The sequence below is a fragment of the Eleftheria terrae genome (genome assembly GCF_030419005.1).
Taxonomy (GTDB): Bacteria; Pseudomonadota; Gammaproteobacteria; order Burkholderiales; family Burkholderiaceae_C; genus Caldimonas; species Caldimonas terrae.
Genome location: NZ_CP106951.1, coordinates 168225 through 629597, shown reverse-complemented (window position 1 = coordinate 629597; position 461373 = coordinate 168225). Strand labels below are relative to the sequence as shown.

The 461373-nt window shown below is 70.0% G+C and carries 356 protein-coding genes, 4 tRNA genes, 3 rRNA genes, 1 pseudogene and 1 riboswitch (2 of these 365 running past the window's edge); of the genes and pseudogenes, 153 read left to right on the top strand and 211 right to left on the bottom strand.

Annotated elements, in window-relative coordinates; all coding sequences use genetic code 11:
- Positions 1-508: the 3' portion of a beta/gamma crystallin-related protein gene (locus N7L95_RS03015; protein ID WP_301258332.1), read on the top strand. The gene continues 419 nt to the left of window position 1, outside the view; only the last 508 of its 927 coding nucleotides appear in the window; its start codon lies off the left edge, out of view; its stop codon occupies positions 506-508.
- Here the strand turns inward: N7L95_RS03015 and N7L95_RS03010 are convergent.
- Entirely contained in the window at positions 496-1281 is a 786-nt protein-coding gene (locus N7L95_RS03010) for a helix-turn-helix transcriptional regulator (protein WP_301258331.1), read from the bottom strand. The genes N7L95_RS03015 and N7L95_RS03010 overlap by 13 nt on opposite strands.
- A gap of 138 nt (positions 1282-1419) precedes the next feature.
- Between N7L95_RS03010 and N7L95_RS03005 the strand changes: the two genes are divergently transcribed.
- Positions 1420-1701 (top strand): hypothetical protein, encoded by a 282-nt coding sequence (locus N7L95_RS03005; RefSeq protein WP_301258330.1) that lies wholly within the window; start codon positions 1420-1422, stop codon positions 1699-1701.
- A gap of 14 nt (positions 1702-1715) precedes the next feature.
- Here the strand turns inward: N7L95_RS03005 and N7L95_RS03000 are convergent, their stop codons facing one another.
- The 7 genes from N7L95_RS03000 to acpS all read right to left on the bottom strand — a co-directional run bounded on the left by N7L95_RS03000 (position 1716) and on the right by acpS (position 9208).
- A complete protein-coding gene (locus N7L95_RS03000; RefSeq protein WP_435870083.1) occupies positions 1716-2393 on the bottom strand; it encodes a DJ-1/PfpI family protein in 678 nt (225 codons plus the stop codon).
- A gap of 170 nt (positions 2394-2563) precedes the next feature.
- Complete coding sequence (locus N7L95_RS02995; protein ID WP_301258328.1) at positions 2564-4657, bottom strand: TonB-dependent receptor family protein; 2094 nt, start codon at positions 4655-4657, stop codon at positions 2564-2566.
- 83 nt (positions 4658-4740) lie between these two features.
- Entirely contained in the window at positions 4741-5109 is a 369-nt protein-coding gene (locus tag N7L95_RS02990; RefSeq protein WP_301258327.1) for a DUF2946 family protein, read from the bottom strand.
- A gap of 61 nt (positions 5110-5170) precedes the next feature.
- Positions 5171-6592, bottom strand: a complete 1422-nt coding sequence (locus tag N7L95_RS02985; RefSeq protein WP_301258326.1) for a sodium:proton antiporter — start codon at positions 6590-6592, stop codon at positions 5171-5173.
- A 91-nt stretch (positions 6593-6683) separates the two neighbouring features.
- Positions 6684-8483 carry an alpha/beta hydrolase gene (locus N7L95_RS02980; RefSeq protein ID WP_301258325.1) on the bottom strand — a complete coding sequence of 600 codons (1800 nt, stop codon included), beginning with the start codon at positions 8481-8483 and terminating at the stop codon, positions 6684-6686.
- Between the two features lie 7 nt (positions 8484-8490).
- Complete coding sequence (locus N7L95_RS02975) at positions 8491-8748, bottom strand: acyl carrier protein (protein WP_301258324.1); 258 nt, start codon at positions 8746-8748, stop codon at positions 8491-8493.
- Entirely contained in the window at positions 8741-9208 is a 468-nt protein-coding gene (gene acpS / locus N7L95_RS02970) for a holo-ACP synthase (protein WP_301258323.1), read from the bottom strand. The genes N7L95_RS02975 and acpS overlap by 8 nt, the downstream gene beginning before the upstream one ends.
- A 212-nt stretch (positions 9209-9420) precedes the next feature.
- Here acpS and N7L95_RS02965 point away from each other — a divergent pair, with 212 nt between their 5' ends.
- Both N7L95_RS02965 and N7L95_RS02960 read left to right on the top strand, forming a co-directional pair.
- Complete coding sequence (locus N7L95_RS02965) at positions 9421-10377, top strand: amino acid--[acyl-carrier-protein] ligase (RefSeq protein ID WP_301258322.1); 957 nt, start codon at positions 9421-9423, stop codon at positions 10375-10377.
- Positions 10359-11366 carry a galactose-1-epimerase gene (locus N7L95_RS02960; RefSeq protein WP_301258321.1) on the top strand — a complete coding sequence of 336 codons (1008 nt, stop codon included), beginning with the start codon at positions 10359-10361 and terminating at the stop codon, positions 11364-11366. The genes N7L95_RS02965 and N7L95_RS02960 overlap by 19 nt, the downstream gene beginning before the upstream one ends.
- Before the next feature lie 119 nt (positions 11367-11485).
- Here N7L95_RS02960 and N7L95_RS02955 read toward each other — a convergent pair whose 3' ends face one another.
- From N7L95_RS02955 to N7L95_RS02935, 5 genes are all read right to left on the bottom strand, one after another.
- Complete coding sequence (locus tag N7L95_RS02955; protein WP_301258320.1) at positions 11486-14413, bottom strand: bpX6 domain-containing protein; 2928 nt, start codon at positions 14411-14413, stop codon at positions 11486-11488.
- A complete protein-coding gene (locus tag N7L95_RS02950; protein ID WP_301258319.1) occupies positions 14400-16274 on the bottom strand; it encodes a hypothetical protein in 1875 nt (624 codons plus the stop codon). Before N7L95_RS02950 ends, N7L95_RS02955 begins: the two co-directional genes overlap by 14 nt.
- Entirely contained in the window at positions 16271-16732 is a 462-nt protein-coding gene (locus tag N7L95_RS02945) for a bpX5 domain-containing protein (RefSeq protein WP_301258318.1), read from the bottom strand. The genes N7L95_RS02950 and N7L95_RS02945 overlap by 4 nt, the downstream gene beginning before the upstream one ends.
- Positions 16729-17841: an AAA family ATPase gene (locus tag N7L95_RS02940; protein ID WP_301258317.1), complete on the bottom strand. Its 1113-nt coding sequence runs from the start codon at positions 17839-17841 to the stop codon at positions 16729-16731. Before N7L95_RS02940 ends, N7L95_RS02945 begins: the two co-directional genes overlap by 4 nt.
- Positions 17842-17997: 156 nt before the next feature.
- The gene (locus N7L95_RS02935) at positions 17998-18675 is read right to left on the bottom strand and encodes a site-2 protease family protein (RefSeq protein ID WP_301258316.1); all 678 of its coding nucleotides are present in this window, start codon (positions 18673-18675) and stop codon (positions 17998-18000) included.
- 198 nt (positions 18676-18873) lie between these two features.
- On the opposite strand from N7L95_RS02935, the gene N7L95_RS02930 reads away from it, so the two are divergent.
- From N7L95_RS02930 to cysK, 3 genes are all read left to right on the top strand, one after another.
- The gene (locus tag N7L95_RS02930) at positions 18874-19410 is read left to right on the top strand and encodes a hypothetical protein (protein ID WP_301258314.1); all 537 of its coding nucleotides are present in this window, start codon (positions 18874-18876) and stop codon (positions 19408-19410) included.
- 97 nt (positions 19411-19507) lie between these two features.
- The gene (locus N7L95_RS02925; protein WP_301258313.1) at positions 19508-20089 is read left to right on the top strand and encodes a hypothetical protein; all 582 of its coding nucleotides are present in this window, start codon (positions 19508-19510) and stop codon (positions 20087-20089) included.
- A gap of 66 nt (positions 20090-20155) precedes the next feature.
- Entirely contained in the window at positions 20156-21073 is a 918-nt protein-coding gene (gene cysK / locus N7L95_RS02920; protein WP_301258312.1) for a cysteine synthase A, read from the top strand.
- 128 nt (positions 21074-21201) lie between these two features.
- Here the strand turns inward: cysK and treF are convergent, their stop codons facing one another.
- Entirely contained in the window at positions 21202-22863 is a 1662-nt protein-coding gene (treF, locus tag N7L95_RS02915; RefSeq protein ID WP_301258311.1) for an alpha,alpha-trehalase TreF, read from the bottom strand.
- 109 nt (positions 22864-22972) lie between these two features.
- Here treF and N7L95_RS02910 point away from each other — a divergent pair, with 109 nt between their 5' ends.
- Genes N7L95_RS02910 through N7L95_RS02900 form a run of 3 tightly spaced genes read left to right on the top strand, consistent with a single transcriptional unit; the run spans position 22973 to position 24738 of the window.
- Positions 22973-23332: a hypothetical protein gene (locus N7L95_RS02910; protein ID WP_301258310.1), complete on the top strand. Its 360-nt coding sequence runs from the start codon at positions 22973-22975 to the stop codon at positions 23330-23332.
- Positions 23329-23544: a hypothetical protein gene (locus N7L95_RS02905; protein WP_301258309.1), complete on the top strand. Its 216-nt coding sequence runs from the start codon at positions 23329-23331 to the stop codon at positions 23542-23544. Before N7L95_RS02910 ends, N7L95_RS02905 begins: the two co-directional genes overlap by 4 nt.
- A 51-nt stretch (positions 23545-23595) precedes the next feature.
- Positions 23596-24738, top strand: coding sequence for a PepSY-associated TM helix domain-containing protein (locus N7L95_RS02900; RefSeq protein WP_301258308.1), 1143 nt, complete (start codon positions 23596-23598; stop codon positions 24736-24738).
- Between the two features lie 224 nt (positions 24739-24962).
- Here N7L95_RS02900 and N7L95_RS02895 read toward each other — a convergent pair whose 3' ends face one another.
- Complete coding sequence (locus N7L95_RS02895; protein WP_301258307.1) at positions 24963-26714, bottom strand: DUF1963 domain-containing protein; 1752 nt, start codon at positions 26712-26714, stop codon at positions 24963-24965.
- On the opposite strand from N7L95_RS02895, the gene N7L95_RS02890 reads away from it, so the two are divergent.
- The 6 genes from N7L95_RS02890 (at position 26691) to N7L95_RS02865 (ending at position 35089) form a co-directional block, all read left to right on the top strand.
- Positions 26691-26849, top strand: coding sequence for a hypothetical protein (locus tag N7L95_RS02890; RefSeq protein WP_301258306.1), 159 nt, complete (start codon positions 26691-26693; stop codon positions 26847-26849). The two genes, N7L95_RS02895 and N7L95_RS02890, sit on opposite strands and share 24 nt — an antisense overlap.
- Before the next feature lie 364 nt (positions 26850-27213).
- Positions 27214-27573, top strand: coding sequence for a DUF2946 domain-containing protein (locus N7L95_RS02885; RefSeq protein ID WP_301258305.1), 360 nt, complete (start codon positions 27214-27216; stop codon positions 27571-27573).
- A 281-nt stretch (positions 27574-27854) separates the two neighbouring features.
- The gene (locus tag N7L95_RS02880) at positions 27855-30041 is read left to right on the top strand and encodes a TonB-dependent receptor (RefSeq protein ID WP_301258304.1); all 2187 of its coding nucleotides are present in this window, start codon (positions 27855-27857) and stop codon (positions 30039-30041) included.
- Positions 30042-30053: 12 nt separating this feature from the next.
- The gene (locus N7L95_RS02875; protein WP_301258303.1) at positions 30054-31583 is read left to right on the top strand and encodes a PepSY domain-containing protein; all 1530 of its coding nucleotides are present in this window, start codon (positions 30054-30056) and stop codon (positions 31581-31583) included.
- Positions 31584-31740: 157 nt separating this feature from the next.
- Entirely contained in the window at positions 31741-33003 is a 1263-nt protein-coding gene (locus N7L95_RS02870; protein WP_301258302.1) for a putative Na+/H+ antiporter, read from the top strand.
- A 370-nt stretch (positions 33004-33373) separates the two neighbouring features.
- The gene (locus N7L95_RS02865) at positions 33374-35089 is read left to right on the top strand and encodes a site-specific integrase (RefSeq protein WP_435870055.1); all 1716 of its coding nucleotides are present in this window, start codon (positions 33374-33376) and stop codon (positions 35087-35089) included.
- 52 nt (positions 35090-35141) lie between these two features.
- On the opposite strand, the gene N7L95_RS02860 is transcribed toward N7L95_RS02865, so the two are convergent.
- Entirely contained in the window at positions 35142-36374 is a 1233-nt protein-coding gene (locus N7L95_RS02860) for a hypothetical protein (RefSeq protein ID WP_301258301.1), read from the bottom strand.
- Positions 36375-36826: 452 nt separating this feature from the next.
- Here N7L95_RS02860 and N7L95_RS02855 point away from each other — a divergent pair, with 452 nt between their 5' ends.
- Entirely contained in the window at positions 36827-37306 is a 480-nt protein-coding gene (locus tag N7L95_RS02855) for a VOC family protein (protein ID WP_301258300.1), read from the top strand.
- 533 nt (positions 37307-37839) lie between these two features.
- Entirely contained in the window at positions 37840-40686 is a 2847-nt protein-coding gene (locus N7L95_RS02850) for a PAS domain S-box protein (RefSeq protein ID WP_301258299.1), read from the top strand.
- 45 nt (positions 40687-40731) lie between these two features.
- Here the strand turns inward: N7L95_RS02850 and N7L95_RS02845 are convergent, their stop codons facing one another.
- From N7L95_RS02845 to N7L95_RS02820, 6 genes are read right to left on the bottom strand one after another with little or no spacing between them, the layout of a single operon-like run.
- Positions 40732-41133: a RidA family protein gene (locus N7L95_RS02845; protein WP_301258298.1), complete on the bottom strand. Its 402-nt coding sequence runs from the start codon at positions 41131-41133 to the stop codon at positions 40732-40734.
- The gene (locus N7L95_RS02840) at positions 41130-42299 is read right to left on the bottom strand and encodes an acyl-CoA dehydrogenase family protein (RefSeq protein WP_301258297.1); all 1170 of its coding nucleotides are present in this window, start codon (positions 42297-42299) and stop codon (positions 41130-41132) included. The genes N7L95_RS02845 and N7L95_RS02840 overlap by 4 nt, the downstream gene beginning before the upstream one ends.
- 1 nt (position 42300) lies before the next feature.
- A complete protein-coding gene (locus N7L95_RS02835; protein WP_301260052.1) occupies positions 42301-43191 on the bottom strand; it encodes an enoyl-CoA hydratase family protein in 891 nt (296 codons plus the stop codon).
- A gap of 14 nt (positions 43192-43205) precedes the next feature.
- Positions 43206-43739 (bottom strand): MarR family winged helix-turn-helix transcriptional regulator, encoded by a 534-nt coding sequence (locus N7L95_RS02830; RefSeq protein WP_301258296.1) that lies wholly within the window; start codon positions 43737-43739, stop codon positions 43206-43208.
- Positions 43736-44515 carry an SDR family NAD(P)-dependent oxidoreductase gene (locus N7L95_RS02825; protein ID WP_301258295.1) on the bottom strand — a complete coding sequence of 260 codons (780 nt, stop codon included), beginning with the start codon at positions 44513-44515 and terminating at the stop codon, positions 43736-43738. The genes N7L95_RS02830 and N7L95_RS02825 overlap by 4 nt, the downstream gene beginning before the upstream one ends.
- Positions 44512-46854 carry a bifunctional salicylyl-CoA 5-hydroxylase/oxidoreductase gene (locus N7L95_RS02820; protein ID WP_301258294.1) on the bottom strand — a complete coding sequence of 781 codons (2343 nt, stop codon included), beginning with the start codon at positions 46852-46854 and terminating at the stop codon, positions 44512-44514. Before N7L95_RS02820 ends, N7L95_RS02825 begins: the two co-directional genes overlap by 4 nt.
- A 308-nt stretch (positions 46855-47162) precedes the next feature.
- Between N7L95_RS02820 and N7L95_RS02815 the strand changes: the two genes are divergently transcribed.
- The 3 genes from N7L95_RS02815 to N7L95_RS02805 all read left to right on the top strand — a co-directional run bounded on the left by N7L95_RS02815 (position 47163) and on the right by N7L95_RS02805 (position 51756).
- A complete protein-coding gene (locus N7L95_RS02815; protein ID WP_301258293.1) occupies positions 47163-48356 on the top strand; it encodes a bactofilin family protein in 1194 nt (397 codons plus the stop codon).
- Between the two features lie 167 nt (positions 48357-48523).
- Positions 48524-49345, top strand: coding sequence for a universal stress protein (locus N7L95_RS02810; protein WP_301258292.1), 822 nt, complete (start codon positions 48524-48526; stop codon positions 49343-49345).
- 359 nt (positions 49346-49704) lie between these two features.
- On the top strand, positions 49705-51756 hold the full coding sequence (locus N7L95_RS02805; protein WP_301258291.1) for a M12 family metallo-peptidase: 2052 nt from the start codon (positions 49705-49707) through the stop codon (positions 51754-51756).
- 288 nt (positions 51757-52044) lie between these two features.
- Here N7L95_RS02805 and N7L95_RS02800 read toward each other — a convergent pair whose 3' ends face one another.
- On the bottom strand, positions 52045-53226 hold the full coding sequence (locus N7L95_RS02800; RefSeq protein ID WP_301258290.1) for a calcium-binding protein: 1182 nt from the start codon (positions 53224-53226) through the stop codon (positions 52045-52047).
- An 856-nt stretch (positions 53227-54082) separates the two neighbouring features.
- Here N7L95_RS02800 and N7L95_RS02795 point away from each other — a divergent pair.
- The 3 genes from N7L95_RS02795 (at position 54083) to N7L95_RS02785 (ending at position 57987) form a co-directional block, all read left to right on the top strand.
- A complete protein-coding gene (locus N7L95_RS02795; protein WP_301260051.1) occupies positions 54083-55222 on the top strand; it encodes a branched-chain amino acid ABC transporter substrate-binding protein in 1140 nt (379 codons plus the stop codon).
- Between the two features lie 123 nt (positions 55223-55345).
- Positions 55346-56203, top strand: coding sequence for a helix-turn-helix domain-containing protein (locus N7L95_RS02790; protein ID WP_301258289.1), 858 nt, complete (start codon positions 55346-55348; stop codon positions 56201-56203).
- A 140-nt stretch (positions 56204-56343) separates the two neighbouring features.
- Positions 56344-57987, top strand: a complete 1644-nt coding sequence (locus N7L95_RS02785) for a rhamnogalacturonan acetylesterase (RefSeq protein WP_301258288.1) — start codon at positions 56344-56346, stop codon at positions 57985-57987.
- A 45-nt stretch (positions 57988-58032) separates the two neighbouring features.
- On the opposite strand, the gene N7L95_RS02780 is transcribed toward N7L95_RS02785, so the two are convergent.
- A complete protein-coding gene (locus tag N7L95_RS02780; protein ID WP_301258287.1) occupies positions 58033-59862 on the bottom strand; it encodes a glycoside hydrolase family 15 protein in 1830 nt (609 codons plus the stop codon).
- A 323-nt stretch (positions 59863-60185) separates the two neighbouring features.
- On the opposite strand from N7L95_RS02780, the gene N7L95_RS02775 reads away from it, so the two are divergent.
- The 4 genes from N7L95_RS02775 (at position 60186) to bcsS (ending at position 67016) form a co-directional block, all read left to right on the top strand.
- Positions 60186-61460: a maltoporin gene (locus N7L95_RS02775; RefSeq protein ID WP_301258286.1), complete on the top strand. Its 1275-nt coding sequence runs from the start codon at positions 60186-60188 to the stop codon at positions 61458-61460.
- 257 nt (positions 61461-61717) lie between these two features.
- Positions 61718-63973 carry a UDP-forming cellulose synthase catalytic subunit gene (bcsA, locus tag N7L95_RS02770; protein ID WP_301258285.1) on the top strand — a complete coding sequence of 752 codons (2256 nt, stop codon included), beginning with the start codon at positions 61718-61720 and terminating at the stop codon, positions 63971-63973.
- Positions 63970-66291 carry a cellulose biosynthesis cyclic di-GMP-binding regulatory protein BcsB gene (locus N7L95_RS02765; RefSeq protein WP_301258284.1) on the top strand — a complete coding sequence of 774 codons (2322 nt, stop codon included), beginning with the start codon at positions 63970-63972 and terminating at the stop codon, positions 66289-66291. The genes bcsA and N7L95_RS02765 overlap by 4 nt, the downstream gene beginning before the upstream one ends.
- Entirely contained in the window at positions 66288-67016 is a 729-nt protein-coding gene (gene bcsS, locus N7L95_RS02760) for a cellulose biosynthesis protein BcsS (protein WP_301258283.1), read from the top strand. The genes N7L95_RS02765 and bcsS overlap by 4 nt, the downstream gene beginning before the upstream one ends.
- Before the next feature lie 94 nt (positions 67017-67110).
- Here bcsS and bcsZ read toward each other — a convergent pair whose 3' ends face one another.
- The 8 genes from bcsZ to nhaR all read right to left on the bottom strand — a co-directional run bounded on the left by bcsZ (position 67111) and on the right by nhaR (position 77352).
- Positions 67111-68373: a cellulose synthase complex periplasmic endoglucanase BcsZ gene (bcsZ, locus tag N7L95_RS02755; RefSeq protein WP_301258282.1), complete on the bottom strand. Its 1263-nt coding sequence runs from the start codon at positions 68371-68373 to the stop codon at positions 67111-67113.
- 112 nt (positions 68374-68485) lie between these two features.
- A complete protein-coding gene (locus tag N7L95_RS02750) occupies positions 68486-69628 on the bottom strand; it encodes an ABC transporter ATP-binding protein (RefSeq protein WP_301258281.1) in 1143 nt (380 codons plus the stop codon).
- A 23-nt stretch (positions 69629-69651) separates the two neighbouring features.
- The gene (locus N7L95_RS02745; RefSeq protein WP_301258280.1) at positions 69652-70488 is read right to left on the bottom strand and encodes a carbohydrate ABC transporter permease; all 837 of its coding nucleotides are present in this window, start codon (positions 70486-70488) and stop codon (positions 69652-69654) included.
- Entirely contained in the window at positions 70488-71486 is a 999-nt protein-coding gene (locus N7L95_RS02740; protein WP_301258279.1) for a carbohydrate ABC transporter permease, read from the bottom strand. The genes N7L95_RS02745 and N7L95_RS02740 overlap by 1 nt, the downstream gene beginning before the upstream one ends.
- Before the next feature lie 17 nt (positions 71487-71503).
- The gene (locus tag N7L95_RS02735; RefSeq protein ID WP_301258278.1) at positions 71504-72775 is read right to left on the bottom strand and encodes an ABC transporter substrate-binding protein; all 1272 of its coding nucleotides are present in this window, start codon (positions 72773-72775) and stop codon (positions 71504-71506) included.
- A gap of 143 nt (positions 72776-72918) precedes the next feature.
- Positions 72919-75540: an ATP-binding protein gene (locus N7L95_RS02730; protein WP_301258277.1), complete on the bottom strand. Its 2622-nt coding sequence runs from the start codon at positions 75538-75540 to the stop codon at positions 72919-72921.
- Positions 75541-75562: 22 nt separating this feature from the next.
- The gene (locus tag N7L95_RS02725) at positions 75563-76330 is read right to left on the bottom strand and encodes a winged helix-turn-helix domain-containing protein (protein WP_301258276.1); all 768 of its coding nucleotides are present in this window, start codon (positions 76328-76330) and stop codon (positions 75563-75565) included.
- Between the two features lie 125 nt (positions 76331-76455).
- Positions 76456-77352: a transcriptional activator NhaR gene (gene nhaR, locus N7L95_RS02720; protein ID WP_301258275.1), complete on the bottom strand. Its 897-nt coding sequence runs from the start codon at positions 77350-77352 to the stop codon at positions 76456-76458.
- 157 nt (positions 77353-77509) lie between these two features.
- On the opposite strand from nhaR, the gene N7L95_RS02715 reads away from it, so the two are divergent.
- From N7L95_RS02715 to N7L95_RS02705, 3 genes are all read left to right on the top strand, one after another.
- Entirely contained in the window at positions 77510-78208 is a 699-nt protein-coding gene (locus N7L95_RS02715; protein WP_301258274.1) for a Bax inhibitor-1/YccA family protein, read from the top strand.
- A gap of 254 nt (positions 78209-78462) precedes the next feature.
- Complete coding sequence (locus tag N7L95_RS02710; RefSeq protein WP_301258273.1) at positions 78463-80226, top strand: phosphoethanolamine transferase; 1764 nt, start codon at positions 78463-78465, stop codon at positions 80224-80226.
- Positions 80227-80320: 94 nt separating this feature from the next.
- Positions 80321-80641 carry a hypothetical protein gene (locus N7L95_RS02705; protein ID WP_301258272.1) on the top strand — a complete coding sequence of 107 codons (321 nt, stop codon included), beginning with the start codon at positions 80321-80323 and terminating at the stop codon, positions 80639-80641.
- A 34-nt stretch (positions 80642-80675) separates the two neighbouring features.
- On the opposite strand, the gene N7L95_RS02700 is transcribed toward N7L95_RS02705, so the two are convergent.
- The 6 genes from N7L95_RS02700 to N7L95_RS02675 all read right to left on the bottom strand — a co-directional run bounded on the left by N7L95_RS02700 (position 80676) and on the right by N7L95_RS02675 (position 90487).
- Positions 80676-82772 carry a DUF4832 domain-containing protein gene (locus N7L95_RS02700; protein ID WP_301258271.1) on the bottom strand — a complete coding sequence of 699 codons (2097 nt, stop codon included), beginning with the start codon at positions 82770-82772 and terminating at the stop codon, positions 80676-80678.
- 95 nt (positions 82773-82867) lie between these two features.
- Positions 82868-84358: a histidine kinase dimerization/phospho-acceptor domain-containing protein gene (locus N7L95_RS02695; RefSeq protein WP_301258270.1), complete on the bottom strand. Its 1491-nt coding sequence runs from the start codon at positions 84356-84358 to the stop codon at positions 82868-82870.
- A complete protein-coding gene (locus N7L95_RS02690) occupies positions 84355-85023 on the bottom strand; it encodes a response regulator transcription factor (protein ID WP_301258269.1) in 669 nt (222 codons plus the stop codon). Before N7L95_RS02690 ends, N7L95_RS02695 begins: the two co-directional genes overlap by 4 nt.
- Before the next feature lie 581 nt (positions 85024-85604).
- On the bottom strand, positions 85605-87416 hold the full coding sequence (locus N7L95_RS02685; RefSeq protein WP_301258268.1) for an RICIN domain-containing protein: 1812 nt from the start codon (positions 87414-87416) through the stop codon (positions 85605-85607).
- 33 nt (positions 87417-87449) lie between these two features.
- The gene (locus N7L95_RS02680; RefSeq protein WP_301258267.1) at positions 87450-88820 is read right to left on the bottom strand and encodes a cellulase family glycosylhydrolase; all 1371 of its coding nucleotides are present in this window, start codon (positions 88818-88820) and stop codon (positions 87450-87452) included.
- Positions 88821-88984: 164 nt separating this feature from the next.
- A complete protein-coding gene (locus N7L95_RS02675) occupies positions 88985-90487 on the bottom strand; it encodes a glycosyl hydrolase family 18 protein (protein ID WP_301258266.1) in 1503 nt (500 codons plus the stop codon).
- A gap of 946 nt (positions 90488-91433) precedes the next feature.
- Here N7L95_RS02675 and N7L95_RS02670 point away from each other — a divergent pair.
- The 3 genes from N7L95_RS02670 to N7L95_RS02660 all read left to right on the top strand — a co-directional run bounded on the left by N7L95_RS02670 (position 91434) and on the right by N7L95_RS02660 (position 95680).
- Complete coding sequence (locus N7L95_RS02670; RefSeq protein WP_301258265.1) at positions 91434-92705, top strand: putative DNA modification/repair radical SAM protein; 1272 nt, start codon at positions 91434-91436, stop codon at positions 92703-92705.
- Positions 92702-94135 carry a UdgX family uracil-DNA binding protein gene (locus N7L95_RS02665; RefSeq protein ID WP_301258264.1) on the top strand — a complete coding sequence of 478 codons (1434 nt, stop codon included), beginning with the start codon at positions 92702-92704 and terminating at the stop codon, positions 94133-94135. The genes N7L95_RS02670 and N7L95_RS02665 overlap by 4 nt, the downstream gene beginning before the upstream one ends.
- A 318-nt stretch (positions 94136-94453) precedes the next feature.
- Positions 94454-95680, top strand: coding sequence for a lytic polysaccharide monooxygenase (locus N7L95_RS02660; RefSeq protein WP_301258263.1), 1227 nt, complete (start codon positions 94454-94456; stop codon positions 95678-95680).
- A 102-nt stretch (positions 95681-95782) separates the two neighbouring features.
- Here the strand turns inward: N7L95_RS02660 and N7L95_RS02655 are convergent, their stop codons facing one another.
- Positions 95783-96385 carry an NUDIX hydrolase gene (locus tag N7L95_RS02655; RefSeq protein ID WP_301258262.1) on the bottom strand — a complete coding sequence of 201 codons (603 nt, stop codon included), beginning with the start codon at positions 96383-96385 and terminating at the stop codon, positions 95783-95785.
- 104 nt (positions 96386-96489) lie between these two features.
- Between N7L95_RS02655 and N7L95_RS02650 the strand changes: the two genes are divergently transcribed.
- On the top strand, positions 96490-97248 hold the full coding sequence (locus N7L95_RS02650; protein ID WP_301258261.1) for a DeoR/GlpR family DNA-binding transcription regulator: 759 nt from the start codon (positions 96490-96492) through the stop codon (positions 97246-97248).
- A 36-nt stretch (positions 97249-97284) separates the two neighbouring features.
- Here the strand turns inward: N7L95_RS02650 and N7L95_RS02645 are convergent, their stop codons facing one another.
- Together N7L95_RS02645 and N7L95_RS02640 are read right to left on the bottom strand one after the other, a co-directional pair.
- Entirely contained in the window at positions 97285-97767 is a 483-nt protein-coding gene (locus tag N7L95_RS02645) for a response regulator (RefSeq protein ID WP_301258260.1), read from the bottom strand.
- A gap of 219 nt (positions 97768-97986) precedes the next feature.
- Positions 97987-98316 carry a hypothetical protein gene (locus N7L95_RS02640; RefSeq protein ID WP_301258259.1) on the bottom strand — a complete coding sequence of 110 codons (330 nt, stop codon included), beginning with the start codon at positions 98314-98316 and terminating at the stop codon, positions 97987-97989.
- A 404-nt stretch (positions 98317-98720) separates the two neighbouring features.
- Between N7L95_RS02640 and N7L95_RS02635 the strand changes: the two genes are divergently transcribed.
- The 5 genes from N7L95_RS02635 to glgA are packed head-to-tail and all read left to right on the top strand — an operon-like array spanning position 98721 to position 110534.
- Positions 98721-99983 carry a glucose-1-phosphate adenylyltransferase gene (locus N7L95_RS02635; protein ID WP_363324858.1) on the top strand — a complete coding sequence of 421 codons (1263 nt, stop codon included), beginning with the start codon at positions 98721-98723 and terminating at the stop codon, positions 99981-99983.
- 11 nt (positions 99984-99994) lie between these two features.
- Positions 99995-102118, top strand: a complete 2124-nt coding sequence (glgX, locus tag N7L95_RS02630; protein ID WP_301258258.1) for a glycogen debranching protein GlgX — start codon at positions 99995-99997, stop codon at positions 102116-102118.
- Between the two features lie 14 nt (positions 102119-102132).
- Complete coding sequence (gene treZ / locus N7L95_RS02625; RefSeq protein WP_301258257.1) at positions 102133-103965, top strand: malto-oligosyltrehalose trehalohydrolase; 1833 nt, start codon at positions 102133-102135, stop codon at positions 103963-103965.
- Positions 103962-109085 (top strand): malto-oligosyltrehalose synthase, encoded by a 5124-nt coding sequence (locus N7L95_RS02620; protein WP_301258256.1) that lies wholly within the window; start codon positions 103962-103964, stop codon positions 109083-109085. The genes treZ and N7L95_RS02620 overlap by 4 nt, the downstream gene beginning before the upstream one ends.
- Positions 109086-109091: 6 nt before the next feature.
- A complete protein-coding gene (glgA, locus tag N7L95_RS02615) occupies positions 109092-110534 on the top strand; it encodes a glycogen synthase GlgA (RefSeq protein WP_301258255.1) in 1443 nt (480 codons plus the stop codon).
- Positions 110535-110566: 32 nt separating this feature from the next.
- On the opposite strand, the gene N7L95_RS02610 is transcribed toward glgA, so the two are convergent.
- The 7 genes from N7L95_RS02610 to mltG all read right to left on the bottom strand — a co-directional run bounded on the left by N7L95_RS02610 (position 110567) and on the right by mltG (position 115580).
- Positions 110567-110797, bottom strand: coding sequence for a hypothetical protein (locus tag N7L95_RS02610; protein ID WP_301258254.1), 231 nt, complete (start codon positions 110795-110797; stop codon positions 110567-110569).
- A 113-nt stretch (positions 110798-110910) separates the two neighbouring features.
- A complete protein-coding gene (locus N7L95_RS02605; protein WP_301258253.1) occupies positions 110911-111594 on the bottom strand; it encodes an ankyrin repeat domain-containing protein in 684 nt (227 codons plus the stop codon).
- Between the two features lie 73 nt (positions 111595-111667).
- A complete protein-coding gene (locus N7L95_RS02600; RefSeq protein ID WP_301258252.1) occupies positions 111668-112462 on the bottom strand; it encodes a TatD family hydrolase in 795 nt (264 codons plus the stop codon).
- A 90-nt stretch (positions 112463-112552) separates the two neighbouring features.
- Positions 112553-112948 (bottom strand): PilZ domain-containing protein, encoded by a 396-nt coding sequence (locus tag N7L95_RS02595; RefSeq protein ID WP_301258251.1) that lies wholly within the window; start codon positions 112946-112948, stop codon positions 112553-112555.
- Positions 112945-113958, bottom strand: coding sequence for a DNA polymerase III subunit delta' (gene holB / locus N7L95_RS02590; RefSeq protein ID WP_301258249.1), 1014 nt, complete (start codon positions 113956-113958; stop codon positions 112945-112947). The genes N7L95_RS02595 and holB overlap by 4 nt, the downstream gene beginning before the upstream one ends.
- On the bottom strand, positions 113955-114566 hold the full coding sequence (tmk, locus tag N7L95_RS02585) for a dTMP kinase (RefSeq protein ID WP_301258248.1): 612 nt from the start codon (positions 114564-114566) through the stop codon (positions 113955-113957). The genes holB and tmk overlap by 4 nt, the downstream gene beginning before the upstream one ends.
- Before the next feature lie 21 nt (positions 114567-114587).
- Positions 114588-115580 carry an endolytic transglycosylase MltG gene (gene mltG / locus N7L95_RS02580; protein ID WP_301258247.1) on the bottom strand — a complete coding sequence of 331 codons (993 nt, stop codon included), beginning with the start codon at positions 115578-115580 and terminating at the stop codon, positions 114588-114590.
- A 73-nt stretch (positions 115581-115653) separates the two neighbouring features.
- Here mltG and ygfZ point away from each other — a divergent pair, with 73 nt between their 5' ends.
- The 3 genes from ygfZ (at position 115654) to N7L95_RS02565 (ending at position 117881) form a co-directional block, all read left to right on the top strand.
- Positions 115654-116637 (top strand): CAF17-like 4Fe-4S cluster assembly/insertion protein YgfZ, encoded by a 984-nt coding sequence (gene ygfZ / locus N7L95_RS02575; protein ID WP_301258246.1) that lies wholly within the window; start codon positions 115654-115656, stop codon positions 116635-116637.
- A 69-nt stretch (positions 116638-116706) separates the two neighbouring features.
- Positions 116707-116997 carry a DUF4936 family protein gene (locus tag N7L95_RS02570; RefSeq protein WP_301258245.1) on the top strand — a complete coding sequence of 97 codons (291 nt, stop codon included), beginning with the start codon at positions 116707-116709 and terminating at the stop codon, positions 116995-116997.
- The gene (locus tag N7L95_RS02565) at positions 116985-117881 is read left to right on the top strand and encodes an NRDE family protein (RefSeq protein WP_301258244.1); all 897 of its coding nucleotides are present in this window, start codon (positions 116985-116987) and stop codon (positions 117879-117881) included. Before N7L95_RS02570 ends, N7L95_RS02565 begins: the two co-directional genes overlap by 13 nt.
- A 125-nt stretch (positions 117882-118006) precedes the next feature.
- On the opposite strand, the gene N7L95_RS02560 is transcribed toward N7L95_RS02565, so the two are convergent.
- The 10 genes from N7L95_RS02560 to N7L95_RS02515 all read right to left on the bottom strand — a co-directional run bounded on the left by N7L95_RS02560 (position 118007) and on the right by N7L95_RS02515 (position 135853).
- Positions 118007-118576, bottom strand: a complete 570-nt coding sequence (locus N7L95_RS02560; protein WP_301258243.1) for a suppressor of fused domain protein — start codon at positions 118574-118576, stop codon at positions 118007-118009.
- Positions 118569-122948, bottom strand: coding sequence for an RHS repeat-associated core domain-containing protein (locus N7L95_RS02555; protein ID WP_301258242.1), 4380 nt, complete (start codon positions 122946-122948; stop codon positions 118569-118571). Before N7L95_RS02555 ends, N7L95_RS02560 begins: the two co-directional genes overlap by 8 nt.
- 102 nt (positions 122949-123050) lie before the next feature.
- Positions 123051-123809 (bottom strand): SMI1/KNR4 family protein, encoded by a 759-nt coding sequence (locus N7L95_RS02550; protein ID WP_301258241.1) that lies wholly within the window; start codon positions 123807-123809, stop codon positions 123051-123053.
- A 22-nt stretch (positions 123810-123831) separates the two neighbouring features.
- Positions 123832-128265, bottom strand: a complete 4434-nt coding sequence (locus tag N7L95_RS02545) for an RHS repeat-associated core domain-containing protein (protein ID WP_301258240.1) — start codon at positions 128263-128265, stop codon at positions 123832-123834.
- Positions 128262-129548, bottom strand: coding sequence for a tetratricopeptide repeat protein (locus tag N7L95_RS02540; protein ID WP_301258239.1), 1287 nt, complete (start codon positions 129546-129548; stop codon positions 128262-128264). The genes N7L95_RS02545 and N7L95_RS02540 overlap by 4 nt, the downstream gene beginning before the upstream one ends.
- Before the next feature lie 21 nt (positions 129549-129569).
- A complete protein-coding gene (locus tag N7L95_RS02535; RefSeq protein WP_301258238.1) occupies positions 129570-130202 on the bottom strand; it encodes a hypothetical protein in 633 nt (210 codons plus the stop codon).
- A 36-nt stretch (positions 130203-130238) separates the two neighbouring features.
- On the bottom strand, positions 130239-132482 hold the full coding sequence (locus N7L95_RS02530; RefSeq protein ID WP_301258237.1) for a type VI secretion system Vgr family protein: 2244 nt from the start codon (positions 132480-132482) through the stop codon (positions 130239-130241).
- Positions 132483-133097: 615 nt separating this feature from the next.
- Complete coding sequence (locus N7L95_RS02525; RefSeq protein ID WP_301258236.1) at positions 133098-133955, bottom strand: YbgC/FadM family acyl-CoA thioesterase; 858 nt, start codon at positions 133953-133955, stop codon at positions 133098-133100.
- The gene (locus N7L95_RS02520; RefSeq protein ID WP_301260049.1) at positions 133942-134862 is read right to left on the bottom strand and encodes an alpha/beta hydrolase; all 921 of its coding nucleotides are present in this window, start codon (positions 134860-134862) and stop codon (positions 133942-133944) included. Before N7L95_RS02520 ends, N7L95_RS02525 begins: the two co-directional genes overlap by 14 nt.
- A 124-nt stretch (positions 134863-134986) precedes the next feature.
- Positions 134987-135853 carry a 2-keto-4-pentenoate hydratase gene (locus N7L95_RS02515; protein WP_301258235.1) on the bottom strand — a complete coding sequence of 289 codons (867 nt, stop codon included), beginning with the start codon at positions 135851-135853 and terminating at the stop codon, positions 134987-134989.
- An 86-nt stretch (positions 135854-135939) separates the two neighbouring features.
- Between N7L95_RS02515 and gbd the strand changes: the two genes are divergently transcribed.
- A complete protein-coding gene (gene gbd / locus N7L95_RS02510; protein ID WP_301258234.1) occupies positions 135940-137076 on the top strand; it encodes a 4-hydroxybutyrate dehydrogenase in 1137 nt (378 codons plus the stop codon).
- Between the two features lie 49 nt (positions 137077-137125).
- Here the strand turns inward: gbd and paeA are convergent, their stop codons facing one another.
- Both paeA and N7L95_RS02500 read right to left on the bottom strand, forming a co-directional pair.
- The gene (paeA, locus tag N7L95_RS02505) at positions 137126-138427 is read right to left on the bottom strand and encodes a polyamine export protein PaeA (RefSeq protein ID WP_301258233.1); all 1302 of its coding nucleotides are present in this window, start codon (positions 138425-138427) and stop codon (positions 137126-137128) included.
- Positions 138428-138528: 101 nt separating this feature from the next.
- Entirely contained in the window at positions 138529-140697 is a 2169-nt protein-coding gene (locus N7L95_RS02500) for a PEP-CTERM sorting domain-containing protein (protein ID WP_301258232.1), read from the bottom strand.
- Positions 140698-141214: 517 nt separating this feature from the next.
- On the opposite strand from N7L95_RS02500, the gene N7L95_RS02495 reads away from it, so the two are divergent.
- Positions 141215-142342 carry a hypothetical protein gene (locus tag N7L95_RS02495; RefSeq protein WP_301258231.1) on the top strand — a complete coding sequence of 376 codons (1128 nt, stop codon included), beginning with the start codon at positions 141215-141217 and terminating at the stop codon, positions 142340-142342.
- A complete protein-coding gene (locus tag N7L95_RS02490; RefSeq protein ID WP_301258230.1) occupies positions 142339-143727 on the top strand; it encodes an ATP-binding cassette domain-containing protein in 1389 nt (462 codons plus the stop codon). Before N7L95_RS02495 ends, N7L95_RS02490 begins: the two co-directional genes overlap by 4 nt.
- 13 nt (positions 143728-143740) lie before the next feature.
- Here the strand turns inward: N7L95_RS02490 and N7L95_RS02485 are convergent, their stop codons facing one another.
- The 5 genes from N7L95_RS02485 to N7L95_RS02465 all read right to left on the bottom strand — a co-directional run bounded on the left by N7L95_RS02485 (position 143741) and on the right by N7L95_RS02465 (position 151881).
- Entirely contained in the window at positions 143741-146206 is a 2466-nt protein-coding gene (locus tag N7L95_RS02485) for a sensor domain-containing diguanylate cyclase (protein WP_301258229.1), read from the bottom strand.
- 102 nt (positions 146207-146308) lie between these two features.
- Positions 146309-147415: a patatin-like phospholipase family protein gene (locus tag N7L95_RS02480; protein WP_301258228.1), complete on the bottom strand. Its 1107-nt coding sequence runs from the start codon at positions 147413-147415 to the stop codon at positions 146309-146311.
- Between the two features lie 195 nt (positions 147416-147610).
- Positions 147611-148144: a superoxide dismutase family protein gene (locus tag N7L95_RS02475; RefSeq protein ID WP_301258227.1), complete on the bottom strand. Its 534-nt coding sequence runs from the start codon at positions 148142-148144 to the stop codon at positions 147611-147613.
- 113 nt (positions 148145-148257) lie between these two features.
- Entirely contained in the window at positions 148258-150600 is a 2343-nt protein-coding gene (locus tag N7L95_RS02470; RefSeq protein ID WP_301260047.1) for a Tex family protein, read from the bottom strand.
- A gap of 135 nt (positions 150601-150735) precedes the next feature.
- Positions 150736-151881 (bottom strand): ADP-ribosylglycohydrolase family protein, encoded by a 1146-nt coding sequence (locus tag N7L95_RS02465; protein ID WP_301258226.1) that lies wholly within the window; start codon positions 151879-151881, stop codon positions 150736-150738.
- A gap of 232 nt (positions 151882-152113) precedes the next feature.
- Here N7L95_RS02465 and N7L95_RS02460 point away from each other — a divergent pair, with 232 nt between their 5' ends.
- Complete coding sequence (locus N7L95_RS02460) at positions 152114-153007, top strand: SGNH/GDSL hydrolase family protein (RefSeq protein ID WP_301258225.1); 894 nt, start codon at positions 152114-152116, stop codon at positions 153005-153007.
- A 15-nt stretch (positions 153008-153022) separates the two neighbouring features.
- Here the strand turns inward: N7L95_RS02460 and N7L95_RS02455 are convergent, their stop codons facing one another.
- The 17 genes and pseudogenes from N7L95_RS02455 to N7L95_RS02375 all read right to left on the bottom strand — a co-directional run bounded on the left by N7L95_RS02455 (position 153023) and on the right by N7L95_RS02375 (position 172068).
- Positions 153023-153934: an SDR family oxidoreductase gene (locus N7L95_RS02455; RefSeq protein WP_301258224.1), complete on the bottom strand. Its 912-nt coding sequence runs from the start codon at positions 153932-153934 to the stop codon at positions 153023-153025.
- 23 nt (positions 153935-153957) lie between these two features.
- Positions 153958-154911: a glutathione S-transferase family protein gene (locus tag N7L95_RS02450; protein ID WP_301258223.1), complete on the bottom strand. Its 954-nt coding sequence runs from the start codon at positions 154909-154911 to the stop codon at positions 153958-153960.
- Positions 154912-154960: 49 nt separating this feature from the next.
- Entirely contained in the window at positions 154961-156631 is a 1671-nt protein-coding gene (locus N7L95_RS02445) for an isovaleryl-CoA dehydrogenase (protein ID WP_301258222.1), read from the bottom strand.
- A 26-nt stretch (positions 156632-156657) separates the two neighbouring features.
- On the bottom strand, positions 156658-157680 hold the full coding sequence (locus tag N7L95_RS02440; RefSeq protein WP_301258221.1) for an NADP-dependent oxidoreductase: 1023 nt from the start codon (positions 157678-157680) through the stop codon (positions 156658-156660).
- A gap of 14 nt (positions 157681-157694) precedes the next feature.
- A complete protein-coding gene (locus tag N7L95_RS02435) occupies positions 157695-158150 on the bottom strand; it encodes a PaaI family thioesterase (protein ID WP_301258220.1) in 456 nt (151 codons plus the stop codon).
- 16 nt (positions 158151-158166) lie between these two features.
- On the bottom strand, positions 158167-158952 hold the full coding sequence (locus N7L95_RS02430; RefSeq protein ID WP_301258219.1) for an SDR family oxidoreductase: 786 nt from the start codon (positions 158950-158952) through the stop codon (positions 158167-158169).
- A 183-nt stretch (positions 158953-159135) separates the two neighbouring features.
- Positions 159136-159411: pseudogene (locus N7L95_RS02425) on the bottom strand (Dabb family protein); the annotation flags it as partial.
- Complete coding sequence (locus tag N7L95_RS02420) at positions 159408-159608, bottom strand: hypothetical protein (RefSeq protein ID WP_301258217.1); 201 nt, start codon at positions 159606-159608, stop codon at positions 159408-159410. The gene N7L95_RS02420 and the pseudogene N7L95_RS02425, both read right to left, overlap by 4 nt.
- A gap of 45 nt (positions 159609-159653) precedes the next feature.
- Complete coding sequence (locus N7L95_RS02415) at positions 159654-161486, bottom strand: acyl-CoA dehydrogenase (protein ID WP_301258216.1); 1833 nt, start codon at positions 161484-161486, stop codon at positions 159654-159656.
- Positions 161487-161609: 123 nt separating this feature from the next.
- On the bottom strand, positions 161610-162785 hold the full coding sequence (locus tag N7L95_RS02410; RefSeq protein WP_301258215.1) for an acetyl-CoA C-acyltransferase: 1176 nt from the start codon (positions 162783-162785) through the stop codon (positions 161610-161612).
- A 54-nt stretch (positions 162786-162839) separates the two neighbouring features.
- Positions 162840-164933 (bottom strand): 3-hydroxyacyl-CoA dehydrogenase NAD-binding domain-containing protein, encoded by a 2094-nt coding sequence (locus N7L95_RS02405; protein ID WP_301258214.1) that lies wholly within the window; start codon positions 164931-164933, stop codon positions 162840-162842.
- Positions 164934-165126: 193 nt separating this feature from the next.
- Entirely contained in the window at positions 165127-165822 is a 696-nt protein-coding gene (locus N7L95_RS02400; protein WP_301258213.1) for an ABC transporter ATP-binding protein, read from the bottom strand.
- Position 165823: 1 nt separating this feature from the next.
- Positions 165824-166624, bottom strand: a complete 801-nt coding sequence (locus N7L95_RS02395) for an ABC transporter ATP-binding protein (protein ID WP_301258212.1) — start codon at positions 166622-166624, stop codon at positions 165824-165826.
- Positions 166621-167910: a branched-chain amino acid ABC transporter permease gene (locus N7L95_RS02390; protein WP_301258211.1), complete on the bottom strand. Its 1290-nt coding sequence runs from the start codon at positions 167908-167910 to the stop codon at positions 166621-166623. The genes N7L95_RS02395 and N7L95_RS02390 overlap by 4 nt, the downstream gene beginning before the upstream one ends.
- Before the next feature lie 4 nt (positions 167911-167914).
- Positions 167915-168955 carry a branched-chain amino acid ABC transporter permease gene (locus N7L95_RS02385; RefSeq protein WP_301258210.1) on the bottom strand — a complete coding sequence of 347 codons (1041 nt, stop codon included), beginning with the start codon at positions 168953-168955 and terminating at the stop codon, positions 167915-167917.
- Positions 168956-169065: 110 nt separating this feature from the next.
- On the bottom strand, positions 169066-170310 hold the full coding sequence (locus N7L95_RS02380) for a branched-chain amino acid ABC transporter substrate-binding protein (protein ID WP_301258209.1): 1245 nt from the start codon (positions 170308-170310) through the stop codon (positions 169066-169068).
- Between the two features lie 123 nt (positions 170311-170433).
- Complete coding sequence (locus N7L95_RS02375) at positions 170434-172068, bottom strand: 3-(methylthio)propionyl-CoA ligase (protein WP_301260046.1); 1635 nt, start codon at positions 172066-172068, stop codon at positions 170434-170436.
- Between the two features lie 184 nt (positions 172069-172252).
- On the opposite strand from N7L95_RS02375, the gene N7L95_RS02370 reads away from it, so the two are divergent.
- The 5 genes from N7L95_RS02370 to N7L95_RS02350 all read left to right on the top strand — a co-directional run bounded on the left by N7L95_RS02370 (position 172253) and on the right by N7L95_RS02350 (position 176001).
- Positions 172253-173755, top strand: a complete 1503-nt coding sequence (locus N7L95_RS02370) for a protein adenylyltransferase SelO (protein WP_301258208.1) — start codon at positions 172253-172255, stop codon at positions 173753-173755.
- Positions 173752-174159 carry a peptide-methionine (R)-S-oxide reductase MsrB gene (gene msrB / locus N7L95_RS02365; protein ID WP_301258207.1) on the top strand — a complete coding sequence of 136 codons (408 nt, stop codon included), beginning with the start codon at positions 173752-173754 and terminating at the stop codon, positions 174157-174159. The genes N7L95_RS02370 and msrB overlap by 4 nt, the downstream gene beginning before the upstream one ends.
- Before the next feature lie 46 nt (positions 174160-174205).
- Positions 174206-174835 (top strand): septation protein A, encoded by a 630-nt coding sequence (locus tag N7L95_RS02360; protein ID WP_301258206.1) that lies wholly within the window; start codon positions 174206-174208, stop codon positions 174833-174835.
- A 1-nt stretch (position 174836) separates the two neighbouring features.
- Positions 174837-175103 carry a BolA family protein gene (locus tag N7L95_RS02355; protein ID WP_301258205.1) on the top strand — a complete coding sequence of 89 codons (267 nt, stop codon included), beginning with the start codon at positions 174837-174839 and terminating at the stop codon, positions 175101-175103.
- Positions 175104-175191: 88 nt separating this feature from the next.
- Positions 175192-176001 carry a peptidylprolyl isomerase gene (locus tag N7L95_RS02350; protein WP_301258204.1) on the top strand — a complete coding sequence of 270 codons (810 nt, stop codon included), beginning with the start codon at positions 175192-175194 and terminating at the stop codon, positions 175999-176001.
- 55 nt (positions 176002-176056) lie between these two features.
- On the opposite strand, the gene N7L95_RS02345 is transcribed toward N7L95_RS02350, so the two are convergent.
- The 5 genes from N7L95_RS02345 to N7L95_RS02325 all read right to left on the bottom strand — a co-directional run bounded on the left by N7L95_RS02345 (position 176057) and on the right by N7L95_RS02325 (position 181053).
- Entirely contained in the window at positions 176057-176506 is a 450-nt protein-coding gene (locus tag N7L95_RS02345; protein ID WP_301258203.1) for an acyl-CoA thioesterase, read from the bottom strand.
- Between the two features lie 105 nt (positions 176507-176611).
- The gene (locus tag N7L95_RS02340) at positions 176612-177520 is read right to left on the bottom strand and encodes a DMT family transporter (RefSeq protein WP_301258202.1); all 909 of its coding nucleotides are present in this window, start codon (positions 177518-177520) and stop codon (positions 176612-176614) included.
- A 49-nt stretch (positions 177521-177569) separates the two neighbouring features.
- Positions 177570-178595 (bottom strand): hypothetical protein, encoded by a 1026-nt coding sequence (locus tag N7L95_RS02335; RefSeq protein ID WP_301258201.1) that lies wholly within the window; start codon positions 178593-178595, stop codon positions 177570-177572.
- An 832-nt stretch (positions 178596-179427) separates the two neighbouring features.
- Complete coding sequence (locus N7L95_RS02330) at positions 179428-180174, bottom strand: acetyltransferase domain-containing protein (protein WP_301258200.1); 747 nt, start codon at positions 180172-180174, stop codon at positions 179428-179430.
- Between the two features lie 54 nt (positions 180175-180228).
- Positions 180229-181053 carry a metal-dependent hydrolase gene (locus N7L95_RS02325; RefSeq protein WP_301258199.1) on the bottom strand — a complete coding sequence of 275 codons (825 nt, stop codon included), beginning with the start codon at positions 181051-181053 and terminating at the stop codon, positions 180229-180231.
- 101 nt (positions 181054-181154) lie between these two features.
- Here N7L95_RS02325 and N7L95_RS02320 point away from each other — a divergent pair, with 101 nt between their 5' ends.
- Genes N7L95_RS02320 through N7L95_RS02310 form a run of 3 tightly spaced genes read left to right on the top strand, consistent with a single transcriptional unit; the run spans position 181155 to position 182960 of the window.
- A complete protein-coding gene (locus tag N7L95_RS02320) occupies positions 181155-181793 on the top strand; it encodes a TetR/AcrR family transcriptional regulator (protein ID WP_301258198.1) in 639 nt (212 codons plus the stop codon).
- Complete coding sequence (locus tag N7L95_RS02315; protein ID WP_301258197.1) at positions 181790-182089, top strand: hypothetical protein; 300 nt, start codon at positions 181790-181792, stop codon at positions 182087-182089. Before N7L95_RS02320 ends, N7L95_RS02315 begins: the two co-directional genes overlap by 4 nt.
- On the top strand, positions 182079-182960 hold the full coding sequence (locus tag N7L95_RS02310) for a hypothetical protein (RefSeq protein ID WP_301258196.1): 882 nt from the start codon (positions 182079-182081) through the stop codon (positions 182958-182960). The genes N7L95_RS02315 and N7L95_RS02310 overlap by 11 nt, the downstream gene beginning before the upstream one ends.
- Positions 182961-183025: 65 nt before the next feature.
- On the opposite strand, the gene purL is transcribed toward N7L95_RS02310, so the two are convergent.
- On the bottom strand, positions 183026-187018 hold the full coding sequence (gene purL, locus N7L95_RS02305) for a phosphoribosylformylglycinamidine synthase (protein ID WP_301258195.1): 3993 nt from the start codon (positions 187016-187018) through the stop codon (positions 183026-183028).
- Between the two features lie 122 nt (positions 187019-187140).
- Here purL and map point away from each other — a divergent pair, with 122 nt between their 5' ends.
- Positions 187141-187953 (top strand): type I methionyl aminopeptidase, encoded by an 813-nt coding sequence (gene map, locus N7L95_RS02300; protein WP_301258194.1) that lies wholly within the window; start codon positions 187141-187143, stop codon positions 187951-187953.
- Positions 187954-187966: 13 nt separating this feature from the next.
- On the top strand, positions 187967-190591 hold the full coding sequence (locus tag N7L95_RS02295) for a [protein-PII] uridylyltransferase (RefSeq protein ID WP_301258193.1): 2625 nt from the start codon (positions 187967-187969) through the stop codon (positions 190589-190591).
- A 63-nt stretch (positions 190592-190654) separates the two neighbouring features.
- On the opposite strand, the gene def is transcribed toward N7L95_RS02295, so the two are convergent.
- The 5 genes from def to N7L95_RS02270 form a co-directional block, all read right to left on the bottom strand.
- Positions 190655-191191: a peptide deformylase gene (gene def, locus N7L95_RS02290; RefSeq protein WP_301258192.1), complete on the bottom strand. Its 537-nt coding sequence runs from the start codon at positions 191189-191191 to the stop codon at positions 190655-190657.
- A gap of 70 nt (positions 191192-191261) precedes the next feature.
- On the bottom strand, positions 191262-193022 hold the full coding sequence (locus N7L95_RS02285) for a sensor histidine kinase (protein WP_301258191.1): 1761 nt from the start codon (positions 193020-193022) through the stop codon (positions 191262-191264).
- A gap of 190 nt (positions 193023-193212) precedes the next feature.
- Positions 193213-195288: an NAD-dependent DNA ligase LigA gene (ligA, locus tag N7L95_RS02280; protein WP_301258190.1), complete on the bottom strand. Its 2076-nt coding sequence runs from the start codon at positions 195286-195288 to the stop codon at positions 193213-193215.
- A gap of 161 nt (positions 195289-195449) precedes the next feature.
- Positions 195450-197855, bottom strand: coding sequence for a hypothetical protein (locus N7L95_RS02275; RefSeq protein ID WP_301258189.1), 2406 nt, complete (start codon positions 197853-197855; stop codon positions 195450-195452).
- Between the two features lie 448 nt (positions 197856-198303).
- Positions 198304-199068 carry an HD domain-containing protein gene (locus N7L95_RS02270; RefSeq protein ID WP_301258188.1) on the bottom strand — a complete coding sequence of 255 codons (765 nt, stop codon included), beginning with the start codon at positions 199066-199068 and terminating at the stop codon, positions 198304-198306.
- Positions 199069-199164: 96 nt separating this feature from the next.
- Between N7L95_RS02270 and N7L95_RS02265 the strand changes: the two genes are divergently transcribed.
- Positions 199165-200115 carry a GlxA family transcriptional regulator gene (locus tag N7L95_RS02265; RefSeq protein WP_301258187.1) on the top strand — a complete coding sequence of 317 codons (951 nt, stop codon included), beginning with the start codon at positions 199165-199167 and terminating at the stop codon, positions 200113-200115.
- Between the two features lie 37 nt (positions 200116-200152).
- On the opposite strand, the gene N7L95_RS02260 is transcribed toward N7L95_RS02265, so the two are convergent.
- Positions 200153-201229, bottom strand: coding sequence for a cell division protein ZipA C-terminal FtsZ-binding domain-containing protein (locus N7L95_RS02260; RefSeq protein WP_301258186.1), 1077 nt, complete (start codon positions 201227-201229; stop codon positions 200153-200155).
- 25 nt (positions 201230-201254) lie between these two features.
- The gene (smc, locus tag N7L95_RS02255; RefSeq protein WP_301258185.1) at positions 201255-204770 is read right to left on the bottom strand and encodes a chromosome segregation protein SMC; all 3516 of its coding nucleotides are present in this window, start codon (positions 204768-204770) and stop codon (positions 201255-201257) included.
- A gap of 253 nt (positions 204771-205023) precedes the next feature.
- Here smc and queF point away from each other — a divergent pair, with 253 nt between their 5' ends.
- The 9 genes from queF (at position 205024) to N7L95_RS02210 (ending at position 214136) form a co-directional block, all read left to right on the top strand.
- Positions 205024-205455 carry a preQ(1) synthase gene (queF, locus tag N7L95_RS02250; protein ID WP_301260045.1) on the top strand — a complete coding sequence of 144 codons (432 nt, stop codon included), beginning with the start codon at positions 205024-205026 and terminating at the stop codon, positions 205453-205455.
- Between the two features lie 27 nt (positions 205456-205482).
- Positions 205483-206697 (top strand): succinyldiaminopimelate transaminase, encoded by a 1215-nt coding sequence (dapC, locus tag N7L95_RS02245; RefSeq protein ID WP_301258184.1) that lies wholly within the window; start codon positions 205483-205485, stop codon positions 206695-206697.
- Positions 206698-206719: 22 nt separating this feature from the next.
- Positions 206720-207541, top strand: a complete 822-nt coding sequence (dapD, locus tag N7L95_RS02240; protein WP_301258183.1) for a 2,3,4,5-tetrahydropyridine-2,6-dicarboxylate N-succinyltransferase — start codon at positions 206720-206722, stop codon at positions 207539-207541.
- A 74-nt stretch (positions 207542-207615) separates the two neighbouring features.
- Entirely contained in the window at positions 207616-208824 is a 1209-nt protein-coding gene (locus N7L95_RS02235; RefSeq protein ID WP_301258182.1) for a PilT/PilU family type 4a pilus ATPase, read from the top strand.
- A gap of 14 nt (positions 208825-208838) precedes the next feature.
- Positions 208839-209990 carry a succinyl-diaminopimelate desuccinylase gene (dapE, locus tag N7L95_RS02230; RefSeq protein ID WP_301258181.1) on the top strand — a complete coding sequence of 384 codons (1152 nt, stop codon included), beginning with the start codon at positions 208839-208841 and terminating at the stop codon, positions 209988-209990.
- Positions 209987-210874: a 50S ribosomal protein L3 N(5)-glutamine methyltransferase gene (prmB, locus tag N7L95_RS02225; RefSeq protein WP_301258180.1), complete on the top strand. Its 888-nt coding sequence runs from the start codon at positions 209987-209989 to the stop codon at positions 210872-210874. The genes dapE and prmB overlap by 4 nt, the downstream gene beginning before the upstream one ends.
- Positions 210871-212886, top strand: a complete 2016-nt coding sequence (locus N7L95_RS02220; RefSeq protein WP_301258179.1) for an ABC-F family ATP-binding cassette domain-containing protein — start codon at positions 210871-210873, stop codon at positions 212884-212886. Before prmB ends, N7L95_RS02220 begins: the two co-directional genes overlap by 4 nt.
- A gap of 198 nt (positions 212887-213084) precedes the next feature.
- A complete protein-coding gene (locus tag N7L95_RS02215) occupies positions 213085-213606 on the top strand; it encodes a MarR family winged helix-turn-helix transcriptional regulator (protein WP_301258178.1) in 522 nt (173 codons plus the stop codon).
- A gap of 104 nt (positions 213607-213710) precedes the next feature.
- On the top strand, positions 213711-214136 hold the full coding sequence (locus N7L95_RS02210; protein WP_301258177.1) for an organic hydroperoxide resistance protein: 426 nt from the start codon (positions 213711-213713) through the stop codon (positions 214134-214136).
- A gap of 46 nt (positions 214137-214182) precedes the next feature.
- Here the strand turns inward: N7L95_RS02210 and N7L95_RS02205 are convergent, their stop codons facing one another.
- Positions 214183-215130 carry an asparaginase gene (locus N7L95_RS02205; protein WP_301258176.1) on the bottom strand — a complete coding sequence of 316 codons (948 nt, stop codon included), beginning with the start codon at positions 215128-215130 and terminating at the stop codon, positions 214183-214185.
- A 168-nt stretch (positions 215131-215298) separates the two neighbouring features.
- On the opposite strand from N7L95_RS02205, the gene lexA reads away from it, so the two are divergent.
- The 4 genes from lexA to bchE all read left to right on the top strand — a co-directional run bounded on the left by lexA (position 215299) and on the right by bchE (position 219498).
- Positions 215299-215997 carry a transcriptional repressor LexA gene (gene lexA / locus N7L95_RS02200; RefSeq protein ID WP_301258175.1) on the top strand — a complete coding sequence of 233 codons (699 nt, stop codon included), beginning with the start codon at positions 215299-215301 and terminating at the stop codon, positions 215995-215997.
- A gap of 38 nt (positions 215998-216035) precedes the next feature.
- A complete protein-coding gene (locus N7L95_RS02195; protein ID WP_301258174.1) occupies positions 216036-216398 on the top strand; it encodes a helix-hairpin-helix domain-containing protein in 363 nt (120 codons plus the stop codon).
- A gap of 195 nt (positions 216399-216593) precedes the next feature.
- Positions 216594-217508, top strand: coding sequence for a hypothetical protein (locus N7L95_RS02190; RefSeq protein ID WP_301258173.1), 915 nt, complete (start codon positions 216594-216596; stop codon positions 217506-217508).
- A gap of 433 nt (positions 217509-217941) precedes the next feature.
- Positions 217942-219498 carry a magnesium-protoporphyrin IX monomethyl ester anaerobic oxidative cyclase gene (gene bchE / locus N7L95_RS02185; protein ID WP_301258172.1) on the top strand — a complete coding sequence of 519 codons (1557 nt, stop codon included), beginning with the start codon at positions 217942-217944 and terminating at the stop codon, positions 219496-219498.
- A 174-nt stretch (positions 219499-219672) separates the two neighbouring features.
- Here the strand turns inward: bchE and N7L95_RS02180 are convergent, their stop codons facing one another.
- The 11 genes from N7L95_RS02180 to guaB form a co-directional block, all read right to left on the bottom strand.
- Entirely contained in the window at positions 219673-220410 is a 738-nt protein-coding gene (locus N7L95_RS02180; protein WP_301258171.1) for an SDR family oxidoreductase, read from the bottom strand.
- 418 nt (positions 220411-220828) lie between these two features.
- Positions 220829-222448, bottom strand: a complete 1620-nt coding sequence (locus N7L95_RS02175) for a S8 family serine peptidase (protein ID WP_301258170.1) — start codon at positions 222446-222448, stop codon at positions 220829-220831.
- Between the two features lie 972 nt (positions 222449-223420).
- Positions 223421-225346, bottom strand: a complete 1926-nt coding sequence (locus tag N7L95_RS02170) for an ABC transporter ATP-binding protein (protein WP_301258169.1) — start codon at positions 225344-225346, stop codon at positions 223421-223423.
- A gap of 144 nt (positions 225347-225490) precedes the next feature.
- A complete protein-coding gene (locus N7L95_RS02165) occupies positions 225491-226936 on the bottom strand; it encodes an ABC transporter permease (RefSeq protein WP_301258168.1) in 1446 nt (481 codons plus the stop codon).
- A 19-nt stretch (positions 226937-226955) separates the two neighbouring features.
- A complete protein-coding gene (locus N7L95_RS02160; RefSeq protein ID WP_301258167.1) occupies positions 226956-227939 on the bottom strand; it encodes an ABC transporter permease in 984 nt (327 codons plus the stop codon).
- Between the two features lie 2 nt (positions 227940-227941).
- Complete coding sequence (locus N7L95_RS02155) at positions 227942-230203, bottom strand: ABC transporter substrate-binding protein (protein ID WP_301258166.1); 2262 nt, start codon at positions 230201-230203, stop codon at positions 227942-227944.
- A gap of 58 nt (positions 230204-230261) precedes the next feature.
- Positions 230262-231149 (bottom strand): LD-carboxypeptidase, encoded by an 888-nt coding sequence (locus N7L95_RS02150; RefSeq protein WP_301260044.1) that lies wholly within the window; start codon positions 231147-231149, stop codon positions 230262-230264.
- A gap of 83 nt (positions 231150-231232) precedes the next feature.
- Entirely contained in the window at positions 231233-231844 is a 612-nt protein-coding gene (gene tadA / locus N7L95_RS02145; RefSeq protein ID WP_301258165.1) for a tRNA adenosine(34) deaminase TadA, read from the bottom strand.
- 10 nt (positions 231845-231854) lie between these two features.
- The gene (locus N7L95_RS02140; RefSeq protein ID WP_301258164.1) at positions 231855-232079 is read right to left on the bottom strand and encodes a hypothetical protein; all 225 of its coding nucleotides are present in this window, start codon (positions 232077-232079) and stop codon (positions 231855-231857) included.
- A 160-nt stretch (positions 232080-232239) separates the two neighbouring features.
- Positions 232240-233823 carry a glutamine-hydrolyzing GMP synthase gene (gene guaA, locus N7L95_RS02135; RefSeq protein WP_301258163.1) on the bottom strand — a complete coding sequence of 528 codons (1584 nt, stop codon included), beginning with the start codon at positions 233821-233823 and terminating at the stop codon, positions 232240-232242.
- A gap of 77 nt (positions 233824-233900) precedes the next feature.
- Complete coding sequence (gene guaB, locus N7L95_RS02130) at positions 233901-235373, bottom strand: IMP dehydrogenase (RefSeq protein WP_301258162.1); 1473 nt, start codon at positions 235371-235373, stop codon at positions 233901-233903.
- A gap of 167 nt (positions 235374-235540) precedes the next feature.
- On the opposite strand from guaB, the gene N7L95_RS02125 reads away from it, so the two are divergent.
- Positions 235541-236062, top strand: a complete 522-nt coding sequence (locus N7L95_RS02125) for a DUF4124 domain-containing protein (RefSeq protein WP_301258161.1) — start codon at positions 235541-235543, stop codon at positions 236060-236062.
- A gap of 103 nt (positions 236063-236165) precedes the next feature.
- Here the strand turns inward: N7L95_RS02125 and N7L95_RS02120 are convergent, their stop codons facing one another.
- Positions 236166-236438, bottom strand: coding sequence for an RnfH family protein (locus N7L95_RS02120; RefSeq protein WP_301258160.1), 273 nt, complete (start codon positions 236436-236438; stop codon positions 236166-236168).
- Between the two features lie 25 nt (positions 236439-236463).
- Complete coding sequence (locus N7L95_RS02115; protein WP_301258159.1) at positions 236464-236916, bottom strand: type II toxin-antitoxin system RatA family toxin; 453 nt, start codon at positions 236914-236916, stop codon at positions 236464-236466.
- 57 nt (positions 236917-236973) lie between these two features.
- Here N7L95_RS02115 and smpB point away from each other — a divergent pair, with 57 nt between their 5' ends.
- Entirely contained in the window at positions 236974-237441 is a 468-nt protein-coding gene (gene smpB / locus N7L95_RS02110; protein ID WP_301258158.1) for an SsrA-binding protein SmpB, read from the top strand.
- Between the two features lie 94 nt (positions 237442-237535).
- Here smpB and N7L95_RS02105 read toward each other — a convergent pair whose 3' ends face one another.
- The 16 genes from N7L95_RS02105 to deoC all read right to left on the bottom strand — a co-directional run bounded on the left by N7L95_RS02105 (position 237536) and on the right by deoC (position 258315).
- Positions 237536-238750 (bottom strand): cystathionine beta-lyase, encoded by a 1215-nt coding sequence (locus N7L95_RS02105; RefSeq protein WP_301258157.1) that lies wholly within the window; start codon positions 238748-238750, stop codon positions 237536-237538.
- 5 nt (positions 238751-238755) lie between these two features.
- The gene (gene rimO / locus N7L95_RS02100) at positions 238756-240156 is read right to left on the bottom strand and encodes a 30S ribosomal protein S12 methylthiotransferase RimO (RefSeq protein ID WP_301258156.1); all 1401 of its coding nucleotides are present in this window, start codon (positions 240154-240156) and stop codon (positions 238756-238758) included.
- A gap of 45 nt (positions 240157-240201) precedes the next feature.
- A complete protein-coding gene (gene phaR, locus N7L95_RS02095; RefSeq protein ID WP_301258155.1) occupies positions 240202-240783 on the bottom strand; it encodes a polyhydroxyalkanoate synthesis repressor PhaR in 582 nt (193 codons plus the stop codon).
- A 269-nt stretch (positions 240784-241052) separates the two neighbouring features.
- Entirely contained in the window at positions 241053-242363 is a 1311-nt protein-coding gene (locus N7L95_RS02090; RefSeq protein WP_301258154.1) for a calcium-binding protein, read from the bottom strand.
- Between the two features lie 199 nt (positions 242364-242562).
- Entirely contained in the window at positions 242563-243951 is a 1389-nt protein-coding gene (locus tag N7L95_RS02085) for an HlyD family type I secretion periplasmic adaptor subunit (protein WP_301257170.1), read from the bottom strand.
- Positions 243948-245654, bottom strand: coding sequence for a type I secretion system permease/ATPase (locus tag N7L95_RS02080; protein ID WP_301258153.1), 1707 nt, complete (start codon positions 245652-245654; stop codon positions 243948-243950). The genes N7L95_RS02085 and N7L95_RS02080 overlap by 4 nt, the downstream gene beginning before the upstream one ends.
- Positions 245655-246243: 589 nt before the next feature.
- Positions 246244-246930, bottom strand: a complete 687-nt coding sequence (locus N7L95_RS02075) for a YceH family protein (RefSeq protein ID WP_301258152.1) — start codon at positions 246928-246930, stop codon at positions 246244-246246.
- Between the two features lie 111 nt (positions 246931-247041).
- Positions 247042-249684 (bottom strand): AAA family ATPase, encoded by a 2643-nt coding sequence (locus N7L95_RS02070; protein WP_301258151.1) that lies wholly within the window; start codon positions 249682-249684, stop codon positions 247042-247044.
- Positions 249681-250811, bottom strand: a complete 1131-nt coding sequence (locus N7L95_RS02065) for a metallophosphoesterase family protein (protein ID WP_301258150.1) — start codon at positions 250809-250811, stop codon at positions 249681-249683. The genes N7L95_RS02070 and N7L95_RS02065 overlap by 4 nt, the downstream gene beginning before the upstream one ends.
- 1 nt (position 250812) lies before the next feature.
- A complete protein-coding gene (locus tag N7L95_RS02060; protein WP_301258149.1) occupies positions 250813-251778 on the bottom strand; it encodes an ABC transporter permease in 966 nt (321 codons plus the stop codon).
- Complete coding sequence (locus N7L95_RS02055) at positions 251771-252880, bottom strand: ABC transporter permease (RefSeq protein WP_301258148.1); 1110 nt, start codon at positions 252878-252880, stop codon at positions 251771-251773. Before N7L95_RS02055 ends, N7L95_RS02060 begins: the two co-directional genes overlap by 8 nt.
- Positions 252877-254553, bottom strand: coding sequence for an ABC transporter ATP-binding protein (locus N7L95_RS02050; RefSeq protein WP_301258147.1), 1677 nt, complete (start codon positions 254551-254553; stop codon positions 252877-252879). Before N7L95_RS02050 ends, N7L95_RS02055 begins: the two co-directional genes overlap by 4 nt.
- Positions 254554-254558: 5 nt before the next feature.
- Positions 254559-255584, bottom strand: coding sequence for a BMP family lipoprotein (locus N7L95_RS02045; protein ID WP_435870054.1), 1026 nt, complete (start codon positions 255582-255584; stop codon positions 254559-254561).
- Between the two features lie 94 nt (positions 255585-255678).
- Positions 255679-256080 carry a cytidine deaminase gene (locus N7L95_RS02040; protein WP_301260042.1) on the bottom strand — a complete coding sequence of 134 codons (402 nt, stop codon included), beginning with the start codon at positions 256078-256080 and terminating at the stop codon, positions 255679-255681.
- Between the two features lie 51 nt (positions 256081-256131).
- The gene (gene deoA, locus N7L95_RS02035) at positions 256132-257493 is read right to left on the bottom strand and encodes a thymidine phosphorylase (protein WP_301260041.1); all 1362 of its coding nucleotides are present in this window, start codon (positions 257491-257493) and stop codon (positions 256132-256134) included.
- Positions 257494-257517: 24 nt separating this feature from the next.
- The gene (gene deoC, locus N7L95_RS02030; RefSeq protein WP_301258146.1) at positions 257518-258315 is read right to left on the bottom strand and encodes a deoxyribose-phosphate aldolase; all 798 of its coding nucleotides are present in this window, start codon (positions 258313-258315) and stop codon (positions 257518-257520) included.
- Between the two features lie 337 nt (positions 258316-258652).
- Between deoC and N7L95_RS02025 the strand changes: the two genes are divergently transcribed.
- From N7L95_RS02025 to N7L95_RS29565, 4 genes are all read left to right on the top strand, one after another.
- Positions 258653-260167 (top strand): alanine/glycine:cation symporter family protein, encoded by a 1515-nt coding sequence (locus N7L95_RS02025; protein ID WP_301258145.1) that lies wholly within the window; start codon positions 258653-258655, stop codon positions 260165-260167.
- Positions 260168-260579: 412 nt separating this feature from the next.
- Positions 260580-262316, top strand: coding sequence for an alkaline phosphatase D family protein (locus N7L95_RS02020; protein ID WP_301258144.1), 1737 nt, complete (start codon positions 260580-260582; stop codon positions 262314-262316).
- A gap of 242 nt (positions 262317-262558) precedes the next feature.
- Positions 262559-263470, top strand: coding sequence for an amino acid ABC transporter substrate-binding protein (locus N7L95_RS02015; RefSeq protein ID WP_301258143.1), 912 nt, complete (start codon positions 262559-262561; stop codon positions 263468-263470).
- 616 nt (positions 263471-264086) lie between these two features.
- Positions 264087-264416 (top strand): SDR family oxidoreductase, encoded by a 330-nt coding sequence (locus N7L95_RS29565; protein WP_363324857.1) that lies wholly within the window; start codon positions 264087-264089, stop codon positions 264414-264416.
- A gap of 470 nt (positions 264417-264886) precedes the next feature.
- Here the strand turns inward: N7L95_RS29565 and N7L95_RS02010 are convergent, their stop codons facing one another.
- Positions 264887-265327 (bottom strand): helix-turn-helix domain-containing protein, encoded by a 441-nt coding sequence (locus tag N7L95_RS02010; RefSeq protein ID WP_301258142.1) that lies wholly within the window; start codon positions 265325-265327, stop codon positions 264887-264889.
- Positions 265328-265401: 74 nt separating this feature from the next.
- Here N7L95_RS02010 and N7L95_RS02005 point away from each other — a divergent pair, with 74 nt between their 5' ends.
- On the top strand, positions 265402-266262 hold the full coding sequence (locus N7L95_RS02005) for a class I SAM-dependent methyltransferase (protein ID WP_301258141.1): 861 nt from the start codon (positions 265402-265404) through the stop codon (positions 266260-266262).
- A 544-nt stretch (positions 266263-266806) separates the two neighbouring features.
- On the opposite strand, the gene rrf is transcribed toward N7L95_RS02005, so the two are convergent.
- From rrf to N7L95_RS01975, 6 genes are all read right to left on the bottom strand, one after another.
- Positions 266807-266919: ribosomal RNA gene (gene rrf, locus N7L95_RS02000) — 5S ribosomal RNA — on the bottom strand.
- 163 nt (positions 266920-267082) lie between these two features.
- Positions 267083-269956: ribosomal RNA gene (locus tag N7L95_RS01995) — 23S ribosomal RNA — on the bottom strand.
- A gap of 304 nt (positions 269957-270260) precedes the next feature.
- Positions 270261-270336: transfer RNA gene (locus N7L95_RS01990), tRNA-Ala, on the bottom strand.
- Between the two features lie 23 nt (positions 270337-270359).
- Positions 270360-270436, bottom strand: a tRNA-Ile gene (locus N7L95_RS01985).
- Positions 270437-270588: 152 nt separating this feature from the next.
- Positions 270589-272119, bottom strand: a 16S ribosomal RNA gene (locus tag N7L95_RS01980).
- Together the 16S, 23S and 5S rRNA genes with 2 tRNA genes alongside form the textbook arrangement of a ribosomal RNA operon.
- 427 nt (positions 272120-272546) lie before the next feature.
- Complete coding sequence (locus N7L95_RS01975) at positions 272547-272795, bottom strand: hypothetical protein (RefSeq protein ID WP_301260040.1); 249 nt, start codon at positions 272793-272795, stop codon at positions 272547-272549.
- Positions 272796-273390: 595 nt separating this feature from the next.
- On the opposite strand from N7L95_RS01975, the gene N7L95_RS01970 reads away from it, so the two are divergent.
- Positions 273391-274077 carry a hypothetical protein gene (locus N7L95_RS01970; protein ID WP_301258140.1) on the top strand — a complete coding sequence of 229 codons (687 nt, stop codon included), beginning with the start codon at positions 273391-273393 and terminating at the stop codon, positions 274075-274077.
- A gap of 119 nt (positions 274078-274196) precedes the next feature.
- On the opposite strand, the gene N7L95_RS01965 is transcribed toward N7L95_RS01970, so the two are convergent.
- The 4 genes from N7L95_RS01965 to N7L95_RS01950 form a co-directional block, all read right to left on the bottom strand.
- Complete coding sequence (locus N7L95_RS01965; RefSeq protein ID WP_301258139.1) at positions 274197-274652, bottom strand: hypothetical protein; 456 nt, start codon at positions 274650-274652, stop codon at positions 274197-274199.
- 20 nt (positions 274653-274672) lie between these two features.
- Entirely contained in the window at positions 274673-275623 is a 951-nt protein-coding gene (locus N7L95_RS01960) for an IS481 family transposase (RefSeq protein ID WP_301258138.1), read from the bottom strand.
- 499 nt (positions 275624-276122) lie between these two features.
- Positions 276123-276266: a hypothetical protein gene (locus N7L95_RS01955; protein ID WP_301258137.1), complete on the bottom strand. Its 144-nt coding sequence runs from the start codon at positions 276264-276266 to the stop codon at positions 276123-276125.
- Complete coding sequence (locus N7L95_RS01950; protein WP_301258136.1) at positions 276263-277486, bottom strand: MFS transporter; 1224 nt, start codon at positions 277484-277486, stop codon at positions 276263-276265. Before N7L95_RS01950 ends, N7L95_RS01955 begins: the two co-directional genes overlap by 4 nt.
- 128 nt (positions 277487-277614) lie before the next feature.
- Here N7L95_RS01950 and N7L95_RS01945 point away from each other — a divergent pair, with 128 nt between their 5' ends.
- Positions 277615-278607, top strand: a complete 993-nt coding sequence (locus N7L95_RS01945) for a LysR substrate-binding domain-containing protein (RefSeq protein ID WP_301258135.1) — start codon at positions 277615-277617, stop codon at positions 278605-278607.
- A gap of 147 nt (positions 278608-278754) precedes the next feature.
- The gene (locus N7L95_RS01940; RefSeq protein ID WP_301258134.1) at positions 278755-280341 is read left to right on the top strand and encodes an ABC transporter substrate-binding protein; all 1587 of its coding nucleotides are present in this window, start codon (positions 278755-278757) and stop codon (positions 280339-280341) included.
- A 34-nt stretch (positions 280342-280375) separates the two neighbouring features.
- Here N7L95_RS01940 and N7L95_RS01935 read toward each other — a convergent pair whose 3' ends face one another.
- From N7L95_RS01935 to kbl, 3 genes are all read right to left on the bottom strand, one after another.
- Positions 280376-280765, bottom strand: a complete 390-nt coding sequence (locus N7L95_RS01935) for a GIY-YIG nuclease family protein (RefSeq protein WP_301258133.1) — start codon at positions 280763-280765, stop codon at positions 280376-280378.
- A gap of 146 nt (positions 280766-280911) precedes the next feature.
- Positions 280912-281874 carry an NAD-dependent epimerase/dehydratase family protein gene (locus N7L95_RS01930; protein WP_301258132.1) on the bottom strand — a complete coding sequence of 321 codons (963 nt, stop codon included), beginning with the start codon at positions 281872-281874 and terminating at the stop codon, positions 280912-280914.
- Positions 281874-283073, bottom strand: a complete 1200-nt coding sequence (gene kbl, locus N7L95_RS01925) for a glycine C-acetyltransferase (RefSeq protein ID WP_301258131.1) — start codon at positions 283071-283073, stop codon at positions 281874-281876. The genes N7L95_RS01930 and kbl overlap by 1 nt, the downstream gene beginning before the upstream one ends.
- Before the next feature lie 100 nt (positions 283074-283173).
- Here kbl and N7L95_RS01920 point away from each other — a divergent pair, with 100 nt between their 5' ends.
- A complete protein-coding gene (locus N7L95_RS01920; protein ID WP_301258130.1) occupies positions 283174-283764 on the top strand; it encodes a helix-turn-helix domain-containing protein in 591 nt (196 codons plus the stop codon).
- 29 nt (positions 283765-283793) lie between these two features.
- Here N7L95_RS01920 and ald read toward each other — a convergent pair whose 3' ends face one another.
- Positions 283794-284909, bottom strand: coding sequence for an alanine dehydrogenase (gene ald, locus N7L95_RS01915; protein ID WP_301258129.1), 1116 nt, complete (start codon positions 284907-284909; stop codon positions 283794-283796).
- Between the two features lie 222 nt (positions 284910-285131).
- Here ald and N7L95_RS01910 point away from each other — a divergent pair, with 222 nt between their 5' ends.
- Positions 285132-287684, top strand: coding sequence for a GspE/PulE family protein (locus N7L95_RS01910; RefSeq protein WP_435870053.1), 2553 nt, complete (start codon positions 285132-285134; stop codon positions 287682-287684).
- Between the two features lie 68 nt (positions 287685-287752).
- On the opposite strand, the gene N7L95_RS01905 is transcribed toward N7L95_RS01910, so the two are convergent.
- Complete coding sequence (locus tag N7L95_RS01905) at positions 287753-287965, bottom strand: hypothetical protein (protein ID WP_301258128.1); 213 nt, start codon at positions 287963-287965, stop codon at positions 287753-287755.
- A 906-nt stretch (positions 287966-288871) separates the two neighbouring features.
- On the opposite strand from N7L95_RS01905, the gene N7L95_RS01900 reads away from it, so the two are divergent.
- Positions 288872-291304 (top strand): membrane-bound PQQ-dependent dehydrogenase, glucose/quinate/shikimate family, encoded by a 2433-nt coding sequence (locus tag N7L95_RS01900; protein WP_301258127.1) that lies wholly within the window; start codon positions 288872-288874, stop codon positions 291302-291304.
- Here N7L95_RS01900 and N7L95_RS01895 read toward each other — a convergent pair.
- Together N7L95_RS01895 and N7L95_RS01890 are read right to left on the bottom strand one after the other, a co-directional pair.
- Positions 291301-292011, bottom strand: coding sequence for an IS5 family transposase (locus tag N7L95_RS01895; RefSeq protein ID WP_435870082.1), 711 nt, complete (start codon positions 292009-292011; stop codon positions 291301-291303). The genes N7L95_RS01900 and N7L95_RS01895 overlap by 4 nt on opposite strands.
- Before the next feature lies 1 nt (position 292012).
- On the bottom strand, positions 292013-292651 hold the full coding sequence (locus N7L95_RS01890) for a hypothetical protein (RefSeq protein WP_301258126.1): 639 nt from the start codon (positions 292649-292651) through the stop codon (positions 292013-292015).
- A 433-nt stretch (positions 292652-293084) separates the two neighbouring features.
- Between N7L95_RS01890 and N7L95_RS01885 the strand changes: the two genes are divergently transcribed.
- Positions 293085-293318: a DUF2630 family protein gene (locus tag N7L95_RS01885; RefSeq protein ID WP_301258125.1), complete on the top strand. Its 234-nt coding sequence runs from the start codon at positions 293085-293087 to the stop codon at positions 293316-293318.
- Positions 293319-293366: 48 nt separating this feature from the next.
- Here the strand turns inward: N7L95_RS01885 and N7L95_RS01880 are convergent, their stop codons facing one another.
- The 3 genes from N7L95_RS01880 to N7L95_RS01870 form a co-directional block, all read right to left on the bottom strand.
- Positions 293367-293732, bottom strand: a complete 366-nt coding sequence (locus N7L95_RS01880) for a DUF2845 domain-containing protein (protein WP_301258124.1) — start codon at positions 293730-293732, stop codon at positions 293367-293369.
- Positions 293729-294061, bottom strand: coding sequence for a thioredoxin family protein (locus tag N7L95_RS01875; RefSeq protein ID WP_301258123.1), 333 nt, complete (start codon positions 294059-294061; stop codon positions 293729-293731). The genes N7L95_RS01880 and N7L95_RS01875 overlap by 4 nt, the downstream gene beginning before the upstream one ends.
- Before the next feature lie 133 nt (positions 294062-294194).
- Positions 294195-294455: a DUF2798 domain-containing protein gene (locus N7L95_RS01870; RefSeq protein ID WP_435870052.1), complete on the bottom strand. Its 261-nt coding sequence runs from the start codon at positions 294453-294455 to the stop codon at positions 294195-294197.
- Positions 294456-294593: 138 nt separating this feature from the next.
- Between N7L95_RS01870 and N7L95_RS01865 the strand changes: the two genes are divergently transcribed.
- Positions 294594-295562, top strand: coding sequence for a LysR family transcriptional regulator (locus N7L95_RS01865; protein ID WP_435870051.1), 969 nt, complete (start codon positions 294594-294596; stop codon positions 295560-295562).
- Between the two features lie 10 nt (positions 295563-295572).
- Here the strand turns inward: N7L95_RS01865 and mdtD are convergent, their stop codons facing one another.
- The 3 genes from mdtD to N7L95_RS01850 all read right to left on the bottom strand — a co-directional run bounded on the left by mdtD (position 295573) and on the right by N7L95_RS01850 (position 298082).
- Positions 295573-296985, bottom strand: a complete 1413-nt coding sequence (mdtD, locus tag N7L95_RS01860) for a multidrug transporter subunit MdtD (RefSeq protein ID WP_301258121.1) — start codon at positions 296983-296985, stop codon at positions 295573-295575.
- Positions 296986-297099: 114 nt separating this feature from the next.
- Entirely contained in the window at positions 297100-297492 is a 393-nt protein-coding gene (locus tag N7L95_RS01855) for a BLUF domain-containing protein (RefSeq protein ID WP_301258120.1), read from the bottom strand.
- Positions 297493-297605: 113 nt separating this feature from the next.
- Positions 297606-298082: a MerR family transcriptional regulator gene (locus tag N7L95_RS01850; RefSeq protein ID WP_301258119.1), complete on the bottom strand. Its 477-nt coding sequence runs from the start codon at positions 298080-298082 to the stop codon at positions 297606-297608.
- 382 nt (positions 298083-298464) lie between these two features.
- Here N7L95_RS01850 and N7L95_RS01845 point away from each other — a divergent pair, with 382 nt between their 5' ends.
- From N7L95_RS01845 to N7L95_RS01795, 11 genes are all read left to right on the top strand, one after another.
- Entirely contained in the window at positions 298465-300078 is a 1614-nt protein-coding gene (locus N7L95_RS01845; RefSeq protein ID WP_301258118.1) for an acyl-CoA carboxylase subunit beta, read from the top strand.
- Between the two features lie 42 nt (positions 300079-300120).
- Positions 300121-301275, top strand: coding sequence for an acyl-CoA dehydrogenase family protein (locus N7L95_RS01840; RefSeq protein ID WP_301258117.1), 1155 nt, complete (start codon positions 300121-300123; stop codon positions 301273-301275).
- A gap of 48 nt (positions 301276-301323) precedes the next feature.
- On the top strand, positions 301324-303321 hold the full coding sequence (locus N7L95_RS01835) for an acetyl/propionyl/methylcrotonyl-CoA carboxylase subunit alpha (protein ID WP_301258116.1): 1998 nt from the start codon (positions 301324-301326) through the stop codon (positions 303319-303321).
- A gap of 166 nt (positions 303322-303487) precedes the next feature.
- Positions 303488-304369: a beta-keto acid cleavage family enzyme gene (locus N7L95_RS01830; RefSeq protein ID WP_301258115.1), complete on the top strand. Its 882-nt coding sequence runs from the start codon at positions 303488-303490 to the stop codon at positions 304367-304369.
- Between the two features lie 395 nt (positions 304370-304764).
- The gene (locus N7L95_RS01825) at positions 304765-306090 is read left to right on the top strand and encodes a GH1 family beta-glucosidase (RefSeq protein ID WP_301260036.1); all 1326 of its coding nucleotides are present in this window, start codon (positions 304765-304767) and stop codon (positions 306088-306090) included.
- A 71-nt stretch (positions 306091-306161) separates the two neighbouring features.
- A complete protein-coding gene (locus N7L95_RS01820) occupies positions 306162-307394 on the top strand; it encodes an ABC transporter substrate-binding protein (protein ID WP_301258114.1) in 1233 nt (410 codons plus the stop codon).
- 13 nt (positions 307395-307407) lie between these two features.
- Positions 307408-308331, top strand: coding sequence for a carbohydrate ABC transporter permease (locus tag N7L95_RS01815; RefSeq protein WP_301258113.1), 924 nt, complete (start codon positions 307408-307410; stop codon positions 308329-308331).
- Positions 308328-309245, top strand: coding sequence for a carbohydrate ABC transporter permease (locus tag N7L95_RS01810; RefSeq protein ID WP_301258112.1), 918 nt, complete (start codon positions 308328-308330; stop codon positions 309243-309245). The genes N7L95_RS01815 and N7L95_RS01810 overlap by 4 nt, the downstream gene beginning before the upstream one ends.
- A gap of 6 nt (positions 309246-309251) precedes the next feature.
- Complete coding sequence (locus tag N7L95_RS01805) at positions 309252-310334, top strand: ABC transporter ATP-binding protein (protein WP_301258111.1); 1083 nt, start codon at positions 309252-309254, stop codon at positions 310332-310334.
- Positions 310335-310401: 67 nt separating this feature from the next.
- A complete protein-coding gene (locus tag N7L95_RS01800) occupies positions 310402-311412 on the top strand; it encodes a LacI family DNA-binding transcriptional regulator (RefSeq protein ID WP_301258110.1) in 1011 nt (336 codons plus the stop codon).
- A 922-nt stretch (positions 311413-312334) separates the two neighbouring features.
- Entirely contained in the window at positions 312335-313558 is a 1224-nt protein-coding gene (locus tag N7L95_RS01795; RefSeq protein WP_301258109.1) for an alkaline phosphatase PhoX, read from the top strand.
- Between the two features lie 112 nt (positions 313559-313670).
- Here N7L95_RS01795 and N7L95_RS01790 read toward each other — a convergent pair whose 3' ends face one another.
- The 8 genes from N7L95_RS01790 to N7L95_RS01755 all read right to left on the bottom strand — a co-directional run bounded on the left by N7L95_RS01790 (position 313671) and on the right by N7L95_RS01755 (position 322602).
- Positions 313671-315464: a thiamine pyrophosphate-requiring protein gene (locus N7L95_RS01790; protein ID WP_301258108.1), complete on the bottom strand. Its 1794-nt coding sequence runs from the start codon at positions 315462-315464 to the stop codon at positions 313671-313673.
- 208 nt (positions 315465-315672) lie between these two features.
- Positions 315673-316014, bottom strand: coding sequence for a hypothetical protein (locus N7L95_RS01785; RefSeq protein ID WP_301258107.1), 342 nt, complete (start codon positions 316012-316014; stop codon positions 315673-315675).
- Between the two features lie 282 nt (positions 316015-316296).
- Positions 316297-316866 carry a hypothetical protein gene (locus N7L95_RS01780; protein WP_301258106.1) on the bottom strand — a complete coding sequence of 190 codons (570 nt, stop codon included), beginning with the start codon at positions 316864-316866 and terminating at the stop codon, positions 316297-316299.
- A 179-nt stretch (positions 316867-317045) separates the two neighbouring features.
- Complete coding sequence (locus tag N7L95_RS01775; protein ID WP_301258105.1) at positions 317046-317681, bottom strand: DUF2238 domain-containing protein; 636 nt, start codon at positions 317679-317681, stop codon at positions 317046-317048.
- A 291-nt stretch (positions 317682-317972) separates the two neighbouring features.
- Positions 317973-318872 (bottom strand): EamA family transporter, encoded by a 900-nt coding sequence (locus N7L95_RS01770; RefSeq protein ID WP_301258104.1) that lies wholly within the window; start codon positions 318870-318872, stop codon positions 317973-317975.
- Positions 318873-319336: 464 nt separating this feature from the next.
- A tRNA-Val gene (locus tag N7L95_RS01765) sits at positions 319337-319413 on the bottom strand.
- A gap of 61 nt (positions 319414-319474) precedes the next feature.
- Positions 319475-321724, bottom strand: coding sequence for a RelA/SpoT family protein (locus N7L95_RS01760; RefSeq protein WP_301258103.1), 2250 nt, complete (start codon positions 321722-321724; stop codon positions 319475-319477).
- Complete coding sequence (locus N7L95_RS01755) at positions 321721-322602, bottom strand: alpha/beta fold hydrolase (protein WP_301258102.1); 882 nt, start codon at positions 322600-322602, stop codon at positions 321721-321723. Before N7L95_RS01755 ends, N7L95_RS01760 begins: the two co-directional genes overlap by 4 nt.
- Before the next feature lie 71 nt (positions 322603-322673).
- Between N7L95_RS01755 and N7L95_RS01750 the strand changes: the two genes are divergently transcribed.
- Positions 322674-323444: a 3-hydroxybutyrate dehydrogenase gene (locus tag N7L95_RS01750; RefSeq protein WP_301258101.1), complete on the top strand. Its 771-nt coding sequence runs from the start codon at positions 322674-322676 to the stop codon at positions 323442-323444.
- An 82-nt stretch (positions 323445-323526) separates the two neighbouring features.
- Here N7L95_RS01750 and N7L95_RS01745 read toward each other — a convergent pair whose 3' ends face one another.
- Positions 323527-324234, bottom strand: coding sequence for an SIMPL domain-containing protein (locus N7L95_RS01745; protein WP_301258100.1), 708 nt, complete (start codon positions 324232-324234; stop codon positions 323527-323529).
- A gap of 318 nt (positions 324235-324552) precedes the next feature.
- On the opposite strand from N7L95_RS01745, the gene ompR reads away from it, so the two are divergent.
- Positions 324553-325290, top strand: a complete 738-nt coding sequence (ompR, locus tag N7L95_RS01740) for an osmolarity response regulator transcription factor OmpR (RefSeq protein ID WP_047194837.1) — start codon at positions 324553-324555, stop codon at positions 325288-325290.
- A gap of 159 nt (positions 325291-325449) precedes the next feature.
- Positions 325450-326784 (top strand): sensor histidine kinase family protein, encoded by a 1335-nt coding sequence (locus tag N7L95_RS01735; protein ID WP_301258099.1) that lies wholly within the window; start codon positions 325450-325452, stop codon positions 326782-326784.
- A gap of 281 nt (positions 326785-327065) precedes the next feature.
- Here the strand turns inward: N7L95_RS01735 and ispF are convergent, their stop codons facing one another.
- Positions 327066-327548, bottom strand: coding sequence for a 2-C-methyl-D-erythritol 2,4-cyclodiphosphate synthase (ispF, locus tag N7L95_RS01730; protein WP_301258098.1), 483 nt, complete (start codon positions 327546-327548; stop codon positions 327066-327068).
- Positions 327545-328240, bottom strand: coding sequence for a 2-C-methyl-D-erythritol 4-phosphate cytidylyltransferase (gene ispD, locus N7L95_RS01725; RefSeq protein ID WP_301258097.1), 696 nt, complete (start codon positions 328238-328240; stop codon positions 327545-327547). Before ispD ends, ispF begins: the two co-directional genes overlap by 4 nt.
- A 106-nt stretch (positions 328241-328346) precedes the next feature.
- Here ispD and mfd point away from each other — a divergent pair, with 106 nt between their 5' ends.
- The 3 genes from mfd to N7L95_RS01710 are packed head-to-tail and all read left to right on the top strand — an operon-like array spanning position 328347 to position 333849.
- Positions 328347-331790, top strand: coding sequence for a transcription-repair coupling factor (gene mfd, locus N7L95_RS01720; RefSeq protein WP_301258096.1), 3444 nt, complete (start codon positions 328347-328349; stop codon positions 331788-331790).
- A 47-nt stretch (positions 331791-331837) separates the two neighbouring features.
- Positions 331838-332542 carry a phosphoserine phosphatase SerB gene (gene serB / locus N7L95_RS01715; protein WP_301258095.1) on the top strand — a complete coding sequence of 235 codons (705 nt, stop codon included), beginning with the start codon at positions 331838-331840 and terminating at the stop codon, positions 332540-332542.
- 56 nt (positions 332543-332598) lie between these two features.
- Positions 332599-333849: a hypothetical protein gene (locus N7L95_RS01710; protein WP_301258094.1), complete on the top strand. Its 1251-nt coding sequence runs from the start codon at positions 332599-332601 to the stop codon at positions 333847-333849.
- Positions 333850-333928: 79 nt separating this feature from the next.
- On the opposite strand, the gene N7L95_RS01705 is transcribed toward N7L95_RS01710, so the two are convergent.
- The gene (locus N7L95_RS01705) at positions 333929-334840 is read right to left on the bottom strand and encodes a LysR family transcriptional regulator (protein WP_301258093.1); all 912 of its coding nucleotides are present in this window, start codon (positions 334838-334840) and stop codon (positions 333929-333931) included.
- A gap of 135 nt (positions 334841-334975) precedes the next feature.
- Between N7L95_RS01705 and N7L95_RS01700 the strand changes: the two genes are divergently transcribed.
- From N7L95_RS01700 to N7L95_RS01680, 5 genes are all read left to right on the top strand, one after another.
- Positions 334976-335701: a glutathione S-transferase family protein gene (locus tag N7L95_RS01700; protein ID WP_301258092.1), complete on the top strand. Its 726-nt coding sequence runs from the start codon at positions 334976-334978 to the stop codon at positions 335699-335701.
- 8 nt (positions 335702-335709) lie between these two features.
- A complete protein-coding gene (locus N7L95_RS01695; RefSeq protein WP_301260035.1) occupies positions 335710-336027 on the top strand; it encodes a DMT family transporter in 318 nt (105 codons plus the stop codon).
- Positions 336028-336132: 105 nt separating this feature from the next.
- Entirely contained in the window at positions 336133-336693 is a 561-nt protein-coding gene (locus N7L95_RS01690) for an NADPH-dependent FMN reductase (protein WP_301258091.1), read from the top strand.
- Between the two features lie 164 nt (positions 336694-336857).
- Positions 336858-337313: an Hsp20/alpha crystallin family protein gene (locus N7L95_RS01685; protein WP_301258090.1), complete on the top strand. Its 456-nt coding sequence runs from the start codon at positions 336858-336860 to the stop codon at positions 337311-337313.
- A 35-nt stretch (positions 337314-337348) separates the two neighbouring features.
- Positions 337349-337738: an Hsp20/alpha crystallin family protein gene (locus N7L95_RS01680; RefSeq protein WP_301258089.1), complete on the top strand. Its 390-nt coding sequence runs from the start codon at positions 337349-337351 to the stop codon at positions 337736-337738.
- A gap of 54 nt (positions 337739-337792) precedes the next feature.
- On the opposite strand, the gene rraA is transcribed toward N7L95_RS01680, so the two are convergent.
- Entirely contained in the window at positions 337793-338302 is a 510-nt protein-coding gene (gene rraA, locus N7L95_RS01675; RefSeq protein WP_301258088.1) for a ribonuclease E activity regulator RraA, read from the bottom strand.
- Positions 338299-338715, bottom strand: a complete 417-nt coding sequence (locus N7L95_RS01670; protein WP_301260034.1) for an Lrp/AsnC family transcriptional regulator — start codon at positions 338713-338715, stop codon at positions 338299-338301. Before N7L95_RS01670 ends, rraA begins: the two co-directional genes overlap by 4 nt.
- Positions 338716-338912: 197 nt before the next feature.
- On the opposite strand from N7L95_RS01670, the gene yedA reads away from it, so the two are divergent.
- Positions 338913-339818 (top strand): drug/metabolite exporter YedA, encoded by a 906-nt coding sequence (yedA, locus tag N7L95_RS01665; RefSeq protein WP_301258087.1) that lies wholly within the window; start codon positions 338913-338915, stop codon positions 339816-339818.
- Between the two features lie 85 nt (positions 339819-339903).
- Here yedA and N7L95_RS01660 read toward each other — a convergent pair whose 3' ends face one another.
- Complete coding sequence (locus N7L95_RS01660; RefSeq protein ID WP_301258086.1) at positions 339904-342489, bottom strand: galactose-binding domain-containing protein; 2586 nt, start codon at positions 342487-342489, stop codon at positions 339904-339906.
- Between the two features lie 220 nt (positions 342490-342709).
- Positions 342710-342946, top strand: a riboswitch (cobalamin riboswitch).
- A 67-nt stretch (positions 342947-343013) separates the two neighbouring features.
- Between N7L95_RS01660 and N7L95_RS01655 the strand changes: the two genes are divergently transcribed.
- The 6 genes from N7L95_RS01655 to N7L95_RS01630 all read left to right on the top strand — a co-directional run bounded on the left by N7L95_RS01655 (position 343014) and on the right by N7L95_RS01630 (position 350233).
- Positions 343014-344909 carry a TonB-dependent receptor domain-containing protein gene (locus tag N7L95_RS01655; protein ID WP_301258085.1) on the top strand — a complete coding sequence of 632 codons (1896 nt, stop codon included), beginning with the start codon at positions 343014-343016 and terminating at the stop codon, positions 344907-344909.
- Positions 344910-344922: 13 nt separating this feature from the next.
- Positions 344923-345924: a FecCD family ABC transporter permease gene (locus N7L95_RS01650; protein ID WP_301258084.1), complete on the top strand. Its 1002-nt coding sequence runs from the start codon at positions 344923-344925 to the stop codon at positions 345922-345924.
- Entirely contained in the window at positions 345921-346727 is an 807-nt protein-coding gene (locus N7L95_RS01645) for an ABC transporter ATP-binding protein (protein WP_301258083.1), read from the top strand. The genes N7L95_RS01650 and N7L95_RS01645 overlap by 4 nt, the downstream gene beginning before the upstream one ends.
- A 7-nt stretch (positions 346728-346734) precedes the next feature.
- Positions 346735-347358, top strand: coding sequence for a cob(I)yrinic acid a,c-diamide adenosyltransferase (gene cobO, locus N7L95_RS01640; protein ID WP_301258082.1), 624 nt, complete (start codon positions 346735-346737; stop codon positions 347356-347358).
- A gap of 4 nt (positions 347359-347362) precedes the next feature.
- Positions 347363-348679 carry a cobyrinic acid a,c-diamide synthase CobB gene (locus N7L95_RS01635; RefSeq protein ID WP_301258081.1) on the top strand — a complete coding sequence of 439 codons (1317 nt, stop codon included), beginning with the start codon at positions 347363-347365 and terminating at the stop codon, positions 348677-348679.
- 102 nt (positions 348680-348781) lie between these two features.
- Entirely contained in the window at positions 348782-350233 is a 1452-nt protein-coding gene (locus N7L95_RS01630) for a cytochrome P450 (protein WP_301258080.1), read from the top strand.
- Positions 350234-350257: 24 nt separating this feature from the next.
- Here the strand turns inward: N7L95_RS01630 and N7L95_RS01625 are convergent, their stop codons facing one another.
- Genes N7L95_RS01625 through cbiB form a run of 3 tightly spaced genes read right to left on the bottom strand, consistent with a single transcriptional unit; the run spans position 350258 to position 353156 of the window.
- Positions 350258-351166: a cobalamin-binding protein gene (locus N7L95_RS01625; protein WP_301258079.1), complete on the bottom strand. Its 909-nt coding sequence runs from the start codon at positions 351164-351166 to the stop codon at positions 350258-350260.
- The gene (locus tag N7L95_RS01620; RefSeq protein WP_301258078.1) at positions 351157-352218 is read right to left on the bottom strand and encodes a threonine-phosphate decarboxylase; all 1062 of its coding nucleotides are present in this window, start codon (positions 352216-352218) and stop codon (positions 351157-351159) included. The genes N7L95_RS01625 and N7L95_RS01620 overlap by 10 nt, the downstream gene beginning before the upstream one ends.
- Positions 352215-353156 (bottom strand): adenosylcobinamide-phosphate synthase CbiB, encoded by a 942-nt coding sequence (gene cbiB / locus N7L95_RS01615; protein ID WP_301258077.1) that lies wholly within the window; start codon positions 353154-353156, stop codon positions 352215-352217. Before cbiB ends, N7L95_RS01620 begins: the two co-directional genes overlap by 4 nt.
- 94 nt (positions 353157-353250) lie before the next feature.
- Here cbiB and N7L95_RS01610 point away from each other — a divergent pair, with 94 nt between their 5' ends.
- On the top strand, positions 353251-354747 hold the full coding sequence (locus N7L95_RS01610) for a cobyric acid synthase (RefSeq protein ID WP_301258076.1): 1497 nt from the start codon (positions 353251-353253) through the stop codon (positions 354745-354747).
- A gap of 65 nt (positions 354748-354812) precedes the next feature.
- A complete protein-coding gene (locus N7L95_RS01605) occupies positions 354813-355154 on the top strand; it encodes a hypothetical protein (RefSeq protein WP_301258075.1) in 342 nt (113 codons plus the stop codon).
- Positions 355155-355233: 79 nt separating this feature from the next.
- On the opposite strand, the gene N7L95_RS01600 is transcribed toward N7L95_RS01605, so the two are convergent.
- From N7L95_RS01600 to N7L95_RS01580, 5 genes are all read right to left on the bottom strand, one after another.
- A complete protein-coding gene (locus N7L95_RS01600) occupies positions 355234-355824 on the bottom strand; it encodes a DUF3592 domain-containing protein (RefSeq protein ID WP_301258074.1) in 591 nt (196 codons plus the stop codon).
- Between the two features lie 108 nt (positions 355825-355932).
- Positions 355933-357657 (bottom strand): thiamine pyrophosphate-binding protein, encoded by a 1725-nt coding sequence (locus N7L95_RS01595; protein WP_301258073.1) that lies wholly within the window; start codon positions 357655-357657, stop codon positions 355933-355935.
- On the bottom strand, positions 357654-358436 hold the full coding sequence (locus N7L95_RS01590; protein WP_301258072.1) for a hypothetical protein: 783 nt from the start codon (positions 358434-358436) through the stop codon (positions 357654-357656). The genes N7L95_RS01595 and N7L95_RS01590 overlap by 4 nt, the downstream gene beginning before the upstream one ends.
- Before the next feature lie 52 nt (positions 358437-358488).
- Positions 358489-358686, bottom strand: a complete 198-nt coding sequence (locus N7L95_RS01585; protein WP_301258071.1) for a hypothetical protein — start codon at positions 358684-358686, stop codon at positions 358489-358491.
- 195 nt (positions 358687-358881) lie between these two features.
- A complete protein-coding gene (locus N7L95_RS01580; protein WP_301258070.1) occupies positions 358882-360144 on the bottom strand; it encodes an MFS transporter in 1263 nt (420 codons plus the stop codon).
- Between the two features lie 82 nt (positions 360145-360226).
- Here N7L95_RS01580 and N7L95_RS01575 point away from each other — a divergent pair, with 82 nt between their 5' ends.
- The 5 genes from N7L95_RS01575 to N7L95_RS01555 all read left to right on the top strand — a co-directional run bounded on the left by N7L95_RS01575 (position 360227) and on the right by N7L95_RS01555 (position 365926).
- Positions 360227-361123 (top strand): AraC family transcriptional regulator, encoded by an 897-nt coding sequence (locus N7L95_RS01575; protein WP_301258069.1) that lies wholly within the window; start codon positions 360227-360229, stop codon positions 361121-361123.
- Positions 361124-361392: 269 nt separating this feature from the next.
- Entirely contained in the window at positions 361393-362679 is a 1287-nt protein-coding gene (locus tag N7L95_RS01570) for a roadblock/LC7 domain-containing protein (protein WP_301258068.1), read from the top strand.
- Between the two features lie 132 nt (positions 362680-362811).
- Positions 362812-363924: a quinolinate synthase NadA gene (nadA, locus tag N7L95_RS01565; RefSeq protein ID WP_301258067.1), complete on the top strand. Its 1113-nt coding sequence runs from the start codon at positions 362812-362814 to the stop codon at positions 363922-363924.
- A 37-nt stretch (positions 363925-363961) separates the two neighbouring features.
- Positions 363962-364828: a carboxylating nicotinate-nucleotide diphosphorylase gene (nadC, locus tag N7L95_RS01560; protein WP_301260235.1), complete on the top strand. Its 867-nt coding sequence runs from the start codon at positions 363962-363964 to the stop codon at positions 364826-364828.
- Between the two features lie 219 nt (positions 364829-365047).
- Positions 365048-365926 carry a hypothetical protein gene (locus N7L95_RS01555; protein ID WP_301258066.1) on the top strand — a complete coding sequence of 293 codons (879 nt, stop codon included), beginning with the start codon at positions 365048-365050 and terminating at the stop codon, positions 365924-365926.
- Between the two features lie 353 nt (positions 365927-366279).
- Here the strand turns inward: N7L95_RS01555 and N7L95_RS01550 are convergent, their stop codons facing one another.
- Both N7L95_RS01550 and N7L95_RS01545 read right to left on the bottom strand, forming a co-directional pair.
- On the bottom strand, positions 366280-367704 hold the full coding sequence (locus N7L95_RS01550) for an SH3 domain-containing protein (RefSeq protein WP_301258065.1): 1425 nt from the start codon (positions 367702-367704) through the stop codon (positions 366280-366282).
- Positions 367701-368969 (bottom strand): SPFH domain-containing protein, encoded by a 1269-nt coding sequence (locus tag N7L95_RS01545; RefSeq protein WP_301258064.1) that lies wholly within the window; start codon positions 368967-368969, stop codon positions 367701-367703. Before N7L95_RS01545 ends, N7L95_RS01550 begins: the two co-directional genes overlap by 4 nt.
- A gap of 269 nt (positions 368970-369238) precedes the next feature.
- Between N7L95_RS01545 and N7L95_RS01540 the strand changes: the two genes are divergently transcribed.
- Both N7L95_RS01540 and N7L95_RS01535 read left to right on the top strand, forming a co-directional pair.
- The gene (locus N7L95_RS01540) at positions 369239-369943 is read left to right on the top strand and encodes a response regulator transcription factor (RefSeq protein WP_301258063.1); all 705 of its coding nucleotides are present in this window, start codon (positions 369239-369241) and stop codon (positions 369941-369943) included.
- Complete coding sequence (locus tag N7L95_RS01535; RefSeq protein ID WP_301258062.1) at positions 369940-372030, top strand: HAMP domain-containing sensor histidine kinase; 2091 nt, start codon at positions 369940-369942, stop codon at positions 372028-372030. Before N7L95_RS01540 ends, N7L95_RS01535 begins: the two co-directional genes overlap by 4 nt.
- A 447-nt stretch (positions 372031-372477) precedes the next feature.
- Here N7L95_RS01535 and N7L95_RS01530 read toward each other — a convergent pair whose 3' ends face one another.
- Entirely contained in the window at positions 372478-372918 is a 441-nt protein-coding gene (locus N7L95_RS01530; RefSeq protein WP_301258061.1) for a hypothetical protein, read from the bottom strand.
- Positions 372919-373207: 289 nt separating this feature from the next.
- Between N7L95_RS01530 and N7L95_RS01525 the strand changes: the two genes are divergently transcribed.
- Positions 373208-375085: an AI-2E family transporter gene (locus N7L95_RS01525; RefSeq protein WP_301258060.1), complete on the top strand. Its 1878-nt coding sequence runs from the start codon at positions 373208-373210 to the stop codon at positions 375083-375085.
- Positions 375086-375104: 19 nt separating this feature from the next.
- On the opposite strand, the gene N7L95_RS01520 is transcribed toward N7L95_RS01525, so the two are convergent.
- Positions 375105-376025 (bottom strand): pseudouridine synthase, encoded by a 921-nt coding sequence (locus N7L95_RS01520; RefSeq protein WP_301258059.1) that lies wholly within the window; start codon positions 376023-376025, stop codon positions 375105-375107.
- A complete protein-coding gene (gene trhO, locus N7L95_RS01515; RefSeq protein ID WP_301258058.1) occupies positions 376025-376861 on the bottom strand; it encodes an oxygen-dependent tRNA uridine(34) hydroxylase TrhO in 837 nt (278 codons plus the stop codon). Before trhO ends, N7L95_RS01520 begins: the two co-directional genes overlap by 1 nt.
- A 273-nt stretch (positions 376862-377134) precedes the next feature.
- Between trhO and sorT the strand changes: the two genes are divergently transcribed.
- Together sorT and sorU are read left to right on the top strand one after the other, a co-directional pair.
- On the top strand, positions 377135-378346 hold the full coding sequence (gene sorT, locus N7L95_RS01510) for a SorT family sulfite dehydrogenase catalytic subunit (RefSeq protein WP_301258057.1): 1212 nt from the start codon (positions 377135-377137) through the stop codon (positions 378344-378346).
- A gap of 2 nt (positions 378347-378348) precedes the next feature.
- A complete protein-coding gene (gene sorU / locus N7L95_RS01505; RefSeq protein ID WP_435870050.1) occupies positions 378349-378717 on the top strand; it encodes a SorU family sulfite dehydrogenase c-type cytochrome subunit in 369 nt (122 codons plus the stop codon).
- A 253-nt stretch (positions 378718-378970) separates the two neighbouring features.
- Here the strand turns inward: sorU and N7L95_RS01500 are convergent, their stop codons facing one another.
- On the bottom strand, positions 378971-379984 hold the full coding sequence (locus N7L95_RS01500) for a zinc-dependent alcohol dehydrogenase family protein (RefSeq protein ID WP_301258056.1): 1014 nt from the start codon (positions 379982-379984) through the stop codon (positions 378971-378973).
- A gap of 147 nt (positions 379985-380131) precedes the next feature.
- Between N7L95_RS01500 and N7L95_RS01495 the strand changes: the two genes are divergently transcribed.
- From N7L95_RS01495 to N7L95_RS01460, 8 genes are all read left to right on the top strand, one after another.
- A complete protein-coding gene (locus N7L95_RS01495) occupies positions 380132-381121 on the top strand; it encodes a LysR family transcriptional regulator (RefSeq protein WP_301258055.1) in 990 nt (329 codons plus the stop codon).
- A gap of 241 nt (positions 381122-381362) precedes the next feature.
- Positions 381363-382385, top strand: coding sequence for a threonine ammonia-lyase (locus tag N7L95_RS01490; protein ID WP_301258054.1), 1023 nt, complete (start codon positions 381363-381365; stop codon positions 382383-382385).
- Positions 382386-382530: 145 nt separating this feature from the next.
- On the top strand, positions 382531-382920 hold the full coding sequence (locus tag N7L95_RS01485; protein WP_301258053.1) for a hypothetical protein: 390 nt from the start codon (positions 382531-382533) through the stop codon (positions 382918-382920).
- Positions 382917-383177, top strand: a complete 261-nt coding sequence (locus N7L95_RS01480; RefSeq protein WP_301258052.1) for a DUF5985 family protein — start codon at positions 382917-382919, stop codon at positions 383175-383177. The genes N7L95_RS01485 and N7L95_RS01480 overlap by 4 nt, the downstream gene beginning before the upstream one ends.
- Before the next feature lie 4 nt (positions 383178-383181).
- The gene (locus N7L95_RS01475; protein WP_301258051.1) at positions 383182-383451 is read left to right on the top strand and encodes a DUF5985 family protein; all 270 of its coding nucleotides are present in this window, start codon (positions 383182-383184) and stop codon (positions 383449-383451) included.
- A gap of 232 nt (positions 383452-383683) precedes the next feature.
- Positions 383684-385600 carry a hypothetical protein gene (locus N7L95_RS01470; protein ID WP_301258050.1) on the top strand — a complete coding sequence of 639 codons (1917 nt, stop codon included), beginning with the start codon at positions 383684-383686 and terminating at the stop codon, positions 385598-385600.
- 165 nt (positions 385601-385765) lie between these two features.
- Positions 385766-385975, top strand: coding sequence for a helix-turn-helix domain-containing protein (locus N7L95_RS01465; protein ID WP_301258049.1), 210 nt, complete (start codon positions 385766-385768; stop codon positions 385973-385975).
- Positions 385976-386030: 55 nt separating this feature from the next.
- Positions 386031-386516 carry a Clp protease N-terminal domain-containing protein gene (locus N7L95_RS01460; RefSeq protein WP_301258048.1) on the top strand — a complete coding sequence of 162 codons (486 nt, stop codon included), beginning with the start codon at positions 386031-386033 and terminating at the stop codon, positions 386514-386516.
- A 44-nt stretch (positions 386517-386560) separates the two neighbouring features.
- Here the strand turns inward: N7L95_RS01460 and N7L95_RS01455 are convergent, their stop codons facing one another.
- The 3 genes from N7L95_RS01455 to hmpA all read right to left on the bottom strand — a co-directional run bounded on the left by N7L95_RS01455 (position 386561) and on the right by hmpA (position 396663).
- Positions 386561-388738 carry a response regulator gene (locus tag N7L95_RS01455; RefSeq protein WP_301258047.1) on the bottom strand — a complete coding sequence of 726 codons (2178 nt, stop codon included), beginning with the start codon at positions 388736-388738 and terminating at the stop codon, positions 386561-386563.
- Between the two features lie 11 nt (positions 388739-388749).
- Positions 388750-394500, bottom strand: coding sequence for a HAMP domain-containing protein (locus N7L95_RS01450; RefSeq protein ID WP_301258046.1), 5751 nt, complete (start codon positions 394498-394500; stop codon positions 388750-388752).
- Positions 394501-395469: 969 nt separating this feature from the next.
- Complete coding sequence (gene hmpA / locus N7L95_RS01445) at positions 395470-396663, bottom strand: NO-inducible flavohemoprotein (protein ID WP_301258045.1); 1194 nt, start codon at positions 396661-396663, stop codon at positions 395470-395472.
- Positions 396664-396814: 151 nt separating this feature from the next.
- Here hmpA and norR point away from each other — a divergent pair, with 151 nt between their 5' ends.
- Positions 396815-398368 carry a nitric oxide reductase transcriptional regulator NorR gene (gene norR, locus N7L95_RS01440; protein ID WP_301258044.1) on the top strand — a complete coding sequence of 518 codons (1554 nt, stop codon included), beginning with the start codon at positions 396815-396817 and terminating at the stop codon, positions 398366-398368.
- A 111-nt stretch (positions 398369-398479) separates the two neighbouring features.
- Positions 398480-400042 (top strand): oleate hydratase, encoded by a 1563-nt coding sequence (locus N7L95_RS01435; protein WP_301258043.1) that lies wholly within the window; start codon positions 398480-398482, stop codon positions 400040-400042.
- Between the two features lie 121 nt (positions 400043-400163).
- Here the strand turns inward: N7L95_RS01435 and N7L95_RS01430 are convergent, their stop codons facing one another.
- Positions 400164-401267, bottom strand: a complete 1104-nt coding sequence (locus tag N7L95_RS01430) for an aldo/keto reductase (protein ID WP_301258042.1) — start codon at positions 401265-401267, stop codon at positions 400164-400166.
- Between the two features lie 101 nt (positions 401268-401368).
- Between N7L95_RS01430 and N7L95_RS01425 the strand changes: the two genes are divergently transcribed.
- A complete protein-coding gene (locus N7L95_RS01425; protein ID WP_301258041.1) occupies positions 401369-402265 on the top strand; it encodes a LysR family transcriptional regulator in 897 nt (298 codons plus the stop codon).
- 115 nt (positions 402266-402380) lie between these two features.
- On the opposite strand, the gene N7L95_RS01420 is transcribed toward N7L95_RS01425, so the two are convergent.
- The 3 genes from N7L95_RS01420 to N7L95_RS01410 form a co-directional block, all read right to left on the bottom strand.
- Positions 402381-404603, bottom strand: a complete 2223-nt coding sequence (locus tag N7L95_RS01420) for a helicase-related protein (RefSeq protein ID WP_301258040.1) — start codon at positions 404601-404603, stop codon at positions 402381-402383.
- Between the two features lie 133 nt (positions 404604-404736).
- On the bottom strand, positions 404737-405051 hold the full coding sequence (locus tag N7L95_RS01415) for an acylphosphatase (RefSeq protein WP_301258039.1): 315 nt from the start codon (positions 405049-405051) through the stop codon (positions 404737-404739).
- A 77-nt stretch (positions 405052-405128) separates the two neighbouring features.
- On the bottom strand, positions 405129-405443 hold the full coding sequence (locus N7L95_RS01410; protein ID WP_301258038.1) for an EthD family reductase: 315 nt from the start codon (positions 405441-405443) through the stop codon (positions 405129-405131).
- A 430-nt stretch (positions 405444-405873) separates the two neighbouring features.
- Between N7L95_RS01410 and N7L95_RS01405 the strand changes: the two genes are divergently transcribed.
- Positions 405874-406083, top strand: a complete 210-nt coding sequence (locus N7L95_RS01405; protein ID WP_301258037.1) for a DUF4287 domain-containing protein — start codon at positions 405874-405876, stop codon at positions 406081-406083.
- A gap of 156 nt (positions 406084-406239) precedes the next feature.
- A complete protein-coding gene (locus N7L95_RS01400) occupies positions 406240-406812 on the top strand; it encodes a hypothetical protein (RefSeq protein WP_301258036.1) in 573 nt (190 codons plus the stop codon).
- Positions 406813-407088: 276 nt separating this feature from the next.
- On the opposite strand, the gene recD is transcribed toward N7L95_RS01400, so the two are convergent.
- From recD to N7L95_RS01360, 8 genes are all read right to left on the bottom strand, one after another.
- Positions 407089-409320 (bottom strand): exodeoxyribonuclease V subunit alpha, encoded by a 2232-nt coding sequence (gene recD / locus N7L95_RS01395; protein ID WP_301258035.1) that lies wholly within the window; start codon positions 409318-409320, stop codon positions 407089-407091.
- Entirely contained in the window at positions 409317-412970 is a 3654-nt protein-coding gene (recB, locus tag N7L95_RS01390; RefSeq protein ID WP_301258034.1) for an exodeoxyribonuclease V subunit beta, read from the bottom strand. The genes recD and recB overlap by 4 nt, the downstream gene beginning before the upstream one ends.
- A complete protein-coding gene (gene recC / locus N7L95_RS01385; protein ID WP_301258033.1) occupies positions 412963-416460 on the bottom strand; it encodes an exodeoxyribonuclease V subunit gamma in 3498 nt (1165 codons plus the stop codon). The genes recB and recC overlap by 8 nt, the downstream gene beginning before the upstream one ends.
- A gap of 201 nt (positions 416461-416661) precedes the next feature.
- Positions 416662-417402: a substrate-binding periplasmic protein gene (locus N7L95_RS01380; protein WP_301258032.1), complete on the bottom strand. Its 741-nt coding sequence runs from the start codon at positions 417400-417402 to the stop codon at positions 416662-416664.
- 15 nt (positions 417403-417417) lie between these two features.
- On the bottom strand, positions 417418-418731 hold the full coding sequence (locus N7L95_RS01375; protein WP_301258031.1) for a GGDEF domain-containing protein: 1314 nt from the start codon (positions 418729-418731) through the stop codon (positions 417418-417420).
- 85 nt (positions 418732-418816) lie between these two features.
- Positions 418817-419617, bottom strand: coding sequence for a substrate-binding periplasmic protein (locus N7L95_RS01370; RefSeq protein WP_301258030.1), 801 nt, complete (start codon positions 419615-419617; stop codon positions 418817-418819).
- 477 nt (positions 419618-420094) lie between these two features.
- Positions 420095-422800, bottom strand: coding sequence for an EAL domain-containing protein (locus N7L95_RS01365; protein ID WP_301258029.1), 2706 nt, complete (start codon positions 422798-422800; stop codon positions 420095-420097).
- Between the two features lie 163 nt (positions 422801-422963).
- A complete protein-coding gene (locus tag N7L95_RS01360) occupies positions 422964-424463 on the bottom strand; it encodes an MFS transporter (protein WP_301258028.1) in 1500 nt (499 codons plus the stop codon).
- Between the two features lie 177 nt (positions 424464-424640).
- On the opposite strand from N7L95_RS01360, the gene N7L95_RS01355 reads away from it, so the two are divergent.
- On the top strand, positions 424641-426413 hold the full coding sequence (locus N7L95_RS01355) for a L,D-transpeptidase family protein (protein WP_301258027.1): 1773 nt from the start codon (positions 424641-424643) through the stop codon (positions 426411-426413).
- A 59-nt stretch (positions 426414-426472) separates the two neighbouring features.
- Here the strand turns inward: N7L95_RS01355 and mepK are convergent, their stop codons facing one another.
- From mepK to N7L95_RS01340, 3 genes are all read right to left on the bottom strand, one after another.
- Positions 426473-427030, bottom strand: a complete 558-nt coding sequence (mepK, locus tag N7L95_RS01350) for a peptidoglycan L,D-endopeptidase MepK (protein ID WP_301258026.1) — start codon at positions 427028-427030, stop codon at positions 426473-426475.
- A gap of 246 nt (positions 427031-427276) precedes the next feature.
- Complete coding sequence (locus N7L95_RS01345; protein ID WP_301258025.1) at positions 427277-428701, bottom strand: MbnB/TglH/ChrH family RiPP precursor modification enzyme; 1425 nt, start codon at positions 428699-428701, stop codon at positions 427277-427279.
- A gap of 10 nt (positions 428702-428711) precedes the next feature.
- Complete coding sequence (locus tag N7L95_RS01340) at positions 428712-428948, bottom strand: hypothetical protein (protein ID WP_301258024.1); 237 nt, start codon at positions 428946-428948, stop codon at positions 428712-428714.
- 369 nt (positions 428949-429317) lie between these two features.
- Here N7L95_RS01340 and N7L95_RS01335 point away from each other — a divergent pair, with 369 nt between their 5' ends.
- On the top strand, positions 429318-430481 hold the full coding sequence (locus N7L95_RS01335) for a trypsin-like serine protease (protein ID WP_301258023.1): 1164 nt from the start codon (positions 429318-429320) through the stop codon (positions 430479-430481).
- Between the two features lie 37 nt (positions 430482-430518).
- Here N7L95_RS01335 and N7L95_RS01330 read toward each other — a convergent pair whose 3' ends face one another.
- A complete protein-coding gene (locus tag N7L95_RS01330) occupies positions 430519-431196 on the bottom strand; it encodes a Crp/Fnr family transcriptional regulator (protein WP_301258022.1) in 678 nt (225 codons plus the stop codon).
- Between the two features lie 57 nt (positions 431197-431253).
- Between N7L95_RS01330 and N7L95_RS01325 the strand changes: the two genes are divergently transcribed.
- The 8 genes from N7L95_RS01325 to N7L95_RS01290 all read left to right on the top strand — a co-directional run bounded on the left by N7L95_RS01325 (position 431254) and on the right by N7L95_RS01290 (position 442617).
- Positions 431254-433353, top strand: a complete 2100-nt coding sequence (locus tag N7L95_RS01325) for a CHASE2 domain-containing protein (protein WP_301258021.1) — start codon at positions 431254-431256, stop codon at positions 433351-433353.
- 88 nt (positions 433354-433441) lie between these two features.
- Positions 433442-436864, top strand: a complete 3423-nt coding sequence (locus tag N7L95_RS01320; protein WP_301258020.1) for a FecR domain-containing protein — start codon at positions 433442-433444, stop codon at positions 436862-436864.
- 48 nt (positions 436865-436912) lie between these two features.
- The gene (locus N7L95_RS01315) at positions 436913-437506 is read left to right on the top strand and encodes a hypothetical protein (RefSeq protein ID WP_301258019.1); all 594 of its coding nucleotides are present in this window, start codon (positions 436913-436915) and stop codon (positions 437504-437506) included.
- Between the two features lie 141 nt (positions 437507-437647).
- Positions 437648-438445, top strand: a complete 798-nt coding sequence (locus N7L95_RS01310; RefSeq protein ID WP_301258018.1) for a helix-turn-helix transcriptional regulator — start codon at positions 437648-437650, stop codon at positions 438443-438445.
- Between the two features lie 102 nt (positions 438446-438547).
- Positions 438548-438934, top strand: coding sequence for a hypothetical protein (locus tag N7L95_RS01305; RefSeq protein WP_301258017.1), 387 nt, complete (start codon positions 438548-438550; stop codon positions 438932-438934).
- Positions 438935-438938: 4 nt separating this feature from the next.
- On the top strand, positions 438939-439499 hold the full coding sequence (locus N7L95_RS01300; RefSeq protein WP_301258016.1) for a hypothetical protein: 561 nt from the start codon (positions 438939-438941) through the stop codon (positions 439497-439499).
- Positions 439489-440451 carry an RNA polymerase sigma factor SigJ gene (gene sigJ, locus N7L95_RS01295; protein ID WP_435870049.1) on the top strand — a complete coding sequence of 321 codons (963 nt, stop codon included), beginning with the start codon at positions 439489-439491 and terminating at the stop codon, positions 440449-440451. The genes N7L95_RS01300 and sigJ overlap by 11 nt, the downstream gene beginning before the upstream one ends.
- 183 nt (positions 440452-440634) lie before the next feature.
- Entirely contained in the window at positions 440635-442617 is a 1983-nt protein-coding gene (locus tag N7L95_RS01290; protein WP_301258015.1) for a PEP/pyruvate-binding domain-containing protein, read from the top strand.
- A gap of 81 nt (positions 442618-442698) precedes the next feature.
- On the opposite strand, the gene N7L95_RS01285 is transcribed toward N7L95_RS01290, so the two are convergent.
- On the bottom strand, positions 442699-443274 hold the full coding sequence (locus tag N7L95_RS01285; RefSeq protein WP_301258014.1) for a hypothetical protein: 576 nt from the start codon (positions 443272-443274) through the stop codon (positions 442699-442701).
- Positions 443275-443731: 457 nt separating this feature from the next.
- Here N7L95_RS01285 and N7L95_RS01280 point away from each other — a divergent pair, with 457 nt between their 5' ends.
- Together N7L95_RS01280 and N7L95_RS01275 are read left to right on the top strand one after the other, a co-directional pair.
- Positions 443732-444436 carry an NF038120 family PEP-CTERM protein gene (locus N7L95_RS01280; protein WP_301258013.1) on the top strand — a complete coding sequence of 235 codons (705 nt, stop codon included), beginning with the start codon at positions 443732-443734 and terminating at the stop codon, positions 444434-444436.
- Between the two features lie 25 nt (positions 444437-444461).
- Positions 444462-447506, top strand: coding sequence for a S8 family peptidase (locus N7L95_RS01275; RefSeq protein WP_301258012.1), 3045 nt, complete (start codon positions 444462-444464; stop codon positions 447504-447506).
- 1167 nt (positions 447507-448673) lie between these two features.
- Here the strand turns inward: N7L95_RS01275 and N7L95_RS01270 are convergent.
- From N7L95_RS01270 to N7L95_RS01210, 13 genes are all read right to left on the bottom strand, one after another.
- Complete coding sequence (locus tag N7L95_RS01270) at positions 448674-449114, bottom strand: hypothetical protein (protein ID WP_301258011.1); 441 nt, start codon at positions 449112-449114, stop codon at positions 448674-448676.
- 63 nt (positions 449115-449177) lie between these two features.
- Positions 449178-449705, bottom strand: coding sequence for a hypothetical protein (locus N7L95_RS01265; RefSeq protein ID WP_301258010.1), 528 nt, complete (start codon positions 449703-449705; stop codon positions 449178-449180).
- 1455 nt (positions 449706-451160) lie between these two features.
- Positions 451161-451237, bottom strand: a tRNA-Pro gene (locus N7L95_RS01260).
- Positions 451238-451267: 30 nt separating this feature from the next.
- Positions 451268-451738: a MerR family transcriptional regulator gene (locus N7L95_RS01255; protein WP_301258009.1), complete on the bottom strand. Its 471-nt coding sequence runs from the start codon at positions 451736-451738 to the stop codon at positions 451268-451270.
- 33 nt (positions 451739-451771) lie between these two features.
- Entirely contained in the window at positions 451772-452113 is a 342-nt protein-coding gene (locus N7L95_RS01250) for an integration host factor subunit alpha (protein ID WP_301258008.1), read from the bottom strand.
- Positions 452114-452130: 17 nt separating this feature from the next.
- Entirely contained in the window at positions 452131-454548 is a 2418-nt protein-coding gene (pheT, locus tag N7L95_RS01245; protein WP_301258007.1) for a phenylalanine--tRNA ligase subunit beta, read from the bottom strand.
- A 15-nt stretch (positions 454549-454563) separates the two neighbouring features.
- Positions 454564-455601: a phenylalanine--tRNA ligase subunit alpha gene (locus N7L95_RS01240; protein WP_301258006.1), complete on the bottom strand. Its 1038-nt coding sequence runs from the start codon at positions 455599-455601 to the stop codon at positions 454564-454566.
- A gap of 155 nt (positions 455602-455756) precedes the next feature.
- Positions 455757-456116 carry a 50S ribosomal protein L20 gene (gene rplT, locus N7L95_RS01235; RefSeq protein ID WP_301258005.1) on the bottom strand — a complete coding sequence of 120 codons (360 nt, stop codon included), beginning with the start codon at positions 456114-456116 and terminating at the stop codon, positions 455757-455759.
- 22 nt (positions 456117-456138) lie between these two features.
- A complete protein-coding gene (rpmI, locus tag N7L95_RS01230; RefSeq protein WP_265402130.1) occupies positions 456139-456342 on the bottom strand; it encodes a 50S ribosomal protein L35 in 204 nt (67 codons plus the stop codon).
- A 163-nt stretch (positions 456343-456505) separates the two neighbouring features.
- Entirely contained in the window at positions 456506-457042 is a 537-nt protein-coding gene (gene infC / locus N7L95_RS01225; protein ID WP_301258004.1) for a translation initiation factor IF-3, read from the bottom strand.
- A 103-nt stretch (positions 457043-457145) separates the two neighbouring features.
- A complete protein-coding gene (thrS, locus tag N7L95_RS01220; protein WP_301258003.1) occupies positions 457146-459065 on the bottom strand; it encodes a threonine--tRNA ligase in 1920 nt (639 codons plus the stop codon).
- Between the two features lie 336 nt (positions 459066-459401).
- Positions 459402-460691 carry an isocitrate lyase gene (aceA, locus tag N7L95_RS01215; RefSeq protein WP_301260232.1) on the bottom strand — a complete coding sequence of 430 codons (1290 nt, stop codon included), beginning with the start codon at positions 460689-460691 and terminating at the stop codon, positions 459402-459404.
- A 167-nt stretch (positions 460692-460858) separates the two neighbouring features.
- A complete protein-coding gene (locus N7L95_RS01210) occupies positions 460859-461029 on the bottom strand; it encodes a hypothetical protein (RefSeq protein WP_301258002.1) in 171 nt (56 codons plus the stop codon).
- 39 nt (positions 461030-461068) lie between these two features.
- On the opposite strand from N7L95_RS01210, the gene N7L95_RS01205 reads away from it, so the two are divergent.
- On the top strand, positions 461069-461373 hold the 5' end (the start) of the coding sequence (locus N7L95_RS01205) for an agmatinase (RefSeq protein ID WP_301258001.1). Its footprint extends 619 nt past the window's final position; 305 of the gene's 924 nt are visible here — the first part of the coding sequence; its start codon is at positions 461069-461071; its stop codon lies beyond the right edge, outside the window.

Below are 461373 nucleotides of genomic sequence, written 5' to 3'. Positions count from 1 at the left end.
CCGCGTGGCGCTGGCCGGGCCGGAGGCGAATTTCGGCCAATTCGGGCTGAACGACGAGGTGTCGTCGGTGGTGGTGCGCGCGGGCCGCTGGCTGCTGTGCAGCGATGCCGGCTTCCGTGGCGAGTGCATCACGCTTGGCGCGGGCAGCTACCCCTCGCTGTCCGCCTATGGCTTGAATGACCGGCTGTCCTCGGCCCGGCCCGCCTCGCCGCACGAGCACGACGGCGGCCCGCCGTTCGGCGCGAGGGAGGTGGATGACGGTGCCGGCCATGCCGCCCGCTCGGCCTGCGCCCGCGCGCTGGGCGACAGCCTTGGCCGCGAGCAGCCTGGTGTGGAGCGCATCGAGCTGTTCGACGCCGAGGTGGAGCTGAGCCGCCTGTCGGCAGACGAGATCGGCGTGCGGGGCGCCGGCCAGTACGAGACACGCCGGGCGCTGACGCCGTTTCGCTTCCGCTGCCGCTGGAGCCTGCACAGCGGCGAGGTGACCTCGCTGCGCTACAGGGACTGAAGCTCGGGCCCGGCCTGTGTCTCGAAGAAGCGGCCCGGCGTGACGCCGAAGCTGCGGCCGAAGGCCTCGATGAAGGCGCCGGTGGAGTCATAGCCCACCGAAGACGCGACCCATTTCACCGGCCGTGCCTCGGCCAGCCACTGCAGTGCCTGCAGCAGGCGCGCCTGTTGTTGCCAGCGGCCCGGGCTGAGGCCGGTTTCCTGCTCGAAGCGGCGGCTGAGCGTGCGGCGCGGAATGCCGCTGCGCCGGCTCCAGTCGTCCAGCCCGCTGCGGCTCGAGGGGTCGGCCAGCAGGTCCTGGGCGAGTGCGAGCAGCCGGCGGTCGCGAGGCATGGGCAGGCACAGCGGCGCGCTGCGCGCATGCGCCAGCTCGTCGAACAGCACGCTGGCCAGCCGCTCGAGCCGGGCCCGCGCCTGCGCATCGCCGGCCAGGCCGAGCAGCCGCTCGACCAGGGCCTGGGCCAGCCCGTCGGCGGCATAGGCCTGCGGGGCCGATGGCATGGCGTGGCACAGGCCCGGCTCGGCGTACAGGCTCCAGCCGGCGGTGGCCTGCCAGCCAAAGGCGGCATGCGGCCGCTGCGGTGGAATCCAGCCGAGGCAGCCGCGTGGCAGCGCCCAGCGGGCCGATTCGGTGTGCAGCACCAGCAGGCCGCGGCGCACCGCGAAGAGCTGGCCTTCGGCATGGGCATGGGCGCCGGTGTGCAGGCCGGCCGCCGCGTCACGGTGCAGCAACTCGACGCGCAGGCCGCTGGCCGCGGTCTTGGAATAGGGCATGACGAGAAGGCAGAGCGTGGGCGGGTGCTGTCGGGGCCGCGCTGTTGGCCTGATCGATGAATCGGTCGGCATTATCTCCGCACCCTGCGGCGGGGCCGCTGCCTAGGATGAGGCCTTCACCACCGCAGAGTCGCTTCCATGAAACCTGAAGACATCCTCCCCGACACCGCCAGCCATGTGCAGGCTGGCGGCCACCATGTGCGCAAGGGCTCGGTCGGCGCCTTCATCGCCAACGCCCGGCGGATCGCCGATGCGTCCAGCACGCCGGCCGAGCGCGCCGCCGCCGAGGCCGACCTGCTGGCGTTGCTGCCCGGCCTGCAGGCCCTGGGCCTGTTCGACGTCTTTGCCGTGCAGCCGGGGCCGGTGCGCACGCTGGTCGAGCGCTGGCAGCAGGCACAGGGCGCCTTGCCACCGCGGTGAGCCCGGGCCGCGCTTCAGGCCGGTGGCTTGAGCCGCGCGCCGGCCTGCCGCGCCGCTTGGCGGGCCGCCTCGATGGCCGGCCGACGGCGTGCCAGCACCGCCTGCGTCAGCTCGGTGCCGGCCCGCTCGGGCGTGCCGGTCCCCATCGGCGGCTGCGGCGCGTATTCGAACACCAGCTCCTGCAGCCGCGCATGGCCGGCGCCACACAGCGCGGCCGACAGCGTGAGGGCCAGGTCGATGCCGGCGGTCACGCCACCGCCGGTGAGGCGGTTGCGGTCCATCACGACCCGTTCCTTCACCGGCCGGGCGCCGAACAGCGGCAGCAGGTCATGCACATACCAGTGCGTGGTGGCCCGGTGGCCCTGCAGCAGCCCGGCCGCCCCGAGGACCAGCGCACCGGTGCACACGCTGCTGACCCAGCCGGCTCGTTCGCCGCGCTGGCGCAGGAAGTCCAGCACTTCTTCGTCGCCCATCAGGGCGGTGCTGCCTTTCAGCCCGCCCGGCACAAACAGGATGTCGGGCGCGGGCGGCGCCTCGGCCAGCACGAGGTCGGGCAGCAGCTGCAGGCCGCTGTCGGCGACGATGGGCGTGCGCTGCTTCCACACCAGCCGCACCTCGGTGTCGGGCATGGATGCGAAGATGAGCTGTGGGCCCACCAGGTCCAGGGCCGTCATGTCGGGGTGGGCCAGCATGAGCACCTGGCGTTTGCGGCGGGGTGTGTCGCTGGCCGGCGCCGAAGCCGGCGTGGCAAGCGCGGCCGCCGGCGGGCTGGCCAGCGCCGGGCGGGAGCCCACCGCGGCGGCCAGGCCGGCTCCACCGAGCTGGCTCAGCCGGGCCAGTGCAAGGCGTCGGGCGGGGCGCATCATTGGAATCTCCAGTCGAGGCCGGCATAGACCGAGCGGCCATCACCGGGCAGGAACTGGGCCGTGTCCTGGCCACGTGCGTCGCGCACCACCCCGGTGGTCGCCGCGTACTTGCGGTCGGACAGATTGCGGCCTTCGGCGAACCAGGCGAGGCCGGGGCGCACCTCGCCGCTGGCTTTCAGCCCCCAGACAACATAGGACTTCGCCGCGAAGCTGCCTGCGAAGTCGATCGGGTAGCCGCCTGCCTCCTGCGCCTGCAGTGCCAGGCGACTGCCGCCGGCCAGGCGCCACGCCACTTCGGCGCGTGCGGTGTGGCGCGGCACACCGGGCAGCTGACGGCTGCCGTGGCTGGCGTCGTGGCGGAAGCGGAAGTCGTTCCACAGCGCGTTCAGCTGCCATTCCAGCTGCCCGGCCGGGCCGCGCAAGGCACGGCCGGCCAGGCCCAGCTCGAGGCCGCGGTGCCGGGTGCGCGGCGCGTTGACGGTGAGGCTGTCGCCACGGCTGTTGGTGGCGATCTGCAGCAGCTCGTCGGTGAGGCGTGCGTCGTACAGCGCGACATCCCATTCCATCGACTCGTGCCGCCCGCGGCTGCCCAGCTCCAGCGTGGTGGCCCGCTGCGCGCGGTTGAGGTTGGGCCGCGAGCCGCCGGCCAGCTCGCCGAACGAGGGCGGCTCGAAGCTGCGCGACAGGTTGGCATAGAACTGCAGCCCCGGCGCATGGTCCCAGCGCAGCCCCAGCTTGGGGCTGGTGGTGTGGTAGCGCATCTCGAAGCTCTCGCTCACCGGGTCGGCCGCGCTGCCGGCGACGAAGCGGTCCTGCAGCCGGCGCTTGGCGCGCACCGACTGCAGGCCGGTCACCAGGGCCAGCCGGGGCAGCAGGTGGTGCTGGTTCTCGACATACAGCTCCAGGTTGCGTGCGGTCTGGCGGCTGCGGTTGGTGCGCGCGCCGGGCTCGCCACCCAGGTTCAGGTAGCGGTCTTCGCCCGTCTTGCCCTCGCTGGCGGCCAGCCCCAGGGTGAAGCGGTTGCGCCGGCCGGCCAGGTCGGCCTCGTCGGTGTAGCGCGCTTCCAGGCCGCGGTCGTGGTTGCGCTGCTCGAGCACCTGGAAGATCGGATGGTGCAGCCGCTTCTGCGAGGCATAGGCGAACAGCTCGTACTGCCGCGCGCCGTCACGGTAGGCGGTCTTGTTGGACAGGCGGGTCCAGCGGATGTCGCGGCGCTGGTCGTCACGCAGGTTGCCGGCACTGGCCTGGGCCGGGTCGGCCTCCAGTTGTGCGCGCGTCAGGCTGCCGGGCAGCTCCGAGTCGCTGTGCACATGGCCCAGGTAGAAGCGCGTCTCGAGCTGCGGCGCCAGCTGCCAGCCGAGGTTGGCGAAGTGGCGCCGCGTGTCCTGCCGGGCATGCTCGCGAAAGCCATCCTGGCGAAACAGGCTGGTCGACAGGTAGTAGTCGAAGGCCCCCTGCACCTGCCCGGTGGACAGCTGCGCGCGGCGGTAGCCGTCGCTGCCGGCCTCGGTGCGCAGGCGCAGGCGGTCGGCGTTGTAGCCGTTGGGCGAGACGAAGTTGATCGCGCCGCCCAGCGTCGCTGCCCCGTACTGCAGGGCGTTGGCACCGCGCCAGACCTCCACATAGCGGGCCGACAAGGCCTCCACCGCCTGAAAGTCGAAGCTGCCGTCCGCCAGGTTGAGCGGCACGCCATCCTGCATCAGCTTCAGCCCGCGGCCGTGGAAGGTGCGCTGCAGGCCGGAGCCGCGGATGGACAGCCGCGCCTCCTCGGCGCCGAAGCGGGGCTGCACCAGCACACCGGTGGCGCTGCCCAGCGCATCGGCAAGTGTCGACACCCGGCCTTCGGTGTAGCGCGTGGCATCGAGCACCTGCGCGCCACCGGGGGTTTGCTCGATGCGCTGGCGGGCGGTCGGCAGGTCGGGCTGGGTGAGGGTGGAGCGGTCAGCCGGCTTGCGGCCAGTGACGACGACGGCGGGCAGCGGAGCCGCCTGCGCAGCAGCGGTGGCAGCGCCGGCCTGGGCGCAGGCGGCGGTCACGGCCCCGCACAGCGGCAGCACGGCCAGCGAGGGCCGCAAGGATGGAAGCGCCATGGCACTCTCCTGAATGAGACAGCGGACACCGGCCGCAGGGCCGCCCGCGAAGGGGGGCACCAGGCCGGAGGGAGGTCGTCAGCTCAGGTGTGCCGGGGCGGACCGCGAGAGAGTGGGCCCAGCCATTCGGCCTGCAGCACCCGCTCGCCGAGATGGGCGGTGGGCGCGATCGCATGCAGCCGGGGCAGCGGCGCCGGCACCGGCGGCAGGGCGGCCACCAGCCCGGCGCTGCAGCAGCAGTCCTGGTCGTGGCCCTGATGCTCGCCGGCCGGCTGCTCCTTCGGGTGCACGCGGGTGACACCGGTGGCGGTGCAGACCTCGATGCCAGCCGCCGCCAGGCTCGCCTGGTAGGCCGCCACCCAGGGCTGCCAGAACATCACCAGCGCCAGCCACAGCGCGAGCGCAAGGCGGCGGCCCGGCGGACGGGCAAGCGGTGAGGGCGGGGGCGGCATGGCGCGCGATTCTAGGGGGCCCGGCACACCTGCCTGCAACAAAGGGCAAGGCGCGTGCGCCTCAGCGCACGAAGAAGAGCAGCGTCAACAGCCCGAACAGCGGCAGCAGCACGGCAGCCGACCAGGCCATGTAGCCGAAGAAGCCGGGCATGCGGATGCCGCGGTCCTCGGCAATGGCCTTCACCATCAGGTTGGGTGCGTTGCCGATGTAGCTGTTGGCGCCCATGAAGACCGAGCCGGCCGAGATCGCCACCAGCACCGGTGCCAGCCCGGTCATCAGCTGCTGTGCATCGCCGCCGGCCAGGTTGAAGAAGACCAGGTAGGTGGGCGCGTTGTCGAGGAAGGACGACAACAGGCCGGCGGCCCAGAAGTACATCGACACCACCGGCTGGCCGGCTTCCCCGGTGACCAGCTGCACCACCGGCGCGAACGGCCCGTGCAGGCCGGCCTTCAGCAGGGCCAGCACCGGGATGATGGTGAGGAAGATGCCGGCGAACAGCCGTGACACCTCCAGCATCGGGCCCCAGGTGAACTGGTTCTGCTCGCGCGCCGCCCGCGGCGTGAGCGCCAAAGACAGCCCGATGACCAGCAGCAGGCCGCCGTCGCGCACCAGCTGCGGCAGGCCCAGCGACAGGCCGAACAGCTCGAAGGCCACCTGCGTCTTCCACAGCCCGCTCAGCAAGACCAGCCCCACCACCACGAGCAGCAGCAGCAGGTTGACGGCGCCCTCGATGCCGAAGCCCTGGGAGTCCGGTGTGGGGTCGTTCGGCAACGCGTCTTCCTTGCTGAAGTAATGGCGGTCCACCAGGTAGAACAGCGCCAGCAGCGCCGCCAGCATGAAGGCGGTGTGCGGCGGCAGGTGGACCGCGGTCCACGAGAAGTCCACGCCCTTGAGGAAGCCGAGGAACAACGGCGGATCGCCCAGCGGCGTCAACGCCCCGCCGACGTTGGAGACGATGAAGATGAAAAACACCATCACATGCGCCGCATGCGGGCGGTTGTCGTTGGCCCGGATCAACGGCCGCACCAGCAGCATGGACGCACCGGTGGTGCCCATCAGGCTGGCCAGCAGGGCGCCGGCCAGCATCAGCCCGGTGTTGAGCTGCGGGCTGCCGTGCAGGTTGCCGCGCAGGAAGATGCCGCCGGCCACGGTGAACAGCGCGGTCAGCAGGATGATGAAGGGCAGGTAGTCGGCCAGCAGCGCATGCGCAAGGCTGGCGCCGGCCGCATCGGCGCCGAAGCGCGCGGCATAGGGCAGCAGGAAGGCCAGCGCCCAGCCCGCCGTCACCTTGCCGTAGTGGTGGTGCCAGAACTGCGGCAGCAGCAAGGGCATCAGCGCGATCGACAGCAGCAGGCCTGCGAAAGGCAGCGCCCAGAGGGCCGACATCGCACTCGCATCCACCGCAGAGGCCTGCGCAAGGCCGGGCAGCAACAGCAGGGCAAAGGCGGCCAGGGCCCGCAAGCGCGGCAGGCGGTGCGTCATCGTCTCTCCAGGGGGTGGGCGTCGAAGGCGGCCGATTATAGGAAGGGCCGGTCACCGGCCCGGTCCATCGGGCCGCGCCCCGGTGCAGCCCTCAGGCCAGGGCAGGCGTCGGCTGGGGCTCGGGGGTGCCTGCCTCGGCCTGCGGCTGCAGGGTCAGGGCGTCGAACAGGGCCTGGCGCTCGGCGGCACGGCTGAAGGTGTGGTCGGCATCGGCGAAGCGGTGGATGTCGAGCTGCCCGGTACCGATCAGCCGCCGCGCGGTGCGCCCGCCCTGGCGGAGCAGCAGCTCCTCGCCGCAATCGCTGCCCGAGAACAGGGCCCGCAGTCGCACGCCACGCCGCGCCAGCAACTCGAGCTCGGCCGCCAGGTCCCTGCGCAGCGGCAGGCCCAGCCCGCGGGCGAGTTCGCGCCAGGGCGCGGCAGCACGGCTGCCGGCGCGTCGCACAAGCAGCCAGGCCAGGCGCCGCAGGTCGACCTGGCCACGCAAGAGCTTGCGCCAGCGGCTGAGATCCCACCGGCTGGCACGGTAGCGGGCCATCTCGCCAGCCACCTTGTAGTCGGGCAGGGCACTGTCTTCAGGGAAGAACTGGGTCGGGTTGATCGCCAGCACCGTGTCCACCGCCGCCCCCAGCACCGCGGCCTTGAAGCCATGGTAGGCACCGGAGCACAGGCCTGCCACATGACAGTGCCGGATGCCGGGCTGCGAGCGCAGCCACTCGAGCGCCGCCCGGGTGTCTGCCACGCCGCGCCCGGGATACGGCTGCTGCGCGGGGCCGCCTTGGGCTGGCTCGCTGTCGCCCAGGCCACCGAGGTCGATGCGCAACACCAGGTGGCCTTGCCGCGCCCAGCGCCGGGCCAGCTCGACCGACATGCGGTTGGGCCCGACCCGGCGCACCGCGCCGGCGTTCAGCAGCAGGAAGGCATGGCCGGACGCCGGCAGGTGGCTGGCGACGGTGCACACCCCGTGCAGCAGCGCCGCCGCAGCGTCGTCATCAGCCGCCTGCGCGTGGACGCCGGCGGGCACAGCGGCCGGCACGGCGACCTGGACCAGCCGCTCCAGCAGGCCGTCCGCCTCCGCCTGCTGGGCCATCACGAGCCCAGCGGGAGCGTGCGTGGCAGGCAAGCGCGCGGCCAGCGCCGCCAGCCAGTCCAGCGTGCGCTCGCAGACCGCCTCGGGCCGCTGGCTGCGGTGCGCGTCCTGCATCAGCCCACGCCAGCCAGGCAGCCGCTCGCACTGCACCGCCGCGCCGTGGCGTTGCAGCTGCTCGACCCAGGCCGGGCTGCCGGCGAGGTCGTCGCGCTCCACCAACAGCAGCTGCGGTGCCGGCGCATTGGGCAGCGCATCCAGCGCCAGGCTGGCCAGGCTGGCCTGGGTGGCCGCGTTCAGCTGGAAGCCGCCGGCTTCCAGCCGCTGTCCGGCACCGCTCGCCCCCAGGGCCTTCAGCTCGCGCAGGTAGGCCCGCCCCCGGCTGACCGGGAACAGCGCCACCAGCCCGGCGATGTCATCGCGCTGCACCGCCGCCAGCGCCGCCAGCGCGGCTCCCAGGCGCAGCCCGAGCAGCGCCACCCGTGGCACGCCGGACCGGCGGCGGGCTTCGTCCACCGCGTGGTGGACCGAGGCCGTCCAGGCAGCGATGCCGTCCGCCTCGCCAAGCTCGCCGGCGGCATCGCCGCAGCCCTGCGCATCGAAGCGCAGCACCGGCAGGCCCATGGCGGCCAGCCGCTCGGCCAGGTGCTTCAGCAGGTGGTGGGTCGCCAGATCCTCGCTGCCCCAGGCGCTGCACAACACCACCGCCAGCGAGGCGGCGGCCTGCGCGCCCGGATGCCAGACACCGTACAGCGGCTGGCCCTGCGGACCGAAGTAGAGGGGCGAGGCCGGCTGCGTCTTCACCGCGTCTTCACTGCACGCCAAGTTGCAGCAGGGCCTGGCGGATGCCGGCGATGCTGCCGAAGACCTGTCGCGTCAGCATCTCGTCGGGAAACTCGATCGCGAAGGCCTCTTCAAGCGCCAGCATCACGTCCACGCTGGCATGCGAGCTCATGCCGGCCTGGAACAGGTCGGCCGGCGCGGCCAGCCGGTCCACCGGCTGCGGCAGGCGCGCGTGTGCGGCCAGCACCGCGCGGATGCCGGCGTCGATGGCGTGCGCGTCACTCATGGAGGGGCACCGCGGCAGCAAGCGGGGCAGGGCCGGGCGAGAGGTCGGCGGCCACCACCGTGGCCACCGCATAGTCGCCGTCGTGGCTCAGGCTGAGGCTGATGTCGCCGCAGCCACTGGCGGCCAGGCGTTCGGCGGCCCGCCCGTGCAGCCGCAGCGTGCAGCCGCCGTCGGCGCTGCGGGCCACCTCGATGTCGCGCGGGCCGACGCCGGCCGGCGCCCAGCCGAAGGCCTTCAGGGCCGCCTCCTTGGCCGCGAAGCGGGCAGCCAGCCGCTGCCCGCGCAGGGCGGGCGCCTGGTCGGCGTCGGCGATTTCGGCGGCGGTGAACACGCGCTGCACGAAGCGGTCGCCGAAGCGCTGCACCGAGGCCTCGATGCGGCTCACCTGCACGACGTCGATGCCCAGGCGAAGCCGCGGATCGGGCAGGCAGGCGTTGAAGCGGGAAAGCGGGTGCGTCATCCGGAAATAGTGAATAAGTTCATGAATTACTTAACGTTCTGATGATATGGGCGACCAGCGCGCAGCCCGTGTGGCGAACACGCCGCACCCCCTCACTGAGGGGAGCGGGTATCCCCCAGCCCGGCTGCCCGCGCCCGCGGCAGCGCCAGACAATGACCGCCGACACAACACCCGGCGCCGACCACGGTGCCCCTTTCCGGGAGGCTTCCTGCATGAACGACGCTGACGATCCCGTCGCCTTCCACGATGCGCTGGCGGCGCACGGACTCATCCTGCCCACCGGCGTGCCGGGCGGCTATGGCCGCGGCGCGGTGTTCGAGGACATCCTGCAGCGCTTCAACGAACTGGTGAGCCGTGAGGCGGCGGACGATGGCGCGGAGTCGCTCACCTTTCCGCCAGTGGTGGCCCGCGGCCTGATCGAGAAGGTGGGCTACCTCGACAACTTCCCCCAGCTGGCCGGCTCGGTGCACAGCTTCTTCGGCGGGGAAGCCGAGGCCAAGGCGCTGTCGGCACGCGTGCAGGCCGGCGAGCGCTGGGAAGACCTGCTGGACATCACCGGCGTCATGCTGACGCCGGCGGCCTGCTATCCGGTCTACCCGCTGTTCTCGGGCCGGTTGCGGCCCGGTGGGCGGCTGGTGTCGGTGCTCAACTGGGTCTACCGCCACGAGCCCTCCGCGGAACCCACCCGCCTGCAGTCCTTTCGCATGCGCGAGTTCGTCCGGGTGGCGTCCACCGACGAGGTGGTGGCCTGGCGCGACGCCTGGCTGGAGCGCGCAATGCAGCTGCTGCAGTCGCTGGAGCTGCCGGTGGCCAGCGACGTGGCGGCCGATCCTTTCTTCGGCCGCGGCGGGCGCTTCCTGGCGGCGAGCCAGCGCGAGCAGCGCCTGAAGTTCGAGATCCTGGTGCCAATCGTCTCGCAGCAGAAGCCCACCGCGATCTGTTCCTTCAACTGGCACCAGGACCACTTCTCGTCGGTGTTCGGCATCCGCACCGCCGGAGGCGAGATGGCCAGCACGGCCTGCCTGGGCTTCGGGCTGGAACGGGTGACACTGGCCTTGCTGCGCCACCACGGGCTGGACCCGCTACAGTGGCCGGCCGGCGTGCGGCAGCTGCTGTGGCCGGACCCAGCCACCCCCCGACCTTCCGCACGATGCCCCACCACGTCCTGACACTCCGCCATCCCGACGGCCTCGAATTGACCCTGATGGACCAGGGCGCCACCTGGCTGTCTTGCAAAGTGCCCTGCGCGGACGGCCAGCGCCGCGAGGTGCTGCTCGGCGCCCCCGATGCCGCGGCCTACCAAGCCCAGACGGCCTACCTCGGTGCGACCATCGGCCGCTATGCCAACCGCATCGGTGGCGCCCGCATCTCGCATGCTGGGCGCTCATGGCAGCTGACGGCCAACCCCGGCTCGCGCCACCAGCTGCACGGCGGCCCCCAGGGCTTCGACCGGCGTCGCTGGCAGCTCGACGGCCATGAGCCCACCGCGGCCTGCCTGTCCCTGGTGTCCGAAGACGGCGACCAGGGCTACCCGGGCCGGCTGCAGGCGCGGGTGACCTACCGCCTGGCCGACGCCCGCAGCATCGAGATGGAAGCCGAGGCCGAGGTCAGTGCCCCCAGCCCGGTTTGCCTGACGCAGCACAGCTACTTCAACCTCGACGCCCGCCATGGCGACGTACGCTCGCACCGGCTGCGGGTGCCGGCGGCGCACTACCTGCCGGTCGACGCCGACCTGATCCCGCTCGGGCCGCTGGCGCCGGTGGCCGGCAGCGGCTTCGACTTCCGCCAGGCCAAGACGCTGCAGCAGGACTGGCTGCGCGACGAGCAGCAGCAGGCCAGCGGCGGCTACGACCACGCCTTGCTGATCGACGCGGCCGAGGGTGCCGCGCTGCAGCACCCGGTGGCTGAACTGCAGGCCGGCGACGGCGGCCTTGCGATGCAGCTGTACAGCACCCTGCCGGCACTGCAGGTGTATGCCGGCCAGTACCTGGGCGGTACCCCGTCGCGTGACGGCAGCCCCTATGCCGCCTGCGCCGGCATCGCGCTGGAGCCGCAGGTCCTGCCGGACAGCCCCAATCACCCGGAATGGCCACAACCCTCGTGCTGGCTGGTGCCCGGGCAGACCTACCGGCAGCTGATCCGCTGGCGCTTCGCCTGACACCGCACGGCACCGAGTGCTCTCACCGTGCGGCGCAGGGGCGCGCGCAAGCGCTGTGTCGGCGGGAGCCGCGCCGGGGCGAGGCGGCCATCACCTTGCCGCAAGCCGTGCGCCCTGGCTCACTGCAGCGCGAAGCTGCGCGTCTGGCTGCAGGCGGTGTCGAGCTGCAGCAGCCGGCCCTGGTCGTCGAACAGCAGCCAGGCGTCGCCCTGCTGGCGCAGCCGCAGCTGGCTAACGGCCGGCCAGCAGCAGGTGGCCACGACCGCACCGTGCTCCAGCTCGATGAGCTGCAGCACGCGCTGGTCGTCCTGTGCACTGTCACGCCAGTCCAGCCAGGTCCAGGGTTCGCCCGGCCAGATCTGCAGCGCGGTGGCGGACACCGCCGGCCAGGGCAGCCGGGCGATCACGGCATCGCCAGGCAGGCGCCACAGCAGCTCCGACGGCGCCTCCTCCCCAGGACCGAACTGGAAGTCGATCAGCCCGCGGGTCGGGTGCAGCACCCGCACGCCGGGCGCGCCGAGCAAGCCCGGCACCGGGTCGCGCGAGGCCAGCAGCCGGCTCGGCTGGCGATAGCGCCACAAGGCCAGGGTGCCGTCGTCCGCCTGCAGCACCACCTGCTCCAGCACTGGCGTCATGGTGAGGGCCGCCACCCGGCCTGGCAGGTCGGCCACCTGCCACAGCACGTCCTGAAGCGAGCGGGTGGTGTCGAGCACTTGCAGGCAGCGGCCGCGCCCCACCGTCCAGGCGACGCCGTCGAACTCGGTGGCCATGTGATCGAAGGCGGCCAGCCCCAGGTCCGTCACCCGCCGCCGCGGCAGCTCCAGGCGGCTGACGCGCCAGACCTCGTCGCGGCGCGCCAGGGCCAGGGCCACCTGGCCGCTGTGCGCCAGCACCAGGCGCTCGGCCGGGGCAGCGAAGCGCGCCAGCACCGTGCCGACAGCATCCACCATCGCCACGCCGGCCTCGCCCAGGGCCAGCAGGAAGCGGTTGTCAGGCAGGCAGGCAGCGTCGGCGATCGCATGCGCCCCCGCTGCCGGCGGCTGGCAGGCCAGCGGGCGCCCGCCCGCACGCAAGGGCTGGACGCTGGCGCGCGGCCAGTCGCCGGCCGGCAGGTCGGCCTGCAGCAGCGGGTCGCCGCTGAGGGCCAGCAGGCGCTGCAGCTGCTTGCGGTCGAAGCTGCCGCGGCCGAGTGCCTGGTCGGCCAGCAACTGCGGCAGCACGGCGGCCGCGAGGCCCCGCACCGCCTCGCGCGGCTCGCCCAGCGCCAGCAACTCGGCGGCCAGCGCCGCACGCTCGGCATGCAGGCCAGGGTCGTCGCGCAGGGCAACCACCCGCACCGCGTGCAACTGCAAGGTCTCCGGCTGCAACACGGCGCGCTGCACCAGGGCCCGTGCCGCCAGCACGCCGCCGGCCGCTTCGGCCGCCAGCAGCCACTCGCCGGCTTGCGCGCGCAGCGCCTCGACCGGCCACACCGCTTCCACCGCGGCCAGCCACAGGCCGCGCTGGGCCAGCGTCTCGCCCCATTCCTGGCGCAGGCGGCGCGCCACGTCGGGCCAGCGCGGCTCGAGTTGCAGCACCGCGTTGGCGAAGGCGTTGTCGCGCCGGGCCACCGCGACCGCGCGGCGCCAGTCGCCGGCCAGGCAGTGCAGGCGCACCAAGGTGGCGGCCGGGCGGTCCCAGGCCAGCGCCAGTTCGGCCGCCTGGCTGTAGCGTTGCAGCTTCTCGAGGTAGTCGAGCGCCTCGTCGCGTGACTGCAGCAGTTCGGCGAGCACGAACACCGCCTCGTCGTGTCGCCCGGCCCGGTCCAGCTGCTCGAAGCTGCGCCGGTAGAGCGCGCGCAGGCGCTCCTGCAGGTGGTCGCCGAGATGAATGCTGGCAGCAGCCAACGCGGCCTGGCGGCCCAGGTCGAGCGTCTGGCGGCGGCCCGGCGTGCCGAAGGCCTGGCCCAGCGAGCCGGCCTCGTTGCCCAGCGGCAGCGCGTGGCGCAGCGCTTCGTTCAGCTCGCCACGCTCGAACAGGTCCATCATGCGGCGCAGGTAGGCCGCCTGCTGCCGTCCCAGCACCCGCGCCAGCTGGGAGGCCACGGCCAGCCGCGCCAGCCACTCGCGCCAGCGCTGCGGCATCGCCTGGGCCAGCCGGCGCCGCGGCAGCGTGTCACCCGGTGTCCGCCCGCTGCGCGCCGGCGTCGCTGTGCCCTGGCGCGCCGGCGCCGACTGCCCGGCAGCCACCCACTGCGGCGGTGCACGCCGCACCGCCCGCAGCGCGAGCAGGCCGCCCACCAGTACCGCGAGCAGGAAGGCCATGACGGCCATCTCGACCGGCGCATCGCCGCCCCCGTCCGTGCAGCGGGCCAGCAGCACCCCGCCCAGGCCGGCAGCCACCAGGGGCCACCATCGAGGCCTGCCGCCGGCCGAGGGCCTTGCCGGCCGGTCGTCCACGGCCGCAGGCCGCGCCGGCGCTGCCCGCCCGGCCTGCGGCCTGTCCCCGCGGGAGCGGGCCAGGGCGCGCAGGAAGGCCTGCTGCTCGGCGCTCGCCGGCGGCACCCCGGCGCCCAGGATGTCGCGCACCGGCCGCGGCCCGGGCGCCAGCAGCACCGGCGGGCCAAGCGCTTCGCGCAGGTCGAAGGTCTCCAGCAGGGCCAGCTCCTGCACCGTTATCCAGCGCGCGGGGTCGAGCGGCGTGGCCTGTGCCAGCTGCAAGGCCAGCACCTCGCCGCCCAGCACGATCCACACATCGGCCGGCGCCAGGCCGGCCGCCTCGCCCTCCTGCAACGCGGCGGAGCACAGCGTGGCGCCTTCGCGCCGCAGCGCCCAGCCGGGCAGGCCTTCGCACACCTGCTCGCGCGGCTCGGCGTAGCGCAGCAGGTCGCCTTCGGCAAAGCGCCATGCGCTGGCGCCGGCTTGCCAGGCGGCCAGCAGGCGGGCGGCGCGTGCGGCCTCGTCGAACCAGTCGGCAGGGAACCAGAGCCCGGCCACCGGCTGGCGGCCCTGCAGCAGGGGCCGCCGCACACGGGCGGCGGTCGGGAAGGGCCGCTCAGCCGGCGTCATGAACGTCCTTCGCGCCGGGGCTGACGAAGAGCAGCAGCGTGCGCTGCGGCGCCGAATAGGCGATGAGCTGGTGCTTTTCGGTCAGCATGGCAATCAATCCGGTGTGGGGGCAGACGCTGCACTGTTTCAACGGCGCGGGCGCGGTGTAGAGCAGCTCGCTGCCGTCCGGCTGCTGCAGGTGGATGGCGGTGCGGTCGGGCGATTGCAGCAGGAGGGCGTAGCGGTCTTCGCCTGCCATCCACACCAGGCCGATGGCGCGCCAGTGGGGCGCGAGCTTCACGTCCAGCGCATCGAAAGGCTCGCCGGCCGCGCGCCGGGCGGGGTTCAGGCTCGGGCGGTGGATGCGCCAGCTTTCCTGCGTGCCGGTGGCCGTTCGCACGGCACAGGCGCTGTCCGCCTTGGGCGACGGCTGGGCAAACAGCACCGCAGGCGCCGCGGAAGGCGCCGGGCACAGTGGCAGGCTGGCCTTGATGTTCGGACCCCGCACCTGGAGCCGGCGCAACCAGAGCCGCCCGGCGGCCTCCACGACATAGGCGAGCTGATGGTCATTCAGCTGCACGCAGGCCAGCACCTCGCGGTCGACCACTTCCATCCCGGCCCCCGCGGCCGCGAACCGCCTGCCGTCGGGCGGGCACTCCTCGGCGCTCCAGGCGACCAGCCGCCGCGATCGGTCGACCACGCAGAAGCGCTGCTGCCGGCCGTGGCGCAGCCAGGCCGACGGCAGCCAGGAGCCGGTGCCCGGCGGTGCATCGAAGTCCTCCACCGGTGGCCGCGGCCGCACGTCCAGGCCGGGCACTTGCCAGAAGAACAGGTGGCTCGCATCGCTGAACAACGCCCCCGCCTGCTTGCCGGGCAGGGTGACCGCCAGCGGCTCCGCCCCTTTCGCCCAGCGCTGGTCGCGCGGCTGCGCCGGCTTGCGGTCGGCCACCCGGGGCACGGCATAGATCGTGAGCCCCCGGCCGTCCAGCCGGGGCACGGCCAGGTGCTTGCCCTGCAGCGAGATGATGGGAGCGCGTTGCATCGACAGCCGCTCGCCCGACTCCACATGCAGGGCACCCGCCGGCGGCGTGTCGCTGAAGCGGCCGCGCAGCAGCCGCTGGGCCGGCCCGGCCGCCGGCAGCGGCAGCGCCAGCCGACGTTCGCCGTGCGGGCCACGCACCGTCACGTCGAGCGCCTCGCCGCCCAGCCCGCGCGCCAGGTGCACTTGATGGCTCGGCGCCGGCGCGCGGCCCGGCTGCAGCGCGGGCGGGCCGATCAGCCAGCATTCGCGCAGGCCCGTCGCCTCCTGCTGCAGGTGCGCATGCCAGGCCACCCAGTGTTCCGGCCCCGCCGGCTCGAAGCGGCGCTGCTCCAGCAGGCGCCGCAGGTCCTGCGATGTGGTGGCAGGCAGCAGCGCCCCGGGCTGCTGCAGCACCCCCCAGCGCAGCTCGCCGCCGGCCTCGGCGGCACGCCGTGCCAGCAGGATCCACAAGGCCAGCTGAGCCAGGCGCGGCGCGCCCAGCTGCAGCGGGCCGCTGTCGAACAGCGCCACGATCAGCCGCTGGGCCTGCCGGGCGCGCGGGTGGGGGCTGAGGAAGAGGTGTTCGCCAGCGGCGGCGCGACGCGTGAACTCGTCCGGCAAGGCGTCGGCCAGCAGCCATTCACTGGCGAGCAGCCGCTCATAGGGGCCGCGGGTGCGCAGGTCGCCGAGGCCGTCGGGCCATGGCTCGCCGCCCAGGTCCTGGCCGCGGAAGCTGCCCAGCAGCGGGTGCAGGCACTGCAGCAACCGGCCCAGCTCGACGGCCAGCTCCGGCCCGAAGTCGCTGAGCCAGCGGCGCCACGGCTGCAGGCTCGGCGGCAGGGGGTGCGAAGCGGTTGTCATCGGGGCTGCCGCCATTGCTGCGCCACCCGCGCCAGCAGCGCCGGCCCCACCGGCAACTGGCGGTCCAGCGGCACCACCGCCAGCGGAGCCGGCCACAGCAGCAGAGGCGCCCGGCCGAAGCGCTGCTGCAACGCACGGGCGATCAGGTCGGCAGGCAGCTCCGGCTCGGACAACAGTGGCAGCCACAGCTGCGGTGCCTCGGCACACGGCGCGGCATAGGCCACCCCCTCCACCCACGGCAACTCGGCCGCCTCGCCCGTCACCACCAGCAGCTCGCCACCGGCGGTGGCCGACAGGCTGGCCTGCTGCGTCGCCGGCAGCCGGCCCAGCCGCTGCAGCAGCTGCCGTGACACCTCCCGCCCCCAGGCCACCGCGGCGCGCGGCCGCTGCTGTGCCTCGCGGGCGCGCCAGCGCCAGCCGCCGGCGGCCGCGGCGGCAAGAAGCGGCGGCGGGTTCATCCGGCGAGGGCCAGGCGCTCGCCCAGTTGCGCACGCAATGCAGCGAGCTCAGGCGGCAGGGTGGCGGCGGTGAAGTTCGCGTCGATCTCGCGCAGCAGCGCTTCGGCAGGCGCTGCACCGGCTTCGGCCGCCAGCCAGCCACGCGCCGCCTCGGCCAGGCGGGCGGCCCGCGACAGCGGCTGCTGGCTCGCTTCCTCCACCGCGGCGAACAGGTGCGGATGGCTGGCCGCGGCCAGCAGCTCGCGCAGCACCTCGCGGGCGCTGTGCTGGGCCTGCTGCGTCGGCAGCACATAGAGCAGTGGCCAGAGGTCCGCCTGGCCCGCCTGCAGGCGGCCGGCCAGCACCGCCGCTGCCGCCACCAGGCGCTGCGCCTTGACGATGCGGCGGTCCGACAGCGCGATGCCCGCCTGCCGCAGCAGGCGGATGGCCTGCGCCAGTGCCGGGCGGGCGGCGTCCAGCTGCACATGCTTGAGCTGCTGCGACAGCAGGTCCAGCTGCTGCAGCGCGCCTCCGGCGGGCAGCGGCGCCTGCTCGGCGGCCCAGCCGCCGGCCAGCAGGGCCTCCAGCTGGTGATCGGCCACCGGCTCGACGAAGGTGTGCAGCAGGAAGCGGTCGCCGAACGCGGCCAGCGCCTCGTCCTCCGGCAGCGCGTTGGCCGCGCCGACGCACACCCGCAGCGGGCAGTCCAGCTGGGTGTGTCCGCGGCGGAAGCGGCGTTCGTTGAGCACGCCCAGCAGGGTGTTGAGGATCGCGGTGGAGCCGAGGAACACCTCGTCGAGGAACGCCACCTCGGCCTGCGGCAGCATGCCGGTGACGTCGGTCTCCACGCTGCCCTCGCGCAGCTTGCGCAGGTCCACCGGCCCGAACAGCTCGGATGGTTCGGTGAAGCGGCCCAGCAGGTATTCGAAGTAGCGCCCCCCCAGGGCCTGCGCCACCCGGCGCACCACCGCGCTCTTGCCGGTGCCCGGTGGCCCGACGACCAGCAGGTGTTCCTGGGCCACCGCCGCCAGGACGATCAACTCGGCCAGCTGGTCGCGGCCGACCAGGCCGGCGGTGGCGGCGCGAATGCTTGTGCGCAGCTGGCGGGCGGCGTCTTGCAAGGGGCTCATAGCGATCCGGGATCCGGGAAAACAAAAGCGGCGCAGTGTGTCAGAGGTCGCCCGGCCCTCCAATCCCCGGACACGGGGTGCCGGCGGCGTGCGGCCCATCCGGGCACACCGCCCGTGAAGCAGGTCACGACACGGGACGCGGGCGACGCCGCGGGCTCAGCGCGCGGTGGTGGCGAACGCGGCACCCAGGGCAAGCAGCCAGCTCACGAAGCCGGCCAGGCTCACCCACACACCCACCTGGCCGAGGGCTGCGACGCCCGGACGGCCGGCCGGCACGCCGAGGCCGGCGCCCGCCAGGCGCACCACCGCGCCGCCATCGAACGGCGGCAGCGGCAGCAGGTTGAGGGCGGCCATCTTGGCGGCCACCGTACCGGCCAGGGTCCACGGCCCCGCCTGTGCGGCCCAGCGGCCCGCCTCGCCAACCAGCCGCTGACCCTCGGACAGCGGCTGCAGCGCACCGCGTACGATCTCGGCAAAGCCCGACAGGAAAGCGGCCGGCGCCTGCCACCCTAGCAACGCACCGGCCACCAGCAACAACATGGCCGGGCCGGCGACGCTCACCAGCGCCTGGCAGGCCAGCCCCTGCGCATCCAGCGCCGCACCGGCGGGCCAGGGGCCGCTGGGCGTCGCATCGCTGCTGTGGCTCAGCCGCACCGCGCCGCCGACAGGCAGCAAGCGACAGCGCAAGCGCCCGATGCGGGCCACCTCGGGCCCGAGGCCGAACACCACGTCCCGCAGGCCCACGCCGGCCAGCCGGCTGGCCACCACCACACCGAGGAGATGCAGGGCAGTGCCACATGACACAGCGAGGGCGATCGACAGGAAGGCAGGCATTGCTCAGGGGGGACATTGGCGGGCGAGCGGGGATTCTCCGCGAAGCGCGCCCTGGCCGGCATCCGCGAGGCAGCGGCGGCACCAGGAGAAGCAGGGCCGCCGCGAGCGTGCGCGCCGCGGCCGGCCAGGCCGCCCGTTTGCCTGGGCAGGAGCAGGTGCCGGGGCGGTTCCCGGCGCATCGCAACGCAGGAGATCTCGATGGACACGGCAAAGGACCACGGCGGCAAGAACACCAGTGGCAGCAGCGGCGTGCTGCAGGCCGCGAAGAAGGCGCTCGGCGAGCATCCGGCCGGCACGGTCGGCGGGGCCGTTGCCGGCCTGGCGGCGGGCGCGGTCGGCGGGCTGGCCGCAGGACCGGTCGGCAGCCTCGCCGGCGCAGTGGTCGGTGCGGCCACCGGGGCTGCCATGGGCGGCGGGGCGGGCCGGCCGGCAGGCGCGCCGCTGGAGGACGAGGCATGGCAGGCCCACCACGCGGCGCAGCCCTACGCCTCGGACGGGCGCAGCTACGCCGACTACGAGCCGGCCTACCGCTATGGCGCCGAAGGCAGCACCCGGCATGCCGGCGCCCAGCACTGGGAAGAGGTGGCCGGGCCGCTCGAAGCAGGCTGGGGCGACGCACGTGGCGGCTCGCCGCTGGAATGGCGCGAGGCGCAGCCCGCGGTGCGCTCGGCCTGGGAGCGCATGCGCACCGCATCGACGCCGCACGACGACAGCCCGGCGGGACGGCCCGACTGAAGCGGCCAGCCGCTGCAGCGCCACGGCGGCGCCGCGGTACGGCACTTGCCGGTCACCGGACAGCCGCCGGCGCGGCCTTCACCTCCAAGGACTGCCCATGTATCAACGACACATCGACCATCGCGAGCGCGGCGCCCACCGCGACGACACCGGGTTCTCGAACGCCGAATGGCGTGACAACGACACCCCTGGCTACGCAACACAGCCGAGCGAGTACTTCGGCGGCAGCCGCGACACCGTCCAGGGCGCGGCCCGGCCGGATGACCGCTTCGCCGGCTCGCCAGGCGCGACGACCCGCCAGGGCTTCGACCGCCACGGCGGCCACCCGGACGGCTTCCAGCGCGAGCGCGCCGCAGCCGTCTGGGAGCAGCCGGGCCGCTTTCCCGGTGATGACGACTACCAGCGCTGGCGCAGCGAGCAGCTGCGTCGTGCCGACGCCGACTACCAGCATTGGCGCGAGGAGCGCTACCGCCGCTTCTCCGACGACTTCGACAGCTGGCGGCGCGAGCGGCGCCAAGCCAGCGAGGCCGAGCTGGGCTTGCAGCGGGTGAGCTCGGGATCGCAGGGCATGCCGGTGTCCGCCGGCAGCGACCTGGGAGCCGACGACGGGCTGGCCTCGGGCCGTGACGTGGGCAATGCCGGCGGCCGGGCCGGCACGCCGTCCCCCGGCCGCAGCTAGCCCGGACGCGCGGCCGGTGCCGCTGTGACATGATGCCGACCTTCGTCTCGACACGCAGGAGCCGCCATGAAGGTCGACAACATTCTGCACACCATCGGCAACACGCCGCACATCCGCATTCAACGCCTGTTCGGCGCCGGCGCTTCGGTCTGGGTCAAGTCTGAGCGTGCCAACCCGGGCGGCTCCATCAAGGACCGCATCGCGCTCGCGATGGTCGAGGACGCCGAGCGCTCCGGTGCGCTGCGGCCGGGGGGCACCATCATCGAGCCGACCTCGGGCAACACCGGCATCGGCCTGGCGATGGTGGCGGCGGTCAAGGGCTACCGGCTGGTGCTGGTGATGCCCGACAGCATGTCGGTGGAGCGCCGCCGGCTGATGCTCGCCTATGGCGCGAGCTTCGAGTTGACCCCGCGCGAGAAGGGCATGAAGGGCGCCATTGCGCGGGCCATGGAGCTGTGCGAGGCCACGCCCGGCGCCTGGATGCCGCAGCAGTTCGAAAATCCGTCCAACATCGAGGTGCATGTGCGCACCACGGCACAGGAGATCCTGCAGGACTTTCCGCAAGGCATCGACGCGCTGGTGACCGGCGTCGGTACCGGCGGCCACATCACCGGCTGTGCCCGCGTGCTCAAGCAGGCCTGGCCGCAGCTCAAGGTGTTTGCCGTCGAGCCCGCGGCCTCGCCGGTGATCTCGGGCGGCAGCCCGGCGCCGCACCCGATCCAGGGCATCGGTGCCGGCTTCGTGCCGAAGAACCTCGACACCGGGCTGCTCGACGGCGTGGTGCAGGTCGACGCCGAGGCCGCACGCGAGATGGCCCGCCGCGCAGCGCGGGAGGAAGGACTGCTGGTGGGCATCTCCTCCGGCGCCACGCTGGCCGCCATCGCCCAGACCCTGCCCAACCTGAAGGCCGGCGCCACGGTGCTCGGCTTCAACTACGACACTGGCGAGCGGTACCTGACAGTGGAAGGGTTCCTGCCGGCCTGAAGCCGTGCGGGCCGGCGGCTTCGGCACCCGGTTCGCGCGGTGCGGGCCCGGCCTTCCCGCTGCCACCAGCAGCGCGCCGCCCGCAGCGCGGCGGTGCTCGACACCACGGCTCGTGGCTCACGCCTTGTTCAGGCCCCCACGGCGCCCAGCCCGCGCATCGTGGCGGCCTGCCGGCTCCGGTCGGCGGCCATCCGCCCGGGGTGGGACGCCAGCAGCCGCCGCGTCACGCCGTTTGTCCAGCCGAAGCCATCCTGCAAGGGGTACTCGCCACCGCCGCCGCCGCAGGCCTGGTCCTGCGGCGCTTGGCGCAACGCATATTTCTCCACCAGCTTGCCGTCGCGCCTGTAGACCTCCTGCACCGTCGCCAGCCAGCGGCCGGCAATCTGGTCAGCCAGCGCCTCATGCCCGTAGCGGGCCAGGCCGCAGACCGCCATCCACTGCAGCGGCGCCCAGCCATTGGGCCGGTCCCATTGTTGCGGCGACCACACCTCGGTGGTGGACAGCCCGCCCGGCGCCAGCAGGCGCCGCTGGACCGTCGTCGCCACCGCCGCGGCCTGCTGCGTACTCGCCATGCCGACGAACAGCGGCACCACGGTGGCAGCGGTGAGGCGCCGGCGCCGGCTGCCGGCCCGCCAGTCGTGGTCGAAGAAGGCGCCAGCCGCCGGATCCCACATGCAGCGCTGCATCGCCTCGCGGCGGGCCTCGGCGCGGGCGCGGTAGTGGGCGGCTTCGGCCGTGCGGGCGCGCGCCTGGCACAGCTCCGCCAGCTTGGTTTCCAGCTTGTGGAGCAAGGCGTTGAGGTCCACCGGCAGGATGGCCGTGGTCGCAATGTCCGACAGTGGCTCGCTGCCGGGCGGACCGTCCTCGGCCCCGCGCAGCCAGCGCGAGCTGAAGTCCCAGCCTGATTCGGCGGCGGCGCGCAGGTCGCGGTAGACCTCGTTCGCCGGCCGGCCGGCAGCCGCGGCGGCGGTGGCGACATCCTCGACATAGGCTTCCTCGCGCGGCGTGTCGCGATCGTCCCAGTAGCGGTTCAGCAGCGCGCCATCGGGCAGCTTCACCACCCGGCGGTGCGCCTGCCCGGGCGCCAGTGCGTCGGCGCCGTCCATCCACCAGGCGTATTCCTGCATCAGCTGCGGCAGGTAGCCCAGGCCTTGCGGGCCGCCGCAGCCCTCGCACATCTCCACCATCAGCGCAAAGACCGGCGGCTGCGACCGGCTGAGGTAGTAGGTGCGAGTGCCATTGGGCACATGGCCGTAGGTGTCGATCAGGTAGGCGAAGTTGTCGGTCATCGCTTGCAGCAGGTCGCGGCGGCCGCTGGGCGCCAGGCCGAGCATCGTGAAGTAGGAGTCCCAGTAGTAGAGCTCCGCGAACCGCCCGCCGGGCACCACGTAGGGATGCGGCAGCCGCAGCAGCGAGGAGCGGGCGGGATGCTGCAGCGGCTTGCGGGTCAGCACCGGCCACAGCGCGTCGATGTGGGCCTCGATCGGCTCCCCCGGCGAGCAGACATACCCGCTCGCCGGCAGGCCAGGCGGCTCGAAATGCCCACGCACGAAGGACGCCAGGTCGAAGCCGGGCCGGCCGGCCTGCTCACGGTAGGCGGCCAGAATGGCCTGCGGCTCCCCGCGCGGCGAGGCATCGACGAAGGTCTTGCTGTCCGCGAAGACACGCTGCGCCTGCACCGCCGTGAACAGCTCGGCATACCGGTCGGCCGGGGTCAGGGTGTCGTGGGCCGGGCAACGCCTGGCTGCGGCTTCGCGCCGCACCGCACTCCCGTAGCGCGACGGCTTCACCGCGCATCGCTGCGGGCCGCAGCGCCGCAGGACGCCGGCCGACGGCGCCGCCAGCCGGGGAGGGCAGGTGTCAAGGCCGCAGCAGCGGGCAGGATCGGTGTGCTCATTCGTGGTCAGTCCTGTTCATGCCGGAGCGCCGGGTGCCGACGCAGCCATCACCCCCTCGCGCCAGGCCACCGCGGCGGCGCCGGCCAGCAGCAACGCCGCCCCTGGCGCGGGCAGCAGGGCGCTGCTGCCCATTGAGCAAGCCCTGCGCCCGGCCCGCGATGCCCTGGGCGGGCGGTGGAGAAGTGACGGTTTTTTTATTAGAATGCGAATTAATCGCATTAATGTTCAACAGATGATCATCGATCCATGGACGCCACCGGCCGCCGGGGCCGGGCACCGCCGGCTCGGCCGCTTCCTGTCGGCAGCCGGCTGGCTGCGCGGGCTGACGCCGTCGGCAGCCGCAGGCGGGTCGTTGTCATGAAGCCGTCGACCCTGCGCATCTGGGGCTGGCCCGTCACCCTCGGCGTGCTGACCACCACCGGCTTGCTGAGCGCGCTGGTGTCGGACACCTGGGGCGACGCCTGGTCGTGGTTCGCGCTTGGTGTGCCGGTGGCCGTGATGGCCTGGTACGGCCTGCGCCGGCCCCGGGCAGGGGCCGATCGGCCTGCCACCGCCGCGGCCGCCATGGAATGACCCGCACCGCCATTTCGCCGCCCGTCGGCCGCCTTTCTGCCTGAGCCTGCCATGCCCAGCCCCCGTTCGCTCAAGACCCTGTCCTGGTTGCACAAGTGGAGCAGCCTGGTCTGCACCGTGTTCATGCTGCTGCTGTGCCTCACCGGGCTGCCGCTGATCTTCCACCACGAGATCGGCCACCTGCTGGGGACCGAGGTCGAGGCGCCTGCCATGCCGGCCGGAACGCCGCGCGCCAACCTCGACAAGGTGCTGGAGGTGGCACGCGCCAAGCATCCCGACCGGATCGTCCAGTACGCCTCGCTGCCCGAGGACGACGACGGCCTGTGGTTCGTCACGCTCACCCACACGCCGGAGCCGACCAACGACTTCCGCTCGGTGGCGGTGGACGCCCGCACCGCCGAAGTGCTGGCCCAGCCGCGCTTCGACGAAGGCTTCATGCATGTGATGCTGCGTCTGCACGTGGACCTGTTCGCCGACCTGCCGGGCAAGCTCTTCCTGGGGCTGATGGGCCTGCTGCTGCTGGTGGCCATCGTGACCGGCCTGCTGCTGTACGCGCCCTTCATGCGCAAGCTCGACTTCGGTGAGGTGCGCCGCCAGCGCTCGTCCCGCGTGAAGTGGCTGGACCTGCACAACCTGCTGGGCATCGTCACGCTGGTGTGGGCCCTGGTGGTGGGCGCCACCGGCATGATCAACACCTGGGCCGACCTGCTGATCAAGTACTGGCAGCACGACCAGCTCACCGAGCTGCTCGCGCCGTACCAGGGCGAGCCGATCGTGCCACCGGCCGAACGCGCCTCGGTGCAGCGATCGCTGGAGGCCGCGCTGGCGCAGGCGCCGGGCAAGAAGCTGTTCTTCATCGCCTTTCCCGGCACGGTGTTCTCCAGCCCGCACCACTACGCCTTCCTGATGCGGGGCGACGAGCCGCTCACCTCGCGCCTGCTGCAGCCGGTGCTGGTGGACGCCCGCACCGCCCAGGTCACCGCCGCGCCCGGGCTGCCGTGGTACCTCGACGCCCTGCTGATCTCGCAGCCGCTGCACTTTGGCGACTATGGCGGCATGCCGATGAAGATCCTGTGGGCCTTGCTCGACATCGCCACCATCGTGGTGCTGGGCAGCGGGCTCTACCTGTGGCTCAAGCGCAAGCCGGCCGGCGCGAAGGCCGAGGCTGGCACCCCGGCACTCACGACGAGCTGAGGACCCGCCGCCTCGTGGAAGGGGCGGGCATCACCCGCATGCCCCGCGAGCGCGGCCGCCCTCGTCGCGGCGCCAGCCCCGCTGCGGGCCTGGGCGCCGCCGCCGGCCGCCGCCACGATCCACCGCCCCGGGCAGCCGCCACCGGCTTGGTGCCCCGCCGACCGATGCCAGCACATTGCAGGGCCGGTGGCGGTGGTGGCTGCCGCGCTCGAGCGGCCGCGGGGTCAGTAGCTCTCGAGCGACACCTGCACGTGCGAGAAATCGCCCAGCGCCAGGTCCTTGCGGTGAATGGTGAAGGTCAGCCGCCCGGCGTCCCAGAAGCTGAAGCCCGGGCGTGGATCGGAGTACAGGCTCAGCAGGTTCACCCATTCGTCGAGCTGCCCGCCGTGGACCGCCATGGCCTGCTCCTCCGGGCTGTCTCCCTGCGTGGACACATGCGCGTTCTGCACGTGCACATCCTGCAGCAGCTCTTCGCTGCCGGCCAGTTCGATGCCGAGCGCGTGGTAGGCCGCCTCCTGCGGCCCCTCATCCCGGATCTCCAACAGCCCGGCGTCCTCACCGGTCAAGCGGTGCGAAGCACGGTACAGGACCGGCAGCGACACCATGACGTCCGCGGTGGCACGGTAGCCCGCCTGTTCGGTGGGCACCTCGCTTCCGTCCACGAAGCAAGCGCCGTCGCTCCACACATGGGGCCTGAGCCTCGCGCGTGGCGACGTGTCATGCAACACGAGCGTGCGGTCCTCCGCATCCAGGCCTTCGGCGAAGAAATAGAGCCGGCCGGTGCGCGGCAACCACGACTGCAGGCCGGCCACCGCCTCCAGGTCCAGCTGGGCATAGAAGTGCCAGTACCGGTCCTCGGTCATCGGGTAGTGGATAGCGGGCGGCAGGTCCGGCGCGCCGCCGAAGCGCGTGCCACCGGGCACCGCCGGCTGATCCGGGGTGGTGGTGCGCCAGCGCAGCGCCTGCCGGGCATGGCGGAGCAAGGCGGGCGCGTGCTGCGCCAGCCCCTGCCGCGCCAGCGCCGGCTGCAGCCAGGCAAGGAGCCCGGGGTGGCTGCGCGCCAGGAACAGCTCCGCATTGGCCGGCAGCTCGATGTCAGGGCGGTAGCGGGTGTCGAGGTAGAGCGCACGATGGCGGGGATCGACCCGCACCGACTCGATCCGGGCAAGGGAGGCGGGCAGGGATGCAAAGGGGTTGCCGCGCAAGTCCAGCTGCTTCAGTGCGGGCAGGTGGCCGATGTACTCGGGCAGCAAGGTGAGCTGGTTGTGCGAGAGGTCCAGCACCTCCAGCCTGTCGAGCTGCGCCAAGCTGTCGGGCAGGCTGCACAAGGCGCCGCCGGTGAAGCTCAGGCGGCGCAGGCCGCGCAGCCGCCCGATCACTTCCGGCAGCTGTCGCACGCTGCTGTTGCCGATGTGCAGGTCCGTCAGGGACTGCAGGCTGGCAAGCGCCTCGGGCAGCGTGGTGAAGCGCGCGTGGCCCTGCGAGGCGAAGGTCAGCGACAGCGTCTCCAGCTGCCGCCAGCGCAGCACTTCCGCCGGAAACTCGTCGAGCCGCGGCGTCTCCCGGGTCCATGGCTGGTACCAGCTCAGCCGGCGCACGCGCTCCGGCGCCACGGCCAGCGCGGCTTCGATGCTGTCGTAGTAGCGAGGCCGCAGCTGCACGCTGCCGCCCGGGCCATGGCGCACGAGCTCCAGCGGCACCCCCGCGGCCTCGTCGTCATGCTCGCGGCGCAGCCGGCCCTTGAGCGCGATGCGGTGGGGCGCCAGGTCCACGTCGCCGAAGAACCTGAGCCCGTAGCGCAGCCCGTTCCAGAACAGCGAGAATTCGATGCCATGCGACCTGTCAGGGTAGCGGAACACATGGTGCGGCTCGCCACTGCGGTCGTCGAAGTGGAGGGTGGCACTGTAGAGGTGCGGTGCGGCCGCGCCCTCATCCGGATCGAAGGCCTCGGCATGCAGGCCGGCATCGAACGGCATTGGCACGCCCTTCAGATCGAAGCGCATGCCGCCGTCGACAAACTCGATCCGGCAGTCCTGCGCGAAGGCGAAATCGGCTTTCCCGATCCGGAAGACGTCCTGTGGGGCAGAGCAGGGCTGCTGGCTCATGGATGAAGCGGGTGGTGCAAGCGGGTTTCGGCAGTGCAGGGCATGGCGGCGTGCTTCAGGGGTTGCTGAGAACCGGGCCGCCACCCGCTGGCACCGGCCTCTGGCCCTCTGCCGCAAGGCGGCCGGAGGCTCGCTCGCGACAGCATCCGGGCCAGCGGGGCCGGGCCGCCGCCAGGCTGGCGCGTGCAGCAAGACCCCACCGACTGTACCGGCCCGGCGACCGCGCCTGCGGGTCGAAGGCTGGGCGATTGTCGCAGGGTCGTACCTGCTCTTGATCTTCATCAGTGGGCCGGCATTTCCTTGCTGGCGACGAGCCAGGCGGCACGGCGTGGCGGTCGCTGGCGGCAACCGCTGTGTGACAATTCAGCGCATGCACCGCCTGCGCTCATCCCAGCTCGCCCGCCTGGTCCTGGCGTGGCTGGCCTTGACGCTCGGCTTGGCGATTGCATCGCCGGTGCTACATCCCAAGGCCATCGATGTCGTCTGTTCCGCAGATGGCAGCATGAAGCTGGTCATCGTGGGCGACGATGGCGAGACGGCCCCGGCCAGCGTGCACGGCACGCTCGACTGCCCCCTGTGCCTCCCGGCCGCAGTGCCTCTGCCGCTGGCGACCATGGCGCTTGAGCCAGCCCAGCCACTGGCCCATGCCGTCCACCGCGCGTATGCGGCGCACATCGCCGCGCTGGTGGGCGCGCCACTGCCTCCCCGAGGTCCGCCGCACACGGCCTGACGACCGGCCCTGACGGTTTCAGCGCACACACGCACCAAGCCACTCGCCGCCCTTGAGCCGCCCCCCAGGGCGCTCGCCGGCCTCGGCCCAAGCGTGGCTGCAGCTCGCCGCCTCACGGGCCAGCACGTCCTTCCTGCGCTCTTGCGCCCCTTGCCCGCGCGGCGCCGCATGCGCCGCCCGATGCCGTGCCCGGCCGAGTGCGAGCGCACCCGTCCAGCCTTGCAGCCCAGCGCGCCTGCCGCAGCGCCTGGTGCCCCGCCCAACCGAATGCTTGCTTCATCATGCCTGCCCCCGCTTCCCTGTTCTCCCCGCGCGCCGTGAGCCTTGGCCTGTCGTGCCTCGTGGCCACCGCCACCCCCGTTGCACGGGCACAAACCACTCCCTCGACCACCTTGCCGGCAGTCAAGATCCGGGCCAGTGCACCGGAGCCAAACGGCCGGTTGCAGCTCGACCTTCCTGCCGACACCGGCAGCCGCCTCGGCCTCACGCCTCGGCAGACACCGGCCACCGTCAGCATCATCGACCGCAACACCATCGACACCCGCGGCGCCCAGGACACGCAGGAGATCCTGCGGGCCGTGCCGGGTATCACGGCCCACAACGCACCGGGCAACATCGGCGTGAGCTACCGCGGCTTCAGTGGCGGCTCCGTCACCCAGTTGTTCAACGGCATCCACCTGCAGTACACGATCGCAGCCCGCCCGGTGGACAGCTGGATCTACGATCGCGTGGAATCGATCGGCGGCCCGTCCAGCTTCCTGTTCGGCGCAGGCGGGGTGGGTGGCTCCATCAACTACATCACCAAGCTGGCCGAGCGCCACGACATCTCGGAAGCCCGCCTGCGCCTGGGCACCCAGCGGCTCAAGGAGGCCTCAGTCGGGCTGAACCGGCGCATCGCCGGCGACGGATCCGGCGCTGGCGACCATCACATCCGCATCGACCTCAACTACCGCCGCGCCGACGGCTGGACCGATGGCACCGGCACCCGCTCGACGCAGCTGGCCACGTCGCTCCTGTCGGATCTGGGGCAGGGCGTGACCCACACGCTGGCCTACGAAGCGCAGGACGAGGCGGTCGACCGGCCCTACTGGGGCACGCCCTTGCTGAACCCGCCCGGCGCGTCCCTGCGGGTCGACCCGCGCACCCGCGACAAGAACTACAACAGTGCCGACGGCCTCTACGAGCAGCGCGTGCAGTGGTTGCGCTCGATCACCGACTGGCGCCTGAGTGACAGCACCCGCTTGAAGAACACCTTCTACGCCTACGACGCGCTGCGCGACTACCGCAACGTCGAGTCCTACCGCTTCGATGCCGGCAACACGAGCGTCATCCGTTCCGCCACGCTGCTGCAGCGGCACGACCAACGGCTGGTGGGCGACCGCATCGAAGGCAGCCACCAGGGCCAGGCCTGGGGCCACCGAAGCGACTGGGCCTGGGGCCTGGACGTCAGCGTCAACAAGCAGACCCGCTTCCCGAACAGCCTGCCCGGCACGGTCAGCACGGTGGACCCCTATCGCTTCGACACCGAGAACTTCTTCGACATCCCGGGCATGAAGCGCGGCTTCCGCCCCGACCGCGACAACAAGGTCACCACCACCGCGCTGTACCTGGAAAACCGCACGGCCCTCGTGCCGGCGCTGCACCTGGTGACGGCCCTGCGCCATGAACGCATCAAGCTGGAACTGAAGAACCGCCGGGAGGTCACTGCTGCGAGCCCGGCCAGCTTCCAGCGCAGCTACCACCCCAGCACCGGACGCATCGGGCTGGTCTGGGACCTGGCGCCCGGCGCCATGGTGTACGCGCAGTACGCCACCGCGGCCGATGCGCCGTCCGGCGTGCTGTCGACCGCCTCCTTCTCCGACGTGCGCAACAACAGCGAGCTGACCACCGGCCGCCAGGCCGAGATCGGCAGCAAGCTCGACTTCTGGCAAGGCAAGGGCACCGCCACGGTGTCCGCCTTCACCATCCGCCGCAAGAACATCGCCACCCAGGACGCCGACAACAGCGCGCTGACGGTACTGGTGGGCGAGCAATCGTCGCGGGGCGTCGAGCTCGCCGTGGGCCTCAAGCCGGCGGCCGGCTGGTCGGTGCAGGGCAACGTCAGCCGCGTCGATGCGCAGTACGACCGCTTCCGCCAGGGCGGCATCTCCCTGGCCGGCAAAACGCCCACCAACACGCCGGAGACAGTCGCCAACCTGTGGGTGTCCTATGCCTTTGCCCCTTCCTGGCAGGCCAGCATGGGCGTGCGCCACGTCGGCAAGGCATACGCCGACGCGGCCAACACCATGAGCTGGTCGGCCTACACCTTGGTGGACCTGGGCCTGAGCCACCAGGTGAACCGCAACATCTCGGTCGTCGGGCGCATCCGCAATGCCACCGACCGCCTCTACGCGGCCAACCTGACGTCCACCATGGCCTACCTCGGCGCGCCCCGCACGGCGGACCTCGCGCTGCGGGTGTCGTTCTAGCCGGCCAGCGCCATGGGAGCTTCCGTCAAGCGCTGGCTGTTCCTGGTCCACCGCTGGCTGGGCGTGGTCGCCTGCCTCTTCTTCGCGATGTGGTTCGTCTCCGGCGTCGTGATGATGTATGTGGGCTACCCCAAGCTCACCGAGGCCGAGCGCCTGCAACACCTTCCGCCCCTCGACACGGTGGGCCCGCTGCTCGGGCCAGCGCAGGCGCTCGAGGCGGCCGGCGTGCCGCAGCCGCTGAAGGCGCTGCGGCTCGCGGTGGCCAGCGGCGGCCGGGCCGTCTACCTGGCCATGCCCCAGCAGCCCGGCCAGCCGCCGGTGGTCATCGACGCCCGGCATGGCGGGGTGCTGCGCTCGATCGACGCCGGGCATGCCATGGCGAGCGCGGCCGCCTATGCGGGTGGCAGCACCGGGCTGCGATACCTCGGCACGGTCGATGAGGATGCGTTCACCCATTCACGGGCCCTCGACCCGCACCGGCCGCTGCACCGGGTGCAGTTGCAGGACGACGCTCAGACGCTGCTGTATGTGTCGGGCCGCACCGGCGAAGTGGTGCGCGACGCGCCGCGGGCCGAGCGCCTATGGAACTACGCCGGCGCCTGGATCCACTGGCTCTACCCCTTCCGCGGCAACGGTTTCGACCGCTACTGGGCCGACATCGTCAACTGGCTGTCGATCGGCGGCATCGTGGCCGCGCTCAGCGGAACGGTCGTCGGCCTGCTGCGCTGGCGCTTTGGCCAACCGTACCGCAGCGGCTCCCGCACACCCTATCGCGGCGGCATGATGCGCTGGCACCACCTCTCGGGCCTGTTGTTCGCCGCGGTCACGCTCACCTGGATCTTCAGTGGCCTGATGTCGATGAACCCGTGGCGGGTGTTCGACAACGGCGCGCCGCCGCTGCGCACCGAAGCGCTGCAGGGCGGCCCCCTGGCGATCGATGCGCAGGACCTGCCGCCGCAGGCGCTGGTCGCCTCCGCCGGTGGGGCGGGGCGCGAGTTGCAATGGGTTCGCACACTGGGCGAGACCACGGTGCGGGTGCTCGGCGCTGGCGGGCGCCCCGCGCTGCTCGACAGCCGGACGGGCCGCCAACGCACCCTCGACCCCGGCGCACTGCTGGCCGCGGCGTCCCGCCTGCTGCCCAGCCGTGTCGCGCGAGTGGAGCGGCTCACCACCTATGACCTGCACTACTACACCCGCGACGCCCACACGATGACCGGCGGCACAGACAAGCCGCTGCCGATATGGCGCGTGGTGTTCGCGGATGCGCATGCAACCTGGGTGCACATCGACCCCCACACCGGCGCCGTGCTGGGCCGCACCGACGACAGCCGGCGCATCAGCCGCTGGCTGTTCGCCATGCTGCACAGCTGGGACTGGCTGCCGCTGCTGGAACGCCGGCCCTTGTGGGACATCGTGCTCATCACGCTGAGCGTGGGCGGCGTGCTGTTGAGCGGCACCGGCATCATCATCGCCTGGCGCAGGGTGCGGCTGAAGCTGAGATCGCCGCGGCGCGGCGCGCGGGGCATCGCTGCCGCAGGCTGACGTGCGGCCGGCGACGCCGTGCGGGAAGCACCCCAGCGCCAGCCGGGAAGCGGGTCTGCGTTAGACTTCGCCCTCGGGTGTTGGGTGGCCGAACGGCGACGCAGCAGGTTGACGCGACGGTCGGGCCGCCTCGCGGCTTGTTCACGCCTGTCCTGCCATGTCTGCTCACACCTCGGAACTGGTCGCCGCCGTCCTTTTCGCGCTGGCGCTCATCCACACCTTCACCGCCAAGAACTTCGAGCGGCTCTCCCATCGGTATCCACGCCACGAAGGCCTGTTCCACCTGCTCGGCGAGGTGGAGGTGGTCTTCGGCCTCTGGGCGATCGTGCTGGTGATCAGCCTGGCGCTGCTGCTCGGCTCGGGGCCAGCGTTGCAGTACGTGGAATCGCGCAACTACACCGAGCCGCTGTTCGTTTTCGTCGTCATGGTGGTTGCCGCCTCACGGCCGGTGCTGCTCACGGTGCAATGGCTGGTCGGCTGGCTGGCACGGCTGCTGCCCTTGCCACAGCCCGTCGCAATGACCTGGCTCGGCCTCGCGGCCGTGCCCCTGCTGGGCTCGGTGATCACTGAGCCGGCCGCCATGACCATCGCGGCCCTGATGCTCGCGCCGCGGGTGTTCCGCACCGAGCTGCCGGAGCGGGTGAAGTACCTCGCCCTGGGCGTGCTCTTCGTCAACGTGTCGATCGGTGGCACGCTCACTTCCTATGCCGCACCTCCGGTCCTGATGGTCGCGTCCACCTGGCAATGGAGCAGCGGCTTCATGCTGGCGCATTTCGGCTGGAAGGCGGCCCTCGCCGTCATCATCAATGCATCCATCGCCACCTATGCGCTGCGCCGCCACCTGGGCTCCGCGGAAGCGGAGGCCGCCGCAGGGCCGGGCGGCCAGCGGGTGCCCTTGACGGTGGCGATCATCCACCTCGCGCTGCTGTGCGGCGTGGTGGTGCTCGCCCATCACCCGGTGGCCTTCCTCGGCCTGTTTCTGCTGTTCCTAGGGTTCACGCAGGCCTACGAGCGGCACCAAAGCCCGCTGTTGATCAGGGAAGCGCTGCTGGTGGCCTTCTTTCTGGCGGGCCTGGTCGTGCTGGGCGGCATGCAGCGGTGGTGGCTGCAGCCCATCGTCTCCCAGCTGGAGCCGGTCGCGCTGTTCTTCGGTGCGCTGGGCTTGACGGCCATCACCGACAACGCGGCGCTGACCTACCTCGGCTCGCTGATCTCCGGCATGTCGGACCCGGCCAAGTACATGCTCGTCAGTGGCGCGGTCGCCGGCGGTGGCCTCACCGTCATTGCGAACGCACCCAATCCGGCCGGCGTGGCCCTGCTGAAACGCGGCTTCGCCGACGAGACGGTGGGCGCCGGTGGACTGCTGCTCGGGGCGCTGGGCCCCACCCTGGTCGCCGCGGCCGCGTTCCTGGTGTTCTGAGAGACCGACCCCGGCTGAAGGGGAGGCCGCTGCGGCCTCCCGCAAGAACCCAGGACAGGGCAGCTGTCCTGCTTCCCCGCCGCGCAGTGCCCTCGCACTCGCTGGCCGCCGGCTCACTCCTCGGTTCGGCCACCGCTGACCGCCTCGGCCGCCGCGGCGCTGCTCGCCGGCCTTCATGCTGATTCGTCCTGCGCGCCGCTGGGCTGGGCTGAGCTGGACTCAGCTGAGCGGCAGGCAGGCCAACGCCTCCGTTGTCCGCCGGGCGTCCGGTCCCTCAGGTCCTTCAGGCCCATCGCACAATGCCAAAAAACGACTATTGCGATAACTCTTCTTATCGCAATAGCAGCTCCATCTGCATAAACTGCTGGGCATGAAATCTTCCAACACCGCCATGGCCCTTGCACAGGATTGCGATCCGCAGGGCTTTCCCAGCCCGGCCGAGCTGGCCGCCCTGCGTGGCTGGTATGCCGGGCTGCCAGCGCGCCAGGCGGTGGTGCATTACCTCGGCGATCGCAAGGCGACCGGGCAGTCGTCTCGAGCCATGATCACCGCCATCCGGCGCAAGCTGGCGCTGTTCGCGCGGGCGCGGCACCGCGATGAACTGGCCGAGGTGATCCTGCACCCGCCTGCCGAGCGGCTCGAACGGGCCAAGGCGGTGCTGCGTACCGTCGAGGCGCTGCGTCGAATGCCGCTGCCTCAGCCGCTGATCACCGACGACATTGCACGGTGGTTGCCGGCCCGCGCGGTCGGGGCCTTGCAGCAGCAGGGCATCCGCACGCTGGCGGAGCTGACGCTGCGCATTCCCCGGCGGCGACGCTGGTGGGCCAGCATCCGCGGCCTGGGTGCACACGGCGCCGCGCAGATCGAAGCGTTTTTCGCGGCCCATCCGCAACTCACCGAGCGGGCGAGGGCGCTCATCGTCGTGCCCGCCTCGGAGACGGCGCCTTGGGAGCAGCTGGTGGTGCCTGCCGAGGTCGACGGATCGCGCGGGCAGTTCCGTGCACCGCAAGCCACCTGCACCTTGGCTGCCACCAACGACTACCAGGCGGTGCAGGCCTGGCTTGCCTTGCAGGAGTCGCCCGCCACGCAGAGGGCCTATCGCAAGGAAGCCGAGCGCCTGATGCTCTGGGCCATCCTGGAGCGGGGCAGGGCGCTGTCGTCACTGACCACCGAGGACGCGATCGCCTACCGGCAGTTTCTGCGCCGCCCCACACCGCGCGATCGCTGGGTCGGCCCGGCACGCTCCCGCAGCTCGCCGGAATGGCGCCCCTTCCAGGGTGCCCTGTCGGCGCGCTCGGTGGCCTACGCGCTGTCGGTCATCGGCGCCTTGTACCGCTGGCTGATCGAGCAGCGCTACCTGCTGGCCAACCCGTTCTCCGGCGTCACGGTGAAAGGCGCCAAGCGCAGCGCGCCGCTGGACGCGGCCCGCGGCTTCTCCGAGCACGAGTGGCCCTTGCTGCGCTCCATTGCCGATGCCATCGAATGGACCGGCGGCTGGACCAAGGAGGGCGCCCAGCGGCTGCGCTTTCTGCTCGACTTCTGGTATGCCACGGGTCTGCGTCCCCACGAGGTGGTGGCCGCGCGGCTTGGCGCCCTGCGGCGCGATGACCATGGCGACGACTGGCTGAAGGTGATCGGCAAGGGGAACAAGGAGGGCGAAGTGGCGGTGCCGCTGTCGGCCATGGCGGCGCTGGAGAACTACCTGGTGCAGCGCCACCTGCCGGTGACGCGTGCGCGGTGGGACCCGGGCACGCCCTTGGTGCCCAGCCTCGCGGAGGACGGCAGCGGCATCACGCCGGCGCGGCTGTGGGCCATCCTGCAGCGGTTCTTCCGGCACGCTGCCGAGCGGCTCGAGCCGTCGAGCCCCGCGACCGCGGAGAAGCTCCGCCGCGCCACCCCGCACTGGATGCGCCACACCCACGCCACCCATGCCCTGGCCTACGGCGCGGAACTCACCACCGTGCGCGACAACCTGCGGCATGCGTCGGTGGCCACGACCTCGGTCTACCTGCACACCGACCAGGTCAAGCGGGCCCGGCAGATGCGCGACGCGTTTCCGGTCAAGCGGGTGCCGCGCCGGCCGTGATGCCGGCAGGCCGGCTGGCGCGTGGAAGGCCGGCCGATGCAAGGGAAGGGACCTACGGAGGATTCAAGCCGGCAGCATTTGGGTCGGCGATTCGCACTTCCGCGTGGTGCCAGACGATGCAGGCATCGTTGTTGGCCGGCTCGGTGAGGCGGTACCTGTACAGCCCCCACATGGCCCGGTAGAGGTCCGGCGTCGCCGGACCATAGATCGTGTTGTCGGTCAGGAAATACCGCGGCGCGTCCGCGGAGCTCAGCATCCGGACAGCCTGCCGGTCGTGCCACAGGGCCAGAGAGGCCTGGCCACCGTCCGCCTGGCTGAGCCAGTCGGGAAAGATGTCGATGACAAACCGGTGCACCTGCCTGATGCCGTTTTCCACGACCAGCAGCCCGGGCACTCGCGCGACTTCCTGCTCCGGCTGTTCGTTCCTGAGCCTGCGGGTCATCACCACGTCGAACTTGTTGTCGACCTCCTGGTCAAGGGTGTTCTTACGCAATTCAAGCGTCACCGACGGATAGTTGAACGCCTGGCCGATGCTGCCGGCCTTGTTCTCTCCCTTGAACTGGAAAATCAGGACCGACTCTCCTTTCAGGTTCCATTCAAAGGCGGCATCGCCCAGATGGAAATGGCAATAGAAGCGCAGCCATCTCCGGTTCGGGACTTGATGGCTGTACAGCTGAACCCGCGGGTGCCGTGCAACCAACCCGTCGCCCTTGCGCTGCAGCATGAACAGACGCCGAAATTCCGCATTGAAGAAGACCCGCTTCTCACCCAGATGTTGGTGGAGCGACGCGGCCTGCACCTCCACCCGGCAAGGAGGATCGCCACTCGCCTCCATGTTCTGGTTGATGCCGTCCTGCGTTTCCTTGTCGAAGGTGCAGGCGGTATAAGCCTTCCTGTCTGATGTGCCGAACTGGACGCTCCAGGGCTGCGCCACTGCGTCCTTGATCAAGCCGGCGGAAGGGGTGGGATTGGTGTCCGCCCTTGCCTTGGGGACGCCCGCAAAGCACTGCACGCGGCGTTTCCCGCCAGTGTTCGCGATGACCCATGTTTCGCCGTTGGAGACCGGCGAGGTCATTGCCGAGCCGTCGGGCCCTTTCTTCACCTCGAAGGTATACGGGTCCACAAAGCCGGAGAGCCCTTGCGCCTGGCCCGCGGAGCCGGTGGCTTCGGCAGGCACGTCCTGACCGCCGCCACAGCCGGCGAGGCTGCTTGCTGCCAAGGTGGTGTTCAGTGCCGTTGTGGCTCCTTCGACAAGGAGACGACGACGTTGCAGGTCAACGCTCATGGGGATCGCCCCTTTCAGCCCGTGGAATGAAGCTGCACGCATTATGGGAGTTGCGGACGGCGCCCGGCCCTAGCGCACGGACAACCGGCGCGTCCCGAGGGTGGCGGGAGGCGGCCTGGCCGCCACCAGGGTCATCAGCGAGGGGGAGGAGGGCAGTGCGCCCGACACGTTGACGCTGCCCCGCTGGAAGGGGGTCGCGACCGCCGTGGGTCGTGGGACTGGTGGCGACGAGCGATCCAGGCCTCGAGCAGCCCGACTGCCAGCGCAGCGCCGCGCTGCGAATGCCGTTCATGCAGAAAGCTCGGGCTTCACGGGCCACCACCTCGCTCGTCGCCATGAGGGGGCGTCTAATATCGACGGCCGGCAGGCCCTTGCACTGCAGTGTCGTCTCAACGAACCCCTGCGGTTGCGCGGTGGCCCGCCCCACACCGGTCATGAACGGGAGAACGAATGTGATCAGCAAGAACACCCTCTGTCTCTGGTATGACGGCACCGCCCTGGAGGCCGCGCAGTTCTACGCCGAGACATTCCCCAACAGCGCGGTGGGAGCGATCCACCGCGCGCCGGGCGATTACCCGTCGGGCAAGCAAGACGACGTGCTGACGGTCGAATTCACGGTGATGGGCATTCCGTGCCTCGGGCTCAACGGTGGCCCGGCGTTCAAGCACAGCGAGGCGTTCTCGTTCCAGGTGGCGACGGACGACCAAGCCGAGACTGATCGGCTCTGGCATGCGATTGTCGACAACGGCGGCCAGGAGAGCGCCTGCGGCTGGTGCAAGGACAAGTGGGGCCTGTCGTGGCAGATCACGCCCCGGGTCCTCATTGCCGCGATCGCCCATCCGGACCGAGCGGCGGCCAAGCGCGCCTTCGACGCGATGATGCAGATGAGAAAGATCGACATCGCGACGATCGAAGCGGCGTTGCGCGGCTGAAACTCATCACCAGCCGTGGCGCACGGTCGCCGGTGGTCGTCGCCGGTTCCCCAGTCCCCGGGGTCGGGGCCGGCGGGCCGGGGGACGGCGAACCGCGTGGCGGACGAGCCAGCCTGTCAGCCTGAGCAAGTCGAGCATGGAAACTGAATAGGGCCACCGAGCAGGTGTCGATCCCTCGAGGCCGAAGCTGGACGCACCCAGCAACGCGGGGAGCGCTGGGGCAGCCCGATGCAAAGCGCGGATTCGAGGCGCGTTGGTGGCCGTCGCGAGGAGCGGCGGCAGGTTGTCCGATGGCGATGGGCTGTTCTAACCAGGCGACACGCCAGCATGAGTTGACATAACGCACATTCTGGAAAATTCGGGAAAAGCGGCTCACAGCACCGTCGCTCCCGCTTGACATCCTCCATTTTTCCATCGCCTTGCTGTCGTTTTTCGTCGCTGTACGCCAACCGCCTCCAGGGGCATGACGATTGCAAAGGTTCATGTCGGCCACAAGCCGTCTGTTTGTCGTTCATCCGAGGGGCATGCGACCAATGCGGTCTCCCGAACGTTCACCACCGATCGTCTTCGGCGACGAAACCGGCCGGCTGCAGGCCTTGCAGTCCTATCGCATTCTCGATACCGCGCCGGAGCCCGACTTCGACCGGCTGGCCTGCCTGGCCGCCTACATCTGCGGGACGCCGATGGCCACCATCACCCTGGTGGACGAACACCGCCAGTGGTTCAAGGCCACCGTGGGGTTCGACCCCGGCCTGCAGGAAACGCCGCGCTCCATCGCCTTCTGCGCCGCGGCCATCGAGGGGCGCGAGCCGCTGATCGTCGAGGACGCCAGCGTCCATCCCCGCTTCCACGACAATCCCCTGGTGCTCGGCCCGCCCGGGCTGCGTTTTTATGCCGGTGTGCCGCTGCGGTCGCCCAGCGGCTTCGCGCTCGGCACGCTGGCCGTGCTCGACCGGGTGCCGCGGGTACTCGATGCGCAGCAGCACGAGGCGCTGAGCACGCTGGCCCAGCAGGTGATGCTTCAAATGGAAATGCGCCGCCGCGCCCTCCTGGCAGTCGCCGAGGCAGACGACCGGCTGCAACTGAGCGGCTCCCTGCTGGCCATTGCCGGCCGGGTGGCGCACCTGGGCGGCTGGCAGGTGGACGTGGCCAGTGGCCGGGTGCACTGGTCGGAGGAAACCGCCTCGATCCACGACCTGCCCCCCGGCTCGCCTCCCGAGCTGCGCTCGGCCCTGTTGTTCTTCGTGCCCGCCTGCCGCCGTGCCCTGCGCCACGCCTATGTCCGCTGCATCCGCCGCGGCGATCCCTTTGACCTGGAACTCGATCTGGTGAGCGCCACCGGCACCCGCCGCGCCGTGCGCATGATCGGCAAGGCGGTGCGCGACGCCGGCGGGCACATCGTGCAGGTCCACGGAGCGCTGCAGGACATTTCCGAAAAGATCCAGGCCGAGCAGGCGGTACAACGCATCGCCTCGCGGCTGACACGCACGCTCGACAGCATCACCGATGCCTTCTACGCCGTCGACCGCTCCTGGCGGCTGCTGGGTGTCAACAAGGAGTTCGAGCGCCTGCTGCAACGCCGCCGCGACCAGGTGCTGGGCCGCGTGCTGTGGGAGGTGTTTCCCGATGCGCTCGGCACGGCCTTCGAGCTGGAGGCGCGCGCCGCGGTGGCCGAGCAACGCCCGCACGTGTTCGAGGCTTACTACCCGCCGGTGCAGCGCTGGTTCGAGGTGCGCAACTTTCCGTCGGACGAAGGCCTTGCGGTCTACTTTCGCGATGTCAGCGAGCGGCGCGCCTGGATGGAGCAGCTGCACCTGCTGGAAAGCAGCATCGGCCACCTCAATGACATCGTGATGATCACCGACGCACAGGTCGATGCGCCCGGGCCGCGCATCGTGTACGTGAACGGCGCGTTCGAGCGGCTTTCGGGCTATGTCCGGGACGAGGTGCTGGGCCGGAATCCGCGTTTCCTGCAAGGCCCGCGCACCCGGCGGGACGAGCTGGACCGCATACGGGCCGCGCTGGCCGAGCGGCGCGGCGTGCGCGCCGAGTTGATCAACTACACCCGCACGGGCCGCGAACACTGGGTGGAGATGGAAATCTCGCCGATCCACGATGCCCAGGGCCGCTGCACCCACTTCGTCGCCGTCGAGCGCGACATCACCGAGCGCAAGCGCGCGGAAGCGGAGCGACGGGCGCTCGAAGACCAGCTGCGCCAGGCCCAGCGGCTGGAGTCCATCGGCACCCTGGCCGGCGGCCTCGCCCACGAGTTCAACAACATCCTGGGCGCCGTGCTCGGCAACCTGGAGCTGGCACAGGACAAGCTGCCGCAGGGCCATGCCGCCCTGCACCACCTGGGGCAGATCCGCACCTCCAGCCAGCGGGCGCGCGCGCTGGTGCAGCACCTGCTGGCCTTCGGCGGCAAGCAGGCTCGCCAGCGCACGCAGCGCCTGCTGTCGCCGCTGGTGCAGGAAGCGCTGGAGCTGGTGCGCAACGGCCTGCCCGAAGAGGTCGAGCTGGTCGCACGCATCAGCCAGGATCCGCTGTTCGTCGTGGTGGACGCCAACCAGCTGCAACAGGCCCTGCTCCAGCTGTGCCACAACGCGCGCCAGGCACTGCCGCCCGGCGGCGGGCGCATCGTGGTCGGACTGGACGAGGCCAACCTGGGGCCCGATGAGGTGGCCAGCCTCGGCGCCCTCACCCCCGGCTGCCATGCGCACCTGTGGGTCCAGGACAATGGCGACGGCATGGACGCCGAGACCCGGCGCCGCATCTTCGAGCCGTTCTTCACCACCCGCCCCACCGGCCAGGGCACCGGGCTGGGCCTGGCGGTGGTGCACGGCATGACGATGGTCCATGACGGTGCCCTGCGGGTCGACAGCGCGCCCGGCGAGGGCAGCACCTTCCACCTCTACCTGCCTGCCCTGCACGACCCGTCGGAGGACTTCGCCAGCACGGCGCCCGGCGCACTGGACGCGGTGCACGGCGGCGGGCAGCGGGTGGTCTGTGTCGACGACGACGAGATGGTGTTGCTGACCCTGGAAGCGCTGCTGCAACGCCTGGGCTATCAGGTGACCTGCTACGCCGACCCGCGGCTGGCGGCGCAGGCGCTGCAGCAGCGCCCGGGCCAGTGCGACCTGCTGGTGACCGACTACAACATGCCCGAGCTGGACGGGCTGGCCCTGGCGCGGCGGGCCCTGCAGGCCCGCCCGGACCTGCCGGTGCTGATCGTCACGGGCTACATGACCGAGGAACTGCGCACAGAGGCCCTGCAGGCCGGCGTGCGGGAACTGCTGCACAAGCAGAACTGCGTGGAGGAGCTGGGCGGCGTGGTGGCCCGGGTGCTCGCGTCGCAAGCGTCCCTGGCCGGTCCGGCCTGAGCCGCGCGGCAGGGCGGGCCCCGGCCCTCCCCCGCCCTGCCCGGCTCAAGCAGGATCGGGAATGACGGCGGTCGCCTCGATCTCCACCTTGGCGCGGTCTTCGATCAGCGCCACCACCTGGACCGCGGTCATCGCGGCGTTGTAGGCGCCGATGATGTCGCGATAGGCCCGGCCGAGCGCCGGGCCGGCGGCGAGGTATTCGCGCTTGTCGGTCACGTACCACGTCAGCCGCACCAGGTGCTCGGGCCGGCCGCCGGCCTCGTGCAGCACGGCCACCAGGTTGCGCAGCGCCTGGGCGGCCTGCTCGGCGAAGTCGTCGCTGGCGAAGCGGCCCTCGGTGTCCCAGCCGATCATGCCGGCGATGAACACCTGCCGGCCGCGAGCCACCACGCCATTGGCATAACCCCGTGGACGCGGCCAGCCCGGCGGCAGGAGCACCTGGTTCATGCGGTCCTCGCTTTCAGCAGTTCACGGGCGATGATGAGCTGCTGCACCTCGCTCGCCCCTTCATAGATGCGCAGCGCGCGGATCTCGCGGTACAGCTGCTCCACCTGCTGGCCGCTCACCACGCCCTGGCCGCCCCAGATCTGCACCGCGGCGTCGATGATGTACTGGGCGCCCTCGGTGGCAGCCAGTTTTGCCATGGCCGCTTCCATCGTCACGCTGCGGCCCTGGTCGCGCTGCCAGGCGGCACGCCAGGTCAGCAGCGCCGCGCTGTCGAGCGTGGTGGCCATCTGCGCCAGCTTCGCCTGCGTCAGCTGGAAATCCGCCAGCGCGTGATCGAACAGGCGACGGCTGGTGGCGCGCTGCAGCGCTTCGTCCAGGGCACGGCGGGCAAAGCCGAGCGCGGCGGCAGCCACCGAAGTGCGGAACACGTCGAGCGTGCGCATCGCGATCTTGAAGCCTTCGCCGGCTTCGCCGAGGCGCTGCGACAGCGGCACCCGGCAGTCCTGCAGGCGCAGCCGGGCGAGCGGATGCGGCGCCATCACCTGGATGCGCTCGGCCACCTGCAACCCCGGGGTGTCGGCAGCGACGATGAAGGCCGAAATGCCGCGCGAGCCCGGCGCCTCGCCGCTGCGCGCAAACACGACATAGAAGTCGGCAATGCCGCCATTGGAGATCCAGGTCTTCTCGCCATCGAGCACCGCATGGTCGCCCTCCACGCGTGCCTGGCAGGACAGGGCCGCGACATCCGAGCCGGCCTGCGGTTCCGACAGCGCAAACGCCGCAATCGCCTCACCGCGGACCACGCGCGGCAGCCAGGCCTGCTTCTGGGCCGGCGTGCCGCACAGGCTGATGGCTCCGGAGCCCAGGCCCTGCATGGCCAGCGCGAAATCGGCCAGGCCGCTGTGGCGGGCCAGGGCTTCGCGCAGCAGGCAGAGGGTGCGGGTGTCGATGCGGTCGGCCGCGCCGCCGTATTCGCGCCCCGCCACCACGTGCGCCAGCCAGCCGGCGCGGCCCAGCAGGCGCACCAGCGCCCGGCATTCCGCATCCACGTCGGGGCCGTGGGCGGCGGGCAGCTGGGTGTCGGCCCAGTCGGCCAGCTCGGCCGCGAGCCGGCGGTGCCCCTCGTCGAAGAACGGCCAGTCGAGGTAGTCGGGCGAGCCAGCCATCTCAATCTCCCTGGAACACCGGCGCCTGCCGCGCCACAAACGCCTGGTAGGCCCGGCCGAAGTCGCCGGTCAGCATGCACAGCGCCTGCGCCTGTGCCTCGGCCTCGATGGCCTGGTCGATGCCCATGGCCCATTCCTGGTGCAGCATCGCCTTCGTCAGCGCGTTGGCGAAGGTCGGGCCACCGGCCAGCTGGGCCGCCAGCGACTGCGCGTCGGACAACAGGCGATCGGGGTCGCACAGCCGGTTGTAGAAGCCCCAGCGCTCGCCTTCTTCGCCGCCCATGGAGCGGCCGGTGTACAGCAGCTCGGCCGCCCTGCCCTGCCCGACGATGCGCGGCAGCATGGCGCAGGCGCCCATGTCGCAGCCGGCCAGGCCGACCCGGTTGAACAGGAAGGCGCAGCGGCTGCGCGCGGTGCCCAGCCGCAGGTCGGACGCCATCGCGAGAATGGCGCCGGCACCGGCGCACACGCCGTCCACCGCCGCCACGATGGGCTGCGGGCAGGCGCGCATGGCCTTCACCAGGTCGCCCGTCATGCGGGTGAACATCAGCAGCTCCGGGGCCTTCAGCTGCAACAGCGGGCCGATGATCTCGTGCACATCGCCGCCGGAACAGAAGTTGCCGCCGGCCCCGGCCAGCACCACCGCATGCAGGTCGCTCGCATGCCGCAGCTGCAGGAACAAGTCGCGCAGCTCGGCGTAGGCGTCGAAGGTCAAGGGGTTCTTGCGCTCCGGGCGGTTCAGCGTGACGGTGGCCACGCCGGCGTTCGCCTCGAACAGGAAGTGACGCGCCTGGTAGCCGGCCAGCGGGCGGCGGTTGCCGGCCAGCAGGGCCGGGTCGATGCGGGGGCGATCGGGCGGGGAATCGCCCGCCGGGGATGCGGGGGGATCCATGTGCGGGCCGGAAGTCATGCTTTCTCCTCGCCGGGGGTGTCGTTGCGGATCAGCTGCACGCGCAGCTCTCCGAGCAGGGTGTAGAGGCGCTGCAGGTCCTTGCCGTCCAGGTGCCCGAACAGGGACAGGATCCACTGCTCATGCTCCGCCGCCATGGCCTCGAAGGTGTGCCGCCCGCGCGGGGTCAGCCGCACGATCCAGGAGCGGCGGTCGGTCGGGCTGCTTTCGCGCATCACCAGCGCATCGCGTTCGAGCTCATCGGTGAGGCCGGTGACGTTGCCGCCGGTGACCATCAGGCTGCGCGACAGCTCGCGCATCTTCAGGCCTTCGGGATGGCGGTAGAGCTGGGCCATGTAGTCGAAGCGCGCCAGCGACACGCCGAAGCGGCTGCGCAACCGGCGCCGGATCTCGGCCTCGACCTGCGTGGTGCACGAGAGCATGCGCAGCCACAGCTTGAGCGCTGCATGGTCCTGGGTGCCGGCACGCGCCTCGTGGCCCAGCTCGCGGGCTTCGCGCAGCACCGCGTGGGAAGGATCGGTGTGCTTCACATGACTTCTCCTGCCGACACCGAAATGGCTTGCCCGGTGACCGCGGCGGCCGCGTCGCTGCAGAGCCACTGCACCGCGTCGGCCACCTCCTGGGGCTGCACCAGGCGTTGTTGCGGATTGGCGGCGGCAAACACCGCCCTTGCCTGCTCGGCGCTGCGGCCGGTGCGCTGCACCAGGCGCTCGACGCTGCCGGCCAGCAGCTCGGTGTCGGTGTAGCCGGGGCAGACGGCGTTCACGGTGATGCCCTGGCGAGCCAGCTCCAGCGCGAGCGAACGGGTCAGGCCGAGCACGCCGTGCTTGGCGGCCGCATAGGCGCTGACATAGGCATAGCCGCGCTGGGCGGCGGTGCTGGCGATGTTGACGATGCGGCCGGCGCCCGCCGCCTGCATGTCGGGCAGCGCCGCCTGGGTGCACAGGAAGGTGCCCGTCAGGTTCACCGCCAGCATGCGCTGCCACAGCGCCAGCGAAGTGGCCCCAAAGGCAGCGCTCTCGGCCTGGCCGGCGTTGTTGACCAGCAGGCGCACCGGGCCGAGTGCCTCGCGGGCGGCAGTGAAGGCGGCCTGCACCTGCGCCGGCTCGCTGACATCGGCCACTGCTACCGCATGCGGTCCGCCCGGCAGCGCAACGGCCAGCCGGCGCAGTCCGTCCTCATGCCGGCCCAGCAGGCTCAGCTGGGCACCCTGGGCGGCCAGCGCATGGGCGATGGCCGCCCCGATGCCGCGTGCGGCGCCCGTGACCACCGCATGCCGGCCCTGCAGCGGCAAGGCGCGGCTCATGCGGCTTCCTTCGGCGGCAACGCGGCGGCGGCCGCCTGGGCGGCGGCTCGCTCGCGCTCGAACTGGCGCTCGAGCTGCGCCTTCGCGGCCCGGTACTGCGCCGGCCAGGGCCAGTCGAAGTAGCCGATGCGGGCCGCTTCATGCAAGGTCCAGGCAGGATTGGCCAGGTGCGGCCGCGCCACGGCGCAGAGGTCCGCCCGGCCGGCGGCGATGATGCTGTTCACCTGGTCGGCCTCGGTGATCGCGCCGACCGCGATGGTCGCAATGCCCGCTTCGTTGCGAATGCGATCGGCGAACGGCGTCTGGAACATGCGGCCGTACACCGGCTGCTCACGCTTGCTGACCTGGCCGGAGGAACAGTCGATCAGGTCGGCGCCGGCTGCCTTGAAGGCCCGTGCGATCTGCACCGCGTCGTCGGGCCCGATGCCCCCCTCGACCCAGTCGTGGGCGGAGATGCGCACCGAGATGGGCCGGGCTGCCGGCCAGACCTCCCGCACCGCGCGGAACACCTGTAGCGGCCAGCGCAGCCGCCGCTCCAGCGTGCCGCCCCAGGCGTCCGTGCGGCGGTTGGTCAATGGGGAGATGAAGGACGACAGCAGGTAGCCGTGGGCGCAATGCAGCTCCAGCCAGTCGAAACCGGCTTCGGCCGCCCGCCGTGCGGCAGCCACGAACTGCTCGAGCACCTGGGCCATCTCGGCCTCCGTGATCTCGCGAGCCCAGGCGCTGACGCCCTCCAGGTATTGCTGCGGCGAGGCCGACACCAGCGGCCAGTTGCCCTCGGCCAGCGGCAGGTCGATGCCGTCCCACGCCACCCGGGTGGAGCCCTTGGCGCCGGCATGGCCGAGCTGGATGCCGATGTGGGCATCGGTCTGGCCATGCACGAAGTCGACGATGCGCTTCCAGGCATCGCGCTGCGCGTCGCTCCACAGGCCGGGACAACCGGGGGTGATGCGGGCCTCGGGTGACACGCAGGTCATCTCGGCCATGACAAGGGCAGCGCCGCCCATGGCGCGCGCGCCCAGGTGGGCCAGGTGGTAGTCGCCCGGCATCCCGTCGGCGCACGAGTACTGCGCCATCGGCGAAACGACCACCCGGTTCTTCAGCGTGAGGCCGCGCACCGTGTAGGGGGTGAACATGGGCGGCGGCGGGCGCTGGCCGCCGGCCGCCTGGGCGCCGCTGCGCTGTGCCAGCCAGCGTTCGTGCGCCTCGACGTAGGTGGCATCGCGCAGCCGCAGGTTCTCGTGGCTGATGCGCTGGCTGCGTGTCAGCAGCGAATAGGCGAACTGCTCGGGCGGCAGGCCGGCGTAGCGTTCGACGTTCTCGAACCACTCGGTGGAGTTGCGGGCCGCGTTCTGCAGGCGGGCCACCTCGGTGCGGCGCAGCGCCTCGTAGGCCTGCAGCGCGCCTTGCAGGTCACCAGGTGCGGCGCCGATGCACTGGGCCAGCTCGATCGCGTCTTCCAGGGCGAGCTTGGTGCCGCTGCCGATCGAAAAATGCGCGGTGTGCGCTGCGTCCCCCATCAGCACCAGCGGCACGCTGCCCTCCTCATGCACCCAACGGCGGCACACCACGCGCGGAAAACGGATCCACTGTGCCGAACCGCGCAAGTGGGCCGCGTTGGAGATCAGCGCATGGCCGCCCAGGGCGCGCGCAAACAAGCGTTCGCAGAAGGCAATGGAGGCCGGCTTGTCCATCTCGTGCAGGCCGGCCCGCTGCCACACCCGCTCGGGTGTCTCGACGATGAAGGTCGAATGGGTGTCGTCGAAGCGGTAGGCATGGGCCTGGAACCAACCCCATTCGGTGGCTTCGAACAGGAAGGTGAAGGCGTCGAAGCGCTGCTGTGTGCCGAGCCAGACAAAACGGCAATGCCGCAAGTCGATGTCGGGCTGGAAGACGTCGGCATGGCGACTGCGCAGGCGGCTGTTGAGGCCGTCGCTGGCAATCACCAGATCGGCATGGGCATAGGCAGCCAGGCTCTCCACCTCGGTCTCGAACTGCAGCCGAACGCCGAGTTGCTCGCAGCGCTCTTGCAGGATCTGCAGCAGCCGTTTGCGGCCGATGCCACAAAAGCCGTGGCCACCGGAGCGCAGCACCCGCCCGCGGATGTGCACCTCGATGTCGTCCCAGTGCTTGAAGCTGCCGAGGATCTGCGCGGCGCTCGGCGGGTCGGCCGCCTGCAGGCGGCCCAGGGTCTGGTCGGAGAAGACCACGCCCCAGCCAAAGGTGTCGTCGCGCCGGTTGCGCTCGACCACGGTGACCTCATGGCGCGGGTCCTGCTGCTTCATCAACAGTGCGAAGTACAACCCGGCCGGGCCGCCGCCGATGCAGACGATGTTCATGAGCGCTCCGAAGGCAGGCGTCACAGGCCCCGGCGGCCCTGCGTCGCGGATCACGGCAACTGAAACACGGCAACTGCGCACAAACTAAATTGTTTAGCGCTAAAGCAGTTTAGTGGCAGGACCCACCGCTGGCAAGGCGCCCCTGCAGAGATCGCAGCGTGACGTTCACCCCCAAGCGGGTCTCATCTCCATGCACTGGCGAAAGCAGGGGCTTGCGGCTATACCGGGTGGATGCCGCTGTCCCCGGCTGCACACCGGGGCAGCACACCAGGGTCTGGCAGTCCTGCCAGACCGCGCCGGGAGGAAGCATGTCGCCGAACACGCACGAAGAAGAACACCGTGCCACGCCCGCCGGCCGCCACCGCCCGCCATGGCAGGCAGGCGCTGCGGCAGGCCTGGCATTGGGCATGTGGCTGGCGGGCTTCGGCTGCTGGGCCGCCAGCGACGATGGCCTCGCGCCCGTGCTGGAAGGCAGTCCGCCGAACGATGTGTATGCCGCCGCGGCGCGGGTCCGCCTGTCGCAGGCGGTGGCTGGCGACGCCTTCCTGGCCGGCGCGTCGGTGCGCATCGACGAGCCGGTGAGCGGCGATGCCGCGATCGCCGCGGCGGAACTGCAGGCCGGTGCGGCAGTGGGCCGAGACCTGCGGGTGGCTGCTGGCCGCGCGTACATCGACAGCCGCATCGGCGGCGACGCCCACCTGGTGGCCGGCCAGGTCGCCCTCGGGCCGGGCACCGAGGTCGGCGGGCGCACCTGGCTCACCGCCGGCGAGGTGCTGCTGGGCGGCAAGCTGGGCGGCGACGTGAAGATCTATGCCGGCACGGTCCGCATCGGTGGCGACATCGCCGGCGACGTGCACGTGACCGCGCGCCGGGTGCGGGTGCTGCCCGGTGCCCGCATCGGCGGCAGCCTGAGCTACGCCAGCGCGCGCGAGATCGAAGTCGACCCCGGCGCCCAGGTGCGCGGCCGCACGGTGCGCGAGCCGGGTGGGCTGCCGGGCGGCGACCCGACGGCACCCGGCCTGCCGGGGTTGCTGGCCGCCCTCGCCTGGCTGGGCTGGCTGCTGGGCCTGGTGATCCTGGGCACGGGCTGGGTCTTGTTGTTTCCCCAGGCGGCCCACGCTGCACAGCAGCGCTTGCTCCAGTCGCCGTGGCGCAGCCTGCTGCTTGGGGCGGTGCTGTTCTGCGCGACGCCGGTGCTGGCCGTGCTGTTGATGGCGAGCATCGTCGGCGCCCCTCTGGCGCTGGTCCTGCTGGCGGCCTACCTGCTGGCCTTGCTGGCAGGCTACCTGGTGGTGGCCGGCTTGCTGGGCGACCATATCGCGCAGGCACTGCGCCAGGGCGGCGCGCTGACGCCGCCCTGGCGCATCGCCGGCCTGGCGCTGGCGCTGCTGCTGCTCGCGCTGGTGACATGGCTGCCGGTGCTCGGCGGCTTGACGGCGCTGCTGGCCCTGATGTGGGGACTGGGTGGCCTAGCCGCCCGCTACGCCCCCCGGCCGGCGTGAGGCGCCCGGCCGGCGGCCACCCGGCCGGCGGCTGGCATCGCGGCGATCAGCCGCTCGCCGGGCGTCACGGCCACCGCCGGCTCGGGGCCGGCCGTCTTGACCTTGCTCAAGCCACGGCCGCTGCGCCCGTGCCACCATCGTCAGGTGTTTCGCCCACGCCTTGCGCCATGCCTTACCGCACCTTGCTGGTCCACCTCGACGACACGCCTCGCTGTGGCACGCGCGTGGCGCTCGCCGCGCGGCTGGCGATGCGCCAGCAGAGCCACCTGATCGGGCTGGCACCCACCGGCTGGATCGAGGAATCCAACCAGCCGGGAGGCGCCCTGGGCGCCGTGCAGCAGGCGCAGCGCACGATGCAGACCCTGCAGATGCGGGCGCGTGGTGTCGCGGAGCGCTTCGAGGCGCAGGTCCACCAGAGTGGCCTGCCATCCTTCGAGGCACGTGTGCATGAGGCCGACCCGCTGGCGTCGATGGTGCTTCACGCCCGCAACAGCGACCTCGCCGTGGTGAGCCAGAGCGACGGCACCGCGGCCGACTTTCCTCAGCAACTCCTGATGATGTCGGGGCGACCGGTGCTCATCGTGCCGCGCCACGGCGAATGCGCCGACGCCGGCCAGCAGGTGCTGGTGGCCTGGAACCACAGCCGTGAATCGGCGCGCGCCTTGTCCGATGCGTTACCCCTGCTTGCCCAGGCCCAGCGCGTGGAGCTGGTGTTTCTCGACCAGGCCGGCAGCGACGCGGCGGTGCCCGAGCAGCAGATGGCACAGAGCTGCGAATGGCTGCAGCGGCATGGCGTGCCGGCCGTCAGCCGCCGCATCCTCACCCAGCAAGAGGCCGGCAAGGCGCTGCTCGGCGAGGCCCGGCAGATGGGTGCGGACCTGCTGGTGATGGGCGCCTGGGGTCACAGTCGGCTGCGTGAGTTCATGCTGGGCGGTGCCACCCGCAGCATGTTCGCCCACATGGACCTGCCGGTGCTGATGTCGCACTGAGGGCTGCCGCCGCCAACGGTGAACTGCACAGCGGTGCTCGGCGGTACTCCCGGGTGCCCCGCCGATCATCAAGGACTGCACCGCGGGTGATCACGATCGCCCCAGCACCATCGATCCACCTTCCAGCGGCAAAGCCGCGCCCGAAAGCAAGCCCGGCTCCCCTTTGCCCCCACTTGCAGCGCGCCGTTGCCATGCGCGCGGGAGAAATGCACATTAGTGCCCGGCCATCAACGCCGGTTCGACCAGGCAGGCAAAGAAGTCGCCGCCCGGTCACTGCAGCGCCTCCCGGCCTTCCGTAGCATCGGGGCGCTGCCGCCCCGTTCTTCTTGTTGTTCTCCAAGACGTACACGGGGAGACTCATGTTCAACATCCGATTCATCGCATGGATGCGCGCCGGCTGGCGCGCCCTGGTGGCCCGCCTTCGTGCCACGGCGCCGGCGGCGCGCCAGGCGCAATACATCCGGTCGACCGTCGCCGTGCAGCTGGCGGCCTGCGGGTTGCTCGCGCTCGGCACGCTGGCCGGTGGCCAGGCCCAGGCGCAAGGGCGGCCGGAGCTGTTCACGCTCGAGCCCGGCGGAGGCACCCGCGACCTGCCGCAACACCAGCGCGTCGAGGAGATCCGACGCCGGCCGACCACGGCGGCCATCACGCTGGTGCGCGTCGCGCCGTCCGTGCTCAGTGGCGCCGGCACCCGCATGACCATCGCCCAGGACAAGGCCCTCGACGTCGACAGGACCCATGCCGATGTGCGCACCCCCACCGACTTCACCTGGTTTGGCCGCGCCGTGGGTGTCGAGGGCAACGCCACCCTCGTGGTGCATGACGGCAGCGTCACCGGCACCATTCGCGACGGCCTCGACCTCTATCGGATCGAGCCGGTCGGCCAGGGGCTCCATGCCATCGTGAAGATCGACTCGTCGCGCTTCCCGCCGGAGCACCCGCCCGGCTTCCATCAGATCGAGCGCCGCAGCCTGCCCGCCTCCGCGCCGGCGTCGGCAAGCGATGCACCGGACACCGGCTCGCAAGCCGCCCCGCAGGACATCGATGTGCTGGTCGCCTACACGCCAGCCGCACGCAGCGCGGTGTCGGACATCCAGGCGACCATCCAGCTCGCGGTGGCGGAAACCAACCAGTCCTACCTGAACAGCGGCGTCAACATCCGCATCCGGCTGGTCGACAGCTTCGAGGTCAGCTATTCCGAGAGCGGCAAGACCTACGAAACCATCCTGAGCGATTTTACGAACATGCCCGCCGTGCTCGATCGCCGCAACCGCGCCGGCGCCGACATGTCGGCCCTGATCATCAACCAGAGCGACTACTGCGGCATGGCCAACGCCATCCTGGCACAGGCGTCCACTGCCTTCGCGGTGGTGCACTACGAGTGCGCGACCGGCTACTACTCCTTCGGCCACGAGCTGGGGCACCTGCAGGGCGCACGGCATGATCCGGCGAACGACCCGTCGACCACGCCGTTTGCCTACGGGCACGGCTTCCAGGGCAGCTCCGGCGGCGCCAAGTGGCGCACGGTGATGGCCTATGCCTGCCCGGGCGGCTGCCCGCGCCTGCAGTACTGGTCCAACCCCAACGTGCTGTATGGCGGCGTACCGATGGGCACGGCGAGCCTGAACCACAACGCCCGGGTATTGAACGAGACGGCGGCCACGGTCGCAGCCTTCCGGACCACCGCCCTGCCCGACTACATGGCGTGCGCCAGTGAACGGCAGACCTGCTCCTTCAGCGGCACCAAGATGGTGGCTTACGGCGCCGCCGACAAGTTCGCCTACCGGCGGCTCACGGGTGGTACGGCCTGCACCAACGCGGTCTTCGGTGATCCGGCCCCGGGCGTGGCAAAGACCTGCTATGTCGGCGCCGATGTCTACGCCTACTGCGCCAGCGAGGGGCAGACCTGCAGCTTCACCGGCACACGCAACGTGGCCTACGGGGCCAACGGCGCATACGCCTACAAGGCCCTCACCGGTGGCGCCCTGTGCAGCAATGCCACCTTCGGTGATCCCGCGCCTGGTGTGGTCAAGGGCTGCCATGTGGGACCCCAGGCCTATGTGTACTGCGCCGCCGAAGCGCAGAACTGCTCGCTGTCGGGCATCCAGAACGTGGCCTATGGAGCCGCGGGCCGGTTTGTCTACAAGACCTTGAGCGGCAATGTGAGCTGCAGCAATGCGACCTTCGGCGACCCGGCGCCCGGCGTGGCCAAGGCCTGCTACGTGGGTCCGCAGGGGTACACCCACTGCTCGGCTCAGAACCAGACCTGCAGCTTCCCCGGCACCCGCACGGTGGCCTATGGTGCCAACGGAACGTTCGTGCAGAAGAGGTTCACCGGCGCAGTCGCCTGCAACGACGCCACCTTTGGTGATCCTGCCCCAGGAGTATGGAAGGCCTGCTACGTGCAATGAACTCGCACACACGTCCACCCGCCTGCACGCCGGCTTGCACGCCGGCTCGCCCGGGCTGCGGCGCCCGTCGGCCTGTTGGGGCAGGCGCCACGAGGCAGGGAAGGCGGGAACCGGGAACCGAAGAACCGGGAGCCGCGCGCTAGAGGCGAAGGGAAACAGCAAACAGGCTGAAAGGAAAAAGGTCGGGAAAGGGCGGCGCCCTTTCCCGGTCTCCTCGTCCTCCGTTCACCGCGGGCCGCGCCGGTTCTTGCCGTTGCGCCCCGCGCTGCTCACGGTTCGCTTGCTATGTCAGTCGCTGTAGATGAAGTCGCTGGCGCTTAGCGTGCCGGCCGCTGAAACCGAGACCTGCCCCAGCAATTCGGAGCCGGCCGCCGTGGTCGGGTTGTAATAGATCTGGCCGGTGTTGGTGTTGACATAGATGCCGGTCGCTGCACCGGCCGCGCTGCCGGTCAGGCCACTGCCGCTGAAGAAGGACGCAGCCGCCAACGGATTGCTGTCCACCGCACCGCCGACGAAGCTCAGGCCCAGCACGCCCGGACTCACCGCCCCGGGCAGGCCGTTGTCGAGCAGGTTGGCCAGCGCGATGTCGTCGTCGGCGCTGATGAAGTCGGAGATCGTGTCGGCATTCGCCACGCCACGGAAGGCGAAGACGAAGCGGTCGTTGCCCTCGCCGCCGCTCAGGACGTCGTTGCCCTGGCTGCCGCCCAGCACATCATCGCCGTTGCCGCCGTTGAGCCGGTCATTGCCCGTGCCACCGAACATCGTGTCCTGACCGCCACCCCCGTTCATGATGTCGTTGCCGCTCTCGCCGACCATGCGGTCGACGCCGTTGCCGCCGTTGACCACATCGTTGCCGCTGCCACCGTTCAGGATGTCGGCGCCGTTGCCGCCGTCGAGGCGGTCGTTGCCGGCATCACCGTTGATGGTGTCGGCGCCGTTGTCGCCCATCAACATGTCGTTGCCGGCGCCGCCGTTCATCGTGTCGTTGCCGTTGCCGCCCTCTCCTTCGTCGTCACCGTCGCCCCCATTGAGCGTGTCGATGCCGTCGCCGCCATTGAGGGTGTCGTCCCCGGTGCCCCCCTGGAGCGTGTCGTTGCCGTTGCCGCCAATCAGCGTGTCGTTGCCGGCGGCGCCGTTGAGGGTGTTGTTGGCGCCATTGCCCACGATGACGTTGTCCATCGCATTGCCGCTGCCGTTCAGCGCAATCAACGGGGCGGCGCTGTCCAGCGTCAGGTTCTCGACATTGGCGCCGAGGGCGTAGTTGGCGAGGCGGGACACCACGGTGTCGGTGCCTTCGTCAGCGGCTTCGGTGACCACGTCACCCACCGAATTGACGTTGTAGGTGTCATTGCCTTCACCGCCCGACATGGTGTCGTCGCCGCCCGACCAGTTGGCGTTCAGCGTCGAGAAGGCGTCGGTGGAGACATCCGTCATTGTGTCGTTGGCAGCTGTGCCGATAAGAATGGCCATTTGCTCTTTCCTCCAAGTAGGGAGAGTTGAACCAACACCGCGTCCCTGGCGGCCAGCTCCGGTCACCCTGTGTGCGACGGAGCGGGCCGGCAAGCACGACACCGGCCCGCAAGCCGCACGGTGCACAGACGGCGCACGCCGGCGGTGAAGGATCCAAGGCCGGCAGGAACGCAGCCAGTTCACACTAGGCGATGCATCCGTCGAGCACGCAGGAATTTATGTAATAAAACTGATGCTTACCCCGCACCCTGAATAAGTTTCCTCGCATATTCACTAGCTCCTACAGGGAATGCCAGCCCATTTTTCCACCGAGTATTCATTTGAAGAACGCCAAATCACTTAAGTCGCATAAGTTTTGACAGCGGCCGAAACTTCACTGCGGGCGACGGCCCGCGGTTGGGGCACGCTGGCGGCACCTGCGGTCAAACTGCCAGGGGCCATCTGGTCCTGCAGGCTGTGAATCAGCGCCGACGTCGCAGCGAAGCGGCGGGCAACGGTGCGTCATTGGCGCCGCCCTGTCGTTCGCCGGAACGGCCGCTTGACGGGCCCATCCGGGTAGCGTCCCTCGTGCGCGGGCCGGAGGGCCGGCGAGCGGGCTGTCACCCGATCTAGGGTTCATGCCGATAGCCAGGGCGCCACATTCCTGCTCCCTGTCCGCATCATTGGCCTGCAGGCGCAGCTCAGCGGACGAACCTGATAAAACATCTGGTCGGGGGCGCCCAATTCAGAACAAGCTGCAGCGGGAAGCGTCGACAATCGGCCCCGGAGACGGCGGTCCCGCCCTGGCCGGGGGAGCCGGGGGCCCACGGCGCCCGTCGTCGGACTTAATTCATTGAAGGAGAGATGTTTCATGTCCATGCATGCCAGAAGACAACTGCTGACGGCCGCCCTGGGAACCGCGCTCGGCGTCCTGGGCTCGGCACCGGCATTCGCCCAGACCACCGTGCAGATCGGCTTCAGCAGCCCGCTGTCCGGCGCGCAGACGGCAGCCGGGCAGGACAACCTGGGCGGCGTGAAGCTGGCGATCCAGGAACTCAATGCCAAGCCCATCACCGTCAACGGCAAGCAGGTGCGCTTCGAGGTGCTGGCCGAGGACGACCAGGCCGACCCGCGGCAGGGTGTCTCGGTGGCGCAGAAGCTGGTTGACGGGGGTGTGCGTTTCGTGATCGGCCCCTACAACTCCGGCGTCACGCTGCCAGCTTCGCGCGTGTACAACGAAGCTGGCGCGGTGGTGGCCACCGTCGCATCCAACCCGAAGGTGACCGAGCAGGGCTTCGAGCGCCTGTTCCGCGTCGGCGCCAGCGACAGCCAGCTGGGCGCGAAGATGGCCCTCTACGCCGCCAAGGAAATGAAGCTCAAGCGCGTGGCCATCATCGATGACCGCAGCGCTTATGGCGTGGGCGTGGCCGACGAGTTCGCCCGCGAAGCCAAGGCGCAGGGCCTGACCATCACCTCGCGTGAGTACACCTCGGACAAGGCGGCAGACTTCACCTCCACGCTGACCACCATCAAGGCGTCCAAGCCGGACGCCATCTTCTTCGGAGGCTACTCGCCGCAAGCCGGTCCGATGGTGCGCCAGATGAAGAGCCTGGGCCTGACGGCCAAGCTGCTGGGCGGCGACGGCATCTGCTCCAGCGAAACCGCCAAACTGGCCGGCAATGACATGGTCGGCGACAACGTCTGGTGCACCCAGGGCGGCGCGATGCTGAACCGGGTCAACGCCGGCCAGGCCTTCGTCAACAAGTACCGCGCGGCCCACAAGCGCGATCCGCTGACGTATGCGGTGTCGTTCTACGACGCCACCTTGCTGATCGCAGACGCGATGCAGCGCGCCAACTCGACCGACCCGGCGAAGGTCGCCGCCGCGATGGCTGCCGGCAACTACAGCGGCGTCGCCGGCAGCTACGCCTTCGACGCCAAGCGCGACCTGAAGTCCTCGCCGGTGACGGTGTTCACCTTCAAGGGCGGCCAGCCGACCCCGGTGGCCGGCCTGTAAGCCTCGGCCCGCCCGGCGCCCATTCGCGCGCCGGGCGCCTGCGCCGCGGCGGCGCGGCCCGGCGCTGTGCCCCCGGGCCGCAGGCGGGACGGCCACCTTCCGCCACGCGGTGCCCCCTGCCCGATGAGCATCGAGAGCCAGACCCGCAAGCTGAACCGGCTGAGGCTGGCTGCGCTGCACATGGAGGCGCACCTGTCGCAGCCCTTGCGGCTGGACGAGCTGGCCGATGCCGCCGCCCTCTCGCGCTATCACTTCGAGCGCAGCTTCGCCGCCTATGCCGGCGAAACGCCGCTGGCCCGCGTGCGACGGCTGCGCCTGCACCGGGCGCGTGAGCAGCTGGCCTGCGGTGCCGCCGCCTCCATCCTGCAGTTGGCCCTCGACAGCGGCTATGCCTCGCCGGAAGCTTTTGCGCGGGCCTACCGCTCGGCTTTCGGCCATCCGCCTTCGGCCGAGCCTGCCGTCCGCGTCGCCGCGCCACCAGCGGGCCTGCACGGTTCGCTGTGCCGGCTGCCGGCGCTCGGCATCCAGTACATCTCCTACCAGGGCCACCTCGACAACGCGCTGTGGCCCTTCGACGAACTGCGGGCGCGGGCGCTGTCGCGCGAGGTTCCGCGGCCCCGGCGGCACGGCTGGGCGGTGCACCTGGAGGGTGGCCAGGCGGCATGGGCCGGCAGTTCGCAGTTGCAGGCCGCGCTGCTGAGCGCGCCGCTGCGCGAATACCTGCCCGGCCTGGACCGGGGCTGGCTGCCGGCCGGCCTCTACGCGGTGTTCCGCCTGGACGGCAGCTATGACGCTCCACCAGCCCAGGCGCTGGCCGACTGGCTCGATCGCCACGGCGGCTGGCGCATCATCGACGGCGCACCCTGGCTGCGCCGCTTCGGCAACCCGGCGACCTACCTGCCGGCTCTCCACGAGCGGCGTTGCTGGCTGTGGGTGCCGGTGCAGCGGCGCTCGCCTGCCCGAGCCGGGCGCCCAACGTGAGCCGGGCACAAGACAGCAATTGCTGCCAGGACGGCGCGGCGCGGCCTCGCTAGCCTGCTGCCCCGTGCGTCGCACCGCCTGAAGCGGCCTCGCGAACGGCACGGCCCGCCGCAGCGCGGGCAATGCAGAAGGAGACCAGCATGGCCCAGTTCTTGTTCCCGGTGGCCCTGGCCGCCCTGTGCGCCGGCCTGGCCGGCTGCGGTGGTGGCGGCAGTGGCAGCAGCGATGCCGCCGCGTCGGCGGCGCCAACCCGGCTCACCGGCGTGGCGGCCTCCGGCGGCCCGATGGCCGGTGCCCAGATCACCGCCTGCGACAGCAGCGGCGCCCGGCGCTCGACCACGGCCGGCCCGGACGGGCACTACACGCTCGACGTGTCGGGCCTGGCGGCGCCGCTGCTGCTGGCGGCCACCGACGGGCCGCTGCAGCCGCTCAACGGCGTGCTGCAGCCCCTGCGCGGCACCCGCGCCTATGCCGCCCTGCTGCCTCGGCTGCAGCCCGGGCGGGACAACGCGGCGCAGGTGAATCCGCTGACGGACAAGATCGCCTCAGACGTCGCCAGGGCCGAGCTCGACCTGCCGGGCTCGGTGCCCTTGATCACCGCCTGCCGGCCTTCCAGCATCAGCGCCGCCGCCATCGCCCGCGAGACCGCCGCCCTGCGGGGCTTGCTGCTCGACGCACTGCGGGCCGAAGGGGTCGAGGCGCCCGAGCGCTTCGACCCGGTGAGCACGGCCATGCAGGCCGACCACCATGGGGTGGATGCGGTGCTCGACCGCCTGCACCATGCCCGTGACGGCTGGTCCAGCGGCAGCGACACCCAGTTGCGGGCGACCCGCCTCTATGACCTGGAGATGCAGGAAATCTCCGCCGACAACCGGCCCCTGGACCCGGCGCTGCCGCCCTGGTCGGCGGCCCGCCGGCGCATCTTCGTCGTGGGTGATTCCACCGCCAGCAACTATGGCGCGGCGGTGGCGCCGCGGATGGGCTGGGGCCAGGTGCTGGGGCGCCGGCTCAAGGCGGGCAGCGGCGCACGGGTGATCAATCTGGCGCAGTCGGGCCGCAGCTCCCGCAGCTTCATCACCGAAGGCTGGCTGCGCCTGCTGGCCGAGCAGCTGCAGCCGGGCGACCACCTGCTGATCCAGTTCGGGCACAACGACGAGAAGTGCGACCTCACCGGTTCGCTGGACTGGATCAACCGCTGCACCTATCCCAACGACGCGCAAGGCCGCGTGCAGCTGCCGGCAACGCTTGCCGGGCTGCCGCCCGGGACCACGGCGGACGACCTGTCCTTCCAGCGTTCGCTGGAGAAATACATGGCGCTGGCGCGCAGCCGGGGGGCGGTCCCGGTGCTGCTCACGCCGGTCACCCGCATCGTGCAGGACAAGACCGTCGCCAGCCATGTGGAAGGTGCCTTCCCCATCGCCCGCAGCACCCACGTCACCACCCGTGGCGACCGGCCGGGGGACTACAGCGCCACCGTGCGCCAGGCCGGCGATGCCAACCAGGTACCCGTGATCGACCTGGACGCCCTCAGCATCGACTTCTTCAACCGGCTCGGCGTCGGCAGCGGCGGCCCCGAGGCGCGTGGCGGCTGGCGCGACCATTACCTGGCGGTGTGGGACACCGGCCGCCATCCGTTCTATGCGAGCGCGACCACCGTGGGCCACTACCTCAACGCCGATCGCACCCACTTCCAGGAAGCGGGCGCGGTGGCGGTGGCCGACCTGGTGCTGCAGGGCGTCCGGTCCGACCCCCGGCTGGCGGGCCTGGCCGCACTGCTCGACTGAACGGCCACGCGCCAACCGCCGCGCGGCGGCGAGCCAGGAGCGGCGTCAGATCTCGGTGTCCCAGGGGGCCGAGAGCCGCACCGCCCCGTTGATGATGCCCACCATCGAGTACGTCTGCGGAAAGTTGCCCCACAGCTCGCCGGTGTGGGGGTGGGTGTCCTCCGACATCAGCCCGAGGTGGTTGCGCGAGTCGAGCATGGTCTGGAAGATCTCGCGCGCCTGTTCCTTGCGGCCGATGCGGGCCAGTGCGTCGATGCGCCAGAAGGTGCAGATGTTGAATGAGGTCTCGGGCCGCCCGAAATCGTCGGCCGCTTCGTAGCGGCGCATGTAGGGCCCGTCGCACAGCGTGCGCTCCAGGGCATCGACGGTCGAGACGAAGCGCGGGTCCTTGGGATCGATAAAGCCGATCTCGGCCATCAGCAGCGCGCTGGCGTCGAGGTCGCGGCCACCGAAGCTCTCGGCGAAGGCCTGCCGGTCGGCATTCCAGGCGCGGGCCAGGATGCATTCGCGGATGTGGGCGGCCCGCTCACCCCAGTAGGCCGCGCGATCGCTCAGGCCCAGGCGCCGGGCGATCTTGGCCAGCCGGTCGCAGGCGCCCCAGCTCATCAGCGACGACGAGGTGTGGACCCGGGCGCGCGTGCGCAGCTCCCACATGCCGGCGTCAGGTTGGTCATGAACCTTGAAGGCCTGCTCGCCGACGCGCTCCAGCATCTGGAACTCCGCCAGCCCGGCCGGCCGCAGCAGGCGCCGGTCATGGAAGGCCTGGGCCGCGCCAAGGATCACGTTGCCATAGACGTCGTGCTGGAAGTGCTCGTGCGCCTGGTTGCCCACCCGCACCGGGCCCATGCCGCGGTAGCCGGGCAGGTGCTCGACGAAGCGCTCGGTCAGCTCCCGCTCCAGCCCGATGCCAAACAGCGGCTTGATGTGCCCGCCCGCCGCGTCGGACACCACGTTGGTCAGGTAGCGGAGGTAGTCCTCCATGGTGCCGACTTCGGACAGGCTGTTGAGCGCCCGCACGACGAAGAAGGCGTCGCGCAGCCAGCAATAGCGGTAGTCCCAGTTGCGCTGCGTGCCGGGCGCCTCCGGGATGCTGGTCGTCATGGCCGCGATGATGGCCCCAGTGTCCTCGAACAGCGAGAGCTTGAGCGTGATGGCGGCGCGGATCACCGCGTCCTGCCATTCGAGCGGGATGGCCAGCCGGCTGCTCCAGGTGCGCCAGTAGCTCTCGGTCTGCTGCTGCAGCCAGGTGGCGGTGTCGTGGATGCCGCCGGCCAGCGTCTCGTCCGCGCCCAGGATGAAGTTGAGCTGGCGGTCGACCACGAAGGCGGTCTCGGTCAGCACATAGTGCAGCGGCGCATCGGTGGTCAGCCTGAGCGTCTGCGACGGGCCGACATAGCGCACATGGTGGCTGCCCTGCGTCACGGTGGGCGGCGTGGCGCCCCAGTCGAAGCGCGGCCGCAGCCGCACCGTCAGCCGCGGTGCGCCGGCGATGACGCGCACCCGGCGCACCAGCGTCACCGGACGGAACATGCGGTCACGGTGGAAGAAGCGCGGGGCGAAGTCCACCACCTCCACGCCCTGGCCGGCGCTGTCGTACAGCCGGGTATGCAGCACCGCGGTGTTGCCGTCGTAGAACTGCTCGCTGTGCGAGAAGGCGTCGAGCTCGAAGCTCCACAGCGCGCCTTGTGCCGAGGGATCGAGCAGCGCGTTGAAGACCGGATCGCCGTCGAAGCGCGGCAGGCAGGACCAGACCACCCGGGCCTGCCGGTCGATCAGCGCGCTGAAGCTGCAGTTGCCCACCACGCCCAGCTCTAGCGAGGAGGTGGTGGCAGACGAGGGGCCGGCGGCCGGCGATGGGGTACGAAGGTCTTGCATTGAATGGGGTCTCCGACAGGCCCGGCCGGTCGCACTGCGTCGGCCCGGCCGCCCGGCCAGGCCCCGGGGGGCAGGCGGGATTGGAGCGCAAGGGCCGCGCCGGCAGATTTCGTCTGTTAACCCCGCGGCGGCGGCATGCACGGCCGCCCGGTTTCGTTGATGACGGCCGTGACAGCCCGCCGCCGCCCGCCTGCAACGAAGCAAATCCGCCCGCAGGACCGGCTTCCTACAGTGGCCCCGCGCCGGCTCGCAGAACGCCGCGCGAGTGCGCCGCCCACCGCGGCGCGCAGCACCGACCCACACACCACCACAAGAGGAGCACCATGAGTTTTCACACCCGCCTGCTGCCGCTGGCGGCCGCGCTGCTGGCCGCCCTGCCCGCCCTGGCCCAGAAGGCCGGCCCGCCGGTCGACTACCACGGCTACTTCCGCGCCGGCATCGGTGCCAGCGGGGGCGGCGGCAACCAGGCCTGCTTCCAGCTGCCCGGCGCGCCGAAGAAATACCGCCTCGGCAATGAATGCGAAGGCTACGGTGAGCTGCAGCTCAACGCCAACCTGCACGAGACACCGCAAGGCGCGCGCTTTCGCATCGGCACCATGCTGGCCCTGGTGATGCCCAACAACGGCGACTGGGAGGCCGACGACGTCACGCTCAACTGGCGCGAAGCGTTCGTGGCGGTCGACAAGGTCGGCGAAGGCGCCTTCGCCGACGCCACCCTGTGGGCCGGCAAGCGCTACTACGACCGGCACGATGTGCACATCAACGATTTCTATTTCTGGAGCAACAGCGGCCCGGGCGCCGGCATCGAGGACATTGCGCTGGGTGTCGGCAAGCTCAGCTATGCGCTGCGGCGCAATGGCCAGAAGAGCGACACCGTCTCGGCTGACCGCCGGCAGCTGCTGGGCCACGACCTGCGCTGGAAGGACATTCCGGTCAACCCCGGTGGCGCGCTCACCGTGGGCCTGGACATTCGCCAGCGCCACAGCGACCGCGGCGTGCACCATGTCGGCGGCCGCGGCCTGACGGTGATGCACACCCAGAAGGGCCTGTTCAACGGCGGCTACAACAAGGCTGCACTGCAGTTCGGCAAGGGAGCGCTGTCCACCCTGAACCACAGCGAGCCGGCCTTCGACGCCGCCAAGTCCGACAAGTCGTGGCGGCTGGTGGAGTCGCTGGTGTGGCAGCCGGGCAGCGGCTCGCGCTGGTCGGGCATGGCCACGCTGGTCTATGAAGACCGCGACCTGGCCGGCACCGACACCGAAGGCCTGGCCAAGCGCGGGCGCTGGCTGTCCTTTGGCGTGCGGCCCATCTACCACTTCAGCGACCGCTGGAGCCTGGCCACCGAGCTCGGCCTGGACCAGTTCAAGCCCGACGACGCCGCCAAGCGCTCGCTCAGCAAGCTGACACTGGCCGCGCAGTACGGCGCCGGCGCCGATTTCTGGGCCCGCCCGGTGGTGCGCGCCTTCTGGACGCATGCCCGCTGGAACCGCGCGGCGCAGGCGGCTGCCAAGGCCGGCGACACGCTGTCGAGCAGCGGGCTGTTCGGCAGCTCCAGGAGCGGCAACACCTTCGGCGTGCAGGCCGAAGTCTGGTGGTAAGGCGCCCGCCGGCCGGCGCTTGAGGCACCCACGTGCGCCGCGGCGCTGCGCACCTCGCGGCCGGCCACCGCCCGGGGCGGGCATCCCGGGCATCCGGGCACTGGGTGCACGTGCCCGGGCATGTGGCTTGCCGTGGATCGCTCTGTCGAAACGCAGGTTCCGCACGAGCGTCGCATGCAGTCTCCAGATGCCGTCTTTTGCCCCGGGCCGCCAGCGCCAGCCCGCATCGAGCGGCCCGCCGGGATCGGAGGGCCTGCATGACCGCCGCCGCGGCGGGCACCACCGTGCCGCGGCCTGGCCGCCGTGAGCGCTGGCAGCGCGCCGGCTGGGTGCTCGGGCTGGCGGCCTTCCTCTTCCTGGCCATGCTGCCGACCTCGCAGCAAGCGCAGATGGTGTGGTCCGGCTCGCTGCTGCTCTTGCTGGGGCTGTGCTACCGCATCGGCCGGCGCACCCGGCAACTGGAAGCACGGCGGCTGACCCGCCTGGCCACGATCCTGCTGTGCACCTTCCTGTCCCTGCGGTACATGCATTGGCGGGCCACCGAGTCGCTGCCGTTGCAATACGGACTGGTGGCGATGGTGTGCGGCCTGCTGCTGTTGGCGGCAGAGGGCTACGGCCTGGTCAACATGCTGCTCGGCTTCTTCGTCAACAGCGAGCCCTTCTTCCGCCGCAGCCTGCCCTTGCCGGACGACCCGGGCGCCTTGCCGCATGTGGATGTCTACATCCCCACCTACAACGAAGACCCGGCCATTCTGCGGCCCACCGTCATCGCCGCAACGCAGATGCACTACCCGAGGGACAAGCTGCATGTGTGGGTGCTCGACGATGGCGGCACCGTCCAGAAGTGCCAGGACGCCGACCCGGCCAAGGCCGCTGCCGCGCGCAGCCGGGCCGCCGAGCTGCGCGCACTGGCCGAGCGCTTCGGCGCCGGCTACATCACGCGGGAGCGCAACCTGCACGCCAAGGCCGGCAACATCAACAGCGCCCTGCCAAAGACCCAGGGCGACCTGCTGCTGATCCTGGACTGCGACCACATCCCCACCGCCGATTTCCTGCAGCGCTGCGTCGGCTTCTTCCTGGCCGATCCCAAGCTGTTCGTGCTGCAGACGCCACACAACTTCGTCAGCCCCGACCCGGTCGAGCGCAACCTGTCCACCTTCGAGAGCTCGCCGGCCGAGAACGAGCTGTTCTACGACGTCATGCAGCCGGGGCTGGATTTTTGGGGCACTTCCTTCTTCTGCGGTTCGGCCGCGGTGCTCAGGCGCAGCGTGATCGACCAGCTGGGCGGGGTCTCGGGGCAAACCATCACCGAAGACGCCGAGACCACGCTGGATGCGCTGGCCCTGGGCTACAAGTCGGCCTACTACAACCGGCCGATGGTGTCCGGGCTGCAGCCTGAGACCTATTCCGGCTTCATCGTCCAGCGGGTGCGCTGGGGCCAGGGCATGCTGCAGATCTTCATCCTGAAGAACCCGTGGCGGCTGCCCGGGCTGTCGCTGGTGCAGCGGGTGCTCTACACCAACTTCGCGTTCTACTGGGGCTTCGCGGCAGCCCGCATCATCATGCTGCTCGCCCCCCCGGCCTACCTGCTGTTCGGCATCAACCTGTGCGACACGACGGCCGGGCAGCTGATGGCCTACGCCGGGCCGGCGCTGATCGCCTCGCTGGTGTCCACCCAGTTCTTCTTCGGTCGGGTGCGCTGGCCGTTCATGTCGCAGCTCTACGAAATCATCCAGTCGGTGTACGTGGTGCAGGGGCTGGTCGAGGTGGTGCGCCGGCCGCGATCGCCGTCGTTCAAGGTGACCCCCAAGGGCGAGGTGCTCGACCGCGAGTTCGTCTCCACGCTGGCCACGCCCTTCTACCTGCTGCTGGTGCTGACCAGCCTGGGCATCGTGTTCGGCATGGTGCGCTACGCGAGCGAGCCGTGGAACCATGGCGCCATCGCCTTCGTGCAGTTCTGGGCGGTGCTCGACGTGCTGCTGCTGCTCGGCGCCCTGGGCATCACCTTCGAGCAACGCCAGCTGCGCTCGGAGCCGCGTGCCCCGCATCGGGAGCCGGTGCGGGTGCACCTCGGCGACGGGCAGGCGCTGGCCGGCCACACGGTGAATGCCTCGGCCAGCGGCCTGGGGCTCACGCTTGAACTCGAAGCCGGCGCGGCCAAGCCGGCCATCGCGCTGCACCAGGTGGTCGAGATCGAGCTGCCGGGCCGCGGCGGCCGGCTGCTCGGCGAAGTGCTGTCGCTGCGGCAGCCATCGGCCGGGCGGCTGGCGCTGGGCCTGAAGTACCAGGCTGACAGCGAGGCGGCCGAACGGCTCGGCGTGGACCTGGCCTTTGGCTCCAGCGACCAGCTGGTGGCCAACAACGAACGCCGGCATGCCGGGCGCAGCGTGCTGCGCGGGCTGCTGGGGCTGGCCCGCTATGCCGTGCGCCACGGCGTCGGGCACCTGCTTTTCCTGGCACGCAAGCGGCTGCCGCGGCGGGCGCTGCCGTCTTCACCCTCCTCCGCACCATGATGGCTATCGACTCAATTTCCTCCCTCCTGCGGCGGGCCGCGCTGCTGGTGACCCTGCTTGCCGGCCTGGCGCAGGCCCAGGCTCCGGTGGCATCGAAGGCACCCGCCCAGGCGCCCCCCGCCGCACCGCCCGGCGTGGTCGCCGCAGCGGCGGCGGGCGACCAGCGCTTTGAGCTGCCGCTGAGCCAGCTGCTGGGCGACACGACGCCGCGCCGGCTGGCCGGCCTGGCCGGCGAGTTGCGGCTGTCCTTGCCGATGCCCGCGCTGTGGCAGGCGCGCGAAGTGCGGCTGGCGCTGTCAGGCACCGTGTCGCGCGCCTTGACCGTGGCCTCGCAGTTCGAGGTGGAGGTCAACGGCCATGTGGTGGGGCAGTTCGGGCTGGACGGACGCGCCGGAGGCTTCCGCCAGGAGGTGGCCGTGCCGGTGCAGGTGCTGCGCGACGGCTTCAACGACGTGCGGCTGTCGGTGGCGCAGCACTACACCGATCGCTGTGAATACCCGATGGCGCCGGAGCTGTGGACCCAGCTCGACCTGGCCGATTCGCGCTTTCGCATCGTGGCGACGCCACGGCCCGTGGTGCCGCGGCTCGACCGGCTCGACGCGCTGTTCGACAAGGCCGGCTGGAGCAGCACCCCCGACGTCAGCGTGCTCACCGCCACGCCACCGTCCAAGGCGCTGCTGTCGGCCATGGGCCTGGTGGCCCAGGGCATCGGCCAGCGTTACGACTATGTGCCGGTGCGCCTGAGCAGCGGCCGCTTCCCGGCCGACATGGCGGCCCTCGGCGCGCAGATGCCGGCAGGCAGCCGGGGCGCGGTGCTGCTGGGCACCTTCGGCTCGCTGGCCTCATACCTGGCGGGCCTGGGCATTGCACCGCAGTCCGGGCCGATCGCCGCGGTGCGCGCACTGCCGAACGACCCGACCCGCTTCGTGCTGGTGCTGGCCGCCCGCGAGGAAGCCGAGCTGGCCCTGGTGGCTGCCGCCTTCGCGATGCAGCGCATGCCCTGGCCCGACCGCGCTTGGGCCGAGATCCGCCAGCTGCGCATGCCGCCGCTGGGCTCGGTCACCGGCGCCGCGGCCACGCTGAAGCCCTCCACCAATGCCTTCCCGCTCAGCGCGCTCGGCTACCGCACCACCACCTACCAGGGCATGCTGCCCGGCGGCGCCCGGCTCACGTTCTGGAACGGCAGCTGGCAAGGCCGTATCCAGGTGCGGGTGCATGCGAGCTATTCGAGCGGCATGTCCGGCCAGTCCGGCCTCAACGTGCTGGCCAATGGCGCGCTGCATGGCACCATTCCGCTGGGCGAGCGCAACGGCGGCACCTACGAGAACTACGCCGTCAGCGTGCCGGCCGGCGCCTTGCGGCCGGGCTGGAACAGCCTGGAGCTGCAGCCGGTGCTGGTGCCGCTGTCCAACGGCGGCGACTGCCAGTCCTTCTTTCCCGGCAACCTGGCGGTCACCATCTACGACGACAGCACGGTGCAGAGCTTTGGCGGCAGCCCGCTGAAGCGGCCCGACCTGGCCCTGCTGGCGCGTGACGGCCGCCCGCTGCCGACAGCGCCAGTCGGCCTCGGCATGGCGGTGCAGCTGACCGACGCGGACGATGCCACGGTGGGCGCCGGCATGACGCTGATGGGCAAGCTCACCCAGGTCTTCCGCGGGCCCCTGCTGCGCACCGCCCTGGTGGTGGGCGAGGACAGCAGCGCGCGCAACCGCATCTGGGTCGGCACCCTGTCCAAGCTGCCCGAGCGGGTGCGCTCGGCCGCCGGGCTGGGACGCGCCGGCGAACTGGTGGCGGCGGTGCCGCTGATCCAGTCGGTGGAGGTCGCCGTCATCGAGGGCGGCGACACGCTGATGCAGCTGCGCGAGTCCCTCGATGCCGGCGCTGCGGCGCCCCGCACCCTGGGGGCTGAGGTCAGCATGGGCAACGCGCTGGACGACCACAGCATCGCAGCCACCGTGCTCGACGACGGCGTGCCGGTGACGCTGTTCACCGCCGGCACGCCGGCCGCCGTGCAGGCCGGCATGCACCAGGTGATCGGCTACAGCGCCTGGGGCCGGCTGCGCGGCAACTTGGCGGTGTGGCGGCCGGGCGTCGACGACATGCGCACGGTGGCGGCGGAGGACGCGCCGTTCTCGGCCTATTCCCTGCGCGGCGGGCTGGGCTTGTGGGTGTCGCAGTACCCGTGGTGGGCCCTGCTGATCGTGTTGTCGCTGCTGACGCTGATGGTGGTGCTGAGCCGGGCCGTGCTGGCCGGATACCGCCGACGCCACCTGCCTGCGCAGGAAGGGCAGCGCCGTGAAGACAAGGGGGCGCGATGAGCCCGTCTGCAGCAAGCTGGCTGGCACGCACCGCCTGCGTCGCCGGCATCGCGGTGGCCATGTCCACCGGCGCCTCGGCGCAACCGGTCATGCAGCTGTGGATTGCCGGCCTGCAACTGTCGCCGGACAACAGCTACAGCTACCTCGGGTGGCTGCGGCCGGTCTGGGGCGGCAGCCTGGGCCGCGGCTGGTACCACAAGACGGTGGGCAGCTGGCTGACCTACCGCTACGACACCGACCATGAGGGCCGCCAGGTGGAGGTGCGCGCCCGCGCCCCTGGCGTGGAAACCGGGCTGGGCCATGTCTGGCAGCACGATTCGCTGCAGGTCGACCTCTCCGTCTCGGCCGGCGTACGCCACACGCGGCGGCGCCCTGACGTCGCCTCCGAAGGGCCCGACGGCACGCAGCTCACCCTCACGCCGCAGCTCTCGCTGCGCCAGGCCTGGGGCCCGCGCACCGATGGCGAGTTGCTGGCGTCCTACAGCTTCGGCACCCGCGGCCGCTTTGCGCGCGCCCGGCTGGGCTGGCGGCCCCAGGCGAGCTGGCGCGGCGGGGTGGAGGCCAGCATCGCGGCCGGCCCTGACTACCGGAACAACCAGATCGGCCTGTTCGCCGGGCGGCAGGTGGCGCCGGGCCTGACGCTCGACTTCAATGCCGGCCGGGCCCATGCACGCGACGGCGGCCACAGCGCCTACCTCGGGCTGGCCGCCTCCAAGACCTTCTGATCCACCGCCTCGGCACCGGCCGGCCGCGGTGGCCGCGGATGCTGGCGGCGGTCGTGACGCCTGCCCGGGTCGCCCGGCACACGGGCGCCGCCGCTCAGTCCGCCGCCTGCCAGGCCGGCAGCAGCCGGCCCTCGGTGTCGAAGGCAAAGCGCCGCTCCAGCGCGCCCTGGCCGAACAGTGTCAGCACTTGGTCGTAGTAGGTGGGGGGGCGCCCCACCAGGCCGGTGGCCGCCGGGGAGGCGTCAGCACAGCCGGGAGCGGCAGCGCCCTCCTCCGTCCGGCTGGCACGGCGGACGCGGGCCCATTGCCGGGCCAGCAACTGCTCGCGCCCGAGCGCCTGCAGGTAAGGCAGCAAGGCCGCCGAAAAGCCGGGCGGCGACTCGCCGGAAGGCAGGCCGCTGTCGGTGTCGACCTTCTGCGGTGGAGTGGCCTCGCCCGCCTCGAGGTGCCGGCGCATGCCGCCCAGCACCGCCAGCAAGGCGCCGCGCAACGGATCCCGCGGCGCCAGCAGCCCGGCCCACAGGTAGCAGCGCACCGCGTCGTAGCTGCCCAGTGGCGGGCTGTCGCGGCCGGCATGCCAGCCGCGGGCCGCGCTGTAGTTCACCCAGTCGGGCGCATAGCCGCGGGTGCAGGCACCGCGCAGCAGCGTCAAGGTGTTGTCCGCCAGGGCCTGCCACGGGCCGCTGGGATCGATGCGCTGGAAGGCACGCAACTGGTGCAGGGCCAGGTAGCTGGGATTCAGGCGCCACAGCCCCGGCCCCAGCACGAAGCCCAGCGGTGCCGGCAACAGCATGGGCCCCAGGCCGGGCAGCGTCACGATCTCCTGCTCCTTCACCCGGCTCAGCAGCGCATAGGCCAGCCCGCCATAGCGTGGCTGCTTCCACAGTCGGGCCGCCTCGAACAGGGTGTGCGCCAGCCACAGGTCGGCGTCAGCGGCGGAGTTGGCGTCGATCAGCGTCCAGCGCCCGTCGTCGTGCCGCCCCCAGCGCCAGCCTGGCAGGCGGTCGTGCAGGTCGCCACCGGCCAGGTGGCGCTCGGTCCATTGCAACAGGGTGTCGAAGCGGTCCCGGTCGTTGGCCACCAGCGCGAAGAACAGGGTGTAGGCCTGGCCTTCGGAGGTGGTGTAGCGGGTGGCATGCTGGTCGTCGATCACCCGCCCGTCGGCCTGGACGAAATGCGCCAGGTAGGCCTCCCACAATGGCCAACGGGCGCACGGCGCGGGTGGGCGCCCCTCGTTGCCGTGCGCCCAGCGGGGCAGCAGCAGCCAGGCGGGCCCGGCCAGCGCCAGGTGGCGACGAGCCGGCTGGTATGCGGGCCGGCGTGGCATCCGGGTCTTGCGCGGGCGCGGGTACTGCATGGTCAACCGGGCCTGGTCAGCCGAACGAGTCAGGACACCACGCAGTGTGCCGCGAAGCCGGCCGCCCCGCCCGCCCTCGGGGGCTTGCCGGCGCAGCCGGGCGGCCGGGGCGCTATGCCGCGCGCACGCTGCCCGGCTGGCGCGTGGTGCGGGGCATCGCCTGGCCGTCGGCGGTGAACACGTGCAAGGCCTCGGCCGGCAGCTCGAAGGCCAGCTCGCGGCCGATCTCGATCTGCTCGTCCTGCGTCTTGGCCAGCAGCGGCGCCTCCGCCCCCGGCAGCGCCAGGTAGACATAGCTGTGTTCGCCCAGCCGCTCCACATGCGTGACCGGTGCGCGGTGCGGGCCCTGCCCCAGCCGCACGTGCTCGGGCCGGATGCCGAGCGTCACCGCCTCGCCCGGTGCCCCCGCTGGCCGCACCAGGGCGCTCAGCACCTGGCCGTTCCAGCGGGCCTGCAGGCAGGCGTCGGTGCCGCCGCTGCTCACGGCCGGCAGGAAGTTCATCGACGGCGAGCCGATGAAGCCGGCCACGAAACGGTTGGCCGGATGGTGGTACAGCTCCAGCGGATGCCCCACCTGGGCAATGCTCTGCCCGCCGTGGGCCGAAGGGTTGGGCCGCAGCAGCACGATCTTGGTCGCCAAGGTCATGGCCTCGACCTGGTCGTGGGTGACATAGACCATGCTGACGTCGCCCAGCTCCCGGTGCAGCCGCGCAATCTCCACCCGGGTGGCCACCCGCAGCGAGGCATCGAGGTTGGACAGCGGCTCGTCGAACAGGAACACCCGTGGCTTGCGCACGATGGCGCGGCCAATGGCCACCCGTTGCCGCTGCCCGCCCGACAGCGCGCGCGGCTTGCGCTCCAGCAAGGCCTCCAGCCGCAGCGCTCGCGATGCCTCCTGCACCCGGCGGGCGATCTCGGCCTTGTCCAGGCGCTGCTGCTGCAGGCCGAAGGCCATGTTCTCGTAGACCGTCATGTGCGGGTACAAGGCATAGCTCTGGAACACCATCGCCACCTGGCGGGCCGAGGGTGGCCGGTCGTTGACCCGCACGCCGTCGATGGCGATGTCGCCGCTGCTCGGGTCGTCCAGGCCCGCGATCAGGCGCAGCAGCGTGGACTTCCCGCAGCCCGAAGGCCCGATGAACACGCAGAACTCGCCCGGCGCCACGCTCAGGTCGATGCCTTCCAGCACGCTGGTGTCGGCAAAACGCTTGGCCACCTGGCGCAACTCGATGCGGCTCGTGGGGGTGGGACTCATGGTCTCGTTCTCACTTTCTTGGCTCAGCCCTTGACCGCCCCGGCGGTGAGGCCGGAGACGATCAGGCGTTGGAAGTACAGCACCAGCCCCACCAGCGGCAGCGTGACGACCACCGAGGCGGCCATGATGCTGCCCCAGGGCAGCTCGTAGCCGCTGGGCCCGCTGATCATCGAGATGGCCACCGGCACGGTGCGCTGCTCGGTCGAGAGGGTGAAGGTCAGCGCGAAGAGGAACTCGTTCCAGGCGGCGATGAAGGCCAGCAGCCCGGTGGCCGCCACCGCCGGCCACAGCAGCGGCAGGAAGATGCGGAACACCAGCGTGAAGACGCCCACGCCGTCCATCGTCGCCGCCTCCTCCAGCTCGCGCGGCAGCTGCTTCATGAAGGTCACCAGCACCCAGACGGTGAACGGCAGCGTGAGCAGCAGGTCGGCAATCAACAGCGCGCCCAGGTGGTCGTAGAGCCCGGCCCAGCGCACCAGCTCGAACATGCCGGACAGCACCGCCACCTGCGGGAACATGGAGGCCGACAGCACGGTCAGCAGCAAGGCCCCGCGGCCGCGGAAGTCGACCCGGCCGAGCGCCCAGGCCGCCATCAGGCTCAGGCCCAGCGAGAGCAGCACCACGCCGCCCGCCACCACGACAGAGTTCAGCAGGTTGTGCGCGAAGGGCTGCTCGCTGAAGACGCCGACGTAGTTCTCCAGCGTCGGATGCGCCGGCAGAAACTCGGGCGAGAACAGGCCGGTACGCCCTTTCAGCGAGCTCGACACCGCATAGAGGAAGGGGAACACCGAGAACCCCACCAGCAGCGCAGAAGCGGCGAGGTAGCCGAGCCGGGACAGGCTCATTCGTTTCTTGCTCATCAGGCTTCCACCTTCTGCAGGGCCGGGCGCAGCAGGCCCATGTAGAGCAGCGTCAGCAGCGCGATGGTGAAGAACACCAGCGTCGCGGCGGCCGAGCCGTAGCCGACCTGCTGGAAGTCGATCAGCTGCTCGCGCACGAAGACCGACATGCTCTTGGTCGTGCGGCTGTTGGAGGTCATCACGTAGATCAGGTCGAACACCCGCAGCGCATCCAGCAGCCGGAAGATCATCGCCACCGCCACGCCAGGCAGGATCAGCGGCAGGGTGACCTTGCGGAACACCGTGAAGGCCGGCACCCCGTCCACCCGGGCGGCCTCGTAGCAGTCGGCGGGCACCATCTGCAGCGCGGCCAGGATCAGCAGGGCCATGAAGGGCGTGGTCTTCCACACGTCCACCAGCACCACCGTGAACAGCGCCAGGTCCGGGTTGGCCGTCCAGGCCACCGGCGCGGACAGCAGCCCCAGGGCCATCAGGTAGTGGTTCACCACGCCGAACTGGTCGTGCAGCATCCAGCTCCACATCTTGGCCGACACCACCGTCGGAATGGCCCAGGGCACGAGTACCGCCGCCCGCAGCAGCGTGCGCCCGCGCGACGGATGGTTCAGCAGCAGCGCCACGCCGAGGCCCAGCACGGTCTCGATGCTGACCGACAGCAGCGCGAAGCGCAGCGTGTTGGCCACCGAGCCCCACCATTGCTCGTCGCGCAGCAGGCCGTATTCGCCGAGGTAGTTCTCCAGGCCGACGAACTGGGCGTCGGCCAGGCCACCGAGCTGCGCATCGGTGAAGCTGAACCAGATGGTGCGCGCCAGCGGCCAGCCGGCCACCAGCAGCAGCACCACCCCCACCGGCGCCAGCATCAGCCAGGCGCGCCGGCTGCGCTGGGCCGCGAGTGCCGAGCCGGCGCGGGCCGGCCGCGCCGCCTCCGGCAGGGACAGGGCAGCCGCCTTCGCCGCCCCGGAAGAAGCGCTGCCCGCTACCGAGGTGGATGTGCCTTGCATCGCCCGGCCCGCCTCGTTCACTGCCACTTGCCGCCGCGGCCGAGGCGCTTGGCCGAGGCATCCAGCCCGGCCAGCGAGGCCTCGGCCCGCGCCTTGCCCGACAGCACCTCGTGCACCGCGTTCCAGAACTGGTTGCTCAGCTGGTTGTACTTCGCGCCGGTGACGGTGGCCGGACGGCCCACCGCGTGGGTGAAGGTGTCGCGCAGTTCGCCGATGAAGGGGTTGGCCTTCAGGATGTCGGCATCCTGGTACAGCTCGGTGATGGTGGGGTTGAAGGAGCCTTTCAGCGCTCGCTCCTTCTGCACGGCCTTGCTGGTCATGTACATCACCAGGTCGGCCGCGGCCTCGGGGTGCTTGGAGTACTTGGACACCGCCAGCAGCTGCCCGCCCAGCGTGGCGGCATGTCGCCCGCCCGCGCCGCTGCCGCTGGGCAGCACCGCGACGCCCACCTTGCCCCGGACCGCGCTGCCCTCCGCCTGTGACAGCGACCAGGCATACGGCCAGTTGCGCATGTAGACCGCATTGCCGGCCTGGAAGACGCCGCGCGCGTCCTCCTCGCCATAGTTCAGCACCGCGGTGGGCGAGATGGTGCCGACCCAGCCGGCCGCCGTCTCGATGGCCTTGACCGCCCGCGGGTTGCCGATGTCGACCTTGCCGTCGGCCGCCACCACGGTGCCGCCGCCATGGCTCGCGATCCATTCCAGCGCATTGCAGGTCAGGCCTTCATAGGCCCGGCCCTGCCAGACATAGCCCCACATGCGGTCGTTGCCGGTGGCCCGCTCGGCCTCCTGGATCTTCTTGGCGCTGGCGCCCAGCTCCTCCCAGGTGGCCGGCACCTTCTGGCCGTGCTTGGCCAGCAGGTCCTTGCGGTAGTACAGCAGGCCCGCATCGGTGAACCAGGGCATCGCCACCAGCTGCCCGCCGACCTGCACACTGGCGAGAATGCCGGGGAAGTGCTGCTGCTGCGCACCCTTGGCATACGGCTGCAGGTCGAGCAGGTGACCGGCCAGCATGCCGGGCCAGACCACATCGACCTGGAACACATCGATCTTGTCCGAGCGCGAGCTGAGCACCTGCTGGTACAGCGCCAGCCGCTCGCTGCCGTCGTTGGGCGTGGCGACCACCTGCACTTCGTGGCCGGTCTTGCGGGCCCAGTCCTGGGCGGCGCTGCGGCACATTTCCAGCTCCTGGCCGACCGCGCCGCACGAGATCTTGAGGGAAGCGGCGGGGCTGGCCGCCGCGGCGAGCAGCGCGGCCAGGGCGGCCGCCAGCTTGTGTCCGGGGTTCATCGTTGTCTCCTGCTTCAGTTGTGCTCGGCAAACCGGGTGCGCCGCACGTCCTGCGGGCGGGTTGCCCGGGGCGGCCGGCACAGTGGTGCGGGCCGCCCCCGAAGACATTGGAGGCGCCAGGCGTGAACCAAAGATTTCGATTGTTATGGCAGCGCCGCCCCGGCCGGCCGGGGCTGCCGCAGCAGCGGCTGCACCGCCTCGGCCAGCAGCCGGGCATCGAAGGGCTTCTGCAGGAAGGGCTGGCTCGGGTCCCAGCCGGTGCGGCCCTGCAGCATCTCGGCCGAGAGGCCGGACATCAGCACCACCGGCAGCCCCGGCCAGCGGGCCTGCACCTCCTGCCGCAGGCGCAAGCCGTCAAGGCCCTGGCACAGGCAGACGTCGGACAGCAGCAGGCCGCAGCCGGCGCCCTGCTCCAGGGCCTGCAACGCCGCCTCGGCGGACGGCAGCACCCGCACCCGGGCCCCGGCCGATTGCAGCATGTCGGCCACCGTGGCGCCAAAGGCCTCGTCGTCGTCCACCACCATCACCTGGCCGCCGGCCAGGGCAGCGCCGGCATCGGGCGCCGACGGCGGCGCACCGCGCATGGACGGCCCCCCGGCTTCGCCGGCCGGAAAGCTGAGGGCGATGCAGGTGCCCTGCCCCGCCTGGCTGCGGATGTCGACCTCGCCGCCCGACTGCTTGACGAAGCCGTAGACGATGGACAGTCCCAGCCCGCAGCCCTCGCCCGCCGGCTTGGTGGTGTAGAACGGGTCGAACACCTTGCCGAGCGCCGCTTCGGGAATGCCCACCCCGGTGTCGGTCACCTGCAGGCGCAGCCGGCCCTCGGCCACCGAGGTGGCGACGGTCAGGCGCCCGCCTTCGGGCATGGCAGCGGCGCTGTTGAGCACCAGGTTGAGCAGCGCGTTCTCCAGCTGCCCGCGGTCAATCTGCAGGCAGCGGCCCTCGGCCTGCAGGGCCAGCTCCACCTGCACCAGCGGCCCGGCGCTGTACTCGACCAGGTCCCGCATCTCCTCGACCATGTCGTCCACCACCACGGTTTCGGCCTGCAAGGGCTGGCGCCGGGCGAAGGCGAGCAGGCGGCGGGTCAGCCCGGCGGCGCTGGCCGCCACGCGCTGGACGCGAGCCAGCCGGCCCAGCGCCTGGGGCTCCTGCCGCAGATCCGGCTGCAGCAACGGCAAGGTGCCAAGGATGGTGCCCAGGTAGTTGTTGAAGTCGTGGGCGACGCCGCCTGTCAGCTGCCCCAACACCTCCAGCTTCTGTGCATGCTGCAGCTGCAGGTCGATGGCGCGGCGGGCGCTCAGGTCGGTGATGAGGGTCACCGCGCCGGTGCCCGGCACGGCCCGGGTGCGGGTGTCCAGCACGATGCCCCCCGGCAGGTGCAGCTCCACATGGTCGAAGGCCTCGAAATGCAGCGGCCGGGCGCCGGCCAGCGGCCGCTGGCCGATGCGCCCCGGCACCGTCCAACGGCTGTCCGCCGGCAAGCGCGCCAGCAGCTCGCCGGCCGGCAGGCCGGCACGCGGGGTGATGCCATGGCGGGCCAGCAGGCGGCCCAGCTGCGGGTTCCACAGCAACAGCCGGCCGGCGGTGTCGAAGACCGCCAGCGCATCGGTCATGCTCTCGTGCACCGTCGCGATCATCTCCTTCTGGGTGCGCAAGTCGTTGACCAAGCGCTGCTTGGCCACCAGCGCCTCGCGGAAGACCTCGAAGGTGCGTGCCAGCGCGCCCAGCTCGTCGCGCCGGCTGGTGGCCGGGGTCGGCTGGGCGGTGTCGCCCTGCGCCAGGCGGGACATCACCTCAGTGATCTTCTCGATGCCGGCCACCAGCCGACGCACATAGCGGGTGGCCAGCACCGCAATCAGCAGGCAGGCCAGCTGCAGCAGCAGCATGCCGGTCTCGCCGAAGCGCACCGCGCGCTTGACCGCATCGCTGCGCTCGCTGGCCGCATCGCGCAGGCCGGCGACATAGCGCGACACGGTGTCGCTCAGCTCGGTGGCATTGGCGCGCGTCAGCACCACCAGGTAGGCGCTGCGCCGCTCCAGCTCCAGCAGGGCGCGCCGGCGTGACAGCAGGCCGTCGGTCCCGCGTGTCAGGTCCTGCAGGGCCTGCCGGGTCTGCTCGCTGTGCCGGGCCAGCGCACCGCGCCGGCGGGCGGCCAGCATGGACACTTCGACGTCGGCTTCCAGCCGCCCCAGCGTCGCCGCCGCATCGGCCGACGCCCCCAGCACCAGGCTGGACCAGGCCACCACCAGGGCCGGATCGGGCGCCGCGCCCCGCCGGCCCGGCGCGTGCAGCTCGCTGCCCACCTGCTCCAGCCGCGCCAGCTGCGCCTCGAAAGCCTGCTGCAGCTCCAGCTTGCGTCGCGTCAGGGCGAGCAGCTGGGTCAGGTCGCGCTTGACCTCGCCCTGCAGCCCCGCCAGCCGGCCGCTCAGCTCGCCGCCGGACGGCAGCGAGCCGGCATGTCGGCCGATCTGTTGCAGCAGGTCTTCCACCGCCGCCGCGTCGGCATCGAACTCGCCGGCGCTGCGCGACTCGCCGAGCTTGGGCGCCACCGCCGCCAGCTGGGTGGTGCGCTCGGCCAGCTCCAGCGCGTCGGCGATGTTGGGCAGCAGCTCGCCCTCGAAGCCGGCCACCGCCTGCTGCGCGCCGCGCATGCCCACCCAGCCCACGGTGGCCAGCGACAGCGCGGCCACCAGCAGGATCAGGAAGGCCGCCAGCAGGCGGGTGCGCACGCGCGCGAAGGCGCCGGTGGTCAGCGGGGCGGGCATGGCAGGCGGCGCGGGCCGGCGCTCAGACGCGCACCACCTCGGCAGCAAAGACATAGCCCATGCCGCGCTCGGTGCAGATGAACTGGGGATGGCGCGGGTTGGGCTCGATCTTGCGGCGCAGGCGCAGGATCAGTACGTCCACCGTGCGGTCGAACACCTCGGTGTCGAGGCTGCGCGTCTGCTCCAGCAGCTGGTCGCGCGACCAGACCCGGCGCGGGTGGCGCACGAAGACCTCGAGCAGCCGGAACTCGCCCGGCGTCAGCTCGCAGGGCGTGCCGCTGCGGCTGCGCAGGTCGCGCGCGCCGGTGTCCAGCACCCAGTTGCCGAAGCGCAGGCGGTCGCCGCGCGGGGCATCGGGTTCCGGCAAGGCAGCCGCCGGCGCCGCCACGTCGCCATAGCGACGCAGCACCGCCCGCACCCGCGCCACCAGCTCGCGGGAGCTCAGGGGCTTGAGGAGAAAATCGTCGGCCGCCAGCTCGAGCAGCAGCACGCGGTCGGTCTCGTCGCTGCTGCCGCTGATCATGATCAGTGGCACCGAGGAGGTCTGCCGCAACTCGCGCGCCACCGTCAGCCCGTCTTCGGCGCGCAACCGCAGGTCCAGCAGCACCAGCTGGTAGGGCCGGCGCGCCAGCGCCTCGCGCATCGCGGCGCCACTGTCGACACCGTCCACCTCGAAGCCGGCGCGCGTCAGCACGTCCTGCAGCAGCGCGACCATGTCGCGCTCGTCATCCACCACCAGCAGGCGGGGCTTGAAATTCTGTCTTGTCTCCACGATCACCCCGGGGTGCATGCCCCGCTCATTATTCCGTGTCGTCGCGCCGCCGTGTTGCCCGTCGTGCGCGCCGCCAGTGTGCGGCAAGCCACCTCAGCGATAGTTTCGATTGTTAACGGTATCACTTCCGCCGTGAAACATCGCTAGGCTATGAAGAGCCGGTCACGCGCGGCATGCGTCACGGCGACCACGCAGGGGTGGCTGATGCGCCGCTCGACGGAGATGGCGTAGAACGCCTCCACCAGCTCGCTGCTGCGGCCCAGCACTTCCACGCCGTACTGCTCGCAGGTTTCGGTCTCCAGCACGGTGGGCGCCATGAACACCCCCCGGCCCTCGCGGCCGAAGGCCTTGAGCAGCGCCGCATCGTCGAACTCGCCCACCGGCCGGGGCCGCAGGCCCTGCTGCGCCAGCCAGAACTCCAGCCGCTGGCGCATCGCCGAGGCACTGCCCTGCATCAGCAGCGGCGCCCCCTGCAGGCAGCGCGGAAACTCGCCCTGCAACGAGGGCCGGAGTGTCGGGGCGACGAAAAAGCTCATGGCCGTGCTGCCGAGCTCGTGGCTGAAGGCCTTGACGCTGAACTGCCGGTTCATCGGCTCGTCTGCCAGTACCAGGTCCAGGCGGTGCACCGACATCTGGGCCACCAGGTCGGGCAGCTTGCCTTCATGGCAGCTCAGTCGCACCTGCGGGCCGATGTCCAGCGCCGGCTCGATGAGCCGGTAGGCAATGGCCTTGGGCACCGAGTCGGCGATGCCGACCCGGAAGTCCAGCGTGCGCTCCCCGCTGCGACTTCGGCCAATCGCCGCTTCCAGCTCGCCGCTGAGCGCGAAGATCTGGTCGGCATACGCCAGCGCGACGCGTCCTTCCTCCGTCAGTTCAAGGTGACGGCCGCTCTTGCGGAACAGCGCGCAGCCCAGGCGCTCCTCCAGCAGCTTGATCTGCGCCGACAGCGTTTGCGGCGTGGTGTGCAGCTGCTCGCTGGCTCGCATCACCCCGCCGGCCTTGGCGGCGGCCCAGAAATAGTGAAGATGTTTGAAATTCATCCGGCTTCGGCGCACCAGACGGCCGCCGATACTGCGTATTTATCGAAGTGAATTGTTTGAAAAATCGAATGTACACGAAGTATTTTGAGGCGTAGATTGTGCAGCTCAGACCCTGGCGCCGTGGCGCCGGGGCCCGTCATCACCTCGAAGGACCGTCATGAACCAGAGTTACTACACCATGAAGTCCGGGTACGTCGACTCCGGCGTGTCCGTGCAGCAGCGCAACCGGGTGCTGCGCAACACCTACTGGCTGCTCGCGCTGTCCATGGTCCCCACCGTGCTGGGCGCCTGGGTCGGCATCAGCACCGGCATCACCCGGGCGCTGTCGCCGATGATGAGCGTGCTGGTGTTCCTCGTCGGAGCCTATGGCCTGATGTTCGCGGTCGAGAAGACCAAGCACAGCTCGGCCGGCGTGCCAGTGCTGCTGGGCTTCACCTTCTTCATGGGCCTGATGCTGTCGCGCCTGCTGGGGGCGGTGCTGGGCCTGGGCAACGGTGCCGAGCTGATCATGATGGCCTTCGCCGGCACGGCTGCCAGCTTCCTCGGCATGGCGGCGCTGTCGTCGGTCATCAAGCGTGACCTGTCGAGCATGGGCAAGTGGCTGTTCATCGGCGCCATCATGTTGCTGGTGGCGGGCATCGCCAACTTGTTCCTGCAATCCAGCGCGCTGATGATCACGCTGTCGGTGCTCGCCGTGGGCATCTTCTCGGCTTTCATCCTGTACGACCTGAAGCGCGTGCAGGACGGCCTGGAAACCAACTACATCAGCGCGACGCTGGGCGTCTACCTGAGCCTGTACAACGTGTTCCAGTCGCTGCTGTCGCTGTTCGGCATCGTGGGCGGCAGCGACGACTGACGCCGCAGCGGTGGGGCCGCCGGCCCCGCCAGTGCCTCCCAGCAAAGGCCCCTCGAGGGCCTTTTTTCTTGGGCCCTCGCCTCGCGCCATCCCTGGCGACCGGCCGGCGGGGCCGCCATGACGGCCTGCCTGCCCGCCCTGCGAGCGCGCCGCAGCGCTTAAGCAGCGCTTAAGTCGCGGCCCTCCATCATCGCTGCCGCGCCACCCTGTGGAACGCCGCCCCGGACGTTCAGGGCCCAGGCGCCGCCTGCGACATGCCATCCACCCCGACTGTTCTGCGATCCCCCGCGCGCTGGCCTGCCTTGGCGCTGCGCCTGCCCGGCACGGTGTCGACCGAAGCCCTGGCCTTCGCCGCCAGCCTGTACTTCACCTTGTTCTGCAACCGCGCCTTCTGGCATGGCGCGCTCGATGGACGCAGCCTGGCGTCGCTCGGCACCTGGGCTTTCGCGGTGGCGGTGGCGGCCGCCATCACCTTGCTGCAGTTCGCCGTCCTGTGCGCGGTGCTCACGCGGCACGGCTGCAAGCCGGTGCTGGCCCTGCTGCTGGTCGCCACGGCCTGCGCGAACCATTTCACGGCCCGCTACGGCGTCGTGCTCGATCCCGGCATGCTGCGCAACGTGTTGCGCACCGACTGGAAGGAAGCGCGTGAGCTGCTGTCCGCCGCCGGACTGGCAGACGTGCTGCTGCAGACGGCCCTGCCGCTGTGGCTGCTGAGCCAGGTCCGGCTGGCCCGGCATGGCCTGCGCCAGGCGGCGCTGCGCCGGCTGGTGGCGCTGCTGGCGGCGCTGCTCGGCTGCACCGTCGCGCTGATGTGCGTGTTCCAGGACGTCGCGGCGCTGATGCGCAACCACAAGGCGCTGCGCTACCAGATCACGCCGGGCAACTACGTCTATTCGCTGGGCCGGGCGGTGTGGCAGTCGCACCGCGCCGCGGCCGGGTCACGCCAGCCCATCGGCACCGATGCCCGCCTGGGGGCCACCGCGCTGCAGCGCTCGCGGCCCGCCTTGCTGGTGCTGGTGGTCGGCGAGACGGTGCGCGGGGCCAACTGGGGGCTCAACGGCTACCGCCGCAACACCACGCCCGAGCTGGCCGGCCTCGATGTCGTGAACTTCCCGCAAGTGAGCGCCTGTGGCACCAACACCGAGGTCTCGCTGCCCTGCATGTTCTCGCCGTGGGGCCGGCATGCCTACGACGAGGAGCGCATCCTCGGCCATGAATCGTTGCTGCACCTGCTGCATCGGGCCGGACTGCAGGTGCACTGGCGCGACAACCAGTCCGGCTGCAAGGGCGTCTGTGACGGCCTGCCCATCGAGCGGCTGGACCGGGCCACGCTGGACGGGCTCTGCCACGACGGCCTGTGCCTTGACGAAGTGCTGCTGCATGGCCTCGGCGAGCTGGTGCGTGACGCCCGCGGCAATCTGGTGCTGGTGCTGCACCAGCTGGGCAACCATGGCCCCGCCTATTTCAAGCGCTATCCGCCCGCCTTTCGCCACTACACGCCGACCTGCGACACCGCCGACCTGCGCGAATGCAGCCAGGAGCAGATCGTCAACAGCTATGACAACGCGGTGCGCTACACCGACCACGTGGTGGCCGAAGCCATCCGCTTCCTGCAGGCGCAGTCGGCACGCTACGACACGGCGCTGATCTACCTGTCCGACCATGGCGAGTCGCTCGGCGAGAACCAGCTCTACCTGCATGGCCTGCCCTACCTGTTGGCGCCTGCCGAGCAGACCCGGGTGCCGATGGTGTTCTGGCTGTCCCCCGGCTGGCGCGACAGCACCGGGCTGGACCTGGCTTGCCTGCGGGCGCGAGCGGCACGGCCGGCCAGCCACGACCATCTCTTCCACACCGTGCTGGGCCTGCTGAATGTCGAGACGCGCGACTATGACGCCGGCTGGGACCTGACGGCCGGCTGCCGCAGCAGCGGGGCCGCCACGGCGCCGGCCACGCCGGCGAGCGTGGCGCCAGTCAACGGGCCGGCCGCTGCCCTGCAGGCCCGCCCGCCGCATGCATGAACGCCGGGCAGGCGCCGGGCGCTGCCGGAAAAGCCGTTGCAAAGGCCACCCTTATCCACCGACCGTGCAGCCGGCGGGCAGGCCATGATGTGGCATGCAACGTGTCATCTACCTGCAAGCAGCTGCGCCCGCGAAGCCGGCGGAGGGCCAGGCCTGCAACGGCTGCGGCGTCTGCTGCGCCGACGAGCCCTGCCCGCTGGGACAACTGCTGGGCACCCACCGCCGCGGCGGCTGCCGGGCCCTGGCCTGGAACGAAGCACAAGGCCGCTACCGCTGCGGCGCCATCACCGAGCCCGCCACCCACCTGCCAAAAGCGTTGCGCTGGGCCGCGCCGGCCCTGTCACTTGTCGCGCGGCGCCTGGTGGCGGCCGGCAAGGGCTGCGATTCGAGCGTGATGGCGCAGCGGCCGGGCTGAAGCCGGCCGCCGCCGGCTCAGCGGCTTTCGGGGCTCACTGCACCCGCAGCGTCGTGCCGAAGCGGAAGGCACCGAGCTTGGCATCCCAGCCCTGGCCGGTGGCCGCTTGGTCGGCATTGGCCGGCCGGATCGCAAAGCGCGCATCGGTGCGCAAGCGCTCCGAGCCGTCCGGCAGGCCGAGGTAGAGGTCGTAGTCACCGGCGGGTGCGCTCGCCGGCACGGCCAGGCGCAGTTCATGGGTGAAGGAGGTCCCCGGGACCCAGCGGCGCGGGTCCACGCCCTCGGCCGCCAGCGGCAGCACCTGGCCGCTGGTGCGATGGCGCAGCACCAGCGTCACGCCGCGCGGCTTGTACGGCCGCGCCCAGCCGACGTTGCGCACGCTGAACTGCACCAGCAGTGGCTGGCCGCGGGTGACGGTGCCGGCGTGGGCGGCCGACAGCAGTTCGAGCCGGTAGCCCATCAGGCGCTGCACGTCGTCATAGCAGCCCTGCTGCTTCCACTTGTCGTGGAAGCCTTCCCGGTAGTAGTCATCGTTCAGGAAGCTCAGCGAGAACTGGCGGCCTTCGGTCAGCACGTCCTGGCAGCTGTTGCGCATGACGGGGGCATCGTCATCGGCCGGGTCGCAGGTCTCGCCACCGAAGGGCGCGATCTTGCCCAATGCGGCCATGTGCTCGCGCTGCTGCTTGCGCACGGCCGCGTCCTCGCTGTAGGTACCGACGTCGGTCGGGCTGGCCAGGAAGCAGTCGTTGTGGAAGCCGCTGCGTGCAGCGGCCGAGCCATTGAGCGCGATCGATTCGCTCGGCAGCGACGGCGACCAGGCCATCAGGTGCGGCGGGTAGCGGAACTGCACGAAATGCTCCGGTGGCAGCGCGTCCATCAGCGCGTCGCGCACCCGGGTTCGGCTGCCGGCCTCGGTCAGGTTGTTCGACGAGGTGTGCCACTCGCCCCAGGCGCCGATGAAGCCGGCCTGCAGGAAGGCGATGACGTCGGCGTTCTCGCGCAGCACCGGCTTGAGCTGGGCAATATGGGCCAGCACCTGGTTCAGCGGCGCGTCCTTCGCATTCTTGTAGCCGGTTTCGTTCTCGGGGTAGTTATAGACGAAGCGCGGAACCAGCTTGATGCCCGCACGCCGCGCAGTATCGAAGCCGGTACGCAGCCGCGCCAGCAGCGCCTCCGGCAAGGGGCCGCCCCGGTAGTTGTCGAGCCGCACCATGCCGTACATCAGCCGGTAGCCGTGGGCATAGGCGTCGGCCGCGTCATCGGCGCTGAGCGTGTCGAGCTCGGTCCAGCTCCAGCGGAAGAAGCCGCGCTCGGGGTTGGCGATCTCGGCATCGGTGGCGCTGAACTGCACCTTCACCTCGGGCGCCGGGCCGGGCGCGGGAGTGGGGGTGGGGGCCGGCGTGGGCGTCGGGGTGGGCGCAGGAGTCGGAGTCGGAGTCGGAGTCGGGGTCGGGGTCGGGGTCGGGGTTGGCGTTGGGGCACCGGCCGTCTGGGCCAGCTCGAACAGCTGGCTCAGCCGCTTCTTGCTGCCGTCGCAGTTGGCCTGCTGCACGGTGGCGCCGCCGCTGGCCTGCACCACCTCCAGGCACAGGCCGCTGTGCACCGACACCAGCTGGTGGTTGCCATTGCCGGCGTCACGCTTGCTGAACTGCTGGTTCGGCAGCCCATGGCAGGTCCACAGGATGGCTGGCGCGCCAGCGGCCTTGCTGCCCTTGGAAATGTCCACGCACAGGCCGCTGGCCGCATGCTGCAAGGCCACCACCGCGCTGCCGGCCTCGGGCACCGGCAGCAGGTGGAAGCCCTGGGCCGGTCCGGTCTTGCAGCTGCGCCGGCCCAGGCTGCCCTGCGCAGCGCCTGCGGCCACCACCGCCTCGACGCATTCGCCGTCCTTCTGCTCCTGAAGCCGGTAGACCGGGCCGGGTGCGGCGGTGGCCAGGGCCGCGGCATTGCGGGCCAGGGCCCGCACATTGCCATGGCTGGCCTCGCTGTCCTGTGCGCTGGCGCTGGCCTGCCCACCGCCCCCGCCGCCGCAGGCGGACAGGGCGGCCGCGGCGGCCAGGGTCAGTGCGCCGAGGGCCAGGGGCTGCCGGGGCAGGCGGGAATGGGATGGGGTGCGTCGTGGCTGGTGCATGTGGGTCTTCTTCGAGGGTCTCCGATGAACCGCAAGTGTCGGCAGTGGAAGGTGATGCCAGGCTGACGTGCCATGCCGCCCGGCGTAACGGTGCGTTATGGAGGTAAAGCAAGGTCGCCGCTCGGCTCGCCAGGCGAGGCCTGCGCTGCCGTGCCAAAGCGCAGGCGGGCCTCGAAGCTGCCATCGCTGCGCTGCACCTGCAGTCGGGCGCCCATCGCCCGCGCGTACTGCCGCACCATGGTCAGGCCATGGCCCAGGCGCTCGGCCGAAGGGCCGCCGGTGTCCTGCGGCCGCTCGTCGACGGCGTTGCGCACCAGGATCTCGGGCCGCGGCCCGGCCTGCCAGGCCACCACCGCCTGCGACCCGGCGCGCCCGTGCGCGACCACATTGCCCACCAGGTTGTCGAGCAAGGCCCGCAGGAGCACCGCGTCGGTGCAAACGACGGCCTCCGGCTCGCCCTGCACGCGCCAGCGCAGGCCGCGGCTGCGGCTGGCTTCGGCAGCGCTGTCGATGGCAGCGCAGACGAGCTCGCCCAGTGGCACCGGCTCGGGCGGCAGCGGCGCCTGACGGGCCTGGCGCGCCAGGCGGAACAGGGCATCGACCAGGCGGCTCATGCGCCGGGCGACCTCTTTCATGTCATGCAGCGCCTGGGCCTGGCGCGGGGCGTCGTCCGGGCGCAGCAGCGCCACATCGGCCATGGCATAGAGCTCGGCCAGCGGGGTGCGCAATTCATGGGCCGCATCGACCAGGAACTGCCGCTCCCGCTGGCGCGCCCCCGCGATGCGCGCCAGCAGGTGGTTGAGCCGCTCGACCACCGGGCGCACCTCGCGCGTGGCCACCGCCTCGAAGGGCTCCAGGTGGTCCGCATCGCGGCGCGCCACCTCGCGGCGCAGCTCGTGCAGCGGCTGCAAGGCCCGCGGCACCACGATCGCCAGCACGCCGGCCGCCAGCAGCGGCAACAGCAAGGCGCCGCAGGCACAGGCCAGCGCCAGCGGGCGCAGGGACTCGTCCAGCTCCTCCCGCAGGCGCCCCACCAGCAGGTGCACCTCGCGGCTGCGAATGCTGAGCCCGGTGCGGTCCAGCATCTCCTGGTCCATGCCCCAGTGCGCCGAGGTGTGCTGCCAGATCAGGCTGACCGTGCGGCCATCCGGCAGGCGGGCTTCCAGCCGCCGCGGCGAGGCCGACGGCCGGCCCGGATGCGGGAAGCGGTGGCGCAGCGCCTGCAGCGACGGCGATTCATCCAGCAACTCGCCGTCCTCGGCATCCCAGACCTGGAAGAAGCGGGTGCCGCCGGCCAGGTAGGGTGTCAATGACTCAGGCTGGACATTCACATAAAGGTCGTCGTCCGGCAGCACCTGGGTGATGTTGGCAATGGTGCGCAGGTCGTCGGCCAGCGCACGCTCGAATGCATCCACCCGTTCGGCCCGGCCAATCAGGAACAGCACGCCAAAGGTCAGCAGGGAGGACAGCAGCAGCGCGCCGACGATGCCGCGGCGCAAGCGACCGACGATGCTGTCGCTCGCCCCCGCCGCGGCGATCGATGGCGCCACCACCGGGGGCCGTGGCGGCTGCGGCCGGGGCGTCATCGCTCCAGCCGGTAGCCCTCGCCCCGCACCGTCACGATGCGCGACGGTTCGCCCGGGCGGTCGATGGCACGGCGCAGCTGCGACACCGCCGCCTCGATCGAGTTGCTGCGCAGCTCGGTGTCCTCGGTGTAGAGCTTGGCCTCGATCGTTTCGCGGGCCACCACCTGGCCCAGGTGCAGGGCCAGCAGCTCGAGCAGCACCCGCTCGCGCCGCCGCAGCGGCAGCAGTTCACCGTCGCGGCGCACCTCGTGCCGCAGCAGGTCGATCTCGATGTCGTGCAGCTGCAGCCGCGGCAGTGCCGGAGCCGCCACGCGGCGCGCCACCGCCTGCACCCGGGCGGCCAGCTCACGCAGGTCGAAGGGCTTGGGCAGGTAGTCGTCGGCGCCGGCCTCGAAACCCTTGAGTCGGTCTTCGACGGCCGACAGGGCCGACAACATCAGCACCGGCGTCGGCACGCCTTCGCTGCGCAGCCGGCGCAGCAGCTCGATGCCGTCGAAGCCCGGCAGCATCACGTCCAGCACCACCACGTCGGGGCTGGTGTGCCGCGCCGCCCACAGGCCGCTCGGCCCATCGTGCGCATGCTCGACCACAAAGCCCAGCTCGCGCAGGCCACGCACCAGCGTGGTCCGCAAGCCGGGGGTGTCTTCCACCAGCAGCAACTTCACCTGTCCCCTCCTCGCTTGGCCCTGCCCGCCATTGCGCACGCGCCGGCTGAATGGAAGCTGACGTCCGTGCCGGCCGGCGTGGCCGGGGCGACGCAACGCTCCGCTGCGCAGCCTGTGGCCAGGCCATCCCCGCCCGAGGCACCCCGGGCGGCGGCGCAGTGTAGCAAGGCCTCCGGGCGGCCCGGCACCGGGGCCCCCCGAGGCAGGGGGAGGGAAACCCGCGCATCGGCCCTCCGCAGTCGAGCGGTCGGCCGACACGCTGACGGGTGAGGTAGGCGGTGCAGGGGGCGGCCGCCGAGCGCCCGGCCACGCCGGCGAGGTCGGCCGCAAGAGCAAGGCGCGAGCAGGCGCGGGCTGCGGCAGGGTCGGCGCACGGCCGGGCGCGCGGCAAGACGCTCCCGCCTCGCCCAGGCCATGGTGCAGCGCCAAGGAAGGCACCGGGCGGCGGCGCGCCCCGGGGCGAGAGCATGCGCCGAGCGGGCCACGGGCGGCTCGCGACCCGGCGCCGCACCGAGCGCCGCACCGCCAAGGTCACCCGCGGCGGGCGGCCCGAGCCCTCCCCGGCACCGCCCCTAGCGCGCTCAGCTCCCCGCCTTCTGGTAGACCCGCACGAAGTCCACCTCCATCTTCTGCGGGAAGGTGGTGGCGCCGTTCGGCGCCCCGGGCCAGTTGCCCCCCACCGCCACATTGAGGATGAGGTGGAAGCGCCGGTCGAACGGCGCCGGGTAGGCACCGCCGCTGGACCACCATTCCGTCTGGGTCGCGTAGTGCACGCCGTCCACATACCAGCGGATCTGCCGCGGCTCCCACTCCACCGCGTAGGTGTGGAAGCCGCCCGAGACGCTGCCGGGTGGGGTGTAGCCCACCGTCTTGTGCTGGTTGCCCGGCCAGGGCGCGCCATAGTGGATGGAGCCGTAGATGGTGTTGCCACCGGCGGCATCGGTATTGACGGCTTCCATGATGTCGATCTCGCCGCTGGCGGCCCAGCCACCGTAGACCCAGTCGGTCGGCAGCATCCAGATCGCCGGCCACAGGCCCTGGCCGCGCGGCAGCCGGGCCCGCACTTCCATGCGGCCGAACAGCCAATCGCCCTTGCCCAGCGTGCGCAGCCGCGCCGAGGTGTAGTCGCGGCAGCCGTCGGTGCTGCAGTAGCGCTCCTTCAGGGCCTGCAGCGTCAGCACGCCGTTGCCGACATAGGCGTTCTGCGGCCGGTCGGTGTAGTACTGCAGCTCGTTGTTGCCGCCGCCTCCGCCATTGACTTCGAAGCCCCACTTGGCCCCGTCGAGCGCATTGCCGTCAAACTCATCGCGCCACACCAGTTGCCAGCCGGGCGTTGGCGGCGGCGTGCCGGTGGCGGGCTCCAGCGCCCATTGCTGGTTCGCGGTGCCGGCGCAGTCCCATTGCTGGATCAGGCCGCCGGACGCGGTGCTCCAGTCCTTCACGTCCAGGCATTTGTTGCTGTGGCGGGCCTGGATGGCCCAGGCCCCGGAGCCGGACGGGCTGAGCACGAAGCGCTGGTTGGCCCCATCGGTGGCCTGCCACTGGTGCAGCAACGCGCCGTTGGCGGTGGACACCCCGGCGATGTCCAGCGAGCGGCCGCTGTTCAGGTTGACGAAGCGCCAGCTGCCGTCGCCGTTGTCACGCACCTCGAAGCGCTGGGCAGCGCCATCGTCGCAACCGGCCTGGATGGCGCGCCCGCCGTCGGCCGTGCTGGCACCTTCGATCGCCAGGCACAGCCCCGAATGCACCGACTTCACCCGGTAGCGCCCCGGCACCGGTGCGCCGGGCGCGGCGGTGGCGGCCGGCGACAGGCGAAACAGCTGAGCGCCGCTGCCGTTGCAGTGCGCCTGCTGGATGTTGGCCCCGTCATCCAGCGAGCCGGCTGCCACGTCGACGCACAAGCCACTGCCGACATTGACGAGCACCTGCTGGCCGGCGTCGCGCGGCTCGATGCGAAAGCGCTGGGCAGCGCTGCCGTTGTCGCTCCACTGCTGGATGTTGGCACCGTCGGCGGTGGAGCCGTTGGCCACGTCGACCGCCTTGCCGCTGCCGGCATTCAGCAGCTTGTATTCGCCGGGCGCCACTTCGGCCAGGTCGAAGGACTGGGCCGCGCTGCCATTGCAGTTGGCCTGCTGGATGTTGACGCCGTCGGCGGAGCCGGCGCCCGCCACGTCCATGCACTTGCCGCTGCGGGCGTTGGCCAGTACATAGCGGCCAGGCGCCAGCGTGCCAGCCGCCTGGGCGGCGGCCCGGGCAGCGGTGTCCGCCGCTGCGGCCCGCTCGCCGTTGTTGCCGCTGTCGCCGCCGCCACAGGCGGTCAGCGCCGCACCGGCCACCAGTGCCAGCGTGAGGCCGGCGCGCTGCCGGCCAGCCGGGTTGAAGGGGATGTTCATGGTGCTGTTCTCCTCGATGCCTCTGTGCCGGCGTCAATGCGGCTGGCGGATGCGCTCGCGCACCCAGCGGCCGGCGGGCTTGAGCTGGCTGCTGCTCCAGTTGTTGCTTGCGCAGCTGCCCTCTTTCCATACGGCCCCGGAGCGGAAGTCGTCCGAGTAATTCCAGTTGACCCAGCTGATCTTGCGTTCTGCCAGCAGGTCGAGGTAGGCCTGCGCGCTGGCGAAGTCGTTCTCGCCATCGCCGCTGGCGCTCTGGGTGCCGAACTCGGTCACGAAGATCGGCAGGTGACGCGCCGCGTAGGTCAGCTCGTCGCGGTACTCCTGGCCATGCGATGCGGCGTAGAAGTGGAAGGTGTAGAGCACGTTGCCGGCCTGCACCGGCGCATCGATGATTTCCTGCGCACCGCCGCCGTCCGAGACACCCAGCGAGGACCAGCCGGGCGTGCCGACGATCACCGGCGCCTCCGGGTCGATGTTGCGGATGGTCGGGATCAGGCTGTGCGCATAACTGCGGATGCGGCTCCACGGCGTCTCGCTCGGCTCATTGGCGATCTCGTACAGCAGGTTGGGCTGGCGACCATATTTCTGTGCGATGCGGGTGAAGAAGGTGCGCGCCCGGTCCAGGTTGTAGTTGGGGTCGCCCGGGTCCAGCATGTGCCAGTCGACGATGGCATAGAGGCCCCGCCGGGTCGCCTCGTCGATGATGCGCTCCACCTGGCGGGTGTAGCCCTCGGGGTCGGTCTCGTAGCCGCCTTCCTGGACGTACATCGAGATGCGTACCACGTCGGCCCGCCAGTCGCGTGCCAGCGCGTCGAGCGACGCACCCGTGACGCACTTGCCCCAGCCATACCACTGCAGCCCGTGGGTGCTCATGCCGCGCAGCTGCACCGGCTGGTTCGCGCTGTTGCACAGCTGCGTGCCGCACACCCGGAGCTGGCCGTTGCGCGAGACGGGGGTGCCTTCGGGAGCGGGGGTGGGAGCCGGGGTAGGAGCCGGGGTCGGCGCGGGCGTCGGCGACGGAGTGGGCGCCGGAGTGGGTGACGGGGTCGGCGCCGGCCCCTGCCCGCTGGCGCGCCACAGCGACGGCGTGTCCGCCGGGTTCCAGCCGGTGCCGGGCCAGGCGGTGTGGGCCACCAGCGCCTCGTACAGCTGCCCCTGGTAGCTGACGATCGCTCCTTGCTCGTAAGCCACGCCCTCGGCCCATTCAGGCGCGGGCGCAGGCGCTGCCGTGGGACCGTTGCCGGCATAGCGCTGGCGCGCCTCTGCCGCATGCGCTTGCGGGCTGGCGGCCTGGCCGCTCTCGGCGCCGCTGCCTCTGCTGCCGCCGCCGCAGGCGGCCAGCCAGCTGCTGGCCAGCACCAGCGCCAGGGTAAGACGGGGATGGCTGAAGAAGGTCGACGTCATGCTCACTCCTGGTCCGTTCATGGGGACTGCGAAGTTGCAGGGCACCACGGCGCCCTGCACTTCACGCAAGAAGAAGGGAAAGGCCGAGGACACCCCCTGGGGTGGGTGACGACCCCGGCCACGAGGCCAGGGCCGTCCCACCAGCCCGAGGGGGCCAGTTCAACTCAGCGCCACTCGGGCTGCTGCAGCGCCGGGTCCTTGGACAGGCCGAACAGCGACTGCAGCTTCAGGCCGATGGAGCCCGGGCTCGCCACTGCGGCGCCGCCGCAGCTGCCGTTGGCGCTCTTCAGGATGGACCACAGCATCGCGCCGTCCCGCGGGTTGCGGTTGGGATGGCTCGCGAGCACCGCGCTGGTGTAGCGCTCCACCGAGTACGGCTGGTTGATGGCCACACCGTACTGGTTCTTGAGGTTGCGCGAACCCTCGCACTGCGCATCGCCGTTGTTGACCACCAGGATGCCGCCGGCCCAGCCCTCGGGCGGCGTCTCCAGGCCGACCGAGACGATGGTCTTCGATGGCCAGAGCTTGCGGTACTCGTTGTACGCCGTCACGCCGTCGTAGTTCTCGTAGCGGGCGTCGTAGGTCATGATGTTGACCAGGTCCAGGCTCTTGGCCGCGTCCGGGTACTGCATCATCAGCTGGCGCTCGCGGCCGGCACTGCCGCCCCAGAAGGACACCTTGCCGGCGCAGTCCGGATGGGCGCTGGTGGCGGCGGTGCAGTCGGCGCCGGTCGACCAGGTGGCCGCCGCCAGCACGCGGCCGCCGCCGGCCTTGTCCACCGCGGCGCGCATGGCCTTGATGGCATTGGCGTAGCGCTGCACGTTGGCATCCACCTCGTAGTCCACGTCCAGGCCGTCGAAGCCCAGGTCGACCATGAAGCGCGCCAGCGCGTCGATCACCGGGCCGCTGCCGCGCTGGCCGTCGGCTGCCAGCGCATCCCAGTTGTGGTAGGTCGCCCCGCCCACCGCCAGCAGCACCTTGATGTTGCGCTGGTGCAGCACATTGATGGCTGCCTTGATGTCCTTCGGCGTGGCCGTGAAGTTCAGGCCGGTGCCCGACCAGCTGTTGGCCGCCAGGCCCGCCCACGAGAAGTTGGGATCGCCGAACGACGCCATCACGTGGGTGTAGGTGCCCGGGATGCGGGCGAACTTGCTGGCCTTGAACACTTCATTGGCGCTCTTGCCGCTCGCGTCGAACCAGGCGTCGCTCCAGCTCGGGTAGTAGCCGACGTAGACGCGCTTGTTCTGCGTCGCCTTGACCGCCTCGGGCAGCGTCAGCTGGTCACCGGGAGCGGGGGTCGGGGTCGGTGCCGGCGTGGGTGTGGGCGTCGGCGAAGGGGTCGGCGTGGGCGTCGGGGCCGGGGTCGGCGTGGGGGTCGGCGCCGGTGCGCCGGAGGCCGGCTGCCACAGCGACGGGGTGTCGGCCGGATTCCAGTTGGTGCCTGCCCAGGCGGTATGGGTCACCAGCGCGACATAGGTGCGGCCGTTGTAGCTCACCTGCTGGCCGGCCGTGTAGGTACCGCCTTCCTTCCAGGCCGGAGCGGCGGCGGCCTGCGCCAGCTGCATGCCGTCCAGGGACCTATCGGCGGCTTGTGGTCCCTGGGCCTGCACCTGCGCCCACATGCTGGCGAGGGAGACGGTGATGGCAGTCATCCGAAGAGCGTTCATGCACTTTCCTTAGTGTCGTTGTCTGTCGAAAAACGGGGCCGGACAGCCCCACGATCGAGCCGGGGCGCAGGGAGCGCCTACCGGCCCATGGTCACGACGGGCCTCGGGGTTTCGGCCTGCTCCTGCAGGCTGCCGGGGCCACGCATGTCGTCGTGGCAGAAGCCGCAGGCCGGCCCCTGGAGGCTGTGGTCGTGCCAGACCCTGGCGCGACGGTGGGCTGGCGGCGGAGGTCGCGGGTCGTGAGCCAGCCTGCCCTGCTTGGCATTGAAGGAGGCGCTGAGCACCTGCCCGGTGCGGTCTCCACCGCACCGGCATGCCGCCGCGCCGGGGCCAACCCGACGCGGACGTTCCGTTGTCCGCCGTTAAGCCGATGATGCGGTCCGTCCCAATTGGTATTCAGACTGGACTGGCACCAGGCGCGGGCCGCGGACCCTGCCGCCCCCTGGCTTCGGCACCAGTGCGCGGCCCAGCTGCCCGGCGCCCTGCCGAAGGGCCGATGCACGACCGCCAGGCGCCACCGCCCGCTCCCGCTCATCTGTGCTCCTTCTTTGTTGAATTTTTCATAAAGTGCCGCGGATTCTGGTTCACAGCTGAGATATCGGGGAAGGCTCTTGCAACAAATCTGCAGAAGCTGGAACCAAGTGCGACATCACTCTTGAACGCGATCCGCCCAAAATTTAGGCAAGCAGCAAATCGAGGTCTGGTATTTGGGTGGTATTGACACCAGGGCAGAAAGCTGAACGAATATTCAGCTGCCATTTGCGAGCAGTTGCACTTGCGGCAGACCGACAGATCAGCGGCCGCAGCCGTCCGCTGAACGGCCAGGGGTGTTACGACTGCGTCAAATACTGTATATTCATACAGTCATGCCAAGCACAGTCCCGGGCCGCATGAGCCGGCCCGCTGCCGAGCAGGCAATTCGAGGCCCCGTCTCTGGAGTATTCGGATGGAGCTGAAACAAAAACTGGCGGTTCTCGCGGATGCCGCGAAATACGACGCCTCCTGCGCCTCCAGCGGCGCAGCCCCCCGCAATTCACTCGGTAGCCAGGGCGTTGGCTCCACCGAAGGGATGGGCATCTGCCACAGTTACGCACCGGACGGCCGCTGCATCTCGCTGCTGAAGGTCCTGCTGACCAACTTCTGCCTCTACGACTGCCTCTACTGCGTCAACCGCGTCAGCAGCAACGTGCCACGGGCGCGTTTCTCGGTGGACGAGGTGGTGCAGCTCACCCTCGACTTCTACCGACGCAACTACATCGAAGGGCTGTTCCTCAGCTCGGGCATCATCCGCAGCGCCGACTACACGATGGAGCAAGTGACCGAGGTCGCCCGCGTGCTGCGCGAGGAGCATGACTTCCGCGGCTACATCCATCTCAAGACCATTCCCGATGCCAGCCCGGAACTGCTCGCGCGCGCCGGCCGCTATGCCGATCGGCTCAGCATCAACCTGGAACTGCCCACCGTCGAAGGGCTGCAGGCCCTGGCACCCGAGAAGGACGCGAGCGGCATCCGCCGCTCGATGGCGCGGCTGCGCCTCCTGATCGACGGCGCACGCGACGAGTCGCGACCGACCGCGCCGCGTGCCGCCGCCGGCTTGCCACCCAAGCCCAGCGCAGCGCCGCCGTTCGCACGCAGCCAGAGCACCCAGATCATCGTCGGCGCCGACCCGGCCGACGACCGCACCATCCTGCAGACCAGCGGTGCCATGTACGCCTCCTATGGTCTGCGCCGGGTCTACTACTCGGCCTTCAGCCCCATACCGGACGCCGCACGCACGCTGCCCTTGCAGGCGCCGCCCCTGGAGCGCGAGCACCGGCTGTACCAGGCCGACTGGCTGATGCGCTTCTACGGCTTCGAGGCCGACGAGATCGCCGGCGCCCCCGGCGGCATGCTGGACCTGGATGTCGACCCCAAGCTGGCATGGGCGCTGCGCCACCGCGAACGCTTCCCGGTGGACGTGAACCGCGCACCGCGCGAGCTGCTGCTGCGGGTGCCGGGCCTGGGGGTCAAGGCGGTCGAGCGCATCCTTGCCTCGCGGCGCAGCCGGCGCCTGCGCACCGACGACCTGGCCCGGATGCGAGTGCCGGCCGCCAAGGTGCTGCCCTTTGTGGTGCTGGCCGACCACCGCCCCGGCCGGGCGCTGGAGGCCAGCTCCCTCGCTGCACGGCTGCGGCCTCCGCCGCGCCAGGCCAGCCTGTTCGACACCGCCCCGCCATGAGCTGGCACGACGCCACATTGGCGCATGCCGCCGACGTGCAGGGCTGGCGTGACACCGCCCGCGGCCTGCTGGCCCGGCGGGTGCCGCCCGAGGCGGTGGCATGGCGCGTGGCAGGCGACGCAGGTGCCGGCGCGCCGGCCGGGCTGTTCGACGCGCCGCAGCCGGCGGCGCAGCCGCCCATCCCGCCGGCCAGCCCGGCGCACCAGGTGCCGGCGGCCTTCATCACACTGGCCGAGCACGCCCTGCTGCACAGCGAACCGCAGCGCTTCGCCCTGCTCTACCGGCTGTTGTGGCGCCTGGTGCAGGAGCCGGCGCTGCGGCACGACAGCCTCGATCCCGACCGCGTGGCCGCCGAGGCGCTGGCCCGCCAGGTACGGCGCGACATGCACAAGATGAAGGCCTTTGTGCGCTTCACCGAGCGGCCCACCGCCCATGGCCCGCGTTTTGTCGCCTGGTTCGAGCCGGAGCACCACATCGTCGATGCCGTCGCGCCGTTTTTCATGCGCCGGTTCACCGGCATGCACTGGTCCATCGTCACCCCCCGGCGCAGCGTGCGCTGGGATGGGCGGGCACTGGCCTTCGGCCCCGGCGCGCGCCGCGATGAGGTCGTGGCAGAAGACGCTCAGGAGGCGCTGTGGCTGACCTACTACGAGCACATCTTCAACCCCGCCCGGCTCAAGCTCGACGCCATGCAAAGCGAAATGCCGCGCAAGTACTGGCACAACCTGCCTGAAGCCCGCCTGATCGCTCCCCTGGCGGCCCAGGCCCGGCAACGCACCGACACCATGCTGAGCCAGCCGGCCAGCGTGCCGCAACGCCGCCGCCCTGCGCTGCCCGCGCTGGTGGACGGCCGCTCGGCTCGGGATGCGGCGGCTGGCTGCCTCGACTGCCCGCATGCCCGCCACGCCACGCAGACGGTGTGGGGCGAAGGCCCGGCAACGGCATCGGTGATGCTGGTGGGCGAGCAGCCCGGCGACCAGGAAGACCTGGCCGGCCGGCCCTTCGTCGGCCCGGCCGGCCAACTGCTCGACCGCGCGCTGGCCGACGCCGGGCTGGACCGCGGCACGCTCTACCTCACCAACGCAGTCAAGCATTTCCGCTTCGAGCTGCGTGGCAAGCGCCGCCTGCACAAGTCGCCGGGCCAGCGGGAACTGCAGGCCTGCAGCCGGTGGCTGGAGCAGGAAGTGGCGGAGGTCGGTGCGCGCCGCCTGGTCGCGCTGGGTGCCAGCGCGGCGCAGTCCCTGCTAAGCGAGCGGGTTGCCGTCAGCGAATACCGCGGCCGCTGGCTGGAGCGGCCGGATGGCCGACAGGTCCTTGTCACCTGGCACCCGGCAGCACTGCTGCGCTTGCCGCCCGAGGCGCAAGCGCCGGCTTATCGGCAGTGGGTCGACGACCTGGCCCAAATAGCGCGCGTCAGCCAGGCGCACTGAATTGCGCGATGACGCCCTGAATCATTCACTGGTTCTTATATTGGTTGTCATCAGCGACAGTCAGATCGCTGCTGCACTGACTCATTCTCACGCGCCCGGGGCCGCGCGCCGGTGAACCGGGGCGATGGGGGCGATGGGGGCGGAAGGGAAGCCGACCCTGTCACTCCCGGCTACGTTGTTTACCGCTTAGGCAAGTGTGAAGTGGCAGGCGTCCCTAATCTCGCGCCTGCTTCGCTGGAAGAGCATCGCACCGACGGCCCTGCCGTCCGGTGCAGCCCTTCACATGTTCTCTCTTCATTTGCCTTCGAAAGGAACACCATGAGCCGGATCAGGATGCCCGTCTCGCCGGTGGCACATGCCGTCGCGACGATGCTCACGCTGGCCTTTGCCGCCCACGAGGCGCAGGCGCACGGCGCACCGGAATACCCGGTGAGCCGCCAGTACTCCTGCTACAAGGACCGCAACCAGGAAGCCTGCCGCGCCGCGGTGGCGGCTGGCGGGGAGCAGGCCCTCTACGACTGGAATGGCGTGCGCCAGGGCGACGCCAACGGCAACCATCAAGCGGTGGTACCGGACGGCACGCTGTGCGCCGGCGGGGCCGAGCTCTTCAAGGGCTTCAACCTGGCGCGCAAGGACTGGCGGGCCACCTCGTGGGCACCGGGTGCCGACGGCCGCTACGAGTTCCGCTACCACGCCACCGCTCCGCACAGCACCCGCTATTTCCGCTTCTACCTGACGCGCCAGGGCTGGGACCCGGCCGCCCATCCGTTGCGCTGGAGCGACCTGGACCTGGCCCACGAAGTGCCCGGTTCGCAGGTGACCCTCACCGCCGACAAGCGGTATGTGATGCGGCTGCCGCTGCCCGCGCGTACCGGCCGGCACCTGCTCTATATGGTCTGGCAGCGCGCTGACAGCCCTGAAGCGTTCTACGCCTGCTCGGATGTCTCCTTCGGCGGTGACACCGGCGTGCCCCCACCGACGCCGCTGCAGCAGCTCGGCGAGGTGTCGGCGCGGCGCGACCTGCCGGTCAACGCCGTGGTCAAGCTGCGCGTGTTCGGCCGCGACGGCAGCGACCTGGAGACGCACAGCCTGACCATCACCTCCGGCCTGACCTCGGCTGCCAAATGGCTGGCCCAGCTGGCGCGCAGCACCAACGGCCGCTCGGCCCACGTGCGCGTCGGCGAGCTGCAGAACGGCTCGGTGGTGGTGCCGGAGGCGAGCACGCTGCAGGTCTACGCGCTGAATGCCGACAGCGGCGTGCGCTTCCAGCTCGACACGACCTTGCCGACCAATCCGCCTCCCCCGCCGCCGCCCCCGCCGCCGGCACCGCCGCCCCCGGCCCCCACGCCGGGGCCCACGCCAGCTCCCACGCCGGCACCCAACCCCGGCGGCAGCGCCTGGAAGGAAGGCGCCAGCTACACCGCCGGGCAGGTGGTGACGCACAACGGCAAGTCCTGGCGCTGCCTGCAGGCGCACACCGCCTGGGTGGGCGCAGGCTGGGCCCCCGGTGCGCCGGGAACGGCCGGCCTCTGGCAAGCCAAGTGATGCACCCTGCCGGATGGCAGGAGGCGGCTGCCGCCCGCTGAAACCGTACGGTGGCTGCCGCCCGCCGCGGCCTGCGCCCTTGCCGGCCAGGCCGCGGCCTTTCTACGCGCCGGCTGCTGCCGGGCGGCCGGCCAGATGCAGCGCGGCATACTGCAGCAGCATGATGGTCTTGCCATCGACGATGTCTCCGGTCTCCACCATGCGCAGTGCCTCGGCCAAGGGCAGCTCGAGGACCTCGATGTCTTCCCCCTCCGACTCCACCCCGCCCCCCTCGCCCACCCGCGAGGCGCAGCTGTACGGCGCGATGAAGAAGTGCAGCTTCTCGGTCACCGACCCGGGGCTCATGTACGCCTCGAAGACCTTGCGGGCAGAGCCGACCCGATAGCCGGTCTCCTCCTCGGCTTCGGCACGGATGCGTTCCTCCGCCGAGGCCTGGTCAAGCAGCCCGGCGGCCGCTTCGATCATCAAGCCGTCATGCCCGTTCACGAAAGCCGGGAAGCGGAACTGGCGGGTCAGCACCACCGTCTGCCGCTGCGCATCGTGCAGCAGGATCACCGCGCCATTGCCGCGGTCATACGTCTCGCGGCTCATGGACTGCCAGCGCCCATCGCGCCGGCGCCACTGAAAGCGGGTTTTCTTCAGCACATACCAGTCGTCTGACAGCAGGGTCACTTCCTCGATCCGGACCCGGTCGGCAACGCTCATGCAGTTCTCCCTTCGATGAGATGAGGGCGCGAGCCTAAAGTCCGGCACGGGCAGCGTCAAGAAGAATCGTGCGGATTCGTGCAACATCGTGCATACTGGCCGGCATGCTGACCGAACAACGCAAACAACACATCCTGGCCATCCTCAAGCGCGACGGCCAGGTGGTGGCCAAGGCCCTGGGGCAGGAACTGGGGCTCTCCGAGGACACCATCCGCCGCGACCTGCGCGAGCTGGCGCGCGCCGGGCTGCTACAGCGGGTGCATGGCGGCGCGCTGCCAGCCTCGCCGGCGGTGGCCCCGCTGGCCCGGCGGCAGGTGTTGCAGGTGGAGGAGAAGCAGGCCCTCGGGCAGGCAGCGGCACAGCTGATCCAGCCTGGCCAGGTGGTGTTCGTCGACGGCGGCACGACCACGCTGCAGATGGTGCGGCACCTGCCGGCGCAGCTGCGCGCCACCATCGTCACGCACAGCCCGGTGATTGCCGCGGCCTTGGGAGACCATCCGGAGGTGGAGGTGGTGTCGATCGGCGGCCGCCTGTTCAAGCACTCCATGGTGAATGTCGGCGCCGCAGCGGCCGAAGCCATCTCGCGCATCCGGGCCGATCTGTACCTGATGGGCGTCACCGGCGTTCATGTCGAGGCCGGCTTGAGCACCGGCGACCTGGAAGAGGCCTACATCAAGCGTGCCTTGCTCGGCCAGGCGGCCGAGACGGTGGCCCTCGCCTCGAGTGACAAGCTGGGGGTCGCCTCGGCCTACGCCATTGCACCCGTCACCGCGCTCAGCGCCCTGCTGGTGACGGCCTCGGCGCCCGAAACGGTGCTGGAGCCCCTGCGTGTCGCCGGGCTGGCAGTGCACACCGCCGCCTGAGCGACACGGGGCCGCACGGGCCGCCGTGCCGGCAGCTCAGTGCGTCAGCAAGGGCGAGCTGCCCGAATGCGGCAACTCGCCGTCACCGCTTTCGGACGCGGTGCTCGGATGACGAGCGACTGAATCGAGCAGCTGCTGCAAGGTCGCCATGTCAACCGGCTTGGCCAGGTGATGATGGAACCCCGCGCGCAGCGCCTCCCGACGATCGGTCTCGGAGCAGAAAGCCGTCATCGCGATCAGCAAGGGCGGGCGATCGCCGCGGCGCCCGAGCTCGCGGGCCACCTCGTAGCCGCTGAGCTGCGGCAGGCCGATGTCGAGCAACATCACGGTGGGCCGCAGCTCACTGGCCGCCTCCAGACCTTCGCGGCCGTCATAGGCGACGCGGACCACATAACCCCCCATGCTGAGCAGCAGGGCCAGGCTTTCAGCCGAGTCGCGATTGTCATCGACCACCAGCACGCTCACAGGCGTGTCGGAGGTCACTTCACGGAAGGGATGGTCGGACGAGGAGTGATTCATGGCGGCTGCGGATGAGGCCAATTCTCGCAAGTTCCATGCCCAAGCGAGCGACCGCTACCGCTGCCAAGGCGACCGCCTGGCGCCATGCATCGTCCTGGCGACCCTCGCCATACGGGTTGCACCGGGGTAAGGCTTACGCGAAATTCTTGTAGAAGTTGCGGCCGCTGTGGACCGCCCCGTGGCGGCCCAGCCGGGCCGGCAGGCACCGCCGCGCGGGCTTCAATGCAGCTTGCGCCGCAGCTCCGCAATCTCGCGTCTTGCCTCGTCGATGGTGTTGTCGATCGCAGGGTTGACGGCCTCGCTCTGCTCGCAGGCCTGGCGGGCCTGGTCGGCCAGGCCTTCCAGGGCATCCAGGTGGTCGCCGATCGTGAAGCGGTCCTGCTCCAGCATCTCTTCATAGCGGGCCGCGTCCGTCTCCTCGTCCAGCTGCCTCACGCAATCCTTCACTTCTTGAGGAACCGAGGGATCGAAGTCGCAGACGTCGGCAGCGCGGTCGATGAGGGCCTCGATACGTCCAAGCGACAGGCGGACATCGTTTTCCGGATTCATGGTCGGTCTCCTTGATCTGGGCAGGCGGCAACGCCTGAGCCCCGGGCCGCAAGGCGCGTTCCCGCCGCCCTCCCTGCAAAGCCGCATTTCTTGCTGGCGCTGCAACCCTTCCACATGGGCGCCGAGTGCCGCCTGACACATCTCAGCCGGCGTTTGCAGCCAAACACCGCAGAAAGGCTGGGCACGCCGCTTGCCGTTGCTTCGGCAGGTTGCGATCGGTGTAGCGATGCAAACGAAGGTTTCGGAAACGACAACGTCGCCGTGCGGCAGCGCGCATGCCCGCCGAGCGACAGGCCCCATGGGTGAGGTGACAGCCCGGTGAGGTGGCGAGTTCGTCCGGACTGCTTCGGCAGCTGTACCGCGCCCCTCAACAACATTTATCTGCTGCCTATCCGGAGAACCCAATGATCGCTGGAAAGAACGTGCTCGCTTTCGTGATGGCGGGAGGCGAAGGCTCCCGGCTGCACCCCCTCACGGTGGAGCGCTGCAAGCCCTCGGTGCCCTTCAACGGCAAGCACCGCATCGTCGACTTCGTGCTGAGCAATCTCGTCAACTCGGAGATCTATTCGATCTACCTGCTGGTGCAGTACAAGTCGCAGTCGCTCATCGAGCATGTGCGGCAGTCCTGGACCATGACGCGCTTCATTCCCCAGCACTTCGTCACGGTGGTGCCGCCACAGATGCGCAATGGGCCTCGCTGGTTCCAGGGCACCGCGGATGCGGTCTACCAGAACCTGCACTTGATGGACACGCTGCAGCCCGACCTGGTGGCGGTGTTCGGTGCCGACCACATCTACCGGATGGATGTGCGCCAGATGATCCAGTGCCACCTGGCCGGCAATGCCGACGTGACGGTGGCCACCTTGCCGGTGCCGCTGGAGCAGGCGAGCTCCTTCGGTATCGTCGAGACCAGCGACGACGGCCGCATCCAGGCCTTCACCGAGAAGCCGCCGAAAGCCCGGCCGATGCCCGGCCGCAGCACGCACGCGCTGGCTTCGATGGGCAACTACATCTTCAATGCCGACGTGCTGCGCCGCGAGCTGCAACGCGCCCATGAGACCGGCGAGAGCGACTTCGGCAAGCACCTGCTCCCCCGGATGCTGAAGACGCACCGGCTGCTGGCCTACGACTTCGACACCAACGTCATCCCCGGCACGCAGCCGTACGAAGAGCATGGCTACTGGCGCGACGTCGGCACCATCGACGCCTACTTTCATGCTCACTTCGACACCCTGGGCGCCGAGCCGAAGTTCCGCATGACCAACAGCGCCTGGCCGATCTATGCAAGCCCCGACCAGGCGGAGTCCGCACAGATCGAGCAGGGCTTCATCAACCATTCCACGATTGGCTCGGGCAGCATCATCCACGGCGCCTACCTCGACCATGCCATGCTGCGCCGCTCGGTGCGGGTGGAACAGGACGCCCGGCTGGAGCACTGCATCCTGATGGAGCGCACGGTGGTGAGCCGCGGCGCCAAGATCCGGCGAGCCATCATCGACCAGGACAACTTCATCCCGCCGGGCGAGACCATCGGCTATGACCTGGAGAAGGACCGCCAGCGCTTCCAGGTGAGCGAAGGCGGGGTGGTGGTGGTGCCGCGCTGCTATTTCAGCCGCAGCGCCGGCACGCCGGCTGCGTTCGTGGAACGGGCCACCGCCCTGGGGTGATGCACGGCTAGATGTCAAAACCCCGCACGAGAACCGGCCGCCCCTACCCGCTCGGAGCCACCTGGGACGGCCGGGGCGTCAACTTCGCCTTCCATTCCAGCGTCGCCGAGCGGGTCGAGTTGTGCCTCTTCGAGCGCGACGGCCAGCGCGAGGCGCGCCGCATCGAGCTGGAGCACCACCGGCACAACGTCTGGTACGGCTATGTGGCCGGCTGCCGGCCCGGCGACCTGTACGGCCTGCGCGTACACGGCCCCTATGCGCCTGAGCACGGCCTGCGCTGCAATCCGCACAAGCTGCTGCTGGACCCATATGCGAAAGCCATCGTTGGCGAGCTGCGCTGGACAACGGCGCACTACGGCTTCCAGCTCGATGCCGATGGCGCCGCGACCGAGCTCCCCGACGCACGCGACAACGCCGACTTCCTGCCCAAGTGCCAGGTGGTGGACGACAGCTTCGACTGGGAGGGGGACACGCAGTTGCGCACGCCCTGGGCCGACACGCTGATCTACGAGGTGCACGTCAAGGGCTACACCGCGCTGCATCCCGACGTGCCACCGGCCCTGCGCGGCAGCTATGCCGGGCTGGGCAGCGAGCCGGCCATCGCCCACCTGCGCCGGCTCGGTGTGACGGCGGTCGAGCTGCTGCCGGTGCATGCCTTCTTCGACGACGAGCGGCTGGTGAAGCTCGGCTTGCGCAACTACTGGGGCTACAACACCGTCGGCTACTTCGCGCCCGAGGCGCGCTACAGCGCCAGCGGGGCGGCGGTGACCGAATTCAAGCAGATGGTGAAGGCGCTGCATGCAGCCGGCATCGAGGTGATCCTGGACGTGGTCTACAACCACACCGCCGAAGGCAACGAGCTCGGCCCCACCTTCTCGTTCAAGGGCATCGACAACCCGGCCTACTACCGGCTCGACCCGAAGGACCGGCGCCACTATGTCGACTACACCGGCTGCGGCAACACGATGAACACGCGCCACCCTGTCGTGGTGCGCATGATCATGGACAGCCTGCGCTACTGGGTGCAGGAGATGCACGTGGACGGCTTCCGCTTCGACCTCGCCTCGGCCCTCGGCCGCGGCCAGGCCGACTTCGACCTGCACAGCGGCTTCTTCACCGCCATTGCACAGGACCCGCTGCTGTCGCACGTGAAGCTGATCGCCGAGCCCTGGGACCTGGGCGAAGGCGGCTACCAGGTCGGCGGCTTCCCGCCCGGCTGGGCGGAATGGAACGGCCGCTACCGCGACACGGTGCGCGACTTCTGGCGACCGCGCGAGGGCAACCTGGCCGAGCTGTCCAAGCGCCTGTGCGGCTCCAGCGACATCTACCAGCACGCCCGCCGCTGCCCCACCGACAGCATCAACCTCGTCACGGTGCACGATGGCTTCACGCTGCACGACTTGGTCTCCTACAACGAGAAGCACAACCTGGCCAACGGCGAGGACAACCGCGACGGCGACAACCACAACCGCAGCTGGAACTGCGGCGCCGAAGGCGAGACCGACGACGAGCTGGTGAACGCGCTGCGCGAACGCCAGAAGCGCAACCTGCTGCTCACGCTGCTGCTCTCGCAGGGCACCCCCCTGCTGCTCGGCGGCGACGAGATGGGCCGCACGCAGCGAGGCAACAACAACGGCTACTGCCAGGACAACGACATCAGCTGGCTGCCATGGCCGCAGGATGAGCGCTCGCGGCGCCTCTGCGACTTCGTGCAGCGGCTGGTCGCCTTCCGCAAGGCCCAGCCGGCCCTGCGGCGCAGCTCCTTCTTCTCGGGCAAGGCCGATGCGGATGGCCACAAGGACATCACCTGGCTCACACCCGCCGGCACCGAGATGGCGTCAGCCGACTGGGTGCAGCCGGGGCTCGGTGCCGTGGCCGCTCTCATCTGCGGCTGGAAGACCGACCAGCACGACGAACACGGCGAGCCGCTCACCGGCGACTCGGTGCTGATCCTGCTCAATGCGCAGGACGACCCGGTCGCCTTTGCGCTGCCCGAGCATCACGGCGCCGCCTGGCTGCCGCGCTTCGACACCCGCACCCCGGTCGGCCTGCCTGCCTTCGAGGGCATTGCCACCGAAGGCCAGTACGTGGTGGCGGGCCGCTCGATTGCTGTGCTCACACAGCCCTCCATTTGACCCAGGAGCCTTGGATGCAATACGTACACGAGATGCCCTTCGGCGCTCGGCTGCGTCCCGAAGGCGGAGCGCAGTTCCGCCTCTGGGCGCCCGCAGCGCGCACGGCCCGGCTGGTGCTCAAGCACCAGCAGCAGGAGCAGCAGTTCGAGGCGCATGCCGGCGCCGACGGCTGGTACCGGCTGGTCGTGCCCGAAGCCGCGGCCGGCGACCTCTACCAGTGGTTCATCGACGATGAACTGCGCGTACCGGACCCGGCCTCGCGCTTCAACCCCGAGGGCCCGCACGGCCCGAGCCAGCTGGTCGACCCGCTGAAGTTCGACTGGGACAGTGCCTGGTGCGGCCGGCCCTGGCATGAAGCGGTGATCTATGAGCTGCATGTCGGCTGCTTCACGCCGGCCGGCACCTACGCGGCGGCGGAGGCACAGTTGCCGGCGCTGGCGCAGCTGGGCATCACGGCGGTGCAGCTGATGCCGCTGGCGGACTTCCCCGGGCGCTTTGGCTGGGGTTATGACGGCGTGCTGCCCTTCGCGCCACATGCGGCCTACGGCACGCCGCAAGACCTCAAGCGCTTCATCCAGGCCGCCCACCGGCTCAACATGATGGTGCTGCTGGACGTGGTCTACAACCACTTCGGGCCGGACGGCAACTACCTGCCGCGCTACGCGCCGCAGTTCTTCACCGACAGCCACAAGACCGCCTGGGGGCCGGCCGTCAATTTCGATGCGCCCGGCTGCGAGACCGTGCGCGACTTCTTCATCAACAACGCGCTGTATTGGCTGCAGGAGTACCGCTTCGACGGCCTGCGCTTCGACGCGGTGCACGCGATGCTCGACAACAGCCGGCCCGACATCGTCGAGACCCTGTCGGCCCGGGTGCGCGAGGCCTGCCCCGGACGGCATGTGCACCTGGTGCTGGAGAACGACAGCAACGATGCCCGCCGGCTCGCGCCGCCGGCCACGCCCGGCCGCTTCGACGGCCAATGGAACGGCGACTTCCACCACACCCTGCATGTGCTGTTGACGGACGAGCACGACGGCTACTACGCCGAATACGACCGGCCGCTGGAGCAGCTGGCCCGGGTGCTGGTGCACGGTTTCGCCCGCCAGGGCGGCCCGCACAACAGCGAGCATGCCGCGCCGCGACAAGCGGCCGAAGGCACGGTGCCGCTCGGCTGCACGGTGAACTTCCTGCAGAACCATGACCAGATTGGCAACCGTGCCTTCGGCGAGCGCTTGGCGCAGCTCGCCGATGCCACCTCGCTGCGGCTGGCCACCGCGGTGTGCCTGCTGAATCCGTCGCCGCCGCTGCTGTTCATGGGCGAGGAATTCGGTGCGCAAACGCCCTTCCTCTACTTCGCCGACTGGAGTGGCGACCTGCGCGAGGCGGTGCGCGAGGGCCGGCGCAACGAGTTCTCGCACTTCCCGCGCTATGCCGAGGCAGCTGCGCGCAACGAGCTGCCCGACCCCTGCGACCCGGCCACCTTCGAGCGCAGCAAGCTCGACTGGGTCAGTGCCCAGGCGGTGGCCCATCGTGAGTGGCGCCATCTCTACGGCCAGCTGCTGGCGCTGCGCGCCCGCGCGCTGACGCCGCACCTGCGGCGGCTGCTTACCGGCGCGCACAGCGCCGAGCCGGCCGGCGACGGCGCCCTGCGGGTGCGCTGGCGTTTCGAGGGCGGCCATGCGCTGGAGATGCTCATTAACCCGCAGCATCGCAGCTGCCAGCTCGACAGTCCCTCGCAGCCGCAAGGCCTGGAAGACGCCACGCTGCTCTTCAGCCTCGGCGACGTGGTGGCGGATGCGCTCGGCCCGTGGGGCGGGCGCTGGTATTGGGGACACGAGGCGAAATGATGGATATGTGTGCACATTCGGCCCTGCATCGTCTGTGCGATCAGGTTGGCCTGGCCACCCGCTACATCGACTGCTGGGGGCGCGAGCAGCAAGTCCCTCCAGATACGCTGCGGGCGCTGCTGCGCGCCTTGGGAGTGACAGCGGATAGCGAAGCCGCGGCGGAGGCCGACGTACAGCGCCGCCAAGCTGAAGACGCAGAGGCCGGGTTGCCGCCCGTATGGGTGGTTCCCCAGCGCGAGCGGGCCCCGCTCGACATCCCGGCCGGCCACCAGGCACTGCAATGGCGGCTGGACCTCGAGGACGGCCAGAGCCGTGAGGGCCGCCTCGACGCTGATGGCCGCCTGACGCTGCCGGACGAACTGCCGCTGGGCTACCACCGCCTGCGGCTGCAGGACAGCGGCCGCGACGTGGCCGGCACCACGCTGATCGTCAGCCCGCCGCAGTGCTGGCGGCCGCCGGCCTTCGAGGCCGGCCAGCGGCTGTGGGGCCTGTGCGTGCAGCTGTATTCGCTGCGCTCGGCCCGCAACTGGGGCATCGGTGATTTCTCGGACCTGCAGCGCATGATGGAGATTGCCGCCGCGCTCGGTGGCTCCTTCGTCGGCGTGAACCCGCTGCATGCGCTGTTCCTGCATGCACCAGGCCAGGCGAGCCCCTACAGTCCGTCGAACCGCTGCCTGCTGAACGTGCTGTACCTGGACGTCGAGGCGGTGCCCGAATTCGCCAGCTGCGAGGCGGCCCAGCGCCATGTGCAGGCCGCGCATTTCCAGCAGCGGCTGCAGGCCTTGCGCGAGAGCACCCTGGTGGACCACGCAGGTGTGACGGCGGCCAAGCTCGAAGTGCTGGAGCTGCTGTACGCCGAGTTTCGCCGTCAGCATCTGGGCCGGGACAGCGTACGGGCGCAGGCCTTCGATGCTTTCCGCCGCGAACAGGGCGAGGTGCTGCGCCACCAGGCCCTGTTCGAGGCCATCCAGGCGCATTTCCACCGGCAGGACGCCTCCATCTGGGGCTGGCCCGCCTGGCCCGAGGAGTGGCGCGAGCGTGGCAGCGCCGCGGTCTCCCGTTTCGAGGCCGAGCAGCTGGAGCGGATCGAGTTCTACGAGTACCTGCAATGGCTGGCCGACGAGCAGCTGCAGGCGGTGGCGGCGCGAGGCGAAGCGCTCGGCATGTCCATTGGGCTGTACCGCGACCTCGCGGTGGGCTCCAACGAAGGGGGCACCGAAACCTGGGCCAGCCCCGCCCTGTACGCCCGCGGCGTGCACGTGGGCGCGCCGCCCGACGAGCTGAATCCCGGCGGGCAGGACTGGGGCCTGCCACCGCCACGGCCCGATGCGCTGCGCGAATCGGGCTACGAGGCCTTCGTGCGCACGCTGCGGGCCAACATGCGGGCAGCCGGCGCGCTGCGGCTCGACCATGTGATGGCCCTGCGGCGGCTGTTCTGGATCGCGCCGGGCGGCGGGGGCGGCGCCTACATGCACTATCGCATCGACGAGATGATGGCCATCGTGGCGCTGGAAAGCGTGCGACAGCGCTGCCTGGTCATCGGCGAGGACCTGGGCACGGTGCCGCCCGAAGTGCAGCAAGCGATGCAGCAATACGGCCTGCTCTCCTACTGCCCCCTCTACTTCGAGCATGACGAGGAAGGCGGCTTCCGCGCCCCGGGTGACTGGAAGCCGCACTCGCTGGCAGTGGCGGGCACGCACGACCTGCCCACCCTGCGCGGTTTCTGGCGCGGCGAGGACATCGCGCTGCGACGCAAGCTGGGCCTCTACCCGGCCGAGCAGGCCTTCCGCAAGCACAGCGTGGAGCGGGCCGCCGACCGGGCCCGGCTGCTGCTGGCGCTCGAAGCCGAAGGCCTGCAGCCGGCTGGCGAGGCCGCCCGGCCAGCGCCGCTGGAGCTCACCCCGGAGCTGGGCACCGCGCTGCACGAGCTGCTGGGCCGCACGGCATCCCAGCTGGTGGGCGTGCAGCTGGAAGACGTGCTCCTGCAGCTGGAGCAGGTGAACCTGCCGGGCACCACCGAAGACCGGTGGCCCAACTGGCGCCGCAAGCTGGAGCTGGATCTGGATGCCCTGGCCCACGATTGGCGGCTGCTGGCAGTGGCCGGCGCGCTGGCCCGCTCGCGCGCCCATGCGGCGCGCCCGTCCACCGCGCTGGCCCTGCCCGCGCTGGATAGCGCGCTGGTGCCACGTGCGACCTACCGGCTGCAGCTGCATGGCGACTTCACCTTCAGCCAGGCCACCGGGGTGGTGGACTACCTCGACGCACTGGGGGTGAGCCACCTCTACAGCTCCTCCTACCTGAAGGCGCGCTCGGGCAGCACGCACGGCTACGACATCGTCGACCACAACGCGCTCAACCCCGAGATCGGCACCGAGCAGGATTTCGAGCGGCTGTGCCTGACCCTGGCCAAGCGCGGCATGCACCAGCTGCTGGACATCGTGCCCAACCACATGGGCGTGCTGCAGGCCGACAACGCCTGGTGGCTCGACGTGCTGGAGCACGGCCCGGCTTCCGAGCATGCCGAGACCTTCGACATCGACTGGCACCCGCCCTCGCCCGAGCTGGCCGGCCGGGTGCTGCTGCCGGTGCTCGGCGCGCCGTATGGCGAGGTGCTGGAGGCCGGTCAGCTGGCCTTGTCCTTCGACGGCGAGCGCGGTGAATTCCGGCTCGGCTACTACGACCACCGCTTCCCGATCGATCCGCGTGACTACGCCCGCATCGTGCGCAGCACGCCTGCGCCGCTGCCGCAGGATGACGCCCAGGCCGAAGCCTTGCACGCGGTCGAGTCGCTGCTGGACGCCTTCGCACGGCTGCCGGACCGCAACGAGGCCGGGCCGGCCGCCCGGGCCACGCGCCAGCGCGACCAGGCACTGTACAAGCAGCAGCTGGCCGAGCGCTGCCGCGAGCTGCCCTGGCTGGCCCACTGGGTGGCAGCCAGCGTGCAGGCCCTCAACGGCCGCCCCGGCGAGGCGTCCAGCTTCGACGGGCTGGACGGCCTGATCCGCCGGCAGGCCTACCGGCTCGCCTACTGGCGGGTGGCGGGCGACGAAGTCAACTACCGGCGCTTCTTCGACATCAGCACGCTGGCCGCCTTGCGCATGGAGCGCGAACCGGTGTTCGACGCCAGCCACCGCACCCTGCTGCGCTGGCTGGCCGAAGGCCGCATTGCCGGGCTGCGCATCGACCACCCCGACGGCCTGGCCGATCCCTGCGGCTATTTCCAGCGGCTGCAGTCGCAATACGCGGCCCTGCAGCGCAGTGGCCCGGCCGGCAAGGACGAGGCCCCGCGTGCGCTGTACCTGGTGATCGAAAAGATCCTGGCCGAGCACGAGCGCTGGCCGTCGAGCTGGCCGGTGCACGGCGACACCGGCTACCGCTTTGCCAACCAGGTGAACGGGCTGTTCGTGGATGGGCGCCAGGCGCCCGAGTTCGACCGCATCTATGCCGGCTTCATCGGCACGTCGCTGGACTTCGATGAACTGCTGCACGAGGCCAAGCACATCATCATCAACAGCGCGCTGGCCGCCGATCTTCAGATGCTGACCGCTGCGGCCTACCGCATCTGCCAGCGCGACCGCCATGCACGCGACTTCACCCGCAACGCACTGAAAGCCGCCCTCGCCGAGCTGGCCGCCTGCTTCCCGGTGTACCGCACCTACATCGGCGAGCACGGCGCCGACGAGATCGACCGGGCCCACCTCGACTGGGCCACTGCAGCGGCCAAGCGGCGCAGCAGCGAATCCGCCGGGGTGGTGCTGGAACACCTGCGCACGCTGATGCTCGGCGCGGCCGAGGAGCCCGACCCGCAGGCCCGGCAGGACCTGCTGGCCTTCGTGCGGCGTTTCCAGCAGTTCACCGCGCCCGTGATGGCCAAGGCCATGGAGGACACCGCCTTCTACCGCTACCACCGCCTGGTTTCGCTCAACGATGTGGGTGGCGACCCGCGCAACTTCGGCACCACCGTGGCGGCCTTCCATGTCGCCAACCAGTCGCGGGCGCGCTTCATGCCGCACACCCTGCTCGGCAGCTCCACCCACGACAGCAAGCGTTCGGAAGACCTGCGGGCCCGCATCGACGTGCTCAGCGAGGTACCGCAGGCCTGGCAGGACGCGCTGGGACGCTGGCACGCGCTGGCCGAGCGCCAGCTGCCGTCGCTGGACGCCGGCACGCTGCGGCCCGACCGCAATGACGAGTACCTGCTCTACCAGACGCTGTTCGGCGTCTGGCCCGTCGAGCCGCCCGAGGCACAGCAGCTGGATACGCTGCGCCAGCGCGTGCAGGACTACATGCTGAAGGCGGTGCGCGAGGCCAAGCAGCACACCAGCTGGGTGGAGCCGAATGCCGACTACGAGGCGGGCCTGGCACGCTTCATCGATGTGCTGCTGCGCCAGGGCGCGCCGAACCCCTTCCTGCAGGATCTGCAGGGCTTCGCCCAGGCGCTCGCCCCCTTCGGCTGCTACAACAGCCTGAGCCTGGTGGCGCTGAAGTTCACCTCGCCCGGCGTGCCGGACATCTACCAGGGCTGCGAAGGCTGGAACTTCAGCCTGGTGGACCCGGACAACCGGCGGCCGGTGGACTTCCAGGCGCTGCGCCAGCAGTTGCAGGGGCTGCAGGCGATGTGTGAAGGCGGCGAGCTGCCCCGCACTGCCCTTGCCAGCCTGCGCGAGGGCCTGTACGACGGCCGCCTGAAGCTGCTGCTGACCTGGCGCCTGCTGCAGTTGCGCCGCCAGAGGGCGCAGCTGTTCGAGACCGGGCGCTACCTGCCGATCGAGGCGGACGGCCCCGCGGCGGAACACATCGTCGCCTTCGGGCGCGAGGCGCGCGGCCAGCGCAGCCTGACCATCGCCACCCGCTTGCTGCACACGCTCACCGGCGGCCAGCTGCAGGCCCTGGCCGACCCCGCCACCTGGCGCGACACCACCCTGCCCCTGCCACCCGGCTTCGGCACCGGCGCCTGGCGTGATGCCATCACCGGGCGGCGGGTTGCCGCCCTCGCCGATGGCAGCCGCCTGCGCCTCGGCGAGCTGCTGGCCGAGCTGCCGGTGGCGGTGCTGGTTCCCGAAACCGACGCGGGGCCGGCCGACGCCCGCGAACCGACTTCTTCTTCCGACCCTGCCTGAGCCTCCATGTCCAAGGCCCTCAAGATCCTGTTCGTGACGCCCGAATGCGCCCCCTGGGTGAAAACCGGTGGGCTGGGCGACGTCAGCGCCGCGCTGCCGCAAGCACTGGCCGCTCTGGAGCATGACGTCAAGCTGTTGATGCCAGCCTACCCGGCCCTGCGCGCCCTGCGCGACGGCGCGCGCCTGCTCTTCCAGCGGCCGGCCCAGGGGCACTGGCCGGCCGCGCGCGTGCTGCATGCCGGCCGGCACGACGGCGTCGAGCTGCTGCTGCTGGACTGCCCCGGCTACTACGACCGCCCCGGCGGGCCCTATGAAGACCCGCAGGGCGAGAACGCGCTGCGTTTCGGCTTGCTCAGCCGTGTGGCCGCGGAGCTGGCGGGCGGGGCCTCGCCCTGGCGCGAGTGGCGACCGGACATCCTGCACTGCAATGACTGGCCCACCGGGCTCGCGCCGGCCTACCTGCAGCAGCTGCAGCCGGGCGGCACGCGCAGCGTGATGACCATCCACAACCTGGCCTTCCAGGGCCTGTTTCCGCTGGAACGCGCCCGCGAGCTGGAGCTGCCACCGCCATGGCTGGTGCCGGACGGCCTGGAATACTGGCACCAGCTGTCCTTCCTGAAGGCCGGCATCAACTTCAGCGATGGCATCACCACCGTCAGCCCGAGCTATGCCCGGGAGATCCGCGAGCCGGCGTCGGGCTGCGGCTTCGATGGCATCCTGCGCGCGCGCGCCGGGCGCCTGTGCGGCATCCTCAATGGCATCGACGAAGCGGTGTGGAACCCGGCCACCGACCCGCACCTGCCGCAGCGCTACGACAGTGGCCGGCTCGAACTCAAGCGCGTGAACAAGGCCACGCTGCAGCAGCGCTTCGGCCTGCAGGAAGACGACGGCGCGCTGCTGTTCGGGCTGGTGAGCCGGCTGACCGAGCAGAAAGGGATCGATCTGATCCTGGAGGTGCTGCCCTGGCTGCTCGCGCAGGGCGGGCAGCTGGTGGTGCTTGGCGTCGGCGAGGCGGGGCTGGAGCAGCAGCTACGCGACTGTGCCGGCCGGCATCCGCGGCAGGTGGCGGTGGAGCTGGGTTTCAACGAGGCACTGGCCCACCAGATCGAGGCGGGGGCGGACGCCTACCTGATGCCGTCGCGCTTCGAGCCCTGCGGGCTGAACCAGATGTACAGCCAGGCGTACGGCACGCCACCGGTGGTGCATGCGACCGGCGGGCTGGCCGACACGGTGGTGGACCTGGCGGCTGCGCCGGAGCGCTCCAGCGGCTTCTCGTTCTCGCAGCCCACCGCAGGCGCGCTGCAGGCGGCGCTGCAGCGGGTGTTCGAGGCCTGGCGGGAACCGGCGGTGTGGCGGGGACTGCAGCAGCGCTGCATGGCGCAGCAGCTGGGATGGCGGGGCCGGGCGCAGCGCTACGTGGACGTCTATCGCGAGCTGCTGGCGGCCTGAGCAGGCGGGAGGCCGGCGCCGCCGCCGGTGGCTCAGGCTTCGGTGTCGGCGCTGGTGGCTTCGGCGTCGGTCTCGGCCTCGCTGTCGATCTCCTCGTCGAAGGCGGCCGTGTCACGCGACACGGTGGCCAGCAGCGGCTTGTCGAGCGGGCGGCAGATGCGGCGCTTCAGGCGGCTCAGCCGCTCCGAGCTTTCGACGGCGCTGAGCACGGCTTGCGGGTTCAGCATCAGGGCAAACGGGTCGGCGGGCAGTTGGGTTTGCATGTCGAAGGCTCCAGAAAGGGCGGTGGGCATGCAGTGAACTTTAGGCCTGGCCGGCTGGGCCCGGTAGTCGGGCCCCAGCCAAAGAAACGTCGGAATTCGCCCGACAAACGCCCCTAGTCGGCGCCCGACGCAGGCGCTGCAATGGCCGGCGCGGCGTTGTACGTACGGGCATGCCGCTCGATCTCTTCGGCCAGCTTGACACGCTCGGCCGCCCGGGCGAAATCAGCCGCCGTCAGCCCCTTCTCGTTGCGCAGCGTCGGGTCGGCACCGGCCTCGAGCAGGACGCGCGTGGCGTCGTCGCTGCCATAGCGGGCGGCCATCATCAGCGGCGTGGTCTTGTTGGGCGATTCGGCGTCGATGAAGGCGTGGTGCTCCAGCAGCAGCGCCACCACCTCGGGCTTGCCGCCGCTGGCGGCGTAGTGGAGCGGGGTCCAGCCGGTCTTGTTGACGTCGGCACCCCGCTCGATGAGGCGCCGGCACCAGTCCAGCTCGCGCTTGAGCGCCGCCATCATCAGCGGCGACTCGCCCAGCGCGTTGAGGCGGTTGACGTCCACCTGCGGGTGGGCGAACAGCGCCTCGGCCGTCTTCAGGGACACCTCCTGCAAGGCAATGGTGAGGCCGGCCCGGCCGTGCTCGTCCAGCGTGTTGGGGTCGAAGCCCCGTTGCAGCAGCTCGCGCACGGTGTCGCCGTCGTCGCGCATCAGGGCCCGGAAGAAATCGACATAAGCCCCTGCCTGGGCCATCGGCGCGGCCAGCGCCAGCACCAGCGCCCACACCCACTTCAGCTCGATGCGCACGACACGACTCCTATTATTTCACGCCAAAAAATAAGCGACCCGACAGCCGCTTAGCGCCTATTGATGAAAAAACTCAGGCCGCAGCCTGAAGCCGCGGCACACCGAACAAGCGCTCGAAATTGCGGCTCGTGGCGTCCGCCACCTCCTCCACCGACAGCCCCTTCAGCTCCGCCAGCTGCCGCGCCACATGAGGGACATAAGACGGGTTGTTGGTCTTGCCGCGGAAGGGCACCGGCGCGAGGTAGGGGCTGTCGGTCTCGATCAGGCAGCGCTCGAGCGGCACATGGCGGGCCACCTCGCGCAGGTCGGCCGCGGTCTTGAAGGTCAGGATGCCCGAGAAGGAGATGTAGAAGCCCAGCTCCAGGGCGGCATCGGCCACCTGCTGCGTCTCGGTGAAGCAATGGAAGACGCCACGCGCCCGGCCCTGGCCCTCTTCCTGCAGGATGGCCACCGTGTCGTCCGAGGCACTGCGGGTGTGGATCACCAGCGGCTTGTCCAGCGCCAGCGCGGCCCGGATGTGGGTGCGAAAGCGCTCACGCTGCCACTCCATGTCGGCCACGCTGCGGCCGTTGAGGCGGTAGTAGTCCAGGCCGGTTTCGCCCAGGGCCACCACCTTCTCGCGGGAGCCCAGGTCGAGCAGCCGCTGCAGGGTCGGCTCCTGGACGCCTTCGTTGTCGGGGTGCACGCCGGCACTGGCCCAGAAGTTGTCGTGCTGCAGCGCCAGCGCGTGCACGGCGTCGAACTCTTCCAGCGTGGTGCAGATGCACAAGGCCCGGTCCACCTGGGCGGCGGCCATGGCCTGGCGGATGGCGCCGAGCTGCTCGGCGAGTTCGGGAAAGGTGAGATGGCAGTGGGAGTCGACGAACATCGAATGTCTGGATGGCGGGCCAATGAAAACAGGCGCCTAGCCTACACCGGCCGGCGCCTGATTCGGGAGCCCAGGGGGCTCAGGAGAGCGTCAAAGGGTTTGCGTGGGCTTGGCCGACTGGATGGCGGTGCCCAGCAGTTCCTCGATGCGCATCTTCAGCAGCCGCGACTTCTCGTCGCTCGGGAAACGCACGCCCACCCCTTGCGTGCGGCCGCCGGAAGCGTTGGCCGGGGTGACCCAGGCCACCTTGCCGGCCACCGGGTAGCGCTGCGCATCCTCCGGCAGCGACAGGAGCAGGTAGATGTCTTCGCCGAGCTTGTATTCACGGGTGGTGGGCACGAAGAGGCCACCGTCGGTGAAGACCGAGATATAGGCCGCATACAGCGCACCTTTCTCCCGGAACACCAGCTGGATCACGCTGGGCCGTGCCGGCGTGACGCCCGCCGGGGCGGCAGGGACAGGACGTTGTTGGGTCAGCTCGCTCATTCGGCGGAGTGTAAGGCGCGCCGCGCCTGGGCCACAAGCGACTCGAGCATCAGGCCGGCATTCCAGGCGTGCTCTTCGTGACGGGCTACACGGCGCAGCTCCGCGCCCCAGGCGGTGAGCGCGGGCAAGCCGGCACGCAGGCCCTTGAAGGCCGCCGCCGGGAAGTAGCGCGGCTGCGCCCCCACCGTGACGCACAGCGCGTCGTGGCAGACCTTTTGCAGCGTCTCGACCGCCAGCGGCACCGACCAGCCAGCCAGGGCCGCCACCTCCCCGCCCGCCAGCCGTGCGGGCAGCTGCTGCCAGGCGGCAGCATCCAGGCCCTGTTGCGCCAGTTGCCGCGCGGCCAGCGGCAGTTGCCCGGCGGCGGCCAGCAGCACCTCGGCGCCGGCCAGGCCCTGCGCCTGCAGCCACTCGCGCGCCTGCGCCTCGCTGGGTGGCGCCAGGCGCTGCAGCTGGCAGCGGCTGCGGATGGTGGGCAGCAAGGCGTCCACCGCTTCGGTGCTCAGGACAAAGCGCGCCTGGCCCGGCGGCTCCTCCAGCGTCTTGAGCAAGGTGTTGGCCGAGATGGCATTCATGCGCTCGGCCGGATGCACCAGCACCACCTTCGCGACACCGCGCGAGGAGGTCTGCTGGGCGAATTCGACCGCGCGGCGCAAGGCCTCGACCTTGATCTCCTTGCTGGGCTTGGCCTTGGCCGCCTTGGCCTTGCCTTCGGACTCGGTCTCGGCGGCGGCCCAGCCCAGCTCCTCTTGCAAGGCCTCGGGCAGCAGCACCAGCAGGTCGGGATGGGTGCGTGCCTGAACCAGCGTGCAGCTGGCACAGCCGCCGCAAGGGCGGGCAGCCGCGTCGGGATGCTCGCAGAGCCAGGCCTGCGCCAGCGCCAGCGCCAGCTCGAACTGGCCGATGCCGGGTGGCCCGGCCAGCAGCACGGCATGGCCGCGCTGAGTGGCCAGCAACTCGCGCAGCGGCGCCTGCAGCCAGGGCAGGCCCGGTGATGCCGCCCCGCTCACAGGCCGTGCCGCGCCACCGCGGCCTCGAGTTGGGCCCACACGGTGGCCCGCTCCTGCCCCGCATCGAGCCGGGCAAAGCGCTGCGGATGGGCCTGTGCGCGAGCGGCGTAACCCTCGGCCACACGGCGGAAGAAGGCCAGCGGCTGCTGCTCGAAACGGTCCGGCACCCGGGCGGTGGACAGGCGCTCGGCCGCCACTTCGGGGGGCAGGTCGAACCACAGCGTGAGGTCGGGCTGGCGGCCTTGCTGCACCCAGTGCTCCAGTTGCGCGAGCACTGCCGTGTCGAAGCCGCGGCCGGCGCCCTGGTAGGCGAAGGTCGCGTCGGTGAAGCGGTCGCACAGCACCACGCAGCCGCGCGCCAGCGCCGGCTCGATCACCTGTTGCAGGTGGTCGCGGCGGCCGGCGAAGATCAGCAGCGCCTCGGTCAGCGCATCCATGGATTGCTGCAGCACCATCTCGCGCAGCGCCTCGGCCAGGGGCGTGCCGCCGGGCTCGCGGGTCAGCACAACCTCGCGCCCGGCACGGCGCACGCGCTCGGCCAGGGCCTGGATGTGGGTGGACTTGCCGGCACCGTCGATGCCTTCGAAGCTGATGAAAAAACCGCTCATGCCGGCCTGGATGGAAAGGGTTCAGCGTTTGCGCTGGTACTTGTCGACCGCACGATTATGCTCATTGAGGCTTTCGCTGAAGACGCTGCTGCCATCGCCCCGCGAGACGAAATACAAGGCCTTGGTGGCAGCCGGCTGCACGGCCGCCAGCAGCGACGCCTTGCCGGGCATGGCGATGGGCGTCGGCGGCAGGCCGGGCCGGGTGTAGGTGTTGTAGGCGGTGTCGGCCTGCAGGTCGCGCTTGCGCAGGTTGCCGTCGTAGCGGTCGCCGAGGCCGTAGATCACGGTGGGATCGGTCTGCAGCGGCATGCCGATGCGCAGGCGGTTGTTGAAGACGCCGGACACCATGGCGCGGTCGCTCGACAGGCCGGTTTCCTTTTCGACGATGGAGGCCAGCACGAGGGCATCGTCCGGGCTCTTGAGCGGGCTCGATTCAGCACGGGCGGCCCAGCTCTCGGCGAGCTTGCGCTCCATGGCGCGCATGGCGCGCTTCATCACCGCCATGTCGCTGCTGCCACGGCTATAGGCGTAGGTGTCGGGGAAGAAGCGACCTTCGGGATGACGGCCCGGAGCGCCGAGCGCGGCCATGATCTCGGCGTCGCTCATCGCCGCGGTGGTGGGCCGCAGTCCTTCGGCACGCGCCAGCTCGGCGCGGAACTGCTTGAAGGTCCAGCCTTCGATCAGGCGCACGGTGGCCAGCGTCTCGTCGCCCAGCACCATCTTGCGCAACAGCTCGCGGGGCGTGACGCCGGGGCCGATCTCGTAGCTGCCCGCACGGATGCGGCGCGCCTGGCCCGACCAGCGGAACCATTCGTAGAGGGCAAGCGCCGGCGCCTCGACCCCGGCCGCCACCCAGCCATTGGCGATCTGCCGCGGCGACATGCCGCTCTCCACCGAGAACTCGACCGACGGCGACGCCAGCGGCAGCGGCCGGTGCAACCACCACGCCACCACAGCGGCCGCCAATGCCGTCAGCAGCAGGAGGACGCCGAACAGGCGCTTCAGCAATCGCATCACGAATGAACCATTTGAAGCCGGGGTTGTCCCTGGCGCAGACCGGTGAACGGGGGGTGATGATAATGGAGGCATGAACACCGATAGCTCCGTCCATCCCTCCCCCGCCCCCGTCGAGGGTGCCGTTGCCCTCAGCCACTGGGGCGTGATCGCTGCCGACGGCGAGGAGGCGGCCAAGTTCCTCCACAGCCAGCTGACGCAGGACTTCGCGCTGCTGGGCACGGGCGAGGCGCGCCTGGCCGGGCTGTGCTCGCCGAAGGGCCGGTTGATGTTCAGCTTCGTCGGCTGGAAGGAAAGCGCCAGCCGCGTGCTGCTGGCCCTGCCTGCCGAGCAACTGCCCGCCGCCCTCAAGCGGCTGAGCATGTATGTGCTGCGTGCCAAGGCCAAGCTGAGCGACGCGAGCGCCTCGGTGCGGCTGCTGGGCCTGGCGGGCCCGGCCGCCCGGGCCTGGCTGGGCGAGCAGGCGCCGGACAAGGTGTGGGGCCGCTCGGCCGCCGGCGACCGCTGCGTGATCCGCCTGCCCGACGCGCTGGGCGAGCCGCGCTACCTCTGGGCCGAGGCGAGCACCGACGCCGCGGCCGCCCAGGCCGGCCCGCAAGCCGCCCTGCCCTCGCTGCCGCTGGGCGTATGGCAATGGCTTGAAGTGCAAAGCGGCGTGCCGAGCATCGTGCCGGCCACCATGGAGCAGTTCGTGCCGCAGATGGTCAACCTGGAGGCAGTCGGTGGCGTGAATTTCCAGAAAGGCTGCTATCCCGGTCAAGAGGTGGTGGCCCGTAGCCAGTACCGCGGCACCCTCAAGCGCCGCGGCTTCCTGCTGCATTCGCCGCAACCGGCGGCGCCTGGCCAGGAGATCTTCCACAGCGCCGACCCCGGCCAGCCCGCAGGGCTGATCGCCAACGCTGCCGAAGTGCCGGCGGGCCTCGACACGCCAGGCTGGGCCGTGTTCGCCGAGCTGAAGCTGGCCGCGGCCGAAGGCGGCAGCCTGCACCTGGGCAGCGCGGACGGGCCCCCGCTGAGCCTGCGGCCGCTGCCCTATGCCCTGCCGACCGAAAGCTGATCGGCGCGTGACTTCCTTCACCCTGGCCCGATCCGGCGCCCCGCATTAGTTCACGTCTGAGGTTTCTGGGTGCGCCGCCTTTTCATCTACTATCGAATCGCCTCGGCCGACGCCGCTGCCGCGCAGCCGGTGGCCCGGGCGATGCAAGATGCGCTGTGCGCGCGCCATCCCGGCCTGCAGGCCGAGCTGTGGCGCCGCCCGCAGGAGAAGGACGGCATGCAGACCTGGATGGAGATCTATATGCACGCAGAGGGGGTGGGGCCGGTGCTGGAGGGTGAGATCGCAGCGGCTGCGCAGGTCCTGGCAGCCTGGCTGCAGGGGCCGCGTCACTGCGAGGTGTTCGTGCCATGTGCCTGGTAGCCCTGGCGGTGGATGCCAGCCGGCGCTTCCCGCTGGTGGTGGCGGCCAACCGAGATGAGTACTTCGACCGCCCGGCAGCCCGGCTGGCATGGTGGCTGCCCGAAGGCGGCGGCCCCGAAATCCTGGCTGGTCGCGACCTGAAGGCCGGCGGTACCTGGATGGGCCTGACGCAGGCCGGCCGCTTTGCGCTGGTGACCAATGTGCGCAACCCGGCTGATGTGGACCCGGCGGCGCCGTCGCGTGGCGGCATCGTGCCGTTGTGGCTGCGTGGCGACCTGTCGGTGGACCGGTTCTGGATGCAGGCCAGCTTGAGCGGCTACAACGGCTTCAACGTGGTGGCGGCAGACTTCAGCCAGGGCGACTGTTTCTGGGGCTCGAACCGGCAGCGCTTCCCGAAGCGACTGGAACGCGGCGTGTACGGCTTGTCGAACGCCGCGCTGGACACGCCCTGGCCCAAGGTCGAGCGGCTGAAGCAGCACCTGCGCTCCGCGCTGAAGGAGGCCGACTCGGCCGACCAGCTGGCCGAGCGCCTGTTCGAGGGACTGGGCGACCGCACCGAGATCGCGGACGAATTCCTGCCGCACACCGGCGTGTCGCTGGAATGGGAGCGGTGGTTGTCGCCCGCCTTCATCCGCACGCCGGACGGGCGCTATGGCACGCGCTGCTCCACCGTGCTCGTGACCGAGCGGGTCAGGCGACGGCTGGTGACGCATGTGATCGAGCGCACCTTCACGCCGGCGAAGGGACCGGGGGTGGCCTTGCTGAGGCGGTCGACGCTGAAGGCCTGGCCGCCGCTGGGAGCTGTGGCGGAAGCCGCGGTGACGGCCGCCGTCACGCGGTCCGGGCCTGCGGCTGGTGAACTGGGGCAGGAAAAAAGGCGGTAGGCCGCGTCAGCGGCAATCCGTGGCGTCCGGCGGCTCCGCCTTGTCCCGACCATGCCCATTCGGCGAGGTGCTGGCGCCGGTGGAGCCCGGGTCGCCGCAGACGCTGATATGGGCCGCAGCGCGGTTCACACTACCGAAGCCCTCTTGATGTCGAAAGGATCGACACCCTTCTTCTCAAGCAGATCCTCGAAGGCGTCCGCGCCGTGGGCCATCACGAAATCGTGCTCGGCCCTGGAAACGAACATGGCGGAGTAGACAAACCCTTCCGTCCCCGGTGCCGGCAGTTTCACCTTCTCGTATCCCATCGGAAACGCATAGGGAATCGTGAAATACAGCGCCTCCTTGTCGAATTCCTTGGCAAAACCAGGATCGATTTTCGACACCCCCGCAATCGACATTCCACGATCCATCTGGATCCTGTTTTGCACGATGAAGAACAGGGCATTGGCGAGGATACGCTCGCTCGCCTCGATGGCCGCGTCGGTCACCAGCGTGACTTCCGCGACCTCTCCGATCACCTCTTCGTAACGGCTCAAGCCAAGCGAATTGGAGACCGCACACCCCGGGAACACCTTCTCGTATCTCAGGATCTGAATGGATGGTGCCTCCTCGCTCTGCCTGAAAACCTGCCGCGCCTTCGGCGCCCCAATGAAGCGGGAAAAGTGGTCGTAAAAGGCAGCGCCGTAATCACTCATCAGTATCTCCTGTTCTGTATCGGCCGGGGATGCCTTCGAATTCATGACTCACATTGCAGGGCGGGCACTGCACCCGGAGGTCGCGATTGTATTCGTCCAGCACGGTCTCGCGGTCGATGTCCTCGCCCGCCGCCTGCCGCTCCTTCAGGTTGTCCACCCGCTCTGCCCAGGTGTCCGGGAAATGGTCCAGGTCGTACCCGACGCGCTCGATCGGGCCGTTGCGGGTGTCCACGGTAATCTTGTCGGGAATGACATTGCCGCAGGTCTCGCAGATCATTTCCCCGTCTTCATTCTTTGGAGCCCGCCGCTCCGCGCGCCGTCGAGCATCGGTGCGGAATGAACCGCGCTCGAAGAGATTATCGCCATCCTCACCGCCAATGCGCTTGTAGCGCGACGCTTCGGGATCGTAGTAATAATTGTCGGGATTTTCCCTGGCGCGCTCGGGAACGCTGAAGCCTTCATCGATGCGTTGCTGTATCGGGATTCCGTGCGGCGGTCTTTCTGCCACTGGGCCACTTGCGTCGGCATGCTCCCCATCGCCCGCTCCGCCATCCTCGCAGCTCAAGCCGAACACGTCGACCTGAGTCAGCGGGTTCGCCGTATAGGCATATAGATTCAAGCCCCCCGACTGCCCGATCGGGTCGGACTGCAGATATCTCCCCAGCTTCGGGCTGTAGAAACGGAAGCGGTTGTAGTGCAGCCCGACATCCCTGTCCTCGAAATGCCCCGGCCAGCGCAGGTCGTATTCAATCCGATTGTCTTTGGAGGGCCGTATGCTTCCATATGGATCGATATCGTCCGCTCGCCACGCATCGTCTCCGTTGGCGTCCTCGATGAACTCTGGCAGGCCGCTCTGGTCGGTGAAAATGTAGTAGGCGCGCCCAGTATCCGCTGCTGCGTCCAAGGACGGGTAGTCGAGCACCATGAATGGAAGAAGCGCCTGCTCATTCACATAGATATAGAGCCGCAGTTGTCCCTGCGGACCGACCTCCGCGCCCAACCGGTCGCCATCCCAGTAATATTCCGTCCGGGCTTCGCCAAGGGTTTTCGCAACCCGGCGGCACAAACCGTCGTATTCAGCCGCCCAGCCGTCCTTGCGATCGCTCCATGTCACCCGGGCCAGCAGATCCATGCTGTCGTAGTGATAGGTGGTGCGCTGTCCACCGGCAGCGACGGTCTCGGCCAGGTGGTTGCGCTCGTTGTAGAGATGGCGTCCCAGCGTGGATTCCAGCAGCCGGTTGCCGCCGGTGTATCGCATCTCTGCGCAGGTGGGAGAGGTCAGCAGATTGCCGCCAGCATCATATTGATAGCGCCGCACTGGCCAACCATCGCGCGTCTCGGCAATCAAGCGGTGGCTGGCGTCATAGTGATACTGCGAGGTGCTTTCGGCACCGCTGCTCACCACCCGCAGCAGTTCGCCCGCCGCACTGTATTGGTAGCGCACCCAATGGCCGGTGTCCGCGCACTCATCCCGCCAGCGCAAGCGGCCCACGCATCGGCCGTTGTGGTCGAAGCGCCGGACCTCGCTGGTCCCGTTGTCCAGCGTCATCAGCACTGAGCCGTCGGGGTCGCGCTGCAGCCGGTGGATACCGCCGTCCGGCGTGCAGATCAGCACCTCGCCGTCCGGCGCCCGGTGATACTCGACCGCAAAGCGGCCGAGGTAGGCGGTCCGTTTCAGGGCCCGTCCCTGGTACTCGTGCTGAACCCCGACGCCGTCGCGGGTGTCGGATGTGCGCCGCCCCCAGGCGTCGCGGTCAATGCGCACTTGGTGCTTCTCGGTCGATGCTTCGGTGATCCGGCCACGGTCGTCATGGCAGTAGCGATGGACCTCACCGCTGCTGAGGACACGCCGGTGGTGCAGCCCGTTCTCGCCCACCTGGAAACTGAGCAGCAGCTGGCCGTTGGCATCCCGTTTCTCGATCAGCCGGTCACCGCCGTCGTAGCGGTAGGTCTCGCGTACCACGCCATGGCGGATCACGCCGGTGAGGCGCCCCTTGTGGTCGTACTCATACCTGCTTTCGTTGCCATTGGCGTCCACGACAAGCGCCGTCTGCTCGCGCAGCGTGTACCCATACTGCACGGTGTGGCCGAGCGGGTTCGTCTCCAAGCCAGGCAGGCGCCAGGAAGACAGGGCATAGCACCAGCGCCGGCCGTCCTTGTCTTCGAAGGCCGAGAGATAGCCGGCGGCATCACGCTCGAACGATTCTTGGCCATCGTGCACATCGACCGTGGCCACGATGCGCCCAGCGGCATCACGCTCCACCACCGGCTCGGCATGCACCGGCTCGGGCAATGCCAGCACCTGCGCGGCCATCGTCTGCAAGGGCACCGGAATGCCGAAGAACTCCGCCGGCGGCAGGTCCTCCACCCTGCCCCACTGCAGGGCCAGCGACGTGCTCGGCACCGTGTGCGCCAGTGGATTGGGCAGCCTCGGCGCCTCGTCCTTCGTCGGCCACACATTCCCCCAGCGGTCGCGGCGCCCGGTGTTGCGGCCCCGCGCGTCGTACAACCACTCCATCACTCGCCCGCCGGAATCCACCTCCCGCAGCACGCGGCCGTCTTCCCCGGTGATGCGCTCGGTCGCTCCGCCATACGGGTCCACGATGCGCGTGACCGTGCCCACCTCGTTGTGCATGAACACCCAGCGCCCGCCGTCGGCCTCCGTCACCAGCGTGCGCCCGGGCTCGTACTTGAGCTGCACGCGCCAGACCTGGTCCTGCCCGGCACTGGCGATGCAGCGGCCCTCGGCGTCGTACTTGTAGAAGAACGAGAAGCCGTTGCGGTCGGTCTCGCGCGTCATGCGCCGGTCTTCGTCGTAGGCGTGGCTCATCGCGGCGCCCAGCGGGTCGGTCCAGCTGCGCAGGCAGCCAGCCTCGTCGTAGGCATAGCGCGCGATGCTCGCCAGCTCGTGCCCGCGCGAGCGCAGGATCTCGGTCAAGCGGCCATGCTCGTCGTGCGTGAACCAGAAGCTCTGCTCGAACACCTGCTCCTCGCCCGCTTCGGCCACCACCGCCAGCCGTCCGGCCGCGTCATAGCCGAAGTGCATGCGGCTGCCCCCACCCACCACGGCCACCAGCCGCGCCGCCGGCGCCTCGGCCGACTCGCGCTCGAAGCCCATGCTGCCGTGCACCGCGTGCTCCACCACGAAGCGGTGCTCATCTCGCTGCAGCAGCTCGTAGCCGGCCAGCACCCCGCCATAGCGGCCGTCCTCGGCCCGTGGGAAGCTGTACTGCCGGCCTTCGCCGTCGATGTAGATCGCCCGTGTGCGCAGCAGCCGCAGCTCGCGCTGGTAGTAGTGCCGGAAGCCGTAGCCCAGCAGCCCGTCCTGCTCGCAGCGCCCGCTGTCGTAGTAGCGCTCCCAGCGGAAGCGCCCGGGCCCCAGCTCCTGATGGTCCAGGAACTCGTTGACGCAGGCCCCCGTCACCGGGTCCACCGGGTGGCCCGGGCGGTCGCACTTGGCGTTCTCGGCATGCCGCGGCGGCTTCTTGGCCTTGGCATCGGCCACCTTCTTCACCGCCTTCAGCAACCCCGCCGCACCGGCCAGCGCGTCCAGCGCATCGGGCAGCGGCATGCCGCCGATCAGCACCGTCGGGTTGCCCAGCAGCAGGGCACCCATGCTCGGCGCAATGCCGGGGTCCTTGCCCAGCAAGGCGCTCATCGCCGCAATGGCCGCATCGGCCGCCGCCTGGGCCGCGGCCATCTTCGCCGCCCCGGCATTGCCGCCGGCCGCCTGCGCCCCGGCCGACAGCCCCCCGGCCGCCGCGCCGATGGCCGCCATCGCCACCCCCAGCTTGCCGAACATCGACGCCGGGTTGCAGTGCCGGGTCATGTCCAGCCCCAGCCGCGCCGCCCGCGAGCCGCCAATGAAGGTGTTGCTCGATCCGGTGAACACGTCATAGGCCGGCGCAAAGCTGCCGCAGGTCGGCGCAATGCCCAGGTCACCTGCCCGCGCCGCCGGGATGCCGGAGATCAGCACCCCCACGCTGCCCGAGCCCACCGTCGCCCCCAGGCTGGGCAGCGGCACCATCATGCTCGGCGGGTGCGCATGCGCATGCGGAATGCCCAGGTGCGGCACCGTGAGAAACGCCGCCGGCATCCCAGGCACCAGCGAGTTGAACGGCGCCGTCAGCAGCGACAGCCCGGTGTTCAGCAGCTCGAACGGCGCGCCCACCACACCCAGCGCCGCGTTCACCCAATGGCTGGCCACGCCCACGCTGCCCTGCTCCGGCGGCGGGCTCTCCTGGAACGGTGCGGCCGTGCGGTTCACCGCGCCGGCCAATGCGTCCACGCCGCTGTTGCCGGTGGGCGCAATCAGCGGGTCGGCGGCCGGCTCCTCCGCCCCGGGTTGGAGTTTCTCGCTGGGAAGGGTCATGTTCTACAAAGCAGGTGCCAAGCACCGAACCCGCTTACCTCGTCAAACTGAAGAAAAACCAAACCACGGGCCTGCGGCTTTCAATCGGCGAGCAGTGCCATTTCAGCGGGTAGGCTCTGCCCCCAGCTGCGCAGCCAGGCGCTGGGCCATGCCATCCACCCGTTCGCGAGCCGCACCGGAGGCGACGATCACGATGCCTCCTTCCTCCGGCAGCTTGGTCCAGACCTGCACATCGGAGGCGGCCGCACAGAAGTGAGCCCGGTCGTTGAACCAGGCCGGCATCAGCCCTTCCTGCTCGGCAAGCTGGGAAAGCACCTCGGCCGCAGAACCGCCGCGGCTGCCCAGCGCCGAACGCAGCCCGGCCTGACTCGCACTGAACGACAGCGTGACCGGGAACTGCCGCCGCTGTGCTCGCAGGCTCGCATGCTGGAACAGCAGCTTCTCCCACGACTCCGCATAGAAGCTGATGAACTCGCCATACGAGGTGACGTACACCGCTGGTTCACCGGAACTCCCGTCCCTGAAATCGAGACTCAGCTGATCTCCGGTTTCAAAGCTACCGACCAAAGGAGCCTCGGGGCTCATCTCGTCGTATTCGAACTGCTCGGCTTCCTCGTACAGACCAAGCAACCAGTCAATGGAGCGATGCGACAGCGGCGGCGCGATGAGGCCGCCATCGTCCTGCCCCAGATGCTGGGCATAGATGAGGTAGGACGGCGGATACTGGCGACCCAGGTCCTGCAGCCCCGACATCTGTGTCAGGCGGGCCAGATCTTCACTGCTCGCGCCGCGGATCGTGCGCCGCCATTGCGGGTCGGAGCGCGAAACATAGTCGGCAAGCCGTTCGAAAAGTGTCTCCACCGGGCCCGTTGCCGGAAAAGGATCAGCTATTGGCATGATTCATATACTCTCTGATGTTGTCCGGGTCGCCGCAGGTATCGCAGGGGTCCATCTGTGAAGGCGCGACAGGTGCCCCATCCGCATTCGTGCCGGTATAGGGATGAGGATTGTCCCCGGCACCGCGCCAGCGCGTGTCCATGCCGTTGATGGGGCTCGGGTGGCCGTGTGCGGCGTTCACGACGCTGGGTTCGGCACACGCCCCCACGGCATTGCCCGTCGCCACCTCTTTCAAACTGCCGGTGGGCATTGATTCCGGCGCGACGCGGTACTTTGGCGGCTTGTGCCCCTTGTTCAGATTCTTCTGCAGGTCTTCAGCGAATTTCCTGTTTTTCTCGCTGCTCGCCCCTGAGAACCCCACCGATACCGTGCCGTCCTCGTGCGTCATCACGGAAACCACGGAGCGGGTCTTCTTTCCGGTCATCTTGTCCATCGTGGCGATCACCGCCTGGCACTCCGCCTGGGCCTCCGCAGTCCGCGGCGGATAGCCGTCTGCATGCGAGTGCGGGGGCGTCGGCGCGTGAGGTGCTGCGGGAGGAGGCGCCTCTGAAGAATGGCCGGCTGCCGTGTTTCCCTTTCCGTCCGAGCCGCTGGCCTCTCCATCGCAACTGAGGCCAAGCACGTCCACACAGACGAGCGGATTCGCGGAATAGGCGTAAAGGTTCAGGCCCCCGCTCTGCCCCATTGGGTCCGATTGAAGATACCTGCCCAATCGAGGGCTGTAGGAGCGGAACCGGTTGTAGTGCAAGCCGGTTTCTGCGTCGAAATAATGTCCGGGCCACCGCACTGCGTAGTCGATGGTGCTCGTGGCCGCGACCTTGATGGTGCCGTAGGGATCGATGTCTTCCGCGCGCCATACCTCTTGTCCGCCGCCGTCTTCGATCCACTCGGGCAGGCCCACCTGATCAGTGAATACGAAGTAGGGGCGACCGGCGTCTGGCGGCGCATCCTTGCTCGCGTAATCGAGGAACATGAACGGCAGAAAGGCGTCTGCATCGACATAGATGTATAGCCTCGTGCGTCCATCCGCCCGTACTTCTGCGGCGAGGCGGTCGCCGTCCCAGTAGTACTCGGTTCGCGCCGTGCCGCAGGATGTGGCGATCCGTCGGCACAGGCCGTCATACTCCGCTGTCCAGACGTCCTCACGGCCGCTCCATGCCACCTCCACCAGCAAGTCCATGCTGTTGTAGCGATAGGTGGTGCTCGACCCGTCCGGCGCCCTGAGCTCTGCCAGATGGTTGCGCTCGTTATAGCTATGGCGGCCGAGGGAGGAAGCCATCAGGCGGTTGCCTTCGCCATAGCGCATCTCGGAACAGGTCGGCGAAGACAGCAGGTTGCCGCCGGCATCGTAGGCATAGCGGCGCAGGCTCCACCCGTCACGGGTCTCACCCAACAGCCGGTGGGCAGCATCGTAGTGGTACCGCGCCGAGGCGTGAGCGCCGCTGCTCACCACCTGCAGCAACTCGCCTGCTGCGCTGTAGTGGTACCGCACCCATCTCGGCGAAGGTGCCGGCCCTGCCTGCCAGCGCACCCGCCCGACACAGCGGCCCTCGGCATCGAAGCGCCGTGCCTCGCTGGTGCCATTGTCCAGCGTCAGCAATACCGAACCGTCGGCCGCATGCTGCAGTCGGTGCAAACCACCGTCCGGCGTTTGAATGAGCACATCGCCATCGGCCCCGTGCGTGTACTCCACCACGAAGCGACCGAAATACATGGTGCGAGCCGCTCTCGCACCGCGGTACTCGTGCTGCACACCCAGGCCATCACGCAGGTCGGAAGTGCGGCGACCCGTCGCATCCCGCCCGAGGTGCACCGCGTGTCTTTCGGTCGACGCTTCAGTGAATCGCCCCCGGGCGTCGTAGCGGTAGCGATGGACCTCGCCGCTGCTCAGGATGCGGCGGCGGTGCAGCCCGTTCTCCCCCACCTCGAAGCTCAGCAGCAAGCGCCCGTTGGCATCCCGCTTCTCGACCAAGCGGTCGCCCGTGTCGTAGCGGTAGCTCTCGCGCAGCACCCCGTGCCGCTTCACGCTCACCAGCCGGTCCTTGTGGTCGTACTCGTAGCCGCTTTCGTTGCCGTTGGCATCCACCACCAGCGCCACCTTCTCGCGCAAGGTGTAGCCGTACTGCGTGGTATGGCCCAGCGGGTCGGTCTCCGCACCTCGCATGCGCCAGGACGCACGGCTGTAATGCCAGCGCCGACCCTCCTTGTCCTCGAAGGCGATCAGTTGCCCGGCTGCGTCGAAGTCGTACTTCTCACGCCGCCCGTGGATGTCGATGGTCTCCACCACCCGCCCCGCAGCATCCCTCACCTCGGCCGGCTCGGCATGCACCGGCTCGGGCAATGCCAGCACCTGCGCCGCCACGGCCTGAAGTTGCACCGGAATGCCAAAGAACTCCGCCGGCGGCAGCACCTCCACCCTGCCCCACTGCAGGGCCAGCGACGTGCTCGGCACCGTGTGCGCCAGTGGATTGGGCAGCCTCGGCGCCTCGTCCTTCGTCGGCCACACATTCCCCCAGCGGTCGCGGCGCCCGGTGTTGCGGCCCCGCGCGTCGTACAACCACTCCATCACTCGCCCACCGGAATCCACCTCCCGCAGCACGCGGCCGTCTTCCCCGGTGATGCGCTCGGTCGCTCCGCCATACGGGTCCACGATGCGCGTGACCGTGCCCACCTCGTTGTGCATGAACACCCAGCGCCCGCCGTCGGCCTCCGTCACCAGCGTGCGCCCGGGCTCGTACTTGAGCTGCACGCGCCAGACCTGGTCCTGCCCGGCACTGGCGATGCAGCGGCCCTCGGCGTCGTACTTGTAGAAGAACGAGAAGCCGTTGCGGTCGGTCTCGCGCGTCATGCGCCGGTCTTCGTCGTAGGCGTGGCTCATCGCGGCGCCCAGCGGGTCGGTCCAGCTGCGCAGGCAGCCAGCCTCGTCGTAGGCATAGCGCGCGATGCTCGCCAGCTCGTGCCCGCGCGAGCGCCGGATCTCGGTCAAGCGGCCATGCTCGTCGTGCGTGAACCAGAAGCTCTGCTCGAACACCTGCTCCTCGCCCGCTTCGGCCACCACCGCCAGCCGTCCGGCCGCGTCATAGCCGAAGTGCATGCGGCTGCCCCCACCCACCACGGCCACCAGCCGCGCCGCCGGCGCCTCGGCCGACTCGCGCTCGAAGCCCATGCTGCCGTGCACCGCGTGCTCCACCACGAAGCGGTGCTCATCTCGCTGCAGCAGCTCGTAGCCGGCCAGCACCCCGCCATAGCGGCCGTCCTCGGCCCGCGGGAAGCTGTACTGCCGGCCTTCGCCGTCGATGTAGATCGCCCGTGTGCGCAGCAGCCGCAGCTCGCGCTGGTAGTAGTGCCGGAAGCCGTAGCCCAGCAGCCCGTCCTGCTCGCAGCGCCCGCTGTCGTAGTAGCGCTCCCAGCGGAAGCGCCCGGGCCCCAGCTCCTGATGGTCCAGGAACTCGTTGACGCAGGCCCCCGTCACCGGGTCCACCGGGTGGCCCGGGCGGTCGCACTTGGCGTTCTCGGCATGCCGCGGCGGCTTCTTGGCCTTGGCATCGGCCACCTTCTTCACCGCCTTCAGCAACCCCGCTGCACCGGCCAGCGCGTCCAGCGCATCGGGCAGCGGCATGCCGCCGATCAGCACCGTCGGGTTGCCCAGCAGCAAGGCACCCATGCTCGGCGCAATGCCGGGGTCCTTGCCCAGCAAGGCGCTCATCGCCGCAATGGCCGCATCGGCCGCCGCCTGGGCCGCGGCCATCTTCGCCGCCCCGGCATTGCCGCCGGCCGCCTGCGCCCCGGCCGACAGCCCCCCGGCCGCCGCGCCGATGGCCGCCATCGCCACCCCCAGCTTGCCGAACATCGACGCCGGGTTGCAGTGCCGGGTCATGTCCAGCCCCAGCCGCGCCGCCCGCGAGCCGCCAATGAAGGTGTTGCTCGATCCGGTGAACACGTCATAGGCCGGCGCAAAGCTGCCGCAGGTCGGCGCAATGCCCAGGTCGCCTGCCCGCGCCGCCGGGATGCCGGAGATCAGCACCCCCACGCTGCCCGAGCCCACCGTCGCCCCCAGGCTGGGCAGCGGCACCATCATGCTCGGCGGGTGCGCATGCGCATGCGGGATGCCCAGGTGCGGCACCGTGAGAAACGCCGCCGGCATCCCAGGCACCAGCGAGTTGAACGGCGCCGTCAGCAGCGACAGCCCGGTGTTCAGCAGCTCGAACGGCGCGCCCACCACACCCAGCGCCGCGTTCACCCAATGGCTGGCCACGCCCACGCTGCCCTGCTCCGGCGGCGGGCTCTCCTGGAACGGTGCGGCCGTGCGGTTCACCGCGCCGGCCAATGCGTCCACACCGCTGTTGCCGGTGGGCGCAATCAGCGGGTCGGCGGCCGGCTCCTCCGCCCCGGGTTGGAGTTTCTCGCTGGGAAGGGTCATGCGCTTGCAGGCGTGGCCGGGTGATCGAGGCCGGGCGGGCTCGCTTCGCCAGGGACGGCGCCGGCTCCACGGTCCAGCGTGGCGAGTTCCTCGTCGCAGGCCTTCACCTCCGGCTCCATCTGGAGGCTGGCATACAGGCCGCGCAGGCGGCCCAGCAAGGCGCGGTGGGGATCGGTGCAGCCGAACTGCTCGCACAGGCCCTTGGCGTCGATCCACAGCCGCGCGGCTTCCACCGGCCTGCCCTGGGCGGCGAGGGCGACGCCCTGCTGCTCCATCGCCTCGATCTTGGCGTTGCTGAACAGCAGCTTGCCGGCACTGCGGCTGGCCAGCTCGTAGTAGCCCTCGGCCTCGGCGTACTGGCCCAGCTGCAGGCAGCTGGCGCCGGCCGCCATCAGCAGGTTGAGCATCACGCTCAGGTTCTTCACCGGCCCGGCCACCGCCAGCGCCTGCTGGTAGCGCTGCTTCGCCTCCTCGTGCCGGCCCAGGCGGCTCGCCACGTCGCCCGCGCCGCCGAGCGCCAGCGCCTGGCCCACCGCGTCGCCCTGCTGGCGGTGGTAGTCGTAGAGCAAGGCGTACTTCTCGTGCGCGCCGTCGAAGCGCTGGTAGGCCAGGTCGAAGGCCGCCAGCTGCATCAGGGCCTGCATGCGCTGTGGCAGCGGCAGGCGGGCCTCATGGACCTCGCGCACCAGCGAGTCCGCCGCCTTCTCGGCGGAGAAGTCGACGCGGAACTTCAGCACCCCGTCGAGCCGCTCGCGGCCGGCCAGCACGAAAGGCGTGTCGCGCCGGTCGCGCAGGATGAAGCGCTGGCCCTGCATCCAGGGCTGCCAGCCATCGAGCAGCGGCGACACCAGGTCGCGGTAGCCCTCGGCATCGCCGATCTCATTGGGCAGCAGGCCCCACACGATGTCGAGCTGGCGGTCCACCACCTCGCGCACGTGCTTCACGGCCGCCAGCAGCCGCTGCGCCGGCGCCTGGCGCGCGTCCAGGCACAGCAGCGGCAGCGCGGCCCAGGGCGGCGCGCCTTCCTGCGACCGCAGAACGTTGGCGGCATCGATCTGCGCTGCCACCGCCTTCAGCGCCTGGTCCAGGTAGTCGGCCGCCCCGGTGCACGGGAAAGGGAACACCAGGAACACCGGTGTCGGTGCCTGCCGGTCCATCTCCTGCAAGGCCTTCAGCGGAAACAGCAGGTCCGGGTCGGTGCCGCACAGCACCAGCACCGGATCGTCCGGTTGCTCGATGAACTCGCGCAACGCCTTCTCCATGGCCACATATTCACGACGCATGCTGCCGGCTTCCTTTTAGGTTCAGTTCAGCCGGATGAAGCGGCTGCGCACGACGGTGTCGGACTCGGTGCGGATGTCCACCCCGCCGCGGCCGGCCTGCAGCTCGATGGTCTCGGCCTGCAGGCGCAGCGTCCTGGGCGCCTCCAGTGTCAGCGTGTCGCTCAGCAGGCGCACCACCGGCCCCTGGCTGGAGGCATGCACCTCCACCAGGGCACGGTCGGCCTCGTCGGTGATGCGCAGGCAGTGCTCGGGCGCCAGCTTCAGGCTGGCCGCCGCACTGGCCGCAGCGGCGGCGGGCTCGCGCGCGGTGCCGGCCAGCACGCCGGTCACCAGGCGCTCCGGCCAGTTGGCCGGCTGCTCCAGCAGCACCCGGTCGCCACGCGCCGGCAGTGCGCCGCGCAGGCATTGCAGCCACTGCTCGCAAGCCTGCCCGCTGTCGGAAAACCAGCGCACCAGCACGCGGCCCGGCAGCTCCGGATGATGGGTGTCGGCCACCTCGCCCACCAGGCTGCCCGGCCCGCCGGCCGCCGGGCGGGGCTCCGCGGGCATGGCCGGCCGTGCCGCCTGCTGCAGCAGCTGCCGCAGCGAGGACCGCACCTCGTCGAGTTCTTCCTCGGCCACGCTCGGGGCTGGGCTGGTCTCTTCGCGCAACATCGCGTCCTCCTCGGAATCGGGGTCAGTGAGCCGGGTTCAGTTGATGTGGGCGATGGTGCCCTGCAGCGTGATGCCCGAGGCGTCCAGCGTGATGGTGGCACCGCCCGCGGTCAGCACCACCTTGGCGCCGGCCACCGTCACCTGGCCCTTGCCGTCGCCCACCTGGATGGTCGGAGCGAACACCTTGGCCTCGCTGGTGCCACTCATCTGGCTGACCGGCGCACCGATGATGGTCACGCCCTCGCCCTGCCCGTCCACCAGCACCCCCTTGCCCTTGCCCACCACGGTGGTGCCCTGGTCGTTGCCGGTGATGTGCACGCCTTCGCCGTTGCCGGTGATGGTCACGCCCTTGGCGTTGCCGGTGACCGTCACGCCTTGGCCATTGCCGGTGACCGTCACGCCTTCGCCATTGCCGGTGAGCGTCGCGCCCTTGGCGTTGCCGGTCATCTGCAGCCCCTCGTCATTGCCGACGATGGTGACGCCCTTGGCATTGCCGGTGATGGCCACGCCCTCGGCGTCGCCCTGGATGTTGACGCCCTTGCCCTGGCCGTGCAGCACCACCGACTTCGCCGCCACCGCGGTGTAGTCGCCCGACTGCACCGTCACCGCACGCGAGCCCGACTGCACGGTGTGCGTGCTGTCGCCCTTGACCGTCACGGTGCGCGTGCCGGCCACCACGGTGAGCGTGTCGTTGCCCGCCTGCACGGTGGTCGTGCGGTTGTTCTGCACCGTGTTGGTCTGGTTGTTCAGGATGGTGTTGGCCTGGTCGTTCAGCACCTTGGTGGCCATGTCGTACTGGGCATGGATGTTCATCATCTCCTTGCCCGCGGTGTCGTCCATGGCCAGCTCGTTGTAGCCAGCGCCCTTGTGCGTCTGCGACTTCAGGCCGCTCACCACGCCGGGCATCGCATACGGCGGCATCAGCTCGGCGTTGTAGACGCGGCCGGTGATGATGGGCCGGTCCGGGTCGCCTTCGATGAAATCGACGATCACCTCCTGCCCGATGCGCGGGATGCTCACGCCCCCCCAGCCCTTGCCGGCCCACGGCTGCGACACCCGGATCCAGCACGAGCTGTTCTCGTCACCGGCGCTGTAGCGGTCCCAGTGGAAGCGCACTTTCACCCGGCCCTGCGCGTCGGTGTAGATCTCCTCGCCGGCCGGCCCCACCACGATGGCCGTCTGCGGCCCCTGGACGATCGGCTTGGGTGTGCGCCGTGCGGGACGGAAGGGCTGCTGGCTCGGAAGCGCGGTGAAGCTGCAGGCCCAGCGTGCGCCCGAGCTGCTGGAGGACTCGTACTCCTCGCCCTCGGCCTGGTAGGTGGCGCCCAGCACCAGGTACTCCCGGTTCTGGTCCGGCCGTGGCTGGCCGAAGAGGTGGAACAGATGGCCCACCGCCAGGCCGCGCGAGTTGGTCTCGCCATGCGCGATCTCGAAGCGGGACTGCAATTCCTCCAGCCGCACGCGAGCATAGAACTCGCCATCGGCGGCGGTGGTGTGCTTGTCGGGATAGTCGTAGACCTCGAAATGCGACAGCTCGTGGCCACGCTGCACGGCGGCCATGCTCTGCAGCTTGACGCGCGGCTTCTCCGGGTCGAAGTTGTCGTGCACATAGCGCACCGGCTGGATCTCGCGGCCGAAGCTCCACTGGCTCACATGCTCCACCTCGGCCCGCGCCGCCTGCTCGCGCGGCAGGAAGGGCAGGCGCTCGCAGCCGGGCTGGGCATCGTGGGCCCGGTAGGAGTCGGCCAGCACCATGGTGTGCTTGTCGCCCTCGTGCCGGAAGTAGTAGTAGATGCCCTCCTGCTCCATCAGCCGGCTGACGAAGTCGAAGTCCGTCTCGCGGTACTGCACGCAGTACTCCCACTCGCGGTACTGGGCAGTCAGCTCGAACTCGGTGGTGGCAATGTCGCCATGCGTGTCGAACACCTGCTTGAGGATGTCGGGCACCTTCATCTGCTGGAAGATGCGGCAGTTCGCCGTCCGCGTGAGGAACCACAGCCAGGGTCGCACCGTCAGCCGGTAGAGGTGGAAGCGGCCCGCCACACCCACCTGCGAGAACCGGGTGGCATGCCCGCTGAAGACGCGGTGCGGACCCATCGCCTGCTCCACCCGCACGGCGACCTTCTTGCCCAGGATCGCATCCGGGTCCAGATCCTCGCGCTCGCTCAGCGCGTCGATCTCGAACTCGCCCAGGCGCGCCATTTCCTCGCGCCCGTGCATCCGGTGCAGCCGCAAGGCGTCGGGGCCCAGCGGGGTCAACAGCTCAAATGTTCTCGACATCGGGGTGCCTCTCGTCGTGTAGCGGCTTGCGACTGGCGCTCGGCAGCACGCTCGTTTTATTTCCAGGACGCGGGGTATACCTTTCACATAACCGTCACACACTCCCTAACTTGATCCCATTTGAATCAAATTGTTTATAGGTGCAGAACGGCGACCCGGCCAGTCCAACCGCCCCTTCGGCCGGGGTGCCGAAGCGGCCGGCGGCGGCCCTCCGCCGGTGGGCCCGGTGTCGCACGGCGCCGGGGGGGCGTGCCGCTGGCAGGTCCGGCTTCCGCCCCGCGCTGGGAGGACCGCGCAGGTCGTTGCGCCTGTTTCGTGGAGGGCGCACGGACGGCAAGGCCGTGCATGGTCGGGCGAGTCGTGTTGCGGCGGCGCACCATGGGGCGGTGGCGCCGCATTGCTGCAATGCCGTGATGCCCTGGTGCTGGTGCCGTGGTGTGCCGGCGCAGCTGGCTGGACCATGACGACGTGACGGTGCCGGCGGTGCGGCGGCAGCACCACGCAGCGAGTTGGCCGGCCTTCGACCGGCGCGCTGGCGCACGCCGCACTTGCCGGCCGGGCACCAGCGGCTTGCGCGCCGGCTCGACGCTGCGTCGAACTACTGCGTCCGCAGCCTCAAAGCGCCTTCACCATCTCCACGTGCGCGATGCCGAGCTCCTCATACTCGGGCCCACGTGGCAGGAAGCCGGCCCGCATGTAGAACGGGGCGGCCGAGGTCTGGGCATGCAGCACCGCTTCGCGGTAGCCTTGCTGCCGGGCCTCCCGCATCAAGGCATCGAGCACCGCGCGGCCGGCACCGCCACCGCGCATCGAACGGCGGGTGGCCATCCGGCCGATCTTGGCGACGCCCGGCACGTGCTCCATCAGGCGGCCGGTGGCCAGCGGCATGCCGAGCCGGTTGTAGGCCACGGCATGCACGCAGGCCAGGTCGGCTTCGTCCCACTCCATGTGGGCGGCAATGCGCTGCTCGTCGATGTAGACCTCGGTACGCACCAGCTTGGCATCGCGGCCCAGCGTGTCCCAGCCACCCACCCGCAGCTCGATCATCGGCTTGCCGGCCTCGTAGGCGGCCAGCGCCTCGCGCAGGTCCTGCGGCACCTGCACCGAGGTCTGGGTGGCGGGGTCGGCATACACGTACACCAGCTCGCCGCCGACCAGCCACTGGTCGAGCCGGAAGATGCCCAGCTCGAAGCCCATCGAGGAGTGGCCGACCCGCACCGAGCGGATGCCGATCTCCAGTTGGTCGTCATAGCGAGCCGAGCTGTGGTATTCGAGGCTGGCCTTCTTCACATACAGGTCGCCGCCCAGCGACTCCAGCGCCTGCGGATACGGCAGCGCCAGCGCGCGCCAGTACTCGGACATCGCGGTGTCGAAGTAGGTCAGGTAGTGGCCGTTGAAGACGATCTTCTGGGCATCCACCTCGGCCCAGCGCACCCGCAGCCGGTGCACGAACCGGAAATCAGCGCGCTTCATCGAACAGGGCCTCCCGCAAGGCGTCGGCGGCGTCCGCCTGGGCCTGCAAGGCTTCCGGGATGGCGCGACCCATCTTGATGAAGTCGTGCGTCAGGCCGCGGTAGAGCTCGAGCGACACCGGCACGCCAGCCAGCCGCAGACGATCGGCGTAGGCGATGCCTTCGTCCACCAGGGGATCGCATTCGGCCAGGCAGACCCAGGCCGGTGCCACGCCGTCGAGGTCCGGCGCGTTCAGCGGGGCAAAGCGCCAGTCGCTGCGGTCGGCAGGGTCGATGTACTGCGCGAAGAACCACTCGATGGCGGCGCGCTCCAGCACGAAGCCTTCGGCAAAGGTGGCGTGCGACGCGGTGTCCTGGTGCGCGGTGGTGCCAGGCGTCACGAGCAGCTGCAAAGCCAGCGGCAGCCCGGCGTCGCGTGCCAGGATGGCGCAGACCGCAGCCAGGGTGCCCCCGGCGCTGTCGCCGCCGACCGCCAGCCGCCGGGTGTCCAGGCCCAGCGCCTCGCCGCGCTCATGCAGGCCCCGCAGCCCGGCCCAGGCATCGTCCACGGCCACCGGAAAGCGGTGCTCGGGCGCCAGCCGGTATTCCAGCGAGACCACCGCAGCGCCGCTGCGCAGAGCCAGCTGGCGGCACAGGCTGTCATGCGTCTCGATGCCACCGATGGTGAAGCCGCCACCATGCAGGTAAAGCAAGGCTGGCAGCCGCTCGTGCGAGGGCGCGTACAGCCGGGCTGGCAGGGGGCTGCCGTCATCGGCCGGCAGCACCAGGTCGTGCACCCTGGCGAGCGGCGCGCGCGGCAGGTCCAGGATCTCGGCCGCGGCCAGGTAGGCCTGCCGGGCTTCGGACGGCGGCAAGGTGTAGTAAGGGGGGCGGTTGGCGCGGCGGATGCGGTCGATCACGCCCGCCATCCGCGGGGTCAGCAAAGACGAATTCACGATGTCCTCGGGCTCTGCCCGTGCGATGGCCGGTGCTTGCTTGCGGCCGGTGAGTCAATCAAGGGGGTCGGTCGGCGATGGGCCGATCGCCCAAGGGCTAGCGGAAACTCACGCCCACCTCGGGCGTGCCCTCCATCCCTTCAAGGCCTTCGTACACCACCTTGACCCACAGGCCGGCCTGCGGCGGCATCAGCTTCGAGAAGGAGCCCAGGCTCAGCAGGTCCCCCGGCTGCAGCCGCCCTCCAGCACGGCGCACGTCCTCGGCCAGCCAGATCACGGCCTGCAGCGGGTGGCCCATCAGGTCGCGGCCCTGGCCGCGGTCGAGTTCGCGGCCGTCGCCGTCGAGCACCTTGACCGTCATGGCGGCCAGCTGCGCCACCATGGCCGGTGTGGCCTTGATGGGCTCGCCCATCACGCCCCAGCGGGCACCGACGTTGATGGCGGTGATGCCGGCGCCGTCCAGCCGGGCCGGGTCCTGCACCAGCAGGTCGGGCAGCTCGATGAAGGGAATGACCGCATCGATGTGCTGCATCACCTGCGCCGGCGTGCGGGCCTGGTGGATGGCAGCGCTCTTCACCCGTACCAGCAGGTCGGCCTCGAACAGCGGCCGGGCGCCGAAGCGAGCCGGAAACTGCGCGCCGCTGGGCAGCAGCATGGCCGAGAACAGCGTGCCGCGCACCGGGCTGTCGTGGTGGAAGCGCTTCTGCACCGCGGGGTTGGTGAGGCCGGCCTTGTAGCCCGCCTTGCGGCCCAGTTGCTGCTCCAGGTAGGCCACCAGCTTGTCGCGGCCACAGGCGGCATCGGCCACGCTCATGGGCGCGGGGTTGTCGGCCGGCTCCAGCGCCATGTAGCGTGCCGCCAGCCGCGCCACCTCGATGTCGGAGGGGCAGGCAGCAGCCGCCATGCCGGCGCTGCAGGCGGCCAGCCCCAGCGCCGCCAGGCGCAGCCGCAGCAATCCCTTCATGGTGTCTCCCGATGTCCATGTACGAAGAAGGCAAGCATACTGGCCTTTCCTCCCCAGCGTATGCGCCGGCGGGCGCCAGCCGACCCATGGCCTTGATCAGCTACCTGACCCAGATCCAGTTCGACTTCGGCGCCATCGCGCTGTTGCCCGAGGAATGCCAGCGTGCTGGCATCCGGCACCCCCTGTTGGTGACCGATGCCGGCGTGCGCGCCGCCGGCGTGCTGCAGCGGGCACAGGACGCGCTCGGGCCGGCCGGCACCGCGGTCTTCGACGGTACGCCGTCCAACCCGACCGAGGCCGCGGTGCGCGCCGCCGTCGGCCTCTACCAAGCGCATGGCTGCGACGGGCTGGTGGCGGTGGGCGGCGGCTCCAGCATCGACCTGGCCAAGGGCGTGGCGATTGCCGCCACCCATCCGGGGCCGCTGACCAGCTACGCCACCATCGAAGGCGGCAGCGCCCGCATCACCGACCGGGCCGCCCCGCTGATCGCGGTGCCCACCACCGCCGGCACCGGCAGCGAGGTGGCGCGCGGGGCCATCATCATCGTGGACGACGGCCGCAAGCTCGGCTTCCATTCCTGGCATCTGATGCCCAAGGCCGCGATCTGCGACCCCGAGCTGACGATCGGGCTGCCGCCCACCCTCACCGCCGCGACCGGCATGGACGCCATCGCCCACTGCGTTGAGACCTTCCTGTCGGCCGCCTTCAACCCGCCGGCCGACGGCATCGCGCTCGACGGGCTGGCGCGCGGCTGGGCCCACATCGAGCGGGCCACCCGCGACGGTGGCGACCGGGAAGCGCGGCGCCAGATGATGAGCGCCTCGATGCAGGGCGCCCTCGCCTTCCAGAAAGGCCTGGGCTGCGTGCACAGCCTCAGCCACAGCCTCGGCGGCGCCAACCCGCGGCTGCACCACGGCACCCTGAACGCGGTGTTCCTGCCGGCGGTGGTGGCCTTCAATGCCGGGGCCGAGTCGGTGCAGCGCGAGCGGCGCCTGGAACGCATGGCGCATGCCATGGGCCTGCCGGCGGCGGCCGACGTGGCGCCCGCCCTGCGCGACATGAACGCCCGCCTGGGCCTGGCGACCGGGCTGGCCGCCATGGGCGTGGAGCGCTCGATGTTCAGCCGCATCATCTCCGGCGCCATGGCCGACCACTGCCACAAGACCAACCCGCGCCTGGCCAGTGCGGACGACTACCGGGCGATGCTGGAGGCATCGATGTAGCGGGCGCCGCTGCGCCCGCAGGCGCCGGCCGGCGGCGCGGCTGGGCTGCTCAGGCGTCGGGCAGCCGCGTCACCATCACCTGGTCGATGCGGTAGCTGTCGACGTCCATCACCTCGAATTTGTAGCCGCCCCAGCTGACGCTGTCGGTGCGCCGCGGGATGCGGCGCAGCATCACCATCAGGAAGCCGGCCAGGGTGTCGTACTGGCCCTGGTGCGGCAGTTCGTCAAGGCCGATGGCTCGCATCACGTCGAACACCGGCGTCACGCCGTCGATCAGCCAGGAGCCGTCCTCGCGGCGCACGATCTGGTCCTCGTCGTGCGGCCCCACCAGGCTGCCCATCACGGTGCTCATCACGTCGTTGAGGGTGATCACGCCGACCACCAGGCTGTACTCGTTGACGATGACCGCGAAGTCTTCGTGCGCCTGGCGGAACTGCGTCAGCACCTCCGACAGCGTGATCCTGTCGGGCACCATCAGCACCTTGTGCAGCAGGCCTTCGGCCGACGGGCCCTGCAGCGAGATGGGCTCCTTCTTCAGCACCCGCTGGAACAGGTCGGCCGCGTCCACATAGCCCACCACTTCGTCGATGTGCTTGTCGCACACCAGGTAGGTGGAATGCGGCTCAGCCACGATGCGGGCGCGGATTTGCTCCTCCGGGTCGTTCACCAGGAAATAGACGATGCGCTCGCGCGAGGTCATCGAGCTCTCGACCGTGCGCACGTCCAGCTCGAAGATGTTCTCGATCACCTGCTGTTCCTGCGCCAGCAGCACACCGGCCTGGGTGCCCGCCTCGGTGAGCGCCAGGATGTCGTCGTGGGTGATGCGGTCGTCGCGCTTGGCCGGCAGCCCGAAGAGCTTGAACAGGCCGTTGGCCAGGCTGTTGTAGAACCACACCACCGGCTTGAGCAGGGTGACCCACCACAGCATGGGCGTCACCACGCGGATGGCCACCTGCTCGGGCTGGGTCATGCCCAGACGCTTGGGAAACAGGTCGGCGAACAGGATGAACAGCGAGGTGACGGTCAGGAAGGAGACCAGGAACCCGGCTGTCTTGGCAGTCTCCGCATCGGTGAGGTTGAGGAACACGTCGGCCAGATAGGGCGTGAGCGCACCTTCGCCGACGATGCCGCCCAGGATGGCCACCGCATTGAGCCCCACCTGGACCACCGTGAAGTAGGAACCCGGCTGCTCCTGCACCTCGATGACCCGCTGCGCGCGGGGTTCGCCTTCGTCGGCCATCTGTCGCAGGCGCAGCCGGCGTGCAGCGGCAAGAGAGATCTCGGCGATGGAGAAGAAGGCGCTGACGCCGATCAGCAGCGCAATGACAAGAAAGCTCGCAGTCATGCCCATGTAGTCGCTCCCCCGCGTTCTGTGTGGCGGGTTGAGCGGCTAGTGTAAGCAGTCGGTCGCGGCCGCGGCTCGGAGCGGGCCGCCGCGGCCTGCGAGCCAGCTCAGCCGGTGCTGTCGCGACACCGGCTGCGGCGGCTGCGCTGCACGGCGAACAGCACGCCCAGCAGCGTCAGTGCCCAGGTCGACGGCTCGGGCACCGCCGACACGCTCAGGTCCACATAATCGGCACCGTAGAGCACGCTGACCCGGTAGGCGGCCGGGTCCAGGCCCCAGTCGACCTCGTCGAAGCGGCCGAAGACGCCACTGCCGGCCGTCATGATGCGCCAGACGCCATAGCTGGGCGACGCATCGCCGAAGACCAGCTGCAGGGTGCCGCCGAGGTGGGCCTCGCCGGTGATGGCCAGCTGGTCGAAGTGCACCCGGTCCTGGATGTCGACCAGCAACACGCCGGAGTTGAAGCTCACCAGCTGCGCCGCCAGATCCGCGCTGCCGGTGCGCCCCTCCAGCCCGGCGCTGAAGCGCCCGCCGTCGATGCGCACGCTGTCGGCCGCCAGCCGGCCGTCCACCCAGGTGCGCGCGGCGTCACCGCTCTGCACGAAGGCGCCGGTCAGCCGCACCGCGCTCTCGGCATCCACCACCACCTCGCCGTGCTGGGCCACTCCGCCCAGCTCCAGCTCGGCCCCGCGCAGCGCGGCCAGGCTGCCCTGGTTGTCGAGCTGGTTCGCGAACACCGTCTGCCGGCTGCCGGCGCCGTCCAGCACCACGCTGCCCTGGTTGACGCGGAAGCCGCCGGTCCAGGTGTCGTACAGCATCAGCTCGCTGTTGCGCATCACGTAGCGCCCTTGCAGGGTGGTCGAACGCCGGGCGCCCAGGTTGATCCGGGAGTCGATGGCCTCGAAGCTGCCGTGGTTGCTGAAGTCGGCCAGCGTCAGCTCGCTGCCGCCGGACACGCGCACCCGGCCGTGGTTCACCATGCGGCCGATGGAGGTGGCGCCACCGCCCACCATCTCGTAGACGCCGCGGTTCTCGACGGTGGCGCCGATGTAGCGCGCCGACACCCCGCCCGGGCCGGGCCGGTAGCTGTTCTGGTCGATGAAGCGCGCACCCGCGCCAAGGTGGATCGTGGCGTCGCCGCTGATGGGGGCCGCACCGTCCCAGCGCACCTCGTCCTCGAAATTCCAGCGGCCGGTCATGACTTTCTCGAGCAGCCATTGCCCGTCCGGCGTGGTCCGCAGGCCCCAGCCGCTCAGCTGTGCCCGGCCGGTGACGGTCACCGGCCCGCCGGCCTCGAGGTTGCCGTGGCCCCAGTCCAGCCGGTCGACCGTGAGGCCGCCAGCCACCATGACGGTGCTCGGGCCATGGTCGATCGGGTCTTCCGGCCCGGCCAGCCGCAGCCAGCCGAGCTGGAGCGTCTCGGGGTTGTGGTATTCGAAGCGCCCGCGTCCCAGGTCGACCCCGCCGCTGCCCTGCAGCGTGGCGGCGGCATGGAAGGACACCACCGTGCCCAGCGCCGGATCGTCGATGCGCAGGCTGCCATGGTTGGTGACGGTGCCGGCGGCGAAGTCGTGCCACGCGGTGGAGCCGATCACCGACAGCGTGGCGTCGCGGCCGATGTGCCAGTTGCCGGTGCTCAGCATGCTGTCGGGGCCGTTGTGGTCCAGCACGAAGCGGCCGTTGTCGGCGATGCGCATCGTCCCGGCCTGGGAGATGGTGCCGAGGTAGGTGCGCAGGCCGCCGTCCTTGACCTCGATCACGCCGGTATTGACCCAGGCGGCGTTGTCGGTGACGTCGAACTGCAGGCGGCCCGCGGTGGCGCCGAGGCTGCCACGGTGGTAGAAGCCGCCGGTGATGCCGGCGAAGGACAGCGTGGCGCCCTCTGCCGTCGAAGCGCCGAGCAATTCGACCCGGCTGGCGCCGGCACGCAGGTCGCCCGCCAGGTTGCTGCTGCCCGTCACGGTGAGGGCCGGGCCGGCCAGTTCGCCAGCCCGCCAGTGGAAGGACCGGGCACTCAGGCTGCCACCGCCGCTCAAGCGGCCGCCACTCAGGTACAGGTTGCCAATGCCGGAGCCCGGCTGGTGCAGCACCAGTTGGCCGCCGCTCACGGTGAGGAAGCCGCTGCCGGTGAGCGTGCCGACCGCGAAAGAGCCGCGGCGCACCTCGCTGTCGTGTTCGCCGAGCAGGGCCCGTGTCGTCGCCGTCACCGGCAGGCCGGCCGACCAGTTGGCGCTCAGGTCCCAGAAGGTATTCTGGGGCGCCGCGCCGGTGAACACCGTGTCAACCGCCCATGCGGTGGCGGACCCGGAAAGGACAAGTACTGCGGTGGCGGCATGCCGCCAGGGCCGAAGCTGTGAGGGGCTGGGAAGGTAAGACGCTTTCAAGGCAAGCTCCGAAACAGTTCCAGTGCTTGCATCATTCGGCAGGCGGACTCGTCTCTATTGAAAAGGCATGTATCGGCCAGGGAATGCTTCAGGTATAGAAGCTTGCGCTTCATACGTAAAGCAGCTACTTCACAACAGCATTTCCCAAGGAAAAGGTGAGAGTCACGGTCCGGCATCAGGGTTGACCCGGCACCCGTCCGCGGGGGCGGCATGGGCTTGGCGCTTGCTCAAGCGCCTGCCGCTGGACCATTGTTGCGGACCTGGCGCCACGGCGCTGACACAATACGCCGCTTCGCGTCCCCGCCTCCCCGCGGCAGCGTGGCCCTGAGGCGGCGCGCGCCCGCGGGCACGGCCGGGCCGCGCGGCCCCCGGTGCGTATCGAGACAAGAACAGCCTTGCCAGGTCCTGCATGAATGTCGAGCCAGCAGCACAGCGAGTTCCCCTGGTCACCGCGCCGGCCAGCGCGCCGGCACTGGCGCCGCTGCTGCCGATCCGCTGGCCGGCCGCGGCCTACCTGAACCTGCGGCTGCGCCACGCCCTTGCCGGGCCGGCCCCGGCCGCACGGCACCGCCGTGCCGCCGGGTGGGCGACGGTCGCCCTGCTGGCGCTGCTGGCAGGCTGGCGCGCCCCCTCCTTGCTTGCGACGCTGGCTGTTGCCAGCGTCCAGCCGCTCCACTGGGCCGCCACCCAGCCGATGTGGATCGCCCTGCCGGTGGTCAGCCTGCATGCGCTGCCCGGCATCGCGCTGGTGCGCGCCGCGCAGCATCGCCTGTGGCGGCCGGGCTGGACCGAGCTGGAGCAAGCGTGGCCACTGGGCCGCGGCGTCCTGCTGGGCAGCGATGGCTTGCTGGTCGGCGCGCTGCTGCTGCCGCTGTTCGGGCTGTATGCCGCGGGCGCGCTTGGCGCATTCCCGCCTGCAAGCCACGGGTGGCTTGCCATGACGCTGCTGGCTGCTTCCATGTCGCTGTCGCTCGGCACCAGCCTGGCCTTGCTGCAGCGGCGGCGTCGCTTGCGGGGACGGGCGGCGGCATGGACGGCCGCCACGCCGGCGTTGCTGGCCTTGTGGTGGCTCCCCGTGTGGCGAGCGCCGGCAGCGGCCAGGGAGCTGCTGTTGGCGTCGGCCGCCCTGCTCTGCGCAGCGTCCGTCACCGCCTGGAGCGGGTCGGGGCTGGAAGCCTGGCTGGCCGGCTTCGGGGCACTCGGGCTGGCGGTGACGCAGGCCTTGCAGCGTCGCATCGATCAGCACCTGGGCCGCCTGCACGCCGCCTGCGCCTGGCTGCCGCTGCCCCCACCCACCTGCTGGGCGGGCTGGCGCCGGCTCGCGGCCATGCTGCCGATGGCCATGGGCCTGCTGGCGCTGGTGCCAGCCGCCTGCCAGCAGGCAGTCCGCCCCGCGGCGCTGACCGCGTACTGCATGGCCTGCCTGGCCGGCAGCGGCCTGCAGGTGGCAAAGCGGCCCGGGCCACGCGCCGCCAGCGGCCAGCTGCTGACGCTGCTGGCCATGGTCGGCCTCGCCCTGCAGGTGGCCCGTTCATGAACCATGCCGCGCCACCGGGTCGTGCACAGCCGCTGCTGACGGTCGAGCAACTGGACTTCGGCTACCCCGGGCGGCCGCTCTTCACGGCATGGTCGGCCACCGTGTCGGCCGGCCTCACCTGGCTGCAGGGCCGCCCTGGCAGCGGCAAGTCCACGCTGCTGAAGCTGCTCGGTGGCGCCCTGGCGCCGGCGGCGGGGCGGCTGCTGATCGGGCCGGTCGAGGCGGCCAGCGAGCCACGCCGCTATCGGCAGCAGGTGTTCTGGTGCGGCGACGGCCCGCTGCCCTTCGACCACCTGCGGCCTCCCGAGTACTTTGGCTTCCTGCAGGGCCTGTACCCGGGCTTCGACGTCGGCGCGCTGGGCCAGCATGTGCAGGCCTTCGGCCTGGCCGGCCACCTGCAGCAGCGGCTGGGCGCGCTGCCGAGCGGGGCCCAGCGCAAGGTGGCGCTGGCCGCCGCCCTGTCGGCCGGCACCCGCGTGACCTTGCTGGACCGGCCCTTCGACGGGCTCGACCCGTCCGCCCGCGGCCATCTCCTCGCCACGCTGGACAGCGCTGCCACCCATGCCTCGCGTGCCTGGGTCCTGGCCGGCCCGGGAGTGGACGCCGGACCGGCGCCCTGGCCAGCCGCCCTGCTCGAACTGGACCGCCGTGAGCGAAGGTGTAACGCCGTTTCAGTGGTGCCTGCAACGGCCGATATCCCCTTCAGAAGGCCGGCATCGGGCCCAACCGGCGCTGCCGCGTTGCGGCATCGCGGGCCCGGGGCGGACCTGCCACCCCCGCTTCACACCATCGGTCGACGCATGAGCACTGCCGCTCCCATTGCCGGGCCCGCATCCGGCCACCTGTCCTCGCTGGATGGCCTGCCCGCGGCCGTCCGGGCGCACAACGCCGACCTGTTGAATGACCGGCTGTCGGTAGCCGACTACCGGGCTCGCCTCTGCGTCGAGCTGCAGACGACCTTCGCCTGCTCGCGCGCCAGCCTGTGGCGCTTCGGCGGCGCTGCGCCCGGCGACCTCTCGCTGACCTGCGTGGCTGCCTTCGACGAGGCCGAGGGCCCGTCCAGCGGCGGCGACGTGCTGAACCAGTCCGAGTACCACGGCTATTTCGAGGCCCTGCTGCAGCACGGCGTGTACGCCAGCATCGACGTGCTGACCGACCCTCACCTGCAGGGGCTGGTGGCGCCCTACTTCCTGCCGCGCGGCATCCGCTCGCTGCTGGACACCACCTTCAAGGTGAACGGCAAGATCTTCGGCGTGGTGTGCATCGAGCAGACCGGCGCGCCGCGTGACTGGACGCTGCGGGAGCGGCAGGCGCTGCGCAACGTGTCCTCGCAGATCAGCCTGGCGGTGGCCCGCTTCTACGCGCGGCCGCGCGAGCGCGACTGAGCCGCCTCCGCACTCACACCAGCGTGGCGCCGAAGCCGCTGTCGCGTGCGGCGCGGCTGGCGCGCTTGTCGGCATACATGGCGGCGTCGGCGCCGGACAGCAGCTTCTCCGGCGTGCTGGCGTCGCCCGGCTGGTAAACCGACAGCCCGACGCTGGCGCTGACGGCCACCTGCACCCCGGGTGCCAGCGCCACCGGCTCGCGCAAGGCCGCGTGCACCTTCTCCACCACTTGCTGCGCGCTGTGCCGGCCACCCGGCACCGGCTCCAGCAGGATGACGAATTCGTCGCCCGCCAGCCTGGCCACCGTGTCGCCCTTGCGCAGCACGGCGCGCAAGCGCTGGGCGACCTCCTTGAGCAGCAGATCGCCGGCCTGGTGGCCATGCGCGTCGTTCACTTCCTTGAAGCCGTTGAGGTCGAGGAACAACAAGGCCAGCGGGGCGCCGGTGCGGCCGCAGCGGGCCATGGCCTGGGGCAGCAGCTCCATCAGGAAGCGCCGATTCGGCAGCCCGGTCAGGGCATCGTGGCGGGCCTGCTGCGCCAGGCTCAGCTCGCGCTGCTTGCGCTCGGTGATGTCGAGCACGACGAGGAAGAAGCCAAGCACCTGGCCGCCCTCACCCTGCTGCGGCACGAAGGTGACGTGCAGGTGGCGCTGCTCGTGGCCGGCGCGCCCTTCGGCCTCGAAGACCACGCGCTCGCCGGCCAGCGCCCGGTCGATCTGCGGCTGCAGCCGGGCCACCATGTCCTGGCCGAGCAGCTCGGACATGTGCTTGCCGATCAGCGCCTCGGGCGCCTCCCCGTACCAGTCCTGGTAGGTGCGGTTGGTGAAGCGGTAGCGCAGCTCGGTGTCGACCAGGGCCACCAGGGCCGGCAGGTTGTCGGCCACTGCCCGGAGCGTCTCGCGGCTGTCGCGCAAGGCCTGCTCGGCGCGCCGGCGCTCCTCGATGTTGTGCAGGAAGGCATTGAAGCTCAGGTGCGGCCCCAGCCGGGTGACGCCGACGACCAGCTCCACCAGCATCTCCCGCCCGTCGCGCCGCAAGGCCGGCACCTCGATGCGCTGGTTGATGATGGCACCCTCGCCACTGCTGAGGAAGCGCGCCATGCCGCGGCGGTGGCGCTCCCGCATCGCCGGCGGAATGATGAGCTCCGCCAGTTCGCGGCCGATCACCTCGGTGCGCGACCAGCCGAACAGCTCCTCGGCATGCCGGTTCCATTCCAGCACACAGCCCTTCGGGTCCATGCGGATGAAGGCCTCGCGCGCATGCTCGATGATGGCCCGCAGGTCTTCTTCGCGCTGGGCCAGCTCGGCCGTCCGCTCGGCCACCCGGCGCTCCAGCGATTCGTTGAGGGCCTGCAGTTGCTCGGCATGGCGGGCGACGCTGTCGCGCATTTCCAGCAGCGCATCGGACAGCAGGGCCGCTTCGCGGTAGCCGCCCGCCGGCTCGATGCGCGGCAGCGCCTCCCCGGCGCGCCGCCCCAGCGAGCGCGTCAGGCGGGTCAGCGGCCGGGCCAGCCGCCGTCCCACCAGCGGCGCCAGCAGCAGCGCCAGCAGGCAGGCGGCACCACTGGCCAGCGCGATCTCGCGGCGCAGCTGGTGGAAATCGGCCAGCGCCACGCTGACCGGCTGCCGCACCACCACGGTCCAGCCCAGGCCCGGATAGCCGGCATGCCCGCGGGTCGGCACGTAGGCGGTGGCGAATTCGCCGTCGCTTCCCCAGGTCTCCATGCCGTCGGCGGCCTGGCCGGCCCGCGCCGCCCGCAACCCGGGCTGCTGCAGCGTGCGGCCCTCGAAGCCGGGGGGGCCGAGCAGGACCTGGCCGTCCTTGCGCACGATGAAGACCTCGATGCGGTAGACCTCCGACGTCGGGCTCAGCAGGTCGCGGCGCAACTCGCGCGCCCATTCCCAGCTCAAGTGCGCCCCCAGGATCGCCTGCACCTCGCCGCCGCGGCGCACCGGCACCGCGATGTCGACGAAGCGCCACGGCTCCTGCTGGCGCGGCAGCAGCTTCTCGAGCAGCACGGCGGGGTGCACATCGCCGACATAAGGTCCCTTGCCGGCACCGCTGAACCACGGCCTTGCGCTGACGTTCTGCCCCTCCAGCAAGCCGGACAGCGCCGCCACCACGGTGCCGTCGGGGCGGCAATAGCCCAGCCAGGCGTAGTCGGGAAAGTTGAGCTTGACGCGCTCCAGCAAGGCGCGGATGGCGGCCGGATCGGCGCTCTCCACCAGCGTTTCCTGCCCGGCGAGCAGCAGCATGTCCTTGTACCGGGCGGCCATGCCGCGGTCGAGCTGGTCCCGCATCTGCCAGGCGACCTGGGTCAGCGACTGGGCCGCATGCCGCTCGGCCTGCTGCAGGGCATAGCGCTCCACCAATGCGGCCACCAGCACGGCGGTCACCAGCACGGCGGCCAACAGGCTGGCAGCGATCCAGCGCGACAGGCCGATCCGGGCCCAGGCGGGGACGGGCTTGCGATTCATCATCAGGGGCGAGTGCGGCAAGGAGACACACGAAGGACCTGCGTCAGCAAGCTGACGGCACCGGCCGCGGTGGTCCCGCCCCGAGACGCCGCAGTGCCTGCCATGCTACAGCGGCAAGACCGAAGTGGGGGGCGTTCCGCGCTCCAGCCAGCCGGCCCACTCCTCGGCCAGCCGCTCGCTCTCGGACAGGGCTCGGCTCCAGTCGCGCACACGGGCCGCCACGTCCTGCCCGTAGCGGGCGAAGTCCTGGCGATCGGGCAGCTTGCGGTTGGGCAGGCCCTGCACCCAGGACGCCTGCGGCGCCAGCACGATGACGTTGTCGAGATACGCCGTGGCGCGATGGCGCGCCCGCCACGCCTTGTCCAGCCAGCCCGGCACCAGCGCCTGCTGGAAGTGCGGGTAGAGCACCAGGCCGCCCCGCTCGCCGGCCTGGGCCTGTGCGGCGCCGAGGATGGAGCTGTAGTTCCAGTGCAGGTGGTAGTCGGTGATGCCGCCGTCCCAGTAGGCTCCGCGCGGCCCGCCGGGGATGTCGTGGACCGCCTTGAGCACGAAGGGAATCGAGCAGGAGGCCAGCAGCGCCGGCAGGAAGTTGGCACTGCTCAGCGCCACGCGGCGGTGCCGCAGGTCGGCCAGGTCCACCGGCAGCGCCTCGCCGGGCGCCGAAAACACCACCCGCTCCAGCCAGGCGCTCAGCGCCTTGCGGCTGGCCGCGTTGCTCAGCAGTGCGCCCAGGTAGCCCAGCGGCGTGCGCAGCCGCCCTTCGCGCCCCAGCAGGTGGCGGCCGCGCGAGGTGACGATGTGCAGGCGGTAGCGCGGGTGGGCCAGCAAGGGCTCGATCCGCCCTTCGAAGAAGGCCTGCAGCTGCTCGCTGAAACGGCGGCTGACCTGTTCGGCAGTTGGCATCTTGCGGCCCGGCTCGGGCTCGTAGCGCTCGTGGATGTAGCCATCGGCCAGGCGCTGGAAGTGGGTGGCCGGCTCCGGCAAGGCGCCGGTGGCCATGCGCCAGGCGCCGATGGAGGCGCCCACCAGGTGCACCGTGTGGCTCGAGCCGGCCAGGAAACTGCCGAAGACGTGCCGGTCGAGGTGGCTCAGGATCAGGCCCTTCGGCCCGCCCGCGGCCCCGGCGACGACCTGGATGTCCCCCGGCTGAAGGCCCTGCTCGCGGATGCGCTGCAACGCCCGCGGGCCGGCGTAGATCTGTAGTGCTTGCATGCTGCCCCAGGAAAGCCACCGCCGTCGCAGGCGGCGGTGCAAGGGGACGATTATGTGCGCCGGGCGGCGACCCGTGTCACGCTGCGCAGCCGCCGCACGGACCGATGTCACGCCGGCCCACTGCCCGGCGCGGCACAGCGCCGCACCACGCGAGCCAGCGGTGCCGCCTCGCGACTGCCCGGCCCGCCGCCAGCCTCAGCCCTTGGTGATGACGGCGCAGGCCAGCCGGGCGCCGGCATTGCCCACCGGCTGCGAGGTGTAGTCGTCGGGCTTGGCATGCACGATCAGGCCACGGCCGAGGATGTCGCCGGGGCCGCTGCCGATGCTCATCTTGTCCAGGTGGAAGGAAGCATTGGCCATACCGTTGGCGTCGGCCCTCAGGTTGGGCATGTCGCCGACATGATGCTCACCGCTGCCGCTCTTGTGGCCGTGCGGCTTGGCGGTGGGGTTGAAGTGGCCGCCGGCGCTGGTGGCGTCGGGGGCGGAGCAATCGCCTTTTTCATGCACGTGGAAGCCGTGCTCCTGGTTGGGCACCAGGCCGCGCACCTTGGCGGTGACCATCACCTGGTCGCCGTGCGTCTCGAAGACGACGGTGCCGCTGGTGAGGTTGCCGGCGGTGGGCTTCAACTCGGCCACCGCCCGGGCGGGCGCCTGCGTGGCCTGGTGGCCGCAGGCGGCCAGGCCAGCCAGTGCGGCGCAGGAAAGGATCAGGCGGGGAATCGACTGCATGAAAGCCTCCTTGTTTCGAAGGCTGCCATGGTAGCGATCCTGCCCGCCCCTCGGCGCGCCAGCGGCGTGCCACCGGCAACCAGATGTTGTCACCGGGGTGCGCCGCCGCGCGCTCAGCGCTTGCCCTGCAGCTTGGCGAAGGCGGCCGCCATGGCCGACTGGCCGGCCGGCTGGGCGGCGCCCGCCGACCGCCCGCCGCCCATGCGCTCGCCGCGGCCGGCCGGGCGGTAGCTGTTGTCAGCCTGGCCGCTGCCGGCGCGCGGCGTGGCGGCGTCGAGCTTCATCGTCAGCGAGATGCGCTTGCGGGCCAGGTCGACCTCCAGCACCTTCACCTTCACGATGTCGCCGGTCTTCACCACCTCGCGGGCGTCGTTGACGAACTTGTTCGACAACTGGCTCACGTGCACCAGGCCGTCCTGGTGCACGCCCAGGTCGACGAAGGCGCCGAACTGCGCCACGTTGCTCACCGTGCCTTCCAGCACCATGCCCGGCTGCAGGTCCTTCAGGTCTTCCACGCCTTCGTTGAAGCGGGCCACCTTGAAGTCGGGGCGCGGGTCGCGGCCGGGCTTCTCCAGCTCGGCCAGGATGTCCTTGACCGTGATGGCGCCGAACTTCTCGTCGGCGAAAGCCTCCGGTTTCAGCCGGCGCAACACATCCGAACGGCCCATCACCTCCGTGATGGGCTTGCCCACCTCGCTGAGCATGCGCTCGACGACCGGATAGGTCTCGGGGTGCACGCCCGACATGTCCAGCGGGTTGTCACCGCCGCGGATGCGCAGGAAGCCGGCCGCCTGCTCGAAGGTCTTGGCACCCAGGCCGCTCACGTCGAGCAGCTGCTTGCGGTTGCGGAAGGCGCCGTTGGCGTCGCGCCAGCGCACGATGCCGGCGGCCACCGCGTTGCTCAGGCCCGAGACCCGCGCCAGCAACGGTGCCGAGGCGGTGTTGAGGTCGACCCCGACCGCATTCACGCAGTCCTCGATGATGGTGTCCAGGCTGCGCGCCAGCTCACTCTGGTTGACGTCGTGCTGGTACTGGCCCACGCCGATGCTCTTGGGCTCGATCTTGACCAGCTCGGCCAGCGGGTCCTGCACCCGCCGCGCGATGCTGACCGCGCCGCGCAGGCTCACGTCCAGCTCCGGCAGCTCCTTGCTGGCGTACTCGGAAGCCGAGTACACCGAGGCACCGGCCTCGCTGACCACCACCTTCTCGATGGCGGTGCCGGGCGCCAGCTGCTGGATGCGCTTGATGAGGTCGCCGGCCAGCTTGTCGGTCTCGCGGCTGGCGGTGCCGTTGCCGATGGCGATCAGGTTGACGCCATGGGTGGCACACAGCCGGCCCAGCGTGTGGATGGAGCCCTCCCAGTCCTTGCGCGGCTCATGCGGGTAGACCGTGTTCGTGTCGAGCACCTTGCCGGTCTCGTCGACCACCGCCACCTTCACGCCGGTGCGGATGCCGGGGTCCAGCCCCATCACCACCCGCTTGCCGGCCGGCGCGGCCAGCAGCAGGTCGCGCAGGTTCTCGGCGAAGACCTTGATGGCGACCTTCTCGGCCTCCTCGCGCAGCCGGGCGAACAGGTCGCGCTCCAGGCTGAGGCTGAGCTTGACCTTCCAGGTCCAGGCGATGGACTTGCGGATCAGCTCGTCGGCCGGCCGCTTGGCATGGCTCCAGCCCAGGTGGCGGGCGATGCGGCCTTCGGCCAGCGTCGGCTGGCCGGGGACCACTTCCTCGTCCAGCACCAGCTTGGCATCGAGCAGCTCCTGCGTGCGGCCCCGGAAGACCGCCAGCGCCCGGTGCGAGGGCACCGTGCGGATCGGCTCGGCATAGTCGAAGTAGTCGCGGAACTTGGCCACGTCGGGGTTGTTCGGGTCCTTGCCGTCCATGAGCTTGGACTGGAACAGGCCGTCCTCCCACAGCCACTCACGCAGCTTGCCAACCAGCGTGGCGTCCTCGGCCCAGCGTTCGGAGAGGATGTCGCGCACACCGTCGAGCACCGCGAAGCTGTCGGCAAAGCCGGCCTCGGCATTGACGAAGGCCGCGGCCTCGGCAGCCGGGTCCAGCGTGGGATCGGCGAACAGCTTGTCGGCCAGCGGCTCGATGCCTGCCTCGCGGGCGATCATGGCCTTGGTGCGGCGCTTGGGCTTGTAGGGCAGGTAGAGGTCTTCCAGTTCCTGCTTGGTCGGCACCGCCTCGATGGCCGCGCGCAGCTCGGGCGTGAGCTTGCCTTGCTCGTCGATGCTCTTGAGCACGGCCTCGCGGCGATCTTCCAGTTCGCGCAGGTAGGTCAGGCGCGTTTCGAGCTCGCGAAGCTGCGCATCGTCGAGGCCGTCGGTGGCTTCCTTGCGGTAGCGGGCGATGAAGGGCACGGTGGCGCCCCCGTCGAGCAGTTCGACGGCGGCATTGACCTGGGCCGGGCGGACCTGGAGTTCCGCCGCGATCTGAAGAAGGATCTTGTCCAGCACTTGGATGTTCGGGGGTCTGCGCAAAGGGGGCAGTTTGCCATAGGCCGCCACGGCCGCCGGAGGGCCAGCCCCGGCCTGCCCCGCGCGCTGGCGGCAGCCGCGACAAACTACCGCCGGGCTGCCGCGCCGGCCTCAGGCCGCCGGCGTGCCGGCCAGTGCCGCGGCATGGTCGCGCTCCAGGGCCGACCAGCGCCGCTCGCGCTCCAGGAAGTCGGCATAGGCCTCGGGCAGCTGCCCGCTCACCGTGGCATCGGCGTAGCGGGCCAGCATCTCGGCGTCGCTGCAGCGGGCCAGCGGGATCCAGTCGTCGCCGTGGCGGGCGCCCAGGATGCCGCCCGCAATGGCGGCGACCGTGTCGGTATCGCCGCCCTCCTCCACCACACCGGACAGCAGGGCCGCCGGCGCTTCCTGCCCTGGCCACAGGCCCACGCAGACAGCGTGCACGCCGCCCAGCTGGACAAACGCATGGTTGCTGGGCGGCGCCATGCCGCGCAGGTCGACGTCCAGCGACGCGGCCAACTCGGCAAGCGCCGCGCGCAGCGAGGCGAGGTCGGCCCAGGCAGTCGCGAGGAACTGCCGCAAGGTGGTGGACACGGCATGCGTCTGCGCCGCGTCGACCGGCGCCAGCAGGCCCTGCTGCGCCACCGCGGACTCGATGCCGGCCAGGTGGTCGGGCAGGCGCGCCCGCACCTCGGCCGCCTCCATGCCATCCACCAGCCAGGCACAGCAGGTGGCGACCGCCACCGCCAGGCTCACCGCACGGATGTCGGCATGGGTGGTGACGGTGGCCTCCACCACCACCCGCAGCAGTTCGGCCGGGCGATCGTGGTACAGCGCACCGACCGGGGCGATCCGCATCGCCCCGCCGATGCCGGCGGTGTCGCTGCCGCACTGCAGCGGGGGCCAGCCTTCGGCGATCTTGGCGACGGCACTGCGGAAGTTGCGGCCGGTGCCGCGCCAGGCCTTGCGCCTGCGCCCCTGCAGCAGCTGCTCGGCCCAGCGCCCGACCTGCCAGCCGCCGTCCTGCAGGCAGCTGTGCAGCAGCACGATGGCTTGCTGGGTGTCGTCCGAATGCAGGCCGAGCGGCCGCAGGTGCTGGCGGATGTAGGGGTCGGCCGGGATGCGCTCCAGCGGGTAGCGTTCGGGCAGCGTCTGGTAGCGGCCGTAGACCTCGGCGATCAGCGGCTTGGGCCAGTACTCGACCGGGCAGCCGAGCACGTCGCCCCAGGCCAGGCCCAGCAGCGTGGCACGGGAGCGGGCGGCAAGGGTGGGATGCATGCGTGGATGTTCCTGGAAGGTGGCAGGCGGGCCTCCATTCTCCCAGCTTCCATTGCCGCGGGTGCGCCGCGCGCGGGCACCGCCTGGGCCGACGCCATGGCCCTCAGGGCGATTGCAGTGGGCCCGGGCCGCCTCCTAGAGTCGTCGAGCACGTCGATGCCGGTGCCTTTCCCCCACGGACGAATGCCTGCCTCATTGCTCTGCCGGGGACTGCCATTCACAGGAGGAATCCATGCAAGCTTCCAAGCGATCGTTTCTGGTTCGAAGCAGCGCCCTTGCCTTGCTGCTCGGCAGCCCGCGCTGGCCGCTGGCGCAGGACGGCCAGCCGCGGCTGGTCGTGTTCGGTGACAGCAATGTGGACAACGGCAACCTGTTTCGGCTGTCGCAAGGGCGGGCCAACCCGCCGCCTGCCTGGCAAGGACGGTCCTGCAACGGCCCGGTGGTGGCCGAGTACGCCGCCGCCCTGCTCGGCCTGCCCTTGGTGGACTATGCGGTAGGCGGTGCCACCACCGGCGTGGAAAGCGCCTACCGCCTTGCCAGCCCGCAGCCCGGTTACCCCAGCGGCACCGGGCTGCTGGGCCAGATCGATGCCTTCGAGCGGGCCGGGGATGTGCTGGGGCCGCAGGACCGGGTGCTGGTCTGGGCCGCGTCCAACGACATCCGCGGAGCCAACCGCCAGGACCGCCCGGCCCTCGAACGCCGCATCCAGCGCGCCTGCAGCAACATCGAGGCGGCGCTGCGCCAGTTGCACCGCCTCGGCGCCCGGCAGATCGTGGTGGCCAACCGCACCCCGCGCCCCGTGCTGGACGGCGACGACAACCTCAACGGCGTGGAACTCAACGCAGCCATTGCGCCGGCCGTGCAGCGCGCCGGGCAGGAGCTGGGCATCGGCCTGTGCCTCTACGACGCCTATGCCGCCATCCAGGCCATGATGACGGAGCCACAGCGGCACGGCTTCACCGAAGGCCGCGCCTTGTGCGTCGACCTCGACATCTGTGCCTGGGACAACTACGGCGGCGGCCAGCCGGTCGCCAGCGGCTATGTGCTGTGGGACGGGGCCCACAAGACCACCCGCACCCACTGCCTGATGGGCCAGCAGCTGGCGCAGGTGTTCAGGGCACTGTGAGGCCGGGGCCGCGGGTCAGCGCATGGCCTCGCGCAGTGCCTGGCGCAGCTGCTGGCCGATGTCCGGTCGGCCTTCGAAGGGGTCGCTCGGGTTGCGTCCCTGCACCACGTCTTCCAGGCGCTTCTGCACCATGCCCAGCGCCTGCGGATGGCTGTAGATGTAGAACTGCCGGTCACGCACGGCATCCAGCACCTTCTGCGCCACTTCCTGGGCGGTCACCTTGCCCGAGGTGACGGCCTTGGCGCTGGTCGCCTGGGCCACCAGCTGGCTGGGCGTGGGCTTGGCCTGGCTCAAGCTGTCCTTGGGCCGGTTGCGGTGCGACTCGTGGATGCCGGTCGGCACGAAGTAGGGGCATAGCACCGAGCAGTCCACCTGCTCGGTGACCAGGTGCAGGTCCTGGTAAAGCGTTTCGGACAGGCTCACCACCGCATGCTTGGTGACGTTGTAGACGCCCATGTTCGGCGCATTCAGCAACCCGGCCATCGAGGCGGTGTTGACGATGTGCCCCTGGTACTCCGGGTTGCTGCGGGCGGCCTCCAGCATCAGCGGCGTGAACACGCGCACCCCGTGGGCCACACCCATCAGGTTGACGCCCACCACCCATTCCCAGTCCTTCAGCGAGTGTTCCCAGATCAGGCCGCCAAAGGCCACGCCGGCATTGTTGAAGACCAGGTGCGGCACGCCGAAATGCTCGACCGTGGCGGCCCCCAGCGCCTCGACCTGGGCCGCATTGGACACGTCCAGCCGGAACGGCAGCACCCTGGCGCCGAGGCCGCGAACCTCCTCGGCCGCGCGGTCGAGCGCGTCCTGCTGCACGTCGGCCATCACGACGTTCATGCCCTGGGCCGCTGCCAGCCGGGCCAGCTCCAGGCCGAAGCCGGAAGCGGCGCCCGTCAGCACGGCCGTCTTGCCTTGGAAGGTCTTCATCGTCTGCTCCTGAATGGAAGATGTCATGCGGCGACGGCTTTCGCCTCGAAGCCGATGCGGGGGAAATGAACGTGAACGGTGCCGGCGCGGGGATCCGTGCGCCGCACGCTGAACCGCTGGGCATCGGCCTGCAGCAACTCGCCTTCCACCGGGTCGAGGGCGTAGTCGGTCGGCGTCACGGTCACCCGCTGGCCCAGCGCCATGCCACGCAGTCCCACCACCTGGGGCTGCTGCACCGGCAGCGGCTCGCTGGTGGCAGCGATCTCGATCGCTTCGGCCGCGCTGCGGTGCAGCGGCGCCTCGGCGTCCAGGCCCAGCGCGGCCATGCGGTCGAGCCAGCGCCGCACGCGGGGCGTGTCGTCGAAGACGCCCGCGATCGGCTTGAGCCGCAGCACAAACCACAGCGGGTGGTAGGTCGAGAAATCGGCCAGGGTGGGCGCCGCGCCGAGCAGAAAGTCCTGCGCCTGCAGTTGCTGCTCCAGCCAGCCCAGCGCGCTGCGCAGCTGCGCAGCGGCGACCGCCACCGGCAGCCGGGGGGCGTTGCTGCGCATCTTGCCGCGGTCTTCGGTGAAGGCCTGCACCACCGCGGGCGGCGCGCCGTCGAACAGGGCGGCGATGCCCGCCGGCTGGAAGGCGTAGGCGATGGCGGTCCAGAACAGCTGCCGGTCGGCCCAGTCGGCTTGCAGCCGGGCCGCGCCCTCGGTGGGGCGGCCGGAGGCATCGGTGGGGAACAGGCTGGGGGTGGGCTGGCGCGCTTCGAGCACATCCACGATCAGCGTGGTGTCGCAATAGATGTCGGCGCCGACCTGAAGGAAGGGCGTGCGCCGGTAGCCACCGGTCAGGGCCATGACATCCGGCTTCGGCATGACGGCCGGCACCACCACCGACTGCCAGGCCAGCCGCTTGTGCGCGAGGATGAGGCGGATCTTCTCCGAGAACGGCGAGCTGGCGTAGTGATGAAGGATGAGGTCTTGCATGGGGTTCCGGGTAGGCGCCGGGCCGGCGCAAAAAACGGGTTGTGCGGGTTCAGTGCGGCATGGCGCGGCCGACGATGCCGTCCACGTCCACCCCGGCCGGCAGGGTGCCGAAGGCCGCCGGGGCGCCAGCGCCCAGGCGCGAGGTGCAGAAGGCCTCGAACACGGCATCGGCGGAGTGCTGGCGCAGCAGCGCGGCCTGCAGCGCGAGCGCGACGTCCTGCGCGAGCCGGCGCGCCTCGCTTTCCGGCACGCCTGCGTCGATGCGCGACAGCAGCGAGGCGGCCAGCGCGTCGAGCCGCCGGTCGGCACCGGCCACCGGGCGCAGCTCGGCATCCAGCGCCGCCACCACGTCGTGCGCGGCGTCGCCGCTGCGCTTCTTCAACGCGCGCAACAGGTCCAGCGCCATCACGTTGCCCGCGCCTTCCCAGATGGAGTTGAGCGGCATCTCGCGGTAGATGCGTGCCATCACGCCTTCGCCGCCCTCCTCCACGTAGCCGTTGCCGCCCAGGCATTCCATCGCCTCCTGGGCGAAGGCGCTGCCACGCTTGCAGACCCAGTACTTGGCCACCGGCGTCAGCAGGCGGCGCATCTGGGCTTCGAAGGGATCGTCCTGCCGGTCCACCGCGCGGGCCAGGCGCAGGCTCAGCGCCAGGGCGGCCTCGCTTTCCAGCGCCAGGTCGGCCAGCACGTTGCGCATCACCGGCTGCTCGATCAGTGGCTTGCCGAAAGCCTGCCGCTCGGCGGTGTGGTGCAGGGCCAGGGCCAGCGCCTGGCGCATCAGGCCGCTGGTGCCGAGCGCGCAATCCAGCCGCGTCAGGCTGCCCATCTCCAGGATCTGCGGCACGCCGCGCCCTTCCTCGCCCACCAGCCAGGCCGAGGCGCCCTGGAACTCGACCTCGGAGCTGGCGTTGGCCTTGTTGCCGAGCTTGTCCTTCAGGCGCTGGATGCGCAGCGCGTTGAGGCTGCCGTCCGGCAGCAGCCGGGGCAGGAAGAAGCAGCTCAGGCCCGCCGGCGCCTGCGCCAGCACCAGGAAGGCATCGCACATCGGTGCCGAGAAGAACCACTTGTGCCCCACCAGCGCATAGCGCCGGCCCCAGGGGGTGTCTTCCTCGAAGCGGGCCTGCGTGGTGTTGGCCCGCACGTCCGAGCCGCCCTGCTTCTCGGTCATGCCCATGCCCATCGTGGCGCCGCGCTTGTCGGCCACCGGCAGGAAGCGGGGGTCGTACTCGGTGCTGCCCAGCTTGGCAAACCAGTCGGCCACCAGCGCCGGGTTGCCGCGCAGCGCGGGTGCCACCGCATAGGTCATCGAGATGGGGCACAGCACCGAGGGCTCCAGCTCGGTGAAGAGCATGAAGGCGGCCGCCCGCTCAATGTGCGCGCCGGGGCCCCGGGTCCACGGCGTGCCATGGAGGCCGTAGCGCACCGCAGTGGCCATCAGCTCGTGGTAGCTCGGGTGGAACTCCACCTGGTCGATCCGCCGGCCCCAGCGGTCGTGGCTGTGCAGCTGCGGCCCGTGCAGGTTGGCCAGGCGAGCATGGGCCTGCATCTCGGGCCGGCCCAGCGTCTCACCCAGCGCCTGCAGCCGGCTGTCGTCATGCCCGGGCAGGTGGAAGGCCAGCGCGTCGCGCAGCGGGCGGTGGCTGGCGTAGAGGTTGTAGCCACACAAGGGGCTGCTCTGGTTGAACACCTCGTGGGTGGTGTCGAAAGCGGCGGTGGACATGGGTTGGCCCTCCCCGGTGCCCGGCTTCAGACCAGCTTGACCAGCTGCTTGCCGAAATTGCGGCCCTTGAGCAGCCCCAGGAAGGCCTCGGGCGCCTGCGCCAGGCCGTCGGCCACGCTCTCGCGGTACTTGAGCTTGCCGGCGGCCACCAGGCTGCCCAGCTCCTTCAGCGCCTCCGGCCAATCCTGCATGTGCTCGCCGACGATGAAGCCCTGCAGCTTCAGCCGCTGCGTCAGGATGAGCTGCGGGTTCTTCATCGGGATGGGCTCGCCGTTGTAGCCGGAGATCATCCCGCACACCGCAATGCGGCCATGCGGCTTGATCTCCGACAGCACGGCGTCCAGCACCTGGCCGCCCACGTTCTCGAAATGGCCGTGGATGCCGTCCGGCGCGGCTGCGCGCAGCGCCGCGGCCAGCGCGGCCGCATCCTTGTGCTGCTTGTAGTCGATGCAGGCGTCGAAGCCCAGTTCCTCCTGCACATAGCGGCATTTCTCCTCGCCGCCGGCGATGCCGATGGCGCGGCAGCCACGGGCCTTGGCCAGTTGCCCCACCGCGCCACCCACCGCGCCGCTGGCGGAGCTGACCACGATGGTCTGGCCGGCCTGTGGGTCGATGATGCGCACCAGCCCGTACCAGGCCGTGACGCCCGGCATGCCCACCGCACCGAGGTAGGCCGACAGCGGCACATGGGTGGTGTCCACCTTGCGCAGCAGGCCGCGCTGGCCGGCATCGACCACCGCGTACTCCTGCCAGCCGCCCATGCCGACCACCTTGTCGCCGGGGCGGAACTGCTCGCTGCGGGAGTCGACCACCTCGCCCACCGTGCCGCCGATCATCACCTGGTTCAGCGGCTGCGGCTCGGCGTAGCTCTTGCCTTCACTCATGCGCCCGCGCATGTAGGGATCGAGCGAGAGGTAGTGGTTGCGCACCAGCACCTGGCCCTCGCGCAGCGCGGGCAGCGGCGTTTCCACCAGCTTGAAGTTGGCGGCACTCGGCTCGCCCTCGGGGCGCGATACCAGCAGGATCTGGCGGTTGATCGTCTCGGCCATGACTCGCTCCTTGTTCAGTCGGAACCAGCGCCGTCCAGGCGGCGCTGCAGGGGTTTGACATCGCGCTTGCCGGCGGCAAGCGCCCGCACGTACTTGAAGGTGCCGGTCGCATGCGCGATCCGCTCGCCGGCGCCGTTCAGGATCTCGCCTTCGCAGAAGGCCAGCGTCGCAGTGTGGTGCAGCAGCCGCCCGACGGCCCGCAGCTGCCCTTCGCCGGGCCGCATGAAAGTGGTCTTCATCTCGATGGTCACCACGCCGGGCCCGAAGTCGGGCCGGTCGCGGTTGATGCTGCGCGCGGCATGCGCCATCGCCACGTCGAGCAGCGTCATGCTGACACCGCCGTGCGCCACCAGGAAGGAGTTGCAATGCTCACGCTGCAAGGCCAGGGCCAGTTCGGCCTCGCCGTCGTCCATGCGCAGCAGCTCGAAGCCCAGGGCCTCGACGAAGGGAATGTGGACCGGAAACTGCACGTCGCCCGCCCTGGCGTCAACCGCCCACCAGGGCACTGACGCCGCCGTCCACCGCCAGCACCTGGCCGGTGATGTGCTTGCCGGCCTGCGAGGCGAACAGCAGGGCCGCGCCCTTCAGGTCCTCGTCATCGCCGATGCGCTGCAGCGGCGCATGGCGCGCCAGGTTCTCCGCGCCCACCTTCTCCAGCGTGCCACGGGTCATCTTGCTCGGGAACATGCCCGGCGCCAGCGCGTTGACCGTGATGCCGTAGCGGCCCCACTCGCAGGCCAGTGCCCGCGTGAAGTTGATGACCGCGCCCTTGCTGGTGTTGTAGGCGATGGTGTTCATGAAGGACGGGTTGCCGCCCAGCCCGGCGATGGAGGCGACATTGATGACCCGGCCGTGCCGGCGCGGGATCATGCTGCGCTTGGCCACCGCCTGGGTCAGCAGGAAGATGGCGCGGATGTTGAGGTCCATCACCTTGTCCCAGGCTTCCACCGGGTGGTCCTCGGCCGGTGCGCCCCAGGTGGCGCCGGCGTTGTTGACGAGGATGTCGACCGGGCCGAGCCGCTGCAGCGTCTCGTCGGCCAGGCGCTGCACATCTTCATCCTTGCTGGCGTCGGCTGCCACCCAGCGGGCGTCGATGCCGCGGTCCTGCAGGTGGGCCATCGCCTCCTCCAGGTCCTGCGCCTTGCGCGAACTGAGCATCAGCTTGGCGCCAGCCTCGCCGAGCGCTTCCGCGATCTGCAGGCCCAGGCCGCGCGAGCCGCCGGTGATCAAGGCCGTGCGGCCGCTCAGGTCAAAGAGGGAATTCACGCTCATACGGACACTCGTTGAGGTTGAGGAAAAACGCGGGCGGCAGCCGCCCTGCGCACGGCGCCTGCCGCGCGCCACAGTGATCGATGTACCCGGCCACCGCAGTGGCCGCCGTCAAAGCCGCGCGGGCGCGGTGGGCGCGAACGACAGGTCGTCGGCCAGGTCCACGTCGGCGGCAGGCGGGCCGGTCACGTAGTCGAGCACCGCGCGCGACAGGCGCAGCCGCCCGAGCTGGGCGCCGACCGCCTTGTGGTGCGGATGCTCCTGGTAGGCGTCGAGCGCGGCCTTGTCGGTGAAGGTCGACACCAGCACCACGTCGTGGCTGGCTTCCAGCCGCTTGGTGCGGATGCCGACTTCGAACTCGACCATGCCGGGCACCAGGCTCTTGCAGCTGTCCAGCAATTCCTTGAACTTGGGTGCGTCGGCGGCATCGTTGAGCTGCCACATGACGATGTGCTTGATCATCCCTGCTTCTCCGATGACGGCATGCGCGAGCGCACGTAGATCAGCACGAAGCCGACTGCCGCGCCCGCCGCACCGCCCAGCATAATTCCCTGGCCGAGCGCCTCTTCGCGGCGCGCCACGAAGACGCCCAGGCACAGCAGCAGCAGCCCACCGTAGATCAGCACCCAGGTCCAGGTTTCGAGCTTGCGAGTGTTCATGTCGGTACTCAAGAAGGAGACAGCGAAGGCTGCAGCGTACCCGGTTCAGAACCAGGCGTCCTGCATCTCCCGGCAGGTCGCGTCGCGGCTCTCGACCACCGCCAGCCAGGCATCGATGCGCGGCAGCTCATAGCGGAAGAAATAGCGCGCCGCTGCCAGCTTGCCTTGCAGGAAGTCGGCCTCGCCGCCCTGCTCCAGCGCCTGCCTGGCACACAGCGCCACCTCCAGCCACACCCAGGCCAGCACCAGGTGGCCGAAGGCCTGCAGGTAAGGCGTGGCATTGGCCAGGGCTTCCTGCGGGTCGCCGGTGGCCCAGGCGGCCTTGGTGGTCTGGCCGACACGCGCCAGCGCGCGCGCCAGGGCGGTGGCCGGCTCGGCCAGCGGGCCGGCCTGCAAGGCCCGCTCGATCGTCGCGTTGACCTTCTGCGCCAGCAGCAGCAGGCCCTTGCCACCGTCCATCACCACCTTGCGGCCCAGCAGGTCCAGCGCCTGGATGCCGTGGGCGCCCTCGTGGATCATGTTCAGCCGGTTGTCGCGCCAGTACTGCTCCACCGGGAAGTCGCGGGTGTAGCCATAGCCGCCATGCACCTGGATGGCCAGGCTGTTGGCCTCCAGGCACCATTCGCTGGGCCAGCTCTTGGCGATGGGGGTCAGCACCTCCAGCAGCAAACCGGCTTCGGCGGCCGCCTCCGGCGTGCCGGTGGCCTGCTCGTCGACCAGCCGTGCGCAGTACAGCGCCAGCGCCAGCGCGCCTTCGCAGTACGCCTTCTGCGCCAGCAGCATGCGCTTGACGTCGGCATGCTGGATGATGGGCACCTGCGGCTGGCTGGCGTCCTTGCCACCGGGGCCCACGGGGCGGCCCTGCGGCCGCTGGCGGGCATAGTCGAGCGAGGCCAGGTAGCCGGCATAGCCCAGCATCGTCGCGCCCAGGCCCACGCCGATGCGCGCCTCGTTCATCATGTGGAACATGCAGGCCAGGCCCTGCCCGGGCCGGCCCACCAGGTAGCCGACGGCGCCGGCCTGCCCGCGCACCGGGAAGCGCCCCTCGCCGAAGTTCAGCAAGGTGTTGGTGGTACCGCGGTAGCCGCACTTGTGGTTCAGGCCGGCCAGCACCACATCGTTGCGCTCACCGGTGAGCCGGCCTTCGCGGTCCACCAGGTGCTTGGGCACCACGAACAGCGAGATGCCCTTGACACCGGGCACCAGCCGGCCGTCGGGCCCGGGGATCTTGGCCAGCACCAGGTGCACGATGTTCTCGGTGATCTCGTGCTCGCCGCCGGAGATCCACATCTTGTGGCCCTTGAGCCGGAAGCGCGGGCCGAGCGGGTCGGCTTCGAAGTCGGCGCCGTCGGGCTCGGCCCGGGTGGCCACGTCCGACAGGCTGGAGCCGGCCTGCGGCTCGCTCAGGCACATGGTGCCGAACCAGTGGCCGGCGAACTCATTGCGGGCAAACACCTCCTTCTGGGCCGGCGTGCCGTGGGCCATCAGCAGGTTGGCGTTGCCGTTGGTCAGCATCGCGTAGCCGCCCAACGCCACGCTGGCCATCGAGAAGAAGCTGTTGGCCGCCATCTCCACCACGCAGGGCAGCTGCATGCCGCCCTGCTCGAAGTCCTGCGCGGCGGCCAGCATGCCGGAGTCCACGTAGGCCCGCAACGCCTCGTGGGTGGCGCGCGGCAGCTGGACCCGCTCGCCGTCGAAGTGCGGCTCCTCGGTGTCGGACAGCCGGTTGAAAGGTGCGAACTTCTCGCGCGCGATGCGCTCGCAGGTGTCGAGCACCGAGGCGAAGGTCTCGCCAGTGTGCTCGGCAAAGCGCGGCCGCGCCGTCAGCGCACCAATGTTCAGCCAGTCGTTGAGCAGGAAGTCGAGGGTAGGACGCATCGCAGGGTTCCGGGCAGGAAGATGAAAGGCCGGCGGCCGCGGCAAGTGCGCCGGCGATGGCCATGTGGCCAGTCCGGCGCCATGCCGGGCGGCACACGGTCGGTGCCGTGGGCCGCCAGGCGGTCAGAGCACCTCGAACACGCCGGCCGCGCCCATGCCGCCGCCGATGCACATCGTGACGCAGACCCGCTTGGCGCCGCGCCGCTTGCCTTCGATCAGCGCATGGCCGACCAGGCGCTGGCCGCTCACGCCGTAGGGATGGCCCACCGCGATGGCGCCGCCGTTGACATTGAGCCGGTCCATCGGAATGCCCAGCGTGTCGGCGCAGTACAGCACCTGCACCGCGAAGGCCTCGTTCAGCTCCCACAGGTCGATGTCCGAGACCTGCAGGCCCAGGCGCTTGAGCACCTTGGGCACCGCGAAGACCGGGCCGATGCCCATTTCGTCCGGCTCGCAGCCGGCCACCGCAAAGCCCAGAAAGCGGCCCAGTGGCTTGAGCCCCTTCTGCTCGGCCAGCTGCGCGTTCATCACCACGCAGGCGCCGGCACCATCGGAGAACTGGCTGGCATTGCCCGCCGCGATCACGCCGCCCGGCAGCGCCGTGCGGATGCCGGCCACCGCCTCGTAGGTGGTGCCGGGCCGCAGGCCCTCGTCCTGTGTCACGGTGACTTGCTTGGTGCGCATGCCCATGACCGGGTCGGCCACGCCGGCGGTGACGGTGATCGGCACCATCTCGTCATTGAACTTGCCGGCCTCCTGGGCGGCACAGGCCTTCTGCTGGCTGGCGGCGCCGTACTGGTCCATGCGCTCGCGCGGGATCTGGTAGCGCTTGGCGACCTGCTCGGCGGTCTGCAGCATGCTCCAGTAGATCTCGGGCTTGTGCTCCATCAGCCAGCCCTCGCGGTACATGTGGGTGTTGGCCTCGTTCTGCACGCAGGAGATGCTCTCGACGCCGCCGGCGACATAGACGTCGCCTTCGCCCGCGATGATGCGCTGGGCCGCCATCGCGATCGTCTGCAGCCCGCTGGAGCAGAAGCGGTTGATGGTGACGCCGCCGACGCTCACCGGCAGGCCGGCCCGCAGTGCGATCTGGCGGGCGATGTTGCCGCCGGTGGCGCCTTCGGGCGTGGCGCAGCCCATCAGCACGTCGTCGACCTCCGCGCCGTCGATGCCGGCGCGCTCGACGGCGGCCTTCACGACATGGCCGCCCAGCGTGGCGCCGTGGGTCATGTTGAACGCGCCCTTCCACGACTTGGCAAGCGGGGTGCGGGCAGTGGATACGATGACAGCGTCGGTCATGGAGCAACTCCTAGGAATTTTCGGGTCATGGCAGTCTCCGTGGGCGGCGCCGGCTCAGCTGAAGGTCTTGCCTTCTTCGGCCAGCCGGGCGAGCAGCGGCGCCGGTTCCCAGAACTGCGCGTCGTCGTGCGGGTTCTTCTGGAAGCGCTTCATCGCCTGCACCACGTTGAACAGGCCGACGGTGTCGGCATAGCACATCGGGCCGCCACGGAAGAGCGGGAAGCCGTAGCCCGTCAGGTAGACCATGTCGATGTCGGAGGCCCGCTGGGCGATGCCTTCCTCCAGGATCTTGGCGCCTTCATTGACCAGCGCATACACCAGGCGGCCGACGATTTCGTCGTCGCTGATGCGGCGGGCCTGCAGGCCCAGTTCGGCACGGTGCTTCTCGATCATCTCGTTGACCAGCGGCGACGGGATCGGGTCGCGCTTGCCCGGCTTGTAGTCATACCAGCCGGCGCCCGTCTTCTGGCCGAAGCGGCCCATCTCGCACAGCAGGTCGGCCGTCTTGCTGTAGCGCATGTGCGGCTTCTCCTGGTAGCGGCGCTTGCGGATGTACCAGCCCACGTCGTTGCCGGCCAGGTCGCCGACGCGGAAGGGGCCCATCGCGAAGCCGAAGCGCTCGGCTGCCTTGTCCACCTGCTCGGGCGTGGCGCCTTCCTCCAGCAGGAAGCCGGCCTGGCGCGAGTACTGCTCCAGCATGCGGTTGCCGATGAAGCCGTCGCAGACCCCGGAGACCACTGCCGTCTTCTTGATCTTCTTGGCCAGCTGCATCACGGTGGCCAGTACGTCCTTGGCGGTCTTCTCGCCACGGATCACCTCCAGCAGCTTCATCACGTTGGCCGGGCTGAAGAAGTGCATGCCGACCACGTCCTCGGGCCGGCGGGTGAAGCCAGCGATCTTGTTGACGTCCAGCGTGGAAGTGTTGGAGGCCAGGATCGCGCCCGGCTTCATCACCTCGTCCAGCGTTTTGAAGACCTGTTCCTTGACGCCCAGGTCCTCGAACACCGCCTCGATCACCAGGTCGGCGTCCTTGATGTCGTCATAGCTGAGCGTGGTGCTCAGCAGCGCCATGCGCTGCTCGTACTTGTCCTGCTTGAGCTTGCCCTTCTTCACCTGCGCTTCGTAGTTCTTGCGGATGACGCCGATGCCGCGGTCCAGCGCCTCCTGCTTCATCTCGATGATGGTGACCGGGATGCCGGCGTTGAGGAAGTTCATCGAGATGCCGCCGCCCATGGTGCCGGCGCCGATGACGGCCACCTTGGCGATCGGCCGCACGGCCGTGTCTTCCGGCACGTCGGGGATCTTGCTGGCGGCGCGCTCGGCGAAGAAGGCATGGCGCAGGGCCTTGGACTCGGGCGTCATCATCAGCGCCGCGAACTGCTCGCGCTCGAAGAGCATGCCGTCATCGAACTTCTTCTGCACCGCCGCCTCGACGCAGTCCACGCACTTGGCCGGCGCCGGGAAGTTCTTGGCCACCGCGCCCACCGTGTTGCGGGCGAACTGGAAGTAGCCGTCCGGGTTGGCATGCTCGGCCTTCAGGTGGCGCACCAGCGGCAGCGGCCGCACATCGGCCACCTCGCGGGCGAACGCGATGGCCGCCGGCAGCAGCTCGCCGTCGATGATGCGGTCGAACAGCTTCTGCCCCGGCGCGGCCGCCAGCAGCTCGCTCTTCACCGGCTCGCCGCTGACGATCATGTTCAGCGCGGTCTCGACGCCGATCGCACGCGGCAGGCGCTGCGTGCCGCCGGCCCCGGGCACCAGGCCCAGCTTGACCTCGGGCAGCGCCACCTGGGTGCCGGGCGCCGCCACGCGGTAGTGGCAGCCGAGCGCCAGCTCCAGCCCGCCACCCATGCACACCGAGTGGATCGCCGCCACCACCGGCTTGGCGCTGTTCTCCACACGCCCGATGACGCTCAGCAGGTTGGGTTCCTGCAAGGCCTTGGGCGAGCCGAACTCGCGGATGTCGGCCCCGCCCGAGAAGGCCCGGCCGGCACCGGTGATGACGATGGCGCGAACCTCGGCATCGTCCTCCGCCCGGGCAATGCCGTCGGTGAGGCCCTTGCGGGTGTCGTAGCCCAGGCCGTTGACCGGTGGGTTGTTCAGGGTAATCACGGCCACGTCGCCGTGGCGCTCATAACTGGCACTCATCCGTAGGCTCCCGTCTAAAAATAGAACGCTCGTTCGATTCTAAGAAGCACTCACGCCGGCGTGTTGTCGCCGGCGTGACAAATCGATTGTGGCCGATCGGTGGGAAGGCGGTGGAACGGGGCAGGACGGGCGGCGCCAGGGCCGGGCACAAGGCGCCGCAGCACGCACGCGGCGGCCCCGGCAGGCCCGCGCCTCACACCTCGAGCCACTCCTTGCGCACGGACGCATGGCCGCGCAGCTCCGCTGGTGTGCCTTCGAACACGATGCGGCCATGCCCCATCACGTAGCACCGCTGCGAGATTTCGAGCGCGATGGTGAGTTTCTGCTCCACCAGCAGCACGCTGACGCCGCGTCGCTCCAGCTCCTTCAGGTAGGCGGCCACCAGTTCGACGATCTTGGGCGCCAGGCCCTCGGTGGGTTCGTCGATCATGATCAAGTCGGGGTCGCCCATCAGCGTGCGGCACAGCGTCAGCATCTGCTGCTCGCCGCCCGAGAGCACGCCGGCCTCGGTGTGCTGCCGCTCCTTCAGCCGCGGAAAGAGCCGGTACATGTCGTCAAAGCTCCAGCGGCCGCCACCGCCGCGGCGCTTTTGGCCGAGCAGCAGGTTCTGGTGCACCGTCAGGCGAGGAAAGATGTCGCGGTTCTCGGGCACGTAGCCAATGCCCTGGTGCGCGATGTCGAAGGCCGGCCGCCCCAGCAGCTCCTGGCCCTTGAAGCGCACCGAGCCCTGCCCGTTCACCAGGCCCATGATTGCCTTCACGGTGGTGGAGCGGCCGGAGCCGTTGCGCCCCAGCAGGCTGACGATCTCGCCGGGCTGGACCTGCAATGTCACGCCGTGCAGGATATGGCTCTTGCCGTAGAAGGCATGCAGTTGGTTCAGCTGCAGCATGTCAGGCTCCCGCTGCTTCGGCCTGGCGCTGTGGCGCCCCATCGGCCTGCTGGGCGGCCAGCACCGAGCCCAGATACGCTTCCTGCACGCGCGGATTCGCACGCACGGCCTCCGGCGTGTCGAAGGCGATCACTTCGCCGTAGACCAGCACGGCGATCTTGTCGGCCAGACCGAACACCACCCCCATGTCGTGCTCCACGGTGAGCAGCGTGCGGCCTTCGGTGACTTCGCGGATCAACTGGATGAAGCGGGTGGTTTCCGAGCTGCTCATGCCGGCGGTGGGTTCGTCCAGCAGGATCACCCGGCTGCCGCCGGCGATGGTGATGCCGATCTCCAGCGCCCGGCCCTCGGCATAGGTCAGGTTGGCGGCCAGCACGTCGCGCTTGCGCTCGAGCTGGATCATTTCCACGATGCGCTCGGCCTGCTCGTTGGCATCGTGCAGGTCCGCCAGGAACTTCCAGAAGGCATAGCGGTAGCCCAGCGACCACAGCACCGCGCAGCGGATGTTCTCGAACACCGACAGGCGGCCGAACAGGTTCGACACCTGGAAGCTGCGGGCCAGCCCCCGGCGGCTGATCTCGTAGGGCTTGCGCCCGTCGATGCGCTCGCCGCCCAGCAGGATCTCGCCGCTGCTGATGCCGAAGCGCCCGCTGATCAGGTTGAAGAGCGTCGACTTGCCCGCGCCGTTCGGCCCGATGATGGCCACCCGCTCGCCGGCCTGCACCTGCAGGCTGGCGCCGCGGATGATCTCGGTCTTGCCGAAGCTCTTGCGGACGTTCTTCAGTTCCAGCGCGTAAGTCATGCGGCCCCCCGGCGGCGCGTGTCGTGCTCGATCTCTTCCTGGATGCGGTGCCACTCGCGCCCGAAGCGCCGGCGCGCCAGCTCGAAGGCCACCAGGCCCACGCCCGCGAGCGCCGCGGCCGCCAGCCAGCTGCCGGCCGAGCCGGTGTCCAGCGTCGCGCCCAGGAAGCGCAGCGGCCCGCCGATCGCAGCGTTCAGCTGGCGGTGGTAGACCATTTCGATCAGCGCGCCCACGCCGGCCAAGAGCGGCAGCGCCGCGAGCAGCACCTGCGCATACGGCCCGGCCAGCCGGCGCAGCTTGCCATGGGCCGCCACCCGCAGGTTCATCATGATGAGGCTGGCGATGCCGCCGGGCGCGAACATCACCATGAACAGGAACACCAGGCCCAGGTAGAGCAGCCAGGCCTTGGTCAACTCCGACAGCAACACGAAGGCGATGACCATCAGCACCGCGCCGATGATCGGCCCGAAGAAGAAGGTCGCCCCGCCGAGGAAGACGAACAGCAGGTAGGCCCCCGAGCGCGCCGCCCCCACCACCTCGGCCGTGACGATCTCGAAGTTGAGCGCCCCCAGCCCGCCGGCGATGCCGGCGAAGAAGCCCGAGAGGATGAAGGCCAGGTAGCGCACCACCTGGGTGCTGTAGCCGATGAACTCGACCCGCTCCGGGTTGTCGCGCACCGCGTTCAACATGCGGCCCAGCGGCGTGCGGGTGAAGGCGAACATCAGCCCGGTGCAGACGAAGCAATACAGGGCAATCAGGTAGTAGAGCTGGATCTGCGGGCCGAAGCTGATGCCCAGCGTGGTGCCGGTGACGCGGTCGCCGGTGATGCCGCCCTCCCCGCCGAAGAACTCGGGGAACATCAGCGACATGGCCCAGACCAGCTCGCCGACACCCAGCGTGATCATCGCGAACGGGGTGCCCGACTTCTTGGTGGTGACCCAGCCCAGCAACACTGCAAAGCCCAGGCCGGTGAGGCCGCCCACCAGCGGCAGCAGGCTCACCGGCATGGCCAGGCTGCCGCTGGAGACCGCGTTCAGCGTGTGCATCGTCAGGAAGGCGCCCAGGCCCGAGTACACCGCATGCCCGAAGCTCAGCATGCCGCCCTGGCCGAGCAGCATGTTGTAGGCCAGGCAGGCAATGATGGCGATGCCCATTTGCGAGAGCATGGTCATCGCCAGGCTGCTGCTGAACAGCAGCGGCGCAACCAGCAGCACCAGCGCGTAGCCGCTCCAGACCGCCCAGCGGCCGAGGTTGCGGGGTTTGAAGACGTAGACCGTGGCTTGCATGGCGTCAGCCCTCGCGGGTGCCCAGCAGGCCGCGGGGTCGGAAGATGAGGATGAGCACGAGGAAGAGGTAGGGCAGGATGGGCGCGACCTGGGAGATCGTCAGCCGCAGCACCGGCCAGCCGAAGGTGTCCGGCCCTGCCTGCCAGCCGACGGCCGAGAACAGGTGGGCCAGCGAGTAGTCCATGGCGACGGCGAAGGTCTGGATCACGCCGATCAGCAGCGACGCCAGGAAGGCCCCTGCCAGCGAGCCCATGCCGCCCACCACCACCACCACGAAGATGATGGAGCCGACCGTGCCGGCCATGCCGGGTTCGGTGACGAAGGCATTGCCGCCGATCACGCCGGCCAGCCCTGCCAGCGCCGCGCCGCCACCGAACACCAGCATGAAGACGCGCGGCACGTTGTGGCCCAGCGCCTCCACCATCTCGGGATGCGTCAGCGCCGCCTGGATCACCAGGCCGATGCGGGTGCGCGTGAGCAGCAGGTAGACCGCCAGCAGCATCAGCACCGCCACCAGCATCATGAAGCCGCGATAGGCCGGAAACTGGGTGCAGTTGATCACCACCGCTGCATCGGCCGAGCTGCACAGCTCGGCGGCCGCGCGGCCCCAGCTCAGGTCCATGCCGCCCACCGAGGAGCTGATGATGGTGAACAGGGGCCCGTCCAGCGCTGCCGGCACCGGGTAGTTGACGGCCGAGCGGCCCCACACCAGCTGCACCACCTCCAGCACCACATAGGACAGGCCGAAGGTGATCAGCAGCTCGGCCACATGGCCGAAGGGGTGCACCCGCCGCAGGCAGAAGCGCTCGAACAAGGCGCCCAGGCCGCCCACCAGCAGCGGCGCCACCAGCAGCGCCGGCCAGTAGCCGAACCACTGGGTGGTCTGGTAGGCCAGGTAGGCGCCCAGCATGTAGAAGCTGGCGTGCGCGAAGTTCAGCACGCCCATCATGCTGAAGATGAGGGTCAGGCCGGAGCTGAGCATGAACAGCAGCAGTCCGTAGCTCACGCCGTTGAGCATCGAGATCGCGAAGAACGAGGACTCCATCGTGGCTCGCAAGCGTCGGCGAAGACGCAGCAGTCAAAAAAAGGGCCCGATGCCTTTGCAGTTCATCGGGCCACGCAGAGGCAGCAGAAGGAACGCTCAGGCTGCCACGGTCATGAGGGCCGCTTCATCTGGCAGGACGTCGGCGTGCTCGACACATAGGGGTCGAACTGCTTGACCGGGGCAAAGGTGTAGCCCGTGTTTTCGGCACTGTAAGCGTTCTTGGCATCCACCTTCTGCCAGCGCGAGATGTAGAGGCCCTGCTGCAGCTGGTGGTCGGACTTGCGCATCTCCACCTCGCCGTTGAAGCTCTTGAAGCGCAGGCCTTCCATGGCGGCGGCCACCTTCACCGGGTCGGTGGACTTGGCCTTGGCCATCGCCTCGCTGAGCAGCGCGTAGGCATGGTAGGTGGCGCCGGTGTACCAGTCGTCGTTGAAGCGCTGCTTGAACTCGGCCATCAGCCGCGCATGCTCGCCGGGCAGGTTGTGGTGGTTGTAGGCCACCTGGTAGACACGGCCCTCGGCGGCGGCGCCCATCGCGGTCGGCGTGCCGCTCACGCCGCCGTAGTAGGTGTAGAACTTCGCGTTCAGGCCGGCGTCGTTGGCCGCCTTCACCAGCAGCGTGAGGTCCGACCCCCAGTTGCCGGTGATGACGGTGTCGGCCCCCGACGCCTTGATCTTCGCGACATAGGGCGCGAAGTCGCGCACCTGGGCCAGCGGGTGCAGGTCTTCGCCGACGATCTGGATGTCCTTGCGCTTGCGCGCCAGGTTGTCTTTCGCGAACTTGGCCACCTGCTGGCCGTGCGCGTAGTTCTGGTTGATCAGGTAGACCTTCTTGATCTCCGGCTGGTCTTTCATGAAGGTGGTGAGGGCCTCCATCTTCATGGACGTGTCGGCGTCCACCCGGAAGTGCCAGTAGCTGCACTTGGCATTGGTGAGGTCCGGGTCCACCGCCGCATAGTTGACGAACAGCACTTCCTTGCCGGGATTGCGGTCGTTGTGCTTGTTGATGGCGTCGACCAGCGCCAGTGCGGCCCCCGAGCCGTTGCCCTGCACCACGTAGCGCACGCCCTGGTCGATGGCGGACTTCAGCGCGTTGAGGCTCTCCTGGGGGCTCAGCTTGTTGTCGATGCCGATGACCTCGAACTTCACGCCGGCCGCGTTCTTCTTGCTGAACTGCTCGGCCAGGAACTGGAAGCTCTTGAGCTGGTTCTGGCCCACCGTGGCCATCAGGCCGCTCAGCGGATCGATCCATGCGATCTTGACGGTCTCACCCTTCTGCGCGAGGGCCGGGCCGCTGCACAACGCAGCCGTGGCACAAGCAAGGACCGAGGGAAGATGCACAAGGCGAAACTGCATGGCGGGGTCTCCTCTCATGTGTGTGTGTCGGCATGCACATCCTCAGGTTAGCGGACTTGCAATCACGCACTCAGAGGGATTGCCCGTACCGGTTGTCGCGAGTGCGACAACCGGCCTGCCGCCTCATGCAGCGGGCAGCACATGATGCGCAAACAGCTCACGCAGCTTGAGCTTCTGGATCTTGCCGGTGGCCGTGTGCGGGATCTCGTCGACGAACACCACGTCGTCGGGGATCTGCCACTTGGCGATCTTGCCTTCGTAGAAGCCGAGGATGTCTTCCTTGCTCGGCGTCTGCCCCGGCTTCCTCACCACCACCAGCAGCGGCCGCTCGTCCCACTTCGGGTGCTTGCAGGCGATGGCCGCCGCTTCGTGCACCGCGGGGTGCGCCATCGCGATGTTCTCGAGGTCGATGGAGCTGATCCACTCGCCGCCGGACTTGATGACATCTTTGGACCGGTCGGTGATCTGCATGAAGCCGTCCGCATCGATGGTGGCCACGTCGCCGGTCGGGAACCAGCCTTGCTGCAGCGGCGACTCCGGCCGCTTGAAGTAGCTGCGGATCACCCAGTGCCCGCGCACCAGCAGGTCACCCGCGGCCTGGCCGTCCCAGGGCAGCGGCGTCTCGCCGTCGTTGCCGGTGATCTTCATGTCGATGCCATAGATCACCCGGCCCTGCTTCTCCAGCAGCCGGCGCTGGTCTTCCACCGACAGCTGGTCGTGCTTGCCCTTGAGCTTGGACAGCGTGCCCAGCGGCGACAGCTCCGTCATGCCCCACGCATGGATCACGCTGACGGCGAACTCGTCCTCCAGCGTGCGGATCATCGCCGGCGGGCAGGCCGAGCCGCCGATGACCGTGCGCTTGAAGGTGCTGAACTGCAGCCGGTTCTGCTTCATGTAGGTGATCAGGCCCAGCCAGACGGTCGGCACACCGGCGCTGAAGCTGACCTTCTCGGACTCGAACAGCTCGTAGAGCGACTTGCCGTCCAGGTGCGGGCCCGGCATGACCAGCTTGGCACCGACCAGCGGCACCGAATACGGCAGGCCCCAGGCATTGACATGGAACATCGGCACCACCGGCAGGATCACGTCGCGGCCGGAGCAGTCCATGGCATCGGGCAGCGCTGCGGCGTAGGCATGCAGCACGCTGGAGCGGTGGCTGTAGACGGCACCCTTCGGATGGCCGGTGGTGCCGGAGGTGTAGCAGATGCTGGAGGCGGTGTTCTCGTCGAACTCGGGCCACTCGTAGCGCCCGTCCTCCGACTCCACCAGCTCGTCATAGCATTGCAGGGCCAGCGGGCTGTGCGCCGGCATGTGGGCACGGTCGGTCATCAGCACGAAGTGCTGCACGGTCTTGAGCAGCGGCGCCAGCTTCTCCACCAGGGGCAGGAAGGTGAGGTCGAAGCACAGCACCCGGTCTTCGGCATCGTTGATGATCCAGGCGATCTGCTCGGGGAACAGGCGCGGATTGACGGTGTGGCACACCAGGCCGGAACCGGAACTGCCGTAGTAGATCTCGAAGTGCCGGTAGCCGTTCCAGGCCAGCGTGCCGACCCGGTCGCCCGGCTCGCAGCCCAGCCGCTGCAGGGCCTGGGCCAGCTTGCGGGCGCGCAGCTCGGCGTCGCGGTAGGTGTAGCGGTGCACATCGCCTTCCACCCGCTTGGAGACGATCTCGACGTCGCCGTTGTGCCGCGCGGCGTGCACCAGCAGCGACGAGATCATCAACGGCATTTGCATCATCTGGCCCATCAGGCGTGACATGGTCTTCTCCTCCAGCATGAACGGTGAAACGAGTCGGTCGGCGGGCATGATAGGAACCGTGCTGCAGCGCAGCGTATGCCGTTTTCCCTAGCCCGCTGTCGCCGGGGCGACTCACGCCCAGGCACTGCCCGGCGCGAGGCCCTGCGGCCCGTGCTGCAATCGCTGCACCGCTAAACTGGCCCGCATGAACCTGCCGCTGGAAGTCCCCGCGCCGGCCACGCCCGCCGCCTTGTCATGGACCAATGGCTACGCCCGCCTGGGGGACGAGTTCTTCACCCGGCTTGCCGCGCAGGCCTTGCCCGCTCCCCGCTGGATCGACAGCAGCCCGAGCCTGGCCGCCGAGCTGGGCTGGCCCGCCGACTGGACCACCCGCGAAGACTGGCAGGCACTGGCCTGCTTCAGCGGTGCGGCGCCCTGGCCCGGCATGGAGCCACTGGCCACCGTCTACAGCGGGCACCAGTTCGGCGTGTGGGCCGGCCAGCTGGGCGACGGCCGGGCCCTGCTGCTGGGCGAGGTGGAGGCGCCGGGCGGCCAGCCGCAGGAGCTGCAGCTCAAGGGCAGCGGCCGCACCCCGTACTCGCGCATGGGCGACGGCCGGGCGGTGCTGCGCTCCTCCATCCGCGAGTTCCTGTGCTCCGAAGCCATGCACGGCCTCGGCATTCCAACCACCCGGGCGCTGGCGCTGGTGCGCTCGGACCTGCCGGTGCACCGCGAGGTGATCGAAACCGCGGCCATCGTCACCCGGGTGGCGCCCAGCTTCGTGCGCTTCGGCCACTTCGAGCACTTCGCCCACCATGACATGCCGCAGCAACTGCGCCAGTTGACCGACTTCGTCATCGAGCGCCATTACCCGGAGTGCCGCGACACCGCCGAACCCTGCGCGGCGATGCTGGAGCAAGTGGCACGGCGCACCGCCCAGCTGATGGCCGATTGGCAGGCGGTCGGCTTCTGCCATGGGGTGATGAACACCGACAACATGTCCATCCTCGGCCTCACGATCGACTACGGGCCCTTCGGCTTCCTGGACGCCTTCGACCCCGGGCACATCTGCAACCATTCGGACCACCAGGGCCGCTATGCCTACAACCGGCAACCCAACATCGCCTTCTGGAACCTGCACGCGCTGGCCCAGGCGCTGCTCCCGTTGATAGGCGAGACCGACCTTGCGCTGCAGGCGCTACAGCCGTACAAGGCCGTCTTTGCCGAGACGATGGAGGCGCGCATGCGCGCCAAGCTGGGCCTGCGGCAGGCGCTGGCGGCCGACCGCGAGCTGATCGATGACCTGCTGCGCCTGATGGCGCAGGACCGGGCAGACCTGACGATCACCTTCCGCCGGCTCTGCGATTTCTCCAGCGCCGACACTGCCGACAACCGCCCGGTGCGCGACCTCTTCATCGACCGCGGCGCCTTCGACGCCTGGGCGGTCCGCTACCGCGAGCGGCTGCAGCAGGACGGCGGCAGTGACGCAGAGCGCAGCGCCCGCATGAAGCGCGTCAACCCGAAGTACGTGCTGCGGAACCATCTGGCCGAAGTGGCGATCAGACGTTCGCAGGCCGGTGACGACGAGGAAGTGCGCCGCCTGCGCCGCGTGCTGGAGCGTCCCTACGACGAGCAGCCCGAACACGAGGCCTATGCGGGCTTCCCGCCTGACTGGGCGCAAACGTTGGAGGTATCCTGTTCGTCATGAGCAAGGACCACGAGATCAAGAAGAGCGACGAGGAATGGCGCCAGCAGCTCGACCCGCTGCAATACCAGGTGACGCGGCATGCCGCGACCGAGCGCCCCTTCACCGGCAAGTACTGGGACCACCAGGCCGACGGCGTCTACCGCTGCGTCTGCTGCGGCGAACCCTTGTTCGATTCGTCCAGCAAGTTCGACGCCGGCTGCGGCTGGCCCAGCTACTTCGAGCCGCTGGCCGAGGACGCGATCGACCGCGAGATGGACCACAGCCACGGCATGGTCCGGGTCGAGGTCACCTGTCGCCGCTGTGGTGCGCACCTGGGCCACGTGTTCGATGACGGGCCGCAACCCACCGGCTTGCGCTACTGCATCAATTCCGCCGCGTTAGACTTCGCCGAACGAAAAGACTGATAAGGGCCGGCGGCCGCCTGCACGCAGCGCGGTCCGCACACAAGCGATGAAACTCCTGTTCGACTTCCTGCCGGTGATCCTGTTCTTCGGCATGTTCAAGTACGCCGAGGGGCATGCCGACTGGGCTGCCACCGCGGCCACCGACTGGCTGGGCTTCATGGTCTCGGGCGGTGTGGTGGGCGCCAAGGAGGCGCCGGTGCTGCTGGCCACCGTGGTGGTCATTGCAGCCACCGCGGCGCAGATCGCCTGGCAGCTCGCGCGCGGCCGCAAGATCGACAAGATGCTGTGGGTCAGCCTGATCCTGGTCACGGTGCTGGGCGGCGCAACGATCTGGTTCCACAGCGAGACCTTCATCAAGTGGAAGCCCAGCGTGCTGTACTGGGTGACGGGCGCGGCCTTCTGGATCAGCCACACGCTGTTCCGCAAGAACCTGCTGCAGGCCCTGATGAGCACCCAGGTCGAGCTGCCCGCCTCGGTGTGGCAGCGCCTTAATTTCGCCTGGATCGCCTTTTTCGGTCTGATGGGTTTGCTGAATATCTACGTGGCCTACAGCTACTCGACCGCCACCTGGGTCAACTTCAAGCTGTTCGGCAGCCTGGGGCTGATGGTGTTGTTCATGCTGGGCCAGGGGGTCTACCTCAGCCGGCATATCAAGAGTGAAGAGCAGCAGCCCTGAAATGAGTGTCACCGCCCAGCAGATTGAAGCTGCACTGCAGGCCGGCCTGGCCCCCGTACAGCTGCGCGTGCAGGACGACAGCCACCTGCATGCCGGCCATGCCGGCGCTCGTGAAGGTCGGCATTTTTCGGTTCATGTCGTCAGCGAACGCTTTTGCGGTTTGTCACGGCTGGCGCGGCATCGGCTCGTGTATAGTGCCCTGATGCCTTTGATTCCCCAGGGTATTCACGCCCTTGCCATACAGGCTCATACGCCCGACGAAGTTTGAATTCCTCGCAGCGCGCTACCGGGTTTCAACCGGCATTTCATGATTGAAGCATTGCGCTGCCCTCCCCTTTTCGACCAGAGAGGTTTCCATGAAGAAAACTAGTTTCGCGCTCGGCGCGTTGAGCCTGGCTCTGAGCGCTGCATTGCTGGCCCCGGTGGCTGCCTCGGCGCAGAACATCGCCATCGTCAACGGCAAGGCCGTGCCCAAGGAGCGGGCCGACGCGCTGATCAGCCAGATCTCCAAGCAAGGCCAGCCGGTCACGCCCGAGCTCGAAAAGCAGGTCAAGGACGAAGTCGTGCTGCGTGAGATCTTCCTGCAGGAAGCCGAGAAGCGCGGCCTGAACAGCTCCGACAGCTACAAGCAGCAGCTCGAGCTGGCCCGCCAGACCCTGCTGATCCGCGAACTGTTCGCCGACTACCAGAAGACCAATCCGGTGACCGACGCCGAAGTCCAGGCCGAATACGACAAGTTCAAGGGCCAGGCCGGTGACAAGGAATACCGCGCCCGCCACATCCTGGTGGAGAAGGAAGACCAGGCCAAGAAGCTGATCACCCAGATCAAGGGCGGCGCCAAGTTCGAGGACCTGGCAAAGAAGAACTCGAAGGACACCGGCTCTGCCACCAACGGCGGTGACCTGGACTGGGCGGCACCGGGCAGCTATGTGCCGGAGTTCTCGCAAGCCATGGTGGGCCTGAAGAAGGGTGAAGTCACCCCGACGCCGGTGAAATCGCAGTTCGGCTACCACATCATCAAGCTGGAAGATGTGCGCGACGCCAAGGTGCCGTCCATCGATGAAGTGAAGCCGCAGATCCAGCAGAGCCTGACGCAGCAGAAGATGGCCAAGTTCCGCGACGACCTGCGCAACAACGCCAAGACGGACTACAAGTTCGCCCAGTGATGACCGGCCTGCGGGCCGCTCCAGAGAAAGGCGCCCCGCGGGGCGCCTTTTTCATTCAGGACGCCGCAGCCGCCGGCGGTGCCACGGGCGGCATCAGGGCGCGCAAGCGGGCCAGGGCCGGCTCGGACAAGGCTTGCGAGCGACGCGTCGCCTCGTTCACCTGGACGATCACCGTCTGGCCACTGGCCACCAGGCGCGCGTCCTGGAACACCGCCTGTTCCAGCGTGATCGAGCTGCGTCCCACGGCGGCCACCCGGGTGCCGATGTCGACCCGGCCCGGCCAGTGCACCTCGCTGACGAATTCGAGCGTGAGGCGCGCCAGTACGAAGGCGCTGCCTGCCTCGGCCAGCGGCGCGTCCGGGTCGTAGAGGATCTCGACGCGGCCGGTCTCCAGCAAGGTGGCGAACACCGCGTTGTTCACATGGCCCTGGCGGTCGGTGTCCCCGTAGCGCAGCTTGTCGTAGCTGCGGCAAGGAAAGTCGTCGAGGCGAAGCGATGTGGTCATGTCAGGCTCCTGGGCAGCGGCGGGGGTACGCAGGCAAGGCGGGGCAGACCACCGGCCGCAGGGCCGGCGTGCGCAGGCCGAGTGTGGCCAAGCGGGCTGGGACGGTCAAGAACGGCCGGGAGCGGCGGCAGGCGGTGAGCGCCCGTCCAGCAGCGACAGCAGCATGCCGCCGGTCACCACCGCCAGGCCGAGCACCGCGAATGGTGCAGGCCATTCGCCGAGCAGGAAGGCGGCCAGCATCGTCGCCATGCCCGGCACCAGCGCCGCAAACAGGGCCCCCCGGGCCGGCCCCAGGTGATAGACCGCCTGGCTGTAGAAGAACAAGGCCACGATGGAGACCAGCACGCCCTGGTAGACGCCTTGCACCAGCACGTCGTGCAGCGGCGCCTGCAGCAAGGCCGGCCCGCGCAGCAGCAGGTAAGGCGGAAGGTAGAGCACCATCGACGCCACCGAGACCAGCGCAGTGGCATGGAAGGGCTGCACGCCACACGCCTTCGACGTGACCGTGTAGACCGCCCACATCAACCCGCCCAGCAGGAAGGCGGCATGCACGCCGATGCTGCCGCTGCCCGCACCGCGCAGACCCTGCAGGCCGATCAGCAGCACGCCGAGCAGGATGAGCGCCACGCCGCCCAGGGCGCGGCCGCCGAGCCGCGTGTGCAGGACCCGGGCACTGAGGAGCACCGAAAACAGGATCATGCTGCCCGGCGTGATCACCGCAAAATGCTCCACGGGCGCCCGGGCCAGCCCCAGCGCGACCACCAGCATGTAGGGCGCACCGATGCCCACCACCATCAGCGCGAGGGCGCTCCAGCTCACCCCGCCTCGGCCGGCCCGCATCAGGTAGGGCAGCAACACCAGGCCGGACACGCCAAAGCGCAAGGCGGTGACGTCGAAGCCGTCAAGCGCCGTGCGGGCCACGCCAAGCCGGGTCACCACCGGAAAGGCGCCCCAGATCAAGGCAGACAGCAGGCCGTAGATCACGCCTTCGGCGCGGGCCGAGGGTGGGTTCATCAAGGGCGCCTTTCATCACGCGGGCAAGGCCGGTAGGGCCGCTCGTCCGTCACAATCGCTCGACCCGCACCGAGCCGGAGCCGCCACGGCGGCGCAGGTAGGCGTATTCGAGGTCATTGAGCATCATCTGTGCACGCGGCAGGTGGCGCGAGGCATAGCCGAGACTGGTCAGGAAGTGCGCCAGCTCCTCATGCTCCTGCGGGTCCGCATCGACATCGACTCGGCTCACGTCGAGGTTGCCGCGGGCCGACAAGGCCTGCAGGTAATGGTCGTCGATGACCCGAAAGGCCGCACCGATGCTCAGTCCCCGGGCATTGAGGACCTTGTGCCATTCGAACGGCAGGTTGAGCAGCACATCGCCAGGCTCCAGGTAGACCAGGTCATGCTCGAAGCTCGCTCCCGGCGCCTCGCGGCCGCTGCTGCTGGAGAACAGCCGGTCGTACTCCTCGAACTGCTCACCGAGGCGGGGCGGCCGGGTCATCCAGCGCTTGCGGCCGGCCACCATCACGAAGATGTTGAGCGTCGGGAACATGTGCCAGTCGCTGCCCACCGCGCCGCGGCTGGGCTCGCCGTATTCCTGGTTGCTGTGGCCAAAGAACATGTGCCCGCTGACCCGCCAGCCGGGCACCTGGCACCAGCCGGAGCGGAACAGCTCGTCCTTGAGGCGGTTGAAGGCGAGCTTGCCCCATTCATAGGGGTCGTTGTAGCCCGACGAGATGGTGCCCAGGTGGGAGTAGACGTCCAGCCGGCGCTCGAAGATGTCGTCGAGGAACTCCGTGCCGGTGCCAAGCTTGCCGGTCACGTAGTTGTAGTCCGAACTGCCGTCCTCGGCCCGCATCGACACCGGCCCTTCGCCGTGCTTGACGCGCCACTGCAGCGTTTCTCGGCCGTCGACCGCCTCGTAAAAGGCACGGCCGGCCAGTTTTTCTTCGATGACCAGCATTTGACGAAACAGCGCCGGCCTGGAAAAGCCATCAGTGAATCGAGCGATGTTTTCGCGGGTCAAGGTCACTTGGTGGCTCGGCGGATCAATCACATTGATATAGGCATGAGACAGTTGGTCTTGGTGCAACATGGCTGCGTCCTTTCACCCGCCTGTCACGATATTGAGACAGCGGGGAAACCGATCACGAAGAGAACCAGCCGGGACTGGCTCTGGCGGCCAGCAAGGTGGGTTCGGCGGGCATTGGTACCTGACCAGTGCGAGAAATGCGTCACCTGGTGCCCTTGCCTTCCGATGAAAGGGACGCGCGAGAAAACTGCCTACTGTGCGTGTTGCCCTGTGGGAGTGAATCAACCGCTGTTCTTTGCTGCGCTCGATCCGCCCAATCCAACCTTGCCGAGGAACGACGGTACACGTTATGCGGCAGTGCACAAGCCGGACAATTGGTTTTGAATATCGTCACGGCGAGAACCATCAGCAGTCGTGCCGCAAAAGCATGCGGGAGGCCTCGCTTTGCCGCCCCACAACTTCAGGGGCGCCCCCTGTTGATCGACAGCACGGCATTTAAATGGAGGGTGTTTTGTATGCCGGCGGGGACGCTGTCGCCAAATCCCAAAATGAGCGATGGGCTGGATGGACGACCGCTGCATTCCGTCCACCGGCCCGCTGGAAACCGGATGGCGAAAAGCTCCGAGTCGAACCTGAGGGTATCGCTCGCTTCCCCGGTCATGCGGCGGCCGTCACCAGCCGCCCCCCCTGTCGCCATCGACGCACCAGATCCGAAACTTGTCTCGGTCCCGGCCAGTGGCCAGCGGCTGGTGCACGACGAAGCTCGCCCCCGGCGCATCCAGACGGACCGGGCACAGCAATTCGCTGCCCCAACGGCCAGGCGTCCCTCCAGGCCTGCAGGCCCGTTGCCCCTTCGGCCGGCGTCACTCGACGCTGAAAGGGCAGGCGGGCGCCATCACATCATTCGCCGCAGCGCCACCCAGGCGGTCAACAAGCCGATCAGCACCGGCTGGTGCACCATGTAGAAGCTCAGGCTCCAGCGCCCGAGCACAGCCAGCGGACGGGCCGGCGCCGGCAAGCCGCCACCGAACCACTGCGGCCGCCGCCCCAGGGCCCACTGCCCGGCCGCCATGCCCCACCACATCACGCCGAGCCAGGGCAGCACCGGCACATAGTCTTCCGTGACGGGCTTGCGCGTCACCAGCCCGACCCAGTTCGTCCCCCGTGTGTCGAACACCGCGTGCTGGACCAGCTGTGGCAGCAACACCGCCACCAGCCCCAGCAGCCACAGCCAGCGCCCCCAACCCGCCGTCAGCCGCGTGATGACCAGCATCACCGCAATGCCGTGCAGCACACCGAAGTAGATGAAGCTGTTCGGGAACATGACGTAGGACCCGGCACTCACCAGCAGCGCACAGCCCGCCACCTGGGCCCAGCGCCGCCAGAAACGCCTCCAGCCCTGCCCCTGCTGCCAGGCCACCGCCTGCCCCAGTCCCGCGACAAACAGGAACAGCGAGACGATGCAGGTGCGCTGCCAGGTCCAGAAGGGGTCGGTGTAGAAGTTCTGCTTTTCGATCAGCCGGAAATGGTTGAGATCGAAACAGAAATGGAACACGGCCATCCACAGGATGGCCACGGCACGCAAGGCGTCCAGGCGGTCGAAGCGCAGTGAGCGGGCGGCGGCAGGGGCGGTCGGCGTCATGCCGGCATTGTGCCGCCGCCCGAGGCGTTTGCAGCGTGCCGGCTGGCGGCGCCTTCAGCGGCCCTGCCCCACCACCGAGAATTGATCGGCATGCGTGCGCAGCCAGTGGGACGACAAGGTGCTGCCCTGCTGTGCGGGATGGAAGTGCTCCGACTTGTAGGCCCGCCACGGCGCCCGGGTCAGCGTGACGAGGCCCTTCTCGCCGAAAAGGAAATGCATCGCGCTCTTCCAGGTACTGCGCTTGAAGAGCGTCCGGTCATGCCGCAGGTTGCTGATCGTCTGCATGGCCGCGTCGAGGATGAAGAAGAAGGTGACGATGCGGAACCAGCGCATGCGCCAGCGGTGGTTGCCCCCCAGGGCCTGGTACACGTCGAAGGCGGTGCTCTTGTGCTCCGATTCCTCGGCCGCGTGCCACATCCACATCGTCTTGAGCCGCGGCACGTTGTCGCCGATGCTGTCGGGATGCTGCAGCAGGTACTCGGCCAGGATGGCGGTGAAATGCTCGTATGCGGCGGTGATGGCCAGCGGGTGCCGCACGTTCAGGCCCTGCAGGCGCTTGATGCGCCGCTTGGCGCGCCGCTCCCAGCCGTTGTCGTAGCCTTGCCGCTCCAGGTGGCCGTTGAACAACCCGTGGATGCGCCGATGCGTCGCCTCCTGGCCGATGAAGCCGGCCACTTCCTCCTTGAAGCGCTCCTGCTGCGCCTCCGGCAGCGCCTTCACGCCGTTGCGCACCGCATCGATGAAAAACTGCTCGCCCACCGGAAAGCTCATCGACAAGGCATTCAGGAACGCGGTGCGGAACGCATCGCCCCCGTTCCAGTGCCGCTCGAAAGGCTGCGTCAGATCGATCAAGAGACGCCGCACCACCAGCTCTGTCATCTCGTTCTCCACGTTGCGGTACGCCTTGGTACCGAATGAGAACACTGTGCCAAGCCGCTGTGGTACTGTCAAGTACCGCGTCTTTGACGGGACAATGCCGCATGGGTCGAACGACAGCAGAGGGCTTGCCGGTGAGCGCCGAACACCGGGCGCGGCTGATGCAGGCGATGGCCGCCTGCGTGGCCGCGAAGGGATATGCCGACACCACGATTGCCGACATCGCGGCCGGTGCGCGGGTGTCCAAGCGCACCTTCTATCAGCATTTCGAGGCCAAGCCCGACTGCCTGATCGCCTTGTACGAGCATGCCAGCCGCCAGGCGCTGGACGTGCTGAAGGCCGCCATCGATCCCGCGCGCGACTGGCATGTGCAGGTGGAGCAGGCGGTGCAGGCATATTTCGGGGCGCTGGCCTGCGACCCCGGCCTGCTGCGCACCTTGTTCATCGAGATCCTGGCACTCGGGCCGCGGGGCCTGCAGGCGCGGCGGCGCAGTCATCAGGAGATGGCGGACTTCATCGTCGCAGTGGTCGACGGCTCCTCGGCCCGCGCCCTGCCGCCCGCCACCGCCACGGCGCTGGTCGGCGCCATCCATGAATGGGTGCTGCAAGCGATCGAGACCGACCGTGTGCCGCAATTGCCCGAACTCACCGGCCCTGCCGCCCGCCTGGTCCGTGCGGTCATCGACGCTCATCTCGACCATGCCACCGCGGCGCCAGCCCGGTCGTCATCGACCGTCCCATGAAACTCGTCGTTCGCCTTCTCCTGCCGTTGGCGCTGTTGCTGCTCGCAGCAGCCTTCATCTACAAGTTCGACGAGGTGAAGCTGGCCCTTGGCCGGGGAGCCTTGAAGGTCGAGATGGAAGGCCGCCGGCCCGCCACGGCAGCAGCGAGCGCCACCGCAGCAGCTAGCGCCGCCTCTGCGCCGGCCGCAACGGCTGCAACGGCCACCCATATCACCACGCACGGCGCCAATTCGCCGGTGGTCGAAGGCGCCAGCGGCCCGGTCAATATCCACTACGGGACGCCGCATGCTCGGTAGGGTCGCGCCGGCGCTGCTGCTGCTCGCGCTGTGCTGTCCCGCGGGCGCGAGTCCGCCGGTGGCCATTCACACCTCCGGGGCGTCGTCTCCCGCCATCTCCCAGCAGGGCTCGAATGCGAGCACGAAGGTGTACTACTCGAATACGGTGCACCAGCGAGTCATCGAGCATGTGGGCAAGAAGATCGCCATTCGATCGGCTTACCTGCTACCGACCCCCGACTTCGCAGGCAGGCGCTGCGCACCCGCTTCCACTCCATGTGTCGACGACCTGAAGGAGTCGGCCTTCCTGCATCTGCAGGTGCAGAGCATCTGGCCCGAACCGGTGCTGTTGACCGCCGGCCGCCTGGCCATCGTCGATGCCAGGCGGCTCGACGGCCACCCCGGCATGAAGGGCGTCGACGTGCTGGCCGAACACATCACGGCCAACTGGTCTCCCGAGCGCTTCCTGCTGGCGCCAGGCGAGGTCAAGTCGATCGCACTGGAGGGCGGCGTTCGGCTGCACGGCGTGATGTCGTTCTTCAACGACGAGGTGGCGCAGGAGCCGATCGTCTGCCTCGACGCAAGCCCCTGCACCATCCCGCAGCTGGCACGCGTGGATGAGCTGAACCGCTTCCTGCAGGCGCGCTACGGGCGTGCGGCCACCCTGCGCGTCACGCTGTATGAGAAGGACTACCAGCCACTGCTCACAGCGGCCTTCCGGCTCAGCCATGGTGGCGACCTGTTTTCGCGCGGCGACGTTCGCAAGAACGACTACCGCCTGCAGCACGATGCCTTCATCGGCGAAGTGCTCTACCAGTTGCAAGGCGGCATGGAAGCGTTCCAGTCCCGCCGCGAGAAGCCGGCCGCAGGCCGCACGCCGGCTTCACCCTGAGCCGGGTGGCGGGCGGCCCGTGCAGGCAGGCTGCGGCGTCGCGCCGCAGCCCGAGGCAGCGAGGCTCAACCCACCCACTTCCTCGCGTTCGCGAACATCCGCATCCACGGGCTGTGCGCCGCCGGATCGCCGCTGGTCCAGCTCATTTGGACATTGCGGAACACCCGCTCCGGGTGCGGCATCAGCACCGTGAAGCGACCGTCGGCCGTCGTCACCGCAGTCAGGCCGCCAGGGCTGCCATTGGGGTTGGCCGGGTAGGTCTCGGTGGCCAGGCCCATGTTGTCGACGAAGCGCATCGCCGCATGCACCCGCTCGGCATTGCCGCGCTGCGAGAAGTCGGCATACCCCTCGCCGTGCGCCACCGCGATGGGCATGCGGCTGCCGGCCATGCCGCTGAAGAAGATCGACGGGCTGTCGAGCACCTCCACCAGGCTCAGCCGGGCCTCGAACTGCTCGCTCTTGTTGCGGGTGAACTTGGGCCAGTCCTGCGCGCCGGGGATGATGGGCGACAGGGCCGCCATCATCTGGCAGCCGTTGCACACGCCCAGCGCGAAGGTGTCGCTGCGGCCAAAGAAGGCCTGGAACTGCTCGGCCAGCCGCGGGTTGAACATCACCGAGCGGGCCCAGCCCTCGCCCGCCCCCAGGGTGTCGCCGTAGCTGAAGCCGCCGCAGGCCACGATGCCCTGGAACTGCGCCAGCTGCGTGCCGCCGCGCTGCAGGTCGCTCATGTGCACGTCGAAGGTGTCGAAGCCGGCCTGTGACATGGCGTATGCCATCTCCAGGTGCGAGTTGACGCCCTGCTCCCGCAGGATGGCCACCTTCGGCCGGGCCTGGCCGATGAAGGCGGCCGCGACGTTCTCGCTCGGGTCGAAGCTCGGCTTCACGTGCAGGCCCGGGTCGTCGGCGCGGCCGGCGGCGGCATGTTCGCTGTCGGCACAGGCCGGGTTGTCGCGCAGCTGCGCAATGCGCCACGACACCTCGTCCCACACCTTGTGCAGCTGCTCCAGCGGCGCCGAGAACTGCAGCTTGACATCGCGCCACACCTCGACCACGCCGCGGTCGTTGGGCTTGCCGATGACATGGCTGTGGCGCGACAGGCCGAACTCGCGCAGGGTCTGCAGCGTGGCGTCACGCTCGTCGGCGCGCACCTGCAGCACCACGCCGATTTCCTCGGAGAACAGCGCGCGCAGCATCAGCTCGTTGCGCCGCGCCCCCACTTGGCTGGCCCAGTTCTTCGAGTCGCCGTACTCGGCCCGGCTGTCGGTGATGCCGTCGCCCTCGGTCACCAGCAGGTCCACGTTCAGCGAGACGCCGCAATGGCCGGCAAAGGCCATCTCGCACACTGCCGCCCACAGGCCGCCGTCGGAGCGGTCGTGGTAGGCCAGCAGCTTGCCCTCGCTGCGCAGCCGGTTGACGGCCGCCACCAGCTGCTTGAGCGCTTCGGGGTCGTCCAGGTCGGGCACCAGGTCGCCCGGCTGGCCCAGCACCTGGGCCAGCATCGAGCCGCCCAGGCGGTTGCGGCCCTGGCCCAGGTCGACCAGGATCAGGCTGGTATCGCCGCAATCGGTGCGCAGCTGGGGCGTCAGCGTGCCGCGCACGTCGCCCAGCGTGGCGAAGGCGGAGACGATCAGGGAGACGGGCGCCGTTACCTGCTTCTCGGCGCCGGCTTCGTTCCAGCGGGTGCGCATCGACAAGGAGTCCTTGCCCACCGGCACCGAGATGCCAAGCGCCGGGCACAGCTCCATGCCCACCGCACGCACGGTGTCGTACAGCGCGGCGTCTTCGCCCGGCTCGCCGCAGGCGGCCATCCAGTTGCACGACAGCTTCACCCGCGGCAGCTCGATGGGCGCGGCCAGCAGGTTGGTGATGGCCTCGGCCACCGCCATGCGGCCGGACGCCGGCGCATCCAGGCTGGCCAGCGGCGTGCGCTCGCCCATGCTCATGGCCTCGCCGCGGAAGCCGGCATAGTCGGCCAGCGTGACCGCGCAGTCGGCCACCGGCACCTGCCAGGGACCGACCATCTGGTCGCGGTGGTTCAGGCCGCCCACCGTGCGGTCGCCGATGCTGATCAGGAAACGCTTGCTGGCCACTGTCGGGTGGCGCAGCACGTCCAGGCCCACCTGGGCCAGCGACACCTCGGCCAGCTGCAGCGGCTCGCCCTGGCGGCTCACGCGCCGCACGTCGCGGTGCACCTTGGGCGGCTTGCCCAGCAGCACGTCCATCGGCATGTCGATCACGCGTTCGCCGCCGGGGCCGTCTTCCAGCACCAGGGCCTGGTCGTCGCTGGCCACGCCGATCACGGCGAAGGGGCAGCGCTCACGCTCGCACATGCTCTCGAACAAGGGCAGGCTCTCGGGTGCGATCGCCAGGACATAGCGCTCCTGGCTTTCGTTGCACCAGATCTCCTTCGGCGCCAGGCCGCTTTCTTCCAGCGGCACGCGGCGCATGTCGAAGGTGGCGCCCTTGCCGGCACCGTCCACCAGCTCGGGGAAGGCGTTGGAGATGCCGCCGGCACCGACGTCGTGGATGGCCAGCACCGGGTTGCGCTCGCCCAGGTTCCAGCAATGGTTGATGACTTCCTGGGCGCGGCGCTGGATCTCGGGGTTGCCGCGCTGCACCGAGTCGAAGTCCAGCTCGGCGGTGTTGGCGCCGGCGGCCATGGAGCTGGCCGCGCCGCCGCCCATGCCGATGCGCATGCCGGGGCCGCCCAGCTGGATCAGCAGCGTGCCGGCGCCAAAGGGCAGCTTGTGCGTCTGGCCCTCGGGAATGCTGCCGAGGCCACCAGCGATCATGATCGGCTTGTGGTAGCCGCGCCGCACGCCGGCCACCGTCTGCTCATAGACGCGGAAATAGCCGCCCAGGTTGGGCCGGCCAAATTCATTGTTGAAGGCGGCGCCGCCAAGCGGGCCGTCGATCATGATCTGCAGCGGGCTGGCGATGTGCTCGGGCTTGCCATAGGGCTCGCGCTCCCAGGGCTCGGTGGTGCCGGGCAGGTGCAGGTTGGACACCGAGAAGCCGGTCAGGCCCGACTTGGGCCGGGAGCCGCGGCCGGTCGCGCCTTCGTCGCGGATCTCGCCGCCAGCACCGGTGGAGGCGCCGGGGAAGGGCGAGATGGCGGTCGGGTGGTTGTGCGTCTCGACCTTCATCAGCACATGGGACACCTCGGGCCGCGCAACGTACTGCGGGCCGTCGGTGTGGCCGGCCGGCGCCCAGCGCTCGATCGGGCCACCTTCCATCACCGCCGCGTTGTCGGAATAGGCCACCACCGTGTGCTGCGGTGCCAGCTGGTGGGTGTTGCGGATCATCTGGAACATCGAGCGCTCCTGCTCGACGCCGTCAATGGTGAAGCGGGCGTTGAAGATCTTGTGCCGGCAGTGCTCGCTGTTGGCCTGCGCGAACATCATCAGCTCGACGTCGCTCGGGTTGCGCTTGAGCGCGGTGAAAGCCTGCACCAGGTAGTCGATCTCGTCGTCCGACAGTGCCAGGCCGAAGTCGCGGTTGGCCGCCTCCAGCGCGGTGCGGCCGCGGCCGAGCAGGTCGACGTGCTCCATCGGCTTGCCGGGTTGCTCGTCGAACAGGTGGGCGGCGGCCGAGCGCTCCAGCACAGCCGACTCGGTCATGCGGTCGTGCAGCAGCGCGGCGGCCGCCTGCAGCTCGGCCGGCTCCAGGCGCTTGACGCCGCCGAGCAGGCCGCCCTTGATCGTCAGGCGGAACTCGGTCACCCGCTCCACCCGCTTGACGGCCAGGCCGCAGTTGTGCGCGATATCGGTCGCCTTGGAGGCCCAGGGCGACACGGTGCCCAGGCGCGGCGTGACCACGATCAGCTCGCCGTCGGTCGGGCCGGCATACGGGTCGCCGTAGTTCAGCAGCGCGGCCAGCTTCTCCTGCTCGCCGCTGGCCAGCGGCTGCGGCGCCCAGACCCAGTGGACATGGCGTGCGTGCACCGCGGTGATGCGGGGGTTGATGGCCTGCAGGCGGGGCAGCAAGGCCTGGGCTCGGAACGCTGAAAGGGCATTGCCGCCCTCGAAGTGGAGGAGGTGTTGGGCAGTCGCGGTCACGCTGGAGAACTCGGCTGGGTGGGGGAGGCGCTGGGCAGCCGGCGTGCAGATGCCCACGAAGCTGCCGATTTTACCGGTCGCGCCGCTGCATCGGCATCCGCCGCCTGAGATAATCACCCGCCATGAGCATCACGATCAAAACCGGCGCCGAGGTGGACGCCATGCGCCTGGCAGGCCGCCTGGCCTCCGAAGTGCTGGACTACCTGACGCCGCACGTCAAGCCGGGGGTCACCACCGAGGCGCTGGACAAGCTGGCGCACGACTACATCACCCAGGTGCAGGGCGCCGTCCCGGCGCCCCTGAACTACGCACCGCCGGGCTACACGCCCTACCCCAAGTCGATCTGCACCTCCATCAACCACCAGATCTGCCACGGCATCCCGAACGACCGGCCGCTGAAGAGCGGTGACATCGTCAATATCGATGTCACCGTCATCAAGGACGGCTGGCACGGCGACACCAGCCGCATGTTCGTGGTCGGCGAGGGCTCCATCCTCGCCAAGCGCCTGTGCCAGGTGACCTACGAGGCGATGTGGCGAGGCATCGTCAAGGTCAAGCCCGGCACCCGCCTGGGCGACATTGGCAACACCATCCAGACCTTCGCCGAGAACGCCGGCTTCTCGGTGGTGCACGAGTTCTGCGGCCACGGCATCGGCCAGCGCTTCCACGAGGAGCCGCAAGTGCTGCACTACGGCCGCGCCGGCACGCTGGAAGAACTGAAGCCGGGCATGATCTTCACGATCGAGCCGATGATCAACGCCGGCAAGCGCCACATCCGCGAGATGCCGGACGGCTGGACCATCGTCACCAAGGACCGCTCGCTATCGGCGCAGTGGGAGCACACGGTGCTGGTCACCGAAACCGGCTACGAGGTGCTCACCTTGTCCGAAGGCTACCCGCCGCTGCCCGACTTCGTCACCGCCACCGCGACCTGATCGCCCGCCCGGCATGACGGCCCAGCCCCGTGAGCCCATGGCCCCGGCCGTTGCGCCGGGCGACGTGACCGACCTGCGAGCCCGCTTCCGCAAGGGCAAGGCCGACATCCTGGACGTGTTCCGCCAGGCCCGGCCCAGCGCCGCGGCCGCGCGTCGCCTGCTCAAGAGCCTGACCCGGCATGTCGACGAGACGCTCGACGGCCTCTGGCAGCATGCCTTCCTGCCGCGCGGCGCGGCGCTGGTCGCAGTGGGCGGCTATGGGCGGGGCGAGCTGTTCCCGTACTCCGACGTGGACGTGCTGGTGCTGCTGCCGGACGACACCTCGCTGCAGCACGATGCGAATGCCGCGCTGAAGTCCAGCATCGAGGGATTCATCACCGCCTGCTGGGACATCGGGCTGGAGATCGGCTCCAGCGTGCGCAGCGTGAGCGAATGCCTGGAGGAAGCCGAGCGCGACGTGACGGTGCAGACGGCGCTGCTCGAATCGCGCTTCCTGTGCGGCTCCAAGGCGCTGTACCAGCACTTCCGCCGGGCCTATGAACGGCAGCTGGACGCACCGGCCTTCCTGCGCGCCAAGACGCTGGAGATGCGCCAGCGCCATCAGAAGTACGAGGACACGCCCTACTCGCTGGAGCCCAACTGCAAGGAAAGCCCGGGCGGCCTGCGCGACCTGCAGGTGGTGCTGTGGGTCGCACGCGCCGCCGGCCTGGGCAAGACCTGGGCGGAGCTGGCCGCCCGCGGGCTGGTGACCTCCTTCGAGGTCAAGCAGCTGCAGCGCAACGAGGGCATGCTCAAGCTGATCCGTGCCCGGCTGCACCTGGTGGCCGGCCGCCGCGAGGACCGGCTGGTGTTCGACCTGCAGACCTCGGTGGCCGAGACCTTCGGCTTCCAGGCCACGCGGGCGCGGCGCGCCTCGGAAGCGCTGATGCACCGCTACTACTGGGCCGCCAAGGCGGTGGCCCAGCTGAACCAGATCCTGATGCTCAACATCGAGGAGCGCATCAGCGGCTCGCAGGACGAGCCGATGCGCCCGATCGACGCCGAGTTCTTCGACCGCGCCGGCATGCTCGAGGTGGCCAGCGACGACCTGTACGAGCGCGACCGCCACGCCATCCTGCGCACCTTCCTGCTCTACCAGCAGACGCCGGGCGTGAAGGGCCTGTCGGCCCGCACGCTGCGGGCGCTGTACAACGCCCGCGAGCTGATGGACAGCGAGTTCCGCCGCGACCCGGTGAACCGCCAGACCTTCCTGCAGATCCTGAAGGAGCCGCAGGGCCAGACGCATGCCTTCCGGCTGATGAACCAGACCAGCGTGCTGGGCCGCTACCTGTGGGTGTTCCGCCGCATCGTCGGGCGCATGCAGCACGACCTGTTCCATGTCTACACCGTGGACCAGCACATCCTGATGGTGCTGCGCAACGTGCGGCGCTTCTTCGTGCCCGAGCATGCGCATGAGTACCCGTTCTGCTCCCAGCTGGCGGCGCAGTTCGAGCAGCCCTATGTGCTGTGGGTGGCGGCGCTCTTCCACGACGTGGCCAAGGGCCGTGGCGGCGACCATTCCGACCTCGGCGCCGAGGAGGTGAGGCGCTTCTGCCGCGACCACCAGATCCCGAAGGACCATGCGCGGCTGATCGAATTCCTGGTGAAGCACCACCTCACCATGTCGCGCATCGCCCAGAAGGAAGACCTGAGCGATCCTGACGTGATCCAGTCCTTCGTGCAGACGGTGGGCGACGAGCGCTGCCTGACCGCGCTGTACCTGCTCACGGTGGCCGACATCCGTGGCACCAGCCCCAAGGTCTGGAACGCCTGGAAAGGCAAGCTGCTGGAAGACCTGTACCGGCTGACGCTGCGGGCGCTGGGCGGCGGCAAGCCGAACCTCGACACTGAGATCGAAGCGCGCAAGCAGGAAGCCCTGCACACGCTCAACCTGTATTCGCTCTTGCCCGGCACGCAGGAAGCGCTGTGGAAGACGCTGGAGCTGAGCTATTTCGCCCGCCACGATGCCGGCGACATCGCCTGGCACAGCCGCTCGCTGTGGCGCTACGTGGCCACCGACAAGCCGGTGGTGCGGGCCCGCCTGTCGCCGGTGGGCGAAGGACTCCAGGTGCTGGTGTACGCGCCCGACCAGGCCGACCTGTTCGCCCGCATCTGCGGCTATTTCGACAGCGCCGGCTTCAGCATCCTGGATGCCAAGGTCCACACCACCAAGACCGGCTATGCGCTGGACACCTTCCAGGTGATCTCGCCCAGCCTGGACCACCACTACCGCGACCTGATCTCGCTGGTGGAGAACCAGCTGGGCCTGGCCCTGGTCAATTCGGGCCCGTTGCCCGAGCCCAGCCGGGGCCGGCTGTCGCGCCGGGTCAAGTCCTTCCCGGTCAAGCCGCGCGTCATGCTGCGGCCGGACGAACGGGCCCAGCGCTGGCTGCTGAGCGTGTCGGCCAGCGACCGCTCAGGCCTGCTTTATTCCATTGCACGGGTGCTGGCCAAGTACGGCGTCAACCTGCAGCTGGCCAAGGTCACCACCCTGGGCGAACGGGTGGAAGACACCTTCCTGATCGACGGGCCGGCGCTGCAGCAGAGCAAGGTGCAGCTGGAGATGGAGTCGGACCTGCTCGACGTGCTGGGGCCGTGAGGCCCGCGGCCGCGCCGGCAGCAGGAACGCACGGCGCAGCGCGCGCCCTCCCCGCCTGGCGACTCAGTCGTCGCTCGCGGCGTCCAGTTCGGGAAACAGCACCGAGGTGAAGCCGAAGCGGCTGAAGTCGCGCACGCGCATCGGGTAGAGCACGCCCTGCAGGTGATCGCACTCGTGCTGCACCACCCGGGCGTGGAAGCCTTCGGCCTCACGCTCGATGCGTTGGCCGCGAACGTCGAAGCCGCTGTAGCGGATGCGTGCAGGGCGCGGCACCACCCCGCGCAGGCCGGGCACCGAGAGGCAGCCCTCCCAGCCTTCTTCCTCGCTGTCGCCCAGCGGCACGATGGCCGGGTTGACCAGCACCGTCTCCGGCACCGGTGGCGCGTCGGGATAGCGCTGGTTGCTGCCGAAGCCGAAGATCACCACCGCCAGGTCCACGCCGATCTGCGGCGCCGCCAGGCCCGCGCCCCGGGCCGCCCGCATGGTGTCGAACAAGTCGCCCACCAGCGCATGCAGCGCCGGTGTATCGAAATCGCGCACCGGCTGCGCCACGCGCAACAGGCGCGGGTCCCCCATCTTCAGGATCTCTCTGATCGCCATGCTCACTTCCCTGGCCCCACCACGGGGCCGCCACAGGCGCCACACCACGCGGCGCAGCGGTGTGACCCGCTCAAGGCCCGGCCGTGCCGGCGCGCCGCTGCGGGTCGATGCGCTGCCGCGCATGCAGCGGCAGGCCATTGTCGCAGGCACCTGGCGAGGACAGCGGCAGCTCCACGGTGAACACGGTGCCGCAGCCGTCACCGTCGCTGTCGACGCGGACGCTGCCGCCGTGCAGGCGCGTCAGTTCGCGCACGATGGCCAGGCCCAGCCCCAGGCCGCCGTGGCGACGGCTGGTGGCTGCCTCCTGCTGGCGGAAGCGGTCGAACACATGGGGCAGGAACTCGGGCTTGATGCCGCGCCCGGTGTCGCTCACCGTGATGCAGGCCCAGCCACCCCGGCTGGCCAGGCTCACCGTGACCCGCCCACCTTCGGGCGTGAACTTGACCGCGTTGCCCAGCAGGTTGCCCACCACCTGCTGCAAGCGCGCCGGGTCGGCCTGCAGGCGCAGCGGCGCGGTGTCCAGGCGCAGCTGGATGGTGATGGACTTGCTTTCGGCTGCCGGCCGCACCGCCGCGCAGGCCTCCTGCAGCAGGCTGCCCAGCTCGATCTCCATGCGTTCGAGCTTGATGCGGCCTTCGACGATGCCACGGGTGTCCAGCAGGTCTTCGATCAGCCGGGTCTGCGACTGGGCGTTCTGGGCGATCACCGCCAGCCCGGCCTGCAGGTCCGCTTCGCCGACATGCCGTGCCTGCAGCACGCGGGCCCAGTTCAGCACCGCCGCCAGTGGCGTGCGCAGCTCGTGCGAGACCAGCGCCAGGAACTCGTCTTTCTGCCGGTTCGCCTCCTGCGCCTCGGCACGGGCCCGCTGCTCGCTTTGCAGCAGCCGTGCCTTCTCGGCATCGGCCCGCTGGCGCTCGATCAGGTCGGCCGCCTGGCGTGCCAGCAGGTCCACCACTCTGAGGCGATATTCCGGCGGGCAGCCCGGCGTGCTCCAGTGGGTCGAGAGCACGCCGATGGGCTGGCCGGCCCGGCTGAGCAGCGGCGTCGCCTGCAGTGCCCGCACGCCGGCGGCATGCAACACCGCGAGCGTCTCAGGATGGCGAAACAGCTCGGCCCGGTCGATGTCCTCCACCACAACGCGCTGGCGCCGCGCCAGCGCGGTGCCGCAGGCCGCTGCGCCGTGGGCGACGGTCGCGAAATAGGCCTGGAAGTCGCGGTCCAGCCCGCGGCCGGCGCGCAGCGTCAGGCTGCCATTGGCGGGGTCGTAGAGCTGCAGCGACCCCATGCTCGCGCCGGTCACTTCCGTGGCGGCGTCGACGATGCTCTGCAGCAGCCGGTCGAGGTCGTCGGCCTGGCCGATCGACAGGCTGATGGCATGCAGGCGGCGCAAGGCCGCGATCTCCTGCTCCTGCCGTGCCTCGCTGCGGGCCAGCGCCAGCTCGGCCCGCTTGCGGGCGCCGATGTCCAGCAGCACGCCGCTCATGCGCACACAGCGGCCGCGCTCATCCATCACCGGCCGTCCCCGGCCTTCCACCCAGCGCGTCGGCAGGCCGGCGGGCGCCACCCGGAATTCGGCGGCATACGGCTCGCCGCTTTCCATGGTGTGCTGCAGCGCCTGCCGGACACGATCGCGATCATCCGGCACGATGAGCTCGAAGAACGCTTCCGGCGAGGCGTCGGCCTCGATGCCCAGCATCTCCCTCACCGGTCCCAGCCGGGTGGCGCGCGCCCGGGCCAGGTCCCAGTCCCATGCGATGGCCTGGGCCGCCTGCAGCGCATACTGCATCCGCTCGTGCAGGTGGACGAAGGACTCCTTGCCTCGGTGTTCCATACATCCCTCCCGTGCTGCAGTACGCAGCGTCACGCCAGCCCTGGCCGGCCCGCCTACGATGCGCCACTGTAGAACGATGGCCGCTGCCGTGCGCTGGAAACTGCAGCCGTTCGGAGGGTTGCCCCATCGGGCAAGGGACGGGGTGCCTGCCGCACCGTCCGCCCTGCCCTGATGGCGCGGCGTCTGCCGTTCAGCCGGCCAACAAGGCGCGCAGGCCGTCCTCGTCCAGCACTGCCACGCCCAGTTCCTGGGCCTTGGCCAGCTTGCTGCCTGCCTCGGCCCCCGCCACCAGGAAATCGGTCTTCTTGGACACCGAGCCGGCGACTTTACCGCCCGCCGCCTCGATCAGCTCCTTGGCCTCCTCGCGCGTCATCGAGGGAAGCGTTCCCGTGAGCACGAAGGTCTTGCCGCTCAGGGCACGCGGCGCACTGCTGGCCGCGCCTTCGCCCTCCTCCCAGTGCACGCCGGCGGCGCGCAACTGCTCCACCACCTCGCGGTTGTGCGGCTGCTCGAAGAAGGTGTGGATGCTCTCGGCCACCACCGGCCCGACATCGTTGACCTCCAGCAGCTGCTCCACGCTGGCGTCCATGATGCGGTCAAGCTGCCCGAAGTGGCGGGCAAGGTCTTTCGCGGTGGCTTCGCCGACATGGCGGATGCCCAGGCCGAACAGGAAGCGGCCGAGCGTCGTGCGCTTGGACGATTCGAGCGCCGCCACCAGGTTCTGCGCCGATTTCTCGGCCATGCGCTCCAGCGCGGAGAGCTTGGCCACCCCCAGCGTGTACAGCTCGGGCAACGTCCGGATCAGCCCCTGGTCCACCAGCTGCTCGACCAGCTTGTCGCCCAGGCCCTCGATGTCGAGCGCGCGGCGCTGCGCGAAGTGCAGGATGGCTTGCTTGCGCTGGGCGGCGCAGAACAGGCCGCCGGTGCAGCGCCAATCCACCTCGCCTTCCTCGCGCACGATGTCGGAGCCGCACACCGGGCAATGGCCGCCCAGGCGGCGGTACAGGTCCCAGGGCTCGCCCGCGGCGACCTCGTCGGGGCGCCGCTCCAGCACCACCGACACCACCTCCGGAATGACGTCGCCGGCGCGCCGCACGATGACGGTGTCGCCGATGCGCACATCCTTGCGGGTGATTTCGTCCTGGTTGTGCAGGGTCGCATTGGTCACCGTCACGCCGCCGACGAACACCGGCGCCAGCTTGGCCACCGGCGTCATCTTGCCGGTGCGCCCGACCTGCACATCGATGTCGCGCACGGTGGTGGTCTGCTCCTGGGCGGGGTACTTGTGCGCCACCGCCCACACCGGCTCACGGTTGCGAAAGCCGAGCTGGCGCTGCAGCGCCAGGCTGTTGACCTTGTAGACCACACCGTCGATGTCGAAGGGCAGCGCGTCACGCTTGGCCGCCACCTGCTGGTGAAAGGCCACCAGCCCCTCGGCACCGTGGGCCACCGTGCGTTCTGCGCTGACCGGCAGGCCGAAGGCGGCCAGGGCGTCCAGGATGCCGCTGTGCGTGTCAGGCGCACCGGGCCAGTCGCCCACCTCGCCCAGGCCATAGGCATAGAAGGACAGCGGCCGCTGCGCCGTGATCTTGGGGTCGAGCTGGCGCACCGCTCCGGCGGCGGTGTTGCGCGGGTTGATGAAGGTGCGCTCGCCTGCCTCGCGCTGCCGGGCGTTGAGGCGTTCGAAGGCATCGCGGCGCATGTAGATCTCGCCGCGCACCTCCAGCACCGCCGGCACGGCACCGTCGAGCAGGCGCAGCGGGATCTGGCCGATGGTGCGGATGTTGGCCGTGACGTCCTCGCCCTGCTCGCCGTTGCCACGGGTGACGGCGCGCACCAGCAGGCCGGCCTCGTAGCGCAGGCTGATGGCCAGGCCGTCGAACTTCAGCTCGGCGGCATAGTCCACCGGCGGGTCTTCGGGCGACAGTCCCAGGCGCTTGCGGATGCGGGCATCGAAGGCCACCGCCCCGTCGGCGGTGGTGTCGGTCTCGGTCTGGATCGACAGCATCGGCACGCGGTGCGGCACCGAGGCGAGCTCCTGCAACAGCGCGCCGCCGACGCGCTGCGTGGGCGAGTCGGGTGTCTGCAGCTCGGGATAGGCGGTCTCCAGCGCTTGCAGCTCCTGGAAGAGCTTGTCGTACTCGGCATCCGGGACCTCGGGATCGTCGAGCACGTAATAGCGATAGGCGTGGTGGTGCAGCTGGGTGTGCAACTCGGCGGCGCGCGCCAGCGCGGCATCGCGGTCGGGAGAGGAGGAAGAGGACATGCGGACTCGACTACCGGGGAAAGGGCCTGCAAAGGCACAAGCATGCCATGAGACCCGGAATGAAAAACGGGCCGGTCGAGGACCGGCCCGTGGCCACGGCGCGGGCAAGGGCACCGCGCCGGCCGGCGCGCCTGGCGCGCCGTGATGTCAGGGCAGGACGGTCAAGGCATGAAGGGCACCGTGGTGCCGTCCACCTCGATCACCAGGCCGCTGCCGGTGCCGCGCACGCGGCCGACCAGCTGGCCGCCGCTCTTCACTTCCACCACGCCCTGGATGCCGCCGCCAACGACGATCTGCGTCGTCAGCTCACCGGTGAACTCATAGCGCCGACCGTTGACGTCGAACACCACGTTCTCGTAGGCCATGCGGGTGCGGCCCGTGCCACCGGCCAGCGGCTCGGCGAACTCGAACACCAGGGTGCTGTCCACCGGGAAGGTGGCATTCACGCCCTGCACGCCGTCGAGCGCGGTGGTGGTGGCCAGCACGGTGATCACGCTGCGATCCACCTTCTCCGCGCCAGTGACGGTGCGGGTGTAGCTGGACTTCGCGCCTCCCGTCACGGTGACGTCGGAGGCCCAGCCGTCGTCGCCGTCCGAGGTGCGCACGCGGGCGTTCTGCATCAGCGAGGAGGTGGTGCCGGCGTCCGGATTGAGCGAGACGCGCTCGTAGTTCATGCCCACGGTGCCCGAGTGGGTCACCTGGTCGCTGACGCAGTTGCTGAAGGTGGCCGACACCTCACCCTTGGCCGGCAGCGGCTTGCCCACCGGGAAGGGCGCGCTTTGCAGCGTGACCGCCGCCGAGCCGCTGCTGCAGACCTCGGCCGGATCGAGGGCGACCAGCGTGTCCTCCTCGGCGAAGATCATGGGCGCCACCGCGGCCTGGTGCACGTACAGCGGCAGCTGGATCATGCGCAGCACCTTGATCTTCTCAGAGGTGGCGCTATCGGCCACCGTGAGGCGCACCGTCTCGCTGACGGTGCTGCCCGCCGGGCTGGTGGCCACCACGCTGAACATCGCGCCGTCGTCGGCAGCGGTGAGCACCGGGGTCCGGTAGGAGCTGCCGGTGGCACCGGCAATCGCCACGCCGTTGCGGCGCCATTGCAGGGAAACGCCGCGCGGGTTCTCCAGGGCGACCACGAACTCGACGGTATCGCCCACAGCGGCCGTGCGGGCCGCCGGCTGGACCGAGAACACCGGCGGCTTGGCCGCAGTGACGGTCAGCACTGCCTCGTTGCTCGTCACTGTGCCGAGCCGGTTGCTCACCACGACCGAGAAGCGCGCCCCGCTATCGGCCATCAGTGCCGGGTAGAGCAGCAGCGTGTCACCGGTGGCGCCGGCGATCGGCTGGCCATTGCGGCGCCACTGGTAGCTCAGCGGCCGGCTGCCCTGCGCCAGCACCGTGATGGCGGCGAACTGGCCGACCTCGACGCTGACGCTGCTCGGCTGCTGCAGCAACGTGGGCGGCTGCGGCCCCTCCGGCAGGACCAGGCACTGCGGCAGGTAGATGTCCACAGCGGACGGCCCGACCTGGGTGGCCACCGCGTTCTCGCCCTCGAAGTCGCGGCCGATGATGGTGGCGCGGCCATTGCGGCGGATCGGCACCACGAACTCGCCCGCCGGCGTCGTCGGTACCGAGGCGCTGCCCGAGTAGTCGATGCCATGGCTCTCGGCATAGCCGGGAACGACCGGCTTGCCGTCCTTGTACTTCAGGCAGCCGTGCACATAGATCGTGTCCTGCACCTTGTCGGCGTTCCAGTAGGTGAAGTGCTTCACCTTGCCTTCGTAGTACTGCTGCGGCGGGCTGCCTTTCAGGCTGGCCTCCCCCTCCTGCACCCAGCGGCCGCGCGATTCGTCGAACCACCACAGCGGAATCGTCGGCTCGGGCGTGGTCGAACGCGTGGAGAGCGGGATGCGCAGGGTCGCCTCCTGCCCGGCCTTGAGGTTGACCCGACGGCCGTCGGCGTCGCGCAGGCGCACCTGCACCGCGCCGAAGCTCTCGATGCGCTGGCCGGCATCGGTGGTGTAGTCGCCCGGCATGCTGCCCGGGTCGTTGGCCGGATTCAGCGGTGTCAGGTCCACCGTGACGCGCCCGCGCGGCGCGCCGCCGCCCACCACTTCCAGGCTGTTGGCCGGCAGGTCCACCCGGGCGGTGCTGCCCGGCATGGTGACCACACCCGGCTGACCGGCGTCGATGGTGGCGCTGGCGCCCACCCGCACCAGCCTCACTTCACCGCGGCTGCGCTGGCCGGCGCTCAGGTCCAGGGCCAGGAAGCCATCGGCATAGCCGGCCTTCTCCACCTTGAAGACGCGCCGCCCACCGGCCGGCACGCCGTCCACCGTGAAGCGCCCGTTGGCGTCGGTGCGGACATCGACACCTTCGGTGGTGACACGTGCGTCGGTCAGCGCGGCCGACGTATCGCTGGCCACGGCCAGGCCCGACACGCTCGCGGTGGCCGGCTTTTCACCACCGTCGTCACCACCACCGCCACCGCCGCCACAAGCGGCCAGGGCCAGGACAAGAGCGGCGGCCTTGGCACCAGCCAGCCATCGCAGCAAGCGATCATTCACGGGAAACTCCCTTCAAGGATGGAGGTACTGCGGCCAGGGCGGCACCAGGCACACCTTCGCAGCGCAAAACCACGGGGCTCTGCGGCCCCTGGCGCGGCGAAGTGTAAAAGCCGCCGCTGCAGGCCCCAGCCAGTCCCTGGGCCCCTAAGTGAGGGAACTTTGCAACAAACGGTTAATGTTGCCCGGCCCAGCGGCCGCAGTGGCGCCTGCGGCCGGCGAGGCACCGCGCCGCCACCCGCGGGGCGTGCTCCGGGGCGTGCCGGGCGTGCCCGGCGTGCCCGACGTGCCCGACGTGCCCGGCGTGCCCGGGCCTGCCGCCGCACCGTGCCGGCCATGCGCCATGGCTGCCGCGACGACCGCATGTGACCGCTGCATGCCGTGGCGGCGTGCCGCGGGCGTCTGCCGTGGCCGCCAGCAGAACGGCCTGCCAGGGTGGATCCGGGGCCGGTCACTCGTCGAAGGGGGCCTGGCGCACCAGGTCGATGAAACCGAAGCGGTGCACCCACAGGCCAATGCGGGTGTGCGGGGCGGCGTCGGCCTGGTGCTGCAGGCAGGGGCACAAGGCCGCCTTCATCTGCAGGCGCGGATGCCGCTGCAGCACCGCCTGGCGCAATGGGTTCGGCACTTCCCGATGGCGGCGGCCGATCACGTCCAGCGCCGCGCCGGCCTGCACCAGGTGGGCCTCCACCCCGCACTCCACCGGCACACGGGGGTTGAGGTGCAGGCTGATGGCCTCCGCAACGCAAGCCGCCTGCACCGGGCTGGCGCCCGCCTGGCGCATCAGCGCCTCGGCTGCCGCCGCTCCCCGCACCGCGAAGCAGCGCCGGGCCGGCTCGGCATGCGCTTCGGTCAGGCCCAGGTCGTGCAGCAGGGCGGCGGCGAAGAACAGACTGCGGTCGGGCTTCAGGCCCTGGTTCAGGGCCAGCAGGCTGCCCCAGGCATAGGTGCGCCAGGCATGCTCCGTCAGCCAGCGTGGCTGCACGGCCTCGGCGGCCGCCAGGGCGGCACGGGCCAGCTTGTCATGGGGCGGCGCAATGTGCCGCAGGGCGTCCGCGTCGAGCTCCAGCAGGCCCGGCGCCGGTGGCGTCAGCCTGCCGCGGCGCCATTGCTTCAACCGCGCCGCCATCGCGCCAAGCAGCAATCCCCAGCGCTCGCGCGGGCTGAGCACCCCGCCGCCGGCCTGCGCCCATTCCCATCCACCCATGCTGTTCATGACATCCTCCTTGTGTGGCCATGGGCGTCAGTGTGCAAATCGACAAAGCCGCCGGCGAGTGGCAGGATCGACGTTCAACGCACCATTCTTGACAACATGCAAGTGGCCGTCCTCGTGCTCCCCCAGGTGATGGACAGCAGCCTCTCGATCACGCTGGACGTGATCTCGGCCGCCAACCAGCTGGCCGGGTACCAGGGCCGGGCAGCGCCCTTCAGCGTGGTGACCGCCGGCCTCGGCCGCCGCGTGCAGGCGGGCTCGGGCTTGCACATCGGTGGACTGACGCCCTTGCGCGCGCTTGGCGTGCCGGCGCTGGTGGTGGTGCCCGGCGCACGGCTGGCCCTGCCGGCACAGCTCGATGCCTGGCTGGCCAGCCCGCCGCTGCGCCGCGCCATTGGCTGGCTGCGGCAACAGGCTGAGCAGGGAGCCGCGGTGGCGGCCTCCTGCGCCGGCACCTTCGTGCTGGCGGAGGCCGGGCTGCTGCAGGGCCGCACCGCCACCACCACCTGGTGGCTGGCCCCGCACTTCCGGCAGCGTTACCCCGGCGTCGAACTCGACATGCAGCAAATGGTGGTGGGCGATGCACAGGTGCGCTGCGGCGGTGCCGCCTTCAGCCAGGCGGACCTGATGCTGGAGCTGGTGGCCAGCCATGCCGGGCCGGCACTTGCGCAGGACTGCGCCCGTTACCTGATGCTCGACCGGCGCAGCAGCCAGATGCGCTACGCCATCCCCGGCCATCTGGCACGCCAGCATCCGGTCATCGGCGAGGCGGAACGCTGGATCCGGCAGCGCCTGCACCAGCCCATCCACATCGGCGAGCTGGCCGCCGCGCTGCACCTGACACCGCGCACGCTGGCCCGCCGCTTCGACAGCAGCCTGGGCATGAGCCCGCTGCGGTTCGTGCAGCGGCTGCGGGTCGAACAGGCCCGGCACCTGATCGACACCGCCCGGCTGCCGCTGCAAACCGTCGCAGAGCGGGTGGGCTATGCCGACGCGGCGACGCTGCGCCGGCTGCTCTTGCGCGAGTCAGGCAGCGCCCGGCGGCCTTGAGGCAGGCAAGAAGGGCGAAGCCGCAGGCCGGCGGCGCTCAGCTGAACACGCGCCGCGCGGCCGGCGAACCGGCTGGCAGGCCCCGCTCCTCCAGGGTGCGGTACAGCTGCTGCAGCTCGCGGCCGATGTTCTCGAAGCCGGCCGCGCTGAGCGGCTGGTGGTTGTCGTCCACCACCGCCGCCTCCATGCCCAGCGCCAGCGCCTGCGCGCTGGCCTGCCAAGCCTCGAAGGGGGCCTCCGAAGGCGCGGTCTGCGGCACATCGAAGGACAGCGTCACATTCCGCACCGCCACCAGGTTGGGGTCCTCGGCGAAGGCCGCCTGAGGGTCGAACTGCAGCGTCAGCACCGGCGGTGCCCCCTCTTCCCGCGCCGGCAGCACCAGCCGCCCAGGCACCACGCCCGGCACGAAGCCGTGCCGGGTGGCGTGCTGCTGGATGTAGGACACCGTCCAGGCGGCACCGCGCGCCCGCAGGTGGCAGGCCAGCTGCGCGTCGTGCTGCCCGGCGAACTGGTCCAGCTCGCGGGCGCGGGCCACCTCGTCGAGCATGTCGGGAAAGTCGGCCGACGCGCCAAGGCCATCGGCAAAGGCCTGCACCTTCTGCACGAACTCCGAGTACTCGATCTCGTTGAGCGCGCCGGTGCGGTTGGCCAGTTGCACGCCGGCCTGGAACTCGCGGTAGGTGTGCCCCGGCTGCGGAGCCTCCCATTCGCCGGTGGCCTCGTTCAGCCCTTCGATGAAGAACGGCTTGCTGCCGGCACGCCGGGTGGGTGGCAGGTGGGCCAGCACGTTGTCGCCGCTGACGCGGTTGTCGACCACCAGCGAGGCCATCGCGTCGATCAGCGGGTCGAGCCGCACGCCGTGCTGCCGGCGTACCGGCAGCGCGGGGATCAGCGGCGGGATGGACGGGTGCTCGTCCCTCCCCGCGTCCTCCGGCTGCGGCCCGGCGGGCTGGCCCACGTCGAAGGTCGGCTCGATGGCCGGCGGCGCTTCCTTGGGCGAGCGCACCAGCGGCTGCCGGCCGCCGGCCTTGCGCGACTGCCAGGCGCCGTGCGCCACCACCCCGGCGAGCACCAGCCCGCCCAGAACGGCCAATGCCACTTGCAAGCTGCTCATCGGGTGCTCGCTCTTTCCTTGTTGCTCATGCCGCCTCGGCCATGCCGAGCGCGGATTCCATGTCGACCGCGACGATGCGCGAGACACCCTGCTCCTGCATGGTCACGCCGATCAGCTGTTCGGCCATCTCCATCGCGATCTTGTTGTGCGAGATGAAGAGGAACTGCGTGCCGCTGGACATGCTCTTGACCAGGTTGGCATAGCGCTCGGTGTTGGCATCGTCCAGCGGTGCGTCCACCTCGTCCAGCAGGCAGAACGGCGCCGGATTGAGCTGGAAGATGGCGAACACCAGCGCGATGGCCGTCAAGGCCTTCTCGCCGCCGGACAGCAGGTGGATGGTGCTGTTCTTCTTGCCCGGCGGCTGCGCCATCACCTGCACGCCGGCATCCAGGATTTCATCGCCCGTCATCATGAGCCGGGCCGTGCCGCCGCCGAACAGCGAGGGGAACATGCGGCCGAAGTGCTCGTTGACGAAGTCGAAGGTCTTCTTCAGCAGGTCGCGCGTCTCCAGGTCGATCTTGTAGATCGCGTCTTCCAGCGTGGTGATGGCCTCGTTCAGGTCGGCCGACTGCGCATCGAGGAAGCTCTTGCGCTCGCGCGCGGCGGTCAGCTCGTCGAGCGCCGCAAGGTTGACGGCGCCAAGCGCAGCGATGTCGCGGTTGATGCGATCGATCTCGCCTTGCAGGCCGTAGAGCTTGACGCCGCCGTCCTCGATGCTGCGCGCCAGCGCCTCCAGGTCCACCCCGGCGGCCGTCAGCTGCTCCATGAACTGCGCGCCACCGAGCGACGCGGCCTGCTGCTCCAGCTGCAGCTTGGTGATGCGATCGCGCAGCGGCTGCTGGCTGCGCTCGAACTCCATGCGTTGCTCCTCGGCCCGGCGCAGCCGCAGCGAGAGATCGTCGTACTCGCTGCGCTTGGCGGCGAGCGCCACCTCGCGCTCCATCTTCAGCGCCAGCGCCTCCTGCAGCCCGGCCTGCGCCGCCTGGTCGTTGAAGCTGTCCAGCTCCGACTGCAGCTGTGCGGCGCTCTGCTCGTTGGTGGCGATCTGCTGGGCCGCGGTCTCGATCGAGCGCTGCAGCTCGCCGCGGCGCGCGGCCAGGGCGCGGGCCGAGAACTGTGCCTCCTGCGCCTCGCGCTCCAGCGAGCGCAGCTGCTCGCGGGCCTGCGCCAGCCGGCGCTCGGCCTGGATCACCGCCTCCTCCAGCTCGGCATGGCGCTCCTGCTCGGTCGCCAGGGCCAGGTCGAGTTCCTCGAAGCGGGCCTCGCCGGTGGCGCGGCGCTCGTTCAGCTCTTCCAGCTGGGCGTCGATCTCGCTCAGCTCTTCCTGGATCTGGCCGCGGCGCGCGCCGGCCTGCTCGGCCTGCTGCGTGAGCCTCAGCACCTCGACCTGCAGCTGGTGGTTGCGCCCCTGCAGCTCGGCCGCCTCGCGGCGAGCCGCGGCCAGCCGTTGCGAGGCGTCGGTATAGGCGGCTTCGGCACGCACCAGGGCCGTGCGCGAGTCTTCGGCGATGAGCGCCTGCGCCCTCACCTGGCGTTCCAGGTTCTCGATCTCCTGGGCCCGCTGCAGCATGCCGGCCTGCTCCGAATCAGGCGCATAGAAGCTCACCGCGAACTGCGACACCGCATGGCCTTCGCGGGTCATGATGACCTCGCCATGCGTGAGCTTGCCGCGCTCGGCCAGTGCCTGCTCCAGCGAGGCGGCGGTGTAGACGCCTTCCAGCCAGTCGTTGAGCAGCGCCTTCAGCCCGGCGTCACCCAGCCGCAGCATCTCGGACAGCCGGGCCAGCGTCTGGTGGCTGTTGGTGATGCCGGCGGCGGGCGGCGTGTAGAAGGCCAGCTTGGCCGGCGGCGGGTCGCCAGCGAAGGCGCGCACGGTGTCGATGCGGCCCACCTCCAGCGCGTTCATCCGCTCGCGCAGCGCCGACTCCAGCGCGGTTTCCCAGCCGGGCTCGATGTGCACGCGGGTCCACAGGCCCTGCAGGCCTTCCAGCCCGTGCTTGGCCAGCCAGGGCTTGAGCTTGCCTTCGGTCTGCACCTTCTCCTGCAATGCGCGCAGCGCTTCGAGCCGCGCTGCCAGGTCGGCCTGCTTGGCCGACTCGGCATTGACCTGCTCCTGCTTGCGGCGGCGGTCATCGTCGAGCTGGGGCACCTGCTCGGTCAGCTCGTGCAGGCGTTCCTCGGCAATGGCCTGCGCCTCCGAGGCCTGCTCGTGCTGCCGGCTCAGCTCGGCCAGCCGGCCTTCGTCCGGCGCCGCCAGGCCCTTGCTCTCGGTCACCAGCCGCTCGCGGCGCAGGTTGAACTGGCGCGACTGCTCATCCACGCTGCGCGACTCGGCCGCCAGCAACTGGATCTGCTGCTGCACGCCGGCCGCCACCGTGCGCTGCTGGTTGGCCTTCTGGCTGGCAGCCCGCACCGCATCGTCATGGTTGGGCAGGTTGGCCGACTCTTCCTCCGCCTGGGCGGCGAGGATCTCGGAGCGCTCCTCGGCCACCGCGATCTGCTCGGCGATGGTCTCCAGCTCGGCCTCGGCCTGCGCCCGCCGCGCGGCCCACTGCTCGTTCTGGGCGCGCAACTCGGCCAGGCGCTGCTGCACCCGCTGCCGGCCTTCGACCACGTAGCGAATGCGCTCCTCCAGCCGGCTCACCTCCAGGCTGGCCTCGGCCAGCGCGCCCTGGGCGGCATGCAGCTCGTCGCTGGCCTGGTAGTGGGCCTGCCGGATGGTCTCCAGCTCGGCCTCCACATGGCGCAGCTCGGCCAGCCGCGACTCGAGCGCATTGGTGGCCTCCAGCACCTCCTTGCGCACCCGCTCTTCCTCGCTGGCGGCATCGCGGTGCTTCAGGAACCACAGCTGGTGCAGCTTCAGCGTGCCCTGCTCCTGCAGGTGGCGGTAGCGCGCGGCAACCTCGGCCTGGCGTTCGAGCTTCTCCAGGTTGGCGTTCAGCTCGCGCAGGATGTCCTCGACCCGGGTCAGATTCTCGCGCGTGTCCTTCAGCCGGTTCTCGGTCTCGCGCCGGCGTTCCTTGTACTTGGAGACGCCGGCCGCCTCTTCGAGGAACATGCGCAGTTCCTCGGGCTTGGACTCGATGATGCGGCTGATGGTGCCCTGGCCGATGATGGCGTAGGCCCGCGGGCCCAGGCCGGTGCCGAGGAAGACGTCCTGCACGTCGCGCCTGCGCACCGGCTGGTTGTTGATGAAGTAGCTGGACGTGCCGTCGCGCGTCAGCACGCGCTTCACGGCGATCTCGGCGAACTGGTTCCACTGCCCGCCGGCCCGCGCGTCCTCGTTGCTGAAGACCAGCTCCACGCTGGCCCGGCTCGACGGCTTGCGGTTGCCCGAGCCGTTGAAGATCACGTCCTGCATGGACTCGCCGCGCAGCTCCGAGGCCTTGGACTCGCCCAGCACCCAGCGCACCGCATCCATGATGTTGGACTTGCCACAGCCGTTGGGCCCCACCACGCCGACCAGTTGCCCTGGCAGCTGGAAATGGGTCGGCTCGGCAAACGACTTGAAGCCGGACAGCTTGATGGAATTCAGGCGCATGAATGGCGGGAGCCGGTCGGATGCAGGCCGCCCGGGCCTCGGGCGGCTTTCATAAGTGTTTGATTTTCCTCGGGATTCCGGTATCCCGGCGAGGCTCAACCGAGGCGGGATGATACCATCGGCCTCTATCTAGAACAGAAGCTCCCTCATGTCCAAGAAAGCCGCCAAGACCAGCTCCAAAGACTCCGCCAAGGCTGCCGCGAAAGCCGCTGCCGCGCTCGAAGCCGGTACGCCCGCGCCGCAGCAGCGCCCGATGCCGCCCAACCCGCCGTCGGCCCCGTCCAAAGAGCTGCATGTGTTCGACAACCCGGCGCCGCAGCGCGACTACGTGATCCAGTTCCAGATCCCGGAGTTCACCTGCCATTGCCCGCTGACCGGCCAGCCCGACTTCGCGCACTTCACCATCGACTACATCGCCGACCAGCTCTGCATCGAGCTGAAGAGCCTGAAGATGTACATGTGGAGCTTCCGCAACGAGGGCGCCTTCCACGAGAAGGTCACCAACGACATCCTGGACGACATCGTCAAGACCATCCGCCCGCGCTATGCGCGCATCGTCGCCAAGTGGTACGTGCGGGGTGGCATCTACACCAACGTGGTGGCCGAGCACCGCCTGCCCGGCTGGGAACCGCAGCCGCTGGTGCAGCTGCCCCAGCACGAGGCCGAGTCCGGCATGCTGCGCTGAGGCCGCCGGCCGGGGATAATCCGGCGGATGAATCCCCTGCTGTCCCGCCTGCAGCCCTATCCCTTCGAGCGGCTGCGCCAACTCACCCACGACATCCAGCCCAATGCGGCCCTGCAGCCCATCAGCCTGGGCATCGGTGAACCGAAACACCCGACGCCGGAGCTGATCACCGCGGCGCTGCGCGACGCGATGGGCGGCCTGGCGAGCTACCCCGCCACCGCCGGCGAGGCCCGCCTGCGCGAAGCCATGAGCGGCTGGCTGGCGCGCCGCTACGGCATCACGGTGGATGCGGCCACGCAGGTGCTGCCGGTCAATGGCTCGCGGGAGGCCTTGTTTGCCTTTGCCCAGACCGTCATCGACCCCACCCGCCACCGCGACCAGGGCGGCCCGGTGGTGGTCTGCCCCAACCCCTTCTACCAGATCTACGAAGGCGCGGCCCTGCTGGCCGGCGCCCGCGTGGTCTACGCCAACAGCGACCCGGCGCGCAACTTCGCGCCCGACCTGGCGAGCATCCCCGAAGCCACCTGGGCCGCCACGCAGCTGCTGTACGTCTGCTCGCCCGGCAACCCCACCGGCGCGGTGATGGGCCTCGACGAATGGCAGCGCCTGTTCGAGCTGAGCGACCGCTACGGCTTCGTGATCGCCTCGGACGAGTGCTATTCCGAGATCTACTTCCGCGACGAGCCGCCGCTGGGCGGGCTGGAAGCGGCCGCCCGGCTGGGCCGCAGCGACTTCCGCCGCCTGATCGCCTTCACCAGCCTGTCCAAGCGCTCCAACGTGCCCGGCATGCGCTCGGGCTTCGTGGCCGGTGACGCGGCGCTCATCAAGGCCTTCCTGCTCTACCGCACCTATCACGGCAGCGCGATGAGCCCGCTGGTGCAGCAGGCCAGCATCGCGGCCTGGAACGACGAGCAGCACGTCGTCGACAACCGTGAGAAATACCGCAGCAAGTTTGCCCGCGTCACGCCTATGCTCGCCGAGGTGCTCGACGTGCAGTTGCCCGACGCCGGCTTCTACCTCTGGGCCCGCGTGCCCGGCACCGGCGAGACGGCCGACCACGCGTTCGCGCGCGGCCTGCTGGCTCAATACAATGTGACGGTTTTGCCCGGCAGCTTCCTCGCCCGCGAGGCGAACGGCGTCAATCCCGGCGCCGGGCGCATCCGCATGGCGCTGGTGGCCGACGTCGACGAATGCGTCGAGGCGGCCGAACGCATCGTGGCCTACGTCCGCTCTCTCTCCTGACCGACCCGCAGAGTTTTTTGTCATGACCCAACACATCGAAGCCCTCATCAACCAGGCCTGGGACGATCGCGCCAACCTGTCGCCCAAGGCGGCCCCGACCGAGGTGCGCGCCACCGTCAAGCAGGTGGTGGACGAGCTGAATGCCGGCCGCCTGCGCGTGGCGCAGAAGATCGACGGCAGCTGGGTGGTGAACCAGTGGGTCAAGAAGGCGGTGCTGCTGAGCTTCCGCCTCAACGACAATGCCGCGATGCGCGCCGGCGAGCTGGCCTTCTTCGACAAGGTGCAGACCAAGTTCTCCGACCTGAGCGAAGACGAGATGCGCGCCACCGGCGTGCGCGTGGTGCCGCCGGCGGTGGCCCGCCACGGCAGCTACATCGCCAAGAACGTCGTGCTGATGCCCTCCTACGTGAACATCGGCGCCTATGTGGACGAGGGCACGATGGTGGACACCTGGGCCACCGTCGGCTCCTGCGCGCAGATCGGCAAGAACGTGCACCTGTCCGGCGGCGTCGGCATTGGCGGCGTGCTGGAGCCGCTGCAGGCCAACCCGACCATCATCGAGGACAACTGCTTCATCGGCGCCCGCTCCGAGATCGTCGAAGGCGTCATCGTCGAGGAGAACTCGGTCATCTCGATGGGCGTGTACATCGGCCAGAGCACCCCGATCTACGACCGCGCCACCGGCGAGACCAGCTACGGCCGCGTGCCGGCCGGCTCGGTGGTCATCAGCGGCTCGCTGCCGCGCGACGGCGGCAAGTACAGCCTGTACTGCGCGGTGATCGTCAAGCGCGTGGACGCGCAGACGCGCTCGAAGACCAGCATCAACGAGTTGCTGCGCGCCTGAGCGCGGCAAACGACGCACGCAACTGCAGCGAACAACTGCGGCACACAACGAAGGCATACAGCGAGGGGGAAGCGATGAGCGGTGGAAACATGGAGCGCGTGCTGCGCCTGATGGCCGAGAAGAAGGCGTCCGACGTCTATTTGTCGGCCAAGACGCCCATCCTCATCAAGATCCATGGGCAGATCCTGCAGGTCAGCGACCAGCCGCTGATGCCTTCGCAGCCGCGCCAGCTGCTGGCCGAGCTGCTCACCCCCACCCAGCTCGAAGAGCTGGACGAGACGGGTGAACTCAACATCGGCCTGGTGCTGCCCGGCGTGGCCAGCTACCGCCTCAGCGCCTTCAAGCAGCGCGGCTCGGTGGCGGCGGTGTTCCGCTGCATCCCCAGCGAGATCCCGGCCCTCGACAGCCTCAACGTGCCCGATGTGCTGAGCAGCCTGGTGATGGAGAAGCGCGGCCTGATCCTGATGGTGGGCGCCACCGGCACCGGCAAGAGCACCACGCTGGCGGCCATGCTGGAGCACCGCAACCAGCTCGTGTCGGGCCACATCCTCACCATCGAAGACCCGATCGAATTCCTGTTCACCAACAAGAAGTCGGTCATCAACCAGCGCGAGGTGGGGCGCGACACCCAGTCGCTGCAGGTGGGGCTGAAGAACGCGCTGCGCCAGGCGCCGGACTGCATCCTGATCGGCGAGATCCGCGACCGCGAGACGATGACGGCTGCCTTGTCCTATGCCCTGTCGGGCCACCTGGTGCTGGCGACCATGCACGCCAACAACAGCTACCACGCGATGGGCCGGATCCTGTCCTTCTACACGCCGGAAGCCCGCCCAGCGCTGATGTCCGACCTCGCGTCCGGCCTGAAGGCGGTGGTCTCGCAGCGCCTGCTGAAGTCCGTCAGTGGCGGGCGGGTGCCGGCGGTGGAAGTGCTGCTCAATACCAAGCTGGTGTCCGAGCTGATCGAGAAAGGCGACTTCACCGGCGTGAAGGAAGCGGTCGAGAAGTCGATGGCCGAAGGCTCCCAGACCTTCGAGACCGACATTGCCCGCCTGATCAACACCGGCCGCGTCACCCGGGAGGAAGGCCTGCTCTACGCCGACTCGCCCACCAACCTGATGTGGCGGCTGCAGAACGACACCACCGCCCAGTCCAAGGCGGCGCCCAAGAAGGAAGAGGACGACGGCCCCTCCTTCACCGAGATCACGCTCGACGTGCGCGAGGAGCGCCCGAGCGGCTTCGGCACGACGGGCTTCGGCACCACCGGCTTCGGCACCATCCGTTGAGGACGCCGCCGCCGATGTCCGCCACCCTGCAACTGGCCGAAGCACTGATCGCCCGCCGCTCCGTCACCCCCGACGACGCCGGCTGCCAGGCCCTGATCCGCAGCCGCCTGGAAGCGCTCGGCTTCGCCTGCGAAACCCTCATCAGCGGCCCTGAGAGCTTCCGCGTCACCAACCTGTGGGCCAAGCGCGCCGGCAGCGCCGGCGCCGACGCCGCCACGCTCGTGTTCGCCGGCCACACCGACGTGGTGCCCACCGGCCCGCTGGAGCAGTGGCACAGCGACCCCTTCCTGCCCACCCACCGCGACGGCAAGCTCTACGGCCGTGGCAGCGCCGACATGAAATGCTCGCTGGCGGCCATGGTGGTGGCCATCGAGGAATTCGTTGCCGCCCACCCGGGCCACCGGGGCTCCATCGCGGTGCTCTTCACCAGCGACGAGGAAGGCCCGGCGCGCGACGGCACCGTGAAGGTCTGTGAATGGCTGGACGAGCGGGGCGAGCGGCTCGACTACTGCATCGTCGGCGAGCCCACCTCGGTGGACCGCCTGGGCGACGTGGTGAAGAACGGCCGCCGCGGCTCGCTCTCCGGCCGCCTGGTGGTCAAGGGCGTGCAGGGCCACATCGCCTACCCGCAGCTGGCGCGCAACCCGATCCACCTGGCAGCCGCCGCACTGGCGGAGCTGACGGCCATCGAATGGGACCAGGGCAATGCCTTCTTCCCGCCCACCAGCTGGCAAATCTCCAACCTGCATGCGGGCACCGGCGCCACCAACGTGATCCCGGGAGAGATGGTGGTGGACTTCAACTTCCGCTATGCCACCGCCTCCACCCCCGAGGCGCTGCAGGCGCGGCTGCAGGCCGTGCTGGACCGGCACGGCCTGGACTACCGGCTCGACTGGACCCTGGGCGGCCGGCCCTTCCTCACCGAGCCGGGCGCCCTGAGCGAGGCGCTGCTGGCCGCCATTGCGAGCGAAACCGGGCTGCGGGCCGAGCTGTCCACCACCGGCGGCACCTCGGACGGCCGCTTCATCGCGCGCATCTGCCCGCAGGTCATCGAGTTCGGCCCGCCCAATGCCACCATCCACAAGATCGACGAGCATGTCGAGGTGGCGTGCATCGAGCCGCTGAAGAACATCTACCGCAAGACGCTGGAAGGCCTCATCGCATGACGCTACTCGAACTCATCGAGCGCAGCAGCGCCCGCCTCGAACAGGCGGGCGTTTCGTTTGGGCACGGCACCGCCAACGCCTTCGACGAAGCCGCCTGGCTGACCTTGTGGAGCCTGTCGCTGCCGCTGGACGAACTCGACCTGGTGGCCGACCGCCCGGTGCCCCCGCAGGACGAGGCCCGCGTCGACGCCCTCATCGCCCAGCGCATCGCCACCCGCAAGCCGGCCGCCTACCTGACGCGGGAAGCCTGGCTGCAGGGCGTGCCCTTCTATGTGGACGAGCGCTGCATCGTGCCGCGCTCCTTCATTGCCGAGCTGCTGGCCGACGCCAGCATCGACCCCTGGCTGTCCGAGCGCACGCGCCGGGTGCTCGACCTGTGCACCGGCAACGGCAGCCTGGCCGTGCTGGCCGCGATGACCTATCCCGACGTCAGCGTGGACGCGGCCGACCTCTCCGAGGACGCGCTGGCCGTGGCCCGCATCAATGTCGACAGGCACCAGCTGGCCGGGCGCATCACGCTGCACCACAGCGACCTGCTCGGCGCACCGCAGGGCCCGCTGGCCGGGCCCTACGACCTGATCTTGTGCAACCCGCCCTATGTCAACGCCATCACCATGGCCAGCCTGCCGGCCGAGTACGGCGCGGAGCCGGCGCTGGCGCTGGCCGGTGGCAGCGATGGCATGGACCTGGTGCGCCGCCTGCTGGCCGAGGCCCCCGCCCGCATGAGCGACGACGCCGTGCTGGTACTGGAGATCGGCAATGAACGTCATCATTTCGAAGCCGCCTTTCCGCGGCTGGAGGTGGTGTGGCTGGAGACCAGCGCCGGTGAAGACCAGGTGCTGCTCGTGACCCGCACCGCCCTGCTGGAAGCTCAGAGCCCATGATCACCCTCAAGAACCTCACCCTGCGGCGCGGCACCAAGGTCGTGCTGCAGGACGCCAGCGTCACCCTGCATCCGGGCGAGAAGGCCAGCTTGGTGGGCCGCAACGGCGCCGGCAAGTCTTCCTTGTTCGCGCTGCTCACCAACAAGCTGCAGGCCGACAGCGGCGATGCCGAGATCCCCGCGCGCTGGCGCGTGGCCGAGGTGGTGCAGTCGATGCCCGAGACCGAGGACTCGGCCACCGACTTCGTGCTGCAGGGCGACACCCGGCTGCTGGAGGCCCGCGCCGCCCTCGCCCAGGCCGAAGCCAGCGAAGACGGCCATGCCATCGGCGAGGCCTACCAGCTGATCGACGAGGCGGGTGGCTTCGACGCCACCTCGCGTGCGCAGGCGCTGCTGATGGGCCTGGGCTTCCAGCCGGCCCAGCTGCACGCGCCGGTCAACAGCTTCTCGGGCGGCTGGCGCATGCGGCTGCAGCTGGCGCGCGCGCTGATGTGTCCCGCCGACCTGCTGCTGCTGGACGAACCCACCAACCACCTGGACCTCGACGCCCTGGTCTGGCTCGAAAGCTGGCTCAAGCGCTTCGAGGGCACCATGCTCGTGATCAGCCACGACCGCGAGTTCCTCGACGCCATCACCCGCGTCACGCTGCACCTCGACAACGCCCAGCTGACCCGCTACACCGGCAACTACACCGCCTTCGAGCAGATGCGCGCCGAGCGCATGCTGCAACAGCAGTCGGCCTTCGAGCGGCAGCAGGAACGCATGGCCCAGCTGACCCGCTTCATCGACCGTTTCAAGGCCAAGGCCAGCAAGGCCAAGCAGGCGCAGAGCCGCGTCAAGGCGCTGGAGCGCATGGAGAAGCTGGCGCCGGTGCTCACCGCGGCCGACTTCAGCTTCGAGTTCCGCGAGCCGCTCAGCCTGCCCAACCCGATGCTCGCGCTCGACCGGGTGTCCTGCGGCTACCGCGATGCCGAGACCGGCGCCGAAACCACCATCGTGCGCAACATCGACCGCTCGGTGCTGGCCGGCCAGCGCATCGGCATCCTGGGCGCCAACGGCCAGGGCAAGTCCACGCTGGTGAAGACCATCGCACGCATGCAGCCGCCCATCGCAGGCCAGATCACCGAAGGCAAGGGCCTGGCCATCGGCTACTTCGCGCAGCAGGAAATGGACGTGCTGCGGGCCGACGAATCGCCACTGCAGCACATGATCCGGCTCGCGCGCGACGTCGGCCCCGCCGGGCGAGAACAGGAGCTGCGTGACTTCCTTGGCCGCTTCCGCTTCGTGGCCGAGATGGTCAACCAGGCGGTGGGCACCATGAGCGGCGGCGAGAAGGCCCGCCTGGTGCTGGCCATGCTGGTGTGGCAGCGCCCCAACCTGTTGCTGATGGACGAGCCGACCAACCACCTGGACCTCAACACCCGCGAGGCGCTGAGCATGGCGCTCAACGAGTTCGAGGGCACGGTGATGCTGGTGAGCCACGACCGCGCGCTGCTGCGTGAGGTGTGCGACGAGTTCTGGCTGGTGACCCGTGGCGGCGTCGGCCCCTTCGACGGCGACCTGGACGACTACCAACGCTGGCTGCTGGAGCAAGCCAAGCTGCAGCGGGAAGCAGCCACCGCGGCGGCGGCTGCACCCGCGGCGTCCCCCTCTGCAGCGACGGCGCCTTCAGCGACCGCCCCTTCACCGGCTGCCGCTGCGGTGGCTGCCGAGCCGGCCGGAGCCGCTGCCGGCGCCAACCGCCGCGACGACCGCAAGGCCCAGGCGCAGGCTCGCCAGCGGCTGGCCGAACAGGCCAAGCCCCTGAAGAAGGAGCTGGGCCAGGTGGAGCAGCGCATGGCGGCCCTCGCCACCGAGAAGGCCGAACTCGAAGCGGCCCTGGCCACCGGCACGCTGCCACCGTCCCAGCTCGCCGCGCATGGCCAGCGCCTGAAGGCCATCGCCGACGAGACCGAACGCCTGGAAGCGCGCTGGCTGGAGTTGTCGGAGCAGATCGAGCAGCTCGCCGCCTGAACAGGCCTCCGGGCCGCGGCGGGAACGCGTGTCTGCCGCCCCGCTGGCGGGTCCACGGCCGTCGCGACAAGCGCCCTCACCTGTGGCCGACATGATCGCCGGCTGCCCGTGCAGCGGTGCAGCCACGCCCGGCGATCTTCCTTCAGTTCGAAAGTTGTTTATATTGCACGCAATTGAATTGTGAAGTACAGTTCAACCATGCCAACGCACAAGCCCACCGCCCTGCAGCCCGCCGTCGATGAGCAGCACAACCTGCTGCTGCTCGACAACCAGCTCTGCTTCGCGGTGTACTCGACGTCGCTGGCGATGACCAAGCTCTACAAGCCGCTGCTCGACCGCCTCGGCCTGACCTATCCGCAATACCTGGTAATGCTGGTGCTGTGGGAGCAGGACGGCCTGAGCGTGGGGGCACTGGGCGAGCGGCTCTTCCTCGACTCCGGCACCCTCACGCCCCTGCTCAAGCGCATGGAAGCCGGCGGCTGGCTCACCCGCACCCGCGCCAAGGACGACGAACGCCGTGTGGTCATCACCTTGACCACCGCCGGCCGCCAGCTGCGCCGCAGCGCCGCCGAAGTGCCGCGCCAGGTTTCCTGTGCCGTGCAATGCACCGTGACCGAGATGACCGAGCTGCGCCAGCGGCTGCACGCGTTGCGGCAGCGCCTGGCGCTGCAGGCCGTCGAGCCGCACGAAGAAGACAGCAGCCAGGCCGAGGCGGCATGATGCCATCGGCTTGTTGCAATATGTTGTACACAATTCAATAGAACGCTTCATTTCAGAAGCGTCGGTTTCCCTCCCCCCTGTCCAACCAAGCAAGGAGTCTTTCGATGAAACTCGACAAAGTGGTGTACACCGCCCAAGCCACCGCCAACGGAGGCCGCGACGGCCGCGCGGTCTCGTCAGACGGTGCGCTGGACGTGAAGCTTGCCCTGCCGAAGGAAATGGGCGGCTCCGGCGCAGCCGGCACCAACCCCGAGCAGCTCTTTGCCGCCGGCTATTCGGCCTGCTTCCTCGGGGCCATGAAGTTTGTCGCCTCGCAGCAGAAGAAGGCGCTGCCGGCCGACACCTCGGTGACCGGCAAGGTCGGCATCGGGCCGATCCCGGCCGGCTTCGGCATCCAGGCCGACCTCGCCATTTCGCTGCCCGGCTGGGAGAAGGCGGATGCCGAGGCGCTGGTCGAAGCTGCACACAAGGTGTGCCCCTATTCCAATGCGACCCGCAACAACATCGAAGTGCGCCTGAGCGTGGTCTGAGGGCCCGCGGGCCGCGCCAGGGCGGCCCGCGCCGCGCGCCGCCGTCTCAGGCGCCGCGCGCGGACAGCAACTGCAGCAGCAGCTCGACCCTGGCCTTGTAGGGCGTGCCGGCCTGCGCGGCCGGCAGCATATCGTCCGGCCGGGGCAGTACCCGGCCTTCGGCGCAGCGGGTGCTGCGCCATACCCGCACGCCGGCGGCCTGCGCCTCCAGCAGGGCCGCCTCCAGATCTTCGTGCACCGTGCCGTTGCCGGTGGCCGTGACCACCAGGCCCTGCACACCGATGCGCGTCAACGCGCGCACCGCCCGCCCGTCGGCCCCGCTGTGGCTGGAGACGATCTCCACCCAGGGCCAGTCCGCCACATCGGCCGCCACCGCCTGCAGGCCCAGTGCCTCGCCCTGGGGCCAGTCGCGCAGGCGGCGCAGCTGGCCGGCCTCCACATACGCCAGCGGCCCGGCGTCTCCCGAACAGAAGGCATCCAGGCGGTAGGTGTGGCTCTTGCGCACCTCCGCAGCGCTGTGCACCGCGCCGGCCAGCAAGGCGAGCACGCCGCGCGCGCCTGGTTCGCGCGCCACCAGCACCGCGTCCAGCAGGTTCTGTGGCCCGTCGGCCTGCAGGGCCGAGGCCGGTCGCATCGCGGCGGTCAGCACCACCGGCTTGGCCGGCGCGAGCAGCCGCTGAAGCAGGTAGCCGGTCTCCTCCAGCGTGTCGGTGCCGTGGGTGACCACGATCCCGGCCACTTCCTCGCGCGCCAGATGGTGCGCAATGCGGCGGGCCAGTGCCTGCCACACCGAGAAGCCCATGTCCTTGCTGTCCACTTGCGCGACCTGTTCGGTCTCGAGCGGACAGGCCAGCAGGCCCGGAATGGCTTCCACCAGCGAGGCGATGCCCAATTGGGCCGCCCGATAGCCGACCGTGTCCGCCGCCTGGGCGGCGGTGCCCGCAATCGTGCCACCGGTGCCGAGGATCACGACCTGCTTCGCTTTGCTTTGCATTTTTCGAAAGACTGGATAAAAATACAGCTACTGGATGCCCGAACAGTGCCTGCGCCTCAGCCGTTCCTGCCACCGCTTCCGCGAGGAAGCCGCCTTCGAACCGCTGTAGGCCCTGGCTACCGCCCCGGGCTGTCAACACCCCATTTGAACCCACCACCCGAGGTGCCCGTGGACCCGCAACGCTCCGACCTTCCCAAGCTCACCGCGCGCCAGCAGCAGATCCTCGACCTGATTCGCGCTTCCATCGAGCGCACCGGCGCGCCGCCCACCCGGGCAGAGATTGCGGCCGAGCTCGGGTTCCGCTCGGCCAACGCCGCCGAAGAGCATTTGCAGGCGCTGGCGCGCAAGGGCGCCATCGAGCTGGTGGGTGGCACCTCGCGTGGCATCCGGCTGAAGTCTGACACATTGCGCTCGGTGAACGAATCGCGGCTGGCCAGCATGGGACGCCAGGGCCTGCTGCCGCTGCCCGGCATTGCACAGCTGGCCTTGCCGCTGGTGGGCCGTGTCGCCGCCGGCAGCCCCATCCTGGCGCAGGAGCACATCGACCAGACCTACCACGTCGGTGCCAGCATGTTCGCCCGGCAACCGGACTACCTGTTGAAGGTGCGCGGCATGAGCATGCGCGACGCCGGCATCCTGGAAGGCGACCTGCTGGCCGTGCAGAAAGCCAAGGAAGCCAAGAACGGGCAGATCGTGGTGGCAAGGCTGGGTGACGATGTCACGGTCAAGCGCTTCAAGAAGACACGCGGCACCATCGAGCTGATCGCCGAGAACCCGGACTTCAAGACCATCGTGGTCGAGCCCGGCCAGGAATTCGAGCTCGAGGGCATCGCCGTCGGCCTGATCCGCAACACCCTGGTGATGTGACCTGCCCGGTGTTTCAACTCCAGCCTCCGGAAGTCCTGATGAAAGCGCTGCGCCACACCGACTGCCTGCATCCGACCGCGTCGCTGGAGCTGATCCCCAACATCGGCCCCTCGCTCGCTGAAGACCTGGCGCTGCTGGGCATTCACGCCCCGCGCGACTTGATCGGCCGCGACGCGCTGGTGCTCTACCACGACCTGTGCGCACGCACCGGCCAACGCCAAGACCCCTGCGTGCTGGATACCTTCATGGCAGCGATCGACTTCATGCGCGGTGCACCTGCGGCGCCGTGGTGGCACTACACCGCCCAGCGCAAGCTGCTCTATGGCCAGCTGCGCATGTCCGCTAGCGAAGCGGGCGGCGAGGGCCAGCGCCATCGCACTGCAAGCCGCGGCAGCGGCTGAGCCGCACCGGCCGACGACCGACCACGACTCACGCTTTTTTCGCCGAGCCGCTGCGCGGGTGGCGGGCGTTTCGCGAGCCTCTGCTCGCGAGCCCCGTGCAGCGAGCAGGAAGCACAGCCCAGCCGGGCTGCAGGACTTCCGAAACGACCAATCCTGCCGAACGTCATTGCACTGTTTTGATTTTCGGAGACGGACATGGCCTCTTCCATCCACACCCCCCCCACCCCCGCCCCCACCGACGCCGGCAACGGCCACACGGAGGCGCGCCTGGTCCGCGCGCCGGGGCGTTCCCCACGCCGCCCCTCCTGGTGGGCACGTCTGCGCGAGCAACTGTGGCTGCCGATGACGCCCGCCGGGCCAGGCGGCAGCGCCGCGGCGGCGGCCGCCGCCGGTCCCACCCCGAGTGGCTTTCCCGCACTCGACGCGGTGCTGCCGGCCGGCGGTTGGCCGGCCGCCGGCGTGGTCGAGGTGCTGGCGCCGCAGCCGGGTCATCCCGAGCTGGCCCTGCTCGGCCCGGTGCTGTGCAGCGCCGCGTCGCACGGCCAGCGCACCGCCTTGCTGGGCCAGCCGGCCGGGGTGGTCTTCGATCCGGCGCAAGGCTGCGTGGCCACGCCGGGCGCCCGGGCCACCGGCACCTGTGAGGTGCCCTCGCACGAGACGCTGCCGCGGGCCTTGTCCTGGCTGCGGGCCGGCCGTGGCGGTGTGCTGGCCGTGTGGTTGCCCGAGCTGGCCCTGGCTGACCTGCGCGAGCTCCAGCGTGCCGCGCGCCGGGCCCACACCACCGTCTTCGCGGTGCGGCCCTGGTCGGCTCACTGGGACGACCATGGCGAGGCCGACCTGCGCGTGAGCCTGTTCGCCGGCAAGGGCGGCCGGTGGGAGGTGCGCGTGCACCTGCAGCCGGGCGCAGCAGCACCGACCGTGCGGGTACCGGCGCTGGGCAGCACACCGGCCCGCCACCTGCGGGTGGTGCAAGACCCGAGCGACCATCGTCGCACCCTGCTGAGCGGCAGCTTCGTTGATGTGTGCCGTGAGCTCGACCGCTTGGCCGCACTCGAACGGGCCGCCGAAGCGATGCTGCCGGGCGGCGCCCGCTGGGTGGCAGCGGTCTGAGCCACGCGGCCCGGCGCCTGCGCCGGGTCACAGGTAGCCACGGCGCCCCAGGCAGTGGAAGCGCCAGTGTCGCCACGGCGCCAGCCGGGGCAGCCGCGGCGAGTCCTCCGGGCGTCTCGCATCAGCCGCCATACAGCAAGCGCACCGTGCAGGCCGTCTTGATTGGCGGCCGGCGGCGAACCGTCGAGGGACCGCAGCGGCGGTGTGACCGAAAGGCAATGGCGGAGTGTCCAGCGCGGGGTCGACGCCACGCGCCGGGCAGCGCTAGGGGGCAGACCGCTCCAAAACGGTATCGACGCGCCGCGACTGCAAGGCGATGCCGGCGTTGCCGCTGGCTGCAAACGCCTTCGTTGGCCATGCCCTTGTCACTGCAGGCGCGGTCGGCTATGTTCGCCGGCCTCCTGCCGTTTCGCGGCGCCCTGACCCCTGTGACATGCCGGCCCTCAAGATATTGCTCGTCAATCCTCCCCACACTGCCATCGGCAGCCGCGTTCCGCGCGAGCAGTTGCCGCCTCTGGGCCTGCTGTCGGTCGGCGGGCCGTTGATCGACGCCGGGTTCCCGGTTCGCTTGCTCGATGCGGAACTGGGACCGCTGTCCCTCGGCCAGGTGGTGGATGCGGTGCGGCGCGAGCATCCCGATGTGGTCATGCTCGGTCATTCCGGTTCCAGCTCGGTCCATGTGACCGTGCTGGAGCTGGCGGCCCTCTTCAAGCAGGCGATGCCTGGCTGCTGCATCGTCTATGGCGGCGTGCACCCGACCTACCACTGGCAGGAGATACTGGCTGAGGCGCCGCAGATCGACATCGTGGTCCGGGGCGAAGGCGAGGAGACGGCGACCCGGCTCATGCGCGCCCTTTCGTCGAACACGCCGCTGTCGGACGTGCCGGGGATCGCATACCGCGAACAAGGTCAGGTCCGCACCACCGGCCAGGCGCCGATGTTGACCGATCTGGACGCCTGGCGCATCGGCTGGGAACTGATCGACCACAGCCGCTATAGCTACTGGGGAGGCCGCCGGGCCGTGGTGGTCCAGTTCTCGCGTGGCTGCCCCTACCTGTGCAGCTATTGCGGGCAGCGGGGCTTCTGGACCCGCTGGCGACACCGGGACCCGGTGCGCTTCGCGAAGGAGCTCGCCCGGCTCTACCGCGACCATGGCGTGCGCCTCATCAACTTCGCCGACGAACTGCCCACCGGCTCCCGCAAGGCGTGGAAGGCCTTCCTCGAGGCGTTGATCGCCGAGAACGTGCCGCTGACCCTGGTCGGCTCGACGCGTGCGGGCGACATCGTCCGGGATGCGGACATCCTGCATCTCTACAAGCGGGCCGGCGTGATCCGGTTCCTGCTCGGCATCGAGAGCTACAGCGAAGCAACGCTGAAGCGCATTCGCAAGGGTGCGACCGTCAGCGAGGACCAGCAGGCGATCCAGCTGTTGCGCCAGCACGGCATCATCTCGATGGCCACCTACGTGGTCGGTTTCGAGGAGGAGCGGGACGCCGACTACTGGCATTCGTTGCGCCACCTGCTGCGATACGACCCGGACCAGATCCAGCTGCTCTACGTCACGCCCCATCGCTGGACGCCTTACTACGAGACCGTGGCCGACCGGGAGGTGGTGGAACCGGACACCCGCCGCTGGGACTACAAGCACCAGGTGCTGGCGACACAGCGGGTCCCCCCCTGGCGCATGATCTTGTGGGTCAAGTTCATGGAAGCGACGATGCAACTGCGGCCGGCCGCGCTGCGGCGGGTCCTGTTCGGCAAGGATGCCGAGTTCCGGCATGCGATGCGGTGGTACACCCGCATGGGCCGCCGGGTGTGGCTGCGGGAGGTGCTGGAATTCCTCTTCGGTCCGAGGCCCAGCCCGACCGGGCAGACCTTGCGCAGCTTCGCCGGCGAGTCACTGGCCACGACGGAGTACGCGATGGCGGTCCGCCGGCCGGTGCGCGTTCCGGTGACAGTGGCCCCGGGCGAACCGATGGCATGTGAATGATCTGCTGCGCCGGGTGCGTGCAGGACCGGTCCGCTCGGTGAGGAGCGGCCGGGTCTAAGCCCGCTGCGCCTGCCGGCCGCAGCACCGCGCAGAGGTGCGAAACCGGCTGCCGTACGCCGATCCGCCCGGCCGCACCAAGCCCGGCTGCACGCCGGGCAGCGCGCGGGCAAGGCCTCAGCGAATGTCGAGCTCCCTCAGATCAGCCACTGGCGCCTGCCCGAAGGTGGCGCTCAGGAGATGATCGAGCAGGCGACGGGCGGTGTCCTCGGCGCTCGACAGCCCGCCCTCGCGCTTGAGCGCCACAAAGCGCTCGCGCTGGGGAAAACGCTGCTCGTCGGCGGCGCGGATCTCGGCCTGCATGTCGGTGTCGATCACGCCGGGTGCAAGACTGCAGATGCGCACGCCAGCCAGGCCGTCTTCCGCAGCGGTCCGGGCGTGATGGTCGAGCGCCGCCTTCGTCGCCCCGTACACCGACCAGCCAGGCACGGCCCGCCGCCCGGCTCCGCTCGACACGTGCAGGATGCGGGTGTCCACGCCAGCCGGGCGGGCGGCCACCACGGCTGCCGCGAGCATCATCGGCGCCGCCACGTTGAGCGCCACCGCCCGGGCCAGCTCCGCCGGGTCCTGCAGCGCGAGGGGACCCACCGGCTGCAACATGCCGGCATTGTTGATGAGCAGCACCATGCGGCTGCCGGCCAGGAAATCGCCCAGCGCCGGCCCGGCCAGCCAGTCGGCCAGCTTGCGTGTGTCGGCCAGGTCCACGGCCACTGCCTGCAACAGCGGCTGCTCGGCCGAGGCCGCGGCGCTTGCGCCGCGCGCCAGCGCGAGGACACCAATCCGGCGTTTCAGCAACTCGGACGCCAGGCCGGCGCCCAGTCCCCGGCTGTGCCCGGTGAGTACGGCTTTGATCATGAAGGCTCCTGCGTGAAGGCCCGGCAGCGACGGCCGGGGCCACCCATTCTTGCGCAAGGGCGGCACGGACGCTCGTGCCCGTGAGCGGTTCAGCCTCCCACAGCGCCCGGTGCCGCTCTCATGACGCCCCAGCGCCGCCCTCGCGCGTCACCCCTCCACCGGCCACCCACACCCTTCGTGCACATCAGCCGCCTGCACCGGTCACGCGCGTCAGCCACGTGCAGCGGCCACGGGCGTCGGGCACGGCCCTCAGCCACCGGCACCAGCCACCGGAGCCAGCCACCGGCACCAGCCACCGGCACCAGCCACCGGCACCAGCCACCGGCACCAGCAGCCTGCACCAGCCACCGGCACCAGCAGGCTGCGCCTGGACCGGCGCAGGCTGCTGGCTCCGGGACCTGCCGGCCCCGGCGCCGACTCAGGGCGCGGTGTAGGTAAGGCAGGCCACGCCTTCATAGGTCCAGCTGCTGCCGCCACCTCCCAGCTCGTCCCAGTTCACCGTGTAGAAGTGCTGCCCGGCGGACGGGTTGTAGTAGCGGTGCAGGCTCTGCGTGCCGGCATCGGCCGTCCGTGGGCAGTAGCCGGTGACGCCTTCATAGGTCCAGCCGTTGCCCCCGGCCCCCAGCTCCCCCCAGTTGGTGGTGTAGAAGTGGTCGCCGTTGCCCGCGTGGTAGTAGCGGTGAAGCGGCTGGCTGTCGGCGGTCTCGGTGGGCGCTAGGTAGCCGGAGATGCCCTCATACACCCAGCCGTTGATGCCTGCGTTGAGCTCCTGCCAGTTGGTGGTGTAGAAGTGCGCGCCGTTGCCGGGCTGGAGGTAGCGGTAGAAGGCACTCACCCGTGTCGCGAGGGTGCTGGCAAGATGATTCGGGCTGCCCTGCCCCGCATCCGCCACCAGGCCGGCGGTGTTCTGCGACAGCACCGCGTTGGTCACCTCGGCGACGCTGGCCGACGGATGGCTCTCGAGGTAGGTGGCCACCACCCCCGCGACATGGGGCGAAGCCATCGAGGTGCCGCTGATCGACTTCGTGGCCGAGTCGCTTCCGGTCCAGGCCGAGAGCACGTCCACGCCTGGCGCGAACAGGTCCACGCAAGTGCCGATGTTGGCGAAGTCGGCCCGCTTGTCGCTGCGGTCGGTCGCAGACACGGTGAGCGCGGTGAAGGCGCGTGCCGGGGAGGTGTCGCAGGCATTGCCGCCATAGTCGTTGCCGGCTGCGACCACCACCACGATGCCGGCATTGACCGCCGCAGCCACCGCGGCATCGACCGCTTCATTGCCGCCACCGCCCAGGCTCATGTTGAGGACCGCAGGCCGCGTCGCATGCGCGGCCACCCAGTCGATGCCGGCGATCACGCCGGCCCAGCTGCCAGTGCCGGAGCAGTCCAGCACGCGCACCGCATGCAGTCGCACCGCCTTGGCGACGCCATAGGTGCTGCCGCCGATGGTGCCGGCCACATGGGTGCCATGGCCGTTGCAATCGACCGCACCTCGCCCGTCGTTGATCGAGGAGAAGTCCGCAGTGGCCCGGCCGCCGAATTCGGTGTGCGTCACCCGGATACCGGTATCGACGACATACGCATGCACCCCGGCACCGGTCTGCGCGTAGGTGTAGCCGTTGTCGAACGGCAGGCGGCGCTGGTCGATGCGGTCCAGCCCCCAGGGCGGGTTCGGCTGGGTCCCGTTGGCCCGCACGACTCCGTTCTCGCTCACGAAGGCCACGTCCGGCTCGGCAGCGAGCTGGCGTGCCTGGGCCTCGGTGGCCTGGATGAAGAAGCCGCGCAGGCTGTGTTTGTAGACCTGCTTGACCACCGCGCCGTGCTTGCGCGCCAGGCTGGCGCTGGCGGCCTCGACCGCCTGCGGCATGGCCACGGCGGACGCGGCGGAGGCCGCGGCCGGCTTCAGCAGCACGATGTATTCGCCGCGGATGGGCTCGGCGCTGCGCAAGAAGGCATGCGGCTGCACCGTCGCGGCCGGCTGGTCCGCCACGCTGTCGAAGGACGCGACCGCGCCCCCGCCGATCGACACGAGAAGCGCTGCCACCCAACTGCGACGCAATCTGAACGATGTCATAGGAAAGCCCCCTGGTGAGATGGTTGCCGGTTTGCCGCCCATGAGGAGGAGCGGCAATGGGGCATGTTGCGCGTGCCATTGCGGCCCTGCAGTCCCGCATTTCGGAGGGGGGCGCAGGACCACCGGTTGCCGATTAACCACTGCACACCGCGGCGCACTGGGGACTGTGTTTGGTGGCCGCGCCGAGTCCTGGCGGCAATGAAACGAAGGCCGGCCGCAGGTCGATGTGGCCGATGCCGGTCGCAAGACGAACTGCAGCGTGGTTCATGACGCGCTCGGCGTGCATGCAGTGACTGCGCAGCCGGCGACGCGATGACATCGATCACGGGGCTAGCGGGTGCCATGGCGCAGTGGCTAGGCGCCTGGCGCCTGGCGCATGACGCCTGGCGCATGACGCATAGCCCATAGCCCATAGCCCATAGCCCATAGCCCATAGCCCATAGCCCATAGCCCATAACCCATAACCCATAACCCATAACCCATAACCCATAACCCATAACCCATAACCCATAGCCCGTAGCCCGTAGCCCGTAGCCCGTAGCCCATGGCACATGGCACATGGCACATGGCACACGGCACACGGCACACGGCACACGGCACATGGTGCTCGCCGCTCAGTGTTCAGCGTTTGGCTTTTTCGAGCCGCTCCCCACCCCTATGACCCATCGCTGGCGAAGAAGCGGCACCGCCCGCTCCGGCGGTGAAGCGAAAGGCGGCGTCCATGCTGCCGGGTGCCCCCGGGCAGCTGCAGGTGCGGCGGTGGCCGGGCGGCCAGCACCGCGCTGGCGCTGGCGCTATGGCCGCATCCTGCGACGGCAGGCGGCTGCGATCGTGCATGCCACCGGTCGCCATGTCGATTACACGGCGTGGCAGCAACAGCGGCACCACAGGCGCGTCGGTGCCTGCCTCGCTGCCACCATGCCACCCAGCCGGCCCCTGTGCTCAGGCCACCGCCTTGCGCACCGCCGGCTCCTGGCCTTGCACCCGTGGCACAGCGGCCAGCAGCGTGCGGGTATAGGGATGCTGGGGTCGATCCAGCACCTCGTCCGCACTGCCGCTTTCGACGATGCGCCCGGCCTGCATCACCGCCACCCGGTGCGCGACGTACTCCACCGCGCCAATGTTGTGGGTGATGAAGAGATAAGACACGCCAAGCGCCTGCTGCAGCTCGCGCAGCAGGTTGAGGATCTGCGCCTGCACCGACACGTCCAGCGCCGAGGTCGGCTCGTCGCAGACGATCAGCTGTGGCTCCACCGCCAGGGCCCGTGCGATGGCCAGGCGCTGTCGTTGCCCGCCGGAAAACTCGTGCGGGTAACGCTCCAGCGCGTCCGGCCGCAGGCCGACCTGGTTCACCAGCTTCTCGACCTGGGCCCGGCGCGCTGCCGCGTCCCACTCCGGGCGCAGCGACAGCAGGCCTTCTTCGAGGATCTCGAACACCCGCATGCGCGGGTTCAGCGAGGCGAAGGGATCCTGGAAGATGATCTGCACCTGCCGGCGCGCCGCCCGCAAGGCGGCACCATCGAGCGTGAACAGGTCCTGGCCGTGCAGCAAGGCGCGGCCCTGGATCTCGGCCTTGCCGCGCAGCAACTGCACCACCGCCTTGCCGGTGGTGGTCTTGCCGCAGCCGGACTCGCCGACCAAGGCCACCGTCTCGCCCTGGCGGATGTCGAGCGACAGGTCCTGCACCGCGGCCATGTGGCCCTGCACGCGCTGCAGCAGGCCTCGGCGGATCGGGAAGAGCACGCTGAGGTGCTCGATCTGCAGCAGCGGCGCGCCGGGCTCGCGCGGTGCGCCGCTGCGGGCCGGGTCAGCTTCAGCCGCGGCTGCCGCCACGGGCACCGCCAGAGGCACCGCCGACAGCGGCTGCGATGCCGCCACGGCCGGCAGCCCGCCCGGCGCTTCGCTCGCCAGGCCGGGCGAGTACAGCAGGCAGCGCACTGCATGCCCCGCCGACGGTTGCTCCATCGGCGGCTGCACCGTGCGGCAGGTCGGCATGGCGCGATGGCAGCGGGGCTCGAAGCGACAGCCCTGGAACTCCATCCACAAGGGCGGCACCGTGCCGCGAATAGCGGCCAACGGCTGGCCCCGCTTGGCGGCATCCGGCAAGGCGCTCAGCAGCAGGCGTGCATAGGGATGCTTGGGGGCCGCGAAGAACTCCGCCGCCGGTGCCACCTCCACCACCTGGCCGGCATACATCAGGGCCACCCGGTGCGCCATGCCCGACACCACGCCCAGGTCGTGCGTGATCAGCAGCAGGCCCAGCGAGCGCTCGCGCTGCAGTTGCTTCAGCAGTTCCAGGATTTGCGCCTGGATGGTCACGTCCAGCGCCGTGGTGGGCTCGTCGGCCACGATGAAGTCGGGCTCGCCGGCCAGGGCGATGGCGATCATCACCCGCTGTTTCTGACCGCCGCTGAGGCGGAAGGGGTACTCGTCAATGCGCCGCTCGGGCTCCGGCAGGCCGACCCGCTTGAGCCAGTCGATGGCCTTCTGGCGCGCCGCCGCGCCACGCAGCGAAGTGTGCGTCTCGATGGACTCGATGATCTGGTCGCCGATGCGCATGACCGGGTTCAGGCTGGTCGACGGCTCCTGGAAGATCATCGCGATGCGCCCACCGCGCACCGCGCGCATGCGCGACTCCGGCAGGCCGAACAGCTCTTCGCCGCCCAGCTCCAGGCGCCCTGCTGCCACGCGGCCGTTGTCCGGCAGCAGCCGCATCAGGGCCAGGGCCGTCATGCTCTTGCCGCAGCCGGACTCGCCCACCAGGGCAAACGTCTCGCCACGCGACAGGCTCAGCCGCAGGCCGTCCACGGCCCGCACCAGGCCCTGCTCGGCGTCCAGCTCGACGGTGAGGTCGGTAATGTTCAACATCTCATTGCTCCTGCTGCGGCGGCATGCCGGGTTGCTCCAATGTGCCCCGAGGCACGCCGCCACCGATGATGGGAACGCGTCGGCTCCCCGCCGCCCGGGCGCCTGCACAGCCTGCGCAACGCGAGGGGCGAGCCGACCGGTGGACTAGACGACAGCCCGGTTGCGGGTGCCCAGCCGGGCTCGGAAGGCGCGGCCGCGCGGATCGAAGGCTTCGCGCACGCCATCGGCAAACAGGTTGGCCGCCAGCACCAGCGTCACCATGAAGCTGAAGGCCGCGCTGACCGACCACCACACCGCCGGCTCGCGCGACAGCTCGTCGCGGGCCAGGTTGATCATGCCGCCGAAGCTGTTCATCGACGGCTCCACGCCCACGCCCACATACGACAGCACTGCCTCGTAGAGGATCAGCGAGGAAAACTCCAGCACGGTGGTGATCAGCACCAGGTGCATCACGTTCGGCAGGATGTGGCGCGCCATGATGCGCAGCGGCCCGACGCCGAAGGCCGTGGCCGCCTGCACGAAGTCCAGCTCGCGCAGCTTCAGCGTCTCGGCCCGCAGCAGCCGCGCCAGCGAGGCCCAGCCGGTGACGCCCAGGATCACGCACAACAGCAGGATGCGGATGTCCGAACGTTCGGCGCCGGTCGGAAAGAGTTGCGGGTTCTTGTCGATGAAGACCTGCACCATCAGCACGCAGGCCGCGATCAGCAGCACATTGGGCACCGAGGACAAGGTGGTGTAGAGGTACTGGATAACCTCGTCCACCCAGCCCTTGAAGTAGCCGGCCGCCACACCCAGCCCGATCGCGAAGGGCAAGGTCGCCACCGTCGCCAGCGAGCCGATCACGAAGGCGGTGCGCACGCTCTTGACCGACTGGTACAGCACGTCGTTGCCGGTGCGGTCGGTGCCGAACACGTGGTAGTAGCCACTCCAGCCGGCACAGGCGCCGGCCAGCACGGCGATCAGCAGCAGCGTGATGGCGGCGGCGCGCCAGGGCAGCTCGGTCTGGTCGCGCCACAGCAGGCCAGCCATCGTGGCGAACGGCAGGCGCTGCCGGCGTGCGCCCCAGGCCACCCCCACTGCCGCCACCAGCAGGGCCGCCACGGCCCCCAGCGCCGCGCCGCCGACGCCGCGCTGTAGCACATCGGCGCCCCATTCGCTGGCGGGGTCCTTCAGGTGGGCGCCGCCGTGTGGCAGGCGCGGGAAGCCGCGCTCCGGCCGGCCCTGGTTGTCGATGGACTCCATCACAAAGCCGGCATACGCCAGCGGTTGGGAATACGACGGCTCGCGCATCGCGATCTGCCGCGCCATCAGCACATCGAGCAGCGACTCCACGCGCGGGTCATAGGCCTGCTGCTCCTGCGGCGTGGTGGCCGGCAGGGCACGCCGGAAATGCAGGCTGTCGGCCAGCGCCACCAGCAGGAACGTGCCCAGCACCACGGCGGAGCACGTCGACGCAGCGTCGCGGAAGACATGCTTCCACTTGCCCCGCAGCGGCGCGCTGCGGCGCGCCAGCCAGACATAGAGGCCGAGGCCGGCCATCAGCAGCCACAGGACCAGGTCGGTCCACAGCATGACGAGTTTGAAACCCATGGTTGTGTCCCCTCTTCTCTCAGGCCAGCCGCACGCGGGGGTCGACCCAGGTGTAGGCGATGTCGATCAGCACGAAGGTCGCGATGTACAGCAGCGAGCCCAGGAAGACCATGGTGCGCACCACGGCGAAGTCCTGCGAGCCGATGGCCTCGATGACATAGGCGCCCAGGCCGGGAATGCCGAAGAAGCTCTCGAACACCAGGCTGCCCAGGAAGACATAGGGCAGGTAGGAACCGGCACTGGTGACGATGGGAATCAGGGCATTGCGCAGCACATGCCGCATCAGCACCACCTGCTCCGACAGGCCCTTGGCGCGGGCGGTGCGCACATAGTCCTTGCCCACCTCTTCGAGGAACATCGCCCGGTACAGCCGCGCCTCGGTGCCCAGGCGCGACAGCAGCGACAGCAGCACCGGCAGGATCAGGAAGCGCACCGCATCCAGCCCGCCGGCATAGCCGGAGATGGGCACCAGCCGCAGCACCTTGGAGAACAGGTACTGGCCGAAGATGATGTAGAACAGGCTGGAGATGGACAGCATCAGCACGCACAGCACCACGCCCCAGAAATCGATGCGGCTGTGCCTGAAGAACACCAGCAGCAGCGAGAAGGCGGTGCTGGCCAGCACCTGCAGCAGGAACAACGGCACCGCCAGCTGGAGGCTCACCGCCATGCGGCGCGCCACCTGCTGCCCGATGTCACCGGCACTCTCGCTGTCGGCGCGGCCAAAGTCGAGCGAGAACAGCGACACCGAGCGGTCCCAGAACACGGTCTCGGTCAGCTGCCGGGTGCCGGGCTGCTCGGCGTTCCAGTACAGCGGCTTGTCGTAGCCGCGTTCGATCTTCCACTTCTGGATCTGCTCCTGCGTGATGCGCTGGCCGCCGATGTTGATGCGGGCCATGTCGTCCGGTGTGTTGACGGTGAAGAACAGCGTGAAGGTCAGCAGGTTGACCCCCAGCAGGATCAGCACCCCGTAGCCAATGCGGCGAATGATGTAGTTCAACACGCTCAAGCCTCCTTCAGGATCTCGCCACGGGCGGTCAGCCGGTCACGCTCGCGGACCCGGGAACGGGTGAGCCAGATGAGCGCGAGCACCCCCAGCCCCAGCAGGCCCATGGGCCACCACACCGGCTGGTTCCACTCGCGCTGGCGGGCAACGCGCGCAGCCGGGTCGACGCGGAAATAGCGCAGCTGGTCGCGGATCATCATCGCCGGCTTGGCGTTGTCCACCCACGACTGGTAGGCGCCCGAGGTGTAGGGGAAGAAGCCGAAGGCCCAGGGCGCGTCCTGCTGCAGGATGCTCACCATCTCGTCGATCAGCTTCTGCTTCTCGGGGCCGTCGTCCATCAGCCGCAGGCGGGCGTAGCGCTTGTCGTACTCGGGGTTGAGGTAGTTGATGGCGTTCTCGCCGTCGTACTTGGACTTGGCGTTGGGCCCATAGAGCAGGAAGAGGAAGTTCTCCGAATCCGGGTAGTCGGCCACCCAGCCCCACCAGATGACCTGGTGGCCGCCCTTGTTCACCTTGTCCTGGAACTGGTTGTAGGTGGTGGCACGCACCTCCAGCTGCACGCCCAGCTTGGCGAACTGCTTCACCATCCAGTCGATCTCGGGCTTGAGGTCGGGCGTGGGCACGCGCTGGTAGTCGTAGTGCAGCACGAGCGGCTGGCCGGTCTTGGCGTCGCGGCCGTTGGGGTAGCCGGCCTCGGCCAGCAGCTGGCGCGCCTCGTCGAGCGAGCGGCGCACCGGCTGGCCGTTGACCACGCGGTGGGTCACCGGGTTGATGCCGGCCGTGGTGCCATGGCGCGAGCCGAACATGCCGGCCGGCACCGGCGCCATCGCCACTTCGCCACCCTTGCGGGGGAACACCCGGGTGTACTCCTCCCAGTCGATGGCGATGGACAGCGCCTGGCGCAGCTTGCGGTTGCGCTGCGCGCGCTCCGGCGTGTCGCCCGCGCCCACCACCGGGTCGAGCCAGTTGAAGCCGACGTACCAGTTCGTCAGGTCCACGTTGCGCGGCACCTTGAAGCCCTTGGCGGTGTATTCCTCGTGCACCGCCGGCGAGTCCTGCATGGCCAGCGCGAATTCGACGCCGTACTCGGGCTTCTCGATCTCCGGCAGGTCGTAGTAGCCCTGCCTGAACTTCGACTTGATCGGCAGGTTCTCCTTCTCCATCGTCACCACCACCTTGTCGACGAAGGGCATGGGCTTGCCGCAGTCCTCCAGCAGGCCGGCCTCCTTGTCGCCCGGCATGCCTTCGCAGGGATAGGGATCGTGCCGGTAGTTGGGGTTGCGCTTGAGCACGTGGCGGCGGTCCTGCACGTATTCGGCCAGCATGTAGGGACCGGAGCCGACCGGCCAGACATTCAGCGACAGGCCGCGCTCGGCCATGCCGGGCTGGTCGTAGAAGGCGTCGGCCTCCCACGGCACGGGCGCCAGGAAGGGCATGGCCATCCAGTACTTCCACTGCGGGTACTTGCCCTTCAGGCGGTAGCGCACGGTGTACTTGTCGATGGCCTGCACGCCGGCCAGCGGGTACTTGCGGAAGTCCAGGAAGGGCCGGTCACGGCTGGCGGCATCCTGACCGGCGCGCAGCTTGCGGTCTTCCTCGCGGATCAGGGCGCCGTATTCCTTCAGCCCGATCACGTATTCCGAGAACACGCCGAACACCGGCGCCTTGATGCGGGTGGTGGCATGCCGCTTGAGGCCGTACACCAGGTCCTCGGCCACCACCTCGCGGGTGCCCAGGTGTTCGAAATCCCAGGGGCTGCGCTTGTCACCCAATTGCTCAGGCGTCACGCTGTGGTACAGGTAGCGTCCCTTGGCGTCCGTCGCGAAGGCCGGGTGCGGCGCATAGCGGGAGCCCGGCTTGATCTTCACGTCATAGACGCTCTCGGCCACCTGCTCGCCCGGCGCGTCCTGCGGCAGCGGCTGGCCGTTCTTGTCCAGGTAGTGCGGCTGCACCACCGACTCCGCCAGCCGCGGCACCAGCTCATAGGGCCGCTTCAGGTAGTGGTAGGCGTAGAGCGGCTCGTAGAAGGAGAAGGTGTAGTGCGCCTCGTTGTTGGAGTACGAGGCGGTCGGGTCCAGGTAGCGCGGCGAGCGCTCGGCGAAAGCCGCGAACAGGGTGTTCTCGGCGGCGTCGCCTTCGGGCTGCGGGCTGTTGTTGCAGCCCGCCAGCGCCAGCGCCAGCAGCGCGGCGCCTCCCCAGCAAAACAGCCGGCGCCACCCACGGGTGGCCCCGGGAACGACAGGCGCGGGACATCGGTGCATGAGCATCCTCCTCGGCAAGGGCTCGGCGGCCCTGAAGCGAGGATGCCATGCAACTTCCCTACCAGGCCATGAAGACCTCGCGCCCCTGCACCACCAGCTGCACCTTGGCGCCCACCGGCAAGGTGACCTTGGTCGGTACATGGCCGAAGGGCAGCCCGGTCAGGATGGGCGTGCGGGTCAGGCTGCGCAGGTGCGTGACGACGCTCTTCAGCGTGTAGCCGCGGTCCAGCGGCGAGGGTTTGTAGTCGGTGAAGTGCCCCAGCACGATGGCCTTCTGTGCATCCAGCACCCCGGCCTGGTGCAACTGCAACAGGGTGCGCTCGATCCGGTACGGGTGCTCGTTGACGTCTTCCAGGAACAGGATGCCGCCCTTGATGCGGGGCCAGTGCGGCGTGCCGAGCAAGGAGCCCACCATGCAGAGGTTGCCGCCCCACAGCGTGCCACGCGTGTCCAGGCCGTCGAAGCCGGCCTCGGTGCGGAAGCCCACCGCCTCCAGCTCGCCGCGCATGGCTTCCAGGAAGCAGGCCTCGGTCACCTCGTCCACCGCCTCGCCGCCGAAGTCGTAGCCGGCGAGCGGGCCGGCATGGGTGACGGCGCCCTTGTGACGGGCCAGCAGCGCCAGCTGCAGCGCGGTGAAGTCGCTGTGCCCGACCCAGCGCGTGCCGGACTCGATGCTCTGCGCCAGCAACGCGTAATCGATGCGGTCGAGCAGCCGCGTCAGGCCATAGCCGCCGCGCGCCGCCAGCGCGATCGACACGCCGCTGCGTGCCACTCGGTGGATGGCCTCCAGCCGGGTGTCGTCATCGCCCGCGAAGCGCTGTTGCCGGGCGGTGGCCGAGGCGTCCAGCGACGCCTCGACGCCCTGCGCCCGCAGCCGCTTGACCGCCAGCTTCAGCGCGGCCGGCTGGGCCACCACGCCCGAGGGGGCGAAGATGGTCAGCGTCATCGGCCCCTCGTGATGGTGGTGGTGGCAGTGTTCGTCGTCGCAATGGTGGTGCGCGGCGTCGTGTGCGGCGGCGGCAGGGGCGGTCAAAACTTGTTCTCCGGGTCGGGCAGTTCGCTGGCGTCGCCGGTCGGAATGGGCTCGGCCGGCGGCGTCAGGTCGTCAAAGGTGGGCGGCGTCAGCACCATGCTGCGGCGGCTGCGGTGCAAGGCCCGGCGCTCGGCAAAGAAGTCGCGCAGCAGCTGGCCGCAGGCCTCGGCCAGCACGCCGCCCTGCACCACCGTGTGGTGGTTGAGCTGGCGCTGGCCGAACAGGTCCACCACCGAGCCGGCGGCGCCGGTCTTGGGATCGGCCGCGCCGAACACCACCCGCTTGAAGCGCGCATGCATCAGCGCCATGGCGCACATCGCGCAGGGCTCCAGCGTCACGTAGAGCTCGCATTCGGGCAGCCGGTAGTTGCCCAGCAGCTGGGCCGCATGGCGCAGCGCCACGATCTCGGCATGGGCGGTCGGGTCGTGCTCGGTGATCGGGCGGTTGTAGCCGGTGGCCACCACCTTGCCGCCGCTCATGATGACCGCGCCCACCGGCACCTCGCCCACCAGCCAGGCGTTCTGCGCCTGGTCCAGCGCCAGGCGCATCGCGTACTCGTCGGTGGGGGTGATGTCGGCGGCGGAGGCAGGCGGAAGGGTGGCGCTCATGGCAAGGGGCTCACTCGTCTTCGCTGCGGCGCGGCGCCTGCAGCACCGCCTGGTCGAGCTGTTGCTGGAATTGCTGCAGCTGCTGGCCCAGCGGCTCGCTGGCCGGCATGCCGGGCCGGTCGGACGCGACCGTCGGCACGCTGTCGAGCTGGGCGGCGGCAAGTTGCTTGCGCGCCAGCAGGCCGGACAGCGCCAGCACGATCAGCAAGGCCACAAAGGTGAACAGGGGACGCATCGCGGCAATCGATCTTCAGGAGGTGGGTCGGAGGACAGGGCCGGCGCCCGCGGAATCACGCCTCACGGCAGGCCCGCGGCACCGGGGCAGCGCCACCGCCCGGCCCCGCCAGCCCGCCGCAGCAGCGGGCACGACGGGTGGCAGGCGGTGGCAGCCGCCCTCATTCCCACTCGATGGTGGCAGGCGGCTTGGACGACACGTCGTAGGTGACGCGGTTGATGCCGCGCACCTCGTTGATGATGCGGCCCGACACCCGCTTCAGCAGGCTGTAGGGCAGCTCCGCCCAGTCGGCCGTCATGAAGTCGCTGGTCTGCACCGCGCGCAGCGCCACCACGTAGTCGTAGGTGCGGCCATCGCCCATCACGCCGACGCTCTTGACCGGCAGGAAGACCGCAAAGGCCTGGCTGGTCAACTCGTACCAGCTCTTGCCGCTCGGGCCGTCCAACGTGTTGCGCAGTTCCTCGATGAAGATGGCATCGGCGCGGCGCAGCAAGTCGGCGTACTCGCGCTTGACCTCGCCCAGGATGCGCACGCCCAGGCCCGGGCCCGGGAAGGGATGCCGGTAGACCATCTCGTGCGGCAGGCCGAGCGCCACGCCCAGCTCGCGCACCTCGTCCTTGAAGAGCTCGCGCAGCGGCTCCAGCAGCTTCAGCCCCAGCGTCTCGGGCAGGCCGCCGACGTTGTGGTGGCTCTTGATGGTGGTGGCCTTCTTGGTCTTGCCGCCGGCCGACTCGATCACGTCCGGGTAGATGGTGCCCTGGGCCAGCCACTTGGCGTTGGTCAGCTTCTTGGCTTCGGCCTGGAAGACCTCGACGAACTCCCGGCCGATGATCTTGCGCTTGGCCTCGGGGTCGGTCACGCCAGCCAGGTGGCCCATGAACTGGGCGCTGGCGTCCACATGCACCACCTTGACGCCCAGGTTGCGGCCGAACATGTCCATCACCATCTGGCCTTCGTTCAGGCGCAGCAGGCCGTGGTCGACGAAGACGCAGGTCAGCTGGTCGCCGATGGCGCGGTGGATCAGCGCCGCCGCGACGCTCGAATCGACGCCACCCGACAGGCCCAGGATGACCTCCTCGTCGCCCACCTGCTCCCGGATGCGGGCGACCGCCTCGGTGATGTAGTCGCCCATCACCCAGTCCGGCCGCGCGCCGCAGATCTGCAGCACGAAGCGGTTGAGCATGTCGCGGCCCTTGACCGTGTGCGTCACCTCCGGATGGAACTGCACCGCGTAGTAGCGGCGCGCCTCGTCGGCCATGCCGGCGATGGGGCAGGACGGCGTCGAGGCCATCACCTTGAAGCCCGGCGGCAGGCCGGTGACCTTGTCGCCGTGGCTCATCCAGACCTTCAGCATGCCGTGGCCCTCGGCGGTGGAGAAGTCCTCGATCGCCTCCAGCAGCTTGGTGTGGCCATGGGCCCGCACCTCGGCGTAGCCGAACTCGCGGTGGTCGCTCCATTCGACCTTGCCGCCCAGCTGCTCTGCCATGGTCTGCATGCCGTAGCAGATGCCGAGCACCGGCACGCCGAGGTCGAACACCGCCTGCGGCGCCCGCAGGTCGTGCGACTCGTAGGTGCTGGCATGGCTGCCCGACAGGATCACGCCCTTGGGCTGGAACTCGCGGACGAACTCGTCGCTGACGTCGTTGGGATGGATCTCGCAGTAGACATGCGCCTCACGCACGCGCCGCGCGATGAGCTGCGTGACCTGGGAGCCGAAATCGAGGATGAGGATCTTGTCGTGCACGGTCGGGCCTGTTCAAAAAACGGAAAAGGCAGCACCGGGTGCTGCCTGGGTCGGAGGGCTGTCTTGCTCCAGGTCGCTCACTCGACCCGGTAGTTCGGCGCTTCCTTGGTGATCTGCACGTCGTGGACGTGGCTCTCGCGGATGCCGGCCGCGGTGATCTCGACGAATTCCGCCCGGTTGCGCATGTCTTCGATGCTGCCGCAGCCGCAGTAGCCCATCGAGGCGCGCAGGCCGCCGGCCATCTGGTACAGGATGGCGACCACCGAGCCCTTGTAGGGCACGCGGCCCTCGATGCCCTCGGGCACGAACTTGTCGGCGTTGGGGTTCACCGCCTCGTCGTTCTCCTGGAAATAGCGGTCGGCCGAGCCGGCCTTCATCGCGCCGATGGAGCCCATGCCGCGGTAGCTCTTGTAGCTGCGCCCCTGGTAGAGGATGACCTCGCCCGGCGCCTCTTCGGTGCCGGCGAACATGCCGCCCATCATCACGGTGCTGGCACCGGCGGCGATGGCCTTGGCGATGTCGCCCGAGTAGCGGATGCCGCCGTCCGCAATGAGCGGCACGCCCGAGCCCTGCAGCGCGGTGGCGACGTTGTCGATCGCGGTGACCTGCGGCACGCCCACGCCGGCAACGATGCGGGTGGTGCAGATGGAGCCCGGGCCGATGCCGACCTTGACCGCGTCGGCGCCGGCTTCCACCAGCGCCAGCGCGGCGCTGCCGGTGGCGATGTTGCCGCCGATCACGTCCACCTCGGGGAAGTTCTGCTTGACCCAGCGCACCCGGTCCAGCACGCCCTTGCTGTGGCCGTGCGCGGTGTCGACCACCAGCGCATCGACGCCGGCCTTCACCAGCAGCTCGACCCGCTCCTCGGTGCCCTCGCCCACGCCGACCGCCGCGCCCACACGCAGCTTGCCGTGCGAGTCGCGTGCGGCATTGGGGAAGGTGGTCTGCTTGGTGATGTCCTTGACCGTCATCAACCCGCGCAGCTCGAAGGCCGGGTTGACCACCAGCACCCGCTCCAGCTTGTGCTTGTGCATCAGGGCCTTGCCTTCGGCCAGCGAGGCCGATTCGCTCACCGTGACGAGGCGCTCGCGCGGCGTCATGATCTCGCGCACCGGCACGTCCAGGCGGGTCTCGAAGCGCAGGTCGCGGCCGGTCACGATGCCCACCACCGTCTTGCCTTCCAGCACCGGGAAGCCTGACACGCCATGCTGGCGCGACAGCTCCATCACCTGGCGCACCGTCAGGTCCGGCGTGATGGTGATGGGGTCGCGCAGCACGCCGGATTCGTAGCGCTTGACCTTCGCCACTTCGGCCGCCTGCTGCTTGGGCGTCAGGTTCTTGTGGATGATGCCGATGCCGCCTTCCTGCGCGATGGCGATGGCCAGGCGCGCCTCGGTCACCGTGTCCATCGCCGCGGAGACGACAGGCAGGTTCAGCGTGATGTTGCGGGAAAGACGGGTCGTGAGGGACGTGTCGCGGGGCAACACTTGGGAGAAAGCCGGCACCAACAGAACGTCGTCGAAGGTGAGCGCTTTACCGAGCAGGCGCATGAGAAAGCTCCAGACGCAAAAGCGAATTATACGGACGTCGGCGGAAAGCGTGCCAGGTTGTCACCGCAAGTAGCTTCTTGCGGCATCGTGCGATTGGTCACGGACAAGGCAGCCGTTGGCGCGCCCGGCACTTGGTCGGCACTGCACCGGCCGCTAAACTGCGCCGCATGAAAAATGTCTCGCTTCGTTTGGTGACCGCGGCCCTGGGTGTATGCATCGGCCTTGGCGCCGCCCTGCCCGCTGCCGCCCAATGGAAGTGGCGGGACGCCACGGGCAAGGTGCAGTACAGCGACCGTCCGCCGCCGGCCACGGTGGCCGACAAGGACATCCTGCAACGCCCGCGCGGCGCCGCGGTGGCGCCGCCCCCGCTGCCGGCCTCCGCCGCCACGTCGGCCGCCGATGCGGCGCTGCCGGCCGGCTCCGCCCCGAGTGGCGTCGACAAGGAACTGGAAGAGCGCCGCAAGAAGGCCGCCCAGGAGCAGGAAGCCAAGCTCAAGGCCGAGGAAGAACGCGTGGCCAAGGCGCGCGCCGAGAACTGCGCGCGGGCCAGGAGCTACCAGCAGAGCCTGGACAACGGCATGCGCATCGCCCGCACCAACGAAAAGGGCGAGCGCGAGATCCTCGACGATGCGGCGCGCTCCAAGGAAGCGGCACGGGTCAAGCAGGTCATCGCCAGCGACTGCAAGTGACCCGGGCTGCCGGGGCACCGTGCCCCGGCGTACCGCCCGGCAGCAGGCCGTCTTGCCGCCTGGCTGCCCGCCCCGCCAACCGCATCTCTTCCAACCTGCCCGGTCAACCCGCCTTGCGCTGGCCGCGATAGCGCAGCCGCCGCGCCTCCTTCGGGTCGACCTTGAGGGCGCGATAGATCTCGATGCGGTCGCGGTCGCGCACCGGATCGCTCAGGCTGCGCAAGCGGCCCCAGATGCCGACGCGCTGCGTGGCCAGATCGATCTCGGGATGCCGCGCCAGCATGCCGCTGGCGCGCAGGACATGCAGTACCGTCGAACCCGGTGCGACCTCCACCGCCACCACCTCGGCTTGGCCGGGGCCGGCGGCCCATGCCACCTCGACACGGCAGGGGGCAGCGCCCTCAGCGCACGCCATAGACCTGCTCGGCACGCCGCACGAAGGAGTCCACCAGCGTGTTGGCGATGCGGTCGAACACCGGGCTGACCAGCGCCGACAGCGCGCCGCTGGAGAAGGCGTAGCGCAGGTCCAGCTCGACCTTGCAGGCCGGCGGGCCCGATGTGCCGCTGCCCAGGGTGTTGAAGCGCCAGTTGCCTTCCAGCAGCGAGAACGGGCCGTCGACCAGCTTCACCACCACCAGCTCGCCGGGCACATGGGTGTTCTCGGTGGTGAAGGCGTGGCGCATGCCGGCGTAGGCGAGTGTCAGGCGGGCCGTCATGCCCTGCGGCGTCTGGGCCAGGACCTCGGCCTTCTCGCACCAGGGCAGGAACTGCGGGTAGTCGGTGACGCGGGTGACCAGGTCGTAGATCTCCTGCGCCGAATACCAGAGCAGGACGGACTTCTTGACGTGCTTCATAGAATGCAGGGATTGTAGGGCGGGCGCCCCTGCCGCCATTCACCCGATAATCGAACGATGACCATCGCAGAAAACAGGAAAGCCCGCTTCGACTATCACATCGAGGAACGCCACGAGACCGGCGTGGTGCTCGAAGGCTGGGAGGTCAAGGCCATCCGCAGCGGGCAGGTGCAGCTGACCGACGGCTATGTCGTCATCCGCGACGGCGAGCTGTACCTGATTGGCTGCCGCATCAATGCACTGCGTTCGGCCTCCACCCATGTGCGCCCCGAGGCCGACCGCACGAAGAAGCTGCTGATGCACAAGGACGAGATCCGCCGGCTGATCGGCAAGGTCGAGCAAAAGGGCTACACCCTGGTGCCGCTGGACCTGCACTACAAGGCCGGCCGCGTGAAGGCCGAGATCGCCCTGGCCAAGGGCAAGGCCCAGCACGACAAGCGCGAGACCGAGAAGAAGCGCGACTGGGAGCGCGAGAAGGGCCGCCTGATGCGGCACAAGGTGTCGTCGAACCCGAACAAGGAGTGAGCCGGTCGGCGACCGCCGACGCTCTACGCCGCGAGGCCGTCCGCGCCGCTGTGCACTCCCCGCATTCCCTGCTGCCCCGCCAGGGGCGGCCCCCTCACCCGGCCAGCTGGCCGAGCGCTTGCGTGAGGTCGTCGATCAGGTCGGCCGGCCGTTCCAGGCCGATCGAGAAGCGCACCAGGCCGCCCGCATGCGCCCAGCGGCCGGCGCTGCGCATGCTCGGTACGTCGTAGGGCACCACCAGGCTCACCGGGCCACCCCAGGAATAGCCGATCTTGAACAGGCGCAGCGCGTCGACGAAGGCATCCACTTGCGCTGCCGGATAGCGCGCGTCGAGCACCACCGAGAACAACCCCGCCGCCCCCCGGCAGGTGCGCGCCCAATGCTCATGGCCGGGCGAGCCGGCGAAGGCCGGATGCAGCAGCTGCACCACCTCCGGCCGCGACTGCAGGAAAGCCGCCACCTCGCGCGCCGCGCGGTCATGCGCCTCGTAGCGCAAAGCCACGCTCGGCAGGCTGCGCAACACCGCCTCGACGTCGTTGGCACCGACGCCCAGGCCCAGGCGCATGTGCGCGAGCTGCAGCCGCTGGTGCACCGCCTCGTCGCGGGTGGTGGCCGAGCCCATCAGCACGTCGCCGCCGCCCGAAGGGTACTTGGTCAGCGCCTGCACCGACACGTCCACGCCCTGCCCGCCCGGCAATGCGAACGGATTGAAGGCGAGGCCGGCGCCCCAGGTGTTGTCGAGCGCGCATAGCACGCCGCGCTGCCGGGCGGCCGCCACCAATGCCGACAGGTCGGGAAACTCCATCGTCACCGAGCCGGGCGCTTCCAGCCACAGCAGCCGGGTGTGCTCACCGATCAGGCCCGCCAGCGCCTCGCCCGACAGCATCGGGTCGTAGAAGCGGTGGCGGATGCCCCAACCGGCCAGCTCGTGGCGGGCCAGCTCCTTGGCCGGCCCGTAGCCGTTGTCGGGGATCAGCACCTCGTCGCCCTGCTTGAGCAGTGCCACGTTCACCAGCAGCAAGGCGGCCAGGCCGCTGGGCGCGAGCAGCGTGTGCCGGCCACCCTCCAGCGTGGCGATGCGCTCCTCCAGCATGAAGCTGGTCGGCGTGCCGTGCAGCCCATAGGTGTAGCCCGACTTGTCGCGCCAGGTGCGCGAGCGCATCGCCGCGACGTTCGGGAAGACCACCGTCGAGGCCTTGTGCACCGCGGGCACCACCGCCTGGAAGCCAGGCGGCGGCACATAGGGATGGTGGATCAGTTCGGTGCTGGTCGGCACGGTGGCGGGCTCGGGGCGGGGCGTGTCGCTCATGGTCCTCAGATGGGCTGGGCGATCAGGTCGTGGCCTTCGGCCGCCACGATGCGGGCGCGCGTGAACTCGCCCACCTTGAGCGTCTTGGACGCCTTCTCGGGCGGCAGCAGCCGCACGGTGCCGTCGATCTCCGGTGCATCGGCATAGCTGCGGCCCAGGCCGCCCTTGCGCCCCAGCGCCGGCGCGGAATCGACCAGCACCTGCATGGTGGCGCCGACCCGGCGCTGCAGCTTGGCGGCTGATACTTCCTCGGCCACCGCCATGAAGCGGGCGCGCCGCTCGTTGCGCACCTCGTCAGGCAGGGCGCCGGGGATCTCGTTGGCGCTGGCGCCTTCCACCGGGGAGTAGGCGAAGCAGCCGGCGCGGTCGATCTGCGCCTCGCGCATGAAGTCGAGCAGGTACTGGAACTCGGCCTCCGTCTCGCCGGGGAAGCCGGCGATGAAGGTGCTGCGGATCACGATCTCGGGGCAGATCTCGCGCCAGCGCTGGATGCGCTCCAGGTTCCTCTCGCCGTTGGCCGGCCGCTTCATGCGCTTGAGCACGTCCGGGTGAGCATGCTGGAAGGGCACATCCAGGTAGGGCAGCACCTTGCCCTCGGCCATCAGCGGCAGGATCTCGTCCACGTGGGGATAGGGATAGACATAGTGCAGCCGCACCCAGGCGCCGTAGCGCTCGCCCAGCTCGCCCAGCGCCTGCACCATGTCCAGCAGACGGGTCTTGACCGGCTTGCCATCCCAGAAACCCGTGCGGTATTTCACGTCGACGCCGTAGGCACTGGTGTCCTGGCTGATCACCAGCAGCTCCTTCACGCCGGATTCGAACAGCCGCTGCGCCTCGCCCAGCACGTCGCCGATGGGGCGCGACACCAGGTCGCCGCGCATGCTGGGGATGATGCAGAAGGAGCAGCGGTGGTTGCAGCCCTCGCTGATCTTCAGGTAGGCGTAGTGCTTGGGCGTGAGCTTGACGCCAGCGGCCGGCACCAGGTCCACGAAAGGGTCGTGCGGCTTGGGCACGTGCAGGTGCACGGCGTCCATCACCTCGTCGGTGGCATGCGGGCCGGTCACGGCCAGCACCTTCGGGTGCACCTGGCGCACCAGGTTGCCGCCGCCCTCGCCCGCCTTGGCGCCCAGGCAGCCGGTGACGATCACCTTGCCGTTGTCGGCCAGGGCCTCGCCGATGGTGTCCAGGCTTTCCTTGACGGCGTCATCGATGAAGCCGCAGGTGTTGACGATCACCAGGTCGGCGCCCTGGAAGGTCTTGGAGGTCTCGTAGCCTTCGGCCCGCAGCTGCGTGAGGATCAGTTCGGAGTCGGTCAGCGCCTTGGGGCAACCCAGGCTGACGAAGCCGATCTTGGGGGCCGCTGCTGCCGTGGGGGACAGGCCGGCCGGTGCTGTATCTTGTGTCATGCCCCGGATTTTCGCCGATCCGGGGCGGCCGCGGGTGCCGCGCGCTCAGCGCTTCTGTGGAGGAAAGCCCGGGAAACCCGGCATCAGCGACTCCGCCTGCTTCTGCATCTGCTCCTGCATCTGCACGAACATGTTCTTCGACTGCTCGAGGTAGTTGGTCATCAGCCCCTGCATCATCGGCGCCTGCACGTTCATGAACTGGGTCCACATCTCGGGATTGAAGCCCTTGGTGTCGTACATGCCGGCCGACTGCTCGGCGAAGCGGCCCTGCATGTCGATGAAGGCCTGGATGTTCTTCTCCAGGTAGGCGCCCATCAGCCCCTGCATGGTGTGCCCGTAGAAGCGGATGATGTGGGCCAGCATGCCGGTGGAGAACATCGGCATGCCGCCGGTTTCCTCCTCCAGGATGATCTGCAGCAGGATGCTGCGGGTCAGGTCTTCGTTCGTCTTGGCATCGCGGACCACGAAGTCCTCGCCGCCGAGCACCATCTGCTTGACGTCGGCCAGCGTGATGTAGCTGCTGGTCTCGGTGTCGTACAAGCGGCGGTTGGGGTACTTCTTCAAGGTTCGCACCCCGGACGCGGACGTGTCCTGTCCTGCGGCCGCACTGCGTTTGGCTTGAGCCATGCGTGAATCTCCAACGACGTGCAGCATGATGGTGCACAGCACAACGATTCTAGGGGGGCGGCCGAGGTCGCCTGGAGAAGGGTTTCCCCAGGTCAGCGAGGCCCGTGCCGGAGCAACCCGACGGCGTGGCCGGGTGGCACGGGATGGCAGTCAGCAGGAGCGGGCCGCAAGGCGCCGGCACCAGGGTGCGCGGCGCGGCGGCCACGGCTCCGGCGTCGAGCCGGGATGCTGCGCTGCAGCATCTGCCGGCACGGCGCGCGCGGCCGGGATCAGCCGCCGAAGACGAAGTCCGATGCGGTGAGCTGGCCGGCGGCCTCGACCGAGACGCTGCCCAGCAGCAGGCTGTCGCCGCCGGCCTGGGTCGTGGGGTTGTACCAGACCTGCCCGTCCAGGGTGTTCACGTAGATGCCGCTGTACTGCCCGGCCACGCCGCCCGTCATGCCCGCGCCCTTGAAGAACCAGGCGTCGGCCAGGACCTGGCCGGCATTGGCATCCGAGAAGGACAGGCCCAGCAGGCCTTGGTCCTTGGCGCCGTCCAGCCCGATGTCGAGCCCGTTGCCGAGCACGATGGTGTCGTCGGCGTGGCTGAAGTCGGTGATCTTGTCGGCATGCTCCACGCCCACCGCGTCGAAGACGAAGCGGTCCTGGCCGCTGCCGCCGGTCAGTACGTCGCGGCCGGCCTGGCCGGCCAGCAAATCGCGGCCGCTGCCGCCGTCCAGCGTGTCGTTGCCGTACTCGCCGTAGAGCTGGTCGTTGCCGCCCAGGCCAAACAGCTGGTTGCTGCCGTAGCTGCCGGTGATCTGGTTCGCCGAGCCGTTGCCGCGGCCCTCGGTGTCGCCGCTGTAGGCGTCCAGGGTCAGGTTCTCGACGTTGCGGGCCAGCGTGTGGCTGATGCGGCTGTACACGTGGTCGGTGCCGCCAAACAGGCCGCTTTCGACCACCATGTCGGCGGCGTCGTTGACGTAGTAGCGGTCGTCGCCGAAGCCGCCCACCATGATGTCGGCGCCGGCCCCGCCGTCGAGCCGGTCCGCACCGGCGCCGCCGTACAGCAGGTCGTCGCCATAGTCGCCGTAGAGGGTGTCATCGCCGTTGCCACCCAGCAGGCTGTCGCCGCCATCGCCGCCATCGAGGTAGTCGCGGCCGTTGCCACCCTGCAGCAGGTCGTCGCCGAGCCGGCCCCGCAATGTGTCGTCGCCGTCCAGGCCGGACAGCACGTTGTCCAGATCGTTGCCCAGCAGCGTGTTGTCCAGGCTGTTGCCGGTGCCGCTGACGGCCGCGGGCACCCGCTCGGTACCGCCACCCGGCAGGTCGATGACGCGGGTTGGCGCATTGCTCAGCGTGAGGTTCTCGACATCGCTGCCCAGCGTGTAGCTCTTCACCTGCGACACCACCGTGTCGGTGCCCTCCCCGGCCCGCTCGATGACCTGGTCACCGGCGGAATTCACGTAGTAGGTGTCGTCGCCGGTGCCACCGGCCATGCGGTCCTCGCCGAGCGACCAGTTGGCGTTGAGGGTCGAGTCGGTGTCGACGCCGACATCGGTCAGCGACTCGCTCGCTTGGGTGCCATTGATCATGGTCATGTGTATCTCCGAGAGTGGATAAACAAGAAGTACCCGCGGCGCCGGCAGCACCTCCGCCTGCCGCCGCATCGCCGGGAACCGGGGTCTCCCTCTTGCACCGCGCACCGCCAGGCCCAAGACCCGGACGGCATGCGCAGCGCGCAGGATGAAAAGGCAGCTCGCGGCACAGCCGCCACGGCTTGCCGGAGGTCCGCCGCGCTCACGGCTCGCGCAGCGCGCGGCGGGCGAACAGGCCCAGCGGCTGGGCCAGGTACTGCAGCAGGCTGCGCGGCGGGGTGGTGATGAAGACCTCGGCGGGCATGCCGGCCTGCAGGCGCAGCTGGGGATGGCGGGCCAGTTCCTCGGCCGCCACCTCCACCTGGGCGCTGTACCACGACTGCCGGGTCTGCGGGTCCTGCTGCGCGTCGGGCGCCACCGCCAGCACGCGGGCCGCCAGCAGCGGCGTGCTGCGGAAGTCGAAGGCCGACAGCCGCACCTCGGCGGCATCGCCGGCATGCACCTGCTCGATGTCGTGCGGCTCGATGCGCAGCTCCACGATCAGGTGCTCGCGCGCCGGCACGATCTCCAGCAGCGGCTCGCGCGGGCCCACCGCGGTGCCCGGCGCGCTCACCCGCAGCGCCATCACGCTGCCGTCCACCGGCGCGCGCACGGTCTGGCGCTCCACCTGGTCCTGCGTCGGGCGCAGCCGGTCGTCGAGCTCGCGCTGGCGGGCCACCGCCTCCTTCAGCTCGTCGGCGGCGCGCTGCTGGTAGGCGCCGCGCAGCTCGGCGGCCATCTGGCCAAGCCGCCCGAGCTGCCCGCGCGCCTCGGCCAGGTCGCTGCGAGCGGCCTCGGTGCGGCCTTCCAGGTCGGCCACGTAGCGCTGCATGGCGATCAGCCGGGTCTTCTGGATGAAGCCGCTCTCGGCCAGCGGCAGGTTGATGGCCAGCTCCTCGCGCGCCAACCGGGCGGCCTCGCCAGCGGCCTTGAGCTGGGCCTCCAGTGCGGCGATGCGCGCCCGCGCGTCGCCCTGCTGCGCCTGCAGCGACTGCAGCTGGTGATCCAGCGCCTCGCGCCGCGCAGCAAACAGCTGGCGCTCGCGCGCCAGGGTCTCGGGCGCCGCATCGGCCGGCCAGCTCACCGTGGCGGCCAGCGCGAGCTCGGCGCGGGCCCGCTCGGCACGCACGCGCTCGGCGTCACGCTGCTTGCTGAGGATGTCGAAGGCGGCGTCGCTGCGCAGGTCGCCCACCACCAGCAGCGGCTGGCCCTTGCTGACGCGCTGGCCGGGGCGCACATGCAGCGCCTGCACGATGCCGCCTTCCTGGTGCTGCACGATCTTGCGGCCCAGCTCGGTCTGCACCTGGCCGTTGGCGACCACCGCACCGCTGAGCGGCGCCCAGGCGCACCAGCCGCCCACCAGCAGCCCCACCACCGCCAGCGGCAGCACCACCTTGCGGCGCAGCCGGGCCAGCGCGTGGCGGTGCTCGGCGGCGGGCTGCGCCTCGGCCAGCAGCCGCGCCAGCGTGACGGGGCCGCCGTGGCGCGACGCCACGAGGCCGGCCTCGCTGCCGAAGCTGGAGGGGAAGGCGGAGTTGGCGGCGCCGTTCATGCCTGTGCTCCCGCGGCGCTGCCCGCCTCGGGGCGGCGCAAGGGGTGCACGCTGGGGCTGCTCAGGCGGGCCAGCACCTGCTCGCGCGGGCCGAACAGCTCCAGCTGGCCCTCGCGCAGCACGGCCAGCTTGTCGGCCTGGCGCATCAGCGAGGGCCGGTGCGAGACCAGCACGACGGTGCAGCCGCCCTGCTTGAGCTGCTCGATGGCGCGCGCCAGCGCGTCCTCGCCCTCGCTGTCGAGGTTGGCATTGGGCTCGTCGAGCACCACCAGCTGGGGGCTGCCGTAGACGGCGCGCGCCAGGGCGATGCGCTGGCGCTGCCCGCCCGACAGCGCGCAGCCGGCCTCGCCGAGCTCGGTCTCGTAGGCCTGGGGCAGGCGCAGGATCATCTCGTGCACGCCGGCCAGCTGGGCGGCGGCCACCACCCGCTCGCTGTCCACCGGGCCGAGCTGGGCGATGTTGTGCGCGACGCTGCCGGCAAACAGCTCGACGTCCTGCGGCAGGTAGCCGATGGCGCCCACCAGCTGCTCGCGCGGCCAGTGCGCCAGCTCCACGCCGTCGAGCCGCACGCTGCCGGCCTGCGGGCTGCGCAGCCCCAGCATCAGCCGCAGCAGGGTGGTCTTGCCGGCAGCGCTCGGGCCGATCAGCCCCAGGCACTCGCCGGCAGCCAGCGCAAAGCTCACGCGCTTGATGAGCGGCGGGCGCTGCGGGTCGACGCCGTAGCTGACCTGCTCCAGGCTGAGCCCGCCGCGCGCCGGCGGCAGCCGCAGCGCATCGGGCTGCGGCAGCTCCAGGCTCTGCTGCTGCAGCCGCGCCCAGGCGGCCCGCACCTCGATGAGCGACTTCCAGCCGGCAATGAGGTGCTCCACCGGCTGCAGGGCGCGCGCCACCAGCACGGTGGCGGCGATCATGATGCCGGGCGAGGCATGCCCGGCGATGACGAGCCAGGCGCCCAGGCCCAGCATGCCCACCTGCACCGCCTGGCGCAGCAGCCGCCCGCAGGCCGACAACGCCGCACTGGCCTCACCCAGCCGCTCCTGCGCAAGCAGCGCCTCGCGGTGGCGGGCGCTCCAGGCGGCCACGGCGCGCTGCAGCATGCCCATGCCCACCAGCACCTCGGCATTGCGGTGCAGCGCCTCGATGTGCAGCGCGGCGCTGCGCCCGCGCAGCAGCACCTGCTCGGTCTCGCTGCGGGTGTGGCGCTCGGTGTACAGGCCCAGGCCGAACAGCAGCAGCGCCGCGCCCAGCGCGGCCCAGCCGAGCGCCGGGTGCAGCGCGAAGATCAGCAGCAGGTAGAGGGGCAGCCACGGGGCGTCGAACAGCGCCTGCACCGCGGGGCTGCCCAGGAAGCCGCGCAGCCGGGTGATGTCCTGCAGCGCCGAGCGGTCGGTGCGGTGGCGGGCGGTGGCGTTCTCCTGCAGCGCCGCCTGCAGGGCGTGCGGGGCCAGCGTCTCGTCCACCAGCCGCCCGGCGCGCGACAGCAGCAGGCTGCGCGCACGGTCCATGCAGTAGCCCAGCCCCAGCGCCAGCGCCGTCAGCACGCTCAGCATGAACAGCGTCTCCAGGCTGCGGCTGCTGAACACCCGGTCGAACACCTGCAGCATGTAGATCGACGGCATCAGCAGCGCCAGGTTCAGCAGCAGCGAGGCCGTTCCAGCCAAGGCGATGAAGGGGCGCAGGCGTGGCGTCCACAGCCAGTTCATTCGTGAGCCTCCCTCATGTTTCTGTGTGTGTGCATCAACTTCGGTGTCGCGAAGCATGGCCGAGCACTGGCTGGGCGAACACCCCCTCACCAAGGGGGGCCGATGCACCACGCTGGTGGCTTCCCGGCACCACGGATGCCCGACGTCCGCATGCCGATCGCACTCTGCGTGCGCTCCAGCCGTGCTATTGCGGCCGGCTTGCCACCGTCCACGCGGTGGGCGCGTCGGGGTAAACCTGTGTGGCGGCGACGCATCATCCGCCGGGGCTTGCGCCAGGTGACAAGGCGACCCAAAGCAGCGCATGGCCATCGCGGGCGATGGCATGCGATGCATGCTCTCGCCACCGGCCGCCGCGGGTCTTTGATCCGCGGCAAGGAACAGGCGACGGCCTGGCGTGGCCTTGTCGCCGTTCGCTGGTGATGGTGGGCTGCGGTCCGCGGCCGCCCCGCTTCACGCGGCTGGCGTCCGCGCTTCATGGGGGTGGCAGTGAAGTGGTCAGGCGACCGGTCAGCCGCGTGTGGAGTGCCGCGGGCCGCCCCTTCCAGCGAACCTGGAAGGCACCGGGGCCTTGCGGTCGCCGCAGCGTCCCTCAGCCGGCGCTGGGGTCGTCAACGGCCACGCCCAGCTCACCGGCCAGGCGCAGCACCAGCGCACGCAATTCAGCCAGCTCGGCAGCCATGCGGGCCTGCTCGGCGCGCAGCGCGGCGATCTCGCTGGCGGCGGGCCTGCCCTCGCCCGCACCACCACCCGCCGCCATCTCGGCAGCCGCAGGCGGCACCGCCACCTCGCCGCACAGCAAGTGGGCCCAGCGCGCTTCACGGGCACCGGGTGCGCGCGGCAGCTTGACCACACGTCGTGGTTCACGCTCGGCGAGTTCTTCGAGAAAGCCCTCGACCGAAGAGATGTCGGCAAAGCGGTGCAGCCGCTCGGTGTGCAAGCGCAGTTCGGCGGCGGTCTGCGGCCCGCGCAGCATCAGCAGGGTCAGCAAGGCCACCGACTGGCTCGGCACGCCGAGCCCGCGCGGCGCGTTGTGCTCGAAGCGCACCACCCGGCTGCCGCTCACCTCGTTGACCAGGGTCTGCTCCTTCAGGCCTTCGATGGCCTGCAGCACCTCGGCTTCGCTGACGTTCATCACCGGCTCGCGGGCCGTCTTCTGGTTGCAGCCGAGGGTCAGTGCGTTCAATGACAGCGGGTAGCTGTCGGGCACCGTGTGCTGTTTTTCGACCAGCACCGCGAGCACGCGGGCTTCCAGCGGCGTGAGGGTTCTCAAGGCCATGACCGTCCCCCGCATACGACCGGGTGGCTGCAAGGCTTCATCACGTCAACTCCTGTGTCTTGTTCAACTCCTGCCTGCGGGCAGCGGCCAACGATAGCACGCGAGGCGGACTCAGCCGGCCTTCAGCGCCTCGATGGCGCGAGGCGCCACGCCCAGGTCGCGCCAGCCCGCGGGATGGCAGGTGAACAGCAGGATCTGGTGGCGTTGCGCAGCATCGAACAGCACGCGCTTCATCTGGCCCAGGCGCTGCTCGTCGCTGTGCACCAGCGCGTCATCGAGGATGATGAGCGTGGCCCGGCCGGCTTCCTGCAGCAGGTCGGCATAGGCCAGCCGGCTGATCACGCCCATCTGCTCGCGTGCGCCGAAGCTGAGGCTGGCGAACTCGCCGGTCTCGGGCCCGCGCAGGCCGGGGCGCGTCAACGGGCCGGGGCTCAGCTGCTCGTCGATGAGCAGGCTGGCGCGCGGGAACAGCAGCTGCAGGTAGCGGTCCAGGTGCCGTTGCAGCGGTGCCTGCAGGCGCCGTGTCAACGCGCCGCGGTGGGCTTCAAGGCGGGTCAGCAGGAAGTCCAGCGCTTCGGCACGGCGCTGCAGCTCGCCATGCCGGCGCTGCAACGCCTCCACCTCGCGTGCCTGCTCGCCGCGGGTTTCCTCCAGCCCCTGGGCACCGGCGCTTTGCAGGGCGCTTTCGAGGCGGATGATCTCGTCACGGCGCTCGCGATACTGCTTCTCGGCCTGCTCGGCGCTGCGGCGCAGGCGCTCGATGTCCTGCCTCAGGATGTCCGGCCGGGCGGCCTGCACCTGGTGCTCACGCGCCTCGATGCGGGCGGCCAGCGCGGTGGCTTCGGCCCGCGACTCCACCAGCGACTGGCCATGCTGCTGCAGGCGCTGGCGGCGCTGCGGGTCCGCCAGCCCGGCGCGCAGCGTCTCGCATTCGCGGCGGGCCGCGTCGCGCTCGCTGCTCGCCACCAACAGCGTCTGCAGCGCGCTGTGCAACTGCGAATTGCTCTGCTCGGTGGCGCGGCGCGCCTGCTCGTGTTCGTCCTCGGCCGCGGCCAGGGCCGGCACGCTGTCCGGCGGTGGCGGCGGCAAGCGGTCGAGGGCCGCCTGGGCCTCGCCCATGCGGGCCGCCTGCGCGGCACGCTCGGTGCGCAGTGCATCCAGCCCCTTGGGCGCCAGCAGGTGCAAGGTCTGGTCGGCATGGCCGATCTCGGTGAGCTGCTGGCGGTGCAGCTGGTGCCGCGCCTCGGCGGCTTGCAGCGAAGCCAGCCCCAGGCGCTGCAGCAGCGCGGCATGCTCGTCGCGCACTTCGCCATGCTGTCGAGCCAGCTCGCCCAGGTCCTGGCCACCCGGCTCGATGCGCAGCCGGCCGACACCCGGCACCCACCATTCGGCCGGTGCGACCAGCAGGCGTTCGCCCTGGCCGCTCAGTGCCTCGCCGTCCACCTGCATTGCCTGCCCCGGCTCCAGCGCATAACGCACCCGCGTGGCGGCCGCCGCACGGCGCAGCTCCAGGTCGTGCAGCCGCCCGTGCTGCTTGCGCAGCAGTTCGAGTTCGCGCACGGCAATCTGGGTGGTGGCAGCCTCGCTGCGCAGTGCCACCAGCCGCTGGTGTTCGGCCTCTGCCTTGGCCACCGCCTCGGCCAGGTCGGCGGCACGGGCCTGGGCCTCGCGCAGCTGGCGCTGCAGCGCTTGGCGGCTGTCTTCCTGGCGAGCCAGGCGCAAGGCCTCACGGGCCCGCTCGTAGCGCCGCGCCAGGGCTTCGGCTTCGAGCTTCAGCTGCTGCTCGCGGGCTTCGGCCACCGCATGCCGCTGCTCGGCCAGGGCCTGCGCCTTCGCCCGCGCGGCCAGCTCGGCCTGCTGTTGCTCGAAGGCGGCCAGCTGCTCGCGCAGCAGTTCCAGCCGGCCCTGCTGCTCCCTCAGCCGCTCCCGGTCGCGGGCGAGCTGCTGCTGCAGTTCGGCGGCGGCTTGCAAGGCCTGCTCGGCCTGCGACTGGGCGGCGCGGTAGCCCTCCCAGGGGCGCTCCGCCTCGTCGCGCCGTTGCTGCTCACGCAGGCCGGCCAGGGTGTCGACCTGCTGGCGGTAGGCCTCGACTTGGTCGTCCAGCTCGGCCAGCCGGCCCGATGCGTTCTGCAGGTCCTCGATCACCTTCTGATACTCGCCGCGCGGGCGGCTGCCTGCTGTCAGCAGGAGAGCACGCTCGGCCCTGACGCGCTCGAGGATGTCATCCCCGCCGCTGCTGGCCACCTCGCCCAGCGTGGCCTGCAAGGCCGTGCGCAAATGGTCGGTGGCAAAGCGCACCGGCTCGTGCACTTCATGGGCCGAGCCCTGCTCGATCCACAGCAGGCCGGGGATGCCCCAGTGTTCGGCCTTGCTGGCCCCCTTGCCGGCGAACTGGAAACCGAGCAGCTGGGCCAGGTGGTCTTCCGCCTCGACGCCCTCCAGCCGCAGGCTGCCAGCCCGCAGCTCGCACCGTTTGCGGTGCAGGAAGGTCTTGCTCAGGCGGTATGTGGTGTCGGCGAAGTCGAACTCGAGCTCCACCGTGGGTGCTGCGGCGGAGTCGCCCCAGGGTCGCAGGTCTTCAACCATGGTGGAGCGGTGCCGCTCGAAGAAGGCGGCGCGGATGGCACGCACGATGCTGCTCTTGCCGGCCTCGTTGGCACCGGTGAAGAGATTGAGGCCGGGCTCGAAGCCATCGATCTCCAGCGGCTGGCGGAACTGCCTCAGCTGCTCGATGCGCAGGCGCCTGAGCTTCATGGCCGCTGCAGCCCCGTGGCCGGGTGGCGCTCGGCGAGCAGGCCGGCCAGCAGGGCCAGTGCGTCGCGGGCCAGGCCGGCCCGCTCGCCCTGCTGCGCGTCGCGCAGCTCGGCGATGACCTCGCCCAGGTAGCCGTCAGCCTGCAGCGCGGCAATGTCGTCCTCGGTGGGCAGCAGCCGCAAGCCGGACAGGTCGGCCCGCAGGCAGCGCACCCGCGCCTGCAACTCGCCCATGGCGCGCTGCACCCGCTGATGGCCGGCCAGGTCGACGCTGCCCTGCAGTTGCAGCTCGATCACGTCGCCGCTGCCCGCCTCCGACAGACGGGCCAGCAGCTGATCCACATCACTGGCCACGCCCAGGGTCTGCGACAGCGTGCGCCAGTGGAACTGCCGGCAGGTCAGCGGCGTCACCTGCGCCTGCGAGCCGGGCGATGCCAGCTCGACCAGCAAGGCCTGCCCGGCCGCGTTGGCCTTGAAACGGTCCGGCTCGGGCGTGCCGCTGTACCAGGTGCGCGCATCGACCTGCCGGGTGCCGTGCCAGTCACCCAGCGCCAGGTAGTCGAGCCGGGCACGCGCCGCACGGTCGGCCGCAATCGGGTTGGGAGAATCAATGCCTTCGGCCAGCAGGCCTTGCACGCTGCCATGGGCGATGCCGATGCGCAGCAGGCCGGGCGGCGTCTCCGCGTCGTCGAACCAGGCGGTCAGGTCGGCATGGGTGTGGCGCTGCGTCAGCGGCGCGGCAAGCACGGCAAAGCCGCGCTCGGCGAAGGACAGCACCTGCGGCTGCAACGCCAGGTGCACGTTCGCCGGCACCGCACCCAGCAGGGCAGCGCGGGTCCAGACACTTTCGGCCAATGCCGCATCGTGGTTGCCGGGGATCAGGACCCAGGGGCCGGCATAGCCGGCCAGCGCATGGAACAGGCGGCGTACGGTGCGGTCGGACACCGTCTGGGCGTCGAAGACGTCGCCGGCCACAAGCACCGCGTCCACCGCCTGCTCGGTCGCCAGGGCGGCCAGCCGCTCCACCGCAGCAAAGCGCGCCTCGGCCAGGGGCACCGCGTCATCGGGCTCGAACTGTCCATAGTGGCGGCCGATCTGCCAGTCGGCGGTATGCAGGAAGCGAGGCACCTCAGCGTTCTTTCACGTAGGGCCGGCCCAGCGCATGCGGCGCCTGGGCACGGCCAAAGAAACCGGCCAGCAGGACCACGGTGAGCAGGTAGGGCAGCGCCTGGATCAGCTCCACCGGCAAGGTGGCCACCGAGCTGCCCTGCAGGCGGATGGCAAGCGCGTCCAGGAAGCCGAACAACAAGCAGGCCACGCCCGCGCGCAGCGGATGCCACTGCCCGAACACCATGGCCGCCAGCGCCATGAAGCCGCGGCCCGCGGTCATGTTGGGTGTGAAGGCCGCATTCTGCGCCAGCGTCAGGTAGGTGCCGGCAATGCCGCACAGCAGCCCCGCCGCGATCACGGCGCGGTAGCGCAGCCAGCTGACCGAGATGCCGGCCGCATCCACCGTGGCCGGGTTCTCGCCGACCGCCCGCAGCCGCAGCCCGAAGCGGGTGCGGTACAGCAGCCACCAGGTGGCCGGCACCAGCGCGAAGGCCAGCCACACCAGCACGTCATGCCGCAGCACGCCCTCCGCCAGCAGCGGACCGATGCCCGGCCACCCGTGCACGGCAGCCACCGCATCGGGGAACAGCGCGGTGAAGCGCCGTTCCGGCGCCACGTCCGGCGTGCGGCCGCCCTGCTGGAACCAGACCAGTCCCAGCACCGCGGTGAGGCCGGCCGCAATGATGTTGATGGCCACGCCGGAGACGATCTGCTGCCCGCGATGCGTGATGCAGGCGAAGCCATGCACCAGCGCCATCGCCACCGAGACGCCGCAGGCCGCCAGCAGGGCCAGCCAGGCGGGCCAGCCCGCGGCGGCCAGGCAGGCGGCGGTGAAGGCCGCAGCCAGCATCTTGCCCTCCAGGCCGATGTCGATCACGCCGGCACGCTCGCTGTACACTCCGGCCAGTGCACACAGCACCAGCGGCACGGAGATGCGCAGCGTGGCCCCCAGCAGGGAGCCGGCCATCAGCAGCAGTTCATCCATGGCGGCCTCCCGCCCAACCGTAGACCCGCGCCACGGCGGGCCGCAGCATCAGTGCCAACGCACCGCAGAACAACACCACGAAGCCCTGCACCGTCACCGACATGTCGCGGGTGAAGGCCGGCATCTCGAACACCAGCTCCGATCCGCCCTGGGCCAGCGCCCCAAACAGCAGCGCCGCCAGCGCGATGCCCAGCGGGTGGTTGCGCCCCATCAAGGCCACCGCGATGCCGGTGAAACCGGCCCCCGCCACGAAGTCGAGCAGCAACTTGTGATGCACGCCAGCGATTTCGTTGACGCCGGCCAGCGCCGCCAGCGCACCCGAGATGCACAAGGCCACCACCGTGAGGCGGCGCGGGTCCATGCCGGCGTAGCGGGCAGCGTCGGGCGCCAGCCCCACCGTGCGCAGCGCAAAGCCGAGCCGCGTGTGCCACAGCAACAGCCACACTGCCACACAGGCCAGCAGGGCCAGCAGGAAGGCGAGGTTCAGCGGCGTGTCGGGCCATTCGATGCCCAGCAGCGCCAGTACCGCCTGGGCGCTGGGCAGCGCGGCGCCCTCGGCGAAGGGCCGGCTCTCCACCGCCAGGCCACCTGGCGTGGCGACCACATTGACCAGCAGCCACACCATCAGCGTCGACGCAAGGAAGTTGAACATGATGGTGGTGATGACGATGTGGCTGCCCCGGTAGGCCTGCAGCCAGGCCGGCACGAAGGCCCAGGCCACGCCGGCCAGGCAGCCGCCCAGCACGGCCAGTGGCAGCAGCAGCGGCGCCGGCAGCCAGCCATCCAGGCCCAGCAGCACCAGGCCCACCCCCAGGCCGCCGAGCGTGGCCTGGCCTTCGGCCCCGATGTTGAAGTGCCCGGCCTGGAAAGCCACCGCCACCGCCAGGCCGGTGAAGAGGAAATTGGTGGTGTAGTAGAGCGTGTAGCTCCAGGCGAGCGCACTGCCGAAGGCGCCCTCGAGCAGCAGCCGCACCGCGTCGAAGGGGTTCTGGCCGATCGCCCACACCAGCAGGCCGGCCGCGGCGAGCGCGACCACGACATTGAGCACCGGCAGCACGCCGACATCGACCCAGCGCGGCAGGGTGGCCGGGGTGGAACTCATGACAACTCTCCGGTAAGGCCGCCGGCGGCGCTGGCGGGCGGCGTTTCGTCCGCCGAGCCCAGGCGGTCCGGCCCTGCCGCAGCGGGCGACGCGGCCTGCGCTCCCATCAGCGCGCCGAGGCGGCGTTCGTCGGCCTGACTGCGCGGCAGCTCGCCGGTGATGCGGCCGCCGCACATGACGACGATGCGGTCGGCCAGTGCCAGGATCTCCTCCAGCTCGGTGGAGACCAGCAGCACCGCGCACCCCGCATCGCGCAGCGCGACGATGCGCTTGTGGATGAACTCGATGGCGCCGATGTCGACGCCGCGCGTCGGCTGACCGATCAACAGCACCCTCGGCGCACGCTGGAACTCGCGCGCCAGGATCAGCTTCTGCTGGTTGCCGCCGGAGAACTTGGCCGAGCCCAGGCGCTCGTTGCGCGGGCGCACGTCGAAGTCCTCCATCATGCGGCGGCAGGCGGCGCGCATCGCGCCCAGCGAGAGCAGGAAAGGCCCACGGCGCAGGGCCGGGTCGTCCTGGTAGCCGAGCGCGGCCGACTCCCACATCGGAAAGCCGAGCACCAGGCCCTGCCGGTGCCGGTCCTCCGGCACATGGGCCACGCCCAGCCGCCGCAACTCGCGCGGGCCGATGGGGTGCTCATGGCTGGCATCGTGCCAGCCGCCGCTGGCCGCGGCATGGCGGATGCGGCCCTGCTGCGGCGGCTGCATGCCCGAGAGCAAGGCCAGCAACTCGCTCTGGCCGTTGCCCGCGACGCCGACGACACCGACGATCTCGCCGGCCCGCAACTCCAGCGACACGTCCTGCAGCCGCGCCACGCCCTGCGCATCCCGCCACCACAGGCCTTCGGCCGCCAGCCGGGTCTCCGCCACCCGGACAGCCGGCGCGGCAGCGCCCAGCACCACCTTGCGGCCCACCATCAGCTCGGCCAGCTCGGCCTCGCTGGTCTCGCGGGTGGGCCGGGTGGCGACCACGCTGCCGCCGCGCATCACGGTGACCTGGTCGCAGGTGGCCATGATCTCCTTGAGCTTGTGCGTCACCAGCAGGATGGTGACGCCACGTGCCTTCAACTCGGCCAGCACCGCGAAGAGCTGCTCGCTCTCCTGCGGCGTCAGCACCCCGGTCGGTTCATCGAGGATGAGGATGCGCGCCCCCCGGTACAGGGCCTTGAGGATCTCCACCCGCTGCAGCGCGCCCACCGGCAGGTCGCGCACGCGGGCGTCGGGCTCCACCGCCAGGCCGAACTCGCGGGCCAGGCGCTGCAGCTCCCGCCGCGCCTGGCCGAGCGGCGCCGCCAGCGAAAAGCCGCCTTCGGCGCCGAGCACCACGTTCTCCAGCACCGTGAAGCGCTCGACCAGCATGAAATGCTGGTGCACCATGCCGACACCTTGGGCGATCGCCTCCTGGGCGCTGCGCAGGCGCACCTCGCGGCCGCCGATGTGGATGCTGCCGGCATCGGGCTCATGGAAGCCGTAGAGGATGCTCATCAGGGTGGACTTGCCGGCGCCGTTCTCGCCGACCAGGCCATGGATGCTGCCGCGGGCCACGGTCAGGTGGATGTCGCGGTTGGCCTGCACCTCGCCGAAGCGCTTGTGGATGCCGCGCAACTCGACGGCCGGCACCCCGGCAGGCTCAGGCAGGGCCACTGCTGCCGGGGGGGACAGGGTCGGGGGCACGGCGTTCAGTACTTGCAGCCGCCGTCCGCGCTGTAGAGCGCCACCTTCAGCTTGCCGGAGACGATGTCCGCCTCCGCGGCCTGCAGGCGCTTCTTCATCTCCGGCGTCACCAGCTTGGCGTTGTGCTGGTCCATGGCCAGGCCGACGCCCTGCTCCTTCACGCCGAGCACCACGGTGCCGGGCTTCCATTGGCCGTTCTTGGCCGCCATGGCAATGGTATAGACCGCGTTGTCGACCCGCTTGACCATCGAGGTCAGCATGGTGCCGGGCTGCAGGTGGTTCTGGTTGCTGTCGACGCCGATGGCGAGCTTGCCCTGGTCCTTGGCCGTCTGGTAGACGCCCAGGCCGGTGGCGCCTGCAGCCGCGAAGATCACGTCCACCCCGCGCGAGAACTGGGCCTTGGCCAGCTCGCCGCCGCGGGTCGGGTCGTTCCAGGCAGCCGGCGTGGTGCCCGTCATGTTGGCCAGCAGCTCGGCCTTCGGGTTGGCGTACTTGATGCCGTGCTCATAGCCGCACTGGAAGCGGCGGATCAGCGGCACGTCCATGCCCCCGATGAAACCGACCTTGCCGCTCTTGCTGGCCATGGCCGCCAGCATGCCGGCCAGGAAGGTGCCTTCCTGGTCCTTGAAGACGACCGATTGCACATTGGGCGCCTCCACCACGCTGTCGATCAGCGCGAACTGCTGCTTGGGAAATTGCTTGGCCACCTTCTCCAGCACCGAGGTGTGGGCGAAGCCGATCGCGATGATGGGGTTCGCGCCCTTCTGTGCCATGCGACGCAGCGCCTGCTCGCGCTGCGTGTCGTTGGAGATCTCGAAGTCGAGGTAGCCGATGCCGGTTTCCTTCTTGAAGCGCTCGATGCCGTTGTAGGCCGCTTCGTTGAAGGACTTGTCGAACTTGCCGCCGGCGTCGTAGACCACCGCCGGCTGGCTGGCCTGCGCCCAGGCGCCGACGCCCATGCCGAGCGCGGGGGCGGCGAGCATGGCCAGGCAGGCGCGGCGCAGGAAGCGGTGGGTCGAGGTCCGGGTCATGAAGGAGTCCTTCTGCTGTCGATGATGGGCGCACATGTTCGCAAAATGCATGCAAGGTCGCCTCGGGATTGATCCCAGGGCGCACAGCCGCGGTTCAAGCGGACGGCTGGAAGCCGAAGCCGTCGGGCAGCAGCTCGGCCATGGACGTCAGGCGCCGCGCTCCCTGCACATTGGCCAGCAGCACGGCCAGCTGGGGCCCGCCCAGCTCGAACATCACCTGCCGGCAGGCCCCGCAAGGCGTGATGGGCTGGGGCGTATCGCCGATCACGGCGATGCGGCTGAAGCCGCCGGGCCGCATGCCGGTGGCGATGGCGGTGAAGAAGGCGGTGCGCTCGGCGCAGTTGCACAAGCCGTAGGCCGCGTTCTCGACATTGCAGCCGGTGAACAGGCGGCCGTCATGCGCCAGCAGCGCGGCGCCCACCCGGAAATGCGAGTACGGTGCATGAGCATGGTCGCGCGCCTGGCGGGCGGCTTCGATCAGTTCGTCGTCGGACATCATGGGCTTCCGGTTCGGGGGTGAGGCAATCGCGGTGCAGTAAGGCTGGCGTCACGGCACCACGCGGGGCTCGATCATGCCTGCCACCACCGGGCGCTTGGCCCAGGCGGCTGCAGGGTCGGTCCAACGGTAGGCCGCCTGCACGGCAGCCACCGCCGCATCGGCCGAGGCCGGGTTGGCGGCATGCACCAAAGCCACCGGCGTGCCGCGCTCCAGCACGGCGCCCACGGGCGCCAGCGCGCTGAGCCCCACCGCGGGGTCGATGCGGTCTTCGCTGCGGCGGCGGCCACCGCCCAGCTGCACCACCACGATTCCGAGGGCGCGCGTGTCGATGCTGGCCACCCGCGACAGCCCGGCTGCCCGGGCCTCGGGTGGTACCGGGACCGCCTTCACGACCGGGGCGGCCGCCAGGTAGCGCTGCGAGCGCTCCAGCAGGTCGGCCGGCCCGCCCAGCCCCGCCACCATGCGAGCGAAACGCTCAGCCGCTTGGCCACTGTCGAGGGCCCGCTGCAGCCGGCCCTCGGCCTCGCTCCAGTGCGACACCTGGCCGGCCTGCAGCAGCAGGCTGCCGCCCAAGGCCATGACCAGCTCATGCAGCCGCGCCGGCCGATCGCGGCCGCTCAGGTAGTCGAGCGTCAGGCTCAGTTCCAGCGCGTTGCCAGCGGCGGGCGCGAGCGGCTGGTCCATGTCCGTCAGCAAGGCGCGCGTCGGCAGGCCGGCGTCCTGGCCCACCTGCACCAGGCTCTGCGCCAAGGCGCTGGCCGCAGCGGGCTCCTGCATGAAGGCGCCGGAGCCGAACTTGACGTCCAGCACCAGGGCCTGCAGGCCGGCCGCCAGCTTCTTGGCCAGGATGGAAGCGGTGATCAGCGGCATTGACTCGACCGTGGCCGTGACATCGCGCACCGCGTACAGCCGCCGGTCCGCCGGCGCCAGCCGCTCGCCAGCGCCGACGATGGCCACCCCCACCTCGCGCACCACCCGCTGCAGCTGGGCCAGCGAGGGTTGCACGCGGTAGCCGGGGATGGATTCCAGCTTGTCCAGCGTGCCACCGGTGTGGCCGAGGCCGCGGCCGGAGATCATTGGCACGAAGCAGCCGCAGGCTGCCAGCATGGGCCCGAGCATCAGCGACACGGTGTCGCCCACGCCGCCGGTCGAGTGCTTGTCCACCACCGGGCCGGGCAGCTGCTGCGCGCCGTCCCAGCGCAGACGCTCGCCGCTGTCGCGCATGGCCAGCGTGAGGGCGACCGCCTCGGCGGTGTCCATGCCGCGGCAGCACACCGCCATCGCAAAGGCGCCCATCTGCGCTTCGCTGACCCGGCCATCGGCAATGCCGGCCACCAAGGCCTGGATGTCGGCCGCCGCCAAGGCGGCGCCGTCGCGCTTGCGGCGAATGATTTCCTGCGGCAGCAGCAAGGAGGTGTTCGGGTTCATCGGGTGTCAGTAGGCAGCGCGAGGGGTGGCTGCTGCGGGCGGCGGCAGCCCGTCCAGCGCAGCGAGCAGCGCGCCGACCAGGCTCGAGGCACCGAAGCGCAGATGCTCCGGGGTCAGCCAGCTGTCGCCGCAGGCCCGGGCCACCTGGTCGAGGTAGGCCTGAACGTCCGCAATGCCGGTGACGCCGCCGGCGATCTTCAGGCCGACCCGTCCGCCGTGCTCGTTGATGACCTGTAGCAGGCAGGCCACCGCCTCCGGCGTCGCGTTGACCGGCACCTTGCCGGTGGAGGTCTTGAGGAAATCCGCCCCTTCTGCCGCCGCGATGCGGCCCGCTTCCAGGATGGTCGCGGGATCGCGCAGCTCGCCGGTCTCGAGAATCACCTTCAGCGGTACCGGGCTGCCGGCGCGCTGGCAGGCTCGACGGCCGGCACCCACCAGTTCGGCGCCCACCTGCGGCTGGCCGTCCAGCAAGGCGCGCCAGGGGAAGACGAGGTCGATCTCGTCCGCGCCGGCGGCCAGCGCGCCCTCGATCTCGGCCACCACCTGGGAGGCCGGCCTCTGGCCCTGCGGGAAGTTGACCACCGTGGCCACCCGCACCGCGGTGAGGCCCTGGGCATCGAGTGCCTGGCGCGCCACCGGCACGAAGCGCGGATAGACGCACAGCGCGGCGGGCGCACCGTGCGGCGTGGCGGCCCGGGCGGCGAGCGCGCGGATGGAGTCGTCGCTGTCCTCGTCCTTCAGCGAGGTGAGGTCCAGGCACTGCAGGGCCAGCAGCGCGGCCTCTGCCGGCGTGCGGGCCGTCATTGCACCGGCACCGGCAAGGCCGGCGGGAAGCAGCAGGGAATAGCAAGCCGGGGGCTCATGGACCACCTTTCATCATGAACGCCCTGTGGCGGGCAAGAGCGCATCGTAGCGGCTGCGCTGCGCAATTCGTCGCCAAAAGTGACAGCGGCCACACTGCTACAGTTGCGCCCTCGGCCGCTGGACCGGGCCCGCATGCGGACCCGCTTCGGCGGCTATCCCTTCCAAGGCCGTCGCCTACACCATGCCGCCGGCCGGACCCAACGCTGCTGCTCTCCTGCGGCGCTCCACAAAAGCGCAGCAGCCGCAGGCGTGACCCATTTGATACGGAGGAAGACAAGTGACTGAATGGATCAACCGGATCAACGATCTGGTCTGGAGTAACGCCCTCATCTACCTGTGCCTCGGCGTCGGCCTGTATTTCTCGCTGCGCACCCGCTTCATGCAGCTGCGCGGCTTCGGCGAGATGCTGCGGCTGATGTTCAAGAGCGAGAAGTCGGCCGCCGGCGTCTCGTCCTTCCAGGCGCTGGCCATGTCGCTGTCGGGCCGCGTCGGCACCGGCAACATCGCGGGCGTGGCCACGGCCATCTACTACGGCGGGCCCGGCGCGGTCTTCTGGATGTGGATGATGGCCTTCCTGGGGGCTTCCACCGCCTATGTCGAGTCCACCCTCGCCCAGGTCTACAAGGAAACGGACAGCAACGGTCAGTACCGTGGCGGCCCGGCCTACTACATCGAGAAGGCCATGGGCCAGAAGTGGTACGCCTGGATCTTCGCGGTGGCCACCGTCATCGCCATGGGCCTGCTGCTGCCCGGCGTGCAGGCCAACAGCATCGCCGCCGGCGTCGAGAACGCCTGGAAGATCCCGTCGCACTACACGGCCGCGGCCATCGTGCTGGCACTGGGCTGCATCATCTTCGGCGGTGTCAAGCGCATCGCCAGCTTCGCCGAAATCGTGGTGCCCTTCATGGCGCTCGCCTACATCCTGATGGCAGTGGTCATCACGGTGATGAACATCGGCCAGGTGCCCGAGATGATGTCGCTGATCGTGCGCAGCGCCTTCGGCATGGATGCCGGCTTCGGCGCGCTGCTCGGCCTGGCCATTCAATGGGGTGTCAAGCGCGGCGTCTACTCGAACGAGGCCGGCCAGGGCAGCGGCGCCCACCCGGCAGCGGCGGCCGAGGTCTCCCACCCTGCCAAGCAGGGCTATGTGCAGGCCTTCTCGATCTACGTGGACACGCTGCTCGTGTGCACCGCCACCGCCTTCATGGTGCTGGCCACCGGCAGCTACAACGTCAAGCAGGTCGGAAGCACCGAGCTGCTGGTGAACAAGCTGCCGGGCGTGGCCACCGGCCCGGGCTACACGCAGGCCGCGGTCGAATCCATGCTGCCCGGCTTCGGCGCCAGCTTTGTGGCGCTCGCGCTGATGTTCTTCGCGTTCACCACCATCGTGGCCTACTACTACATGGCCGAGACCAATGTCAGCTACATCAACCGCAAGGTCCATCGCCCCTGGCTCAGCCTGGTGCTGAAGGTCGCGATGATCGCCTCGGTCAGCTACGGTGCCGTGAAGAGCGCCGACGCCGCGTGGGCGCTGGGCGATATCGGCGTGGGCCTGATGGCCTGGCTCAACATCATCGCCATCATCATCCTGCAGAAGCCGGCCCTGCTGTGCCTGAAGGACTACGAAGCGCAGAAGAAGGCGGGCCTCGACCCGGTGTTCGATCCCGACAAGCTGGGCATCAAGAACGCCGACCTGTGGCGTGAGCGGCTGAGCCGGCAAGCAGCCCCGGCGGTGGTCGCCAAGCCCAACGGTCCCAGCCTGTCCAACCCGCAGCCGCGCTCACCGTCCTGAGATCGGCCGCTGTGGCGGCTCCCGGGCTTGCCGGGGCCGCCCGACACGGCCGAGCCCGCGCGAGCCGCTGGCCGAAGGTCGCGGCTCCTGGCTTTCGGCATGCCGCGAGCGGGCATCCACCGGCATCGAACGCGGCACCGCCCCCCGCTGGACGCCGCGGCCTTGCGGCCGGCCTACCGCCGGCGGCTGCCCTCCCGCTGCCCCGGCTCCCCTGCCTGCTCCCCTGCCTGCTCCCCTGCCTGCCCCTCGCCTGCCCTGGTTCCCCGGGGCGTAGCGGGGCATCGCCGGGCGACGCAAGAGCGCGCCTCTGTGGCGCAGACGGTGTCGATGCAAGATGGATGCATCGCCAGTTGTCATGCGGGCTTCATCCGCGGAACCTACGCTGCCGCTCTTTTTGCGACAGGACCGCACGATGACCCTCAAGAAACCGCTCCCCGCCGTACCGTCACGGCGCCATTTCATCCGTGGCATGGCCGCCGGCTCGGCAGCGCTCGGCCTCGCTGCCTGCGGCGGCGGGGGTGGCGACGGCGACCCCGCTGCGCCCGGCGGCGCCGCCAGCTTTCGGCACGGAGTGGCCAGCGGCGACCCGTTGGCCGACCGCGTCATCCTCTGGACCCGGGTGAGCGTTGCCGATGCACGCCCGCTGTCCGTGCGATGGGAGGTGGCGAGCGACGCCGCCTTCGCCCGCATCGTCGCCAGCGGCGAGGCCCCTACCGATGCCAGCCGCGACCACACGGTGAAGGTCGACGCCACCGGGCTGGCCGCCGGCACCGCCTATCACTACCGTTTCCGCGCCGGCGAGCAGTGGTCTCCCGTCGGACGCACCAAGACGCTGCCCCGCGACCCGGTGACCCGGGTGCGACTGGCCGTGTTCTCCTGCGCCAACTATCCCGCCGGCTACTTCAATGCCTATGCCGCTGCTGCGCGCCTCGAAGACCTGGACCTGGCGGTGCACCTGGGCGACTACATCTACGAATACGCCCGGGGCGGCTATGCCGACGCGCAGGCCCCGCAGCTCGGCCGTGAATCGCTCCCCGCCACCGAGACCGTGGCCCTGGCCGACTATCGCCTGCGCCATGCCCAGTACCGCACCGACCCCGACCTGCAGGCACTGCATGCCGCATTGCCGATGGTGGCGGTGTGGGACGACCACGAAGTGGCCAACGACAGCTGGCGCGAAGGCGCCGAGAACCACCAGCCAGACAGCGAAGGCAGCTTCGCGGCACGCAAGGCAGCGGCGCTGCAGGCCTATCTCGAATGGATGCCGATCCGGCTGCCCGACCCGGCGCGGCCCGACCGCATCTACCGGTCGTTCCAGTTCGGCTCCCTGCTGGCGCTGCACATGCTCGACACCCGCCTGGTCGGCCGCGACCGCCAACTGGAACTCACCCACTACCTGCGCGCCGACGGCAGCTTCGACCAAGCGGCCTACCAGGCTGCGGTGGGTGATGCACAACGCCAGCTGCTGGGAGCAGAACAGGCCGCCTGGCTGCAGCAGCAATGGCGCGACTCGGGCACGACATGGGACATCCTGGGTCAGCAGGTGCTGATGGGCCGCATGAACCTGCCATCCCCCGTGCTCTTCCACCTGATGACCGCCGGCAAGCAGGGCGTGGCGATGGACAACTACGTGGCCTTGCTGCATAAGCAACGCACCGCGCCCGAGACCCTCACGCCGGTGGAGCAGGCGGTGTTGGCCCAACCCTCACTTCCTTACAACCTCGATGCCTGGGACGGCTACCCGGTGGCCCGGGAACAGGTCCTCTCCCACGCCCGCGCGCTGGACAAGAACCTCGTGGTGCTGGCCGGCGACACCCACAACGCCTGGGCCAGCAACCTCGCCACCGCCGGCGGCGCGGCCGTGGGCGTGGAATTCGCCACCGCCTCCGTCAGCTCGCCCGGCTTCGAGGCCTACCTGCCCACCGTGGAGCCGGCCCAACTGGCCGCCGGCCTGCAGGCCCTCGTGCCCGACCTCGGCTACTGCGACACCAGCCGCCGCGGCTTCCTGGTCGTCACCGCCACCCCGACAGAATGCCGGGCCGACTGGTACTACGTGCCGAGCATCGCCAGCCGCAGCGCCAGTGCAGTGCTGGGTAAGAGCCTGAAGACCTTGCCCGGCCAGGGCCAGCGCCGCTTGTTGCCTGCCTGACGGGGCGAGTGCCCGGCCCCGCTGGCTGGGCACTCGCCACACAACAGCGTGCAAGTCGCTGGCGCTGGCCGCGAACACCCGTGCATATCTCACGGAAGTGCGCTCAACGCTGAACAACTGACAGCTTGTATGTAAATTTCAGTAGCAAGTTGTAAGTGCAAACCCTATCATCCCGACTTCTGGATTAACCACTGGCATGACGCCTCAAGAGGGCGACCTTGCCTCCCAAAGGTCGACGCGACATGAACAGCACTTCCTCTTCCCTCCAGCGCCTGGGCGCACTCCTCCTGGCCTTGGGCGGCTTGTGCTCGGCACAGGCCCAGGGCACCGACACGCTGGCGCGGGTGCGCGAAACGCGCAGCATCACCCTCGGCGTGCGGGAATCCGCCCGTCCCTTCTCTTACCTCAACGAAGCCAAGCAGCCGGTCGGCTATTCGGTGGACCTGTGCCTGGCCGCGGTGGAAGAGATCAAGCGCGAGCTGAAGCTGCCCGAACTCAAGGTGAACTACCTCACCGTGAGCGGCCCCGAGCGCGTGCCCAAGCTGCTGGCTGGCCAGATCGACCTGGAATGCGGCTCCACCACCAACACCAAGGCCCGTCAGGCGCAGGTGGACTTCAGCTACACCATCTTCGTCGCCGGCATGCGGGTGCTGGTGCCCAAAGGCACCAAGGTCGACACGGTGAAGGACCTGGACGGCATGCCGGTGGCCATCAGCAAGGGCACCACGTCGGAGAAGCTGTTCACCCAGCTGCAGAGCTCCGGTGAAGCGCGCTTCCAGCTGCAGCAATACGCCAGCAATGGCGAAGCGTTCAAGGCGGTGCGCGAAGGCAAGGCGCGCGCCTTCCCGCAAGACGATGCACTGCTCATGGGCCTGGCCTCGCGCGAGAAGGCGCTGGACTCGCTGGGCCTGAGCAGCATGTCCCTGTCGGTCGAGCCCTACGGCATCATGATGCGCAAGGGCGACGCCAAGCTGGTTGACCTGGTGGACCGCACGCTGTCGCGCCTCTATTCCAGCGGCGAGATCCAGGGCCTGTACAAGAAGTGGTTCAGCACCGACGGCCTGAGCATCCCGATGAGCCGGCTGACCCGCGACAGCTTCATGCGTCCCAACAAGGAAGCCGGCGTGGCCATGCTGCTCGGCTACTCGATCTGACCTGGTTCTGCTGAGCCTGCAACTCCGGCCGGCTGCCGGAGCTGCAGCGCCTTCCCGGTACGGCCGCTCCTTGCAGCGGGCCGTGTCCCGGCAACGTCGGCCGTTCCGCGCCGGCGTCGGCCTGATGGCTTTGCCGGCGGATGCGCACCTTCTAGCGCCTTCCTCATGCACCCCTCGCCACGGCCTGTCGGCCTGGGTTGCCCGTCCCTGCCCCGCCTTCCACGACACGCACACGCTGGTGCATGCCATGCCGAGCCCCATCGGCTGCCTGTCGGCAGCATGATGCGGTCATGGCTCACGTCGGGCGCATCGACGTCCTGATCAACAGTGCCGGCACCTTCGAAGGCGCGCCGGTAGGCGATGTCTCTCGGACGATGTTCGAGAAGCCGTGGCGAAGGGTGCAGAGCAGCAGTTCCAGCCAAACACCTGGACCGTCGGCGCGCCCCCAAGGGCGCGCTACTTCACTGTCCGTGTGAAGGCGGCGCGATCGTGAACGTGTCCACCAGCCTGGTTCACATGCCCGGCAGCGGTACTGCCGCCTATGCCCCGAGAAAGGCAAAGGTCGAGGTCCTCAGCTGGAGTTTCGCCATGAAGCCGGGCCACCGTGGAGTAGTACGTGTGTCAACGGGGTGGCCCCTGTGATCACGTACACGCACATGAGGGCCGGCCTGCCGTCAACGCAACTGGAGCGGGAAGCCGCCTGACACCTCTGGGGCGACTCGCTGAACCCGACGACATCGCAGACGCAGCCCACCTGCTTGTCTCCCACGACGCACGCTGGATCACCGGCCGCACGGCTCTGGTGGACGGCGGCCGGGTATGGGCGCTGGTGGGGGCCTGCACAAGCGGGCGCCGCCCCGTCTCGGTCCTGCGAATGGAACTCGCTTCGGCGGCAAGCTCGCTGCAGCACCTGAAACAGAAAAAAGGCCACGGCCGGCGTCCCTGAGGGACAAGAGGGTCAGCGCTTTCCGGGCGCAGGGAGCGGCACTCTGTCGCTTCCCTCCTAACGGACGCTGCCAACCACCGACAAGCGTGGGGCAGCCGTACTCGAGCCCTTGCTTTGCTGTTGCTTCAAGTGCGGCGCCCCCGCCCCCGGTTGCTCGGTGGGCCGGACCGGTGCATGGGCAGTTGCCGCGGAACGCCGTGGCCCAGTGGGGCAACGAAGTGCGCTTCGCGCTCCTGGACGACGACAGAGCCGCATGAGTCGCCCTGCACAGCCTCAGCAGTCGATGCCGAGACGCGGCACCGGGTGTTGCCAGCCCGAACACGGCGGAGCTTTTGCCGGGTCCTCGAAGAACATGACGCCGAAGCGAGAGATGAACATATCGACGCTGCCCGGCCTCAAGGAGCGAAACTGTAGGTCGGCAACGATGAAGCTCGCCGGAATGGCACATGCACAGAGGCGCCGCAGGCGTTTCAACGGTCCGGCAATCGCCCTCGCTTTCTTGTCGTGCGTCCGCCCACGGCGCCCGACGCGGCAGCCTGCAGGATACGGCGGAAGGTCGGGCACTCCATATGGCTCGGTGCCGTGCAGGCGGCGGCATGTTGGAGCCCGTCGCGCATGGCTTGCAAGCGGGCGATCGTGCGGTCCAGCTCCTTTGCCTTGGCCAACAGCATCTCGCGGTCGATGCTGGGCTGTCCGTCGGGCGTGAACATCGACGCGATCTCGTCCAGCGAGAAGCCGGCCGCCCGGCCGAGTGCGATCAAGGCCAGGCGCTCCAGCACAGCCGGCTCGAACAGGCGGCGCAAGCCCCGCCTGCCCACGGAGGCGATCAGCCCCTTTTCCTCGTAGAAACGCAGCGTCGATGCCGGGACACCGGCTAACCGTGCCACTTCGGTGGTGTCGAGGGCTCTCAACCGCTTGACCTCAAGTCGACTTGAAGTTGCACAGTTTAGCTTTCACTACTGAAGACAGGAAAAGGTTAACGAACATGGATGCCACCCCCTCCGTCGCTGCTGAGCAGGCTGCACTCTGGAACGGCTCTGCCGGACAGGCGTGGGTCGATACGCAAGACGTCCTCGACCAGATGTTCCAGCCATTCGAAACTCTCCTTGCCGAGGCGGTCACGACCGCGCGCGCGGCCTGCGTGCTGGATATCGGCTGCGGCACGGGAACGACCACCTTGGCCGCAGCACGGCAACTCGGCGCCAGCGGCCGGTGCACGGGCATTGACATCTCCGAGCCGATGATTCGCGTCGCCCGCCGTCGTGCCGCACAAGACCAGATTGCGGCGAACTTCATCGCTGCCGACGCACAGTTCCACGCCTTGGAGCCTGGCAGCGTCGATATGTTCATCTCTCGCTTCGGCGTCATGTTTTTTGAGGACCCCGCAAAGGCCTTCGCCAACCTGCACCGCGCGGCAAAGGCGGGCGCGAAGTGCCAATTCATCGTGTGGCGGAGCGCGGAAGAAAACCCCTTCATGACCACAGCCGAACGCGCGGCGGCACCACTGTTGCCGAGCCTCCCGCCCCGACGGCCCAACATGCCAGGCCAGTTCGCATTCGCCGATCGCGACCGGATCCAGGGCATCATGGAAGAAGCCGGTTGGGTGGACGTCGATATTCGACCACTCGATGTGGAGTGCACCTTTCTCGAGAAAGATCTTGTCCGCTACCTGACCCGCCTTGGCCCTGTCGGCCGAATCCTCGGCGAAGTCGGCGACGAAGTTCGCAGGCAGGTCATCACGACGGCACGCACAGCCTTCGACCGCTATGTCAAGGGCAGCGAAGTCCGCTTCAACGCTGCCTGCTGGCTGATGAGCGCGCGCGCCTTCCCCAGCTCCGCCCGCTGACAAATGCGCCTCGCCATCGTGCAAGGCGACGCCTGAGAGGCGCTCCGCACGGAGCGCCGTTCGTATCCCGCCATCCCACACCCTGCTGTCGGCGCCAACGCGTATCCGCAATCCAGCCGCAATAGCCCGCGCACTGTTAATCCAAGCAGCATTTGCGTTTCTGCGTTCCCGCCAGAAGTAAGCTGCGCCCCACAGTGCTCAAAGACATTTCATTTCCTACAAACCGCTTGGCGTTAGTTCATTTCATGGCTGCAATTCACGGACTTTTTGGGATGCGCCTCGGGTTGTGTAGGAGCGCTTTTGTCCGGCTAGCAGAGACGCGAGAGCCCCAAATCCCGCGAAGCACGGCAACTTCTAGTGCGCTGCGCGCCCTCTTCCTTTTTCGGCGGTAACGAATCGGGGGTACTGCCTCGTCCCGGTTATCGCACCAGGTCAAATAATGAAGGAGCAGTTGCCCCGAATCACCAGCGCGTGGCCATCTTTCAGTGGCCCAAAAGCAAAACCCCGCCGACTGCGAGAGTGGGCGGGGTTTTGGGGAATAACAGCCTGACGATGTCCTACTTTCACACGGGAATCCGCACTATCATCGGCGCTGAGGCGTTTCACTGTCCTGTTCGGGATGGGAAGGAGTGGGACCACCTCGCTATGGTCATCAGGCATAACTGGATGCCGCCTTGCTGCTGGAGCAAGACGACCAATTCGTAGAGTCTGCGTGAATCAGCGGATTTGATTGCGCACCGGATGGTGAGGCGCTGTAGTGGCCTCACCCGGCATAAGCTATTTGACTCACTTCGATGTCGCTGAGGATCACCAAAGTTATAGGGTCAAGCCGCACGAGCAATTAGTACTGGTTAGCTTAACGCATTACTGCGCTTCCACACCCAGCCTATCAACGTCCTGGTCTTGAACGACTCTTCAGGGGGCTCAAGGCCCCGGCAAGACTCATCTTGAGACGAGTTTCCCGCTTAGATGCTTTCAGCGGTTATCTCTTCCGCACTTAACTACTCGGCAATGCCACTGGCGTGACAACCGATACACCAGAGGTGCGTCCACTCCGGTCCTCTCGTACTAGGAGCAGGCTCTCTCAATCTTGCAGCGCCCACGGAAGATAGGGACCAAACTGTCTCACGACGTTTTAAACCCAGCTCACGTACCTCTTTAAATGGCGAACAGCCATACCCTTGGGACCGGCTACAGCCCCAGGATGAGATGAGCCGACATCGAGGTGCCAAACACCGCCGTCGATATGAACTCTTGGGCGGTATCAGCCTGTTATCCCCAGAGTACCTTTTATCCGTTGAGCGATGGCCCTTCCATACAGAACCACCGGATCACTTAGTCCTACTTTCGTATCTGCTCGACTTGTCAGTCTCGCAGTTAAGCACGCTTTTGCCTATGCACTATCAGCACGATTTCCGACCGTGCCTAGCGTACCTTCGAACTCCTCCGTTACGCTTTGGGAGGAGACCGCCCCAGTCAAACTGCCCACCATACACTGTCCCCAACCCGGATCACGGGCCAAGGTTAGAACCTCAAACACACCAGGGTGGTATTTCAAGGACGGCTCCACGGCACCTAGCGGCACCGCTTCAAAGCCTCCCACCTATCCTACACAGATCTGTTCAAAGTCCAATGTAAAGCTACAGTAAAGGTTCATGGGGTCTTTCCGTCTTTCCGCGGGGAGATTGCATCATCACAAACATTTCAACTTCGCTGAGTCTCTGGAGGAGACAGTGTGGCCATCGTTACGCCATTCGTGCAGGTCGGAACTTACCCGACAAGGAATTTCGCTACCTTAGGACCGTTATAGTTACGGCCGCCGTTTACCGGGGCTTCGATCAAGAGCTTGCACCCCATCACTTAACCTTCCGGCACCGGGCAGGCGTCACACCCTATACGTCGACTTTCGTCTTTGCAGAGTGCTGTGTTTTTATTAAACAGTCGCAGCCACCGATTCTCTGCGACCCCATTGGGCTCCCCTTGTACAGGTTCACCTACTAAGGGCACACCTTCTTCCGAAGTTACGGTGTCAATTTGCCGAGTTCCTTCTCCAGAGTTCTCTCAAGCGCCTGAGAATACTCATCACGCGCACCAGTGTCGGTTTGCGGTACGGTCGTGTGTAGCTGAAGCTTAGTGGCTTTTCCTGGAAGCAGGGTATCACTCACTTCGGCCGCAAGCGGCCTCGTTATCACCTCTCATCTTAGCCCGGCGGATTTGCCTACCAGGCACGACTACAGGCTTGAACCGGGACATCCAACACCCGGCTGAGCTAACCTTCTCCGTCCCCACATCGCACTACACATCGGTACAGGAATATTGACCTGTTTCCCATCAGCTACGCATCTCTGCCTCGCCTTAGGGGCCGACTCACCCTACGCCGATGAACGTTGCGTAGGAAACCTTGCGCTTACGGCGAGGGGGCTTTTCACCCCCTTTAACGCTACTCATGTCAGCATTCGCACTTCTGATACCTCCAGCATCCCTCTCGAGACACCTTCACAGGCTTACAGAACGCTCTCCTACCGCGCACATTGCTGTGCACCCGCAGCTTCGGTAACTGGCTTAGCCCCGTTACATCTTCCGCGCAGGACGACTCGATCAGTGAGCTATTACGCTTTCTTTAAATGATGGCTGCTTCTAAGCCAACATCCTGACTGTTTTAGCCTTCCCACTTCGTTTCCCACTTAGCCAATTTTAGGGACCTTAGCTGGCGGTCTGGGTTGTTTCCCTCTTGTGTCCGGACGTTAGCACCCGGTGCACTGTCTCCCAAGCTGTACTCATCGGTATTCGGAGTTTGCAATGGTTTGGTAAGTCGCCATGACCCCCTAGCCATAACAGTGCTCTACCCCCGATGGTAATACTTGAGGCACTACCTAAATAGTTTTCGGAGAGAACCAGCTATTTCCAAGTTTGTTTAGCCTTTCACCCCTATCCACAGCTCATCCGCTAGTTTTGCAACACTAGTCGGTTCGGACCTCCAGTAAGTGTTACCTCACCTTCATCCTGGCCATGGATAGATCACTTGGTTTCGGGTCTACACCCAGCGACTGAACGCCCTATTCGGACTCGGTTTCCCTGCGCCTTCCCTATTCGGTTAAGCTTGCCACTGAATGTAAGTCGCTGACCCATTATACAAAAGGTACGCCGTCACCCTTGCGGGCTCCGACTTTTTGTATGCATGCGGTTTCAGGATCTATTTCACTCCCCTCCCGGGGTTCTTTTCGCCTTTCCCTCACGGTACTAGTTCGCTATCGGTCGATTACGAGTATTTAGCCTTGGAGGATGGTCCCCCCATCTTCAGACAGGATTTCACGTGTCCCGCCCTACTTGTCGCACGCCTAGTTCCACACCACACTTTTTTCATACAGGGCTATCACCTGCTATGGCCGGCCTTTCCAAACCGTTCTGATAAGTACGATGCTAAAACGTGCAGGCTGGTCCGATTTCGCTCGCCACTACTTTCGGAATCTCGGTTGATGTCTTTTCCTCGAGCTACTGAGATGTTTCAGTTCACCCGGTTCGCCTCGCATACCTATGTATTCAGTATGCGATACCCCTAAGGGTGGGTTTCCCCATTCGGAAATCTCCGGATCACAGCTAATTTGCCAGCTCCCCGAAGCTTATCGCAGGCTATCACGTCCTTCTTCGCCTGTAATCGCCAAGGCATCCACCACATGCACTTAGTCACTTGACCCTATAACTTTGACGCCTCTTCGACGTCGTCAAGGACTCGACCTCCTCATCGTTCGAGAAGATCGCTTTTTGAGTATTTACGCGTTATGCCGTCTTCAAACTCGCTCTTTACTTCGAGTTGAAGTCTGGTGACGCAATCAAATGTTGTTGACGGCACGGTGCATCCCATAGATGCTTTCCGTCAACAACGCTGATTCGACTCTACGAATTGTTAAAGAACAACAGCCATTCTTTCGAACCGCTAACGCAAACATCCCTGCTCTCAGGGAACCCTTGCGTTAACGTTCGACTTCAGTGATCAGTGATGGTGGAGGATGACGGGATCGAACCGACGACCCCCTGCTTGCAAAGCAGGTGCTCTCCCAGCTGAGCTAATCCCCCGAACATGCTTCATGCAGAAGGATTGGTGGGTCTGGTTGGATTCGAACCAACGACCCCCGCCTTATCAAGACGGTGCTCTAACCGACTGAGCTACAGACCCGCTCTTCACTTCCGCTCGAACCGCGTCTGCAGCACCGTCAACCTAGGATTCTCATCCCTGCCAGGTTCACGCCTGCCGGTTCACGTTCACTTGCTGTCGTACACAACAACAGCCGATAAGTGTGGGCGCCCAAACTTGAGTGCTTTTTCCAGAAAGGAGGTGATCCAGCCGCACCTTCCGATACGGCTACCTTGTTACGACTTCACCCCAGTCACGAACCCTGCCGTGGTGATCGCCCTCCTTGCGGTTAGGCTAACCACTTCTGGCAGAACCCGCTCCCATGGTGTGACGGGCGGTGTGTACAAGACCCGGGAACGTATTCACCGCGACATGCTGATCCGCGATTACTAGCGATTCCGACTTCACGCAGTCGAGTTGCAGACTGCGATCCGGACTACGACCGGTTTTCTGGGATTGGCTCCCCCTCGCGGGTTGGCAGCCCTCTGTACCGGCCATTGTATGACGTGTGTAGCCCTACCCATAAGGGCCATGATGACCTGACGTCATCCCCACCTTCCTCCGGTTTGTCACCGGCAGTCTCATTAGAGTGCCCTTTCGTAGCAACTAATGACAAGGGTTGCGCTCGTTGCGGGACTTAACCCAACATCTCACGACACGAGCTGACGACGGCCATGCAGCACCTGTGTCCAGGCTCTCTTTCGAGCACTCCCACATCTCTGCAGGATTCCTGGCATGTCAAGGGTAGGTAAGGTTTTTCGCGTTGCATCGAATTAAACCACATCATCCACCGCTTGTGCGGGTCCCCGTCAATTCCTTTGAGTTTCAACCTTGCGGCCGTACTCCCCAGGCGGTCAACTTCACGCGTTAGCTTCGTTACTGAACAGCAAGCCGTCCAACAACTAGTTGACATCGTTTAGGGCGTGGACTACCAGGGTATCTAATCCTGTTTGCTCCCCACGCTTTCGTGCATGAGCGTCAGTGCAGGCCCAGGAGATTGCCTTCGCCATCGGTGTTCCTCCGCATATCTACGCATTTCACTGCTACACGCGGAATTCCATCTCCCTCTGCCGCACTCTAGCCGTGCAGTCACAAATGCAGTTCCCAGGTTGAGCCCGGGGATTTCACATCTGTCTTGCACAACCGCCTGCGCACGCTTTACGCCCAGTAATTCCGATTAACGCTTGCACCCTACGTATTACCGCGGCTGCTGGCACGTAGTTAGCCGGTGCTTATTCTTCAGGTACCGTCATCACTCCGAGGTATTAGCCCAGAGCTTTTCTTCCCTGACAAAAGCGGTTTACAACCCGAAGGCCTTCTTCCCGCACGCGGCATGGCTGGATCAGGCTTGCGCCCATTGTCCAAAATTCCCCACTGCTGCCTCCCGTAGGAGTCTGGGCCGTGTCTCAGTCCCAGTGTGGCTGGTCGTCCTCTCAGACCAGCTACAGATCGTCGCCTTGGTAGGCCTTTACCCCACCAACTAGCTAATCTGACATCGGCCGCTCCAATAGCGCGAGGTCTTGCGATCCCCCGCTTTCACCCTCAGGTCGTATGCGGTATTAATCCGGCTTTCGCCGGGCTATCCCCCACTACTGGGCACGTTCCGATGTATTACTCACCCGTTCGCCACTCGCCACCAGGATTGCTCCCGTGCTGCCGTTCGACTTGCATGTGTAAGGCATGCCGCCAGCGTTCAATCTGAGCCAGGATCAAACTCTTCAGTTCGATCTTGAATTTCGCTCAAAGAATTGAAGTGAACTTCACTTCCATGAGCGTTTAAAGTCTTTCGACCTGATCTGCAGTCACCCACAGATCTTGGCACTCGCCTTCAAACGCCCACGCTTATCGGCTGTTATTTGTTAAAGAGCTTGCTGCTCCAACTCTGCTATCCTTGCCGCATTCGCAGCACCTCAGCTTCGTCGTCAGCGCTGATTTCGTCTTTCGTCGTTATCAGCAGAGAGGCGAGATTTTGACGTTTTCTTTAAACCCTGTCAAGCACTCGGCTCATTTATTTTTCGCTGCCACTTTCTTTCTTTTCAGAAACCGCCGCCTCAACCCACTCACCAGCTTCCCGGTTCGTTTCGTCTGCAGCGCCGTGATCAGCGAAGAACGCAACTATAGCAGCGTTTCGCAACGCCGCGCAAGAGGGTCGTCACACAAAACATGCCGAAGGCGCTTCGAGGCGGGGCTGGCTGGGGCGAACTGTCGGGTTGGAGAACTCTCGGCCCACCGTGGCGCGCGCGTACAGGTAGTTGGTACGGCCCTTGTCGGAGAGCGTGTCCATGTCGACCCGGCCTTCTGCATCACAGGGGAAGGCATAGCCCCTTCCCGTATGAAAGAGAGACTGGAAGCGCAGTTCATAGCTGACCACCGCGTTCCCAGGCATCGATGACGTCTTCATCATGCGGCTCCTATGCGGCCCTTGCAGCGAGGGCCTGTTTACGACGCAGTCGTGCCGAGCCCTGCTGCGAGGGCCGGGGAACGCCGAGGTCCATGAATGGGTGAACTGCGAGACCTGTGGCAATCCGTGAAGCTGTTCTCTGCTGGCGCGTTATCCGGCCGGACCTTAGGAGGGTGGCGAGTGCCCGGTTGCGACCTTGGCTGCATCTTGTTGAACGGTGCCGGCAGAGGCCATCCCTAGCTGCGGGGGCTAAAACCCCTAATTCGCGGGACGAGCGTTGGAACTGGAGGGGGAAGCAAGGAAGCGGCGCCTGCGGCTGATTTGCCAGACTGGCAGGACGCTTACCACGGCTGTGCTGGACGATTCCGTCTCGACGCTGGTGCCCGGGCCGGCGTCGCGTCAGACCTTTTGGAAGAGGCTGCCGCGTCGCGCGAAAAGATCGACCGCCGCTTTGGCCGAAGAGCGGTCTCTGCGACGGATGTCACACCGGCAAGTGGCTGGGCGCCCGCTCCCGGTCAGGAATCGAGAATTGGCCGGTATAGCCGGCGTTCGTCCAGCCCTTGCCAGGGTGGCTCTGCCCTCACAGTCCATTCCCATGGACAAGCGATCATTTCTGGGTGCACTGAGCCTCGCCGCAGCAGTCGGCACGACCACCGCCGCACCGCTCACCGAGACGGAGGCCCGTTGGCTGGAAGCCGCGACGCCCGTGTTGGACTACGCGTTGCAGCAGCACCTGCCGCTGGACGTGATCGTGCAGCCGCAACCCCAACCGGGAGCCTCCCCCCTCGCGATGGCATATGTCAACGGCCGCTGCCGCCTGGTCCTGTCGATGCGGGGCAACAGCCAGCCGGCCGCGCTGCTCGATCCCGTGCCGGCAACGCTGCAGGTGGCGGTGATAGAGGCGATGGCCGCGCATGAAGTGGCGCACTGCTGGCGTTACGTCCGCGGTGCCTGGAATACCTTGCCCGACGGCTTCATTGAAAACACCGAAGACGACAGCGATCGTGCCCGGCAATGGCGCGACATGCAGCGCACCCGCCGCGAAGAAGGCTTTGCCGACCTGGCCGGCCTGGCCTGGACGCTGGAGCACCACCCTGATCGCTATGCCGAGGTCCATGCGTGGCTCGAGGGCGTGCGCGCGGATCCCGAAGTGCCGGGCAGCCACCACGACACCCGGGCCTGGGTGCGCCTGAGCCAGGATGCCGCCTCCTTCGCGCCGGGAGCCACGCCATTCGAACGGGCCTGGGGCCTGTGGATGAAGGGCCTGGTGGAGCCGGACTGAAGCGGCCCGCCCTTGCTGCGATGGAACAACGCCGCACCGGGGATCACCGGCTCAAGCGGACCCCAGGCGCAGCTGCACGTCGGCGGCGCCCTGGCGGCCGCGGCATGCAGCACACCGCCTCATGCGGCGGCGTGCTCGAAGACCGGGATGCCAAGCGCCGACAACGCCCGGCACAAGCGGTCGATGGCTGACTGATCCTTGCAAACGCACAACAGGTGCGCGTTCTCGTAGGCGCCGATTTCGAGCAGCTGCAACCGACTGGCAGCCAGGATGCGATTGACGTGCTCGACATAAGGCGGGTGGTCGAGTTCCAGGGCCACGTCGCCATCGCCCTCATCCGCGAGGCGCTCATACAGCGGCCCCATGTCAATCGCGCCCACCTTCGCGTCGCGCAGGGGCGCGAGCGGCAGAATGGTGTCGTCCAGGAAGGCGTTGAACTCCTTCCACTCCACATAGGCCATCACCCCCTGGTCCACCAGGTTGTCGTACAGCCAGCCCAGGACCTGGTCGGTCGTGGCGGGAAAGGGGCACTTGGCGCGCAGCTCGGGCACGTCGATGGAGGGAACACACCGCACGAGCGCATCGATGGCGGTGTCTAGCTGTGAACTGTCAAGACGTTGTTTCTTGGCGGAGGAAGGCGGGAGATGGGTGCAACGCGGCCGATGCCGTGATGTGGACGGTGCCAGTTGTAGTGGTGTTGCCAGCGGTGAAGCGCCTGGCGTCGCTGCTCGGAGTTCTGGTAGGTCCAGCCGTAGGCCCACTCACGGAGGGCCGACTGGATGAATCGCTCGGCCTTGCCGTTGGTTTGCGGGCGGTACGCTCGGGTGAACTTCTGAGTGATGCCCAGCTGTTGACAAGCGTGTCTAAAGGGCTTGGATCGGAATGCCGAGCCGTTGTCGGTCAGCAAGCGCTTGATCGTCACACCCAGGCGGTTGTAGTAAGCCACGGCGTCGCGCAAGAACTGCACAGCGCTTTGCCCGCGCTCGTCGGGATGCATGGCGGTGAAGGCGACCCGCGCGTGGTCATCCACCGCCACGAACAGGAATTCCCAGCCGGCGCCCTCAACGGAGTCCTTGCGGTTGCCCGTGACACGATGGCCGGGCCGTTCGATGCGCCCGAGCTTCTTGGTGTCGATGTGCAGCAAGTCCCCTGCCTCTGCATGCTCGTAGCGCTGCACCGGCTCTCGCGGCTCCAAGTCCGACAGCTTGGACAGTCCTGCACGAGCCAGCACGCGGCTGACCGTCGCCTCCGACACTCCCACGGTGTTGGCGATTCTTGACTGGATCATCCGGCGCCGCCGCAACTCGACGATGAGCAACGCCTTGCCGGGCTCGATCGCGCGAGGCGAGTGCTTGGGTCTGGAAGACGCATCGCCCAACGCGGCCTGTCCCTCTGCCAGGTAGCGCCCCAGCCACTTGCGCGCCGTGGGCGGTGTGACGCCGTGGCGCAACGCCGCTTCTGCTGGCTTGAGGCCCCGATCGGTCATGTCAAGAACCATTTCGAGACGACGGGCGAACGCAAGTCGGGCATTCTTATGGGTGTTCATCCGGCTGTTTCCTGGAAGTGCTGGGTGTTTGGCGACTTCCAGTCTCCCAGACTCAGTCCGGGTGAACCACAGATACAACCTATTGAAGCTTCACATCTAGCTGGTCCTGGTCGATCACGGGTGATCCAGTTGTCAAAGATGTGCATCAAGGCCGGCAGCGTCGATACGGCCCGACCTTCCCTGCCTGCGGCGGCCGCAGCATGCCGCATGCCCCCAGCCTGCGCAACACCCCGGACAGGTGGGCCGACGGCGGTGGAGATGCACATCAGCAGGAAGGCCGCCTCCCGCCTCCCGCCTCCCGCCTCCCGCCTCCCGCCTCCCGCCTCCCGCCTCCCGCCTCCCGCCTGTCGCCTGTCGCCTAATGCCCAGCTCACGGCTCACGGCCCACCGCTAACGGCCCACGGTTAACGGCTGGCAGATTGGTACATGGCACTCGCACGTGGCACATCGAGCAGGATGCGTGTGCGTGTGCGTGTGCGTGTGCGTGTGCGTGAGGCGCTCAGCCGCACAAGGCGACCCAGCCGAGCAATGCCGCCTGGCCTCGCGGCGACAGCCATCCATACCAGGCGACCGAGACGCCGGTGCACAGCAGCACCAAGGCGGCCCAGCGCCAGGCTCGCCGCACTGCCCGCACGGCGTTCATGCGGCCACCCCGGGGCGAGCCGGCGGCAGGGCCAGCGGCCGGTCGTCAATGGGCCAATGCAGCAGCGCCGCCACGACGCCCAGCACCATGGCGCCTATCCAGAGCGAGTCATAGGATCGCGTCGCCTCGTAGATCCAGCCGCCGAGCCACACGCCCAGGAAGGCACCAAGCTGGTGACCGAGGAAAACCAGCCCGAACAGCGTGCCGATGTAGCGCACGCCGAACACCTGCGACACCAAGCCATTGGTGAGCGGCGCAGTTCCCAGCCACATCAGGCCCATCACCACCGCGAAGAGATGAACCGTCGCCGGGCTGATCGGCAGCATCAGGAACAAGCTGATGGCCGCGGACCGCAGCAGGTAGATGAACGACAACAGGTATTTGCGCGGAAACCGCCCACCCAGCCAGCCGCAAGCGTAGGTCCCGGCCACGTTGGCGAGCGCAATGAGGGCCAGCGCCAACACGCCGTCGCGGGCCGACAAGCCGCGGTCGAGCAGGTAGGCCGGCAGGTGCGAAGCCATGAAGGCAAGCTGGAAGCCGCATGCGAGGAAGCCCAGGTTCAGCATCCAGAAGCCACGGTGGCGCAGCGCCTCGGACAGGGCCGACCGCAGGTCGGCCGCCGCGCTGCCGGAGGGCGGGGGTTGCGGTGAGTCACGCAGGGCGGGCAGGAGGGGCAGCAAGGCAAGCATCGCCGCGGCCAGTAGCACCAGCGCCCCGGCCCAGCCCAGGCTGTCGATGCCGGCCTGCACCGCCGGCACGAGCAGGAACTGGCCGAGCCCGCCGATGGCGCCCGCGGTGCCAAGCGCCCAGCTGCGCTGGCCGGGCAAGACGCGGCGGCTCAGCAGCCCGTAGACCACGGTGAAGGTGGTGCCCGCCAGGGCCAGGCCGATGCACAGGCCGGCGCTCAGCATGAACCCCGCCGGCGTGGCCGCCTGCGTCATGGCGAGCAGGCCGAGTCCATAGAGCAGCATGCTGCCAGCCAGCACGCGAGCGGCACCATACCGATCGGCGAGCCAACCCGCCACTGGCTGCGCCAGCCCCCACACCAGGTTCTGCATCGCGATGGCCAGCGCAAAGGTGTCGCGCGCCCAACCATGAGCGCCGCTCACCGGCAGCAGAAAAAGGCCCTGCACATGCCGAATGCCGAGCGCCACCCCCATCACCAGGCCGCCGGCCACCACGAGGCCGCCTGCCTGGCGCCATCCATTCTCGTCTTGCATCGTTCACTCCCGTCTGCCATTGCCTTGGCGCCGGCACCCCAGGGACGACGGCGGCCCAGCTCGATTACAGTGGCGCCAGCCTTTGCGCTCAAACGATTTCCGTGCACCCCTTCGCATGAGGTAGACGAATGTCAGTGCCCCTGGTTCGGCTGGCGCCACTGGATCTGGTCCGCGGGTTTGTCGCGGTCGGGCGCCGAATGAGCATCACGCTGGCGGCCGCCGACCTGTGCCTGACCCAGTCAGCGGTGAGCCGCCAGGTGCAGGCCCTGGAGGAGATGCTGGGCGTCAAGCTGCTGATCCGGGGGCATCGCTCGATCGCGTTCACCGCCGAGGGCGAGCGGCTGTTCCGCAGTGCCGACAGTGCGGTACAGCAACTGCAGGACGTGGTGGGAGCCCTCACCGCGGCGGACGAGCGCCGGCCGGTCACCCTCACCGCCAGCATCGGCGTGACCGGGCTGTGGCTGCTGCCCCGCCTCAGCCGCTTCCAGCAGCTGCACCCGGACATCGACCTGCGGGTGGCGGCCAACAACCGCCGGGCCGACCTGCGGGCCGAAGGCATCGACCTCGCCATCCGCTACGGCCCTGCCTCCACGGCGCCCGGCGGCGCCATCCGCCTGTTTGGCGAGTCGCGTGCACCGGTGGCCCACCCTTCCCTCGGCGTCACGCTGCTGGACAGCGCCGAGCGGGTGGGTCGACATGTGTTGCTGGAGTTCGACGACCCGCCCATCCACCGGCCCTGGCTGCATTGGGCCGACTGGTTGCACGCGCATGGCCTGGCACAGGCGCGCCCCAAGGGGGTGCTGCGTTTCAACCAGTACGACCAGATCATCCATGCGGCCGTCGCCGGCCAGGGCATCGCGCTGGGCCGCCTGGAACTGCTCGGGCCGCTGCTGGCGGACCGGCGGCTGGTGACATTGGCGCCGCCGGAGCACCCGCCGGCCACGGAGAACGCCTACTGGCTCATCAGCGCCGCCCTCCAGCCTCGCCCCGAAGTCGCACACGTGGTGGACTGGATCCGCGCCGAGGCCGCCACGCCGGGGCCGCCGGGGCCGCCGGGGCCGCCGGGGCCGCGACCATCATCACGCACCGCCCTGGCGCGGACGAAAAAGGAACGCTCCTGAGTTCCGTTTCGGGACATCGGCCGCCCGGGCTCCAGCGAACCCGGTGCGCAGGCTGGCAGCCGCGCGCCGGGCGGCGCGGGGCCGCCAGCCTGCGGCATGCTCCTTGCGTCGCTGGTCGGCTCCGCAACCACGCTCGAAGGGACACTCATGAAGCTGCCGCGCCTGCGCCTCCATCCCCTGCTGTGCGGCCTGGCCGTCGTCCTGGCGGCCGGCAACTTGTCGGCCCAGACGCTGCGCTGGGCCAGCGCCGGCGATCCGCAGACGATGGACCCCTACTCGCAGAACGAGAACCTGACCAACAACATCAACCACCAGATCTATGAGTTCCTGGTGGAGCGGGACCGGCAGCTGGGCTTCGTGCCCGGCCTGGCGGTGGAATGGAGCCAGCCCAATCCGCTGGTCTGGCGCTTCAAGCTGCGGCCGAACGTGAAGTTCCACGACGGCCGGCCCTTCACTGCGGACGATGTCGTGTTCTCGGTGCTGCGGGCGCGCGAGAAGACCTCGCAGATCGCTGCTTATGCCAGCGCTCTCGGCGAGCCAAAGAAGATCGACGACCTGACCGTCGAGTTCCAGCTCACGCAGTTCAACCCGATCTTCTTCGACCACCTGAACACGGTGTTCATCATGAGCCGCGGCTGGAGCGAGGAGCACAAGGCCCAGCGGCCACTCGACTTCACCAACAAGGAGGAGTCCTACACCAGCTTCAACGCCAACGGCACCGGCCCCTACATGCTGGCGCTGCGCGAGCCGGACGTGAAGACCGTGCTCAAGCGCAACCCGAACTATTGGGGCCGCATCGAGGGCAATGTGCAGGAGATGATCTACACGCCGATCAAGAGCGACGCGACGCGCGTCGCCGCCCTGCTCTCCGGCGAGGTCGACTTCGTCCTCGACCCGCCCCCGCGCGATCTCGAGCGCCTGCGCCAGGCACGTGGCGTGCGGGTGGTGGAGGGGCCGGAGAACCGGGTGATCTTCATCGGCATGGACCAGGCGCGTGACCAGCTGCTGTACTCCAGCCTGAAGGGCAAGAACCCGTTCAAGGACCTGCGGGTGCGACGTGCGCTCTACCACGCGATCGACATCGACACCATACGCACCAAACTGATGAATGGCCAGTCGGCACCCACCGGTGCGCTGGTGCCCTCTCCCAAGGCGAGTTTCGGCGACCCGGATATCGAACGCCGCCTGCCCTACGACCCGGCACTCGCGAAGAAGTTGATGCAGGAGGCTGGCTATGCCGACGGCTTCGACGTGGCGATGGACTGCCCGAACAACCGCTACGTCAACGACGAGCGCATCTGCCAGACGCTGGCGTCGATGTGGGCCCGCATCGGCGTCAAGGTGAGGGTCAACGCGCTGCCGAAGACCACCTTCTTCCCAAAGGTCGAGAAGCTGGACACGTCGCTGTACCTGTTCGGCTGGGGCGGCTCCATCACCGACGCGGAGACCACCTTCACCCCCATCTACCGCAACCGGGCCGACAAGGGCGTGGGCGAATACAACCGCGGCAACTACACCGACGACACGCTGGACGCCCTGGTGGCCGCCAGCAGCAAGGAGAGCGACCCGGACAAGCGGCGCGCCCTCATCAAGCAGGTGTTCCTGCGGCACAACGATCAGGTGCGCCACATCCCGCTGCACCGGCAGTACATTCCCTGGGCAATGCGCAGCGGGGTGCAGGTGGTGCACAAGCCGGACAACTGGCTCGAGCTGCGCTGGGTGACCCTGAAATGAATGCGCTGTAGCCCAGCGGTCGCGGCCGGAGGGGTCAGCCGACCAGGATGTAGAGCCAGCACTGCGGCCGCGGCGACCCCTTGTCATTGACCCGGCGCAGCAGCACCTGCTGCGTCTGGGGGTGGACGATGCCCTTCTCGAACTCCTTGAGCGCCTGGCCTTCGAGGTTGAAGAAGTTGTCCTCGAGGTAGTTCTCCGGCTCGGAATAGATGGGGCACATCCACTTCATGTTGGGCCACCTCACCCGGTGCTGCTTGAAGCGCTGATCCAGGTCGCTGGTAACGCCGATATAGAACTCGTGGTACTGCGGCTTGTTGGCAAAGACATTGAGCACCGAGCGCAGGTGGCCAATGACGGCATTGCGATCGCTGACACTCCTTTTCAGCACGAACTTGTCGAAGGGGTCGATCATCTGCAGCGGCATGGCGGCGTCTCCTCGGTGGATATGGGGGATCGGCCGTGCCGCTGGCAGGAGGGGACCCTCACCGCCCCGGCCGGGCCGTGCTGCTCATGCTCCGGCCACGGGACGCCGCCGCCCATCCCTAAAGCTAGGTGGCTGCCATGCCTACTTCAGGCGGCGGCACGCGCCCGCAGCTGCGGCCCCAGGTTGGCCAGCATGTCGTCCACCATGGCCTGCAGGCCGTACTCGAGGCGCCAGCCCCAATCGCGTTGCGCCGCGCTGTCGTCGATGGAGCCCGGCCAAGTCGCCGCGATGGCCTGGCGGTAGTCGGGCTCGCAGCGCAGCGTGAAGCCGGGCACCCGGGTCGCGATGGCGGCCGCGATCTGGGTCGGCGAGAAGCTGATGCCGGCCAGGTTGTAGCCGCCACGCTCGCCGATGCGCTCCGGTGGCGCTTCCATCAACTCGATGGTGGCGCGCAGCGCGTCGGGCATGTACATCATGGGCAGCGCCTGGTCTTCCTGCAGGAAGCAGGTGTAGCGGCCGTCCTTCAACGCGGCATGGAAGATCTCCACCGCGTAGTCGGTGGTGCCACCGCCGCACGGCGTCTTATATGAGATGAGCCCCGGATAGCGCAGGCTGCGCACATCCACGCCATGGTTGGCGTGGTACCAGCGGCACCAGCCCTCCCCGGCCAGCTTGGAGATGCCATAGACCGTGGCCGGCTCCATCACGGTCTTCTGCGGCGTGTGCTCGGCCGGCGTGGTGGGGCCGAAGGCGGCGATGGAGCTGGGCCAGAACACGCGGTCCAGCCGGGCGGCGCGCGCCACCTCCAGCACATTGAGCAGGCCGCTCATGTTGAGGTGCCAGGCCCATTGCGGCGCCTTCTCGCCGGTGGCCGACAAGGCAGCGGCGAGATGGTAGATCTGCGTGATGCGGTGCTGCTCCACCACCTGCGCAAGGGCGCCCTTGTCGGTGACGTCGAGCTGCTCGTGGCGCAGGGCCGGCGAGCGGCCGGTGGGCACCACGTCGCTGGTCACCACCGCGTCTTCGCCGTAGCGCTCGGCCAGCGCGGCTGCCAGCTCGGTGCCGATCTGGCCGTTGGCCCCGGTGATGAGGATCTTGGCCGTGCGCATCACACCAGCCCCAGTTCGCGCCCGGCCTGGGCGAAAGCCGCCACCGCCGCCTCGAGGTGGCTGCGCTCGTGCACCGCGCTCAGCTGCACGCGAATGCGCGCCTGGCCCTTGGGCACCACCGGGAAGAAGAAGCCGACCACGTAGACGCCCAGCTCCAGCAGTCGCGCCGCCAGCTGCTGGGCCTTGACCGCGTCATACACCATGATGGGCACGATGGGGTGCTCGCCCGGCTTGATGTCGAAGCCGGCGGCCGCGATGGCGCCGCGGAAGTAGCGGGTGTTCTCCTCCAGCTTGTCGCGCAGCGCGGTGCTGGCCTCCAGCAGGTCGAGCACCGCCAGCGAGCCGCCGACGATGCTGGGCGCCACTGTGTTGGAGAACAGGTAGGGCCGCGAGCGCTGCCGCAGCAGCTCGATCACCTCGCGGCGGCCACTGGTGAAGCCGCCCGAGGCGCCGCCGAGCGCCTTGCCCAGGGTGCCGGTGATGATGTCGATCTTGCCGAACACGCCACGCATCTCGTGGGTACCCCGCCCCTTGGCGCCCAGGAAGCCGCTGGCGTGGCATTCGTCGATGCCCAGTAGCGCGCCGTGGGCGTCGGCGATGGCGCGGATCTGGTCCAGACGGGCAATGGTGCCGTCCATCGAGAACACCCCGTCGGTGAACACCAGCTTGAAGCGGGCGCCATCGGCAGCCGCCTGCTGCAGGCAGCGCTGCAGGTCGTCCAGGTCGTTGTGCTTGTAGCGGTAGCGCTTGGCCTTGCACAGCCGAATGCCGTCGATGATGGAGGCATGGTTCAGCTCGTCGCTGATCACCGCGTCCTGCTCGCCCAGCAAGGGCTCGAACAGCCCGCCGTTGGCGTCGAAGGCGGCCGCGTAGAGGATAGTGTCTTCCGTGCCCAGGAAACGCGACAGCCGCGCCTCGAGCGTCTTGTGCAGGTCCTGCGTGCCGCAGATGAAGCGCACCGAGCTGAGCCCATAGCCATGCGTGCGCAGCGCTTCGTGGGCGGCCTCGATCACCTGGGGATGGGAGGACAGGCCGAGGTAATTGTTGGCGCAGAGGTTGATCACCTCCCGCCCGTCGGCAGTGCGCACGCGGGCGCCCTGCGGAGTCACGATGACGCGCTCGTTCTTGTAGAGACCCGCGTCGCGCAGGCCCTGCAGCTCGTCGCGCAGGTGCTGGTAGAAAAGGTCGCTGCTGGTCATCTCGGGTTCCGAAGGGTTAGCATCCAGGCCGGCGGGCTTGTTCATTAATGCACAAGTCCTTTAAATCGAACAATCTGTGCAGGATATCGAACGTCTCGCGATGGCGCAATCCCCTCTTTCCAAGCCCCCCGCGGGGGACCCGCCTTATGTCGGCGCCACCTTGCAGGCCTTGCGGCAGGCGCAGGAGCTGTCGCTGGACGACCTGTCGCGCAAGGCCGGCGTCTCGAAGTCGATGCTGTCGCAGATCGAGCGCAACCAGGCCAATCCCACCGTGGCGGTGGTCTGGCGCCTGGCCAACGCATTGGGCGTCGGCGTGGCGGAGCTGCTGACCGGGCAGCGGGCGGCGGCGCCCGCCCTGGTCACCGTGCCGGCCCATGCCACGCCTTCGCTGAAAAGCCCGGACGGCAAATGCGAGCTGCGCATCCTGGGGCCCATCGAGCTGGCCGGGCAGTTCGAGTGGTACGAGCTGACCGTACAGCCCGGCGGCCGGCTGGAGTCCGAAGCGCACGAGCCCGGCTCGCGCGAGCACCTGACGGTGCTGGGCGGCACGCTGGAAGTGCGTGCCGGCAACGACAGCAGCCGCCTCAAGCATGGCGAGACGGCGCGCTACGCGGTGGACATGCCGCATGCCATTGCCAACCCGGGCAAGACGGTCGCGAGCGCGCTGCTCATCGTGCTGCACACGGCCTGACGCGTCGGCGCGCGCAGCCGCGGCGCCCCTCAGCTGAAGAGCGAAGCCACCGGCCGCCAGGGCAGGCCATGCGCCTGGGCCACCGGTTCGCACACCAGCTCGCCGGCATGCACGTTGAGGCCGGCGCGCAGGTGGATGTCGTCCTTCAACGCGGCCTGCCAGCCCTTGTCGGCCAAAGCGAGCACAAAGGGCAAGGTGGCGTTGTTGAGCGCGAAGGTGGAAGTGCGGGCGACCGCGCCCGGCATGTTGGCCACGCAGTAGTGCACGATGCCGTCGACCACATAGGTGGGCGCAGCATGCGTGGTGGGACGGGAGGTCTCGAAGCAACCGCCCTGGTCGATGGCGATGTCCACCACCACCGCGCCGGGCTTCATCGTCTTGAGCATGTCCCGCGTCACCAGGCGCGGCGCCGCTGCGCCCGGCACCAGCACCGCACCGATGACCAGATCGGCCCGGGCCACGGCCTGCGCCACGGCATCACGGGTGGAATGCAGGGTGCGCAGGCGTGGGCCGAACTGCTGGTTGAGCCGCCGCAAGACCTCCGGCGAGCGGTCGAGCACCGTGACATCGGCGCCCATGCCCAGGGCGATCGCCGCCGCATGGCTGCCCGACACTCCCCCGCCCAGGATGGCCACCTCCGCTGGCGCCACCCCTGGCACGCCGCCCAGCAGCACGCCACGGCCGCCTTGGGCCTTCTCGAGGCAGTGCGCGCCGACCTGCGGCGCAAGCCGCCCTGCAACCTCCGACATCGGCGTCAGCAGCGGCAGGCCGCCAGCCGGCGCGGTCACGGTTTCGTAGGCGATGCAGGTGGCACCGCTGGCCAGCAGGTCCTGCGTCTGTGCCAGGTCCGGGGCCAGGTGCAGGTAGGTGAACAGCACCTGCGCGGAGCGTAGCAAGCGGCGTTCCTCGGACTGCGGCTCCTTCACCTTGACGATCAGCTCGGCGCCTTGCCAGAGGCAGGCCACATCGTCCTCCAGCGTGGCGCCGGCGGCTTCGTAGTCGCGGTCGGCAATGCCGATCTCGGCGCCAGCGCCGCGCTGCACCACCACCTGGTGGCCCCGTGCCGTGAGTTCGGAGACCGAGGCCGGCACCAGGCCCACCCGGTATTCGTGGTTCTTGATCTCCTTTGGAACGCCAATACGCATGTGCTTCTCCAGGGTGACAAGGGCAGCGTCCACTCTAGGACCAGCTGGGCAGAAGAATCCTCGGTTTGCGGGCCCGGTGCACGAGCAAGCCTCCAAAAATCGGACAGGGCCCAAGCCCACCGCTGAACGGAAGGTTTTTCGTCCTCCGGCATAGTGGAACGTCACCGTGTGCGGGCAGCCGCTGCATCGCCGGCAACCGTGCCCCCAGAAGGAAGGAGCCCCATGCACAAGTCCATCCCGTCCTGGAGCGAGCAGACCGCCCCCTTCGGCCCCTTGCCCGAGCTCCCCGATGTGGAAGCGCTCGGCCAGTGGCGCGAGAAGGAACAGCGGGCGGCCTTCCGCTGGCCCACGCCGCCGTTCGGGGCCTACCCGAAGGCCGCCGAACAGCAACAGGCGCTGGCCTGCGAGATCGAAGGCCTGAACAGCCGCCGTCGCGGCGGCCGCCTGATCTTCTTCGTGCCCGAGGAAGAAGTGGCGCATGTCCAGGTGCCCCCGGCACGCACGACCATGGCACTGCGCTTCGGGCAGTTCCGGACGCTGAAGCTGCTGGAGGTGCTGCGCCCCCTGCCCGAGGCGCGCCAGGACCCGCATGCGCAGGTGCTGGATGTGCATCCGCGCATGCCCTACCACGTGCGCATGCAGCAGGGCGACCACCTTGAAGGCGAGACGGTGGGCCATGCCGAGACCGACGACGGCCTGTTCCTGTTTCCACCGGCGGACGACCAGGGCGGCGTGCAGCGCATCTTCGTGCCACGGCATGCCTACGCCAGCGTGGAGGTGGGCCCGCGCATCGGCGAGCTGCTGGTGGCGCAGCGCGCAGCCAGCCCGCGAGCGGTAGAGCAGGCGGCCGCGCAACAGCAGGAGATCCGGGAGCGCAAGCTGGGCGAGATCCTGGTGACCCGCAAGATCGTCACCAGCGAGCAGTTGCTGGCTGCGCTGGAGCAGCAGTCGCGCATGCCCATGGTGCGCATCGGCGAGGCGCTGGTGTCGCTGGGCCTGGTCAGCCAGGCCGAGCTGGATGCCGCGCTGCAGGAGCAGAAGGCCGATCGCTCGCTGCCGCTGGGCGAGCTGCTGGTGCAGAGCCGGCTGGTGTCGCGCCAGGACCTGCAAACGGCCCTGGCGCACAAGATGGGCTATCCCCTGGTGGATGTGATGCACTTCCCGGCCGACCCGGACGCCCTGCGCAAGGTGCCGGTGGCAGTGGCGGCGCGACTGCAGGCGCTGCCGCTGATCCTGCGCGAAGGGCGGCTGGTGGTGGCGCTGGAGGACCCCTCACGCCGCGCGGTCCTGGAGGAGCTGGAGTTCGTCAGCCAGCTCAAGATCGTGCCGGCGCTGGCCCAAGTGGGCACGATCGAGCCCGCCGTGCGTGCCGCCTACGAGAAGATCGGCAGCGACGCCTGGAGCCTGCGCGGCACGCCGCTGACGGTGGATTTCGAGCCGACCGACACCAGCAAGCTGGTCGAGACGCTGGAGAAGGAAGGCCGCCCCGGCACCTCCGGCCTCGAGGACGACGTGCTGATCGAGCAGTCGGACAACTCGCTGGTGCGGCTGATCAACAACATGATCGTCGAGGCCCATGGCCAGGGCGTGTCCGACATCCACGTCGAGAGCTACCCCGGACGCGAGAAGCTCAAGATCCGCTTCCGCAAGGACGGCCTGCTGCAGTCCTACCTGGAGCTGCCCCACACCTACCGCAACGCCCTGATCTCGCGCATCAAGATCATGTGCGACCTCGACATCTCCGAGCGCCGCAAGCCCCAGGACGGCAAGATCAACTTCGCCCGCTACGTGCCCGGCCACAAGATCGAGCTGCGGGTGGCCACCATCCCCACCAACAACGGCCTGGAGGACGTGGTCATGCGCATCCTGGCCTCGGCCAAGCCGCTGCCGCTGGACGACCTGGGCCTCAGCGACTACAACCTGCGCCACCTCAAGGAGGCCGTGCAGCGCCCCTACGGCATGGTGCTGTGCGTCGGCCCCACCGGCTCGGGCAAGACCACCACGCTGCACTCGGCCATGAGCTACATCAACGTGCCCGAGCGCAAGATCTGGACCGCCGAGGACCCGGTGGAGATCACCCAGCCCGGGCTGCGCCAGGTCCAGATGAACCCCAAGATCGACTGGACCTTCGCACGCGCCCTGCGCAGCTTCCTGCGCGCCGATCCCGACGTCATCATGGTCGGCGAGATCCGCGACGAGGAAACCGCCAAGATCGCCGTCGAGGCCTCCCTCACCGGCCACCTGGTGCTCTCCACCCTGCACACCAACAGCGCCCCGGAAACCGTCACCCGGCTGCTGGACATGGGCATGGACCCGTTCAACTTCGCCGACTCGCTGCTCGCCGTGCTGGCCCAGCGCCTGGTGCGCCGCCTCTGCAGCGCCTGCCGCCAGAGCCGCCCGGCCGCCGAGGAAGAAATCGAGGAGCTGCTCGGCGACTACCTGCACGCCTGGGGCCCTGCCGAGGGCGCGCCGACGCGCACCGAGCTGCTGTCGAACTGGTTGACCCGGTACGGGCGCCATGGCCGGCTGATGCGGCACGCCAGCACGGGCTGCGAGGCCTGCGGGCAGACCGGCTTTCGCGGGCGCCTGGGCCTGCATGAATTGATGGTGGCGACGCGCGCCTTACGCCGCCTGGTGCAGACCGGCGCCACGGCCGAGCAGCTGCAGCAGCAGGCCATCCAGGACGGCATGCGCACGCTGAGGCAGGACGGCATCGACAAGGTGCTGCAAGGCTGGACCACGCTGGCCGAGGTGCGCGCGATCAGCAATGAATGAAGCCGGCCCCTGCACGCAGGAGGGGCCGGCTGGAGGGCCCCGCCGTGCAGCCGGCGGGGCGCGCCCGCCTAGTGGCGCAGTTGTATCGCGCCTTCCTTGACGTAGCGCTGGAAGTCGGCAATCGGTATGGCGGCAACGCCCTTGGTGTTGCCGTCGTCCCAGCTGATGGTGGCGTCCAGCTCGGTCTGCTCGACCTCGCAGGGGCCCGGGCGGATCTCGATGTTCTGTCCATCGCCTTCCCGGTACATCACTTGGCCCTGGATCTGTGCTCGCTCTGACATGTTCTACTCCTGCAGATTGAGAGAGTCGCCCGGCCGTCCACAGCGGATCGGCCGAGGGCGGGCTGCCACGCCATCCTAACGCGGCCGGGATGGGCCTGCCCAGCCGTGGATACCGGGCGCGCCGATGTGCCCCGCCCTGACCGCGGAAACACCGTCCACCGGCAGCCGGCGGCCCTGCGGTGCACCGCCGGCCCGCCCCAGGCAGTGCTCGCCTGCTGCGCCTTGCTGGCCCACAGGCAAGGCCGACCTGCTGCCCCGGCCGGCGACCGGCCACTGACCGGGGCTGGAGGTGCGGCAGCTCATCCACGTCCTGGCCGGTCCGGTGGCGGGGCGCACCCCGGCGGGCCACGGCGCCGGCGTGAGGCCGGTCCACACACCGCTGCTGCCACCATCGCGGCCCTTCCCGGCACCAGGCGACTCAGGCGCTCGGCTCACCTCGGCCTGCACAGCCGTCCGACCGGCGCCAGCTGCGCACGCTGCCGCGTGACGCGCATGTCTTGCTGCGGTCAGACCGTTGCAGCGGCCGCAGCGTCCGGCCTCGAGCCCGCCACCCCGGTGCCGCCGCGCCTCCGCATGGCGTGCGTGTCGCTCCCGACCAGGGTGGCCCGACGCCGCTTGAGGCAGCCCCGAGGACACGTCGCCTCCTCCTGCTGCCGCCTCGCTGCACCCGTTGCAGGCCTGAAGGCCGGACGTGGCGGGCAGAGCGACTGCGCCGGGTGACTGGCAGGCCAGCATGCCGACTTCCGCCACAGGTGACACGGCAACGCCGGTCCGCTCACCCCCTGTCACCGGCAACCACGACGGCCACCGCCCAGGGCGCCGTCCCGTGCGGCACCAGAGGGTATGTCACTTGCTTCTTCCCGGGTGCTGACCGGGCTGTGGCCCTTCGCTGATTCCAGGAGTGACATGGCAAGCACAACGACATTCCCGACGCGCCTCTTCCTACCGGGCCTGGTCCTGATCGCGGCCGGCCTGGCCCTGGGTGCCGGCGGCGTGCGGCTGCTGACACTGGGCGGCTCGGCCTACTATCTGGTGGCCGGCCTGTGCACCGCGGTGGCCGGCGGGCTGCTGCTGCGCCGGCAACGGGCGGCGCTGGCGCTGTACGCCCTCTTCCTCGCTGGCACCAGCGCCTGGGCGGTGGCGGAAGTCGGCCTGGACTGGTGGCCCCTGGTGCCGCGCATCGATGTCTGGCTGGTGCTGGGCGCCTACCTCTCGCTGCCGTGGGTGCAGCGGGCACTGCAAGCGCCCGCCGCGGCCGGACCCGGCAGTTGGCAGGCCCGGCTGCTGCTGGGCGTCACGGTGGTGGTGACGGTGCTGCTGGGCACCGCGCTGCTGCGGCCCGAGGCCGAAGCCAGCATCGACACACCGGCCCAGGGCCTGTCGCAGGCGCCGGTGTCGGCAGCCGCAGCCGCAGCACCGACGCCAGGCAGCGACCCCCGGGTGGCGCCGGCTGACTGGGTCGCTTACGGCGGCACCGGACATGGACAACGGTATGCGCCGGCAGGCCAGATCACGCCGGACAACGTCTCGCGGCTGCAGCTCGCATGGACCTTCCACACCGGCGACCTCAAAGGCCCCGGCGACCCGCACGAGATCGCCAACGAGGTGACGCCCTTGAAGGCCAACGGGCTGCTCTACATCTGCACGCCGCACAACATCGTCATCGCGCTCGATCCGGACAGCGGGCAGGAACGCTGGCGCTTCGACCCGCGCATCAACCGTGATGCCGCCCACTACCAGCACATGATCTGCCGCGGCGTCGCCTACCACGACAGTACCGCCTACCCGCAGCAGCCGGCACGCGAGCCGGCCGCGGCCGCAGTGGCCGCCGCCTGCCCGCGACGCATCTTCGCGCCCACGGCGGACGCCACCATCATCGCCCTCAATGCCGACACCGGCCGCCTCTGCGAGGGCTTTGGCCAGGGTGGCGTGATCGGCCTCACCCAGGGCATGGGGCCGGTGAAGCGCGGCTTCCTCAATCCCACCTCGCCCCCGGCGGTCAGCCAGCGGGTGCTGGTCGTCTCGGCCAGCGTCACGGACAACGAATCGACCGACGAGCCCTCGGGCGTGATCCGCGGCTACGACATCGACACCGGCCGCCTGCTGTGGAACTGGGATGCCGGCAACCCGGACGAGACCGCGCCGCTGCCAGAAGGCAAGACCTATGTGCGCAACTCGCCCAACTCCTGGAGCGTGACGAGCATCGACGAGCGGCTCGGCATGGCCTATGTGCCAATGGGCAACCAGACGCCGGACATCTGGGGCGGCAACCGCATCCCCGCGGGCGAGCGGTTCAACAGCGCCATCGTCGCGCTGGACCTGGCCACCGGCCGGCTGCGCTGGGTCTACCAGACGGTGCACCATGACATCTGGGACATGGACATCGGCGCGCAGCCCACGCTGCTCGAGCTGGACACGCCGGCCGGCAAGGTGCCCGCCCTGCTCGCTCCGACCAAGCGCGGCGACATCTACGTGCTGGACCGCCGCGACGGCCGCTTGCTGGTGGCCGCGCCCGAGCGCCCGGTGCCACAAGGCGCGGCCAAGGGCGACCGCACCGCGCCCACGCAGCCGTTCTCGGAGCTGTCGTTCAAGCCGCCGCGCCCGCTGCGCGAAACCGACATGTGGGGCGGCTCGCCCTTCGACCAGTTGATGTGCCGCATCACCTTCCGCGGCCTGCGCTACGAGGGCATGTTCACGCCGCCGTCGGAGCAGGGCTCGCTGGTCTATCCAGGCAACTACGGCATCTTCGACTGGGGCGGTGTGGCAGTGGACCCGCAGCGCCAGGTGATGATCGCCAACCCCAACTACATGGCCTTCGTCTCGAAGCTCTACCCGCGCGGCACGGTGGACGACCCGAGTGGCACCGGCAGCGAAATCGGCCTGCAGCCGATGAAGGGCACGCCCTATGCCGTGGACCTGCATCCGCTGCTCTCGCCCTGGGGCATCCCCTGCCAGGCGCCGCCCTGGGGCTACCTGGCCGCGATCGACCTGAAGACGATGCGCAAGCTCTGGATGCACAAGAACGGCACCATCCGCGACAGCGCGCCGCTGCCCGTGCCGGTGCCGCTGGGCGTGCCCAGCCTGGGTGGGCCGATGGTGACCGCCGGCGGCGTGGCATTCATGAGCGCGACACTCGATGACTACCTGCGCGCCTACGACGTGCGCACCGGCCAGCAGCTGTGGCAGGCCCGCCTGCCCGCCGGCGGCCAGGCGACGCCGATGAGCTATGTCTCGGACAGGACCGGCCGGCAATATGTGGTGGTGATGGCCGGTGGCCACGGCTCGCTCGGCACCCGCCTGGGCGACTCGCTGGTGGCCTACGCACTGCCGCAGCCTTAGAGCGGCCAACAAAATGATGGAAGGCAGCGTAGGCATATGACGCAACAGGCCAAAGAATGTAGGGCCAAATGAGCGTCGCTGCTGCGCTCGAAGCGAATGCGAAGTTCGCCGAATGAGGCGATCCAGGCATGAGTGCGTTCTACCACCCAGCGGTGCCGGCCGAGCCGTTCTTTGCTCTCGCGGCCCTTGCGAGCGATGCGCGCTTTGATGCCGCTGCGGTGCAGGTGCTGCCTGCAGCGAGGGAAGTCGTATCCCTTGTCCGCATGCAACTTGTCCGGGCGATAGCGCGGGCGGCCGCGTCGTCCAGCCACCCTCGGTATTGCGTCCACAAAAGGCTCGAAGACAACCGAGTCGTGCCGGTTGGCGCCAGTGACACAGAACATCGGCGGGACGCCTTTGCGGCCGGTGACGCGGTGGCGCTTGCTGCCGAGCTTGCCGCGGTCGGTGGGGTTCGGCCCCGTCTGCGAGTCCCTCGGGGGCTGGGGGACACTGGCTGCATACAGACTGACGCGGCCGAAATCCAGGCGGCCGGCGCTGCGCAACTCAGCGAGCAAAAGCATATGCACGCGATGCCACACGCCGGCCTGCCATTCGCGCAACCCCTGGGCCGCGCCCGCCTGGCAAGCTCGTGCCCCGCGCGCGCACGCGCCGCGTCGCAGGCGGAAGGGATGGGCCGGCAGGTCGGCCGGGCGGCCGGGCGGCCGCAGGTCAGCGCTTGGCGATCAACCCGTTGATGAAGTTCAGGCAGTCCGCCTCGTAAGTGGCAAACGCGCTCTTCACGGTCCAGCACATCACCTGAATGCTGCCGCGCTCGCTGCCGTAGTAGTTGCCGTAGAGCGTGAAGGCCACGCCGCCGGGACTGCCGGTCATCTGCAGCGTGTTCACTTGGAGGCCATTGACCACGCGCTGCTCCTCCAGCACCACTTGCCCCCCGGGCGCGCCATTGGAGAAGTTGTGAATGGCCAGCTTCTTCACTTCGTCGGATGTCAGCGGCAAGGGCTCCGCAAGCACGGTCGCAAACAGCGCGCCGGTCTTGTGAACGAAGCTCTGCCGGTCCGGCTTATCGCGATCGCTGCGAGTCGTCCACAGGGAGGGGTCATACATCACCTGGAACTGCGGAACCGGTGTTTGGTACACCGCCGTGGCGCTTGGCGGCTTCTCGTGCAGGCGCAAGCCCAGCGTCGCGCCGACATCGGCTTGATAGCGCCAGGTGCCATCGGCGCGCAGCACCACCTTCTTGCCGTCCTCCGTCACCCCCTTGATGCTGTTGTCGCCCGTCAGAGCCGCGACAGCGGCGGAGCCGGCGGATGCCAGCACAAGGGCAGTCACCCAGCTTTTCGTCCTCATCGTTCCCCTCCTCAAGGGTCAAACCTGTTCCCTTCGCCATGCAGATCGACACGATGGCGCCCCCACGTGGGAAAGTCGAGCCGCGATTGTGCCGCCCCGGCTGGCCCCGCCACTTCCGCCTGCCGTGATGCAGGTCACGAACCCAGCGCCGCGGGGGCGCAGGCCCCCGAAGCAGGGGGGCCGTGGGGGCCGGGCCTGTCATCGCGCGGCATGGAGTCCGGCTATCGATGCCACACCTCGCGGTGTGCCGCATTGGAGCGCCGGCGCACGGGCCCAGCCGGCCGCCAGCGCATGGCATCCACACCACGGCCGGCGTTCGTGGCAGCAGCCGCCGACACGAGCCACCCGCAGGTGCACCGCTTGCCCATCATTCGGTAGGCCCCGGTGCGGCGAGTCCGTTCCGGGTCGACGCCACCTTCACCGGAGCCAAGCCATGAACGACAGGAGCCTCTTGCAGCACATCACCGAACTGGTCGACGAGGAAAACCGGCTGCGCGCGGAAACCGCCCGCCCGGAGCAGCATGCCGAGCGGATCCAGCACATCGAGGAAGAGCTGGACCAGTGCTGGGACCTGCTGCGGCAACGCCGGGCCCGGCGCGAGTTCGGCGACGACCCCGACAAGGCGCGCATGCGCGACGCGGGCACGGTGGAGCGTTACCTCAACTGAGGGGCTTCCCTGCCAAGCATGGCCGGCCCCGCGGCCAGCCATGCCGTCTCACCGCTGGGGCGCCAGATGCTCGATGCGGCGGCCGTACTCGATGGCGGTGACCCGTCCGGACTCGAAGCGCACGGTGGCGTTGAGGTTGCCGGGCCCGCGGTCATAGAGCCATTCGTCCACCTGCTCGCAAGGCAGCACGGTGACGATGGTCGTGCCGGGCACCGGTGGCACCTCGGGCGTGCGCCGCACCGGCTTGCAGTAGGAGTCGCGCAGCAGCGGCTCGCCACACTTCTGCAGGACCGCCAGCTTGGAATCGCCCACCTCCGAGCTGTAGCCGTTGCAGCGCAGGCTCTCGGCCTGGGCTGAGGTGGCCCCCGCCGCAACCAGCAGCAGCGCTGCCCAGCGCCGTGCACCGGCCCTCATGATGCGGAGTCGATGCGCGCCAGCGCATCACGTACCGCACCGGCGTCGGCCGGCCGCACCAGGCGGGCGACCTCGCGGCCGTCGCGCAGGAACACCAGCGTCGGCCAGAGCTTGACGGAAAACGACCGGCCGAGCGGGCGGCCCTTGCCGTCCTCGATCTTCAAGTGCTGCACCTGTGGATGCCCGGCGAAGGCATCGGCCAGCAGCGGCTGGGCGGCGCGGCAGTAGCCGCACCAGGGAGCACCGAACTCGACGACGGCCGGCCCGGCCAGCGCATCGACCTCGGCCCGCGTGGGCTCGCTCCCCGCATAGACAGTGTTCATGGCCATCGCACAATCCTCGTCGCCAGCAACGCGCCGGCCTCGCGGCAGCCACCGGGGCGGTGGCGCATCCTGCCGCACAACCCGCAGTGTATGTGGGCAGGGCGCCTTGCGTGGGCAGCAGGGAATGTGCAGGCCCGCTTCAGGCTTGCACCGTCACGGCCACCAGCCGCGCCACCACCGGCCGCACCAGCATCACGCAGAAGAAGGCGGTCGGCATCGCGAGCAGGTAGGCCTGCAGCACCCGCCCGGCATAGCCGGGGCCAAGGCCGCTGTTGGCGCCGACGATGACCGAGCACATCAGCAGCGCCATGATGCCCGACATGTAGAACGCGAACGCCACCGGAGCGAAGCGACGTTGCAGTTTCCAGCCAGTGCCGGCGGTCGAACTTGTTTTCAGCATGGAAATCATCCTCTCAAGATGTGAATTGATTGCAGCGGATGTGCTCAACTCTAGGCAGCGCCGCCTTACCGCGGTAGCGGGCAGTCGCCTGCGGCAGTCGTAAGGCAAAGTGATGAATGGCTGGGATTTAATGGCGGCATGAGTATCGAGAACCTGCGCGGCATCGAGGCCTTCATCAAGGCGGTGGACCATGGCAGCATCGCCGCGGCGGCGCGCCGCCTGGGCATCACCCCGGCAGCGGCCAGCCAGAGCATCGCGCGGCTGGAACGGCAGCTGGGCGCCCGCCTGCTGCTACGCACCACCCGCTCGCTGGCGCTCACCGATGCCGGGCAGGTCTACTTCGCCCGAGTGCGCGACACCGTGATGCAGCTGGAGCACGCCCATGCCGCCGTGACCGAGCTGTGCGGCGAAGCGCAGGGCGAGCTGAAGATCGCCTGCTCGGTGGCCTTCGGCCGCCATGTGGTGGCGCCGTTGATCCCGGCCTTCGCCGAGCGGCATCCGCGCGTCGCCACCGAGCTGCTGCTGACCGACTTCGCGGTCGACCATGTCAAGGAAGACGTGGACGTCAGCATCCGCTTCAACGCGCAACTGGAGCCCGGCCTGGTGGCCCGCCGCATCGCGACGGTGCCCATCTTCCTGTGTGCCTCGCCCGACTACCTGCGCCGCGCCGGCCGGCCGCTGAAGCCCGAGGCACTGCGCGAGCACGCTTGCCTGGTGTTCCGGCTGCCGGTGCATGGACGGCTGCTGCCGTGGGGGTTCGTGCGCGGCGGCGAGCGCTTCGAGCCGGAGCTGCGGCCCACCGTGGTCTCCAACGACATCGACGCGCTCGCGGCGATGGCGGTGGCCGGTGCCGGCATCGCCCGGCTCGGCAGCTTCGTGGCCGGCGAGCACCTGGCGGCCGGCCGGCTCGAAGCGCTGTTCGCCACGCCCTGCAGCACCGGCGCACATGCCGATCCCGAGCCGCTCGAGTTCTTCGCCTGCTGGCGCGACAGGCAGTACGTCTCGCCCAAGGTGCGCGCCTTCGTCGACTTCATCTCGGAGGCCTTGCACGGCCATCCGCGGCTGCAGCCGCCTGCCCTGCCCCGCAAGGCGGGACGCCGCCGCTGAGCCGGGCGGCTCAGGCGCCGTCGCCCACGGGCCGGGCGGCGCGCCGCCGCTCGCCGGCGTCGTCGCGCAGCTGCGCGAAGATGAAGGCCGCGGCTGCCGACATCAGGCCAACGCAGACATAGGTGGCCTGGAAGCTGCGCAGCACCCCCTCGCTGCCGGGTGCCTGCGCAGGGCCGCCAAAGGCCATCAGCAGTGCCGCGGCCGCCGCCACGCCGAGGCTCATCGACAGCTGCATGACCACCGACAGCAGGCTGTTGCCGCTGCTGGCGGAGCGTTCGTCCAGGCTGCCGAGCGTCAGCGTGTTCATGGCGCTGAACTGCAGGGAGTTGACGATGCCGAACAGGCTTACCTGCAGCAGCACCTGCAGGGGCTGGCTGTCCCGCTGCACCAGCGCAAAGCTGGCGATCAACCCGGCCAGCGCCAGCGTGTTGCCCACCAGCACCCGCCGGTAGCCCAGGCGCTTGATGAGGCGTTCGGCAAAGGTCTTGGACAGCATGGCGCCCAGCGCACCGGGGATCATGCTCATGCCGGCGGCGGCGGGTGAATACCCCAGCCCCACCTGCAGCAGCAGCGGCGTGAGGAAAGGCATCGCCCCGCTGCCCAGGCGGGCGAACAGGTTGCCGAGCAGGCCCACCGAGTACGTCGGCATGCGAAAGAGCTGCAGGCCGAACAGCGGAGCCGGGGTGCGCGCCGCATGCAGCCAGTAGCCCGCCAGGCAGGCCAGCCCTGCACACAGCAGGAGCAAGGCGCCGGCGGCGTCGAGCGCGCGCTCGCCCAGGCCCTGCAGCGACAGCGACAGCATCACCATGCCGGCACCGAACAACACGAAACCCCGTGCATCGAAGCGCTGCCGCGACGCGCCACGAAGCTCGGGCATGCAGCGCGCGGCGGCCACGGCGCCGAGCAGGCCGACCGGCAGGTTGATGAGGAAGATCCAATGCCAGCTGGCCACCTGCACCAGCCAGCCGCCCAGCGTGGGCCCCACCAGGGGTCCCACCAGGCCGGGCAGCGTGACGAAGGTCAGCGCCCGCAGCAGGTCGTCACGCGGGAAGGCGCGCAGGATGGCCAGCCGGCCAACCGGCAGCAGCAGCGCGCCGCCCACCCCCTGCAGCACCCGCGCCGCCACCAGCAGCGGCAGGCTGGGCGACATCGCGCAGGCCAGCGAGCCGAGCGTGAACAGGCCGATGGCCGCCACGAAGACCCGCCGCGTGCCGAAGCGGTCGGCCAGCCAGCCGGAGGCCGGAATGAGCAAGGCCACGGTCAGCAGGTAGGCCACCACCACCGACTGCATGCGCAGGGGGCTTTCCTGCAGGTCGGCGGCCATGCGCGGCAAGGCGGTATTGAGGATGGTGGCGTCCAGCGTCTGCATGAAGAACGCGATGGCCACGATCCAGGGCAGCGTGCGTCGGGTGCTGAGGTCCATGGGCTGAAGGGAAGGCGGACAGCGCCGCCGGCAGGGACTGCCGGTGGCCGCCTGGCCGGCCTTGTCCGCAAGCAAACATGGCTCCCGGCGCAGCACCGCCGGCGCCACGGCCGTTCAGGCCGGGTTCAGGAAGAACCGCTCGAACAGCCCGGGCAGGGACTGCGGCTCGACGTGGCCGGCCTGGTACAGCTGCTCGGCCTCGTCGCTGCGGTCATAGCGGTCGATCAAGCCCATGCTCCACTGGCCGAAGCGGCGCTGCGCGACCGTCTCGTGCGCCAGCACGCGAACCCGGGCATGGCGACCGTCCCGCTCGATGCGTGCCAGCACCGGCAGCAGCCGGTCGGCAGCACCTTCCAGCACCTGCGCGAAGTGGCGATGGGTGACGGCCAGCATGCCGGTGAGGTCGAGCCGGCGGTTGCGGATGCTCGACACCCATTGGATGCGCTGCACATCGAGCGGCAGGATCCCGGGGGCGATTTCACTCACGTAGAGCAGTCGTTGCAGCATGGTTTGGTGCCTGTTCCGGCTGACAGCGGGTTGAATGAGACGGGCGCGCGCGCAAGGCAGCCCCCAGCCCCGGTATATCGGCCGCCGGCGGCACAACTTGAGGGCGCCGGTGCTCAACCCTTGCGCGCCACCAGTTGCCGGCGCACCGACTCGTTGATAAGTCGCAGCTCGGCCAGCGTGGCGTCGATGTGGGCGCGCTTCTGCTCGAGCTCGGCGATCGCCGCATCGGTGCGCTCGAGCGTGAACTGGAGCTGGCGGACACGGCCCTCGCCATGGTCGCCGTAGAGGTCGAGGTACTGCTTGATCTCGGCCAGCGAGGAGCCGATGGCCTTGCCGCGCAGGATGAGCTTGAGCCGCACCCGGTCGCGCGGGCTGTAGACCCGGGTGCCGTTGACCCGCTGCGGCCGCAGCAACCCCTTGTCTTCGTAGAAGCGGATGGCGCGCGCGGAGATGCCGAATTCGCGGCACAGTTCGGTCACACCATAGAGCCGCTCGGCCGGCTCCGGCGTGGAGGCCTGCAGTACCTCCTGTGCCGCGAGGCGCGCAACGGGCGACGCGACGGCGCGCTTGCGGGTGGCCGCGCCTGCCATCGCTTCAAGCCGCCGGCCGCGGCCAGGCGGCTGCGCAGGCACGCGCCGCGCCGCGCCGACGGGGCCGGCCCGGCAGAACGGTGGACCGATGGACGCAGCGAGGTGGCCGCGGCGCAAGGGGAAGCAAAGGCACCATACAGGCGGAGGGAGGAGGCATGCCGGGCATCCCGGCCCCTGCATCGTAGCGCTCGGGGCGCGCATTCCGCAAAGGCCATGCGCATGACGCATGTAAGAGCCGCATGACGTTAACGGAAGCTAGGCTTCAGCCACGTGACCGGGAGAGCCGCCATGAGCGCAAGCCACCTGACCGCCGCGGCCCTGCGCCGCCCCTGCGCTGCAGACCCGCTGCGGTCTGCCCACGGCTTCCTCCGGTGAGCCGGCCATGGCCGTGCTGACGTCCACCCTCGACACCCGCTCGGCCGCCTTTGTCGCCAATGCCCGGCGCATGAAGGAGCGCCTGGCGGAGGTGCGGGCGCTGGAGGCGCGCAGCGTGGCGGCTTCGGCGGCCCAGCAAGCCCGCTTCGAGTCACGCGGGCAGCTGCTGCCGCGCGAGCGGGTGGCACGGCTGCTCGACCGTGGCTCGGGCTTCCTGGAGCTGAGCGCGCTGGCCGGGCTCGGCATGCACGACGACGATGGCCGCGACCTGGTGCTGGGCGGCGGCGCCATCGTCGGCATCGGCACCGTGGCGGGCAAGCGCGTGCTCGTATCGGCCAACGACAGTGCCCTGAAGGGCGGCACGGTGCCGCCCATGGGCCTGAAGAAGGTCTTGCGCGCCCACGAGGTGGCGCGCGACAACAAGCTGCCCATCATCTACCTGGTGGAGTCCGGCGGCGCCAACCTGATGTACCAGGGCGAGATGTTCGTCGAAGGCGGCCGCAGCTTCGCCAACCAGGCCCGCCTGTCGGCCCTGGGCCTGCCCCAGGTGGCGGTGGTGCATGGCGCCTCCACCGCCGGTGGCGCCTACCTGCCCGGCCTGTCCGACTATGTGGTGCTGGTGCGGCACCGCTCCAGCATCTGCCTGGCCGGCCCGCCGCTGGTGAAGGCCGCCATCGGCGAAGACGTGAGCGAGGAGGAGCTGGGCGGCTCGCTGCTGCATGCCGGCGTCACCGGGCTCGGCGAGTATGTGGCCGAGGACGACGCCCATGCGATCGCGCTGACGCGCGAGCTGCTCGACCAGCTGCCCTGGGACACGGTGCCCCATGAACCCGAGGGCGCGCCGCCACCCCGCTACGACCCGCAGGAGCTGCTCGGCGTGGTGCCACAGGACGAGCGCGAGCCCTACGACGTGCGGGAGGTCATCGCCCGCGTGGTGGATGGCTCCGATTTCCTGGAGTTCAAGGCCGCCTTCGGTATGGAAACGCTGTGCGGCCATGCACGCATCGAGGGCCGGCGCGTGGGCCTGCTTGGCAACAACGGGCCGATCCAGCCGCAGGGCTCGGCCAAGGCGGCACAGTTCATCCAGCTGTGCGACCAGGCTGGCCTCCCGCTGGTGTTCCTGCAGAACACCAGCGGCTACATGGTGGGCCGCGAGGCGGAGCGGGCCGGCGCCATCAAGCACGGCGCCCGCATGCTGCAGGCGGTGGCCAATGCACGGGTGCCGCGCTTCACCGTCGTGCTGGGCGGCTCCTTTGGCGCCGGCAACTACGGCATGTGCGGCCGCGGCTTCGATCCTCGCTTCATCTTCAGCTGGCCCACCGCGCGCACCGCCGTGATGGGGAGCGCGCAGGCGGCGCGGGTCATGGAATTCGTCGGCCGAGCCAAGTACAGCCGGGCCGGACAGCCGCCCGACGAGGCGGCCCTGGCCGCGATGAGCGGGCCGCTGCGCGAGCGCATCGAGCACGAGTCGGGCGTGCTGTTCGGCACCGCCCGCCTGTGGGATGACGGCGTCATCGACCCGCGCGACACCCGCCGGGTGCTGGCCCTGGTGCTGGCACTCGCCCACGAGGCCGACGCCCGCGTGCTGCGGCCCAACACCTTCGGCGTGGCGCGTTCCTGAACGCCCAGCGCCCCTGCCCCACCCTGATCCGCGAGGCCGCCCATGCAATTCAGCCCCGAACACCGCCAGTTGGCCGACACGGTCGACCGTTTCGTCCAGCATGAACTCAATCCCTATGTGCCGGCCTGGGAACGGGCCCAGCAATTTCCGGCCCGCGAGGTGTTTGGCAAGCTGGCCGCCCTGGGCCTGCTGGGCCTGAAGTACCCCCCCGAATACGGCGGCGCCGGCCTGGACTTCAGCTACTCGATGGTGATGGCCGAATCGCTCGGCGCCTGCCACTGCGCCGGCGTGCCAATGGCCATCGGCGTGCACACCGACATGTGCACGCCCGCCCTGGCGCGCTTCGGCTCGGACGCGCTGCGGCGCGAGTTCCTTGCGCCGTCGATCGCCGGGGAGCGGGTGGGCTGCCTGGGGGTGAGCGAGCCGGGTGGGGGCTCCGACGTGGCGGCCATCCGCACCACGGCCCGCAGCCATGGCGACGACTACATCATCAACGGCAGCAAGATGTGGATCACCAACGGCATGCAAGCCGACTGGTGCTGCCTGCTCGCCAACACCGGCGACGGCCCCCCGCACCGCAACAAGAGCCTGCTGGTGGTGCCGCTGGAGGCCGCCGGCGTCACCCGCAGCAAGATCCGCAAGATCGGCATGGACGCTTCCGACACCGCCCAGCTCTTCTTCGACGACGTGCGGGTGCCCAAGCGCTTTCGCATCGGCGAGGAGGGCATGGGCTTCACGATGCAGATGCTGCAGTTCCAGGAGGAGCGGCTGTGGGCGGCGGCGTCGACCCTGAAGAACCTGGACCGCCTGATCGACCTGACCATCGAATACACCCGCGAGCGGCAGGCTTTCGGCAAGCGCATCCTCGACAACCAGGTGGTGCATTTCCGCCTGGCGGAGTTGCGCTGCGAGGTGGAGGCGCTGCGGGCGCTGACCTACCGCGCGGTGGAGCAGTACGTCGCCGGCCAGGACGTGACCCGGCTGGCCGCCATGGCGAAGCTGAAATGCGGCCGCCTCAGCCGCGAGGTGGCCGACGCCTGCCTGCAGTACTGGGGTGGCCAGGGCTACACCTGGGACAACCCGGTCAGCCTCGCCTTCCGCGACGGCCGGCTGATCTCCATCGGCGGTGGCGCCGACGAGGTGATGCTCGGCATCATCTGCAAGCTCGAAGGCACGCTGCCCCAGGGAGCGCACTGACATGGCGCCCCTGCCCTGCCTGGCGCAGCCCGGCGCGGGAGCCGGCGCATGAGCTTCTCCACCCTGCTGGTGGCCAACCGCGGCGAGATTGCCTGCCGCATCCTGCGCAGCGCGCGCAAGCTGGGCTGGCGCACGGTGGCGGTCTTCAGCGAGGCCGATGCCGGCGCCGCCCATGTGCTGCAGGCCGACCGGGCGGTGTGCATCGGCCCGGCGCCGGCGCGCGAGTCCTACCTGCACATCGAGCGGCTGCTGCAGGCCGCCCGCGACACCGGTGCAGACGCGGTCCACCCGGGCTACGGCTTTCTCTCGGAACGGGCCGACTTCGCACAGGCCTGCCTGGATGCCGGGCTCGTCTTCGTCGGACCGCCGCCGGCCGCCATCGAGGCCATGGGCCACAAGGCGGCAGCCAAGCGTCGCATGCTGGCCGCCGGCGTGCCTTGCCTGGCCGGCTACCTGGGCGAGCAGCAGGACGACGGCGCGCTGGCCGACGAGGCACTCGCCCTCGGCTTTCCGCTGCTGGTGAAAGCGGTGGCGGGCGGCGGCGGGCGCGGCATGCGGCAGGTCAACCACCTGCATGACTTGCCCCAGGCGCTGGACAGCGCCCGGCGCGAAGCGCTGAAGGCCTTCGGCGACGGCAGGCTGATGCTCGAGCGCCTGGTCGAGCACGGCCGCCATATCGAGATCCAGGTGTTCTGTGACGGCCACGGCAGCGCCCTGCACCTGGGCGAGCGCGACTGCACCGCCCAGCGCCGGCGGCAGAAGCTGATCGAGGAGTCACCCTCGCCGGTGGTGGACGCTGCGCTGCGCGAGGCGATGGGGCGCGACGCGCTGGCCGCCGCTCGGGCCGTGGGCTATGTGGGCGCCGGCACGGTGGAGTTCATCGTCGATGCCGGGCGGCAGCACTACTTCCTCGAGATGAACACCCGGCTGCAGGTGGAGCACCCGGTCACCGAATGCGTGAGCGGCCTCGACCTGGTGGAGTGGCAGCTGCGCATTGCGGCCGGCGAACCCCTGCCGATGCAGCAGGACCAGGTGCACCTGCAAGGCCATGCCATCGAGGCCCGGCTGTATGCCGAAGAGCCGGCCGACCGCTTCAGGCCCCAGGCCGGCCGCATTGCCTGGTGGCGGCCGGGCGTGGCCCTGGAAGCGGCCGGCCCGGGCGGCGGCGTGCGCATCGACCACGGGCTGAGCGAAGGCGACGAGATCGGCACCCACTACGACGCCCTGCTGGCCAAGTTCATCGCTCACGGGCGCAACCGTGACGACGCCATTCGCCGCCTGGCCGCCGCGCTGGAGGATGCGCCGGTGCTGGGCCTGCCCACCAACGGGCCCTTCCTTGTCCGCCTGCTGCGGCACCCGGTGTTCCGGCAAGCTGGGCTGCACACCACGCTGATCGACCACTGGTCCGAGCAGGGCGACCCGCTGCTGCAGTCCGCGCCGCCGGCCGAGGCCGACTGGCTGCTCGCTGCTGGCCTGCTGGCGCTGGGTGACGGAGAAGCCCGACCGCGCCCGCCTTCCGTGGCGGGCTACGGCCTGCAGCTGCAATGCGCCGGCCAGGTGCGCAGCCTGCGAGCAACGACACAGGGCCGCCGGGCCGAGGTGGAGCTGGATGGACGCCGCCACGCGGTCGAGCGCCTGCCCGACGCCGCCGACGGGCGCTGGCGGGTGGCACTGGATGGCGTGCAGCGCCGCCTGGTGGCCCACCGCGATGGCAGCCGGCTGGAATGGGCCTGCGATGGCGGCCGGCTGGTGTTCAGTGAACCGCCGGCGGTCGAGCCGGCGCAGGTGGTGATCGATGCCCGCCATGCGGTGGCGCCGGTTTCCGGCAGCGTGGTGCAGGTGCTGGTGCAGCCGGGCGACCCGGTGACGCGTGGACAGCCCCTGGTCTGCGTGGAGGCGATGAAGATGGAGATGTGGCTGGTGGCCCGCGCGGACGGCCGGGTGCAGGCCCTGAACGCCGCACCGGGCGACACCGTGGCCACCGGCACGGTGCTGGTGGAGCTGGCCCTGCACGAAGCCGGCGGTGCGGCGGCAGAGGCGCGGTGAAGCACAACTACCCGCTGCGGTGCCGCGCGCGCGGCACCGCAGCCACCCCGCCAGCCGATGCCGGCGACGAGGACCCGATGACACCGACCCGTCCAGCGCCCCATGGCTCGACAGGGCCACGGCACTCGCCGGCGACTGCCCGGCTTGAATCGAAGGAGGTCAGCCCATGAACGCCAGCGCCCCGGCCATCCTCACCTGCGCCCTCACCGGCGTGCTGACCGACCCGGCCCGCCATCCGGTGCCGGTGACACCGGCCGAGCTGGCCCGTGAGGCGCGCGACGCCTACAACGCCGGCGCCACGGTGATGCACCTGCACCTGCGCCAGCAGGAGCCCGGCCGGGGCCATCTGCCGAGCTGGAACCCGGCGTTGGCCGAAGAGGCGGTGGCCGCCATCCGCGCCGCCTGCCCGGGCGTCATCGTCAATCTCAGCACCGGCGTGGTGGGCCCGGACATCTCCGGCCCCGTGGCCTGCCTGCGCCGCACCCGGCCCGAGCTGGCGGCCTGCAATGCCGGCACGCTGAACTACCTCAAGCTGAAGGACGATGGCCGCTGGGCCTGGCCGCCGATGGTGTTCGACAACCCGGTCGAGAAGGTGCGCGCCTTCCTCGACGTGATGCACGACTGCGGCACCCGGCCGGAGTTCGAGTGCTTCGATGTGGGCATCGTGCGCTCAGTCGAGCTTTATCGCCGTGCCGGCATGCTGCCGGCGGCCGGCGCGCCGACCAGTTGCAACTTCGTGATGGGTGTCGCTTCCGGCATGCCATGCGATGCCGGGCTGCTGGCGCTGCTGCCGCGCTGGCTGCCGCCCGGCTCGCTGTGGCAGGCGACCCTGATCGGCCGCGCCGACATCTGGCCGGTGCATCGCCAGGCTGCGGAACTGGGCGGCATGCTGCGCACCGGTCTGGAAGACACCTTCTACCTGCCCGATGGCCAACGAGCCGGCGGCAACGGCCCGCTGGTGGAGGCGCTGGCCCGCTGCGCACAGCAGGCCGGCCGCTCGGTGGCCAGCCCGGCACAGGCGCGCGCGCTGCTCGGGCTGCCGGGCTGAGGCCCGGCCGGCCGGTGGCACCGCCCGGGCGGCGTGACCGCGCGCCGCCATTGGGGCCAGGCCGGCGACGCCCGCTCCCCCAGGACCGGCGAACCTGCTGGAACCGCCATGCCAACGCAGCAAGAACGCGCCAACGCGGCCCAGGCACTTCACTCCCGGCGCCCGCTGGCCAGTCCGCGGGCATGGCGACGCACCGCCTCGCACGGCGCATGCCCGCCCCCGGGATTTCCCCCATCCCTTGCCGGCCTTGCGTGCCAGCCCGGCTGCGCTATAGTGACATCGGTCAGTGGAACCGGTTCCACACTCATCGATTCGACCCTAGCCATCCGAGGTACACCGACGTGCTGCGTGATCTTCCCGACTCCTGCCTGCTGACCCCGCCCGAGGGCTCCGCGATGTGGCGCCCCGACTTCCTGTTCGGTGTCGCCACTGCGGCGTACCAGATCGAGGGAGCGGCGGCCGAGGCAGGCCGCCACCCCTCCATCTGGGACACCTTCTCCGCCACGCCGGGCAAGGTGCACAACGGTGACACCGGCGCGATCGCCTGCGACCACTTCCATCGCTGGGAAGCCGACCTGCAGCAACTGGCCGACCTGCAGCTGGATGCCTACCGCCTGTCGATCGCCTGGCCGCGGGTGGTGGACGAGCGCGGCGCGCCCAACCGCCAGGGGCTTGATTTCTACAAGCGGCTGCTGGAACGGCTGCAGTCGCTTGGCATCCAGGCCTTCGTGACGCTGTACCACTGGGACCTGCCGCAATGCCTCCAGGACCGCGGCGGCTGGCTCAACCGCGACACCGCCCAGCGCTTCGGCGACTATGCCTCGCTGGTGAGCCGGGAGCTGGCCGGCCTGGTGACCGCGTGGTGCACCCTCAACGAGCCGTGGTGCTCGGCCTACCTGGGCCACGCCAACGGCCACCACGCGCCCGGGCTCAAGAACGTGCGCTACGGCGTCGAAGCCATGCACCACCTGCTGCTGGGCCACGGCGTCGCCACCCGGGCGCTGCGCTCGAATGACAGCGCGCCGGTCGGCATCGTCACCAATGTCAACGCAGTGCGGGCCGACAGCCAGCGGCCGGAAGACCTGCAGGCCGCCCGCCTGGCCCACGCCTGCGCCAACAGCTGGGTGCTGGACCCGCTGCTGCTCGGCCGCTACCCCGAGGAACTGCGCGAGCTGTGGCCGGGTATCGAGGCGCCGGTGCGCACCGGCGACATGGAGCGCATCGCCGTGCCGCTGGACTACCTGGGCATCAACTACTACTTCCGGGCCAATGTGCGCAGCGACGGTGCACACGGCTATGTCGAGCGCATGCTGCCCGGCGTGGAGCGCACCCAGATGGGCTGGGAGGTCTATCCCGAAGGCCTGCGCGACCTGCTGCTGGGCTTCAAGGAACGCTACCCGCGCCTGCCGCCCATCTACATCACCGAGAACGGCATGGCCAGCGACGACCGGGTGGTCGACGGCCGGGTCGAGGACCCGCAGCGCATCAGCTACCTGCGCCGCCACCTGGCCGCGGTGGACGAGGCCATGCGCCAGGGCGTGGAGGTCAAGGGCTACTTCCTCTGGTCCCTGCTGGACAACTTCGAATGGGCCTACGGCTATGAGCGCCGCTTCGGCATCGTCCATGTGGACTACGCCACGCAGCAGCGCACGCCCAAGGACAGCGCCCTCGCCCTGCGCGACTTCCTGCGGCAGCGCAAGGCCGGCCCGCGCGCGGGCTGAGCCACGGTCCCGCCCCCTCCCTTCCCCAACAAGGAGCCGGCTACCAGGCTCCAGCTCACAGGAGACATGCGATGAGAACGACAACCCGGCTCGCCCTCGGCACCGCCCTGGCCTGCGCGGCCCTCTCCACCGCCCAGGCGCAGGTGCGCGCAGAGGTGGTGCACTGGTGGACCTCGGGCGGCGAATCGGCCGCCGTCAAGGAGCTGGCCCTGGCCTACCAGGCGGCCGGCGGCACCTGGGTGGACAACGCAGTGGCCGGGGTGGAGGCAGCCAAGGCCACCGCGCTCAATCGCATCCTGGGCGGCAGCCCGCCGACCGCGGCGCAGTTCAACACCTCCAAGCAGTTCCACGACCTGATCGACGGCGGCCTGCTCAATACCATCGACGAAGTCGCGCAGAAGAACGGCTGGGACCGCATGCTGCCGGCCCCCATCCTCAATAGCGTGAAGATCAAGGGCCACTACTACGCGGTGCCGATCAACATCCACATGCCGGCCTGGTTCTGGTATTCGAAGCCAGCCTTCGAGAAAGCCGGCCTGAAGGAAGAACCGCAGACGCCCGAGCAGTTCTTCGCCGCGCTGGACAAGCTGAAGGCCGCCGGCCTGGTGCCACTGGCGCTGGGGGGCCAGGCCTGGCAGGAGAAGCTGACCTTCGACGCCGTGCTGGCCCACTTCGGCGGGCCCGAGCTGTACCTCAAGTTCTACCGTGACCGCGATGCGCGCACGGTGCAGTCCGACGCCTTCAAGAAGGTGCTGCTCAGCTTCAAGCGGCTGCGCCAGTATGTCGACGCCGGCTCGGCCGGCCGCAACTGGAACGACGCCACGTCGATGGTGATCGCCGGCAAGGCCGGCCTGCAGATCATGGGCGACTGGGCCAAGGGCGAGTTCCAGGCCGCCCGCCAGGTGGCGGGCAAGGACTACGGCTGCTTCCCCGGCCTGGGGCCGCGGGCGCCCTACATCGTCTCGGGCGATGTGTTCGTCTTCCCCAAGACCAGCGACGCAGCCACCATCAAGGCTCAGCAGCTGCTGGCCACCAGCATGACGGCGCCGGCCACCCAGGTGGCCTTCAACAACCGCAAGGGCTCGATCCCGATCCGCACCGATGTCGACGCACAGGCGATGGATGTCTGCGCCCGCCTCGGCCTGCAGATCATGAAGGACGGCAGCCGCCACCTGCCCAACCCGGAGATGCTGGTGACGCCCGACGTCGCGGGTGCCATCCAGGACATCGTCACCAAGTACTGGAACACGCCGCAGTCGGCGGACGACGCGGCCCGCGCGCTGGCCGCCGCACTGCAAGGCTGAAGGGAAGGCCGCCATGCAGACCCTTGCCTCCCCCGCGCCGCGCCGCCGCCCGCGCGCCCGCCACTGGGCCGCGCAGCTGGCCCTGCTGCCGATGGCCGCCACCGTGCTGCTGGCCTACCTGGGCACGCTGGCCTGGTCGGTGCGGGTGTCCTTCAGCAGCTCGCGCAGCCTGCCGGTGGACGACTTCGTCGGCCTGGCCCAGTACAGCCGGCTGTTCGCCAGCGAACGCTGGCTGCTGTCCTTGCAGAACCTGGCGCTGTTCGGCGTGCTCTTCATCGCCGCCTGCCTGGTACTGGGCTTCCTGCTGGCGGTGTTCATCGACCAGCAGGTGAGTGGTGAAGGACTGCTGCGCACCGTGTTCCTCTACCCGTATGCGATGTCCTTCGTCGCCACCGGGCTGGTCTGGCAATGGCTGCTGAACCCGGAGCTGGGGCTGCAGGCCGGCGTGCGCGCCCTCGGCTGGGAACAGTTCGGCTTCGACTGGATCGTCAGCCAGGACAAGGTGATGTACGCGATCGTGCTGGCCGCCGTCTGGCAGGCGGCCGGCCTGGTGATGGCCTTGATGCTCGCCGGCCTGCGCGGCATCGACGACAGCCTGTGGAAGGCGGCCCGCATCGACGGCATCCCCCGCTGGCGGGTCTACCTCAGCCTGGTGCTGCCTCAGCTGGGGCCGTCCTTCGGCACGGCCGCGGTGCTGCTGTCGGTCAGCGTGGTCAAGCTGTTCGACGTGGTGGTGGCCATGACCCAGGGGGGCCCCGGCGTGGCCAGCGAGGTGCCGGCCAAGTTCATCATGGACCACCTGTTCGGCCGCGCCAACATCGGCCTGGCTTCGGCCGCCTCGACCGTGATGCTGCTCACCGTGCTGGCACTGGTGGCGCCCTGGCTCTATGCACGCTCGCGCGGCGCGCGTCTCGGCGGGCAGGAGGGCGGGCGATGAACACGCGATCCCTGCCTGCCCTGCCCCTCGGCCCGCAAGGCCGGGCGGCGGCCCGCCGGCGCGCCCGCTGGTCGCCTGGCCGCCTCGGCGTTTATGCCTTTCTGCTGAGCGCGGCGGCCTTCTTCTTGCTGCCGCTCTACGTGATGCTGGTGACGTCGGTAAAGCCGATGGAGGAGATCCGCCTGGGCCACCTGTTCGCGCTGCCGGTCAAGGTGACGCTGGAGCCCTGGGCGCTGGCCTGGTCCGGCGCCTGCACCGGGCTGCAGTGCGAGGGCATCCGCGGCGGCTTCCTCAACTCGGTGCTGATCGTCGTGCCGAGCACGCTGGTCTCCATCTTCTTTGGCGCGCTCAACGGCTATGCGCTGTCGTTTTGGCGGCCGCGCGGCGGGCAGGCGCTGTTCCTGGTGCTGCTGCTGGGCGCCTTCGTGCCGTACCAGGTCGTCATGTTCCCGCTGGTGCGGGCGTTTGCCGCGGTCTCGCTGTTCGGCACGCTGCCGGGCATCGTGCTGATCCACACCCTGTTCGGCATGCCGGTGATGACCCTCATGTTCCGCAACTACTACCGTTCGGTGCCGGGCGAGTTGTTCAAGGCAGCGCGCATCGACGGTGGCGGCTTCTGGCGCATCTTCCTGCAGCTGATGCTGCCGATGTCCCTGCCCATCGTCGTGGTGGCCGTCATCATGCAGGTGACCGCGATCTGGAACGACTTCATCCTCGGCCTCGTGTTCGCCGGCCGCGAGCACCTGCCGATGACCGTGCAGCTCAACAACGTGATCAACACGACCACCGGCGAGCGGCTCTACAACGTCAACATGGCAGCCACCATCCTCACCTCGCTGGTGCCGCTGCTGGTCTACCTCCTGTCGGGCCGCTGGTTTGTGCGCGGCATCGCGGCGGGTGCGGTGAAAGGCTGATTCGACATGTCCAGCGTCTCCATCCAGAACCTCCATGTCGCGATGGGCGCCACCCCCATCCTGCAAGACCTCGACCTGCAGGTGCAGGAAGGCGAATTCCTGGTGCTGCTCGGGCCGTCGGGCTGCGGCAAGTCCACCCTGCTGCATTCGATCGCCGGCCTGCTCGACGTGCACGACGGCCGCATCGAGATCGGCGGGCGCGACGTGACGTGGGCCGACCCCAAGGACCGCTCCATCGGCATGGTGTTCCAGTCGTATGCGCTCTATCCCACCATGAACGTGGAGCGCAACCTGTCCTTCGGCCTGCGGGTCGGCGGGGTCGACAAGCAGGAGATCGCACGGCGTGTGCAGCGCGCCGCGCGCATGCTGCAGCTGGGCGAGCTGCTCGGGCGCAAGCCGGCCCAGCTGTCCGGCGGGCAACGCCAGCGGGTGGCCATCGGCCGCGCGCTGGTGCGCGACGCGCGGGTGTTCCTGTTCGACGAGCCGCTGTCCAACCTCGATGCCAAGCTGCGCACCGAGCTGCGGCGCGAGCTCAAGCAGCTGCACCGGGAGATCGGCGCCACCATGATCTACGTCACCCACGACCAGGTGGAGGCCATGACCCTGGCCAGCCGGGTGGCGGTGATGAAGGGCGGCAGCATCCAGCAGATCGACACGCCGGCGCAGGTGTATGCACGACCGGCCAACATGTTCGTGGCGGCCTTCCTGGGCTCGCCCGGCATGAACTTCATCGAAGGCCGCCTGCTGCCACTGGGCGGCGGGGGGCTGGCCTTCCATGCGCCGGGCGTGCAGCTGCCGCTCGACCTGCCGGCCTGCGAGCGGCGCCTGGAGGCCGGGCAGCCGGTGGTGCTGGGCGTGCGCCCTGAACACCTGGGCCTGGACGGCGCCGGCTCGCCGGCCGGCCAGGGCCGGGTCAGCCTGGTGGAGCCGATGGGAGCCCACCAGGTGGTATGGCTGCAGGCCGAGCACGGCACGCTGGCGCTCAGCGTGGCCGACGGCGACGCGCCGGCCGTCGGGGCGCAGGTGGCCTTCCATGTCGATGCGGCGCGCGTCTCCCTGTTCGACCCGTCCAGCCAGCAACGCCTGTGACCGCCCCGGGCCTTGCGCCTGCCCCTATCATCCGGGCTCGTGACAGAGGACAACAGGTACTAGGCCGATGGCAACGATCAAGGATGTAGCGCGGTTGGCAGGCGTCGGCGTGGGAACGGCTTCGCGCGTGCTTTCGGGCAAGGGCTCGTTTTCTCCCGACGCGCGGGCCCGGGTCGAGGAGGCGATCCGCGCCCTCAACTTCCGGCCGTCGAAGACGGCGCGGGCGCTGTCGCTGCGCAGCACCGGCACCATCGGTGTGTTCGTGCCGGACTTCAAGGGCCCCTTCTACGGCCCGATGCTGCACGCGATCGACACCGAGCTGCGCCTGCACGACCGCCACATGGTGGCCGCCAACGGCTGCGGCGACAAGGACTCGCGCCAGCAGGCGCTGGATGGCGTGGCCTTCCTGATCGACCGCGAATGCGACGGCATCCTGGTGACATCGAACGCCCTGCGCGACGCCGACTATGCCGAGCTGCAGGCGCGGCACCCCCGCATCGCCATCGTCAACCGCAAGGTCAAGGGCATGGCGCAGCAGTGCTTTACGCTCGACCACCGGCAGGCCGGCGCGCTGGCAGCCGGCGCGCTGCTGGCGCACGGGCATCGGCAGCTGGCGGTGGTGTCGGGGCCGCAGACGGCCCCCGACAACCGGCAGCGCCTGCTGGGCTTCTTCGACGAGCTGGCGCGCCACGGCATCGCCCGCGAGGAGGTGGCGGTGGCCGGCGGTGACTTCACCGCCGCCGGCGGCTGGCAGGCCACGCGCCGCTTGCTGGACCAGGGCGCGCGCTTCACCGGCCTGTTCTGCGCCAACGACCAGATGGCCATGGCGGCGCTGTCCTGCCTGCAGCTGGCCGGCAAATCGGTGCCGCGGGACGTGTCGGTGGTGGGCTACGACGATGCCGAGATCGCCTCCTTCCTGTCGCCCCGCCTGAGCAGCGTGCGCATTGCCATTGCCGACATGGCGCTCAACGCCTGCCGGCTGCTGCTGAACCTGAGCTACGGCACCGAGCTGCCGGTCACCTACCAGTTCGAGCCGGTGATGCAGCTGCGCGAGTCGGTCGGCCCGGCGCCGCGGTGAACGCGGGGCGCCGCCCGGAGCGACAAGCCACTCGCGCGCCCGCTATCGAGCGACGCTGGAGCGGCGGAGGGCCCGCGATGGCGCCGACCCGGCCGTGCTCGGCCAATGGCTCACCGACCCGGTGGCGCCGGGAGGCGCAGCGCCCGGGCTGCCCGCCGGCTGCACCACCACCGGCGAGGCACGCGTCGCCCCATCCGGCCGGGCCTGCACCGGCCGCCTGCTGAACGACCTGCCGCGCCCCGGTATCTGGCCCGAGCTGCCGTCCCCTTGGCAGCTCCGCCACCTGTTGCACGTCGGGTTGCCCTGGCGCGACAGCTGCCTGCCGGTGGGCGACGTGTCGTGCGCACCGGGTCGGCACAGCGCTGCCCTGGGGGCCCGCGTTGCCCGGCACTCCCATCGAAACGGGCAGCACGCCCCGCATTGACCTTCATCGCAAGGCCGCCGTCGCGGCAGCGACGGAAGGTACCGGCAGCGCTCGGGTGCGTGCGCGCCGACGCCCCCGGCGTCCCGTGTCCCGCGTCCCGGCGTTCCCGACGTTCCCGGCGTTCCTAACGTCCGCGGCATCCACTTCGCTCTGCGCCCGCCGCTCCCGCACCGAGCGCTCCGCGCGCGTCTTCTCCATCGGCCGGCTGCCCCCCTGCCCGTCGCCAAGCCTCACCGCAGCGGACTGGCGATCCAGCCGCCGTCACGGTCCGCTCGCCACCCGCACTCGCACGACGGCATCGCCTTGTGGCAGACGCCTGCAGCATGACCGGCCTGTGAAACGCCTCAATGCCCTGACAGCAGGTCGGCCGCCTCTGGCGCGCCACCGGGTCGCGGCGGAGACTGCCGGCTCCCGTCCCTTGCCAGCGGTGCATGAACAAGACTGAACTGGATGACGGCCGCTGGCAGGGTGTCTGTTCGACCCCAAGGAAGTCCCACGATGTACGACCCCCGCCCCACCCCGCACAGCCCCCGCCGCGAGTTCCTGCGCCAATCCCTGTTCGCCGGCGGCTTGCTGGCCCTCGGCCCGGCCAGCACCTGGGCCCAGGGCCTGCCCGCCACACCGGCCAACCCGCGGCTCGACCATGGCCTGCAGCGCATCGTCGCCGCCGGCAGCTTCGGTGAACTGCTCGGCCCGAATGCCGATGGCATCCGGCTGCCTGCCGGCTTCAGCTCGCGCGTCCTGGCGCGCAGCGGCAGCAAGGTGCCGGGCACCAGCCACGTGTGGCATGCCGCACCGGATGGCGGCGCCACGTTTGCCACCGGCGACGGCGGATGGATCTATGTCTCCAACTCCGAACGCGCGCTGGGCGGCGGCGGTGTCGGTGCCATCGCCTTCGACGCACGCGGCCAGATCCGCAACGCCTACCGCATCTGCAGCAACACCGAGCGCAACTGCGCCGGTGGGCCGACCCCGTGGGGCACCTGGCTCACCTGCGAGGAAACCGATCGCGGCCGGGTGCTGGAATGCGACCCCACCGGCGCCCGGCCTGCCGTGGTGCGCAACGCGCTCGGCTGGTTCGACCACGAGGCAGTGGCGGTCGACCGCTCCAGCGGCTTCCTCTACCTCACCGAGGACAAGTCGGACGGCCGCCTCTACCGCTTCCGCCCGGCCCGCCCGGGCGACCTGAGCGCCGGCACGCTGGAGGTGGCCCGGCGCATCGGCTCGGCAGCGCCCTACCAGCTGCAGTGGCTGCCCCTGCCCGACCCCAACCCGTCGGTGTTCGCCACCCGCACCCGGCGCCAGGTGCGCGAGAGCAGCAGCTTCAACGGCGGCGAAGGCATCTGGTTCCACGAGGGGGTGGTCTACTTCACCACCAAGGGCGACAACCGCGTGTGGGCGCTGCACACCGCGAGCGACCGGCTCGACATCCTGTATGACGAGGCCACTGCCGCCGACCCGGTGCTTTCGGGCGTGGACAACGTGGTGGTGTCCCGCCGAGGCCATGTCTATGTTGGCGAGGACGGCGGCAACATGCAGATCGTCGTCATCGCGCCCGACCGCTCGGTGGCCCCCATCCTGAAGGTGGAAGGCCAGGACGACTCCGAGATCACCGGCCCGGCCTTCTCGCCGGACGGCACCCGGCTGTACTTCAGCTCGCAGCGCGGCGGCAACGGCAGCGGCATCACCTACGAGGTGACCGGGCCTTTCCTGTCGATGTGAGGCCGGCGGCGGCCGCCTGGGATGGTCCGGCCGCCGCTGCCTCACGCCAGCATCGCAACTGCCGGCACGCAGGGCGAGCGCCGGCCGCCCGGGCGCTCGCCCGTCGGTGCCGTCAGCTGCGCCCGCCCGTCAGGCTGTCCCAGGCTTCGCGGGCGGTGGCCATCACCACCTGGCGGGCCTGCGGGTCGCCGTGCAGCAGGGCCTTGAGGTACTGCCGTGCCTGCTTTGCACTGACATGCGGCGGCAGCGGCGGCACATTGGGGTCGGTCACCATTTCGAGCACCATCGGCCGGTCCGCGCCGAGCGCCTGCTCCCACGCGGGGCCGATGGCTTCCGGGCGGTCCACCCGCAGGCCGTGCAGCCCCAGCATGCGGGCGTACTCGGCATAGGGAAAGGCGGGCAGCAGCTGCGAGTCCTCGAACTGCGGATCACCGGCGGTGCCGCGCTGCTCCCAGGTCACCATGTTCAGGTCGCTGTTGTTGAGCACCAGGATCGCCAGGCGGGGATCGCGCCAGGCCTTCCAGTGATGGGCCACCGTGATGAGCGCGTTGATGCCCAGCATCTGCATGGCGCCGTCGCCCACCATCGCCACCACCGGGCGCTCGGGATGGGCGAACTTGGCAGCCAGCGCGTAAGGCAATGCCGGCCCCATCGTGGCCAGGCCGCCGGAGAGCGAGCCCATCATGCCGCGCCGGGCCTTGATGTCGCGGGCGTACCAGGCGGCGGCGGTGCCGGAATCGCAGGTCAGGATGGCGTTGTCCGGCAAGCGCGGCGACAGCTCCCAGAACACCCGCTGCGGGTTGATCGGCCGGGCCTCGTTCATCGCACGGGCTTCCAGCACCTGCCACCAGCGGCGCACGTCGGCTTCGACCTTGTCGCGCCAGCGGCGGTCGTCCTGGCGCTTCAGGTGGGGCAGCAGCGCCTGCAGCGTGAGCCGGCTGTCGCCCACCAGGTTGATCTCCATCGGGTAGCGCAGGCCCAGCTGGCGACCGTCGATGTCGATCTGCACGCCCCGGGCCTGCCCTTCCCTGGGCAGGAATTCCGAGTACGGAAAGCTCGAGCCCACCATCAGCAAGGTGTCGCAGCCGCTCATCAGCTCCCAGCTGGCCTGCGTGCCGAGCAGCCCGACCGCGCCGGTGACATAGGGCAGGTCATCCGGCACCGCCATCTTGCCGAGCAGGGCCTTGGCGATGCCGGCGCCCAGTGCCTCGGCCACGGCGATCAGCTCGTCGGTGGCATGCAGGGCGCCGGCGCCGGCCAGGATGGCGACCTTCTTGCCCGCGTTCAGCACCTCGGCGGCGGCGCGCAGCTCGGCTTCGCCCGGCACGCTGCGCGCGGCGGTGCGGCCGATGCCGGAATGGGCGGTGCCATGCTCGTGCGGCGGCTGCTCCACCGCGTCGAGTTCCTGCAGGTCATTGGGCAGGATGATGCAGGTGACCGTGCGCTGATCGCGCGCGATGCGCACCGCCCGGTCCACCAGGTGGCGCACCTGGGCCGGCACGGTGGCCATGTGAACGAACTCGTGGGCCACGTCCTTGAACAGGGAGACCAGGTCGACCTCCTGCTGGTAGTCGCTGCCCAGCGCCGAACGCGCCTGCTGGCCGACGATGGCCACCACCGGCGTGTGGTCCGCCTTGGCGTCGTAGAGCCCGTTGAGGAGGTGGATGGCGCCCGGCCCGGAGGTCGCCATGCACACGCCCACCTCGCCGGTGAACTTGGCATGGGCGCAGGCCATGAAGGCGGCCAGTTCTTCATGGCGCGCCTGCACGAACTGCAGCTGGTCGCCGATGCGGTTGAACGCGCCCATCAGGCCGTTGATGCCGTCGCCCGGGTAGCCGAAGATGCGACGCACGCCCCAGGCATGCAGGCGCTGCAGGATCTGGTCGCTCACGGTGGGGGTGGCCATGGCTTGCTCCTTGTTCATCCATCGATGGGCCAGGAGAGGCAAGCGGTGTTCCGCCGTGCGGGCGGGTGCTGCGGAGGGTGGGCAGCCGCCGTCCTTTGGCCGTCGCACCGCCGCGCCGGAAGCACGCCGCCGCGGACGGGAGACAGCCGCACAGCCGCCTGCAACCAGCGCCACATGGCACACGCAGCCATGCGCCCCGGAGGGCGGACTAGTACTGGAGATCGACGTCGCGCCGAGGGTCGAACCCGGGGCCGTCCACCAGGTTCACTGCGTTCTCCAGCACCAGTTCCCGGCCGCGCTTGAAGTCGAGGACCTGGTAGTGCGGCGGGTAGCGGTTGCGGTCCCTGAACCAGGACAGCACGCCGTTGACGTTGTAGAACGTCTCGCCGACCAGGCGCGGACGCTCTGCGACGGACCGATCCACGAGCGCCAGCGGGTAGACCACCTCCGCTTGCTGGAAGGCGGCGGGAATTGCAATGCGATGCTGTTCGCAATACGCCGTGATGCGCTGGCGCCAGCTGATGTCGCGTTGACCGTCGACGATGCTCATGCGGGGAGGCTGCCTCTCTTGCTTCACCGGATCCGGCTGGCGGCGCGCGGCTTCATGCAGCACGGTGCCCAAGGCCCACCGAGCCGGCCGGCCTGGCGATCTTATCGCCGCTGCGCTCCGGGCGCCTGGCGGCCGGCCGCAGAGGCCGAGCTTCGGGCAGCCGGCATCGAGCGCTGCAGGGCCGCGGGCGGGGCGGGTCCGCTGGCCTCTCCCTCCTGCGGCGACGGGGTCGCTTCACGAAGGGGCGCATCGCGCTTCGACCGCCAGGCAGGCGTCGGAGAATCAGAGGCAATGCCCGAGGAGCGGACGCAGCTGTCGCACGAACTCGCGGGCGTCGTGTTCGCCTTGCTCGCGATGCTTCGGATAGCTGAGGCGCAGTTTGACGAACTGCTGCCGCACCACGGTCAGGTAGACATGCGAGGCGAGCGTTTCGTCTGGCAGCTCGATGTTCAGGGTCGCGGCCAGGAACTGGGGGCCGCAACCCATGTAGCCGGTGCGCAGCATCGCGGGTCCGACGATCGACACCGAGCGTGCAATGCCTTTCGCCCGCCATTGCTGCACATCGGCCAGCACCTGCTCGAAGTGCTGCCTCAGGACGGGCGAGTGCGTGCCGTCCGGAATGTCGCTCAAGCCGGCGTTGTAGACATAGACACTGGCCACCACACCGCCCGCGCGAGGGCCCTGGTAAGCCAGATGGCTGCCAAGTTCCTTCCGGGGCAGGCGCTCCGCCTCCGTCAGCGTGAAGCCGGCCAGCTCGTCGGGAAACCGGACGTCGATGGCACCTTCATAGGAAGCGCCGTGTGCAAAGCCCGCTGCCAGGAGCAGCGCCGCGGCCAGGAACCGCTGAATCATGGAGGACCCTCTTGACGTCATTCGTGATAGTGCACCATGCGTCATCGAGGATGACGCCGGTGGCGGCCGACATGATGCCTGGCACGGTGGCTTGCTGAGCACACCCCAGCGCCGATGGCTCGTCCACAGCGTGACGCCTTCCACACGCAGCCCGCCACCGCAGGCCGGGCCCTGCCGGCTCAGGCCCTCCGCGGGCGCTCCCCTTCGAGGTGCCGGATCTGCCGAGCATGGAGGCCCGAGAAGAAGACCAGGGCTGTCATCGCGCCAAGCAGCGCCAGGAACATGTCCGATTGCGTGTCCCAGGGATCGCCCTGGGTTCCCAGGAATTCGTCCGCCCCCTGTCCCAGCGCCAGGGCCGCCCCCCATTCGATGAACTCGTAGCAGGCGCTGATGGCCAGGACAACGCAGACCACCAGGAAGGCGAGCATCCGGCGACCCCGCACGAAGTGGCCGCGGACCAGGATTTCTCTGGCGACCAGCGCCGGCACCAGGCCCTGGAAGAAGTGGCCGATCTTGTCATACGGATTGCGGCTGAGATGGAACCACTCGGCAAGCTGGAAGCCGAGCGGAACGCGGGCATAGGTGTAGGCGCCCCCCAGCATCAGCACCGCCGCATGGATGAAGATGAAGACGTACAGCAGCGTGGTGAGTGGAAAGCGGCGATAGGTTCCCCAGAGGATGGGCAATGCAATCATCACCGGCGCCACTTCCATGAGCCAGGTGGCGCGGTCGTAGGGTTGGACGCCTGACACCACCAGCAAGGCAAGCAGGACAAGGGACGCAAGCGCGAGCCACTGGGTGCGGCGGGAGTGCATTCGGCGAGTCTCGGTGAAGCGGGGACGGGGCATCTTAGTGGATGGCCCCGCGATCACCAGCCGGCATTCCACGGCACACGATTCCGATTGATGCCCCCCGCCCTCGCCTGCCCGTGCACGCAGCGCCTGCGGATCGACCCGCACGCCGCCTTGCCGGCGCACCCTGCCCGCGGAGGTTGGCCGATTCATGGTGGCAGTGCAAGGAAGTGGCAAGCGAGGGGGCCCGCACGGCCGCCACATCCGGCCGAAGGCGGCTTGCCTGCTCGCTGCGGCGGCATCGATCGGAGCGCTTCACTTCATCGCCGCCGGCAGCGCCCGCGACTGATAGGCCTTCCACCACGGCTCGACCAGGATGGTCGCAAGCGCGCCCCAGATGAAGGCAAAGCACAGGATCGTTCCTGGGGAGACGGATTGCTTGTAGACCCACAGCGCCACCAGCAGCTGCGTGGTCGGCAGGACAAACTGGAAATAGCCAATGACCGACAGCGGCAGCCCTGTGGCTGCATAGGCGAACAACGCAAGCGGAATCACCGAGACAGCGCCGCAGCTGAGCAGGAGGAGCAGATCGGCCGCCGAAAGCGCCGGAAGCGCCAAGGTCATCGGGGTCAGCCAGAGCAGGAGGGGCAGGCACAGCGTCAACACGGCCGTTTCGACAAACAGACCCGCGAACGAGCCCAGGACCGTCGCCTTCTTCAGGCAGACGTAGCCGCCCCAACTCACGCCAATGGTGAGATAGACCCAGTGAGCCAGCTCAGCGCTTCGTCCCAGGAGCACGAGGATCGACAGCCCCATCGCCGCAAGCGCCGCGCCGCGTATGGCGGTCATCCGCTCCCGCCACAGCACGCAGCCCACTGCAATCGCAACGAGAGGGGCGATCAGATAGCCAAGGCCGCTCTCGACCACATGTCCATGGATCGAGGCCCAGATGAACGTGCCCCAGTTGACGACGACGAGGAAGGCCGCCAAGACGTGCACCACCACCGTCCGCCCCGTCAGCTTTCCCCGCAGTTCACCGAAGCCGTGCGTGAACAGCAGGGCCAGCACCAAGGTGGCCAGGGACACAAGAATGCGATAGCCAAGCAATGTGCTGGCAGGGATGACGGCCAGCGCTTTCCAGAAAAGCGAGGAGACGCCAAGCAGCACATTGGCCGCCACAACGGCGACTGCAGCGCGATGTCGCTTCGGACCCATGATTCGCCGTCCTCCCCTCCGGTGGAACCCGCCACAGGCGGTGCTCGACGTTCTTTTCCTGCGCGAGGATCTCGATCCATCGCAGCGCAGTCCATTGAAGCACAGCCCCGCACCCGGTGAGCGCAAGGGCTGGACATTTGCCGTCCAGGCGGGTGGTTTCGGCTCTCGACGTCCAGAGCATCGAGGCCGTGCTGCGCAGTCGTTCGGCTGGAGCGCGCGACCATGGCCGACGCGAGTCCGGCCTTCGTCCCCAAAGCCGTGCAGTGGGGCGGACCGCCCTTGCAACGGCACCGTCGCTTCCCGTGGGCGCTCGCCATGAGGAGCCGGCCCTGCCCACGCGCGCCGGCCGCTTTCCCGGCCACACGGGCGCACGGCGGAGGAATGCCGAAGAACACAACCGCCTATGCAAAGCGCCGGCCAAGCAAAAAGCCCGACACGAAATCATCCGTGTCGGGCTTGGCATTTGGTAGGCGCGATTGGATTCGAACCAACGACCCCCACCATGTCAAGGTGGTGCTCTAACCAACTGAGCTACGCGCCTGCAGAAGTGAAACTATAGCATCTTTTTTTAGAAGTGCGCAAGTCGCTTCTCATGCTCTGCATCATTTCCTCCGCGCCATCCTCACCCCGGCCACCTGCGACACCTGGTTCAGCACCTGGGCCAGGCGAGCGGAGTCGGAGACCTCGACGGTGAATGTCATCCAGGCGATGTCCTTGATGGTCTGCGTGTTCACGCCCACCACGTTCATCTTCTCCTTGGCGAACACCTCCGAGATATCGCGCAGCAGGCCCTGCCGGTCGGCCGCCTGCACCGAGACGTCCACCGGATAGACCGCGCCCCGGTCGATGGAGGTCGCGCCCCACTCCACCGGAATCACCCGCTCCGGCGTGCGGCCGGCCATCTGGCGGTAGTTGGAGCAATCGGCACGGTGGATGGCCACGCCCTTGCCTTTGGTCACGAAACCGCCGATCGCGTCCGGTGGCGCCGGCTTGCAGCAGCGGGCCAGCTGAGTCAGCAGCGACTCCACGCCCACCACCAGCACGCCGCCCTTGGGCGTCACGCCGCCTTCGCTGCGCGACTTCTTCAGCGTGAAGAACTCGTCGGGGCTCGGCGGCGGCTCGCTGGGCCGCAACACATGCTCGATGTTGCGCAGCGAGTACTCGTCCTTGCCCACCACGTCGAACAAGGCGTCCGCGCTCTTGAAGCCGAGTTGCCCCGCCAGGTCCTCCAGCTTCACCGAGGTCTTGCCTTCGCGCTGCAGCAGCTTCTCGACCAGCTCCCGGCCCTTGGCGATGGTCTGCTGCTGCGCCAGCGCGTTGAACCAGGCCCGCACCTTGGCCTTGGCCCGCGAGCTGCGCAGGTAGCCCAGCTCGCCGTTGAGCCAGTCCATCGACGGGCCGCCCTCCTTCACCGAGATGATTTCCACCGTCTGCCCGCTCTGCAGCGGGGTGTTCAGCGGCACCATCGCGCCATCGACCTTCGCGCCGCGGCAGTGGTGGCCCAGGTCGGTGTGCAAGGTGTAGGCGAAGTCGACCGGGGTGGCGTCCTTGGGCAGCTCGACGATCACCGCCTGGGGCGTGAAGACGTAGATGCGGTCGTCGAACATGCCGCGGCCCGCGTCGGCCGCCTGGCCGGTGAAGTCGCGCTCCCAGGCCAGCAGCTGGCGCAGCACGGCCTTGCGTGCCTCCGCCACCTGCGACTCGAAGTCACCGGCCGCCACCACCCCGGCATAGCCCTTGGTACCCGCCTCCTTGTACGCCCAGTGGGCGGCCACGCCATGCTCCGCATGCTCGTGCATCTCGCGGGTGCGGATCTGGATCTCGATGGGCCGGCCCTGCGGGCCGTACACCACCGTGTGCAGCGACTGGTAGCCGTTGGGCTTGGGCTTGGCAATGTAGTCGTCGAACTCCTCGGGCAGCGGCTTGTACACCTCGTGCACCAGGCTCAGCGCGGCATAGCAGTCGCGCACGCTGGGCACGATCACCCGCAGAGCGCGGATGTCGAACACATGGTCGAAATCAAGCTGCTTGCCCCGCATCTTCTTCCAGATGCTGTAGATGTGCTTGGGCCGGCCCTGCACCTCGGCGGCAATGCCCTGGGCCTTCAGCATGCGGCCGAGGTCGCGCCTGGAGGTTTCCACCGCCTGCTCGCGCTCGACCCGCTTCTCGTCCAGCATGCGGGCGATGGTCTTGTACTGCTCCGGCTCCAGGAAGCGGAACGACAGGTCTTCCAGCTCCCACTTGATCTGCCAGATGCCCAGCCGGTTCGCCAGCGGCGCGAACACCTGCAGCGACTCGCGCGCCAGCACCAGCGGGCAGGGCCGCTTCTCGTGCGCGTAGTAGCGCAGGGTCTGCAGGCGCGAGGCCAGCCGCAGCAACACCACCCGCAGGTCTTTCGAGAAGGCGAGCAGCATCTTGCGCACACGCTCGGTCTGCTCGGCCCGCATCTCCTCGTCCAGCAAGGCGTCGCGCGCGTTGCGCTGGATCTGCAGCAGCTTGCGGGTCGCGCCGACCAGGCTCGCGTAGGAGGGGCCGAAGGCCTTGGCCACCACCTCCTCGGGCTTGTTCAGGTAGTCACCGACATAGACGAGGTAGACCGCCGCCAGCATCGACGGCGAGGCGCCGATGCCCTGCAGGATCGACGCCACTCCCTGGGCATGCAGCAAGGCGTCCTCGCCGGTGTCCAGCCGCTGCCCGGCCAGCAGGGGCTCGGAGAAGGCGCGCGCCTTCTCCAGGCGCGCGTGTTCCTGCGAGATGGCCTGTGCCGCGGGCAGCAGCCGGTCGGCCGCCTCCCCCGTCAATTGAACGATGGCCGACGGCTGCGGCCCGAGGTCCAGCGAATTCGTTTTCATGGATGTGCCAGCAGGAACTCCTGCACCACCGCGATCTGCTCCGGCGTCACCAGCGTCGGGGCATGGCCCACCGCCGGAAAGACATGGGCCGTGGCACGGGGACCGCGTTGCGTCATGGCTTGCAGGGTGTCGGCCGTCAGCAGGTCCGAGTGCGCGCCGCGCAGCACCAGCGTGCGGGCGCGCACCGCATCGTACTGCTCCCACAGGCGGCGTTGCGCCTCGGCGGCCAGCTCCGGCGTCACGGCGTGGAAGGGCACCGCAATGCGCGGGTCGTAGTGCGGCACGAAGCCTTCGCCATGCTCGTCGTCCACATCCTTCAGCATCGGCCGGGTCAGTGCCAGCCATTGCTCCCGGGTGTGCTCGCCGAAGCCGGTGGAGACCGACCACAGGTAGTCGGCCGCCTCGTCCACCGAGGCAAAGCGCGGCGCCTTGCCCACATAGGCGCCGATGCGCTCCAGTGCCTGCGGCTCGATGGTGGGCCCCACGTCGTTGAGCACCAGCTGGCGCACCGGGCTGCCGGGCAGCGCAGCCACGCACATGCCGACCAGCCCGCCCATGGAGGTGCCGACCCAGTCCAGCGTCTTTGCATTGAGACGGGCGAGCAAGGTCACCATGTCGGCCACGTACTGTGGCATCTGGTAGCCCATGGGCTCGCCCAGCCAGTCGGAGCGGCCGCGGCCGACCACGTCCGGGCAGACCACGCGATAGTCCCGGCACAGCGCATGCGCCAGTGCATCGAAATCACGCCCCTGCCGCGACAGGCCGTGCACGCAGACCAGCACCTTCGGATTGCCCGCGTCGCCCCATTCCCAATACGCCATGCGGTGCAGGCCCTGGGTGCCGAGGCATTGCACAAACTCGAGGCGCGGTTCAGTCATCGGTGGTGGTCCTCTCTCATAATCAGGCATGGCGCGTGCGCCCCCCTGAACCATAGCAAAGAGGACCGACCATGTTGCAAGGAAAAACGGCCGTCGTCACCGGATCCACCAGCGGCATCGGACTGGGCATTGCCCTGTCGCTCGCACGCCAGGGGGCCACCGTCGTGCTGAACGGCTTTGGCGATATCGAGGCCGCGCAGGCCGAAGTGGCGGCCACCGGCGCCCGCGTCGGCTATCACGGGGCCGACATGACGCAGCCAGAACAGATCGCCGAGCTGATGCAATACGCCCGCACCGAGTTCAACGGTGTCGACATTCTCGTCAACAACGCCGGCATCCAGCACGTGGCCAATGTCGAGGATTTTCCGGCAGAGAAGTGGGACGCCATCATCGCGATCAACCTCAGCTCGGCCTTCCACACCACCCGCCTGGCGATTCCCGCGATGCGGGCCAAGAACTGGGGCCGGGTGATCAACGTGTCCTCGGTCCATGGCCTGGTGGCCTCAGCCCAGAAGTCGGCCTATGTGGCGTCCAAGCACGGCCTGATCGGCTTCACGAAGGCGGTGGCACTGGAGACCGCCGACACCGGCATCACCGTCAACGCCATCTGCCCCGGCTGGGTGCTGACCCCGCTGGTGCAGAAGCAGGTGGAAGCCCGGGCGGCCCAGGCCGGCGTCACGGTCGAGCAGGCAACACGCAGCCTGCTGGGCGAGAAGCAGCCCGCACCGCAGTTCACCACCCCGGAGCAGCTGGGCGAGCTGGCCGTCTTCCTGTGCTCGCCGGCGGCATCGAATGTGCGCGGCGTGGCATGGAACATGGACGGCGCCTGGGCCGCCCAGTAAGCCGACCCGGGCAGGCCGCTCGGGCGGCGGCCCCGCGGCCGCCGCCTCGCCGGCGCCAGCGCCGGCGGGGACCGCACAGCGATCACTTCATCACGACGCTGCCCGATACCGAGACCGTCACCAACCCCTTGCCTGCCTCGACCGGCACCTGGGCGTCCTCGGCCATCGCCATCTTCATGCGGCCCATCATCGGCCGCGGGAAGTCGGGCTGCTGCTCATTGCTGGCGATGTTGATGTCGCGCAGCACATAGCTCGCGAAGCCGAACTGCTTGGCGTAGTCCTGCGCCTTGGCCTTGTAGGCGGCAATGGCGCGCGCGGTGGCCTCGCCTTCATGGCGTTCGCGCGCCTCGCGCGACAGGCCCTGCGCGATATTGGAGATGGTCAGGGTGTTGAGCTTGCCCGCGGTCTGGGCAATGCGGCTCAGGTCCTTGCCTTCCAGCACCAGCTCCACCGAGCCCTGCCAGCCCGAGATGCGCCCCTGCTGGCTGTAGCGGGGATAGAGCGAGAAGTTGCCGGTGCGCACGTCCATCTGGCCCGGCTGCGCCGACCGCTTGGCTTCGTTGAGGGCGCTGTCCAGCGCCTGCTTGAGGGCCGTCTGCACCTGGGCAGCGTCGTTGCCCTCCTTGGTCGTGCTCAAGGTGATGGTCAACAGGTCGTTCGTCACCTCGACGGTGGCGGTGGCGGCAAAGCTCACGACGTTCAGCGGCTCAGGGGCCGTCTGGGCTCCCGCCTGGGTGGCCAGCAGGGCCAGGGCAGCCAGCAGTCTGCGGGCGCCGATCTTTGTTTTCATTGAGGTCCTTCCTGTTGGAAAAGCGTTATGGCCGGGCCATCGGGTTCGGCCGCAGGGAGTGAATGGAACTGTCCGTCCCGCCGCCAAGCGCGGCTGCCGTCCAGGACCGATCCCTAACGCGGCAGCCCGCCGTTCGGCTGACCGACCGTCATTCGCGGGCCTCGCATCATGGCCCCAAACTGCCGCGGCCCCCCTCGAAATTCGGGGTTTGACAAAGCCCAGGAGCAGCCGCAAAATTTGTAACTCTTGGTCAGGCCGCGCAAAAACAGGGTGTGCACCGCACAGAATCGCGCCTGTTACAAGTAGGGAGCACCGCCCATGACCTCACAGACCCCCAACGCCCGCATGGACCGCATCGTTGTCGTCGACGACGACGCACGCATCCGCGACCTGCTCCGCCGCTACCTGACGCAGGAGGGCTTCGAAGTCTTGCTGGCCGAGGACGCCAAGGCTCTCAACCGGGTGCTGACCCGCGAGACGGTGGACCTGATCGTGCTGGACCTGATGCTGCCGGGCGAGGACGGCCTGTCGATCTGCCGCCGCCTGCGCGCTGCCAACGACGCCACCCCCATCATCATGTTGACCGCCAAGGTCGAGGACGTCGACCGCATCGTCGGCCTGGAAGTTGGCGCCGACGACTACCTGCCCAAGCCCTTCAACCCGCGCGAGCTGCTGGCCCGCATCCATGCCGTGCTGCGCCGCCGCCCGACGCTGGAAGCGCCCGGCGCGCCGGCCAAGGAACCGCAGAGCGTGGTGTTCGGGCCCTTCGAGTTCGACCTGGCGCTGCGCCGCCTGACCAAGGACGGCGAGCCGATGCCGCTGACCACCGGCGAGTTCTCCATGCTCAAGGCCCTGGTGCGCCACCCGCGCCAGCCGCTGTCGCGCGACAAGCTGGCCCAGCTGGCACGTGGCCGCGAATTCGAGCCCTTCGACCGCAGCCTGGACGTGCAGATCTCGCGCCTGCGCAAGATGATTGAGCCCGATCCGTCGCAGCCGCGTTATATCCAGACCGTCTGGGGCGTGGGCTACGTCTTCGTGCCGGACGGCGCCGCCTGAGCTTGCCCCGCCAGCCGGGCCGCCTGACGCGGTCCGGTTTTCCTGCCGTGGGCGGCCCCTGCCCCGCCCGGCGTGATGCGCTCCGGCCTGCCCATCGTGTGGCATGCCGGCGCGGCCCTGTCTTTCGGCCACGCGGGGTGGCCGCTGTAGTTTCTCCGCATGGCCCGCAAACGAGTCACCCTCAGCCTCTTCTGGCGCACCTTCATCCTGCTCGGCGTGCTGCTGGGTTTCGGCATCTTCGCGTGGGTGCAGACCTTCCGCGCGCTGGAATTCGAGCCCCGAGCGGTGCAGGCAGCGCAACAGCTGGCCAGCCTGGTGAACCTGTCGCGAGCGGCGCTGCGCTATGCCGACAGCATCAACCGGGTGACCCTGCTCAAGACCATCTCGGAGCAGGAGTCGATCAAGCTGCAGCCGCGTGAGAAGACCGACCGCTACGAGGCCTTCGAGACCGACCGTTTCTCTCGCCGCATCGGCCAGGAGCTGCGCTCGCGCCTCGGCGACACGACGCTGGTCGCCACCAGTGTCAATGGCGCGCAGGGCCTGTGGATCGACTTCACGATCGAGAACGACCGCTACTGGCTGCAGGTCGACCCCGGCCGGGTGCAGGCGGTGCAGGGGCGCACCTGGTTCATCTGGGTCAGCATCGCGCTGCTGGCCACCATCCTCGGCTCGGCGGGGGTGGCCCGGCTGATCAACCAGCCGCTCAAGCAACTGTCGTTCGCCGCCAGCCGCATCCGCGAGGGCGAGTACGAGTCGCGCCTGGACGAAGAAACACTGACCAGCGAGATTCGCGAGGTCAACATGGGCTTCAACCGCATGGCGCGCGAGCTGGCCAAGGTGGAGGAAGACCGGGCGGTGATGCTGGCCGGCATCTCTCACGACCTGCGCACGCCCCTGGCCCGCCTGCGGCTGGAGGCCGAGATGAGTGTCTCCGACGAGGAGGCGCGCCGCAACATGGCGCTGGACATCGACCAGCTCGACGCCATCATCGACAAGTTCATGGACTACGCCCGCCCGGGCGAAGTCAAGCTGGTGCCGGTGCACCTGAGCAGCGTGGTGGACCGCGAGATCGCCGCCTTCCGCGACACCAACCAGATCCGCATCGTCTCGCGGGTGGCGATCGACACCAAGGTGCTGGCCGACGACACCGAGCTGGGCCGGGTGCTCGCCAACCTGTTCGAGAACGCGCGGCGCTACGGCCGCACGCCGGACACCGGGGTCACCAACGTGGAGCTGACCTATGCGCGCACGGGGCCCTGGGTCATCGTGACGGTGCGCGACCACGGCCCTGGCGTGCCGGCCGAAAAGCTGTCGCAGCTGACGACGCCTTTCTTCCGCGGCGACGCCGCGCGCACCGCGGCGACAGGCGCCGGCCTGGGCCTGGCCGTGGTGGAGAAGACGGTGCTGCGCATGGGCGGCACCTTCGAGCTCAGCAACTCACCGCCCCCGGACACCGGCCTCATTGCACGGATCAGGCTGAAGCGGGCGCCCTGAGGCCCGCATCCCTCGGCCGATCCCGCCACGAAACACCGAGGCAGGGAGGACCGCGCAGGCTCGGGCCTGCACCGGCAAGCGCAGCTTGCACCGGGCTGGTTGAAGCGTCCGGGAACCGGCGGATGAAGGTGCAGCACCGGGGGCCGCCCCCCCGCTGGACCTGCCTGGCTCCCGCCTGCGCCTCACGGCGCCCGTCTGAGCGTCGAGGCTGCGCGGAGTGCTTTGCGTTCCCCACCCTGCCCGGCCACCGCGCTTCACACCGGGGTCGAGCGCGGGCAGACTCAGCTGCGGGCCACGAGCAAGGCCACCGCCCTCGCCTCGATCGATTCCTGCCGGCCGACCGGCCCCATCTTCTCTGCAGTCTTCGCTTTCACGTTCACTTGTGAAATATCGCAGCCCAGCACGGCGGCGATGCGCTGGCACATGGCAGGAATGTGGGGTGCCATGCGGGGCGCCTGGGCGACGATGGTGCTGTCCAGATTGCCCAGCTCCCAGCCGGCCTCGCGCACCCGGCGCATGGCCTCGGCCAGCAGCACGGCCGAGTCGGCCCCCTTGAAGCGGGCGTCGGTGTCGGGGAAGTGGCGGCCGATGTCGCCAAGGCCGGCCGCGCCGAGCAGCGCGTCGGTGATGGCATGCAGCAGCGCATCCGCATCCGAATGGCCTTGCAGGCCCAGGGTATGGGGGATCTCCACGCCCCCCAGGATCAGCTTGCGCCCGGCCACCAGTGCATGCGTGTCCCAGCCCTCACCCACTCTCATCTTCATCGACGCGACCCCAGCAAACGCTCCGCCAACTCGAAATCGGGCGGATACGTGATCTTGAAATTCTCCAGCGAGCCGCGCACGAGCCGGGGGGCATGCCCCAGCGCTTCGATGGCGCTCGCTTCGTCGGTCACGGCCAGGCCGGCCTGCACCAGCGCCGGGCGCAACAGCCCCAGGCGGAACATCTGCGGCGTCTGGGCCTGCCACTTGGCGGTGCGCTCCAGCGTGGCCGCCACCCGGCCGCCGGCTTCCTGCTTCAGCGTGTCAGCCACCGGCAGGGCCAGCAGCCCGCCGACTTCATCGTCCTGGCAGGCGTCGATCAGTGCATCGACCCACTCGGGCCGCAGCAGGCAGCGGGCCGCGTCATGCACCAGCACCCAGTCGTGCGGCTGGGCGCCGCGGGCCAGCAAGGCCGCCAGGCCATTGGCCACCGATTCCGCGCGCGAGGCGCCGCCGACCCGTTCGACCCAGCCACCGAAGCCCGGCACGGCCTGCTCGAAGCGGTCGTCACCGGGCGACAGCACCACCATCACGCCCGACAGACGCTGCACCTGCTGCAAGGCCGCCAGCGTGTGGGCCACCAGGCTGCGGCCGCCGAGCGGCGCATACTGCTTGGGGCCGGCCGCGCCGGCACGCTCGCCGACACCGGCACAGGGCACGAGGGCAAATAGGCGCGGCGGCTCGCAGGAATACATGGTGGGCACAGGTCGGCAAGGAGGCCGGATTCTATAATCCGCAGGCTCTTTCGCCCCGGGGCGGCCTCGCCCGGGGCGATTCGCTTTTGTTGTCGCGACAGGACGCATGCACATCCCCACCATCGCCCCCGGCAAGCGCTACACCGTCTCCCGCCCGCCCGGCTCGGCCGACGCGCTGTTGCTCGCCAGCTTCGCCCGCCAGCAGGCGGCAGCCAGGACCCTGGTGGCGATCGTCACCGCGGAGCCGGCCGACGCGCAGCGCCTGCATGACGAGCTGGGCTTCTTCGCGCCGGAGTTGCGCTGCGCGGTCTTTCCCGACTGGGAGACACTGCCCTACGACACCTTCTCGCCCCACCAGGACCTGATCTCCGAGCGGCTGGCCACGCTGTGGCGCATGCGCCAGGGCGAGGTGGACGTGGTGCTGCTGCCGGCATCGACCGCGCTGGTGCGGCTGGCACCGCCGTCCTTCATGGCGGGCTACACCTTCCACTTCAGGCAGAAGGCCCGGCTTGACGAAGCTTCATTGAAGTCGCAGCTCACGCTCGCCGGCTACCAGCATGTGAGCCAGGTGGTCTCGCCCGGCGAGTACGCCGTGCGCGGCGGCCTGATCGACCTGTTCCCGATGGGCTCGAACGTGCCCTACCGGGTCGACCTGTTCGGCGACGAGGTGGATTCCATCCGCACCTTCGACCCGGACAGCCAGCGCAGCCTCTACCCGGTGCCCGAGGTGCGGCTGCTGCCGGGGCGCGAGTTCCCGATGGACGAGGACGCCCGCGCGCGCTTTCGCGCCCGCTGGCGCGAGCGCATCGAGGGCGACCCGAGCAAGGCCCGCGTCTACAAGGACATCGGCAACGGCATCGCGACGGCCGGCATCGAGTACTACCTGCCGCTGTTCTTCGAGCAGACGGCCACCATCTTCGACTACCTCGGCGCGCAGGCCGCTCTGGCGCTGCACGGCGAGATCGACGAAGCGCTCAAGCGCTTCTGGAACGACACCCGCGAACGCCACCGCTTCCTTCAGCACGACCCGGAGCGGCCGCTGCTGCCGCCTGAAGATCTCTTCCTGAGGCCGGAGGACTTCTTCGGCCTGTGCAACGCGCATGCGCAGCTGGCCGTGCGCGGCCAGGAGCCGGTCGACTGGGCTCGCCCGCTGCCAGACCTGGGTGCCGAGCGCGGCGCCCAGGAGCCGCTGCGCAAGCTGCAGGTGCATGTGGGCACCACGCCGCACCGGGTGCTGCTGGTGGCCGAGTCGGCCGGCCGGCGCGAGAGCCTGCTGGAGCTGCTGCGCGACAACCGCATCGAGCCGCCCAGCGTCGAATCGCTGGCCGCCTTCGAGGCCGGCGATGCGCGCTTTGCAATTGCTGTGGCGCCGCTGGCCGCCGGTTTCCACTGGCTGCGCGAGGGCCAGGCGGCCGGCCTGCAGTTCATCACCGAGACCGAGCTGTTTGCCACCGGCCCGAGCACGCGGCGTCGCCGCAAGCAGGAGCAGGTCAGCAATGTCGATGCGCTGATCAAGGACCTGTCGGAGCTGAAGGTGGGCGACCCGGTGGTGCATGTCAACCACGGCATCGGCCGCTACCAGGGCCTGATCAACCTCGACCTGGGCGACGGGCCGACCGAGTTCCTGCACCTCGAGTACGCCGACAAGGCAACGCTGTACGTGCCGGTGGCCCAGCTGCACCTGATCAGCCGCTACACCGGCGTGAGCGCCGAGGAGGCGCCGCTGCACCGGCTCGGCTCCAGCCAGTGGGACAAGGCCAAGCGCAAGGCCGCCGAGCAGGTGCGCGATACCGCGGCCGAGCTGCTCAACCTGTATGCCCGGCGCGCCGCACGCGAGGGCTTCGCCTTCCGTTTCTCGCCGCACGACTACGAGGCCTTCGCCGCCAGCTTCGGCTTCGAGGAGACGCCCGACCAGGCTGCAGCCATCCATGCCGTCATCCAGGACCTGATCTCGCCCCGCCCGATGGACCGGCTGGTGTGCGGCGACGTCGGCTTCGGCAAGACCGAAGTGGCGCTGCGGGCGGCCTTTGTCGCCGTCACCGGCGGCAAGCAGGTGGCGTTGCTGGCCCCCACCACGCTGCTGGCCGAGCAGCATTTCCAGACCATCTCCGACCGTTTTGCCAACTGGCCGGTCAAGGTGGCGGAGCTGTCGCGCTTTCGCTCCGGCAAGGAGATCAACCAGGCGCTCAAGGGCCTGGCCGACGGCACGGTGGACATTGTCGTCGGCACCCACAAGCTGCTGTCGCAGGACGTCAAGTTCGCCCGGCTGGGTCTGCTCATCATCGACGAGGAGCACCGCTTTGGCGTGCGCCACAAGGAAGCCATCAAGTCGATGCGCTCCGAAGTCGACGTGCTGACCCTCACCGCCACGCCCATCCCACGCACGCTGGGCATGGCGCTGGAAGGCCTGCGCGACCTCAGCGTGATCGCCACCGCGCCGCAGCGGCGACTGGCCATCAAGACCTTCGTGCGCAACGAGAGCAGCGGCACCATCCGCGAGGCGGTGCTGCGCGAGCTCAAGCGCGGCGGCCAGGTCTACTTCCTGCACAACGAGGTCGAGACCATCGAGAACCGGCGCGAGAAGCTGCAGGAGCTGCTGCCCGAGGCCCGCATCGTGGTGGCCCATGGCCAGATGCCCGAGCGCGAGCTGGAGCGCGTGATGCGCGACTTCGTCGGCCAGCGCTACAACGTGCTGCTGTGCTCGACCATCATCGAGACCGGCATCGACGTGCCGACCGCCAACACCATCGTGATCTCGCGCGCCGACAAGTTCGGCCTGGCCCAGCTGCACCAGCTGCGCGGGCGCGTCGGGCGCTCGCACCACCAGGCCTATGCCTACCTGTTGGTGCCCGATGTCGAGGGCCTGACCAAGCAAGCGGCCCAGCGGCTGGAAGCCATCCAGAGCATGGAGGAGCTGGGCTCGGGCTTCTACCTGGCGATGCACGACCTGGAGATCCGCGGCACTGGCGAGGTGCTGGGCGAGAACCAGAGCGGCAACATGCAGGAGGTGGGCTTCCAGCTCTACAACGACATGCTGAGCGAGGCGGTGCGCTCGCTCAAGGCCGGGCGCGAGCCCGACCTGTTGTCGCCGCTGTCGGTCACCACCGAGATCAACCTGCATGCGCCGGCCCTGCTGCCCGACAGCTACTGCGGCGACGTGCACGTGCGGCTCAACCTCTACAAGCGCCTGGCCTCGGCCGAGAAGAACGACCAGATCGACGCACTGCTGGAGGAGGTCACCGACCGCTTCGGCAAGCTGCCGCCGCAAGGCCAGACCCTGTTCGACGTGCACCGGCTGCGCGTGCTGGCCAAGCCCTATGGCGTGCTGAAGATCGACGCGGCCCCCACGGCGATGAACATCACCTTCCGGCCCAACCCGCCGATCGACCCGATGCGCATCATCGAGCTGGTGCAGAAGAACCGCAACGTCAAGCTCACCGGCAACGAGAAGCTGCGCATCGAGCGGGCCTACCCGGAGCCGAAGGACCGGGCCCAGTACATCCGCGACGTGCTGCGCGCGCTCGGCACGCCGGTGGCGCCCGCGCACTGAAGAACGCTCTCCATTCCTTCTCTTTCCACCGTCCCTGCCCGCACCCCATGCCCACCGAGATCGCCCCCGGACTGACCCTGCAGATCGACACGCCCACGCTGCGGCTGAGCGACTTCAAGCTGATCGCCTTCGACATGGACTCGACGCTGATCGACATCGAGTGCATCGACGAGATCGCCGACATCGCCGACAAGAAGGCCGAGGTCGCGGCCATCACCGAGGCGGCGATGCGCGGCGAGATCACCGACTTCAAGGAAAGCCTGCGCCGCCGGCTGGCCCTGCTCAAGGGCGTGCCCTCGGGCGCGCTGCTGGAGGTGTATGAACACCGCCTGCGCCTGAACCCCGGCGCGCACGAGCTGGTGAACGCGGCCAAGGCGGCCGGCCTGGCCACGCTGCTGGTATCGGGCGGCTTCACCTTCTTCGCCGACCGGGTCAAGGCCCGCCTGGGGATGGACCACGCCAAGTCCAACGAACTCGAGATCGAGGACGGCCGGCTGACCGGCCGCGTGATCGGCGACATCGTCGACGGCGAGGAAAAGAAGCGCCAGCTGCTGGCCATGTGCGAGCGCATCGGCTGCTCCCCCCTGCAGGCCATTGCCGTCGGCGACGGCGCCAACGACCTGCCGATGATGGGCGCCGCCGGCCTCAGCGTGGCCTACCGCGCCAAGCCCGCGGTGCGTGCGCAAGCCATGGTGGCCATCAACGAAGGCGGCCTGGACCGGTTGCTGGAAGTGCTTCGGCCCGCGCCCTGAGGCGGCCGTGGCGAGCCGCCTCGTGCTGGCCCCCCCGCCGTGACGTGGGGCCCCAGGTGAAGCGCGACCGCCGCCGGGTTCCCGGCCGGCCCGCACTGGCCGAGCCGCCCGGGCTGCGCCCGGTACCGGCCGGCCAGGTGGCCGATGTCCGGCTCCCCGGCACGGCCGCGGGCCGCCACATCCTCGTGCATCCGGCCCGTGAAGACGGCAGCGCCGACACTTCGCGGGTGCTCTACGCGGTGCGCCGGGTGGACATCGACGGCCAGCGCGCCTACCTGCAGCAGATCGACATCTCCCAGGCGACGCCGCCGCGCTGGAAACACTGGCCCGCGCCCGCTGCCGGCCGGCGCTGGCTGTGTCGTGATCACCGCCCATGCCGGCCCACCGGCTGGCTGGTGGACGTGGCGCGGGCGAAGTGGCAGCGGCCGGCGCCGCCGCTGTTCCTGCTGTCGGCGCGCCAGGAGTTCGGTGCGTGGGCCGCCCTGGGCCTGGTGGTGCTGCTCCTGGGTGCAACGGCACCGGCGCCCGGCGGCCTTGCCGGGTTCCTGCCCTCGCGCCATGGCCTCAGCCTGCTCGTGATCGCCCTGCTGGCCGCCCGGCGGGCGTTGCGCCGGTGGCTGCAGGCGCCGGCGCAGCGCTTCCTGAGGCAGGTGGAGGCCGCGTTCGACGACGACGCGCGCGTGCCGCTGCAGGCGGCACCACCGCCGCTGGATCAGGCGGCGCCGGTACCGCCAGGCTTGCCGCTGCGCCGGGTGGAGGGCCGCGTCGACCACGCATTGCACTGGTACGAGCGCGGCGCCGAGCCGGAAGAGGGCATCGCCGTCGACCACCTCCGCTATGCCCTGACCATCGGGGGCCAAAGCTACACCGGCTGCCGCGAGGTGGCGGCCGAGCAGGGGCAGCACCCCTTCTTCTGTGCCGGTGACGAGGTCCGCCTGCTGGTCGCCGAGGAGGACGGCCAGCCGGTCGTGAAGGCCTATGCCAACCTGGCCGACGGGCACGCCGGCTCCCCTCGGGAACTGGATGGCGAGTTCGGTGTCAGCGCCGTCGCGGGCTTCAGCTTCTGGTACTGCCTGGTGGTGATGGCGGTGTGCTGGCTCGCCAGCCTGTTCGGCCCCTCGGAAGAGGTGGATGACGCCCTGGCCTTCGTTGCGGGCCTGCATGGCCTGGGCCTGCTGCCGGCCCTGGGCCAGCATGTCGAGTGGATCGGCCCGTCCCGGCCCACCCTGCACGCCCTGGGCATCCGGGGCTGGCGGGACCTGCGCGCCCGGGGTGTGGCGCTGCGCTGCCGGGTGCCGCGCCGGTAGGCGCCCGCCCCGCCTCGCGCAGGCGCCCGCCGGGCGCGGCCCGCGGTCGCCCGCTCAACAGCGGCCGGCAGCGGGCCGCTCAATCCAGCACCAGGTGCTGCGCCAGATGGCCCGCCACCGCGGACACCCGGCGCAGGTGGCGCGACTCCGGATGCGTCAGCAGCCACAGCGGCGTCTGCGCGTCCTCCAGTGGCTCGGACACCTGGCGCAGGCCGCTGCGCCCGCGGGCCAGGAACAGCGGCAGCACGCCCGCGCCCAGCCCGGCGGCGACCGCCTCCATCACCGCCACCAGGCTGTTGACCTTGACCTGCGGCTGGAGCTTCGGGTGGTGCCGGCGCCGCCACTGCACCGACGGATGGTCGGGCAGGGCCTCGTCCACCGCAACCCAGGGGCTGTCGGCCGCCAGCACCTCGGCCAGCTGTCTCGCCCGATGCCTTCGCGCGACAAACACCGCCACCCGGATCGGGCCCAGCAGCCGGGCCACCAGGTGGTCCGGCGGGCGGCGGGTGGCGCGCAAGGCAATGTCGGCATCGCGCCGGGTCAGGCTGGCCAGCTCGTTGCTGGCCGACAGCTCCAGCTGCAGCCGGGGATGGGCGGCCTGCAGCGCCGGCAGGGCCGGCAGCAGCAGGCCATGCAGCACCGAGTCGGTGGTGGTGATGCTGACCTGCCCCGCCACCTCGGCGGGCTCCAGTTGCACCGCGGTGCGGGCCGCCTCCAGCTCGGCCTCGATGCGCTCGGCATGGGCCGCAACCGCCAAGGCCGGCTCGGTGGCGCGGTAGCCGGCGCGCGAGCGCTCGAAGAGCCGCTGGCCCAGGCCTTTCTCGATGCGCTGCAGGGCCCGGAACACGGTGGACACATCCACTCCCAGCCGCAGGCCGGCCTCGGCCAGCGTGCCGCCTCGCACCAGCGCCAGCACCACTTCCATGTCGGCGGCGCCGAGCCGGAAGGTGGCCGGCAAGGGGGTGGACCGAGCTTGCAACCTTGCATTCATCGATTGCCTTTCTGCCTATTCCAGTTGCATTGGCGCAATCATAAAGTGGCGCCCATCGCAGCCCTGCCGGGCAGCGGCGGCCCGCGAGCCGCGCGCCGCCGGCCGGGTCCCCTTCCGCATTTCGGAGCCTGTTGCATGCCCCCTGCCTTTTCCTCCCAGCCCGCGCCGGCACCCGTGCTGACCCTGATCAGCCATGCCCTGTGTCCCTATGTGCAGCGCGTGGCCATCGCCCTGGCCGAGAAAGGCCTGCCCTTCGAGCGCGTTACCATCGACCTGGACCACAAGCCGGCCTGGTTCCTGGCCCTCTCGCCCACCGGCAAGGTGCCGCTGCTGAGGGTGCCGGGGCCGGCGGGCCAGGATGTCGTGCTGTTCGAGAGCAGCGTCATTTGCGAATACATCGAGGAGACGGCCACCGTCGTGCCGCTGCATCCGGCCGATGCCGTGCAGCGGGCGCAGCACCGCGCCTGGATGGAGTTCGGCTCGGGCCTGCTGGGCCAAGTGTGGAAGATGGAGACCGCGCGCGACGCGGCTTCGCTTGAGGCTGCGCGCCAGGCGCTCGCCACCGGCTTCGCCCGGGTCGAGGCCACGCTGGATGCCGATGGCCCGTATTTCGCCGGCAAGTGCTTTGGCCTGGTGGATGCGGTGTTCGCACCGGTGTTTCGCTACTTCGATGTCTTCGACACGCTGACCGACACGGGCGTCTTCGTCGACTGCCCGCGGGTGCGCCGTTGGCGCGAGGCGCTGGCACGACGGCCCAGCGTGCAGCAGGCGGTCGGGCCGGACTACCCCACCCGCCTGCTGCGCTTCCTGGCCGACCACCAGGCCCATCTGCTCGCGCTGGGCCACAAGGAGCGCGCATGAGCCCCGCGCTGGCCTGGCTGGCCCTGGTCGCGGCCGGCCTGCTGGACGTCGCCTGGGCCCTGTCGATGAAACAAGCGCAGGGCTACACGCGGCTGGGCTGGAGCCTGCTGTCGCTGGCCCTGCTGGGCGCCTTCGTCTACCTGCTGGGCCGCGCCTTGCAGGCGCTGCCGCTCGGCACCGCCTATGCCGTGTGGACCGGCATCGGTGCAGTCGGCACGGTGCTGGCCGGCGCACTCGCTTTCGGCGAATCGCTCGACGTGCCACGGCTGCTGGGCATCGGCCTGGTGTTGACCGGCATCGTGGTGCTCAAGCTGGCCCCCGGCTGAATGGGATCGACCCTGCTCGCTATGATCGATCGAGCTGCCCCGCGGGCAGCGCCCCTCCCTCGTCTTCCCTGAATCTCCCCGCTTATCTTTCCAGGAGTGATACAGATGGCCTCAAAGAAACAGGTCGCGATGATCGTCGGCAGCCTGCGGCGCGACTCCTACAACCGCAAGCTGGCCCTGGCCTTGCGCGACATCGCGCCCGAGGCGCTGGCACTGGAGATCGTCGAGATCGGCCAGTTGCCGCTCTACAACCAGGATCTCGACGCCGAGCCCCCCGCCGCCTGGCTCGAGTTCCGCCAGCGCATCCGGGCTGCCGATGCGGTGCTGTTCCTCACGCCCGAATACAACCGCTCGGTGCCCGGCGCATTGAAGAACGCCATCGACGTCGGCTCCCGCCCCTACGGGCAGAGCGCCTGGAGCGGCAAGCCCTGCGGCGTCATCTCGACCTCGCCGGGCGCCCTCGGCGCGTTTGGTGCCAACCACCACCTGCGGCAGTCGCTGGTCTTCCTCGACATGCCCTGCCTGCAGCAACCGGAGGCCTACATCGGCGGCGTGGACAAACTGTTCGACGCCCAAGGCGGCATCGGCAACGAATCGACCCGCGGCTTCCTGGCCAAGTACCTCGCCACCTTCGAGCAGTGGATCGCCCGCACCGGGCAGGGCTGAGATCCGGCCGCGGCGGCTGGCGGCCGCCACCCGGCAGCGGCCTGCAGGCCCCGCCCGCGGGGCTGCGCCGTGGCTGCACTTGCACCCTCTTGAAATGGTGGGGCCGGAACCTATCTCGGCCTACAGATGCACTGGAGCATCGCCATCCACCAGGAGGACCCACCATGTACGAATCCATGCTGAGCTTTCCGGCGGCCCTGTTTGGCGAGTTCGACCGCCTGCGCCGGGAAATGGAAGACGTCGTCGCCTCGCCCGGCCTGCCGGCGAGCATCCGCTCCGTCGCACCGGGCAGCTTCCCGGCCATCAACATCGGCCGCACGCCGTCAAGCGTCGAGATCTATGCGTTTGCGCCCGGCATCGATGCGTCCAGCATCGACCTCACCCTCGACCGCGGCGTACTGACGATGAGCGGCGAGCGCCGCTCGCCGCTGCCCGAGGAAGGCCAGCAGCGGCCCACCGTCTACAGCCGCGAGCGCGTCTACGGCAGCTTCCGCCGTGCCGTCACGCTGCCCGACGACATCGACCCCACCCAGGTGCAGGCGACCTACCGCGACGGCGTGCTGCGCGTGAGCATCGCGCGGCGCGAAGCGGCCCAGCCCAAGCGCATTGCAGTGCAGTGAGCCCACAGCCACCACAAGCCCAGGAGGTGAAGATCATGAGTGATTCCAAGCAACAACAACTGGCCCATAACCAGGCTACCCAGGCGCAGGACCAACGGGCCCTGGTGCCGCGGGTGGATGTGCTGGAGGACGAGACCGGCATCACGCTGCTGGCCGACCTGCCCGGCGTCGCCCGCGAGCAGCTCGACCTGAAGGTGGAAGGCGAGACGCTGCAGATCGAGGCCACGGTGACCCCCTTCGCGCCCGAAGGGCTGGAAGCCATGTATGCCGAGATCCGGGTGCCGCGCTACCGCCGGGCCTTCACGCTCAGCCGCGAGCTGGACGCCAACCGCATCGAGGCCAACCTGAAGGACGGCGTGCTGAAGCTGCGCATTCCGAAGCAGGAACACGCCCAGCCGCGCCGCATTCCGATCCAGGTCAGCTGACCGCCGGCGCCGGGCTGCGGCCCTCGAGCCGGGGCCGCGGCGCAGCGCCCCGGCTCAAGCGCCGGCGGCGGCAGGCAGCACCACGATGCCGTCTTCGTCGGCATACAGCCAGTCGCCGGGACGCACCCACACGCCCTGCACCTGCACCGCCACCTCGCTTTGGCCCTGGTTGCGCTTTTCGGTGGGCCAGGGCATGGCGGCCAGCGCGCGGATGCCGGTGTCGCAGCCGGCCAGCTCGGCCACGTCGCGCACACAGCCGTCCACCACCACGCCGGCCCAGCCGTTCCTGGCCGCTGCAGCGCCCAGGTTGCCGCCGACCAGCGCGCGGCGCAGCGAGCCACCGCCATCCACCACCAGCACCCGCCCCTGGCCGGGCATGTCGAGCGCGGCCTTCACCAGGGTGTTGTCCTCGAAGCACTTCACCGTGCTGACCGGGCCGGCGAACTTGCGGCGCGCGCCGAAGTCGCGGAACACCGGAGGCAGCACGCGGAAACCGCCGTCGCTGTCGTTCTTGTGCAGGTCGCAGAGGTCGCAGGTCGCAAAGTCGGGGATGGGAGTCGTCATGCCTTGTCCACTTTCTTGATGGGCGGTTTCACGTCTTCGCGGCGGGCCGGCAGCATGGGCTGGTGCTCGCGCACGGCATTCAGGATGATGGAGGTGGAGGTCTCGGTGAGGATGCAGAACTTGGTGACCACCGCATCGAGGTGGGCCACGTCGATGACGGCGATCTCCAGGATCCAGCTGTCCTCGCCGGTGACGTTGTAGGCCGTCACCACCTCCGGCGTCTGCTGCACCAGCTTGACCACCCGCGCATACTCGGCCCGGCCCACCCGGATGGCGGCCCGGATGCCGTAGCCCAGCTTCTGCATGTTGACGCAGGCGCGGTAGCCGGTGATGACGCCCGCGGCCTCCAGCTTGCGCACCCGCTCGGTGACCGCGGGCTGGCTCAGGTGCACCCGGCGGCCCAGCTCCGCCATCGACAGGCGGGCGTCGGCCTGCAGTTCGGCGAGGATGCGGGTGTCGTAGTGGTCGAGTTCCGGATTCAAGGCAGCCGTCCGTGCAACTTGTGGTTTGCAAGGATTATGAGTGCCACTTCCTTCAAACACCACTGGGCTCGAAGCGGCGGCTTTCTTACGATCTGAACTTTCCGTTCAACGCAACCGCCGCTTCCTCCATGACTGCCGCCCTCTCCGCCGCACCGCGTGCCGGCACGCTGACGCCGCTGCTCATCCTCTGTCTCGCCGCCACCTGGGTGGTGTGGGGCTCGACCTACCTGGCCATCAAGTTCGCCTTGATCAGCCTGCCGCCCTTCTTCCAGATGGGCACCCGCTTCCTGGTCGCCGGCGCCCTGCTGCTGGCCTGGATGCGCTGGCGCGGACGGCCGCTGCCGGATGCGCGTCAATGGCGCCATGCGCTGGTGGTGGGCACCCTGATGCTGGGGGGCGGCATGGGGGGCACGGCCTTCGCCGAGCAGACCGTGGGCTCGGGCCTGGTGGTGGCCTTCATTGCGGTGGTGCCCCTGATGATCGCCGCCTTGAACCTGCTGTGGCGGGTCTACCCCGGTCGCTACGAGCTGGCCGGCATTGTGGTGGGCTTGTGCGGCGTGCTGCTGCTGACCCAAGGCGCCGGCTTCCAGGCCTCGCCGGCCGGCCTGCTCGCCATTGCGATCGCCTGCGTGAGCTGGTCGCTGGGCAGCGTGTTGAGCCAGCGCAGCCTGCCGCTGGCCCCCGGCGCGATGGGCTTCGCCAGTGAGATGATCTGCGGCGGCGCGGTCTTGCTCGCCCTCTCGCTGGCGACCGGCGAAACCCCGGCCTGGCCGCCGCAGCCGGTCTCGGCCGCCGCCTGGGCCTACCTGGTGGTGTTCGGCTCGCTGATCGCCTTCAATGCCTACATGGTGCTGCTCAGCCGCGCCAGCGCGGCACTGGCCTCGAGCTACACCTTCGTCAACCCCGTGCTGGCCATGCTGCTGGGCGTGGCGGTGGCCGGCGAGCACATCACCCGCTTCGAGTGGGCCGCCGCTGGCGTGGTGCTGTGCGGCGTGGTGCTGATGCTGCGCGGCGCCGCCTTGCGCGCGCGCTGACGCGGGCCTGGTGGCAACGAGGCCTTCGCACGGACACTCGGCAAGGCCGCCCGGGATGTCTCCGGGTCAGCCTGCCGGTGCAGCCTCAGCGACCGATCACCTCCACCTCGGCCAGCGACAGCGTGCTCTGCCGGTTCAGCCAGATGCGCACATAGCGGCCGGTCTGCGCCTCGGACAAGGCCACCTCCAGCGCACGTTCGCCCTTGAGCGTGTCGACGTGGTAGACGCCGACGCCGGGACGCGCCCGCTCCTCCTCCAGGCTGCCGCTGCCAAAGGGTGTGTCCGACACCAGCACGTCGAAGTCGGCCAGCAGCTCGCTGCAGCAATCGATGCGGTTCCACAGTCGCACCCGGCGTAGCGGGTGCACCGCGCCGAGGTCCACCTCCCACCAGGGCTGGAAGGCCTCGCCGGTGAAGGTCAGCGGGCCGTCACGCCAGGTGGCGTTGAAGCGGCCGTCCACCGCCCGGCTGGCGACCCCGCCGGCCGCCGTGTGGGACTGCCGGGCCGGCTTGCGCAAGGCCAGGTTCACCGGCCCCTCCTCCACCTCCACCTCGGCCAGCGCGAGCACGTTGGCTTCGGACTCGCCGCCCTGGCCGCCCGAGCCGGAGAGGTCCGGGTCCGACTGGCGCTGCACCCGCACGCCGTGGCCGACCACCGCGGTGCCATTGAGCAGGGTCAGGTCCACATGCAGCCGGTCGGGCGACTGCAGCAGGTTCTCGGCATTGAGCAGGCCTGAGGTCCAGACCGGGTTGCCGGCTTCATCCAGCACCGACACCGTGATGTCGCGCAAGCGGCTGCGGCAGTCGTCGGTGTCCCGGCATTCGCCCAGGCGGTTGAACAGGCTGATGCCAGCGATCGGGCGGCCGCTGCCGAAGTCGAGCTGCCAGCTCGGGTCGACATTGCTCGACGAGGTGGCGCTGTAGGCAGACCAGCTGCCGTCGATGGCGGCGCCGGCGTCGCGAAAGCCGCTGGTGCTCGATTGGCTGGCCCAGCCCTGGTAGGCGACGTTGGCCGAGCCGCCGCGCACCTCGACGATGGCCGCCGAGGACGGCACGCCCTCCTCGTCGACCACATGCAGCTGGTAGTGGCCCGGCGGCAGCAGCGTCTCGCCCAGCTCGCCGAGGTGCAGCTGTACCCGGTTCATGGACTGCGAGAACGGCACCGGCACGTAGCGCAGGTCGGTGCTGTGCCCATGGGTGACGGCGCCGGCCGAGATCAGCGCCACCGAGGCGATGCGGCGGCTGTCGGACAGGCGCAGCGAGCCGTCCTCGCCCTGCCGGAAGTACGGATCCACCCGCTTGATGGCCGGCCGGTCGGCCCAGACCACCTCGCCGTCCCAGCGCTTCTTGAAGAAGTAAGGCGGAAAGAACACCTGTGCGGTTTTCGCAAAGACCGGGCCCGGCGAGCCGCCACCGGTGTTGAGCACCGCCCCGTTCGGCAGCAGCAGCGACGTGGAGTGGTACAGGCGGGCGGCCGCGGCCGGTGCCCAGGTGGCCCACTGCCCGGTGTCGGGGTCCCACATCTCGGCCGGCATCACCGCGGTGCCGACACCGTTGCCCCGGGTGGTGCCGCCGGTGACCAGCACCCGGCCATCCGGCAGCATCAGCGAATTGGGATAGTTGCGGGCGAAGTTGAGCTCGGCCGTCGGGCTGCTGACGGGCAGGTCACCGGCGATGTCCAGCACGGTGGCCTTGCGGGTCGCGGGCTCGCGGTCGAAGTCGGTTTCGCCGCCAGCGATCAGCAGCACCTTGCCGGGGCGGTACATCACCGAAGTGCCCGCCACGCCCAGCCGGTGGCCCGCCGGACCGAGCACGGTGAGGCGGCCTTCGCCCTGCGGGTCGAGCTGCCACAGCAGGTCGTTGGAGACGCCGACGATCAGGCCGTTGGGCGCCAGGTAGGCACGCGGATACCAGAAGCGCTTCTCGGTGGCGCCGAACGCCTCCTCGCTGCTGGCACCGGTGAGGGGCCGCCAGCCCTCGGCGGCGGAAAAGATCTCGGGCGTCACGCCATAGGCCGGCGGCGTGATGCCGCCATTGTTGCCGCCCACCACCACCACCCGGTTGTCGGGCAGCTTCACCAGCGTGCCGTACCAGCGTGGCTGCTGCATCTGCGAGGCGCGGGCGATCAGCAGGCTGCGGTCGGGGTCGTACTGGGCCGTCTTCCAGAAGGTGTTGCCGCCAACGATGAGCAGCAGGCCGTCCGGGCCCATCACCGATGCGCTGCAGAAAGAGTCGAGCTCGGTCGGGCTGGCGACTTCCCGGTGTGCCGCGGGCGTCAGGCCGATGCGGGTGTCCCACTCGTCGAAGGTGACCGCCTTGCGGGTGCGCGGGTTCTCCTCGTTGGCACCGTAGGTGAGGATGCGGCCGTTGGGCAGCACGTTGGCATGGATGCCGAGCAGGGGCCAGTCGACCACCGGCGTCCACATGCCAACCAGGTGGGCATCGGCCGTGGGGGTGACGGTGCCGACCAGGCCGTCGAGTGCCGGGGCGATGACGGCCGCCTGGGCCGTCTCGCGATCATCGGCCGCCTCGGCGGCCGGGGCGGCTCTGCTGCCGTCCGTGTCGGCATCGCCGCCGCCTCCGCCTCCGCCGCCGCAGGCCGCCAGGGCGGCCAGGATCCAGGGCGCGACCAGGTGGCCAAGCACAAGGCGAGGCCGCTTCAGTATCAACATGCTGACTCCGTGAGGTCCCGTGACGGGCGGGGGGGGCCGCTGCGGCGGTTGCCCGTTGGGACGGGGTTGTTCTTCGTGGCCCGAACGATATCGGCAAAGAAGTGGGCACGCGCCCACCCAGTCAGGGGCCTTGGCAAGGCGGCCCAGGGCGCGCCGTTTGCTTACGAGGCGTCCCAATTGCTTCACGTGTGCTGGATCAACCGGGAAGTCTGCAACGCTCTCATACAATCATCGGGTTGGTGCTCGCGCGGCCGGTCGGCTGCGCGGTTAAACGGGAAGCAGGAGGGGCCGGTGCCGCAGAGGTGCCGATCCTGGCCTGCGCTGCCCCCGCAACGGTCAGCAGACGAAGCGCACCGTGCTTCAGCGCCGGTTCACCGCCACTGGCTCGGCAACGAGTTGGGAAGGCCACCGGCGTCGGTCTGCCAGCCCGGATACCGGCCAACAGGGGGGCGTGCACAGCACGCCCGAACGGCTCGGCCCTGCGGGGAAGCAGGCACGAGCATCGATCGACTGCCTTTCTCGCGATGACCACACGATCGTCCACCATGCTGCATGGTGTGTTGCCGCTGGCGCTGGCCGCTGCCTTTCCTTCTTCTTCCTGGGCCGATGCCGAGGCCCTCCACCTGCCGGAGACGGTGGTGACCGCGACGCGGCTGCCCCAGCCCGTGCAGGACGTGGTGGCCGACGTGTCCGTCGTCACCCAGGAGGAGCTGCGCCGCTCCGGCCAGACCACCTTGCGCGAGGTGCTGCAGCGCCTGCCCGGCGTGCAGATGAGCAGCAACGGCAGCTATGCGTCCAACACCCAGCTGTTCATGCGCGGTGCCGAGCTCAGCCGGATGGTGGTGCTGCTCGACGGGATACGCATCGGCTCGGCCACCTCGGGCGCTGCAGCCATCGAGAACATCCCCGTCGCGCAGATCGAGCGCATCGAGGTGCTGCGGGGCCCGGCAACCACCCTCTACGGCGCCGATGCGGTGGGTGGCGTCATCCAGATCTTCACGCGCCGCGGCAGCGCCGGGCAGCAGTACGAGGCGCAGGCCGGCTTCGGCTCGCACGGGCTGGTGAAGTCCAGCGGCAGCGTCAGCGGCGGCGGCCCCGGCTGGGGCTATGCGCTCTCGCTGTCCGGCGAACGCGCCAAGGGCATCAGCAGCCGCACCCGCGAAGGCGGATCGCTCGACTACAACCCGGACGACGACAGCTACCGCAGCGGCTCGGTGGCCGGCTCGCTGAACTGGACCGTCGCGCCCGGGCACACCATCTCCACGCAGTGGTTCAGCGCGCGCAACATCCACGAGTTCGACAGCACCTACTCCGACCCGCTCACCTTCGGCAGCCCGCTGGGCCTGACCTCCGCCACCACCGATGCCGAAACCCGCGGGACCACCACGAACTGGGGCGTGACGATCGACAACCGCCTCAGCGAACGCTGGCAGTCCAGCGTTCGCCTCGGCCTGACGCTCGACAAGAGCGCCAGCGTCTACGAGCGGGCCTCCGATGGCGCGCGCGATGGGCGCTACGACTTCGACACCGAACGCCTGCAGTTCGGCTGGCAGAACACCTTCTCGATCGGCAGCGACAAGGTGATCGCGGCGCTGGAGCGGGTCGAGGACGAGGTGGACAGCACCACCCCCTACACCGTCAGCCGGCGCCACACCAACAGCGCCCTGCTGGCCTACTCGCTGGACCGCGGGCCCTGGATCGGGCAGGCGGCGGTGCGGCGCGACCACAACTCGCAGTTCGGCGGCTTCACCACCGGCAGCCTGAGCCTGGGCTACCGCCTGACGCCGGCCCTGCGGCTGACCGGCAGTGCCGCCAACAACTTCCAGGCGCCCACCTTCAACCAGCTGTACTTCCCTGACTACGGCAACCCGGCGCTGCGCCCGCAGCGCAACCAGGGCCGTGAACTCGGCGTGAAATACGACGACGGGCGCTGGCAGGGCTCGCTCACCTTCTACCGCAACCACATCCGCGGCTTCATCGACACCGTGACGGCCAAGCAGACCAGCCGCGCCAAGATGTCCGGCGCCACGCTGCAGGCCGGCTGGCGCAATGCCGACTGGCACATCGACGGCTCGTTCGACATCCTCGATGCCAAGGACGAGGCGACCGACCGTGAACTGGTGCGCCGTGCAGACCGCACCGCCCAGCTCACCGTGGAAAAGCAGGCCGCCTGGGGCAACGCCTTCGTGGAATGGTTGCTCGTCTCGGATCGCGAAGACACCGCGGTGAAGGGCCGCCGGCCACGCCTCGGCGGCTACGGCCTGCTGAACCTGGGGGCGCAATGGCGGCTGGCGCCGGCGTGGACGCTGCTCGCACGCCTCAACAATGCGACCGACAAGGACTACACCACGGCGTACAGCTATTCGACGCTCGGCCGCACCGCCTTCATCGGCATCCAGTTCAGCGGCAGCCGCCCCTGAGCGGGCCGGCAACATGCGAGCGACACGGCCGCCCCTGGTCTTCCTGATGCTCGGCCTGGCCGCCGGCGCCAGCCTGCTGCTGGCCGTCGCCGTGGGCAGCCAGGCGCTGTCGCCCGGCGCGGTGCTGGCCGCCCTGGCGGGCCAGGCGCAAGGAATCGATGGCGACATCGTGCTGCAGCTGCGCCTGCCGCGCGCCCTGTGCGCCCTGGCCTGTGGTGCCCTGCTCTCGCTGTCCGGCGCGCTGCTGCAGGCCTTGCTGCGCAACCCGCTGGCCGATCCGTACGTGCTGGGTGTGTCGAGCGGCGCAGCGGTGGGCGCGCTGACGGCACTGTGGGCAGGCCTCGGCTGGTGGCTCGTGAGCGCCGGTGCCTCGGCCGGCGCGCTGGTGGCCACCGGCGCGGTCTTCCTGCTCGGCGCCCGGGCCTTTCGCCGGCAGGCCGACAGCACCGAAGCCGGCGTGCACCTGCTGCTGGTGGGCGTGATCCTGAGCGCGGGGTTCGCGGCGATCGTCTCCTTCATCCTCTCGGTGGCGCCGGAGCAGCAGCTGCGCAGCATGGTCTTCTGGCTGCTCGGCGACCTCAATGGCGCCGACCGCTACGGCCTGCCGCTGGCCGGCGCCGCCCTGCTGCTCGGACTGGCGCTGCTGGTCGCGCGTGACCTCAACCTGATGCTGCTCGGCGATGCCCAGGCCGCGTCGCTCGGCGTGGAGGTGCGCCGCGTGCGCGCGCTGGTGGTGGTGCTGGCCTCGCTGGCGGCCGGCCTGGCCATCACGGTGGCCGGCAGCATCGGCTTCGTCGGCATGGTGGTGCCGCATGCGCTGCGGCTCTGGCTCGGCAACGACCAGCGCCTGCTGCTGCCAGCCTGCGCGCTGGGCGGTGGTGGCTTCCTGGTGCTGGCCGACACGCTGGCCCGCAGTGTGGTGGCGCCGATGCAGCTGCCGGTGGGCGTGCTCACCGCGCTGATCGGCGTGCCGGCCTTCCTGTGGCTGCTGCTGCACCGCGGAGGCCGGCCATGAGCGAGGAGATGCGTCCCGCTGCCGGCCCGGCGGTGCTGTGCACCGCCGGCCTGGTGGTGGAGGCCGGCCGCCGGCGCCTGGTGGACCGGCTCGACTGGCAGGTGCGGCGTGGCGAGCGCTGGGCCCTGCTGGGCTTGAACGGCTGTGGGAAGACCACCTTGCTGCGCACGCTGGCCGGCCTGCTGCCGGCGGCGGCCGGCGAGGTGCGCTACGAAGGCCGGCCGCTGGCCGCCCTGCCCACCCGCACGCTCGCCCGGCTGCGCGCCTGGTGCCCGCAGCACCACCATGACGTGTTCGCGATGAGCGCACTCGACGTGGTGCTGGCCGGCCGCCAGCCCTATGCCGGACGCATGGGCTGGCTGGCACCCGGCGACCTGGCCATCGCCCGCCGCTGCCTGGCCAGCTGCGACGTGGGCCACCTGGCCGAGCAGGATGTGCGCAGCCTCTCCGGCGGCGAGCGCCAGCGTGTCGCGCTGGCCGCCGCGCTCGCGCAGGAGACGCCGGTGCTGCTGCTCGACGAGCCCACCGCCCACCTCGACGTGGCCCACCAGCTCGGCCTCACCGGCTTGCTCGCCACACTGGACGAGCGGGCGGTGCTGATGTCGCTGCACGACGTGAACCTGGCGCAGCGCTGCTGCACGCATGCGCTGCTGTGCCTGCCCGCACGCACCGGCCCGCCCCGCTGGGCGGCCGGCCCGCTGGCCGAGGTGCTGACCGAGGCGCACCTGGCACAGGCCTATGGCTGCCGGATGAAGCCTGTCATTCTCGACAGCCACACCTATTACTTGCCAGCGCAAGAATAAAGGACACATGAGCATGGACACACCGGAAGACGAGGCCCTGGCCGAGCGCCACCGCCGCCGCATGCAACGCAAGAAGGAAGTGGTCGATGCAAAGATCGGCGCCGCGCAGCGCGACTGCGGCCTGATCGTCATCACCACCGGCAACGGCAAGGGCAAGAGTTCGAGCGCCTTCGGCATGGTGGCGAGATCGCTCGGGCATGGCATGAAGGTCGGCATCGTGCAGTTCATCAAGGGCGCCATGCCAAGCGGCGAGGAGCATTTCTTCCGCCGCTTTCCCGAGGAGGTGCGCCTGCACGTGATGGGCGAGGGCTACACCTGGAACACGCAGGACCGCGAGCGCGATGCCGCCAAGGCCCGCGAGGCCTGGTCGATCGCGGCCGGCATGCTGCAGGACCCGGCCCTGGGCCTGGTGGTGCTGGACGAGCTGAACATCGCGCTGAAGTACCGCTACCTCGATGTGCAGCAGGTGATCGACGACCTGCTGGGCCGGCCGGAGATGCAGCACGTCGTCATCACCGGGCGCGGCGCGCCGCCCGAGCTGGTGGAGGTGGCCCACACGGTCACCGAGATGAACGTCGTGAAGCACGCCTTCGCGCAGGGCATCCGGGCGCAGCCCGGCGTGGAGCTGTAGCGCGATGGCGGGTGGCACCAGGGCACTGCTCATTGCCGGGCCGGCTTCGGGCCAGGGCAAGACCTCCTTCACCTGCGCGCTGGCGCGCCGGCTGGTGGCCGGCGGTGAGCGGGTGCGCGGCTTCAAGATCGGGCCGGACTTCATCGACCCCGGCTTTCTCGCTGCGGCCACCGGCGCGCCGGTGCACAACCTCGACCTGTGGATGGTGGGGGCCGCCGAAAGCGCCCGCCTGCTCGACGCGGCAGCCGCCGAGGCCGACTGGCTGCTGATCGAAGGCGCCATGGGCCTCTACGACGGCGACCCCAGCCCCGCCGACCTGGCCGCCGCCTTCGCGGTGCCGGTGCTGACGCTGATCGACGCCGGCTCGATGGCCGAGACCTTCGGCGCCCTGGCCCTGGGCCTGCACGAATACGGCCGCGGCCGCACCCTGAGCTGGGCCGGCGTGGTGGCCAACCGGGTCGCCAGCCCCAACCATGCGCGCATGCTGCGCGAGAGCCTGCCGCCGCCCCTGCAGTGGGCCGGCCACCTGCAGCGCTGCCAGCAGCCGCTGCCCGAACGCCATTTGGGCCTGGTGCAGGCGCGCGAGCTGGCCAGCGGCCTGCCGCAGATCTGGGCCGGCCTGGATGCCGGGCTGCACCTCGACCTGGGCCTGCTGCGCAGCCTGCCGGCCTGGCGCTGCCCGCCCCAGCCGCCGGCCGCACCGAGGCCGCCGGCCGGCCTGCTGGCCGGCCGCCAGGTGGCGGTGGCGCGCGACGCGGCCTTCTCGTTCTGCTATGAAGCCAACCTGCACCTGCTGGCGACGCTCGGTGCCCGGGTGCAAGCCTTCTCGCCGCTGGCCGACGAGCCGGTGCCCGAAGGCACCGACGCCGTCTACCTGCCAGGGGGCTATCCCGAGCTGCATGCTCCGGCCCTCAGCGGCTGCCATCGCTTCTTCGACAGCCTGCGGCAGCACCATGCCGAGCGGCGCCCCATCGTGGCCGAGTGCGGCGGCATGATGGTGTGCGCCGACACGCTGCGCGACGGCGAAGGCCGCGAGCACCGCATGGCCGGCCTGCTGCCGGCCACCGCGGTCATGGGCAGCCGCCTGGCCGGCATCGGCCTGCACAGCTGGCGCACCGATCATGGCGAGCTGCGCGGCCATGTCTTCCACTACGGCCGCCTCGAAGTGCAGCCCGGCGTGGCGCCGGCCGCACTGACGCAGCCGCGGCGCTACGGCGGGCCGGAGGCGGTCTACCAGGTCGGCTCGCTCACCGCCTCCTTCTTCCACGGCTACTACAGCTCCTGCCCGGCCGCGGCGGCCCAGCTCTTCCTCGGCCCCTGAACGGCGCCAGGGTGATGCCGGCACCTGCGGCCGGCGCTGCCAAACACTGTTCCGCCGCACAGCGGCTGCCGATACTGCAGCTTGCACTTCGGAGGACCTGCCATGGCATTGCCCCAGACCGTTTCCGTTCGCTCCGGCGCCGCGCGCCGGCCGGCCGAGCTGCCCGGCCCGCGCCCCTCGACGCTGTTCGGCCACCTGCTGCAGTTCGACCTGCCCCGGCTGCACCTGCAGCTGGAGGACTGGGCCCGCACCTACGGCCCGGCCTACCGGCTGCAGTTCGGCCGGCGCGACGCGGTGGTGGTGTCCGAGACCGACGCCATCCTGCAGGCGCTGCGGGCCAGGCCCCAGACGTGGCGACGGCTCAGCAGCCTGGAGAAGGTGCTGCACGAGGCCCGCATCCGCGGTGTCTTCTCGGCGGAAGGCCAAGCCTGGCGGCGGCAGCGCCGCATCGTCATGGCCGCGCTGGACCCGGGCCACCTGCGCCGCTTCTTCCCGGCGCTGCAGCGTGTCACCGGGCGGCTGCAGCAGCACTGGATGCAGGCGGCCCGCGAAGGGCGCCGCTTCGACCTGCAGGCCGAGCTGATGCGCTACACGGTGGACGTGACCGCCGGCCTGGCCTTCGGTGTCGACATGAACACCATCGAGCAGCAGCACAGCGAGCTGCATGCGCACCTGGACCAGGTCTTCCCCACCATCTTCCGCCGCCTCAACAGCCCACTGGCCTACTGGCGCGTGCTGCGGCTGCCACGCGACCGCGAGTTCGATCGCCACATCGACGGCGTGCACCGCGTCGTGCGCCAGCTGATGGACGCAGCCCGCCACCGGCTGGAGGCGCGCGGCGGCGCTGCCACGGAACCGGCCGACCTGCTGGAAGCCCTGCTGCTGGCTCGCGACGATGAGGGACGCCCCATGCCGGAGGACGAGGTTGCCGGCAACGTGTTCACCATGCTGCTGGCCGGCGAGGACACCACCGCCAACTCGCTGGCCTGGACGCTCTACCTGCTGCACACCCACCCTGCGGCCTGGCAGCGCCTGGTGGAGGAAGCCGACAGCGTGCTGGCGCCGGCGACCCTGCCCGGCCGCATCGAGGACGCCGCGGCGCTGCCATGGGCCGAAGCCTGCGTGAACGAGGCGATGCGCCTGCATCCGGTGGCCCCGCTGAACGAGCTGGAAGCCTGCGAGGACACCCGCCTGGGCGACCTGCTGCTGCCGCGCGGCACGCTGCTCTTCTGCCTCACGCGCATGGGCGCGGTGGACGAGCGGCAGCTGGAGCACGGCAGCGACTTCCGGCCCGAGCGCTGGCTGGCCAGCGATCCGCCAGCGGCCGGCGCTTCGCCCAAGCGGCTGTCGATGCCCTTCGGCGCCGGGCCGCGGCTGTGCCCCGGCCGCTACCTGGCGATGCTGGAGATGCGCATGCTGCTGGGTATGCTGGCGCGCAACTTCGAGCTGGCGGAAGTGGGCACCGCCGACGGCTTGCCGCCGCGCGAGCAGATGGCCTTCGCGATGCGGCCGGTCGGGCTGCAGATGCGCCTGGCGCCGCGGCAGTGGCACTAGCTGCCGGCTGGCGGGCCGCCGGCCTCAGCGCGGCCGCTTGCGCCGCGCCGCCTCGAGTGCCGCGCAGAGCTGCTCGGCGCCCAGCAGGATGCGCGGGGTCGGCCGGTTGATGAGGTCGCCGTCGATGGCCACCAGGTTCTGCCGCGCCACCGCCTGCAGCCGGCCGAAGCGCTTCCAGCTGTCCAGGCCGACTGCGGCTGCCTCGCTGCGGGTGGCCCCCATGGCAGCGCCGAGGATGACTTCCGGGTCGGCCTGCAGCACCGCTTCGTCGGCCAGGGTGGGCACCAGCTGGTCCAGCGAGCCGAACACGTTGACGCCGCCGCACAGGCGGATCACGTCGCTCACCATGTGCTGGTCGTTCAAGGTCATCAGCGGGTTGCGCCACACCTGGTAGAAGGTGCGCACCGGGGCCCGGCCGGCATGCTGCTCCCGCAGGAGCTGCAAGCGGGCGCGGAAACGGGCCGCCTCGGCACGCGCCGTGTCCTCGCTGCCCAGCAGCCGGCCGAGCCGCTCGATGGAGGTGGCGATCCCCTCCAGGCGGCGCGGCTCGCTCTGGTACATCGGCACGCCCAGCTCGCGCAGCTTGTCGAGCTGGCGCTGTGCATTGCCGTGCCGCCAGACCACGATCAGGTCGGGCTTCAGCGCGGCAATGGCCTCCAGGTCCAGCGCCTTGTTGTTGCCGATCTGCCGGATGGCACGGGCCGCCTCCGGGTAGTCGCTGTAGGCCACCACCCCCACCAGGCGCGCGCCGCCGCCAGCGGCAAAGACCAGCTCGGTGGCATGCGGGGCGACGCTGATCACGCGGCGAGCCGGTGCCGGCAGCGCCACGGTGTGGCCGTGGTCATCCTCCACGCTCACCGGCGCGGCCGTCGCCGCGGCGGCCAGCACAAGGGCGCACAACAGCCCGGCCAGCCGGGGCAGGTTCATTCGCATGGATCGATCTCTTTCCTCAGGGCAGCCAGCGCCTCCTCCAGGCGCTCGAAGCCCGCCTCGTCGGCGGGCAGGCCGATGCGCATCGCCTGGTAAGGCCGCGGCTGCTGCAGGTCGAACAGACGGGTCCAGATGCCCCGCTGCGCCAGGCCTTCGTGCAGCGCGCGCGCCCGCGGGGTGCGAACGGTGCAGAACAGCGCGCTGCCGGTGGGATGCAGGCCATGCGCCTCGAGCAGGCCGGCCAGCTGCAGCGACGCGGCAGCCAGCCAGCGGCGGGCGTCCTGCTGCCAGCCGGTATCGCGCAGGGCCGCCACCGCCAGCTGCAGCCCCGGCCCGTTGACGGACCAGGGGCCCATCTCGGCCCGCAGGGCGTCGAGCCAGTGTGGCGCGGCCAGCACCGCGCCAACCCGCAGCCCAGCCAGGCCATAGAACTTGCCCAGCGAACGCAGCACCAGCGTGTTGGGCAGTGCCAGGCAGGCGAGGCTGGCCGCCGCCGCCTCGGCATCGAGGAAGGCCTCGTCCACCACCAGCAGCCGGCAGCGCGCCGCCAGCGCCTGCAGCTGCGGCAGATCGAAGCGCTCGCCGGTGGGGTTGTTCGGGGAGGCCAGCACCCGCACGTCGGCTTCGCCCTCGCCCAGCTCATGGCCTTCGCACAAGGTCACGGCATGGCCTTCGAGCGCCCAGCGGGCGGCATGCTCGCCATAGCCCGGCGCCAGCACCCGGCAGCGCGCGCTGCCGTGCAGGCGGCGCCAGACCCGCGGCAAGGCCTGGATCACCGCCTGCGAACCGGGCACCGGCCAGGCCCCTGCACCGTAGTGCGCTTCGAAGGCGGCCAGCACCTCGGCATCCGGCGTCGGCAGGTCGCGCCAGACAGCGGCGCCCAGGCGCGCCGCGGCCTCGGCCGCGGGCCAGGGCCGCGGGTTGATGCCGGTGGACAGGTCGAGCCAGCCGGCCGCCGGTGCGTCATACAGCCGGCGGGCGCGGGCCAGGTCGGCACCGTGCGGCACCTGCGGCCAGGGGGAAGCCGCGGTGGCGGCATGGGGGGGAAGGATCATCGTGTCAGTCCGACATGCAGCACGGTCAGCACCACCAGCCACAGCAACAGCGCGCTGGCCACCAGCGCGAGTGCCCGGCCCACATCGCCGCCCTCCGGCAGGCGGCCGGCGCCAAGCACCGGGCGCTGCTCGAGCCGGCCGTGGTAGTGCGCCGCACCGCCCAGCTTGAGTCCCAGCGCACCGGCGCCGGCGGCCATCACCGGCCCGGCGTTCGGGCTGTCCCACAGCGGGGCCTGGTGGCGCCAGCACCACAGGGCCAGGCGGGTGTAGCCCAGCCCGGCATAGCTCAGCGCGGTCAGGCGGGCCGGCAGCCAGTTGAGGAGATCGTCCAGCCGCGCCGCGGCCCAGCCGTAGTGCAGGTAGCGCTCGGTCCGGTAGCCCCACATGGCATCCAGCGTGTTGGCCAGCCGGAACAACAGGGCGCCCAGGCCGCCGCCAACGGCAAACCAGAACAAGGTGCCGAACACTGCGTCGTTGCCGTTCTCCAGCGTGGATTCGATGGCCGCACCGGCCACCGCAGCGGCGCCCAGCCCGCTGCAGTCGCGCGTGACGATGCGCTGCACCGCGCCACGCGCCGCCGCCAGGTCGCCCCGCAGCAAGGCCTGGCGCACCGGCCACACATGCTCCTGCAGGCTTCGTGCGCCGAGCGCGAAGTACAGCGCCAGGCCGTCGGCCATCCAGCGCGCCGCCGCGGGCAGCGCATGGCGGGCCGCGCCGTAGGCGGCCGCGATACCGACCAGCAGCAGCAGCCAGCCCAGCAGGCCCTGCCAGCGGCGGCCGCGGTTGAGCCGCTGCTCCAGCCAGGCCGCCGCCCGGCCGAAGCCGACCAGCGGATGCCAGCGCGTGGGCTCGCCCAGCAACACGTCGGCCGCCACGCCCAGCAGCAGCGCCCAGGCCCATTCGCGGTCGGTGAGGAGGGTCAGCAGATCGAGGTTCATGCGCCGCGTCGCCGCAAGCCGCGGCGGGATCGGACAAAAAAGAAGCGCCTGCTCCAGGGAGGGCGCCATGCAGCCGCAAATCATAATGGCGGCCATGCCCTCCTCGTCACGAAAGAACGATTTCTACACCCGCTTCAGCGGCAGCTTGATGGTGCAGGGCTGCACCAGCGACGCCGGCAAGTCCACCCTGGTGGCGGCGCTCGGGCGCATCTTCCGGCGCCACGGCCGCCGCGTGGCGCCGTTCAAGCCGCAGAACATGGCGCTCAACTCCGCGGTGACGGAAGACGGCGGCGAGATCGGCCGGGCCCAGGCGCTGCAGGCGCAGGCCTGCGGGCTGGCACCGCACACCGACATGAACCCGGTGCTGCTCAAGCCCAACAGCGACACCGGTGCGCAGGTCATCATCCAGGGCCGGGCGCGCTTCAATGCCGACGCACTGGCCTACCACGAGTACAAGCCGCTCGCCATGCCCTACGTGCTGCAGAGCCACCAGCGCCTGCGCGACGCCCACGAGGTGGTGCTGGTGGAAGGCGCCGGCAGCCCCGCGGAAGTCAACCTGCGCGAGCGCGACATCGCCAACATGGGCTTCGCCGAGGCGGTCGACTGCCCGGTGATCCTGGTGGCCGACATCGACCGTGGCGGCGTGTTCGCCCACCTGCTGGGCACGCTGGCCTGCCTGAGCGCCAGCGAGCAGGCGCGCATCCGTGGTTTCGTGATCAACCGCTTCCGTGGCGACCTGCGGCTGCTGCAACCCGGCCTCGACTGGCTGCAGGCCCGCACCGGCAAGCCGGTGCTGGGCGTGCTGCCCTACCTGCAGGGCCTGGCGCTGGACGCGGAAGACGCCCTCCCCCGCGAGCCACAGCCCGGCCATGCGGCCGGGCGGCTGAAGGTGGTGGTGCCGGTGCTGCCGCGCATCTCGAACCACACCGACCTCGATGCACTGCGCCTGCATCCGCAGGTCGAGCTGGTGCTGGCCGGCCCCGGCCAGCCGCTGCCGGCGGCCGACCTGGTGGTGCTGCCCGGCAGCAAGAGCGTGCAGTCCGACCTGCGCGAGCTGCGCGCCCGCGGCTGGGACCAGGCGCTGCAGCGCCACCTGCGCTATGGCGGCAAGCTGGTGGGCCTGTGCGGCGGCATGCAGATGCTGGGCCGCTGGCTGCACGACCCACAGGGCATCGAGGGGCCGGCCGGCTCGCTCCCGGGCCTCGGCCTGCTGGCGCTGGAAACCACGCTGGCCGGCGACAAGCAGCTGCGCCGCGTGAGCGGCCATCTGTGTGGCAGTGGTGCAGCAGTGCGGGGCTACGAGATCCATGCCGGTGTCAGCGAGGGTGCGGCCCTCGCCCATCCAGCGGTGCAGCTGGACGACGGCCGCAGCGACGGCGTGGCCGATCCGGGCGGCCAGATCCTCGCCACCTATGTGCACGGCCTGTTCGACACCCCCGAGGCGCTCGACGCGCTGCTGGCCTGGGCCGGCCTGCAGCAGCGCCAGCCGCTCGACCTCGACGCACTGCGCGAACACAGCCTGGAGCGGCTGGCCGATGCCACCGAGGCGGCCCTGCACGGCCCGGCCCTGCATGATGCCTTGATGGCCTGAGCGCGCCCGGCGCGGGCACAAGGCTTGCAGCCTCTCTGCCAGATGCAGGCAGCAGGAGGCAAGCGATGGACTGGCTCGATCACCTCGCGCACTTTTTCGTCGCGGCCCTGGCAGTCAACGGGCTGCCGCACTTCGTCAACGGCTTGAGCGGCCGGCGCTTCCCCACCCCTTTCGGCCACCCGCCGGCCGTGGGCGACTCGCGGCCGCTGGTCAACGTGCTGTGGGCGGTGGCCAATTTCCTGCTGGCCTGGGTGCTGTGGCAGGCCAGCGAGCCACCGCGGGCCGGGCAGTCGACCGACCTGCTGCCGATGTGGGCGGGCGGCATCCTGACGGCGCTGGCCCTGAGCGCGCATTTCTCGCGCGTGCGCCGGCGCAAGGTGCGGCGCCTGGGGCACCACCTGGCCTGAGCCGCAGCCGGCCCGTGCGCACCGCCCGGGCCAGCGCTGAGCGCCTGCAGCCTGGCGGGCCGGCGCTGGCCGGCTTCGGCTAGAGCACCTTGGCCACGTCTTCCAGCAAACGGTCGTGGGCGCGCACCCCCAGCGCCGCCAAGGTGGCACAAGCCGAGGCCAGCAGCACTCCCAGGACCTCCAGCCAGTCCGGCACCTCCACGTCGGCCCCCAGCAGCACGCCATGCAGGGCCAGCAGCAGGCCGAGCAGGAGCAGTGGCAGGCCGGCCAGCGCGTAGAGCAGGCAGTCGCGGTTCACGCCGGCCAGGATGGTCGATTCGGCCGGCCGGTGCGGATCGAAATGCACCGCGATGACCGAGCCCGATTGCAGCCGGTTGAAGATGCCCTTGTGCAGCAGCCGGCGGCCCGAGGGCGAGTAGCAATGGTGGATGCGCTCGCCTTCGATCGCCGCGCCCGCCACCTCGTAGCTGTAGCGCACCAGCACCCGAAAGCTCGCGCTGCGGCTGCGCGCCGCTTGCAGGCTGGTGAGCCGCAGCGTGGCCGGAGCGCGTTGCCAGGCTGCCGCGCGGCGTGCCAGCCACACCATCGGCAAGCGAGTGCCGGCCAGCCAGGCGCCCCAGGCGACCAGCGTCGCCGCGAGCAGCAGTTCGAGCACGATGGCCACATTCATTGCCAGACCTCCGTTGCATCTGCACGGCCGCCCACCGGCGGCACTGTGTTCCTGCCGGGCGCCTGCGGGCGCCTCCTGTGCGGGCCTGCCATCGCCGGCCCGTGCGCCTCACCGCCCCGCCTGCCGGGCCAGCGCCGCTGCGCGGATGCCGCTGAGCGTGGCGCGGCTGGTGCTGATCTCGGCATCGAGCTTCAGGTGCAGCAGCGTCGGCAGCGGGCCATCCAGCGCCTGCCGGAACGCCGGCTCGAACTCCGCCGTCTGCGCCACCAGCGTGGACGACCAGCCATAGGCACGGGCCAGCAGCGCAAAGTCGGGGTTGAACAGGTCGCTGCCCGACACGCGCCCCGGGTACTCGCGCTCCTGGTGCATGCGGATGGTGCCGTAGGTGCCGTTGTCGACCACCACGACGATGGGACGCGCGCCGTAGCCGGTGGCGGTGGCGAGTTCCTGCCCCGTCATCAGGAAGTCGCCGTCGCCGGCGATGTTGATCACCGTGCGCTGCGGCTGCAGCAGGCTGGCGGCAACGGCCGCCGGCACGCCGTAGCCCATGGCGCCGGAGGTCGGCGCGAGCTGGCTGCGTCCGCCCGCGGCCAGGGCGGGATATTGGTAGTAGCGGTGCAGCCAGCCGGAGTAGTTGCCGGCGCCGTTGGTGAAGATGGCGTCCTCCCGGCCGCTCTCGCGCAGCACGCGCTGCATGGTCTTGACCACCTCGGCCAGGTCGAGTGGCCCGGCGGCCGGGGTGGGTTCCAGGTTGGCCTGGTAGTCGGCCTGCGCTGCCGCGGTCCATCCGGCCCACGCCACGCTGGGCGGCGCCGCGAGCGTCTCCAGCGCCTTGGCGGCGCAGGCCATCGAGGCCTGCAGCAGCAGGTCGGCCGCATAGACGCGGCCCAGCTCCTCGGCACCCGCGTGAAGGTGGACCAGCTTCTGGCGCGGCCGCGGTGCCTCGATGAGGGTGTAGCCACCGGTGGTCATCTCGCCGAGCCGGGCGCCGATGGCTATGACCAGGTCGGCATCGCGGATGCGCTGCGCCAGCCGCGGGTTGATGCCGATGCCCACATCGCCCGCGTACTGCGGGTGCCGGTTGTCGAACAGGTCCTGGAAGCGGAAGGCGCAGCCCACCGGCAGCTGCCAGTTCTCGGCGAAGCGCTGCAGTGCCTTGCAGGCCTCGGCATCCCAGCCGCTGCCACCGGCAATGACGAAGGGCCGCTCGGCCTCCAGCAGCAGGCCGCGCAGCTGCCGCAGCGCACCCGGCGCGGGCCAGGCCAGCGCCGGCTCCACGCGCGGCAGCACCGGCACCTCGATCGGCGTCGTCAGCATGTCCTCCGGCAGCGCCAGCACCACCGGTCCCGGCCGGCCCTGCATGGCGACATGGAAAGCCCGCGCGACGTATTCGGGCAGGCGCTCCGGGCGGTCGACCTCGGCCACCCACTTGGCGAAAGCGCCGGTGCTGGGGCCGAACATCGCGCGGTAATCCACCTCCTGGAAGGCCTCGCGGTCACGCATGTCCGAGCCGACCTGGCCGACGAACAGGATCATCGGCGTGGAATCCTGGAAGGCGGTGTGCAGGCCGATGCTCGCGTTGGTGGCACCCGGCCCGCGGGTGACGAAGCAGATGCCCGGCCGGCCACTGAGCTTGCCCTGGGCCTCGGCCATGAAGGCCGCGCCGCCCTCCTGGCGGCAGGCGACGAAGCGGATGCGTTCGCGGTGCTCGTAGAAGCCGTCGAGCACGGCCAGGAAGCTCTCGCCGGGCACGCCGAAGGCAGTGTCCACGCCTTGCGCCAGCAAGGCTTCGACAAGGGCGTGGCCGGCTGGGCGCGACTGGTTCTGGGTCATGCGGTCTCCTGCGGTGCGGCCGCGGGGGTGGCTGCGGCCAAGGGGACATCGAAGGGCGGCACCGCCGCTTGTGGCGGCGGCAGCCGGACGTATTTCACGTTGAGCGTGGTGGACTCGGTGTAGCGCAGCACCAGGTAGTCACCGTCGATCGGGTAGAAGCGCTCGGTGCCGTCGTCGCTCTCGCCCTCGCCGCGGTCGGCGGCCAGCCGCCGCCGGCGCACGCTCTGCAGCACCAGGCGGTCGAGGTCACCGGCGGGCGTCATGAAATAGTCGTCCAGCACGCCCACGTAGACCCAGGACTCGCGGCCGATGTCCACCACCGCCGACACCAGGATCAGGTCGGGCACCGCGTCGGCCGGGAAGTCGGCGCCGCTCAGCAGGTAGTACCAGGGCGCCTCGTTGAAGCGCAGCACCGCACCGAGCCGGGTGCCCCAGCGGTCCCAGCGCCGCGCGCTGACCGCGCGCCGCGCCAATGGCGGCAGCAGCCACGACGAGAGGTACAGCGAAACGAAGTAGGCGGCCAGCCAGCCCGACTGCGCACCGAGCCGGTGGCTGGCCTCGCGCTGCGCCTCGGGGTGGGAGCCGATCAGGTCGAGCAGCAGGCTGAGCTGGAAGTGCTGGTCGAAGCACAGCGCGGCCAGCGTGATCCAGACGATGTGCAGCAGGGTGGCCAGGATGGTCGCCTCGGTGGCGACCCGGCCGAAGGGCGAGGCATCGAGCACGGTGCGCTCGACCCGTTTGAAGCGGACCCGGACCAGGAAACCGGGAAGAACCAGCAAGAAAACAATGACCGCGGGGAGCGCAATGTTCACGTGCTGGCGGCGCGGCCGGTCAGGCTGCCTTGGGGACGACTTCCGGCTGCACCTGGAAGGACCGTCCGTCCTTCGCCTTCACGGTGATGACCGGTGCTGATGTCCGATGCTGCCCTGCCGGGCGGGCGCCCTGTGAGAGCAGGAAGGACATCAGCTGACCGCTCGCATCGGGGTCCTGCAGCAGCAGGCGGGCTCGGTCGGACTTGAGGGCTTTCATGGCGTGGGGCGCAATGCAGGCGCGAACTCGAAGTGCGCCCACTATGCCAGAAAGCGGCGCCGGAATCAGGCCCCCCGGCAACAGCCGCTGCGGGCGGCCCGGCCGGCGGGGGTGTGCGCACCTCGGGCGGCCCGGCTGCGGCCGGTGCGTCTCGCGGCCAGGCGCCAGGGTCCGCCCGCCGTCCTGCGACGCGGCTCAGGCGGCCTGTGCCATCACCCTCCTCGCCTGCGCGCGCTGCCGCTGCCCCACCGCCGCCGCCGACAGCACGCTGAGCGCCAGCGCGGCCCCCGCGCCGTAGAACACCGACGACAGCAGGCCACGGTCCAGCATCGCGCCGAACACCGGCGCGGCCACCGCGAAGCCCAGGTCGAGGCCGGAATACACGGTGCCGTAGACCCGGCCAGTCGCCCCCGGCGGTGCGGCACGCTTGATCAGCATGTCGCGCGACGGCCCGGCCAGGCCGGTGCCGAGGCCCGCCAGGCAGGCAATCACCATCGCGGCCATGCCGCCCGGCAGCCCGGAGCCGGCCAGCGCCAGCAAGACCGCCCCGCCCAGCAAGGTGACGCTGATGGTCAGCTCCAGTCGCTGCACCCGGGCCACCAGGAAGCCACCGGCCACCATGCCGGCCGCGCCGCACAGCATGTAGCCCGTCACCACCATCGACGTCAGCTCCGCCGGCAGGCCGTAGAGCTGCTGCAGCACCGGGCTGGCGAAGTTCTGCACCGCGCTCATCGCGCAGGTCGACCAGAAGAAGAAGGAGAAGCAGAGCCACACCGAAGGCAGTGCCAGGAAGGCCAGCGGATGCTCGGCCTGCGCCGCTGCGGAGGCCTTGCGCGTCTCATGGCCCCAGCTGCCCTGGCGGTCGTCGATCGCGTCGCGCTGCCAGACCAGCACAGCCAGCACCAGGGCCGCCACGCCGGCCGCGCACACGCAGGCCAGGCGCCAGGAGTGCGCCTCGCTGAACTTGGTCAGGCCCACCAGGAACAGCGGCGCCATGGCCCAGCCCAGGTTGCCGGTGATGCCATGCACCGAGAAGGCATGGCCCAGCCGCGCCGCCGAGACGCGCTTGTTCAGGATGGTGAAGTCGGCCGGATGGAAAGGCGCGTTGCCCAGGCCGGCCAGGGCCGATGCCAGCACCAGGCCCGTGTAGCCCTGGGCCGAGGCCGCCGCCAGTGCGGCCGCCACGAAGCAGCTCAGCGCGCCGAACAGCACCGGCCGGGCGCCGACCCGGTCCACCAGGAAACCCGCCAGCGCCTGCCCGACGCCGGAAATGACGAAAAACACGCTGCTCAGCATGCCCAGCTGCAGCCAAGTCACGCCGAACTCGCTGATGAACCAGGGAAACAGCGGCGGCAGCAGCAGGTGGAAGAAGTGCGAGGTCCCGTGGGCCAGGCCGATCAGGCCGATGGTGCGCGCGTCCTGCCGTAGCGGAACGCTCGATGTGTGGGCAGAGGTCATGTCGATCAGAAGTAGTTCGTCCTCATGGTAGGCATTCGTTGTCCGGCTCGATTACGATAGAAAGACAAACTCTGTCGAGAAGATGCCAAAGCCGCCACCCGCCTCCCGCCCGCGCCGCAGCCGGGTGCTCGAACAGGTCCCGGCCCTCACGCCGCACCTCTATGTGCCGACCGCCGAGCGACCGGTGCGCGGCAAGCTGCATCGCATGCAGGCCGACACCGAGGTGGCGACCCACACCCACCCCTGGGCCCAGCTGACCTTCTCCGCCACCGGCGTGGTGAGGCTGAGCACGGCCGACAGCACCTACATCGTGCCGCCGACGCGCGCCGTCTGGGTGCCGTCTGGCGTGGCGCATGCCGTCACCGTGCTGGAGGACGCCGACCTGCGCACCGTCTACATCCGCCAGCGGCCCGGCCGCTGCGGCCCGGAAGTGGACCCAAAGTCCGAGGCCGAGTGGCGCCAGTGCCGGGTGCTCGACGTGTCGCCCCTGTTGCGCGCGCTGGTGCTGGAGCTCGACACCCGGCCCGACCAGGGCGGCGGCTGCGAGCCGGCCGTGCTGGTGCGCGAGCAGCACCTGGGCGCGTTGGTGCTGGACGAACTGCGCCGGGCCCAGGCGGTGCGCCTGGGCGTGGACCTGCCGGACGACAAGCGCCTGCGCGCGCTGTGCCAGGCGGTGCTGCAGCAACCCACCCGGCATGAGACCCTGGACGGCTGGGCGCGCGACGCCGGGGCCAGCCCGCGCACCATGGCACGGCTGTTCCGGCAGGAGCTGGGCACCACCTTCCTGGCCTGGCGACAGCAGGTGCTGCTGGCCAAGGCCTTGTCGCTGGCAGCGCGCAAGCTGCCGATGAGCCACATTGCGGCCGAACTCGGCTATGCCAGCCCGAGCGCCTTCACGGCCATGGTGCGGCGCTCGGTCGGCATGCCGCCGAGCCGGTTCTTCGGCGCCCAGGCCGAAAGCGCCGAAGCCGCGGCCTGAGGGGGCGGCCCCCCACTCCCTTCACCCGCGGCCGCTGCAGCTTGGCCGCCTGCGCCCCTACCGCATGGCCACCTTCGGTCCCCTGGCGGCGACCGCTGGAACCGCCGACCCCGCTTTTGGGGGATGGGCCGCACCGCGGCCCTGCCTACACTGCCAGGGAACCTGGCCGGGCCGGGCGAATGCCAGCGCGCCGCATCGGCCCGATGCAGGCACGTCAAGTGCTCCATAGTCCGTCAGATTCACCAGCCCCCCCACCTGAGGATGCGACCATGCTGAGTTCCCTGTTCGGCGACCTGGGCGCCCCGAGCGACCCGCGCGAGGCGCGGCGGGCCGCCCACAGCGCCGATTTCGCCGCAACCGCCATCCTCGAAAGCACGGCCACCGAGGTCAACGACCGTGGCCAGATCATCGACAAGCACACCCGCGACCTGTTCGTCGTGGGCTCGCCGGCCGAAGCGATCCGCCAGCACCTCTCGGCCACCCGAGCCGACCTGGGCGCCGCCACCCGCCAGATCACCCTGTTCGACCCCGGTCGCATGTGGGCGTCCAGCGTCATCAAGGCGCTGTCCGACGCTTCCGGCCAGCCGGTCGAGCGGCTGCAGCTGCGCCACCAGGACACGCTGGCCACCATCGCCATGATCGAGCGCACGGCACTGCGCCGCCGCCTCGACGAGCCCCTGAAGATCTACCACATCGACCTGCGCGAGCCGGGCGGCGATGCCCGCGCCATCTCGGTGGCGCTGATGGAGAGCAGCCACCTCACCGCAGTGGTGCTCACGCCGGTGTCGGCCGCGGCCCTGGACGAGATGCTGTCCATGCTGCAGGAGGCCACCCGCAGCGCGCACTGGCGCTGCCCTCACCTGCTGTTCCTGCTGTGTGCCTCGGCAGCGCAGTACGCGCCGCGCATCGCGGCCAGTGCCTGGCCGGAGCGCCTGAACGTGATGGTGACGACCGAGCCACTCACCAGCGCCTCCGGCCTGTGGAACAGCGTGCTGGGCAGCTGGAACCAGGTGAAGTCGCAGGCACAGTGGGAGGACAAGGTAACGCCCGGTGCGCTGGGCGAGACCGAGTTTCCGATCAAGGTGGCCGACCTTGGCCTGCCGCCCACCGGCCGGGTGGTGGCGCCGTCCCAGGCCACGGCGACCGGCGTGCAGGTGGACGCGGCGGTGCGCCCGGCCACGCCGGACGGCGGCCGCATCGCCCGAGCACTGGCGCAGCTGCTGCAGGTGGAGGGCATGCTGGGCTGCTGCGTGGTGGATGCCAGCAGCGGCCTGCTGCTGGGCAGCGAGCTGGCCAACGAAGCCGCGGGCCTGAACCTGGAGCTGGCCGCCGCCAGCCAGACCGAGGTGATGAAGGCCCACCGCCGCGCCGCGCGCGACATGGGTTCGGGCGAGCGGATCGACGAGATCATCGTCACCCATGCCCGCCGCCACCAGGTGCTGCGGACGGTCTCGGCCCATCCCGAGCTGTTCTTCCTGGCGGTGCTGGACAAGCAGCGCACCAACCTCGCGCTGGCCCGCTTCAAGATCCTGGACGCGGAGAAGTCGCTGGGCTGAGCCGGCCCCGGCACGATGCCAGCGGCGCGATGGCGGGCCAAACCCGGGTCGCCGGCGCCATCGTGGCCGCTCCGCTACCATTGGCTGGTCCCACGATAGCCGCCGCACGGGCTCGCGCCCGGAATTCGCGCCATGAACCAAGTGATCTTCGACTACACGCGCCAGGACTCGTCCGGCGCGAGCTGCACCGCCCATGCCTGGGCCAAGGTGCCCGAACCCCTCACCCCCGAGCAGCGCACCGACTGGAAAGCGCGCGCCAAGGCCTTGCTGAAGCAGCACGATGCGGTGCTGGTGGCCCATTACTACGTGGACGGCGACCTGCAGGACCTGGCGCTGGAGACCGGCGGCTGCGTGGCCGATTCGCTCGAGATGGCCCGCTTCGGCCGCGACCATCCGAGCCAGACACTGGTGGTGGCCGGCGTGCGCTTCATGGGTGAGAGCGCCAAGATCCTGTCGCCGCACAAGCGGGTGCTGATGCCCGACCTCGACGCCACCTGCTCGCTCGACCTGGGCTGCCCGGCGGAGGACTTCGCCGCCTTCTGCGACGCCCACCCGGACCGCAAGGTGGTGGTCTACGCCAACACCAGCGCGGCGGTGAAGGCACGCGCCGACTGGATGGTCACCAGCTCCTGCGCGCTGGCCATCGTGCGCCACCTGAAGGACCAGGGTGAGAAGGTGCTGTGGGCCCCCGACCGCCACCTGGGCCGCTACATCCAGGAGCAGACCGGCGCCGACATGCTGATGTGGAACGGGGCCTGCATCGTGCACGACGAGTTCAAGGGCCTGGAGCTCGACCTGCTGAAGCAGGCCCACCCCGGCGCCCGGGTGCTGGTGCACCCGGAGTCGCCGTCCAGCGTGGTGGCGCAGGCCGACGTGGTGGGCTCCACCTCGCAGCTGCTCAACGCGGTGGTCAACTCCGACGCGCAGACCTTCATCGTCGCCACCGACAACGGCATCCTGCACCGCATGCGCCAGCTGGCCCCGGGCAAGACGCTGATCGAGGCGCCCACCGCCGGCAACAGCGCCACCTGCAAGAGCTGCGCGCACTGCCCATGGATGGCGATGAACGCGCTGCAGGGCGTGGTGGCCTGCCTGGAGCAGGGCAGCGGCGAGATCTCGGTGCCTGAGCCGGTGCGCAGCCAGGCGCTCGGCTGCATCGACCGCATGCTGGACTTCGTCGCCCGCAACCCGGCCAGCATCGCCAAGCCGGCCCAGGGCTTCGTGCCCAACGTCGGCGCGGCCTGAGCGCCGGTCCTTGTCACTCGTGCAGGAAAAGAAGAACGTGTTCGATTTCAACGAAACCCTGGAGCAGGCGCGCCAGCGCAACATCCGCGACGCGCTGGTGGAAGACATCGGCCGTCAGGACTGGACGGCCCTGCTGGTGCCGGCCGGGCAGCGGGTGAAGGCCCGGGTGCTGGTGCGCGAGGCGGCGGTGCTGTGCGGGCGCGACTGGTTCGAAGGCTGCGTCACGGCACTGGACAGCAGCGCCCGGATCGACTGGCACTATGCCGAAGGCGCGATGATGGACGCCGACACGCTGGTCTGCCACATCGAGTCCGACGCCCGCGCGCTGCTGTCGGCCGAGCGGCCGGCGCTGAACTTCCTGCAGCTGCTTTCGGCCACCGCGACGCTGACGCGCCGCCATGTCGACGCCATCGCCGGTGCCTCCCCCAACCCGCGTGGTTGCGCCATCCTCGACACCCGCAAGACCCTGCCCGGCCTGCGGCTGGCGCAGAAATACGCGGTGCGTTGCGGCGGTGGCCAGAACCAGCGGCTGGCGCTCTACCACGGCATCCTCATCAAGGAAAACCACATTGCCGCAGCCGGCGGCGTGACCCAGGCACTGCGCAACGCCCAGGCGCTGGACTCGGGGGTGGACATCCAGGTCGAGGTCGAAACCATCGCCCAGCTGCAGGAAGCACTGGCGGCCGGCGCGCGCAGCGTGCTGCTCGACAACTTCACACCCGCGCAGATGCGCGAGGCGGTGGCCGTCAACCAGGGCCGGGCGCTGCTGGAGGTGTCGGGCAGCGTGCAGCTCGAGCAGGTGCGCGCGATCGCCGAGACCGGCGTGGACCGCATCTCGATCGGCCGCCTCACGAAGGACGTGAAGGCGGTCGACTACTCCATGCGGGTGCTCGAGCGCCTCTGACGGGGCGGGGGCGGCTTGCCGCCCTGTCCTGCACCAGGGTCCTGTCCTTGTCTTCCTGGCGCCAGGTATCCCTCGGCGGTACCGGCGGTGCACCGCCCTGGCACCGGGGACATCCGGGCGCGGCTTTCCTGCCCGCCGCGGCAAGAATCCCCGGCGACGGCGTCCACCGGCCCGGCCCGCAGGGCCCGGGCGGCCGCCACGCTTGCAGGGAGACCCAAGATGACGACACCCGCTGGCCGCGCCATGGCGCGGCTGCCCCGGCCCACGGCGGCCGGCACCCCACCTCGCCCGGCCCGCAAGCCGGCCGCCTGGCTGAAGGCCGCCGCACCGGCCACGGCGCTGTTCCTGCTGGCCTGCTTGCTGCCGCCGGTGGCGCAGCCGCAGGCCTACCACCACTTCGCAGCTGCGGTGGCGGCCGGACCGCTGGACGACGTGTGGAACGTGCTGTCCAACCTGGCCTTCCTGCTGGCCGCGGGCGCCGGCGTGCTGCACCTGCGGCAGCTGCCTGCCGGCGAGGTGCCCGCCCGGCGCCTGCGCCTGGCCTGGGCACTGGCTGCCTCGCTCGCGCTCACCGGCTTGGGCAGCGCCTGGTACCACGCCCGGCCCGACGACCTGAGCCTGTTCTGGGACCGGCTGCCGATGACGTGGACCTTTGCGGCCGTCATCGCGCTGGCACTGGACGGCGACCGCCCGGTGCCGCCGGCGGCCGGGCTGCTACCGCTGCTGGCCTACGGCGTCGCCAGCGTCGCCTTCTGGCAGGCCACCGGCAACCTGACGCCCTACCTGGTGATGCAGGGCGGCGGGCTGTTGCTGCTGGCGGTGCTGGCCGTCTGCCGACCGCGGCACGGGTTCCCGGCGCTCGCAGTGGTGGGCTGGTACGGGCTGGCCAAGTCGTTGGAGCACTTCGATGCGGCCATCGCGGCGCTGACCGATGGCTGGGTGGCCGGCCACCCGCTCAAGCACCTGGCCGCGGCCATGGCCGGCTGGGTGATCCTGCGCGCCTGCTGCCGGCCGGCCGCGCCGCCGCTGCACTTGCGGCACGGTCCTGAGCCAGCGGGCGGTCCGCGACACCGGGGTGTCACGGCTCCGGCTCCGTGAACCGGCTTAGCGAACCGGCTTAGCGAACCGGCCCAGCGAACCGGCCCAGCGAACCGGCCCAGCGAACCGGCCCAGCGAACCGGCCCAGCGAACCGGCCCAGCGAACCGGCCCAGCGAACCGGCCCAGCGAACCGGCCCAGCGAACCGGCCCAGCGAACCGGCCCAGCGAACCGGCCCAGCGAACCGGCCCAGCGAACCGGCCCAGCGAACCGGCCCAGCGAACCGGCTGCCGGGGCGGCGCCTGCCGCCCCGGCAGCCACCACAACACCGGGCAGCACACCATCCACCGGCCACCCACTGCTTGCCCACAGCCTTGTCCACAGCCCTCCACCCGGGTCGGCCCGCCCCGGCCATCAGCGCAGGATCACCGTCTGCCGCTTCCAGGCCGCGTCCTGCCACTTGCCAAAGGCCGCCAGCGGGCCGGGCGCGCTGGCCTGCTTCTGCACGTTCAGCGTGGCCAGCTCGGCCACCTCGAAGCTGCGCTTATAGCGGCCTTCGGTGCGCGCCTCGCGGGCCATCAGCAGCTGCTCACCGCCGGGCACCCAGCCGGCGAATTCCACATACCCCAGCTCGGGCGCACTGGCCGCCGGAGGCATGACGTTGACGCTCCAGCCGCCCGCGTCCTGGCGAAACACCCACAGCTCGCGCCAGCCTTCCAGCGGCTGCACCGCGAGCGCCAGCGCCCGGCCGTCGGGCCGCGCGCTGGCCGAGGCGGTCCAGACCATGCCGTAGGTGCAGCGGCGGGCCAGCGGCGCCTTCGGCCCGTGGCTGGCATCGGTCAGCAGCACGCAGGTCTCCCCGGGCAGGCCGGCCTCGGTCAGCACCGACAGCCGCGGCCCGGAAGCCACCGGGGCAGCTGCCGCCTGCACGGCCCAGCGCGAGGCGCCGACGCGGATGGCCGCGTCGTTGTAGTCCACCGCGTCGGCATCGCTCAGCTCGGCCTTGTTCACCGCCGCCAGCTCGGCCAGCGCCCGCTCCGCACTCGCGCCGGCGGGCTGGCCCTTGCGTGCCTGCTGGAAAGCCACGCCCGCCCAGACGCCGGCGCGGCGCAGGCGCAGCCGGTTCTTCAGCGGCTCGCTCAACTGGGCGAACTGGGCGGTGTCGATGCGGTCCAGCACCTCGGCCCGCCAGGCGTCGAGTTGCTGGCGCTCCAGCGGCGGCAAGGCCGGGTCGATGCAATCGTTGCGCGTCACCGCGAGCGCGGCACGGGCCCGCACCTCCGCATTGGCGGCCATGGCGATGACGCGCCGGAAGGCCTCGCCGTCGTAGCACAGCCGCAGCGTGCCGTCCTGCTCGTAGCTCTTGAAGGTGACGCCGTAGTGCGTCGCCACCTCCAGGTGCGCCGAGACCGTCTGACCGGCCTTGCCCTGTTGCGCGGACGCCCTGCGCGCCAGCCGCTCGGCCATGCTGCCCAGCGCATCGAAGGGCTCGGCAGTGATGGCGCCGGCCGGCACCGCCTTCAGGTAGGCGGCGGTATAGCCGATGCCCAGCGCCTCGGCGCCGGGCGTGTCACGCAGGAAGCGCACCACCGCCAGCAGCTCGGGCGCCTCCTCCGGCTTCAGCGAGGTGGTGCGCACCTGCGACGCCAGCACATAGCCGGCCCGCTCGCGCCGGTGGTCCCACACCTGCAGGTAGCCCATGCGCTCGCCGCGGATCTCCAGCGTGTCGCCCTGCCACAGCACCGCCTGCTGGGCGGCCGAGTCGCGCGGGCCGGCGCGCAGCGGGGCCTGGTCCTGGGTGACGATGGCCATCGAGGCCAGGGTGGCGACCAGCATCATTCGCCCTCCTGCACCGGCTCCGTCCCCGCGTCGGCGACGGCGGACGACGACGCAGCCTGGCCACCACCTCCGATCAGGCCGGCAGCGATGAAGCGGCCGTCGGTCGACGGCGGCGCGATGATGACCTGGATCTTGTCCGACAGCTTGTCGGCCACCGTCTTCTGGATCAGCAGCGGATGGCGCGTGATCAGCGCGCCGTCGCGGGCCATCTGCTCGCTGGCGATCTTGCCGACACGGTCGAGCCGGTAGGCCTCGGCATCGGCCAGCTTCTGGCGCGACTCGGCCTCGCCGGCGGCCTCGATCTTGCGCGCCTGCGCACTGGCCTCGGCCGACTTGATGCGCGAGACCTTCTCGGCCTCGGCCTCGAACTGGCGCTGCTCGATCTGCTTCTGCTTGAAGGGCAGCACATGCTTCATCGCCTCTTCCTGGGCGCGGGCGGCAATCACCTGCTCGTTGGCGGCCGCGGCGGCGGCGGTCTCGCGGCGCACCTTGTCGGCCTGGGCCTCCAGCTCGGTTTCCTTGACGCGTTTTTCCTTCAGCTCCAGCGTGTAGCGCATCTTCTCGCTGGCCAGTTCCTCGGCGAGCAGCTTGTCCATGCCCTGGCGGTAGTCGGCCGGCAGGTCGACCTGGCCCATCTGCACGCTGCGCAGCAGGATGCCGTCGACCGCCAGCTTGGTGCGCAGCTCGGCTTCCACCGCCTGCTGGATCTCGGCGCGCTTGCTCGAGAAGATCTCGCGCACGGTGTAGCGGGTGAAGGCCTTGTAGACCACGCCCTGCACAGCGGGCTGCACCACTTCGCCAGGGATGTCGTCCGGCAGCTTGCCGGCCATCGCGGCGATGCGGCTGGGGTCGAGCGCATAGCGGATGCTCAGGTCCACGCCCAGCGACAGCCCCTCGACCGACTGGAACGGCGCGTCCCCGTCGGCCTTGCGCCCTTGCACCAGGCGGTAGACCTGGTCGCGCAGCGGGTAGGTGCGCAGCTCGTGGAAGCCCGGCAGCACGAACACGCTGCCTTCGCGGAACTCGGCGGTGCTGCCGGTGAACTGGTTGGTGCGCACGCCGATGTCACCGCGCGCCACCGTGCGCAGCGGCGGGTGCGTCACGGCCGCCCAGCCCGCCAGGCCCAGCAGCCCGGCCGCCACCAGCCCGCGGCGCGAGGCGAAGAGGAAGCGGCCGGTGCTGCCGACCAAGCGGCCGATGCCGGTGCCGGTGGCACCCAGGCCGTGGCGGATGGCATCGGTCAGGGGGCGGAGGCGGAAGTTCATGTCAGGAGACTCCAGGAGGGTCGTTGGATCAGGCGGTCGGTGCCTTGGGGTTGCGAGGTGCAGCGGCGCTGCATCTCTCTGGGCTCCATTGTTCGAATCGACCCCGGAGCGCTCAATGCAGGCGCGGGGCGACTTCGGTTGCGCGGCGGGATCGCTGGCTCCCTCGTGTGAGGGGGTGGGGCGGCCGGCGGAAGAAACACTCACGGCGCCGGCTCAGGCTGGCCGGGATAATCGGCCGGCGGCAGGGAGCCGCGAAGGCAGCAGCGACGATGGCGAAAGTGGCGGTGATCGAGGACGACGTCCCGACCAGCAATCAACTGAAGGGATGGATCGAGTCGGCCCGCGCCGACATCGAGGTGCACCAGTGGTTCACCCGCGACGACGCCGAGGCCGCGCTGGCCCGCGAGGCCTACGACGTGGTGGTGCTCGACATCGAGCTGGGCCGCGAGCGGCATGCCGGCGTGGCCATCATCAACACCATCAACAAGCAGCGCGGCACACCGGTGCTGGTGGTGTCGGCCATGCCGGCCACGATCTACCGCAGCATCATGAAGGCGCTGGACGCGTGGGACTACCTGCAGAAGACCACCTTCGAGGAGTCGGACTTCATCGACACCTTCCTCGAAATCCTGCGTGCCGCGCGCGAGCAGGCCGCCACGCGCGGGGTGGCCAGCCCACCGGCCGGCGACGAGCTGTCGCTCGACCCGCTGCGCCAGGGTTCGCCGCTGTGGCGCGGCCAGCGCGTCAACCTGCCGCTGACGGCGCAGCGCATCCTGGCCGCGCTGTACCAGCGCCGCGGCGAGGTGGTGTCCTATGACGACCTCTACCAGGTGGTGAAGAGCGGCCGCAACCGCGACAACATCCGCAAGCACGTCAGCACCATCCGCGACGCCTTCCGCGAGATCGACCCCGGCTTCGACGGCATCGAGAACGTGCCGATGCGCGGCTTCCGCTGGGCGGCCGCGCGCCGATGAAGCGCTGGCTGCGCCTGCGCCCGCGCCTGCCCTTCGGGCTGCGGGTGTTCTTCCGCGGCGCGTTCGCGCTGCTGGCCTGCGCCACGCTGGCGCTGGCCGTCAACGTGCTGCAGGACGAGAAGCAGCGCAGCCACCGCAACTACCAGGACGGGCTGCTGAAGAACCAGGCCCAGATCGCCGCCCGCCTGCGCCACCCCACCGGCCAGCTCGCGCTGCTCAACCCCGGCATTGCCGCACACGCGGTGACACCGCTGCGCCCGCTGGTGCTGCCCTTCTCGGCCATCGACTTCGACGACAAGGCCAAGGCCCAGCAGGCGGTGGAGATGGCCGGCTGCCATGTGCAGTACCCGGACTCGGCCAGCCTGTGCGTGGCAGTAGGCAACAACCCCTATGCCGGCGGCTTCCTCTACCTGGTGGGCAGCTTCATCAGCGGCGAGCTGGCGCCGCACGCGGTCGGCGAACTCGACTTCAGCACCTCGCACCGGGTGGCGATCGAGGTGGCGATGCGCGGACGCACCTTCCGCTGGATCGCGCCCTTCGAGGCGCTGGACGACGGCAACGCCCCCGGCGTGCGCGGCCGGCTCACCGGCTATTCGGCCGACGCGCCCATCGTCCACGGCACGCGCTCGGTACGCGACTTCCGCGGCTGGCTCTGGCAGGACGGGCGCTGCCTGGAGGCGGGCGACACGGCCGCCGACTGCCGCCGGCGCTCCTTCTTCTCGGTGCGGCTGCCGGTGGACCTGTTCCGCGACGCGTTGTTCCAGAAGCGCCCGGTGTGGCCGCCGCCCGACCTCGACCAGATCGTGACCCGCCTGCAGGTGCTGGCGCCCGGCGACGGCAGCCCCCTGTTCGACAGCAACGCCGACGGCGCGGCGCGCCCCTTCTCGCTGGCCGACCTGCGACCGCTGCTGCTGCCCGGCGAGACCTTGAGCGTGCGCCGGCTGGGCAGCCCGGCCGGCACGCCGGCGCCCGAGCTGTTCCGGCTGACCGGCGCCGCCGACGCGGCCGATCCTGCCTCGCCCTGGATGGACCGGCTGATCCGCCGACTGCCGGTGGAGGGCTATGAGGCGCCGATCGTCTCGCGCGAGGTGATTGCAACGCCGCTGGGCCGCTACGAGCTGACACTCACCGGCGACGTGCGCACCGTCAATCGCAACCTGGCGGCGGTGGCCACGCGGGTGTCCTGGTTCGTCGGCGCCATGCTGCTGGCGGTGCTGCTGACATGGCTGGCCATCGAGGTGCGCATCATCCGCCGCATCACGCTGCTGACACGGCGGGCCGCCAGCGTTTCCACCGGCGTGCGTGGCGCCGACGGGCTGGCCCGCATCGACCTCTCGGACCTGCGCGGTGGCGACGAGCTGGGCGTGCTGGCGCAGGGCCTGCAAGACCTGCTGCAGCGCGTCAACGAGGACGTGAAGCGGGAGCAGATCCGGGCCGAGCAGGAGAAGGACATGTGGCAGGCGGTCGGGCACGAGATCATGTCGCCGCTGCAGTCGCTGATGGCGCTGCATGGCACGCCCGACGACCCGAGCCACCGCTACATCAGCCGCATGCAGCAGGCGGTGCGGGTGCTCTACGGCCATGCCTCGCCGAGCGAGGCCTTTGACGCGACCACGCTGGCGCTGCAGGCGCTCGACGTCAACGAGTTCCTGGCGCATGTCGCCGGCAACGCGCCCTACACCGGCATCGAGTCGGTCGTCTTCGATGCCCTGCCCCAGCCGGTGCAGGTGCGGGCCGACGAGTACTCGCTGGAAGACGTGGTGACCCACGTGCTGCGCAACGGCGACCGCTACCGGCCGCCGGGCACGCCCATCCAGATGCGGCTGGAGGTGGGTGACAGCGAGGCCCGGGTGCTCATCCACAACCAGGGGCCGCCGGTGCCGGCCGACATGCTGGAGAAGATCTTCGAGTACGGCGTGTCCGACGCGCAGGACGCGGCGGCCCTGGGGCAACGCGGCCAGGGCCTGTTCGTCGCCCGCACCTACATGGCCAAGATGGGGGGCAGGATCACGGCCCGCAACCAGCCGGACGGGGTGGTGTTCGAGCTGGTGTTGCAGCGATCGAGCGCCGTGACGGCGCGCCCCTGATCCGGTGGCTGCAGCTGGAGAAGGCGCTCGCGGCGCGGTGACTGCCACCTGTGCAGAATCCCGGCGTGCAGGAGCGCGGCCGCGCCGGCGACGGCTCTGTCGGCAGGACCGCCCTGGACGGCGGGCCGGGGCTGCTTTCGCATTGGCGCGCCCGGCTCGCGCAGCACTGCTGCCAGAGGCTGGAGGGCCGCGGCGGGGTCGCCGCGGGCACGCCCTCGTGCTGCCGTCCCGGCTGCTGCGGGTGACGGGATCCGGGTTCGCTGCGCCCCGCGGCTGCACGGGCAGCGCATGGCGCTCCATGCCGCTCCTTGCGGGCCGGCACCCGCCGTATCGGGGCATCGTTTTCGCCCCGCCTGCTTCAGCCTGCCCGCGCGGCGCTCTCTGGCGCCGCATCAGCACCTGCCGGCGTGAGGCCATCGCGCCCCGGCCGAAGGGCCGCCCCGGCGTTCAGGCCTGCTGCGCCGCAGCGCCCTCCAGGCCCTTCGCCACTTCATCCGCCACCCCGAGCACCAGCCCGGCCGCCACGCCGCCGGCGCGCACCTGCCGCAGCGCACGAGGCAGTACCTCGCCCACCAGGCGGGCGGTGTCCGCCGCCAGCAGCGTGCGCTGGTGCGGCGTGCCGCTGCCGCCACACAGCACCAGGTACTCGAACAGCGCCGACGCTTCCCACAGCCGGTAGGGCTCGGCCTCGAAGACCGGCTGCAGGCCGGCGAACTCCGGCATCCGCTTCAACGCAAGCAGCAGCTCGCGGCCGCGTGGCGACTTGTCGAGCACCAGGCAGTAGTGCTCGGTGCGGCCGGCGCCGCCGAAGTCGCCCGCCGCCACGCGCCGACGCAGGCTGTCCTCGATCACCTTGAGCTGCTGGCCCTTGCGTTTTGCTTCACCCATCTGGTCCTCTCGATGCCGGGCGGCCGCACCGAAAGAGGCGGCTTTGCCGGCGTTCCAACACCTGTATCCTGTCCGCGGCCGCTGGCGCGCGGGGCCACACTATAGTCGGCCCGCCCCGGCCACGGCGCCGAGGCGTGTAGGCGGCGTCCGACAGCCCGAAGCGGCCCCCGTGAAGCGGCCCTCGGCTCGGCGGGAAGTAGCATCGCTGCAGCCCGATGAAGCCCGACATCCCCCCCATGGCGCCAGCCGCCCGCCCCCGCCACCTCCTGCCCGCCACCGGGTGCCCGGCATGAGCCGCCTGCCGCTCGGCACGCCGGCCGGATGGACGCATGCCTTCGCAGTGCTGGGCAGTGCCGCCATCGTGCTGGGCCTGCTGCACTGGCTGCAGGGGGTGCTCATCCCGATCGCCCTGGCCGTGCTGCTCACCTTCCTGATGAGCCCGCCCATCACCGCCATGCAACGGCGTGGCGTGCCGCGGGTGGTCGCCGTGCTCGCCACGGTGGCGCTGGCGCTCGGCCTGCTGGTGGGCATCGGCTGGACGGTGGCACATCAGGCCACGCGGCTGGTGGACGACTTCCCGCGCTATGAGCGCAACCTCACCGTCAAGATCAGCGACCTCCGGCGCGACGACCACAGCGTGCTCGACCGCCTGCAGCGCATCATGGCCCGCGTCTCGCGCCAGCTGCAGAAGGCCCAGGTGCTGCCCGAGCCCGAGGGCGGCACGCCGCGCACCGTGCGGGTGGTGGAGGACGGCGGGCTTTTCCAGGTGGGGCGGCTGTGGGCGGCCTTCGGCCCCATCATCGAGCCGGTCTCGATGGTCGGCTTCGCCTTCGTGCTGGTGATCTTCATGCTGTTGCGGCGCGAGGACCTGCGCGACCGCCTCATCACGCTGGTGGGCCAGGCCCGGCTGGTGGCCACGACCAAGATGCTGGACGAGGCAGCCGAGCGCATCAGCCGCTTCCTGCTGATGCAGTTCGCCATCAACGCCAGCCACGGGGTGGCCGTGGCTGCCGGGCTGGCGTTGATCGGGGTGCCCTATGCGGTGCTATGGGGCCTGCTGGCCGCGGTGCTGCGCTACGTGCCCTACCTGGGGCCCTGGATCGCGGCGGTCTTCCCCTTGCTGCTGAGCCTGGTGGTCGATACCAGCTGGGCGCCGGCGCTGCAGGTGCTGATGCTGTTCCTGGTGCTGGAGTCCATCAGCAACATGGTGGTGGAGCCGGTCCTGTACGGGCGCGGCATCGGCGTGTCGGAAACCGCCACGCTGGTGATGGTCGCCTTCTGGACCTGGCTGTGGGGCCCCATCGGCCTGCTGCTCGCCACGCCACTGACGGTCTGCCTGGTGGTGCTGGGCCACTATGTGCCGGCCCTGCGCTTCTTCGACACGCTGCTGGGCGACCGGCCGGCGCTGGCGCCCGGCGCGCGCTTCTACCAGCGCCTGCTGGCCCGCGACCGGCACGAGGCGGCCGAAGTGGCGGCCGAACAGGTGCGCCAGCTTGGCTTGCCGGCGGTCTTCGACGACCTGATGATGCCGGCCCTGTGCTATGCCCGGCGCGACCTGGAGCGCGGCGCGCTTGACGAGGACGACGTGGCCTTCGTCGTCGAGACGGTGCAGGAACTGGCGCTGGAGCTGGACGCGGCGCAAGCGCCCCGCGTGCTGCCACGCGAAGGCCCGCCGGCGGTCGCCATGCCGCTGCTGGTGGTGCCGGTACGCGACGCCTCGGCCGCTGCGGTCGCCATGCTGCTGCAGCGCCTGCTGGAGCCGGGCGGCTTCGCGCTCGACACCTGCGACCCCGGCGCCCTCGCCTCCGAGGTGGCGGCCGAGCTGGAGGCCCGGCCCGCACCGGTGGTCTGCATCATCGTGGCCAGCGCCTCGGCGCTCGCCTATGCGCAGCTGTTGTGCAAGCGGCTGCACACCCATCCGCTGCAGCCGCGGCTGGTGGTGGCCTGCCTGGGCCGTCACCTGGACCCGGCAAGCACCTGCAGCACCTTGACGGCCGCTGGCGCGGACCGGGTGGCCACCACGCTGGCCGAGGCACGGGCCGAGCTGTCGGCCCTGCGCTCGCAGCTGGCGAATGCGCATCTGCCGGCCTGGTCGACCGCACCGGACGAGGCAGCTCCGCTGCCCGCCCGGGTGCCGGCCGTCTCGCTCGACCTGCCGCCGGCCTGAGGCCGGGCGGCGCCGCTGATCAGCCCAGCTGCAGCCGCTGGCGGCTGTGGAACTCGCGCCACTCGCCGGTCACCGGATCGAGGAAGGCGAGCGAGCGCGCCAGCAACTGCAGCGGCCGGCTGTAGTCGGGCGGCAGCTCCGGATCGGGCTCCGGCAGATGCTGCGGGTAGATCTGGTCGTTGAGGATGGGAATGCCCAGCGCCGCCATCTGCACCCGCAACTGGTGCCGCTGGCCCGTGACCGGGCTCAGGCCATAGCGGGCGCGGCCCTCGCCCACTTCGAGCAGCTCGAAGGCGGTCTCGGCATTCGGCTCGCCCGGCACCTCGCGCATGGTCATGAAGGACGCGCCTTCCTCGATGCGGCTGCGCCGCACCGCCGGCAGCACCAGCCCCGGATGCCACGGCGCGATGGCCTCGTAGGTCTTGAACACCAGCCGGTCGCGGAACAAGGCCTGGTAGCGGTTGCGGTCGGCCGGCCGCACCGTGAAGGCCACCACGCCGGCCGTCTCGCGGTCGATGCGGTGCATCGGCGCCAGCGTGTCGATGCCCAGCCGCCGCTTCAGCCGCACCAGCAGCGTCTCCTGCAGATAGCGGCCCGAAGGCGTCACGCTCAGGAAGTGCGGCTTGTCGGCCACCACCAGGTGCTCGTCCTGGAACAGCACCGTTTCCTGGAACGGCACGGCATGCTCGCGCGGCAGGCTGCGCCAGTACCAGACCCGGGTCTGCGGCCGGTAGGGCGCCTCGGGTGCCAGCGGCCGGCCATGGTCGTCGACCACCTCGCCGGCCGCCAGCCGCGCCAGCCAGGCGGCATGGCTGACACCGGGCAGACGCTCGGCCAGGAAATCGACCAGGCGGCTCCAGGGGCCGCAAGGCAGCGCGACACAGCTCGGGCTGACGCCGTCGCGCGTCGGCAGCGGCGCGGCGGGACGGGGGCGCGCCATCAGGGCTGGGCCGCGTCGAGGCGGCGGGCACGCTGCAGCCGCCAGGCGCCGTCCGGCTGGTCGGCATAGACCTGCTCGGCCGTCGTCGCGGTCTCCTGCAGCCGGGTGTCGAGCGCAATGCGGTTGTCGAACACGAAGCACTCGCCCTCCCAGTCGCGCCAGGCATCGGGCATCGCCTGGAAGTAGTGCAGGATGCCGCCCTCCAGCTCCAGCACCTGCAGGCCCAGCTCCTGCTGCATCCAGCCGCTGGTCTTCTCGCAGCGGATGCCGCCGGTGCAGTACATCGCCACCCGCTTGCCGTTGCGCTTCCATTCCGCTGCATGCGCCTCGACAAAGCGCGGGAAGTCGCGGAAATGGCTCACCTGCGGATCGACCGCCTGCCGGAAGCGCCCCAGGCGGAACTCGAAGCTGTTGCGGTTGTCGAGCACCACCACATCGTCGCGGCCCAGCAGCCCGCGCCATTCCGCCGGCGACACCACCGTGCCACGCTGCGGCAGGTCCGGCACGCCGACGCTGACGATGGCCGCCTTGCGGTGCACCTTCAGCCGCCCGAAAGGCGGCGTGCGGCAGGCGCTGCGCTTGAACGCCATGCCGGCCAGCAAGGGACCGAGCAGGGCGTCGCCCAGCAGTTCGCGCTCGAAGGTGTCCAGCGCCGCCGCGGTGCCGGCCAGCACGCCGTTGACGCCCTCGGCCGCGACCAGCACGCTGCCCAGCAGCGACCGGGCCAGTTCGCGCAGGCGCAGGGCGCAGCCATCGGGGTCGGGCAGCGGGACGAAACGATAGAAGGCGATGTGGAACAGCAGGGGGCTGCCCTCGCCGGGAACAAGCGGGCTCATGGCCGCCATTGTCGCCAAGCGGCGCGGGCGCCGTTGCGCAGGGCGGCCCGGCGCCCCGCGCCGCCGGCCGGGAGAACGCCGGCCTGCGCACTATTTCACGGCCTGCGCCGAGTGCCGCGGCTTGCAGGGTTTGACCGGGTGCCACGCCACACCAGCGGACTATGATGCCCCGCGCTGCCTTCATGGCAGCCGCGGCATGCAGGGGCAGGATGAGGCCCTGCAGCGCCGTGTCCCCGGTCCATCAGAAGACCCGCCTGAACCCAGGAGAACACCATGCAAGACACCCTCCCCTCGCTGCCGCGCCGGCACCTGCTGGCCGGCACGGCCGGCGCGCTGGCAGCCGCCGGCCTCGGCACCTGGAGCCAGGCCGCCGCAGCCCAGACCCAGGCGGCGGCAAAGCCGCTGCCCGCCTACGCCGCCTGGAAGTCCGACAGCAGCCTGATCGTCCACAGCTCCAACACGCTGGAGACGCGGCGCAGTGCCTTCGGCAGCAGTGTCATCACGCCGTCCGAGCAGCTCTATGTGCGCAACAACCTGCCGCCGCCCGATGCCGCGGTGCTGGCCGACCGCGATGCCTGGGTGCTCACCATCGAGGGCGTGCAGCACCCGCGCGATCTGACGCTGGGCCAGCTCAAGAGCCTGGGCCTGGAGACGGTGGCCACCGTGCTGCAGTGCTCGGGCAACGGCCGCGGCTTTTTCCCGAGCAAGCCGAGCGGCACGCCATGGACGGTCGGTGCGGCGGGCTGCGTCATGTGGAGCGGCGTGCCACTGCGCCGGGTGGCCGAGGCGCTGGGCGGTGTGGCCGACGGCATGGCCTACATCACCGGCACCGGCGGCGAGAAGCTGCCGGAAGGCATCGATCCAAAGAGCATCGTGGTGGAGCGCTCGGTGCCGCTGAAGGCCCTGGAAGACGCGCTGCTGGCCTGGGAGATGAACGGCGCACCCATCCCGCTGGCGCATGGCGGGCCGCTGCGGCTGATCGTGCCGGGCTACCAGGGCGTCAACAACATCAAGTACGTCAAGCGGCTGGCCTTCACCGCCAGCGAGAGCCAGGCCAAGATCATGTCGCACGGCTACCGGGTCACCCCGCCGGGCGCCAAGGCCGACCCCAGCCAGCCCTCGGTGCTCGAGATGAGCGTGAAGTCCTGGATCAATTCGCCCCATGCCGACGGCGCGCCGCTCACGGCCGGCATGGTGCAGATCCACGGCGTGGCCTTCGGCGGCACCGAGGCGGTCAAGCGGGTCGAGGTCTCGACCGACGGCGGCAAGACCTGGCGCGAGGCCCGCTTTGTTGGACCCGACCTGGGCAAGTTCGCCTGGCGCCAGTTCGCGCTGACGGCCGAGCTGCCGGCGGGCACCCACCTGCTGGCGAGCCGCGCGACCGACGCCGCCGGCAATGTGCAGCCCGAGGCGCGGGTGGAGAACGTCGGCGGCTACAACAACACCAGCTGGCGCGACCACGCGGTGCAGGTGACGGTGGCCTGAGCATGGTGCGCGAGCCGACCCTTGCCACGCTGCGCCGGCGCCTGCGAGCCAGCCTGTGGCTGATGGCCGGGGCCGCGCTGCTGCCCGCAGCGCGCGCCGCCGACGACGACGCGGCCCGGCTCGCGCTGGGCCGCAAGCTCTTCACCGAGGCCGCCGTGCCGGCCTGCAAGCTGTGCCACACGCTGAAGGACGCCGATGCCGAAGGCGCGGTGGGCCCGGTGCTGGACGAGCTGAAGCCCGATGAGCGGCGCGTCGCCACGGCGCTGCGCAACGGCCTTGGCAACATGCCCTCCTACCGCGCCAGCCTCACGGACGAGCAGATCGAGGCCCTCGCCCGCTACGTTTCCAAAGCCAGCGGCGCGACGCGCTGAGCGCATTCGCGCGCCGGACCACACCGCCGGTGCAAGCGGTGCAGTGCACGCCCTGCCGGGGGAGCCGCGCCGACGGTTGGCAGGCGGCGCCGCGGGACATGCCCCGCGGCGCGACCGCTGACGGTACCCGCGCACGCCGGACCACACCACCCCGGCAGTCCGTGCCCCACTCGTCGTCGGAACAGTGCGGCCATTGGCAGGCCGCCCGGCATGCAGCGGCTTGCCCATGGCGGGCCGGCCTGCGGCACCGGCCTCAATCCAGCCGCACCACCACCTTGCCGAAATGCCCGCCCGACGCCAGGTAGGCAAAGGCCTGCGGTACCTCGTGGAAGCCGAACTCCCGGTCGATCACCGGCTCGATGCCGCGCTGCTCCACGAAGCGCTGCAGTTCCGACTGGTGCTCGGCGCTGCCCACCAGCACCCCCTCCAGCCGCTTGCCACCGAGCAGCAGCGGCATCGGGTCGAAACCCTGCCCGAGGCCCGCCAGCACACCGATCAGCGCCACCCGGCCGCCGTCCCGCGTGGCAGCCACCGAGCGGTCCAGCGTCCCGGCGCCGCCCACCTCCAGCACCAGGTCGACGCCGCGCCCGCCGGTGCGGCGCAGCACCTCGTCCTGCCATTGCGGCGTGTCGCGGTAGTTGATCAGCTCGTCGGCCCCCAGGCTGCGTGCCCGCGCCAGCTTCGCATCGCTGGACGAGGTGAGCACCACCCGCAGCCCCGCCGCCTTGGCCAGCTGCAGGGCCCACACCGACACCCCGCCGGTACCCAGCAGCAGCACCGTGTCGCCCGGCCGGGCAGCGCCATGGTGGAACAAGGCGGTCCAGGCCGTCACGCCGGCCACCGGCACGGTGGCGGCCTGCTGGAAGTCCAGCGTGGCGGGCTGGGCCAGCAAGCCGTCCTCGTCGAGCACCACCTGCTCGGCCAGCACGCCGTCCAGATGGGCGCCCAGCGCGATCTGGCTCACGCCCGCGGGCCGCTCGCCGCTGCGCCAGCCCTGGAAGAAGGTCGTCACCACCCGGTCGCCGGGGCGGAAGCGGCGCACCGCGGCGCCCACCTCGAGCACCTCGCCGGCACCGTCGGAGGTCGGCACCGGCCGTGCATTGCTGCCGCTGGGATACCAGCCGCGCACCAGCATCAGGTCGCGGAAGTTGAGCGAGACGGCGCGCATTCGCACGCGCACCTCGCGCGGGCCGAGCGGCCGCGCCTCGATGTCCACGCGCTCCAGCCCGGCGATGTCCTGGCCGGGAACGATGCGGTATGCCTTCATGTCGATGTCCTCCTGGGAAGCGGCAAGGGAAACGCCGCAGGTTGCTGACAGGAGGACACTCTATGGTTGCCCCATGGGCGACAGTGGATCATTCATCTCGGCACTGTGTTTCCCACAAGGCAACAATCTTCTGCATATCATCCGCGCATGAACGACCGACTCACCGGCATCGACGTCTTCGTGCAGGCCGTCGAGGCCGGCAGCTTCTCGCTGGCGGCCGAGCGGCTGCGCCTGACCCGATCCGCGGTGGCCAAGGCGGTCGCCCGGCTGGAGCAGCGCCTGGGCACGCGGCTGTTCCACCGCACCACCCGCTCGCAGAGCCTGACGGAAGACGGCCAGGCCTTCTTCGAGCGCTGCGTACGCGCGCTGGCAGAGCTGGAGGCCGCCGAGGCCGAGCTCGATTCCGGCCGCCGGGAGCCGAGCGGCCGCCTGCGCGTCAGCGCGCCGGTGGTGCTCGGCCGGCAATGCGTCGCGCCCTTGCTGCTGCCGCTGGTGACCCGCCATCCCCGGCTGGACATCGAGATGTGCTTCAGCGACCGGGTGGCCGACCTGGTGGAGGACGGCTACGACCTGGCGGTGCGGGTCGGCCCGCTGCCCGACAGCAGCAGCCTGGCCGCCCGGGCGCTCGGCATGCAGCGCATGGGCATCTGCGCCGCCCCGTCCTACCTGGCGCGCCACGGGCGGCCTGCCAGCTTCGACGACCTGGCGCACCACACCGGCATCCTCTACCACCGCCACGACGGCGACAAACCCTGGCGCTTGCAGCACGACGACGGGCAGCTGCGCGAGGTGCGGGTGCAGGGCCGCGTGCGGCTGGACGACCTGCAGGCCATTGCCGACGCGGCACTGGCCGGCGTGGGCCTGGCCTGGCTGCCCTGCTGGCTCACCGCGCCCCACCTGCGCAGCGGTGCGCTGGAGCTGGTGTTCAGCAGCGAGCGGGTTGCGCCGGTGGAGATCCAGGCGGTCTGGCCGCAAAGCCGCTACCTGGCCGCCAAGACCCGGGTGGCCATCGACACGCTGGTGGCCGGCCTGCCGCCGCTCCTCGGCATGGGGTCGGCGGCGGCCGCCACCGGTGCCAGGCCCACCGAGCGGCCCACCCCGAATGCCGGCTGCATCGTCGAGCCCGCTGTGCCATGATGCGGCGCGTGATGTCCTCCCTCCCCCGCCCACGCCGCACCTGCTGCCTGCCCACGGCCCATGCCGCTGGCGCAAGCTCGCATACAAGCGGCGCCACGGCCTTGGCGCCCGCGCGGCGCGCGCTCCTTCGAATTCGACCGGATCGCTGAGCTGCGGCTGCGGCCGGTGCTCGGCGGTCCCGCCGCCTCGCCGTGCCAACCCGCACGCCCACCGCATCCAGATTCGAATGGAGAGATTCCAGATGACCGCCGTCCTCACGCCCACCACCGCCCACCCGCTTGCCGAGTACCCGACCCTGCAGGACATCCGCGCCGCCGCGGCCCGCCTGGCCGGGCAGGTGCTGGAAACCCCGGTCTGGCGCTGGCAGACCGGCATCGTCGCTGAAGCACTGCAGCCGTCCACCGAGGTGTGGCTGAAGCTGGAGCTGTTCCAGCGCACCGGCACCTTCAAGCTGCGCGGCGCGCTCAACACCATCGCCACCCTCGACGCCGCGGCCCTGCAGCGCGGCGTGGTCGCCGCCAGCGCCGGCAACCACGCGATGGCGGTGGCCTATGCGGCCCGCGTGGCCGGCACCTCCGCCAAGGTCGCGATGCCCCGGCACGCCAGCCCGGCCCGCATCGCGGCCTGCCGGGCGCAGGGCGCCGAAGTGGTGCTGGCCGACAGCGTGCACGACGCCTTTGCCCGGGCCCAGGCCCTGGTCCTCGAAGAGGGGCGCACGATGATGCACCCCTTCGACGGCCCGCTCACCGCGCAAGGCACCGGCACCCTGGGGCTGGAGGTGATGCAGCAGCTGCCCGAGCTGGATGCGGTGGTGGTGCCGGTGGGCGGCGGCGGCCTGTGCGGCGGCATTGCCGCGGCGGTCAAGCAGCTGCGGCCGCAGTGCCAGGTGTTCGGTGTCGAACCCTTCGGCGCCGATGCGATGTACCGCAGCTTCCAGGCGGGCACGCCGCAGTCGCTGGCGACGGTGGACACCGTGGCCGACAGCCTGGGCGCGCCCTATGCGCTGCCCTACAGCTTCGGCGTCTGCCGGCGTTTCGTTGATGAGATCGTGCGGGTCTCCGACGACGAGCTGTGCCAGGCCATGCACCACCTGTTCCGCGACATGAAGCTGGTGACCGAGCCGGCCGCGGCGACCGCCACCGCCGCCCTGCTCGGGCCGCTGCGGCAGCGGCTGGACGGCCGCCGGGTGGGCCTGATCGTGTGCGGCTCCAACATGGATGTGCCACGCTACGCCGAGCTGCTGGCGCGCGGTGCTGCCGCCTGAGCCCCCCCGGCGGCCGCCGGCACGCCCTGGGGCTGCGGGCTTGCCACAGGGCCGGCCGGGCAGGGTATAAAGCGGCCTCTGCGTTTTTGGCTCGCCCTCCGTGGCGACGACCGCTTTCGCTGCCCGCCTCCCAGTGCCCGTCCCCGTGAACCCAGAACCGATCCCGGCCGGCATCCGCCACTTCATCCTGACGCAGGTGGACTCCATCGCGCACATGGAGGCCTGGTCGATGCTGTGGCGCGAACCCGATGCGACGTGGACGGCTGACCAGGTGGCCGGGCGTCTCTACATCGCGCCCGCCGAAGCGGCCCGCGTGCTGGAGCGGCTGGTCAGCCAGGGGCTGGCACAGCGGCGTGGCAAGGGCTATGGGTGGGGCCCGGCCTCCGAAGCGCTGGCAAGACAGGCGGACGAACTCGCGCGGCTGTATGCCAGCCACCTGATTCCCGTCACGAACCTGATCCATGCCAAGCGCGACAATCGCATCCAGGAATTCGCGGATGCCTTCAAGCTCAGGAAAAAAGGCGACAGGACATGATGGCCAGCACGATCTACTTCCTGTGCGCGCTCACCGCGGTGCTGTGCGCGGTGCTGCTGCTGCAGGCCTGGGCCAAGGGCCGCTATCGCCTGCTGCTGTGGAGCGGCCTGTGCTTCGTGGGCCTGGCACTCAACAACCTGCTGCTGGTGGTGGACAAGCTGCTGGTGCCCAGCGTCGACCTGAGCGTGCCGCGCTCCTTGCTCGCACTGCTGGCCATGCTGGTCCTGCTGTACGGCCTGATCCTCGATTCGGAGTGAGCCCATGGTCAATGCCTTGCTGATGGGTGCGATCGCCATGGCCTCGGTGGTGGCCTCGCTGTTTTTCCTGCGCTTCTGGCGCCGCACGCGCGACCGCTTTTTCCTGCTGTTCGCGCTGGCCTTCCTGCTCGACGCACTGAACCGCGTCGCGCTGGGACTGGCCTTGCCGCCCCACGAGGAAGCGCCACTGGCCTATCTGGTGCGCCTGCTGAGCTTTGCCCTGATCCTCGGCGCCATCGTCGACAAGAACCTGCGCGGCCGCCGCAAAGGCTGAAGCAGCCAGCCGGTTGCCCCGCCGCACTCCGCCTGCGCCCTGCCGGCGTCTTGCCGCTACTTACGCCTGATACAGCGGGCCCCCTCTTTGGACGGCTCCCACACGGCGCCATTGCGGATAGCTTCTAGCGCGGCTGCCGCTGCCCGCGTCGCGCCCTCTCACAGGACGGCAGGCGTGGGCTGATCGGCAGGTCCGCCCACGCTCAGCCCCATCACAACACTCAGGAGTCCGCATGCATCCGCAACATCCCACTTCCCCGGCCGCCGGTGAAGCGGTCGAGCAGCACCCGAGCCCGATGTCCCGACGCCACCTGCTGCTTGGCACCGCCTCCTGCGCCCTGCTTGCCGCCTGCGGCGGCGGTGGCCACACCGGCAGCGAAGCCGCCAGCGATGCCGGCACCGCGCCTGCCGCCGGCAGCGACGCCTCGGCCACCGGCCATGCGACAGCCGAAGACTGGCAGTCGGCCCGCGACACCCGCTGGCAGGAGCAGCTCGCCAGGCTGAAGGCGCAGAAGTACGTGACCGCCGCCAGCGCCCGGCTCGATGATGTCGTGAAGGCCATTCAGCGCGCCGTGCAGGACAAGCACTACACCGTGCTGCTGCCGGCCGGCGACACCTGGCTCGAAGACGACTGGAACCCGGCCGCGCTGGTGCCCGCCGGCCAAGGCCCGCTGACCCTCTTCACCGAGGGCCGGCACGCCTTCACCGGCAAGGGCAGGCTCAAGCTCGACCGGGCCATGCGCCTCTACAACTGCTGGTTCCGCCAGCGCTCGCCGGACCAGGTCTATGCCGGCTGGGTCAACGGCCTCGTGCTGCAGTTCAACCGCTTCACCGACCCGGCCCCGAAGTCGCAGGCGCTGCGCCTCCATCCGGTGGGCTGGGACAGGTACAACAAGGTCGATTTCCAGTGGAACGACATCGGCGGCATCGGTGCCAACGGCCAACCCGCCCCCTATGCCTACGGCGTCTATGCCGCCGACCTGCGCGACTCGGTGCTGAGCCACAACCGCATCCGCCTGGACGGGCGCGACGAGATCAAGGGCCGCTGCATCTGGTACGAGGGCGGCTGGAACAACCAGTTCGTCTCGAACTACATCGACGGTGGCTTCATCGGCATCACCGCCGTCGTGATGGGCCTGCCCCAATCCACCACCGGGCAGAACTCGCATGCGCCGAACCAGTCGCACCTGGACAACCTGATCCAGGGCAACACCTTGCGCAACATCGTCGAGGAGTCCATCAGCTACGACGCCCACGCCGAGGGCGGCCTGTGGCATCCGGTGGTGGATGTGTTCGACCTGGCCCGCGTCGGCGGCAGCGAATACGGCAAGACCGGCACGCCCGAGCGGCCCGCGGTGCTGGTGCCGGTCAACCCCAACCTGCCGAAGGACGCCCTGCCCTTCAGCGAGAAGCTCTACCAGGACTACTTCGTGGTCTGGAACTCCGGCCCGCTGACCGGCAAGTACGCCCAGATCTGGAAGTGCACCCTGCACGACAACGGCCGCCTGATGGCCTTCTGGCTGCGCAGCCCGCGCCACGCCGACAACCTGGTGTTGAAGGCCGGCGCCAAAGGGCTGCGGCTGGGCGAGCTGACGCAGGAGGACTTCACGCTGATCGCCAACAACCACAAGGTCTCGATCGGCGCGGTGGCGGCCAACATCCGCATCGAGGACAACCTCATCTACAGCAAGGCGTACTCGGGCAAGAACACCACCGCCATCGGTTTGTGGGGCACCGGCCTGGGCTTCCGGATCAGCGGCAACCAGATCATCGACGAGGGCGGCGCCGCCGACTTCAAGAGCCGCACGTCCATCAGCGTCACGCACGTCGGTGGCGTGAGCGCAAAGACGGTACCCGAAACCTACACCGGCCCCGACGGCCAGCCGGCCGTGCGCGAGGTGTTCTGCGGCCACGGCACGCAGACCCGGGTGGGGCTGCTGGTCGGCCATTCGGTGGTCGAGAAGAACGAGATGGGCCAGCTGCCGTTGCGCATCACGCTGAAGGAATACGGCGGCTACGGCGACTACCGCGAGATGGGCACCTCGCCGATGGTGATCCGCGACAACACCGGCGTGCCGGCCGGCCAGCCGGTCTTTGGCGTCTGGGGCGCCGGCGGCCCCCCCACCTTCAAGCGCGTCGACCGGTTCTGAGCCCCCTGCCCTTGCCGTGCCGCGCTCTCGGTGCGGCGGGGCGGCCGGCGGGCTGTCCGGCCACGGCGCTTCACCGACCGCCGGCCCTGCTTCGCCCGGCGGTTGGCCACTCCCCTTCCGTCAACAATGGTTGACGGCTGGACATGCGTCAACTAGAGTTGACGCATGTTCGACGCGAAAGACCTTCCCTCCCCTCGCGATCCAGGACAGGCGCTGGCAGCCGTGCTGGCCCTGCGCCTGATGGCGGACCGGCTCGAACAACAGGCCGTGGCGCACGCCTTGCAGCAAGGCTGGTCCTGGGCCGACATTGCCGAGGCACTGGGAGTGACGAAGCAGGCCGCTCACAAGCGCCTCGCGCCGTGGGTGCAACGATGACAACACCGAACCAGGAGGCTGTATGTGGGCAGGCCTGCGCCGCAAGTGGCGCGACATGAAGACGATCAGAACGCTGTGCGAGGGTGCCGAACGCCACGCCCGCCAGCATGGCCAGGCCGAGCCGGGTGCGGAGCACTTCCTGCTGGCGGCCCTCGACCTGCCGGACGGAACGGCGCGGCGCACCTTGCAGCGGCTGCAGCTGCCGCCCGAACGGCTGGCCCAGGCCCTGGCCCAGCAGTACCAGGACGCGCTGCGCCATGTCGGCGTGAACGCCGACGCCTTCGAGCTGGCGCCGGCCGAAGCCGGGCACCCGGGCGGCCACGGGCTCTACAAGGCAAGCGGCTCCGGACAGGCCGTGGTGCAGGCGCTGGCCCGCCATGAGGGTCGCGCACCGGGCTCGCCCCTGTTGGGCGCCCACGTATTGGCAGTCATCGCCTCGATGAAGCACGGTGTCGCGGTACGCACCTTGAAGGCCCTGGGAGCCGACCCGGCCGCCGTGCGAGCGGCCGCCTCCGAAGAGGCAGCCGCCGCGGCCACCTGAGAGGGCGCGGAGGCCCTGGGTGCCCGAGATGCAGGGGGGCCGGTTCAGCCGGTCCCGCCGCCCTCGCTGCGCTGGGCCGGCTGGCGGCCGCTGCCCGTGCGCCAGCCGGCGATGAGCTCCAGGATGTCGGCCGGGCTGGCCGGCTTCACCAGGTGGGCATCGAAGCCCGCCTCGGCGGCCGCCTGGCGGTCTTCCTGCTGGCCGTAGCCCGTCAACGCAATCAACAGGGACCCCTGGGTGGCCGGCTGCTCGCGCAGGCGGCGCGCCACCGCATAACCGTCCAGCCCGGGCAGGCCGATGTCCAGCAGCACCACCTGCGGCTGGTACACCGGTGCGCTGGCCAGCGCCTGCAGGCCGTCGCCGACCGTCTTCACTTCATGGCCTTCAAGGGCCAGCACGGCCGCCACGCTGTCGGCCGCGTCCTGGTTGTCGTCGACGATCAGCACCCGCACCCCGGGGGCCGGGCCCTTCGGCGCGGGCGCCGGCTTGCCGGGCTCGCGCTCGACCACGCTGAGGCACGGCAGGTGCACCCGGAACTCCGCCCCCAGGCCCCGTCCCGCACTGCGCGCCTCGACACGGCCCTGGTGCAGCTCCACCAGGCGCTGCACCAGCGTGAGGCCCACGCCCAGGCCCCCCTGGCTGCGGTCGAGCGACTGCTCGCCCTGCTGGAAGAGGTCGAACACCCGGGGCAGCAAGGACGGCTCGATGCCGATGCCGTTGTCCCGCACCGAGATCACCGCCTGGCCGGCCTCGATGCGCGCACTCAGCTCGATGCGGCCACCGTCCTCGGTGTACTTCGCGGCGTTGTTCAGCAGGTTGGCCACGATCTGCGAGAGCCGGCTGAAGTCGGCCTGCAGCCAGGCCGGTTGCTCGGGCAGCTGTTGCTCCAGCGTGTGGTGACGGGCCTCGATCATTGGCCGCACCGTCTCCACCGCATGGGCGATCACCGCGCTCAGCTCCACCGCCTGACGGTGCAGCACGATCTTGCCCTGGTTGATGCGGGCCACGTCCAGCAGCTCTTCCACCAGGCGGGTGAGGTGCTTCACCTGCCGATCCATCACGTCGCCGGCCCAGCCGATCTTCGGGTCGGGCGGCGCCACCCGGCGGATCACCTCGATGGCATTGCGGATCGGCGCCAGCGGATTGCGCAGCTCGTGCGAGAGCATCGCGAGGAATTCGTCCTTGCGGCGATTGACTTCCTGCAGCTCGGCTTCGGCCTGGCGGCGCTCGACGATCTCGGTCTCCAGGCTGCGGTACAGCCGGGCGTTCTCCAGCGCGATGGCGGCCCGCCCGGCCAGCTCCTCCAGCGGGGCGAAGCCGGGCCCCGCCGGCTCGGCGCCACCGGCCGGTGCGGCCACCAGCAAGGCACCGATGGCCTTGCGGCCGACCATCAGCGGCACTGCCGCGGCTGCCAGCACCGCGTCCGCGCCGCCAGGCTGCGGCCAGGCAAAGCGCGGCAGGTCGATGCGACGCTCGGTCTGCAGGGCCTGGTCCAGCAGCAGCCGGGCCGACTCGGGCAGGCTGGCCCAGCTGCGCTCGGAGGGGCCCTGGTCCACGTCCGCATGGTGCACCAGGCAGGCCGGTGCACCGGGCGGGCCCTGCAGCAGGCGCAGCGCCGCCAGGCTGCCCAGCTCCGGCACCACCAGGCGCATCAGCTCGCGCGAGGCCACCACCGTGTCGAGCGAGCCGCCCAGCACGCGGCTGGCCTGGGCCAGGAACGCCGAGCGGCGCAGGTTGTCCTCAGCCACCCGGCGTGCCGCCTGCTCCGCCGCCAGGGCGACCCGCTCCTCGGCCTGCCGGCGCACCCGCTGCTGCATGGCATACAGGTCGACGAAGACCTTCACCTTGCTGCGCAGCACCTCCGGCACCACCGGCGACAGGATGTAGTCCACCGCGCCCAGCGAATAGCCGCGCGCGGTCTGCATCTCGTCCGCATAGGCGGTGATGAAGATGATGGGGGTGTGGGCCGAGCGCTTGTAGCTGCGGATCAGGCGGGCAGTCTCGAGCCCGTCGATGTCCGGCATGTTGACGTCCAGCAGGATGACCGCGAACTCGCGCTGCAGCACTTCGCGCAGCGCCTCGCTGCCGGAGCGCGCGAAGACCAGGTTCTGGCCCAGGTCCTCGAGCACGGTCTGCAGCACCAGCAGCTTGTCGGGCAGGTCGTCGACGATCAGGATGTTGCCCGGCCGGGGCGCCTCGGCATTCAGCGGTAGCAAGGGCATGGGAACGGAATTCAACGGCACAGCCAGCTCCGCAGGACCGACAACAGGTGAGTGGTGTCGACAGGTTTGGACAGGTAGTCCCAGGCACCGGCCTGGATGCATTTCTCGCGGTCGCCCTTCATTGCCTTGGCCGTCACCGCCACGATGGGCAGCTCGCGCCCGCCGGGCAGCTTGCGGATCTCCTGGATGGTGGCGATCCCGTCCATCTCCGGCATCATGATGTCCATCAGCACGATGTCGATCCCGGCATCCTCCTGCACCAGCCGGATCGCGTCGCGGCCGCTCTCGGCCGAGACGATGACCATGCCGTGGTCGTCCAGCACGGTGGCCAGGGCGAAGATGTTGCGCATGTCATCGTCGACGATCAGGGCCTTGCGGCCGGCGAGGTTGCGCACCTCCGCCTGCAGCTGCTCCAGCGCCGAGCGCTCGGCATTGGGCAGCGACGCGACGCTGCGGTGCAGCAGGAAGGCCGCCTGGTCCAGCAGCTCGGCGCTGCTGTCCGCCCAGCGCAGCGGCACCGGCCGGTGCAGCCTGCGCCAGGCCGATTCGCCGTCCTCGGCCGTGTCGCCATACAGCAGCACCGGCACCGGCCGGCCGGGCGGGAAGGCGTCGATCTCCGCCAGCAGGGCGCCAGGCTCCACCCCGGGCAGCGCCGCGTCCACCACCAGCAGGTCCGGCGCCGGCCCGGCCAGCGCTTCGCGGGCGGCGTCCGGCTGCTCGGCCAGCACCACCTCGGCCTCGCCGGCCAGGCTGTCCTGCAGCAGTCCCCGGGCCGGTGACGGCGGCATGGCCAGCACCACTCGGCGCGGCCGGCGGCTCACGTAGCGGGCCAGGTCGGCCACCGCTTCGTCGACCTGGTCCTTGGACTGCAGCGGCTTGGCCAGGAAGGCCAGCGCACCGCTGGCGAAGGCGCGTTCGCGGGCGTCGTCGGTCGACACCACGGCCACCGGCACATGGCGGGTGGCAAAGTCGGCCTTCAGCCGGTCGAGGATGCGCCAGCCCTGCATGTCGGGCAGGTGGATGTCGAGCGTGATGGCAGCCGGCTGGTATTCCACCGTCATCGACAGCGCCTGCGCGCCGGTGGGGCTCACCAGCCCCTTGAAGCCGTGCTCGTGTGCCGACTCCAGCAGCACCCGGGCAAAGCCCAGGTCGTTCTCGACGATCAGCAGCACGCGGTCGCCGGCCTGGATCTCGTCGCGGTCGTCGCCGGCCAGGTTGGGCGCGCCGACGCTGTCCTCGCCCTCGTCCTGCGAGGCGCCCGGCGCGAGCAGCGCGGCCCGGCTGGCGGCCAGCTCGGGCGCCGGCGCGGGGCGGCGCGGTGCCTCCAGTGCAGGTGGGCGGGCGCTGCGGCCGCTGCGCTGCCCGTTCATCGCCTGCGGCAGGAACAGCGTGAACACGCTGCCCTTGCCCGGCGCGCTGACCAGGCGGATCTCGCCGCCCAGCAGCCGCGACAGCTCGCGGCTGATGGCCAGGCCGAGGCCGGTGCCGCCGTACTTGCGGCTGGTGCTGCCGTCGGCCTGCTGGAATGCCTCGAAGATGATCTGCTGCTTGTCAGGCGAAATGCCGATGCCGGTGTCCGCCACCTCGAAAGCGACGACCTGGGCGGCGCGGTTGAGTTCCTCGTTGTCCGGCGACCAGCCGTCGTGGACCGAGCGCAGCGTGAAGTTCACCTGCCCCTCATGCGTGAACTTGAAGGCGTTGGACAGCAGGTTCTTGATGATCTGCTGCAGGCGCTTCACATCGGTGACGATGCTCTTGGGCAGGGGCGTGTCCACCCGGATCTGGAAGTCCAGCTGCTTGGACTCGGCAAAGTGCCGGAAGCTGCGCTCCACATAGCGCTGCAGCTCGTCCAGCCGCAGCTCGCTGACATCCACCGCCACCGTGCCGGACTCGATCTTGGAGAGGTCCAGGATGTCGTTGATGAGCATCAGCAGGTCGTTGCCGGAGGAATGGATGGTCTTGGAGAACTCCACCTGCTTGGCCGTCAGGTTGCCTTCGGCGTTCTTGCACAGCTGGTCGGACAGGATCAGCAGGCTGTTGAGCGGCGTGCGCAGCTCATGCGACATGTTCGCCAGGAACTCCGACTTGTACTTGGACGTCAGCGCCAGCTGCTCGGCCTTTTCCTCCAGCGCCTGCCGGGCCTGCTCCACTTCCTGGTTCTTGCGCTCCACCTCCTGGTTCTGGTGGGCCAGCAGGCGGGCCTTCTCCTGCAGTTCCTGGTTGGTCTGCTGCAGCTCCTGCTGGCGGCTCTGCAGTTCCTCGGCCAATGACTGCGACTGCTTCAGCAGGTCCTCGGTCCGGCTGTTGGCCTCGATGGTGTTGATGACGATGCCGATACTCTCGGTCAGCTGGTCCAGGAAGGCCTCGTGCGCCGGGTTGAAGCGCTCCAGCGAGGCCAGCTCCAGCACCCCGCGCACCTGGCCTTCGAACACCACCGGCAGCACCAGCACGTCCATCGCGGCGCTTTCGCTCAGGCCGGTGGCCACCCGGAAGGCGGCCGACGGCACGTTGGTGAGCAGGATCTTCTCCTTGTCGAGCGCGCACTGCCCCACCAGGCCCTGGCCCAGCTCGATCTCCTTGCCGTGCGTCTGCTGCCCGCCGGAGGCGTAGCTGGCGAACAGCTTCAGGCGCGGCGTCTCCGAGGCGGTGCTGACCACGTAGAACTCCGCCTGCTGCGCCCGCACCACCGGCGCCAGCTCCGACAGGATCAGCTGGCCCACCGTCACCAGGTCCTTCTGGCCCTGCAGCATGCGGCTGAACTTGGCCAGGTTGGTCTTCAGCCAGTCCTGCTCCGTGTTCTTCTGCGTGGTGTCCTTCAGGTTGCGGATCATCTCGTTGATGGTGTCCTTCAGCGCGGCCACCTCGCCCTGCGCCTCCACCGTGATGGACCGCGTCAGGTCACCCTGGGTCACGGCCGTCGCCACCTCGGCGATGGCACGCACCTGCGTCGTCAGGTTGGCGGCGAGCTGGTTGACGTTCTCGGTCAGCCCCTTCCAGGTACCGGCCGCGCCCGGCACCTTGGCCTGCCCGCCCAGCTTGCCTTCCACGCCCACCTCGCGCGCCACGGTGGTCACCTGGTCGGCAAAGGTGGCCAGCGTGTCGGTCATGCTGTTGATGGTCTCGGCCAGCGCGGCGATCTCGCCCTTGGCCTCCACCGTCAGCTTCTGCTTCAGGTCGCCGTTGGCCACCGCGGTCACCACCTTGGCGATACCGCGCACCTGGCCGGTCAGGTTGCCGGCCATGAAGTTGACGTTGTCGGTCAAGTCCTTCCAGGTGCCGGACACCCCACGCACCTGCGCCTGCCCGCCCAGCCGGCCTTCGGTGCCCACCTCGCGCGCGACGCGGGTCACCTCGGCCGCGAAGGACGAGAGCTGGTCGACCATGGTGTTGATGACGTTCTTGATCTGCAGGATCTCGCCGCGCACGTCCACCGTGATCTTCTGCGTCAGGTCGCCCATCGCGATGGCGGTGGCCACCTTGGACACATCGCGCAGCTGCACCGTCAGGTTGGAGCCCATGGAGTTGACCGAGTCGGTCAGGTCCTTCCAGGTGCCGGCCACGCCCTGCACGTCGGCCTGGCCGCCCAGCTTGCCTTCGGTGCCCACCTCGCGGGCCACCCGCGTCACTTCGGCAGCGAACGACCGCAGCTGGTCCACCATCGTGTTGATGGTGTTCTTCAGCTCCAGGATCTCGCCCTTCACGTCCACCGTGATCTTCTTGGACAAGTCGCCGGCTGCCACCGCGGTGGTCACTTCGGCGATGTTGCGCACCTGCGAAGTGAGGTTGCCGGCCATGAAGTTGACCGACTCGGTCAAGTCCTTCCAGGTGCCGGCCACGCCCTGCACGTCGGCCTGGCCGCCCAGCTTGCCTTCGGTGCCCACCTCGCGCGCCACCCGCGTCACCTCGGCAGCGAAGGACCGCAGCTGGTCCACCATGGTGTTGACGGTGTTCTTCAGCTCCAGGATCTCGCCCTTCACATCCACCGTGATCTTCTTCGACAAGTCGCCCGCGGCCACCGCCTTGGTCACGTCGGCGATGTTGCGCACCTGCGAAGTCAGGTTGCCGGCCATCGAGTTGACCGATTCGGTCAGGTCCTTCCAGGTACCGGCCACGCCCTGCACGTCGGCCTGGCCACCCAGCTTGCCTTCGCTGCCCACCTCGCGGGCCACCCGCGTCACCTCGGCGGCGAAGGAGGACAGCTGGTCCACCATGATGTTGATGGTGTTCTTCAGTTCTGAAATTTCGCCTTTGACATCGACGGTGATCTTCTTCGACAGGTCACCCGCCGCCACCGCGGTGGTCACCTCCGCGATGTTGCGCACCTGCGAGGTCAGGTTGCCGGCCATGAAGTTGACCGACTCGGTCAGGTCCTTCCAGGTGCCGGCCACGCCCTGCACGTCGGCCTGGCCGCCCAGCTTGCCTTCGGTGCCCACCTCGCGGGCCACCCGCGTCACTTCGGCAGCGAACGATCGCAGCTGGTCCACCATGGTGTTGATGGTGGCCTTCAGCTCCAGGATCTCGCCCTTCACATCCACCGTGATCTTCTTGGACAAGTCGCCCGCGGCCACCGCCTTGGTCACGTCGGCAATGTTGCGCACCTGCGAGGTCAGGTTGCCGGCCATCGAGTTGACCGAGTCGGTCAAGTCCTTCCAGGTGCCCGAGACGCCCCGCACCTCGGCCTGGCCGCCCAGCCGGCCCTCGGTGCCCACCTCGCGGGCCACCCGGGTCACCTCGGCGGCGAAGGAGGACAGCTGGTCCACCATGGTGTTGATGGTGGCCTTCAGCTCCAGGATCTCGCCCTTCACGTCCACCGTGATCTTCTTGGACAAGTCGCCCGCCGCCACCGCCTTGGTCACGTCGGCGATGTTGCGCACCTGCGAAGTCAGGTTGGACGCCATCGAGTTGACCGAGTCGGTCAGGTCCTTCCAGGTGCCGGCCACGCCCTGCACGTCGGCCTGCCCGCCCAGCTTGCCTTCGGTGCCCACCTCGCGGGCCACCCGCGTCACTTCGGCAGCGAACGACCGCAGCTGGTCCACCATCGTGTTGATGGTGTTCTTCAGTTCTGAAATTTCGCCCTTGACGTCGACCGTGATCTTCTTTGACAGGTCGCCTGCCGCCACCGCCTTCGTCACTTCCGCGATGTTGCGCATCTGCGAGGTCAGGTTGCCGGCCATGAAGTTGACCGACTCGGTCAGGTCCTTCCAGGTGCCGGCCACGCCCTGCACGTCGGCCTGGCCGCCCAGCTTGCCTTCGGTGCCCACCTCGCGGGCCACCCGCGTCACCTCGGCCGAGAAGTTGCCGAGCTGCTCCACCATCTTGTTGATGGTCTTGGCAGTGCGCAGGAACTCGCCTTCCAGCGCCCGGCCCTCGACCTCCAGCGCCATGCTCTTGGAGAGGTCGCCTTGCGCCACCGCGCCGATCACGCGGGCCACCTCGCTGGTGGGGTGCACCAGGTCGTCGATCAACGAGTTGATGCAGTCGATCGACTCGCCCCAGAAGCCGCGCGCACCGGTCAGCACGGCACGCTGCTTGAGCTTGCCTTCCTTGCCGACCACCTGGCGCAGACGAGCGAGCTCCTGGGCCATTTCGGCGTTGCGCTCGACCACATCGTTGAAGACTTCGGCCAGCTTGCCATGCACCCCGCTCCAGTGCACCGGCAGCCGGGCCGACGCATCGCCCCGTCGAAGGGCGCTCAAGGCGGCCAACATCATGGCCAGGGGTTCGTTGCCGGCCTCTGCTACCACTTGATCGGGCCCGTTCATTGCTTTTCTCCTCAGCGCATGTAACTGACGACGCCGTAATGTCGCCTTGAATTGCCTCCTGCCGGTAACGGCGAGTGACACATACAGGAGGAAAATTGCCAGTGTGCCCTGGCGGCGGACGTTTTGCGCGGCCCGCCCCCGTCCACCGGCAGCACAGCAGCGGTGTGCGAGCCCGGCTTGGTGGCGCGCCCGCTGTCGCGGACGGCAAGTGAGCCCCTCCTTGCCCGGGAGCACGCGGCATGGAGAAGGCCAGACACTGAATAGCTTAAGGAGATTCCCTGGAGCTGAACATTCGCCGGCGCCGGCGCCGGCGCCCGGCCGGCCGGTGGGCTTGCCCTGAAGCGGCCGGCACCGTGGACGGCCTTGCGATGGGCGGGGGCGGGCCTGCCGCCTGAGCAGGGCCGCCCCGGCCTTCGGGCTGCTGCTGGGCCCGGCGCCCGCGCCGAGAGCAGCGCCGATAGCTCACCGGGAGGCAGAGGTGGCCGGGCCGGCCACGAGATGCTGCATTCGCACCGCTTGGCCACCGACATGCGCCCGCGCAGCTCGGCTCCGCCCGGGCCCACCGCGTCGGCGTGCTTTGCCGGGGTCGGGCATCCAGCGCCAGGCATCACACCGGGACAGCCGCCGGCCGGATGCACGGCCCCCTCTCGGACACCGGCTCTGCCTCGACGAAGCCAGGGCGCATGGCAGCCGAGCGCCGCATGCCCTGGGCCGGCCGCTTCTGTCCGGGCGCGCTGCCACCGCGGGCGCTCGACGAGCAGGTGGTCATCGGCGGCCGCGCCTTCGCCGGCCCCCTGCGACCTGCAACGAAGCGGCGCCCGCTTGCAGTGGACCATTCGCGTGCACCGGCGCATCAGCAACCCGTTCAAGCGGTAGGCCAACGCCGGGGCGCCATGGCTGCCGGGCGATGTCGCGCACGATCCTCGCCCGGGATCGCCACCGCAGCAAAGCGCCCGGCCGGGCCGCCGCTCAGGCGGCCTGCAGCGCCTCCTGCGGGCCGAAGAACTCGTAGCGCAGCCGCGCTGCCGGCACGCCGAGCGCACGGCCCATCGCGTACACCGCCTGCATGAAGGGCTTGGGGCCGATGAAATAGAGGTCCACATCCCGGTCCGCCGGCAGCTGGCGGGCCAGCAGCTCGGCCGTCAGGCGGCCCTGGGCATCGGGCTGGTCGCCGGGGCGCGGCTGGTCGTAGACGAACAGCGTCTGCACCTGCGGATGCTGTGCCGCCAGCTCGCGCACCCGCTCGCGGAACGCATGCACCCCGCCGTGCCGCGCGGCATGCACGAAGCGGATCGGCCGGCCGCTGGCAGCGGCCGCCTCCAGCATGCAGATGGCCGGCGTGATGCCGACACCGCCGGTGACCAGCACCAGCGGCCGCTGCACCGGCGCCTGGGTGTCGAGCACGAAGTCGCCGCCGGGCGCCTGCACTGCCAGCTCGGTGCCGACCACCGCATGGTCATGCAGCCAGTTCGAAGCCCGGCCGCCCGGCTCGCGCTTCACGCTGATGCGCCAGTGAGCCTGCCCCGGCGCGGCCGAGAGCGAGTAGTGGCGGCGCAGCTGCTGGCCGTCGATGTCGAGCACCAGCGTCAGGTACTGGCCCGGCATGAAGTCGGGCAGGCGGCCACCGTCGACCGGCGCCAGGTGGAAGGAGGTGATCTCCTCGCTCTCCTGCACCCGCTGCACGATGCGCAGCTGCCGGGTGCCGCGCCAGCCGCCAGGCCGGGCCTCGTTGGCCTGGTAGACCGCTTCCTCGGCCGCGATCAGCATGCCGGCCAGCGCCTGGTAGGCCTCGGCCCAGGCGGCAATGACCGGCTCGGTGGCCAGCTCCTCGCCCAGCACTTCGCGGATGGCCTGCAGCAGGCAGCCGCCCACCACCGGATAGTGTTCGGGCCGCACGCCGAGCGCGGCGTGCTTCTGCACGATGCGCGGCAGCATGCCGGCCAGTGCGTCGAGCCGCTCGATGTGCTCGGCGAACGCGAGCACCGCGCCGGCCAGTGCGCGGGCCTGGGTGCCTGCCGCCTGGTGCGATTCATTGAAGAAGCCGCGCACCTCGGGATGGTTGCGAAACAGCAGTTGGTAGAAATGCCGCGTGATGCTTTCGCCCTGCTCGCGCAGCAGCGGCACGGTGGCCTGGACGAGGGTGACGGTCTGGAACGAGATCATGCGGACTCCTGAGTTGTTGATGACATCTGCCTCTTATCAAGACCCGGGCCAGCCGGCGACCGCGCGCAAGTGCTTGATTTGACTTGGCGCAAACTTCTGCGTGGTCATCTCCACCACAGCACGCCGTGGTCGTTTGGACCACAATGTGGTCATGACGACAACCTCACAGGCCGCTCCGCTGCCTTCACTCTCTGACGACTGGCGCTACAGCGAGCTGCTGCGTGCCGCGCGAGGCATGGTGCGGTGCGATGCCGCCGCGCTGCTGCGGCTGGACGGCGAGGCGCTGCTGCCGGTGGCGGTCGACGGCTTGAGCGAGGACACGCTGGGCCGGCGCTTCCCGGTGCAGGCCCACCCCCGGCTGGCGCGGCTGCTGGCCAGCACCGGGAGCCTGCGTTTCGCGGCCGACTGCGGCCTGCCCGATCCGTACGACGGCCTGGTGGACGGCCAGCCCGCCATCCTGCCGGTGCACGACTGCATGGGCGCCCCCTTGCGCGTGCACGGCCGGCCCTGGGGCCTGGTGACCCTGGACGCGCTGCAGCCCGGCAGCTTCGATGCGGTGACGCCGGGCCAGCTGGCGGCCTTGGTGGCGCTGCTGCAATCCGGCATCGAGGCGGCCGAGACCATCCGCGTCCTCACCGACCAGGCCGCCCGTGAGCGCGACCTGGCCCGCGTGCTGCAGGCAGGCGACCGCGGCCGCCGCGAGCTGCTGGGCAAGAGCGCCCCGATGCAGCAGCTGCGGCACGAGATCGATACGGTGGCCGCCTCGGACCTGACGGTGCTGATCCTCGGCGAGACGGGCGTGGGCAAGGAGCTGGTGGCCCAGCGGCTGCATGCCTTGTCGCCGCGCCGCGAGCAGGCACTGATCCAGGTCAACTGCGCCGCCCTGCCCGAGACGCTGGCCGACAGCGAGCTGTTTGGCCATCACAAGGGCGCGTTCACCGGCGCCACCCAGGAGCGCAGCGGCAAGTTCCAGCTGGCCGACCGTGGCACCCTGTTCCTCGACGAGGTCGGCGAGCTGCCGCTGGCGGTGCAGGCCAAGCTGCTGCGCGCGCTGCAAAGCGGCGAGTTGCAGCGGCCCGGCAGCGACCGCCTGTTGCATGTCGACGTGCGCGTGATCGCCGCCACCAACCGCGACCTGGCTGCCGAGGTGGCAGCCGGCCGCTTTCGTGCCGACCTCTACCACCGCCTGTCGGTCTACCCGCTGCGCGTGCCGCCGCTGCGCGAGCGCGGGCGCGACGTGCTGGCACTGGCCGGCGGCTTCCTCGAGGAAAACCAGCACCGCCTTGGCGCCCGCAACCTGCGGCTGTCGCCCGATGCGAAGCAGGCCTTGCTGAACCAGCCCTGGCCCGGCAACGTGCGCGAGCTGGAGCACCTGGTGGCCCGCGCCGCCCTGCGTGCGGTGGCTGAGCAGGGGCGCGACGCCCGCTGGGTCGGCATCGAGCCGCGCCACCTGCTGCTGGCGCCGGAGGCCGGCAGGCCGGCAGCCGCAGCGCCCGGCCCGCAAGGTGACGCCTGGCCCGGCGGCACGCTGAAGGAGGCCACCGCGGCCTTCCAGCGCCAGTGGCTGGCCGCACTGCTGGCCCGGCATCCGGGCTCGCTGGCCGCAGCGGCGCGCGAGGCCGGCATGGACCGCAGCAACTTCCACCGGCTGGTGCGCCGCCTGGGGCTGCTGCCCGCCGACGCGGGGCATCGCTCGCAAACTTGAGCTGCATCAAGCCCAAGCGGTTGATTCAAACAGGTGTTTGAAACGATGATGGCCGGCATCCATTCGATGCCGGCAGCGCTCGCCGGCCCACCTCAGGAAGGACCTCCCGACATGACCCAGGCCTATCTCATCGGCGGCGGCATCGCCTCGCTGGCCAGCGCGGCCCACCTCATCCACGACGGCGGCCTGCGTGGCAGCGACATCCACGTCTTCGAAGCCCAGCCGGTGCTCGGCGGCAGCCTGGACGGCGCCGGCACGCCGCAGGACGGCTATGTCATCCGCGGCGGGCGCATGTTCAACTTCAGCTACCTGTGCACCTACGAGCTGCTGTCCTTCATCCCGTCCTTGACCGATGCCGGCCGGACCGTGCTGGACGAGTTCCGCGAGTTCAACGAGCGGTACAAGACCGATGCCCGCGCCCGGCTGGTGCGAGGTGGCCAGAAGGTCGACAGCTCGCGCATGGGCTTCGACATGAAGGACCGGCTGGACCTGTGCGCGATGGTGCTGGCCTCCGAAGCGTCGCTGGGCCGCAAGCGCATCGACGAGTGTTTCCAGCCGGCCTTCTTCGAGACACCGTTCTGGTACATGTGGGCGACGATGTTCGCCTTCCAGCCGTGGCACAGCGCGGTGGAGTTCAAGCGCTACCTGCATCGCTTCGTGCACGAGTTCCCGCGCATCAACACGCTGGCCGGTGTCGACCGTTCGCCGTACAACCAGTACGACTCGGTGGTGCTGCCGATCGAGACCTGGCTGCGCCGCCAGGGCGTGCAGTTCCACCTCGGCACCACCGTGACCGACATCGAGTTCGAGCCCGGCACGCAGGCCGTCACCGCGCGTGCCCTGGCGCTTGAATCCGAGGGCCGGGCCCGCCGCATCGAAGTGGCGCCCGGCGACCTGGTGATCTTCACGAATGGCTCGATGACCGCGGCGTCCACGCTGGGCAGCCATGCCGAGCCGCCGCCGCTGGACACGCGCAAGACCGCCGACTGGCTGCTGTGGGAGCGCATTGCGCGCCAACGCCCCGGCTTCGGCCGCCCCTCGGTCTTCACCGAGCACATCGACCAGTCGTGGTGGGAGTCGTTCACCGTCACCTGCCACGACCCGCTGATGCTCGAGTTGATCGAGCAGTTCACCGGCAACGAGGCCGGCACCGGCGCGCTGGTGACCCTGCAGGACTCGAACTGGCTGATGTCCTTCGTGGTGGCCCGCCAGCCGCACTTCCTGAACCAGCCGGCCGGGCTGCAGGTGTTCTGGGGCTATGGCCTGTTCCCCGACCAACCGGGCAACTTCGTGGCCAAGAAGATGGCCGACTGCAGCGGTGCGGAGCTGATGACGGAGCTGTGCTCGCACCTGGGCTGGCAGGCGCATTTGCCGCGGCTGCTGGAGGGCACCCGCTGCGTGCCGTGCAAGATGCCCTACATCACCAGCCAGTTCCTGGTGCGCGAACCTGGCGACCGGCCGCCGGTGCTGCCGCCGGGCAGCACCAACTTCGCCTTCGTCGGCCAGTTCTGCGAGTTGCCGGACGACGTGGTGTTCACGGTGGAGTATTCGGTGCGTGCCGCGCAGACGGCGGTCTACGGCCTGCTGGGCCTCGACAAGGCACCGCCGGCGATCTACAACGGCGCGGCCCACCCGTCGGTGCTGGTGCATGCGATCCAGACCCTGCTGACCTGAGGCGGGAGCGCCGGCCCAGAAGGACGCGCTCGGCGCCATCCCGTCCAGCGCTTGGGCCAGGCGCCTTTTCGAAGGCGCCTGGCCAGCCGGGCCGCGGCCGGCGGCACCCGAGCCGCATCGCTCACTCCACGCCGCTGCCCGAGCCCGACACCCGCACCGGCGCCCGGTAGCCGGCCGGCTTGTCGCCCACGGTAGCGCCGCCGTACATCATTCCCTGCATGGCGTTGGTGAAGAAGTAGTACGGGAAGGGGGCCGGCATGTCGCTGGCGCGGGTGAGCCGCTCGGCCAGCGCGGCCGGCAGCTCAAAGTCGAGCGCACCCAGGTTGTCGCTCAGTTGCTCCGGGCGGCTGGCGCCGACGATGACACTGGCCACCCCGGGCCGGTTCGCCACCCAGTTGAGTGCCACCTGCGCCATCGGCCGGCCGATCTCGCCGGCCACGCGCTCCAGTTCCTCGACGATGCGCCAGTTGCGCTCGCTGAAATGCTGGAAGGCCGGATTGCCGTTGTCCTTCATGACACCCAGGCGGCCCTCGGGCGCGGCATCCTTTCGATATCGGCCGGACAGCAGGCCGCTCGCCAGCGGGCTCCACACCGTGATGCCCATCCCCAGCTCGGTGGCCAGGCGCGCGTGTTCATGCTCCAGGTTGCGCTCCACCAGCGAGTACTGCAGCTGCAGGGCGGACACCGGCTCGAAGCCGCGCCACTCCGCCAGCGTCTGGGCCCGGGCCGCATACCAGGCCGGCACGTCGGACAGGCCGATGTGGCGCACCTTGCCGCTGCTCACCAGGTCGTCCATCGTGCGCATCACCTCCTCCGCCGGCGTCAGCTGGTCCCAGGCGTGCACATAGAACAGGTCGAGGTAGTCGGTGCCCAGCCGCTTGAGCGAGCCCTCCACCGCGCGCAGCAGGTTCTTGCGGCCGTTGCCTCCGCCGTTGGCATTGCGGTCGCCGAGGTTGAAGGTGTACTTGCTGGCCAGCACCAGCCGGTCCCGCAGGCCGGCGTCGGCGACGAACTCGCCCAGCCAGGCCTCGCTGGTGCCGTTGGTGTAGACGTCGGCGGTGTCGATGAAGTTGCCGCCACGCTCGACATACAGGTCGAAGATGCGGCGGGCGTTGTGCTTGTCGGAACCCCAGCCCCATTCGGTGCCGAAGGTCATGGCCCCCAGCGAAAGGCGGCTGACGCGCAGCCCGCTGCGGCCCAGGGTGTAGTAGGTGTCGAGTGGCATGGTGGTGTGCTCCTTCGTGAATGGATGAAGGCGAGCTTAGCCTCCGGCCCACTACGGATAAACCGCCATAATCTTGATGCAGTGATAAGCAGCGCTTCGCAATGAAATTGACGCAACTGGACGGCCTGCTGGCCTTCGCCATGGTGGCCCGGCATCGCAGCTTCACCGCCGCCGCTTCGGTGCTGGAGGTGACGCCGCCGGCGGTCAGCCAGGCGGTCAAGCAGCTCGAAGGCCGCCTGGGCGTGCGGCTGCTGCACCGCACGACGCGCAGCGTGGGCCTGACCGAGGCGGGCGAACGCTATCTCGCACGGGTGGGCCCGGCGGTCAGCGAGCTGCTGGAGGCCTCGCAAGTGCTGGACAGCTTCCGCGACGGCGTCAGCGGGCGGCTGAAGGTGAACGCGCCGCTGGTGGTGCACGAGATGCTGCTGCGTCCGCTGCTGCCGGGCTTCCTGGCAGCCCACCCGGCGGTGCAGCTGGAGCTGGCCCTGGAAGACGGTTTCGTCGACATCGTGGCGTCGGGCTTTGACCTCGGCATTCGCCTTGGCGCCTCGGTGCAGCGCGACATGGTGGCGGTGCCCCTCACGCGCAGCGAGCGCACCTGCATGGTCGCCTCGCCGGCCTATGCCCGGCAGTACGGCCTGCCCGGGAAGGTGGACGACCTGCGCGACCACCGCTGCATCCGCTACCGCTTCCCGGGCAGCGGGGCCATCTACCGGTGGGAGGTGAAATGCAGGGGCCAGATCGTGGAGGTGGCGGTGGACGGCCCCTTGACGGTGTCCGACAGCCTGAGCATGGCGCAGGCGGCGCTGGACGGCATCGGCATCGCCTATGTGTTCGAGCGGCAGGTGGCGCCCCACCTGGCCGCGGGGCGCCTGCTGCCGGTGCTGCCCAAACTGTGGCCCAGCCACCCCGGGTTTCACTTCTACTACCCGAGCCGGCAGACACCGGCCACCGTGCGCGCGTTCGTGGATCACTGCAAGGCAGGGGTCGAGGAGTGAGCCGGCGCACCGGGCCTTGCGGCCGGCGCCGCCGGCTGCGGTGGCCGCGAGGCCGGACCGGCTCCTGCCCCGGGCGGTGGGTCGCGCTTCGCCGCTACGCGGGGGCGCCTCGCCCCTAGCGCCGCCGCGCCCGCCCGCGCGTCTGCCACAACGGCCGCTTGCCCTTCAGTTGCCGCTCGATGCCGTCATTGAGCCGCAGGCGCAGGTCGTCGACCGCTTCCACATGGCCATAGACGTCATGGAAGCGCTGGTCCAGCCACAGCCACAGCGTGCAGGAGCGCAAGCCCTGCTCCATGCGGTCGAGCCGGCTGTGTTCGTCCACGTCCTGCAGGAACCAGGGCTGCCCGGCCCGGCCGGTGTGGGCGTGGCTCTCGGTCCAGCTGAGGAACTCGTGCAGCTGGGTCTCGGTGCGTGTGTCGACCGGCGCCTGCGCATAGATGAAGCGCTCGCGCAGCGGCAGCCGGCTGGCGGTGCGGTCGAGCTGCTCCGCGAGCTCCAGCATCTGCTCCAGCTCGGCCACCTCGAAGTGGGCGGTGTCGAGCTTGAGCTGGTCCATGAAGATCCCCAGCACCTCACGCAGCCGGGTCTTGCCGAGGCGCGAGGCGATGGTGCTCACATGCCACCAGTTCGGCGCCACCGGCGCCTTGAAGTTGCGCGGGGCGCGCGGCGTCTTCTCCAGCAGCTCCTTCAGCTCGCGGCCGGCACCGGCCTCAGCCTCCTGCAGCACGCCGGCGAAACCCTCCTCGTGCATGCCGAAGCGGCCGGCCCGGCCGGCGATCTGGTGGGTCTCGGAGACGCCCAGCAGCCGGTCTTCCTGGCCGTCGAACTTGGTCAGGGTGCTGAACAGCACCCGGCGGATCGGCAGGTTCAGGCCCATGCCGATGGCATCGGTGGCCACCAGGATGTGCGACTCGCCCTGGGCGAAGCGCTCGGCCTCGCGGCGCCGCACCTCCGGCGGCAGCGCGCCGTAGATGACCGACACCGGCCGCCCATGGGCACCGATCTGGTCGCGCAGCATCAGCACGTCCTTGCGGCTGAAGGCGACCACCGCATCCCCCTTCTTCAGCGAAGCCAGCGGCACCGGCGCCGGCAGCAGCTCCACATGCTGCTTGCGCTCGAAGTGCACCACCTCGTGGCTTTCGCCGCACAGGCCCAGCAGGTTGCCGATGGCGCGGGCCGCATAAGCCGAGCAGATGATGATGACCTCGCGTGCCGGCACGCCGACGATGGCCTGGGTCCAGGCCCAGCCGCGCGAGGCGTCGAAGATCATCTGCGCCTCGTCGATCACCGCCACGTCGACCTCGTCGGAGGTGTTGACCATCTCGATGGTGCTGGACACCACCCGGGCGTCCTCGGCCGGCACGTTTTCTTCCCCGGTGCGCAGCGAGCACGGCACGCCGCGCGCTTGCAGGCGGTCGCGGCCCTCCAGCGCCAGCAGCCGCAGCGGCGCCAGGTAGGCACCGTGGCCGGCCGCGGCCAGCCGCTCGAAGGCCGCATAGGTCTTGCCGCTGTTGGGTGGGCCGACGAACAGCCGCACCCGGCGCTGCAGCCGCCGCGCCAGCGGGAAGGTGTCGGGATAGCCCTGGAAGGCCAGTTCGCTGTTCAGGTCGGCCAGCGTGTCGAGCTCGGTCACGCGGTGCTGCCAGCGCTCCAGCGCACGGCTGCAACCGGACTTGAGGGCGTCCAGGCTGCGCGGCTTGGCGCATTCGGCCTGCAGCCCGGCCAGCAGCGACGGCAGCTGCCGCTCGTTGTGGCGGCGCGCCTGCGCCATCAGGCCGTCGAGGTGGGCCTGCAGCGCGGCCGCACCGGGATAGCGGGCGGGCGGCCCCAGTGCCGCCAGCAGCGCGGCCTGGTCGCCGGTGCGAAAGAAGGCCCAGACGGCGGCCGCGTCGATCGGTGCATAAAAGGCGACCGGCACCCGCCAGTCGGGCGCGCCGGCCAGGGCCAGCTCCTCGTTGCTCAGCCGCTCCCAGCCATTGCCGCTGCGCACGATGCCGAGCGCTTCGAGCGCCGCGCCACGGCCGGTGAGCACGGTCCGCAGCTCGCGCGCGGGCACTGCGTCGAGGTGGCACAGGGCTTCGTCCATCAGGGTGGGCGCGATCCAGCGGCTGGGTCGTGCACCAGGCACCCCCTTCTGCAGCAGCACCAGTCCCAGCCAGTCGAGGTGGTCCTCGTCCTCGGCCGCGTCGCCCTCGGCAAAGTCGGCCGGCTTCACCACCTGCGGCAGGTGGTAGGCGGCCTTGCGGATGCGCTGCACCTGCTCGGGCGCAAGGTGGGGCGGAATGCGGCTGGCGTGGCTGGGGTCGGGCAGGAGGCGGGGTTCAGCGGCAGAGGACATGGACACAGGCAAAGGCTACCCCGGGACCCGGCACACCGGGCACGGCGCCGGCAAGCCGGGCGGGGCCAGCAGGAAAAGCCCCGATTTTGCACCGCCGCGCCATGCACCCGTGGCACGCGGGGTGCCGCGCTGGTCAGCCGGTGGCGAAACCGTGCCGGCCGGCAGGCTGGGCAGCTTCGCGCCGCACCTCCTCGACCATGACGCCGGCCGGCCCCTGGGCCAGCCACAGCGCCAGCTGCTCGATGGCGGCGGCCGGGCCCTCGGCCATCACCTCGACACGGCCGTCGGACAGGTTGCGGGCAAAGCCGTCGAGACCCAGGAGTTCGGCCTGCCGGCGCGTCGCCGCGCGAAAGCCGACGCCCTGCACCAGGCCGCTGACGAGGAAATGCGCCGCCGTGCGCGAGGCTGCGCCGGCGGGCGATGGATGGGAGGGAGTGGTGCTGTGCATCGCCGCAGTATGCGCGCCCTGCCCCGCGCCGGCGAAGCTGGCCCTGCTGGTGCCGCGGCCGCCGCTTCGGCGCCGGCTCAGTCCACCACCACTTCGCTGATCTGCAGCAGCGGCGTCAGGTCGGTGTAGTTCGCGACGTCGGCCATGATCTCCTGCGCATGCGGGCCAAAGCCGGCCTGGAAGGCCTCCAGCGAGTCGCAGAAGATGTGGCACATCGCCACATAGGGTGGCGCCGAGCCGGGCGCGCCGCCGGCCAGGCCCTTGTCCACCGTGTAGGAGCGGCAGTGCTCGCCCAGCCGGGCCTGCACCATGGGCATGTGCTGGTCACGGTAGTACGCGTGGTCGAAGCGGGCGCCCGGCGTGTTGGGATACATCACGCTGACCTTGATCATTGGCATCTCCTGGAGTGGGGTCGGGCAGCATAAGACATCCAGCGCTCGTGCCAGAGGTCGCCCGGGTCCATTGATGGCGCACGAGACGGAAAGACACGGCGACGACAACGCTTCCAACGTCCCCTGGCGTTCGACGTGCCATGCAATCGCAGATGCTGTCGGGAGCCGCTGTGCAGGCCGCCGGTCCATGGAGCTGCCGGGCTTTGCAAGCAAGCGATCCGGGCGATACTCGGAGCGGTCCACCTCCGCGCGGCCGCTCACGTCGAGCGACAAGCCGCGCTTGTGCCGGGACGAACTCCTGTCGAAATCGAGCCTGCCTGTTCGTCGTGAGGGTGAAGCGGCATTGCCGTTTCAATCGTCGGGCCCAGCAGGGCGAGCGACCTGCCCTGCTCTGCCGAGCCCTCCTCCGTGTGTTTCGTCGAGGTGAATAATGGAGCCAACAGAAAAGTCGAAGGGCCCTGCTTCCTACTTTCCGTCCATCGAGAAGAAGTATGGCCAGCCGGTGGAGCATTGGTTCGGGGTGCTGCGAGAGGCCGGGCAGCTCAAGCATATGGAGTTGGTCGGCCTGCTCAAGTCGGAGCATGGACTCGGTCATGGCCATGCCAATGCACTGGTCGCCTACCACTTGGCCCAGCAGTAGCTTGCAGCCCGGCGCTGATTGCGGCGCGGGCCTGCCCAGCAGGCGGGGGCCAATGTCCCCGTCGGGCGGGCGTGCCCCGGCAAGCCGGGTCGCCCGCTCATGTCCAAGGTGGGCGCACGGCCGCCTTCGGGGCCGTGGTTTCGATGTCCCAAGGCGATGAAGCCATTGCTGTCCGAATCCTCGATCCAGATGCTGATCCATCAGCAGCCGATCTCGGATCGACATCCGTGGGCGTCCGGCGACCCCATGGCAGTCGAGGCTCACCTCAAGGCCACGTGCGCAGCGGTCTCGCGATCGACCCGCGCCCTGTCGCGCATTGAATGGAACCACTACGGCTCAGGCTATGCCTCGTTCATCGATGCATGGTTCTACAAGCGCGACCCGGGCTTCGATGTGAAGAAGCGCTCGGGCTACCAGGAAGAACACACCGGACTGGTCGTGCTCTTCAGTCGCTTGTCGCCGTACTGCGTCTTCATGGAGGGTGAGAAGCGGTGGGACCAGCGCGGCACTGTCAGCTATATGCCGGAGTTCGACATGGTCGACAGGATCACCACACCAGCCGTGGCGAAGCTGAGCGAGGAAGTGCAGCCCGTTCTCGAATCATTCGGCTTGATTCGGGTCGGCAGGAGCGAACTGCACGAGCCGCTCTCGGCGGGCGTTCACGTGGCGACGAACCTGGCGACTCACGGACTGAGCCAGTTCGACGCCCTATTCCACTGGGAAGACTGAACTCTGCCCCTGGGGAAAGAGCGAAGTGGTGGCAGCGTCGCCTCAGCGGGTACCACGACACCGCCCAGCATGGCATTCATTGCAGGACGATCGCGCTGCGCGCTCGGAGAGCCGCGTGGATGCCGGCGGCCCTTCCCGGGTGGCGACAACGGCAGGTCAACACGGACAGAACGAAGAGCTCGATGAGCCGCTTGAAGTGGCGGGTTGTTGAACCGGGCGATCCAGCCGGCATTGCCGGACAGGGCCCGGGCCCGGCGGGCAGCCATCCGGCCCCGCCTACCAAAGGCTGCCCTGGGTCCAGGGCGCCGGGGCCCCGCCGGGGGCCTCGGCGCCGCCTCCGGCCGCAGGCGCGGGTGGGCCGTCGGCCGGGGCCGCCGCCTCGTCCAGGGACGATGATTCGGCCGGGCCGCCCGGCGAAGCAGCCGCCCCGCAGCTGCCCAAGGTTGGGCCAGCGCCGCCAGCCAGGGGCGCCGCAGCAGCGGGCGGCCCGGGCCGCCGCTGCAGGGCCTCGATGGCCGGCGCCAGGCCGCTGCCGCGCCGGGTGGTGCGGCCGAGCGCCGCCTCGAAGCCGGCCGGCCGCGCGGTCAGCAGCGACAGGGCGGCCCGCGCCCGGGTGATGCCGGTGTAGACCAGCTCGCGCGTGAGCATGCCCTTGTCGTCCTCCGGCAGGGCCAGCACGGTGTGGGCGAATTCCGAGCCCTGGGACTTGTGCACCGTCATCGCGAAGGCGGTCTCGACGTCCGCCAGCCGGCTCACCAGCACCGAGCGCAGCCGCTCGCCATCCTTGAAATAGACCCGCAGCGCCGCGCCCGCCGCACCGAAGGGCCGCAGCGCAATGCCGACGTCGCCGTTGAACACGCCCAGGGTCGCGTCGTTGCGGGTCACCATCACCGGCCGGCCTTCGTACCACTCGCCGCGCCGGGCCAGCCAGCGCGCCTCCACCAGCGCCGCCTCGATGGCCTGGTTGAGCCCGGCCACCCCCCACTCCCCCTCGCGCAGCGCGCACAGCACGCGGAAGCGGTCGAAAGCGTCCAGCACCGCCCGCGCCCATGCTTCGTGTGCCGCGGCATCGCCGGCTGGCGGGCGCTCGTGCAGCCGCTCCAGGTAGGCTCGGTAGCCGCCAGGTGCGCCGGGGCGGCCCTGCAGCGCCAGCTGCACCACGGCCTGCGGCGAAGCCTGCTCCTGCCATCCCAGCGCGCCTTCGCCACCGGAGCGCAGCACGGCGGCGGCCTGCGCCACGTCGCCCGCATTGACCGCCTGCGCCAGCCGGCCCAGCGGGCCACCAAAGCGCCGGCTTTCCCGCAGCATCACCGTCTGCTGCGCCAGCGGCGTGCCGGCCCCCAGCCAGCGCGCGGGCAGCGCCTGGCCGCCCGCCTGCAGCAGGTAGTCGCGAGTGGCGGCGTCGTAGCGGCCGGCCTCCGCGCCGCGGCACAGGTCGCCCAGCACCGAGCCGGCCTCCACCGAGGCCAGCTGGTCCTTGTCGCCGAGCAGCACCAGGCGGGTCGCCGGTGGCAGCGCGTCGAGCAAGGCGCTCATCATCTCCAGGTGCACCATGGAAGCCTCGTCGACCACCAGCACGTCCACTTCCAGCGGGTGGGCCGCATCGTGGCGGAAGCGCCGCGTGTCGGGCAGCACGCCGAGCAGCGCATGCAGCGTGCGGGCCGCGCCCAGCCGGGCGGTGTAGGCCGCCAGGCCGGGCAGCTCGGCGGCCAGCGCCGGCTGCAAGGCCTGCAGCACGTCTTCGATGGACTGCCGCAGCCGCGCGGCGGCCTTGCCGGTGGGCGCAGCCAGGGCCACGCGCAGTTGCTGGCCGGCCGGCTGCATGGCGTGCAGCAGCGCCAGCAGCCGCGCCACGGTGTAGGTCTTGCCGGTGCCGGGGCCGCCGGTGATGATGGACAGCCGGCCCCGCAGCGCGACCGCACAGGCCGCCTTCTGCCAGTCCACCGCGTCGTCCGGCCGGGGCTCGGCCGCATCGAACAGGCGGTCCAGCCAGTGGCGCGCCCGGGCGGTGTCCACCGGCAGCGGCTCGGCGACCCGCCGGGCCACCTCGGCGGCAATGCGCTGCTCGTAGCGCCAGTAGCGCCGCAGGTAGAGCCGGCCGTCGGCCAGCACCAGCGGCTCCTGGCCCTGGCCGCCGTCGGCCCCGGCCACCAGCTCGCACTGCCGCAGCGCGCCCAGCCATGGCGCCGCGGTGGCCGGCAAGCCGTCCAGCACCGCCTGCAGCGCCTGGGTCGCGGGAGGCGGCCACCCCAGCAAGGCGTCAGGCGCCGACAGCAGCTCGCCCAGGTCCAGGCAGGCGTGGCCGCGACCCTCCAGGTGGGCCAGCAAGGCGGCTGCGAGCAGCACCGGCTCCGGGGCCTGCGGCGCCAGCTGGGCCACGAAGCGGGCAAAGGCGGCATCGAGCCGGCGCAGCCAGCCTCGCTCGCTCCAGTCGCCGAGCTGCTGCAGCAGCGCTTCGCGGCCGCCGCTGGCGGGCTGGCGGGACGGCAGGTGGTCGTCCTTCATCATGGCTGCACCTCGGACGGCAGGCCGACGGCCTGGTCCAGCGCATCGAGCAGCGCCGGCAGCGCCGGGATGTGGCAACAGCCGGCGGCGGGGCCCCGGATGCCGCGCAGGAACAGGAAGATGGCGCCGCCGAGCTGGCGGGCCGGGTCGTAGCCGGCGCCCAGGCGGGCCCGCAGCAGGCGGTGCAGCGCCAGCAGGTAGAGCGCGGCCTGCACCTCGTAGCGGTGCTGCGCCATGGCGGCCTGCAGGGCGGCGGCGCTGTAGTCCTCGTCGCGCGTGCCGAGGGCGTTGGACTTGTAGTCGAGCACCCAGTAGCGGCCTGCATGCTCGAACACCTGGTCGGCAAAGCCCATCAACATGCCGCGCAGCGTGCGCTCGGGCAGCGGCGGGCGCGGCAGCCCGTCGAGCAGGTGGCGGCGGCACAGCGCATCCACCTCGGCGGTGCGCAGGCCGTCGCTGGCGAACCAGAACTCCATCTCGGGCAGCCCGCCGCGCAGCGCCTGCAGCGGCACTCCCAGCGGTGGCAGCGGGGTGGCCAGCACCGCCTGCAGCCAGTCCAGCACATCGTGCTGGCGGTCGCCCGCGCCGTGCCGTTCGCAGCGGCGCAGCAGCTGTTGCTGCAGCTCCGGGGAATCGGCCAGCGCGAAGCCTTCGTCGGCCAGCCATTCGAGCTGGTCATGCAGGAAGTTGCCGTGCCGCGCGCCGCGCGGGTAGCGGTGCCAGGGCGCGTCGCCGGGACGGACCTGCAGCGGCTCGGCCGCCTCGTCGCCGGAGCCGGCCAGCAGCTCCTCCTCGCGGGCGCCGGCCTCCAGCAGGCCTTCCACCCGCGGCACGCGCAGGTCGCGCACCATCAGCGAGAAGCTGCCGATCTGCCAGTCGCGCTCGAACCGGCCCTGGTAGCGGCCGGCCGCTTGCAGCGCATCGCCCGCCGCACGGGAGCGCATCGGCGTGCAGCCGGTGACACCATCGGCCGCCTGCAGGACGATGTCCGCGCCGCCCTCGGCCCAGGCCTGCAGGTAGCGGCCGATCTCCGCCGCCTGCACATCGGGCGGCACGCCGAGCAGGTGGCCCATCGCGCTGCGCGGCAGGCCGCAGCGGCTGGCGCGGCCGTCCTTCAGCGCGCTGACGCCCAGCCAGAGGGCATGCCGGGCACGGGTCAGCGCGACGTACAGCAGCCGCAGGTCCTCGCGCTTGCGCTCGAGGTCGGCCGCCTCCACCACCTCCGCGCTGGGGCTCAGTTCCACGCTGCGGCGCCCGGCCGCATCGACCCGCTCGAAGAGCCGGTCGCCGGCCGATACCGGCCGGCAGCCGCACACGAAGGGCAGGTAGACCAGCGGGTACTCCAGGCCCTTGGACTTGTGCACCGTCACCACCTGCACCAGGTCGGCATCGCTTTCCAGGCGCACCACCCGCTCGTCGGCACTGCCGCCCTGCCCCTGCAGCTGCTCCAGCAGCCAGCGCACCAGGCCCTGCTCGCCCTGCACCTGCCGGCTGGCGCCCTGCAGCAGCTCGGCCAGGTGCAGGTAGTTGGTCAGGCGCCGCTCGCCGTCCGCGGCCGCCAGCCAGCGCGCCGGCAGCTCCAGCAGGTGCAGCGTCTGGCGCAGCATGGCCAGCACGCCCTGGTGCAGCCACACTGCATGCAGCGTGGCGAGCTGGGCGAGGCGCTCCTCCCAGGCATCGTCATCCGCCGCATGGGCGGCCAGCTGCTCCAGCGACAGGCCGATCAGCGAGCTGGCGAAGGCCGCCCGGGCCCGCCGCATGTCGCGCGGCGAGGCGACGGCGCGCAGCCAGGCCAGCAGGTCACGCGCTTCCAGGCTGTCGAACACCGAGTCCTTGTCCGACAGGTAGACCGAGGGCACCCCGCGGCGCCGCAGCTCGCGCTGCACCAGGGCGGCTTCCCGCCCGGTGCGCACCAGCACCGCGACATCGGCCGGCCGCAGCGGCACCGGCGGGCGGCCGGGCTGCTCGAAGCCGGCCTGCCGGTCGTTCAGCAGGCCGACGATGTGCTCGGCACAGCGCGCCGCGAAACGGCGGTTGGCGGTGTCGGCATTGAGCAGCTCCTCTTCATGGCACAGCGTCATCGCAGGCAGCGGGCCAGCGGCGCTCACCAGCGTCTCGGGCCGGCCGCTGGCCTGCACCGGCTCGAAGGGCAGCCGGTTCTCGCCGCCCTCTGCGCGGAACAGGAAGGCGCCGCCCGGCCGCTGCTCGGCCTGCACGAAGAGCTGGTTGACCGCCGCCACCAGCCGGGCGGTGGAGCGGTAGTTGGTGCCCAGCATGTAGTGGCGGCCGGCGGTGGCATGGCGGGCGTCGAGGTAGCTGTAGATGTCGGCGCCCCGGAAGCGGTAGATCGACTGCTTGGGGTCGCCGATGAGGAACAGCGCGGTGGCCGGATCGTTGTCGGCCGTGCGGTAGAGCCGGTCGAACAGGCGGTACTGCAGCGGCGAGGTGTCCTGGAACTCGTCGATCAACGCCACCGGGTACTGCTGCAGAACGCGCTCGCGCAGCCGCTCGCCGTTCGGGCCCGCCAGCGCGGCATCGAGCCGCTCCAGCATGTCGGCAAAGCCGAAGCTGCCGGCCTGCTGCTTCAGCGCCGCCAGGCGGCGTGCCACCCAGGCGGCAGCATGCAGGCGCAGCGTGGCCTGCGGCTCGGGCAGCTGGCGCAGGCCGGCCTGCAGCCGGGCGAAGTCGGCGAACTCCTGCGGCCAGGCCGGCTCAGGGCCCTTCCATACCGCGCGCAGCCCGTCCACCGTGAGCCGCTCGGCGCCCTTGCCGAGGTCCGGTGCATCGGCCTGCGGATCGAGCGCCCAGGCCCGCAGCTGCTGCAGCCACTGCTGGTAGTGGTGGGCCTTCAGCGACTGCTTCTGCAGCGGGCTGGGCTGGGCCTCGTAGTGCCCGTCGAGCCAGGCGCGCATGCGCTCGGCCTTGTCGGCCCAGCCGGCCTTGAGGGCCGCCAGCGCGCGGTCGCGCTCCTCGTACAGCTGCAGCGCCAGCACGCCCAGCGGCGGCAGCGCGCCGTCGCGGTGGCGTTGCGGATGGGCCTGCAGGCTGGCCACGTCGGCCTGCAGCTCGTCCACATGCGGCCAGACGGCCAGCACCGCCTCCAGCGCCCTGCCGTCCAGTGGATAGACCTGCTGCCGCCAATAGTCGCGCGCGGCCTCCTGCAGCAGGCGGCTTTCGTCGGCGAGCAGCTCTTCGTCGAACAGGCAGCCGCTGTCGAAGGCATGCTCGCGCAGCATGCGCTGGCACCAGGCATCGATGGTGAAGACCGCCGCGTCGTCCATCGCCTCGGCCGCCGATGCCAGCCGCCAGGCGGCGCGCCGGCGCGCCTCGCCTTCCGGGTGGGCCTCCAGCAGCGCCTGCAGCAGGCTGTCGTGCGGCGCCGGCTCGGCCTGGCCACGGAAGCAGCGGGCGGCGTCCAGCAGCCGGGCCCGGATGCGATCGGACAGCTCCCGCGTGGCGGCGCGGGTGAAGGTCATCACGAGGATCTCGGCCGGCAGCAGCGCACGGCCGAAGGCCGCACCGGCCTCGCCGTGCCCGAGCACCAGGCGCAGGTAGACGGCGGCAATGGTCCAGGTCTTGCCGGTGCCGGCGCTGGCCTCGATCAGGCGGCTGCCCCACAGCGGCAGGCGCAGGACGTCGAGTGCTTCACTCATCGCCGGCCTCCCCGGCCAGGTCGGCCGCGCCGGCCAGGGCCACGGCCCGGCCATGCTGCTTGAGCCAGTCCCACACCGGCAGGTAGAGGCGCCCGGCCAGCGACGCGAAGCGGCCATCGGCACACAGCGCCTCGAAGTCGGGGAACACCCGCGCGAGGAAGGGGTCGTCGCGCTCGGCCGGCAGGCGCTGGCGGGTCCCGGCCTGGCCGTCGTAGAGCGGCGCCGCCTTGGCCGCGTCGCCGCTCATTGCATAGGCGAACCCCGCCCCGCGCGACAGCGGCAGCGGCGCGGCCATGCCCTCGCGCCAGGTTTCCATCAGCACCTGCAGGTGCCCGGTGGCCTGCTCGGCGGGCAGCGCCTCCACCGTCACCACCGCGTCGCGGCCCACGATCATGCCGCGCAGGGGAATGCCGCAGGCGGCCGCGACCAGGGTGCGCACCCAGGCGCCCAGCAGGCGCTCGGGCCGCCAGGCGATGCTCACGCTGCCCTTCTTCTCGTCGCGCTTGACGCCGGCCAGCCGGCTGGCACGCATCTCGATCCACAGCGGCCGGCCCTGGTCGTCGTGCAGGCCTTCGAGCCAGTCTTCCAGCACCAGGCCGTCATGCTCGAACCGCAGCGGCTGCTTGTCGTAGGCGCGCGGGTGGGCCTGCCGCAGGCGCTGCCATTCGCGCACCATCGGCTCGGCCACGCCCAGCAGGCTGTGCCGGGCGCGGCCGGCCAGCGCCGCCAGCGGCAACCGGCCGGCCCGCTGCTGTTGCAGCGCGCGGCGCTGCAGGCCGCGCACCAGCGCGTCGGCGTCCTGCCAGTCGCCGGCGGCGGCGCTGTCGAGCAGGCCGGCCAGCAGCTGGTACTCGGCCAGGCCCGCAAGGTGGAAGGGTTCGTCCTGCTCCAGCGCTTCCTCGACCGCCTCGAAGCGCACGTCCAGCCGCACGCGGAAGAACTCGCGCACCGGGTGGTTGAGGAAATCCACCAGCGGCTGCAAGCCCAGCGGCACGCCGGGCTCGGGCTGGTAGGGCGGCAGGCCGGCGGCCGCCGGCCTGCCGCCTTCGCCTGCGTGGGCGCTGCGCCATTCGCGGGCGAAGGTGTACAGCTCGGCCGGACCGTCCTGCTCGAAGTAGCGGCGGCTGAAGGGCTGCAGCGGATGCTCGGTGGTGAGGCGGGCCAGCGCGGCCTCGCCCCAGCCGGCCCGCAGGTAGTCGCGCAGCTGGGCCACCAGCACCGAGGGCGGCTGCTCGCTGTTGTCGCGCACGCTGCGGCCGGTCCAGCTGACATAGAGGACACGGCGGGCCGACAGCAGCGCCTCGAGCACCAGGTAGCGGTCGTCGTCGCGCTTGGAGCGGTCGCCGGGACGGCGCTGCTGCGGCAGGCTCATCAGGTCGAAGTCGGTGCGGCTGGTCTGGCGCGGGTAGTCGCCGTCGTTCATGCCGAGCAGGCACACCACCTCGAAGGGAATGGCCCGCATCGGCATCAGGGTGCAGAAGGTCACGCCGCCGCCGCGGAAGCGCCGGTTCAGCGTCGGCTCGTCCACGCCGGACAGCCAGGCCTCGCGCAGCACCGCCAGCGGCACCGCCTCGTCGAAGCGGGCCGCGTCGCAGGCCTCGCGCCAGCGGGCCAGGGCCGCCTCCAGGGCGGCCACGCTCAGGCGCTCCATCTCGTCGCCGGCATCGACGAAGTCGTCCAGCAAGCGGCGGGCTCGCTCGGTCCACTCGGCCGGCGAGGCCGCCCGGCAGGCCTCGCGCTCCCAGGCGGCCAGGCGGTCCAGCAGCAGCGCCAGCGAGCCGGCCAGGCCGGCCTCCAGCCCGGCGACCTCGGCATAGGGCTCGATGCCGGCGAAGTCCGCGTCTTCACCGCTCGCATAGCCCAGCAACATTCGCTGCAGGCCGAACAGCCAGGTGTTCTGCTCGCCACAGACCTCGAGCCCCAGTACGGCCCGCTGCCCGGCATGCAGGCCCCAGCGGACGCCGGCACCGTCGATCCAGGCCATCAGCCGCTCGCGGTCCTCCTCGCCCAGCCCGAAGCGCCGCGCGATGCCGGGCACCTCCAGCAGGTCGCGGATCTCGCCCACCCGGAACCGGTGCTGCGGCAGCCGCAGCAACCATTCGAGGGCCACCAGCAGGGGGTTGTGGCCGCGCTGCTGCTGGTCGGCGATCTCGAACGGGATGTAGCGCGGGTCCTGCCGCGCATACTGGCCGAACACCGCCTGGATGGCCGGCGCGAAGGCGGCGATGTCGGGCACCATCACCACCACGTCGCGCGGCGCCAGCGGCCGCCCCCCGGGCGGTTGCGCAAGCAGGGCCAGCAGGCGGTCCTGCAGGATCTCCAGCTCGCGCTGGGCGCTGTGGGCGACGTGGAAGACGATGGAGCGGTCGTCGTCCGCCAGTGGCGCCGGCGGCTCCTCGGGCGCCAGCGGCACCAGGTCGCGGATGCGGGCCTGCACCTGCTCCAGCAGGGTCTGGCCCTCGCCATCGTCGAACAGGTCGATGCGCGGCAGGCTGAACTGCTGCCGGGCGGCCTGGGCGTCGTCAAAGACATCCAGCAGGCGCACGAAGTCGCGGCCCTGGCGGCCCCAGGCCGCCAGCAGCGGGTGGCCATGCGCATGCAGGTCCTCCACCGGGATGTCGGCCAGCTCGCGGCCCTGGCGCAGCGGCTGGCGGCGCCGCTGCAGCTGCAGCAGCTCGCGGCCGTCGATCAGGTCGGCCCAGTGGTACTGGCAGGGGTTGGGGATGCACATCACCACCTGCGTGTGGCCGGCCAGGGCGGCCAGCGCCTCCAGCGTCTGCATCGGCACATGCGACATGCCGAACAGCACCACCCGGCGCGGCAGCGGCGCCGCCGGCGGCTGGCCGGAAGCCAGCGCCTGCAGCACCCGCCGGTGCAGCCGGGGCCGCACGCCTTCGCGACCGGCCTCGTCCAGGCCGGCCAGCAGCTCGCGCCACAGCGCAGGCTGCCAGCGCTGGTCAGCCGGCACCGGCAGCGGCTGGCCTTGCGGCCGTGGCAGCTCGTCCTGGCCGCGGCCCCAGGCGTCGAGCCAGTCGGCGCGATAGACCTGGTACTGGTCATACAGGTCGGCCAGGCGTTGCGCGAGCTGCAGCCGGCGCAGCAGCGTGTCGGCCCCCTCGCCGAGGAAACGCGCCAGCGGCGCGAAGTCGGCCCGCTCCAGGTGCAAGGGCAGCAGCCGCATGAAGCGCCAGACCAGCGCCTGGCGCCCGAGCGGCGACTGGGCCGGCACCGCGTTGCGGCCCAGCACCTGGCGCCAGGCCCGCCACAGGAAACGCGCCGGCAGCTCCACCCGGGTGGCGGCGCAGATGCCCTGGCTCTCGGCCAGCGCCATCTTGAGCCATTCGGCCACGCCGTTGCTCTGCACGAGGAAGACCTCTTCCTCCAGCGGCTGCAGCGGGTGGCTTTCGATCCAGGCGAAGACGGTGTCCCTCAGCAGTTCGAGGCGATTGCCGTGCAGCACCAGCAGGCCGGGCCGGATGTCGGCCGTCATCGGGCCACGCCCCGCCCCGCCGCCCGCCCTGGCGGGGGCGGCCGGTGCCGGTGGGAAGTGGGGACGAGGCCAGGCCGGCCGGATGCGCGCGTACAGCTCATCGCGGCAGTGTAAAGAATGCCGCAGCGCCCCGCGCAGGAAGGGCCGGGCGCCCCGGCTCGCCAGCCGGCCGCCCCGGGAGCCTGGGGCACCGCACGCGCCTCAGGGACGCAGGCGCATCAGCCGGCCGACCGTGCCGTCGGCCTTCACCTTGAGGAAGCCGACGCGGGTGCGCTCGACCAGTTCGTCGGACGTCTTCAGGCCATAGGCCATGTAGAGGCTGGCACTCAGCTCGTCGAGCGTCAGCACCCGCTCGATGCGGGCACAGTCGGTGCGCGTCTCGGCGCACAGGTCCAGCAGGTCGTTTTCCGGCAGCGGGATCAGCTGGATCTGGCCGGCCAGCAACTTGCGGAAGTTGTCGATGTTGTGGGCCGAGACCACGATCTTCGTGAAGCCCTTGCCCTGCAGGTACTGGTGGCGCAGGTCATCGCGCGTCACGCCCACCGAGAAGTTGCGCGCGTCTTCCAGGCGGCCCACCGTCACCTCGCGGCGATCCTTCAGCCGGTAGAGGTGGTACTCCATCTTCATGAACTCGCCCACCCACTTGAACTGCGACTCGCGCTGCGGCGTGCGGGCGATCAGGAAGATCAGCACATTGGGCTCGTTGCGGGCCAGGTCCAGGGCCCGGGCCCAGGGATAGAGCGAAATGCGCCAATCGCTCAGGCCGGCCCGCTCCAGGCTCATCTCGACGATCTCGGTGGCCGGCCCGGCTACCTTGCCGTTGCGCAGGAAGGTGTAGGGCGTGGCCTCGGTGACGGCCTGCACCTGCACCTTCTGCGCCACTGCGAGCCGGCAAGCCGGCGCGAGCAGCACCAGCAGCGCCAGCAGCAAGGACTTCTTCATGCACCTCTCCCTCGGTCAATGTGCCACCTGGTTGCGGCCCCGGGTCTTGGCCCGGTACAGTGCCTCATCGGCATGCTGCAGCAGCACGTCGAAGCGGTCCATCGTGGCGGCATTGAACTGTGCCACGCCGACACTCAGCGTGACATGCGGCGCCACCTCCGACCCCGCATGCGGGATCGCACAGGCCGCCACCGCCAGGCGCAGTCGCTCGCCCAGATCATGGGCGCGAGCCGCGTCCACGCCGGGCAGGAGCACCGCGAATTCCTCGCCGCCGATGCGCGCGGGCAGCTCGCCGGCCCGCCCGAAGCTGTCCTTCAGCACCTGGGCCACCGCCTGCAGGCAGCGGTCGCCGTTGGCATGCCCGTAGGCGTCGTTGAAGCGCTTGAAGAAATCGACGTCACATAGCAGCACCGACAGCGGCAGCTGCGACCGCCGCGCACGGCGCAGCTCGATTTCCTTCATCTCGTCGAAATGCCGGCGGTTCGGCAGGCCGGTGAGCGGGTCGCTGCGCGACAGCTCCTCCAGCCGCGCAATGGCGGCTTCGAGCTCCTTGGTGCGGTCGTGCACCAGGTCGGCCAGGGTGTCGCGGTGGGCGGCCAGCTCGCGCTCGTACTGGCGCTGCCGCTCCAGGTAGTCGTAGAGGCTGCTCTGCAGCTGGTTGACGCCGGACTCCAGCTGGCTCAACTCGTCATCGCGGGCGGCCTTGCGCGGCAGCACCAGCGGCGTGCGCAGCGTCTCCGGCGAAAGCGCCGCCAGGTGGCGGGCGATCAGCTTCACATGGACGGTCACCGAGCGGTTGAACAACCACATCACCAGGCCCGCCAGCAGCACCGATTGCACCAGCTGGGTGATGACGATGCTGGCCACCTCACCGCCCAGGCGTTCCCACAGCACCCGCTCGTCCGCATCGAGCGTCAGCTCGCCGACCTGCTCGCTCGCGCCGGCATACGGCTCGTAGACCAGCATGTGGCGCAGCGAGGGCATGTGGTCGGCCGGCGACCAGCCGGGGCGCAGCCGCTCGATCACCTCGGGCTGGCGGTTGGCATGCTGGATCTTCAGCTGCACCCGGCCCACCGCGCTCACTTGCGCGGCGCTCGCCATGTGGGTGTTCAGCGTGTCGCGGTCCATCTCCCAGATGGCCTTGGCCAGCGTGCGGTTGAAGACCTGGTCGACCTGCTCCAGCTCGTGGTTCAGGTCGGCCATGTGGCCCTGCCAGGCAGACCAGGTGCGCACGGCCACCGCCACCAACGTGAACAGCAGGCAGAAGCAGATGGTCACCAGCGCCACCCGGCGTCCCAGCGACCGCGCCGCGCGGCGCCCGGGCTTCATGAGCGCGCGCCCCTGGCCGGGCCGGGAAACGGGGACGGGAAATGCGGCGGCCGTGGCACGGCCTGGATCGTGAGCGAAGTCCACGCTACAGCCATTTGCGTCGCAACGCCTCGTACTTGCCGTTCTTGCGGATCGTCTCCAGCCCCTTGCGGAAGCGCTCGACCAGGGCGTCCGACGTCTTGGCGCCGAAAGCCATGCTGAGGCCTTCGTCACTGGCGAGTTCGGGCAGCTCCAGCACCCGCACCAGGCCGGTCTCGGGATCGCCACCACCGCGCCGCACCATGTAGCGCGCCGCCGCCTGGTTGGAGATCCACAGGTCGACACGACCGAGCTTGAGCTTGTCGTAGTTGAACTCGTACTTGTTGCTCGACTGCAGGTTCTTGCCGATCACGAAGCCCTTGGACACCAGGTACTGCTCGCCGACATCCTCGTTCACCGTGGCGACCTGGTACTTCTTGGCATCTTCCAGCCGGCTCAGGCGAATCGGGCTGCCGGGTGCCGCGAACAGCGCCCATTCGGAGGTGGCGATCGAGCCCACCCACTTGAACATCTTCTCGCGCGCTGGAGTGCGGGCGATGGAGTAGATCAGCACGTTCTCGCCGTTGCGCGCGATGTCGTAGGCCCGTGCCCACGGCATGGACTGGATGGTGGCCGTCACGCCGACCTCCTTGAGCACCGCCTCGACCACTTCGGTGCTGAAGCCGGTGAGCTTGCCGTTCTCCGTCATGTTGTACGGCGGCAGCTCCTCGGTCACCACCCGGATCTCCTGCGCCCGGGCCGCCAGCAGCGGCAGCAGCAGCAGCAGGCAGGCACCGAGCAGCAGGGCGCGACGGCCCCGCAGAGGGTAACCGGACGACAGCAGCGCGAAGAAGGTGGCGATGGGCATGGCATCAAGCAGTTGCAGGTCCTGCCTCCCGACCCGATGGCGGAATCGTGCAGCGGAACTTCTAGCTTATCGTCAGAGGCGGCGTGAAGTTGAGCCGTTTCGGTACATCCAGCACGACACGCGCCCAGAAAAAATCACGCCCTGCTGCCCCGGGCTGGGCGCGGGCCGGCCGCCATCGCGGCAGCTGCCCAGGCCTGCAGGCTTGCCGGATTGTCCCCGGCCACCCCCAGTGTGCCGCAGGCGGCGGCGCCGCTCGGCCAGCAGACGCGCCAGGTCCGGCCGGGACGCCCCGCGCCCACCGCCGGCAGGACCGGCTGCCACGCGCGCCCGGCGTCCCGCCGCGCCCCGGGGCGGCCGCTACGAAAGCTGCGCCGCCAGCGTGTGCCCGATGCGCGGCGCGCCGCCGGCCGCATGCGGGGCTTCGCCCGCTACGCCGACCGTGCCGGCCGGGCCCGGAGCCTGCAGCAGCCGGGCGGCTCAACCGCCCGGCTTGTCCAGCGCCCGCGGCCGCTCCACGCCATAGCCCTGCACATAGTCGACCCCCAGCGCACGCAGCGCCTCGATGGTCTGGGCGTTCTCGACGAACTCGGCCACCGTCTTCAGGCCCATGCGCTGGGCGATGTTGTGGATGGCCTCCACCATCGCATAGTCCACCGGATCGTCCAGCATGTCCTTGACGAAGCCGCCATCGATCTTCACATAGTCCACCGGCAGCTGCTTGAGGTAGGCAAAGGACGACATGCCGCTGCCGAAGTCGTCCAGTGCGAAGCGGCAGCCCAGGCGGCGCAAGCGGTGGATCAGGTCCACCGCGATGCCCAGGTTGGCAATGGCGGCCGTCTCGGTCACCTCGAAGCAGATGGCAGTGGCCGGCACCCGGTGCTCCGCGAGCTTGCCGGTGATGTACTCCACCAGCGTCGGATCGCACAGCGTCACGCCGGACAGGTTGATCGAGAAGCGGGTGGCCGCCGGCCATTTCCCGCGGCAGGCCGCGTGCAGTGCCAGGGCCTTGTCGATCACCCACTTGTCGATGCCGGCCATCAGGCCGTAGCGCTCGGCCGCCGGCAGGAAGGCCATCGGCGGCACCACCCGGCCGTTCTCGTCGCGCAGCCGGATCAGGATCTCGTAGCCCGCCATGCCGGCCTCCGACTCGCGCAGCGGCTCGATGCGCTGGCCTTCGAGCAGGAAGCGGTTCTCGCTCAGCGCGTTCTGCAGCCGCGAGGCCCAGTCGATCTCGCCCTGCCGCTGCACCACCACATGGTCGGCGTCGTCATACACGTGGATGCGGTTGCGGCCGTTGTCCTTGGCCAGGTAGCAGGCGGTGTCGGCCATGCGCAGCAGATCGGTGCGGCTGTGCCGGCCGTCGTGGATGGCCACCGCGCCGATGCTGACGCCGAGCTGGAACTTCTTGTCCTGCCAGACGAAATGGAAGTCGCGCACCTGCTGGCGCACCGCGTCGGCCGCCCGCATGGCCGCCGGCAGCGGGCAGTCCTTCAGCAACAGCGCGAATTCGTCGCCGCCCAGCCGGGCCAGCGTGTCGTCCTTGCGCACCTGGGTCGACAGCACGTGGCTGAGCTGCTTCAGCAGCTCGTCGCCAGCGATGTGGCCGCAGGAGTCATTGACGATCTTGAACTGGTCCAGGTCGAGGAACATCAGCACGTGCTGCCGGCCCTGCGATGCGGCGGCCTCGATGGCGGCATCCAGCCGCTCCTCGAAGGCCGTGCGGTTGAGCAGGTTGGTGAGCGCGTCATGGCTGGCCTGCCACGACAGCTGCTGGGCCAGGCGGCGCGCCCGCGTCACGTCGTGCAGCACCATCACCGCGCCAAGCAGGGCGCCCTCGCGGTCGAAGATGGGCGCGGCCGAATGCTCCACCGGCCGCTGCATGCCGCTGCGCGACAGCACGGCCAGCTCGGTGCCGCCGGTGGCCGGCCGGCGCTCGTGCAGCACCTGGTCCAGCGGATCGCCACAGCTGGCGCCTTCGGCATCGACCATGCGCAGCACGTCGCTGGCCGGGCGGCCGGCCGCCTCGCCGGTGGGCCAGCCGGTCATGTCCTCGGCAGACGGGTTGAGGTAGGTCAGCCGGCCCTCGGCGTCGCTGGTGATGACGCCGTCGCCGATGGACCGCAGCGTCACATGGAGCAATTCCTTCTCGTTGAACAGCCGCACCTCCGCCAAGGTGCGTGCCTGCGTGGTGCGGGCGATGCGCACCGCCTGGCGCGTCAGGAAGACGGCGCAGGCGACGATGCCCAGGCTCGACAGCAGCGCAATGGCCAGGATCTGCCGGCGCACCGACCGATGCTCGGTCAGCGCGGTGCTCTCCGGGACGGCCACCACCGCATACAAGCCATGCCGGCCGACCGGCGCCGCCGAGTTGAAGCGCGCAATGCCGTCGATGGGGCTGACCGCCGGCGCCAGCTGGCGCTGCTCGATGCGGGTGGCCTGCTGCAGCCGCTCGCGCGGAATGCTGACACCGATGGAATGCGAGCTGCCAGAGGAACGGGCGCGGTAGAGGCCATCCTCCCCGATCACGCCGACCAGCGCGTCCGGGTGGCCATGCAAGGTGAAGCCGCGGGTCAGGACGATCGGATCGAAGGACACCACCACCGCGCCGGCGAAGCTGCCGTCCGGCGCCAGCACCCGCTTGGCCGCAGGCAGCACCCATTGCTTGCGGGCCCGGCTCTGCACCGGTGCCGTCACCACCAGGCGGTCATCGCCGCTGTGCTGCACCGCGCGGAAGTAGGCGCGGTCGCCCAGCTGGACATCCAGCCCCGCCAGGGTGCTGGCCACCACCCGGCCATGGGCGTCGAGCAGGTGCACGGCCGGCAGGGTGGCCGGGTCGACCAGCAGCCCTTCGCGCTCCAGGCGCTTGAGGTCCACCATGCCGTCGCGTTCCTGCAGGAACTTCACCATGATGGCGGTCTGGTCCACCCGCTCGAGCAGGCGTGCCGTGCGCTCGGCCAGCTTCTGCGACGCGCTGTCGGCCTGCAGGAAGGCGAAGCGCACCGCGGTGCGGTGGCTCTCGGAGATCGACCACCCGGCGCCCAGCCACAGCAGCAGGATCAGGACGAGGGTCGCCGCGACACTGGACGCATAGATCCGGCCAAGGCGATCCGACGACCCGCGGTGGGGAAACAGGGCAAAGGGCATGGGGCGGCACAGGCGGACCGAGAACTCGACCCAGCGCATATCGACCGCCGCTCCTGAACCTTGAGGCCGGCTTCAGGCAAATTTGCACACCTGGGCCGTCCGCGGCCGCGCACCCGGCGTGCCGGATTGCACACAGGCCACCGCCCTGCGGCGGCGATCGGCCTGGCAGGGCCTGCCGCTCCTTGCCGCCGGGGACGGCAGCTCAGCCCTGCCGCGCCTCGCCTTCGCGACGGTACACCGTGCGGGTGTACAGCCGGCGGTCGAACAGCCGCGCGAAGGTGAACAAGCTGCCCAGCATGCCACCCACCGACGAGATGTTGTTGACCGTGCGCATCGCCTCCAGCGCGAACTGCTGCACCACCACCCGCTCGCTGACGTGCTCGCCCTCCTGCACCTTCGACAGCCGGTGCAGCACATAGAGCCCGAACAGTGCGGCCACCACGAACAGGAACTCCCATTGCGTGAAGTCGATGAAGGCCACATCGTTCACCCGCGACGAAGACGCCCAGTGCAGCACCAGCGACAGCTGCTTGTCCTGCAGCCACTGCGCCAGCCCCCCCGCGGCCAGTGGCGCCAGCCCGCCCACCACCGATCCGACCAGGCTGATGGCCGCAAGATAGGCAGTGCCCTGCCCTTGCGGCGCCAGCTTCAGGCCGATGTTGCCGTTGGCCAGGCCGATGCCGCCGGCCGACGCGCCCATCACCAGGTGCAGCAGATAGAGCAGCGGCAGGGTCAGCGCGTGTCGTGACGGCTCGGCCGTGAAGACCAGCGCCAGCATGCAGGCGAACCAGGCCGGCATCGCCACCGACAGAATGCCCTTGTTCGACAGCCGGTCCGAGATGCGGCCCCAGGCGTAGAGCGTGAGCGCGTTGGCCACCTGGCTGGCGACCCACAGCGTGGTGACCGTGCTCAAGGGGTAGCCCAGCTGCCGCATCAGGTAGACCGTCAGGAACGGCGCGGCAAAGCTGGACGCCACGTTCCAGCTGGCCATGTAGACGAGGAAGTTGCGGAAGTTGCGGTCGGTGAACGGCAGCCGCAGCCGCGACCAGACGGTGCCATGGCTGACGCTGGCCATGCGCGGCTCCGGAACGCGCGAGAGGTACCACGAGCTGACATAGCCCGCCAGGCCGGCGCCGGCGAATGACACCGCATAGGCATGCAGCTGCTGCTCGAACGGGGCGTGGTCCACCAGCAGGCCGGCGCACAGCGTGCCGACACAGGCGATGGTGGTGGCCCAGAACAGCCGGCGCGCGAAGAACGCGCCCAGCCCTTCGCGCGGCAGCAGCTGGTGCAGCCAGGAGTTGAGCGAGCAGGCGCTGACCGAGCCGAGCGCCGAGATGGTGAACTGCGCCAGCAGCAGCCAGGTGAGCTGCACCGGCGCATCACCGATGAAGGGCAGCACCGCCAGCGACAGGATCAGCGTGCGCGCCAGCGTGACGGCGATGACCGTGATCTTGCGGCGCTGCTGCACCCGCTCGACCAGCGCGATGGCGGGCAACTGCACCGCCTGCGCGATCAACGGTATGGCGGCCAGCAGGCCGATGTGCATCGGCCCGGCGCCCAGGGCCAGCGCAAACCCCACCAGGATCACGCCGCCATACAGCGAGCCGGCCAGGCTGGCCCAGGCCGCGTCCTTCACCAGGGCCTGCTGGCCCCTTGTCACATCGTCCAGGGAAACGTTGTCGTCGGGTCGTAGTGCCATACGGCGCTGTTAGCAAGGCGGATACCCGGCGTTGCCATCGAGCGCAGCCTGCAGGGCCGGGCCCCGGGCCGGCGTCGCCCCCACGCCGGATGTCGGCGCTTGGCCGACCGACAGCGCCCGGCGGCTCTGGCGCAATGGAGCCGACTTTCCCTCCCGCCGGCCTGCCGGCCCGAACCGATGCGCAGTCCCCTCGTTCGTTCCCCCGCTTGCCCGGCCTGGTCCACCAAGCGGCCGCTAGCTCCCTCCGGCCTGCTGGCCGGCGCCTGCCTCGCACTGGCCCTGCTGGGCTGCAGCGATGGCGCCCGCCATCCCGACGCAAGCCCGCCGGGGCCGGAAGCGCCCGCCGCCGTGGCGCCACCGGTCCCCACCGGTGCCGCGGCCGTGCTGCAAGGCCGCCTGAACGCCGCCGAAGGCGAAGGCGCCCTGCCGGCCGATGAGCGCGGTCCGCTGCAGGCGCTCTACCAGCCAGGAGGATGGCGTCCGCTGTGGCTGGACCAGGCCCACCGTCCCGGCCCGAGCGCGGCGGAGGCGGTGCGCCTGCTCAGCGGCGCCGCCGCCGAAGGCCTGCAGCCCGCCGACTACCAGGCGCAGGAGCTGCAAGCGAAGGTGGCCGCCGCACAGTCGGCCGGCTTGCCGGGCGATGCCGAGGCGGCCGCGCTGGACCTGGCCTTGAGCCGCAGCATGCTGCGCTACCTGCGCCACCTGCACGCGGGGCGGGCCGACCCGCGCCGCATGGGCTTCCGCACCCCGGAGAAGGCCACCGACCCCAATGCCCTGGCCGGCCCGCTGCGGGCAGCGCTGCAGCGCCAGCGGCTCGGGGAGGCGGTGGACTCGTTACGGCCGCCGCTGGAGCAGTACCGCAGCCTGCGGGCCATGCTGGCGCGCTACCGTTCGCTGGCCGAGCAGCCCGCGCCGGCGCCCCTGCCACCGGTGGGCAAGGACCTGCGGCCAGGCCAGCCCTATGCCGGCGTGCCGGCCTTGCACCAGCGCCTGGTGCTGCTGGGCGACCTGCCGGCGGATGCACCGGCGCCGGCAGCAGGCGCCCTCTACGAAGGGCCGCTGGTCGACGCGGTGAAGCGCTTCCAGGCCCGCCACGGCCTGCCGGCCGAAGGGGTGCTCGGCAAGTCGACGCTGGCGGCACTGGACGTTCCGCTGGCCCGCAGGGTGCGCCAGATCGAGCTGGCGCTGGAGCGGATGCGCTGGTTCCCGCCGCTGCAGGCGCAGCGTTTCGTCGGCATCAACATCCCGATGTTCAAGCTCTGGGCCGGCGGGCCGCAGGCGCTGGACGGCCAGCCCGCGCTCGACATGGACGTGATCGTCGGCCGCGCCCTCGACACCGAGACGCCGGCCATGGTCGAGGAAATGCGCTACATCGTCTTCAGCCCGTACTGGAACGTGCCCCGCTCCATCGTGCGCGAGGAACTGCTGCCGGCCCTGCAGCGCAACCCCGGGCACCTGGCCGCGCAGGAGATGGAGCTGGTCCAGGGGCCCGGCGACGACGCGCGCCCGGTGGAGGTGACCCCCGAGCACCTGGCGCTGCTGGAACAGGGCCAGCTGAGGGTGCGCCAGCGGCCGGGACCGAAGAACTCGCTCGGACCGGCCAAGTTCATCTTCCCGAACGACGACGCGGTCTACCTGCACGGCACGCCGGCCCAGCAGCTGTTCGACCGCAGCCGGCGCGACCTGAGCCATGGTTGCGTGCGGGTGGAGAACCCGCTGGCGCTGGCGCAATGGGCGCTGCAGGACCAGCCGGAATGGACGCGCGAGCGCATCGAGGCGGCCATGTCGGCCGGCCAGCAGGCCCGGGTGGAGCTGAAGCAGCCGATCCAGGTGCTGCTGTTCTACGTGACCGCGATGGTGTCGCCGCGCGACGGCAGCATCCATTTCGCCACCGACATCTACGGGCACGACAAGAAGCTGGAGCAAGCCTTGTACGGCTCGCCCGCCTGAGCCGGGGCGCCATGCCGGCGGGCCAGCGCGGGAGGGGAGCTCGCCGGCCCCGCCCCGGCTTACCAGGCGCGCACGCGCCCGGTGTCCACGTGGACGAACCGCGACTCCGGGTAATAGCCGACCCCGCCGGCGCCCATCGACAGCGCGGCGCGGCGCAGGTCTGGCAGCGACACGTCGGCCAGCCGGATGTCCATTGCCTGGCCCGTCATGTGCAGGCTGCGGGTGGCGACGCCGCTGTGGGCGCTCTTGCCACGCAGCGCTTCGTTGGTGTGAGGCGAACGGTAGGCGGAGATGATCTCGAACGGCCGGCTGGTGCCGGTGCGCTCGGCCAGGCCGTGCAGCAGGTCGAGCAGATGGGGATCGATCGGCTTGACCTCCGCGGTGCGGAAGTCGCGCAGCAGCCGGTTGATCTCGGCCAGGGCATCCGGCAGGTAGGCGCCCTGGGCGAAATACTCCACGCTCAGGCGTTCGCCGGTGTGCAGGTGCGCGAACTTGAGTGCGCGGGAGCCTGCGGCAGTGGGGGCGGCAGATGCGGCACGTGCCCAGCTGGGCAAGGCGGCGAGGGACGGTGCTGCGGCCAGGGCAGCGACGAAACGGCGGCGGGAGAGATGCGTCACGAGGCGATCGATCCTGCTGAAAAGCAAAACGCGGTTTATAGGAGGCGCTGCCAGGGGTGTCAACGCGTGCGGATTTGGCAGTGCCGCGAGTGCGTGTTTGCGGCGGCCGTCGAGCCGCTTCGCCATCTCACGCCGATGTGAAGAATTTGCTGCACGCCTGCATCAGTTCGCCGAACCGCCGATCGGTTCCCGGCAACAGCCGATCGCCCTGCACATCAGTGACATTTCTCCTGTTCACGGCTGCAGTCAGGCGGTGGTGATCAGCATCGTGGTCGGCAAGGCGGCCTGTGCGGCGGGCACTCGCCCGGCCTCCAGCGCCTCGAACAGCCCGGCCGGATCGACACTCCAGCGCAGCTGGCGGCTCTCGCCGTACAGGGTCGCGCGCAGCAAGGCCTGCTCGAAGGCCAGCACCTCCGCCAGGTGCGGCACCCGCCGCAGCATCGCCTCGTGCGCCGCCAGGAAGCGGGTGAACTGCTCGGCTTCCACCGCAGCGAAGCTGTCCGGCGGGTGCTGGACCAGGTAGGCCGCCAGCAGCGCCGCGGTCTCCGCCTCGCCGAGCGTGCCCAGCAGCAGCGTCAGCGTGTAGCGCAACACCTTCGACAGGCTGGCGCGGCGGAAGTCGGCCACCAGCTCCGCCAGCAGCGCCACGCCGGGATCGGCGGCCAGCCAGCCGAAGCCGGGCCGCACCTGGCCGCGCAGCGTGTCCACCAGCGCGCTCTCCCAGGCAGCGACGGCGGCCAGGTCGCTGCTGGACGCCGCTGGGCGCCGGCGCGCTGCCGCGTGCAGCCGGGGCACGGCCAGCGTGCGCGGTGGACGCAGCGCCCACAGCGCCTGCAGGCGCTCCAGCTGCCGCGCCACGCCGTCCAGGCCGAGCCGCGGCACATGCTCGGGCAGGATCTCGAAGATGATCGCGCCGAGCTGCGGCAGGCGCGGCAGCCACTCGGCCGCCAGCGCCATCACCGGCTCTGGCACTGCGCCGCTGTGCGCGTCGAGCCAGTAGCTGCCCATCGGCATGCCGCCCGCGAGGTGCAGTTCCCACACCCGCTCCAGGGGTACCTGGCGCAGCGCCTCGGCCATCCGCTGGCGGCCGTTGCGTTCGTTGCACCAGAGGTTGTGCAGGTCCAGCACGATGCCGCAGCCGGCCGCTTGCGACACCGCCGCGAAGAAGTCGCCGTCGCTCATCTCGTCACGCTGCGGGCGCAGGTAGTTCACGCCGGTCTCGAAGGCCACCGGCCGGCCCAGCGCACGGCCATAGCGCCGCACCGCATCGGCCGCCACCCGCACCGCCGCCGGCCGCTGGCGCGGCGGCAGCAGGAAGCCGGCCTCCTGCACGCCACCCTGGCGGCGCACCCGGTTGAAGCTCAGGTGTTCGCTGACCCAGGCGACACGCAGTGCATCGGCCGCCTGCCTCAGCAGCGACCGATGCGGCAGCGGATCGCGGGTGGCGCCCGCCAGGGGCTGTCCCACGCCGTGCAGCAGCTTGGCCTGGGGCAGCGCGGCCACGCGAGCCAGCAGCGCCTCGTTGCAGCGGTACTGCCAGCCGGCCGCGGTGGCGACCTTGGTCCACAGGGTCTGCGGCTCGAGCTCCAGCACGGCAGCGGCCGGCGTGTCGCCCTCGAACAGCGGCGAGAGCACCGGCCAGTACGTCAAGCCGACGCCCAGCGCTCGCATGGCCACCGCCTCAGGCCGGGCGGGCCGCGACGTCCTCGATGTCCAGCGTCACCGGGTTGACGACGAAGTCGCGCAGGCTGACGAAGTCCAGCGTGCGGCCCGAATGGCAGCCGGCACAGCCGTACTTCTCCAGGACGGCCGCGGTGATGCGGTTCATCTTCTCCAGGTCGTAGGTGACGCTGCTGTCGACATAGACGCGGATGCGCCCCTCCTGGTACGCCAGGGGCTGGAACTTCAGGTCTCTCATGATGTCCTCCTTGCGGTGGTGCAGGACGCTGCACGGCAGGTGCAGCATCGGTGTGGCACCGCCCGGCAACGCGACCGAGGCAGGCACCACGCCGCAAACATAGGCCGCAGCCGCAGCGGCCACATCCCACCACGGAGGGAGGTGCCGGCCACCCCGCCCGCGAGGGGGGACCCCCTCCGAAGGGGGATGGCAAATCGCCGATGGCCGGCGCGCCTGGGCTGGCGGCCGCATCGCCTCGCCCCTGAAGCATTTCTAGTATGTGTGAAGGAGGCGTGCGGAAAAGCGGCCACCTATCGTTGCTCCCGTCGCAACACCGGCACACAGGGCGCCAGTGGGTTTGGCGACAGTTGTCCTTTCCGGGAGTTCCATATGCACACCAACACCAAGCTGTTCCTCGCCTGCATCACCACCCTGGCGGCGGCGAGCGCCGGCGCACAGCACAACGCAGCCCGCGGGCTCGTCTCGGTCACCGCTCAATCGATGCAAGGCACCGCCACCGCCAGCGCCGGCTGGAGCGACGCCGACTATGCGCGCGCCCAGGCCTTGCCCCTGCCACGTGTCAGCGTGCTGCCGGCCTCGGTGTTCGACTACAACGCCGCCGTCTCGGCCGCCAGCTTCACCGGCAGTGGCGCCAGCGCTGCCGGCTCGGCCGGCGGGCGCGACGCCGCGGGCCTCGCCCAGCGCAAGACGTACAGCGCGCTGCTGCTGCCCGCCGCCGCCACGGACGGCGTCGCCCCCTCGGCGGTCGGCACCATGGGCGTGCACTTCACCTCGACCCGGGTCTATCCGAACAACTCGGACACCACCTATCCGACCCGCACGGTGGGCAAGCTCTACTTCCGCGATCCCTCCACCGGCGGCCGCTACATGTGCTCGGGCTCGATGATCAAGCCCGGCGTGGTGGTCACGGCGGGCCACTGCGTGCACCGCGCCAACTGCCGCGGCGGCAGCGAGGGCTTCTACGACAGCTTCGAATTCATCCCCGGCTTCCGCCGCGTCGGCGCGGTCGAGACCCGCCCCTACGGCACCTGGGCCAACTGGGCCTATGCCACCACCACCACCACCTGGGCGTGCGGCGGTGGCGGCGTGCCCAATGCCGGCGACTTCGCACTGATCGTCTTCAACCGCAACGGCAGCGGCTACCGCATCGGCGACTACACCGGCTGGCTGGGCTACAAGTACCCCGCGATGATCGGCCGCCACAACAGCGTGCTGGGCTACCCCGGCAACCTCGATTCCGGCGGGCAACTGCACCGGGTGGAAAGCATGGTGACCGATTCGGGCACCGGCAACGGCAGCTTCGGCTCCGACATGGAAGGCGGATCGAGCGGCGGGCCCATCGTGCTGAACCTGCGCGCCGACTACGTCAACAGCAGCCCGGTGCCGTCCGAGTATGAGGGCAACCGCGTCACCTCGGTGGTGTCCTGGGGCTATATCGACCCGGCCCGCAAGGTGCAGGGCGGCACGCAGCTCAACGGCACGTTCGGCACCATGGTGACCAACACCTGCTCGGCCTACCCCTGGGCCTGCTGAGGCAGGACACGGGGCCGCGACCAACCGGCCGCGGCCCTCACCACCGGCTCGGAAACTTGCGATGAATCACCATGCGGTCGGCCTCGATGCTCAGGTAGCCGCCGACCACCAGCTCCTTCAGCACCCGGCTCACCATCTCGCGCGAAGCACCGATGCGGCTGGCGATGTCCTGCTGCGTCGGCCGCGGATGCACCACCTGCGTGTCACCGTCCTCCCGGGCCAGCGACAGCAGCAGCCGCGCGATGCGGCCGAACACGTCCACCAGCGCCAGCGCGCGCACGTTCTCGGACAGCTCGCGCACCCGGCCCACCAGTTCGCGCACCACCACGTCCATGCAGGCCGGGTTGCCGTGCAGCACGGCCTCGAAGGTGGGCTTGTTGATGACCAGCAGGTCGCTGCGCTCCAGCGCCTCCACGCTGGCCGAGCGCGGCGCGCCGTCCAGCAGCGCCAGCTCGCCGAAGTGGTCGCCGTGGCCGAGTACCGACAGAATCACCTCGCGCCCCTGGTCGTCGTTGAGGTACACCTTCAGCGAGCCGGAGCAGACGATGAACAGCTCATTGCCTGCGTCGCCCTCGTTGACCAGGATGGCGCCCTTGGCGTAGCTGCGCCGGCGGGTGTGGCGGTCGAGCTCGTCGAGGGCGTGCAGCGGCAGCTGCGAGAACAGCGGCACTGCCCTCAGCTGCGGGTGTTCGCGTGGACCGGAGGAAGGATCCATATGGTGGCGGCGATGTGGAATGCGGCTCGTTCGACAGCATACCGGCTTGGCCTGCCCTTGCGCCAATCCGTACTCGTCGCGGGCTTTGCCTCGATCGGCGCGGCGCTCGCGCTGAGTCCGCTGCAGTCGCTGGAGCCCGGCCTGGGGCTCGCCGCCTTGTATGCGATGCGGGGCGCGCGCGAGGCACCGCCGCGGGTGACCGTCGTCGCGCTCAACACCGAAGCCGCCGAGGCGCTCGGCACCGCGCCGCGGCCCGACCGCTGGCCGCGCCGCTGGCATGCCGAGCTGATCGAGGGCCTGCACCGCCACGGTGCGGCGGTGGTGGCCTTCGACCTGCTCTTCGACCGCCCGCGCGATGAAGCCGACGACCAGCGCCTGAGCACCGCGATGCGCGAGGCCGGCAATGTCGTGCTGGTCGAGTACCTGCGCCGCGACGTGGTGCGCGCCGGCGCCACGCAGGCGGTGATCGACCGCAGCATGCCGGCGCTGCCCCTGTTCACCAACGCCACGCTGGCCACCGCGCCCTTCGTGTTGCCCAAGACGCCGCAAGGCGTTTCCAACTACCTGGCCTTCGCTCCCGAGCAGGACGATCGCCCCACCCTGCCGCTGGTGCTGGCCGCGGCGCTCGACCCGATGCCGCTGACGGCGCTGTCGGCCACCCTCGGCGTGCCCGCCGAGGCCGGCGACCCGGCCCGCTGGCTGGCGCAACTGCGCCGCGCGGCACGCAGCCGCCCGCCGCAGGAGGGCCGCCCCGCGGCAGCGCAGCGGCCGGCGGCGTCGCGCGCGGTGGCGGCCTGGCAGCGCGTGCTGAGCGAGGTCGACACCCGGGTCTGGCTCAACCTCTACGGCCCGCCGGGCCACATCGACACGGTGCCCTACGACCGGGCGCTCACCTGGCTGCGCACCTCCTCGCCGGAGGCGGCGCGCTTCCGCGGCCGCGCGGTGCTGGTGGGCTTGTCCGAGTTCAAGCAGACCGAGCAGCGCGACGGCTACCCCACCGCCTGGAGCACCGACGACGGCCTCGACGTGAGCGGCGTCGAGCTGGCTGCCACTGCCGTCGCCAACTGGATGGACGGCTCCGCGCTGCGGCCGCTGCCCCCGGCGGCCCGGGCCGCACTGGTGGCCGCCTTCGCTGCCGCGGTGTTCGGTGCCTGGCTGCTGTCGTCGCCGGCGCGCGCGGCGCTGCTGAGCCTGGCGGTGGCCGGGCTGCATGCCGCAGCCGCCTGCATGCTGTTCGCGCGCGCCGGCCTGTGGCTGCCGATGGCGCTGCCCATCTTGGTGGTGCTGCCGGCCGCCGCCCTGAGCGGGCTGTTGCTGCGCTTTGCCGAGGTCGAGCGCCAGCGCCGCCGGCTGCATGCGGCGCTCGACCGCTATGGCCCGCGCGAGGCGGTGGCCCGGCTTGCGCGCGAGCTTGACGCCCGATCGGAGGACGTCTATGTCGTCTGCATGAGCAGCGACATCGAGGACTACACCCGCCGCGTCGAGGCTCGTGAACCAGTTGATGCACGTCTTTGGGTAAATGCTTATTTTCAAAAAGTATTCCCCATCGTTCGAGAACACGGCGGCCATGTGGTGGACCATGCCGGCGACTCCACCGTCTGCATCTGGCTGTCCGGCGGTTCGCCGGCTGCGGCCTGCCAGGCAGCGGTGGACGCGGCCCGCGCGCTGCACCGTGCGCTCAATCCCAATGCCGTTGGCGCGCCCTTCGATGCCGATGCCTGGCCCACCCGCATCGGCCTGCACTTCGGCCCCGTCGCCCTGGGCGAGGTGGGCGACCCGGAGCATGCGGAGCCCCGGGTGGTCGGCGACATCGTGAACACCGCCAGCCGCATCCAGTCGGCCAACAAGCTGCTGGGCACCCGGGTGCTGGTGTCCGACGTCGTTGCCGCCCACCTGCCGGGGCCCGATGTGCGGCCGCTCGGGCGGTTCCTGCTCGTCGGCAAGCAGCGTCCGGTGGGCCTGGGCGATCCAATGCCTCCCACGCCCCGGGTGTCGTCGCTCTACGCCCAGGCGCTTGCCGCGCGCGCGGCCGGGCAGCTGGAGCTGGCCCGTGCCTCCTTGCGTGCCCTGCTCGAGTGCTGCCCGGAGGATGGGCCGGCGCGGTTTCTGATGGATCGGCTCGACAGCGAAGAGCCGATCGTGCTCAATGCCAAGTAGTCGCGCCCCAGGCTGCATCGCCGGGTCCGCGGCGAACGCCGGCACATTCAGGAAGGAGGGGACGGTCCCCCGGCAGACCGTCCTTGCGATGGTCAGACACGTCGTCACTGTCATCACGGCCTGGGCCGGTGGCTCAGGGGTCCTGGGCCGGTTCGGCCGCATCGCCGTGCTGGCACTGGCCGGCCCGGCCGGCGCAGCCCTGGCATGCGAGCCACCCGGCGGCCGCCTGACCTCGGTGGAAGGGGTGGTCGAGATCCGCCCCGCCCAGACCGACCGCTGGCGCCCCGCCACGCTGAACGAGCGGCTCTGCCCCGGTGACACGGTGGCCGTGCGCGCTCGCAGCCGGGCCGCCATCGTGCTGGCCAACGATGTGCTGCTGAGGCTGGACCAGCACTCGGTGCTGACGCTCACCGCAGTGGCCGCCGACCAGCCCTCGGAGCTGGGCCTGCTGCGCGGCGCGCTGCATGTGCTGACGCGCTTCGCCAAGCGCTTCGGCGTGGCCACGCCCTATCTCAATGCCATGGTCGAGGGCACCGAGTTCACGGTGGCGGTCGACAACGGCACGGCCCGCGTCAGCGTGGCCGAAGGACGGGTGCAGGCCCACAATGCGGCCGGCCGCCAGACCCTGCTGCCCGGCCAGGCAGCCGAGTCGAGCGGCGCCGCGGCCCCGGTGGCCCTGCAGGTGCAGCCGCTCGACGCCGTGCGGTGGGCGATGTACTACCCGCAGGTCACCCGCCCCAGCGAGGCGGCCCTGGCTGCACTGCCGCCCGCGGCCGGCGCTGCCGCACGGCACGCCGCCGCGGGCCGCTACCACGACGCACTGGCCGCCTGGCCGGCCGCGTTGGTGGAGCCGCTCGCGGTGGAGCGGGCCGGCTGGTGGCTGGGTGTCGGCCGCATCGACGAAGCCGAGGCGCTGCTGGCACGAGGCCGTGCCGCCGGAGGTGGCGACATGGCGGCCGGGCTCGCCCTGCAGTCGGTCATCCATGTCGTGCGCAACCGGCCTGCCGAGGGCGAAGCGGCGGCCCGCGAAGCGGTCGCGCTCGATCCCCGTGCCGCCGCGCCGCAGCTGGCCCTGAGCTATGCCTTGCAGGCCCGGCGCGATCCGGCGGCCGCGCTCGCGGCGGCACGCCAGGCCACGGCCCTGGAGCCTGGCCATCCCCTGGCCTGGGCCCGGCAGGCCGAGCTGGAGCTCTCCGCCGGCGAGCTGCGCGCCGGTGAGCAGAGCGCGGCCCGCGCCCGCGCGCTGGCCCCCGCCACACCGCGGGTCACCGCGCTGATCGGCTTTGCCCAGCTGCTGCGTGGCGAAGACGCAGCGGCTCGGCAGACCCTGGCCCAGGCGGAGGCCGAAGCGCCCGGCGACCCGCTGGCTCATGTCGGTCAGGGCCTGGCGCTGTTGCGCGCCGGCGCACTGGCCGAAGGCCGCCGCCGGTTCGAGATGGCGGTGATGCTGGCGCCCGGCGATGCCGAACTGCGCGCGCTGCTCGGCCGGGCCTATCTCGCCGAACGCCGCGGCCGGCTGGCCGGCGAGGAGTTCACGCTGGCCCGCCAGATGGACCCGCGCGACCCGACGCCCTGGTTCTACGAAGGCATGCGCAAGCAGCAGGACAACCGTCCGGTGGAGGCCGCCGCCGATTTCGAGCGCGCCCTGGCGCTCAATGACGAGCGCGCCGTGCTGCGGCCGCGCACCCTGCTGGACATCGACCGCGCCGCGCGCACCGCGGCACTGGCCAGTGTCTGGCACGATCTGGGCTTCGACGCTGCGCTGCTCTCGGCGGCCCGCGGCGCGCTGCTCGACGACCCCCAGAGCGACACCGCGCACCGCCTGCTCGCCGAGGCCTATGCGCGCGACCCTCGGTATGAGACCGCGCGCGTCAGCGAGCTGCTGCAGGCCCAGCTGCGGCAGTCGCCACGCGCCGAGCCGGTGCCGCCGCAGGAGCTGCAGCCCGGCCTGCCGGTGCTCTACGGGCCGCGTGCCCTTGCGCTGCAGGACACCGGTGCCTGGTTCGACGAGCAGCCCGGCGGCCTGCGCCTGGGCCTGATGGCCGGCAACCGCGACCAGTTCGGCCGGGCCCTGCTCGCCTGGCGCAACACCGCCATTGGCCAGTTCTCGCTGGGCCACTTCCATTACCAGACGCAGGGCTTCCGCTCACGGGCCGATGTGCGGCTGGACTTCAACAGCCTGCTCTGGCAGCACGAGCTGACGCCGCAGCTGCGGGTGCAGGCCGAATGGCGCCGTACCACCGGCGACGTCGGCGACACCACCCACCCGCTGCTGCCTGCCATCTTCGAGCACCGGCGCGACCTCACCACCCAGGCGGTGCGGCTGGGGCTGCGCTACGCGCCCGACGTGCACAGCGAATGGCTGGCGTCCTTCATCCGCGGCCGCCGCACCGGCGCGCTGCAGGATGTCTACAACACTCCCCCCTTCACCTTCGACGACGAGCTGCGCCGCGACAGCCGCCTGGCCGAGCTGCTGCATTCCGGCCACCATGGCGCGCTGCAATGGACGCTGGGCGGCTCGCGCTATCGCGATGACCGCACCATCACCAGCCGTATCGTGCTGCGCCCGCCGTTGTGCCCGGCGCCGCTCTGCAGCACGCCAGCGCGACGCACCGAGGAGCCGCCGGTGCGGCACGACCTGCTGTTTGCCTACGGCAGCTGGAGCCTGGCGTCGCCCACCACCCTGCTGTGGGGGCTGAGCCACGACCGCTACGAAGATGGCGACATCCGGCAGCACCGCACCCATCCCAAGCTGGGGGTGGTGCTGCAAGGGCCGGCGGGCCTGCGCGTGCGGGCGGCGCTGTTTGGCAGCGTCAAGGGCGCGCGAGCCAAGGAACAGACGCTGGAGCCGACCCAGTTCGCCGGCTTCAACCAGCTGTTCGACGACCCCGACGGCACCCGCTCGCGGCGGGTCGGCCTCGGGCTGGACCAACCGTTGGGTACCGCCTCGCGCTGGGGCGCGGAGGCGGTACACGGGCAGCTGTCGGTGCCGGTGCAGCCGGCCAGCAACGGCCGTTGCGGCCCGGCCGGCTGCAACCAGCGCTGGAGCTCCGACCTCTACCGCCTGCACTTCGAAACGCGCTGGGGCGCCCGCTGGGCGGCATCGGTCGCCCTCGAGCGCAACGCGCAAAGCCTGTCCACGCGCGCGGCGGTGCTCGACCGTCCGCTGGCTGCGCGCACCTGGCAGCTGCCAATGCGGCTGGCCTATTTCCTGCCAGGCGGCCTCACCGCCTTCGGCGAGGTGCGCGGCGTGCAGCAGCGCATCGAAGCCCACCCCTCTGCTTCCTCCTCCATCGAGACCCCCTCCGAGCGCTTCTGGCTGGTCGACCTCGGCCTGCGCTGGCGCCTGCCGTCGCGGTCGGCCACCGCCACCCTGGAAGTGGCCAACCTGTTCAACCGGCAGTTCAAGTTTCAGGGCATGGACGTGATCACCTTGGGCGAGCCCAGGGCGCAAGTGCCCCCGTTCCAACCCGGCCGCACGATCGCTGGCCGGCTGGAGGTGCGCTTCTAGCGCAGCTGTTCCCGCCCCTAGGCATATGCCAATACGATGGAGACCTCGATGTTCCTTTCAGCCCCCCGATCCACCCGCCTTGCCATGGCCGCCGCGGCCTGCCTGATCCTCTTCCAGCCCTTGCCGGCGCTGTCCGCCAAGCCGGTGGCGCCACCGCCCGGCAACAAGCCGCCGCGCACCGGCGCACTGCCGCAGAACGGCGTGTTCGCCATCGTCTACGACGCCCAGGGCAACTCCTACGTGGTGGACCGCGAGGGCCGGCTCCTGCCGCCTTGCCAGCCGTGCACCGAGGAACTCGAGCGGGTGTTCGGCCGCGGCTGCCGCGAGATGCCCAAGGCGGCCGGCGAAGCCGGTGCAGCCGCCAGCGGCGACGCCGCGGCGGGGCCGTCCGCCACTGCACCGGCCACCGGCACCGCACCGGCCACCGCCACCGCCTCGGCGCCCGCCCAGCCCGAGCCTGGAGCGGGTGCCGGTGCGCAGGCGCCTGCGCCGGCCGGCAACCTCTGCCGTTCCGCGGTCGGCACCACGGTGCGCAAGATCGACTCGCTGGGCGTCGTGCGCCACAGCGGCTCGCAGTGCTACCTGGTCGAGCGCAATGTGGACGGCAAGCAGGTCTACGTGGACGTCTGCTTCGGTCGCTAGGCCCGCTGGCCGGGCGGCTGCGCCAGCGTGAATATGTCGCATCGCCGCCCGGCATTACTCACTGTCGGTGAGTCCCTGCTCTCCCTAATCTTGAGTCATGCCGAGACGCGCGGTGCGCCCCGGCCCCCGCAGGAGACTTTCATGTCCGACACGATCTTTGCCCCCGCCCGGGCCGACCCGCCGGCCGAATCCACGCCCCGGCCGGTGCCCTACGGCAGCGCACTGCCCCGCACCTCGCTGGCGGCCGACACCCGCTGGCTGGCCGCCGCGCTGGACGAGATCGACTACGGCGCACTGATCCTCGACGAGCAGGCCCATACCCTGCACCTGAACCGCATGGCGCGCTTCGAGCTGCAGCGAGAAGACCCGCTGCTGCTGGTCGGCGGGCAGCTGCACACGCGGCGCTGCGTCGATGCGGCGGTGCTGTACTCGGCCTTGCGCACCGCGTCCGCTCGCGGCCTGCGCAAGCTGCTGGCCCTCGGTGACGCCGACCACCGGCTCAACGTATCCGTCGTGCCGCTCGGCACGCTGGAGCCGGAGGGCCCACGGCCGATCCTGCTGCTGCTCGGCAAGCGCGAGGTGTGCACCGAGCTGTCGATCCAGGGCTATGCCGGCAGCCACGGCCTCACTTCCACCGAAAGCCGGGTGCTGACCGCGCTGTCCGCCGGCACCCGGCCCGACGAGATCGCGCGGCTGCTGGGGGTGGCCATCGCCACCATCCGCTCGCACATCGCCAGCGTGCGCACCAAGACCGCCACCGACAGCATCGGCACCCTGATGCGCCAGCTCGCGGTGCTGCCCCCGCTGATGGGCGTGCTGCCGGCCATGTGGCGCTCAGGCGCCGCGGGCGGCGCCTCCGCCAGCCACGGTCCGGGCCGCGAGGAAGCGCAGCCCTGGACCGCGATGTGGGCCGGCAACGAGCGCCGCGCCTCCCGCTGAACCTGCCCGCCTCGCTGCCACCCGGCAGCGACGCGGTGCATGTCACACCGTGCGAGGCTGTGTCGTCATGAAGGGGTGCCGACTTCATGCCATCGACTTGCCATGATCCTTCTGCTGCTGCGCGGCTTGCTCGCGCTCGGCCTGGCCGCCAACGGCCTGGCGATGCTGCTGGCTCCCGACACCTGGTACCACAGCGTGCCGGGCGTGCCCTTCACCGGCCCGCTCAACCTGCACTTCGTGCGTGACATCGGGTGTGCCTACCTGGTCAGCGCCGCCGGCCTCGCCTGGCGCGCAGCCCGGCCGGCCAGCGGTGCACCGGCGGCACTGGCCGGGGCGCTGTTCCTGTTGCTGCACGCCGGCGTCCACCTCGCCGAGACGCTGCTGGGCCGCTGTGGCTGGCCGGCGCTGTGGCGCGACATGCCCGGCGTCATCCTCCCGGCGCTGCTGGCCCTGGCGCTCGCGCTGCCCCCACCCGCCCGCAAGGACTGAGCCGATGATCGACGCCCTGATCCGCTGGCAGATCGCTCGCTTCGAGCGCCGCTTCGGCTACGACGCCAGCGACCTCAAGCAGCTGCTGGCCATGAGCCGGCGCGCCTTCCTCGGCTTCACCCGGGCCGGCCGCCTGGCGGAGGCACGCGGCGACGTGCCGCCCGCCGCGTGGTACGCGGCCAGGATCGTTGCCCTGCGCGCCGAAGACTGCGGCCCCTGCACCCAGCTGGCGGTCGACATGGGGCTGGCCGCCGGCGTGCCACCCGCCGTGCTGGCCGCAGCGCTGTGCGACTGCGAAGACGAGCTGGACCGGCTGGACGCTGCCGCGGCCCTCGGCTGGCGCTACGCGCATGCAGTGGTGGACCGCCGTGCCGACATCGCGCCCCTGGGCGAAGCACTGCGCCGCCGCTGGGGCGACCGCGGCCTGGCGGCGCTGGCCGTCGGCATTGCGGCCGCCCGGATGTATCCAATGCTCAAATACGCGCTCGGCCATGCCCAGGCGTGCCAGCGGGTGCAGGTGGCCGGCCTCACCCTTCCTCCGTCCCCATCGACCCATGCCCACTGAGCTCTCCACCGAAGCGATGACCGCCCTTGCCTCCACCGTGCCGCCCGCAGCCCCCCGGCCGCAGGCCGACCTGCAGTTCGAACCGCATTACCGCTACCTGCGCGCGCTGGCCTACCGCATGCTCGGCTCACGCGCCGAGGCCGAGGACACGGTGCAGGACGCCTGGCTGCGCTGGCAGGCCGCCGATCGCTCCGAGGTGGTGAATGTGCGCGCCTTCCTCACGCAGGTCACCACCCACCTGTGCCTGGACCGGCTGCAGAGCGCCCGCCACCGCCGCGAGCAGTACGTCGGCGCCTGGCTGCCCGAGCCGCTGGTGAACGAGGCCCACGACTTCCACCCCGGTGCCGATGTGACCAGCGAGTACGCCCAGGACGTGTCCAATGCCTTCCTCCTTGCGCTGGAGCGCCTGAGCCCGCTGGAGCGCGCGGCCTTCCTGCTGCACGACGTGTTCGACCTCGAGTTCGACGAAGTGGCCCAGCGCCTCGACCGTTCGGCCGCCGCCTGCCGGCAGCTGGCCAGCCGGGCCCGCCAGCACCTGCGTGCCGGCTATGCGCGTTGCGAGGTCGCGGCCGAGCAGCGGCAGCGCCTGCTGGGCGCCTTCGCCGAGGCACTGGCCCGCGGCGACGTCGAGGCGCTGGCCAGCACACTGGCCGAGGATGCGAAGTTCGTCTCCGACGGCGGCGGCGTGGTGACCGCCGTGCCACGCCCCCTGATCGGCGCCGCCCGCATTGCCAAGGCGCTCACCGGCTTCGCGCGGCAGGCCGACCGCGAGCGCCAGCGGGTGATGCTGGCCGAGGTGAATGGCCTGCCCGGCTGGCTGGTGTACGACGCCGTCGACGGCTCGCCGATCCAGACCCTGTCGATCCAGCCCGACGGGCAGGGCCGCATTGCCGCGGTGTACGTGGTGCGCAATCCGCAGAAGCTGCAGCACCTGCGGCGCCCGCCCGGCTGAGCGCCGCGGCGGCAAGCCAACCGGCCGGCGCCACAGCGGGCGACGGCGGTTGTCGGGCACGCCCTGCAGCGCTCGACATGCGGACGATGAAGTGTGACTTTTTCGGTCCTCCAGGCGCTTTCGACCGGTGTCCCGCGTCCTGGGGATGGCGCGCCAGGCGGCGAGCAGCGATGCTCGCCGCCCATGATCTTCACCCCAAGAACCCTCGGCCTGCTGCTGCTGGCAGCCGCCCCGCTGCTGGCGCAGGCCCAGACCGACGAGAAACCGTCCAACTTCCTCGCCGCACGCCGCGGTGGCGCCATGCAGCCGGCAGCGCCACAGGCGGCCCGCCAGGGCCCGGCCTTCCTGGACCGCCTGGACAGCCGCAGCGACTTCGACCGCCTGGCCCGCATCCATGGTGACGGCAGCGCCCAGGCCACGCCCCACCTGATCTTCGCGATCGACCGCAGCGCCGGCGATCGGGTCTACTACATCCACAGCGTCCGCTTCCCCTTCCACGAGGACTTCCTGCGGGCGCAGCACCTGGTGGCCAACCTGGACCACGCCACCCTGCTCGGCTTCTACCAGAAGCCCAACCGGCGCTTCGTGCTGGGCACGCTGAGCCTGCACCCGGCGCTGGGCCGCTGGGTCTACGAATTCTGGGATGGCGACCAGGCCACGGCCGACCATGTGGCGCTGGCCGACCGACGGCTGCGCGACACCTTCTTCGCCCCGCTGGCCTTCAAGGCCAACTCCACGCTGCACGAGGCGTCGGCGCGGCAGGCCGGCATCGCGGCCATCACGCAGCAGCAGCTGGTGTCGCAGCGCGACTACCTGCCGCTCAACCAGGGACGCGCGGTGGGCCGGCTGCGCCTCATCGACAACCTGGAAGGCGACACGCAGGACGACATCGAGCCCTACGACATCGTGGTGCTGCGCGAGGTGCCGCTGTCGCTGCCGCCGGTGGCTGGCGTCATCACCGTGCAGCCGTCCACCGCGCTGTCGCATGTGAACCTGCTGGCCAAGGGCTGGGGCATTCCCAATGCCTATGTGCGGGATGCCTACGAGGCGCTGGCACGGCATGACGGGCGCTGGGTGCGCTTTGAAGCCGGCCGCGACAGCTATCAACTGGAGGCCACCGAGCGGCCCGCCCGGCTGCCCACACGCAAGACCGCCGCCCTCATTGCCAAGCCCGACCTCTCCCGGTCGGCGCCGATCCCGCTGGTGGCACTGAAGGCCACCGACACCTCGGCCTGTGGCGGCAAGGCGGCCCGCCTCGGCGTGCTGGAGCGGCTGCGCCTGGCCGGCCGCTTGCCCGGGGTGGCGCCGGTGCCGGACGGCTTCTGCCTGCCGTTCGCGCAGCATGCCGCCTTCATGGCCCAGCCGCAGGCCCAGGCGCTGATCCGCCAGGCGCTGGCCACCGAGCGCTTCGACCGCAGCAGCCGGGTGCGCCGGCAGGTCCTGCAGCAGCTGCGAGCCGACCTGGTCGAGCTGCCGCTGCCGGCCGGCCTCGAAGAACAATGGCTGCAGCGCTGGCGCGAGCAACTCGCGGGCAGCGGCGTCTTCGTGCGCAGCTCCTCCAACTCGGAAGACCTGGCCAACTTCAGTGGCGCCGGGCTCTACAGCACGGTGCCCAATGTGCGCCAGGCGCAGGACCTGTCGCGGGCCGTCAAGACGGTCTGGGCATCGGTCTTCAACGCCGAGGCCTTCGAGGCCCGTCGCGCCGCCGGGCTGGCCCACGACCAGGTCCGCATGGCGGTGTTCGTGCAACGGGCCATCGACTCCCGCTTGTCCGGCGTGATGATCACCCGCGACCCCTTCGACGCCGAGCGCAACGACAGCATCTACATCTCCGCCAAGCGCGGCATCGGCATCCGGGTGGTCGAAGGCCGGCGCATTGCCGAGCAATCGCTCTACAACAGCCGCAACGGTGCAGTGCAGCGCTTTTCGCGCTCGGCCGAGGACACCGAACTGCGGCTGGACGAGCAAGGCGGCGTCAAGGAGGTGCCGGTGGAGCGCCACGCACCGGTGCTGTCGGATGCCGATGTGCGCCGCCTCGCCAGGATCGGGCAACAGGTCAAGCGCGGCCTGGGCAAGGCCGAGCAGGACATCGAATGGGCCATCGACGGCGAAGGCCGCGTCGTGCTGCTGCAGGCGCGGCCCTACGTGCAGCGCTCCAACCTGTGAGCCGGGTCGCCGGGCGGTGCCCCCGTCAGCGGCCCGCCGGCGCGACCTCAACCAAGGCCGGGCACCCGCCCGGCCGGGCCTTCACGGCGACAGGCGACGCAGCGTGAAGGGGCGCTGCGGGAACACCGTCGGTGGCCAGGGATGCCGGGCGTCATAGAGACACAAGGCCGTGATGTGCCCGGTCCCTGAGGACTTCAACAGGCCCAACACCATGAAGGCGGCGCTCGACGGCAACGGGTCTGTCTGCAGCACGATGCCCGGGCTGGCCGCCGGATTGACAGGCACGGCCGCGAACTTGCCATAGCGCCACCGCATCGTGCCATTGGCCGCCATGAACAAGCCGCTGTAGTTGCCATCCGACCAGGCATACGGTTGGGAATGCAGCAGCGCGAAGGTGACGGTGATCGGCTGGCCCTCGGCGAACGGCATCCTGCTGCCGTAGCTGCCGCTGAGCCCCTCGTAGTCGTAGAACGGCATGTCCGACGCCAGCGGGATGCCGGCGCATTCCGGCCAGGGCGCCGCCGTGCCGGGCACCGGCGCCTCCGCACCGGCTGGGCCTGTCAGGCCCGTGAGGGCCGGTGTGGACACATCGGCAGCGTGCGCCGCGCCGCATGAGCAGGCGGCGGCCAGTGCACTGAGAAGCAGGGCATGTCGCATGATCGCTACTCCCTCGGGGAGGGTTGCATGTCAGACCCGTGATGCCTCGTGCCGGTGCCCCCGTGGCTCCACCGGCAGCGATGCGGGCCTGCAAGGCATGCATAGGCGGTTCCGCCCTGGCCGGCAAGCCGGTCGCTTCTGACAGGGCACTGTCGCGACCGGAGAGCGATGGCACAGGCACAGCGTCCCGCAATGGAACGGGCGGTACAGCCCAGGTACCGAACACCGCCGCCCACCATCGGCCGAACACCGCGGCCGGGTGCGCACCGAAGCGGCCCATCCGCCAAGCGCCCCGTCTGGCACCGAACCTGCTTGGCTGCGCGCTCCCCGGCGTGGTTCGGCCATCGCAGTCGGCTCGGCAACCCGGGGCTTGTTGTCTTCCCTTCCCGGGTCGTGTGCAGCGGCGGTGCAATGGGCGTCGCCGATGTGCACGCCTGACTCCTTCATAAGGTGATCCATGTCGAAGAAGTTCACAGGCCCTTCCCTGCTGGCTTTGCTGGCCTTGTGCTCGCTGGCCTGCATGCCAGCCCACGCCACCGTGGTTGATTTCGAGGCCTTGCCGCCCGACCTGTATTTCGATGGCAGCGGCTTCCAGCAGGACGGCTTCCGCTTTTCGGTGGAGGGCGGCTTCGGCACCCTCGACACGGCGGCGTCCTGTTTCATCACCGTCTGTCCCAGCGGCAACGACACGCAGTTCTATTCGGCCCTCAATGACAGCCAGCTGTCGCTCAGCCGCACCGACGGTGCCGCCTTCCGCCTGCAGGGCTTCGATGCGGCCTTTGTCGCGCCGCTGAACTTCGGCAGCGGCAGCCCGGCCGGCCAGATCGTGCTGCATGCGCTCACCGCCTCGGGTGGCCACCTGTTCTCGTCCTGGGACTTCGGCGTGAGCGGCAGCGACGGCAGCTTCAGCTTCACCCGCTTCTCGGGCGCCGACTTCGCGTCCTTCAGCGCCATCACCTCGATCGATTTCAGCGCCTGCGTCTACACCGCGGGCGGTGCCTGCCAGAACCCGGGCGGCAACCTGGCGCAATTCGCCCTCGACAACATCGCGCTGGCCCCGGCGGTGCCCGAGCCGGCCAGCGTGGCCCTGCTGGCACTGGGCCTGGGCGCGCTGGCACGTCGCAGCCGCCGCGGCGCGCAGCCGGCTGCGGCCTCCGTCTGACCCCTGGCAAGGAAAGCTCTCGACAATGACATTGCATCGCATCGCGTACATGGTCGTGCTCGCCACGGCCACCCTGTCGGCCGGCGCGCAGGCAGCCGGCCGCAAACCCTACATCGTGCAGCTGGCCGACGCGCCGGCTGCCGCCTATGCCGGCGGCGTCAGTGGCTACAGCGCCACCCGCCCAGCGCCGGGCAGCCGCTTCAACATCGACGCCAGCAGCGTCCGCGCCTACATCGGCTATCTCGATGCCCGGCGCAACCAGGCACTCGCCGCGGTGGCCCAGGCGCGCGTGCTGCACCGCTACAACGTGGCCTTCAATGGCTTCTCGGCCCTGATGACGGATGCCGAGGCACAGAAGCTGCGCGGCACCCCGGGCGTCGTGGCGGTGACGGCCGACACGCCGCGCTCGCTGGACACCAGCCGCACGCCGGCCTTCCTGGGCCTGAGCACGCCCGGCGGCCTGTGGTCGCGCACCGATGCGGCGGCACGGGCCGTCAAGGGTGAGGACATCATCATCGGCGTCGTCGACAGCGGCGTGTGGCCCGAGAACCTGTCCTTCTCCGACAAGGTCGACGGCACCGGCAAGCCGGTGGCGTCCAACAGCCAGGGCAGCGTGGCCTACGGCCCGCCGCCGGCCCGCTGGAAAGGCCGCTGCCAGAGCGGTCCCGGCTTCACCACCGCGCACTGCAACCACAAGCTGATCGGCGCGCAGTACTTCAACCAGGCCTTCCTGTCGACCGGACGCCAGTTGCACTGGAGCGACTGGGTGTCGCCACGCGACCAGGACGGACACGGCAGCCACGTCGCCTCCACCGCCGGCGGCAATGCGGGCGTCGACACGGTCATCAACGGCGCCTTCGGCGGCACCATCGCCGGCATGGCACCGCGCGCGCGCATCGCCGCGTACAAGGTCTGCTGGACCTGGCACGACCCGTCCACCCTGGAAGTCGACAACAACTGCTGGAACGGCGACAGCGTGGCGGCCATCGACAAGGCGGTGGCCGACGGCGTGGATGTCATCAACTTCTCGATCAGCGGCTCCCGCACCAGCTTCCTTGATCCGGTCGAAGTGGCCTTCTTCAACGCCTCGGCCGCCGGCATCTTCGTGGCAGCCGCCGCCGGCAATGACGGGCCGGCCAACACGGTGGCCCACATCAGCCCCTGGCTGACCACGGTCGCCGCGTCGACGCATGACCGGCTGACGGTGGCCACGCTGAACCTGGGCAATGGCAGCAGCCATACCGGCCCCTCGCGCTCGAACGGCCTGAGCGCGCATGCGCTGGTCCTGTCGACCGCGGTGGCCCTCAAGCCTCCCTTCGACGACAGCAACACCGACGCGCGGCTGTGCGTGCTGGGCAGCCTCGACCCGGCGAAGGCAGCCGGCAAGGTGGTGGTCTGCGACCGCGGCAGCAATGCCCGGGTGGAGAAGAGCCAGGAAGTCAAGCGCGCCGGCGGCCTCGGCATGGTGCTGCTCAACGTCGACCCGGGTGACCAGATCGACGACGCTCACTACGTGCCCACCGTGCACCTGGCCGACAGCGTGCGCGCCGCGGTGCGCAGCTATGCCGCCGCCCAGGGCGCCACTGCGGCGCTGGGCGCCAGCCGGCAGGCCCCGGGCGTGGTGGCACCGGTGATGGCCGACTTCTCCTCGCGCGGGCCCAACCTGGGCAATGCCAACCTGCTGAAGCCGGACATCGCCGCGCCAGGCGTCAACGTGCTGGCCGGCCACACCTACAAGCCGGCCACCGCAGCCGAGCGCGACGCCATCGCCAACGGCACGCTGACGCCGCCGCCCGCGTCGGACTTCCTGTCCGGCACCTCCATGGCAAGCCCGCACATCGCCGGCATCGCGGCCCTGCTGAAGCAGTTGCATCCGGACTGGTCGCCGGCCGCCCTGAAGTCGGCGCTGCTCACCTCGGCACAGGCCGTGAAACTGCCGGACGGCAGCCGCGACGCCGACGTCTGGGGCTACGGCGCCGGCCACGTCAACCCGAATGCCGCTGCGGCCACCACCCTCGTGTATGACGCGGGCACGACGGACTATGTGCGCTTCCTGTGCGGCGTCGGTGCGCTCGATGCCACCTCCCCGCAATGCGCCACGCATGGCGCGATCGCAGCCTACGACCTGAACCTGCCCTCCATCGCGGCGGAGGTGGTCGGCCGCATCACCTTGCGGCGCACCGTGAAGAACCTCGGCGGCGCGCATGCCACCTATGTGGCCAGCGCCAACCTGCCGGGCTTCGAGGTGAAGGTGGAGCCGGCCACGCTGAGCCTGGCCCCGCAGCAAAGCGCCAGCTTCACGGTGCAGCTCACCCGCAGCGGCGCACCGATCGGCGACTGGCGTTTCGGCTCGCTGACCTGGAGCGATGGCAGCCACCAGGTGCGCAGTCCGCTGGTCGCCCAGGCCCTGACCCTCAGCGCACCTGCGCTGATCGAGGACACGCGGCCCTCCGGCACCAAGGTCTTCACCGTGGGCACCGGCTATGACGGCGCCCTGCAGGTGACGCCGCTCGGGCTGGTGCCGGCCCAGCGCCAGGCCGGCCAGGTGACGCACAAGGCCACGCAGTGCTTCCCGGTGTCGGTGCCGGCGGCCACCCGTTATGCCCGCTTCGCGCTGTTCGACAGCGACACCTCGGGCGCGGGCGCGGACGACCTCGACCTGCAGGTCTACCAGGGCGACCAGCTGGTGGGCAGCAGCGGCAGCAGCAGCTCTGACGAGGAAGTCACCCTGAGCGAACCGGCGGCGGGCCAGTACCGCGCCTGCGTGCTCGGCTATGCGGTGCAGGGCGACAGCTCGCGCTTCACGTTGTCGAGCTGGGTGGTCGCGCCCAGCACCGGCGAAGGCACGCTGCGCGCGGCCGGCCCGTCGAAGATCGCCATCGGCGGCACGGCATCGGTCGGCCTTGGCTGGTCCACCAGCACCGGGCGCCGCTACCTGGGCGCCGTGTTGTTCAAGGACGGGCGCGGCGCGGTGGTGGGGAGCACCCTGCTGTCGATCGACACCGCGAGCGCGGCAGCCCGCACGGTGAGCGGCGCAGGCCGCAAGGCAGTGCCGGTGGCCACCCGCTGAGGCTGGAACAGGCCGGGCCACCCACTGAGGCCGGAACAGGCCGGGCCACCGGGCCCGGCCACAATCGCCGGGCACCGGCAGCCTGCGGTTGGACCGCCGACGGTGTCCCGCATGCTTCCGCCACCGGCCAGCCAGCGCGAGTGGATCAAGCCGCTTGCGTGCCAGGGGCACAGCGGACGGCGCGCCTTCCGGCAGGCCGGAGGCGCGCCGTCTTGCACCGGCGGGCAAGAACATCGTCAGCGCGCAGCGCCGACATCGAGGGCACGCTGTCGCATATGCAGCCGGCCGATGAGCCCGGCATCGGGTCCAGGGCCTGCACACTCACGACCGCCGCCGCGACGGCTGCGGGCGAAGGCCCCGCCCCACCTTGCGGTGCGCACCCGCCCGCCCAGCGCCTAGAGCCGGCATGCCACTCGTGGGCCGCATCCCGCCGGACCACGCACCGCAGCGGGCCGAAGATGCTGCGCTCCGCGCAGGCGACTCACTCGCGGTGCCTTGCGTAGCGGCGAGCGGACTGCCCCGGCTCAGCGCTGCAAGGGCTGCAGCGTCCACTCGACGGTGCATGACCGACGTCGCGGGCCCCGCCCTCGGTCATGCACCAGCAAGCCGACGATGCCGCGCCCCTCGCAGGCGACTCACTTGCGGTGCCTCGCGTAGCGGCGAGCGCGGCTGTCCCGGCTCAGCGCTGCAAGGGCTGCAGCGTCCACTCGACGGCGCAGGGCCGGCGTCGCGGGCCCCGCCTTCGGTCATGCACCAGCAAGCTGACGATGCCGCGCCCCTCGCAGGCGACTCACTTGCGGTGCCGTGCGTAGCGGCGAGCGGACTGCCCCGGCTCAGCGCAGCAAGGGCTGCAGCGTCCACTCGACGGCGCAGGACCGACGTCGCGGGCCCCGCCTCGGTCATGCACCCGGTATGGGGTGCCATGCCCCTGGATCGGCGACCCGCGGTGATGGGGCTGCGCCACGAGCGCCGTGGCAGATGCATCCTGAACCTGCCCCTCAGCGCCTGCCACGCGAGGGCCCTCCGGCCTCGCCGTCCCTTGTGCTGCTGCAACCCAGCCGTGCTGCTGCCGGCCGGCGCGGCTCCCGAAAAGGCGCGAGGCAGACACCATGGCCCGTGCCATGGCCAGCCGATCGTTCAAGACGATGTGCAGCGCCCGCCGCCTCTTCAATGAAAACCAAGTGCCTCGTTGGCCTGTGCGTTCGGCAGCCGCCCGTCCGCCACCATATTGAAGTTCAACAGGAAGTTGGTCGGCCTTTCGGTCGAGACGACGTTGTTGACCCACCAGATCGGGTTGATGGCCACCCCATTGTTGGGCGAGAGAACGCAGGTCTGACTGTTCTCCTCGTCCCCATCAAAAATCACTTCACCCCAATGCCACTGGAAACGACGGACATACTGCTCGCCAAGCAAGACACCGAGGGAGATCACTACGTCCTCGGAGAGCGATTTCTCATCCTGCTTCAGTTGCCGGACGAATGAATTGATGCGCTCAACAATATCCGCCGGAGCGGACTCCTGCGACACGGCAAGGAATGCCGCGCCTTGCTCCTGGAAGTCCCTGATTTCCTCTTGCAGGTCCACAGCAAGAGCACGAATATCCGCCATCCTTGAGCTTCCTTGTAAAACCACCTGGGTCACCGACCGTGCTTCCGGTCGGATTCGCACTGTTCAGTACGACTGCAGCGCCTTGATCTCGGAGTGGGTGAGCATCTCGCAAATCAGCATCGTTTTCCCCGGGAAGCTGTGGATTTCGCGAACCGCGAGGGAGACCACGCCCGTTTCCGGGGACGGTTGCTCAGCGTCGGCGAGCGCACGCGAGTACCCCTTGATGATGGCTGCCCGCAGCACGCTCCTGCGCTCCGGCTTCAGCTGAAAACGGGCGGCCAAAGCTTCCGCCTGCGAGCCATCGAGCAAGATCCCGTAGGAGTTGTTCGCGACCACCAATGCCTGGGTCTTCAGGCCGTCTTTGCTGGTGATCGGATTCTTGAGCTTGTAGACCGCGATGAAGTCCACCAGCTCCCGCTTCGCCATCCGCTCCGCGGACTCATAGAACTTGAGGGACGAATCGAGCGAGTAAGGTGGCTTGCACACGGCAGCATCAAGGACCGTCTTGGCATCCGACGGCGCTGCACCGGCGGCCATGGCAAAAGACGAGACGATCGCGAAAGAGAGGAAGGATTTGAGAAACTTCTTCATAGGGTTCGGCTTGCTGGCGTGTTCTGGATATCAAGAAGGATCAATGCCGCGGCTGAAAGCAGCCAGGCGTGTTCGGATCGGCGGCGCATCGCCGCCATGGCTGCTCGACCGCAGCACGGACCATCGCTCGGCAAGCGGCGAAATCCGTGCGGAGGTTGAAGCGAGCACGTCGGCACGCGCCTCGTAGAAGGCGTTGTCGCTGCTGTCTCGTCGCGCCCCGCGCCCCAGGGGTACCCGGTGAAGCGCACCGCGGGCGACCTTCCGCGTGGCGGGCAATTCGCAGCGCGTCTTGCGCTGCGGTGCTTCGAGGCCGGTGTTCGCCGGCTTGCTGAGGAGATCGACCGTGTACCGCCGTCACGCGCGCAGCCCTTGGTCGCGCGCAGGCATGCGTCCCGCCATGCGGCTGGCGGCGCCCAGCCGAGCCGCGCATGCTGCCGGTCGGCACCCAGGATGCGCGGCCGCGTCATCGTGCAGCGCGCCACCGCCGGACCGCCTGAATGTGCCTGTGCTTCGAAGGCACGTGGTTGCCGCCAGCACGCAGGTGCGCGGTATCGGCGCACGGATGCGCGCGGTGGTCGTCGTCGGTCATGGCTCCCCCCTCGTTCTCACAAGGCCGTGCGAGAGGCACCTCTTCGTGCGCCGGCCCTGCAAGTTCTTGTGGGCGCAAGTGTAGGAGCGACCTCGCATGCGGCCAGCCACCCATACGGGGGGACGGTGTGTCTGAAGGTGTGGTTCCGCTTGCGCATTCGCTGGCCGTGGAGCCTCGCGGCGCAGTGGGCTCGGGCGCGGTGGGACGGCCATCCGCCAGTCGTTGATGCGGAGATGACCCACTCAGGTCCGACAAGCAGGTCCGACAAGCAGCTCCGGCAACTTCTCGATGCCCAGCGTTCTGCGTTCTGCTGGGGCAAGACCCTGTCCCAGCCGCCGATGCCGGCGCCCGACGCCGGGGCACCACTGCATTGACGGCTTGGCTGACGGTGACGTCGGCCCCTGGCTGTCCATGGCAAGGTAGCCAGCCAGGACAGCGTTGCCGCGGCCGGCAGTGAGGGTCGAAGGCGGCCGGTGCCGTCTGTGGCCCTGCCGAAGCGCCTTCGACGCGCGTCAAGACGGTGGCGATCAGCCAGCTTCTTCCTGCGCTTGGCGTATGGGTGCCACACCGCCGCAACCCTCCAACCGGCAAGTTCGGCCACCCGGCAGTCGCGTCCGGCAGCGCCCCATTCTGGCAGCGGCACTCTTCTCGATCCCTACCCGTGGCCCGCGCGTCGATGTCCAGCAGCTCCCCATTGCAGGGTCACCCCGGCCCACGCGCTGTGTCACTGCTTCGCTCCGAACATCGGCACCAAACAGAACAGCCCGCCGCGATTTCCCGCGGCGGGCTGTCTTCTTGACGCTTGATTTCGCTGGTAGTTCTTGTTCTCCAGTGGACTGGAGAGGACAAGACGAAATCGATATTAATGGTCGGGGTGGCGGGATTCGAACTCGCGACCCCTTGCACCCCATGCAAGTGCGCTACCAGGCTGCGCTACACCCCGACGAAGCCTCAGATTATAGGCTAACTTTTCTCATATTGCCAAGAGCATTCTGATCGAAAGCAATTCCTGGCGAACTTGGCTGATGCTGTAGGGCGCTGCCGGCTCAGCCGCAACCTCCGCGAGCTCGACCGCGGTGTCCGCCATCGCAGTCACCTCGATGACTTCCACGCCGGCCAGTTCGGTCGGCGGCGACTCGGCCGCAGCTTCCACCACCAGCGGCACGGCCGGCTCAGCCTTGGCATGCTGGCCCATCTCGGCGAGGCGGTTGCGCGCCCCGCTGATGGTGAAGCCCTGCTCGTACAGCAGCTCCCGGATGCGCCGGATCAGCAGCACTTCATGGTGCTGGTAATAGCGCCGGTTGCCACGCCGCTTCATGGGCTTGAGTTGCGTGAACTCCTGCTCCCAGTAGCGCAGCACATAGGGCTTCACGCCGCACAACTCGCTGACCTCACCAATGGTGAAGTAGCGTTTGGCGGGAATGGCGGGGAGCGCTTTCTCCATTGAAATCAATGAGATCGGAGACAACTTTAGACTTTACTCGAACTCCTCCCCAGCCGGTATGTCTCCTTGCACGACGCCCTTCAACTTATGGCTGGCGTGGAAGGTCACGACATTGCGTGCCTTGATGGGGATGGCCTCGCCGGTGCGCGGGTTGCGTCCCGGGCGGGGGGCCTTGCGGCGGATCTGGAAGTTGCCGTAGCCGGACAGCTTCACATCTTCGCCTTCGACCAGGCTCTCGTGGATGATTTCGAAGAAGGCCTCGACCATGTCCTTCGACTCGCGCTTGTTCAGCCCGAGCCGCTCGAACAACAGGTCCGCCAGCTCGGCCTTCGTGAGCGTGGGCGTTTCGATCGACGGAGAGATGGGGCGTTCCATGGCGTCCTTCGTTCGGCCTAGCCGCGCAAGCGGGCGCCCACGCGGGCACCCAGGGTCTCGACCACGGCGCGCACCGCCGCGTCGATGCGTTCGTCGGTCAGCGTCGTGTCCTCGTCCTGCAGTTCCAGGCGCACCGCCACGCTGCGTTCATCGGGGCCGATGTCGGCCACTGCCGCCTTCGGCTTGTAGATGTCGAACAGCCGCGCCTCGCGCACCAGTCCGCCGGTGGGCGCCGCATGGACGGCGGCCATCAGCGCCTCGTGGCTGACCGAGTCGGCCACGACGGCCGCGATGTCACGCTGCACCGCCTGCTGCCGCGATATCGGCCGGTAGCTCGGCACCGGGCGCTGCTGCAGCGCCTCGGCATCGATCTCGAACACCACCGGCGCATGCGGCAGCTCGTAGCGCTGCCGCCAGCGCGGATGCAATTCACCGACATGCCCCACCACCCGCTCGCCCAGCACCAGCCGCGCCGAGCGCCCGGGGTGCAAGGCCGGATGCACAGCCGGCTCGAAGCGGACCTGCACCGGCGCCAGCAGCTCCTCCAGGTCGCCCTTCACATCGAAGAAGTCAACCAGACGCTCGCCCTGCCCCCACTGCAGCTCGTTCGCGGGCCCGAAGGCCAGGCCGCTCACCCGCATCGGCTGGCGCAGGCCGCCCACCGTCGTGTCGCTGTCCACCACCTCGGCATCGCGCAGGAAAACGCGGCCCACCTCGAAGACGCGCACGCGGGCGGCCTTGCGGGCCAGGTTGAAGCGCAGCACCTGCACCAAACTGCCGATCAGCGATGAACGCATCACGCTCAGCGCGCTGGCAATCGGGTTCAGCAGCTTGAGCGGCTGCTCGTTGCCGGCGAAGTCACGCTCCCAAGCTTCCTCGACGAAGCTGAAGTTCACCGTCTCCTGGTAGTCCAGCGCAGCCAGGGCGTGGCGCAATGCATGCAGGCTGCGGCGCGCTTCGGGCAGTGCCTTGGGCACCACCGGACCGAGCGGCGGCGTGTCGGGCAGCTGCGGATAGCCCACCACCCGGATCACTTCCTCGATCAGGTCTTCCTCGATCTGCAGGTCGAAGCGCCAGCTCGGCGGCGTCACGGTCAGCACGCCCGGCGCCTCCTCGAAGGGCAGGCCCAGGCGGCGGAAGACCTCGGCGCACTGCTGCTGGCTCACCGGCATGCCGATGACCTTGGCGGCGCGCGCCACCCGCAGCGACACCGGCTTGCGCTCGGGCAGGCCCAGCACCTGGTCGTCCATCGGGCCGGCCTCGCCGCCGCAGATCTCCAACACCAGTGCCGAGATGCGCTCGATGTGCTCCACCGTCTGCGCAGGATCGACACCGCGCTCGAAACGATGGCCGGCGTCGGTCGAGAAGTTGTAGCGGCGTGAGCGACCCGCCACGGCCTGCGGCCACCAGAAGGCGGCTTCGACATAGATATTGCGGGTGTCGTCCGACACCGCGGTGGCGTCGCCCCCCATGATGCCGGCCAACGATTCCACCGCCTGCTCGTCGGCGATCACGCCGACCTGCCCGTCCACCTCGATGGTGTTGCCATTGAGCAGCTTCAGCTGCTCGCCGGCGCGGCCCCAGCGCACCGTCAGGCCGCCGTGGATCTTGTCGAGGTCGAAGATGTGGGACGGCCGGCCGTACTCGAACATCACGTAGTTGGAGATGTCGACCAGTGGCGACACCGGGCGCTGCCCACAGCGCTCCAGCCGCTCCACCATCCATGCCGGCGTCTGCACCCGGGTGTTGACGTTGCGGATCACCCGGCCGGAGAAGCGGCCGCACAGGTCGGCGGCCTCCACCTTCACCGGCAGCCGGGCATCATGCGCGGGGGCCACCGGCGGGAAGGACACCGGCTTCAGCGGCGCACCGGTCAGTGCCGAGACCTCGCGGGCGATGCCGTAGATGCTCAGGTGGTGAGCCAGGTTGGGCGTGAGCTTGAGCGTGAACAGCGTGTCGTCCAGGCGCAGCTGCTCGCGGATGTCGCGGCCGACCGGCGTGTCCTCGGGCAGGATCATCAGGCCGCCATGGTCCTCAGACAGCTTCAGCTCGCGCGCCGAGCACAGCATGCCCTGGCTCTCCACCCCCCGCAGCTTGCCGAGCTTGATGACAAAGGGCTTGCCGTCCTCGCCGGGAGGCAGCTCCGCGCCCACCAGCGCACAAGGCACCTTGATGCCGGCCTGCACATTGGGCGCGCCGCAGACGATGTTCAAGGGAGCGCCCGTGCCGGCGTCCACCTGACAGACGTTCAGCCGGTCGGCATTCGGGTGCTTCTCGACCGCGAGCACCTGCCCCACCACGATCTTGCTGAACGGCGGCGCCACCGGCCGCAGCTCCTCGACCTCCAGGCCGGCCATCGTGAGCAGGTCGGCCAGCTGCTGGGTCGACAGCGGCGGGTTGCAGAACTCGCGCAGCCACGATTCTGGGAATTGCATGAGTCGGATCCTTGACTACTTGAACTGCGACAGGAAGCGCAGGTCGCCGTCGAAAAACAGGCGCAGGTCGTTGACGCCATAGCGCAGCATGGCCAGGCGGTCGATGCCCGAGCCGAAGGCGAAGCCGATGTAGCGCTCCGGGTCCAGGCCCATGTTGCGCACCACCTGCGGGTGCACCTGGCCCGAGCCGGACACCTCCAGCCAGCGGCCCTTCAGCGGCCCGCTGTTGAACATCATGTCGATCTCGGCGCTGGGCTCGGTGAAGGGGAAGTAGCTGGGCCGGAAACGGATCTGCATGTCGTCCGTCTCGAAGAACTCGCGCAGGAAGCTCACATAGACCGACTTCAGGTCCTTGAAGCTGACGTTTTCGCCCACCCACAGGCCTTCGACCTGGTGGAACATCGGCGAATGGGTGGCGTCGCTGTCGACCCGGTAGGTGCGGCCGGGCGCGATCACGCGGATGTCGGGCATCGACTGCCCCGCATCCAGCCGCTCGCGGTAGCGCTTGACATGCTGCACCGCATGCCGGATCTGCATCGGGCTGGTGTGGGTGCGCAGCAGGTGGCCGCCTTCGACATAGAAGGTGTCGTGCATCGAGCGCGCCGGATGGTCGGCAGGCGTGTTCAGCGCGGTGAAGTTGAACCAGTCGGCCTCGATCTCGGGGCCATCGGCCACCTCGAAGCCCATCGAGGCGAAGATCGACTCGATGCGCTCCATCGTGCGCGTCACCGGATGCAGGCCGGCCACGCCGCGCTTGCGGCCGGGCAGGCTCACGTCGAGCGATTCGGCCTTCAGCTGTTGTTCCAGCTCGGCCTCGGCCAGGGCCTGGCGGCGCTCGTTCAGCGCGGCCTCCACCTGCTGCTTCGCCACGTTGATCGCGGCGCCGCGCAGCTTCTTGTCCTCGGGCGGCAACTGGGCCAGGCCCTTGAGGAGTTCGGTCAGGCGGCCGGCCTTGCCCAGGTAGCGCGCCTTCGCGTTCTCCAGCTCGGCCGGCGCATGCGCCTGGCCAAACTCGGAACGTGCCTCGGCCACCAGTTGATCAAGCTCGTTCATGCTTAACAGTCAGTCGAACACGCGGCTTGCGCCGCCTGCTTCATGGGGTCTGGACATAAAAAAAGGCCGCACCAGGTGTCGGCCTTTCATGCTGGCCCCGGTCTCCCGGGGACACTGCAGTGGTCGGGAGCGGTCTCCCGACAGGATCACGGCAATCAAGCAGCGAATTGAGCCTTCACCTTTGCGACGATGCCGCCAAAAGCAGCCGGGTCGTTCACAGCCATGTCGGCCAGCACCTTGCGGTCGATCTCGATCGCCGCCTTCTTCAGGCCGTTCATGAACTTGCTGTAGGTGATGCCCTGCTCACGGGCCGCCGCGTTGATACGGGCGATCCACAGGCGGCGGAATTCACGCTTCTTGGCACGGCGGTCGCGGTAGGCGTACTGGCCGGCCTTCATCACCGCCTGCTTGGCGATGCGGAATACGTTCTTGCGGCGACCGCGGAAGCCCTTGGCCAGGGCCAGGATCTTCTTGTGGCGGGCGCGTGCGGTTACACCACGTTTAACGCGAGGCATGTATCTTCTCCTTCAACCTAGATTACAGGCCAGCGAAGGGCATCATCTGAGCGATGTGACCCATGTTGGTCTCGTGCACGTTGGCAGCGCCACGCAGATGGCGTTTGCGGGTCGTGGACTTCTTGGTGAGGATGTGGCGCTTGAACGCTTGGCCGCGCTTGACGGTGCCACCCGGGCGAACGCGGAACCGCTTGGCCGCGCTCTTCTTGGTCTTCATTTTGGGCATGACTGCTCCTTTTTCGTTGTGCCCGTGAGGCGCCGCGAACCTCTCGCGGTCTTGCCGGCCCCGGGCCACTTGCCTCACCCGCGGCGACCAAACCATGGGCAAGGTATCGAAACTTGCTGAGAAAGGCTCCTGCAGGGAGCCCGTCCGACGCTCGTCTGTTGCTTTACTTCTTCTTCTTGGGCGCCAGCACCATGATCATCTGGCGTCCTTCCAGCTTGGGCATGTTCTCGACCACCGAGACGTCGGTCAGGTCGTCGCGCACCCGCTCCAGCAGGCGCATGCCCAGTTCCTGGTGCGTGATCTCGCGGCCGCGGAAACGCAGCGTGACCTTGCCCTTGTCGCCTTCTTCAAGGAAGCGGCGCAGGTTGCGCAGCTTGATCTGGTAGTCGCCCTCGTCGGTGCCGGGGCGGAACTTCACTTCCTTGATGTCGATGACGTGCTGCTTCGCCTTGGCTTCGGCCGCCTTCTTCTGTTCCTGGTACTTGAACTTGCCGTAGTCCATCAGGCGGCAGACCGGAGGCGTGGCCGTCGCTGCAATCTCCACCAGGTCGACGTCATGCTCCTGGGAGAGCCGCAGTGCTTCCTGCAGGCTCACGATACCGAGCGGCTCATTGTCGGGCCCGTTCAGCCGGACTTCCGGCGCGGTGATTTCCCGATTCAGGCGGTGCTTGCGCTCCACATTGGGAGTGCGTCGGTCCATGAAAGTAGCGATGGCTCAGATCCTCAGGGGTCCCACCCCATAAACAAAAAACACATGGCTCGCCAGGTCAGGCGGTAGGCAGCCCCTGGGAGGGCCGCCGGCGTCACACCTTTTGAGCGATGTCGCTTGCAATCTTTTGGGAGAAGCTGTCGAGGGACATCACACCGAGGTCTTGGTTGCCTCGGGCACGTACCGCGACGGTTCCCGCCGCCTTCTCCTTGTCACCGACAACGAGGATGTAGGGAACCTTCTGCATTGAATGCTCGCGGATTTTATACGTGATTTTTTCGTTGCGCAAATCGGCCTCAACCCTAAGTCCTTGTTTTTGCAGCGTTTTGACGATCTCTTTCACGTAGTCCGCCTGCGCGTCGGTGATATTGAGCACCTTGACCTGCTCCGGAGCGAGCCAAACCGGCAGCGCGCCAGCATGTTGCTCGATCAGGATGCCGATGAAGCGCTCCATGCTGCCGACGATCGCGCGGTGCAACATCACCGGCTCACGGCGCTCGCCGGATTCCGTGACGTATTCCGCACCCAGCCGCCCGGGCATCGAGAAGTCGACCTGCATCGTGCCGACCTGCCACTGCCGGCCGATCGCGTCCTTCAGCGTGTACTCGATCTTCGGACCGTAGAAGGCCCCATCGCCCGGCGCAATGCTGAACTCGCAGCCCGAGGCGCGCAGGCTCTCCATCAGGGCGTGCTCGGCCTTGTCCCAGTTCTCGTCGGAGCCGATGCGGGCTTGCGGCCGCGTCGCCACCTTGTAGATGATCTCGGTGAAGCCGAAATCACGGTAGACCTTCTGCAGCAAGGCCGTGAACTCGCGGCACTCGGGCAGGATGTGCTCCTCGGTGCAGAAGATGTGGCCATCGTCCTGCGTGAAACCGCGCACCCGCATGATGCCGTGCAGGCCGCCGCTCGGCTCGTTGCGGTGGCACTGGCCGAATTCGCCGTAGCGCAGCGGCAGGTCGCGGTAGCTCTTGATGCCCTGCTTGTAGATCAGCACATGGCCCGGGCAGTTCATCGGCTTGAGCGCGTAGTCCCGCTTCTCGCTCTCGGTCGTGAACATGTTCTCGCGGTACTTGTCCCAGTGGCCGGTCTTCTCCCACAGGCTGCTGTCCAGCAACTGCGGGCCCTTGACCTCGCGGTAGCCGTTGTCGCGATAGACCGCCCGCATGTACTGCTCGACACACTGCCACACCGCCCAGCCCTTGGGATGCCAGAACACGACGCCGGGCGCGTGGTCGTCGATGTGGAACAGGTCCAGCTCACGGCCAAGGCGGCGATGGTCGCGCTTCTCGGCTTCCTCGAGCATGTGAAGGTATTGCTGCAGCTCATCCTTGGTGGCCCAGGCCGTGCCGTAGATGCGCTGCAGCTGCTCGTTGCGGTGGTCGCCGCGCCAGTAGGCGCCAGCCACCTTCATCAGCTTGAAGTGCTTGAGCTTGCCCGTGCTCGGCACGTGCGGGCCGCGGCACAGGTCGGTGAAGCCGCCCTCGCTGTACAGCGAGACGTCCTCATTGGCCGGGATGCTCGCGATGATCTCGGCCTTGTAGTGCTCGCCCAGGCCCTTGAAGTACGCCACCGCCTCGTCGCGCGGCAGCACCCGGCGCTCGACCTTCTCGTCCTTCTTCGCCAGCTCGGCCATCTTCTTCTCGATGGCCTGCAGGTCCTCGGGCGTGAAGGGGCGCTTGTAGGAAAAGTCGTAGTAGAAGCCGTTCTCGATGACAGGGCCGATGGTCACCTGCGCCTCGGGGAACAGCTCCTTCACGGCGTACGCCAGCAAGTGCGCCGTGGAATGGCGAATGACGTCCAGGCCGTCGGCGTCCTTCTCGGTCAGGATGGCCAGCGCCGTGTCCTGCTCGATGCGGTAGCTGGTGTCCACCACCTTCGCCGCATCACCCTGCCCCACCCGGCCGGCAAGCGCGGCCTTGGCCAGGCCGGCGCCGATGGACGCCGCGACTTCCGCGACGGTGACGGGGCCGGGGAACTCACGCTTGGAACCATCCGGCAACTGAACTGAAACCATCTTGACCTCTCATGGCGCCCTGCATGCGGCGCAGAAAACAAAAAAAGCGCGGGGGTCGCCGCGCTTTCATGGGTTCGAAATAGACAAACGCAAGCCGCGGCCGACCGACTAGACCTCAGTAAAAGGGGTGGTCGTAGTTCGCGGTGTCATAACCCGTGTGCCTTTCTCGCTCTTGCTGGTGAAAGATGGGACCGATTCTACCGCAGCATGGACAAAAATGCCCGGCAGCTTGCACAGCGGCCGGGCCAATGCATCCAGTCAGATGCTTCGCGAGCTTCTCACACTTCGGGCGGCCGCTGGCAGCAGCCGCCCGCCGGGGAGGCGGTCAGGCTGGGGTCAGCCGTGTTTCTGGTCGAAGAACTGCTCGTCTTCGGTCGAGCCCTTCAGCGCGGCGGTCGAGGCTTCGCGCTCGATCGTGGTGGTCACGGCATCGAAGTAGCCGGTACCGACCTCGCGCTGGTGCTTCACCGCGGTGAAGCCCTTCTCGGCGGCGGCGAACTCGGCTTCCTGCAGTTCCACGAAGGCGCTCATCTGGTTGCGGGCGTAGCCGTGGGCCAGGTTGAACATCGAGTAGTTCAGGCTGTGGAAGCCAGCCAGCGTGATGAACTGGAACTTGTAGCCCATCGCGCCCAGCTCGCGCTGGAACTTGGCGATGCTGGCATCGTCGAGGTTCTTCTTCCAGTTGAAGGACGGCGAGCAGTTGTAGCTCAGCAGCTTGCCCGGGAATTGCTTGTGGATGGCTTCGGCGAACTTCTTCGCATAGGCCAGGTCCGGCTTGCCGGTTTCGCACCAGATCAGGTCGGCGTACGGCGCATAGGCGAGGCCACGGCTGATGGCCTGCTCCAGGCCCGGCTTGGTGCGGAAGAAGCCTTCCACGGTGCGCTCGCCGGTGGTGAAGGGCTTGTCGTTGTCGTCCACGTCGCTGGTCACCAGGTCGGCGGCTTCGGCGTCAGTGCGGGCGATCAGCACGGTCGGCGTGCCCGACACGTCGGCAGCCAGGCGAGCGGCCACCAGCTTGGCGACGGCTTCGCGGGTCGGCACCAGCACCTTGCCACCCATGTGGCCGCACTTCTTCACCGAGGCCAGCTGGTCCTCGAAGTGCACGCCGGAAGCACCGGCCTCGATCATGGCCTTCATCAGCTCGAAGGCGTTCAGCACGCCGCCGAAGCCAGCCTCGGCGTCCGCCACGATGGGCGCGAAGAAGTCGATGTCGTTCTTGCCCTCGGACCACTGGATCTGGTCAGCCCGCTGGAAGGTGTTGTTGATGCGCTTGACGACCTGCGGCACGGAGTTGGCCGGGTACAGCGACTGGTCCGGGTACATCTCGCCGGCCAGGTTCGCATCGCCCGCCACCTGCCAGCCCGACAGGTAGATCGCCTTCAGGCCGGCCTTGACCTGCTGCATCGCCTGGTTGCCGGTCAGCGCGCCGAGGGCATTCACGAAGGGCTCGGTGTTGACGAGTTGCCACAGCTTCTCGGAACCCCGCTTGGCCAGCGTGTGCTCGATCTGCACCGAGCCGCGCAGGCGCACCACGTCGGCGGCGCTGTAGCCGCGCTTGATGCCTTTCCAGCGGGGGTTCTCGGCCCAGTCCTTCTCAAGGGCGGCGGCTTGCTGTTCGCGGGTCAGGTTCGTCATGTAGACCTCCGGTAGGTGAAAAACAGGTGTGTTGATGGACTCAAGCTTAAGAGTCATCACCGGATTTCGCGACACTTATGTCTTATATAAGACACGAACCTTTGTCCTGGAAAATCAACGACTTAACGATTTCATTTCGGGATGTGGAACTTGTTTTTTCACAATGAAAGATTTTTCCGCACTGCACCAATGCGCAGTTCCATGATGTGAAACGAGAGTTCCTGAATATGAAAAGGGACCGGGGTGGCGGCAACACCAGCGTCATCAACGAGCGACAGGCCAAGCCCCCACGCTTCGGCCCGGTTGTCCCGGTGGCAGGACGCTTCCATGAGAAGCTGCCTCCCTCCTGCATCGCTGCCTGCCTGCCGATGAGCCACTTCCCTTTCCTCTCACAATCCACCTTCTTGAGCGTGCCGGGCGGCGCTACGGGACGGCCCTATGCGGTGGCGGGCCTCGCCTGGGACGGCGCCGTCACCCACCGGCCGGGGGCCCGCTTCGGGCCTCAGGCCATACGTGCCGCGAGCCACCTGCTCTGCGACGGCATCCATCCCCACTTCGACCTGTCGCCCGGGCCCTGGTTGACGGACCTCGGCGACCTCGCCCTGCCCAACACCGGGCTCGCCGCCATGCGGGCCGCCATGGCGCCGCTGGTGGAGGCGCTGATTCGCCGGCA

What these genes read in the sequence shown, in the direction of transcription:
- N7L95_RS03010 (WP_301258331.1), bottom strand. Translation starts at nt 1,281, where the DNA reads ATGCCCTATTCCAAGACCGCGGCCAGCGGCCTGCGCGTCGAGTTGCTG.
- N7L95_RS03005 (WP_301258330.1), top strand. Translation starts at nt 1,420, where the DNA reads ATGAAACCTGAAGACATCCTCCCCGACACCGCCAGCCATGTGCAGGCT.
- N7L95_RS03000 (WP_435870083.1), bottom strand. Translation starts at nt 2,393, where the DNA reads ATGCTGGCCCACCCCGACATGACGGCCCTGGACCTGGTGGGCCCACAG.
- N7L95_RS02995 (WP_301258328.1), bottom strand. Translation starts at nt 4,657, where the DNA reads ATGGCGCTTCCATCCTTGCGGCCCTCGCTGGCCGTGCTGCCGCTGTGC.
- N7L95_RS02990 (WP_301258327.1), bottom strand. Translation starts at nt 5,109, where the DNA reads ATGCCGCCCCCGCCCTCACCGCTTGCCCGTCCGCCGGGCCGCCGCCTT.
- N7L95_RS02985 (WP_301258326.1), bottom strand. Translation starts at nt 6,592, where the DNA reads ATGACGCACCGCCTGCCGCGCTTGCGGGCCCTGGCCGCCTTTGCCCTG.
- N7L95_RS02975 (WP_301258324.1), bottom strand. Translation starts at nt 8,748, where the DNA reads ATGAGTGACGCGCACGCCATCGACGCCGGCATCCGCGCGGTGCTGGCC.
- acpS (WP_301258323.1), bottom strand. Translation starts at nt 9,208, where the DNA reads ATGACGCACCCGCTTTCCCGCTTCAACGCCTGCCTGCCCGATCCGCGG.
- N7L95_RS02965 (WP_301258322.1), top strand. Translation starts at nt 9,421, where the DNA reads ATGAACGACGCTGACGATCCCGTCGCCTTCCACGATGCGCTGGCGGCG.
- N7L95_RS02960 (WP_301258321.1), top strand. Translation starts at nt 10,359, where the DNA reads ATGCCCCACCACGTCCTGACACTCCGCCATCCCGACGGCCTCGAATTG.
- N7L95_RS02955 (WP_301258320.1), bottom strand. Translation starts at nt 14,413, where the DNA reads ATGACGCCGGCTGAGCGGCCCTTCCCGACCGCCGCCCGTGTGCGGCGG.
- N7L95_RS02950 (WP_301258319.1), bottom strand. Translation starts at nt 16,274, where the DNA reads ATGACAACCGCTTCGCACCCCCTGCCGCCGAGCCTGCAGCCGTGGCGC.
- N7L95_RS02945 (WP_301258318.1), bottom strand. Translation starts at nt 16,732, where the DNA reads ATGAACCCGCCGCCGCTTCTTGCCGCCGCGGCCGCCGGCGGCTGGCGC.
- N7L95_RS02940 (WP_301258317.1), bottom strand. Translation starts at nt 17,841, where the DNA reads ATGAGCCCCTTGCAAGACGCCGCCCGCCAGCTGCGCACAAGCATTCGC.
- N7L95_RS02935 (WP_301258316.1), bottom strand. Translation starts at nt 18,675, where the DNA reads ATGCCTGCCTTCCTGTCGATCGCCCTCGCTGTGTCATGTGGCACTGCC.
- N7L95_RS02930 (WP_301258314.1), top strand. Translation starts at nt 18,874, where the DNA reads ATGGACACGGCAAAGGACCACGGCGGCAAGAACACCAGTGGCAGCAGC.
- N7L95_RS02925 (WP_301258313.1), top strand. Translation starts at nt 19,508, where the DNA reads ATGTATCAACGACACATCGACCATCGCGAGCGCGGCGCCCACCGCGAC.
- cysK (WP_301258312.1), top strand. Translation starts at nt 20,156, where the DNA reads ATGAAGGTCGACAACATTCTGCACACCATCGGCAACACGCCGCACATC.
- N7L95_RS02905 (WP_301258309.1), top strand. Translation starts at nt 23,329, where the DNA reads ATGAAGCCGTCGACCCTGCGCATCTGGGGCTGGCCCGTCACCCTCGGC.
- N7L95_RS02900 (WP_301258308.1), top strand. Translation starts at nt 23,596, where the DNA reads ATGCCCAGCCCCCGTTCGCTCAAGACCCTGTCCTGGTTGCACAAGTGG.
- N7L95_RS02890 (WP_301258306.1), top strand. Translation starts at nt 26,691, where the DNA reads ATGCAGGCCGGCATCGAACGGCATTGGCACGCCCTTCAGATCGAAGCG.
- N7L95_RS02895 (WP_301258307.1), bottom strand. Translation starts at nt 26,714, where the DNA reads ATGCCGTTCGATGCCGGCCTGCATGCCGAGGCCTTCGATCCGGATGAG.
- N7L95_RS02885 (WP_301258305.1), top strand. Translation starts at nt 27,214, where the DNA reads ATGCACCGCCTGCGCTCATCCCAGCTCGCCCGCCTGGTCCTGGCGTGG.
- N7L95_RS02880 (WP_301258304.1), top strand. Translation starts at nt 27,855, where the DNA reads ATGCCTGCCCCCGCTTCCCTGTTCTCCCCGCGCGCCGTGAGCCTTGGC.
- N7L95_RS02875 (WP_301258303.1), top strand. Translation starts at nt 30,054, where the DNA reads ATGGGAGCTTCCGTCAAGCGCTGGCTGTTCCTGGTCCACCGCTGGCTG.
- N7L95_RS02870 (WP_301258302.1), top strand. Translation starts at nt 31,741, where the DNA reads ATGTCTGCTCACACCTCGGAACTGGTCGCCGCCGTCCTTTTCGCGCTG.
- N7L95_RS02865 (WP_435870055.1), top strand. Translation starts at nt 33,374, where the DNA reads ATGAAATCTTCCAACACCGCCATGGCCCTTGCACAGGATTGCGATCCG.
- N7L95_RS02860 (WP_301258301.1), bottom strand. Translation starts at nt 36,374, where the DNA reads ATGAGCGTTGACCTGCAACGTCGTCGTCTCCTTGTCGAAGGAGCCACA.
- N7L95_RS02850 (WP_301258299.1), top strand. Translation starts at nt 37,840, where the DNA reads ATGCGGTCTCCCGAACGTTCACCACCGATCGTCTTCGGCGACGAAACC.
- N7L95_RS02845 (WP_301258298.1), bottom strand. Translation starts at nt 41,133, where the DNA reads ATGAACCAGGTGCTCCTGCCGCCGGGCTGGCCGCGTCCACGGGGTTAT.
- N7L95_RS02840 (WP_301258297.1), bottom strand. Translation starts at nt 42,299, where the DNA reads ATGGCTGGCTCGCCCGACTACCTCGACTGGCCGTTCTTCGACGAGGGG.
- N7L95_RS02835 (WP_301260052.1), bottom strand. Translation starts at nt 43,191, where the DNA reads ATGGATCCCCCCGCATCCCCGGCGGGCGATTCCCCGCCCGATCGCCCC.
- N7L95_RS02825 (WP_301258295.1), bottom strand. Translation starts at nt 44,515, where the DNA reads ATGAGCCGCGCCTTGCCGCTGCAGGGCCGGCATGCGGTGGTCACGGGC.
- N7L95_RS02820 (WP_301258294.1), bottom strand. Translation starts at nt 46,854, where the DNA reads ATGAACATCGTCTGCATCGGCGGCGGCCCGGCCGGGTTGTACTTCGCA.
- N7L95_RS02815 (WP_301258293.1), top strand. Translation starts at nt 47,163, where the DNA reads ATGTCGCCGAACACGCACGAAGAAGAACACCGTGCCACGCCCGCCGGC.
- N7L95_RS02810 (WP_301258292.1), top strand. Translation starts at nt 48,524, where the DNA reads ATGCCTTACCGCACCTTGCTGGTCCACCTCGACGACACGCCTCGCTGT.
- N7L95_RS02805 (WP_301258291.1), top strand. Translation starts at nt 49,705, where the DNA reads ATGTTCAACATCCGATTCATCGCATGGATGCGCGCCGGCTGGCGCGCC.
- N7L95_RS02800 (WP_301258290.1), bottom strand. Translation starts at nt 53,226, where the DNA reads ATGGCCATTCTTATCGGCACAGCTGCCAACGACACAATGACGGATGTC.
- N7L95_RS02795 (WP_301260051.1), top strand. Translation starts at nt 54,083, where the DNA reads ATGCATGCCAGAAGACAACTGCTGACGGCCGCCCTGGGAACCGCGCTC.
- N7L95_RS02790 (WP_301258289.1), top strand. Translation starts at nt 55,346, where the DNA reads ATGAGCATCGAGAGCCAGACCCGCAAGCTGAACCGGCTGAGGCTGGCT.
- N7L95_RS02785 (WP_301258288.1), top strand. Translation starts at nt 56,344, where the DNA reads ATGGCCCAGTTCTTGTTCCCGGTGGCCCTGGCCGCCCTGTGCGCCGGC.
- N7L95_RS02780 (WP_301258287.1), bottom strand. Translation starts at nt 59,862, where the DNA reads ATGCAAGACCTTCGTACCCCATCGCCGGCCGCCGGCCCCTCGTCTGCC.
- N7L95_RS02775 (WP_301258286.1), top strand. Translation starts at nt 60,186, where the DNA reads ATGAGTTTTCACACCCGCCTGCTGCCGCTGGCGGCCGCGCTGCTGGCC.
- bcsA (WP_301258285.1), top strand. Translation starts at nt 61,718, where the DNA reads ATGACCGCCGCCGCGGCGGGCACCACCGTGCCGCGGCCTGGCCGCCGT.
- N7L95_RS02765 (WP_301258284.1), top strand. Translation starts at nt 63,970, where the DNA reads ATGATGGCTATCGACTCAATTTCCTCCCTCCTGCGGCGGGCCGCGCTG.
- bcsS (WP_301258283.1), top strand. Translation starts at nt 66,288, where the DNA reads ATGAGCCCGTCTGCAGCAAGCTGGCTGGCACGCACCGCCTGCGTCGCC.
- bcsZ (WP_301258282.1), bottom strand. Translation starts at nt 68,373, where the DNA reads ATGCAGTACCCGCGCCCGCGCAAGACCCGGATGCCACGCCGGCCCGCA.
- N7L95_RS02750 (WP_301258281.1), bottom strand. Translation starts at nt 69,628, where the DNA reads ATGAGTCCCACCCCCACGAGCCGCATCGAGTTGCGCCAGGTGGCCAAG.
- N7L95_RS02745 (WP_301258280.1), bottom strand. Translation starts at nt 70,488, where the DNA reads ATGAGCAAGAAACGAATGAGCCTGTCCCGGCTCGGCTACCTCGCCGCT.
- N7L95_RS02740 (WP_301258279.1), bottom strand. Translation starts at nt 71,486, where the DNA reads ATGCAAGGCACATCCACCTCGGTAGCGGGCAGCGCTTCTTCCGGGGCG.
- N7L95_RS02735 (WP_301258278.1), bottom strand. Translation starts at nt 72,775, where the DNA reads ATGAACCCCGGACACAAGCTGGCGGCCGCCCTGGCCGCGCTGCTCGCC.
- N7L95_RS02730 (WP_301258277.1), bottom strand. Translation starts at nt 75,540, where the DNA reads ATGCCCGCCCCGCTGACCACCGGCGCCTTCGCGCGCGTGCGCACCCGC.
- N7L95_RS02725 (WP_301258276.1), bottom strand. Translation starts at nt 76,330, where the DNA reads ATGCACCCCGGGGTGATCGTGGAGACAAGACAGAATTTCAAGCCCCGC.
- nhaR (WP_301258275.1), bottom strand. Translation starts at nt 77,352, where the DNA reads ATGAATTTCAAACATCTTCACTATTTCTGGGCCGCCGCCAAGGCCGGC.
- N7L95_RS02715 (WP_301258274.1), top strand. Translation starts at nt 77,510, where the DNA reads ATGAACCAGAGTTACTACACCATGAAGTCCGGGTACGTCGACTCCGGC.
- N7L95_RS02710 (WP_301258273.1), top strand. Translation starts at nt 78,463, where the DNA reads ATGCCATCCACCCCGACTGTTCTGCGATCCCCCGCGCGCTGGCCTGCC.
- N7L95_RS02705 (WP_301258272.1), top strand. Translation starts at nt 80,321, where the DNA reads ATGCAACGTGTCATCTACCTGCAAGCAGCTGCGCCCGCGAAGCCGGCG.
- N7L95_RS02700 (WP_301258271.1), bottom strand. Translation starts at nt 82,772, where the DNA reads ATGCACCAGCCACGACGCACCCCATCCCATTCCCGCCTGCCCCGGCAG.
- N7L95_RS02695 (WP_301258270.1), bottom strand. Translation starts at nt 84,358, where the DNA reads ATGACGCCCCGGCCGCAGCCGCCACGGCCCCCGGTGGTGGCGCCATCG.
- N7L95_RS02685 (WP_301258268.1), bottom strand. Translation starts at nt 87,416, where the DNA reads ATGAACATCCCCTTCAACCCGGCTGGCCGGCAGCGCGCCGGCCTCACG.
- N7L95_RS02680 (WP_301258267.1), bottom strand. Translation starts at nt 88,820, where the DNA reads ATGACGTCGACCTTCTTCAGCCATCCCCGTCTTACCCTGGCGCTGGTG.
- N7L95_RS02675 (WP_301258266.1), bottom strand. Translation starts at nt 90,487, where the DNA reads ATGAACGCTCTTCGGATGACTGCCATCACCGTCTCCCTCGCCAGCATG.
- N7L95_RS02670 (WP_301258265.1), top strand. Translation starts at nt 91,434, where the DNA reads ATGGAGCTGAAACAAAAACTGGCGGTTCTCGCGGATGCCGCGAAATAC.
- N7L95_RS02665 (WP_301258264.1), top strand. Translation starts at nt 92,702, where the DNA reads ATGAGCTGGCACGACGCCACATTGGCGCATGCCGCCGACGTGCAGGGC.
- N7L95_RS02660 (WP_301258263.1), top strand. Translation starts at nt 94,454, where the DNA reads ATGAGCCGGATCAGGATGCCCGTCTCGCCGGTGGCACATGCCGTCGCG.
- N7L95_RS02655 (WP_301258262.1), bottom strand. Translation starts at nt 96,385, where the DNA reads ATGAGCGTTGCCGACCGGGTCCGGATCGAGGAAGTGACCCTGCTGTCA.
- N7L95_RS02650 (WP_301258261.1), top strand. Translation starts at nt 96,490, where the DNA reads ATGCTGACCGAACAACGCAAACAACACATCCTGGCCATCCTCAAGCGC.
- N7L95_RS02645 (WP_301258260.1), bottom strand. Translation starts at nt 97,767, where the DNA reads ATGAATCACTCCTCGTCCGACCATCCCTTCCGTGAAGTGACCTCCGAC.
- N7L95_RS02640 (WP_301258259.1), bottom strand. Translation starts at nt 98,316, where the DNA reads ATGAATCCGGAAAACGATGTCCGCCTGTCGCTTGGACGTATCGAGGCC.
- N7L95_RS02635 (WP_363324858.1), top strand. Translation starts at nt 98,721, where the DNA reads ATGATCGCTGGAAAGAACGTGCTCGCTTTCGTGATGGCGGGAGGCGAA.
- glgX (WP_301258258.1), top strand. Translation starts at nt 99,995, where the DNA reads ATGTCAAAACCCCGCACGAGAACCGGCCGCCCCTACCCGCTCGGAGCC.
- treZ (WP_301258257.1), top strand. Translation starts at nt 102,133, where the DNA reads ATGCAATACGTACACGAGATGCCCTTCGGCGCTCGGCTGCGTCCCGAA.
- N7L95_RS02620 (WP_301258256.1), top strand. Translation starts at nt 103,962, where the DNA reads ATGATGGATATGTGTGCACATTCGGCCCTGCATCGTCTGTGCGATCAG.
- glgA (WP_301258255.1), top strand. Translation starts at nt 109,092, where the DNA reads ATGTCCAAGGCCCTCAAGATCCTGTTCGTGACGCCCGAATGCGCCCCC.
- N7L95_RS02610 (WP_301258254.1), bottom strand. Translation starts at nt 110,797, where the DNA reads ATGCAAACCCAACTGCCCGCCGACCCGTTTGCCCTGATGCTGAACCCG.
- N7L95_RS02600 (WP_301258252.1), bottom strand. Translation starts at nt 112,462, where the DNA reads ATGTTCGTCGACTCCCACTGCCATCTCACCTTTCCCGAACTCGCCGAG.
- N7L95_RS02595 (WP_301258251.1), bottom strand. Translation starts at nt 112,948, where the DNA reads ATGAGCGAGCTGACCCAACAACGTCCTGTCCCTGCCGCCCCGGCGGGC.
- tmk (WP_301258248.1), bottom strand. Translation starts at nt 114,566, where the DNA reads ATGAGCGGTTTTTTCATCAGCTTCGAAGGCATCGACGGTGCCGGCAAG.
- mltG (WP_301258247.1), bottom strand. Translation starts at nt 115,580, where the DNA reads ATGCGATTGCTGAAGCGCCTGTTCGGCGTCCTCCTGCTGCTGACGGCA.
- ygfZ (WP_301258246.1), top strand. Translation starts at nt 115,654, where the DNA reads ATGAACACCGATAGCTCCGTCCATCCCTCCCCCGCCCCCGTCGAGGGT.
- N7L95_RS02565 (WP_301258244.1), top strand. Translation starts at nt 116,985, where the DNA reads ATGTGCCTGGTAGCCCTGGCGGTGGATGCCAGCCGGCGCTTCCCGCTG.
- N7L95_RS02560 (WP_301258243.1), bottom strand. Translation starts at nt 118,576, where the DNA reads ATGAGTGATTACGGCGCTGCCTTTTACGACCACTTTTCCCGCTTCATT.
- N7L95_RS02555 (WP_301258242.1), bottom strand. Translation starts at nt 122,948, where the DNA reads ATGACCCTTCCCAGCGAGAAACTCCAACCCGGGGCGGAGGAGCCGGCC.
- N7L95_RS02545 (WP_301258240.1), bottom strand. Translation starts at nt 128,265, where the DNA reads ATGACCCTTCCCAGCGAGAAACTCCAACCCGGGGCGGAGGAGCCGGCC.
- N7L95_RS02540 (WP_301258239.1), bottom strand. Translation starts at nt 129,548, where the DNA reads ATGCGTCGTGAATATGTGGCCATGGAGAAGGCGTTGCGCGAGTTCATC.
- N7L95_RS02535 (WP_301258238.1), bottom strand. Translation starts at nt 130,202, where the DNA reads ATGTTGCGCGAAGAGACCAGCCCAGCCCCGAGCGTGGCCGAGGAAGAA.
- N7L95_RS02530 (WP_301258237.1), bottom strand. Translation starts at nt 132,482, where the DNA reads ATGTCGAGAACATTTGAGCTGTTGACCCCGCTGGGCCCCGACGCCTTG.
- N7L95_RS02525 (WP_301258236.1), bottom strand. Translation starts at nt 133,955, where the DNA reads ATGAAGCGCGCTGATTTCCGGTTCGTGCACCGGCTGCGGGTGCGCTGG.
- N7L95_RS02520 (WP_301260049.1), bottom strand. Translation starts at nt 134,862, where the DNA reads ATGGCGGGCGTGATCGACCGCATCCGCCGCGCCAACCGCCCCCCTTAC.
- N7L95_RS02515 (WP_301258235.1), bottom strand. Translation starts at nt 135,853, where the DNA reads ATGAAGGGATTGCTGCGGCTGCGCCTGGCGGCGCTGGGGCTGGCCGCC.
- gbd (WP_301258234.1), top strand. Translation starts at nt 135,940, where the DNA reads ATGGCCTTGATCAGCTACCTGACCCAGATCCAGTTCGACTTCGGCGCC.
- paeA (WP_301258233.1), bottom strand. Translation starts at nt 138,427, where the DNA reads ATGGGCATGACTGCGAGCTTTCTTGTCATTGCGCTGCTGATCGGCGTC.
- N7L95_RS02495 (WP_301258231.1), top strand. Translation starts at nt 141,215, where the DNA reads ATGAATGTCGAGCCAGCAGCACAGCGAGTTCCCCTGGTCACCGCGCCG.
- N7L95_RS02490 (WP_301258230.1), top strand. Translation starts at nt 142,339, where the DNA reads ATGAACCATGCCGCGCCACCGGGTCGTGCACAGCCGCTGCTGACGGTC.
- N7L95_RS02485 (WP_301258229.1), bottom strand. Translation starts at nt 146,206, where the DNA reads ATGATGAATCGCAAGCCCGTCCCCGCCTGGGCCCGGATCGGCCTGTCG.
- N7L95_RS02480 (WP_301258228.1), bottom strand. Translation starts at nt 147,415, where the DNA reads ATGCAAGCACTACAGATCTACGCCGGCCCGCGGGCGTTGCAGCGCATC.
- N7L95_RS02475 (WP_301258227.1), bottom strand. Translation starts at nt 148,144, where the DNA reads ATGCAGTCGATTCCCCGCCTGATCCTTTCCTGCGCCGCACTGGCTGGC.
- N7L95_RS02465 (WP_301258226.1), bottom strand. Translation starts at nt 151,881, where the DNA reads ATGCATCCCACCCTTGCCGCCCGCTCCCGTGCCACGCTGCTGGGCCTG.
- N7L95_RS02460 (WP_301258225.1), top strand. Translation starts at nt 152,114, where the DNA reads ATGCAAGCTTCCAAGCGATCGTTTCTGGTTCGAAGCAGCGCCCTTGCC.
- N7L95_RS02455 (WP_301258224.1), bottom strand. Translation starts at nt 153,934, where the DNA reads ATGAAGACCTTCCAAGGCAAGACGGCCGTGCTGACGGGCGCCGCTTCC.
- N7L95_RS02450 (WP_301258223.1), bottom strand. Translation starts at nt 154,911, where the DNA reads ATGCAAGACCTCATCCTTCATCACTACGCCAGCTCGCCGTTCTCGGAG.
- N7L95_RS02445 (WP_301258222.1), bottom strand. Translation starts at nt 156,631, where the DNA reads ATGTCCACCGCCGCTTTCGACACCACCCACGAGGTGTTCAACCAGAGC.
- N7L95_RS02440 (WP_301258221.1), bottom strand. Translation starts at nt 157,680, where the DNA reads ATGGCCGAGACGATCAACCGCCAGATCCTGCTGGTATCGCGCCCCGAG.
- N7L95_RS02430 (WP_301258219.1), bottom strand. Translation starts at nt 158,952, where the DNA reads ATGAGCGTGAATTCCCTCTTTGACCTGAGCGGCCGCACGGCCTTGATC.
- N7L95_RS02420 (WP_301258217.1), bottom strand. Translation starts at nt 159,608, where the DNA reads ATGAACACTCGCAAGCTCGAAACCTGGACCTGGGTGCTGATCTACGGT.
- N7L95_RS02415 (WP_301258216.1), bottom strand. Translation starts at nt 161,486, where the DNA reads ATGCGTCCTACCCTCGACTTCCTGCTCAACGACTGGCTGAACATTGGT.
- N7L95_RS02410 (WP_301258215.1), bottom strand. Translation starts at nt 162,785, where the DNA reads ATGACCGACGCTGTCATCGTATCCACTGCCCGCACCCCGCTTGCCAAG.
- N7L95_RS02405 (WP_301258214.1), bottom strand. Translation starts at nt 164,933, where the DNA reads ATGAGTGCCAGTTATGAGCGCCACGGCGACGTGGCCGTGATTACCCTG.
- N7L95_RS02400 (WP_301258213.1), bottom strand. Translation starts at nt 165,822, where the DNA reads ATGCTGCAGCTGAACCAACTGCATGCCTTCTACGGCAAGAGCCATATC.
- N7L95_RS02395 (WP_301258212.1), bottom strand. Translation starts at nt 166,624, where the DNA reads ATGACTTACGCGCTGGAACTGAAGAACGTCCGCAAGAGCTTCGGCAAG.
- N7L95_RS02390 (WP_301258211.1), bottom strand. Translation starts at nt 167,910, where the DNA reads ATGCAAGCCACGGTCTACGTCTTCAAACCCCGCAACCTCGGCCGCTGG.
- N7L95_RS02385 (WP_301258210.1), bottom strand. Translation starts at nt 168,955, where the DNA reads ATGGAGTCCTCGTTCTTCGCGATCTCGATGCTCAACGGCGTGAGCTAC.
- N7L95_RS02380 (WP_301258209.1), bottom strand. Translation starts at nt 170,310, where the DNA reads ATGCAGTTTCGCCTTGTGCATCTTCCCTCGGTCCTTGCTTGTGCCACG.
- N7L95_RS02375 (WP_301260046.1), bottom strand. Translation starts at nt 172,068, where the DNA reads ATGTCACGCCTGATGGGCCAGATGATGCAAATGCCGTTGATGATCTCG.
- N7L95_RS02370 (WP_301258208.1), top strand. Translation starts at nt 172,253, where the DNA reads ATGAACCTGCCGCTGGAAGTCCCCGCGCCGGCCACGCCCGCCGCCTTG.
- msrB (WP_301258207.1), top strand. Translation starts at nt 173,752, where the DNA reads ATGAGCAAGGACCACGAGATCAAGAAGAGCGACGAGGAATGGCGCCAG.
- N7L95_RS02360 (WP_301258206.1), top strand. Translation starts at nt 174,206, where the DNA reads ATGAAACTCCTGTTCGACTTCCTGCCGGTGATCCTGTTCTTCGGCATG.
- N7L95_RS02355 (WP_301258205.1), top strand. Translation starts at nt 174,837, where the DNA reads ATGAGTGTCACCGCCCAGCAGATTGAAGCTGCACTGCAGGCCGGCCTG.
- N7L95_RS02350 (WP_301258204.1), top strand. Translation starts at nt 175,192, where the DNA reads ATGAAGAAAACTAGTTTCGCGCTCGGCGCGTTGAGCCTGGCTCTGAGC.
- N7L95_RS02345 (WP_301258203.1), bottom strand. Translation starts at nt 176,506, where the DNA reads ATGACCACATCGCTTCGCCTCGACGACTTTCCTTGCCGCAGCTACGAC.
- N7L95_RS02340 (WP_301258202.1), bottom strand. Translation starts at nt 177,520, where the DNA reads ATGAACCCACCCTCGGCCCGCGCCGAAGGCGTGATCTACGGCCTGCTG.
- N7L95_RS02335 (WP_301258201.1), bottom strand. Translation starts at nt 178,595, where the DNA reads ATGTTGCACCAAGACCAACTGTCTCATGCCTATATCAATGTGATTGAT.
- N7L95_RS02330 (WP_301258200.1), bottom strand. Translation starts at nt 180,174, where the DNA reads ATGACGCCGACCGCCCCTGCCGCCGCCCGCTCACTGCGCTTCGACCGC.
- N7L95_RS02325 (WP_301258199.1), bottom strand. Translation starts at nt 181,053, where the DNA reads ATGACAGAGCTGGTGGTGCGGCGTCTCTTGATCGATCTGACGCAGCCT.
- N7L95_RS02320 (WP_301258198.1), top strand. Translation starts at nt 181,155, where the DNA reads ATGGGTCGAACGACAGCAGAGGGCTTGCCGGTGAGCGCCGAACACCGG.
- N7L95_RS02315 (WP_301258197.1), top strand. Translation starts at nt 181,790, where the DNA reads ATGAAACTCGTCGTTCGCCTTCTCCTGCCGTTGGCGCTGTTGCTGCTC.
- N7L95_RS02310 (WP_301258196.1), top strand. Translation starts at nt 182,079, where the DNA reads ATGCTCGGTAGGGTCGCGCCGGCGCTGCTGCTGCTCGCGCTGTGCTGT.
- map (WP_301258194.1), top strand. Translation starts at nt 187,141, where the DNA reads ATGAGCATCACGATCAAAACCGGCGCCGAGGTGGACGCCATGCGCCTG.
- N7L95_RS02295 (WP_301258193.1), top strand. Translation starts at nt 187,967, where the DNA reads ATGACGGCCCAGCCCCGTGAGCCCATGGCCCCGGCCGTTGCGCCGGGC.
- def (WP_301258192.1), bottom strand. Translation starts at nt 191,191, where the DNA reads ATGGCGATCAGAGAGATCCTGAAGATGGGGGACCCGCGCCTGTTGCGC.
- N7L95_RS02285 (WP_301258191.1), bottom strand. Translation starts at nt 193,022, where the DNA reads ATGGAACACCGAGGCAAGGAGTCCTTCGTCCACCTGCACGAGCGGATG.
- ligA (WP_301258190.1), bottom strand. Translation starts at nt 195,288, where the DNA reads ATGTCCTCTTCCTCCTCTCCCGACCGCGATGCCGCGCTGGCGCGCGCC.
- N7L95_RS02270 (WP_301258188.1), bottom strand. Translation starts at nt 199,068, where the DNA reads ATGAACAGCATGGGTGGATGGGAATGGGCGCAGGCCGGCGGCGGGGTG.
- N7L95_RS02265 (WP_301258187.1), top strand. Translation starts at nt 199,165, where the DNA reads ATGCAAGTGGCCGTCCTCGTGCTCCCCCAGGTGATGGACAGCAGCCTC.
- N7L95_RS02260 (WP_301258186.1), bottom strand. Translation starts at nt 201,229, where the DNA reads ATGAGCAGCTTGCAAGTGGCATTGGCCGTTCTGGGCGGGCTGGTGCTC.
- smc (WP_301258185.1), bottom strand. Translation starts at nt 204,770, where the DNA reads ATGCGCCTGAATTCCATCAAGCTGTCCGGCTTCAAGTCGTTTGCCGAG.
- queF (WP_301260045.1), top strand. Translation starts at nt 205,024, where the DNA reads ATGCCGCCCAACCCGCCGTCGGCCCCGTCCAAAGAGCTGCATGTGTTC.
- dapC (WP_301258184.1), top strand. Translation starts at nt 205,483, where the DNA reads ATGAATCCCCTGCTGTCCCGCCTGCAGCCCTATCCCTTCGAGCGGCTG.
- dapD (WP_301258183.1), top strand. Translation starts at nt 206,720, where the DNA reads ATGACCCAACACATCGAAGCCCTCATCAACCAGGCCTGGGACGATCGC.
- N7L95_RS02235 (WP_301258182.1), top strand. Translation starts at nt 207,616, where the DNA reads ATGAGCGGTGGAAACATGGAGCGCGTGCTGCGCCTGATGGCCGAGAAG.
- dapE (WP_301258181.1), top strand. Translation starts at nt 208,839, where the DNA reads ATGTCCGCCACCCTGCAACTGGCCGAAGCACTGATCGCCCGCCGCTCC.
- prmB (WP_301258180.1), top strand. Translation starts at nt 209,987, where the DNA reads ATGACGCTACTCGAACTCATCGAGCGCAGCAGCGCCCGCCTCGAACAG.
- N7L95_RS02220 (WP_301258179.1), top strand. Translation starts at nt 210,871, where the DNA reads ATGATCACCCTCAAGAACCTCACCCTGCGGCGCGGCACCAAGGTCGTG.
- N7L95_RS02215 (WP_301258178.1), top strand. Translation starts at nt 213,085, where the DNA reads ATGCCAACGCACAAGCCCACCGCCCTGCAGCCCGCCGTCGATGAGCAG.
- N7L95_RS02210 (WP_301258177.1), top strand. Translation starts at nt 213,711, where the DNA reads ATGAAACTCGACAAAGTGGTGTACACCGCCCAAGCCACCGCCAACGGA.
- N7L95_RS02205 (WP_301258176.1), bottom strand. Translation starts at nt 215,130, where the DNA reads ATGCAAAGCAAAGCGAAGCAGGTCGTGATCCTCGGCACCGGTGGCACG.
- N7L95_RS02195 (WP_301258174.1), top strand. Translation starts at nt 216,036, where the DNA reads ATGAAAGCGCTGCGCCACACCGACTGCCTGCATCCGACCGCGTCGCTG.
- N7L95_RS02190 (WP_301258173.1), top strand. Translation starts at nt 216,594, where the DNA reads ATGGCCTCTTCCATCCACACCCCCCCCACCCCCGCCCCCACCGACGCC.
- bchE (WP_301258172.1), top strand. Translation starts at nt 217,942, where the DNA reads ATGCCGGCCCTCAAGATATTGCTCGTCAATCCTCCCCACACTGCCATC.
- N7L95_RS02180 (WP_301258171.1), bottom strand. Translation starts at nt 220,410, where the DNA reads ATGATCAAAGCCGTACTCACCGGGCACAGCCGGGGACTGGGCGCCGGC.
- N7L95_RS02170 (WP_301258169.1), bottom strand. Translation starts at nt 225,346, where the DNA reads ATGTTGAACATTACCGACCTCACCGTCGAGCTGGACGCCGAGCAGGGC.
- N7L95_RS02165 (WP_301258168.1), bottom strand. Translation starts at nt 226,936, where the DNA reads ATGGGTTTCAAACTCGTCATGCTGTGGACCGACCTGGTCCTGTGGCTG.
- N7L95_RS02155 (WP_301258166.1), bottom strand. Translation starts at nt 230,203, where the DNA reads ATGCACCGATGTCCCGCGCCTGTCGTTCCCGGGGCCACCCGTGGGTGG.
- N7L95_RS02150 (WP_301260044.1), bottom strand. Translation starts at nt 231,149, where the DNA reads ATGACGCTGACCATCTTCGCCCCCTCGGGCGTGGTGGCCCAGCCGGCC.
- tadA (WP_301258165.1), bottom strand. Translation starts at nt 231,844, where the DNA reads ATGAGCGCCACCCTTCCGCCTGCCTCCGCCGCCGACATCACCCCCACC.
- N7L95_RS02140 (WP_301258164.1), bottom strand. Translation starts at nt 232,079, where the DNA reads ATGCGTCCCCTGTTCACCTTTGTGGCCTTGCTGATCGTGCTGGCGCTG.
- guaB (WP_301258162.1), bottom strand. Translation starts at nt 235,373, where the DNA reads ATGCGCCTGCTCGGTAAAGCGCTCACCTTCGACGACGTTCTGTTGGTG.
- N7L95_RS02125 (WP_301258161.1), top strand. Translation starts at nt 235,541, where the DNA reads ATGAAAAATGTCTCGCTTCGTTTGGTGACCGCGGCCCTGGGTGTATGC.
- N7L95_RS02115 (WP_301258159.1), bottom strand. Translation starts at nt 236,916, where the DNA reads ATGAAGCACGTCAAGAAGTCCGTCCTGCTCTGGTATTCGGCGCAGGAG.
- smpB (WP_301258158.1), top strand. Translation starts at nt 236,974, where the DNA reads ATGACCATCGCAGAAAACAGGAAAGCCCGCTTCGACTATCACATCGAG.
- N7L95_RS02105 (WP_301258157.1), bottom strand. Translation starts at nt 238,750, where the DNA reads ATGAGCGACACGCCCCGCCCCGAGCCCGCCACCGTGCCGACCAGCACC.
- rimO (WP_301258156.1), bottom strand. Translation starts at nt 240,156, where the DNA reads ATGACACAAGATACAGCACCGGCCGGCCTGTCCCCCACGGCAGCAGCG.
- phaR (WP_301258155.1), bottom strand. Translation starts at nt 240,783, where the DNA reads ATGGCTCAAGCCAAACGCAGTGCGGCCGCAGGACAGGACACGTCCGCG.
- N7L95_RS02090 (WP_301258154.1), bottom strand. Translation starts at nt 242,363, where the DNA reads ATGACCATGATCAATGGCACCCAAGCGAGCGAGTCGCTGACCGATGTC.
- N7L95_RS02085 (WP_301257170.1), bottom strand. Translation starts at nt 243,951, where the DNA reads ATGAACGGCGCCGCCAACTCCGCCTTCCCCTCCAGCTTCGGCAGCGAG.
- N7L95_RS02080 (WP_301258153.1), bottom strand. Translation starts at nt 245,654, where the DNA reads ATGAACTGGCTGTGGACGCCACGCCTGCGCCCCTTCATCGCCTTGGCT.
- N7L95_RS02075 (WP_301258152.1), bottom strand. Translation starts at nt 246,930, where the DNA reads ATGGCCTTGAGAACCCTCACGCCGCTGGAAGCCCGCGTGCTCGCGGTG.
- N7L95_RS02070 (WP_301258151.1), bottom strand. Translation starts at nt 249,684, where the DNA reads ATGAAGCTCAGGCGCCTGCGCATCGAGCAGCTGAGGCAGTTCCGCCAG.
- N7L95_RS02060 (WP_301258149.1), bottom strand. Translation starts at nt 251,778, where the DNA reads ATGGATGAACTGCTGCTGATGGCCGGCTCCCTGCTGGGGGCCACGCTG.
- N7L95_RS02055 (WP_301258148.1), bottom strand. Translation starts at nt 252,880, where the DNA reads ATGAGTTCCACCCCGGCCACCCTGCCGCGCTGGGTCGATGTCGGCGTG.
- N7L95_RS02045 (WP_435870054.1), bottom strand. Translation starts at nt 255,584, where the DNA reads ATGACCCGGACCTCGACCCACCGCTTCCTGCGCCGCGCCTGCCTGGCC.
- N7L95_RS02040 (WP_301260042.1), bottom strand. Translation starts at nt 256,080, where the DNA reads ATGTCCGACGACGAACTGATCGAAGCCGCCCGCCAGGCGCGCGACCAT.
- deoC (WP_301258146.1), bottom strand. Translation starts at nt 258,315, where the DNA reads ATGACGGCCCGCACGCCGGCAGAGGCCGCGCTGCTGGCCCTGCAGTGC.
- N7L95_RS02020 (WP_301258144.1), top strand. Translation starts at nt 260,580, where the DNA reads ATGACCCTCAAGAAACCGCTCCCCGCCGTACCGTCACGGCGCCATTTC.
- N7L95_RS02015 (WP_301258143.1), top strand. Translation starts at nt 262,559, where the DNA reads ATGAACAGCACTTCCTCTTCCCTCCAGCGCCTGGGCGCACTCCTCCTG.
- N7L95_RS02005 (WP_301258141.1), top strand. Translation starts at nt 265,402, where the DNA reads ATGGATGCCACCCCCTCCGTCGCTGCTGAGCAGGCTGCACTCTGGAAC.
- N7L95_RS01975 (WP_301260040.1), bottom strand. Translation starts at nt 272,795, where the DNA reads ATGAAGACGTCATCGATGCCTGGGAACGCGGTGGTCAGCTATGAACTG.
- N7L95_RS01970 (WP_301258140.1), top strand. Translation starts at nt 273,391, where the DNA reads ATGGACAAGCGATCATTTCTGGGTGCACTGAGCCTCGCCGCAGCAGTC.
- N7L95_RS01960 (WP_301258138.1), bottom strand. Translation starts at nt 275,623, where the DNA reads ATGAACACCCATAAGAATGCCCGACTTGCGTTCGCCCGTCGTCTCGAA.
- N7L95_RS01955 (WP_301258137.1), bottom strand. Translation starts at nt 276,266, where the DNA reads ATGAACGCCGTGCGGGCAGTGCGGCGAGCCTGGCGCTGGGCCGCCTTG.
- N7L95_RS01950 (WP_301258136.1), bottom strand. Translation starts at nt 277,486, where the DNA reads ATGCAAGACGAGAATGGATGGCGCCAGGCAGGCGGCCTCGTGGTGGCC.
- N7L95_RS01945 (WP_301258135.1), top strand. Translation starts at nt 277,615, where the DNA reads ATGTCAGTGCCCCTGGTTCGGCTGGCGCCACTGGATCTGGTCCGCGGG.
- N7L95_RS01940 (WP_301258134.1), top strand. Translation starts at nt 278,755, where the DNA reads ATGAAGCTGCCGCGCCTGCGCCTCCATCCCCTGCTGTGCGGCCTGGCC.
- N7L95_RS01935 (WP_301258133.1), bottom strand. Translation starts at nt 280,765, where the DNA reads ATGCCGCTGCAGATGATCGACCCCTTCGACAAGTTCGTGCTGAAAAGG.
- N7L95_RS01930 (WP_301258132.1), bottom strand. Translation starts at nt 281,874, where the DNA reads ATGCGCACGGCCAAGATCCTCATCACCGGGGCCAACGGCCAGATCGGC.
- kbl (WP_301258131.1), bottom strand. Translation starts at nt 283,073, where the DNA reads ATGACCAGCAGCGACCTTTTCTACCAGCACCTGCGCGACGAGCTGCAG.
- N7L95_RS01920 (WP_301258130.1), top strand. Translation starts at nt 283,174, where the DNA reads ATGGCGCAATCCCCTCTTTCCAAGCCCCCCGCGGGGGACCCGCCTTAT.
- ald (WP_301258129.1), bottom strand. Translation starts at nt 284,909, where the DNA reads ATGCGTATTGGCGTTCCAAAGGAGATCAAGAACCACGAATACCGGGTG.
- N7L95_RS01910 (WP_435870053.1), top strand. Translation starts at nt 285,132, where the DNA reads ATGCACAAGTCCATCCCGTCCTGGAGCGAGCAGACCGCCCCCTTCGGC.
- N7L95_RS01905 (WP_301258128.1), bottom strand. Translation starts at nt 287,965, where the DNA reads ATGTCAGAGCGAGCACAGATCCAGGGCCAAGTGATGTACCGGGAAGGC.
- N7L95_RS01900 (WP_301258127.1), top strand. Translation starts at nt 288,872, where the DNA reads ATGGCAAGCACAACGACATTCCCGACGCGCCTCTTCCTACCGGGCCTG.
- N7L95_RS01890 (WP_301258126.1), bottom strand. Translation starts at nt 292,651, where the DNA reads ATGAGGACGAAAAGCTGGGTGACTGCCCTTGTGCTGGCATCCGCCGGC.
- N7L95_RS01885 (WP_301258125.1), top strand. Translation starts at nt 293,085, where the DNA reads ATGAACGACAGGAGCCTCTTGCAGCACATCACCGAACTGGTCGACGAG.
- N7L95_RS01880 (WP_301258124.1), bottom strand. Translation starts at nt 293,732, where the DNA reads ATGAGGGCCGGTGCACGGCGCTGGGCAGCGCTGCTGCTGGTTGCGGCG.
- N7L95_RS01875 (WP_301258123.1), bottom strand. Translation starts at nt 294,061, where the DNA reads ATGGCCATGAACACTGTCTATGCGGGGAGCGAGCCCACGCGGGCCGAG.
- N7L95_RS01870 (WP_435870052.1), bottom strand. Translation starts at nt 294,455, where the DNA reads ATGCTGAAAACAAGTTCGACCGCCGGCACTGGCTGGAAACTGCAACGT.
- N7L95_RS01865 (WP_435870051.1), top strand. Translation starts at nt 294,594, where the DNA reads ATGAGTATCGAGAACCTGCGCGGCATCGAGGCCTTCATCAAGGCGGTG.
- mdtD (WP_301258121.1), bottom strand. Translation starts at nt 296,985, where the DNA reads ATGGACCTCAGCACCCGACGCACGCTGCCCTGGATCGTGGCCATCGCG.
- N7L95_RS01855 (WP_301258120.1), bottom strand. Translation starts at nt 297,492, where the DNA reads ATGCTGCAACGACTGCTCTACGTGAGTGAAATCGCCCCCGGGATCCTG.
- N7L95_RS01850 (WP_301258119.1), bottom strand. Translation starts at nt 298,082, where the DNA reads ATGGCAGGCGCGGCCACCCGCAAGCGCGCCGTCGCGTCGCCCGTTGCG.
- N7L95_RS01845 (WP_301258118.1), top strand. Translation starts at nt 298,465, where the DNA reads ATGGCCGTGCTGACGTCCACCCTCGACACCCGCTCGGCCGCCTTTGTC.
- N7L95_RS01840 (WP_301258117.1), top strand. Translation starts at nt 300,121, where the DNA reads ATGCAATTCAGCCCCGAACACCGCCAGTTGGCCGACACGGTCGACCGT.
- N7L95_RS01835 (WP_301258116.1), top strand. Translation starts at nt 301,324, where the DNA reads ATGAGCTTCTCCACCCTGCTGGTGGCCAACCGCGGCGAGATTGCCTGC.
- N7L95_RS01830 (WP_301258115.1), top strand. Translation starts at nt 303,488, where the DNA reads ATGAACGCCAGCGCCCCGGCCATCCTCACCTGCGCCCTCACCGGCGTG.
- N7L95_RS01825 (WP_301260036.1), top strand. Translation starts at nt 304,765, where the DNA reads ATGTGGCGCCCCGACTTCCTGTTCGGTGTCGCCACTGCGGCGTACCAG.
- N7L95_RS01820 (WP_301258114.1), top strand. Translation starts at nt 306,162, where the DNA reads ATGAGAACGACAACCCGGCTCGCCCTCGGCACCGCCCTGGCCTGCGCG.
- N7L95_RS01815 (WP_301258113.1), top strand. Translation starts at nt 307,408, where the DNA reads ATGCAGACCCTTGCCTCCCCCGCGCCGCGCCGCCGCCCGCGCGCCCGC.
- N7L95_RS01810 (WP_301258112.1), top strand. Translation starts at nt 308,328, where the DNA reads ATGAACACGCGATCCCTGCCTGCCCTGCCCCTCGGCCCGCAAGGCCGG.
- N7L95_RS01805 (WP_301258111.1), top strand. Translation starts at nt 309,252, where the DNA reads ATGTCCAGCGTCTCCATCCAGAACCTCCATGTCGCGATGGGCGCCACC.
- N7L95_RS01800 (WP_301258110.1), top strand. Translation starts at nt 310,402, where the DNA reads ATGGCAACGATCAAGGATGTAGCGCGGTTGGCAGGCGTCGGCGTGGGA.
- N7L95_RS01795 (WP_301258109.1), top strand. Translation starts at nt 312,335, where the DNA reads ATGTACGACCCCCGCCCCACCCCGCACAGCCCCCGCCGCGAGTTCCTG.
- N7L95_RS01790 (WP_301258108.1), bottom strand. Translation starts at nt 315,464, where the DNA reads ATGGCCACCCCCACCGTGAGCGACCAGATCCTGCAGCGCCTGCATGCC.
- N7L95_RS01785 (WP_301258107.1), bottom strand. Translation starts at nt 316,014, where the DNA reads ATGAGCATCGTCGACGGTCAACGCGACATCAGCTGGCGCCAGCGCATC.
- N7L95_RS01780 (WP_301258106.1), bottom strand. Translation starts at nt 316,866, where the DNA reads ATGATTCAGCGGTTCCTGGCCGCGGCGCTGCTCCTGGCAGCGGGCTTT.
- N7L95_RS01775 (WP_301258105.1), bottom strand. Translation starts at nt 317,681, where the DNA reads ATGCACTCCCGCCGCACCCAGTGGCTCGCGCTTGCGTCCCTTGTCCTG.
- N7L95_RS01770 (WP_301258104.1), bottom strand. Translation starts at nt 318,872, where the DNA reads ATGGGTCCGAAGCGACATCGCGCTGCAGTCGCCGTTGTGGCGGCCAAT.
- N7L95_RS01760 (WP_301258103.1), bottom strand. Translation starts at nt 321,724, where the DNA reads ATGAAAACGAATTCGCTGGACCTCGGGCCGCAGCCGTCGGCCATCGTT.
- N7L95_RS01755 (WP_301258102.1), bottom strand. Translation starts at nt 322,602, where the DNA reads ATGACTGAACCGCGCCTCGAGTTTGTGCAATGCCTCGGCACCCAGGGC.
- N7L95_RS01750 (WP_301258101.1), top strand. Translation starts at nt 322,674, where the DNA reads ATGTTGCAAGGAAAAACGGCCGTCGTCACCGGATCCACCAGCGGCATC.
- N7L95_RS01745 (WP_301258100.1), bottom strand. Translation starts at nt 324,234, where the DNA reads ATGAAAACAAAGATCGGCGCCCGCAGACTGCTGGCTGCCCTGGCCCTG.
- ompR (WP_047194837.1), top strand. Translation starts at nt 324,553, where the DNA reads ATGACCTCACAGACCCCCAACGCCCGCATGGACCGCATCGTTGTCGTC.
- N7L95_RS01735 (WP_301258099.1), top strand. Translation starts at nt 325,450, where the DNA reads ATGGCCCGCAAACGAGTCACCCTCAGCCTCTTCTGGCGCACCTTCATC.
- ispF (WP_301258098.1), bottom strand. Translation starts at nt 327,548, where the DNA reads ATGAAGATGAGAGTGGGTGAGGGCTGGGACACGCATGCACTGGTGGCC.
- ispD (WP_301258097.1), bottom strand. Translation starts at nt 328,240, where the DNA reads ATGTATTCCTGCGAGCCGCCGCGCCTATTTGCCCTCGTGCCCTGTGCC.
- mfd (WP_301258096.1), top strand. Translation starts at nt 328,347, where the DNA reads ATGCACATCCCCACCATCGCCCCCGGCAAGCGCTACACCGTCTCCCGC.
- serB (WP_301258095.1), top strand. Translation starts at nt 331,838, where the DNA reads ATGCCCACCGAGATCGCCCCCGGACTGACCCTGCAGATCGACACGCCC.
- N7L95_RS01705 (WP_301258093.1), bottom strand. Translation starts at nt 334,840, where the DNA reads ATGAATGCAAGGTTGCAAGCTCGGTCCACCCCCTTGCCGGCCACCTTC.
- N7L95_RS01700 (WP_301258092.1), top strand. Translation starts at nt 334,976, where the DNA reads ATGCCCCCTGCCTTTTCCTCCCAGCCCGCGCCGGCACCCGTGCTGACC.
- N7L95_RS01690 (WP_301258091.1), top strand. Translation starts at nt 336,133, where the DNA reads ATGGCCTCAAAGAAACAGGTCGCGATGATCGTCGGCAGCCTGCGGCGC.
- N7L95_RS01685 (WP_301258090.1), top strand. Translation starts at nt 336,858, where the DNA reads ATGTACGAATCCATGCTGAGCTTTCCGGCGGCCCTGTTTGGCGAGTTC.
- N7L95_RS01680 (WP_301258089.1), top strand. Translation starts at nt 337,349, where the DNA reads ATGAGTGATTCCAAGCAACAACAACTGGCCCATAACCAGGCTACCCAG.
- rraA (WP_301258088.1), bottom strand. Translation starts at nt 338,302, where the DNA reads ATGACGACTCCCATCCCCGACTTTGCGACCTGCGACCTCTGCGACCTG.
- N7L95_RS01670 (WP_301260034.1), bottom strand. Translation starts at nt 338,715, where the DNA reads ATGGCGGAGCTGGGCCGCCGGGTGCACCTGAGCCAGCCCGCGGTCACC.
- yedA (WP_301258087.1), top strand. Translation starts at nt 338,913, where the DNA reads ATGACTGCCGCCCTCTCCGCCGCACCGCGTGCCGGCACGCTGACGCCG.
- N7L95_RS01660 (WP_301258086.1), bottom strand. Translation starts at nt 342,489, where the DNA reads ATGTTGATACTGAAGCGGCCTCGCCTTGTGCTTGGCCACCTGGTCGCG.
- N7L95_RS01655 (WP_301258085.1), top strand. Translation starts at nt 343,014, where the DNA reads ATGACCACACGATCGTCCACCATGCTGCATGGTGTGTTGCCGCTGGCG.
- N7L95_RS01650 (WP_301258084.1), top strand. Translation starts at nt 344,923, where the DNA reads ATGCGAGCGACACGGCCGCCCCTGGTCTTCCTGATGCTCGGCCTGGCC.
- N7L95_RS01645 (WP_301258083.1), top strand. Translation starts at nt 345,921, where the DNA reads ATGAGCGAGGAGATGCGTCCCGCTGCCGGCCCGGCGGTGCTGTGCACC.
- cobO (WP_301258082.1), top strand. Translation starts at nt 346,735, where the DNA reads ATGAGCATGGACACACCGGAAGACGAGGCCCTGGCCGAGCGCCACCGC.
- N7L95_RS01635 (WP_301258081.1), top strand. Translation starts at nt 347,363, where the DNA reads ATGGCGGGTGGCACCAGGGCACTGCTCATTGCCGGGCCGGCTTCGGGC.
- N7L95_RS01630 (WP_301258080.1), top strand. Translation starts at nt 348,782, where the DNA reads ATGGCATTGCCCCAGACCGTTTCCGTTCGCTCCGGCGCCGCGCGCCGG.
- N7L95_RS01625 (WP_301258079.1), bottom strand. Translation starts at nt 351,166, where the DNA reads ATGCGAATGAACCTGCCCCGGCTGGCCGGGCTGTTGTGCGCCCTTGTG.
- N7L95_RS01620 (WP_301258078.1), bottom strand. Translation starts at nt 352,218, where the DNA reads ATGATCCTTCCCCCCCATGCCGCCACCGCGGCTTCCCCCTGGCCGCAG.
- cbiB (WP_301258077.1), bottom strand. Translation starts at nt 353,156, where the DNA reads ATGAACCTCGATCTGCTGACCCTCCTCACCGACCGCGAATGGGCCTGG.
- N7L95_RS01610 (WP_301258076.1), top strand. Translation starts at nt 353,251, where the DNA reads ATGCCCTCCTCGTCACGAAAGAACGATTTCTACACCCGCTTCAGCGGC.
- N7L95_RS01605 (WP_301258075.1), top strand. Translation starts at nt 354,813, where the DNA reads ATGGACTGGCTCGATCACCTCGCGCACTTTTTCGTCGCGGCCCTGGCA.
- N7L95_RS01600 (WP_301258074.1), bottom strand. Translation starts at nt 355,824, where the DNA reads ATGAATGTGGCCATCGTGCTCGAACTGCTGCTCGCGGCGACGCTGGTC.
- N7L95_RS01595 (WP_301258073.1), bottom strand. Translation starts at nt 357,657, where the DNA reads ATGACCCAGAACCAGTCGCGCCCAGCCGGCCACGCCCTTGTCGAAGCC.
- N7L95_RS01585 (WP_301258071.1), bottom strand. Translation starts at nt 358,686, where the DNA reads ATGAAAGCCCTCAAGTCCGACCGAGCCCGCCTGCTGCTGCAGGACCCC.
- N7L95_RS01580 (WP_301258070.1), bottom strand. Translation starts at nt 360,144, where the DNA reads ATGACCTCTGCCCACACATCGAGCGTTCCGCTACGGCAGGACGCGCGC.
- N7L95_RS01575 (WP_301258069.1), top strand. Translation starts at nt 360,227, where the DNA reads ATGCCAAAGCCGCCACCCGCCTCCCGCCCGCGCCGCAGCCGGGTGCTC.
- N7L95_RS01570 (WP_301258068.1), top strand. Translation starts at nt 361,393, where the DNA reads ATGCTGAGTTCCCTGTTCGGCGACCTGGGCGCCCCGAGCGACCCGCGC.
- nadA (WP_301258067.1), top strand. Translation starts at nt 362,812, where the DNA reads ATGAACCAAGTGATCTTCGACTACACGCGCCAGGACTCGTCCGGCGCG.
- N7L95_RS01555 (WP_301258066.1), top strand. Translation starts at nt 365,048, where the DNA reads ATGACGACACCCGCTGGCCGCGCCATGGCGCGGCTGCCCCGGCCCACG.
- N7L95_RS01550 (WP_301258065.1), bottom strand. Translation starts at nt 367,704, where the DNA reads ATGATGCTGGTCGCCACCCTGGCCTCGATGGCCATCGTCACCCAGGAC.
- N7L95_RS01545 (WP_301258064.1), bottom strand. Translation starts at nt 368,969, where the DNA reads ATGAACTTCCGCCTCCGCCCCCTGACCGATGCCATCCGCCACGGCCTG.
- N7L95_RS01540 (WP_301258063.1), top strand. Translation starts at nt 369,239, where the DNA reads ATGGCGAAAGTGGCGGTGATCGAGGACGACGTCCCGACCAGCAATCAA.
- N7L95_RS01535 (WP_301258062.1), top strand. Translation starts at nt 369,940, where the DNA reads ATGAAGCGCTGGCTGCGCCTGCGCCCGCGCCTGCCCTTCGGGCTGCGG.
- N7L95_RS01530 (WP_301258061.1), bottom strand. Translation starts at nt 372,918, where the DNA reads ATGGGTGAAGCAAAACGCAAGGGCCAGCAGCTCAAGGTGATCGAGGAC.
- N7L95_RS01525 (WP_301258060.1), top strand. Translation starts at nt 373,208, where the DNA reads ATGAGCCGCCTGCCGCTCGGCACGCCGGCCGGATGGACGCATGCCTTC.
- N7L95_RS01520 (WP_301258059.1), bottom strand. Translation starts at nt 376,025, where the DNA reads ATGGCGCGCCCCCGTCCCGCCGCGCCGCTGCCGACGCGCGACGGCGTC.
- trhO (WP_301258058.1), bottom strand. Translation starts at nt 376,861, where the DNA reads ATGAGCCCGCTTGTTCCCGGCGAGGGCAGCCCCCTGCTGTTCCACATC.
- sorT (WP_301258057.1), top strand. Translation starts at nt 377,135, where the DNA reads ATGCAAGACACCCTCCCCTCGCTGCCGCGCCGGCACCTGCTGGCCGGC.
- sorU (WP_435870050.1), top strand. Translation starts at nt 378,349, where the DNA reads ATGGTGCGCGAGCCGACCCTTGCCACGCTGCGCCGGCGCCTGCGAGCC.
- N7L95_RS01500 (WP_301258056.1), bottom strand. Translation starts at nt 379,984, where the DNA reads ATGAAGGCATACCGCATCGTTCCCGGCCAGGACATCGCCGGGCTGGAG.
- N7L95_RS01495 (WP_301258055.1), top strand. Translation starts at nt 380,132, where the DNA reads ATGAACGACCGACTCACCGGCATCGACGTCTTCGTGCAGGCCGTCGAG.
- N7L95_RS01490 (WP_301258054.1), top strand. Translation starts at nt 381,363, where the DNA reads ATGACCGCCGTCCTCACGCCCACCACCGCCCACCCGCTTGCCGAGTAC.
- N7L95_RS01480 (WP_301258052.1), top strand. Translation starts at nt 382,917, where the DNA reads ATGATGGCCAGCACGATCTACTTCCTGTGCGCGCTCACCGCGGTGCTG.
- N7L95_RS01475 (WP_301258051.1), top strand. Translation starts at nt 383,182, where the DNA reads ATGGTCAATGCCTTGCTGATGGGTGCGATCGCCATGGCCTCGGTGGTG.
- N7L95_RS01470 (WP_301258050.1), top strand. Translation starts at nt 383,684, where the DNA reads ATGCATCCGCAACATCCCACTTCCCCGGCCGCCGGTGAAGCGGTCGAG.
- N7L95_RS01465 (WP_301258049.1), top strand. Translation starts at nt 385,766, where the DNA reads ATGTTCGACGCGAAAGACCTTCCCTCCCCTCGCGATCCAGGACAGGCG.
- N7L95_RS01460 (WP_301258048.1), top strand. Translation starts at nt 386,031, where the DNA reads ATGAAGACGATCAGAACGCTGTGCGAGGGTGCCGAACGCCACGCCCGC.
- N7L95_RS01455 (WP_301258047.1), bottom strand. Translation starts at nt 388,738, where the DNA reads ATGCCCTTGCTACCGCTGAATGCCGAGGCGCCCCGGCCGGGCAACATC.
- N7L95_RS01450 (WP_301258046.1), bottom strand. Translation starts at nt 394,500, where the DNA reads ATGAACGGGCCCGATCAAGTGGTAGCAGAGGCCGGCAACGAACCCCTG.
- hmpA (WP_301258045.1), bottom strand. Translation starts at nt 396,663, where the DNA reads ATGATCTCGTTCCAGACCGTCACCCTCGTCCAGGCCACCGTGCCGCTG.
- norR (WP_301258044.1), top strand. Translation starts at nt 396,815, where the DNA reads ATGACGACAACCTCACAGGCCGCTCCGCTGCCTTCACTCTCTGACGAC.
- N7L95_RS01435 (WP_301258043.1), top strand. Translation starts at nt 398,480, where the DNA reads ATGACCCAGGCCTATCTCATCGGCGGCGGCATCGCCTCGCTGGCCAGC.
- N7L95_RS01430 (WP_301258042.1), bottom strand. Translation starts at nt 401,267, where the DNA reads ATGCCACTCGACACCTACTACACCCTGGGCCGCAGCGGGCTGCGCGTC.
- N7L95_RS01425 (WP_301258041.1), top strand. Translation starts at nt 401,369, where the DNA reads ATGAAATTGACGCAACTGGACGGCCTGCTGGCCTTCGCCATGGTGGCC.
- N7L95_RS01420 (WP_301258040.1), bottom strand. Translation starts at nt 404,603, where the DNA reads ATGTCCTCTGCCGCTGAACCCCGCCTCCTGCCCGACCCCAGCCACGCC.
- N7L95_RS01415 (WP_301258039.1), bottom strand. Translation starts at nt 405,051, where the DNA reads ATGCACAGCACCACTCCCTCCCATCCATCGCCCGCCGGCGCAGCCTCG.
- N7L95_RS01410 (WP_301258038.1), bottom strand. Translation starts at nt 405,443, where the DNA reads ATGATCAAGGTCAGCGTGATGTATCCCAACACGCCGGGCGCCCGCTTC.
- N7L95_RS01405 (WP_301258037.1), top strand. Translation starts at nt 405,874, where the DNA reads ATGGAGCCAACAGAAAAGTCGAAGGGCCCTGCTTCCTACTTTCCGTCC.
- N7L95_RS01400 (WP_301258036.1), top strand. Translation starts at nt 406,240, where the DNA reads ATGAAGCCATTGCTGTCCGAATCCTCGATCCAGATGCTGATCCATCAG.
- recD (WP_301258035.1), bottom strand. Translation starts at nt 409,320, where the DNA reads ATGATGAAGGACGACCACCTGCCGTCCCGCCAGCCCGCCAGCGGCGGC.
- recB (WP_301258034.1), bottom strand. Translation starts at nt 412,970, where the DNA reads ATGAGTGAAGCACTCGACGTCCTGCGCCTGCCGCTGTGGGGCAGCCGC.
- recC (WP_301258033.1), bottom strand. Translation starts at nt 416,460, where the DNA reads ATGACGGCCGACATCCGGCCCGGCCTGCTGGTGCTGCACGGCAATCGC.
- N7L95_RS01380 (WP_301258032.1), bottom strand. Translation starts at nt 417,402, where the DNA reads ATGAAGAAGTCCTTGCTGCTGGCGCTGCTGGTGCTGCTCGCGCCGGCT.
- N7L95_RS01375 (WP_301258031.1), bottom strand. Translation starts at nt 418,731, where the DNA reads ATGAAGCCCGGGCGCCGCGCGGCGCGGTCGCTGGGACGCCGGGTGGCG.
- N7L95_RS01370 (WP_301258030.1), bottom strand. Translation starts at nt 419,617, where the DNA reads ATGCCCATCGCCACCTTCTTCGCGCTGCTGTCGTCCGGTTACCCTCTG.
- N7L95_RS01365 (WP_301258029.1), bottom strand. Translation starts at nt 422,800, where the DNA reads ATGCGCTGGGTCGAGTTCTCGGTCCGCCTGTGCCGCCCCATGCCCTTT.
- N7L95_RS01360 (WP_301258028.1), bottom strand. Translation starts at nt 424,463, where the DNA reads ATGGCACTACGACCCGACGACAACGTTTCCCTGGACGATGTGACAAGG.
- N7L95_RS01355 (WP_301258027.1), top strand. Translation starts at nt 424,641, where the DNA reads ATGCGCAGTCCCCTCGTTCGTTCCCCCGCTTGCCCGGCCTGGTCCACC.
- N7L95_RS01345 (WP_301258025.1), bottom strand. Translation starts at nt 428,701, where the DNA reads ATGCGAGCGCTGGGCGTCGGCTTGACGTACTGGCCGGTGCTCTCGCCG.
- N7L95_RS01340 (WP_301258024.1), bottom strand. Translation starts at nt 428,948, where the DNA reads ATGAGAGACCTGAAGTTCCAGCCCCTGGCGTACCAGGAGGGGCGCATC.
- N7L95_RS01335 (WP_301258023.1), top strand. Translation starts at nt 429,318, where the DNA reads ATGCACACCAACACCAAGCTGTTCCTCGCCTGCATCACCACCCTGGCG.
- N7L95_RS01330 (WP_301258022.1), bottom strand. Translation starts at nt 431,196, where the DNA reads ATGGATCCTTCCTCCGGTCCACGCGAACACCCGCAGCTGAGGGCAGTG.
- N7L95_RS01320 (WP_301258020.1), top strand. Translation starts at nt 433,442, where the DNA reads ATGGTCAGACACGTCGTCACTGTCATCACGGCCTGGGCCGGTGGCTCA.
- N7L95_RS01315 (WP_301258019.1), top strand. Translation starts at nt 436,913, where the DNA reads ATGTTCCTTTCAGCCCCCCGATCCACCCGCCTTGCCATGGCCGCCGCG.
- N7L95_RS01310 (WP_301258018.1), top strand. Translation starts at nt 437,648, where the DNA reads ATGTCCGACACGATCTTTGCCCCCGCCCGGGCCGACCCGCCGGCCGAA.
- N7L95_RS01305 (WP_301258017.1), top strand. Translation starts at nt 438,548, where the DNA reads ATGATCCTTCTGCTGCTGCGCGGCTTGCTCGCGCTCGGCCTGGCCGCC.
- N7L95_RS01300 (WP_301258016.1), top strand. Translation starts at nt 438,939, where the DNA reads ATGATCGACGCCCTGATCCGCTGGCAGATCGCTCGCTTCGAGCGCCGC.
- sigJ (WP_435870049.1), top strand. Translation starts at nt 439,489, where the DNA reads ATGCCCACTGAGCTCTCCACCGAAGCGATGACCGCCCTTGCCTCCACC.
- N7L95_RS01290 (WP_301258015.1), top strand. Translation starts at nt 440,635, where the DNA reads ATGATCTTCACCCCAAGAACCCTCGGCCTGCTGCTGCTGGCAGCCGCC.
- N7L95_RS01285 (WP_301258014.1), bottom strand. Translation starts at nt 443,274, where the DNA reads ATGCGACATGCCCTGCTTCTCAGTGCACTGGCCGCCGCCTGCTCATGC.
- N7L95_RS01280 (WP_301258013.1), top strand. Translation starts at nt 443,732, where the DNA reads ATGTCGAAGAAGTTCACAGGCCCTTCCCTGCTGGCTTTGCTGGCCTTG.
- N7L95_RS01275 (WP_301258012.1), top strand. Translation starts at nt 444,462, where the DNA reads ATGACATTGCATCGCATCGCGTACATGGTCGTGCTCGCCACGGCCACC.
- N7L95_RS01270 (WP_301258011.1), bottom strand. Translation starts at nt 449,114, where the DNA reads ATGGCGGATATTCGTGCTCTTGCTGTGGACCTGCAAGAGGAAATCAGG.
- N7L95_RS01265 (WP_301258010.1), bottom strand. Translation starts at nt 449,705, where the DNA reads ATGAAGAAGTTTCTCAAATCCTTCCTCTCTTTCGCGATCGTCTCGTCT.
- N7L95_RS01255 (WP_301258009.1), bottom strand. Translation starts at nt 451,738, where the DNA reads ATGGAGAAAGCGCTCCCCGCCATTCCCGCCAAACGCTACTTCACCATT.
- N7L95_RS01250 (WP_301258008.1), bottom strand. Translation starts at nt 452,113, where the DNA reads ATGGAACGCCCCATCTCTCCGTCGATCGAAACGCCCACGCTCACGAAG.
- pheT (WP_301258007.1), bottom strand. Translation starts at nt 454,548, where the DNA reads ATGCAATTCCCAGAATCGTGGCTGCGCGAGTTCTGCAACCCGCCGCTG.
- N7L95_RS01240 (WP_301258006.1), bottom strand. Translation starts at nt 455,601, where the DNA reads ATGAACGAGCTTGATCAACTGGTGGCCGAGGCACGTTCCGAGTTTGGC.
- rplT (WP_301258005.1), bottom strand. Translation starts at nt 456,116, where the DNA reads ATGCCTCGCGTTAAACGTGGTGTAACCGCACGCGCCCGCCACAAGAAG.
- rpmI (WP_265402130.1), bottom strand. Translation starts at nt 456,342, where the DNA reads ATGCCCAAAATGAAGACCAAGAAGAGCGCGGCCAAGCGGTTCCGCGTT.
- infC (WP_301258004.1), bottom strand. Translation starts at nt 457,042, where the DNA reads ATGGACCGACGCACTCCCAATGTGGAGCGCAAGCACCGCCTGAATCGG.
- thrS (WP_301258003.1), bottom strand. Translation starts at nt 459,065, where the DNA reads ATGGTTTCAGTTCAGTTGCCGGATGGTTCCAAGCGTGAGTTCCCCGGC.
- N7L95_RS01210 (WP_301258002.1), bottom strand. Translation starts at nt 461,029, where the DNA reads ATGGAAGCGTCCTGCCACCGGGACAACCGGGCCGAAGCGTGGGGGCTT.